At 38.6% G+C, this 461,373-nt stretch carries 456 protein-coding genes, 13 pseudogenes, 1 riboswitch and 2 other annotated features (1 of these 472 cut by a window edge); of the genes and pseudogenes, 371 read left to right on the top strand and 98 right to left on the bottom strand.

Annotated elements, in window-relative coordinates:
• Positions 1-493: the 5' portion of a YhcN/YlaJ family sporulation lipoprotein gene (locus QLQ22_RS10245; RefSeq protein WP_284016575.1), read on the bottom strand. The gene continues 128 nt to the left of window position 1, outside the view; only the first 493 of its 621 coding nucleotides appear in the window; its start codon is at positions 491-493; the stop codon falls past the left edge of the window.
• A gap of 171 nt (positions 494-664) precedes the next feature.
• Here QLQ22_RS10245 and QLQ22_RS10250 point away from each other — a divergent pair, with 171 nt between their 5' ends.
• On the top strand, positions 665-1,993 hold the full coding sequence (locus QLQ22_RS10250) for a PhoH family protein (protein WP_223441982.1): 1,329 nt from the start codon (positions 665-667) through the stop codon (positions 1,991-1,993).
• 35 nt (positions 1,994-2,028) lie between these two features.
• Here QLQ22_RS10250 and QLQ22_RS10255 read toward each other — a convergent pair whose 3' ends face one another.
• Positions 2,029-2,523, bottom strand: coding sequence for a molybdopterin-binding protein (locus QLQ22_RS10255; RefSeq protein WP_284016576.1), 495 nt, complete (start codon positions 2,521-2,523; stop codon positions 2,029-2,031).
• 120 nt (positions 2,524-2,643) lie between these two features.
• On the opposite strand from QLQ22_RS10255, the gene glsA reads away from it, so the two are divergent.
• The 4 genes from glsA (at position 2,644) to pyc (ending at position 9,093) form a co-directional block, all read left to right on the top strand.
• The gene (gene glsA / locus QLQ22_RS10260) at positions 2,644-3,573 is read left to right on the top strand and encodes a glutaminase A (RefSeq protein ID WP_223441987.1); all 930 of its coding nucleotides are present in this window, start codon (positions 2,644-2,646) and stop codon (positions 3,571-3,573) included.
• Positions 3,574-3,697: 124 nt separating this feature from the next.
• On the top strand, positions 3,698-3,979 hold the full coding sequence (locus QLQ22_RS10265) for an Fpa/YlaN family protein (RefSeq protein ID WP_223441989.1): 282 nt from the start codon (positions 3,698-3,700) through the stop codon (positions 3,977-3,979).
• Positions 3,980-4,371: 392 nt separating this feature from the next.
• Positions 4,372-5,574 (top strand): FtsW/RodA/SpoVE family cell cycle protein, encoded by a 1,203-nt coding sequence (locus tag QLQ22_RS10270; protein WP_223441991.1) that lies wholly within the window; start codon positions 4,372-4,374, stop codon positions 5,572-5,574.
• 75 nt (positions 5,575-5,649) lie between these two features.
• Positions 5,650-9,093 carry a pyruvate carboxylase gene (gene pyc / locus QLQ22_RS10275; RefSeq protein ID WP_284016577.1) on the top strand — a complete coding sequence of 1,148 codons (3,444 nt, stop codon included), beginning with the start codon at positions 5,650-5,652 and terminating at the stop codon, positions 9,091-9,093.
• A 203-nt stretch (positions 9,094-9,296) separates the two neighbouring features.
• Here the strand turns inward: pyc and QLQ22_RS10280 are convergent, their stop codons facing one another.
• Positions 9,297-10,211, bottom strand: a complete 915-nt coding sequence (locus QLQ22_RS10280) for a COX15/CtaA family protein (RefSeq protein ID WP_284016578.1) — start codon at positions 10,209-10,211, stop codon at positions 9,297-9,299.
• Between the two features lie 515 nt (positions 10,212-10,726).
• Between QLQ22_RS10280 and cyoE the strand changes: the two genes are divergently transcribed.
• The 9 genes from cyoE to QLQ22_RS10325 all read left to right on the top strand — a co-directional run bounded on the left by cyoE (position 10,727) and on the right by QLQ22_RS10325 (position 19,180).
• On the top strand, positions 10,727-11,656 hold the full coding sequence (cyoE, locus tag QLQ22_RS10285; protein WP_223441995.1) for a heme o synthase: 930 nt from the start codon (positions 10,727-10,729) through the stop codon (positions 11,654-11,656).
• 98 nt (positions 11,657-11,754) lie between these two features.
• Positions 11,755-12,834, top strand: coding sequence for a cytochrome c oxidase subunit II (gene coxB, locus QLQ22_RS10290; RefSeq protein ID WP_223441997.1), 1,080 nt, complete (start codon positions 11,755-11,757; stop codon positions 12,832-12,834).
• 33 nt (positions 12,835-12,867) lie between these two features.
• Entirely contained in the window at positions 12,868-14,739 is a 1,872-nt protein-coding gene (gene ctaD, locus QLQ22_RS10295; RefSeq protein WP_223441999.1) for a cytochrome c oxidase subunit I, read from the top strand.
• Positions 14,739-15,362 (top strand): cytochrome c oxidase subunit III, encoded by a 624-nt coding sequence (gene ctaE / locus QLQ22_RS10300; RefSeq protein ID WP_223442001.1) that lies wholly within the window; start codon positions 14,739-14,741, stop codon positions 15,360-15,362. Before ctaD ends, ctaE begins: the two co-directional genes overlap by 1 nt.
• Before the next feature lie 4 nt (positions 15,363-15,366).
• Positions 15,367-15,699, top strand: a complete 333-nt coding sequence (gene ctaF, locus QLQ22_RS10305) for a cytochrome c oxidase subunit IVB (protein ID WP_223442002.1) — start codon at positions 15,367-15,369, stop codon at positions 15,697-15,699.
• 234 nt (positions 15,700-15,933) lie between these two features.
• The gene (ctaG, locus tag QLQ22_RS10310; RefSeq protein WP_423246238.1) at positions 15,934-16,839 is read left to right on the top strand and encodes a cytochrome c oxidase assembly factor CtaG; all 906 of its coding nucleotides are present in this window, start codon (positions 15,934-15,936) and stop codon (positions 16,837-16,839) included.
• 59 nt (positions 16,840-16,898) lie between these two features.
• Entirely contained in the window at positions 16,899-17,360 is a 462-nt protein-coding gene (locus tag QLQ22_RS10315) for a DUF420 domain-containing protein (protein ID WP_223442007.1), read from the top strand.
• Positions 17,361-17,493: 133 nt separating this feature from the next.
• Complete coding sequence (locus tag QLQ22_RS10320) at positions 17,494-18,003, top strand: GNAT family N-acetyltransferase (RefSeq protein ID WP_223442008.1); 510 nt, start codon at positions 17,494-17,496, stop codon at positions 18,001-18,003.
• Positions 18,004-18,019: 16 nt separating this feature from the next.
• A complete protein-coding gene (locus QLQ22_RS10325) occupies positions 18,020-19,180 on the top strand; it encodes a GNAT family N-acetyltransferase (protein ID WP_223442012.1) in 1,161 nt (386 codons plus the stop codon).
• 39 nt (positions 19,181-19,219) lie between these two features.
• On the opposite strand, the gene ytvI is transcribed toward QLQ22_RS10325, so the two are convergent.
• Both ytvI and QLQ22_RS10335 read right to left on the bottom strand, forming a co-directional pair.
• Positions 19,220-20,278 carry a sporulation integral membrane protein YtvI gene (gene ytvI, locus QLQ22_RS10330; protein WP_223442015.1) on the bottom strand — a complete coding sequence of 353 codons (1,059 nt, stop codon included), beginning with the start codon at positions 20,276-20,278 and terminating at the stop codon, positions 19,220-19,222.
• A gap of 168 nt (positions 20,279-20,446) precedes the next feature.
• Positions 20,447-20,803 carry a YugN family protein gene (locus QLQ22_RS10335; protein ID WP_223442018.1) on the bottom strand — a complete coding sequence of 119 codons (357 nt, stop codon included), beginning with the start codon at positions 20,801-20,803 and terminating at the stop codon, positions 20,447-20,449.
• A gap of 188 nt (positions 20,804-20,991) precedes the next feature.
• On the opposite strand from QLQ22_RS10335, the gene QLQ22_RS10340 reads away from it, so the two are divergent.
• Together QLQ22_RS10340 and QLQ22_RS10345 are read left to right on the top strand one after the other, a co-directional pair.
• A complete protein-coding gene (locus tag QLQ22_RS10340; RefSeq protein WP_223442020.1) occupies positions 20,992-21,423 on the top strand; it encodes a CBS domain-containing protein in 432 nt (143 codons plus the stop codon).
• A gap of 239 nt (positions 21,424-21,662) precedes the next feature.
• Positions 21,663-22,700 (top strand): CAP domain-containing protein, encoded by a 1,038-nt coding sequence (locus QLQ22_RS10345; protein ID WP_284016787.1) that lies wholly within the window; start codon positions 21,663-21,665, stop codon positions 22,698-22,700.
• A 254-nt stretch (positions 22,701-22,954) separates the two neighbouring features.
• Here the strand turns inward: QLQ22_RS10345 and QLQ22_RS10350 are convergent, their stop codons facing one another.
• Positions 22,955-23,437: a PaaI family thioesterase gene (locus QLQ22_RS10350; protein WP_223442023.1), complete on the bottom strand. Its 483-nt coding sequence runs from the start codon at positions 23,435-23,437 to the stop codon at positions 22,955-22,957.
• Positions 23,438-23,612: 175 nt separating this feature from the next.
• Here QLQ22_RS10350 and ylbD point away from each other — a divergent pair, with 175 nt between their 5' ends.
• The 5 genes from ylbD (at position 23,613) to QLQ22_RS10375 (ending at position 26,014) form a co-directional block, all read left to right on the top strand.
• Complete coding sequence (ylbD, locus tag QLQ22_RS10355) at positions 23,613-24,008, top strand: YlbD family protein (RefSeq protein WP_223442025.1); 396 nt, start codon at positions 23,613-23,615, stop codon at positions 24,006-24,008.
• A 14-nt stretch (positions 24,009-24,022) separates the two neighbouring features.
• Positions 24,023-24,262: a YlbE-like family protein gene (locus QLQ22_RS10360; protein ID WP_223442027.1), complete on the top strand. Its 240-nt coding sequence runs from the start codon at positions 24,023-24,025 to the stop codon at positions 24,260-24,262.
• Positions 24,263-24,356: 94 nt separating this feature from the next.
• Positions 24,357-24,779, top strand: a complete 423-nt coding sequence (locus QLQ22_RS10365) for a hypothetical protein (protein ID WP_223442028.1) — start codon at positions 24,357-24,359, stop codon at positions 24,777-24,779.
• 61 nt (positions 24,780-24,840) lie between these two features.
• Positions 24,841-25,290 (top strand): YlbF/YmcA family competence regulator, encoded by a 450-nt coding sequence (locus QLQ22_RS10370; protein ID WP_223442029.1) that lies wholly within the window; start codon positions 24,841-24,843, stop codon positions 25,288-25,290.
• 451 nt (positions 25,291-25,741) lie between these two features.
• On the top strand, positions 25,742-26,014 hold the full coding sequence (locus tag QLQ22_RS10375) for a YlbG family protein (RefSeq protein ID WP_223443315.1): 273 nt from the start codon (positions 25,742-25,744) through the stop codon (positions 26,012-26,014).
• Between the two features lie 330 nt (positions 26,015-26,344).
• Here QLQ22_RS10375 and QLQ22_RS10380 read toward each other — a convergent pair whose 3' ends face one another.
• Positions 26,345-26,725 carry a DUF7147 family protein gene (locus QLQ22_RS10380; RefSeq protein WP_223442030.1) on the bottom strand — a complete coding sequence of 127 codons (381 nt, stop codon included), beginning with the start codon at positions 26,723-26,725 and terminating at the stop codon, positions 26,345-26,347.
• A 654-nt stretch (positions 26,726-27,379) separates the two neighbouring features.
• Between QLQ22_RS10380 and rsmD the strand changes: the two genes are divergently transcribed.
• Together rsmD and coaD are read left to right on the top strand one after the other, a co-directional pair.
• Positions 27,380-27,949, top strand: a complete 570-nt coding sequence (rsmD, locus tag QLQ22_RS10385; protein WP_284016580.1) for a 16S rRNA (guanine(966)-N(2))-methyltransferase RsmD — start codon at positions 27,380-27,382, stop codon at positions 27,947-27,949.
• Between the two features lies 1 nt (position 27,950).
• Positions 27,951-28,433 carry a pantetheine-phosphate adenylyltransferase gene (gene coaD / locus QLQ22_RS10390; protein ID WP_223442033.1) on the top strand — a complete coding sequence of 161 codons (483 nt, stop codon included), beginning with the start codon at positions 27,951-27,953 and terminating at the stop codon, positions 28,431-28,433.
• 114 nt (positions 28,434-28,547) lie between these two features.
• On the opposite strand, the gene ylbJ is transcribed toward coaD, so the two are convergent.
• Positions 28,548-29,759 carry a sporulation integral membrane protein YlbJ gene (gene ylbJ, locus QLQ22_RS10395; protein WP_223442035.1) on the bottom strand — a complete coding sequence of 404 codons (1,212 nt, stop codon included), beginning with the start codon at positions 29,757-29,759 and terminating at the stop codon, positions 28,548-28,550.
• Positions 29,760-29,934: 175 nt separating this feature from the next.
• On the opposite strand from ylbJ, the gene QLQ22_RS10400 reads away from it, so the two are divergent.
• The gene (locus QLQ22_RS10400; RefSeq protein ID WP_373464609.1) at positions 29,935-30,735 is read left to right on the top strand and encodes a patatin-like phospholipase family protein; all 801 of its coding nucleotides are present in this window, start codon (positions 29,935-29,937) and stop codon (positions 30,733-30,735) included.
• Complete coding sequence (locus QLQ22_RS10405; RefSeq protein WP_284016581.1) at positions 30,725-31,744, top strand: SepM family pheromone-processing serine protease; 1,020 nt, start codon at positions 30,725-30,727, stop codon at positions 31,742-31,744. The genes QLQ22_RS10400 and QLQ22_RS10405 overlap by 11 nt, the downstream gene beginning before the upstream one ends.
• A gap of 43 nt (positions 31,745-31,787) precedes the next feature.
• Here the strand turns inward: QLQ22_RS10405 and QLQ22_RS10410 are convergent, their stop codons facing one another.
• Positions 31,788-33,017 (bottom strand): nucleotidyltransferase, encoded by a 1,230-nt coding sequence (locus tag QLQ22_RS10410; RefSeq protein WP_284016582.1) that lies wholly within the window; start codon positions 33,015-33,017, stop codon positions 31,788-31,790.
• Positions 33,018-33,246: 229 nt separating this feature from the next.
• Between QLQ22_RS10410 and QLQ22_RS10415 the strand changes: the two genes are divergently transcribed.
• From QLQ22_RS10415 to QLQ22_RS10430, 4 genes are all read left to right on the top strand, one after another.
• Positions 33,247-33,768: a YceD family protein gene (locus QLQ22_RS10415; protein WP_223442044.1), complete on the top strand. Its 522-nt coding sequence runs from the start codon at positions 33,247-33,249 to the stop codon at positions 33,766-33,768.
• A 76-nt stretch (positions 33,769-33,844) separates the two neighbouring features.
• Positions 33,845-34,018 carry a 50S ribosomal protein L32 gene (gene rpmF, locus QLQ22_RS10420; RefSeq protein ID WP_029285043.1) on the top strand — a complete coding sequence of 58 codons (174 nt, stop codon included), beginning with the start codon at positions 33,845-33,847 and terminating at the stop codon, positions 34,016-34,018.
• A gap of 130 nt (positions 34,019-34,148) precedes the next feature.
• Positions 34,149-34,907, top strand: coding sequence for an enoyl-CoA hydratase/isomerase family protein (locus QLQ22_RS10425; protein WP_252208595.1), 759 nt, complete (start codon positions 34,149-34,151; stop codon positions 34,905-34,907).
• Between the two features lie 107 nt (positions 34,908-35,014).
• Positions 35,015-35,626 (top strand): RsfA family transcriptional regulator, encoded by a 612-nt coding sequence (locus tag QLQ22_RS10430; RefSeq protein WP_223442050.1) that lies wholly within the window; start codon positions 35,015-35,017, stop codon positions 35,624-35,626.
• Between the two features lie 50 nt (positions 35,627-35,676).
• Here the strand turns inward: QLQ22_RS10430 and QLQ22_RS10435 are convergent, their stop codons facing one another.
• A complete protein-coding gene (locus QLQ22_RS10435; RefSeq protein WP_223442052.1) occupies positions 35,677-36,156 on the bottom strand; it encodes an N-acetyltransferase in 480 nt (159 codons plus the stop codon).
• A 219-nt stretch (positions 36,157-36,375) separates the two neighbouring features.
• On the opposite strand from QLQ22_RS10435, the gene QLQ22_RS10440 reads away from it, so the two are divergent.
• From QLQ22_RS10440 to sigG, 27 genes are all read left to right on the top strand, one after another.
• Positions 36,376-37,713, top strand: coding sequence for an acetyl-CoA carboxylase biotin carboxylase subunit (locus tag QLQ22_RS10440; RefSeq protein ID WP_284016583.1), 1,338 nt, complete (start codon positions 36,376-36,378; stop codon positions 37,711-37,713).
• A 59-nt stretch (positions 37,714-37,772) separates the two neighbouring features.
• Positions 37,773-37,988 carry an acetyl-CoA carboxylase biotin carboxyl carrier protein subunit gene (locus tag QLQ22_RS10445; RefSeq protein WP_252208596.1) on the top strand — a complete coding sequence of 72 codons (216 nt, stop codon included), beginning with the start codon at positions 37,773-37,775 and terminating at the stop codon, positions 37,986-37,988.
• Between the two features lie 17 nt (positions 37,989-38,005).
• Positions 38,006-39,547: an acyl-CoA carboxylase subunit beta gene (locus tag QLQ22_RS10450; protein WP_284016584.1), complete on the top strand. Its 1,542-nt coding sequence runs from the start codon at positions 38,006-38,008 to the stop codon at positions 39,545-39,547.
• 380 nt (positions 39,548-39,927) lie between these two features.
• A complete protein-coding gene (locus tag QLQ22_RS10455) occupies positions 39,928-40,806 on the top strand; it encodes a 2-dehydropantoate 2-reductase (RefSeq protein WP_223442064.1) in 879 nt (292 codons plus the stop codon).
• Complete coding sequence (locus QLQ22_RS10460; protein WP_223442067.1) at positions 40,803-41,195, top strand: DUF3397 family protein; 393 nt, start codon at positions 40,803-40,805, stop codon at positions 41,193-41,195. The genes QLQ22_RS10455 and QLQ22_RS10460 overlap by 4 nt, the downstream gene beginning before the upstream one ends.
• Before the next feature lie 87 nt (positions 41,196-41,282).
• A complete protein-coding gene (gene bshC, locus QLQ22_RS10465; RefSeq protein ID WP_252208597.1) occupies positions 41,283-42,911 on the top strand; it encodes a bacillithiol biosynthesis cysteine-adding enzyme BshC in 1,629 nt (542 codons plus the stop codon).
• 123 nt (positions 42,912-43,034) lie between these two features.
• Positions 43,035-43,466 carry a division/cell wall cluster transcriptional repressor MraZ gene (gene mraZ, locus QLQ22_RS10470; protein ID WP_284016585.1) on the top strand — a complete coding sequence of 144 codons (432 nt, stop codon included), beginning with the start codon at positions 43,035-43,037 and terminating at the stop codon, positions 43,464-43,466.
• Positions 43,467-43,557: 91 nt separating this feature from the next.
• Positions 43,558-44,490 (top strand): 16S rRNA (cytosine(1402)-N(4))-methyltransferase RsmH, encoded by a 933-nt coding sequence (gene rsmH / locus QLQ22_RS10475; RefSeq protein ID WP_223442072.1) that lies wholly within the window; start codon positions 43,558-43,560, stop codon positions 44,488-44,490.
• A gap of 34 nt (positions 44,491-44,524) precedes the next feature.
• The gene (ftsL, locus tag QLQ22_RS10480; RefSeq protein ID WP_223442074.1) at positions 44,525-44,890 is read left to right on the top strand and encodes a cell division protein FtsL; all 366 of its coding nucleotides are present in this window, start codon (positions 44,525-44,527) and stop codon (positions 44,888-44,890) included.
• A gap of 2 nt (positions 44,891-44,892) precedes the next feature.
• The gene (locus tag QLQ22_RS10485; protein ID WP_223442076.1) at positions 44,893-47,106 is read left to right on the top strand and encodes a penicillin-binding protein; all 2,214 of its coding nucleotides are present in this window, start codon (positions 44,893-44,895) and stop codon (positions 47,104-47,106) included.
• Between the two features lie 165 nt (positions 47,107-47,271).
• The gene (locus QLQ22_RS10490; protein ID WP_223442078.1) at positions 47,272-49,212 is read left to right on the top strand and encodes a stage V sporulation protein D; all 1,941 of its coding nucleotides are present in this window, start codon (positions 47,272-47,274) and stop codon (positions 49,210-49,212) included.
• Positions 49,213-49,491: 279 nt separating this feature from the next.
• Positions 49,492-50,958, top strand: coding sequence for a UDP-N-acetylmuramoyl-L-alanyl-D-glutamate--2,6-diaminopimelate ligase (locus QLQ22_RS10495; protein ID WP_284016789.1), 1,467 nt, complete (start codon positions 49,492-49,494; stop codon positions 50,956-50,958).
• A 105-nt stretch (positions 50,959-51,063) separates the two neighbouring features.
• Complete coding sequence (mraY, locus tag QLQ22_RS10500) at positions 51,064-52,038, top strand: phospho-N-acetylmuramoyl-pentapeptide-transferase (RefSeq protein WP_252208599.1); 975 nt, start codon at positions 51,064-51,066, stop codon at positions 52,036-52,038.
• A gap of 1 nt (position 52,039) precedes the next feature.
• The gene (gene murD, locus QLQ22_RS10505; protein ID WP_284016586.1) at positions 52,040-53,389 is read left to right on the top strand and encodes a UDP-N-acetylmuramoyl-L-alanine--D-glutamate ligase; all 1,350 of its coding nucleotides are present in this window, start codon (positions 52,040-52,042) and stop codon (positions 53,387-53,389) included.
• Positions 53,390-53,453: 64 nt separating this feature from the next.
• The gene (gene spoVE, locus QLQ22_RS10510; protein ID WP_223442082.1) at positions 53,454-54,554 is read left to right on the top strand and encodes a stage V sporulation protein E; all 1,101 of its coding nucleotides are present in this window, start codon (positions 53,454-53,456) and stop codon (positions 54,552-54,554) included.
• 109 nt (positions 54,555-54,663) lie between these two features.
• Complete coding sequence (murG, locus tag QLQ22_RS10515; protein WP_284016587.1) at positions 54,664-55,749, top strand: undecaprenyldiphospho-muramoylpentapeptide beta-N-acetylglucosaminyltransferase; 1,086 nt, start codon at positions 54,664-54,666, stop codon at positions 55,747-55,749.
• A 170-nt stretch (positions 55,750-55,919) separates the two neighbouring features.
• Entirely contained in the window at positions 55,920-56,831 is a 912-nt protein-coding gene (murB, locus tag QLQ22_RS10520; RefSeq protein WP_284016588.1) for a UDP-N-acetylmuramate dehydrogenase, read from the top strand.
• A 147-nt stretch (positions 56,832-56,978) separates the two neighbouring features.
• Positions 56,979-57,818 (top strand): cell division protein FtsQ/DivIB, encoded by an 840-nt coding sequence (locus QLQ22_RS10525; RefSeq protein ID WP_223442085.1) that lies wholly within the window; start codon positions 56,979-56,981, stop codon positions 57,816-57,818.
• Positions 57,808-58,506 carry a DUF881 domain-containing protein gene (locus QLQ22_RS10530; protein WP_223443325.1) on the top strand — a complete coding sequence of 233 codons (699 nt, stop codon included), beginning with the start codon at positions 57,808-57,810 and terminating at the stop codon, positions 58,504-58,506. Before QLQ22_RS10525 ends, QLQ22_RS10530 begins: the two co-directional genes overlap by 11 nt.
• Positions 58,507-58,518: 12 nt before the next feature.
• Positions 58,519-59,238 (top strand): DUF881 domain-containing protein, encoded by a 720-nt coding sequence (locus QLQ22_RS10535; protein ID WP_420828843.1) that lies wholly within the window; start codon positions 58,519-58,521, stop codon positions 59,236-59,238.
• The gene (locus QLQ22_RS10540) at positions 59,238-59,600 is read left to right on the top strand and encodes a small basic family protein (RefSeq protein ID WP_284016589.1); all 363 of its coding nucleotides are present in this window, start codon (positions 59,238-59,240) and stop codon (positions 59,598-59,600) included. Before QLQ22_RS10535 ends, QLQ22_RS10540 begins: the two co-directional genes overlap by 1 nt.
• Before the next feature lie 219 nt (positions 59,601-59,819).
• Complete coding sequence (gene ftsA, locus QLQ22_RS10545; protein WP_284016590.1) at positions 59,820-61,109, top strand: cell division protein FtsA; 1,290 nt, start codon at positions 59,820-59,822, stop codon at positions 61,107-61,109.
• A gap of 44 nt (positions 61,110-61,153) precedes the next feature.
• Positions 61,154-62,308: a cell division protein FtsZ gene (gene ftsZ / locus QLQ22_RS10550; RefSeq protein ID WP_223442094.1), complete on the top strand. Its 1,155-nt coding sequence runs from the start codon at positions 61,154-61,156 to the stop codon at positions 62,306-62,308.
• Between the two features lie 571 nt (positions 62,309-62,879).
• Positions 62,880-67,208, top strand: a complete 4,329-nt coding sequence (locus tag QLQ22_RS10555; RefSeq protein WP_284016591.1) for a S8 family peptidase — start codon at positions 62,880-62,882, stop codon at positions 67,206-67,208.
• A 262-nt stretch (positions 67,209-67,470) separates the two neighbouring features.
• Positions 67,471-68,400 carry a sigma-E processing peptidase SpoIIGA gene (spoIIGA, locus tag QLQ22_RS10560; RefSeq protein WP_223442101.1) on the top strand — a complete coding sequence of 310 codons (930 nt, stop codon included), beginning with the start codon at positions 67,471-67,473 and terminating at the stop codon, positions 68,398-68,400.
• A gap of 55 nt (positions 68,401-68,455) precedes the next feature.
• Entirely contained in the window at positions 68,456-69,175 is a 720-nt protein-coding gene (gene sigE / locus QLQ22_RS10565; RefSeq protein WP_223442104.1) for an RNA polymerase sporulation sigma factor SigE, read from the top strand.
• Between the two features lie 67 nt (positions 69,176-69,242).
• Positions 69,243-70,097, top strand: coding sequence for an RNA polymerase sporulation sigma factor SigG (gene sigG / locus QLQ22_RS10570; protein ID WP_284016592.1), 855 nt, complete (start codon positions 69,243-69,245; stop codon positions 70,095-70,097).
• Positions 70,098-70,126: 29 nt separating this feature from the next.
• Here sigG and QLQ22_RS10575 read toward each other — a convergent pair whose 3' ends face one another.
• Positions 70,127-70,966, bottom strand: coding sequence for a TIGR03943 family putative permease subunit (locus QLQ22_RS10575; RefSeq protein WP_284016593.1), 840 nt, complete (start codon positions 70,964-70,966; stop codon positions 70,127-70,129).
• 16 nt (positions 70,967-70,982) lie between these two features.
• Positions 70,983-71,843: a permease gene (locus QLQ22_RS10580; protein ID WP_420828863.1), complete on the bottom strand. Its 861-nt coding sequence runs from the start codon at positions 71,841-71,843 to the stop codon at positions 70,983-70,985.
• 184 nt (positions 71,844-72,027) lie between these two features.
• Between QLQ22_RS10580 and QLQ22_RS10585 the strand changes: the two genes are divergently transcribed.
• The 29 genes from QLQ22_RS10585 to QLQ22_RS10725 all read left to right on the top strand — a co-directional run bounded on the left by QLQ22_RS10585 (position 72,028) and on the right by QLQ22_RS10725 (position 100,222).
• Positions 72,028-72,291, top strand: coding sequence for a YlmC/YmxH family sporulation protein (locus QLQ22_RS10585; protein WP_133311249.1), 264 nt, complete (start codon positions 72,028-72,030; stop codon positions 72,289-72,291).
• Between the two features lie 92 nt (positions 72,292-72,383).
• On the top strand, positions 72,384-73,223 hold the full coding sequence (gene pgeF / locus QLQ22_RS10590; RefSeq protein ID WP_223442114.1) for a peptidoglycan editing factor PgeF: 840 nt from the start codon (positions 72,384-72,386) through the stop codon (positions 73,221-73,223).
• Positions 73,220-73,888 carry a YggS family pyridoxal phosphate-dependent enzyme gene (locus QLQ22_RS10595; RefSeq protein ID WP_223442116.1) on the top strand — a complete coding sequence of 223 codons (669 nt, stop codon included), beginning with the start codon at positions 73,220-73,222 and terminating at the stop codon, positions 73,886-73,888. Before pgeF ends, QLQ22_RS10595 begins: the two co-directional genes overlap by 4 nt.
• Before the next feature lie 20 nt (positions 73,889-73,908).
• Entirely contained in the window at positions 73,909-74,346 is a 438-nt protein-coding gene (locus tag QLQ22_RS10600) for a cell division protein SepF (protein ID WP_223442118.1), read from the top strand.
• Between the two features lie 6 nt (positions 74,347-74,352).
• Complete coding sequence (locus tag QLQ22_RS10605; protein WP_223442120.1) at positions 74,353-74,616, top strand: YggT family protein; 264 nt, start codon at positions 74,353-74,355, stop codon at positions 74,614-74,616.
• 65 nt (positions 74,617-74,681) lie between these two features.
• Entirely contained in the window at positions 74,682-75,452 is a 771-nt protein-coding gene (locus QLQ22_RS10610) for a YlmH family RNA-binding protein (protein WP_223442123.1), read from the top strand.
• Positions 75,453-75,553: 101 nt separating this feature from the next.
• Complete coding sequence (locus tag QLQ22_RS10615) at positions 75,554-76,060, top strand: DivIVA domain-containing protein (RefSeq protein ID WP_070879099.1); 507 nt, start codon at positions 75,554-75,556, stop codon at positions 76,058-76,060.
• Positions 76,061-76,125: 65 nt separating this feature from the next.
• Positions 76,126-76,351 (top strand) — a binding site (T-box leader).
• An 81-nt stretch (positions 76,352-76,432) separates the two neighbouring features.
• Positions 76,433-79,204: an isoleucine--tRNA ligase gene (ileS, locus tag QLQ22_RS10620; RefSeq protein ID WP_223442126.1), complete on the top strand. Its 2,772-nt coding sequence runs from the start codon at positions 76,433-76,435 to the stop codon at positions 79,202-79,204.
• A 548-nt stretch (positions 79,205-79,752) separates the two neighbouring features.
• Positions 79,753-80,121: a TraR/DksA family transcriptional regulator gene (locus tag QLQ22_RS10625; RefSeq protein ID WP_223442129.1), complete on the top strand. Its 369-nt coding sequence runs from the start codon at positions 79,753-79,755 to the stop codon at positions 80,119-80,121.
• Positions 80,122-80,211: 90 nt separating this feature from the next.
• Entirely contained in the window at positions 80,212-80,694 is a 483-nt protein-coding gene (gene lspA, locus QLQ22_RS10630) for a signal peptidase II (protein WP_223442132.1), read from the top strand.
• Positions 80,675-81,589, top strand: coding sequence for an RluA family pseudouridine synthase (locus QLQ22_RS10635; protein ID WP_223442135.1), 915 nt, complete (start codon positions 80,675-80,677; stop codon positions 81,587-81,589). Before lspA ends, QLQ22_RS10635 begins: the two co-directional genes overlap by 20 nt.
• Before the next feature lie 189 nt (positions 81,590-81,778).
• Positions 81,779-82,324 carry a bifunctional pyr operon transcriptional regulator/uracil phosphoribosyltransferase PyrR gene (gene pyrR, locus QLQ22_RS10640; RefSeq protein ID WP_223442138.1) on the top strand — a complete coding sequence of 182 codons (546 nt, stop codon included), beginning with the start codon at positions 81,779-81,781 and terminating at the stop codon, positions 82,322-82,324.
• Positions 82,325-82,463: 139 nt separating this feature from the next.
• Positions 82,464-83,774, top strand: a complete 1,311-nt coding sequence (locus tag QLQ22_RS10645) for a solute carrier family 23 protein (RefSeq protein ID WP_423246239.1) — start codon at positions 82,464-82,466, stop codon at positions 83,772-83,774.
• Positions 83,775-83,916: 142 nt separating this feature from the next.
• Positions 83,917-84,837: an aspartate carbamoyltransferase catalytic subunit gene (locus QLQ22_RS10650; protein WP_223442144.1), complete on the top strand. Its 921-nt coding sequence runs from the start codon at positions 83,917-83,919 to the stop codon at positions 84,835-84,837.
• Positions 84,821-86,107: a dihydroorotase gene (locus tag QLQ22_RS10655; RefSeq protein WP_223442147.1), complete on the top strand. Its 1,287-nt coding sequence runs from the start codon at positions 84,821-84,823 to the stop codon at positions 86,105-86,107. Before QLQ22_RS10650 ends, QLQ22_RS10655 begins: the two co-directional genes overlap by 17 nt.
• Positions 86,104-87,204, top strand: coding sequence for a carbamoyl phosphate synthase small subunit (locus tag QLQ22_RS10660; RefSeq protein WP_223442151.1), 1,101 nt, complete (start codon positions 86,104-86,106; stop codon positions 87,202-87,204). Before QLQ22_RS10655 ends, QLQ22_RS10660 begins: the two co-directional genes overlap by 4 nt.
• Complete coding sequence (carB, locus tag QLQ22_RS10665) at positions 87,189-90,401, top strand: carbamoyl-phosphate synthase large subunit (RefSeq protein ID WP_223442155.1); 3,213 nt, start codon at positions 87,189-87,191, stop codon at positions 90,399-90,401. The genes QLQ22_RS10660 and carB overlap by 16 nt, the downstream gene beginning before the upstream one ends.
• Positions 90,398-91,183, top strand: coding sequence for a dihydroorotate dehydrogenase electron transfer subunit (locus QLQ22_RS10670; protein WP_223442159.1), 786 nt, complete (start codon positions 90,398-90,400; stop codon positions 91,181-91,183). The genes carB and QLQ22_RS10670 overlap by 4 nt, the downstream gene beginning before the upstream one ends.
• Positions 91,177-92,112 carry a dihydroorotate dehydrogenase gene (locus tag QLQ22_RS10675; RefSeq protein WP_284016595.1) on the top strand — a complete coding sequence of 312 codons (936 nt, stop codon included), beginning with the start codon at positions 91,177-91,179 and terminating at the stop codon, positions 92,110-92,112. The genes QLQ22_RS10670 and QLQ22_RS10675 overlap by 7 nt, the downstream gene beginning before the upstream one ends.
• A complete protein-coding gene (pyrF, locus tag QLQ22_RS10680) occupies positions 92,081-92,800 on the top strand; it encodes an orotidine-5'-phosphate decarboxylase (protein ID WP_284016596.1) in 720 nt (239 codons plus the stop codon). Before QLQ22_RS10675 ends, pyrF begins: the two co-directional genes overlap by 32 nt.
• A complete protein-coding gene (pyrE, locus tag QLQ22_RS10685) occupies positions 92,797-93,429 on the top strand; it encodes an orotate phosphoribosyltransferase (protein WP_223442168.1) in 633 nt (210 codons plus the stop codon). Before pyrF ends, pyrE begins: the two co-directional genes overlap by 4 nt.
• A gap of 470 nt (positions 93,430-93,899) precedes the next feature.
• Positions 93,900-94,005: riboswitch (SAM riboswitch) on the top strand.
• A gap of 107 nt (positions 94,006-94,112) precedes the next feature.
• A complete protein-coding gene (locus QLQ22_RS10690; RefSeq protein WP_223442170.1) occupies positions 94,113-94,256 on the top strand; it encodes a YezD family protein in 144 nt (47 codons plus the stop codon).
• Positions 94,257-94,364: 108 nt separating this feature from the next.
• Positions 94,365-95,066, top strand: coding sequence for a phosphoadenylyl-sulfate reductase (locus QLQ22_RS10695; protein ID WP_223442172.1), 702 nt, complete (start codon positions 94,365-94,367; stop codon positions 95,064-95,066).
• Between the two features lie 54 nt (positions 95,067-95,120).
• Positions 95,121-96,143 carry a sulfate permease gene (locus tag QLQ22_RS10700; protein WP_223443329.1) on the top strand — a complete coding sequence of 341 codons (1,023 nt, stop codon included), beginning with the start codon at positions 95,121-95,123 and terminating at the stop codon, positions 96,141-96,143.
• A 46-nt stretch (positions 96,144-96,189) separates the two neighbouring features.
• Positions 96,190-97,329, top strand: a complete 1,140-nt coding sequence (gene sat / locus QLQ22_RS10705) for a sulfate adenylyltransferase (protein ID WP_223442174.1) — start codon at positions 96,190-96,192, stop codon at positions 97,327-97,329.
• A 16-nt stretch (positions 97,330-97,345) separates the two neighbouring features.
• Positions 97,346-97,939 carry an adenylyl-sulfate kinase gene (gene cysC, locus QLQ22_RS10710; protein WP_223442177.1) on the top strand — a complete coding sequence of 198 codons (594 nt, stop codon included), beginning with the start codon at positions 97,346-97,348 and terminating at the stop codon, positions 97,937-97,939.
• A 156-nt stretch (positions 97,940-98,095) separates the two neighbouring features.
• Positions 98,096-98,872, top strand: a complete 777-nt coding sequence (gene cobA / locus QLQ22_RS10715) for a uroporphyrinogen-III C-methyltransferase (protein ID WP_223442179.1) — start codon at positions 98,096-98,098, stop codon at positions 98,870-98,872.
• A gap of 2 nt (positions 98,873-98,874) precedes the next feature.
• Positions 98,875-99,660: a sirohydrochlorin chelatase gene (locus QLQ22_RS10720; RefSeq protein WP_223442181.1), complete on the top strand. Its 786-nt coding sequence runs from the start codon at positions 98,875-98,877 to the stop codon at positions 99,658-99,660.
• Positions 99,641-100,222 (top strand): NAD(P)-dependent oxidoreductase, encoded by a 582-nt coding sequence (locus QLQ22_RS10725; RefSeq protein WP_252208607.1) that lies wholly within the window; start codon positions 99,641-99,643, stop codon positions 100,220-100,222. Before QLQ22_RS10720 ends, QLQ22_RS10725 begins: the two co-directional genes overlap by 20 nt.
• A gap of 139 nt (positions 100,223-100,361) precedes the next feature.
• Here QLQ22_RS10725 and QLQ22_RS10730 read toward each other — a convergent pair whose 3' ends face one another.
• Positions 100,362-102,068, bottom strand: coding sequence for an Rqc2 family fibronectin-binding protein (locus tag QLQ22_RS10730; RefSeq protein WP_252208608.1), 1,707 nt, complete (start codon positions 102,066-102,068; stop codon positions 100,362-100,364).
• A gap of 143 nt (positions 102,069-102,211) precedes the next feature.
• Here QLQ22_RS10730 and QLQ22_RS10735 point away from each other — a divergent pair, with 143 nt between their 5' ends.
• The 17 genes from QLQ22_RS10735 (at position 102,212) to spoVM (ending at position 119,980) form a co-directional block, all read left to right on the top strand.
• Positions 102,212-104,887 carry a calcium-translocating P-type ATPase, SERCA-type gene (locus QLQ22_RS10735; protein WP_284016597.1) on the top strand — a complete coding sequence of 892 codons (2,676 nt, stop codon included), beginning with the start codon at positions 102,212-102,214 and terminating at the stop codon, positions 104,885-104,887.
• Positions 104,888-105,010: 123 nt separating this feature from the next.
• A complete protein-coding gene (locus QLQ22_RS10740; RefSeq protein WP_284016598.1) occupies positions 105,011-105,886 on the top strand; it encodes a YicC/YloC family endoribonuclease in 876 nt (291 codons plus the stop codon).
• A gap of 74 nt (positions 105,887-105,960) precedes the next feature.
• The gene (gene remA, locus QLQ22_RS10745; RefSeq protein WP_029281439.1) at positions 105,961-106,224 is read left to right on the top strand and encodes an extracellular matrix/biofilm regulator RemA; all 264 of its coding nucleotides are present in this window, start codon (positions 105,961-105,963) and stop codon (positions 106,222-106,224) included.
• Between the two features lie 14 nt (positions 106,225-106,238).
• Positions 106,239-106,853 (top strand): guanylate kinase, encoded by a 615-nt coding sequence (gene gmk / locus QLQ22_RS10750; protein ID WP_070879123.1) that lies wholly within the window; start codon positions 106,239-106,241, stop codon positions 106,851-106,853.
• Positions 106,854-106,858: 5 nt separating this feature from the next.
• Positions 106,859-107,056, top strand: coding sequence for a DNA-directed RNA polymerase subunit omega (gene rpoZ, locus QLQ22_RS10755; RefSeq protein WP_101565193.1), 198 nt, complete (start codon positions 106,859-106,861; stop codon positions 107,054-107,056).
• Between the two features lie 110 nt (positions 107,057-107,166).
• Positions 107,167-108,369 carry a bifunctional phosphopantothenoylcysteine decarboxylase/phosphopantothenate--cysteine ligase CoaBC gene (gene coaBC, locus QLQ22_RS10760; RefSeq protein WP_284016599.1) on the top strand — a complete coding sequence of 401 codons (1,203 nt, stop codon included), beginning with the start codon at positions 107,167-107,169 and terminating at the stop codon, positions 108,367-108,369.
• Between the two features lie 3 nt (positions 108,370-108,372).
• The gene (gene priA, locus QLQ22_RS10765) at positions 108,373-110,790 is read left to right on the top strand and encodes a primosomal protein N' (protein ID WP_284016600.1); all 2,418 of its coding nucleotides are present in this window, start codon (positions 108,373-108,375) and stop codon (positions 110,788-110,790) included.
• A gap of 63 nt (positions 110,791-110,853) precedes the next feature.
• Positions 110,854-111,336: a peptide deformylase gene (gene def, locus QLQ22_RS10770; RefSeq protein ID WP_223442198.1), complete on the top strand. Its 483-nt coding sequence runs from the start codon at positions 110,854-110,856 to the stop codon at positions 111,334-111,336.
• A 5-nt stretch (positions 111,337-111,341) separates the two neighbouring features.
• Positions 111,342-112,298, top strand: a complete 957-nt coding sequence (fmt, locus tag QLQ22_RS10775) for a methionyl-tRNA formyltransferase (RefSeq protein ID WP_223442200.1) — start codon at positions 111,342-111,344, stop codon at positions 112,296-112,298.
• Positions 112,282-113,628 (top strand): 16S rRNA (cytosine(967)-C(5))-methyltransferase RsmB, encoded by a 1,347-nt coding sequence (gene rsmB / locus QLQ22_RS10780; protein ID WP_223442202.1) that lies wholly within the window; start codon positions 112,282-112,284, stop codon positions 113,626-113,628. Before fmt ends, rsmB begins: the two co-directional genes overlap by 17 nt.
• 2 nt (positions 113,629-113,630) lie before the next feature.
• On the top strand, positions 113,631-114,722 hold the full coding sequence (gene rlmN / locus QLQ22_RS10785) for a dual-specificity RNA methyltransferase RlmN (protein ID WP_223442205.1): 1,092 nt from the start codon (positions 113,631-113,633) through the stop codon (positions 114,720-114,722).
• Positions 114,723-114,726: 4 nt separating this feature from the next.
• Entirely contained in the window at positions 114,727-115,488 is a 762-nt protein-coding gene (locus QLQ22_RS10790) for a Stp1/IreP family PP2C-type Ser/Thr phosphatase (protein WP_223442207.1), read from the top strand.
• The gene (pknB, locus tag QLQ22_RS10795; RefSeq protein ID WP_284016601.1) at positions 115,482-117,458 is read left to right on the top strand and encodes a Stk1 family PASTA domain-containing Ser/Thr kinase; all 1,977 of its coding nucleotides are present in this window, start codon (positions 115,482-115,484) and stop codon (positions 117,456-117,458) included. Before QLQ22_RS10790 ends, pknB begins: the two co-directional genes overlap by 7 nt.
• 28 nt (positions 117,459-117,486) lie before the next feature.
• The gene (gene rsgA / locus QLQ22_RS10800; RefSeq protein ID WP_284016602.1) at positions 117,487-118,371 is read left to right on the top strand and encodes a ribosome small subunit-dependent GTPase A; all 885 of its coding nucleotides are present in this window, start codon (positions 117,487-117,489) and stop codon (positions 118,369-118,371) included.
• A gap of 2 nt (positions 118,372-118,373) precedes the next feature.
• A complete protein-coding gene (gene rpe / locus QLQ22_RS10805; protein ID WP_284016603.1) occupies positions 118,374-119,021 on the top strand; it encodes a ribulose-phosphate 3-epimerase in 648 nt (215 codons plus the stop codon).
• Between the two features lie 97 nt (positions 119,022-119,118).
• Positions 119,119-119,760, top strand: a complete 642-nt coding sequence (locus QLQ22_RS10810) for a thiamine diphosphokinase (protein WP_284016604.1) — start codon at positions 119,119-119,121, stop codon at positions 119,758-119,760.
• A gap of 139 nt (positions 119,761-119,899) precedes the next feature.
• On the top strand, positions 119,900-119,980 hold the full coding sequence (gene spoVM / locus QLQ22_RS10815; RefSeq protein ID WP_003328987.1) for a stage V sporulation protein SpoVM: 81 nt from the start codon (positions 119,900-119,902) through the stop codon (positions 119,978-119,980).
• Between the two features lie 208 nt (positions 119,981-120,188).
• On the opposite strand, the gene rpmB is transcribed toward spoVM, so the two are convergent.
• A complete protein-coding gene (gene rpmB / locus QLQ22_RS10820; protein ID WP_101565215.1) occupies positions 120,189-120,377 on the bottom strand; it encodes a 50S ribosomal protein L28 in 189 nt (62 codons plus the stop codon).
• 277 nt (positions 120,378-120,654) lie between these two features.
• Between rpmB and QLQ22_RS10825 the strand changes: the two genes are divergently transcribed.
• The 125 genes and pseudogenes from QLQ22_RS10825 to QLQ22_RS11445 all read left to right on the top strand — a co-directional run bounded on the left by QLQ22_RS10825 (position 120,655) and on the right by QLQ22_RS11445 (position 247,245).
• A complete protein-coding gene (locus QLQ22_RS10825; RefSeq protein WP_070879137.1) occupies positions 120,655-121,017 on the top strand; it encodes an Asp23/Gls24 family envelope stress response protein in 363 nt (120 codons plus the stop codon).
• 17 nt (positions 121,018-121,034) lie between these two features.
• Positions 121,035-122,711, top strand: a complete 1,677-nt coding sequence (locus QLQ22_RS10830) for a DAK2 domain-containing protein (protein WP_284016605.1) — start codon at positions 121,035-121,037, stop codon at positions 122,709-122,711.
• Between the two features lie 186 nt (positions 122,712-122,897).
• A complete protein-coding gene (gene sdaAB / locus QLQ22_RS10835; protein WP_223442225.1) occupies positions 122,898-123,560 on the top strand; it encodes an L-serine ammonia-lyase, iron-sulfur-dependent subunit beta in 663 nt (220 codons plus the stop codon).
• Between the two features lie 36 nt (positions 123,561-123,596).
• A complete protein-coding gene (gene sdaAA, locus QLQ22_RS10840; RefSeq protein ID WP_223442228.1) occupies positions 123,597-124,487 on the top strand; it encodes an L-serine ammonia-lyase, iron-sulfur-dependent, subunit alpha in 891 nt (296 codons plus the stop codon).
• On the top strand, positions 124,471-126,525 hold the full coding sequence (recG, locus tag QLQ22_RS10845) for an ATP-dependent DNA helicase RecG (protein ID WP_284016606.1): 2,055 nt from the start codon (positions 124,471-124,473) through the stop codon (positions 126,523-126,525). Before sdaAA ends, recG begins: the two co-directional genes overlap by 17 nt.
• 112 nt (positions 126,526-126,637) lie before the next feature.
• Entirely contained in the window at positions 126,638-127,237 is a 600-nt protein-coding gene (gene fapR / locus QLQ22_RS10850) for a transcription factor FapR (RefSeq protein ID WP_223442233.1), read from the top strand.
• Positions 127,221-128,213: a phosphate acyltransferase PlsX gene (gene plsX / locus QLQ22_RS10855; protein WP_223442235.1), complete on the top strand. Its 993-nt coding sequence runs from the start codon at positions 127,221-127,223 to the stop codon at positions 128,211-128,213. The genes fapR and plsX overlap by 17 nt, the downstream gene beginning before the upstream one ends.
• 19 nt (positions 128,214-128,232) lie before the next feature.
• Entirely contained in the window at positions 128,233-129,177 is a 945-nt protein-coding gene (gene fabD, locus QLQ22_RS10860; protein ID WP_223442237.1) for an ACP S-malonyltransferase, read from the top strand.
• Complete coding sequence (gene fabG / locus QLQ22_RS10865) at positions 129,177-129,917, top strand: 3-oxoacyl-[acyl-carrier-protein] reductase (RefSeq protein ID WP_223442239.1); 741 nt, start codon at positions 129,177-129,179, stop codon at positions 129,915-129,917. The genes fabD and fabG overlap by 1 nt, the downstream gene beginning before the upstream one ends.
• Positions 129,918-130,011: 94 nt before the next feature.
• Positions 130,012-130,245: an acyl carrier protein gene (acpP, locus tag QLQ22_RS10870; RefSeq protein ID WP_070879146.1), complete on the top strand. Its 234-nt coding sequence runs from the start codon at positions 130,012-130,014 to the stop codon at positions 130,243-130,245.
• 99 nt (positions 130,246-130,344) lie between these two features.
• On the top strand, positions 130,345-131,076 hold the full coding sequence (gene rnc, locus QLQ22_RS10875) for a ribonuclease III (RefSeq protein WP_223442241.1): 732 nt from the start codon (positions 130,345-130,347) through the stop codon (positions 131,074-131,076).
• Positions 131,077-131,281: 205 nt separating this feature from the next.
• Complete coding sequence (gene smc / locus QLQ22_RS10880) at positions 131,282-134,848, top strand: chromosome segregation protein SMC (protein WP_284016607.1); 3,567 nt, start codon at positions 131,282-131,284, stop codon at positions 134,846-134,848.
• Positions 134,849-134,862: 14 nt separating this feature from the next.
• Positions 134,863-135,849, top strand: coding sequence for a signal recognition particle-docking protein FtsY (ftsY, locus tag QLQ22_RS10885; RefSeq protein WP_252208614.1), 987 nt, complete (start codon positions 134,863-134,865; stop codon positions 135,847-135,849).
• A 180-nt stretch (positions 135,850-136,029) separates the two neighbouring features.
• A complete protein-coding gene (locus QLQ22_RS10890) occupies positions 136,030-136,362 on the top strand; it encodes a putative DNA-binding protein (protein WP_223442250.1) in 333 nt (110 codons plus the stop codon).
• Between the two features lie 12 nt (positions 136,363-136,374).
• A complete protein-coding gene (gene ffh / locus QLQ22_RS10895) occupies positions 136,375-137,718 on the top strand; it encodes a signal recognition particle protein (RefSeq protein WP_284016608.1) in 1,344 nt (447 codons plus the stop codon).
• 94 nt (positions 137,719-137,812) lie between these two features.
• Positions 137,813-138,085 (top strand): 30S ribosomal protein S16, encoded by a 273-nt coding sequence (rpsP, locus tag QLQ22_RS10900; RefSeq protein ID WP_070877225.1) that lies wholly within the window; start codon positions 137,813-137,815, stop codon positions 138,083-138,085.
• 10 nt (positions 138,086-138,095) lie between these two features.
• Entirely contained in the window at positions 138,096-138,326 is a 231-nt protein-coding gene (locus QLQ22_RS10905; protein ID WP_223442256.1) for a KH domain-containing protein, read from the top strand.
• Between the two features lie 93 nt (positions 138,327-138,419).
• Complete coding sequence (locus tag QLQ22_RS10910) at positions 138,420-138,800, top strand: YlqD family protein (protein WP_223442259.1); 381 nt, start codon at positions 138,420-138,422, stop codon at positions 138,798-138,800.
• A 12-nt stretch (positions 138,801-138,812) separates the two neighbouring features.
• Positions 138,813-139,337, top strand: coding sequence for a ribosome maturation factor RimM (rimM, locus tag QLQ22_RS10915; RefSeq protein ID WP_284016609.1), 525 nt, complete (start codon positions 138,813-138,815; stop codon positions 139,335-139,337).
• Positions 139,334-140,065 carry a tRNA (guanosine(37)-N1)-methyltransferase TrmD gene (gene trmD, locus QLQ22_RS10920; RefSeq protein ID WP_223442268.1) on the top strand — a complete coding sequence of 244 codons (732 nt, stop codon included), beginning with the start codon at positions 139,334-139,336 and terminating at the stop codon, positions 140,063-140,065. The genes rimM and trmD overlap by 4 nt, the downstream gene beginning before the upstream one ends.
• A 165-nt stretch (positions 140,066-140,230) precedes the next feature.
• Entirely contained in the window at positions 140,231-140,575 is a 345-nt protein-coding gene (gene rplS, locus QLQ22_RS10925; protein ID WP_223442272.1) for a 50S ribosomal protein L19, read from the top strand.
• 126 nt (positions 140,576-140,701) lie between these two features.
• Positions 140,702-141,235 carry a signal peptidase I gene (gene lepB / locus QLQ22_RS10930; protein WP_223442276.1) on the top strand — a complete coding sequence of 178 codons (534 nt, stop codon included), beginning with the start codon at positions 140,702-140,704 and terminating at the stop codon, positions 141,233-141,235.
• A 21-nt stretch (positions 141,236-141,256) separates the two neighbouring features.
• Positions 141,257-142,114 (top strand): ribosome biogenesis GTPase YlqF, encoded by an 858-nt coding sequence (gene ylqF, locus QLQ22_RS10935; protein ID WP_223442279.1) that lies wholly within the window; start codon positions 141,257-141,259, stop codon positions 142,112-142,114.
• Positions 142,115-142,249: 135 nt separating this feature from the next.
• Positions 142,250-143,026: a ribonuclease HII gene (locus tag QLQ22_RS10940; protein WP_284016610.1), complete on the top strand. Its 777-nt coding sequence runs from the start codon at positions 142,250-142,252 to the stop codon at positions 143,024-143,026.
• Between the two features lie 52 nt (positions 143,027-143,078).
• The gene (locus QLQ22_RS10945; RefSeq protein ID WP_284016611.1) at positions 143,079-143,318 is read left to right on the top strand and encodes a hypothetical protein; all 240 of its coding nucleotides are present in this window, start codon (positions 143,079-143,081) and stop codon (positions 143,316-143,318) included.
• A 455-nt stretch (positions 143,319-143,773) separates the two neighbouring features.
• Entirely contained in the window at positions 143,774-144,934 is a 1,161-nt protein-coding gene (sucC, locus tag QLQ22_RS10950) for an ADP-forming succinate--CoA ligase subunit beta (RefSeq protein WP_223442290.1), read from the top strand.
• A 19-nt stretch (positions 144,935-144,953) separates the two neighbouring features.
• Positions 144,954-145,856 (top strand): succinate--CoA ligase subunit alpha, encoded by a 903-nt coding sequence (gene sucD / locus QLQ22_RS10955; RefSeq protein WP_223442292.1) that lies wholly within the window; start codon positions 144,954-144,956, stop codon positions 145,854-145,856.
• Positions 145,857-145,992: 136 nt separating this feature from the next.
• Positions 145,993-146,874 (top strand): DNA-processing protein DprA, encoded by an 882-nt coding sequence (gene dprA / locus QLQ22_RS10960; RefSeq protein WP_284016612.1) that lies wholly within the window; start codon positions 145,993-145,995, stop codon positions 146,872-146,874.
• 223 nt (positions 146,875-147,097) lie between these two features.
• On the top strand, positions 147,098-149,173 hold the full coding sequence (gene topA / locus QLQ22_RS10965) for a type I DNA topoisomerase (protein WP_284016613.1): 2,076 nt from the start codon (positions 147,098-147,100) through the stop codon (positions 149,171-149,173).
• 53 nt (positions 149,174-149,226) lie between these two features.
• A complete protein-coding gene (trmFO, locus tag QLQ22_RS10970) occupies positions 149,227-150,534 on the top strand; it encodes an FADH(2)-oxidizing methylenetetrahydrofolate--tRNA-(uracil(54)-C(5))-methyltransferase TrmFO (RefSeq protein WP_223442302.1) in 1,308 nt (435 codons plus the stop codon).
• A 62-nt stretch (positions 150,535-150,596) separates the two neighbouring features.
• On the top strand, positions 150,597-151,505 hold the full coding sequence (xerC, locus tag QLQ22_RS10975) for a tyrosine recombinase XerC (protein ID WP_223442305.1): 909 nt from the start codon (positions 150,597-150,599) through the stop codon (positions 151,503-151,505).
• Between the two features lie 25 nt (positions 151,506-151,530).
• Complete coding sequence (gene hslV / locus QLQ22_RS10980) at positions 151,531-152,073, top strand: ATP-dependent protease subunit HslV (RefSeq protein WP_223442308.1); 543 nt, start codon at positions 151,531-151,533, stop codon at positions 152,071-152,073.
• A 19-nt stretch (positions 152,074-152,092) separates the two neighbouring features.
• Positions 152,093-153,493 carry an ATP-dependent protease ATPase subunit HslU gene (hslU, locus tag QLQ22_RS10985; protein ID WP_223442311.1) on the top strand — a complete coding sequence of 467 codons (1,401 nt, stop codon included), beginning with the start codon at positions 152,093-152,095 and terminating at the stop codon, positions 153,491-153,493.
• Positions 153,494-153,520: 27 nt separating this feature from the next.
• Entirely contained in the window at positions 153,521-154,300 is a 780-nt protein-coding gene (gene codY, locus QLQ22_RS10990; protein WP_223442314.1) for a GTP-sensing pleiotropic transcriptional regulator CodY, read from the top strand.
• 284 nt (positions 154,301-154,584) lie between these two features.
• On the top strand, positions 154,585-154,974 hold the full coding sequence (flgB, locus tag QLQ22_RS10995) for a flagellar basal body rod protein FlgB (RefSeq protein WP_284016614.1): 390 nt from the start codon (positions 154,585-154,587) through the stop codon (positions 154,972-154,974).
• A gap of 2 nt (positions 154,975-154,976) precedes the next feature.
• Positions 154,977-155,429: a flagellar basal body rod protein FlgC gene (flgC, locus tag QLQ22_RS11000; protein WP_284016615.1), complete on the top strand. Its 453-nt coding sequence runs from the start codon at positions 154,977-154,979 to the stop codon at positions 155,427-155,429.
• Positions 155,430-155,441: 12 nt separating this feature from the next.
• Positions 155,442-155,747 (top strand): flagellar hook-basal body complex protein FliE, encoded by a 306-nt coding sequence (fliE, locus tag QLQ22_RS11005; protein ID WP_223442321.1) that lies wholly within the window; start codon positions 155,442-155,444, stop codon positions 155,745-155,747.
• An 81-nt stretch (positions 155,748-155,828) separates the two neighbouring features.
• Positions 155,829-157,421 carry a flagellar basal-body MS-ring/collar protein FliF gene (gene fliF / locus QLQ22_RS11010; protein ID WP_284016616.1) on the top strand — a complete coding sequence of 531 codons (1,593 nt, stop codon included), beginning with the start codon at positions 155,829-155,831 and terminating at the stop codon, positions 157,419-157,421.
• Positions 157,422-157,434: 13 nt separating this feature from the next.
• A complete protein-coding gene (fliG, locus tag QLQ22_RS11015; protein ID WP_284016617.1) occupies positions 157,435-158,454 on the top strand; it encodes a flagellar motor switch protein FliG in 1,020 nt (339 codons plus the stop codon).
• Positions 158,447-159,205: a flagellar assembly protein FliH gene (gene fliH, locus QLQ22_RS11020; RefSeq protein WP_284016618.1), complete on the top strand. Its 759-nt coding sequence runs from the start codon at positions 158,447-158,449 to the stop codon at positions 159,203-159,205. Before fliG ends, fliH begins: the two co-directional genes overlap by 8 nt.
• Positions 159,206-159,212: 7 nt before the next feature.
• Complete coding sequence (gene fliI / locus QLQ22_RS11025; RefSeq protein ID WP_284016619.1) at positions 159,213-160,535, top strand: flagellar protein export ATPase FliI; 1,323 nt, start codon at positions 159,213-159,215, stop codon at positions 160,533-160,535.
• A complete protein-coding gene (fliJ, locus tag QLQ22_RS11030; RefSeq protein ID WP_284016620.1) occupies positions 160,532-160,975 on the top strand; it encodes a flagellar export protein FliJ in 444 nt (147 codons plus the stop codon). Before fliI ends, fliJ begins: the two co-directional genes overlap by 4 nt.
• Positions 160,976-160,986: 11 nt before the next feature.
• The gene (locus QLQ22_RS11035) at positions 160,987-161,571 is read left to right on the top strand and encodes a MotE family protein (RefSeq protein ID WP_223442328.1); all 585 of its coding nucleotides are present in this window, start codon (positions 160,987-160,989) and stop codon (positions 161,569-161,571) included.
• Positions 161,572-161,603: 32 nt separating this feature from the next.
• A complete protein-coding gene (locus tag QLQ22_RS11040) occupies positions 161,604-163,634 on the top strand; it encodes a flagellar hook-length control protein FliK (protein WP_284016621.1) in 2,031 nt (676 codons plus the stop codon).
• A gap of 13 nt (positions 163,635-163,647) precedes the next feature.
• On the top strand, positions 163,648-164,085 hold the full coding sequence (gene flgD, locus QLQ22_RS11045; protein ID WP_284016622.1) for a flagellar hook assembly protein FlgD: 438 nt from the start codon (positions 163,648-163,650) through the stop codon (positions 164,083-164,085).
• 8 nt (positions 164,086-164,093) lie between these two features.
• The gene (locus QLQ22_RS11050) at positions 164,094-164,459 is read left to right on the top strand and encodes a TIGR02530 family flagellar biosynthesis protein (RefSeq protein ID WP_252208617.1); all 366 of its coding nucleotides are present in this window, start codon (positions 164,094-164,096) and stop codon (positions 164,457-164,459) included.
• 83 nt (positions 164,460-164,542) lie between these two features.
• Positions 164,543-165,448, top strand: coding sequence for a flagellar basal body rod protein FlgG (gene flgG, locus QLQ22_RS11055; protein ID WP_284016623.1), 906 nt, complete (start codon positions 164,543-164,545; stop codon positions 165,446-165,448).
• A gap of 45 nt (positions 165,449-165,493) precedes the next feature.
• Positions 165,494-165,715 (top strand): flagellar FlbD family protein, encoded by a 222-nt coding sequence (locus tag QLQ22_RS11060; RefSeq protein WP_223442337.1) that lies wholly within the window; start codon positions 165,494-165,496, stop codon positions 165,713-165,715.
• Positions 165,708-166,139, top strand: a complete 432-nt coding sequence (gene fliL, locus QLQ22_RS11065) for a flagellar basal body-associated protein FliL (protein ID WP_223442340.1) — start codon at positions 165,708-165,710, stop codon at positions 166,137-166,139. The genes QLQ22_RS11060 and fliL overlap by 8 nt, the downstream gene beginning before the upstream one ends.
• 34 nt (positions 166,140-166,173) lie before the next feature.
• Positions 166,174-167,172 (top strand): flagellar motor switch protein FliM, encoded by a 999-nt coding sequence (fliM, locus tag QLQ22_RS11070; protein ID WP_223442343.1) that lies wholly within the window; start codon positions 166,174-166,176, stop codon positions 167,170-167,172.
• Positions 167,165-168,286, top strand: coding sequence for a flagellar motor switch phosphatase FliY (gene fliY, locus QLQ22_RS11075; protein WP_284016624.1), 1,122 nt, complete (start codon positions 167,165-167,167; stop codon positions 168,284-168,286). Before fliM ends, fliY begins: the two co-directional genes overlap by 8 nt.
• A 22-nt stretch (positions 168,287-168,308) precedes the next feature.
• Positions 168,309-168,671 (top strand): chemotaxis protein CheY, encoded by a 363-nt coding sequence (locus tag QLQ22_RS11080; RefSeq protein WP_223442346.1) that lies wholly within the window; start codon positions 168,309-168,311, stop codon positions 168,669-168,671.
• Positions 168,672-168,691: 20 nt separating this feature from the next.
• Positions 168,692-169,348, top strand: coding sequence for a flagellar biosynthetic protein FliO (locus QLQ22_RS11085; RefSeq protein WP_284016798.1), 657 nt, complete (start codon positions 168,692-168,694; stop codon positions 169,346-169,348).
• Positions 169,345-170,010, top strand: a complete 666-nt coding sequence (gene fliP, locus QLQ22_RS11090) for a flagellar type III secretion system pore protein FliP (RefSeq protein ID WP_223442349.1) — start codon at positions 169,345-169,347, stop codon at positions 170,008-170,010. The genes QLQ22_RS11085 and fliP overlap by 4 nt, the downstream gene beginning before the upstream one ends.
• A gap of 16 nt (positions 170,011-170,026) precedes the next feature.
• The gene (fliQ, locus tag QLQ22_RS11095; RefSeq protein WP_284016625.1) at positions 170,027-170,296 is read left to right on the top strand and encodes a flagellar biosynthesis protein FliQ; all 270 of its coding nucleotides are present in this window, start codon (positions 170,027-170,029) and stop codon (positions 170,294-170,296) included.
• Positions 170,297-170,299: 3 nt separating this feature from the next.
• Complete coding sequence (gene fliR / locus QLQ22_RS11100) at positions 170,300-171,088, top strand: flagellar biosynthetic protein FliR (protein WP_284016626.1); 789 nt, start codon at positions 170,300-170,302, stop codon at positions 171,086-171,088.
• Positions 171,075-172,157 (top strand): flagellar biosynthesis protein FlhB, encoded by a 1,083-nt coding sequence (gene flhB, locus QLQ22_RS11105; protein WP_223442357.1) that lies wholly within the window; start codon positions 171,075-171,077, stop codon positions 172,155-172,157. Before fliR ends, flhB begins: the two co-directional genes overlap by 14 nt.
• Before the next feature lie 42 nt (positions 172,158-172,199).
• Positions 172,200-174,233 carry a flagellar biosynthesis protein FlhA gene (flhA, locus tag QLQ22_RS11110; protein WP_284016627.1) on the top strand — a complete coding sequence of 678 codons (2,034 nt, stop codon included), beginning with the start codon at positions 172,200-172,202 and terminating at the stop codon, positions 174,231-174,233.
• Entirely contained in the window at positions 174,230-175,324 is a 1,095-nt protein-coding gene (gene flhF, locus QLQ22_RS11115) for a flagellar biosynthesis GTPase FlhF (protein WP_223442362.1), read from the top strand. Before flhA ends, flhF begins: the two co-directional genes overlap by 4 nt.
• Before the next feature lie 5 nt (positions 175,325-175,329).
• Positions 175,330-176,199 carry a MinD/ParA family protein gene (locus tag QLQ22_RS11120; protein WP_284016628.1) on the top strand — a complete coding sequence of 290 codons (870 nt, stop codon included), beginning with the start codon at positions 175,330-175,332 and terminating at the stop codon, positions 176,197-176,199.
• Positions 176,200-177,252 (top strand): protein-glutamate methylesterase/protein-glutamine glutaminase, encoded by a 1,053-nt coding sequence (locus QLQ22_RS11125; RefSeq protein WP_284016629.1) that lies wholly within the window; start codon positions 176,200-176,202, stop codon positions 177,250-177,252.
• A gap of 16 nt (positions 177,253-177,268) precedes the next feature.
• On the top strand, positions 177,269-179,269 hold the full coding sequence (locus tag QLQ22_RS11130; RefSeq protein WP_284016630.1) for a chemotaxis protein CheA: 2,001 nt from the start codon (positions 177,269-177,271) through the stop codon (positions 179,267-179,269).
• A gap of 27 nt (positions 179,270-179,296) precedes the next feature.
• A complete protein-coding gene (locus QLQ22_RS11135) occupies positions 179,297-179,758 on the top strand; it encodes a chemotaxis protein CheW (RefSeq protein ID WP_284016631.1) in 462 nt (153 codons plus the stop codon).
• Positions 179,759-179,769: 11 nt separating this feature from the next.
• On the top strand, positions 179,770-180,399 hold the full coding sequence (locus QLQ22_RS11140; RefSeq protein ID WP_223442375.1) for a chemotaxis protein CheC: 630 nt from the start codon (positions 179,770-179,772) through the stop codon (positions 180,397-180,399).
• Between the two features lie 3 nt (positions 180,400-180,402).
• Positions 180,403-180,900: a chemotaxis protein CheD gene (locus QLQ22_RS11145; protein ID WP_252208622.1), complete on the top strand. Its 498-nt coding sequence runs from the start codon at positions 180,403-180,405 to the stop codon at positions 180,898-180,900.
• Between the two features lie 47 nt (positions 180,901-180,947).
• Positions 180,948-181,715: a FliA/WhiG family RNA polymerase sigma factor gene (locus QLQ22_RS11150; RefSeq protein WP_223443333.1), complete on the top strand. Its 768-nt coding sequence runs from the start codon at positions 180,948-180,950 to the stop codon at positions 181,713-181,715.
• 43 nt (positions 181,716-181,758) lie between these two features.
• A complete protein-coding gene (locus QLQ22_RS11155) occupies positions 181,759-182,232 on the top strand; it encodes a DUF6115 domain-containing protein (RefSeq protein ID WP_284016632.1) in 474 nt (157 codons plus the stop codon).
• A 152-nt stretch (positions 182,233-182,384) separates the two neighbouring features.
• Positions 182,385-183,083: a 30S ribosomal protein S2 gene (gene rpsB, locus QLQ22_RS11160; RefSeq protein ID WP_223442384.1), complete on the top strand. Its 699-nt coding sequence runs from the start codon at positions 182,385-182,387 to the stop codon at positions 183,081-183,083.
• Between the two features lie 173 nt (positions 183,084-183,256).
• The gene (tsf, locus tag QLQ22_RS11165) at positions 183,257-184,138 is read left to right on the top strand and encodes a translation elongation factor Ts (RefSeq protein ID WP_223442389.1); all 882 of its coding nucleotides are present in this window, start codon (positions 183,257-183,259) and stop codon (positions 184,136-184,138) included.
• A 149-nt stretch (positions 184,139-184,287) separates the two neighbouring features.
• Positions 184,288-185,010 carry a UMP kinase gene (gene pyrH / locus QLQ22_RS11170; protein WP_223442392.1) on the top strand — a complete coding sequence of 241 codons (723 nt, stop codon included), beginning with the start codon at positions 184,288-184,290 and terminating at the stop codon, positions 185,008-185,010.
• A gap of 2 nt (positions 185,011-185,012) precedes the next feature.
• Positions 185,013-185,570 (top strand): ribosome recycling factor, encoded by a 558-nt coding sequence (gene frr / locus QLQ22_RS11175; protein WP_223442395.1) that lies wholly within the window; start codon positions 185,013-185,015, stop codon positions 185,568-185,570.
• Between the two features lie 124 nt (positions 185,571-185,694).
• Complete coding sequence (locus QLQ22_RS11180) at positions 185,695-186,468, top strand: undecaprenyl pyrophosphate synthase (RefSeq protein WP_223442398.1); 774 nt, start codon at positions 185,695-185,697, stop codon at positions 186,466-186,468.
• 14 nt (positions 186,469-186,482) lie between these two features.
• On the top strand, positions 186,483-187,277 hold the full coding sequence (locus QLQ22_RS11185; RefSeq protein ID WP_284016633.1) for a phosphatidate cytidylyltransferase: 795 nt from the start codon (positions 186,483-186,485) through the stop codon (positions 187,275-187,277).
• 184 nt (positions 187,278-187,461) lie between these two features.
• Positions 187,462-188,607, top strand: a complete 1,146-nt coding sequence (gene dxr, locus QLQ22_RS11190) for a 1-deoxy-D-xylulose-5-phosphate reductoisomerase (protein WP_252208624.1) — start codon at positions 187,462-187,464, stop codon at positions 188,605-188,607.
• A gap of 15 nt (positions 188,608-188,622) precedes the next feature.
• Positions 188,623-189,885, top strand: a complete 1,263-nt coding sequence (gene rseP, locus QLQ22_RS11195) for an RIP metalloprotease RseP (protein ID WP_223442405.1) — start codon at positions 188,623-188,625, stop codon at positions 189,883-189,885.
• A gap of 103 nt (positions 189,886-189,988) precedes the next feature.
• Positions 189,989-191,692, top strand: a complete 1,704-nt coding sequence (locus tag QLQ22_RS11200; RefSeq protein ID WP_284016634.1) for a proline--tRNA ligase — start codon at positions 189,989-189,991, stop codon at positions 191,690-191,692.
• Positions 191,693-191,819: 127 nt separating this feature from the next.
• Positions 191,820-196,121, top strand: a complete 4,302-nt coding sequence (locus tag QLQ22_RS11205; RefSeq protein ID WP_284016635.1) for a PolC-type DNA polymerase III — start codon at positions 191,820-191,822, stop codon at positions 196,119-196,121.
• Between the two features lie 320 nt (positions 196,122-196,441).
• Positions 196,442-196,915 carry a ribosome maturation factor RimP gene (rimP, locus tag QLQ22_RS11210; protein WP_223442414.1) on the top strand — a complete coding sequence of 158 codons (474 nt, stop codon included), beginning with the start codon at positions 196,442-196,444 and terminating at the stop codon, positions 196,913-196,915.
• A 36-nt stretch (positions 196,916-196,951) separates the two neighbouring features.
• Entirely contained in the window at positions 196,952-198,085 is a 1,134-nt protein-coding gene (nusA, locus tag QLQ22_RS11215) for a transcription termination factor NusA (protein ID WP_223442417.1), read from the top strand.
• A gap of 13 nt (positions 198,086-198,098) precedes the next feature.
• Positions 198,099-198,374, top strand: a complete 276-nt coding sequence (gene rnpM / locus QLQ22_RS11220) for an RNase P modulator RnpM (protein ID WP_133311035.1) — start codon at positions 198,099-198,101, stop codon at positions 198,372-198,374.
• Positions 198,375-198,378: 4 nt separating this feature from the next.
• Positions 198,379-198,681, top strand: a complete 303-nt coding sequence (locus QLQ22_RS11225; protein ID WP_070877287.1) for a YlxQ family RNA-binding protein — start codon at positions 198,379-198,381, stop codon at positions 198,679-198,681.
• 19 nt (positions 198,682-198,700) lie between these two features.
• Positions 198,701-200,881, top strand: coding sequence for a translation initiation factor IF-2 (infB, locus tag QLQ22_RS11230; protein ID WP_284016636.1), 2,181 nt, complete (start codon positions 198,701-198,703; stop codon positions 200,879-200,881).
• Entirely contained in the window at positions 200,878-201,156 is a 279-nt protein-coding gene (locus QLQ22_RS11235; protein ID WP_223442422.1) for a DUF503 domain-containing protein, read from the top strand. The genes infB and QLQ22_RS11235 overlap by 4 nt, the downstream gene beginning before the upstream one ends.
• Positions 201,157-201,171: 15 nt before the next feature.
• Complete coding sequence (gene rbfA, locus QLQ22_RS11240) at positions 201,172-201,528, top strand: 30S ribosome-binding factor RbfA (RefSeq protein ID WP_070877290.1); 357 nt, start codon at positions 201,172-201,174, stop codon at positions 201,526-201,528.
• Positions 201,529-201,602: 74 nt separating this feature from the next.
• On the top strand, positions 201,603-202,517 hold the full coding sequence (truB, locus tag QLQ22_RS11245; protein ID WP_284016637.1) for a tRNA pseudouridine(55) synthase TruB: 915 nt from the start codon (positions 201,603-201,605) through the stop codon (positions 202,515-202,517).
• 41 nt (positions 202,518-202,558) lie between these two features.
• Positions 202,559-203,509, top strand: coding sequence for a bifunctional riboflavin kinase/FAD synthetase (gene ribF, locus QLQ22_RS11250; protein ID WP_223442426.1), 951 nt, complete (start codon positions 202,559-202,561; stop codon positions 203,507-203,509).
• Positions 203,510-203,633: 124 nt separating this feature from the next.
• Positions 203,634-203,903, top strand: a complete 270-nt coding sequence (rpsO, locus tag QLQ22_RS11255; protein WP_223442428.1) for a 30S ribosomal protein S15 — start codon at positions 203,634-203,636, stop codon at positions 203,901-203,903.
• Positions 203,904-204,170: 267 nt separating this feature from the next.
• Positions 204,171-206,288, top strand: a complete 2,118-nt coding sequence (gene pnp, locus QLQ22_RS11260) for a polyribonucleotide nucleotidyltransferase (protein ID WP_223442430.1) — start codon at positions 204,171-204,173, stop codon at positions 206,286-206,288.
• Between the two features lie 125 nt (positions 206,289-206,413).
• A complete protein-coding gene (locus QLQ22_RS11265) occupies positions 206,414-207,373 on the top strand; it encodes a polysaccharide deacetylase family protein (RefSeq protein ID WP_223442432.1) in 960 nt (319 codons plus the stop codon).
• A 53-nt stretch (positions 207,374-207,426) separates the two neighbouring features.
• Positions 207,427-208,668 carry a M16 family metallopeptidase gene (locus tag QLQ22_RS11270; protein WP_252208628.1) on the top strand — a complete coding sequence of 414 codons (1,242 nt, stop codon included), beginning with the start codon at positions 207,427-207,429 and terminating at the stop codon, positions 208,666-208,668.
• An 81-nt stretch (positions 208,669-208,749) separates the two neighbouring features.
• Positions 208,750-209,007, top strand: a complete 258-nt coding sequence (locus QLQ22_RS11275; protein WP_223442438.1) for a YlmC/YmxH family sporulation protein — start codon at positions 208,750-208,752, stop codon at positions 209,005-209,007.
• A gap of 246 nt (positions 209,008-209,253) precedes the next feature.
• Positions 209,254-210,156, top strand: a complete 903-nt coding sequence (gene dpaA, locus QLQ22_RS11280; protein ID WP_223442441.1) for a dipicolinic acid synthetase subunit A — start codon at positions 209,254-209,256, stop codon at positions 210,154-210,156.
• A complete protein-coding gene (dpaB, locus tag QLQ22_RS11285; protein WP_223442444.1) occupies positions 210,153-210,752 on the top strand; it encodes a dipicolinate synthase subunit B in 600 nt (199 codons plus the stop codon). The genes dpaA and dpaB overlap by 4 nt, the downstream gene beginning before the upstream one ends.
• Before the next feature lie 138 nt (positions 210,753-210,890).
• A complete protein-coding gene (gene asd, locus QLQ22_RS11290) occupies positions 210,891-211,934 on the top strand; it encodes an aspartate-semialdehyde dehydrogenase (RefSeq protein ID WP_223442445.1) in 1,044 nt (347 codons plus the stop codon).
• A gap of 70 nt (positions 211,935-212,004) precedes the next feature.
• Positions 212,005-213,219 (top strand): aspartate kinase, encoded by a 1,215-nt coding sequence (gene dapG / locus QLQ22_RS11295; RefSeq protein ID WP_284016638.1) that lies wholly within the window; start codon positions 212,005-212,007, stop codon positions 213,217-213,219.
• 37 nt (positions 213,220-213,256) lie between these two features.
• The gene (gene dapA / locus QLQ22_RS11300; protein ID WP_284016639.1) at positions 213,257-214,129 is read left to right on the top strand and encodes a 4-hydroxy-tetrahydrodipicolinate synthase; all 873 of its coding nucleotides are present in this window, start codon (positions 213,257-213,259) and stop codon (positions 214,127-214,129) included.
• Between the two features lie 178 nt (positions 214,130-214,307).
• Positions 214,308-215,972 (top strand): ribonuclease J, encoded by a 1,665-nt coding sequence (locus tag QLQ22_RS11305; RefSeq protein WP_223442448.1) that lies wholly within the window; start codon positions 214,308-214,310, stop codon positions 215,970-215,972.
• Between the two features lie 140 nt (positions 215,973-216,112).
• Positions 216,113-216,844, top strand: a complete 732-nt coding sequence (locus tag QLQ22_RS11310) for a ClpP family protease (RefSeq protein ID WP_420828864.1) — start codon at positions 216,113-216,115, stop codon at positions 216,842-216,844.
• On the top strand, positions 216,841-217,068 hold the full coding sequence (locus tag QLQ22_RS11315) for a YlzJ-like family protein (RefSeq protein ID WP_284016640.1): 228 nt from the start codon (positions 216,841-216,843) through the stop codon (positions 217,066-217,068). Before QLQ22_RS11310 ends, QLQ22_RS11315 begins: the two co-directional genes overlap by 4 nt.
• Before the next feature lie 254 nt (positions 217,069-217,322).
• Complete coding sequence (locus QLQ22_RS11320; RefSeq protein ID WP_223442455.1) at positions 217,323-219,671, top strand: FtsK/SpoIIIE family DNA translocase; 2,349 nt, start codon at positions 217,323-217,325, stop codon at positions 219,669-219,671.
• 269 nt (positions 219,672-219,940) lie between these two features.
• Positions 219,941-220,666 (top strand): GntR family transcriptional regulator, encoded by a 726-nt coding sequence (locus QLQ22_RS11325; RefSeq protein ID WP_223442458.1) that lies wholly within the window; start codon positions 219,941-219,943, stop codon positions 220,664-220,666.
• 98 nt (positions 220,667-220,764) lie between these two features.
• Positions 220,765-221,817, top strand: coding sequence for a BMP family lipoprotein (locus tag QLQ22_RS11330; protein WP_223442460.1), 1,053 nt, complete (start codon positions 220,765-220,767; stop codon positions 221,815-221,817).
• Positions 221,818-222,069: 252 nt separating this feature from the next.
• Positions 222,070-223,599, top strand: a complete 1,530-nt coding sequence (locus tag QLQ22_RS11335) for an ABC transporter ATP-binding protein (RefSeq protein WP_284016641.1) — start codon at positions 222,070-222,072, stop codon at positions 223,597-223,599.
• The gene (locus tag QLQ22_RS11340) at positions 223,596-224,642 is read left to right on the top strand and encodes an ABC transporter permease (RefSeq protein ID WP_223442465.1); all 1,047 of its coding nucleotides are present in this window, start codon (positions 223,596-223,598) and stop codon (positions 224,640-224,642) included. The genes QLQ22_RS11335 and QLQ22_RS11340 overlap by 4 nt, the downstream gene beginning before the upstream one ends.
• Positions 224,643-224,657: 15 nt before the next feature.
• On the top strand, positions 224,658-225,602 hold the full coding sequence (locus QLQ22_RS11345; RefSeq protein WP_420828865.1) for an ABC transporter permease: 945 nt from the start codon (positions 224,658-224,660) through the stop codon (positions 225,600-225,602).
• A gap of 186 nt (positions 225,603-225,788) precedes the next feature.
• Positions 225,789-225,982 (top strand): annotated as a pseudogene (locus tag QLQ22_RS11350) (MFS transporter); the annotation flags it as partial.
• A 174-nt stretch (positions 225,983-226,156) separates the two neighbouring features.
• Positions 226,157-227,440, top strand: coding sequence for an EF-P 5-aminopentanol modification-associated protein YfmF (gene yfmF / locus QLQ22_RS11355; protein ID WP_223442469.1), 1,284 nt, complete (start codon positions 226,157-226,159; stop codon positions 227,438-227,440).
• Positions 227,437-228,723, top strand: a complete 1,287-nt coding sequence (yfmH, locus tag QLQ22_RS11360) for an EF-P 5-aminopentanol modification-associated protein YfmH (protein ID WP_223442472.1) — start codon at positions 227,437-227,439, stop codon at positions 228,721-228,723. The genes yfmF and yfmH overlap by 4 nt, the downstream gene beginning before the upstream one ends.
• Positions 228,724-228,789: 66 nt before the next feature.
• Positions 228,790-229,506, top strand: a complete 717-nt coding sequence (gene ymfI, locus QLQ22_RS11365) for an elongation factor P 5-aminopentanone reductase (RefSeq protein ID WP_284016642.1) — start codon at positions 228,790-228,792, stop codon at positions 229,504-229,506.
• Positions 229,507-229,586: 80 nt separating this feature from the next.
• Complete coding sequence (locus tag QLQ22_RS11370) at positions 229,587-229,844, top strand: DUF3243 domain-containing protein (RefSeq protein WP_223442477.1); 258 nt, start codon at positions 229,587-229,589, stop codon at positions 229,842-229,844.
• 255 nt (positions 229,845-230,099) lie between these two features.
• Positions 230,100-230,891: a DUF3388 domain-containing protein gene (locus tag QLQ22_RS11375; protein WP_223442480.1), complete on the top strand. Its 792-nt coding sequence runs from the start codon at positions 230,100-230,102 to the stop codon at positions 230,889-230,891.
• An 18-nt stretch (positions 230,892-230,909) separates the two neighbouring features.
• Complete coding sequence (locus QLQ22_RS11380) at positions 230,910-231,803, top strand: helix-turn-helix domain-containing protein (protein ID WP_284016643.1); 894 nt, start codon at positions 230,910-230,912, stop codon at positions 231,801-231,803.
• A 73-nt stretch (positions 231,804-231,876) separates the two neighbouring features.
• Positions 231,877-232,455: a CDP-diacylglycerol--glycerol-3-phosphate 3-phosphatidyltransferase gene (pgsA, locus tag QLQ22_RS11385; RefSeq protein WP_223442486.1), complete on the top strand. Its 579-nt coding sequence runs from the start codon at positions 231,877-231,879 to the stop codon at positions 232,453-232,455.
• Between the two features lie 25 nt (positions 232,456-232,480).
• Complete coding sequence (locus QLQ22_RS11390) at positions 232,481-233,737, top strand: competence/damage-inducible protein A (RefSeq protein WP_252208634.1); 1,257 nt, start codon at positions 232,481-232,483, stop codon at positions 233,735-233,737.
• 226 nt (positions 233,738-233,963) lie between these two features.
• Positions 233,964-235,001, top strand: coding sequence for a recombinase RecA (gene recA, locus QLQ22_RS11395; RefSeq protein ID WP_223442494.1), 1,038 nt, complete (start codon positions 233,964-233,966; stop codon positions 234,999-235,001).
• Positions 235,002-235,371: 370 nt separating this feature from the next.
• A complete protein-coding gene (gene rny / locus QLQ22_RS11400; protein ID WP_223442497.1) occupies positions 235,372-236,934 on the top strand; it encodes a ribonuclease Y in 1,563 nt (520 codons plus the stop codon).
• 92 nt (positions 236,935-237,026) lie between these two features.
• On the top strand, positions 237,027-237,821 hold the full coding sequence (locus QLQ22_RS11405) for a TIGR00282 family metallophosphoesterase (RefSeq protein WP_223442502.1): 795 nt from the start codon (positions 237,027-237,029) through the stop codon (positions 237,819-237,821).
• 199 nt (positions 237,822-238,020) lie between these two features.
• Entirely contained in the window at positions 238,021-238,281 is a 261-nt protein-coding gene (gene spoVS, locus QLQ22_RS11410) for a stage V sporulation protein SpoVS (protein WP_029281188.1), read from the top strand.
• A gap of 256 nt (positions 238,282-238,537) precedes the next feature.
• Positions 238,538-239,455 carry a dipeptidase gene (locus tag QLQ22_RS11415; RefSeq protein WP_284016644.1) on the top strand — a complete coding sequence of 306 codons (918 nt, stop codon included), beginning with the start codon at positions 238,538-238,540 and terminating at the stop codon, positions 239,453-239,455.
• Between the two features lie 236 nt (positions 239,456-239,691).
• Entirely contained in the window at positions 239,692-241,431 is a 1,740-nt protein-coding gene (locus tag QLQ22_RS11420) for a 2-oxoacid:acceptor oxidoreductase subunit alpha (protein WP_349654973.1), read from the top strand.
• The gene (locus QLQ22_RS11425; RefSeq protein WP_223442508.1) at positions 241,432-242,298 is read left to right on the top strand and encodes a 2-oxoacid:ferredoxin oxidoreductase subunit beta; all 867 of its coding nucleotides are present in this window, start codon (positions 241,432-241,434) and stop codon (positions 242,296-242,298) included.
• A gap of 198 nt (positions 242,299-242,496) precedes the next feature.
• A complete protein-coding gene (gene tdh, locus QLQ22_RS11430; protein WP_284016645.1) occupies positions 242,497-243,537 on the top strand; it encodes an L-threonine 3-dehydrogenase in 1,041 nt (346 codons plus the stop codon).
• 236 nt (positions 243,538-243,773) lie between these two features.
• On the top strand, positions 243,774-244,952 hold the full coding sequence (locus QLQ22_RS11435) for a glycine C-acetyltransferase (RefSeq protein ID WP_223442515.1): 1,179 nt from the start codon (positions 243,774-243,776) through the stop codon (positions 244,950-244,952).
• 328 nt (positions 244,953-245,280) lie between these two features.
• On the top strand, positions 245,281-246,810 hold the full coding sequence (miaB, locus tag QLQ22_RS11440) for a tRNA (N6-isopentenyl adenosine(37)-C2)-methylthiotransferase MiaB (protein ID WP_223442519.1): 1,530 nt from the start codon (positions 245,281-245,283) through the stop codon (positions 246,808-246,810).
• A gap of 3 nt (positions 246,811-246,813) precedes the next feature.
• A complete protein-coding gene (locus QLQ22_RS11445; protein WP_223442522.1) occupies positions 246,814-247,245 on the top strand; it encodes a YlbF/YmcA family competence regulator in 432 nt (143 codons plus the stop codon).
• Positions 247,246-247,377: 132 nt separating this feature from the next.
• Here the strand turns inward: QLQ22_RS11445 and QLQ22_RS11450 are convergent, their stop codons facing one another.
• Positions 247,378-247,539 carry a hypothetical protein gene (locus QLQ22_RS11450; RefSeq protein ID WP_223442524.1) on the bottom strand — a complete coding sequence of 54 codons (162 nt, stop codon included), beginning with the start codon at positions 247,537-247,539 and terminating at the stop codon, positions 247,378-247,380.
• Positions 247,540-247,728: 189 nt separating this feature from the next.
• Here QLQ22_RS11450 and cotE point away from each other — a divergent pair, with 189 nt between their 5' ends.
• The 3 genes from cotE to mutL all read left to right on the top strand — a co-directional run bounded on the left by cotE (position 247,729) and on the right by mutL (position 252,909).
• Positions 247,729-248,274 (top strand): outer spore coat protein CotE, encoded by a 546-nt coding sequence (gene cotE / locus QLQ22_RS11455; protein WP_223442525.1) that lies wholly within the window; start codon positions 247,729-247,731, stop codon positions 248,272-248,274.
• A 191-nt stretch (positions 248,275-248,465) separates the two neighbouring features.
• Positions 248,466-251,054 (top strand): DNA mismatch repair protein MutS, encoded by a 2,589-nt coding sequence (gene mutS / locus QLQ22_RS11460; protein WP_252208635.1) that lies wholly within the window; start codon positions 248,466-248,468, stop codon positions 251,052-251,054.
• A 16-nt stretch (positions 251,055-251,070) separates the two neighbouring features.
• Positions 251,071-252,909, top strand: a complete 1,839-nt coding sequence (gene mutL, locus QLQ22_RS11465; RefSeq protein ID WP_284016646.1) for a DNA mismatch repair endonuclease MutL — start codon at positions 251,071-251,073, stop codon at positions 252,907-252,909.
• Here the strand turns inward: mutL and QLQ22_RS11470 are convergent.
• Both QLQ22_RS11470 and QLQ22_RS11475 read right to left on the bottom strand, forming a co-directional pair.
• Positions 252,864-253,103 (bottom strand): hypothetical protein, encoded by a 240-nt coding sequence (locus QLQ22_RS11470; RefSeq protein ID WP_423246245.1) that lies wholly within the window; start codon positions 253,101-253,103, stop codon positions 252,864-252,866. The two genes, mutL and QLQ22_RS11470, sit on opposite strands and share 46 nt — an antisense overlap.
• A 177-nt stretch (positions 253,104-253,280) precedes the next feature.
• Positions 253,281-253,529: a hypothetical protein gene (locus QLQ22_RS11475; protein ID WP_223442528.1), complete on the bottom strand. Its 249-nt coding sequence runs from the start codon at positions 253,527-253,529 to the stop codon at positions 253,281-253,283.
• A gap of 199 nt (positions 253,530-253,728) precedes the next feature.
• On the opposite strand from QLQ22_RS11475, the gene QLQ22_RS11480 reads away from it, so the two are divergent.
• Together QLQ22_RS11480 and hmpA are read left to right on the top strand one after the other, a co-directional pair.
• Positions 253,729-255,201, top strand: coding sequence for a flavin monoamine oxidase family protein (locus QLQ22_RS11480; protein ID WP_284016647.1), 1,473 nt, complete (start codon positions 253,729-253,731; stop codon positions 255,199-255,201).
• Between the two features lie 331 nt (positions 255,202-255,532).
• On the top strand, positions 255,533-256,765 hold the full coding sequence (gene hmpA, locus QLQ22_RS11485; RefSeq protein WP_284016648.1) for an NO-inducible flavohemoprotein: 1,233 nt from the start codon (positions 255,533-255,535) through the stop codon (positions 256,763-256,765).
• Between the two features lie 331 nt (positions 256,766-257,096).
• Here hmpA and QLQ22_RS11490 read toward each other — a convergent pair whose 3' ends face one another.
• On the bottom strand, positions 257,097-257,579 hold the full coding sequence (locus QLQ22_RS11490) for a hypothetical protein (RefSeq protein ID WP_223442533.1): 483 nt from the start codon (positions 257,577-257,579) through the stop codon (positions 257,097-257,099).
• A 487-nt stretch (positions 257,580-258,066) separates the two neighbouring features.
• Positions 258,067-258,441: a YmaF family protein gene (locus QLQ22_RS11495; protein ID WP_223442537.1), complete on the bottom strand. Its 375-nt coding sequence runs from the start codon at positions 258,439-258,441 to the stop codon at positions 258,067-258,069.
• Between the two features lie 357 nt (positions 258,442-258,798).
• Here QLQ22_RS11495 and QLQ22_RS11500 point away from each other — a divergent pair, with 357 nt between their 5' ends.
• Positions 258,799-259,260, top strand: a complete 462-nt coding sequence (locus tag QLQ22_RS11500; protein WP_284016649.1) for a DinB family protein — start codon at positions 258,799-258,801, stop codon at positions 259,258-259,260.
• Positions 259,261-259,747: 487 nt separating this feature from the next.
• Positions 259,748-260,497: an SAM-dependent methyltransferase gene (locus tag QLQ22_RS11505; RefSeq protein ID WP_223442544.1), complete on the top strand. Its 750-nt coding sequence runs from the start codon at positions 259,748-259,750 to the stop codon at positions 260,495-260,497.
• 461 nt (positions 260,498-260,958) lie between these two features.
• Here the strand turns inward: QLQ22_RS11505 and QLQ22_RS11510 are convergent, their stop codons facing one another.
• On the bottom strand, positions 260,959-261,516 hold the full coding sequence (locus QLQ22_RS11510) for a GNAT family N-acetyltransferase (RefSeq protein WP_223442547.1): 558 nt from the start codon (positions 261,514-261,516) through the stop codon (positions 260,959-260,961).
• A gap of 380 nt (positions 261,517-261,896) precedes the next feature.
• Between QLQ22_RS11510 and QLQ22_RS11515 the strand changes: the two genes are divergently transcribed.
• The 5 genes and pseudogenes from QLQ22_RS11515 to QLQ22_RS11535 all read left to right on the top strand — a co-directional run bounded on the left by QLQ22_RS11515 (position 261,897) and on the right by QLQ22_RS11535 (position 265,176).
• Entirely contained in the window at positions 261,897-262,859 is a 963-nt protein-coding gene (locus QLQ22_RS11515; RefSeq protein WP_223442550.1) for a LacI family DNA-binding transcriptional regulator, read from the top strand.
• A 222-nt stretch (positions 262,860-263,081) separates the two neighbouring features.
• Entirely contained in the window at positions 263,082-263,432 is a 351-nt protein-coding gene (locus QLQ22_RS11520; protein WP_223442554.1) for a VOC family protein, read from the top strand.
• A 205-nt stretch (positions 263,433-263,637) separates the two neighbouring features.
• Positions 263,638-263,778: pseudogene (locus tag QLQ22_RS11525) on the top strand (helix-turn-helix domain-containing protein); the annotation flags it as partial.
• An 83-nt stretch (positions 263,779-263,861) separates the two neighbouring features.
• Entirely contained in the window at positions 263,862-264,404 is a 543-nt protein-coding gene (locus QLQ22_RS11530) for a DUF6022 family protein (RefSeq protein ID WP_252208638.1), read from the top strand.
• Between the two features lie 274 nt (positions 264,405-264,678).
• Positions 264,679-265,176, top strand: a complete 498-nt coding sequence (locus tag QLQ22_RS11535; RefSeq protein WP_223442560.1) for a DinB family protein — start codon at positions 264,679-264,681, stop codon at positions 265,174-265,176.
• Positions 265,177-265,271: 95 nt separating this feature from the next.
• Here QLQ22_RS11535 and QLQ22_RS11540 read toward each other — a convergent pair.
• Positions 265,272-265,416 (bottom strand): annotated as a pseudogene (locus QLQ22_RS11540) (transcriptional regulator); the annotation flags it as partial.
• A gap of 623 nt (positions 265,417-266,039) precedes the next feature.
• Here QLQ22_RS11540 and QLQ22_RS11545 point away from each other — a divergent pair.
• From QLQ22_RS11545 to QLQ22_RS11590, 10 genes and pseudogenes are all read left to right on the top strand, one after another.
• Entirely contained in the window at positions 266,040-266,576 is a 537-nt protein-coding gene (locus QLQ22_RS11545) for a DinB family protein (protein ID WP_252208639.1), read from the top strand.
• A gap of 290 nt (positions 266,577-266,866) precedes the next feature.
• The gene (locus QLQ22_RS11550; RefSeq protein ID WP_284016799.1) at positions 266,867-267,298 is read left to right on the top strand and encodes a VOC family protein; all 432 of its coding nucleotides are present in this window, start codon (positions 266,867-266,869) and stop codon (positions 267,296-267,298) included.
• A gap of 280 nt (positions 267,299-267,578) precedes the next feature.
• Complete coding sequence (locus QLQ22_RS11555) at positions 267,579-267,926, top strand: hypothetical protein (RefSeq protein ID WP_223442566.1); 348 nt, start codon at positions 267,579-267,581, stop codon at positions 267,924-267,926.
• Between the two features lie 505 nt (positions 267,927-268,431).
• On the top strand, positions 268,432-269,163 hold the full coding sequence (locus QLQ22_RS11560) for a class I SAM-dependent methyltransferase (protein ID WP_252208640.1): 732 nt from the start codon (positions 268,432-268,434) through the stop codon (positions 269,161-269,163).
• Between the two features lie 600 nt (positions 269,164-269,763).
• Positions 269,764-270,825, top strand: coding sequence for an alkene reductase (locus QLQ22_RS11565; protein WP_423246246.1), 1,062 nt, complete (start codon positions 269,764-269,766; stop codon positions 270,823-270,825).
• A 362-nt stretch (positions 270,826-271,187) separates the two neighbouring features.
• Positions 271,188-271,658: a hypothetical protein gene (locus QLQ22_RS11570; RefSeq protein ID WP_223442570.1), complete on the top strand. Its 471-nt coding sequence runs from the start codon at positions 271,188-271,190 to the stop codon at positions 271,656-271,658.
• Positions 271,659-272,027: 369 nt separating this feature from the next.
• Positions 272,028-273,020, top strand: coding sequence for an aminoglycoside phosphotransferase family protein (locus QLQ22_RS11575; protein ID WP_223442572.1), 993 nt, complete (start codon positions 272,028-272,030; stop codon positions 273,018-273,020).
• Between the two features lie 131 nt (positions 273,021-273,151).
• Positions 273,152-273,514: a YunG family protein gene (locus QLQ22_RS11580; protein ID WP_223442573.1), complete on the top strand. Its 363-nt coding sequence runs from the start codon at positions 273,152-273,154 to the stop codon at positions 273,512-273,514.
• A gap of 161 nt (positions 273,515-273,675) precedes the next feature.
• A complete protein-coding gene (locus QLQ22_RS11585) occupies positions 273,676-274,011 on the top strand; it encodes a hypothetical protein (protein WP_223442574.1) in 336 nt (111 codons plus the stop codon).
• A gap of 128 nt (positions 274,012-274,139) precedes the next feature.
• Positions 274,140-274,583: pseudogene (locus QLQ22_RS11590) on the top strand (ASCH domain-containing protein); the annotation flags it as partial.
• Between the two features lie 494 nt (positions 274,584-275,077).
• On the opposite strand, the gene QLQ22_RS11595 reads toward QLQ22_RS11590, so the two are convergent.
• Positions 275,078-275,500, bottom strand: coding sequence for a hypothetical protein (locus tag QLQ22_RS11595; protein ID WP_223442575.1), 423 nt, complete (start codon positions 275,498-275,500; stop codon positions 275,078-275,080).
• 1,003 nt (positions 275,501-276,503) lie between these two features.
• Here QLQ22_RS11595 and QLQ22_RS11600 point away from each other — a divergent pair.
• From QLQ22_RS11600 to QLQ22_RS11680, 18 genes are all read left to right on the top strand, one after another.
• On the top strand, positions 276,504-277,514 hold the full coding sequence (locus tag QLQ22_RS11600) for a LacI family DNA-binding transcriptional regulator (RefSeq protein ID WP_223442576.1): 1,011 nt from the start codon (positions 276,504-276,506) through the stop codon (positions 277,512-277,514).
• 122 nt (positions 277,515-277,636) lie between these two features.
• The gene (locus tag QLQ22_RS11605) at positions 277,637-278,401 is read left to right on the top strand and encodes a sugar phosphate isomerase/epimerase family protein (protein ID WP_284016650.1); all 765 of its coding nucleotides are present in this window, start codon (positions 277,637-277,639) and stop codon (positions 278,399-278,401) included.
• Between the two features lie 33 nt (positions 278,402-278,434).
• The gene (locus tag QLQ22_RS11610) at positions 278,435-279,730 is read left to right on the top strand and encodes an ABC transporter substrate-binding protein (RefSeq protein ID WP_284016651.1); all 1,296 of its coding nucleotides are present in this window, start codon (positions 278,435-278,437) and stop codon (positions 279,728-279,730) included.
• Positions 279,731-279,799: 69 nt separating this feature from the next.
• Positions 279,800-280,747: a carbohydrate ABC transporter permease gene (locus QLQ22_RS11615; protein WP_284016652.1), complete on the top strand. Its 948-nt coding sequence runs from the start codon at positions 279,800-279,802 to the stop codon at positions 280,745-280,747.
• Positions 280,744-281,565, top strand: a complete 822-nt coding sequence (locus QLQ22_RS11620; RefSeq protein WP_223442582.1) for a carbohydrate ABC transporter permease — start codon at positions 280,744-280,746, stop codon at positions 281,563-281,565. The genes QLQ22_RS11615 and QLQ22_RS11620 overlap by 4 nt, the downstream gene beginning before the upstream one ends.
• 19 nt (positions 281,566-281,584) lie before the next feature.
• Complete coding sequence (locus QLQ22_RS11625) at positions 281,585-282,421, top strand: Gfo/Idh/MocA family protein (protein ID WP_349654974.1); 837 nt, start codon at positions 281,585-281,587, stop codon at positions 282,419-282,421.
• 251 nt (positions 282,422-282,672) lie between these two features.
• Complete coding sequence (locus QLQ22_RS11630; protein ID WP_338037040.1) at positions 282,673-282,954, top strand: Gfo/Idh/MocA family oxidoreductase; 282 nt, start codon at positions 282,673-282,675, stop codon at positions 282,952-282,954.
• Positions 282,955-283,512: 558 nt separating this feature from the next.
• Positions 283,513-284,190: a GNAT family N-acetyltransferase gene (locus QLQ22_RS11635; RefSeq protein WP_284016653.1), complete on the top strand. Its 678-nt coding sequence runs from the start codon at positions 283,513-283,515 to the stop codon at positions 284,188-284,190.
• 390 nt (positions 284,191-284,580) lie between these two features.
• The gene (locus QLQ22_RS11640) at positions 284,581-284,808 is read left to right on the top strand and encodes a hypothetical protein (RefSeq protein WP_223442589.1); all 228 of its coding nucleotides are present in this window, start codon (positions 284,581-284,583) and stop codon (positions 284,806-284,808) included.
• A gap of 151 nt (positions 284,809-284,959) precedes the next feature.
• Positions 284,960-285,715 (top strand): ABC transporter ATP-binding protein, encoded by a 756-nt coding sequence (locus QLQ22_RS11645; protein ID WP_223442592.1) that lies wholly within the window; start codon positions 284,960-284,962, stop codon positions 285,713-285,715.
• Positions 285,690-287,171: a hypothetical protein gene (locus tag QLQ22_RS11650; protein WP_284016654.1), complete on the top strand. Its 1,482-nt coding sequence runs from the start codon at positions 285,690-285,692 to the stop codon at positions 287,169-287,171. Before QLQ22_RS11645 ends, QLQ22_RS11650 begins: the two co-directional genes overlap by 26 nt.
• Entirely contained in the window at positions 287,161-288,063 is a 903-nt protein-coding gene (locus QLQ22_RS11655; protein WP_223442598.1) for a PqqD family peptide modification chaperone, read from the top strand. Before QLQ22_RS11650 ends, QLQ22_RS11655 begins: the two co-directional genes overlap by 11 nt.
• Before the next feature lie 23 nt (positions 288,064-288,086).
• On the top strand, positions 288,087-288,368 hold the full coding sequence (locus QLQ22_RS11660) for a hypothetical protein (RefSeq protein WP_223442601.1): 282 nt from the start codon (positions 288,087-288,089) through the stop codon (positions 288,366-288,368).
• The gene (locus QLQ22_RS11665; RefSeq protein WP_223442605.1) at positions 288,358-288,972 is read left to right on the top strand and encodes a DsbA family protein; all 615 of its coding nucleotides are present in this window, start codon (positions 288,358-288,360) and stop codon (positions 288,970-288,972) included. Before QLQ22_RS11660 ends, QLQ22_RS11665 begins: the two co-directional genes overlap by 11 nt.
• 19 nt (positions 288,973-288,991) lie before the next feature.
• The gene (locus QLQ22_RS25140) at positions 288,992-289,414 is read left to right on the top strand and encodes a vitamin K epoxide reductase family protein (protein ID WP_423246257.1); all 423 of its coding nucleotides are present in this window, start codon (positions 288,992-288,994) and stop codon (positions 289,412-289,414) included.
• Between the two features lie 332 nt (positions 289,415-289,746).
• On the top strand, positions 289,747-291,201 hold the full coding sequence (locus tag QLQ22_RS11670) for a spore germination protein (RefSeq protein WP_223442609.1): 1,455 nt from the start codon (positions 289,747-289,749) through the stop codon (positions 291,199-291,201).
• A 43-nt stretch (positions 291,202-291,244) separates the two neighbouring features.
• Positions 291,245-292,420, top strand: a complete 1,176-nt coding sequence (locus QLQ22_RS11675) for a Ger(x)C family spore germination protein (RefSeq protein ID WP_252208645.1) — start codon at positions 291,245-291,247, stop codon at positions 292,418-292,420.
• A gap of 17 nt (positions 292,421-292,437) precedes the next feature.
• The gene (locus QLQ22_RS11680) at positions 292,438-293,541 is read left to right on the top strand and encodes a GerAB/ArcD/ProY family transporter (RefSeq protein ID WP_252208646.1); all 1,104 of its coding nucleotides are present in this window, start codon (positions 292,438-292,440) and stop codon (positions 293,539-293,541) included.
• Between the two features lie 12 nt (positions 293,542-293,553).
• Here QLQ22_RS11680 and QLQ22_RS25245 read toward each other — a convergent pair whose 3' ends face one another.
• Positions 293,554-293,766: a YczF family membrane protein gene (locus tag QLQ22_RS25245; RefSeq protein ID WP_476703494.1), complete on the bottom strand. Its 213-nt coding sequence runs from the start codon at positions 293,764-293,766 to the stop codon at positions 293,554-293,556.
• 357 nt (positions 293,767-294,123) lie between these two features.
• Between QLQ22_RS25245 and QLQ22_RS11685 the strand changes: the two genes are divergently transcribed.
• Together QLQ22_RS11685 and QLQ22_RS11690 are read left to right on the top strand one after the other, a co-directional pair.
• Positions 294,124-294,444, top strand: a complete 321-nt coding sequence (locus QLQ22_RS11685; protein WP_148359539.1) for an ArsR/SmtB family transcription factor — start codon at positions 294,124-294,126, stop codon at positions 294,442-294,444.
• A 94-nt stretch (positions 294,445-294,538) separates the two neighbouring features.
• Positions 294,539-294,955: an SRPBCC family protein gene (locus QLQ22_RS11690; RefSeq protein ID WP_349654977.1), complete on the top strand. Its 417-nt coding sequence runs from the start codon at positions 294,539-294,541 to the stop codon at positions 294,953-294,955.
• Between the two features lie 1,725 nt (positions 294,956-296,680).
• Here QLQ22_RS11690 and QLQ22_RS11695 read toward each other — a convergent pair.
• Positions 296,681-297,577, bottom strand: a complete 897-nt coding sequence (locus QLQ22_RS11695) for a PhzF family phenazine biosynthesis protein (RefSeq protein WP_284016655.1) — start codon at positions 297,575-297,577, stop codon at positions 296,681-296,683.
• Between the two features lie 43 nt (positions 297,578-297,620).
• Here QLQ22_RS11695 and QLQ22_RS11700 point away from each other — a divergent pair, with 43 nt between their 5' ends.
• The 15 genes and pseudogenes from QLQ22_RS11700 (at position 297,621) to QLQ22_RS11770 (ending at position 315,020) form a co-directional block, all read left to right on the top strand.
• On the top strand, positions 297,621-298,319 hold the full coding sequence (locus QLQ22_RS11700) for a LysR family transcriptional regulator substrate-binding protein (protein ID WP_284016656.1): 699 nt from the start codon (positions 297,621-297,623) through the stop codon (positions 298,317-298,319).
• Positions 298,320-298,570: 251 nt separating this feature from the next.
• Positions 298,571-299,002 (top strand): HIT family protein, encoded by a 432-nt coding sequence (locus QLQ22_RS11705; RefSeq protein ID WP_223442617.1) that lies wholly within the window; start codon positions 298,571-298,573, stop codon positions 299,000-299,002.
• Positions 299,003-299,458: 456 nt separating this feature from the next.
• Positions 299,459-299,681 (top strand) — a binding site (T-box leader).
• Between the two features lie 53 nt (positions 299,682-299,734).
• Positions 299,735-301,435 (top strand): 2-isopropylmalate synthase, encoded by a 1,701-nt coding sequence (locus tag QLQ22_RS11710; protein ID WP_223442618.1) that lies wholly within the window; start codon positions 299,735-299,737, stop codon positions 301,433-301,435.
• A gap of 464 nt (positions 301,436-301,899) precedes the next feature.
• Positions 301,900-302,868 carry an alpha/beta fold hydrolase gene (locus QLQ22_RS11715; RefSeq protein ID WP_284016657.1) on the top strand — a complete coding sequence of 323 codons (969 nt, stop codon included), beginning with the start codon at positions 301,900-301,902 and terminating at the stop codon, positions 302,866-302,868.
• A gap of 380 nt (positions 302,869-303,248) precedes the next feature.
• Positions 303,249-303,873: pseudogene (locus tag QLQ22_RS11720) on the top strand (DUF3885 domain-containing protein).
• A gap of 716 nt (positions 303,874-304,589) precedes the next feature.
• Positions 304,590-304,769, top strand: a complete 180-nt coding sequence (locus QLQ22_RS11725; protein WP_223442621.1) for a hypothetical protein — start codon at positions 304,590-304,592, stop codon at positions 304,767-304,769.
• A gap of 487 nt (positions 304,770-305,256) precedes the next feature.
• Positions 305,257-305,952, top strand: coding sequence for a vancomycin resistance response regulator transcription factor, VanR-F/VanR-M family (gene vanR / locus QLQ22_RS11730; protein WP_223442624.1), 696 nt, complete (start codon positions 305,257-305,259; stop codon positions 305,950-305,952).
• A complete protein-coding gene (locus QLQ22_RS11735) occupies positions 305,945-307,057 on the top strand; it encodes a HAMP domain-containing sensor histidine kinase (RefSeq protein ID WP_284016658.1) in 1,113 nt (370 codons plus the stop codon). The genes vanR and QLQ22_RS11735 overlap by 8 nt, the downstream gene beginning before the upstream one ends.
• Before the next feature lie 102 nt (positions 307,058-307,159).
• Positions 307,160-308,038 (top strand): VanY-A/VanY-F/VanY-M family D-Ala-D-Ala carboxypeptidase, encoded by an 879-nt coding sequence (vanY, locus tag QLQ22_RS11740; RefSeq protein ID WP_223442631.1) that lies wholly within the window; start codon positions 307,160-307,162, stop codon positions 308,036-308,038.
• Between the two features lie 63 nt (positions 308,039-308,101).
• Positions 308,102-308,479, top strand: a complete 378-nt coding sequence (locus tag QLQ22_RS11745; RefSeq protein ID WP_223442634.1) for a VOC family protein — start codon at positions 308,102-308,104, stop codon at positions 308,477-308,479.
• 961 nt (positions 308,480-309,440) lie between these two features.
• The gene (locus QLQ22_RS11750; protein WP_284016659.1) at positions 309,441-310,130 is read left to right on the top strand and encodes a response regulator transcription factor; all 690 of its coding nucleotides are present in this window, start codon (positions 309,441-309,443) and stop codon (positions 310,128-310,130) included.
• 14 nt (positions 310,131-310,144) lie between these two features.
• The gene (locus tag QLQ22_RS11755) at positions 310,145-311,146 is read left to right on the top strand and encodes a sensor histidine kinase (protein WP_284016660.1); all 1,002 of its coding nucleotides are present in this window, start codon (positions 310,145-310,147) and stop codon (positions 311,144-311,146) included.
• A 90-nt stretch (positions 311,147-311,236) separates the two neighbouring features.
• Positions 311,237-312,001, top strand: coding sequence for an ABC transporter ATP-binding protein (locus QLQ22_RS11760; protein WP_252208650.1), 765 nt, complete (start codon positions 311,237-311,239; stop codon positions 311,999-312,001).
• Positions 311,976-313,849, top strand: a pseudogene (locus QLQ22_RS11765) (ABC transporter permease). The gene QLQ22_RS11760 and the pseudogene QLQ22_RS11765 overlap by 26 nt, the downstream one beginning before the upstream one ends.
• A gap of 517 nt (positions 313,850-314,366) precedes the next feature.
• Positions 314,367-315,020, top strand: coding sequence for a serine/threonine protein kinase (locus QLQ22_RS11770; protein ID WP_284016661.1), 654 nt, complete (start codon positions 314,367-314,369; stop codon positions 315,018-315,020).
• A gap of 604 nt (positions 315,021-315,624) precedes the next feature.
• On the opposite strand, the gene QLQ22_RS11775 is transcribed toward QLQ22_RS11770, so the two are convergent.
• Positions 315,625-316,044 (bottom strand): SDR family oxidoreductase, encoded by a 420-nt coding sequence (locus tag QLQ22_RS11775; protein WP_284016662.1) that lies wholly within the window; start codon positions 316,042-316,044, stop codon positions 315,625-315,627.
• Positions 316,045-316,494: 450 nt separating this feature from the next.
• Here QLQ22_RS11775 and QLQ22_RS11780 point away from each other — a divergent pair, with 450 nt between their 5' ends.
• From QLQ22_RS11780 to QLQ22_RS11805, 6 genes and pseudogenes are all read left to right on the top strand, one after another.
• Positions 316,495-317,592: a GerAB/ArcD/ProY family transporter gene (locus QLQ22_RS11780; RefSeq protein WP_223442653.1), complete on the top strand. Its 1,098-nt coding sequence runs from the start codon at positions 316,495-316,497 to the stop codon at positions 317,590-317,592.
• 1,306 nt (positions 317,593-318,898) lie between these two features.
• Complete coding sequence (locus tag QLQ22_RS11785; protein ID WP_284016663.1) at positions 318,899-319,375, top strand: DUF2975 domain-containing protein; 477 nt, start codon at positions 318,899-318,901, stop codon at positions 319,373-319,375.
• 10 nt (positions 319,376-319,385) lie between these two features.
• Positions 319,386-319,607, top strand: a complete 222-nt coding sequence (locus QLQ22_RS11790) for a helix-turn-helix domain-containing protein (protein ID WP_223442659.1) — start codon at positions 319,386-319,388, stop codon at positions 319,605-319,607.
• A gap of 132 nt (positions 319,608-319,739) precedes the next feature.
• A complete protein-coding gene (locus tag QLQ22_RS11795; protein ID WP_223442663.1) occupies positions 319,740-320,504 on the top strand; it encodes a DUF817 domain-containing protein in 765 nt (254 codons plus the stop codon).
• Between the two features lie 631 nt (positions 320,505-321,135).
• A complete protein-coding gene (locus QLQ22_RS11800; RefSeq protein ID WP_223442666.1) occupies positions 321,136-321,627 on the top strand; it encodes a GNAT family N-acetyltransferase in 492 nt (163 codons plus the stop codon).
• A gap of 139 nt (positions 321,628-321,766) precedes the next feature.
• Positions 321,767-321,853: pseudogene (locus QLQ22_RS11805) on the top strand (hypothetical protein); the annotation flags it as partial.
• Positions 321,854-321,941: 88 nt separating this feature from the next.
• Here the strand turns inward: QLQ22_RS11805 and QLQ22_RS11810 are convergent.
• A complete protein-coding gene (locus QLQ22_RS11810) occupies positions 321,942-322,166 on the bottom strand; it encodes a site-specific integrase (RefSeq protein WP_223442668.1) in 225 nt (74 codons plus the stop codon).
• Between the two features lie 290 nt (positions 322,167-322,456).
• Positions 322,457-322,885, bottom strand: a complete 429-nt coding sequence (locus tag QLQ22_RS11815) for a MarR family winged helix-turn-helix transcriptional regulator (protein ID WP_252208654.1) — start codon at positions 322,883-322,885, stop codon at positions 322,457-322,459.
• Positions 322,886-323,028: 143 nt separating this feature from the next.
• Here QLQ22_RS11815 and QLQ22_RS11820 point away from each other — a divergent pair, with 143 nt between their 5' ends.
• Positions 323,029-323,505: a GNAT family N-acetyltransferase gene (locus QLQ22_RS11820; protein ID WP_223442672.1), complete on the top strand. Its 477-nt coding sequence runs from the start codon at positions 323,029-323,031 to the stop codon at positions 323,503-323,505.
• Positions 323,506-324,089: 584 nt separating this feature from the next.
• On the opposite strand, the gene QLQ22_RS11825 is transcribed toward QLQ22_RS11820, so the two are convergent.
• From QLQ22_RS11825 to QLQ22_RS11835, 3 genes are read right to left on the bottom strand one after another with little or no spacing between them, the layout of a single operon-like run.
• Positions 324,090-324,617: a permease gene (locus QLQ22_RS11825; RefSeq protein WP_284016664.1), complete on the bottom strand. Its 528-nt coding sequence runs from the start codon at positions 324,615-324,617 to the stop codon at positions 324,090-324,092.
• A complete protein-coding gene (locus QLQ22_RS11830; RefSeq protein WP_284016665.1) occupies positions 324,614-325,096 on the bottom strand; it encodes a hypothetical protein in 483 nt (160 codons plus the stop codon). Before QLQ22_RS11830 ends, QLQ22_RS11825 begins: the two co-directional genes overlap by 4 nt.
• Complete coding sequence (locus QLQ22_RS11835; protein WP_223442681.1) at positions 325,089-325,430, bottom strand: PadR family transcriptional regulator; 342 nt, start codon at positions 325,428-325,430, stop codon at positions 325,089-325,091. The genes QLQ22_RS11830 and QLQ22_RS11835 overlap by 8 nt, the downstream gene beginning before the upstream one ends.
• Positions 325,431-325,792: 362 nt before the next feature.
• On the opposite strand from QLQ22_RS11835, the gene QLQ22_RS11840 reads away from it, so the two are divergent.
• Positions 325,793-325,972 carry a hypothetical protein gene (locus QLQ22_RS11840; RefSeq protein WP_223442683.1) on the top strand — a complete coding sequence of 60 codons (180 nt, stop codon included), beginning with the start codon at positions 325,793-325,795 and terminating at the stop codon, positions 325,970-325,972.
• Between the two features lie 38 nt (positions 325,973-326,010).
• Here QLQ22_RS11840 and QLQ22_RS11845 read toward each other — a convergent pair whose 3' ends face one another.
• Positions 326,011-326,340, bottom strand: a complete 330-nt coding sequence (locus tag QLQ22_RS11845) for a hypothetical protein (RefSeq protein WP_284016666.1) — start codon at positions 326,338-326,340, stop codon at positions 326,011-326,013.
• Positions 326,285-326,509: a hypothetical protein gene (locus tag QLQ22_RS11850; RefSeq protein ID WP_284016667.1), complete on the bottom strand. Its 225-nt coding sequence runs from the start codon at positions 326,507-326,509 to the stop codon at positions 326,285-326,287. Before QLQ22_RS11850 ends, QLQ22_RS11845 begins: the two co-directional genes overlap by 56 nt.
• A gap of 299 nt (positions 326,510-326,808) precedes the next feature.
• Between QLQ22_RS11850 and QLQ22_RS11855 the strand changes: the two genes are divergently transcribed.
• The 3 genes from QLQ22_RS11855 to QLQ22_RS11865 all read left to right on the top strand — a co-directional run bounded on the left by QLQ22_RS11855 (position 326,809) and on the right by QLQ22_RS11865 (position 329,668).
• Positions 326,809-327,312: a DinB family protein gene (locus tag QLQ22_RS11855; protein ID WP_252208655.1), complete on the top strand. Its 504-nt coding sequence runs from the start codon at positions 326,809-326,811 to the stop codon at positions 327,310-327,312.
• Positions 327,313-327,645: 333 nt separating this feature from the next.
• Complete coding sequence (locus QLQ22_RS11860; protein WP_284016668.1) at positions 327,646-328,182, top strand: RNA polymerase sigma factor; 537 nt, start codon at positions 327,646-327,648, stop codon at positions 328,180-328,182.
• Entirely contained in the window at positions 328,157-329,668 is a 1,512-nt protein-coding gene (locus QLQ22_RS11865; RefSeq protein ID WP_223442692.1) for a DUF4179 domain-containing protein, read from the top strand. The genes QLQ22_RS11860 and QLQ22_RS11865 overlap by 26 nt, the downstream gene beginning before the upstream one ends.
• A gap of 225 nt (positions 329,669-329,893) precedes the next feature.
• On the opposite strand, the gene QLQ22_RS11870 is transcribed toward QLQ22_RS11865, so the two are convergent.
• The 4 genes from QLQ22_RS11870 to QLQ22_RS11885 all read right to left on the bottom strand — a co-directional run bounded on the left by QLQ22_RS11870 (position 329,894) and on the right by QLQ22_RS11885 (position 332,152).
• On the bottom strand, positions 329,894-330,835 hold the full coding sequence (locus QLQ22_RS11870; RefSeq protein ID WP_284016801.1) for an IS3 family transposase: 942 nt from the start codon (positions 330,833-330,835) through the stop codon (positions 329,894-329,896).
• Entirely contained in the window at positions 330,757-331,083 is a 327-nt protein-coding gene (locus QLQ22_RS11875; protein ID WP_223440851.1) for a helix-turn-helix domain-containing protein, read from the bottom strand. The genes QLQ22_RS11870 and QLQ22_RS11875 overlap by 79 nt, the downstream gene beginning before the upstream one ends.
• A gap of 255 nt (positions 331,084-331,338) precedes the next feature.
• Complete coding sequence (locus tag QLQ22_RS11880; protein ID WP_223442694.1) at positions 331,339-331,443, bottom strand: YjcZ family sporulation protein; 105 nt, start codon at positions 331,441-331,443, stop codon at positions 331,339-331,341.
• A gap of 535 nt (positions 331,444-331,978) precedes the next feature.
• Positions 331,979-332,152: a hypothetical protein gene (locus tag QLQ22_RS11885; protein WP_223442696.1), complete on the bottom strand. Its 174-nt coding sequence runs from the start codon at positions 332,150-332,152 to the stop codon at positions 331,979-331,981.
• Between the two features lie 675 nt (positions 332,153-332,827).
• Here QLQ22_RS11885 and QLQ22_RS11890 point away from each other — a divergent pair.
• From QLQ22_RS11890 to QLQ22_RS11900, 3 genes are all read left to right on the top strand, one after another.
• On the top strand, positions 332,828-333,526 hold the full coding sequence (locus tag QLQ22_RS11890) for a response regulator transcription factor (protein WP_223442698.1): 699 nt from the start codon (positions 332,828-332,830) through the stop codon (positions 333,524-333,526).
• A complete protein-coding gene (locus QLQ22_RS11895; protein ID WP_284016669.1) occupies positions 333,523-334,596 on the top strand; it encodes a sensor histidine kinase in 1,074 nt (357 codons plus the stop codon). Before QLQ22_RS11890 ends, QLQ22_RS11895 begins: the two co-directional genes overlap by 4 nt.
• Before the next feature lie 234 nt (positions 334,597-334,830).
• Positions 334,831-335,415, top strand: a complete 585-nt coding sequence (locus tag QLQ22_RS11900) for a YdhK family protein (RefSeq protein WP_223443347.1) — start codon at positions 334,831-334,833, stop codon at positions 335,413-335,415.
• 66 nt (positions 335,416-335,481) lie between these two features.
• On the opposite strand, the gene QLQ22_RS11905 is transcribed toward QLQ22_RS11900, so the two are convergent.
• Positions 335,482-335,700 carry a recombinase family protein gene (locus QLQ22_RS11905; RefSeq protein ID WP_338037041.1) on the bottom strand — a complete coding sequence of 73 codons (219 nt, stop codon included), beginning with the start codon at positions 335,698-335,700 and terminating at the stop codon, positions 335,482-335,484.
• 12 nt (positions 335,701-335,712) lie between these two features.
• A pseudogene (locus tag QLQ22_RS11910) lies at positions 335,713-335,916 on the bottom strand (alpha/beta-type small acid-soluble spore protein).
• Positions 335,917-336,251: 335 nt separating this feature from the next.
• On the opposite strand from QLQ22_RS11910, the gene QLQ22_RS11915 reads away from it, so the two are divergent.
• The 5 genes from QLQ22_RS11915 (at position 336,252) to QLQ22_RS11930 (ending at position 339,245) form a co-directional block, all read left to right on the top strand.
• Positions 336,252-336,803, top strand: coding sequence for a TVP38/TMEM64 family protein (locus QLQ22_RS11915; protein WP_223442702.1), 552 nt, complete (start codon positions 336,252-336,254; stop codon positions 336,801-336,803).
• 58 nt (positions 336,804-336,861) lie between these two features.
• The gene (locus QLQ22_RS25145) at positions 336,862-337,092 is read left to right on the top strand and encodes a GrpB family protein (RefSeq protein ID WP_423246247.1); all 231 of its coding nucleotides are present in this window, start codon (positions 336,862-336,864) and stop codon (positions 337,090-337,092) included.
• A gap of 630 nt (positions 337,093-337,722) precedes the next feature.
• The gene (locus QLQ22_RS11920) at positions 337,723-338,175 is read left to right on the top strand and encodes a helix-turn-helix domain-containing protein (RefSeq protein WP_223442706.1); all 453 of its coding nucleotides are present in this window, start codon (positions 337,723-337,725) and stop codon (positions 338,173-338,175) included.
• 118 nt (positions 338,176-338,293) lie between these two features.
• The gene (locus QLQ22_RS11925; RefSeq protein WP_223442709.1) at positions 338,294-338,608 is read left to right on the top strand and encodes a hypothetical protein; all 315 of its coding nucleotides are present in this window, start codon (positions 338,294-338,296) and stop codon (positions 338,606-338,608) included.
• Positions 338,609-338,846: 238 nt separating this feature from the next.
• Positions 338,847-339,245: a VOC family protein gene (locus QLQ22_RS11930; protein WP_223442712.1), complete on the top strand. Its 399-nt coding sequence runs from the start codon at positions 338,847-338,849 to the stop codon at positions 339,243-339,245.
• A 40-nt stretch (positions 339,246-339,285) separates the two neighbouring features.
• On the opposite strand, the gene QLQ22_RS11935 is transcribed toward QLQ22_RS11930, so the two are convergent.
• A complete protein-coding gene (locus QLQ22_RS11935; protein WP_284016670.1) occupies positions 339,286-339,489 on the bottom strand; it encodes a hypothetical protein in 204 nt (67 codons plus the stop codon).
• Between the two features lie 42 nt (positions 339,490-339,531).
• On the opposite strand from QLQ22_RS11935, the gene QLQ22_RS11940 reads away from it, so the two are divergent.
• The 5 genes from QLQ22_RS11940 to QLQ22_RS11960 all read left to right on the top strand — a co-directional run bounded on the left by QLQ22_RS11940 (position 339,532) and on the right by QLQ22_RS11960 (position 343,620).
• A complete protein-coding gene (locus tag QLQ22_RS11940; protein ID WP_284016671.1) occupies positions 339,532-340,047 on the top strand; it encodes an LURP-one-related family protein in 516 nt (171 codons plus the stop codon).
• Positions 340,048-340,169: 122 nt separating this feature from the next.
• Positions 340,170-340,994, top strand: coding sequence for a CbrC family protein (locus QLQ22_RS11945; protein ID WP_284016672.1), 825 nt, complete (start codon positions 340,170-340,172; stop codon positions 340,992-340,994).
• A gap of 281 nt (positions 340,995-341,275) precedes the next feature.
• Positions 341,276-342,049 (top strand): DeoR/GlpR family DNA-binding transcription regulator, encoded by a 774-nt coding sequence (locus tag QLQ22_RS11950; protein ID WP_284016673.1) that lies wholly within the window; start codon positions 341,276-341,278, stop codon positions 342,047-342,049.
• A 1-nt stretch (position 342,050) separates the two neighbouring features.
• Positions 342,051-343,094, top strand: coding sequence for an oxidoreductase (locus QLQ22_RS11955; protein ID WP_284016674.1), 1,044 nt, complete (start codon positions 342,051-342,053; stop codon positions 343,092-343,094).
• Positions 343,095-343,131: 37 nt separating this feature from the next.
• On the top strand, positions 343,132-343,620 hold the full coding sequence (locus QLQ22_RS11960; protein WP_223442728.1) for a heme-degrading domain-containing protein: 489 nt from the start codon (positions 343,132-343,134) through the stop codon (positions 343,618-343,620).
• A gap of 405 nt (positions 343,621-344,025) precedes the next feature.
• On the opposite strand, the gene QLQ22_RS11965 is transcribed toward QLQ22_RS11960, so the two are convergent.
• Positions 344,026-344,928, bottom strand: a complete 903-nt coding sequence (locus QLQ22_RS11965) for a DMT family transporter (protein WP_284016675.1) — start codon at positions 344,926-344,928, stop codon at positions 344,026-344,028.
• A gap of 160 nt (positions 344,929-345,088) precedes the next feature.
• On the opposite strand from QLQ22_RS11965, the gene QLQ22_RS11970 reads away from it, so the two are divergent.
• A complete protein-coding gene (locus QLQ22_RS11970) occupies positions 345,089-346,465 on the top strand; it encodes an aminotransferase-like domain-containing protein (RefSeq protein WP_284016676.1) in 1,377 nt (458 codons plus the stop codon).
• Between the two features lie 468 nt (positions 346,466-346,933).
• Here QLQ22_RS11970 and QLQ22_RS11975 read toward each other — a convergent pair whose 3' ends face one another.
• Positions 346,934-347,413 (bottom strand): RIP metalloprotease, encoded by a 480-nt coding sequence (locus tag QLQ22_RS11975; RefSeq protein WP_223442754.1) that lies wholly within the window; start codon positions 347,411-347,413, stop codon positions 346,934-346,936.
• A gap of 178 nt (positions 347,414-347,591) precedes the next feature.
• Here QLQ22_RS11975 and QLQ22_RS11980 point away from each other — a divergent pair, with 178 nt between their 5' ends.
• The 4 genes from QLQ22_RS11980 (at position 347,592) to spoVK (ending at position 350,480) form a co-directional block, all read left to right on the top strand.
• Positions 347,592-347,969 (top strand): YmaF family protein, encoded by a 378-nt coding sequence (locus QLQ22_RS11980; RefSeq protein WP_284016677.1) that lies wholly within the window; start codon positions 347,592-347,594, stop codon positions 347,967-347,969.
• 112 nt (positions 347,970-348,081) lie between these two features.
• Positions 348,082-349,032 carry a tRNA (adenosine(37)-N6)-dimethylallyltransferase MiaA gene (miaA, locus tag QLQ22_RS11985; protein WP_223442760.1) on the top strand — a complete coding sequence of 317 codons (951 nt, stop codon included), beginning with the start codon at positions 348,082-348,084 and terminating at the stop codon, positions 349,030-349,032.
• 27 nt (positions 349,033-349,059) lie between these two features.
• Positions 349,060-349,284, top strand: coding sequence for an RNA chaperone Hfq (hfq, locus tag QLQ22_RS11990; protein ID WP_223442761.1), 225 nt, complete (start codon positions 349,060-349,062; stop codon positions 349,282-349,284).
• Between the two features lie 245 nt (positions 349,285-349,529).
• Entirely contained in the window at positions 349,530-350,480 is a 951-nt protein-coding gene (gene spoVK / locus QLQ22_RS11995; RefSeq protein ID WP_223442762.1) for a stage V sporulation protein K, read from the top strand.
• Positions 350,481-350,500: 20 nt separating this feature from the next.
• Here the strand turns inward: spoVK and QLQ22_RS12000 are convergent, their stop codons facing one another.
• Complete coding sequence (locus QLQ22_RS12000) at positions 350,501-351,103, bottom strand: trimeric intracellular cation channel family protein (protein WP_223442763.1); 603 nt, start codon at positions 351,101-351,103, stop codon at positions 350,501-350,503.
• 182 nt (positions 351,104-351,285) lie between these two features.
• Here QLQ22_RS12000 and hflX point away from each other — a divergent pair, with 182 nt between their 5' ends.
• The 5 genes from hflX (at position 351,286) to QLQ22_RS12025 (ending at position 356,290) form a co-directional block, all read left to right on the top strand.
• Positions 351,286-352,569, top strand: coding sequence for a GTPase HflX (hflX, locus tag QLQ22_RS12005; RefSeq protein ID WP_223442764.1), 1,284 nt, complete (start codon positions 351,286-351,288; stop codon positions 352,567-352,569).
• On the top strand, positions 352,562-353,830 hold the full coding sequence (locus tag QLQ22_RS12010) for a methionine gamma-lyase family protein (RefSeq protein WP_284016678.1): 1,269 nt from the start codon (positions 352,562-352,564) through the stop codon (positions 353,828-353,830). Before hflX ends, QLQ22_RS12010 begins: the two co-directional genes overlap by 8 nt.
• An 81-nt stretch (positions 353,831-353,911) precedes the next feature.
• Positions 353,912-354,307 carry a MerR family transcriptional regulator gene (locus QLQ22_RS12015; protein WP_223442766.1) on the top strand — a complete coding sequence of 132 codons (396 nt, stop codon included), beginning with the start codon at positions 353,912-353,914 and terminating at the stop codon, positions 354,305-354,307.
• A gap of 65 nt (positions 354,308-354,372) precedes the next feature.
• Positions 354,373-355,707, top strand: coding sequence for a type I glutamate--ammonia ligase (gene glnA, locus QLQ22_RS12020; RefSeq protein ID WP_223442769.1), 1,335 nt, complete (start codon positions 354,373-354,375; stop codon positions 355,705-355,707).
• Positions 355,708-355,840: 133 nt separating this feature from the next.
• Entirely contained in the window at positions 355,841-356,290 is a 450-nt protein-coding gene (locus QLQ22_RS12025; RefSeq protein WP_284016679.1) for a MarR family winged helix-turn-helix transcriptional regulator, read from the top strand.
• A gap of 399 nt (positions 356,291-356,689) precedes the next feature.
• Here QLQ22_RS12025 and QLQ22_RS12030 read toward each other — a convergent pair whose 3' ends face one another.
• Positions 356,690-357,355: a GntR family transcriptional regulator gene (locus tag QLQ22_RS12030; RefSeq protein WP_223442773.1), complete on the bottom strand. Its 666-nt coding sequence runs from the start codon at positions 357,353-357,355 to the stop codon at positions 356,690-356,692.
• A 412-nt stretch (positions 357,356-357,767) separates the two neighbouring features.
• On the opposite strand from QLQ22_RS12030, the gene brnQ reads away from it, so the two are divergent.
• The 5 genes from brnQ to QLQ22_RS12060 all read left to right on the top strand — a co-directional run bounded on the left by brnQ (position 357,768) and on the right by QLQ22_RS12060 (position 363,563).
• On the top strand, positions 357,768-359,117 hold the full coding sequence (gene brnQ, locus QLQ22_RS12035; RefSeq protein ID WP_284016680.1) for a branched-chain amino acid transport system II carrier protein: 1,350 nt from the start codon (positions 357,768-357,770) through the stop codon (positions 359,115-359,117).
• A 1,295-nt stretch (positions 359,118-360,412) separates the two neighbouring features.
• Positions 360,413-361,207 (top strand): TerC family protein, encoded by a 795-nt coding sequence (locus QLQ22_RS12045; protein WP_223442777.1) that lies wholly within the window; start codon positions 360,413-360,415, stop codon positions 361,205-361,207.
• Positions 361,208-361,317: 110 nt separating this feature from the next.
• The gene (locus QLQ22_RS12050) at positions 361,318-361,584 is read left to right on the top strand and encodes a hypothetical protein (protein WP_223442779.1); all 267 of its coding nucleotides are present in this window, start codon (positions 361,318-361,320) and stop codon (positions 361,582-361,584) included.
• Between the two features lie 781 nt (positions 361,585-362,365).
• The gene (locus QLQ22_RS12055; protein WP_223442781.1) at positions 362,366-362,839 is read left to right on the top strand and encodes a GNAT family N-acetyltransferase; all 474 of its coding nucleotides are present in this window, start codon (positions 362,366-362,368) and stop codon (positions 362,837-362,839) included.
• A gap of 454 nt (positions 362,840-363,293) precedes the next feature.
• Positions 363,294-363,563: a hypothetical protein gene (locus QLQ22_RS12060; RefSeq protein WP_223442784.1), complete on the top strand. Its 270-nt coding sequence runs from the start codon at positions 363,294-363,296 to the stop codon at positions 363,561-363,563.
• Positions 363,564-363,773: 210 nt separating this feature from the next.
• Here the strand turns inward: QLQ22_RS12060 and QLQ22_RS12065 are convergent, their stop codons facing one another.
• A complete protein-coding gene (locus tag QLQ22_RS12065) occupies positions 363,774-364,328 on the bottom strand; it encodes a helix-turn-helix domain-containing protein (protein WP_223442787.1) in 555 nt (184 codons plus the stop codon).
• A 108-nt stretch (positions 364,329-364,436) separates the two neighbouring features.
• On the opposite strand from QLQ22_RS12065, the gene QLQ22_RS12070 reads away from it, so the two are divergent.
• Complete coding sequence (locus tag QLQ22_RS12070; protein ID WP_223442790.1) at positions 364,437-365,021, top strand: LysE family transporter; 585 nt, start codon at positions 364,437-364,439, stop codon at positions 365,019-365,021.
• Between the two features lie 234 nt (positions 365,022-365,255).
• Positions 365,256-365,744, top strand: a complete 489-nt coding sequence (locus QLQ22_RS12075) for a DUF6584 family protein (protein WP_223443363.1) — start codon at positions 365,256-365,258, stop codon at positions 365,742-365,744.
• A gap of 593 nt (positions 365,745-366,337) precedes the next feature.
• On the opposite strand, the gene QLQ22_RS12080 is transcribed toward QLQ22_RS12075, so the two are convergent.
• Positions 366,338-367,795, bottom strand: a complete 1,458-nt coding sequence (locus tag QLQ22_RS12080; protein WP_252208667.1) for a magnesium transporter CorA family protein — start codon at positions 367,793-367,795, stop codon at positions 366,338-366,340.
• A 97-nt stretch (positions 367,796-367,892) separates the two neighbouring features.
• Positions 367,893-368,513, bottom strand: a complete 621-nt coding sequence (lexA, locus tag QLQ22_RS12085) for a transcriptional repressor LexA (protein ID WP_223442797.1) — start codon at positions 368,511-368,513, stop codon at positions 367,893-367,895.
• A 158-nt stretch (positions 368,514-368,671) separates the two neighbouring features.
• Between lexA and yneA the strand changes: the two genes are divergently transcribed.
• The 11 genes from yneA to QLQ22_RS12140 all read left to right on the top strand — a co-directional run bounded on the left by yneA (position 368,672) and on the right by QLQ22_RS12140 (position 378,638).
• Positions 368,672-368,986 (top strand): cell division suppressor protein YneA, encoded by a 315-nt coding sequence (gene yneA, locus QLQ22_RS12090; protein ID WP_223442802.1) that lies wholly within the window; start codon positions 368,672-368,674, stop codon positions 368,984-368,986.
• 13 nt (positions 368,987-368,999) lie between these two features.
• Complete coding sequence (locus tag QLQ22_RS12095) at positions 369,000-369,650, top strand: YneB family resolvase-like protein (protein ID WP_252208772.1); 651 nt, start codon at positions 369,000-369,002, stop codon at positions 369,648-369,650.
• 67 nt (positions 369,651-369,717) lie between these two features.
• Positions 369,718-369,948, top strand: coding sequence for a DUF896 domain-containing protein (locus tag QLQ22_RS12100; RefSeq protein ID WP_223442805.1), 231 nt, complete (start codon positions 369,718-369,720; stop codon positions 369,946-369,948).
• A 175-nt stretch (positions 369,949-370,123) separates the two neighbouring features.
• Positions 370,124-372,130: a transketolase gene (gene tkt / locus QLQ22_RS12105; protein WP_223442809.1), complete on the top strand. Its 2,007-nt coding sequence runs from the start codon at positions 370,124-370,126 to the stop codon at positions 372,128-372,130.
• A gap of 140 nt (positions 372,131-372,270) precedes the next feature.
• Entirely contained in the window at positions 372,271-372,717 is a 447-nt protein-coding gene (sirA, locus tag QLQ22_RS12110) for a sporulation inhibitor of replication protein SirA (RefSeq protein ID WP_223442812.1), read from the top strand.
• Positions 372,718-372,802: 85 nt separating this feature from the next.
• The gene (locus QLQ22_RS12115) at positions 372,803-373,024 is read left to right on the top strand and encodes a YneF family protein (RefSeq protein WP_223442814.1); all 222 of its coding nucleotides are present in this window, start codon (positions 372,803-372,805) and stop codon (positions 373,022-373,024) included.
• A 195-nt stretch (positions 373,025-373,219) separates the two neighbouring features.
• A complete protein-coding gene (locus QLQ22_RS12120) occupies positions 373,220-374,131 on the top strand; it encodes a tyrosine-type recombinase/integrase (RefSeq protein WP_284016681.1) in 912 nt (303 codons plus the stop codon).
• A 296-nt stretch (positions 374,132-374,427) separates the two neighbouring features.
• Positions 374,428-375,414 carry a hypothetical protein gene (locus tag QLQ22_RS12125; RefSeq protein ID WP_284016682.1) on the top strand — a complete coding sequence of 329 codons (987 nt, stop codon included), beginning with the start codon at positions 374,428-374,430 and terminating at the stop codon, positions 375,412-375,414.
• Between the two features lie 226 nt (positions 375,415-375,640).
• Entirely contained in the window at positions 375,641-375,964 is a 324-nt protein-coding gene (locus QLQ22_RS12130; RefSeq protein WP_284016683.1) for a recombinase family protein, read from the top strand.
• An 85-nt stretch (positions 375,965-376,049) separates the two neighbouring features.
• A complete protein-coding gene (locus QLQ22_RS12135; RefSeq protein ID WP_284016684.1) occupies positions 376,050-376,760 on the top strand; it encodes an HNH endonuclease signature motif containing protein in 711 nt (236 codons plus the stop codon).
• A 702-nt stretch (positions 376,761-377,462) separates the two neighbouring features.
• Entirely contained in the window at positions 377,463-378,638 is a 1,176-nt protein-coding gene (locus tag QLQ22_RS12140) for a hypothetical protein (RefSeq protein WP_284016685.1), read from the top strand.
• Positions 378,639-379,127: 489 nt separating this feature from the next.
• On the opposite strand, the gene QLQ22_RS12145 is transcribed toward QLQ22_RS12140, so the two are convergent.
• Positions 379,128-381,008 (bottom strand): SIR2 family protein, encoded by a 1,881-nt coding sequence (locus tag QLQ22_RS12145; protein WP_284016686.1) that lies wholly within the window; start codon positions 381,006-381,008, stop codon positions 379,128-379,130.
• A 275-nt stretch (positions 381,009-381,283) separates the two neighbouring features.
• Between QLQ22_RS12145 and QLQ22_RS12150 the strand changes: the two genes are divergently transcribed.
• From QLQ22_RS12150 to QLQ22_RS12165, 4 genes and pseudogenes are all read left to right on the top strand, one after another.
• The gene (locus QLQ22_RS12150; protein ID WP_284016687.1) at positions 381,284-381,910 is read left to right on the top strand and encodes a recombinase family protein; all 627 of its coding nucleotides are present in this window, start codon (positions 381,284-381,286) and stop codon (positions 381,908-381,910) included.
• Positions 381,911-382,169: 259 nt separating this feature from the next.
• Positions 382,170-384,161: an excinuclease ABC subunit C gene (locus QLQ22_RS12155; protein ID WP_284016688.1), complete on the top strand. Its 1,992-nt coding sequence runs from the start codon at positions 382,170-382,172 to the stop codon at positions 384,159-384,161.
• Positions 384,162-384,499: 338 nt separating this feature from the next.
• The gene (locus QLQ22_RS12160) at positions 384,500-385,084 is read left to right on the top strand and encodes a recombinase family protein (RefSeq protein ID WP_284016689.1); all 585 of its coding nucleotides are present in this window, start codon (positions 384,500-384,502) and stop codon (positions 385,082-385,084) included.
• A 563-nt stretch (positions 385,085-385,647) separates the two neighbouring features.
• Positions 385,648-385,986, top strand: a pseudogene (locus tag QLQ22_RS12165) (HNH endonuclease); the annotation flags it as partial.
• 134 nt (positions 385,987-386,120) lie between these two features.
• Here QLQ22_RS12165 and QLQ22_RS12170 read toward each other — a convergent pair.
• From QLQ22_RS12170 to QLQ22_RS12185, 4 genes are all read right to left on the bottom strand, one after another.
• Positions 386,121-386,564 (bottom strand): GNAT family N-acetyltransferase, encoded by a 444-nt coding sequence (locus QLQ22_RS12170; RefSeq protein WP_284016690.1) that lies wholly within the window; start codon positions 386,562-386,564, stop codon positions 386,121-386,123.
• A gap of 59 nt (positions 386,565-386,623) precedes the next feature.
• On the bottom strand, positions 386,624-387,037 hold the full coding sequence (locus QLQ22_RS12175) for a hypothetical protein (RefSeq protein ID WP_284016691.1): 414 nt from the start codon (positions 387,035-387,037) through the stop codon (positions 386,624-386,626).
• Positions 387,038-387,067: 30 nt separating this feature from the next.
• Positions 387,068-388,537, bottom strand: coding sequence for an LA2681 family HEPN domain-containing protein (locus QLQ22_RS12180; protein ID WP_284016692.1), 1,470 nt, complete (start codon positions 388,535-388,537; stop codon positions 387,068-387,070).
• Between the two features lie 125 nt (positions 388,538-388,662).
• Entirely contained in the window at positions 388,663-389,070 is a 408-nt protein-coding gene (locus QLQ22_RS12185) for a hypothetical protein (protein ID WP_284016693.1), read from the bottom strand.
• Positions 389,071-389,474: 404 nt separating this feature from the next.
• On the opposite strand from QLQ22_RS12185, the pseudogene QLQ22_RS12190 reads away from it, so the two are divergent.
• The 4 genes and pseudogenes from QLQ22_RS12190 to QLQ22_RS12205 all read left to right on the top strand — a co-directional run.
• Positions 389,475-389,590: pseudogene (locus tag QLQ22_RS12190) on the top strand (nucleoside triphosphate pyrophosphohydrolase family protein); the annotation flags it as partial.
• Between the two features lie 277 nt (positions 389,591-389,867).
• Positions 389,868-391,355 carry a GIY-YIG nuclease family protein gene (locus QLQ22_RS12195; protein WP_284016694.1) on the top strand — a complete coding sequence of 496 codons (1,488 nt, stop codon included), beginning with the start codon at positions 389,868-389,870 and terminating at the stop codon, positions 391,353-391,355.
• A gap of 487 nt (positions 391,356-391,842) precedes the next feature.
• The gene (locus tag QLQ22_RS12200) at positions 391,843-392,043 is read left to right on the top strand and encodes a YneF family protein (RefSeq protein ID WP_284016805.1); all 201 of its coding nucleotides are present in this window, start codon (positions 391,843-391,845) and stop codon (positions 392,041-392,043) included.
• Between the two features lie 297 nt (positions 392,044-392,340).
• Complete coding sequence (locus QLQ22_RS12205) at positions 392,341-392,511, top strand: hypothetical protein (protein WP_223442855.1); 171 nt, start codon at positions 392,341-392,343, stop codon at positions 392,509-392,511.
• Positions 392,512-392,789: 278 nt separating this feature from the next.
• On the opposite strand, the gene QLQ22_RS12210 is transcribed toward QLQ22_RS12205, so the two are convergent.
• Positions 392,790-393,212: a spore coat protein gene (locus tag QLQ22_RS12210; RefSeq protein WP_223442858.1), complete on the bottom strand. Its 423-nt coding sequence runs from the start codon at positions 393,210-393,212 to the stop codon at positions 392,790-392,792.
• A gap of 752 nt (positions 393,213-393,964) precedes the next feature.
• The gene (locus QLQ22_RS12215; RefSeq protein WP_223442861.1) at positions 393,965-394,144 is read right to left on the bottom strand and encodes an aspartyl-phosphate phosphatase Spo0E family protein; all 180 of its coding nucleotides are present in this window, start codon (positions 394,142-394,144) and stop codon (positions 393,965-393,967) included.
• A gap of 268 nt (positions 394,145-394,412) precedes the next feature.
• Here QLQ22_RS12215 and QLQ22_RS12220 point away from each other — a divergent pair, with 268 nt between their 5' ends.
• From QLQ22_RS12220 to QLQ22_RS12230, 3 genes are all read left to right on the top strand, one after another.
• Positions 394,413-395,120, top strand: a complete 708-nt coding sequence (locus tag QLQ22_RS12220) for a cytochrome c biogenesis CcdA family protein (protein ID WP_223442864.1) — start codon at positions 394,413-394,415, stop codon at positions 395,118-395,120.
• Between the two features lie 114 nt (positions 395,121-395,234).
• A complete protein-coding gene (locus QLQ22_RS12225) occupies positions 395,235-395,594 on the top strand; it encodes a response regulator (RefSeq protein WP_223442867.1) in 360 nt (119 codons plus the stop codon).
• Positions 395,595-395,703: 109 nt separating this feature from the next.
• Complete coding sequence (locus QLQ22_RS12230; protein WP_223443368.1) at positions 395,704-396,186, top strand: CcdC family protein; 483 nt, start codon at positions 395,704-395,706, stop codon at positions 396,184-396,186.
• Positions 396,187-396,314: 128 nt separating this feature from the next.
• On the opposite strand, the gene QLQ22_RS12235 is transcribed toward QLQ22_RS12230, so the two are convergent.
• The 3 genes from QLQ22_RS12235 to QLQ22_RS12245 form a co-directional block, all read right to left on the bottom strand.
• Positions 396,315-396,740 (bottom strand): DUF2621 domain-containing protein, encoded by a 426-nt coding sequence (locus QLQ22_RS12235; RefSeq protein ID WP_223442870.1) that lies wholly within the window; start codon positions 396,738-396,740, stop codon positions 396,315-396,317.
• Positions 396,741-396,811: 71 nt separating this feature from the next.
• A complete protein-coding gene (locus QLQ22_RS12240) occupies positions 396,812-397,006 on the bottom strand; it encodes a hypothetical protein (RefSeq protein ID WP_223442873.1) in 195 nt (64 codons plus the stop codon).
• Between the two features lie 144 nt (positions 397,007-397,150).
• Positions 397,151-397,309 (bottom strand): YflJ family protein, encoded by a 159-nt coding sequence (locus tag QLQ22_RS12245; protein ID WP_223442876.1) that lies wholly within the window; start codon positions 397,307-397,309, stop codon positions 397,151-397,153.
• A 126-nt stretch (positions 397,310-397,435) separates the two neighbouring features.
• Between QLQ22_RS12245 and QLQ22_RS12250 the strand changes: the two genes are divergently transcribed.
• A complete protein-coding gene (locus QLQ22_RS12250; protein WP_223442879.1) occupies positions 397,436-397,588 on the top strand; it encodes a hypothetical protein in 153 nt (50 codons plus the stop codon).
• On the opposite strand, the gene QLQ22_RS12255 is transcribed toward QLQ22_RS12250, so the two are convergent.
• The 3 genes from QLQ22_RS12255 to QLQ22_RS12265 all read right to left on the bottom strand — a co-directional run bounded on the left by QLQ22_RS12255 (position 397,565) and on the right by QLQ22_RS12265 (position 398,718).
• Positions 397,565-397,744, bottom strand: a complete 180-nt coding sequence (locus tag QLQ22_RS12255) for a hypothetical protein (RefSeq protein WP_223442882.1) — start codon at positions 397,742-397,744, stop codon at positions 397,565-397,567. The two genes, QLQ22_RS12250 and QLQ22_RS12255, sit on opposite strands and share 24 nt — an antisense overlap.
• A gap of 154 nt (positions 397,745-397,898) precedes the next feature.
• Positions 397,899-398,303, bottom strand: a complete 405-nt coding sequence (locus QLQ22_RS12260; RefSeq protein WP_223442885.1) for an Hsp20/alpha crystallin family protein — start codon at positions 398,301-398,303, stop codon at positions 397,899-397,901.
• A 268-nt stretch (positions 398,304-398,571) separates the two neighbouring features.
• Entirely contained in the window at positions 398,572-398,718 is a 147-nt protein-coding gene (locus QLQ22_RS12265; RefSeq protein WP_223442888.1) for a small acid-soluble spore protein P, read from the bottom strand.
• Positions 398,719-398,848: 130 nt separating this feature from the next.
• Between QLQ22_RS12265 and QLQ22_RS12270 the strand changes: the two genes are divergently transcribed.
• Positions 398,849-399,112, top strand: a complete 264-nt coding sequence (locus tag QLQ22_RS12270) for a hypothetical protein (RefSeq protein ID WP_223442892.1) — start codon at positions 398,849-398,851, stop codon at positions 399,110-399,112.
• Between the two features lie 34 nt (positions 399,113-399,146).
• Here QLQ22_RS12270 and sspO read toward each other — a convergent pair whose 3' ends face one another.
• Positions 399,147-399,296 (bottom strand): small acid-soluble spore protein SspO, encoded by a 150-nt coding sequence (gene sspO, locus QLQ22_RS12275; RefSeq protein ID WP_070877357.1) that lies wholly within the window; start codon positions 399,294-399,296, stop codon positions 399,147-399,149.
• A 242-nt stretch (positions 399,297-399,538) separates the two neighbouring features.
• Between sspO and acnA the strand changes: the two genes are divergently transcribed.
• The 7 genes from acnA (at position 399,539) to QLQ22_RS12310 (ending at position 404,573) form a co-directional block, all read left to right on the top strand.
• Positions 399,539-402,265 (top strand): aconitate hydratase AcnA, encoded by a 2,727-nt coding sequence (acnA, locus tag QLQ22_RS12280; protein WP_223442895.1) that lies wholly within the window; start codon positions 399,539-399,541, stop codon positions 402,263-402,265.
• A gap of 158 nt (positions 402,266-402,423) precedes the next feature.
• The gene (locus QLQ22_RS12285; protein ID WP_223442898.1) at positions 402,424-402,936 is read left to right on the top strand and encodes a TlpA family protein disulfide reductase; all 513 of its coding nucleotides are present in this window, start codon (positions 402,424-402,426) and stop codon (positions 402,934-402,936) included.
• A gap of 105 nt (positions 402,937-403,041) precedes the next feature.
• Positions 403,042-403,182, top strand: coding sequence for an FbpB family small basic protein (locus tag QLQ22_RS12290; protein ID WP_375142520.1), 141 nt, complete (start codon positions 403,042-403,044; stop codon positions 403,180-403,182).
• 66 nt (positions 403,183-403,248) lie between these two features.
• A complete protein-coding gene (locus tag QLQ22_RS12295) occupies positions 403,249-403,392 on the top strand; it encodes an acid-soluble spore protein N (protein ID WP_223442901.1) in 144 nt (47 codons plus the stop codon).
• 94 nt (positions 403,393-403,486) lie between these two features.
• Entirely contained in the window at positions 403,487-403,717 is a 231-nt protein-coding gene (gene tlp, locus QLQ22_RS12300) for a small acid-soluble spore protein Tlp (RefSeq protein WP_223442904.1), read from the top strand.
• 128 nt (positions 403,718-403,845) lie between these two features.
• Positions 403,846-404,262: an acyl-CoA thioesterase gene (locus QLQ22_RS12305; RefSeq protein ID WP_252208671.1), complete on the top strand. Its 417-nt coding sequence runs from the start codon at positions 403,846-403,848 to the stop codon at positions 404,260-404,262.
• 8 nt (positions 404,263-404,270) lie between these two features.
• Positions 404,271-404,573 carry a hypothetical protein gene (locus QLQ22_RS12310; protein WP_223442910.1) on the top strand — a complete coding sequence of 101 codons (303 nt, stop codon included), beginning with the start codon at positions 404,271-404,273 and terminating at the stop codon, positions 404,571-404,573.
• A 12-nt stretch (positions 404,574-404,585) separates the two neighbouring features.
• Here QLQ22_RS12310 and QLQ22_RS12315 read toward each other — a convergent pair whose 3' ends face one another.
• The 3 genes from QLQ22_RS12315 to plsY all read right to left on the bottom strand — a co-directional run bounded on the left by QLQ22_RS12315 (position 404,586) and on the right by plsY (position 406,848).
• Positions 404,586-404,888, bottom strand: coding sequence for a HesB/YadR/YfhF family protein (locus QLQ22_RS12315; RefSeq protein WP_223442913.1), 303 nt, complete (start codon positions 404,886-404,888; stop codon positions 404,586-404,588).
• Positions 404,889-404,960: 72 nt separating this feature from the next.
• Positions 404,961-406,085 (bottom strand): CapA family protein, encoded by a 1,125-nt coding sequence (locus QLQ22_RS12320; RefSeq protein ID WP_252208672.1) that lies wholly within the window; start codon positions 406,083-406,085, stop codon positions 404,961-404,963.
• A 178-nt stretch (positions 406,086-406,263) separates the two neighbouring features.
• Positions 406,264-406,848: a glycerol-3-phosphate 1-O-acyltransferase PlsY gene (gene plsY / locus QLQ22_RS12325; protein ID WP_252208673.1), complete on the bottom strand. Its 585-nt coding sequence runs from the start codon at positions 406,846-406,848 to the stop codon at positions 406,264-406,266.
• 115 nt (positions 406,849-406,963) lie between these two features.
• Here plsY and QLQ22_RS12330 point away from each other — a divergent pair, with 115 nt between their 5' ends.
• Positions 406,964-407,377 (top strand): CoA-binding protein, encoded by a 414-nt coding sequence (locus tag QLQ22_RS12330; protein ID WP_240549822.1) that lies wholly within the window; start codon positions 406,964-406,966, stop codon positions 407,375-407,377.
• A gap of 138 nt (positions 407,378-407,515) precedes the next feature.
• Here the strand turns inward: QLQ22_RS12330 and QLQ22_RS12335 are convergent, their stop codons facing one another.
• Together QLQ22_RS12335 and QLQ22_RS12340 are read right to left on the bottom strand one after the other, a co-directional pair.
• Positions 407,516-407,674: a hypothetical protein gene (locus QLQ22_RS12335; RefSeq protein WP_252208674.1), complete on the bottom strand. Its 159-nt coding sequence runs from the start codon at positions 407,672-407,674 to the stop codon at positions 407,516-407,518.
• Positions 407,675-407,972: 298 nt separating this feature from the next.
• On the bottom strand, positions 407,973-408,569 hold the full coding sequence (locus QLQ22_RS12340; RefSeq protein ID WP_284016695.1) for a PadR family transcriptional regulator: 597 nt from the start codon (positions 408,567-408,569) through the stop codon (positions 407,973-407,975).
• Between the two features lie 333 nt (positions 408,570-408,902).
• Here QLQ22_RS12340 and parE point away from each other — a divergent pair, with 333 nt between their 5' ends.
• Both parE and parC read left to right on the top strand, forming a co-directional pair.
• Positions 408,903-410,870 carry a DNA topoisomerase IV subunit B gene (gene parE, locus QLQ22_RS12345; RefSeq protein ID WP_223442925.1) on the top strand — a complete coding sequence of 656 codons (1,968 nt, stop codon included), beginning with the start codon at positions 408,903-408,905 and terminating at the stop codon, positions 410,868-410,870.
• 4 nt (positions 410,871-410,874) lie between these two features.
• Positions 410,875-413,295: a DNA topoisomerase IV subunit A gene (parC, locus tag QLQ22_RS12350; protein WP_284016696.1), complete on the top strand. Its 2,421-nt coding sequence runs from the start codon at positions 410,875-410,877 to the stop codon at positions 413,293-413,295.
• A 195-nt stretch (positions 413,296-413,490) separates the two neighbouring features.
• On the opposite strand, the gene QLQ22_RS12355 is transcribed toward parC, so the two are convergent.
• Positions 413,491-413,799, bottom strand: coding sequence for a hypothetical protein (locus QLQ22_RS12355; protein ID WP_223442929.1), 309 nt, complete (start codon positions 413,797-413,799; stop codon positions 413,491-413,493).
• A 274-nt stretch (positions 413,800-414,073) separates the two neighbouring features.
• Entirely contained in the window at positions 414,074-415,081 is a 1,008-nt protein-coding gene (locus QLQ22_RS12360) for a hypothetical protein (protein WP_284016697.1), read from the bottom strand.
• A gap of 215 nt (positions 415,082-415,296) precedes the next feature.
• Here QLQ22_RS12360 and QLQ22_RS12365 point away from each other — a divergent pair, with 215 nt between their 5' ends.
• The 7 genes and pseudogenes from QLQ22_RS12365 (at position 415,297) to QLQ22_RS25155 (ending at position 420,885) form a co-directional block, all read left to right on the top strand.
• Entirely contained in the window at positions 415,297-416,115 is an 819-nt protein-coding gene (locus QLQ22_RS12365; protein WP_223442936.1) for a glycerophosphodiester phosphodiesterase, read from the top strand.
• Between the two features lie 290 nt (positions 416,116-416,405).
• Positions 416,406-416,591, top strand: a pseudogene (locus QLQ22_RS25150) (helix-turn-helix domain-containing protein); the annotation flags it as partial.
• A 311-nt stretch (positions 416,592-416,902) separates the two neighbouring features.
• Positions 416,903-417,463, top strand: a complete 561-nt coding sequence (locus QLQ22_RS12375; protein WP_252208675.1) for a biotin transporter BioY — start codon at positions 416,903-416,905, stop codon at positions 417,461-417,463.
• Positions 417,464-418,912, top strand: a complete 1,449-nt coding sequence (locus QLQ22_RS12380) for an AMP-binding protein (RefSeq protein ID WP_284016699.1) — start codon at positions 417,464-417,466, stop codon at positions 418,910-418,912.
• Positions 418,909-420,003: an acetyl-CoA C-acyltransferase gene (locus QLQ22_RS12385; protein ID WP_284016700.1), complete on the top strand. Its 1,095-nt coding sequence runs from the start codon at positions 418,909-418,911 to the stop codon at positions 420,001-420,003. The genes QLQ22_RS12380 and QLQ22_RS12385 overlap by 4 nt, the downstream gene beginning before the upstream one ends.
• A 304-nt stretch (positions 420,004-420,307) precedes the next feature.
• On the top strand, positions 420,308-420,685 hold the full coding sequence (locus QLQ22_RS12390) for a MaoC family dehydratase (RefSeq protein ID WP_284016806.1): 378 nt from the start codon (positions 420,308-420,310) through the stop codon (positions 420,683-420,685).
• 92 nt (positions 420,686-420,777) lie between these two features.
• Positions 420,778-420,885: a PepSY domain-containing protein gene (locus QLQ22_RS25155; RefSeq protein WP_423246258.1), complete on the top strand. Its 108-nt coding sequence runs from the start codon at positions 420,778-420,780 to the stop codon at positions 420,883-420,885.
• Between the two features lie 946 nt (positions 420,886-421,831).
• Here QLQ22_RS25155 and QLQ22_RS12395 read toward each other — a convergent pair.
• From QLQ22_RS12395 to QLQ22_RS12500, 22 genes are all read right to left on the bottom strand, one after another.
• Positions 421,832-423,250, bottom strand: a complete 1,419-nt coding sequence (locus QLQ22_RS12395) for a hypothetical protein (RefSeq protein ID WP_284016701.1) — start codon at positions 423,248-423,250, stop codon at positions 421,832-421,834.
• Between the two features lie 15 nt (positions 423,251-423,265).
• Positions 423,266-423,604, bottom strand: coding sequence for a hypothetical protein (locus QLQ22_RS12400; RefSeq protein ID WP_284016702.1), 339 nt, complete (start codon positions 423,602-423,604; stop codon positions 423,266-423,268).
• Positions 423,585-424,262 (bottom strand): ATP-binding protein, encoded by a 678-nt coding sequence (locus QLQ22_RS12405; RefSeq protein WP_284016703.1) that lies wholly within the window; start codon positions 424,260-424,262, stop codon positions 423,585-423,587. Before QLQ22_RS12405 ends, QLQ22_RS12400 begins: the two co-directional genes overlap by 20 nt.
• A 16-nt stretch (positions 424,263-424,278) precedes the next feature.
• The gene (locus tag QLQ22_RS12410) at positions 424,279-426,198 is read right to left on the bottom strand and encodes a hypothetical protein (RefSeq protein ID WP_284016704.1); all 1,920 of its coding nucleotides are present in this window, start codon (positions 426,196-426,198) and stop codon (positions 424,279-424,281) included.
• Positions 426,188-426,856: a TnsA endonuclease N-terminal domain-containing protein gene (locus tag QLQ22_RS12415; RefSeq protein WP_284016705.1), complete on the bottom strand. Its 669-nt coding sequence runs from the start codon at positions 426,854-426,856 to the stop codon at positions 426,188-426,190. Before QLQ22_RS12415 ends, QLQ22_RS12410 begins: the two co-directional genes overlap by 11 nt.
• A 2,904-nt stretch (positions 426,857-429,760) precedes the next feature.
• On the bottom strand, positions 429,761-432,217 hold the full coding sequence (gene cas3 / locus QLQ22_RS12420) for a CRISPR-associated helicase Cas3' (RefSeq protein WP_284016706.1): 2,457 nt from the start codon (positions 432,215-432,217) through the stop codon (positions 429,761-429,763).
• A gap of 11 nt (positions 432,218-432,228) precedes the next feature.
• A complete protein-coding gene (gene cas5, locus QLQ22_RS12425) occupies positions 432,229-432,972 on the bottom strand; it encodes a CRISPR-associated protein Cas5 (protein ID WP_284016707.1) in 744 nt (247 codons plus the stop codon).
• Positions 432,973-432,987: 15 nt separating this feature from the next.
• On the bottom strand, positions 432,988-433,941 hold the full coding sequence (locus QLQ22_RS12430) for a type I CRISPR-associated protein Cas7 (RefSeq protein WP_284016708.1): 954 nt from the start codon (positions 433,939-433,941) through the stop codon (positions 432,988-432,990).
• Positions 433,922-435,730: a hypothetical protein gene (locus QLQ22_RS12435; protein WP_284016709.1), complete on the bottom strand. Its 1,809-nt coding sequence runs from the start codon at positions 435,728-435,730 to the stop codon at positions 433,922-433,924. Before QLQ22_RS12435 ends, QLQ22_RS12430 begins: the two co-directional genes overlap by 20 nt.
• A gap of 14 nt (positions 435,731-435,744) precedes the next feature.
• A complete protein-coding gene (locus QLQ22_RS12440; RefSeq protein ID WP_284016710.1) occupies positions 435,745-436,443 on the bottom strand; it encodes a hypothetical protein in 699 nt (232 codons plus the stop codon).
• 887 nt (positions 436,444-437,330) lie between these two features.
• Positions 437,331-437,498 carry a hypothetical protein gene (locus tag QLQ22_RS12445; RefSeq protein ID WP_284016711.1) on the bottom strand — a complete coding sequence of 56 codons (168 nt, stop codon included), beginning with the start codon at positions 437,496-437,498 and terminating at the stop codon, positions 437,331-437,333.
• Positions 437,488-437,808: a hypothetical protein gene (locus QLQ22_RS12450; protein ID WP_284016712.1), complete on the bottom strand. Its 321-nt coding sequence runs from the start codon at positions 437,806-437,808 to the stop codon at positions 437,488-437,490. The genes QLQ22_RS12445 and QLQ22_RS12450 overlap by 11 nt, the downstream gene beginning before the upstream one ends.
• A 230-nt stretch (positions 437,809-438,038) precedes the next feature.
• Positions 438,039-438,500: a hypothetical protein gene (locus tag QLQ22_RS12455; RefSeq protein ID WP_284016713.1), complete on the bottom strand. Its 462-nt coding sequence runs from the start codon at positions 438,498-438,500 to the stop codon at positions 438,039-438,041.
• 803 nt (positions 438,501-439,303) lie between these two features.
• Positions 439,304-439,954: a hypothetical protein gene (locus QLQ22_RS12460; RefSeq protein ID WP_284016714.1), complete on the bottom strand. Its 651-nt coding sequence runs from the start codon at positions 439,952-439,954 to the stop codon at positions 439,304-439,306.
• A gap of 385 nt (positions 439,955-440,339) precedes the next feature.
• A complete protein-coding gene (locus QLQ22_RS12465) occupies positions 440,340-440,804 on the bottom strand; it encodes a hypothetical protein (RefSeq protein ID WP_284016715.1) in 465 nt (154 codons plus the stop codon).
• 929 nt (positions 440,805-441,733) lie between these two features.
• Entirely contained in the window at positions 441,734-442,153 is a 420-nt protein-coding gene (locus tag QLQ22_RS12470) for a hypothetical protein (protein WP_284016716.1), read from the bottom strand.
• A 96-nt stretch (positions 442,154-442,249) separates the two neighbouring features.
• Complete coding sequence (locus tag QLQ22_RS12475) at positions 442,250-444,814, bottom strand: DEAD/DEAH box helicase (protein ID WP_284016717.1); 2,565 nt, start codon at positions 444,812-444,814, stop codon at positions 442,250-442,252.
• Positions 444,811-445,719, bottom strand: coding sequence for a HamA C-terminal domain-containing protein (locus QLQ22_RS12480; RefSeq protein WP_284016718.1), 909 nt, complete (start codon positions 445,717-445,719; stop codon positions 444,811-444,813). The genes QLQ22_RS12475 and QLQ22_RS12480 overlap by 4 nt, the downstream gene beginning before the upstream one ends.
• A 697-nt stretch (positions 445,720-446,416) precedes the next feature.
• The gene (locus tag QLQ22_RS12485; RefSeq protein WP_284016719.1) at positions 446,417-446,749 is read right to left on the bottom strand and encodes a hypothetical protein; all 333 of its coding nucleotides are present in this window, start codon (positions 446,747-446,749) and stop codon (positions 446,417-446,419) included.
• A 186-nt stretch (positions 446,750-446,935) separates the two neighbouring features.
• Positions 446,936-448,081, bottom strand: a complete 1,146-nt coding sequence (locus QLQ22_RS12490; protein WP_284016720.1) for a DUF2971 domain-containing protein — start codon at positions 448,079-448,081, stop codon at positions 446,936-446,938.
• 822 nt (positions 448,082-448,903) lie between these two features.
• Complete coding sequence (locus QLQ22_RS12495) at positions 448,904-449,659, bottom strand: class I SAM-dependent methyltransferase (RefSeq protein WP_252208708.1); 756 nt, start codon at positions 449,657-449,659, stop codon at positions 448,904-448,906.
• Positions 449,660-449,869: 210 nt separating this feature from the next.
• The gene (locus QLQ22_RS12500; protein WP_284016721.1) at positions 449,870-450,385 is read right to left on the bottom strand and encodes a GNAT family N-acetyltransferase; all 516 of its coding nucleotides are present in this window, start codon (positions 450,383-450,385) and stop codon (positions 449,870-449,872) included.
• A 429-nt stretch (positions 450,386-450,814) separates the two neighbouring features.
• Between QLQ22_RS12500 and QLQ22_RS12505 the strand changes: the two genes are divergently transcribed.
• Together QLQ22_RS12505 and QLQ22_RS12510 are read left to right on the top strand one after the other, a co-directional pair.
• On the top strand, positions 450,815-450,988 hold the full coding sequence (locus tag QLQ22_RS12505) for an alpha/beta hydrolase (protein ID WP_284016808.1): 174 nt from the start codon (positions 450,815-450,817) through the stop codon (positions 450,986-450,988).
• A gap of 72 nt (positions 450,989-451,060) precedes the next feature.
• Positions 451,061-451,315 (top strand): annotated as a pseudogene (locus QLQ22_RS12510) (LysR substrate-binding domain-containing protein); the annotation flags it as partial.
• Between the two features lie 120 nt (positions 451,316-451,435).
• On the opposite strand, the pseudogene QLQ22_RS12515 reads toward QLQ22_RS12510, so the two are convergent.
• From QLQ22_RS12515 to QLQ22_RS12530, 4 genes and pseudogenes are all read right to left on the bottom strand, one after another.
• Positions 451,436-452,077: pseudogene (locus QLQ22_RS12515) on the bottom strand (formylglycine-generating enzyme family protein).
• Between the two features lie 222 nt (positions 452,078-452,299).
• Positions 452,300-453,088 (bottom strand): ABC transporter permease, encoded by a 789-nt coding sequence (locus QLQ22_RS12520; protein WP_223442958.1) that lies wholly within the window; start codon positions 453,086-453,088, stop codon positions 452,300-452,302.
• Entirely contained in the window at positions 453,085-453,990 is a 906-nt protein-coding gene (locus QLQ22_RS12525) for an ABC transporter ATP-binding protein (RefSeq protein WP_284016722.1), read from the bottom strand. The genes QLQ22_RS12520 and QLQ22_RS12525 overlap by 4 nt, the downstream gene beginning before the upstream one ends.
• Entirely contained in the window at positions 453,987-454,226 is a 240-nt protein-coding gene (locus QLQ22_RS12530) for a PLD nuclease N-terminal domain-containing protein (protein WP_223442966.1), read from the bottom strand. Before QLQ22_RS12530 ends, QLQ22_RS12525 begins: the two co-directional genes overlap by 4 nt.
• Positions 454,227-454,376: 150 nt before the next feature.
• Between QLQ22_RS12530 and QLQ22_RS12535 the strand changes: the two genes are divergently transcribed.
• The 3 genes from QLQ22_RS12535 (at position 454,377) to QLQ22_RS12545 (ending at position 456,816) form a co-directional block, all read left to right on the top strand.
• On the top strand, positions 454,377-454,916 hold the full coding sequence (locus QLQ22_RS12535) for a transcriptional regulator (protein WP_284016723.1): 540 nt from the start codon (positions 454,377-454,379) through the stop codon (positions 454,914-454,916).
• A 65-nt stretch (positions 454,917-454,981) separates the two neighbouring features.
• Positions 454,982-455,401 (top strand): ArsR/SmtB family transcription factor, encoded by a 420-nt coding sequence (locus QLQ22_RS12540; RefSeq protein ID WP_284016724.1) that lies wholly within the window; start codon positions 454,982-454,984, stop codon positions 455,399-455,401.
• A gap of 83 nt (positions 455,402-455,484) precedes the next feature.
• Positions 455,485-456,816, top strand: coding sequence for an MFS transporter (locus tag QLQ22_RS12545; protein WP_223442975.1), 1,332 nt, complete (start codon positions 455,485-455,487; stop codon positions 456,814-456,816).
• 263 nt (positions 456,817-457,079) lie between these two features.
• Here the strand turns inward: QLQ22_RS12545 and QLQ22_RS12550 are convergent, their stop codons facing one another.
• The 5 genes from QLQ22_RS12550 to QLQ22_RS12570 form a co-directional block, all read right to left on the bottom strand.
• Complete coding sequence (locus QLQ22_RS12550; RefSeq protein ID WP_223442978.1) at positions 457,080-457,760, bottom strand: GNAT family N-acetyltransferase; 681 nt, start codon at positions 457,758-457,760, stop codon at positions 457,080-457,082.
• A gap of 129 nt (positions 457,761-457,889) precedes the next feature.
• Complete coding sequence (locus QLQ22_RS12555; RefSeq protein ID WP_223442981.1) at positions 457,890-458,672, bottom strand: nucleotidyltransferase domain-containing protein; 783 nt, start codon at positions 458,670-458,672, stop codon at positions 457,890-457,892.
• A gap of 127 nt (positions 458,673-458,799) precedes the next feature.
• Entirely contained in the window at positions 458,800-459,324 is a 525-nt protein-coding gene (locus QLQ22_RS12560; RefSeq protein WP_223442984.1) for an SRPBCC family protein, read from the bottom strand.
• Between the two features lie 24 nt (positions 459,325-459,348).
• On the bottom strand, positions 459,349-459,690 hold the full coding sequence (locus QLQ22_RS12565) for an ArsR/SmtB family transcription factor (protein ID WP_420828846.1): 342 nt from the start codon (positions 459,688-459,690) through the stop codon (positions 459,349-459,351).
• A gap of 133 nt (positions 459,691-459,823) precedes the next feature.
• Positions 459,824-461,104, bottom strand: coding sequence for an MFS transporter (locus QLQ22_RS12570; RefSeq protein WP_223443376.1), 1,281 nt, complete (start codon positions 461,102-461,104; stop codon positions 459,824-459,826).
• Positions 461,105-461,373 lie beyond the last annotated feature (269 nt).

Below are 461,373 nucleotides of genomic sequence, written 5' to 3' on the forward strand. Positions count from 1 at the left end.
TCAGCATATCATTTGGAATTTCAGGCATGACGCGGCCTACTATTGCGGCAAGCTCGTCAAGAATGCCCCCAACTGGCTGTCCTTGCTGAAGATCTTTACCCATTTCCCGCAGACGGACTGTTGTATCCGCATCAGCAATGATCACCGCGTTTGCTCCATATGGATCATGCTGAATGCTTTCAGCAACAGCATATTTAATGGATTCGACTTTATTGCGGTCAAGTTCAGAATTTACATCAATGCCTACTACTGCATATTTGCCAAGAACAACTGCGCTGACGTCATTTACTCCTGGAACACGTCCTGCAAGATTGACCAGGCGCTTAGAAATCTGTTCACCTGATTTTTTTTCCACTTGTTCATCTACTGTGTTTCTGACATTAATGGGCTTTCCGTTGTGATCTTCTGGTGTGTCGCCTTGAGAGCCCTGATTCACTGTGCATGCTGATAAAGCGAGCAGAATAAACAGTGCTGAAAAAACAAAGTTGCGCATGAAATCACTCCTTTTTAGACCATGCTTTTTAATTTTATTGTCTAATAAATCTTCTATCTTTATGCACCATTTCATATATTTTAGCAACGCTTCAATTACAGCTTGATTATCTTAGTCTGACTTTTAAGTGCAGTACACTATAAAAACCTGAACTGGGTAGGAGGCGGAAGGTTGAGTAAAATCTATGTTTTGGATACGAATGTCTTACTGCAAGATCCGAATTCCATTTTTTCTTTTGAAGAAAACGAAGTAGTGATTCCGGCAGTCGTTCTGGAAGAGGTCGATTCAAAAAAGCGGTATATGGATGAAATAGGACGAAATGCAAGACATGTTTCCAAACTGATTGATAGCCTAAGGCTGATTGGAAAGCTTCATGAAAAAATCCCTTTGCCTAGCGGCGGTTTTTTAAGGATTGAGCTGAATCATCGTTCTTTTCATGAACTTCAGGAAATTTTTATAGAAAAAACAAATGATAATCGCATTCTCGCAGTGGCGAAAAATCTTTCCATTGAAGAAGAAACAACTGAAAACGGGAGACCTGTCATTTTAGTGAGCAAAGATACACTGGTCAGGGTAAAAGCTGATGCAATTGGCCTGCTTGCAGAGGATTTTCTTAGTGACAGGGTTGTTGAAATTGACAGAATCTATACGGGCTATCTTGATTTGTATATAAGCGGAGATGATTTGAATCGATTTTATGAGAAAAATGAATTGATTTTGTCTGAGGTGACCAATCATCCATTTTATCCAAATCAATTTGTCATTATGAAAAATGCGCTTGGCGGCTCTGCTTCTGCGATAGGAACCGTGGATAAAACAGGAAAAAAGGTAAAAAGACTCGTTTTTGATCACGATCACATCTGGGGGATTCGGCCAAGAAATGTCCAGCAGACGATGGCAATGGAGATGCTTCTCAGAAATGACATGCCGCTGGTTACATTAATTGGAAAAGCTGGCACCGGGAAAACGCTGCTCGCTTTAGCTGCAGGTCTCATGCAGACAGAAGATTTAGGCACTTATAAAAAACTGCTCGTAGCAAGGCCGATTGTACCCGTTGGGAAGGATATTGGCTATCTGCCTGGTGAAAAACAGGAAAAATTAAGGCCTTGGATGCAGCCGATTTATGATAATCTAGAATACCTTTTCAATGCGAAAAAACCTGGAGAGCTGGATGCCATTCTAGCAGGGATGGGATCAATTGAAGTAGAGGCCCTCACGTATATTCGCGGAAGAAGCATCCCAGAGCAGTTCATTATTATTGACGAAGCCCAGAACTTAACAAAACACGAAGTTAAGACGATTTTGACCAGAGTCGGGGAAAAAAGCAAAATTGTCTTAATGGGGGACCCCGAACAAATTGATCATCCCTACCTTGATGAATACAATAATGGTTTAACCTATGTTGTTGAGAAGTTTAAGGATCAGCAAATAGCGGGTCATGTAAGATTAGTAAAAGGAGAGCGCTCTGGGCTTGCGCAGCTTGCCGCAGATTTATTGTGAAAAATGGGAAAAGCCGCTGATAGTAGCGGCTTTTCTTACTCAATTATTATTTCTCTTGTGTTTGTAATAGGGTTATCCCTGTTGCTGCCATCACCATAATAAAGGGTAACAGGTCCTTCGTCAGTCAGCGGTTTCCCGTTTTTACTGAATCCGAGGATAAGGGCAGATGCTTCCTCCAGTGTCATTCTAACCTCTCCTTGATCGGTTTTAAATACAGCATATTCAGCTGTTGGAGCAGGCTCGGCATTTCTTAGGAAAGGAAGAAGGGGAATTCCGAAAGTGCCATTTAAGATTCTTTCTTTTTCAGTGCGCTTTTCGTTTTTGCTGTCCGGGAGCTTTGCTCCTTCCCGTATTTCACGGTCCCAGTGTTTTGAGACGGACTTCGTATACTCTTCTAGTTCGTTTCGTTCTTTTTTATTTTCATCAAAATAAACAGTCAGATCGACTTTTCTGTCGTCAAATATCCATACACCGGGATCCAGTGTGATTGGAAAGGCGATATTTCCTTTTATCATAATGATTGAGTCCATTGCTACACGTCCTTTCATAAAAATTATAAGCGCTTTCTGTGATTTTGTCATGGGGGTCATTGGCATGAAGTTTATTGGGCAAACTAACACCTCATACAAAAAAGAAGAGGTGAACGGGTCATGCCATGTCAAACTAACGAAGAGCTTGAGGAGCTTGTGAGCATTGCAAGGGAAGTTACGAAGGATGGAAAGACAGCTGACTATATTCCAGCACTTGGCGAAGCAGATCAAAATGATTTGTCTGTTGCGATCTATCATGTTGAAAATACGTGTATGTCAGCAGGAGATATTGAAAAAAGCTTTACCCTGCAAAGTATATCAAAAGTGCTGACGCTTGCTCTTGTGCTAATGGATCATGGTGAATCCTTTGTGTTTGATAGAGTGGGCATGGAGCCTACGGGAGATCCGTTTAATTCAATCGTCAAGCTTGAAACTCATGAAAATCAGCGGCCGCTTAATCCGATGATCAACGCAGGCGCTCTGGCCGTTTCGAATATGATTAAAGGAACTGACAAGGATGAAAAATTATCCCGGTTTTTAGCTTTCACAAAAGAATTAACCTTCAATAAAGATATTAAAGTCTGTCATGAAATAGCTTCTTCGGAATTCGAAAATGCGTGGCTGAACCGGTCACTTTGCTACTTTATGAAAAAAGACGGCATCATTGACGGTGATGTAGAGGACTTGATAGATCTATATTCAAAGCAATGTGCCGTACAAATGCACAGTCTTGATCTTGCAAAAATCGGAGCAGTCTTCGCCCTTGACGGCAAGCATCCACAAACAGAAAAACAAATTATCCCCAAAGATATTGCACGTATTTGCAAAACGTTTATGGTGACATGCGGAATGTACAATGCATCAGGTGAATTTGCAATAAAAGTTGGAATTCCTGCTAAAAGCGGAGTGTCCGGAGGTATTATGGGAATTGTTCCTTATCATTTTGGAATCGGAATTTTTGGTCCGTCTCTTGATCAAAAAGGAAACAGTATTGCAGGCATAAAGCTGCTTCATCTTTTATCTGAAAAGTATGAATTGAGCATTTTTTGATGTATCTATGTCCGGGAACAAGTTCACTTATGAATAACACCTTGTTTTTTCTTGATTTTTTACTGTTTTCACTATAATATTAATAGATAGATTAGGGTAATCGCTCGGGAACGGAGGGGTTCAATTGGCGTCTGAGATTGCGATTGATCATCGAGAAAAAGCACTTGCGCTCTTAAAGGCTGATGCTGACAAAATTACGAAGCTGATTCAAGTCCAAATGGACAATTTGACGATGCCTCAATGTCCTCTTTATGAAGAGGTTTTAGATACACAAATGTTTGGACTATCAAGAGAAATTGATTTTGCCGTCAGGCTTAATCTGATTGATGAACGGGAAGGAAAAGTAATCCTTGACACACTCGAAAGAGAAATGTCAGCTTTGCATGAAGCGTTCACAAAGAAATAACAATTAAACTCAAACTGTTCATTTAGACAGTTTGAGTTTTTTTATAAAGCACTTATCGAACTTTGTTGCTTTCACTAGTCAGCAATAAATCTGCTTTTGGATATTTCACGAATGTATCTAAAGGAATCCCGTATCTTCCGGTTTCGTGAATAGAGCATGAAATGATCTTGTCCGTGAACAACTTCTATGTAAAAAACAATTAAGCGAATGACTATAACAAAAGACCTACATACTTTTATAACTTGTTTGCGCACGTCTGCCGGGTTACCATAAGGCGTGCGTTCGGAAGAAGAAAACATAATGGAAGGAATTTTCGCTTTAATCTCGAATTTCTAACTAGGAAAATAAAATCATCCAGAATGCAGCAACAAGTCATGATAGGAAGCGATAAAATGATAAAAAAAATTTTAAAATCATATGATTATTCACTACTGCTTGCTGTTATCCTCTTATGCGGCTTCGGTCTCGTGATGGTGTACAGTTCAAGTATGATTTCAGCCGTTGCCAGGTGGGGCTATGAAAGTGATCACTTTTTCCAAAGGCAGGCAATTTTTACTGCACTTGGGCTTGTAGTCCTTCTAATTACCATGTTTTTTCCTTACAGAGCCTATTTAAGTCCTTTTTTTATCAGGGGCGTAGTCATGCTTTCCATCCTGATGCTCCTTGCTATTTTTATTTTCGGTTCTGTTGCAGGCGGTGCAAGAAGCTGGTTTTCGCTGTTCGGATTTAAGCTTCAGCCTGCAGAATTTGTAAAGCTCAGCGTCATCCTTTATCTTGCAGCAGTGTACGAAAAAAAACAATCCTACATTGATCATTTTGGCAGAGGTGTGCTGCCCCCGATTATTTTTACAGGGTTTATATGTGTACTGATTATCCTGCAGCCTGACATTGGCTCGGCATCTATCATTGGCATGATTGCTCTTTCAATGGTCGTTTGTTCGGGACTTGGCATGAAGAATATTTTCAAGCTTATTATTTTGGGGCTTGCCGGTGTTGTTGCGATCAGCCCTTTAGTTTTGCTGAAATGGGACAAGATTTTTACAACAGAACGGGTCAGCCGGTTCGTAGGATTTATGGATCCATTCGGTGATGCAGCGGACTCCGGCTTCCACTTGATCAATTCTTATTATGCCATTGGTTCGGGCGGATTGACTGGGCTTGGCCTAGGGGAAAGCGTTCAAAAATACGGTTATTTGCCTGAATCGCACACAGATTTTATACTGGCAATCATCTCTGAAGAGCTGGGGATATTTGGAGTGGCGTTTGTCCTGATCTTGCTTGCTTTTATCGTGCTGAAAGGTTTTCACATTGCCAGAAACTGTGAAGATGCATTTGGAACACTGCTTGCAATTGGCATATCAAGTATGATTGGTATACAGACAGCGATTAACGTTGGCGGATTAACAGGGCTGTTGCCAATTACAGGAGTTACTCTTCCATTTATCAGCTACGGAGGATCTTCTATGATTTTATTAATGCTTTCAATGGGGCTTCTCATTAACATCTCCATGTTTATTAAATACCGGGCTACCTATCAGAAGACTGAACCTAAGCCGGTAAGTGAAACAAACGGAAATACAGTTCCATTTCAATAGAATAAAAGTGTTATACTAATTATAAATGTGTTATACTTTTAGTAATGCAAGTGATGAAGCTTAAGGAGGATTCCTATGTCGCAGAAAAATATTCAGAAAATACTTGTTGCAAACCGCGGTGAAATTGCCATCCGTGTATTCCGTGCGTGCACGGAGCTTAATATCCGGACAGTAGCTATCTATTCTAAAGAAGATTCAGGATCGTTTCACCGTTACAAAGCAGACGAAGCATACATAGTTGGCGAAGGTAAAAAACCGATCGATGCTTATTTGGATATTGACGGCATTATTGAGATTGCCAAAGCCAATCATGTGGATGCCATCCATCCTGGCTATGGATTTTTATCTGAAAATATTCATTTTGCAAGAAGATGCGAGGAAGAGGGAATCATCTTCATTGGCCCAAAATCCAAGCATCTCGATATGTTTGGGGACAAAGTTAAAGCAAGAAAGCAGGCGGAGCTCGCAAATATTCCGGTCATTCCGGGCAGCAGCGGACCTGTTCAAAGCTTAGAGGATGTTGTAGAGTTTGGCCGTGAAAATGGCTATCCTTTCATTATTAAAGCTTCACTGGGCGGCGGCGGACGCGGCATGAGAATTGTGCGCAGCGCAGCAGCTGTTAAAGAATCCTATGAACGTGCAAAATCTGAAGCGAAGGCTGCATTTGGCAACGATGAAGTTTACGTTGAGAAGCTAATTGAAAACCCTAAGCACATTGAAGTGCAAATTATTGGTGATGAACACGGCAATATCATTCATTTGTTTGAACGTGATTGTTCCGTGCAAAGACGTCATCAAAAAGTGGTTGAAGTTGCTCCAAGCGTTTCTGTTGATGAAAAATTAAGACAAGACATTTGTGATGCTGCCGTTAAACTGATGAACAAAGTTAAATATGTTAACGCAGGAACCGTAGAATTTTTAGTTGCAAATGGAGAGTATTACTTCATTGAAGTCAACCCGCGTGTTCAAGTAGAACATACGATTACCGAAATGGTCACAGGAATTGATATTGTACAGACTCAAATTATGGTCGCAGAAGGCTATCCGCTTCACGGAGAAAAAATTGGCATTCCGGCACAAGATCAAATCAGAGTAACTGGCTATGCGATTCAATCAAGGGTTACAACAGAAGATCCGCTGAATAATTTTATGCCGGATACTGGGAAAATCATGGCTTATCGCTCAGGCGGAGGCTTTGGAGTAAGGCTTGATGCAGGGAACGGTTTCCAGGGAGCTGTTATCACTCCGCATTATGATTCATTGCTTGTTAAGCTTTCGACTCAGGCACTGACATTTGAACAAGCTGCTGCAAAAATGATCAGAAACCTAAGGGAATTCAGAATCAGAGGAATTAAAACCAACATTCCATTTTTAGAAAATGTCATCAAACATGAGAAATTCATGTCAGGTGAATACGATACATCTTTTATTGATTCATCTCCAGAGCTATTCGTATTTTCAAAGAAAAAAGACCGCGGAACGAAAATGCTTTCCTACATTGGAAATGTAACAGTTAATGGCTTCCCGGGCATTGAAAAGAAAAAGAAGCCGGTCTTTGATAAACTTTACATTCCTAAAGTAAAGATTACAGAGCCAATACCAAGCGGAACAAAGCAGATTCTTGACGAGCAGGGTCCGGAAGGTCTTGTAAAATGGCTGAAAGAGCAAAATGAAGTGCTATTAACAGATACAACGTTCCGTGACGCGCACCAATCGCTGCTTGCAACACGCTTAAGAACAAATGACATCAAACATATTGCGGAACCTACGGCGAGACTTCTGCCTAATTTATTTTCGCTTGAAATGTGGGGCGGAGCAACATTTGATGTCGCATACCGTTTCTTAAAAGAAGATCCTTGGGACAGGCTTCTCACGGTCAGAAAACAAGTTCCGAATATTCTCCTGCAAATGCTGCTTCGTGCATCTAACGCAGTAGGCTATAAAAATTATCCGGATAATGTCATTGAAGAATTTGTGGAGAAGTCCTCCTATGCAGGAATAGATGTATTCCGTATTTTTGACAGCTTGAATTGGGTTGAAGGAATGCGGCCTGCGATCGAAGCGGTCAGAAAATCAAATAAAATTGCTGAGGCTGCGATCTGCTATACCGGAGATATTTTAGATCCGTCCCGTAGAAAGTATGATCTTGAATACTATAAAAATCTGGCTAAAGAACTCGAAGAATCAGGTTCTCATATATTGGGAATTAAAGATATGGCAGGATTGCTTAAGCCGCAGGCTGCTTATGACTTAATTTCTGCTTTAAAGGAAACCATTTCGATTCCGATTCACCTGCACACACATGATACGAGCGGAAATGGTATTTTCACTTATGCAAAAGCCATTGAAGCCGGAGTAGATGTGGTGGATGTAGCTGTAAGCTCAATGTCAGGTTTAACTTCACAGCCGAGCGCCAATTCTCTCTACCATGCTCTTCAAGGAATGGACCATCGGCCAAAAGCAGATATTGAAGCATTAGAAGAGCTGTCTCAATATTGGGAAGGCGTGCGTCATTACTATCAGGATTTTGAGAGCGGAATGAATTCCCCTCATTCAGAAGTATACATGCATGAAATGCCGGGAGGACAATACAGCAATCTTCAGCAGCAGGCAAAAGCTGTCGGACTTGATGATCGCTGGAACGAAGTCAAAGAAATGTATCGCCGCGTAAACGATATGTTCGGAGATTTAGTCAAAGTAACGCCTTCTTCGAAAGTAGTCGGCGACATGGCCCTCTTTATGGTCCAAAATAATTTGATAGAAGACGATATTTATGAGCGGGGAGAAACGCTTGATTTCCCTGATTCCGTTGTTGAATTATTTGAGGGATACCTCGGACAGCCTCACGGAGGTTTTCCAAAAGAACTTCAGCGCATTATTTTAAAAGGCCGTGAGCCTATTTCGGTCCGACCTGGTGAATTATTGGAGCCAGTCAATTTTAAAGCATTGAAAGAAGAACTTTTCCAAAGTTTAAATAGACAAGTTACAAGTTTTGATGCAATAGCGCATGCTCTTTACCCAAAAGTGTTCATGGACTACGCAAAGACATTTGAACAATTTGGAGATATTTCAGTTCTCGATACGCCGACCTTCTTATATGGAATGAGACTTGGCGAAGAAATTGAAGTTGAAATTGAGCAGGGAAAAACATTAATTGTAAAGCTTGTTTCAATTGGGGAGCCACAGCCTGATGGAACACGTGTTGTCTACTTTGAACTAAACGGTCAGCCTCGCGAGGTCATTATCCGCGATGAAAACATTAAAGCTACGATCACAGCGAAAATGAAAGCTGATAAAGGCAATAAAGAGCATATTGGGGCGACAATGCCTGGAACAGTCATTAAGGTTTTGGCTGAAAAGGGCGAAAAAGTCAATAAGGGCGATCATTTGCTCCTGACTGAAGCGATGAAAATGGAAACGACCGTACAGGCGCCATTCTCAGGAACAATTAAGAATATTCATGTATCGAACGGTGAAGCGATTCAAACTGGAGATTTATTAATTGAATTAACCCATTAAAAAGACAGCCTCCGGGCTGTTTTTTTTTGACTCTGTGGCTAACATCCATGGCCAATCCGTCTGGTGACAGAATTGGAGAGGACTATCCATAGGCTGCAGTCGGACACAGCGAGCAAAGAAAGAAGCCATTGAAATGTTTAAGGATATGTAAAAAGAGGGGCGCACATGGCGTCCCTCTTTTTAGATTACTTTTTTATTCTTATTCAATTGAGCTGACGGTTTATTTTATTTCTGCTTATAAGCAGGATGAAATAGCTGAGAACCCCGAAAAGACAGGAGATTATTAAAGCATGGGCCAGTGCGACAGCCAAATTTAAACCGGTCAGCACTACTAGAGCCCCTGACATTACTTGCATGGTAATTAGGACAAAAGCAATCATCCAGCCATAATAAACGACTTTTTGATGTTTATAGTATTTAAAAGCTTTGTAGGCAGCTATTGCAACCCAGATAAAGATTAATGCGGCAGCAAATCTGTGGCCCATCTGAATCCACTCATGCAGAGTGGCCGGAAGTCCATATGGCCTGTTGCTGCACATTGGCCAATTCGGGCATGCAAGACTTGCTTCTTTATGCCTTACAAATGCGCCGGTATACACAACAATATAGCAGTAGGATATAATGCCGATCATATGAAACTTCATTCTTTTATCAATTATCAGGGATTCCGCATCAAACTTTTTATCTACTTCAAAAATAAGCAATGTAAGAAGCAGCACAGATGCAAATGATATAAGCGATATGCCGAAATGCAGGGCAAGAACGGCATCAGACTGTCCCCACTTAACTGCGGCTGCACCAATTAATGCCTGCAGAATCAGGAAAAAGAATGATAAAGACGAAAGAAATTTTGTCTCGCGTTTATATCCAATCAATATCCATGAAGAAACCGCCAATAGAAGGACAAGAATGCCCGCAAGTCCGCTTACAACCCGGTGACTGAGCTCAATGACAAGCTCAGGGGTAATCTCTGATGGAATCAGTTCGCCATGGCATAACGGCCAGGAATCGCCGCATCCTGCTCCGGATTCTGTTTTTGTAACTAAAGCTCCTCCCAGGAGTACAAGAAGCATAACGATAGATGTGAGCACGCCTAAACCCTTTAATGCTCGCTGCAAGATGTTCACCTTCTTATTCGTAATAATGAGTTTATCTAAATCGACAAAAATCGAGCGTTAGCGCTTGATTTAAAAGCGGCAGCCTCAGCCGATCAGGCAACAAAAAACATGACTGATATCATCTCTGTTTATTATAGTAGGAAAACAGGCACATTAATAAGGAATTATATGGGGGATTCTTTCACCAATGTTTTTTTCGCAAAAGATTCCATAATCTATAAAAAATTCCTAATAGTTATGATAGAATGTTATCGTGGTCAAAAAGTTATGCCATCATTTTTTAGAGTATCAGTGAATGGACTGCTTTTCAATTAATTAACCTGTGCAGCTCATCTGCTTCACAATTTCGACATAACTTCTTCATAATTTGTTCACAAAACATTTGCTGATTATGGTTTAATATCAAGAAGGAAGCATTTTGTAAATATTGTTTTATTTAGTATGATATAGGAAGTTTCCATCATACAGCCGATTCTTTCTATTAGAAACAGAATTGAAAAGGGGGTCTATAACACGTGCCTGATTCAAGGACCTTATCAGAAACACACCTTAGCGGACACCGCCCGGAAGAAATCCATGAAACGACAGCTCTGAATGACTTCTTAAGTCTTATTAAAATGGGAATTGTCAATTCAAATATGATTACTACCTTCACGGGACTGTGGCTTGCCTTGCATTTTACAGGTCAAAGCTTCCTGCAGAATATAGACAGTGTTTTATTTGTTTTACTGGGTTCAGCTTTAATTATTGCTGGTTCATGTGCCATCAATAACTTTTACGACCGTGATATTGATCATATCATGGAAAGAACAAAAATGAGACCGACAGTTACAGGAAAAATGAACCCAATTCAGGCTTTGTGGATTGGTATTTTATTGCTTACGTTCGGCTTTATTCTTTTGCTGATGACAACTGTAACAGCCACGTTAATCGGGTTGATCGGCGTAATTACATACGTCTTTTTATATACAATGTGGACTAAACGCCACTATACACTGAACACTGTTGTAGGCAGTGTATCAGGTGCGGTTCCGCCGCTTATCGGCTGGGCTGCTATCGATGCTGACCTGAGTGTGCTTGCTTGGGTATTGTTTATGATTATGTTCATATGGCAGCCTCCGCATTTTCTTGCACTTGCAATGAAAAGGGTGGAAGAATACCGTGCTGCAGGCATTCCTATGCTGCCGGTCGTTCATGGTTTTGCCATTACAAAAAGGCAAATGATGGTTTGGGTGATCTGTCTCCTGCCTTTGCCGTTTTACTTATTTCAGCTCGGGGTTCCTTTTATTATTCTTGCAACTGCACTGAACATAGGGTGGCTTGTGCTTGCTTTATCAGGCATGAAGATGAAGGATGATCTGAAATGGGCAAAGTGGATGTTTATTTATTCACTGAATTACTTAACGATCCTTTTTGTGGCGATGGTACTTTTCACGATCAACTAGGTTAGAAATTCTTTCTTTTAGGAATTTACATAGAAGGAATTATCGATTCCTGTGAAACTGCGGGAATTAATTTACTGAAAGAGGGGTTTGATTTAGCTATGGAAAAGAGGCTGACAAAATTGCGTCTCGTTGCCATTTTTGCAATGTTGACACTTGTCTTAGCCGGCTGTGGTGAACCATATCTTTCCGCTCTTCAACCAGCTGGTGAAGTTGCGGATATGCAGTACTCATTAATGGTGCTGAGTACACTCATCATGGTCATTGTAATCGCAGTCGTAACTGTGATCTTCATTTATGTAGTTCTGAAATTCAGACAGCGCAAAGGTGAGGAAAATAAAATTCCTGAGCAAGTAGAGGGAAGTCATAAACTTGAAATCATTTGGACTGTTATTCCTATTCTTTTACTACTTGTGTTAGCGGTTCCAGTTGTATCTGCAACATTTGAACTTGCAGATGTGAAACCAATGGAAAAGAAGGACCGCAAACCTGAAGATGCAGTTGTTATTAATGTCAGAGCAAATCTTTACTGGTGGGAATTCGAATATCCTGATGCTGGGGTAATCACAAGCCAGGATTTAGTTGTTCCATCAGATGAAAGGGTTTACTTTAATCTGATTGCTTCTGATGTGAAGCATTCATTCTGGATTCCGTCAGCAGGCGGCAAGATGGATACAAACACTGAAAATATAAATAAGTTCTGGCTTAATTTTGACAGCAAACGTGCAGAAAAAGCCGGAGAATATTTTTACGGGAAATGTGCTGAGCTTTGTGGCCCTTCACATGCTTTAATGGATTTTAAAGTAAAAACAAAATCCCGCGAAGAGTTTGATCAATGGATTGAAGAAATGAAAAACGCTAAAGCGGTAGCAGATTCTGATTTAGCTAAACAGGGTGAGAAATTGTTCCAGGAGAAAAGCTGTATCGGCTGTCATGCTGTGACACCTGCTGATAAGCGTCCAGAAGAAGCAAGAACAGCACCTAACTTGGCTAACTTTGGAGAGCGTACCAGAGTAGCGGGCATTCTGCCTCATAATGAAGAAAATATCAGAAACTGGCTGAAAGATCCTGAACAGTACAAGCCAGGAAACAAGATGACAAAAACGTATCCTGAACTTAACGATGAGGAACTTGATGCACTTACTGAATACTTAAGCGGCTTAAAAGTCGAAACGAAGTAAGATGTCTCAGCAGAATAAAAGGGAGGTAACACTGTGAGTACGTTAACTCAGAAAAAGGGGTTCGGCGCTGTGCTATGGGACTACTTAACAACAGTAGATCATAAAAAAATCGCCATCCTTTACCTGATTTCCGGCGGCTTCTTCTTCCTCGTAGGTGGATTAGAAGCGATGCTTATCAGAATTCAGCTCGCTGTGCCAAATAACGATTTTATCGCAGCAGGCCTTTACAACGAGATCTTAACTATGCATGGCACGACCATGATTTTCCTGGCAGCCATGCCGCTCATATTTGGTTTTATGAATGCCGTCGTACCGATTCAGATCGGAGCGCGTGACGTTGCATTTCCATTTTTGAACTCATTGGGTTTCTGGCTGTTTTTCTTTGGAGGACTATTCCTGAACCTAAGCTGGTTTTTAAATGGAGCGCCTGATGCAGGCTGGACGAATTATGCTTCACTTGCACTGAACTCACCTGGACATGGAGTAGATTTCTATTTGCTGGGACTTCAGATATCAGGATTTGGTACATTGATTGCGGGTATTAACTTCCTCGCAACAATTATTAACATGCGTGCGCCTGGCATGACTTACATGCGTATGCCGTTGTTCACGTGGACTACATTTGTAGCTTCAGCACTTATCCTATTTGCTTTTCCGCCGCTTACAGTTGGTTTAGCAATTATGATGTTTGACCGTATATTCGGCACTGGATTCTTTGATCCGGCGCTTGGAGGAAATTCAATTATCTGGGAGCATTTATTCTGGATTTTCGGACATCCTGAGGTTTACATCTTAATTCTTCCGGCTTTCGGAATTTTCTCGGATGTTCTGCCTCATTTCTCGAAGAAGCGATTATTTGGATATTCATCAATGGTATTTGCTACAGTATTAATCGGTTTCTTAGGGTTCATGGTGTGGGCGCATCACATGTTCACAACTGGTCTTGGACCAATCGCAAATGCTATTTTCGCAGTAGCAACAATGGCCATTGCCGTTCCGACAGGGATTAAAATTTTCAACTGGATGTTTACAATGTGGGGCGGAAGCATTCGCTTTACAGTTCCAATGATCTGGTCTGTTGCCTTCATTCCTACGTTCGTTATGGGCGGAGTGACAGGAATCATGCTTGCAGCTGCACCTACAGATTATCAGTATCATGACACCTATTTCGTAGTTGCACATTTCCACTATGTTATCGTAGGCGGAGTGGTTATGGGATTATTCGCAGGCCTGCACTACTGGTGGCCGAAAATGTTCGGCAGAATGCTTGGTGAAAAACTGGGTGTTGTTACTTTCGTATTATTCTTTACAGGCTTCCATTTAACGTTCTTTATCCAGCATTTCCTTGGATTGATGGGTATGCCGCGACGCATTTTCACATTCCTTCCTGGACAGGGTCTTGAAACGGGGAATCTGATCAGTACGGCTGGGGCATTCTTGATGGCTGCCGGAACAATCGTATTGCTGTACAATATCGTGATTTCTTCTATAAAAGGAGAAAAAGCAGCAGGGGATGCATGGGGAGATGGACGCAACCTGGAATGGGCTGTTTCATCACCTGCACCTGAATATAATTTTAAACAAACACCGCTTGTTCGCGGTCTTGACGCTTTGTGGGTTGAAAGAATGGAAGGAAACAAAGGAATGACTCCTGCCGAACCGCTTGGAGACATTCACATGCCTAACGGTTCCATCCTGCCGCTGATTATGTCATTTGGATTGTTTGTTGCAGCATTTGGATTATTGTATCATTCAGATTATGCATGGGCTGATCCGGTTATTATCATCGGACTCCTAATTACACTTGGATGTATGTTCCTTCGTTCAATCATTGATGATCACGGTTATCATATTCACAAAGAAGATTTAATGAATGATGATAACGATAAGGGGGTTAAGGCATAATGCATGTTGAGGAAAAATTAACAGCTGAAACGTTCCCTGCCTCACCTGAAAAGGCTACCCTTGAAGGCAAAAATAAATTTTTAGGCTTCTGGCTTTTCCTTGGAGGAGAGACCGTCCTGTTCGCTTCTCTTTTTGCAACATTCTTAGCTTTAAGAGATTCAAACAACGGCGGTGCAACGACACAGGAAATGTTTGAACTTCCGCTTGTTTTTGCAGCTACTATGCTTCTTTTGACAAGTTCTCTGACAAGTGTTTACGCCATGTACCACATGAAGAACTTTGATTTCAAAAAAATGCAGCTTTGGATGGGAATTACTGTTCTATTAGGAGCAGGATTCCTGGCTCTTGAGATTTATGAATTCAATCATTATATTCATCATTTTGAATTTACTATTACAAGCAGTGCTCTTGGATCCGCTTTTTACACGCTGGTCGGAACACATGGCGCCCACGTTGCATTTGGTTTACTTTGGATCACTACTTTGATGGTGCGCAATGCAAAAAGAGGATTGAATTTATACAACGCGCCTAAATATTACGTTGCAAGTTTATACTGGCATTTTATCGACGTTGTATGGGTGTTCATCTTTACAGTTGTATACTTAATGGGAATGGTGGGATAAACTGATGGCAGCTAATCAAAATTCAGGTAACCCAAAAGTTGATCTTGCATATCGCCGCAAGAAAAATAAAGAAGATATGAAATATCAAGTTGTTACATTTGCATTAATGATTTTCCTTACAGTCATTGCATTTGTAGCAATTGGCTATGATGGCATTGCAGAATGGTTTAAAATTCCGTTTATTCTTTTGCTTGCTATTATCCAGGTTATTTTCCAGCTTTATTACTTTATGCATATGAGCCATAAAGGCCATGAAGTGCCTGCGCTTTTCCTTTACTCAGGAATCGGTGTAGCATTTCTGACAGTTCTTACATTCGTGACAATTATTTGGTGGTAATATGGAAAAACGGCTGAGTTTATTCTCAGCCGTTTTTTGTATGTTAAAAAGTGAAAATATAAGCGGTGAATAGATTTAAGAACATATATTTTTGGAAGGGGCATGCCTCTTCCGTCCTTGTGCTTCAATCAATGTCTTCACCTCTTCTAATGTCATAGAACGTTCATTGATAGCGCTTCATTGAAGGTGTATAATAGTTTGCAGGAGTTATAGCAGAAATAGGAGATGAACTCATTGTTAAATTTAGAAATCTTTGGTTTTAGAGCAATGTGGAGCCCATATTTTTTCCTGTTTGTTGCGGTCATTCTTGGCGTTTATTTTCTATTAATCGGACCTCTTCGAAATCGATTTCATGATAGCCAGCCTGTCCCGTTCAAACAGAAAGCGCTTTTTGCAGGCAGCATGATCCTTTTATATGCTGTAAAAGGCAGTCCGCTGGATCTTATGGGACATATAATGTTCAGTGCACATATGACACAAATGGCCCTTTTATATTTGCTGATTCCTCCTCTGATGATCTATGGCATTCCTGTCTGGATGTGGAGAGCAATAATTTACAGACGGGGCGTCAAGCAAATCGTTTCATTTCTGTCAAAGCCGCTGATCGCTTTAATTGTTTTTAACGGTGTTTTCTCAATCTATCATATTCCGCTTGTCTTTGATGTTGTGAAGACAGATCATGTCATCCATGCGTCAGTAACGATTTTTATTTTTATTGCTGCGATGCTGATGTGGTGGCCATTGTTAAATGAACTGCCTGAATGGAGAGAACTTGGCGGAATTAAGAAAATCGGATACATATTCGCCAATGGCATGCTGTTGACACCTGCTTGTGCCCTTATCATATTTGCTGATACTTCTCTTTATTCTACGTATTCGGATCCAAGTGCATGGGTCAGCGCCCTTGAACTTTGTGTGCCGGCAAGTATGCTGTCAGGTTTGAATTTAACAGGACCGGAAATGTTCAATACACTGCCACTTGTTGAAGATCAGCAGCTTGGAGGCATCATGATGAAAATTATCCAGGAGTTTGTTTATGGAAGCCTGCTCGGAATTATTTTCTTTAAATGGGCCCGTCAGGAGAGAGAGAGCGATGATCTTGAAGAAAGAAAGAGATTTACTCCGCAGCCGATTAAGTAATTTCCGTTCAAATTTTCTGCTTATCAATCTATAATTTTTTATTTTTAGGAGCTGCAAAAATGAATGTACCTATTTTACCTACTATAAGTACAGCCTTTATTGTTTTAAGTGCTGTTTCTGTTGCTGTTGGCTGGTATTTGATCAAGCAGCGCAAAATAGAGGCACATCAGAAGGCAATGCTTACCGCAGCTGTTTTTGCGGTTATCTTCTTTGTCGTGTATGCCTCAAGAACGGTCTTTGTAGGGAACACAGCGTTTGGCGGACCCGATCATATTAAAATCTATTATACAGTTTTTCTGATTTTTCATATTACTCTTGCTACAGTAGGTGCAGTCCTTGGTATTATCACCTTGATATCAGGTTATAAAAACAAACTTTCTCAGCACAGAAAATCAGGTCCTGTTACGAGCGTGATCTGGTTTTTCACCGCGATTACCGGGGTGGCTGTCTATTATCTGCTTTATATTCAGTATAAAGGCGGAGAGACGACTTCTGTCTTCAAAGCGATTTTAGGTTTTTAAAGATGGCATAAGATGTTATGGAATTTATCATTCTATAACATCTTTTTTGTTTCTTTTTTTCTTTTAGTATAGGACGCACAGAATGGCCATAAAATGAAAGTATCAGACGGTTTATGAAGGGAGTGACTGTAAAATGATTGAGATTGTAACAGATCGGCTGCTCATTATCCCCTGTTCTTTGGATATTGCAAAATCTTTAGTCTTTCACCGAAAAGAACTGGAAAGCCGTTCCCCCATTGGAATACCTGTTACTTGGCCTTCAATTGCGGTCAAAGGAATGCTCCCGCTCTATATTGAAAGACTTGAGAGAAATGAAAAAGAATATGGCTGGGGACTTTGGCTCATTATTTTATATCATGAAAAGAGAATTGTAGGCGACTTATTTATTCAAGGCATGCCGGATGAGCATGGCTGTGTGGAACTATGCTACAACATCCACGAGGTCGATGATGAGGAGAGTTTAACATATGAAGCGATTGATGCAGTTATTGAATGGCTGACAAGTGAAAAATCAGTCAAACAAATCAGCATGGAATGCATCGATCATAATAAAAAATCTATCCGCCTATTTGAGAAGCTTGGCATGATCTGCACCAAAAAAGAGGACGTATTTTTATCTTGGGAACTTAAAAAGAAAGCATAGCTGAGAAGGAGACGTTATGATTCGTAAAGCAGAAGAGACAGATTATGAAGAGGTTGTCCGTTTATCGCAGCACTCATTGATGAGCGATCGGTCAGAAAGAAGCCGCTTCCCGAAGGAAATGATATTGGGTGACTTTGACAGTGAGAGACTTGTTGCTAAAGTACACATTCTGGATTTTGATATTTATTTTTCAGGGAAAAAAGTAAAGATGGGAGGGCTGTCATCCATTTCTTTTTTGCCGGAAGAGCGGCGCAAGCAAAAACTGGACAAGCTTCTATTTGAAGCTTTAGTCAAGATGAAGAATCAAGGCTGTGCCATTTCGTATCTGAATCCATTCTCAATCCCCTTTTACAGAAAATTTGGATGGGAATTAATTTCAAATGAAAAAACATGGACGGTGAACAAGGAAAGTCACCATCTCCGTACATTTGGAGGAAGCAGCAATGTTAAAGAGTTTAGCCGGGATCTCGCTTTGCCGTTCCTTCAAAAGGTTTATGACCGTTTCAGCAAAGAAAATAACGGTTTGATCGTCAGATCGGAAGAATGGTGGAAAAAAGGAATATTAAAAGAAAATCATTGTGTTTACCTTCATTTCCATAAAGATGGCAGCGCTGATGGGTATATGATTTATAGGCTTGAAAATCAGAATCTGTATGTAGATGAGTGCATCGCCCATAACGATGCAGCCAAAAAATCACTTTGGACCTGTATCTGTCAGAAGGATGTAAGATATGAGCAGCTGATTTGGCGAACTTTCGAGAAGGATCACTTTTCTTTTTTTCTGAAAAATCCTTTCATTCTATCAGAGGTTAAGCCCACGATAATGGGGAGAATTGTTGATGTCGAATCTTTTTTAAAGCAATCCCTGTTTGAGCCTCATGAAAAGCCGCTTTTTCTGCACATCCATGATTCCTTTGCAGCCTGGAACAGCGGAACGTATCTCATAAAAAAAGGAGAGATCACTCAATTTCGGAAGTCTGCTGCTGGAAGCGTCTGTATACACCCTCCTAAACGCGGTCTTCAGCTGGATATATCCACATTAACAGCCGTTCTTTTCAGATACATGAAACCTGCCTCTCTCTACGATGCAGGTCTTATTAAAGGACCAAATGAAGATCTGCATTTGCTTGAGCAAATGATTCCATTAAAAAAATCCATGTGCATGGATCGCATTTGAAAAAGGCTGATCGATAAACGTCCAGCCTTTTTATACTGCCTATAATTTAAAATGAAAACGGATAATGCCTGATTCTCTCGCAGAATTATACAAAATCAAAATCATTGGGCCAATGAAAAAACCAAGAACACCAAACAGCTTTAATCCAAGATACATTGAGATAAGAGTCGCAAGAGGGGATAACCCGATATGGCTACCCATCACTTTAGGCTCGATGGTACGTCTAATAATCAAAAGAACAGCTGTCAGAATGCCAAGCTTTGCTGCAAGCACCGGATCGCCTGAAATGAGATGATAAAGAGTCCATGGGCCCATAATAATGATCGATCCAATGATAGGTATGACATCAATAATCCAAATAATAATTGACATAACAAGCGCAATTTCAGGGGCTATCAGGAGAAGTCCAATAAAGGATGCCACAAAGATAATAATGCTTACTAAAAACTGGGCTTTTGCAAAACCAAAAATAACGTAAGACATGCGGGTAACCATAAAATTTACTTTTTGAGCAGTATTTTCCTTCATATGTTCATACATTTTTATTTTAAGGTGCGGGAGCTCAATCATAAACAGGAATAATGCAATCAAGTAAACCAGCATGTTTACCATATAATTAGGAATGTTTGTAAAGATGCTTTTAACATTATCTATATTGACCGAGCTTGCAAGATCGGCTTTTGTTTTTTCAAGAAATTCTTCTATCTGATTGCTGATTTCATTTACAAACTTCGGCGGAAGATCCTTTGCAGAATTCGTAATCCGTTTTTCAAAATTGTTCCACGCCATCGTAATTTCATTTATGTAGCTAGGTGCATTTTCAATTGTCCGAATGGCTTCGCCTACTACTTTAGTTGTAAGAAAGTAACCGCTGATGGAAATGGTAAACAGAAAGATTAAAAATGCTGCCAATACGGCCATTTTCCGTTTGAGCTTAGCGCGGTTTTGGAATTGCCTTACGAGAGGTTCCAATAATAACGCTGTTATAAAAGCCATAATCAAGGGAATCGAAATGGGCAGAAGAAAGTAAACAATCAGCCCTATCACAATAATGGATGTAATGATGAGGAAATTTCGTTTTGAGAGTATTGTAGACAATCCCTTGCTCCTTTCAATGGTTCTCTTTAAATTATAGTACGAAAGGACGGTGTGCAGAAAGGCTTTTATAACAATTATGAAAATATAATTGTCAGTATGAGGAGAATGAATTGTTTTTTATAGGTAAATAAAAAAGCAAAAGCAGTGATTGCTTTTGCGTGTATGACTTTAAACGATTCGTCCAATTTCTTCTTTGAGCTGCTTAAGCAATTTCTGGCTTGTACTTAAAACGGCATTTGGAAAGTTTTCGCCTTCGCCATATTCTACTCCGTGCGGATAATAGTGTTTGCCGAGAAGCGGTGTCATTAATTTTACCACTGCATGCTTTCCGCCAATGTCTCCTTCTACTGCATATCCAGGAATGCGAAGATAAAACGTTTCATCTTTGTTTTCGAATTTACGATCATATGTAACACGCTCATAATCCCACTGACCGGCACGAACAATGCCAAGCTCATCCATAATTTCATCCAGTCTTGCTAATTCAACTGTCAATCCATCCAGTCCTGTGTTTTCCAACTTCATTATGTATACCCTCCTAAACCTTCTTACGGCATTTTCATTAGTAAAGCGCTTTAATGAATTCCTCTTCAATCATAGTACGAATGCGTGGAACTTTCAATCTTTACCTGATAATTTACATCTTTATCTTTTTTTGGGCCAAACTACATTAGCAGAATGATCTTTATTATTACTTTCAGGGAGGATTTTTTATGCAGAAAGTTCGAGATATTATGTCTAATGACATCCAGGCATGCACACCGCTTGATAATGTATTCGAGGTAGCGGTCAAAATGAAAGAATGGAACGTAGGATCCATTCCAATTGTTGAAAACAATCAGTTGCTCGGGATGATTACGGATCGTGATTTAGTTGTAAGAGGAATCGCAGAAAAACATCCTGGATCTTATCAAGTGACGAAGGTGATGAGCGATCATCTTTGCACAATCAGTCCGGATGCATCTGCAGATGAAGCGGCACAGCTTATGGCGGAGCATCAAATCAGAAGGCTTCCAGTTGTAGAAAATGGACATATAGTCGGAATGGTCTCACTTGGAGACTTATCCCTAAATCAGCTGACAGATCAGCAGGCAGGGGCAGCCCTGACGACAATTTCCGAAAAGAATGATCATCATCTACATTAAGCGATGAAAGAACATGCCATTGATTGGGCATGTTCCTTTTTATATGGAAGAAAAAACTTGTGAATCATAAGCTGGAAAAACTATATTTCAGACATCTTAATTGAAAAAAGCTGCCATTTTTGATTAAATGACCTATAAAAGGATATACTATCTGCCAATCTTGTGAAATACTGTTTAGTAGTATAATGAATCTAATGGTTCATATAATGGTAGAAATGAGTGACCTGGAGGGATTTAAGCTGAGCAGTATATTAAAAACCGTTTTTTTATTGCTGGTTATTTTTATTACTTATATTCTTTTTATTCAATATGGAAATAAGGAACCGATTAAACAAATAGATGAAAATGAACAAATTGCAAATGAATCAAATGAAGAATTAAATATGCCGCATTCAGGTGTGCTTTCTTTTGTCGGAAAATCTTCAGGTGAGATCATTGAAACGCTTGGGGAGCCTGCAAGAAAAGATCCTTCAGCCTATGACTACGAATGGTGGATTTATAACCAGAACGAACAGCAGTACCTTCAGGTTGGGGTACTCGATAACAAAGTTGTCACAGTATATGCCATCGGGCAAGAAGTGAATGTAAAGCCGTATAAATTAGGCCAGCCTGTCGGTGAGGTTTTTAAAACAAATTCGATATCTTCAAGTATATCAATAGATTTTGACGGCAATTCTTACCGATTTGAAATGTCTGAAGAAGATATGAATACGAGACCCATCGTTAAAATGGGAGACGTTTATGTTCAGCTTTATTTAGATAAGTTTGATGGCGAACTTTCAAGCATCAGAGCTTTAGATGAAGAAACCTTAGTAAAGCAGCGGCCTTATGAGGTTGTTTACCGGGGTGAACTCATTCAGCCTAAACCGCTTAATGCGGAAGAATGGAAGGCTGTAGAAAAAGGGGCAGAAAATCAAATCCTCGATCTGACGAATATCATTCGAAACCGTCACGATATCCCTCCTGTAGAGTGGGATCAAATGACATCAGACGTAGCTTTTTTGCACAGCAGAGATATGCTTTCAAATGAATACTTTTCACATGAGTCTCCGACTGAAGGGTCGCTTGCAGACCGTTTGAAAGAAGGGGATGTAGTTTATCAGATGGCTGGAGAAAATATTGCAGCCCAATACATTGACGGAATAGCGGCGGTTGAGGGCTGGCTCAACAGCAATGGCCACCGCGACACACTTTTGAACCCTGATTTTACGAGACTTGGTGTCGGAGTGAATGAGCTTTACTACACACAAAATTTTATCAGACCTTTTAATGACTGATATTCACAGCAAAAAGACATCCATTGCGGGTGTCTTTTCTGCTGAGTGAAAAATCGAATTCGTGCGGCAGAAGCTTTAGCCGGAAAAAAGGATCTATGCCTTTTTAAAAGCACGTCTCTCAGCATAGCCTTTACAAAGATGACAAACATGAATTTTTGCCCGTTTATCGCCAAAATAGATTTCTGTGTTTTTAGATTTTTTCTTACAGAAATAACATGTCTTTTTAAAAAAAGGAAACATTTCTTTCTCCTGACTTACCGTTTAGGTCGATCGATAATAAAAAAGCTTGCTGTACAATGAGCCATTAATTTGCCGTCATCACGGAAGACTTTGCCCTCAGTAACAACTGTTTTGCTGCCCTTATGGATTAGAGAGGCTATACATTTTAGTTCTGTGCCGATCCCAGGTGCAACATAATTAATTTTCATTTCAGATGTAACAGCAGCAAGATGGTCAGGCAAAATATGATGTACAAGTGATCCCATTGCAGAGTCAAGCAGTGTAGCAGTAATTCCTCCATGTACAATGTGCAGGGAGTTTTGAATAATTGCCGTATTGGGAATGGTTAATATGAATTGATTTTCGGTATATTCGCCTTGTGCATGTAGCAATGCACCTATGTAAGATCCGTTTTCTTTCTCCGCTTTCTTTTTCAGTCCCTCAAGAAACAGCTTTAAAACTGGAACATCTTCTTCTTTTAATTCAGCCAATAAGCGCGTCAGTTCTTCCTTTTCCATCTCTCACCCAATCCTTTCTATCCTCCACTTCATCTTATCAGTACTCCCAAATATTGTGCAATCAGGATTTTTCTTAAAGCCTGCTCGAAATGGGAAAAAAGCATAAAATGGGCGAACCGTTTTCATTCGGTCAAATAAAATATAGCAGGCGAAGGTAAGCAGAGGTGATCAGATAATGACAGAAAAAAAAGAACATCCTTCTATTGGAGAATTTAAGGAATTTGTAAAAAAACATCCTAAATTGATTACTGAAGTCAGAAAAGGCGAGAAAAAATGGCAGGAACTATTTGAAGATTGGTATTTGCTTGGAGAAAATGATGTCTCATGGAAGAAGTACAGAGAAGAGTCAGATGAGTCTGAAAGTACGGCAGAAAAGAAGTCCGATTTTATGTCCAGGATGATGACAGCTGTTAAAAGCATGGATGCCAATCAAATGAATCAGCATTTGTATAACATGAACAACACCATTTCATCTATTCAAAACTTATTTTCAACCTTCGGGCTTACAAAAGGCTCATCATCTAGTCAGTCGAACACACCAAACCATCCCTTTTCTTTCAGGAAAGATTAAGCAGGAGCGAAATCATGAGAAAAGAAATTCAGGAAATGATTGCAGCAGACAATGAATTTAAAAAATTTCTGAGGGAACAGCCGCATTGGTACAGAAAGCTGGCAAGAAATCCTCAAGATACAGAATCGATGAAACTTGCCATGATGAATTATTATCAAAAAACCATCCCGCACAAAGTAGCTCAGTTTTCAAACTCAGTTCAAATGGCTTCCATGATGCTTGGGATGTTTCAGGCAATGAGGCAGCAGGATTGATGGAAAGAAAGTCTTCACCATGACTTTCTTTTTTTATTTAAAAACATATTTGATATAAATCTGGTGAAACTACCTCCATAAGGAGGCGTTGTTATTGTTGAAACACTTTATGCTGCTGTTTTTATTGCTCGTATCTTTAACAGCCTGCACGAATGAAAAACCCCGTCCAGAAGGAAATGCTGTTCCCATGGAAATCAGCATAACACAGCAGGATGCAGTTGAAGCAGGTGCTCAAACAGGGAGACAGCTTTTTGTCAATCATCATCTAAAAGGGCGCAATGTTTATATAGAGTGCTTTGTTCCCAATTTTACGTTTTCAGATGAGCGCGGGAAAAAAGTAAATGGTGAAGGATACATGAATCTGTATGTTGATGAAAAAAAAACAGATGAAATACATACAGCTGCATTTATCATTAAAGGTTTAGAAAAAGGAACACATACGATTTCCCTTGAACTTTTGCACAATGATTCCTCAAAATATCACTTAAAAAAAACGTGGAACGTCACTGTACAGTGAGACGATGCATTTACCATTCCGGCAGAAACATGTTAAAATATAGCTGGAGGTGATGCCGTCTATGTTTGCTACTATAGAAAGCGTCAATTTAATCGACGAAGCTGAGCTTCTTGGGTCGTTAGTTGTTGAGTCAGAAATTGCGGAAGACTATCGCCGCACTTTAAATACATTGAATAAAGATAAATCTGCACAAAAGGTGATAGCCAAATTTGTTGAAATCAAGGATTTATACGAAGATGTCCAGCGTTTCGGCAAATATCATCCGGACTATAAAGAAATCACAAAGGCCATGAGGGAAGCAAAGCGCGAGCTTGATCTTCATGATGCAGTGATTGCCTTTAAAAAAGCAGAGAAAGAGCTTCAATCGCTGCTTGATGAAATAAGCGCCGAACTCGGCAGAGCCGTTTCACAGCATATCAAAGTGCCCACAGGGAACCCGTTTTTTGATACCGGGTCAAGCTGTGGCGGGGGATGCGGCTCAGGCGGGGGATGCGGCTGCAAAGCATCTTAAAAAACGAGGCCAGTCCTCGTTTTTTAAGTTCCTTTTTTAAGACGGATACAGTCCTCGCACAAATTTCCGCAGCAGAACATTTTTTCCTGAGGCACATAAAAACGATGCCGAAATACATATAAATTCTTGTCTTCTCTGACAAAGATGCAATCAAACGTAAGCCGTTTTCCCTTCATTGCAAAACGGGACTCTTTCTCAATCTTGAGCGTAATATCCGCGAGTGCCCTCCCGGAATTCACCTGGACATACAGAAACGGTATACCTGCAGCTTTTTTTATCCAGCATGAACATGTTTCATCTGCATTCATCCTATCTAAAAATAATTGGACGGTATGGCTCAGAATCAAAACATTCAGCTCCTTTTGCAGAGATGTTTTCAGGTGCTTATTGTAAAAAAATTAGAAAATTGGTACACTTCAAGTGGAGAATATAAAAAGGGAGATTATTTATGATGTTTGAAAAGCGTCAAGGCATTATCATCTGGATGCATTCCTTAAAGCAGATCAAAATGCTCCGTAAATTCGGAAACATCCATTACGTATCCAAGAAATTAAAGTATGTTGTCTTATATTGTGACATGGAACATGTTGAACCTACAATAGAGAAGGTATCATCCTTTTCATTTGTAAAGCACGCTGAGCCGTCATATAAGCCCTTTCTGAAATTGGAATTCGAATCAAAAATTGATAAAGCAAAAGAATATGACTATAAACTTGGTCTATAGAAGAAAAGCGTAATCCTTGGGATTGCGCTTTTTGCATGTATTCAATTGGTTGTTTTGAGTAGTTTAAAAGAGCAGAAGAATAGCTATTAAGGGAGAATTTCGGCAATAAAATAGAAAATCAGTCTAAAAAGAAAGTAAATCAGCTAATTGTTCAAAAGCTGATCTTAAATAATAAATTTATAAAATTGGATAATGAGATTTTGCTTTTCATATTGTCCAGCTGCACTTTCCAGCCACTCGGTCAGAACAGATCTGCCAGTATAGGTAAAAAGCGCCTTTACTGACAGAGTCTTATCAGTCTGCCTGCAAACCGGCCGATTCCGCATTTTGTTATTGCCAAGGCGGCAAATACCGGTTCATTCTGAGAATGCCAGTCAGGTATTGAAAATATAATTCTTTTTCGGCAAATTGACTGGAGGATTTGACATCCAGCTCTATAATCGATTTCTCAAGCTTTTTTGCGAGATCTTCAAATAATTCACGGCGTTTGCTGCTTCCTGAGGAAATGCCTTCAAGGCATAAGTAAATAGCCTGGAATTGTCCAGGGTCTGTAGGATTCATAGTGACTGCAAAAGACGACATTTTTCTTTCATTTATCGTTGTATTCAGTATTAAAAATCTTGAAACACGATGAGCATTCGCCTGTGTGGTTTCAATTAATTCATACAGATCCGAATAGCCGGCTCCAAGCTCAATAAAGCGCTGTATCAAACTGAATTCCTCCTGTTCTTTCTTTCTCATCATAATGTAACATGTTTGATTTCAGTTAGATAGATGATGTCCTAATTTTTATCCGGAAAAAAGTTTATAGAAATGTATAGTGTGAACTCTATTGGTGGATAATGTATAGTAACAACATCGAATCGAAGATGTTGTTGCCAACCGCGGAGAAGACTTACGTTTCCCCATAAGTTCTTCCTCCGGTTTCTCCTCTCCCTTTGCCTTCTGCCAAAAAAAGTCCGCTTTTTTTGGAATAGAAGGACCCTGCAGGTTTCCTGCGGGGTTTTTTTAGTTTGGCTGCCTGTGAATTGGTTTCTTGTTTTCAGTGAGTTAAACTCCAAAACCATTTCATCTAGCAGGACGATTTTCAATGGTATGACAAGACTCTCATTAGCCACCAGCATTTAGGAATCAGGGATTTATCATGCTTTTTCCTGTGAAATCTTAGATGGAGAGTTGGATTCAGATTTCAAGAAGAAAACAAAGTCTCCTTAAAAGGCAGCCTGGCTTTTTTAGTGAATTTTATTTGCCGATTAATCAAGACCAGCGGGCACAGCTTTTCCATATTGTCTCTGCCCACGCACTATGATACGATAAAACAGGCTAAATTCTAGCAGCAAAGACAAAATAACAGTGGTGAGAAAGATGAGAGTAGTATCAGGAAGCTGTAAAGGGCGGCCTTTGAAAGCAGTGCCGGGTATGTCCACACGCCCAACGACAGATAAAGTGAAAGAATCGATCTTTAATATTATAGGCCCCTATTTTAATGGCGGGCTTGCTGTTGATTTGTTTGGCGGAAGCGGCGGCCTTGGGATTGAAGCTTTAAGCAGAGGCATTGATAAATGCATTTTTGTGGACAGGGAAGCCAAAGCAGTTGCAACTATACATAAAAATTTAGAAGCCTGCCAGTTCAAGGATCAGGCAGAGGTTTACCGCAATGATGCGGAGAGAGCGTTAAAAGCCATTGCGAAAAGAGAGCTCTCTTTTAAGCTTATCTTTTTGGATCCTCCGTACAAGCAACAAAAATTGAAAGCGCTTATCGAATTGATTGATTCATTTCGTTTAGTGGAAGACGGCGGCATAATTGTGGCAGAACATGATGCCGGCATAACATTGCCGGATGAGATTGGCGCCTATAAACTCACACGCTATGAATCATACGGCATAAGTGCAGTGTCCATCTATATTTATAATGAACAAGGGACGGGGGAGTAAAATGGCAAGCATTGCTGTTTGTCCGGGAAGTTTTGATCCTGTGACGTACGGACATTTGGATATTATTAAACGCGGAGCAAAAGTATTTGATAAGGTGTATGTTTGTGTGCTGAATAATTCGTCGAAAAACCCATTGTTTAATGTGGATGAACGCTGTGAACTCTTAATGGAAGTGACAAAGGATATGCCGAATGTTGTGGTAGAATCGTTTAAGGGTCTATTGATTGAGTATGCTAACAGCAAGAATGCCAGCACGATTTTGAGAGGTCTGCGGGCAGTATCTGATTTTGAATATGAAATGCAGATCACCTCCATGAACAGGGTGCTCGATGCCAATGTAGAAACGTTATTCATGATGACAAACAACCAATATTCATTTTTAAGCTCAAGTATCGTTAAAGAAGTGGCCAAATACCGCGGCGATATTTCGGAGCTTGTTCCTAAATCAGTTGAAAAAGCGCTGAAGCAGAAATTTAACCGATAAAAAAGAGTGACCCCTTGACTAGATTGCGTCTAATGGGGTCACTTTTTTTGATATGAGGAAAAAAATTACGGTTGATAAACTATTGTGTGCTGCACCCACTCAATTCTCAATATGCTAATTCTTTGAAATAACCCTCCCTGCATATATGAAAACATAAATGAACAACGAGGCAATCGTAATTATCGGTCCAATTTCTGTGAGAAGACTCCAGATAGACGCAAGAAGAACGGGGGTATCCTCTGTGAGAAAAACGGGCAGAACAGAAACGTTTGAGGTTGCCAGTTCCAAATAAACAGGCTTCCAGAAGATCCATGCAAAGCATGCAGCATAGGCCCCCTGCAAAATTCTTGCGATGAAAAACGGCTGAAAGCGGATATCCGTCTCTGCAAGAATACTTGCAACCTGAGCCTGTATGGACAAACCGCTGAAGCCGAGCAAAAAGCTTGTTACGATTGCTTTTTGGAGCAAGTCGACATTAGCCGCACTTGCAAGCTGACTTCCAAGTGTCATCTCAAACATGCCTGATACAAGCGGAATACTGAGTTCAGCAGACAATTGAAAAAACGCGAGCAGCAAGGAGAAGGCTATAGCGATGAAATCTGTTATCGATAATAGGGATAATAGTTTATTTAAAACAGAAAATAAAATAATGAATCCTCCTACCATCAGCAGCGTTTGAATAGAGGAAAGAACAGCATCGCCAAGCATTTTTCCAATTGGCCTTGTGTCTTCCATACGCGTCTGATGCATTTGTCTGAACGCTTCTCTTATGGACGGTCTCTTGTAGCCGGTTTTTGAAGGATCAGCCTGTTCCCTTCCGTGAAATCTCATGGTTAAACCCACAGCCAAGTTGCCGGAATAATGGGCAGCAGCCAGAAGCAGACCAAGAGCCTGATTGTTGAAAAATCCAATTGCAACGGCTCCGAAAATAAATAATGGATTAGAAGAATTCGTAAATGATACAAGTCTTTCAGCTTCAAGCGCAGTGAGCTGATTTTTTTTCCGCATCTCTGCCGTCAGCTTTGCGCCTGCGGGTGAACCTGATGCCCATCCCATTGCCCATACAAAGCCTCCAATTCCAGGAACTTTAAAAAGAGGTCTCATGACCGGCTCTAAAAGCACACCAATGAACCTGACAATTCCAAAACCGATCAGCAGATGGGAAAGAATGAAAAAGGGCAGCAAAGACGGGAAAACGATACCCCACCAAAGCTCAAGCCCTGCTTTAGAAGCAGTAAAAGAAACTTTGGGGCTGATGATCATAGCAAATGCAAGGATGATCATTGATAATCCCAGCATGAGTGTTTTAAGTTTAGCTGCGTTCAAAATACGGCCCCCTCTTGCTTCTTTCTATACTTTTCAAAGCGGATAATGATAAAATATAGTCAATCTTCCCTGTAGGGTTGTACACTCTTTGATAGTTCAATATACGAGAATAGGGGACCATTTTAGACCATAGAATTGACTAACGGATGAATTGACATTAGAGGAGGGTATCTCTTTGAAGAGAGAACCTAAAATTGGTCTTGCCTTAGGATCTGGAGGAGCACGAGGTTTTGCTCATCTGGGAGTATTGAAGGTACTTAGTGAAGAGGGGATACCGATCAGCATGATTGCCGGCAGCAGCATGGGTGCTTTAGTAGGCAGTTTTTATGCAACAGGGCTTGGATTTGATCATTTATATAAACTTGCCACACTATTTAAACGCAAATATTATTTGGATTTTACGGTGCCTAAAATGGGCTTTATTGCAGGAAACCGGGTAAAAGACTTTATTAAAGTGTTTACAAGAGGCAAGCATATTGAAGACTTGGATATACCGCTGTCGATTGTTGCAACAGACTTATACGAAGGGAAAAAAGTGGTTTTTACGAAAGGACCGGTTGCAGATGCCGTACGGGCAAGCATCGCCATTCCAGGTATTTTTGTTCCCGAAAAAATAGATGGAAAGCTCCTTATTGACGGCGGAGTGATCGACAGGATTCCCGTTTCGGTTGTAAAAGAGATGGGTGCAGATCTTGTCATTGCTGTAGATGTTTCGCATGTGAAAAAGACAGAAGAAATCACGTCTATTTTTGATGTGATTCTGCAGAGCCTTGATATTATGCAGGATGAGCTTGTTCATCACCGCAAAATTGCCTCGGATATTATGATACGTCCGCATGTAGAGCAATATAGTTCAAGAGCATTTAAAAACATAAAAGAAATCATTGAAATTGGTGAAAACGAAGCAAGAAAGCATGTAAACGAAATAAAAGAGCTGATAGAGAGTTGGAAGGGGTCACAGCAAGATGAAGAATAACAAAGTAGTCAGGGCCATTTTAATAGGAGTGATCATAGCAGCGGTCCTGAATTTTATTAAACTCCCTTATTACGTAACAAAGCCTGGCATGGCAACAGAGCTCGAGCCGATCATTGAAGTTGATGGCGGCTATGAGGAAGAAGGCAGCTTTTCGCTTACAACCGTTGGATTTGGAAGGGCGAATATTTTCTCCTACACCCTTGCAAATATCCTTCCTTACCATGAGCTTTTGCCGCTTGAAGATGTCGTTCAAGAAGGTGAATCAGATGATGATTATCTAAATAGACAAATGCATATGATGGAATCTTCTCAGGAATCTGCTGTGTCTTTAGCATATGAAAAGGCAGGCAAAAAAGTGGATTACAAGTTTCACGGAATCTACGTTATGCAAGTTGTAGATGGGATGCCATCAGAGGGCAAACTTAAAGCAGGAGACCGTATTTTTAAAGTCGACGGGAAGGAATTTAAAACAGCAGAAGAGTTTATAGCCTACGTCGGCCAAAAGAAAAAAGGCGATAAGATCAATGTTACATATGACCGCAATGGCAAAGAGGGCAAAACCGAAATTACAGCAGCTGAATTTCCGGATAACAAAAAGAAAGTCGGGATCGGTATATCTCTTGTGACAGACAGAGAATTGATTACCGACCCTGAGATTTCGCTTGATACAAACAATATTGGCGGTCCTTCTGCAGGCCTGATGATGACTCTTGAAATTTATAATCAGCTTACGAAAGAAGATTATACAAAAGGCTATAACATTGCAGGCACCGGTACGATTGATGAAAATGGAACTGTCGGGCCAATAGGCGGGATCTCGCAGAAAATTGTTGCTGCCGACAAATCAGGGGCAGAAATCTTCCTCGCCCCGAATCAGAACGGAATTGCTGCATCTAATTATAAAGAAGCAGCCGCAACTGCCAAAGATATCGAAACGGATATGAAAATTGTGCCGATTGATACGTTTGATGACGCAGTAGATTATCTTAAAACATTAGAAGAGAAATAAAAAAAGTGACTTCATCGCGAAGTCACTTTTTTATTGGTACGTCCTATAAAAACAGTTTTTCCTTTTCGTCATATTGAACAGGTCTTGTTGAATATTCGCTGTGCATAAACTGAGACCGAATCGGTTCAGGGAAAATCATGGCGTATACGGAAGCTGCTTTTATGTCCAGATTAAGCAGCGGGTGGCTGAATGCCGACAAAGTTGAAACAATTGGTTTATCAACCGCTTTTTTTATACGGTTTAAATATGTGCGTCCCTGCGAAGACATGCCGAGAAGTCTCAAATAAGGGGCTGCTGCTTCCTCGAGCTTCATTTGCTCCTTGGTTGTTCTGGTTAAAATATGAAGACAAAGACGCTGAAGCCTTGTCCATGTGTACCGTTTTGTTTTCAGCTGCTCCATAAAATCTTTAAATGATGAAGCCTGCTGAATGAGAGATTTAATCCTATTTTCAAGGCCTTCTTCCACTTCATAGATTTGTTTCAGTTCATCGTGCGTCATCGTGCAGATTGTATACTTCAGGAATCCAAAGTAATCCTCCCATTGATGAAAGGTGTCAAAATTATCTTTATACTGCTTGAGATGATACAAGGAGGTTTCAGGTACAAAGGATTGGATATCTTTGTTTTCTTCTGAGAAAATGGCCTTGCGTATGCTTGTTGCACTTGCGATGGGGGTTTCATTAAATTCTTCATCATGATAGCCGGCAGCTGTACGTTTAATCGTAAGGGGGGATATAGCAGCTCCCTGTTTTTGAATGGCCTTTACATATTGATACCCGAGAATATTATTCGGCAAAGATAAATCAAGCGTATGCCCGCCTGTATTCAGTGATTGATAGGCTTTTGTCTGAGCGCTTGGATAACTTATCCCTTGTTTCATATAATACTTAATAGCATCCTGATAGTCTGAATCAAGTTCTTTAAGTGTTTCAGCCGTTTCAAGAAAAGGGGAGATGTCTCCATTCTCACTGCCAAAGCAAACCGAATCGCATTTTAATGCTTCCAATATGGAAATGGCGCCTTCTGCGAAGATTTCTGCTTTTTGGGTCGCAAATGCATATGGAAGTTCAATGACAAGATCAGCTCCCTGCTGCAGGGCCATTTTAGCACGGCTCCATTTTGAGACAAGCGCAGGCTCGCCCCGCTGCAAAAAATGACCGCTCATTACGGCGATGACTGCATCAGCCTCTGCTTTTTCCTTTGAAGCCTGAAGGTGATAGAGATGGCCATTATGGAACGGATTGTATTCAACTACTAACCCAACTGATTTCAAAAACATCCCTCCCTGGTACTTTCTTTTCATTTTTTCTAATTAAATCATGAAACGTGCAGAGCATGAAGTCAAGTTTCTGTAAAAAAATATGGATGAAAGACCTTAAAAAACAGCTTGAACATTTTGCATTAAAACAATATTCATGTATACTAAACACTGTAAAGAAAAAATATTGACAAATATTATTGCGAAAGCTATAATTACCTTTGTTGCCTTGAGGTGATACCATATGAAATGGTCTATTAATCAACTGAACCAACTGCAAAACAAGGGACTGCAAATTGATGAAACCGTCCAATTAACAGATATGAAAGGCGCGCTTTCTGAAATACGTGAAATTTCACCTGTTTCAGTAAAAGGCAGAGCAGATCTGGGCTCTTCTAAAGCAACTTTTCATTTGACGCTGACTGGCACGCTGATTCTCCCTTGTGCAAGAACGCTAGTGGATGTTCCATTCCCGTTCGAAATTCATACAACGGAAACGTTTTTATTAAAACCGAATGCAGACTTCGAGATGGAGGAAGATGTCCATCACGTTCAAGAAGATATCGTTGACTTAATACCTGTTATTAAAGAAAACATACTTTTGGAAGTACCAATGCAGGTTTTTAGCGATTCTGTTGAAGAAAATGATCAGGCTGCCCCGCAAGAGGGAAAAGATTGGAAAGTTATCTCTGAAGAAGATAACAAAAACAAGATTGACCCGAGACTTGCCGGCTTATCGAAATTCTTCGATGATCAAGACAGCTAATGCTATTGTTTAGCACTTATATATAGGCTGTTTTAAACACAAAGTTTTAATGAAACTCTGTAAGGAGGTGGGAATAATGGCTGTACCTTTTAGAAGAACTTCTAAAACAAGAAAAAGACTACGTCGTACACACTTCAAATTGCAAGTGCCTGGTATGGTAGCATGCCCAAACTGTGGTGAAGTTAAATTAGCTCACCGTGTATGTAAAGAATGTGGAACATACAAAGGAAAAGAAGTTGTTAGCAAATAATAACTTCATTAAAAACGCAAGGATCTCTGATCCTTGCGTTTTTTTTATGAAATATAAAGATGTTCTAGTGCTTGGCCGGTCCTTTCTATAAAATAAAAGATATTCATCTTGTTCTATTAGGGGGATAAAAGTGGGGAAAGTATTAGCAAGCGAGAGAAACGGGATATTAGAGATCAAAATTAACCGTCCGGAACGACGAAATGCAATTGATTATGATGTGATGAACGAATTAGAAGCGATTCTTGGAGTGGCAGAAGACAATGAAAGACTGATTGCGGCAACGATAACCGGAAGCGGCAGAAAGGCGTTTTGTTCAGGCGGTGATCTTTCTGTTTTCGGAAATATCACGACTGCTGAAGAAGCGCTGCATATGCTTTCGAAAATGGGGGATCTATTATACAGAATCATGACTCTTCCTGTACCGACATTCGCTTTGATTAATGGTACGGCTGTAGGAGGAGGGATGGAAATAGCAGCTTCTGCTGATTTCAGATTAGTGAATGAAGAGGCTTCGCTTGGGTTTATTCAGGGAAATCAAGCGATTACAACTGGGTGGGGCGGAAGCACAATGCTATTTGAAAAAATGCAGCATGATTCAGCCCTGTACATGCTCACAAGCGGACAAATAATAAATGCAGAAAAGGCAAAAGAACTCGGATTCGCTTCGAACGTTTTTCATTCTGAAACATTTGAAGCAGATGCTTTGGATTTTATAAGAAAGTCTCTTATTCCTTATCCTGATGTGATACGAGGGTATAAAAGAGTTCAGATTAATAAATGGGTCCGTTCCGGCCTGAAAGAACGAATGCAGGAAGAAATTGCAAAGTGTGCAGAGCTATGGGCAGGTGAAGACCATCTTTGTGCTGTAAGGCAATTCTTCCAAAAATAGACAGTAAAAAACAGCTTGTAACCCTGGGATTTCTGTCACGTTCGATAGTCTATCTATTCTAGCAGGCGCATATGTATGTAAAAAATGCGTATTAGGGGGATTAGAAAATGACTACTACACGTCAGGATGCTTGGACTCAGGATGAGGATTTGATGCTCGCTGAAATTGTTCTCAGGCAGATCCGGGAAGGCGGAACACAGCTTGCTGCATTCGAAGAAGTAGGGAAAAAGTTATCAAGAACGGCTGCTGCATGCGGTTTTCGATGGAATTCCTATGTAAGAAAACAATACAAATCAGCGATTGAAATGGCAAAAGCACAGCGAAAAAAAATCCGCAAACAAGAAACTGAAGAATCAGCTGAACCTTCTCAGCCCTCTTTTGAAAACGAATCACAGCCTGAAGCAGGCGTACCGCTGACTTTTCATGAAGTGATTTCATTTTTGAAAAACTATGAAAATTCTGGAAGTGCTGCAGACTTAAAAAGTGAAAATGAAAGCCTCATTAAAAAAATAATTAATCTGGAGCAGCAAATCGAAAAGCTCCAAGCTGAAAAAGAAACCATCCACAGCAATTTGAAGATTGTAGAGGAAGATTATATGATGCTGATTGAAATGATGGAACGCGCAAGAAATATGGCTGTTCTGAGAGACGATGAGCGCAGCCGCAAGGTTAAGTTTCAAGTAGACCGAAATGGGAATCTGGAAAGAGCTGAAAAATAAAAGAATGACCGCAGATGCGGTCATTCTTTTATTTTATTGAAAGGATATTTTTACGCAGATTCGCCTTTTTGTTCGGAAACGCCTTCAGGATACCAGACAAGAGGATTTTCTCCCTTATCCCGCTCCATGTCATAAGTGACGGACTCAAAACCCATTCTCGACCAGAATTCACCTGACTTTATTCTTGGATTGGTTTTGATTGGAACACCGTAAGACTTCGCGTATTCAACAAGTGCCGTACCATAGCCTTTTCGTTTATAATCAGGAAGCACTTCAAGCTTCCATAATTCCAGGTAATCCTGTTTTGGATCAAAATATTCGTCGAACTTTTTATCGACCCGGTACAGACTCATACGGGCAACTAATTTATCGCCGAAGTAAATGCCGTAGAATGGCGAATTACTATCATTTTCTATGATGTTATCCTGAAGATCATCAAGCATGGACAGCTCCTGCAGTCCGTATTCTTTAAATTTTTTGAATTCCTCTAATGTCTTATAATTAATAAGCAATTTTTCTACCTTAAACATTGTTTCTCCCCCTTGCAGCCTCTGATCGTTGTATATCATACAGGTTTAAGATAAGAATACAAAATCTTAATAAAATTTTAAAACTTACAGTTATTATACCACGAAGAAAAGATTAGAAAAGAGTTTAGTGAGCGTTTTCATTTTTAAAGAAGGAAATTTAAAGTTTATGAAGAAATGTACTCTGTGGGGATATTCTTTTACACCTTGGGAGGGAAGAAATTGAAGAAGATTTTAATTGCAAACCGGGGAGAAATTGCGCTTCGGATTATCAAAACATGCAAAAAAATGGGGATTGAAACTGTCGTCATTTTTTCTGATGCTGATGCTGATTTGCCATTTGTTAAAGAAGCAGACTATGCCTTTAGAATAGGTGAAGCTCCTGTCTCGAAATCCTATTTATTAAAGGATGAAATTTTAAATATTGCTGTCCGGGAACAAGTGGATGGCATCCACCCAGGATATGGATTCTTATCTGAAAATACGGAGTTTGCTCAGGCAGCGGAAGAAAAGGGTATCAAGTTTATTGGTCCGAGTTCCGAAACAATGGCTTTAATGGGAGACAAAGTAGCAGCAAGAAAAACGATGAAGGAAGCTTTCGTACCTGTTGTGCCCGGCAGTGTTACGGGCTTATCTACGATCGAAGAAGCCTGTTCGTTTGCAGCAGAAATCGGCTACCCGGTTATGCTTAAAGCAAGCGGAGGCGGAGGCGGGATCGGCATGCAGCGGTGTGACAATGAAGCGGCCCTTATGAAATGTTTTGCCTCTACAAAAACAAGAGCAAAAGCATACTTCGGAAACGATGAAGTTTTTATAGAAAAATTTATTGCAGATGCAAGGCACATTGAAATTCAATTATTTGGAGATCATCATGGAAATGTTGTTCACATGTTCGAGCGTGACTGCTCTGTTCAGCGCAGAAACCAAAAAGTGGTTGAAGAATCTCCTTCTCCGCACTTATCCGGGGAGACAAGGGCTAAGATGTGTGAAGCAGCTGTTGCGGCAGCAAAGCATGTAGGATACATAAACGCAGGAACGATTGAGTTTATTGTTGATGATAAAGAAAACTTTTATTTTCTTGAAATGAATACTAGACTGCAAGTAGAACACAGGGTGACAGAAGGTGTCACAGGGCTTGATCTTGTTGAACTTCAAATTCGGACTGCAGCAGGAGCTGAGCTTCCTTTTTCTCAAGATGAAATTACGAAAAAAGGACATTCTATTCAATTTAGACTATATGCCGAGGATCCTGTGAAGTTCATTCCGTCACCCGGATTAATTAAAGCGTTTACATTCAATGAGACAGATGGGGTTATTATGGATTGTGCCTATGCAGAAGGGAACACGGTTACACCCTATTATGACCCGCTCGTCGCAAAAATCATTGTAAATGGCGAAAGCCGCGAAGAAACCATTGAAAAAGCACGGACCTTTTTAAATGAAATGAAAATCGAAGGAATTAAAACGAACCTTCCATTATTCATCAATATTTTGTCGAATGAACAATTTAATCAGGGAAGATACAGCACATCTTTTCTGCAAACAGCGGTTTTCGCTTAATTTAGAGCCAGTAAAATAATGAGTTTGTTTCACCACACCAAGAATGGAGGATTTATAACATGATCGAAATAAAAGCAAGTATGGCAGGAACAGTATTAAATGTATTAGTGGCAGCAGGGGACGAAGTAACGGCTGGACAAGATGTGATCATGCTCGAATCAATGAAAATGGAAATACCTTTAGACAGCCCTGAGAACGGCGTTGTGGAGGAAGTTAAAGCTGAATCCGGCGATTTCGTTAATGAAGGCGATGTATTAATCATTTTAAAAGCTTAAAAAAGGAGGTATTTCCAATGTTGAAAACGGATGAGCTGGTCAAAATCCTGAAAGAAAAAACAGCAGAAATTGAAGCTGGCGGTCAGCCTAAATATCACGAAAAGCTTCAGCAGCAGGGTAAATTGTTTGTAAGAGAAAGACTTAACCGTCTATTTGATAATGGACAATACACAGAGGATGGGAAGTTCGCCAATAACCAGGCAGGCGATCTTCCATCTGACGGCGTAGTTACTGCAATCGGAAAAATAAATAACCAAACCGTTTGCGTAATGGCAAATGATTCTACAATTAAAGCGGGCTCATGGGGAGCAAGAACGGTTGAAAAAATCATCCGCATCCAAGAGACTGCTGAAAAATTGAAAGTCCCATTGCTTTATCTGGTGGACTCAGCCGGAGCGAGAATAACGGACCAGATTGATATGTTCCCAAATCGCCGCGGCGCAGGGAGAATCTTTTATAACCAGGTTAAATTGTCAGGCATGATTCCGCAAATCTGTCTTCTGTTTGGTCCTTCAGCAGCAGGCGGAGCATATATCCCGGCTTTTTGTGACATTGTTATAATGGTCGAAGGGAACGCCTCCATGTATTTGGGATCACCCCGCATGGCAGAGAAAGTCATTGGCGAAAAAGTTTCGCTTGAAGAAATGGGCGGAGCCAGAATGCACTGCTCTGTAAGCGGCTGCGGCGATATCCTTGTAAAGACAGAAGATGAAGCCATATTAGAGGCGAGACGATACTTAACTTATTTTCCGCAAAATTATCAGCATGCCCCAATGCCTGCAGAACCAGCTGCTCCGAAGCAGGGCAGAAGGCTGTCTGAAATTGTTCCGGAAAATCAGAATGCACCATTTGATATGTATGAGTGCATCGACTCTCTCATAGACGCGGGAAGCTTCTTTGAAATCAAACGCTTATTCGCACCTGAAATTATCACAGGTTTTGCCCGGATGAACGGGAAGGCTGTTGCAGTCATTGCAAATCAGCCGCGAGTGAAAGGCGGCGTTTTATTTGTAGATTCAGCTGACAAAGCAGCGAAGTTTATGCAGCTTGCGGATGCGTTTCATATCCCGTTATTATTCCTTGCGGATGTGCCGGGCTTCATGATTGGCACTAAGGTAGAAAGAGCGGGAATTATCCGTCATGGCGCTAAGATGATCGCTGCCATGAGCTCCGCTACGGTTCCAAAAATCTCCGTTATCGTGAGAAAAGCATATGGTGCAGGACTATATGCCATGGCAGGACCGGCTTTTGAAACGGATTGCGTCATTGCTCTTCCTACAGCTCAAATAGCTGTTATGGGTCCCGAAGCTGCTGTTAATGCGATTTATTCAAATAAAATCAATGAAATCGAAGATCCGAAGGAGAGAATGAAATTCGTCCTTCAAAAACAGCAGGAGTATAAAGAAAACATTGATATTTATAAGCTTGCATCTGAAATGATTGTAGACGACATTGTTTCTGCAGATGAGCTTAGAGAAGAACTAATTTCCCGCTTCTCTTTATATGAAACAAAACAGCTTTCATTCAGCGAACGGAAGCATCCGGTTTATCCGGTATAATTCAGCAGATAAAGCCAGCTTTTAAGGAGCTGGCTTTTCTTATTGAGAAAATGAAAAAACCAGGCTGCTCCTAGAGTTCCCAAAAGCTTTCAGCGAAGTACTAAAACTCTTCAGGTGGGCTAAAACATATTTGGTTCGCCAACCAATATCTCAGCAATCCCAGCCGAAGCGTACCCTTAACCAAGATATGGCAAAATCCACGACCCAATATCGGAAAATGGTGCCTTAAAAATCACAAAAAGTGAAATCCGTGCAGCCATTCAATCAGAATGTAAGCATATATCACGGGCGGCTTTTTTATTCCAGCTTTATTAAATATGGGAAATACTACATATATTTGGTATGATAATAGAATTAAGGGAAAACGGTGGGATTAGCTTATGAAGATTGGAATTATCGGTTCAGGAGCAGTAGGCTTACTAAGTGCCGCATATTTAAGCAAGAACCATGAAGTAACGCTTTATACAAGGCGCAAAGAGCAGGCAGAGCTTATCAATGCTGGAGGAATAAGTTTAGTCAAAGGCAATCAAGAGAGCATATCTTTACATCTTAGAGCTGAAGATAAACCAGCTTATACAGAACCGCTTTTAATTGTAACAGTCAAACAATATCAGCTGGAGGACATTTTGAATGCCTTGAAAAAAAGTCCGCCTAAAACGGTTCTTTTTCTGCAAAATGGCATGTCTCATATCCCTTTGCTTCAAACCCTTTCAGCACATCGGGTATTTGTGGGCATTGTGGAGCATGGTGCATTAAAACTGAGTGACAACACCGTTAAGCATACAGGGTTCGGATGCATTAAGGTCAGCCCGTTGTTTCCGGGTGAAAGATTAAATGAGCTGCCTGTCCTGAAGATGCAAATGGATCATTTTCCATTTGAATATATAGGAGACTGGAAGTATATGATGTCGCAGAAACTGCTTGTGAATGCTTGCATTAATCCCCTGACTGCTTTATTGCGGGTTCCTAATGGCGAGCTTGCCTCAAATCCCATGTTTAACAAAATGGCAGAGAGTGTATTTCATGAGGCAATGAAAGTATTGTCTCTTGAGAAAGGACAAGAAGAATGGGAGCATGTTATGGCCATATGCAGGAACACGGCTCAAAATCGTTCATCTATGCTAAAAGACATAGAAGAAGGCAGAATGACAGAAATTGATGGAATCATTGGCTACTTAATCAATCAGGCAAAAACAGAGAAGCTTGAAGTTCCTGTTCTTCATTTCTTATATCAAGCCATTAGGGGAATGGAAGGATGATTGTGATCGATTTTATTGTCAGCATTTTTGCTTTTGCAGTTTCACTTCCGCTGTTAAGTTTTTTTCTTCTTTTTCTGTTATTGCTTGTAATGACAAACAGCAAAAAAAGAGCCTTGCTGCTTGCAGCAGACATTGCTGTGGTTTTATTAATATTCTCAATTTATTTCAAACTGCTAATATTATCGCAAACTGCTTTTTACAGCGGGTTATTTTTCGTCTGCCTCTTCATCGTGTTTACAGGTCTGCTTATCCTGATCCGATCGCAATCGTCCATTACATTATCAATTGCATTTAAAAAATGCTGGCGGTTCTCTTTTTTGCTTTTGCTGCCGATCTCGACGTTTCTTACTATATATGGAATCATTTCCGGAATCCTTGAATATCTGTAAGATTGCAGGCAAACTTTTTTTATTTTCGTATCAATAAATGCTATACTCTTCTCGGAAGCTTACATAACCCGGAAAGGAAGTACATAAATGGAGATTACTGAACTCTCCCTTCGCCACACGAACCGCCTTGTGGAAGATTTGGTTCATGCAAGGCTAAATACGGTGGACTACTTTGATTATCAGATTACAAATGATGATGTCTATGAAAAGAGAATGAACGATTTAAAAAATAGAACGTTTGCGCGGGAAGAATTATCTGATTATCTTTTATCCTATCATCAGAAACACTTTCCTGAAAATCACACAGTGACCAATAACATTAAACGGCTAAAACAGCCTGACAGCCTTGTTATAGTGGGCGGACAGCAGGCAGGTTTACTGACAGGCCCACTCTATACAATACATAAGATTATTTCCATTCTCGTGCTTTCAAAGCAGCAGGAAGAAAAGCTTTCTGTTCCTGTTATCCCGATTTTCTGGGTTGCAGGCGAGGACCATGATTTTGCTGAAATCAATCATTTGTTAGTATCGCAAAATCAAGTCATAAAAAAGAAAGCGATCAAGCATACGCAATCTGAGAAAGTTCCTGTTTTTTATAAAGAGCTGGATCAGACAGAATGCTGGAATTGGATTTGCTCTATTTTTGAAACGTACGGTGAAACAGATTATACAAACACGCTGATGGAAAGCCTCAAACAAACATTAAGTACATCAAAAACCTATACTCAATTTTTTGAAAAGCTGACATATGAAATGTTTTCTGGGTACGGACTTGTCATCATGAACTCCTCTGACCCTGACTTAAGGAAGATGGAATCTGTATTTTTTCAGCAGTTTATCAGAAAAAATGAAGAAATCTCAGAGGCGCTTCTTGCACAGCAGGAGTTTATGAGATCAGTTGGCTATCAGCCGATCATTGAAACAGAAGTGACAAGTGCAAATCTTTTTTATCATCATGAAAATAATGAACGTTCTTTGCTTCATCGTGCAAAAGATAAAACATATTCAGTAGAAGAAAATTTAACTTTTACTGAAGAGGAGATGAGGCACTTTGCCGAACAAACTCCTGAAAGGCTGAGCAACAATGTTGTAACAAGACCGCTAATGCAGGAGTGTATTCTGCCGACTCTGGCGTTTATTGCCGGTCCTGGGGAGCTTGCTTATTGGGCGGAATTGAAAAGAGTCTTTCAGGTTTTAGATTTTGAAATGCCTCCTGTCGTACCTAGACTGAATATCACATTATTGGAAAGATCCATTGAAACAGATATGCAGGATGTAGAGATCGAGATTGAAGATGTCTTTACAAGAGGTGTGGAACAAGCACGGAAAGAGTGGGTATCAAAAAAAGAACCTTCTCAAATGTCGCCTAAAATTGAGGAGACAAAAAAGCAATTCGAACAGATTCACCGTGAACTGCGGGAGTCAGCTCTCTCAATTGACAAAAGTTTAGAGCCATTTTTAATGAAAAATGCGTATTTTATTCAGGCTCAGCTGGATTTATTGGAATCTCACATCGACAAGAAGATTCAACAAAAACATCGGGTGGAAATGGATAAATTCTCAAGAATCGGGAAATCTCTCAAGCCAAATGACGGTTTTCAGGAGAGAACGTGGAATATTTACTACTATCTGAATAAATATGGTCCAAATTTTTTAGACGAAATCGTGCAGCTTCGCTATTCTTTTAACAATCATCATAAAATTGTCAAAATATAAATAACGATTTTCTGAAATCCTGTGGAATACAGGGTTTTTTTTTATGAAAAGAACGTGTAGAATAGGAGGTGGGGAGAAGTGGGGGGAAGTGGTGACTGAGAGAAAGAAAGTGGGGCGACGGACATGTTCATGGGTGAATATCATCATACGATTGATGCAAAAGGCCGCATGATCGTTCCTGCCAAGTTCCGGGAAGAGCTCGGAGAAACTTTCGTCATCACAAGAGGACTTGATCAATGTTTGTTCGGTTATCCAATGAGCGAGTGGAAATTGATCGAAGATAAGCTTAAAGCTCTCCCGTTAACAAAAAAAGACGCACGTGCATTCAATCGGTTTTTCTTTTCTGGGGCTGTTGAATGCGAGCTCGACAAGCAAGGCCGCATTAATTTAGCTGCACCGCTTTTGCAATATGCAAAGCTTGAAAAAGAATGTGTTGTTATTGGAGTATCAAATCGGATCGAGTTATGGGATAAAGCAATTTGGGATACATATGTGACTGAACAAGAAGATTCATTTGCCGAAATTGCTGAAAATATGATTGGTTTTGATATATAATGGTCTCTTGTGCAAACAATGAGTAATAAGACATTCCAACATCATATTTAAACATCCAAAACAATCGACTCTGATAAAGGTGGTAACAGCAATGTTTCAACATAAAACAGTATTATTGCATGAAACGGTAGACGGATTAAACATTAAAGAAGACGGTGTATATGTAGACTGCACTTTAGGGGGAGCAGGGCACAGCTCTTATCTGCTGTCCAAGCTGTCTAAAGATGGCCACCTCTTCGCTTTTGATCAGGATGATGCAGCCCTCACGCATGCAAAAGAACTGCTTGCAGACTATGCGGGACAGGTTACATTTATAAAAAGCAATTTCAGATATTTGAAAGAAGAACTGGAAGAATTAGGTGTTACTGAGGTTGACGGCATTTTGTTTGACCTTGGCGTATCATCGCCGCAATTAGATACACCTGAGAGAGGCTTCAGCTATCATCACGATGCACCTCTTGATATGAGAATGGATCAGCATGCCAGCATATCCGCTTTTGATGTAGTGAATCACTGGACATATGAAGAACTGGTCAAAATTTTCTTCCGTTACGGAGAAGAAAAATTCTCAAAGCAGGTAGCGAGAAAAATAGAAGCAGCTAGAGAAAAACAGCCGATCCAAACTACAGGAGAGCTCGTGGAATTAATTAAAGATGCGATTCCTGCTCCAGCAAGAAGAAAAGGCGGGCACCCAGCCAAACGGATTTTTCAGGCGATCCGAATTGCGGTCAATGATGAACTGAAAGTATTTGAAGAAGCAATTGGACAAGCTGTCGATCTAATCAAACCCGGCGGAAGAGTCAGCGTCATAACGTTCCATTCATTAGAGGACAGAATCTGCAAGACAGCTTTTAAGCAAGCCGCTGCATTACCTGAACTGCCTCCAAACTTGCCGGTTATACCGGATGAATTTAAACCGAAAGTGAAACTGATCACAAGAAAACCGATCGTGCCATCAGACGAAGAGCTAGAAGAAAACAATCGCGCAAGATCAGCTAAACTTAGAATCCTAGAAAAACTATAAAGAAAGCCCAAAAAAATCAGAGGGGGTTGTGTTCATGAGTAATTTAGCAGTGAAATTACAGCAGCAGAGGCAAGAGCAGCATAAACAAATGCCCGAGCAGCAGCAAACGGTCGTTATTACAAGAAGACCAACCATAACAGTAGGGGAAAAAGTGCTTATCGTCGCTTTTTTATCTGTCCTCTTATTTGCAGCCGTCCAAATCGTATCGAACAGCGTAACCGTTTATCAGTCGAATATTGAGATTCAGAAGATTGAGGCGAAAATACAGGATCAGCAAAGAATTAATTCTGACTTAACTGTTCAAGTAAAAGAATTAAGCACATACGAACGCATCTGGGCAAAAGCTAAAGAGCTTGGATTAACACTTAACCATAATAACGTGAAAGTTGTTAATGAATAAACATGACACAGCCAAAAAATATCAATATGAACAGAGGAGCAGCAATATTAACTTTAATATTTGCATTGCTCTTTTTTGTCTTAATCATCAGATTCCTGTATTTACAGACAACAGGTGAAGTTAACGGGGAAATCCTTGCGGCCCGCGCTCAAGAGCAATATGAACGTAAGCGCGGCATTGAGGCGAATCGAGGCTCTATTTTGGACAGAAGAGGAGAAGTGATTGCCCAAGATACGTCAACGTATACTTTGGTTGCGGTTCTTGATGACAGCATGACGACAAGCCCCAAAAAACCAAAGCATGTAATTGAACCGGAAGAAACAGCTGAAAAACTTGCTCCATTGCTTGATATGGAAGAGAGTGAAGTCAGCGACATATTATCGAAGGATGCTTTTCAGGTGGAATTTGGTTCTGCCGGAAGAAACATTAGCCATTCATTAAAAGTGAAGATTGAGAAAATGAATCTTCCGGGTATCGGATTTATCAGAGACACCCACCGGTATTACCCAAATGGCACATTCGCCTCACATATAATCGGGTATGCCCAAAGAGACGAAGAATCAAATAAAACGGTAGGCATGTTTGGAATTGAGAAAAGTCTTGATAAATATCTTCAAGAAAAAGATGGCTACAAAGTATATGAGGGAGATAAACAAGGGTTTAAGCTCCCGAATGGAGAAGAAAAAATAGTAGCACCTGATAACGGTGATAAAGTATATCTGACGCTTGACCAAAAGGTTCAAACATTCCTTGAAGATGCAATGAATGAAGCGGCAGAAGAATATGAACCTGAGAAGATTATCGGAATTGTGGCAGATCCTAAGACAGGGAAGATTCTTGCAATGGGACAGCGCCCAAGCTTTGATCCGAATGTCCGCGATATCAACAATTATTACAATGATGCCGTTGCCTATCCATTTGAGCCAGGCTCGACGATGAAAATTTTCACGCTTGCAGCTGCCATTGAAGAAGGCGTATTTAACCGCAATGAGTTGTATCAGTCAGGTGCATATAATGTGGAAGGCGGAAGAATTCGCGATCATAATAAAACAGGCTGGGGAACGATTTCCTTCTTAGAAGGTGTGCAGCGTTCATCAAATGTAGCGATGGCCATCCTTGCGAAGGAAAAGCTTGGCCCAGATCGATTCATGCAGTATATGAACAAGTTCGGATTAAATGAAAAGACCGGAATTGATCTGCCAAACGAAGCGAATGGAAAGTTTAATTATAAGTATGATATTGAAAAAGTTACGACTGCATTTGGCCAAGGTTCAACTGTGACGCCGATTCAGCAGGTTCAGGCAGCCACTGCAATCGCAAACGGCGGAAAAATGATGAAGCCTTATATTATCGATAAAATTGTTGATGTTGATCATGACAAAGTGGTGAAACAAAATAAGCCTGAAGTTGCAGGCACACCTATTTCTGAAAAAACGTCAAAAGAAGTGCTGGACATTTTAGAAACAGTTGTCAGTTCGGAAAAAGGCACCGGCAGACCATATCAGATTGAAGGGTATGAAGTTGCCGGAAAGACAGGAACGGCACAAATAGCAGGAAGTGACGGGAAATATTTAACCGGCCGGGATAACTACATTTTTTCATTCTTAGGAATGGCGCCGAAAGAAGATCCAGAACTGCTTGTTTATATAGCTGTCCAGCAGCCTGAGCTGAAAGACACAGAAACAGGCTCCATGCCTGTATCATCCATTTTTAATACCGTAATGAAAAACAGCTTGCAGTATTTGAAAATCCAGCCTTCTGAGGAAGCTCTGGAACAGCCTAAGAAAACAGAAACTGAAATTGGCGCAGAAGTGCCGTCCTTTATCGGTGAAGATTCAGCATCAGCAGAAAAACTGCTGAAATCAAATAATGTTCAGCCGCTTATTCTTGGATCTGGAAATGAAATTGTTGCTCAATATCCAGAAGCAGGCACAAACATGATTGTCAATGAACGTGTGTTTTTGCAGACAGATGGCAAAGTCACGATGCCAGACATTAAAGGCTGGTCATCCCGGGATGTCATGAAGCTCGCTAATTTCCTTGACCTTGACCTTAAGATAAAAGGAAACGGCTATGTTGTTTCTCAAAATTTATCGGAAAATGAGACTGTAAAAGAGAACGATCAATTAATTGTAAAGCTTGAAAGTCCCAAACAGCCAAGCAGCGGAGAAAATGAACAGGCTGAAGATGCAGAAGCAGAAGATGAAACTGAGTAGAATAACAAGCTTGGTCAACATCGTTGATCAAGCTTGTTTTTTTAGTCATTAGCATGTATGCAAAGTTTCACAGTTTTGACCAATATCTCCTTATCCCTAAAAGTTCTAGATGATGCTGTACAAGCATATATTTGAACGAGCCTGGATAAGGAGGGGTATAATTCTATGCGCGTTTCAAATGTGACTGTCAGAAAGCGTCTGACAATGGTGCTGCTGTTTGGATTTTTGATTTTTCTTATTATCGATATCCGTCTTGGATACGTTCAGTTTTTCATAGGGGATAAATTAACTGCTCTTGCTAAGGATTCATGGAGCAGAAACATTCCTTTTGAGCCTGAACGGGGCGAGATTCTTGACCGCAACGGCGTCAAGCTTGCAACGAATATGAGTGCCCCGTCGGTCCTTGTTGTGCCGAGGCAGGTGGAAAACCCGGCAGATACGGCTGAAAAGCTTGCTTCTGTTTTAAATATGTCAAAAGAGCGCGCTTATGAACTTATTACAAAGAAGCAGTCAATTCAGCGCATCAATCCTGAAGGAAGAAAGATTTCTCATGAAAAAGCAAAAGAGCTTCGCGCCCTAGGGCTTAAAGGAGTATACATAGCGGAAGATTCTAAGCGGCATTATCCGTTTGGAAGCTATCTCTCACATGTGCTTGGTTTTGCGGGAATCGATAATCAGGGACTGCTTGGGCTTGAATCCTACTACGATGAACAGCTGAAAGGCACAAAAGGATATGTGAAATTCTACTCCGATGCAAAAGGGAAAAGAATGCCAGAAGAAGCGGATGAATATACAGCTCCAATAGACGGTTTAAATCTTAAATTAACCATTGATTCAAAAGTTCAAACCATTGTAGAACGGGAGCTGGATAACGCTCAGGCAGCCTACAACCCGGACGGAATGATTGCCATTGCCATGAATCCCAAAAACGGAGAAATTCTTGCCATGTCAAGCAGACCTGATTTTGATCCGGCTGATTTCAGAAATGTTGATCCTCTGATCTACAATCGGAATCTTCCTGTATGGAGCTCTTACGAACCAGGATCAACCTTTAAGATTATTACATTGGCTGCCGCCCTTGAAGAGAACAAAGTAAATCTGCAAAAAGAACACTTTCATGACGGCGGATCTGTGGAGGTTGGCGGAGCAAGACTTAAATGCTGGAAAAGAGGCGGCCATGGCAGCCAGACATTTCTTGAAGTTGTTCAAAACTCCTGTAACCCGGGATTTGTAGAATTAGGGCAAAGGCTCGGCACAAATACGCTGTTTAAATATATTCAGAACTTTGGTTTCGGCCAAAAAACAGGGATCGATCTGCAGGGAGAAGGAAGAGGGATTCTCTTCAATGTTAAAAATGTAGGTCCTGTTGAGCAGGCGACAACAGCATTTGGTCAAGGTGTTTCTGTAACACCCATTCAGCAGGTAGCAGCTGTTTCAGCGGCGGTTAACGGCGGAACGCTCTATACTCCTTTTATTGCAAAGGAATGGATTGACCCGATCACTGGTGACGTTGTCAGTCAGACGGCTCCTGAAGCTAAGCGCCGTGTGATTTCAGAAGAAACATCAAAACAGATAAGGTATGCTTTAGAAAGTGTAGTGGCACAAGGAACAGGAAGAAATGCGTTTGTTGACGGCTACCGTGTCGGCGGCAAAACAGGAACTGCCCAAAAAGTAAAAGATGGAGTTTACTTAAAGAATAACTATATTGTGTCGTTTATAGGCTTTGCTCCAGCTGATGATCCTGAAATTGTTGTTTATGTTGCAGTTGATAATCCCAAAGGCACGGTTCAGTTCGGGGGAACGGTAGCTGCGCCAATTGTAGGGAACATCATGGAAGATAGTTTAAGAGAGCTTGGTGTGAAACCGAGAAAAGATCAAATCGAAAAAGAATATACATGGCTAGACACAAAACTTGTAAGTGTCCCGAATGTTGTAGGGCTGACTACAACGGAATTGAGAGAGCAGATGGTAAACCTTAAGCTTGATATTGCCGGTTCCGGCGACACAGTTGTTCAGCAGTCACCAGCAGCCGGAGTGAAACTGAAGGAAGGATCAACCCTCCGACTGTATTTAGGAAAAAGCGACAATAAAACAGAAGACGAGTAACTAACTCTCTTTTATACACAAAAAAGCCGGCAATCACAACACGTGTTTGCCTCGCTTTTATTTTATGGCAGGAAAAAGAGAAGCTTTGTACTTTCGTTATCTTTTAATATGGGAGATGAAGTCACTGCTGCCATTCAATATGATATTTTTAAAAGCTGATATGGCTCTTTTAGCGAAGATGAGATAAAATAAGAACTGTGCGTTTTTTTATAAATGGATGATTTTGTATAAAAAATAAAGAAAGAAACTATTGTTGGTTTTTGAGAGGATTTGGTAATGATGAAATTACAGACACTGCTTTCGCAGCTGCAAAATATGAAAATGAACGTGAATGAAAATCCAGAAATTCTCTCGATTGAAATGGACTCAAGAGAAGTGAAGGAAGGAAGTTTATTTATTTGCATCAGCGGGTACACAGTTGATGGCCACGATTATGCTGAACAGTCTGTCAGCAGAGGGGCTGCTGCTGTATTATCTGAAAAGCCTCTGTCACTTCCAGTACCTGTTATTGTTGTTAATAATACAAAGAGAGCAATGGCGCTTCTCGCAGACACATTTTACGGGCAGCCTACACATAAGCTTCACTTAATAGGCGTTACAGGCACAAACGGCAAAACTTCAACAACGCATTTAATTGAGAAGATCCTTCAGAATTCCAGCCAAACTACTGGGTTAATCGGAACGATGTACATAAAAATCGGAGATGAACAATTAAGCGTTAAAAACACTACACCAGAGAGTCTGACTCTTCAAAAAACCTTTGGAATGATGGTTGATAAAGGAGTCAGTCATGCAATTATGGAAGTTTCCTCCCATGCGTTGCATATGGGGCGAGTTCATGGGTGTGATTATGATGTAGCCGTCTTTACAAATTTGTCACAGGATCATCTGGATTACCACCAGACAATGGATTCATATCGGGCTGCTAAAGGACTTCTATTTTCACAGCTTGGAAATAAATTCGATCAAAACAAGCCAAAAACAGCTGTCTTGAACGGAGATGATCCTGCTTCTGCCGAGTTTATGAATATGACGGCAGCACATATATTGACGTATGGGATTGATACAGAGTGTGATGTGATGGCGAAAAATATTGCGATGTCTCCAAGCGGAACATCTTTTGATCTTGTCACTTCCCATGGGAGTGAGAAGGTGAATATGAAGCTCATCGGCAAATTCAGCATCTACAATGCGCTTGCTGCAGCAGCTGCAAGCCTTGCTTCTAATGTGCCGCTATCAGTAATAGCTTCTACTCTTGGGGACATTGAAGGTGTTCGCGGCCGCTTTGAAGTTGTCGACGGAGGACAGGATTTTTCCGTAATCGTTGATTATGCCCATACTCCGGACAGTCTGGAAAATGTTCTTTCAACGGTCAAGCAATTTGTTCTTGGAAAGACATTTGTCGTTGTCGGCTGCGGCGGGGACCGTGACCGGACAAAACGGAAAATCATGGCGCAGATTGCAGTGAAGTATGCAGATGAACCGATCTTTACATCCGACAATCCGAGAAGTGAAGATCCGATCGCCATATTAAATGAGATGGAAGATGGGGTTAGAGGCGAATATTATCATTCCATTGAAAATAGAGAGAAGGCCATCTATTTTGCCGTTGCTAATGCATCGCCAGGCGACGTCATCTTAATCGCAGGAAAAGGCCATGAAACCTATCAGCAGATCGGAACACAGATTTTCGATTTCGATGATCGTGAGGTAGCATTGAAAGCCATTAAAGAACGGATTAGATAATGATCCGCTTTAAAAGATGTATTTAAGAAATCCACAAGTTTTTATTATATGATGAATCCGTAATCAGAAGCGGTCATCATGCAGCTATTCAGGGAGGATCTAAACATGCTTGAACAAATTATTTTATTTACTATTATTATGGGTTTTTTAATCAGTGTTCTGATATCTCCCATCTTTATTCCATTTTTAAGAAGACTTAAGTTCGGACAAAGCATTCGGGATGAAGGACCGAAATCCCATCAGAAAAAATCAGGCACCCCGACGATGGGCGGAATCATGATTATTTTGGCTGTGATTGTAACAACGCTTGTCATGAGCTATAAATTTGCAGAACCAAGTGTGGAAATGTATTTGCTGCTATTCGTTATGTTCGGTTACGGCCTGCTCGGTTTTCTGGATGATTTCATCAAGGTTGTGATGAAGCGCAACCTCGGCCTTACATCAAAACAAAAATTGATTGGACAGATAATTATTGCGGTCATTTTCTATATCGTTTTTAAACAATATGGGTTTTCTTCAGAAATCCGCATTCCAGGCACTGATTTTTCATTTGATTTAGGATGGGCTTACGTCATTCTGATCATTTTCATGCTTGTCGGCGGATCAAATGCTGTTAACTTAACAGACGGCCTTGACGGCTTGCTCTCAGGTACTGCAGCCGTTGCATTTGGCGCATTTGCTGTTCTTGCCTGGAATCAATCTCAATATGATGTGGCTATTTTTTCAGTGGCAGTTGTAGGAGCGGTTCTTGGGTTTCTTGTCTTCAATGCACATCCCGCGAAAGTATTCATGGGTGACACAGGATCACTGGCACTCGGGGGAGCTATTGTCACAGTTGCTATTTTAACAAAGCTTGAAATTCTTCTTGTTTTAATCGGAGGAGTTTTCGTCATCGAAACCTTATCCGTTATTATTCAGGTCATCTCTTTTAAAACAACCGGAAAACGGGTATTTAAGATGAGCCCTCTTCATCACCACTATGAGTTAACCGGCTGGTCAGAATGGAGAGTTGTCGTGACATTCTGGACAGTGGGTCTTGTTTTCGCCGTTTTGGGAATCTATATTGAGGTGTGGTTATAAGATGAAAAGTATTCAAGATTTTACTCATAAACATGTACTGGTTTTGGGGCTTGCAAAAAGCGGATTAGCTGCTGCAAAGCTCTTACATAAACTCGGAGCCAAAGTTACAGTCAATGATATGAAGCCTTTTGAAGAAAATGAGTCTGCTCAGGAACTTCAGGCTGCAGGTCTTCAGGTTATTTGCGGCAGTCATCCGAAAGAACTCCTAAATCATGCAGAATATATTGTGAAAAACCCTGGTATCCCCTATACAAATCCATTGCTTGCTGAAGCTTTGGAGCGGAATATCCCGATTGTTACAGAAGTGGAACTTGCATATTTAATCTCAGAAGCAGATATGATTGGGATTACGGGATCAAACGGAAAAACAACTACGACTACTCTTATACACGAAATGCTTCTTGCTGATCAGAAGAAGTCTTTGATCGCTGGAAACATTGGCACCGTAGCATGTGAGGTAGCAGAACATGCTTCAAAAGAGAATGTCATTGTGACTGAGCTGTCTTCTTTTCAGCTTATGGGAACAATCAAATTCAGACCTAAAATTGCGCTGCTGCTGAATCTATTTGATGCCCATCTTGATTATCATGGAACTAGAGAAGAATACGCTCTTGCAAAAGCAAAAATCTATGAAAATCAGGAGGCAGATGATTTTTCTGTCGTGAACTATGATGACATGGGTGTGCGCCGGGCAGCAGAAAAATCCAAAGGTCAAATCGTTTATTTTTCAGTTTCAGAGAAGCTTGAAAAAGGCGCATATATAAGTAACGGTTCGCTCTGGTATAACGATGAGCAGATTATTGAAATAAAAGATGTTGTTTTGCCGGGCAAGCATAATCTTGAGAATATTCTTGCTGCGATCTGTGCTGTAAAACTATACGGAGCATCAACAGGCGCCATTCAAAAAGTTCTGACTTCTTTTAAAGGCGTTAAACACCGGCTGCAGTTTATCAGCACGATTGATGGAGTAAAATATTACAACGATTCAAAAGCTACTAATATATTAGCAACATCCAAAGCACTGCAGGCCTTTGATACACCAACAATTTTGCTTGCAGGAGGTTTGGATCGCGGAAACGAATTTGACGAACTGATTCCATTTCTGGGCAATGTGAAGGTGTTCATTACATTTGGACAGACTGCACCAAAGCTTGAGAGAATAGCAGGTGATGCTGGAATAGAAGTGATAAAACGTGTCGATAATGTTGAACAAGCGGCTATTGCGGCGTTTGACTTATCTCAAGATGGTGACATTGTTCTCTTATCCCCTGCGTGTGCTAGCTGGGATCAATATAAAACATTTGAGCAAAGAGGAGACATGTTTGAGAACGCCGTGCATAAGCTAAAGTAAAGGGCTCGTACACGCATTGTCACAAAGCTTGAGCCCTAATTCCATAATATTGGGGTGTTCGGCGTTGACGGCAAAAAGATCTGCACCAGACTTCATTCTAGTCATCATTACCTTGCTGCTGCTGACGATTGGACTGATCATGGTTTACAGTGCAAGCGCAGTTTGGGCAACTTATAAATTTGAAGATTCATTTTTCTTTGCAAAGAGGCAGCTGCTTTTTGCAGGTGTAGGTGTAATCGCCATGTTTTTTTTAATGAACGTTGATTATTGGACATGGAGAACCTGGGCGAAAATGCTGATAATAATTTGCTTTGTTCTTCTTCTGGCCGTTTTAGTTCCCGGGATAGGGATGGAGCGAAATGGTTCCCGCAGCTGGATAGGAGTCGGCGCATTTTCCATTCAGCCCTCCGAATTCATGAAGCTTGCCATGATTGCGTTTTTGGCTAAATTTCTGTCAGAAAATCAAAAGAAAATAACATCATTTAAAAAAGGTCTTTTTCCATCGCTTGGCTTTGTTTTTACTGCGTTTGCATTAATTATGCTTCAGCCTGACCTTGGAACAGGAACCGTTATGGTCGGGACTTGTATTGTGATGATTTTTGTTGCAGGGGCGAGGATCAGCCATTTTGGTTTCCTTGGTCTGCTGGGTGCTGCTGGATTTGTAGGGCTCGTTTTATCAGCACCGTATCGGATTAAGCGAATCACATCGTTTTTAAATCCTTGGGAAGATCCGCTCGGAAGCGGATTTCAGATCATTCAATCTCTCTATGCAATTGGACCTGGTGGCTTATTTGGTCTTGGCCTCGGGCAGAGCAGACAAAAATTCTTTTACTTGCCTGAACCGCAAACAGACTTTATCTTTGCTATCCTGGCAGAAGAGCTTGGCTTCATCGGCGGCTCGCTGATCATTTTGCTGTTTGGTCTGTTATTATGGAGGGGTGTAAGAATAGCCCTCGGTGCCCCGGATTTATACGGTTCATTTCTGGCCATCGGCATTATCACAATGGTTGCGATTCAAGTCATGATCAATATTGGAGTAGTAACTGGGCTAATGCCGGTTACGGGTATTACGCTGCCATTTCTCAGCTACGGCGGATCTTCATTGACGCTGATGCTGATGGCGGTTGGTGTTCTATTGAATATTAGCAGATATGCCAGGTACTGAACCTGCATTCTATAGATGAAATAGACCCTGTTGAAAAACAGGGTTTATCATTTTTTTACCGCTGAATTTGAATATTTTTGAAAATGTTTCTATTAAATGGGGGATACCTTTGAAAATTATGGTAAGCGGCGGAGGGACAGGCGGACACATTTATCCTGCCCTCGCCTTAATAAATGAAATTAAAAAAAATGACCCAAATGCGGAATTTTTGTATGTCGGCACAGATAATGGCCTTGAGTCCAAAATAGTTCCAAAAGCAGGAATTCCATTTCGTTCAATAAAGATTTCCGGCTTTAAAAGGAAGATCTCATTGGACAATGCAAAGACAATCATGCGCTTCTTCAAAGGGGTCAGCGACAGCAGAAAATTCATAAAAGAATTTAAACCGGACGTCGTAATTGGTACTGGCGGCTATGTTTGCGGACCAGTTGTCTATGCAGCTTCTAAGCTGAAGGTGCCGGCGATTATTCATGAACAAAACAGTCTTCCTGGAGTGACCAACAAATTTTTAGCGCGCTATGTAGACAAAGTAGCCATTTGTTTTGAAGAGGCAAGAAGCTATTTCCCTGCTGAAAAAACAGTGCTGACAGGTAACCCTAGAGCGTCTGAAGTGGCAACAGATGACGTCAGTCACTATAAGGACCCTGCACTTATGACTGACAAAAAAACAGTTCTGATTATGGGAGGAAGCAGAGGGGCAAAACCCATCAATGATGCAGTGATCGGTATGCTTGATGATATGAAAAATAAAGATTATCAGGTTATCTATGTAACTGGTGAAATTCATTATGAAAACGTTATGGAGCAAGTTCTGAATCTGCCGAAAAATGTTGTGATCAAACCTTTCATTCATAACATGCCTGAAGTCTTAAAAGGAATTGATTTAATTGTGGCACGATCAGGTGCAACTACTTTGGCGGAAATAACGGCACTTGGGCTTCCAAGTATCCTGATACCAAGTCCATATGTAACAGCGAATCACCAGGAAAAAAATGCAAGAGCCTTAAGTGATCATGATGCAGCGGCATTAATTCTTGAAAAAGACCTCTCCAGTGCTGTATTAGTAAAAGAGATGGATACTATCTTGCTTGATGGGGCGAATCTTCAAAAAATGTCAGCTGCTTCTAAGCAGTTGGGCATTCCTGATGCTGCAATGAAGTTATATAAAGAAATACAGGATTTAGCTGCTCAATAAATTAGCTTGATATCATCATTTCAGACATAGAATTTAAAAAAGACAGAAGTCATAGGGGTTTATATCTTCGAAAAAGAGGGCAACAAGTAATTTGTGCCTGTTGAACTATATTCCTATGAGCCTTCTTCAATGTCATACAGGAAAAGAACAATCTATTTTAGGAGGCTGTCATGGAAAAGATACTTATGAAATTACAAGAAGCAGAAGTTGGGAAAGTTGTTCAAAATGAACCGCTGGCAAAACATACAACCATTAAAATCGGGGGACCTGCGGAAATTTTTGTTGAGCCGAGTTCGATTGAAGATCTGAAAAAAACGATGGATACCGTAACAGAAAGCGGTGTTCCATGGAGAGCGATCGGCAGGGGATCTAATCTGCTTGTCGGGGATTCAGGCATTAAGGGTGTCGTGATTAAACTAGGAAAAGGAATGGATCATCTTGACGTGGATGGAGATACCATTACTGCAGGCGGAGGCTACTCTCTTATTAAATTAACGACAGTCATCAGCAAACAGGGACTCTCCGGCCTTCAGTTCGCAGGGGGCATTCCTGGATCTGTAGGAGGAGCTGTATACATGAACGCGGGTGCTCACGGTTCTGATATGTCCAAAATTCTTGTAAAGGCTCATATACTGTTTGAGGATGGAACGATGGAATGGCTGACAGCAGAAGAATTGGAATTTTCATACCGGACTTCTCTGCTTCAGAAGAAACGCCCGGGCATTTGCCTAGAAGCGGTTTTGAAGCTTGAGAAAGGCAACCGCGAAGAAATTGTGGCAGAACTTCAGAAAAATAAAGATTACCGCAGAGAAACTCAGCCTTGGGATCATCCAAACTGCGGCAGCGTTTTTAGGAATCCCCTTCCGCATTATGCCGGCCAGCTGATCCAGGAGTCAGGCCTGAAGGGCTATCAGATCGGCGGAGCGAAAATTTCCGAACTGCATGGAAATTTCATTGTGAATACAGGGAATGCCACGGCAAAAGATGTCCTTGATTTAATTGATTTTGTTAAAAAAACAATTTATGAAAAACATGGTGTCAAAATGGAAACAGAAGTTGAAATTGTCGGTGTAAATGAGTAGAGAATGCTTATCTCTTTTTCCTTTTATTGTGGTATACTGTCTTTATTAAAGGTACAGTTGCTAAACGGCATACATCATGCCGTTTGTTTCTCTTTATAAGATGATTTTACGCCCCCGAAAGTGTTTCGGGATGAGGGGTGATTACAGTTGGAAAAAGGAAAAGTCGTTTCGCTTGAAGATCGTGTTCCAAAGCTCAAGGAGCATCGGAAACAAAAATCAAACCGCAGGTTAATTTTATTTTTATCCGTCTTTTTCATCCTCATTTTATTGGTGATCTACTTTCAATCTCCGCTTAGCAAAGTATCTTCCATAGATGTTGCCGGAAATAAGACAGTATCTGATGAAGAAATAATAAATATAAGTGGAATTACAGCAAAATCCGGCTTTTGGAGCATTGATGAAAAAGAAGTGAATGATGCCCTGTCAGATTTTGAACAGATTCAGAATGTTAAATTGGACAAGCAATTGCCTAATAAAGTAACGATTGTGGTAGAAGAATATCATAAAGTGGCCTATATCGTAAAAGGAGATCAATACTCCCCCATACTTGAAAACGGCAAAACACTAGATCCTTTGGAAGGGACTTTTCCAGATGATGCGCCGCTTCTGATTAATTGGAGCAAGGCTGAAGAGATTGAAGAAATGGCCATGGAACTCATGAGTCTTCCTGACAGTGTAACGAATGCGATTTCTGAAATCTACCATACACCTGAAAAAACAGACCCATGGCATATTACGCTATACATGAATGACGGATATGAAGTGCAGGCCTCAGTCCGAAGCTTTTCAAAAAAAATGATTGATTATCCGGCCATTGTCAGCCAGCTTGCGCCAAATTCCAAAGGCATTATTCATATGGAAGTCGGAACCTATTTTGAATCATTCGATAAGAAGGATGAAGCTGCCCTAGAAGCAGCGGATGACGGTGCCTCATTAGAAGCAGAGCCGGAGGGGACAGAACAAAATGAAAATGAAGATGAGAGGTAGACTTGTTGTTCTCTCTTTAATCATGCTTGTTCTCGGTTTTTTAGTTTCGTTTTCTTATCAGCTCACAAAAGAACAGCGTCCGAATAATGGAATTTCTTCTGAACAATGGAGCAAAGAGTATGAAACAAGACAGCTGCTGATCAAGCAGGAGGAAAGAAATACAGAGCTTCAAAAGGAACTATTTAAAAGCCAGGAAAAAGTAAGAGAAATTGAAGAAAATCTGAAGAATGAAAAGCAGATTTACTTTAATCTTGTGGAAGATGTAGAAAAGTACAGAATGTATGTAGGCGAACTGGGTGTAGCAGGGGAGGGGATCGAAGTTACTTTAGAGGATTCCTCCTACATTCCAGAAGGGGAAAATGTAAATAATTATATTGTTCATGAAGGCCATATTTTTAAAGTGATCAATGAATTGCTGATTTCGGGCGCAAGTGCCATCGCCATTAATGGACAAAGATTATCACATGATTCGTATATATATTGTAATGGTCCTGTCGTTACTGTGGATGGAAATCAATTTCCAGCTCCCTTTGTCATTTCTGCGATCGGCGAACCTGCTGTTCTGGATCAGGCTTTAAATATCGCCGGCGGTATTGTCGAGCAGATTGCTTACGATAATATCGTGATAACCCTTGAGAAAAAAAGCGAAATAAAGATGAATCCATTATTGCAAGAAAAGAAATCTTGATGGGTGGTTGCCTTGAAGAAAAATCTTAAGGGTGTCAGCTTTTCATTACTGACTATGATATTTGGTTTAATGCTTGCCGTTCAATTTCAGTCGATTCAGGAACCGGCGGTAAGAGACACACGTGACATGTGGCAATTGAGGGAGGCACTCAAGCAGGAACAAGAAACTCAATCAAACCTCCTGCTTGAGATCCGCAAATACGAAGAGCTGATTGATACATACGAAAATGATGAAAATCAAAGTGCAGAAAAAACGCTGAAAGAGACTCTTGAAGAACTTAAAAATGAAGCGGGATTAACGGAAGTAACAGGAGCGGGTGTAGTCATTACAATTGAACCCCTGTTTGATGAAGCAGTTTCTCAGTCAGAGGTTGAAAACATTGCACCTGATTTGCTGAAACGATTGTTGAATGAGCTGAATTCTTATGGTGCTGAGCATGTCGCTATCGCAGACAGAAGAGTTGTGAATACAACCGTCATCCGTGATATTAATGGTCAAACAAAAATGGACGGGTACAGTCTGAATTCATATCCAATTGAAATTAAAGTCATTTCAGAAGACGCTGAAAAGCTCTTCAGCAGACTAAACGGGTCTACGACAATGGACACCTTTGCAATTGACAATTTGCGGCTCAGGATTTCAGAGCCTAAGGATCGGATTGTCATACCCCCATATGATGACGCGATCCGGATAAAAAACATGAAACCGGTTGAGGAAGGAGAGAAATCATAATGTGGCTTCCCATTTTAGGATTAATATTAGGAATAACATTGGGACTGCTCACTGATTTCCGAATTCCCAGTGAATATTCGAATTATCTGTCCATTGCCATACTTGCTGCACTGGATACTCTGCTTGGAGGTATTCGCGCTCATCTGCAAAATTTGTACGATGAAATGGTTTTTGTATCCGGATTTTTCTTTAACATCCTATTGGCTGCAAGTTTAGCTTTTCTAGGTGTTCATCTTGGTGTAGACTTGTATTTGGTAGCAATATTTGCATTTGGAGTCAGACTGTTCCAAAATATTGCTGTAATAAGACGAATTTTAATTTCCAATTGGACTCAATCGCGCCAAAAACTAAAAAAAAGTTGATTTTTTAAGAGGGAAAATCAAGGATTTGACGAATACTCACTTTAGTATGTATTTATTAAGAAGAGTCCTTACTCAAGGACATGGAAAATAAATGTGACAATGATAAGTCAATTATCACAATATTTTTCACCATTGTTACAAATATGTAAAACTAGATTCATTGTATTGTTGTTCCTCTAATAATAGAATGGAAATGATAAGTTAAGGAGGTGCCATAGAATGAACAACAATGAAATCTTTGTAAGTCTAGACATCGGTACATCCAGTGTTAAGGTTATCATCGGTGAAATGGCAGATGATAATTTAAACATTATAGGTGTAGGGAATGTGAAATCTGAAGGATTAAGAAAAGGGTCGATCGTTGATATTGACGAGACCGTTCATTCTATTAAAAAAGCGGTGGAGCAGGCAGAAAGAATGGTTGGCATACCGCTTAAAAGAGTCGTAGTAGGGGTGACTGGCAATCACGTTCAGTTGCAGGATTGTCACGGGGTTGTTGCAGTTTCAAGTGACAATCGTGAAATTGCTAATGAAGACATAAGAAGAGTGATTGAAGCAGCTCAAGTAATGTCTATACCTCCTGAACGAGAAATAATAGATGTTATTCCTCAGCAATTCATAGTCGATGGTCTTGATGAAATCAGCGATCCGCGCGGAATGATTGGTGTCCGTCTTGAGATGGAAGGCACCATTATTACAGGATCTAGAACGATTTTACATAATCTGCTTCGCTGTGTTGAAAAAGCAGGTCTTGAAATAACGGATATTTGCCTGCAGCCGCTTGCATCAGGAGCTGTTGCATTATCAAAAGATGAAAAAAATCTCGGTGTAGCATTGGTTGATATTGGAGGGGGATCGACGACGATTGCTGTCTTTGATCAAGGTCACCTGCAAACGACGAGCGTCCTTCCAATTGGCGGCGAGAACATAACGAAAGATCTTTCAATCGGACTTCGCACAACCACTGACGAGGCTGAGCGCATTAAAGTGAAACATGGACATGCTTTTTATGATTATGCTTCTGAAGAAGAAGTGTTTGAGGCTGCGATTATTGGCACAGACCAAAAACAGCAATTCAATCAGCTTGAAATATCTGATATTATAGAAGCTAGACTAGAAGAAATGTTTGAACTCGTTTTACACGAGATTAAGAGACTGGGTGTAAGAGACTTGCCTGGCGGATTTGTTCTGACTGGTGGAACAGTCAGCATGCCAGGAGTTCTTGAGATTTCCCAGGCTGTTCTGCAAAATAACGTTCGCATTGCAAGCCCAGATTATATTGGTGTAAGAGAACCTCAATATATGACAGGCGTAGGCTTGATCCAATTTGCTTATAAAAATGCGAAGATTCAAGGCAGAAGCATCAGTTCGAATGTTGTTCCTGATAAGCTTGAGAAAACGTCTCAAAGAGAACCTCAGCAGCATCAGCAGCAGCGTTCAAAACCAAAAGAAAAAGAAGAGAAAAAAGAAAGCAAAGTAAAAAAATTCTTTGGTTACTTCTTTGAATAACCTGCATCAAGAGGAAGTCATTCGATGGATTAGGAGGATTTTGTATGTTGGAGTTTGAAAGCAATATTGATGGAATGGCAACAATTAAAGTTATTGGGGTTGGCGGCGGAGGAAACAATGCTGTTAACCGTATGATAGAACACGGTGTTCAAGGAGTAGATTTTATTGCCGTGAACACGGATGCACAAGCACTGAACCTATCTAAAGCAGAAACAAGAATGCAGATTGGTTCTAAGCTGACAAGAGGTCTTGGCGCCGGTGCAAATCCTGAAGTTGGAAAAAAGGCGGCCGAAGAAAGCAAGGAGCAGATTGAAGAAGCTTTAAGAGGCGCAGATATGGTCTTCGTTACAGCTGGAATGGGCGGAGGAACAGGAACTGGAGCAGCTCCAGTTATTGCCCAGATCGCTAAAGACTTAGGCGCTTTAACTGTAGGTGTTGTCACTCGTCCGTTTACGTTTGAAGGACGCAAGCGTGCAATGCAGGCAGCAGGCGGAATTTCTTCTATGAAAGAATCAGTTGACACATTAATCGTGATTCCTAATGACCGTCTACTTGAAATCGTAGATAAAAATACTCCTATGCTTGAAGCTTTCCGTGAAGCGGACAACGTTTTACGCCAGGGTGTACAAGGTATTTCTGACTTGATCGCTGTACCTGGACTTATTAACCTTGACTTTGCGGATGTTAAAACAATCATGTCCAATAAAGGTTCTTCATTAATGGGTATTGGTGTTGCAACTGGAGAAAGCAGAGCTGCAGAAGCTGCTAAGAAAGCAATCTCAAGTCCGCTGCTTGAAACATCAATTGATGGTGCTCAAGGTGTCCTAATGAACATTACAGGCGGATCTAACTTAAGCTTGTACGAAGTTCAGGAAGCTGCTGATATTGTAGCAACTGCATCTGATCAAGATGTTAACATGATTTTCGGATCTGTTATCAATGAAAACTTAAAAGATGAAATTGTCGTGACGGTTATTGCGACTGGTTTCAATGAAGTTGAAATCAACCACAGCAAACCCGCTTCAAGACCTTTTGGGAATAATACATCGCCAAAACCTATGCCAAAGCCTCGCGACGTAAGAGAAATGAAGCGTGAGCGCGAAGAGCCTGCACAAGAAATGACAAACCGTTCAATGCAGCAAGGTGAAGATACACTCGATATTCCAACATTTTTAAGAAATCGTAATAAACGCAGATAAAATATCAGAAGACCTGGTCCACTAGACCAGGTCTTTTTTTGCCTGAAATTCTCTTCCATCAGCTGCCCGCCCTTTCTTGGCCTTCCCTTATAGTCTCAAACACTGGCTGTCTATAGAACTATGCTGTCCGCTTAACGATACTTTAGTATGAAAGACTTCTTCATAATCTCCTCTGATTGTGGTCCTTAAGCCTTCCTCTCTCCCATCTGAATATCTCATTTATGGATAAAAAAGGAAATATTAATCATTTTAATCTCAACTTAAGATCCTCCTTTTCAAATAGAGAAATTTACCCACTTCAAAATTCCATAAATATCCTTATTAAACCTATATAAAACCTCATTTTTGCAAGATCAAAAGTTTTTGGTGGAATATCATTTGGACTACAGAAGAAAAGAAGAAGCTCCTACTTTTTCATCGTTTTTGGAAAATTAAGAAAAATCTTACATAAAATGACAAAATCATCAGAATACTTTCATTAAATTATTGATAACAGCCTAGTCCTGACAAAGAGATCATGGGAAGGGGGATATGTTTCAATCATTTTAAATTTAAAGGGGGAATTTTAGGAATGCGGAAGAAACATGTTAAACTGCTCAGTATTTTGTCAATTTTTATCCTGCTTCTCACAATGCTTGCTCCGGGTGTTTCAACAGCAAGCTCAAAATCTGGAGTCAGCACCTCTGTAAAAGACCAGAAAAACATAGTGGCTGGGAAAGTCTCCAAAAAATTGTCTCAGGCATTCGAAAAAGATGAAAAAGTAACGTTTCTCATAAAGTTAAAAGATCAAGTTGATACGGGTAAAGTGGCTAAAGATGCGATGAAAGAAGCAGCTAAAGATAAAGACTCCAAAGCCCAGGCAAAATATGAAAAACGTTCTGCTGTTGTCTCTTCGCTAAGAGCAAAAGCGATTGAAACACAGCAAAATCTTAAAACATACTTAACTAAAGAAGTGAAAGCTGGCAATGCGAAAGGTATTCAATCGTTTTACATCGTAAATGGACTGGCTGTAACTGCTACGGAGGAAGTGATGGAGCAGGTTGCAGCATTTCCTGAGGTAGAAAAAGTGCTTCCAAATGAAATGCGGCAATTACACACTGAGTCCGCCAAAAAAGAAAAGGCTGTCCAAAAGTCAGTGGAATCTAAAGCGGCGCAAGCAAGCACAGAATGGAATATCGACCAAATTGGCGCACCTGCTGCCTGGGAAATGGGCATCGACGGGAGCGGAACAGTTGTTGCTTCCATTGATACGGGAGTTCAGTGGGATCATCCGGCATTAAAGGATAAATACCGGGGTTATAACCCTGCAGCACCTGAATCACCTGATCATGAATTCAGCTGGTTTGATGCTACTGCTGCCCAATCAGCTCCATATGATGATCAAGGTCACGGAACACATGTTACAGGTACGATGGTAGGGGCTGAACCAAACGGAAGCAATCAAATTGGCGTAGCTCCTGGTGCAAAATGGATAGCTGTTAAAGCATTTACGGCAGATGGCGGATCAGATGCAGATTTATTGGCAGCTGGAGAATGGATTATTGCCCCAAAAGATGCTGATGGCAATCCCCACCCGGAAATGGCGCCTGATGTTGTCAACAATTCATGGGGCGGAGGAGCTGGACTTGATGAATGGTACAGGCCAATGGTCCAAGCCTGGCGTGCAGCTGATATTTTTCCGGAATTTTCAGCTGGAAACACGACTTTATTCAATCCTGGAGGACCTGGTTCAATCGCCAATCCAGCAAACTATCCGGAATCCTTTGCTACAGGAGCGACTGACATAAATAATCAATTGGGTACATTTTCTCTGCAGGGACCATCACCTTATGATGAAACGAAACCAGATATATCCGCTCCTGGCGTAAATATTCGTTCATCGGTCCCAGGAAGTGCTTATGAAGGCGGATGGAATGGCACATCAATGGCAGGCCCGCATGTTGCAGCTGTAGTTGCGCTGCTTAGACAAGTTGACTCCTCTATTACTGTTGACGAAATTGAGGAAGTACTGACCACAACGGCCACTCCGCTTACTGATTCAACGTTTGCAAGCTCCCCAAACAATGGATATGGTCATGGACTAGTCAACGCATATGATGCCGTTTCCTCTCTTATGACAGGGCTTGGCAAAGTAAAAGGTCAAGTAGCAAAAGAGGGAGAAGATACTGAGGCTCCTGTCTTTTTGCACACAGCTCCAGGTGAAACCTTTGCAGGCATGAATCTGCCGCTCACTATTGCTGTTCAGGATAACGTGAGTGTAACGAATGTCTCACTTCATTATCAGGATAACAGTGGAGATTGGCAAATCGCTGAAGCTCAAAGAATTTCAGGAGATTATCTGGACGGAGTATACGAGGCGGTCATACCTGGCAGTGCGATAACGGAAGGCACAATCGTATACAAATGGAAGGCGGTCGACTTTGGTGCAAACGAAGTCGTTTCTGATGAGTATGAAATTGATGTACAGCCAGGGATTTCAACTGGTTATGAACAGGATTTTGAGTCTGGAGCGCTTGGCTTTACATCTTATGGAACAAAAAACAGCTGGGAGCATGGAGTTCCAATAAATGGACCTGGCAATGCAGCTTCAGGTGAAAACGTATTTGCTACAAATTTAGATGGTGATTATGAAAATGGCGCAAATATGAATTTGCTCATGCCTCCAATTGATCTTCCTCAAGAAGGACAGACATTTTTGCAGTTTAAACAATGGCATGAATTAGAAGCCAGATATGATTTCGGACATGTTTTTGTTTCAACAGATCAGGAAAACTGGACACAGGTATTGCGTGTAAATGGCGTTACAACAGGCTGGATAGATGGACAAGTGGATCTCACGCAATATGCCGGTCAAAGAATTTATGTTCAGTTTAATGTAACGACTGACGGAAGTGTAGTCAAAGATGGATGGTATTTAGACGATGTGAAATTAACAAATACTGCTCTTGAAACACCTAGTAAAGCGGGTCTAGGCATAGATAAAAAACCAGTAAGTGATACAAAAGCCGGAAAAGAGAAGAAAGATAAGGTATATCCTGATAAAATTTCTCCGGCACCATATGTGAAAAAGAGCAGCGCAAGTCAAGAAAATGCAGAGCCGGCAGCACTTCCGCTGCGTGCACAGGTAAGTGTTCTTGAAACAGGGCGCTCAACTTATTCCAGTCTTCAGGATGGAAGCTATGAAATCGTGCACGGTGCCGGATCATTCACCCTGCAGGCGGAAGCTTATGGATATGAATCCGAGACTCAGGCTGTTACTATTGAAAATGATGGTGTAACAGAAGCAAACTTCATTCTGGAAGAAAAGCCTCAGGGTACGGTCAGCGGTACAATAACCAATGAAGTGACTGGAGAGCCAGTTCCGAATGCATCTCTCCTTTTAGTAGAGGATGCTGCCATTACTCCTGTTCAAACGAACAGTGAGGGTGAGTATGCCATTGTTGCTTATGAAGGCGATTATACGCTCAAAGCAATGGCTCCGTCCTATTACGGGGAAGACGTTCAAATTGAAATTGAAGCCGATCAGACAATGATTCAAAATGTAACGTTAAAACCATTCATCGGTTATCCTGGTGAAATCGGGTATGATGACGGCTCTGCTGAAAATGCGCGTGCATTTAATGCTGCAGGCAACGGATGGGCAGTAAAAATGTCCCTTGCTGAAGGAAATGAGCGTGCAATGGTGACGGGAGGATTGTTCCGTTTCTGGGATACTGAATGGCCGGTGCCTGGGGGGACTGAATTCCAGGTAGCTATTTATGATGCATCCGGTACAGACGGTGCACCTGGGAAAAAACTTGCTGGACCGATTGACGCAGCTGCTCTGCGCAACGGAGAATGGACAATGGTGAACTTGCTCGATCAGGGAGTCCTTGTAGAAGGAGACTTCTATATGGTTTATATTCAGACAAAAGCTAACCCGAACTCTCCGGGACTCGCCACAGATGAAAATGGAGAAAATGCCGGACGCAGTTATCAGATGGTCGGAGGAGCATGGTCAGCTTCACCAGCTGAAGAAGGAAATTACATGATTCGTGCAATCGTGAATTATGAAGTGACAGCACCTGAGATCACTTCCCCTAAAGACGGAACATATACGAATCAGGAAAAGGCGGTTGTTGAGGGAAAAGCATCTCCAACAACAACTGTGCATGTATATAATGGAAGTTCTGAAGCTGCTGCAGTACAAGCAGCTGAAAATGGCACATTCCGTGCAGAAGTTACACTGCAGGAAGGGGAAAACGTGCTGACTGCAAAATCCAGTACAGAAGCCGGAATGACAGATGCTTCAAATGCAGTGAAGATTACTCTGGATAAAACGAAGCCGCAATTCACCGTTGAAAATCCTAAAAACGGTGAAAAATTCAATACAGAAGCGTTAACTGTCAGCGGAACAGTGACAGATGAAAACCTTGACTGGATTAAGGTAAATGGACAAAAAGCGTCCGTTAAAGATGGAACTTTCTCTAAGCGGATCCTTCTGGAAAATGGAGAAAATATCATTACTGTTCTTGCTTCTGACAAAGCTTCCAATCGTTTAAAGAAAACAGTAAAAGTATATGTAAAGTATGACGCGCCAATCATTGAAAACATCCAGCCGTCTGCAGATAAATATATTAAATCAGGAGAAAGTGTGAAGATAGAGTTTACTAGTGAAGAAGATCTCGATGCGACATTTGTGCTTCATATGCCGCTCACAAATGCAAGCATCCAAAATGCAACAGAGCTGCCGCTGAGAGAAACGTCTCCTGGCCATTACGAAGGATACTATACAGCGACATCGAACATGAAGGCTGACGGGGCACGGATTGAAGTAATCGCAAGAGATGACTTCGGCAATGAAACAAGAAAGATTGCTGAAGGCAAATTATTCATTAATGGAAAGCAACCGGCGAAATAAAAAGTTTCTAAAGGGAAAAAACTCTTTTTTCTGCAGTGCAGAAAAAAGAGTTTTTTCATTTTTGAGAGGACCATAAACACGAAAAAATGCCATCTTTTTTCATCGACAAATAATCGCGATATCTATCAAAAATACACTATTTTATCGGCAGTAACTGACAGACTTCACCTGTGCGTCTCAGCTATACTATTACTATCCAATCGGACAGTGCCCTTATTTTTCAATGGGCAAGTGAAAACACCTTTGGGGAAAGGAGTTTCACGTGTCAATCTATTTAGATGTTATCTGGTTTTTAAATTTTTCCTTTGATTTACTGCTGCTTCTTCTTACCGCTATTTTATTGAAAAGGAAAATTTGGAAGCTGCGGATTGTGATTGGTGCCCTAATTGGATCGAGTATTATTCTATTGATGTTTACTCCATTTGCTTCTTTAGCGGTTCACCCTTTCGGAAAACTCTTGGTCTCGATTATGATGGTGCTGTCAGCCTTTGGTTTTAAACGGTTTAAATATTTTGCCCAGTCACTGTTTACCTTTTATTTTGTCACCTTTATGGTAGGCGGCGGTATGATTGGGGCCCATTACTTTATTCAGACGGAGATTGGCATTTTTGATGGTATTCTGATGACAAACAAAGGAGGCTTTGGTGATCCGATCAGCTGGCTGTTTGTCTTAATCGGTTTTCCTGCAGCTTGGATTTTTTCAAGGAAACGGCTCGATGATTTAGAAATGAAAAAAATTCAGTATGATCAAATCGTTTCAGTATCAATAAAAATCGGTGATATTTCATTCTGTTTAAAAGGGCTGATAGACAGCGGCAATCAGCTTTATGATCCTATATCAAAAAGTCCCGTTATGATTGTAGATGCGCAGAAAGCAGCTGAATATTTGCCTGATCCCCTTATATCTATTGCCTTACAAGAGGATGTCATGGCAGCACTTGCAGCTTCTGAGGAACCACATCCGCTAGAGAACAGGGTGCGGATTATTCCATTTCGGGTAGTAGGAAAGTCCAATCAATTTTTAATCGGTTTAAAACCAGATGAAGTGATCATCACCACTGCGGATGAGACCATCCAGGTACCTAAAGCAATTGTCGGATTAAACCGAACAAGCCTGTCGCCTGAAGAAGAATATGAATGCATCGTTCATCCGAAGATGCTTCAGAGCGGGTCCATACAAGACGTCTCTTGAGGACCACCCTGTAGTATTTTACTCATAGCATCTGAAAAATAGAAGGGGGAGAACTATGAAAAAACTAAAATTGCATGTGACTTATCTATGGTACAAATTATTAATGAAGCTTGGACTTAAAACAGATGAAATTCACTACATAGGCGGAAGTGAAGCCCTGCCGCCTCCGCTTTCAAAGGATGAAGAAGAAGTCCTGCTCAGAAAGCTGCCAGGCGGAGATCAGGCCGCACGCTCCATTTTAATTGAGCGGAACCTTCGATTGGTTGTTTACATCGCCCGCAAATTTGAGAACACGGGCATCAACATTGAAGATTTAATCAGCATTGGAACAATCGGATTAATCAAAGCAGTCAATACCTTTAATCCTGAAAAGAAAATTAAGCTTGCCACATATGCATCACGATGCATCGAAAATGAAATCTTAATGTATTTGCGCCGCAATAATAAAATTCGTTCAGAAGTTTCCTTTGATGAACCTTTAAACATTGACTGGGATGGAAATGAGCTTCTCCTTTCGGATGTGCTTGGAACAGAGGAAGATATTATTACAAAAGATCTGGAAGCAAATGTTGACCGAAAATTGCTTTTGAAGGCCCTTCAGCAGCTGAATGACAGGGAAAAGCAAATTATGGAGCTGCGTTTCGGGCTTCAAGGGGGAGAAGAAAAAACCCAAAAAGATGTCGCAGATATGCTTGGGATATCCCAGTCCTACATTTCAAGGCTTGAAAAAAGAATTATTAAAAGATTGCGTAAAGAATTCAATAAAATGGTCTAAAAAAATTTTTATCCAATAAAATTCCAATCACTGTATGGTTTTATCCGTTTGTGAATGATTTCACCGCATGGACATGTGCATATTTTTCCCACCTAAGGAGATACTTAACTCTGTACAGCAGCTCCTGTTAGGAGGGAAAGATGTGGCAAGAAATAAAGTTGAAATTTGCGGAGTAGATACTTCCAAACTTCCAGTCCTAAAAAATGAGGAAATGAGAATTTTGTTCAGGGAAATGCAAAGCGGTAAACTATCAGCTAGAGAAAAGCTGGTAAACGGCAATTTACGCCTGGTTTTAAGCGTCATTCAGCGTTTTAACAACCGGGGAGAATTTGTTGATGACCTGTTTCAAGTTGGCTGCATTGGACTTATGAAATCGATTGATAATTTCGATCTTGGCCAAAATGTAAAATTTTCAACTTATGCTGTACCCATGATAATTGGGGAAATCAGAAGATATTTGCGGGACAATAATCCAATCCGCGTATCAAGATCTCTTCGTGATATTGCCTATAAAGCTTTGCAGGTCAGAGAACAATTAATGAGCAAGACCTCAAGGGAACCTACCGCTGAAGAGATTTCCCGGGTTCTAGAAGTTCCTCATGAAGAAATTGTTTTTGCTCTAGACGCTATTCAAGATCCTGTTTCTCTGTTTGAACCGATTTACAATGATGGGGGCGACCCGATTTATGTAATGGATCAGCTTAGCGATGAGAAAAACCGAGATTCTCATTGGATAGAAGAAATCGCTTTAAAAGAAGGAATGAGACGGCTGAATGACCGTGAAAAGCTGATTCTCAGAAAGCGATTCTTTCAAGGGAAAACTCAAATGGAAGTAGCAGAAGAAATAGGTATTTCTCAAGCACAGGTTTCAAGACTTGAGAAAGCTGCAATCAAACAAATGAATAAGAACATACAAAATTAGGACTGTTCATCTGAACAGTCCTTTTCATATTAATATCCTCTGTAGACATACGGATCTTTCGGCTCTTTGATTTTTTTCCATGATTCAGCCTTTAAATAAGGGATTTCAGACTTGAAAGGCTGATAATAAATTGAAGATAACGTACCTTTTACTTGAACCCATTCATCATCTTTTAAATTGACTTCTTCAGGAAGTTCTACAAGCAGTCCGTAAACCCCCGAATCTGCGATGCAGTGTATAATACCGAAACGCAAAACAAAAATCTGATTTTTCTTAATGGATTCTCCCTTAAAAGCAAATCCATCAAACTGAATGGTTTTATCTGTAAACTCACCCGGAAACTGATAAATCGTTTCAAGCGCCTTTAAATAATTTACATCATTTAATTGAATGGAAGACTGTTTAGAATATTTTCTCAGTTCCTCATGCATTAAATCATAATGTCCCTCTTTCCCATAATAAACACTTGTATCCGGCATTAAATATTGATTACGTGAAAATTCACCGGAATTTTCGATGTTTTGAAAGGTAAAGCCTTTTGCTTTAACAATAGTAGAATCCAATTTGGCAATCGGAAAAAAGAAACCTGCAATTAACGGGTATATAAAAACGCAGCTGAGTAAAAATCTGCCTATACTGGACGGTTTATCATGATGGTGATCATGATGGCAGCAGTTTGTTTCACATTCCCCTTCTTCAGGTGTTTTAAAATAAGTATAGGCCTGAATGGCAGTGAAGAGGGCAAAAATGAAAATTGCACTATAAGACAAGTATGCATACTTCATATTAATATACTTTGTAATATTTCCAGAAGCATGAAGGTGAAAAAAGAAATAAGTAAATGCCATTAACAGCAAGATTCGGAACAATGTGATAGATCCTCCTTTAGATAAGCAGTGAGCCAATCAGCACTAAAATTGTGATATAGGCTATTAATGTAAAAACAAATTTTTTCTTGAAAGCATCAAGCATCATAAGCATATTTTTTATATCGATCATAGGGCCGTAAACTAAGAAGGCAACAATTGATCCTGTTGAAAAAGTGCTTGTAAATGAAGATGCAATAAAAGCATCCGCTTCTGAACACAGAGATAAGATAAATGCCAGGCCCATCATGACGGCTGACGAAGATACTTCATTTTGTCCTATCGCAAGCAAGGTAGATGTCTTAATAAATGTTTGCATCGCAGCCGCAATGAAAGCTCCAATAATTAAGTATTTTCCCACTGAGAAGAATTCATCGACAGCGTGCTGCAGGGCTCCCAAAAGTTTTTGAAAGAAATGAGGTTCACCTATTAAATCATGATTATGAACATCTAGTGTTTTTTTCTCTAAAAGCTGTTGACTATTATACTGAAATGAGATAATCAGGCCGACTATAATGGAGACAATGATTGCAAGCCCTCCGCGATAAAGCATAATGTCCCAATTATTGCCGAATGCAACATAGGTTGAAAATAAGACAATTGGGTTAATAACTGGCCCAGTCAGCATAAACGCGATTCCCATATGCAAGGGTACTCCTTTTAAAATAAGCCTTCTGACAATTGGGATAATCCCGCATTCACATGCAGGAAATAATGCGCCAATAAACGTACCATAAAGAACAGAAAGAAAACGGTTTTTAGGAATGAATTTAGAAACCATCTGCTCTGTAATGAAAATTTGGATGATGCCGGAAATAAATACTCCCAAAAGTACAAAAGGCATTGCTTCTATTAAAATACTTATAAAAATGGAATTCATTTGAAAAAAAGCTTGTTTTGTCACTTAAAATCCTCCGCTTTGAACGATAATTATCATTTTGATGCACTGAATTATATCATAATATTCTTAATGAAAAGCTTGTATCAAAGGAATAGGATAAAAAGCTTGAATAGATTGATGAAGTAACATCATATAGTTAAAGTAAGAACAGGGGGCGGTTGCGATGATGAATATCTCTGAATTTCAAACGAAAGATGTTGTCAATGTTTCAGATGGCAAGAAGCTTGGGATTGTATCAGATTTCGATATAAATGTAACAACAGGGAAAATTCAGGCAGTGATTATTAGCGGAACTGGCAAAGTGTTAGGTTTTTTTGGGAAAGACGAAGAACTGGTTGTTCCCTGGAGAAATATCGTGAAAATTGGAGAAGATGTTATATTAGTGCGTGTAAATAGGGAGATAGACCAAAATAATGAATTAATTTAACAATCTTTCTGTCGGAATGGGAAAGATGTGGTAAAATATAGTCGTGTATAACGAAACATGCAGCAATCTGTAAAGAAAAGGAATGAACATTTATGACTCAGCAGCCGTTTCAACTGCAGCATGAAACTTATTTGAACAGCCCGATCTGGGAAAAATTAAATGATGAGCTTGTTGTCGGTTTTACAACCAAAAACGGCGGGATAAGCTGCGGAGATTTCCACTCGCTGAATCTTGGCCTGCATGTATTGGACAAACCAGAAAATGTTGTTTTAAATCGAAGACGATTAGCAGATGAGCTGAACTCACCTCTAGAAAACTGGATTTGTGCCGATCAGGTCCATGACAGCAGCATTTATAAAGTAAGTCAATCAGATAGAGGCAAAGGTATACTTGATTATGAATCTGCAATCCGTGCAACGGATGGCCTGTATACACAAGAAGAGAATTTGATGCTTGCTCTTTGCTATGCAGACTGTGTTCCTTTGTATTTTTATGAACATGAAAAAAAGCTGATTGGAACAGCACATGCCGGCTGGAAAGGCACTGTCAAAGACATAGGCGGTAAAATGATCCAAACATGGATAAAGGACGAAGAAGCTGACGCTGCCTCCATCTATGCAATAATTGGTCCCTCAATCGGACCCTGCTGCTATGTGGTTGACGATTACGTTATTGAAAAAGTCAATCAAGTTATACGGACTACTGATGCGCTGCCATATCACGAAGTATCTGCAGGTCAGTATTCTCTAGATCTAAAACAGCTGAACAAACAATTGCTGATTCATGCAGGTGTGAAAGAGGACCGGATTTTGACGAGTTCTTTATGTACAAGCTGTGAATCATCCAAGTTTTTTTCACATCGCAGAGACTCAGGATCGACTGGGAGAATGTTCAGTTTTATCGGTTTAACGAGGAGGCGCAAGCAGCTATGAGTGTAGCAGACAACTTAAATGAAATTAACGCCCGAATTGAAAATACATGTTCTAAAATAGGACGAAATCCTAATGAAATTCAAATCATTGCAGTTACTAAGTATGTAGATATAGATCGTGCAAAAGAAGCGTTAAGTGCTGGCATCAGTCATCTTGGAGAAAACAGGAATGAAGGGCTCAGCGAAAAATATACAGCAATAGGATCAGAGGCTAAATGGCACTTTATCGGAACACTGCAGACTAGAAAAGTGAAGGAGATCATCGGGAAAGCAGATTATATTCATTCCCTTGACAGAATTTCACTGGCAAAAGAAATCAGCAAACGTGCCGATAATAAAATAGACTGCTTTATCCAGGTAAATACATCAGGCGAAGAATCTAAGCACGGTATGGCTCCAAATGAGGTTTTGCCATTTGTTAATGAACTCGGCAGCTTTCCATACATAAACGTAGCAGGATTAATGACAATGGCTCCTAATACAGATGATACAACTGTTTTAAGGCAATCATTCGCCAGATTAAGGGAATTAAGTGAAGAAGTAAGAGCGCTTAACTTGCCTTACGCCCCGTGCAAAGAGCTTTCAATGGGCATGTCGAATGATTTCGAGATTGCGATTGAAGAAGGCGCAACCTTCATACGTATAGGCTCTGCCCTGGTAGGATAAGAAATCGGAGGTGTCAGAAGTTGAGTATTAAAAATAAGTTTAAAAGCTTTTTTGCCTTGGATGATGAAGAGTATGAGTACGTTGAACAGGACCGCTATCAGGAAGATGACTATGAGGATGAGCAGCCGTTTGCCGCAAAACCGCAGACTAAACAGAATGTTGTAAGTTTGCAAAGTGTTCAAAAATCATCTAAAGTGGTTTTATGCGAGCCTCGAGTATATGCTGAAGCTCAGGATGTAGCCGATCAGCTTAAAAACCGGCGCGCGGTTGTAGTGAACCTGCAGCGTATTCAGCATGATCAGGCAAAACGGATTGTAGACTTTTTAAGCGGAACTGTGTACGCTATAGGAGGAGACATTCAAAAGATAGGAGCAAATATTTTTCTTTGCACTCCTGATAATGTGGATGTCGCAGGATCTATATCTGAAATAGTAACTGAAGAAGATCAGAGGTGGTAAATCTAGATGGGCATAGTGGCTGATGTATTATTTACATTATTGCAGATTTATTCGTATGCGATTATTATTTACATTCTGCTTTCATGGTTTCCGAATGCAAGAGAAAGCGGTTTTGGCCAATTTTTAGCTAAGATTGTTGAACCTTACCTGGAGCCATTCCGCAGATTCATTCCGCCGCTTGGAATGATTGATATTTCCCCGATTGTGGCGCTTCTTGCCTTAAGATTTGCGGGATATGGGCTGAATTCCATTTTCAGCATGATTGGATAAGATTGTCTTACAAGTGCCGTTTATCGGCACTGTTTTCATTTTAGAATGGTTTGGAGCTGTATGAAGTGAACCATGTTTATCAGCATTTTAGACAGGAAGAGCGTCATTTCATTGATCAGGTGATGGAGTGGAAAGAAAATGTTCTGAATCATTACAGTCCTAAATTGACTGACTTTCTTGATCCAAGAGAGCAGGAAATGGTTCAGGCTGTTGTCGGTTCAAACGGGGAAGTAAATGTCATATTTTCTGGTGATGGCATGGAGAGGAAGCGTGCTCTTCTTTACCCTGATTACTTTACACCTTCCTTGGATGATTTTCAGTTATCACTGATCGAAATTCAATATCCGGTTAAATTTATCTCTCTTGAACATCGCCATATTTTAGGGTCACTTATGTCTCTGGGATTGAAACGGTCTAAATTTGGAGATCTTTTGTTCTTCGGTGAGCGGATTCAGCTTGTGGCTGCAAAAGAAGTTGAGGATTTTATTTTAATGAATGTGACCGAAATCGGCAGAGCAAAGGTTTCCCTTCGGAAGCTTGACTGGAGTAAGAGAATTCCGAATCATGAAGAAATCCAAGAACAGTCTGCAACTGTCAGCTCATTAAGGGTAGATGCTGTTGCAGCTTCTATTTATAATGTTTCCAGACAAAAAATCGGCTTGCTCATTCAGAATGGGCATGTAAAAGTAAACTGGAAAGTCATTCAGCAGACATCCTTTGAATGCCGCGAGGGTGACACCATTTCTGTCCGAGGTTTTGGGAGATCCAGGATTTTGTCGATTGACGGCAGAACAAAGAAGGATAGATGGAAGCTGACTATTGGAAAACAAAAATAATTTTAGGGAATTAGCAGGAATTTTGACCTTTTTGTCAAATAATGAATTATACTGTTTTAAAAGAAACGTTACATTCAATACTCATAATGGAGGTGGCAGAAGTGCCCTTAACACCGTTAGATATTCATAACAAAGAATTCAACAAAGGCTTCCGCGGCTATGATGAAGATGAAGTGAACGAATTCCTTGATCAAGTGATAAAAGATTATGAAATGGCGATTCGCGAACGCAAAGAACTTGAATCAAAAGTAGGCGAACTGACTGAGAAGCTTGGTCATTTTGCAAACATTGAAGAAACTCTTAACAAATCGATTCTAGTTGCTCAGGAAGCAGCTGAAGAGGTTCGCCGCCACGCTCAAAAAGAAGCGAAATTAATTGTAAAAGAAGCAGAAAAGAACGCAGACCGCATCATTAATGAATCACTGTCTAAATCAAGAAAAATTGCAGTTGAGATTGAAGAACTCAAAAAGCAGTCTAAGGTTTTCCGCACTAGGTTCCAAATGCTGATTGAAGCACAGCTTGATCTTCTTAAAAATGACGACTGGGATCATTTATTAGAGTATGAAGTGGAAGCTCTTTACGAGGAACGCGAAGAATCTAAAGTGTAATCTTGACTTGCGTACATAGTTTCACATATAATACGATCACTACTACAATTATTATCATATAAAAAATTAAAACGATGAGAGGGAGAGTAGCTCATTTTAACCTTTTTAAGCGAGCCGGAACTGGTGGAAGCCCGGCAAAGGAGAATGAGTGAAGATCACCCTTGAGTTTTTTGCTGAAACAAATTGAAAGTAAGCAAAGACGCGTTATTCACGTTACGAATCTTGAGAGGATAATCAGAATGCTGGTTATCTAAAAGGGTGGTACCGCGAGAAAACCTTCTCGTCCCTTATGGGATGAGAAGGTTTTTTGTGTTTTCTTATTTAATGGCTGTTTACTAAAAGCCTACTTAAAAATTGTTTGGAGGAATACCCATGGAGTACAAAGATACACTGCTAATGCCAAAAACTGAATTCCCAATGCGCGGAAACTTGCCGAACCGCGAACCTCAAATGCAGGAGAAATGGGAAGAAATGAATATTTATCAAAAAGTTCAGGAGCGTACGAAAGATCGTCCGATGTTTATTTTGCATGACGGACCTCCATACGCAAACGGCGATATTCATATGGGGCATGCTTTAAACAAAGTGCTGAAAGATTTTATTGTCCGCTATAAATCAATGACAGGCTATAACGCACCATATGTGCCGGGCTGGGATACACACGGCCTGCCGATTGAAACAGCTTTAACTAAAAACAAAAAAGTGAACCGGAAAGAATTAAGTGTTGCAGAATTCCGCAAGCTTTGTGCTGAGTATGCATGGGAGCAAATCAATAACCAGCGTGAACAGTTCAAACGCCTGGGAGTTCGGGGAGACTGGGAAAATCCATACGTGACATTAACCCCTGAATATGAAGCCCAGCAAATCAAAGTTTTTGGTGAAATGGCGAAAAAAGGCTATATCTATAAGGGTCTTAAACCGGTTTATTGGTCTCCTTCAAGTGAATCTGCCTTAGCAGAAGCAGAAATCGAATATTACGATAAGCGATCTGCTTCCATTTATGTTGCATTTACAGTTACTGAAGGAAATGACGTATTAAACGGCGGAGAAAAAATCGTTATTTGGACGACAACTCCTTGGACGATTCCTGCAAACCTTGGAATAGCAGTAAATCCTGAGCTTGAATACAGTGTTGTATCAGTAAAAGACGATTCTTTCATCGTTGCATCTGCTCTTTTGGAGACTGTAGCGAAAGAACTTGAGTGGGAAACCTACACGGTTTCAAAAACATTTAAAGGCGCTCAGCTTGAAAAAGCAGTTGCGAAACATCCGCTTTATGACCGCGAATCGCTTGTTGTTCTTGGCGAGCATGTAACAACAGAGGCTGGTACGGGCTGTGTACACACTGCTCCTGGACATGGGGAAGATGACTTTATTGTCGGTCAAAAATACGGACTTGGCGTTCTTTGCCCGGTTGATGAAAAAGGCCATATGACGAATGAAGCGCCAGGTTTTGAAGGCATGTTTTATGATGCAGCAAATAAACCAATTACAGAACAGCTTGATGAAGCAGGCGCATTACTGAAATTATCGTTTATTACGCATTCTTACCCTCATGACTGGAGAACAAAAAAACCAACAATCTTCAGAGCAACGGCTCAGTGGTTTGCATCTATTAAAGACTTCCGTGAAGAGCTATTAACTGCTGTAAAAGAAACAAAATGGGTTCCAGCATGGGGAGAAACAAGATTATTTAATATGGTCCGGGACCGCGGAGACTGGTGTATTTCCAGACAGCGTGCGTGGGGAGTTCCAATTCCGGTATTCTATGCTGAGAACGGGGAACCAATCATTACAGATGAAACAATCAATCATGTTTCAGACTTGTTCCGCAAACATGGTTCAAATATTTGGTTTGAGCGTGAAACAAAAGATCTGCTTCCTGAAGGGTTTAAACATGAAGGAAGCCCAAATGGATTGTTCACAAAAGAACAGGACATTATGGATGTATGGTTTGATTCGGGTTCATCTCATCAGGCTGTCTTATTAGAAAGAGATGACCTGCAGCGTCCGGCAGATCTTTATTTAGAAGGATCTGATCAATACCGCGGGTGGTTTAACTCTTCCTTATCAACAGCAGTTGCTGTAACTGGTAAAGCTCCATACAAAGGAGTCCTGAGCCATGGATTTGCTCTTGACGGAGAAGGACGCAAAATGAGTAAATCTTTAGGAAACGTCGTACTGCCTTCAAAAGTCATGAACCAGCTTGGAGGAGACATCCTTCGTCTATGGGTAGCATCTGTTGATTACCAGGCAGATGTAAGAGTTTCTGATAATATCTTAAAGCAAGTTGCTGAAGTATACAGAAAAATCCGCAATACATTCCGTTTCCTGCTTGGAAACCTTGCAGATTTTAATCCGGCAAAAGATGCCCTATCTTATGACGAACTGCGTGATGTAGATCGTTATATGCTTGTAAAACTGAATAAATTAACAGATAAAGTGAAAAAATCCTATGAAGAATATGAGTTTGCAGCGATTTTCCATGCGGTTCATAACTTCTGTACGATTGAACTTAGCTCATTTTATCTTGATTTCGCAAAAGATGTCCTGTACATCGAAGCACCAGACAATAAAGAGCGCCGTGCTATTCAAACTGTTTTGCACGAAACGCTTCTTTCTCTAGTGAAGTTAGTAACACCAATTCTTCCTCATACTGCCGACGAAGTTTGGGCACATATTGATTCTGTATCAGAAGAAAGTGTTCAGCTTGTTGATATGCCGGAAGTGAAGACCCTTGAAAATGCGGATCTATTAGAAGAGAAATGGGATGCTTTCATGGAGCTTCGTGATGATGTGCTGAAGGCTCTTGAAGTGGCAAGAAACGAAAAAGTAATCGGCAAGTCATTAACAGCAAGCATTGAACTTTATGTTGATGCTGAAACGAAGCAATTGCTTGATTCAGTCGAAGAAAACCTACAGCAGCTGTTTATCGTATCAGGCTTTAAACTAGCAGGTGACTATGATGCAGCACCTGAAGAGGCTCATGTATTTGATCATGTGAAAATTGCTGTGAAACCTGCTGAAGGCGAAACATGTGAAAGATGCTGGGTAGTTACAACGGATGTTGGCAGCAATGAAAATCATAAAACTCTTTGCGGCCGCTGTGCAGCAATTGTTGATGAAAACTATACAACTGCTTAATTTATTGGAAACCGCTGACTTCATTGATCAGCGGTTTTTTATATTAGCTCGATTTAGAAGGGCTGTTTTAAGTAAAGCACAGGGACTTATTTAATATGGGGACCTAAAGTTGAATGAATATCGGCTAATAAAGCTATTATTTGGATGGAAAATTCTATATCCGGCATTGTATACAGAAAAGCAGCTGCAATGCAGAGACTTTAGGCTAGATAAAAAAATCAGTTGACTAGAAATATTCAATATTCAACAAGATAAATCATGAAAACGAATAGAAAAAATGAAAAAATGGATAATAAAATCCATGTCTTTGCAAATAACAAAACGAGCAATCCGGCTTTTAGTTATGTCAAGGCTACATCGCGCAGACCCTTGGTCAGAACAAATTCCAGTCAAACCCGGATTTTTCGGGTGAATTCTTAACTGTCTGCCTGCGCTAAACAGTCGGTTCCGCATTTCATTGTCATAACAGGAAAATTCTTAAAAGCGTGAGCGGCAGGGAGAACGGATAGACTATGAGTACAAAGCAAGTACACAAGGAGTTGTCCGCTATGAGTTTAGACGCAATTTGGTATGAGCTTCAAATCATGCAGCAGGAATTGAAATCAAGGCTATTTGATCATGGCTTGTTTGAGGTGGTGAATGAACAACATCTATTTTATCCATTAAAAGAAAAAACAATTATGATTCATGTGAAAGAAGAATTAATTGATGTTGAAAGAGCTCTTCAGAAAATTGAAAACGGCACGTTTGGCATTTGTGAAGAGACAGGAACTCCAATTGCACTTGATAAGTTAGCCATTATCCCCACTGCAAGAACCATTCATGATTTTGCTTTTCAGGAACTTTATGAAAGAAAATCTCTGCCTCATCTCTATCTCAATCACCAATCCCACTATGAAGTGGGAGAATATCATTAAAACACTGCTTTCATGAGATACAAGCTTTACTCTTCTTTTTTGCCTGTGATACAATTCAAAGGTACATTATAGGAAAGTTGGGGAAAGCTTGTGCTTTACTATATCATCGCCCTTGTTATTATTGCGCTTGATCAGCTGACAAAATGGCTGATTGTCAATGAATTGGAAATCGGAGAAAGAATACCCGTTATTGAAAACGTACTGTATATTACATCACATCGGAACCAGGGTGCTGCCTGGGGAATTCTGCAGGGTCAGATGTGGTTTTTTTATGTCATTACCGTTATCGTCGTAATTGGACTCGTGATTTATATTCAGAAATATGCAAAAGACCAGCGTTTAATGGGAATAGCGCTTGGACTTATGCTTGGCGGAGCCATTGGCAATTTCATAGATCGTGTTATTCATCAGGAAGTGGTGGATTTTGTACAAACTTACATAGGAACATACCCATTTCCTATCTTTAACATAGCAGATTCAGCTCTTTGTGTAGGAGTTGCTTTGTTATTTATTGTCATGCTTTTTGAAGGGAAACAAGAGAAGGAGAAAGTGAATGAACAGCATAGAAATTAAGATTGATGACAGCAATAAATTTGAACGTTTAGATAAACTGCTTGTGGCAGAGAATTCGGATTGGTCAAGAAGCCAAGTTCAAATATGGATTAAAGAAGGCCATGTAAAAGTAAACGATGCTGAATCTAGAAGCAATTACAAGGTACAGCCCGGCGATACGGTTACACTTCTCATTCCAGATCCTGAACCGCTTGATGTGATGCCAGAGGAGATGAACCTTGATATCTATTATGAGGATGGGGATGTCCTTGTTGTTAACAAGCCAAAAGGAATGGTCGTCCATCCTGCACCTGGCCATTTGTCAGGAACTCTTGTTAATGGTCTGATGGCTCATTGTAAAGACCTGTCAGGTATTAATGGAGTCATGAGACCGGGAATCGTTCATAGAATTGATAAGGATACCTCTGGACTTTTAATGGTTGCAAAGAATGATAAAGCTCATGAGTCATTAGTTAATCAGCTGGTTGAAAAATCAGTTACAAGACGATATCAGGCAATTGTCCACGGTGTCATCCAGCATGACAAAGGAACAATTGATGCACCGATCGGCCGTGACAAACAGGATCGTCAAAGCATGACAGTAACAAATGAGCACAGTAAAGATGCTGTTACTCATTTTCATGTTCTTGACCGCTTTGAAGGATATTCTTTAATTGAATGTCAGCTTGAAACAGGAAGAACGCATCAAATTCGTGTTCACATGAAATATATTGGTTTCCCGATTGTAGGAGATCCAAAGTACGGACCTAAGAAAACAATGAAAATAAACGGTCAGGCGCTTCATGCAGGCGTTCTTGGGTTTAAGCATCCGAGCACAGGAGAATATCTTGAGTTTAAAGCACCTCTGCCTGCAGAATTTGAGGAAGTTATCTCGGAACTTAAAAATAACCGTTGACACATTCAAGTTATTCTGACATAATGACTATAGTTCAAAAATGAACCTTTAATACAGTCCCGTGAGGCTGAGAAGGAAACGGATCTTATACGCTATTACTGCGTATTTTAAGCTATGCATCCAAATCCCTCTTGCCAAATCGGCGAGAGGGATTTTTCTTTTTAAGGTTCTTAAGGAGAGGTGAGAAACATGCCGCAAAAAGCGATCGTTTTAGATCAGCAGTCCATAAGAAGAGCTTTAACTCGAATTGCACATGAAATTATCGAGCGGAATAAAGGAATTGATTCGGTGATTCTTGTCGGCATTAAGACAAGGGGCATTCACCTTGCAAAAAGGCTTGCTGAACGCATCGAACAGATTGAAGGAAAGCCGGTTGAAGTAGGAGAGCTTGATATCACGCTCTACCGTGATGATCTTTCAAAAAAAACGGATGATCAGGAGCCTCTTGTAAAAGGGTCTGACATTCCGGCAGATATTACAAACAAAACCGTCATCCTTGTAGACGACGTTTTATACACGGGAAGAACAGTAAGAGCAGGACTTGATGCTTTAATTGATATTGGCAGACCATCACAAATTCAGCTTGGAGTTCTTGTAGACCGGGGTCACCGTGAACTGCCGATCAGGGCAGATTATGTAGGGAAAAACATTCCGACTTCAAGCTCAGAAAAGATTGTTGTTGAACTGCTTGAAGTGGACGAAACAGATCAAGTAACCATTTACGAAAAAGAATAAACCTTTTAATGAAGTCCAGAGAGGCTGCAAAAGGGAAAGAAAATCACATGCCTGTGTTTGATTCAGGCGGGATTATTCTGCCTCTTTGCTCCTTATGCAAAGAGGTTTTTTATTTCTCAAAACGAAAAGAAGCGGAGGAATGAAAATGAAAAAGATTCAAGAGAATGACATACATCTAGATGTAAATGAGGTTCCAAAGCCGCTTACATGGATTACACTAAGCTTTCAGCATTTGTTCGCAATGTTCGGCGCGACCATCCTGGTGCCTTTCCTAGTAGGTCTTGACCCTGCAGTAGCACTGATTTCAAGCGGACTTGGAACAATTGCCTTCCTCTTGATTACGAAAGGTCAGGTACCCGCTTACCTGGGATCATCCTTCGCGTTTATTGCTCCGATCATCGCAGCAAAGGCTGCAGCAGGTCCAGAAGGAGCAATGGTCGGCAGCTTTCTTGCCGGTGTTGTTTACGGAATTGTAGCTTTATTAATAAAAATGGTCGGCTATAAGTGGATTATGAAGCTCTTGCCGCCGATTGTGGTCGGACCAGTTATCATCGTAATCGGACTGAGCCTTGCAAACGTCGCAGTCGGGATGGCTATGAATAATCCGGATGGAGAATATAATCTGACTTACTTCTCGGTAGCATTAGTAACACTTGCGATAACAATCATCTGCTCGGTCGTCTTTAAAGGATTTATCAGCCTGATCCCAGTACTGATTGGAATCGTTGGAGGTTATGTTTATGCCCTTGCAATCGGACTTGTAGATTTCAGCAAAGTCGCGCAGGCAAGTGTATTTGTAAAACCGGACTTTATCATTCCTTTTATCACCTATACACCTGGTTTCTCATATGAAATCATCCTGCTGATGGTGCCGGTCGCAATCGTCACACTGTCAGAACATATCGGACATCAGCTTGTACTTGGAAAAGTTGTCGGCCGTGACTATATTGAAAAGCCCGGACTTCACCGCTCAATCTTAGGAGATGGAACTGCGACGATGATTGCAGCATTAATAGGCGGTCCTCCAAACACGACATACGGTGAGAATATCGGCGTATTGGCCATAACGAGAGTATACAGCGTATATATCATTGCAGGAGCTGCTGTGATGGCGATCGTGTTCGGATTTATCGGTAAAATTTCGGCTCTGATCAGCTCCATACCGACGCCGGTCATGGGCGGTGTATCCATTCTGCTTTTTGGAATCATCGCTTCATCAGGCCTAAGAATGCTTTCCGACAGCAAAATTGATTTTGGAAATAAGCGAAACCTCGTGATATCATCCGTCATTCTGGTTATCGGCATCGGCGGTGCATTAATAAAAGTAAGTGAACAATTTGAGCTGCATGGCATGGCGCTTTCAGCGATCATCGGAATCCTTTTGAACCTTGTCCTTCCTGGACGAAAAGAGGCAGAAAAGGATCAGAACTTAGAAAACACAGCTGCATAATCACCTTTTAACGAAAGTCCAGAGAGGCTTTTAAGGGTGGATAAGCATTGACAGATCAGCTTGATGATTTGTCATGCTTCCTCACACCCTGAATCTCTGATCAGGGTGTTTTTTTGCAAAAAAAAGATGGGGAGAGATGACTTTGAGGCACTTATTGAGAATGAATGATTTACCTGCAGATGAAATTATGAGGATATTAAAAGATGCAGAACGATTTAAAACAGGAAAGTCCTTGCTGCAGGAGACACCGAAATTTGTTGCTAATCTGTTTTTTGAACCAAGCACACGAACAAGATTCAGTTTTGAAGTAGCGGAAAAAAGACTTGGTCTGAACGTACTCAATTTTGACGCGTCTCTCTCAAGTGTTCAAAAAGGAGAAACGTTGTATGATACTGTCCGGACACTTGAGGCAATTGGTGCGGACGCAGTAGTCATCAGACATCCGGATGATGAGTACTTTACAGAACTGCAAGATAGTATCAGCATTCCGATATTGAATGCCGGAGATGGATGCGGCCATCATCCGACACAATCTCTGCTTGATCTTCTGACCATTCAGCAGGAATTTAAACGATTTGAAGGCTTGACGATCTCCATCCATGGAGATATCAAACATAGCCGTGTAGCACGGTCAAATGCAGAAGTGCTGAAGCGGCTCGGAGCAAACGTTTTACTTTCAGGACCTGAGGAATGGAGAGATCCACTCAATAAATTTGGCCAGTATGTAACGACAGATGAAGCTATTAAGACATCAGACGTAGTAATGCTGCTTAGAATTCAGCATGAGAGGCACCAAGGGGAAAATGAGGGGCTTACTGACTATCATCGCAGGTTTGGTTTAACTTTAGAAAGAGAAAATGCCATGAAGCCGAATGCCATCATCATGCACCCTGCACCGATTAATCGCGGAGTAGAAATTGCAACCGAGCTTGTTGAAAGCAGAAAATCAAGGATCTTTAAGCAAATGGAAAATGGCGTGTTTGTCAGAATGGCCGTTCTGAAACGGGCATTAGAAAGTGCCAAATTAAACGAGGAGGAAAATACTTATGCATTTTATCATTAAAAATGGACGAATTTTAGATAACAGCGGTACTGAAAAAAAAGCCGATATTCTGATTCAGGATGGAATCATTACTAAAATAGAAGAAAATATCAAGCATGAAACAGCACAGATCATTGATGCAAGTGGAAATCTTGTTTCTCCTGGCTTCGTCGATTTACATATTCATCTCAGAGAACCAGGTGGAGAGCATAAGGAAACAATCGAAACAGGCACCAAAGCAGCAGCAGCAGGAGGTTTCACAACTGTAGCTGCAATGCCTAATACAAAACCGGTGCCGGACCAGCCCGAGCAAATGGAATGGCTGCAGAATCGCATTAAAGAAACAGCTTCGGTCCGTGTTTTGCCATATGCCTCTATAACTGCACGACAGGCAGGAAAAGAACTGACAGACTTTGAAGGGTTAAAACAGGCAGGCGCCTTTGCTTTTACAGATGACGGTGTAGGTGTTCAGTCGGCCGGAATGATGTTTGAAGCAATGAAAAAAGCTGCAGCGCTTGGAGCAAGCATTGTTGCACACTGTGAAGATAACACGCTGATTTATAAGGGAGCTTTGCATGACGGAGAATTCGCAAAAAGAAATGGCATTAACGGTATTCCATCCGTGTGCGAAGCCGTACAGATTGCCAGAGATGTTTTGCTTGCAGAAGCAGCAGACTGCCATTACCACGTCTGTCACATCAGCACAAAGGAATCTGTAAGAGTTGTAAGAGATGCAAAGAAGGCTGGCATAAACGTTACAGCTGAAGTAACGCCTCACCACTTGCTTTTAAGCGACAGTGATATCCCTGAACTTGATACGAATTACAAAATGAATCCGCCGCTGCGAGGAAGTGATGACAGGCAGGCTTTAATTGAAGCATTGCTGGACGGAACCATCGATTTTATTGCAACAGACCACGCTCCTCATACAAAAGAGGAAAAAGCAGAAACCATTCAGCTTGCGCCATTTGGGATTGTCGGTCTGGAAACGGCCTTCCCTCTGCTATACACACGCTTTGTAGAGACAAACGATTGGACACTGAAACAGCTTCTCGATTATCTGACGATTAAGCCGTGTGAAGCCTTTAACCTTCCGTATGGAAAATTGGAAGTTGGCAGTCCCGCAGATCTTACAATTATTGATTTGGAAGAAGAGAAGGAAATTGATCCAGAAACATTCCTTTCAAAAGGCAAAAACACTCCGTTTGGAGGATGGAAATGCAAGGGATGGCCAATTGCAACAATTGCACAAGGACAGCTAGTTTGGGAAAGGGAGAGAATAAACGCATGATCAGACATCTAATTCTCGAAGACGGAACGATTTTCACAGGACAAGGATTTGGAAGTGAAGAAGATACGATTGGAGAAATCGTTTTTCACACAGGAATGACAGGCTATCAGGAAATTTTATCTGACCCGTCCTATTGCGGGCAAATTGTCACACTTACGTATCCGCTTATCGGAAACTATGGAATAAATCGCGATGATTTTGAAACCATCTCGCCTTTCATAAATGGGTTTATCGTAAAAGAATTATGTGAAGTGCCATCAAACTTCAGAAGCGAGTATTCGCTTGATGAATTTTTCAAACTCAAAAATATACCTGGATTAGCAGGAATCGATACTAGAAAATTGACAAGGATTATCCGGACATACGGAACATTAAAAGGTGCTTTTTGCTCAGAAAATGCAGATAAGGATGCAGTGCTTGCAAAATTAAAAGCAGCAAACCTTCCAACAAATCAAGTAGAAACCGTTTCAACTAAAACATCTTATCCGAGTCCAGGACGCGGCTGCAGAGTTGCATTAGTGGATTTTGGAATGAAGCATGGCATTTTGCGCGAACTCAACAAGCGTGATTGTGACGTCATCGTTGTTCCTCATACAACTAAAGCAGAAGAAATTCTTCAATTAAATCCTGACGGCATTATGCTTTCAAACGGACCTGGGGATCCAAAAGATGTGCCGCATGCACTTGAAATGATCAACGGAGTGCTCGGAAAAATTCCGCTATTCGGAATTTGCCTTGGCCATCAGCTTTTCGCGCTGGCAGGAGGGGCAAACACAGAAAAAATGAAATTCGGACATCGCGGTTCAAATCATCCTGTCAAAGATTTAGCTACAGGAAAAATTGCGATGACCTCTCAAAACCACGGCTACACCGTCACACTTAATTCGGTTGAATCAACTGATCTTGAAGTAACTCATATTGCGCTTAATGATGGGTCAGTAGAAGGCCTTAAACATAAAGAACTTCCTGCATTTACAGTTCAGTATCACCCGGAAGCATCACCAGGACCGGAAGATGCAAACGGACTTTTTGATCAATTTATCGACATGATTGAAACTCACAAGAAAGAAGGGATCAAAGTATGCCAAAACGCGTAGATATAAAAAAAATCCTAGTAATAGGTTCAGGTCCGATTATTATTGGCCAGGCAGCAGAGTTTGATTATGCCGGAACACAGGCCTGCCTTGCTTTAAAAGAAGAAGGTTATGAGGTCATTCTTGTAAACTCCAATCCGGCAACGATCATGACGGATACGGAGATGGCGGATAAAGTCTACATTGAACCATTAACGGTTGAATTTTTAACAAAGATTATTAGAAAAGAGCGTCCGGATGCCCTTCTCCCGACACTTGGCGGCCAAACAGGATTAAATATGGCAGTGGAGCTTGCAAATGCAGGTGTGCTTGAAGAATGCAATGTTGAAATTTTAGGAACAAAGCTCAGCGCGATTCAAAAAGCGGAAGACCGGGATCTGTTCCGCCAATTAATGAACGAACTTGGCGAACCAGTGCCTGAAAGTGACATTGTTCATAACCTTCAAGAAGCATTCGCTTTTGTAGATAAAGTAGGCTATCCCGTTATCGTGAGGCCTGCATACACGCTTGGCGGTACCGGCGGAGGCATCTGTTCGAACGAAGAAGAGCTGATTGAGATTGTAACGAGCGGATTAAAGTACAGCCCAGTTACTCAATGCCTTCTTGAAAAAAGCATCGCGGGCTTTAAAGAGATTGAATATGAAGTGATGCGTGATAAAAATGACAGTGCGATTGTAGTCTGCAACATGGAAAACATCGACCCTGTTGGCATCCACACAGGTGACTCAATCGTCGTTGCACCAAGTCAGACTTTAAGCGACCGTGAGTACCAAATGCTGCGGAATGTTTCGCTTAAAATCATCCGTGCCCTGCAAATCGAAGGCGGCTGCAACGTTCAGCTTGCGCTTGATCCAAACAGCTTTCAATATTACATCATAGAAGTAAATCCGCGTGTCAGCAGGTCCTCAGCTCTAGCTTCAAAAGCAACTGGCTATCCAATTGCAAAGCTTGCAGCTAAGATAGCTGTTGGACTGACGCTTGATGAAATGATGAACCCTGTTACTGGAAAAACGTATGCTTGCTTTGAGCCTGCACTTGACTACATCGTGACGAAAATTCCAAGATGGCCATTTGACAAGTTTGAATCAGCAAACAGAAGGCTCGGCACTCAAATGAAGGCGACAGGAGAAGTAATGGCGATCGGCAGAACGTTTGAAGAATCATTGCTGAAAGCTGTACGCTCACTTGAATCGGATGAATATCATCTTGATCTGAAAAATGCAGATGAATTCAGCAATGAACTAATTGAAAAGAGAATCAGAAAAGCAGGCGACGAGCGTTTATTCTATCTCTCGGAAGCGATCAGAAGAGGGGTATCCATTGAAACGATTCATGAGTGGAGTGCCATCGATCTTTTCTTCTTAGTGAAAATAGAAAAAATCATAAAGTTTGAAAATGCAGTGAAAGAAGCAAAGCTTGATGCTGATGTCCTTAAACAAGCTAAGAAAATGGGCTTCTCGGATATTGCAATTGCAAGGCTCTGGAACATGACAGAACGTGAAGTCTATGATTACAGAAAACAGCTTAAGCTCTTCCCGGTTTTCAAAACAGTTGATACATGTGCGGCGGAGTTTGAATCAGAAACTCCTTATTTCTACGGCACGTATGAAGATGAAAACGAATCTGCTGTGACAGACAAAGAAAGTGTCATTGTCCTAGGTTCAGGACCGATCCGCATCGGTCAGGGCGTGGAATTTGATTATGCAACGGTGCATTCTGTATGGGCAATCAAAGAGGCCGGGTATGAGGCGATCATAATCAACAATAATCCTGAGACAGTATCTACAGACTTCAGCATCTCAGACAAGCTTTACTTTGAACCGCTTACTGTAGAAGATGTCATGCATATAGTAGAACTTGAAAAACCCCGCGGCGTAGTCGTTCAATTTGGAGGACAGACAGCCATTAATCTTGCAGAAGAGCTTGAAGCAAGAGGCGTGCAGATCCTTGGTACATCACTTGAAGACATGGACCGGGCTGAAAACAGAGATAAGTTTGAGTACACATTAGGCAAGCTTAACATCCCGCAGCCGCTCGGAAAAACAGCCACTTCTGTTGAAGAAGCAGTCAAAATTGCAGATGAGATCCGCTATCCTGTACTAGTAAGACCATCCTATGTTCTAGGCGGCCGGGCAATGGAAATTGTTTATGAAGAAAAGGATCTGCTGCATTATATGAAAAATGCTGTAAAAGTAAATCCGCAGCATCCGGTTCTCATTGACAAATATTTAACAGGAAAAGAAATTGAAGTAGACGCGATTTCTGACGGTGAAACGGTCTTTATTCCAGGAATTATGGAACACATCGAGCGTGCTGGCGTTCACTCAGGCGACTCAATTGCCGTCTATCCGCCTCAAACTCTGTCTGCAGAAATAAAGGAAACGATTATAGAAAGAACAATCGCTCTCGCTAAAGGATTAAATATAAAAGGCTTGCTGAATATCCAGTTTGTTATATACAAAAATGAAGTTTATGTGCTTGAGGTAAACCCAAGGTCAAGCCGGACAGTGCCCTTCTTAAGCAAGATTACGGGTGTTCCAATGGCAAATCTCGCTACAAAGGTGATTTTAGGAAAAACACTCAACGAGCTCGGCTATGAAACAGGCATTCAGCCTGAAAGCGCAGGCGTCTATGTGAAAGTTCCGGTATTCTCCTTTGAAAAGCTGCGCAGAGTGGATATTACACTCGGCCCTGAAATGAAATCTACCGGAGAAGTAATGGGCAAGGATACAACGCTTGAAAAAGCTCTGTATAAAGGAATGATCGCATCTGGAATGAAGGTTCAGAATTACGGACAGGTACTGCTCACGATTGCAGATAAAGATAAAGAAGAAGGCCTGGAAGTTGCAAGACGCTTCAGCGCCATCGGCTATCAGATCATGGCGACAAGCGGAACAGCTGAATACCTTCATGCCAATGGAGTAACTGCAAAGATTGTGAATAAAATCGGCAGCGAGGCGCCAAACATGCTTGATATCATCCGCACGAGCGAAGCACAGTTTGTCATTAATACACTGACAAAAGGAAAACAGCCGCAGCGGGATGGATTCCGCATCCGCCGTGAATCTGTAGAAAATGGTATTCCTTGCTTAACATCACTTGATACGGCAAAAGCGATATTGAGAGTGCTCGAGTCCATGACCTTCTCAACAGACGAAATGCCTAAGCGCCCAAACAGCAAAGAGGTGACATACGCTTGATACAAAAAGAATGGATGACGATTGCAGATCACAAGGAATTGGCAGCAGGCATATACGAAATCACATTAAAAGGCAGTTTAACTGATCACATGAATCAGCCAGGGCAGTTTGTACATGTGAAAGTTTCAGAGTCAGCATCACCGCTATTAAGAAGACCGATCAGCATAGCGAAAATAGATAAAGAGAATCAGGAATTCACCATGATATACAGAGCAGAGGGAGCAGGCACGAAGCTCCTTTCTGCAAGGAAAAAAGGCGAGCTTGTTGATGTGCTCGGACCGCTCGGAAATGGATTTGATCCGGATCAGCTGGATAAAGGCGATACGGCACTTCTTGTCGGCGGCGGGATCGGAGTGCCTCCTTTATATGAACTGTCAAGACGCCTGGTTAATAAAGGGATTACCGTTAAACATGTTCTGGGCTTTCAATCAAAAGAGCATGTTTTCTATGAAAAAGAGTTTCAACAACTTGGAGATACCTATGTCACAACTGTAGACGGGTCTCATGGAAAAAAAGGGTTTGTCACCGATTTGATTAAAGAGAATGAGCTCACCTTTGATGCGCTGTTTTCCTGCGGACCTACTCCTATGCTCGCAAACATTGAAAAACTCTTTCCCGAAAAACCGGTCTTTCTGTCTCTAGAAGAACGGATGGGCTGCGGAATTGGCGCTTGCTTCGCATGTGTTTGTCATACAGCTGATGATCCTGCTGGCACTTCTTATAAAAAAGTGTGCAGCGACGGACCAGTATTTAAAGCCGGGGAGGTACTTTTATCATGCTGAACATCGAATTGCCCGGTTTATCTTTGAAAAATCCGGTTATGCCAGCATCAGGCTGCTTTGGCTTCGGAAAAGAATTTGCAAACCTTTATGATTTAAGCAGTCTTGGTGCGATTATGATTAAAGCTGCTACGGCAGAAGCGCGATTTGGCAACCCGACGCCTAGAGTGGCTGAAACAGAAGCAGGCATGCTGAATGCCATAGGTCTTCAAAATCCAGGATTAAAAGGAGTTCTCGAAAATGAGCTTCCCTGGCTCGAGTCATATGACGTGCCGATCATTGCAAATGTTGCTGGCTCCGCGCAGGAGGATTATGTTGAAGTAGCAAGAGAAATCAGCAGGGCAAAAAATGTCCGCGCAATTGAACTGAATATCTCTTGCCCGAATGTAAAAACAGGTGGGATTGCCTTCGGAACGGACCCTGAAATTGCCGCCTCTTTGACAAGGGCAGTAAAAGAAGTATCAGATGTGCCTGTTTATGTGAAGCTATCGCCAAATGTAAGCAACATTGTGGATATCGCCAAAGCCATTGAAAACGCCGGTGCTGATGGTTTAACCATGATCAATACGCTGCTTGGCATGAGGCTGAACATGAAAACGGCTAAACCAATTCTCGCCAACCGCTCTGGAGGTTTATCAGGTCCTGCAATCAGGCCTGTCGCAATCAGAATGGTGTATGAAGTAAGCCAGGCTGTATCAATTCCGATTATCGGCATGGGAGGCGTGCAGACAGCGGAAGACGTGATTGAGTTTATGTATGCAGGTGCAAGTGCAGTAGCTGTCGGAACGGCAAATTTTGTGAATCCGTTTGTATGTCCGGAGATCATTGCACAATTGCCGCAAAAATTAAAAGAATATGGTTTTGATCATATTTCAGAATGCATCGGAAGGAGCTGGAAGAATGAACGGAAGACCGCTTATCATCGCGCTTGATTTTCCAGATGGAAAAGAAGTGGGCGGATTTTTAAAAAAGCTGCCTGACCAAAAGCTTTATGTGAAAGTGGGAATGGAGCTGTTTTATCAGGAAGGTCCTTCGATTATTGATCAGCTTAAATCAGCGGGACATGACATTTTTCTTGATTTGAAGCTCCATGATATTCCCCAGACAGTCAAGCAGGCCATGAAAGGCCTTGCAAAGCTTGAGGTGAACCTCGTTAATGTTCATGCTGCTGGCGGAAGTGCGATGATGCAGGCTGCAATAGAAGGACTTGAAGCAGGAACGAGGGCAGGGTCAAAAAGGCCCGACTGCATTGCTGTCACTCAATTGACAAGCACATCTGAGGCCATGCTTAATCATGAACTTCTCATCGGAAAAGGACTGAACGAAACAGTCCTTCACTATGCCAAACTGGCATATGAAAGCGGACTGGATGGAATTGTCTGCTCTTCGCTTGAAGTACCTGAAATCTATCAGCATTTGGACCGTTCTTTCCATACCATTACGCCTGGAATCCGACTCGCTGAAGACTCACTGAATGATCAAGTGAGAGTGGCGACGCCTGAAAAGGCAAGAGAACTGGGATCAACAGCCATTGTTGTCGGAAGAAGCATAACTAAAGCAAAGGATCCGCTGACTGCATACTTACAAATGAAAAACGCATGGGAGGGTCTGCCTGTATGAAACATCAAATTGCTGAGCAGCTGCTGAAAATTGAAGCCGTTTTTTTAAGTCCAAATGAGCCATTTACATGGTCAAGCGGCCTAAAGTCGCCAATCTATTGCGACAATCGCCTGACATTATCCTATCCTGAAGTCAGAAAAGACATTGCAAAGGGCTTAACTAAGCTAATCAGGGAAGAGTATCCCCAGGCTGAAATGATTGCAGGAACAGCAACAGCGGGTATCCCGCATGCTGCATGGGTGAGCGATCTGCTTAATTTGCCAATGTGCTACGTCAGAAGCAAGCCGAAAGGCCATGGAAAAGGCAATCAAATAGAAGGTAAAGTGCATGAGGGTCAAAAAGTAGTAGTTGTTGAAGATTTAATCTCAACAGGAGGAAGCGTTATTACGGCTGTTCAGGCGCTTAGAGAGGCAGGCTGTGAAGTGATTGGAGTTGTCTCCATCTTCACATATGAACTGCAAAAAGGCGCAGAGATGCTCGAAGATGCCGGAATACATGCTGTTTCCCTGACCGACTATTCTTCATTGATTGATGTAGCACTGAAAAAGGGAGCAATTGAAAAAAAAGATCTTGAAAAGCTGATAAAATGGCGCGAAAATCCTGCAAATGAAGCATGGTTGACTATATAGAAGGCAAGAAAGCAAAGTCGTTTTTGACTTTGCTTTTTTATTGCCATATCAAAAATGAACTTAGAAAAGAAACAAGGCTTATTAGAAGATAGCCTGTTCGAAACAATTTAATCTGCCATGCTTCTGGAAGGAACCTTTTGCAAATACCAAGGCTTGCATGACCGATCCACCCAAAAGCCCCAAAAAGGCCTGCTTGTTCTTTTTTTATTTTTCGGAAAATATGATGATCATCAAGCGTTACGACGGCATAAGCTAATGAAAATCCGCCTATAAGGAAAGTGAAAATGGTCATTATTGCTGGAATTAGGATAAATTTCACCTCTTGGACAGTAATTTTTTATCCATAAATCCTTATTCCCGGATTAAAAGTTTAGCACTCAATTCAGCCTTTTAACTAATTTTTTAATTCCGATCGAAAAACTAGGGTTGACAGAATGGATAATTGTGATAAAATTTAGAAAAATATAATAAACTTATCCAGAGAGGCGAAGGGATCTGGCCCTGCGAAGCCCGGCAACCTGCATTCTGCAAGGTGCTAAATCCAGCAAAATGTAAACCCATTTTGAAAGATAAGGTACATCTACCTGAACAGTCTTTCAAGTTGGAAGGCTTTTTTTCTTTCTTAAATTGCGGTAAATTTCTCGGAAGGAAAAAGCGGATAAGAAATGAAATGGGGGACTGCAGTGGGAAAGGAAGAACATCTTGAAATCGTCATCGAAAGATTGCGGGAAATGCTGAAAACGATGAATTATGGTTCTGTCACATTGGTTGTTCAGGACGGCAAAGTAATTCAGCTTGAGAAGAACGAAAAAGTAAGAATTAAATAATGTGCTGACTAGAAAAACTAGAGGCATTTTAACAATGAACGGGTTCCGTCATTCTGTTAAAATGTCTTTTTTTTAACGGGACCTGGCTGATAGAGGGGAAGAATATACATGCTAACGTATGAAACTTGGCGGGAGCCAGCCACAGATTTTGAAGTTGATGACACTTATAAAGGCGCATTAAACGTTTTAAAGTGGAGCTATGGTTATTATGGCAAAGAGATTGTTTATGCATGCAGCTTTGGAATAGAAGGCATTGTGCTTGTAGATTTAATTTCAAAAGTAGAGCCGGATGCAACGATTGTTTTTCTTGATACGGACGTACATTTTAAAGAAACCTATGAAACGATTGACCGAGTGCGGGAAAAATATCCGCAGCTGAATATTGTGATGAAGAAACCGGCTCTCACACTTGATGAGCAGGCAGCAGAATACGGCGATAAACTTTGGGAAACAAATCCAAATAAATGCTGCCAAATCAGAAAGCTTCAGCCTCTTGACGAGACGTTATCGGAATCAGAAGCCTGGATCTCAGGGCTGCGCAGAGAGCAGTCAGAAACAAGGAAACATGTTCAATTCATTAACCGCGATGATAAATTTCAGTCGGTAAAAATATGTCCGTTGATTCACTGGACTTGGAAAGATGTGTGGCGGTACGTACACAAAAACGATTTGCCATATAACCCCCTGCATGACAGGGGCTATCCGAGCATCGGCTGTTCTCACTGCACAGCACCTGCATTTAATGCCGATGATTTGCGTTCCGGAAGATGGAGCGGGCAGGGTAAAACAGAATGCGGATTACATGGATAAGGAGCAGGTGCGTTGCTTGAATTAGCGGCTCTCGCCATCAGTTTCTTTTTTGCAATGAATATAGGGGCAAGCGGTGCTGCTGCCTCAATGGGTGTGGCTTATGGGTCAGGTGCAGTCCCAAAGGCGCGGCATGCCCTCTTAATATGTGCCGCAGGGGTGTTTGCAGGAGCGGTGCTCGGAGGCGGAGAAGTTGTAAAGACGATCAGCGGCGGCATTATCCCGCAGGATATTATTAACGTGAAAATTGTCCTGATCATCATTATTTCCGCTACAAGCTCCCTGTTTGTTGCTAACTTGCTTGGCATTCCGCTTTCTACGAGCGAGGTTACAGTTGGTTCTGTAGTTGGAGTAGGTATTGCGTATCAAGTGCTGTTTGTCAATTCATTGCTTGTTATTATGCTGTTTTGGGTAATCGTTCCTGTTGCAGCTTTCGGTTTAGCCTGGATATTCGGCAAAGGTCTGTATAGTCTGCAGAGAAAAGGGATCTTGCAAGATCGTCCCCTGCTTACCGTCATTCTGATTTTTGCAGGATTTATGGAAGCCTTCTCTGCAGGTATGAACAATGTGGCCAATGCAGTCGGACCTCTGGTGGGAGCAGGCTTGATTTCCGTTTCAAAAGGAATATGGATAGGAGGCGCATTTGTAGCGCTCGGAGCCATTTTCCTTGGAAAGAAAGTACTTGAAACAAACGGTAAGAAGATTACCAGCTATTCAAAGCCTGAAGGAATTTTAATCTCAGGGACCGGTGCCGGTCTCGTTATTGTCAGTTCTATTTTCGGATTGCCGGTTCCGCTTACTCAGATTACTTCATCAGCGATTATCGGTCTTGGAATGGCGAAAAACGGAAGTGAAATATTACATAAGCATATCGTGAAGAAGATTATCCGGATATGGATTGTTTCTCCTCTGTTTTCACTGGCCATTTCTTATTTCTTAGTCAAATTATTTTTAGAAAGTGATATTTATTCAATCGTCGTTCTAGTCAGTGTCATGCTTGCAACCTTAGGAGCCCTCAGCTTAATGAAGGCCATAAAAGAGGAAAAGCGTGCAGTGCATGAAGAAGGCGGAGGCATTTAGCATTCAAACCAATTTTAAAGGGTATGTTTAGGAGGAAAATAAAAAAATGAGTTTACAGCCGCACGGAGGATTACTAATTCAATCATATAACCCCGAGGAAAAATATCAGGAAATTTCTGCAGAAATTGAAATCGATGCCATGGCATTAAGTGATTTGGAATTAATCGGAATTGGAGCATATAGCCCGCTCGAAGGATTTCTTTCACAAAAAGATTATGAGCAGGTCGTAAATGATATGAGACTTGCTTCAGGGACTGTCTGGAGTATACCGATTACACTGCCTGTTTCAAAGGGAACGGCTGATAAATTACTAGTCGGCGAAAAAGCGAGACTGATTTACAAAGGCGAGGTATATGGCCTGATACAGGTTGAAGATGTTTATGAGCCTGACAAAGCACATGAAGCCATTAATGTATATGGAACGGCAGACATCGCTCACCCTGGCGTGAAAAAAATGCACGAACGGGAAGACGTCTATGTAGGCGGTAAAATTACTCTTTTAAAGAGACCTGAAAAGCCATTTAAGCAATACACGTTTGATCCAATTGAAACGCGTGAAATTTTCAAAAGCAAAGGCTGGAAAACTGTCGTTGGATTCCAGACAAGAAACCCCGTGCATAGAGCACATGAATATATTCAGAAATCAGCCCTTGAAACAGTGGATGGATTATTCTTAAATCCGCTTGTAGGTGAAACCAAATCTGATGACATTTCAGCATCCATCAGAATGGAGAGCTATGAGGTACTTCTAAGAAACTATTATCCGGAAGAACGGGTTGAGCTCGGCGTCTTTCCTGCAGCAATGAGATATGCAGGCCCAAGAGAAGCGATCTTTCATGCCATTGTCCGGAAGAATTACGGTTGCACCCATTTTATTGTTGGCAGAGATCATGCAGGTGTTGGTGATTACTACGGAACCTATGATGCTCAGAAAATCTTTGATCAATTTGAGGAGCAGGAGCTTGGAATCAAGCCGCTGAAATTCGATCACAGCTTCTACTGCAGCAAATGCGAAGGAATGGCGACAACGAAAACATGTCCTCATGACAGCTCGGCACATGTTATTCTATCAGGAACAAAGGTAAGGCAAATGCTCCGGAACGGCGAGGTTCCTCCTAGCACTTTCAGCCGCCCGGAAGTTATTGAAGTTCTAATAAACGGACTTAAAAAAGAAAACGTATCATAAGAAGGGAGAAACATCTATGAGCAGCAATATTGTATGGCACCAATCCTCTATTTCAAAACAAGAAAGACGAGATAAAAATAAGCACCAGAGCTTTATTCTCTGGTTTACAGGTTTATCAGCATCCGGTAAATCTTCTGTTGCGAACGCTTTTGCTAGGACTTTATTTGACCGCGGCGCTCAGGCGTTTGTCCTGGATGGTGATAATGTGAGGCACGGCCTCAATCAGGATCTTGGCTTTAATGAGACCGACCGCAAGGAAAATATCAGACGAATTGGAGAGGTTTCGAAACTGTTTGTTGAAAGCGGGCAAATCGTCTTAACAGCTTTTATATCCCCTTACCGTGCTGATCGTGACCTTGTCAGAAAATTGGTTGAAAAGGATGAATTCCTCGAAGTCTATATTAAATGTTCGATTGAAGAATGCGAAAAACGCGATCCCAAAGGGCTTTATAAAAAAGCGAGAAACGAAGAAATCAAACATTTTACAGGCATCAGCGCACCATACGAAGAGCCTGCGAATCCGGAAATTGTCCTGGATACAGAAAAATATTCAATAGAAGAATGTGTTAAACAATTGACGAAAACTTTAATAGAAAAGGGTTTAATCTAAAAGCTTACGTTTATGAGCTGCAGATCAAAGAAAAAAATTCTCAAAAAGTTTGAATTTATTGATATATTATTCTATAAGAACAGCAATACATCATTTCAGTTAATTGTCCTCAAATGAACATGCGGTCAATTACAAGTTAGTTAGGAGAGTCAGAACATGGGAAAGGTCTATTTAGTTGGAGCAGGCCCAGGTGATCCTGAACTGATCACGTTAAAAGCCATCAAATGCATCCAGCAGGCAGATGTTATTTTGTATGATCGCCTGGTTAATAAAGAATTGCTTTCCTATGCCAAAAAGGAAGCAGATCTCATATATTGCGGCAAGCTTCCCGACTATCATTTAATGAAGCAGGAAACGATTCATCACTTCTTAATCCGTTATGCGAAAAGCGGCAAGATCGTAACCCGTTTAAAAGGGGGAGACCCGTTTGTATTCGGACGCGGTGCTGAGGAAGCAGAAGCACTTGCAAAGCAGAAGATTCCGTTTGAAATCGTACCTGGCATCACCTCGGGCATAGCAGCTGCCGCATATGCAGGAATTCCTGTCACGCACAGGGATGTAAGTGCAAGCGTTGCTTTTGTCACAGGACATCTCAAAAATGATGCAAAAGAAGACGAGAAGTGGGCAAGCCTCTCAAAAGGCATAGATACATTAGCGATTTATATGGGCGTCAGCAACCTTCCGTATATTCAGGAACAGCTTCTGAAAAATGGGAAAAGCAAAGACACACCCGTTGCTCTGGTCCATTGGGGAACGACTGAAGTTCAAAAAACAGTTACAGGCACACTTGAAGATATCCTTGAAGTTGTCCGTGAACAGAATATAAAAAATCCAAGCATGATCATTATCGGAGAAGTTGTACGCTACCGCGAGAAAATTAAGTGGTTTGAAGAGAACTTACAGACTTCAGCTCCTATCAGCGAGGCGTTATAAAAATGAAACAAGCCGTTTTATATGTGTGCCATGGCAGCCGTGTGAAAGAAGCGTGTGATGAGGCCATTGCTTTTATCGAGAAAACTCAAATGCATATTCATGCCGATATTCAGGAAATCTGCTTTCTTGAGCTGGCGGAACCTTCTATTGAAGAAGGGTTCGCCTCTTGCATCAAGCAAGGCGCCACACACGTTGCTGTTGTTCCTCTGTTATTGCTTACTGCTGTACATGCGAAAGAGGACATTCCTCTGGAAGTGAAAAAGGCTGCAGAAAACTATCCGGAAGCTGCCATTACATATGGTATGCCTATAGGTGTGCACCAAAAGATGGCTAAAAGCATCGTGAACAGAGTGCATGAACAAGGCAGGCCAGATTCTGACTCAATCATTGTCCTGATTGGACGGGGCAGCTCAGACCACGACGTAGTAAGAGATTTGACTGCCATAAGCAGGCTGGTCAAGAGTAAATCCGGTGTCAGCAATGTGGAAATCTGCTTTCTGACTGCTGCTGAACCGAGTCTTGATGAGATGCTTTTAAATCTGTCGCTTCTCAAAGAGAAAACGATTTTTCTAGTGCCCTATTTATTGTTTACAGGGCTGCTTATGAGGGAAATTCAGACTAAAGTAAATAAGCTTGGCCATGAAAAAATCAAGCTTTGCCGGTATTTAGGCTACGACTCTGAAGTTGAAGAAGTTTTTACCGAAAGAGTGCAGTCTGCAATTGATAATCATGATTCTATTTATACTTTTAGATATGGAGACAAATGCGATGCTGCCATTAATGATTGACGTCAAAAATCGGCTGGTCGTCATCATTGGAGGCGGAAAAATCGCTTACAGAAGACTGTCTGTATTTTTAAAGCAGGGTGCAAAAATAAAGGTGATCAGTCCGCATGTGATTGATGAAATCAGCTTTCTCCATGCTCAATCACAACTTGAATGGAAACAAAAAGAAGCAGATAAAGAAGATTTCAAGGATGCGTTTTTAATTGTTGCAGCAACTGACAGCAAGGAAGTAAATGCCTGGGTAGCAAGGGAGGCGGGCGAACATCAGCTTGTCAATCTTGCTGGTGAGTCAGAGCTTGGAAATGTTCAAGTTCCTTCGTTTCATCAGCGTGGAAGATTAACGCTTGCTGTGTCCACGGATGGGGCAAGCCCATCACTTGCAAAAGATCTATCCGAGCAATTATTTAATCAATTTGATGACGTGTTCTTTGACCGCTTGGAAGATCTTTTTAATGAACGGAAAAAAATTAAAGCCTCAGATCTTCATCAGGATGAAAAGCAAAGGCTTCTGAAGCAGCTTGTCAGAAAAGCGCAAGGGCCTTGGTCAGCTCCGACAGACAGATAACAATCCGCTGAAAAAGTCCGGTTCTGACTTTTTTGGCGGATTCGTTCTGGCCGAGGAGTTAGTCTCTTGCGCTGGACATGAATGCGCAAATTTTTATTCTTACTATTAACTTCAAAAAAAGCATGGACTCATAAAGAGTCTATGCTTTTCTTAATTTTATCACCAAATCCGGATCAGGCGTCACATAGACGGTTTGCTGATTGTCATAAATCACAAAACCTGGTTTGGATCCGTTTGGTTTTTTGACATGCCGGATTTTTGTGAAGTCAACCGGGACAGAGCTTGAGCCTTTTGCTTTGCTGAAATAGGCTGCAAGATTGGCCGCCTCTAGTATCGTTTCCTCACTTGGTTCCTGGCTGCGGATGACAACATGAGAGCCAGGTATGTCTTTTGTATGCAGCCAAATATCATCCCGTGCAGCTGTTTTGTTTGTTAAATAATCGTTTTGCTTGTTGTTTTTTCCGACAAGTATATCAGTGCCATCGCTTGCAGTATATTTTTCAAGAACAATTTTTGCAGGTTTGTTCTTTTTATTTCCCTTCACTTGTTTCTTCTTTAAATAGCCGCCTTCCATCAGTTCTTCTCTAATCTCTTCGATGTCCTTTGGAGAAGCGGATTCAATTTGCTGAAACACGTTTTCAAAATAGTGGATTTCATTTTCAGCCAGGCTGATTTGTTCTTCAACAAATGCAACTGATTTTTTCGCCTTGTTGTACTTTTGAAAATAAGCCTGTGCATTTTCAGATGGTGTCTTTTGCGGGTTCAAGGTAATACTGACCATTTCCCCGTTATAATAGTTTATGACCTCTGACATTTTATCCCCGCGTTTTATTGCATACATATTTGCTGTAATCAGCTCGCCGCGCAGCTTGTATTTCTCTGCTTTTTCAGCATCCTTTAACGTGGCTTGCAGTTTCTTTATTTTTGTTTTATTTTTCTTCAGTTCATTTTGAACAAAACGTTCAAGGTCATTTCCCTGCTGCTTTACCCGGTCACGGGCTGCTTTTCCATAATAATAGCGGTCGAGCATCTCTGAAATCGTTGGGAACACCTTGCTGGTCCCATTTAAGTGAGTAAGCGGCAGGATATAAAAGTATTCTTTTTCATCGGTTTCAATCATAGTTGCCGAAATTTCACTATTCTTGATGTCTGAAACGAGATTCAGAAATGATTCAGGCAAGCTGGTCCGGCTGGCAAGTCCTGCTCTAAAGAGAATCTCTTTTGCAAACAGGGGAGATATTCCGGCGAACTGCTGCATAAGCTGCTGATCTATTTTCCCTGAATTAAAATCAACTTTGCGCAGAATGGTTTCTTCTGTTGCTTCAAAAGGGTTCAGCTTATTCTGTTCAGGAGGCAGAACATATTCCTGACCAGGCATAATGGTCCTGTGCCGATTTACAGCAGGTGATATGTGCTTAATGCTGTCGAGGATCATATTGCGGTCACGGTCTATTAGAATAATGTTGCTGTGTCTTCCCATTATTTCAATGATCAGGCGTTTATTAGTGACGTCGCCAATTTCATTTCTGCTCTTTACATCAAAGTAAAGAATCCGTTCTAATTCAATTTGGCCGATTCTTTCAATGACCCCGCCTTCGAGATGCTTTCTAAGCAGCATGCAGAACATTGGAGGTTCACTCGGATTTTCATAGCCTTCAGTTGTTAAATGAATTCTTGCATAGCTTGGATGAGCTGAGAACAGGAGACGGTGATTTCCCCCATTTGCCCGGATGACAAATATCAGTTCATTTTTATATGGCTGATGGATCTTTGAGATTCTTCCATTTGCCAGTTCATTTTTCAATTCTTCAGTTATTGCATATGTAAACATGCCATCAAATGACATCGCAAGCACCCTTTTCTATAGGTAAGTTGGATCAAATCTCCACATTCAAATTATTATAGCATTTTTTTGGACAGGGCTGAATAAATTGACATTATAAGAGATTGTCCTACTATTCCACGTATTGAGAGGTGTAAAAAAAATTCATGAAATGGCATGAAATTGGACCGGAAGAAGTACTTCAGTCAATTAATACAAGCAGAGAAAACGGATTATCTGAAAAAGATGTTCAAAAAAGAGTGAAGCATCACGGTTTCAATGAACTTAAGGAAGCTGAAAAACCTTCAGCATTTTTATTATTTCTGGAGCAGTTTAAAGATTTTATGGTGCTTGTTTTGTTAGCGGCAACACTGATCTCGGGTCTGCTTGGCGAATATATTGATGCCATTGCAATCATTGCCATCGTTTTAATTAATGGAATACTTGGTTTTTTTCAGGAACGGCGTGCAGAAAAATCACTTGAAGCATTAAAAGAGATGTCAGCGCCTCAAGTACAGGCTCTCAGAGAAGGCGAATGGACAAGAATTCAATCGAAGGATCTAGTACCTGGAGATATTGTGAAATTTACGAGCGGGGACAGAATTGGCGCAGATCTTCGCTTAATCGAAGCAAAAAGCCTTGAGATAGAAGAATCGGCTTTAACAGGAGAGTCGCTTCCTGTTTCTAAATTTACGAATGCTTTGTCAGATGGTCATGCGGGTATTGGGGATTTAACCAATATGGCCTTCATGGGAACTTTAGTAACACGCGGCAATGGCGTTGGCGTTGTTGTTGCAACGGGCATGAATACAGCGATGGGTCAGATTGCCGACTTGCTTCAATCTGCTGAGACCTTGGAAACACCGCTTCAGAGAAGACTTGAGCAGCTCGGGAAAATCTTAATTGTTGTGGCCCTAGCGTTAACTTTTTTAGTAGTCGCTGTCGGAGTGATTCAAGGTCATGAGCTATATGATATGTTTCTTGCAGGTGTGTCTCTTGCAGTGGCTGCAATTCCGGAAGGACTTCCTGCCATCGTAACCGTTGCTTTGTCTCTCGGTGTTCAGAGGATGATCAAACAAAGGTCGATTGTCAGAAAGCTGCCCGCTGTTGAAACGCTTGGCTGTGCATCCGTTATATGTTCAGATAAGACCGGGACGATGACACAAAATAAGATGACCGTTACTCATATTTGGTCAGGCGGACGCACCTGGCAGTTGACCGGAACAGGATATCAGCCTAAAGGCGAATTCTTCGTGAATGAACAAAAGGTTTTGGTCAAGGACAATAAATCCCTTCAGCAAATTCTCACATTTGGCATGCTTTGCAATACAGCAAACATTTATGAAAAAGATGATGACTACATTCTGGACGGTGACCCAACAGAAGGAGCACTTGTTGTTGCGGCAATGAAAGCAGGACTCTCTAAAGAAGCGCTGTCAAAGCAATTTAAAATTATAGAAGAATTTCCGTTTGACTCAATCCGGAAGATGATGAGCGTCATTATCGAGGATAAAAACGGAAAGCGCTTTGTTGTCACAAAAGGTGCTCCGGATATTTTGCTTCAGAAATTAGATTATGTGCTGTGGGACGAAAAACAGCACTATATGTCTGCAAAATATGAAACAAAAATAAATGAAGCAATCGACAATCTGGCATCTCAAGCATTAAGGACCATTGCTGTTGCCTTTAAGCCTGTCTCTGCCCAGGCCATTTATCATCAGCATGAAGCTGAAAAGAATCTGGTTTTCTTAGGGCTGCAGGGAATGATCGATCCTCCTCGTCCTGAAGTGAAACAAGCAGTGAAGGAATGCAGACAGGCTGGAATAAAAACGGTGATGATCACTGGTGACCATGTCAATACTGCCAAAGCCATAGCTAAACAGCTGGATCTCTTGCCGGCGAATGGAAAAGTAATAGATGGAGCAGCTCTGTCAGCTATGCCAAATGAAGAGCTTGTGCAGATTGTAGATGATATTTATGTGTTCGCAAGGGTATCGCCGGAACATAAGCTGAAAATAGTAAAAGCGCTTCAAAGCAGAGGGCACATTGTTGCCATGACAGGTGACGGAGTAAACGATGCACCTGCCATAAAAGCTGCTGACATTGGCATTTCAATGGGGATAACAGGAACAGATGTAGCAAAGGAAGCATCTGCACTTATTTTAGTGGATGATAACTTTGCAACGATCAAGCTTGCTATTAAAGAAGGCCGAAATATCTATGAAAACATAAGAAAGTTTATCAGATATCTGCTCGCTTCAAATGTTGGAGAAATTCTGGTTATGCTTTTTGCCATGCTGCTCGCGCTTCCCCTGCCCCTTGTTCCGATCCAGATCCTTTGGGTCAATCTTGTGACAGATGGTCTGCCTGCGATGGCTCTCGGTTTAGATCAGCCAGAAGGAGATTTAATGCAGAGGAAGCCGAGGCATCATAAAGAAGGGGTATTTGCACGGGGCCTTGGATGGAAAGTCATTTCGAGAGGTTTCTTGATCGGAATCGTGACCCTTGCAGCCTTTATGATTGTCTATCACAGAGATCCTGACAATTTAATTTATGCCCAGACGATTGCGTTTGCAACATTGGTCATGGCTCAATTGATTCATGTGTTTGACTGCAGAAGCGAACGTTCAGTATTCTTAAGAAATCCGTTTGAGAACCTCTACCTGGTCGGAGCGGTTATTTCATCCGTGCTGCTGATGCTGGCAGTGATCTACTACGCCCCGATGCAGCCGATATTCCATACAGTGCCAATCATGGCTCGCGACTGGCTCTTGGTGCTTGGATTATCAGCCATACCAACTTTTTTGCTGGCAGGGTCACTTTTAACAAGAAAAAAAAGTTAAAATATGCTATAATTCGAAAGGTAATAGCTGAGTCTATTACCTTTTCTTTTGTTAGAAGCTCTTTTTGGGACAGAAACAAGGAGCATTTCTTATGATATGATCAAAGAATTGGATGTGAAATAAATGGTTTGCAGCATGACAGGATATGGGCGTTCATCAATTGGGAATGATAAACTGACCATTACAGCCGAAATGAAATCGGTTAATCACCGTTTTTTTGAAATTAACGTAAGAATGCCTAGACAATTGATGTCCATTGAGGATAAAATCAAAAAAGTGATCTCTTCTATCATTTATAGAGGACGCGTTGAATTATACATAACAATTGAAGGCGAATCATTGGCAGACCGGTTTATCGAAGTTGATTGGAACCTGCTTGATCAATATGTTCAGGCAGCTGCGGAGATAGGAAACCGGTATGATTTACATAATGGATTGCAGCTGACTGATCTCCTTAAGCTGGAAAATGTTATTACAGTCGGAGAACAGGAAAATAGTAAAGAAGAAATACAATCTATGATCTTTGCGGCTGTGCAGGATGCGGCATTAAAGCTGAAAGAAATGAGAAAGGCAGAAGGTGCACATCTGAAAAGCGATTTGCTGAAGCAGCTGTCGATTTTGGAGTCATATGTTTCTGATATTGAAAAATATGCCCCTCAGGTCGTGATCCGCTACAAACATAGGCTGGAAAAAAAGATGGCTGAACTTTCTGAAGGCACAATGGATGAAAGCAGAATCATAACAGAGGCTGCCCTTTTTGCTGACAGAGCGGACATTGCAGAAGAGATTACGAGAATCAGAAGCCATCTCTCACAATTCCGTGAAACGATGCAAAAAGAAGAATCAATTGGAAGAAAGCTGGATTTCCTTGTTCAGGAGCTGAACAGAGAAGCGAACACGATTGGCTCTAAAGCAAATGACAAGGATATATCCAAATGTTCAGTAGAACTGAAAAGCGTCATAGAAAGATTAAAAGAGCAAGTCCAAAATATTGAATAATTAGCAGTTAAATCGTTTATAATGGGCCATTTAGGGCAAAAATAGTTTTGTCGTTTACTAGGGGGAGCGAATAGATGAGTATTAAGTTAATTAATATCGGCTTTGGCAATATCGTCTCAGCCAATCGCATTATTTCCATTGTAAGTCCTGAATCAGCTCCGATTAAAAGGATCATTCAAGACGCCCGTGACCGCGCCATGCTTATTGATGCAACATACGGGCGCAGAACGAGAGCGGTCGTGATTATGGACAGTGACCATATTATACTATCTGCGGTTCAGCCCGAAACGGTTGCCCACAGGCTTTCAAATAAAGACGAGTTAACAGATGAAGGGTAGGGAAAGTTCTGGATATGAAAGAAAGAGGATTACTCATCGTGCTTTCGGGTCCTTCTGGTGTTGGTAAAGGTACTGTGCGAAAAGCTATCTTTTCACAAAATGATACAGATTTTCAATATTCCATCAGCATGACGACGCGCAAACCGCGCGAAGGCGAAGTTGACGGAGTTGATTATTTCTTTAAATCAAAAGAAGAATTCGAACAATTAATTAAAGAAGACCGTTTACTGGAATGGGCAGAATTCGTGGGCAATTACTATGGTACGCCGATTGACTATGTGGAGAAAACGTTAAGCGAAGGAAGAGATGTTTTCCTTGAAATTGAAGTTCAGGGAGCATTGCAGGTTCGAAAGGCATTTCCGGAAGGGTTATTCATCTTCCTTATGCCGCCAAGCTTAAGCGAGCTAAAAAACCGCATCGTCACCCGCGGAACAGAAACACAGGATATCATCAATAATCGCATGAAAGTTGCCAAAGAAGAAATTGAAATGATGGATGCTTACGATTACGTCGTTGAAAATGATCATGTGGATCTTGCATGCGGACGTATTCGTGCGATTGTCACAGCTGAACATTGCAGACGTGACCGCATTGCACTTCGTTATAAGAAAATGCTGGAGGTTGAATAAATAATATGTTATATCCATCTATTGATAAACTCATGAACAAGCTTGATTCTAAATATACACTCGTAACAGTGGCGGCAAGACGCGCACGTGAAATGCAGGAAAATCACGATCAGCAAATCGTGAAGCCTGTCTCTTATAAATATGTCGGCAAAGCACTTGAAGAAATTAATTCAGGCTTGCTGGATTATGAAAAACAAGACTAATTAAATGGCACTCTAAAATAACAACCTGAAACAACATGGGTTGTTATTTTTTCATTCTTGATAATTCACGGCTATAATAAGTACTATGACTTTGGTGGGGGGAATGTGAAATGAAGGGAAAGAAAATTCTCCTTTGCGTAAGCGGAGGAATTGCCGTATATAAAGCTGCAGCTTTAACAAGCAAAATCATTCAGGCTGGAGCTGAAATCAAAGTGATTATGACACGTTCAGCGCGTGAATTTGTTAACCCGCTGACTTTTCAGGCTCTGTCAAGAAATGACGTTTATTTTGATACATTTGACGAGAAAAATCCTGCCGTTATCTCACACATTGATCTTGCAGATTGGGCAGATTTGGTTATGGTCGCTCCGGCCACTGCAAATACAATCGGTAAATTAGCAAATGGGATAGCAGACGATATGCTGACAACAACATTGCTTGCGACAACTGCACCGGTCTGGATTGCTCCTGCTATGAATGTTCATATGTATGACAACCCGGCCGTTCAGAAAAACATTCTGGCGTTATCCCAATATGGATATCAGTACATTGAGCCTAGCGAAGGCTATTTAGCCTGCGGATATGTCGGAAAAGGAAGACTTGAAGAACCTGAGAAAATTGTCTCTTTAATAGAAGGTTTTTTTTCTGATAAGCAAAATCAGGTTTTAAAAGGCAAGAAAGTTATGATTACTGCGGGTCCAACCCGCGAAAAAGTAGATCCTGTCCGTTATTTTACAAATCATTCTTCAGGGAAAATGGGCTATGCCATTGCAGAGGCGGCAAATCAAATGGGTGCTGAAGTTACTTTGATCTCAGGCCCTGTTGCGATTGCTCCGCCTTCAGGAGTAACGGTCATTCGGGTTGAATCGGCAGATGAAATGCATCAAGAAGTATTGAACCGCTTCAGTGAAATGGATATTGTCATTAAGTCTGCGGCAGTTGCAGATTACCGGCCGCGCGTCGTCTCTGATCAGAAAATGAAAAAACAGGACGGATCTTTAACTATTGAAATGGAACGGACAAAAGATATTTTAAAAGATCTTGGAGAGCGAAAAGAAAACCAGATTTTAGTTGGATTCGCAGCCGAAACCGAAAATGTGGAGGAATATGCCTTAAGAAAACTCCAGAAAAAAAATCTGGATATGATTGTGGCAAACAATGTGACGCTTGCTGGAGCTGGTTTTGGAACGGATACAAACATTGTGACCATGTATAAAAAAAGCGGAGAAAAAAAGGAGCTTCCCGTGCTTTCTAAGCAAGAAGTAGCTAAGCAAATTTTAGAAGAAATCAGCCGTTTTAACAAAGGAGTATAAATCATGAGGTTTGCAAGCGTTATCGTTGATGTGAAAGCGATGCAGACAGACAGAGCATTTGATTATCTGATTCCTGAAAAATGGACAGGTTTTATCAAACCTGGAATGCGTGTGATCGTGCCATTTGGCCCCCGCAAAGTTCAGGGGTTTGTGATTGGCATTAAAAATGAAAGTGAATTTGATCGTGTAAAGCCAATCGCTGAAGTGATGGATATCACGCCTGCACTAACAAAGGAACTGCTTGATATCGGCCATTGGCTTACACAAACAACGTTATGCTTCAAGATTTCTGCCTTCCAGGCAATGCTCCCGGCTGCGATGAAAGCGAGATATGAAAAGGAAATAGTCCTTGTTTCTGATGAATACAGACCGAACCTTCACCCAAAAGTCCTTCCATGGTTTCAAAGCAGAAGAAGCGTTTATTGGAAAGACATTGAAAAAAGCGACTCTGTAAAAGAATTTCAAATGGAAATTGAACGGGGTGTCCTTGAAGTTATTTATCAGGTAAAACAAAAAAATAAAAAAAAGACTCAAAAATATATCACTTCGAATGCAGAAATAGCCGAATTAAAGAAAGAATCAGAGTCTGGTTCTGCGCAAGCAGCAAAACAAAAGCTCATTCTTGATTACTTTATTAATAACAGCGGTATATCTGTGCCGCTGCAAGAGCTCCTTTTGCATTTGAATATTACAGACTCTCCTGTGAAAACGCTCATTAAGAAGAAACTGCTAAGGGAAGAGAATGTGGAAATTTATCGTGATCCTTATGAGGACCGTACTTTCAAAAAGACAGAACCGCTTGCATTGACTGCGGAACAGCAGACTGCCATTTCTCCAATCCTGAACTCGGTTGAACAAAACCGGCATGATGTCTTTTTAATGTATGGTGTAACAGGCAGCGGAAAAACAGAGGTATATCTGCAGTCTATTGAGTCTGTCCTGAACCAGGGCAAAGAAGCAATCGTTCTCGTTCCTGAGATTTCGCTTACCCCGCAAATGGTCAATCGATTTAAAGGAAGATTCGGTTCGCTTGTGGCTGTGCTGCACAGCGGTCTTTCTGTCGGAGAAAAGTACGATGAATGGAGAAAGATTCATCGCGGTGAGGTAAAACTTGTCGTTGGAGCAAGATCTGCGGTGTTCGCTCCATTTACTAATCTTGGAATGATTATTATTGATGAGGAACACGAAGGAAGCTACAAGCAAGAAGAGAATCCCCGCTACCATGCGAGGGATGTCGCCATTTACCGTGCAAAATTTCATCAATGTCCAGTTGTTTTGGGAAGTGCAACTCCTTCATTAGAGTCGTTTGCAAGAGCAGGGAAAGAAGTGTATCAGCTGATTTCCTTAAAAGAACGTGTGAATCAGAGGCCGCTGCCCCAAGTTGAAGTGATTGATATGAGGGATGAATTAAGAAGCGGAAACAGAACCATGTTTTCATCTTCCCTGCTTGAAAAGCTTCAGGACCGAATAGCAAAAAAGGAGCAATCCGTCTTATTTTTAAATAAACGGGGATATTCTTCTTTTGTCATGTGCAGAGACTGCGGCTGTGTGACCGGATGCCCGCATTGTGAGATTTCCTTAACTTATCATAAGCATGGATCTCAATTAAAATGCCATTATTGCGGGCATGAGGAGCCGATGCCAAAGGTTTGTTCTGAATGCAGCAGCGAACATATCCGGTTCTTCGGAACGGGAACTCAGCGGGTAGAAGAAGAACTTGCAAAAGTACTGCCGGAAGCAAGAATCATCCGCATGGATGTGGATACGACGGGACGGAAGGGCTCTCATGAAAAATTACTGACGCAGTTTGGCAATAAAGAGGCAGATATCCTTTTAGGAACGCAGATGATTGCAAAAGGCCTGGATTTTCCTGATGTAACCCTTGTAGGGGTTCTAACAGCGGATACAATGCTGCATTTGCCGGATTTCCGCTCATCTGAAAAGACCTTTCAGCTGCTGACACAGGTAAGCGGCAGAGCAGGCAGACATGAATTGCCAGGCGAAGTTGTCATTCAGTCCTATTCACCTGAGCATTACAGCATTCAGCTTGCAAGCCATCATGATTATGATTCTTTTTATCAGCAGGAAATGCTGACAAGAAAGCAGCATGCTTATCCTCCTTTTTATTATCTTGCTTTAGTAACGGTGTCTCATCCCGATCTCCTTAAGGCTGTTTCAGTCACCGAGAAAATTGCGAAGCACCTGAATCAAAGACTTTCTGATACAGTCAAGATCCTTGGACCCGTAGCTTCGCCTATTCCAAGGATAAACGATAGATATCGCTATCAATGCATGATAAAATACAAGCGGGAAGAAAATCTGCACGCATCACTTAAAATGATTATCGAACGCTATCAGCAGGATATGAATAAAAATCAATTATCCATCAGCATCGATTTAAATCCAAATACCATGATGTAGGGTTTAGATGGAGCGTATGCGTCTAAACTAAATAAAATAAAGACAAATCTGGAGGATGTTTCATTGGCTATAAAACCAATTGTCTTGCACCCGGCAGATGTGCTGGAGCAAGAATGCGAACCTGTCACCAACTTTGACAGAAAGCTGTCAAAGTTGTTAAAAGATATGTATGATACAATGATTGAACTTGACGGAGTGGGTCTTGCAGCTCCTCAAGTTGGTATACCCATTCAAGCAGCTGTTGTTGACATAGATGACCATCATGGAACAATCGAACTGATTAATCCCGTTATTATAGAAAAGCGCGGTTCTCAGTCAGGACCTGAAGGCTGCTTAAGCTTCCCGGGATTATATGGAGAAGTTGAGCGCAGCGATTTTGTTAAAGTCAGAGCTCAAAATCGAAAAGGCAAACCATTTGTCATAGAAGCAAATGGTTTTTTAGCTAGAGCGATCCAGCATGAAATCGATCACCTGCATGGAATCCTGTTTACTGCAAAGGTGAAAAAATACCTAAAAGAAGAAGAGTTAGAAGAATTGGAAGGATGATTGGCATGACAAGAATTGTTTTTATGGGAACGCCGGATTTTTCTGTTCCTGTTTTAAAAAGACTGGTGGCAGAAGGCTATGAAGTTGTTGGGGTTGTAACTCAGCCTGATCGTCCTAAAGGCCGTAAAAAAACGTTAACACCTCCTCCTGTAAAAGTAGAAGCGGAAAAACAAAATATTCCTGTGCTTCAGCCGGAAAAAATCAGAGATAAAAAAGAGCTTGAGCAAGTGCTTGCTCTTAAACCGGACCTGGTCGTAACTGCTGCATTCGGTCAAATTCTGCCGAATGAATTATTAGAAGCGCCGCAGTTCGGCTGCATTAATGTTCATGCATCATTGCTTCCTGAGCTGAGAGGCGGTGCGCCTATTCATTATTCAATCCTTCAGGGCAAAAAGAAAACGGGCATCACAATCATGTACATGGTTGAAAAACTAGATGCCGGTGATATCCTGACTCAGGCAGAGGTGACAATTGAAGAGCGTGATCATGTAGGCACTCTTCATGATAAATTGAGTGCTGCCGGGGCTGATCTTTTGGCAGAAACGCTGCCTGCACTGCTTGAAGGAAAACTGACTCCCCGCAAGCAGGATAATGAAAAAGCAACATTCGCATCAAATATTAAGCGAGAACAAGAGAAAATTGACTGGACAAAAAGCGGTCAGGAAATCTATGACCACATCCGCGGTCTCCATCCATGGCCGGTTGCCTATACCCACTTAAATGGCCAAGCAGTAAAGATCTGGTGGGGTGAAAAAATGCCAAATAAAAATGCAGCAGCACCAGGTACAGTAATTGGAATCGATTCTGATGGCATTGTTGTGGCAACTGGAGACAGCACGGCAATCAAAATTACAGAGCTGCAGCCATCCGGGAAGAAAAAGATGAGCGGAGAAGATTTTTTAAGAGGCACGCAAATGCAAGCAGGAGAAAAGTTGGGAGAACAAAATGAAGAAAACAAATAATGTCCGCGAGGTTGCTTTAGAAACACTGCTGACAATTGAAAAAAATCAGGCGTACAGTCATCTTCTTTTAAATTCCATGATCAAGAAGAACCACGTGAAGGAAATCGACATTCCGCTGCTGACCGAAATGGTTTATGGAACCCTTCAGCGCAAGGATACGATTGATTTTTACCTGGCGCCTTTTCTGAAAAAAGCAAAAAAAATAGAACAGTGGGTCATGAACCTGCTTCGCCTTTCGGTTTATCAAATGGTTTATTTGGATCGTGTGCCGGAGAGAGCCGTATTATTTGAAGCGGTGGAAATTGCCAAGTCACGGGGACATAAAGGAATTGCCTCTTTGGTTAATGGCATTTTAAGGTCGCTTCAGCGTGAAGGTCTTCCTGCCTTTGATTCAATCAAAGGTGAAGCAGAACGGATTGCTGTTGAAACAAGCCATCCTGTCTGGCTTGTTAAGCGCTGGATCGCACAGCTTGGAGCAGATGAGACAAGAAAAATGTGCGTGGCTAACTTAACACCGCCAAGCGTGACCTTGCGGGTGAATCAAATGAAGCAATCACCTGAGGAACTGATGGACGTACTTGCTGAAAAAGGGATTCAAACCGAAAAAGGCGACCTAACAGATGATGCAATTAAAAGTCTGAAGGGAAATCTTGCTCAAACAGAAGAATTTAAAAAGGGCTTCTTTACAATCCAGGATGAAAGCTCAATGCTAGTGGCAAGAACGCTTGGATTGCAAAAGGGCGACAATGTACTGGATGCATGCGCTGCACCTGGCGGGAAATCAACCCATATAGCTGAGATTCTCGAGAATACAGGCTCTGTCTATTCACTTGATCTGCATGAGCATAAGGTAAAGTTAATTAAAGAGCAGGCAGACCGTTTGCAGCTCAGCAATATTAAGACAGAAGCGCTCGACAGCAGAAATGCCGACAGCCGATTTGAAAACGTCCAGTTTGATAAAATTTTAGTGGACGCACCTTGTTCTGGGTTTGGTGTCATCCGGCGAAAACCGGATATTAAATATTCAAAAACGGAAGAAGATGTTAAGCGTCTGTCGGAAATTCAGCTGGCAATTCTTTCTTCAGTCGCGCCTTTATTGAAAAAAGATGGTACACTAATCTATAGCACATGTACAATTGATCATGAAGAAAATGGACAAGTCGTACAAGCATTTTTAGAAAAACACAGGGATTACGAGCTGGATCATTCATTAACAGACCGTTTGCCGGAGCCTGCAAAACCATTTGCAGCTGATGGACAGCTTCAAATATTGCCGCACTATTTCGGCACGGACGGATTTTATATAGCAAGCTTAAGAAAGAAGGTGTAAAAATGGAAGAAGTAAAACGAACTAAAAAAGCAGTCATCAAAGATCAAGTAAAACCTTCCATTTATTCTCTTGAACTCGGAGAATTGCAAGACTGGTTAACAGAAAAAGGCGAAAAGCCGTTCAGGGCTGCACAAATTTTTGACTGGCTTTATATAAAAAGAGCATCCTCTTTTGAGGAAATGTCAAATCTATCCAAAGCGCTGAGAGGCAAGCTTGATGAGCATTTTGTTTTAACAACACTTAAAACAATCATTCAGCAAACTTCAAATGACGGCACAATGAAGTTTTTATTTGAACTTCATGACGGTTATTCAATTGAAACCGTATTGATGCGCCATGAATATGGAAATTCCGTTTGTGTAACTACACAAGTGGGCTGCCGGATTGGCTGTACGTTCTGTGCGTCTACACTCGGCGGATTAAAACGCAACTTAGAAGCAGGAGAAATCGTTGCTCAGGTCGTAAAAGTACAAAAGGCACTTGATGAGCTGGGAGAACGTGTGAGTCATGTGGTTATCATGGGAATTGGCGAACCATTTGATAATTATGATGAAATGATGGGATTTCTTAAAATCATAAATCATGATGATGGATTAAATATTGGAGCCCGCCATATTACTGTTTCAACGAGCGGGATCATTCCAAAAATCTATAAATTTGCAGATGAACACCTGCAAATTAACTTTGCCGTTTCTCTGCATGCACCAAACACGGAGCTGAGAAGCCGTTTAATGCCAATCAACAAGGCGTATAAGCTTCCTGAGCTTATGGAAGCCATTGAGTATTATGTGAATAAAACAGGCCGACGTGTAAGCTTTGAATATGGTTTATTCGGAGGAGTAAATGATCAGGTAGAGCACGCTGAAGAGCTCGCGAAGCTTATTAAGCATCTCAAATGTCATGTGAACTTAATTCCGGTCAACTATGTGCCTGAACGAGACTATGTCAGAACTCCAAGAGAACAGATTGATCTGTTTGAGAAGACATTGAAAAAACGCGGCATAAATGTAACGACCAGACGAGAGCAGGGGCACGACATTGATGCAGCATGCGGTCAGCTTAGAGCGAAGGAGCGCAAAGAAGAGACGAGGTGACTTCATGGAAACCGTTATTGTAACAGACAGGGGAAAAGTAAGGCAGCATAATGAAGACAGTGTTGGCGTCTTTAAAAATGAAGACGGAGATGTGCTGGCAGTTGTTGCAGATGGTATGGGGGGTCACTTAGCAGGGGATGTTGCAAGTCAAATGACGATTGCAACTCTGAAGGAAATGTGGGAATCAGCTTCCCGCATTTCTTCTCCTGACCTTGCTGTAAATTGGCTTAAAGAGCATATCGAAAAAGTTAACTCTATTTTACTTGAACATGCATTGACGCATCCCGATTGCAAAGGCATGGGTACAACGGTTGTTGCAGCTATATGCACCGAAAGCTTTGCTACAATCGGCCATATCGGCGACAGCAGGGGATATTTATGCAATACTGACGGTTTTAAACAAATTACAGAGGATCATTCACTTGTAAATGAACTCGTGCGTTCAGGACAGATTTCAAAGGAAGATGCAGAACATCATCCGAGAAAAAATGTTCTTGTCAGGGCTTTAGGTACTGAAGAACACGTTGAACTGGATCTAACATCCATTTGTCTAGAGGAATCTGATATCCTGCTTTTATGTTCAGATGGACTATCCAACAAAGTTGGCGAGAGTGAAATGAAGCAGACATTAACCTCTCTCGGGTCACTGAACGAGATTGCATTGTCTTTGGTCAATCAGGCAAATGATAATGGGGGAGAGGATAATATTTCACTCGTCATCGTCAAACAGCCGTCTGAAATCAAAGAGGGTGATCAGACGTGTTAATTGGCAAGCGATTAAGCGGCAGGTATAAAATTCTTCGGGTTATTGGCGGCGGAGGAATGGCGAACGTATATTTGGCGCGGGATATGATTTTAGATCGCGATGTTGCAATGAAAGTCCTAAGATTTGATTTTTCAAATGACGATGAGTTTATTAAGCGATTCAGACGTGAGGCACAATCAGCAACAAGTCTTGCACATCCGAATATTGTCAGTATTTTTGATGTTGGGGAAGAAGACGGCATCTACTATATCGTCATGGAATACGTTGAAGGCAATACGTTAAAACAATACATACAGCAATATGCACCGCTGCATCCCAGAGAAGCCTTAAATATAATGGAGCAGATTGTATCAGCAATCGCACACGCCCATGAAAATCATATCGTTCATCGTGATATTAAGCCGCATAACATTTTGATCGATCCGCATGGAAATGTGAAGGTAACTGATTTTGGCATCGCAATGGCATTAAGCTCCACAACGATTACCCAGACAAACTCTGTGCTCGGGTCAGTACATTATTTATCGCCTGAGCAGGCCCGCGGAGGAATGGCGAATAAAAAATCAGATATTTATTCCCTGGGGATTGTTCTTTTTGAGCTGCTGACTGGCAGACTGCCTTTTGACGGAGAATCTGCCATTTCAATTGCGCTGAAACATCTGCAGTCTGAAACACCTTCAGCTAAACGGTGGAATGCTACGATTCCGCAGAGTGTTGAGAATATTATTTTAAAAGCAATGGCAAAGGATACCTTTCACAGATATGAATCCGCTGAAGAAATGGAAGAAGATATTACATCTGCGCTTAAACCAGAGCGTCTAAATGAAGAGAAATTCGTTATTCCTGAAGATAATGAAGCAACAAAAGCGATTCCAATCATCACGGATTCAAATATGTATGAAAAAACCGATGACACCCTTGTGCGCCCGCAAGAGAATATTGGTAAAGAAGCATCAAATAAGCCCATAAAAGAAGCAAATAAAAAAGGCAAAAAAGAGAAAAAGAAAAAAAGCAAAGCCGGCAAGATCATACTGACAATCTTTCTTCTGCTATTGGTCGCAAGTGTGGCCGCGGTAACGATTATCCCTCCGCTGCTTATGCCAAAGGACGTTGAGGTACCTGATTTAACGGGAATAAAATATGAAGAAGCAGTTGAACAGCTGATTGCAGATGGGTTTGTTGTGGATGACCCAATTCATATAGAAGATGAAGAAATTCAGGAAGGCTTTGTTGTTAAAACAAAACCGGAAGCGGGCAAAACGGTAAAAGAAGGAGATACAATCATCATTTATGAAAGCTCAGGCAAAGAGAAGGTGGAGCTGGATGACTATGTTAACCGTGATATTAACCGTGTCCGTGATCTTCTTGTAAGAAAAGGGTTTACAAATATTAAAGTGGAAGAAGAATTTAATGAAGCAGCTGCGGGAACGATTTTAGAACAGGACCCCGTACCTGGAGTGGAGGTTATTCCAGGAGAAGATGAACTGGTCTTAACGGTAAGCAAAGGACCTGAGGAGTTTGAGCTTCAGGATTTAACAGGTTATTCAGAGGAAGCTTTAAATGTTTATATTGAAGAAAACGATCTGGAATTGGTCAGGAAAGATGTTTATTCAGACACAGTCAGCAAAGGAGAAGTCATCTCTCAATCTCCTGGACCATCTGAAAAAGTACTCCCTGGAGATACGCTTGAAGCGACAATATCGCTTGGTCCGGAACCAATGCCAATTCAAAAAGTGAAGAAAACGATTGAAATTCCTTATCCGCCAGAGCTTGCAGGACAGCCAGCCGAGGTTAGTATTAACATAGATGATGCAGAGCATTCTATTTCAGATGTGTATGATAAGTTTACGACCACTGAAACCACTACGCGTGAAATAGAATTTTCAATTGCTCCTGATGAGAAAGCTTTTTATCAGGTAATCATCGACAATAGGGTAGTGAAATCTGAAATTATTCCATACCCTGAGTAATTGTCTGCAGTAATCAAGGAGGAAATGTATGCCTAAAGGCAAAATTATTAAAGCGTTAAGCGGATTCTATTATTGTCTTGACGGAGAGCGGACGATCCAGTGCCGCGGCCGCGGTGTTTTCCGTAAAAACAAAGTAACACCGCTCGTTGGAGACGAAGTCATTTACGATTATGAAAATGAACGTGAAGGCACTATTCAGGAGGTACTGGACCGGAAAAACGAGCTTGTTCGTCCTCCGATTGCAAATGTCGATCAGGCCATCCTTGTTTTTTCTGCTGTTGAGCCTGATTTCAGCACGGTGCTTCTTGACCGCTTTTTAGTCCTTATTGAATCGAATGATATTGAGCCGATTATTTGCATCAGCAAAACGGATCTAATTGAAGACGAAAAACAGAAGAATGAAATTTTAGCCTATGCGGATGATTACCGCAAAATGGGATATGAAGTGAGACTAACTTCTACACTTGAGGCTGATGGCATCGCCGAACTGCTGCCATTGTTAAATAACCGCATCTCTGTATTTGCCGGACAGTCCGGTGTTGGAAAATCATCTCTTTTAAATGTGCTGCGCCCTGAACTTGCCCTTAAAACCAGTGACATCTCCTCTCACTTGGGACGCGGAAAGCATACGACAAGACATGTAGAGCTTATTCCAGTCGGTTCCGGATTAGTGGCAGATACGCCAGGCTTTAGTTCACTGGAATTCATGAATATTGAAGCAGAAGATCTGTCTTATTGTTTTCCGGAAATGAGAGAAAGAAGCGATCAATGCAAATTCAGAGCCTGTACACATGTGTCAGAACCAAAATGCGCGGTTAAGACAGCAGTGGAAAATGGGGAAATCCCGAAATACCGGTATGACCATTATTTGAGCTTTATTGAAGAAATTAAGGATAGAAAGCCGAGGTACTAACCATGATTAAAATTGCACCATCGATTCTTTCAGCTGATTTTTCCCGCCTTGGAGCAGAAATTGAAGATGTTGAAAGAGGGGGAGCGGATTATATTCATGTCGATGTGATGGATGGGCATTTTGTACCTAACATCACAATCGGTCCTCTGATTGTCGACGCAATCAGACCGGTGACAAAGCTCCCTTTAGATGTTCATTTAATGATTGAGAATCCTGACGCTTTCATTGGTACATTTGCTAAAATGGGAGCGGATATCATTTCTGTTCACGCAGAAGCATGTCCTCATTTACACCGGACCATTCAGCTTATTAAGTCTGAAGGTGTAAAAGCAGGGGTTGTACTTAATCCCCATACACCGGCAAATGTCATTAAGCATGTTCTCGATGACCTTGATCTGGTTCTTCTTATGACAGTGAACCCCGGGTTCGGCGGCCAATCTTTTATTCATTCTGTCCTGCCGAAAATTACGGAAGTAGCAAAAATGGTGAAGGAACGCGGGCTGCAGACGGAGATTGAAGTAGATGGCGGAGTAAATGCAGAAACAGCTATGCTTTGTATAGAAGCAGGAGCAAATGTGCTGGTAGCAGGTTCAGCCATATACAATCAGCCTGACCGCATGAAAGCGATACGTGAAATAAGAAACGCTTAAGAACCGCTTTTGCGGTTCTTTTTTTAAGAATTCAATCGATAAAAAAAATAAATCATAATAATATTATGTAAATTAGAAACAAGCAAGGATGAATGAAATGAAATCAATTTACATTGTTGCAGGCGGACCGAAAAAGTATATACCATCCTTAACCAGATATGATGCGGATCCTGTTATCTGGATTGGTGTCGACAGGGGAGTTATCTACCTCCAGGAAGCAGGCATTGCACCTGCCAGAGCATTTGGCGACTTTGATTCTATTACAGATCAAGAACGTGAGAATTTATCAAAATCGTCTCTCCATATAGACTTATTTCCCTCAGAAAAAGATCAAACTGATACGGAGATTGCTTTAGAATGGGCAATTTTACGGGAACCTGATGAAATTCTTCTTTTTGGTTCAACCGGGGGAAGACTCGATCATTTTCTTGCCAATACGCAGCTGCTTGCAAAGTACCCGGATGCACCGATTAAGATCATTGATCATACGAATGAAATTACAGTGCACCTGCCAGGCACTTATAAGGTCGTGAGAGAAAGCAGTCATCCGTATATTTCGTTTCTTCCTGTAAGCGGGGAAGTAAAAGGCATAACCCTTGAGGGCTTCAAATATCCGCTGTCAAATTGTCATATTAAGCTTGGCTCTACATTATGTATTAGTAATGAACTTATTCTTTCGTTCGGTACTTTTTCATTTGAGCAAGGCATATTAATGATGGTAAGAAGTACTGATGAATAACTTCTGGAGCGTTTTTTAAACTATGATGTTTAAAAAAATAATCGGGGCTGCACTGCTTCGCATACGATGAAGAATGGAGAAAATCAGATCCGCTGAATCTTTCATCATCATTTTGAACGAATGGCTGAGGAGGGAAAGTATGAAATTTTATACGATCAAATTACCGAAGTTTTTAGGTGGCATCGTTCGGGCGATGCTGGGCTCGTTTAAAAAAGATTAAGAGCAGAAGCAAAGCGCCCTGGTCATTCAGGTAAAATAGAAAATGGCCTAAGAAGGCGCTTTTTGCCTTTTTAGGTCATTTTGGAATCTTTAAGAATATAAAAAAAGCACCGCCTTTTAGCAGTGCTTTTTTCATATGTTTTAAATCCCGTCCTGAATTCGTTCAAAAATCTATAGAAATGAACGGGTCAAAAGCTTAAAGCTTTTGATTAAACACGCTCAACTTTACCAGATTTTAAAGCTCGAGCAGATACATATACGCGTTTTGGTTTGCCGTCAACTAAGATACGTACTTTTTGAAGGTTAGCACCCCAAGTACGTTTTGAAGCGTTCATTGCGTGAGAACGTGCGTTTCCAGAACGTGTTTTTTTACCAGTGATTACGCATTTACGTGCCATCGTATTCCCTCCTAACTGCAAAAAACCTTTCCAATTCAAACATACTAATCTTGTTTGTCATGAGATACTTTAATAATTTATCACAACTCCTTTCGGAATGCAATAGTTCTTGCTTTTGCTTTCAAGAATTTTTCCTTGACATACATGGATATTTCAGGCTGAATTATACTATAGGGTAAGATTACCCGTGGCAGCGCTTTAGAATCACTTTTAAAAATCTCTTGTATATAGTAAAATAGCTTTAGCCTATGCGAACAATACCAAAGGGGGAACAATCATGTCCATTGAGATGAAAACAAAGTACGGACAAATTGACATATCCAACGAAGTCATTGCAACGGTTGCAGGCGGTGCAGCAATTGACTGTTATGGCATTGTCGGAATGGCATCAAAAAATCAGATCAAAGACGGCATCACTGAGATCTTAAGAAAAGAAAATTTCAGCCGCGGAGTTATTGTCCGTCAGGAAGAAGATCATATCAATATTGATATGTACATTATCGTCAGCTACGGAACTAAAATCTCTGAAGTGGCTCATAATGTTCAAACGAAAGTAAAGTACACACTGGATAAAACAGTTGGACTAGCTGTTGATTCAGTCAATATTTTTGTTCAGAGTGTTCGTGTAACGAACCCGTAGTAAGGAGGAAAAAGTCCGTGTCAATTACAACTTTAGATGGAAAACGTTTTGCGGAAATGATTTTGCAGGGAGCAGGTCACCTGTCAAACAATGCAAAATACGTTGATGCATTAAACGTTTTTCCTGTTCCGGATGGAGATACTGGAACAAATATGAACCTTTCGATGACCTCAGGTGCAAAAGAGGTTAAAAATAATGTTTCTGAACACATTGGAAAGGTCGGTGCAGCACTCTCAAAAGGCCTTTTAATGGGAGCGCGCGGGAATTCGGGTGTTATACTGTCCCAGCTGTTCAGAGGCTTCTCAAAAGCGATCGAATCAAAAAGCGCGATTACAAGCGCTGATTTTGCAAATGCGCTTCAGGCTGGTGTCAACACTGCTTATAAAGCGGTTATGAAACCCGTTGAAGGTACGATTTTAACAGTTGCCAAAGATTCTGCCAAAAAAGCGGTTGATACAATTGAAGCTGATTCATCTATTTCAATTGATCAATTAATGGAAGCGATTTTAACAGAAGCTAAAGCATCTTTAGATAGAACGCCGGATTTATTGCCTGTACTTAAAGAGGTCGGAGTAGTCGACAGCGGCGGACAGGGTCTTGTATTTGTATATGAAGGTTTTCTTGCTGAGCTGAGAGGCGAAAAAGTGTCAAATATTAAGGTTACTGCTTCGATGACTGATCTTGTGAGTGCTGAACATCATAAAAGTGTAGCTTCCCACATCAATACTGAAGACATTGAATTTGGCTACTGTACAGAATTCATGGTGCGGTTTGAAGATGACAAAGACGCTTTTACTGAGGAAACGTTCAGACAGGATTTAAGCGAGCATGGTGATTCTTTATTAGTCATTGCTGATGATGAAATCGTTAAAGTACATATTCACGCAGAATATCCTGGACAGGTTTTAACATATGCCCAGCGTTATGGAAGCCTGATCAACATGAAAATTGAAAACATGCGCCAGCAGCATACAAGCTTGCTTGATAACGTCCCGTCTATGCCTGCGGCTGAACCTGTTTCCAAAAAGAAAGAAAAACAAAAATACGGGATCGTTGCCGTGACAATGGGGAAAGGCATTGCTGATCTTTTCAGAAGCATCGGCTCACATTCTGTCATTGAAGGCGGACAAACGATGAACCCAAGCACAGAGGATATTGTTCAGGCCATTAAAGATGTTCATGCAGAGAATGTCATTATCCTGCCTAACAATTCAAACATTGTCATGGCTGCTCAGCAGGCGGCATCTGTTGTTGATGATCACGTAATCGTTATTCCTTCAAAAACAGTGCCTCAAGGAATGGCAGCAATGCTTGCCTTCAATCCTTCAGCATCTGCTGAAGACAATGAAGAAATCATGAAGGACGCTCTGGGCTCTGTCAAGACAGGTCAAATTACGTACGCTGTCCGCGATACGAATATTGACGGTCTTGATATTGAAAAGGGCGATTTTATGGGAATCGCAAATGGCAAAATTGTATCAAAGGACACAAACCAATTAGCCTCTGCGAAAAAACTTCTTGAAACCATGATGTCTGAAGATGATGAAATTCTAACAATTCTTCAAGGTGAAGATGCTGCTGATGATGAATTGCAGAAATTGGTGCAATTCATCGAAGAAAAATATACAGAAATAGAAGTAGAAGTTCATAAAGGTGAACAGCCTTTATATTCTTACATCTTTTCAATTGAATAGTACAATAAAAGTAGAAGGGGTTCCCCCTTCTATTTCTTATGTAAGCTGAAATTTCATAAGCTTTCCTTATCTTTCTTTTTTCCAGTATAATTACGTTTTCGCAATGGGTCATTTTCTGGTAAACTGAGATTTGCAGGGGAGTTTTAGATTTTGTCAGTAACTTTTTTCAAAGCTTAGGGGGATTTTATGAAATATAGAAGTGTATTTGATATCATTGGACCCATTATGATCGGTCCGTCAAGCTCGCATACAGCGGGGGCTGCAAGAATCGGGAGAGTGGCACGGAGCCTGTTTGGAAGAGAGCCGAAGTGGGCGGCTATTTCGTTTTACGGCTCGTTTGCCAAAACCTTTAAAGGACATGGCACAGATGTAGCCATTATCGGCGGATTGCTTGATTTTGACACATTTGATGAAAGAATAAAAACATCTTTAGAGATTGCAGATCAAAAAGGAATGAAAGTAACCTTCACTGAAGAAGAAGCCATAACCGATCATCCGAATACAGCACGTGTCATCATTGGCGACGATCAAGGCCAGCTGGAGCTTGTGGGTATCTCGATCGGCGGCGGCAAAATTGAAATTACTGAACTGAACGGATTTGAATTAAAATTATCAGGAAATCATCCTGCCATATTAGTTGTACACAATGACCGTTTTGGCGCCATTGCAGCTGTAGCGAATGTTCTGGCGAAATATGCGATTAATATCGGCCATATGAATGTAGCACGCAAGGAAAAAGGCAAGCTTGCTTTAATGACAATTGAAGTAGATCAAAACATTGATACTGCTGTACTGGATGAACTTAAAACACTGCCGAATATTCTTCAAGTAACGAAAATAGCAGATTAAGCTGAAAGAAGCAGTGATGTGACTGGGGGAAAGAATATGTTTCGAAATGTAGCAGAACTAATCGAACTTGCAGAAAGCAAGGGCGTTAAAATAGCAGAAATTATGATTCAGCAGGAAATGGAAATGACCGGAAGAACACGCGAACAAATTTTGTCCATGATGGATCAGAATTTAACGGTGATGGAACAAGCTGTTGAAAAGGGACTTGCCGGGGTGAAATCTCATTCAGGGCTGACTGGCGGGGACGCTGTTCTTATGCAGGCCTATATCCAAAAGGGTAAATTCCTTTCTGGAGAAATTATTTTGGATGCCGTCAGTAAAGCGGTTGCAACCAACGAAGTAAATGCTGCTATGGGAACAATCTGCGCAACTCCTACTGCAGGATCAGCGGGCGTTGTTCCAGGTACTCTTTTTGCTGTAAAAGCTAAGTTAAATCCAAGCAGAGAACAAATGATTGATTTTTTATTTACGTCTGGTGCTTTTGGATTTGTTGTTGCAAATAATGCATCTATTTCTGGAGCTGCCGGGGGCTGTCAGGCTGAAGTCGGATCTGCTTCAGGCATGGCTGCAGCTGCCATAACGGAAATGGCAGGCGGCACACCTAGTCAGGCCGCAGAGGCAATGGCTATTACTCTGAAAAATATGCTCGGACTAGTTTGTGATCCGGTAGCCGGTTTAGTAGAAGTTCCGTGCGTAAAAAGAAATGCTATGGGTGCAGCAAATGCAATGATCGCTGCTGACATGGCTTTAGCAGGCATAACGAGCCGCATACCATGTGATGAAGTAATCGATGCGATGTTCCGCATTGGTCAATCCATGCCGACTGCCCTTAAAGAAACAGCGCAGGGAGGACTCGCGGCAACTCCAACCGGCCGTGAACTCGAGGCGAAAATTTTTGGGATCCCGCTTGATGAACGCGGACAATAATCTCTTGCAGCCTGTCGGTGCCGTAAAGGGGATAGGGGCGGAGTTTGAAGAGATCTTAAATGGAATGGGCATTTATACAGTAAAAGACTTAATTGAATATTTGCCATATCGTTATGAAGATTATCGCCTGAAGGACTTAGCGGAAGTACAGCATGATGAACGAGTGACAGTCGAGGGGAAGGTTCATAGTGAACCTTCTCTTGCCTTTTTCGGCAAAAAGAAATCAAGGCTGACTGTTCGGGTTCTCGTTGGAAGATATTTAATCAGCGCCGTATTTTTTAACCGCCCATATTACAAAAAGAAGCTGGAGCTGCAGTCCACGATTACCATTTCAGGGAAATGGGACAAACACCGGCAGACGATTTCCGTCAGCGAAATTGTATTTGGTCCTCAGGCAAAACAGCATGAAATAGAACCGGTGTACTCTGTTAAAGAAAAGATAACAGTCAAAACGATGAGAAAGTTCATTAATCAGGCATTGAGTCAATACGCTTCTGGCATAACGGATATGATTCCTGAGCAGCTGATGTCTGCCTATCGTCTGCCGCCAAAAAAAGAGGCAATTTTTACGATGCATCATCCACTGAAGCATGAGGATTTAAAGCATGCAAGAAGATATTTTGTCTATGAAGAATTCCTACTATTCCAACTGAAAATGCAGGCTCTGCGAAAATTTCAGCGGGAGCAGTCGCATGGAATTATCCATCAGATCGATCCATTGCAATTAGAAGGATTTACGGAATCACTTCCATTTCCGCTAACAAATGCTCAACAAAGGGTTGTCAGTGAAATTTTAACCGACATGAAGTCAAATTACCGCATGAATCGCCTTCTTCAGGGAGATGTAGGCTCAGGTAAAACAGTAGTTGCGGCCATTGCCATGTATGCCGCTCATTTATCAGGATATCAAGCTGCCCTGATGGTTCCGACGGAAATTTTGGCAGAACAGCATGCAGAATCACTTGCTCAAACCTTCAGCAGCTTCCCTGTCACTGTCGCCTTGCTGACTAGTTCAGTGAAAGGGAAAAAAAGAAGAGAATTGCTGAAGAGAGTTGCAGATGGTGAGATCCAATTTATAGTCGGAACACACGCCCTGATTCAGCAGGATGTCCATTTTGCAAAGCTTGGACTTGTTATTACAGATGAACAGCATCGCTTTGGTGTTGAGCAGAGAAAAGTGCTTCGGGCTAAAGGAGAAAATCCGGATGTCCTGTTTATGACAGCTACTCCAATTCCAAGAACGCTTGCCATCACGGCATTTGGCGAAATGGATGTCTCTGTGATCGACGAACTTCCGGCTGGCCGAAAACAAATTGAAACGTATTGGGTGAAGCACGAAATGCTGGACCGCATTCTTCGTTTTATTCATAAAGAGCTGCAGGCTGGAAGACAGGCTTATGTTATCTGTCCCCTTATCGAAGAGTCGGATAAGCTTGATGTTCAGAATGCAATCGATGTTCACAGCACCCTCGTTCATTTTTACAAAGACAAATGGAATGTAGGACTGATGCATGGCAGACTGACAAGTGCTGAAAAAGATGAAGTGATGAGAGAGTTCAGTGAAAACCGGGTTCAAATTTTGGTTTCGACAACGGTTGTTGAAGTAGGAGTCAATGTACCTAACGCGACTGTTATGATGATTTATGATGCAGAGCGCTTCGGACTTTCACAGCTCCATCAATTAAGAGGACGAGTAGGAAGAGGAAGCTCACAGTCATACTGTATCCTGCTTGCTGATCCGAAATCAGAAACCGGCAAAGAACGCATGCGGGTTATGACAGAAACAGCGGATGGCTTTGAGCTGTCAGAGAAAGATCTTGAACTTAGGGGCCCGGGAGATTTTTTTGGAAGAAAGCAAAGCGGTATGCCTGAGTTTAAAGTGGCTGATATGGTACATGATTACCGTGCGCTTGAAACGGCCCGGAGTGATGCGGCAAAGCTCGTACAATCCGAAGCTTTCTGGCAGTCGAATGATTACAGGGAGCTCAGAGAGTATCTGGAAAAAACGGGTGTTGTTGATGGTGATAAATTAGATTAATAGAATACGAAAACATAGAAAGCAGATTGCATTTGGACCTTGCAATCTGCTTTATTTGATTATATACTACTATTAGTACCTAGTCTTAAGAGCGCGGACGGTGTCAGACTAAATGAGAAAATCAAAAAAAGAGCGGCAGGCGATGCTGCAGCAGACTATAAATAAAACACCCTTTATTACCGATGAAGAGCTTGCGGATAAATTCAGTGTCAGCATCCAGACAATCAGGCTTGACCGGCTTGAGCTTTCTATTCCTGAGCTTCGCGAACGAATTAAGCATGTAGCTGTCAAGCAGCTTGACGATGAAGTGAAATCACTTCCTTTAGAAGAAGTAATCGGCGAAATTATCGACCTTGATCTTGATTCCTCTGCCATTTCTATTTTTGAAGTGAAAAAGGAGCATGTGTTTGTCCGGAATCAAATCGCACGCGGCCATCATTTATTTGCTCAGGCGAATTCACTGGCAGTTGCGGTAATAGATGATGAACTGGCCTTAACGGCTAAGGCGAATATTCGTTTTACAAGACAGGTTAAAGAAAAAGAAAGAGTTATCGCTAAAGCTAAAGTGATAAAAGTAGATGAAGATAAAGGAAGAACGACTGTTGATGTAAACAGTTATGTAGGAACTGAGCTGGTTTTCTCAGGCACATTTGAAATGTATCGATCAAAAACAATGAAAAAGGCAGGTTTCAGCAATGAAGATCGCAATTGATGCAATGGGAGGAGACAATGCTCCTAAAGCAATCGTAGAAGGTGCAATGAAAGCTGTCACTCTATTTAACGATATTGAGATTACCTTATACGGTAAAGAAGCTCTTATTAAAGAACATCTTACAAATCCGGAGAGAATTACAATTGTACATACTGATACCGTGATTGAAGGAACAGATGAACCTGTCAGAGCGGTGAGAAGAAAAAAAGATGCATCAATGGTGCTGATGGCGAACGCTGTAAAAGAAGGACAGGCTGATGCCTGTATATCTGCCGGGAACACGGGTGCATTAATGACAGCTGGTTTATTTATAGTAGGAAGAATTGATGGAATTGAAAGGCCAGCATTGTCGCCGACACTTCCAACCATTGAAGGGCAAGGGTTCTTAATGCTTGATGTTGGGGCAAATGTTGACGCAAAGCCTGAGCATTTGCAGCAATACGCAATCATGGGTTCCGTATATGCCGAAAAGGTCCGCGGCCTTGCAAACCCAAGAATCGGATTGCTGAATGTCGGCACAGAGGACAAAAAAGGAAATGAGCTGACAAAAGCAGCATTTCAATTGTTGAAAGAATCCAATTTAAACTTTATTGGAAACGTTGAAGCAAGAGATCTTCTCGACGGAGTAGCTGATGTCGTTGTTACGGACGGATTTACCGGCAATGTTGCTCTAAAAACAATAGAGGGAACAGCGCTGTCCGTCTTTAATATGCTGAAGTCAGCACTGACAAGCAATATGAAATCAAAACTTGCAGCAGCTGTATTAAAACCGCAATTAAAAGAGATCAAAGTGAAAATGGATTACTCTGAGTACGGGGGCGCCGGATTGTTCGGACTGAAAGCGCCGGTTATTAAAGCACACGGCTCTTCTGATCCTAACGCTGTCTACAATGCAATCCGCCAGGCGCGTGAGATGGTAATCAACGACGTCTGCAAAACGATTCAAAAAACCATTGAAAAAACGAATTCTGTTTAAGCATGAGAGGAGATAGAATATGAGTAAAATAGCCTTTATTTTTCCTGGACAAGGGTCGCAGACCGTCGGCATGGGAAAAGATCTGTATGATGAAGTCGAAGCATCTCGCAGTGTGTTTGCAGCTGCAGATGACAAGCTTGGTTTTCAGCTTTCTGAGTTAATCTTTGAAGGTCCGCAAGAAAAGCTGACATTAACATACAACGCACAGCCGGCTCTGCTGACAGCAAGCATCGCTTTATTGGAAAAATTGAAAGAAAGCGGGATTCAGCCGGATTTTGTTGCTGGACACAGTCTTGGAGAATACACGGCACTAGTTGCAGGTGGAGTCCTTTCCTTTGAAGATGCTGTATATGCTGTCAGAAAACGCGGAGAATATATGAACGAAGCAGTTCCTGCAGGTGTCGGAGCAATGGCAGCCATTCTGGGAATGAATTCAGATGAGCTTCGCGAAGTAACAGAACAAATCACAAGCGATGGCTTTTCTGTACAGCTGGCAAACTTAAATTGTCCTGGTCAGATTGTCATTTCAGGTACAGCTGAAGGTGTGGAAAAGGCATCTGCATTAGCAAAAGAAAAGGGCGCGAAAAGAGCGATCCCGCTTGATGTGAGCGGTCCGTTTCATTCAGAGCTGATGAAACCTGCTGCAGAAAAGTTTAAAAATATACTTGATGAAGTAAGCCTTAGTGATGCTTCTATACCAGTGGTGGCAAATGTAACGGCAGCGCCTGTAACAAGCAGCGCAGAAATAAAAACCCTGCTTGTCGAACAGTTGTTTTCTCCAGTAAGATGGGAGCAATCGATCGGCGAAATGATTGAACAGGGTGTTACGACATTTGTTGAAATCGGACCTGGAAAAGTTCTTTCAGGATTAGTGAAAAAAATCGATCGCAAGGTAAACACGATTGCTGTATCTGACTTAGCATCAATCGAGGCTGCAATCGAAAAGCTCAGGGAGGTCAAATAATGGTTGAAGGTAAAGTGGCATTAGTTACTGGAGCATCAAGAGGAATCGGCCGCGCAATTGCACTTGAACTGGCTCAAAATGGTGCAAATGTAGCTGTAAATTACGCTGGGAGCGAAGCGAAAGCGAATGAAGTTGTTGATGAAATAAAGGCACTTGGCAGAGAAGCATTTGCCGTTCAGGCAGATGTCAGCGACAGTGATGCTGTAGCTGCTATGGTCAAAGCTACAGTGGAGCAATTCGGCAGACTGGACATACTAGTTAACAATGCCGGCATTACAAAGGATAATCTGCTGATGAGAATGAAAGACTCTGAATGGGATGATGTCATTAACATCAATTTAAAAGGTGTTTTTCTAACAACAAAAGCAGTTACCCGCCAAATGATGAAGCAGCGTCAAGGACGAATTATCAATATCGCATCCATTGTAGGAGTTAGCGGAAATCCTGGTCAGGCGAATTATGTAGCGGCAAAAGCTGGTGTTATCGGCTTAACGAAAACAGCAGCTAAAGAGCTTTCATCGAGAAATATTACTGTTAATGCCATCGCACCCGGGTTTATTACAACCGATATGACGGATAAACTGACAGAAGAAGTGAAAAATGAAATGCTGAAGCAAATTCCGCTTGCCCGGTTTGGCGAGCCATCCGACATATCAAATGCGGTAACGTTTTTAGCTTCAGATAAAAGCAGCTATATCACAGGTCAAACGATCCATATTGACGGCGGAATGGTCATGTAAATAAAGATTTAGAGGTCTTCTTTTAGATTCTCTGATTTCGGCTAGTTTTTTAATAGGATATACACTATAATACTTTGAGGGGAGGTGAAATGTTATGGCAGATGTACTAGCTCGCGTAACGAAAATTATCGTTGACCGTCTTGGTGTTGATGAGGCTGAAGTAAAAATGGAAGCTTCTTTTAAAGACGATTTAGGTGCGGATTCCCTTGATGTAGTAGAACTTGTTATGGAACTTGAAGATGAGTTCGACATGGAGATTTCTGATGAAGATGCAGAAACAATTGCAACAGTGGGAGACGCTGTGAACTACATACAAAGTCAACAGTAATGTTGCATTTAAAGTCCCGTTTTAAAGCGGGGCTTTATCCCTTTTAAAACATGGGAACAAAAAAGAAAAGATGCGGTTGTTTAAGTGATGGAGGTACCTATGCCGAAGATGAATTACAGAGAGAGAAGATCGTTTGTCAAAAAAGCAGAATTCAAACAATTTCAAGAACAAATTGGCCATACATTCCAAAATGAAAGACTTTTGTATCAAGCCTTCACACATTCATCCTATGTGAATGAGCATCGCAAAAAGCCTTACGAGGACAATGAACGACTGGAATTTTTAGGAGATGCGGTTTTAGAATTAACGATTTCTCAGTTTTTATTTAAGAAATATCCAACAATGAGCGAAGGTGATTTAACAAAGGTCCGTGCAGCTATTGTATGTGAGCCGTCGCTTGTAGCATTCGCAAATGAATTATCATTTGGAAAGCTTGTACTGCTTGGTAAAGGTGAAGAAATGACTGGCGGAAGAGCTAGACCTGCTCTGCTGGCGGACGTTTTTGAAGCATTTATCGGAGCTTTATATTTGGATTCAGGACTTGATCCTGTCGTTGTCTTTTTAGAAAAATGTGTATTTCCTAAAATTAATGATGGTGCTTTTTCTCATGTGATGGATTTCAAAAGTCAGCTGCAGGAATTTGTTCAAAGAGACAGCAAAGGTTCATTGGAATATAAAATTCTTCAGGAGAAAGGCCCTGCCCACAATCGTGAGTTTGTAGCCACTGTCTCTCTAAATGGAGATATTCTAGGAACCGGAAACGGCAAATCAAAAAAAGCGGCCGAACAGCATGCCGCCCAGGAAGCATTAACAAAATTGAAACCTCATTAAGATGAATTAACCCCCGGAAATCAGGGGGTTCTCTTTATGTTCGGCAGTTTCCGCCAGATAAGATAATAAGGTTTCCTTCAAGATTACTATTGAAATATCCGAGCATCTGAATGACTTGCGGGAAGGGGCTTTATCTTTTCAAACAAACTGGCCTGAATTATGATAGAATATGGTTGATTTTAAAGAATAGTAGGGAGGATCCTAAATGTTCCTCAAACGTTTGGATATAGTAGGATTTAAATCATTCGCAGAGCGTGTGAATGTTGATTTTGTAAAAGGCGTGACCGCAGTAGTCGGACCCAACGGCAGCGGGAAAAGCAATATAACAGACGCCATCAGATGGGTGCTCGGCGAGCAGTCGGCACGATCTCTCCGGGGAACGAAAATGGAGGATATTATCTTTGCCGGCAGTGACTCGAGAAAAGGCGTAAATATGGCGGAGGTTACTCTGACCCTCGATAACGAAGATCAGTTTCTGCCGATTGATTATCATGAAGTATCGGTTACGAGAAGAGTGTACAGATCCGGTGAAAGTGACTTTTATATAAACAATCAGTCCTGCCGGCTGAAAGATATTGTGGATCTTTTTATGGATTCCGGTCTTGGCAAAGAAGCTTTTTCAATCATCAGCCAAGGAAAAGTGGAAGAAATCCTCAGCAGCAAAGCGGAGGAAAGACGCAGCATCTTTGAAGAAGCGGCAGGTGTTTTAAAATATAAAACACGAAAGAAAAAAGCTGAGTTCAAGCTGGCGGAAACGCAGGAAAATCTCAATCGTGTTCAAGATATTCTCCATGAGCTTGAAGGCCAGGTTGAGCCGCTTAAAATTCAGGCATCGATTGCAAAGGATTTTCTTGAGAAAAAAGAAGAGCTGGAGCAATTTGAAGTAGCACTCACTGTTTATGAAATTGAAGAGCTGCATAAAAAATGGGAGTCACTATCAGTGACTGTAGAGAATGGAAGACAGCAAGAAAGCAGTCTGTTCGCTTCTGTTCAAAAGAAAGAGGCTGAAATTGAACAAATCAGAGATCAGTCACAGGCTTTAGACGAATCTATAAACGATCTTCAGCAAGTGCTGCTCCTGGCAAGTGAGGACCTTGAAAAGCTTGAGGGCCGCAAAGAGGTGCTTAAAGAGCGAAAAAAAAATGCCCATCAGAATAAATCACAGCTTCAAAAAATAATCGAAGAAGCATCTGAACGCACGTCAGCTCTTGAAAATGAAAAGAAAACTCAGTCAGCATTATTGGAAAAGCTTCAAAAAGAAGTCAGCGATCTTAAAATGCAGCTGCAGGAAAAACAAACACTGCTGTCAACGTACGATCAAAACATTGAAGAGAAAATCGAATCTCTTAAAAGTGAATATTTTGATTTGCTGAATGCGCAGGCCCAGGCAAGAAATGAAATGACGTACATAGATGATCAAATGGATCAGCAAACAAAGAAAACCGGCCGGTTAAAAGAAGCGAATCAAAAATACATTAACGAGCGGAATGAGATTGAAGAGAAAAAGAGAAGACTTGAGGCAAAGCTCTCTTTACTTGAAGCTCAGCTGGATGAACAAATTAAAACCTTCCGTGCTGCACAGGCAAAATTAGAGAAGGATAAAGCAGCCTATCAAAAAAGAGAAACGTCTCTCTATCAAGCTTATCAATATTTGCAGCAGACGAAGTCGCGCAAAGAAATGCTTGAGGCCATGCAGGAGGATTACGCAGGCTTTTTCCAGGGTGTAAAGGAAGTGCTGAAGCAGCGCAATCAGCTCCAAGGCATTCATGGCGCCATTGCAGAGCTTATAACTACGGACAAGCAATTTGAAACAGCTGTAGAAATTGCCCTTGGAGGTGCTGCGCAGCATGTGGTGGTTGAAAACGAACAAGCTGCAAGAACAGCCATTTCTTATCTGAAGAAAAATGCGTTTGGACGGGCCACTTTTCTGCCATTAACCGTAATGAAGGAACGCACCGTTTCAGCGCATGATCTTCAAATGCTTAGAAGCCACAGTGCATTTAAAGGTATTGCCTCAGAATTGGTTTCTTTTAACCCCCGCTATCAGAGGGCTGTATCTAACTTGCTCGGCACAGTCGTTGTCACAGAAGATTTGAAGGGTGCAAATGAACTTGCTAAACTGCTAAACTACCGTTTTCGCTTTGTAACAGTGGGCGGAGATGTCGTAAATCCTGGAGGATCGATGACAGGCGGAGCAGTCAAGCAAAAAAACAATTCACTCTTAAGCCGCAGCCGAGAATTAGAAACGATTGACAAGCAATGCAGAGAAATGAGCGATAAAACAACTCAGCTGGAAGAAGATGTGAAATCACTGAAGCATTCGATTTCAGCTCAGGATCAGCAATTAGATGTTCAAAGAGAAAAAGGGGAACAGCTGAGGATTGAAACACAGGCAGTGAGGTCCGAACTGAGAGAGATGGAAATGAACGAGAAGAATGTTAACAATCATCTTTCTCTTTATGATGCTGAAAAAGAATCATATGAGGATGAACAGGCCAGAATGATAAAGCGGAAAGAAGAGCTTGCAGTACAGCTGGATGCTTCTATGGAAAAAATGAGGCATCTGGATGAGCTTATTGCCGAATTATCAGCTCAAAAAACTACTCAGCAATCTTCAAAAGAAGAAGTTCAAAACGCAATAACAGATCTAAAAGTTGTTTTAGCAAGCAAAAAGCAATTACTCGAAAACCAGCTTGAAAAAGCAGAGCTGACGAAGCTTGAGCTTGATAATCAGCATAAGAAACTGACTGAAGCACGGGAAGATTTAAATTTCCTGCACGATGAAATGAATTCCAATTTCTCGGGCGAGGAAAAATTGGAGGAAACAGCCCGTCAAAAACGCGAGGACAAAAACAAAACGATTGAACTGATTTCCGTCAGACGGAATCAGCGCCTGAAACTTCAGGATCAGCTTGAAGTTTCTGAACGGGAAGTAAAAGAATTAAATAGGCAGCACAAGCAGCTTTCAGATCTTTTAAAAGATGAAGAGGTCAGATTAAATCGATTTGATGTAGAGCTTGATAATCGATTAAATCATTTGCGCGAGGAATACTTGCTTACATTTGAAGCGGCGAAGGAAAAATATGTTCTGGAGCTTGATGTAGGTGAGGCACGCAAGCGCGTAAAACTTATTAAGCTTGCGATTGAGGAGCTTGGAACTGTCAACCTTGGAGCGATCGATGAATATGAGAGGGTTTCAGAACGGTTCCATTTCCTGACTGATCAGCGCAATGATCTTCAAGAAGCCAAAGACACTCTCTATCAGGTCATAGGTGAAATGGATGAAGAAATGAAAAAGAGATTTCATCATACCTTCACCCAAATCAGATCTCATTTCGAGTCTGTCTTTCAAGCGTTATTTGGCGGCGGCCGTGCAGAGCTCAGACTTACAAACCCGGATGATTTGCTGAACACAGGAGTAGATATTGTCGCTCAGCCTCCAGGCAAAAAACTTCAAAACCTGGGTCTTTTATCTGGCGGAGAGCGTGCATTAACGGCAATCGCATTGCTTTTCTCCATTTTAAAAGTCCGTCCCGTGCCATTTTGCGTACTGGATGAGGTTGAAGCAGCGCTTGATGAGGCGAATGTCCACAGATTTTCTCAATACCTGAAGAAATTCAGCAAAGACACACAATTTATCGTCATTACCCACCGCAAAGGCACGATGGAAGATGCTGATGTTCTATATGGAGTCACCATGCAGGAGTCAGGCGTGTCTAAAATGGTATCGGTCCGCTTGGAAGAAACAAAAGAATTTGTGCAATCAGGATGAAAGGAAGAAGCTGAATGAGTTTTTTTAAAAAATTAAAAGAGAAATTTACACAGCAGCAGCCGGATTCTTCACCAGAAAAATTTAAAGACGGCCTGACAAAAACACGGGTCTCATTTTCAGAACGGGTAAATAACCTTGTAGCCCGCTACCGTAAAGTAGATGAAGAGTTTTTTGAAGAGCTTGAGGAGGTATTGATCGGTGCTGATGTTGGCGTTTCAACGGTGATGGAACTGATTGATGAGCTGAAAACAGAAGTTAAACGCCGCAACATTCAAGATTCAAAAGATGTCCGCTCTGTCATTTCAGAAAAACTTGTTGACATCTATCAAGGAGACGATGCTGAATCTCCAAAACTAGATATTCAAGAAGGCCGATTAAACGTCGTTTTGTTTGTTGGAGTAAACGGTGTCGGAAAAACAACGACGATCGGCAAACTCGCACACAAACTTAAGAGTGAGGGCAAGTCCGTCCTGCTCGCTGCAGGTGACACATTCCGCGCCGGTGCGATTGAACAGCTTGAAGTATGGGGAGAGCGCGTAGGAGTGGATGTGATCAAGCAGTCAGCCGGTTCAGATCCAGCTGCTGTTATGTTCGATGCAGTTCAGGCTGCAAAAGCCAGAAAAGTAGATGTTCTTTTATGCGATACGGCAGGACGCCTGCAAAATAAGGTAAACCTTATGAAAGAACTCGAAAAAGTGAAGCGCGTCATTGAACGTGAAATCCCTGGTGCCCCGCATGAAGTCATGCTCGTCCTTGACGCAACAACAGGTCAAAATGCCATGGTCCAGGCGAAACAATTTTCTCAGGCAACAGATGTATCAGGTATTGTCCTGACAAAACTTGATGGAACAGCAAAAGGCGGAATCGTCCTTGCTATCCGCAATGAACTGAGCATACCGGTGAAATATGTCGGCCTCGGCGAAAAAATGGATGACCTTCAGGAATTTGATGCAGAACAGTATGTATATGGACTATTTGCTGATTTAGTAGAAGAAGCATAAACAGATAAAACTGTCTCATGAAGCCGTGAATACGGCCACTGAGACAGTTTTTTTATTTCAAATCTAAACGGGCGCTTCCGCTTTTCGCTTAGTGTTAAGAAAAAAACTTGACATGGAATTCAATAGCTTGTAAACTAATGACTTGTAAAGGCAATTCCCTTAACAAAGGAGAGACGCTGAGTGATGCTTGAAAAAACAACGAGAGTAAATTATCTCTTTGACTTTTATCAATCGTTGTTAACACCAAAGCAAAAAAGCTATATGTCGCTTTATTATCTTGATGATTACTCCTTGGGAGAAATTGCTGAAGAGTACGACATTAGCCGGCAGGCCGTGTATGATAACATAAAACGAACTGAGGCAATGTTAGAGCAATATGAAACCAAACTATTGCTTTTTCGAAAATTTCAAGAGCGTCAACAATTGATTGAACAATTAAAAGCTGCAGCGTTCAAGGTTGATCATGAACGTTCACTTTTGACGCTGATTGAGGCGCTGGAGAAATTAGATTAGGAGGCGGCATGTATGGCATTTGAAGGATTAGCCGACCGACTGCAGAATACAATCGCAAAAATCCGCGGCAAAGGCAAAGTGTCGGAGTCTGATGTAAAAGAAATGATGCGTGAAGTGCGTTTAGCGCTTCTAGAAGCAGACGTTAACTTTAAAGTCGTAAAAGATTTCGTAAAAAAAGTAAGCGAACGGTCAGTAGGGCAGGAAGTTATGACAAGCTTAACTCCTGGCCAGCAGGTCATTAAAGTGGTTAAAGAAGAGCTGACCGCTTTAATGGGCGGCGAGCAGAGCAAAATTGCCGTCGCCAACAGACCCCCAACCGTTATTATGATGGTTGGACTGCAAGGTGCCGGTAAAACAACGACAACAGGAAAGCTTGCGAACCTGCTTCGAAAGAAACATAACCGCAATCCTCTTCTGGTCGCTGCAGATATTTACCGTCCAGCTGCCATCAAACAGCTTGAAACGCTTGGAAAACAGCTGAATATGCCTGTCTTTTCCCTGGGTGATCAAGTGAGTCCTGTTGAAATTGCCAAGCAGGCGATTGAACATGCAAAAAAAGAGCATCTTGATTACGTTCTGATTGATACAGCAGGCCGTCTTCATATTGATGAAACACTGATGGATGAGCTTTTGCAGGTAAAAGAATTATCAAAACCTGATGAAATCTTCCTCGTTGTTGATGCAATGACCGGACAGGATGCCGTAAATGTAGCGCAAAGCTTCAATGATCAGCTCGGCTTAACAGGCGTTGTCCTCACAAAGCTTGACGGTGACACTCGAGGCGGGGCTGCACTATCCATCAGATCTGTTACCCAAACACCGATTAAATTCGTTGGTCTTGGAGAAAAATTGGATGCGATTGAAGCATTTCATCCAGAACGCATGGCATCCCGTATTTTAGGAATGGGCGATGTTCTCACATTGATTGAGAAGGCACAGGCCAATGTGGATGAAGATAAAGCAAAAGAACTCGAACAAAAAATGAGGACTGCTTCGTTTACATTTGACGACTTCCTCGAACAGCTCGGACAAGTCCGCAGCATGGGGCCGCTTGATGAGCTTCTTGGAATGCTCCCTGGCGCCAACAAAATTAAAGGTTTAAAAAATGCTCAAGTCGATGAGAAACAGATTGGTTCTGTTGAAGCTATCATCCGTTCGATGACAAAGGAAGAAAAACAGCATCCTGAAATCATCAACTCTGGCCGCAGAAAACGAATTGCAAAAGGAAGCGGAACGACCGTACCGGAAGTTAACCGTCTTTTAAAGCAATTTGAGGACATGAAAAAGATGATGAAGCAAATGACGAGCATGTCAAAAGGGAAGAAAAAAGGCGGAATGAAATTTCCGTTTATGTAACAATTTTTAGGTGTTAAGAAAAAACACTTTACAAAGTGCTTTTTCATTGATATCATACTATCTTGTTGAAATATTTTCGGAGGTGCTTTATAAAATGGCAGTAAAAATTCGTTTAAAACGCATGGGAGCTAACAAATCTCCTTTCTATCGTATCGTAGTTGCAGATTCTCGTTCACCACGTGATGGACGTTTCATCGAAACAGTTGGAACTTACAATCCAGTTGCTAACCCGGCAATCGTTGACATCAACGAAGAGCTTGCTCTTAAATGGATGCAAAATGGTGCAAAGCCATCTGACACAGTTCGCAACTTGTTCTCAAACCAAGGCATTATGGAAAAATTCCATAACGCTAAACACAGCAAGTAAGGCTGAAACGATGATAGAGTTAATCGAGTCGATTGTGAAGCCGCTTGTTGACCATCCTGAAGATGTGTCTGTTGTAGAAAATGAACGTGAACATCAAATTGTCTACGAATTAACCTTACATCAAGATGATATCGGCAAGGTGATTGGAAAACACGGCCGGATAGCGAAGGCGATTCGGACTGTTGTATACGCAGCAGGATCTAACTCTAAAAAAAGAGTTCAGCTGGAAATTAATGATTAAGCAAAAAAAAGGGGAGGTATAACCTCCTCTTTTTTTGTACAATGAAAGTGATGAATATCTCTGTTATTAGAATAGCTTACCGGAGGAATGGCGATGGAAATCTTCCAGACAGTTAGTGTCAAACAAATATTGACAGAAACGAGCAGGGAACAGCTTTTAAATCATTTCATGCAAACCAAACAGCAGCTGGAACGGGAAATTGATCAGCTCGCCTTTCAGCTCAAGAAAAAAGAAAAAACGAATCAGACAGAAGAAATGCGCAAACAATATCAGCGGGAAATATCTAAGCGGATGGATAAAATAAAAATAGCCGACTTTCAAATACAGCAAATACATACCCTGCCGCTTGGAAGCGAAATAAAAGAAAAAGAGATGAACGCCATTCTGGAGGTTCATGTCGGGGACCGCTGGGATGATCTTATAAAGGAAAAGACGATTGTAATCAAAGATGGTATTGTAGTCGAAATACGCTAGAGGTGAATGGGAATGACAGAAAAATGGTTTAATGTAGGAAAGATTGTAAATACTCATGGTGTAAAAGGAGAAGTCAGAATTTTATCAACGACCGATTTTCCTGAAGAACGATATCAGAAAGGCAACGTTCTTTATCTCTTTCAATCTGAACAAAAAGAGCCTGTAGAAGTAAAAATAAAGACACATCGTTTTCATAAAACATTTGATCTTCTAACCTTTGAAGGGCATGCTTCTATTAATGATGTCGAGAAATATAAAAATTCTCTTATTAAAGTCCCTGAAAGCCAGTTAACAGATCTTGATGAGGGTGAGTATTATTTTCACGAAATTATAGGATGTACTGTTTTAACTGACGCCGGAGAGGAAATTGGAACGATTAAAGAAATTCTGGAAACAGGGGCCAATGACGTCTGGATTGTCAAAAGAAAAAACAAAAAGGATGCGTTAATTCCTTTCATTGACGACGTTGTTAAGGAAATTGATATTGAAGAAAAGCGCATTGTTATTTCATTAATGGAAGGACTAATTGACGAATGAGAATTGACTTCTTAACTCTCTTTCCGGAAATGTTTCATGGAGTAATCGGCAATTCCATTTTGAAAAAAGCGGAAGAAAAAGGTGCCGTCAGCTTTAAAGTAACTAATTTCAGAGATTACTCTGACCATAAACACTCCATTGTTGACGACTATCCATATGGCGGAGGAGCGGGCATGGTTCTTAAGCCGCAGCCTATATTCGATGCTGTACAAGATATTCAAAAGGAAAGTGCATCTGCCCCTAAAATTATTCTTGTATGCCCACAGGGTGAAACCTACAACCAGAGAAAAGCAGAGGAACTGGCAAAGGAAGAGCATCTTGTTTTTATCTGCGGACATTATGAAGGATATGACGAGAGAATCAGAGAGCATTTAGTAACGGATGAAATTTCGATTGGAGATTTTATTCTTACCGGCGGAGAACTTGCTTCAATGGTTATCGCTGACAGCGTCGTCAGGCTGCTTCCAGACGTTTTGGGCAATGAGGACTCACCTGTGCTCGATTCCTTCAGCACGGGGCTCCTGGAGCATCCTCACTACACTCGTCCATCTGACTTCCGCGGGATGAAGGTTCCGGATGTTTTAATCTCCGGCAATCATGCTAAAATTGATGAATGGCGGGAAAAAGAATCGCTTCGCCGGACTTTTGACAGGAGACCAGATTTGCTTAACTCCTTCGATCTATCAGACAAGCAGAAAAAGTGGATAGAAGAATTTAAAAAAGGCTAAATGCAGTATTGCATGAGAAGATTCGATATGATATGATGTTTCTTGTGATTTGGTTGCCTATAAAGTGTTTTTCCTTGAAAGGCATTTGGCGCTCATCACACTAAAACGGTGTTCCGCTGCATGATTTATTTTGTAATGAGCATCTGTTGGAAGGAGTTGAAAACGATGCAAAAACTAATTGAAGATATCACTAAAGAACAATTAAGATCTGATCTTCCTGCTTTCCGTCCTGGAGACACTGTACGTGTACACGTTAAAGTTGTTGAGGGAACTCGTGAGCGTGTTCAGATTTTTGAAGGTGTTGTCATTAAGCGTCGTGGTGGTGGAATCAGCGAAACTTTCACAGTTCGCAAGATTTCTTATGGGGTAGGCGTAGAACGTACATTCCCAGTTCACACACCTAAAATCGCACAGTTAGAAGTTATCCGTCGCGGTAAAGTACGCCGTGCGAAACTTTACTACTTGCGCGAATTACGCGGTAAAGCGGCTCGTATTAAAGAAATTCGATAATCGTTCGTACCAAAAAGGGCTTGTTTACTTTGAACAAGCCCTTTTTCTTAATGTAAACAATGGCTTAAAAAAGCTGACTATAAAAGATTCATGACAAAAACGTGTATGAGAAGGTGAGCTAAAAAGATGACTCGAAAAAAGAGCGAGTTGTTTGAATGGATCAAAGCACTCGCTATTGCAGTAATACTCGCAGCCGTAATCCGATATTTCTTATTTGCACCAATTGTTGTGGATGGATTGTCCATGATGCCTACCCTGCACGATCAGGACCGCATGATAGTTAATAAGATTGGCTATAAAATAGGTGAACCGGAGCGGTTTGATATTGTCGTTTTTCATGCAACCGAAGAAAAGGACTACATCAAAAGAGTCATTGGACTTCCGGGAGACCGTGTAGAATATCGTGATGATACGCTCTACATTAACGGAAAAGCCTATGAAGAGCCTTATTTAGATGAGTATAAAAACACGTTAATTGACGGACCTTTAACAGAACCGTTTACAGTTGAAGAAGTTCCTGAAGGCCAGTTGTTTGTAATGGGTGATAACCGCAGATACAGCAAAGACAGCCGCCATATCGGACCGGTATCCAAAGATGAGGTTATGGGAAAAACCAGTCTGATCTACTGGCCATTAAATGATATTCGATTTGTTGAGTAAAGAAATAAAGCAGGTGAAAGCATGACTATCCAATGGTTTCCCGGCCACATGGCCAAAGCAAGACGTCAAGTAACCGAAAAATTAAAGTTAATAGATATTGTTTTTGAACTTGTAGATGCGAGAATTCCAGTATCATCAAGAAATCCGATGATTGATGAAATTATATCGAGCAAACCGAGAATTGTGCTGCTGAATAAAGCTGACATGGCTGATCCGAAGGCGACACAGCAATGGCTTGCCTATTTCAAAGAGCAGGGAATTCACGCATTGCCGATAGACGCAAAAACTGGTACCGGCATGAAACAGATTGTTTCGATGTCAAAAGAAGTCCTGAAAGAAAAGTTTGACAGACTGGCTGCAAAAGGGGTTAGACCAAGAGCGATTCGCGCATTGATTATCGGCATTCCAAATGTCGGAAAGTCGACGCTTATCAACCGTCTGGCAAAGAAAAATATGGCGAAAACCGGAGATCGTCCGGGAGTCACTACTGCCCAGCAGTGGGTAAAAGTAGGAAAGGAACTTGAGCTGCTTGATACTCCAGGAATTTTATGGCCTAAATTTGAAGATGAGCTTGTCGGGCTAAAGCTAGCAACTACAGGTGCTATAAAAGATGCTATCTTAAACCTTCAGGAAGTTGCGTTATATGCATTGGAATTTTTAAGCGAGAAGTATCCAAACCGGCTTAAAGAAAGATATGCACTTGAGGAAATCCCTGAAGATCGGGTAGAACTTTTTGATGCTGTAGCGAAAAAAAGAGGATGCATCATGTCTGGCGGCTGGGTGGACTACGATAAAACATCCGAGCTTCTCTTGAGAGAAATCCGCTCTGAAAAACTGGGACGCCTGAGCTTTGAAACGACAGAAAGCATTCAGCAATAAGAAAAGAAGACTCGCTATTTGGCGCGTCTTTATTTTTTTTGTAAATGAAGAATGATGAATTATAGGTCCAGGGTAATGAACTCAACTCTTGAACTATTGTATTGTACATACTGATAAATAAAGGCTGTGATTTCCATGAACAAACAAACAACTGAGCAAATCAGGCAAAAATTGGTTCAAATCGAACATACAGACGACCCTTTTTTACTTGAATGCGGAAAAGATGAACGAAAAAGCGTACAAAAATTGGTCGAAAAATGGATGCGCGAATTTGAACAGAAGAAAAAAGATAAGCAGATGTTTGAAGACATGATGACATTTGAGCGGCAGGCAAGAGACAAGGGCTATAAATATATATGCGGAATTGATGAAGTCGGACGCGGTCCGCTGGCAGGACCTGTTGTGGCTGCGGCTGTTATCCTTCCTGAAGATTTTTTCCTGCCAGGGTTAACTGATTCCAAAAAACTGTCCGCAGAAAAAAGAGAGCTGTTTTTTGAGACAATCGTCAGTGAGTCTGTCGCTTATGGAATCGGGACGATATCACCTGCCCAAATTGATGAGATGAACATCTATCAGGCTACTAAAGCTGCAATGCTGAAGGCTGTAGATGAGCTCGCTGTGCGGCCTGAGTATATGCTCATTGATGCGATGGAGATTGCCCTCCCGATCCCTCAAGAATCATTGATAAAAGGGGATGCAAGAAGCGTGAGCATCGCTGCGGCCTCCGTCGTGGCAAAAGTCACCAGGGATCGAATCATGAAAAAGCTTGCACAGAAATTTCCCCAGTACGGGTTCGATCATAATATGGGATATGGAACAAAGGCGCATCTTGAAGCTTTAAATCAGAATGGTGTAACAGACTATCACCGCAAGAGCTTTTCTCCTGTGAAAGAAATGGCATTTTGTAAATAAGGAGCAAAAAATCATTGCAGGTAAAAGGCAGATACTCCTTCAAAAAGAAGAAATGCCTGCATTCAGGAGGAACAGCATCGTTTATGGAAAGATCCTTGAAAAAAGCGGTGACCTTGCTGTCATACAAATTGGAGATTCTAAACTAAAGGCGATGATAGACAGCAGCCTTCCATCTTCAGGGACTAATTGGTTTGAGGTTAAATCCAGTAAAGAGGGCAATTCTGTTCTTCTGAAAATGCTGTCCAAAGCAGATTACCCGGAAGTGCCTTCAATGCACCGCAATTTATTTTGAAACTCATTACGGAATCAAATGCTGCCACAATAAAAGAGCATGCTGATTTCTTGCAGCTGGTGCTGCGGGAGAACCCTGGGATATCCAGAAAAGACCTTCAGCAATTATTGCAGCATGCAGTGCAAAAATTAATCATGTTCCTGTTCTTGAGGATCCGTCATTAATTGAAATCCTTCATATGATGGAAGTGAATGAACAAATTCCGGAAGAACTTTATCAGAGCTGAAATATTTTCATTTATTTATCATGTTGATAAAGTCGCTGAAACCATGTGAGAGAAAAATTAAGAAATAGATTGGTAATATTTTATATTACTAGAAAAATAATTTTAGTGAAAAAGTTAGAAAAAAATAAAGGATTCGACGAATTTCTGCAGAATAGTAGACAAAGAAACAACTATTTTATAGAATGAAAGCGCAGTCTATTTTTTCGTACATAAGTTAGGAGGATGGGAAATGAATATCCATGAGTATCAAGGAAAAGAAATCCTTAGAAAATATGGAGTAGCAGTACCAAACGGCAAAGTTGCCTTCACAGTTGAAGAAGCTGTGTCAGCAGCAAAAGAATTAGGTACTGAAGTAGTAGTTGTAAAAGCTCAGATCCATGCGGGCGGCCGCGGAAAAGCTGGCGGGGTAAAAGTTGCTAAGAATATTGAAGAAGTAGAAACTTATGCGAATGAAATTTTAGGGAAAACGCTGGTTACCCACCAGACAGGTCCGGAAGGCAAAGAAGTAAAACGCTTACTTATTGAAGAAGGCTGCGATATTAAGAAAGAATACTATATCGGACTTGTACTCGACCGCGCGACTTCACGCGTTGTTTTAATGGCATCTGAAGAAGGCGGAACGGAAATTGAAGAAGTTGCAGAAGCAACTCCTGAAAAGATTTTCAAAGAAGTAATCGATCCTGCTGTAGGTTTACAAGCTTACCAGGCTCGCAGAATTGCTTTTAATATTAATATTCAGAAAGAATTAGTCGGACAGGCTGTTAAATTCATGATGAGCCTCTACAAAGCATTCACTGAAAAAGACTGTTCAATTGCTGAAATCAATCCTCTTGTTGTAACAGGAGACGGAAAAGTGATGGCACTGGATGCAAAATTAAATTTTGATTCAAATGCCCTTTACCGCAGAAAAGATATTCTTGAATACCGTGATCTTGATGAAGAAGATGCTAAAGAGATCGAAGCTTCTAAATATGACTTAAGCTATATTTCGTTAGATGGAAATATCGGCTGTATGGTTAATGGAGCAGGACTAGCAATGGCAACGATGGATATCATCAAGTACTACGGCGGGGACCCGGCAAACTTCCTGGACGTTGGGGGCGGCGCAACAGCTGAGAAGGTAACTGAAGCATTTAAGATTATCCTTTCAGATCAAAACGTAAAAGGGATTTTCGTCAACATTTTCGGCGGAATCATGAAATGTGACATTATCGCTCAGGGTGTTGTTGAGGCAACGAAACAAGTCGGCCTTGAAATTCCGTTAGTTGTCCGTTTAGAAGGTACAAACGTAGAGCTTGGCAAACAAATCTTAAATGAATCCGGTTTAAATATCACATCTGCAGAATCAATGGCTGATGGCGCACAAAAAATCGTATCTTTAGTAGGGTAAGAAAGGCAGGGGACTTAAGATGAGCGTATTTATTAACAAAGATACTAAAGTAATTGTACAGGGGATTACAGGATCTACTGCTCTATTTCATACAAAGCAAATGCTTGAGTATGGCACAAAAATAGTAGGCGGAGTTACACCGGGAAAAGGAAACACGGAAGTAGAAGGAGTTCCTGTCTTTAATACAGTTGAAGATGCTGTTAAAGAAACAGGCGCAAATGCATCAGTCATTTATGTTCCGGCACCATTTGCGGCAGATGCAATCATGGAAGCTGTTGATGCTGAACTTGATCTCGTTATCTGTATCACTGAACATATTCCGGTTCTTGATATGGTTAATGTGAAGCGTTACATGGAAGGCAAGAAAACCCGTCTTGTCGGACCAAACTGCCCGGGTGTCATCACACCTGATGAATGTAAAATCGGCATCATGCCTGGATATATTCATACAAAAGGACATGTTGGCGTTGTATCACGTTCAGGAACATTAACATATGAGGCTGTTCATCAGCTCACTCAGGCAGGCATTGGTCAATCTACAGCTGTAGGTATTGGCGGAGATCCTGTTAACGGCACAAACTTTATCGATGTTCTTAAGGCGTTCAACGAAGATGAGGACACATATGCAGTCATCATGATCGGCGAAATCGGCGGAACTGCTGAAGAAGAAGCCGCATTATGGATTAAAGAAAACATGACAAAGCCAGTTGTTGGCTTTATCGGCGGTCAAACAGCACCTCCTGGAAAGCGCATGGGCCATGCTGGTGCGATTATTTCAGGCGGAAAGGGTACTGCGGCCGAAAAGATCAAAACAATGAATGAGTGCGGCATCAAAGTTGCTGACACTCCATCTGTAATGGGTGATACATTAATTGAAGCTTTAAAAGAAAATAATTTGCTTGAAAAATGTAAAACACATTAAAAAGATTAGGGAATAGCTAAATATGCTATTCCCTTCTTTCTATATGGTTCTTTTCCAATACAAAATGAATACTTCGAAAATCAATCAAGATTTGTCTTCTATAAAAACTATATATAATAGTAGAAAGGGACTTAAAATGCTCGAAATAGAAAAAACGCTTATCCATTTATCCCACTGCAGGGGCTTTCGCCACCTGAATTTTTTCAAACTGCTTAAAGCCGATCCAACTTTAACATCCATATATGGGTTCTCAGATCAAGAGATCCAGCTGCTTTTCAAACTCACAGATCAAACCCTTCCACAATTCCTTCAAGATTTCCACTCTTTTAACCTTCAAGACATAAAGGCTCATTATGAGGAACAAAACTTTCATATGCTCACTCTTTTTAATGACACCTACCCAGAACTGCTGCGTGAGATTCCAGATCCCCCTCCAATTCTATTTTATAAAGGTGACATCTCTCTTCTAAAATCAAAAAAAATGATCAGTATAGTAGGAACACGGAATCCTACAACATACGGCTCAAATGCGCTGAAAAAAATTGTGCCGCCCCTAGTCAGAGATGGATGGACCATTGTAAGCGGGCTGGCTAAAGGTATTGACGCTCTTGCTCATTGTGCCGCCTTAAATGAAAAGGGAGCAACAATCGGAGTTATAGCAGGGGGCTTGCATCACTTTTATCCTAAGGAAAATAAAGCTCTGTTTGAAAAAATGTCCTCTGAACAGCTTGTCCTCTCTGAACATCCTCCAAATGTAAAACCTCAAAAATGGCACTTTCCTCAAAGAAACCGGATTATTAGCGGCTTGAGCCTTGGAACAGTTGTGATGCAGGCTAAAGAGAAAAGCGGATCGCTGATTACGGCTAACACTGCAATAGATCAGGGGAGACAGGTTTTTGCTGTTCCGGGGTCTATATTTGATGATTTCTCTGCTGGAGCGAATCAGCTGATCAAGCAGGGAGCATACCTCGCAGAAGACGGCAGCGATATCATAAATGATCTCTTTTTGCAGGTATAATAAGCGTTATTTTCCTTCTTATGTTCATTTACTGTTTGACAAACTGCATAACTATATTTAATAATAGTGGAGATTTAACCTGTTTAAGCAAATCATGGAAGGTATGCGTTTCTCTTTGTATGCGGGCAGGAATATCATTTCATTTAAAAGATAAACACATAAATTGAAAAAAGTGAAAGTATGAAAATAAAGAGAGAGAACACCTCTTTAAGGAGGATCATGTATGTCGGATTTTTTAGTGATTGTAGAATCGCCGGCAAAAGCGAAAACAATCGAACGATATCTAGGGAAAAAATATAAGGTTAAAGCTTCTATGGGGCATGTCCGCGATCTTCCAAGAAGTCAGATCGGCGTAGACACTGAGGGGAATTACGAACCGAAATATATTACTATTCGGGGAAAAGGGCCGGTCCTTAAAGAATTAAAAACAGCAGCAAAAAAAGCAAAAAAAGTCTATCTCGCAGCTGACCCGGATCGCGAAGGGGAAGCCATTGCCTGGCACCTCGCTCATAGTCTTGACGTTGACGTTCTGTCAGACTGCCGAGTTGTTTTCAATGAGATAACAAAGGATGCCATTAAAGAATCATTTAAACATCCTCGTCCCATCAACATGGATTTAGTTGATGCTCAGCAGGCGAGACGGATTCTGGACAGATTAGTCGGTTACAAAATCAGCCCGATTCTCTGGAAAAAAGTAAAAAAAGGGTTAAGTGCGGGACGCGTTCAGTCTGTTGCTGTCCGTTTAATCATTGACCGCGAAAAAGAAATAAAAGCATTTGTTCCGGAAGAATACTGGACAATAGAAAGTCAATTCTTAAAAGACCAAGATCTTTTCGATGGTGCATTCTTTGGGATCAACGGAAAAAAAGCTGAATTAAAAACCGAAGCTGATGTTAACGACGTGTTAAATAAAATCAAAGGCAACAATTTTACAGTCACAAACGTTTCGAAAAAAGAAAGAAAACGTAATCCTGCAGTACCATTTACAACATCCACACTTCAGCAGGAAGCGGCACGTAAATTAAATTTCAGAGCGAAAAAGACAATGATGATTGCCCAGCAGCTATACGAAGGAATGGACCTTGGAAAAGAGGGAACTGTCGGTCTGATTACGTATATGCGTACAGATTCTACAAGAATTTCCGAAACAGCCCAGCAAGAAGCATTTACTTTCATTGAACAGAAATATGGCAAAGAATTTACGAATACAGCCAAAAAGGCTGCGAAGAAAAATTCAAATACCCAAGATGCCCATGAGGCGATCCGCCCTACTTCAACTCTGAAGGATCCCGCATCTTTAAAAGAATTCTTAAGCCGCGATCAGCTGCGTTTATACAAACTGATCTGGGAACGTTTTGTAGCAAGTCAAATGGCATCGGCCGTACTCGATACAATGAGCGTCGATTTAAACAATAACGATGTGATGTTCAGAGCAAATGGCTCCAAAATTAAATTTCCGGGATTTATGAAAGTGTATGTCGAAGGAAATGATGATGGAGTGGAGGAGAAGGACCGCATGCTTCCTGATTTACAAAATGGAGATGTGGTTTATTCAAAAGATATAGAACCTGCTCAGCATTTCACTCAGCCACCTCCGCGATATACAGAGGCAAGACTTGTGAAAACCCTTGAAGAGCTGGGAATAGGCAGACCGTCCACTTATGCACCTACTCTTGATACGATTCAGAAAAGAGGATATGTTGCCCTTGATAATAAACGTTTTATTCCGACTGAGCTTGGTGAAATCGTTCTTGAATTGATCATGGAATTTTTCCCTGAAATCATAAATGTTGAATTTACGGCTAAAATGGAAAACAGTCTTGATGAAATTGAAGACGGAAATGTACAATGGGTCAATATCATTGACGATTTCTACAAAGATTTTGCAAAGCGCCTGGAAGTCGCTGAAAATGAAATGGAAGAAATCGAAATTAAAGATGAACCGGCAGGTGTTGACTGTGAAGAATGCGGCAACCCAATGGTGTTTAAGATGGGGCGTTACGGAAAATTCATGGCTTGCTCGAATTTCCCTGATTGCCGCAATACAAAACCGATTGTGAAAGAAATCGGGGTTCCATGTCCGAAATGTGAAAAAGGAAATATTGTCGAAAGAAAATCAAAGAAACGCCGCATTTTCTATGGCTGTGATCAGTTTCCAGAATGTGACTTCCTATCATGGGATAAACCGATTGCAAGATCATGTCCGAAATGTGATAATATGCTAGTTGAGAAAAAACTTAAAAAGGGCATGCAGGTACAGTGCGTGAACTGTGATTATAAAGAAGAACAGCAAAAGTAAAGGTGAGCGAAGTCTTGCTCACCTTCTTTATGTGTTTTATGGAGGTTAAACAAATGAACAATAAAACAGTAAATGTAATTGGAGCCGGTCTTGCCGGAAGTGAAGCAGCATGGCAGCTTGCAAATCGCGGAGTCCAGGTAAACTTGTATGAAATGAGACCGGTTAAACAAACACCTGCTCATCATACAGATAAATTTGCAGAGTTGGTGTGCAGTAATTCACTGCGTGCTAATGGTTTAACAAATGCAGTAGGCGTTCTGAAAGAAGAAATGAGAATGTTTGATTCAGTCATTATTAAATCTGCTGACGACTGTGCAGTACCAGCTGGGGGCGCATTGGCAGTTGACCGTCACGAATTTGCAGCCCTTGTTACGGATCGTGTGAAAGGGCATCCGAATGTTAAGGTCATCACTGACGAAGTAACTGAAATCCCCGCTGGTCCTACAATTATTGCAACTGGTCCGCTTACTTCTAAAGCATTATCCGAGCAATTAAAGGCTCTTACGGGAGAAGAATATTTATACTTTTATGATGCAGCTGCACCAATTCTTGAAAAAGACAGCATTGACATGGACAAGGTATACTTGAAATCCCGTTATGATAAAGGCGAAGCAGCATATTTAAACTGCCCGATGACAGAAGAAGAGTTTGATCGTTTCTATGATGCGCTTATTGAAGCAGAAACAGTTCCTCTAAAAGAATTTGAAAAGGAAATTTTCTTTGAAGGCTGCATGCCGATTGAAGTAATGGCAAAACGCGGTAAAAAGACGATGCTTTTTGGACCGCTTAAACCTGTTGGACTTGAAGATCCGAAGACCGGAAAAAGACCTCATGCGGTCGTTCAGCTCAGACAGGATGATGCTGCCGGCACACTTTATAACATTGTCGGTTTTCAGACACATTTAAAATGGGGTCCTCAAAAAGAAGTATTGAAGCTGATTCCAGGATTAGAGAATGCAGAGATTGTCAGATACGGTGTAATGCACCGGAATACATTCATTAATTCTCCTAAAATGCTGAAGCCGACTTATCAGTATAAAGAGAGAGAAGATCTGTTCTTTGCAGGTCAAATGACAGGCGTTGAAGGATATGTGGAATCTGCTGCTTCTGGCTTATTAGCTGGCATCAATGCTGCTAAATATGTTCTCGGAGAAGAAATGCTTGTCCTTCCTCATGAGACAGCTATGGGAAGCATGGCAAGATATATTACAACAGCAAATCCTGACAATTTCCAGCCGATGAATGCGAATTTTGGCATTTTTGCAGAGCTTCCGGAGCGTATTAAAAATAAAAAAGAACGCTATGAAAGATACGCTAACAGAGCGCTGGAAACAATTCAAAAAATTTCGAAAAAATCATAGAAATCATTTGCAAGGGCTGCTGAATGTGTGATAACATTTAGTAGCCCTTGTGAGGTGTTAAGATGGAAAATGTTAAGAATTCTTTAAGTTTGTTCGTAGAATATTTACAAATTGAGAAAAACTATTCACAATATACAATTGTGAATTATGTTGCTGATATAGAAGATTTTTTTATATTTATGAAGGAACAATCTTTGATTGATCTTCAGCTCATTACATATTCTGATACAAGATTATACTTAACTCAGCTGCATCAAAAAAATTTTGCCAGAAAAACGATTTCAAGAAAAATTTCTTCGTTAAGGAGCTTTTACAGATTCCTTAATCGGGAAAGGCTAGCAGCAGAAAATCCATTTGCGAGTGTCTCTCTTCCAAAAAAAGAGCAGAGGCTGCCTCAATACTTATATGAAAAAGAGCTCGAGCAGCTGTTTACTCTATCAGATCCTGCTACTGCAGCCGGCCAGAGAAATCAGGCATTGCTTGAAGTTTTATATGGTACAGGTATAAGGGTAAGCGAATTGTGTCAAATAAGGCTTTCCGATCTTGACTTGCATATTGGCACTGTCCTTGTAAACGGAAAAGGCGGAAAACAGCGCTATGTTCCCTTTGGAAGCTTTGCACAGGACACTTTGGAACTTTATCTATCTTCAGGAAGAAAGCAGCTGCTTCTTAAAGATAAACAAACCGGTGATCATGATCATCTCTTTGTCAATCAGCGGGGCGGACCTTTATCTGTTAGAGGGGTCCGGCACATTTTAAATGAAATGATTAAGAAGACTTCTTCAACCATGAATATCAGCCCGCATATGTTCAGGCATACGTTTGCGACACACCTTTTGAATGAAGGTGCTGATATGAGAAGCGTTCAGGAGCTTTTAGGTCATTCCCATTTATCTTCTACACAAATCTATACTCATGTGACAAAAGATCATTTACGAAACATTTATATGTCTCATCATCCGCGTGCTTAAAGAAAAAGATTATGGAGGTATTTGTATGTCTCAATTTCATGCGACGACCATTTTTGCGATCCAGCACAACGGCAAATGTGCAATGGCAGGCGACGGTCAAGTAACATTCGGCAATGCAGTTGTAATGAAACACACTGCAAAAAAAGTGCGAAAGCTGTTTAACGGCAAGGTCATTGCTGGATTTGCCGGTTCAGTAGCTGATGCGTTCACTTTATTTGAAATGTTTGAAGGAAAGCTTGAAGAATACAATGGGAATCTCCAGCGTGCGGCGGTCGAGCTTGCGAAAGAATGGCGCAGCGATAAAGTGCTGCGAAAGCTTGAGGCTATGCTAATCGTCATGAACGAGGAAGATATCCTCCTCATTTCTGGTACAGGCGAAGTGATCGAACCTGATGACGGGATTTTAGCGATTGGATCTGGCGGAAATTATGCTCTCTCAGCAGGAAGAGCGCTTAAAAGATATTCTGGAGATGCACTCTCAGCAAAAGAAATAGCAGAAGCAGCACTTCAGATGGCCGGAGAAATTTGCGTTTATACAAATCTGAATATAACGGTAGAAGAGTTATAAAGAGAGGAGTTATGATCAAATGAAAGAAATGACGCCGAGACAAATTGTAGAACGATTGGATCAATATATTGTTGGTCAGAAAGACGCAAAAAAAGCGGTTGCTGTTGCTTTAAGAAACCGTTACCGCAGAAGTCTGCTGTCAGAAAATCTTCGCGATGAAGTTGTGCCAAAAAACATTTTAATGATTGGACCTACCGGTGTAGGCAAGACGGAAATTGCAAGAAGAATTGCAAAGCTAGTAGGTGCTCCTTTCATAAAAGTTGAAGCAACCAAATTCACTGAGGTCGGCTACGTTGGACGTGATGTTGAATCAATGGTCCGTGATCTAGTTGAAACATCAGTCCGATTAGTAAAAGAAGAAAAAATGACAGAAGTAAAATCTTCAGCTGAAGAAAATGCCAATAGAAGACTTGTAGAACTATTAGTTCCAGGCAAGAAAAAGCAAACATCTTATAAAAACCCATTAGAAATGCTTTTCGGCGGTGCTCAGGGCACCTCACAAGAACAAGATGATTATTCAGCTGAAGAGCAGTCTACAGAAGAAAAAAGACGCAAAATTGCCCATCAGCTTGCTTTAGGCGAACTAGAAGACCACCATGTCACAGTGGAAGTAGAAGAACAGCATGCTTCAATGTTTGATATGCTTCAAGGATCGGGTATGGAACAAATGGGCATGAACATGCAGGACGCATTAAGCAGCTTTATGCCTAAAAAGAAGAAAAAACGCAAGCTTACGGTACGCGAGGCGCGAAAAGTTCTGACAAGTGAAGAAGCGCAAAAACTGATTGATATGGATGATGTTACTCAAGACGCCGTTTTGCGCGCAGAGCAAATGGGCATCATTTTCATAGATGAAATCGACAAAATCGCCAAGAAGAATCAAGCTGGTTCTTCAGCTGATGTATCCAGAGAAGGAGTTCAGCGCGATATCCTTCCGATCGTTGAAGGATCAACAGTGGTAACAAAATACGGATCTGTCAAAACAGATCATGTGCTGTTCATTGCTGCAGGGGCATTCCATATTGCAAAACCGTCTGATTTAATACCGGAGCTTCAGGGCAGATTCCCAATCCGAGTTGAATTGACTAAATTAAATGTTGAAGATTTTGTTCGGATTTTAACAGAGCCTGATAATGCTCTTCTGAAGCAATATACGGCTTTATTGGAAACAGAAGGTATACAACTTGAATTTTCTGACGATGCTATTCGTAAGATTGCAGAGGTTGCATTCCAGGTCAATCAGGACACGGATAATATCGGGGCAAGAAGACTTCATACGATACTTGAAAGACTTCTCGAAGACCTTTCATTTGAAGCACCCGAGATCACATTAGATAAAATAGCGATCACTCCTCAGTATGTTGAGGATAAATTAAGCAAAATTGCTAAAAACAAAGACTTAAGTCAATTTATTTTATAATTACATATTTCCAGGAGGAACTTACCAATGGCTTTATTGCAAAAAACAAGAAAAATTAATGCTATGCTTCAGAAAGCAGCAGGAAAACCAGTTAATTTCAAAGAAATGTCGGAAACACTAAGTGATGTCATCGAGGCAAATATCTTCGTCGTAAGCCGCCGCGGCAAACTTTTGGGATTTGCCATCAATCAGCAGATCGAGAATGAACGTATGGTACAAATGCTTGAAGATCGTCAATTTCCTGAAGAATACACAAAGAATTTATTTAACGTCAATGAAACATCATCAAACCTTGATGTTTTCAGTGAGTATACAGCTTTCCCTGTTGAAAACCGCGACCTGTTCAAAAGCGGCTTGACTACAATTGTACCTATCATTGGAGGCGGAGAGCGTCTCGGAACACTTATCTTAGCTCGTCTGCAGGCTCAATTCGAGGATGATGATTTAATTCTTGCTGAGTATGGAGCTACAGTTGTCGGAATGGAAATTCTCCGTGAAAAAGCAGAAGAAATTGAAGACGAAGCAAGAAGCAAAGCAGTCGTTCAAATGGCAATCAGCTCTTTATCTTACAGTGAGCTAGAAGCAATTGAGCACATTTTTGAAGAATTAAACGGTAATGAAGGCTTGCTGGTTGCGAGTAAAATTGCTGATCGAGTAGGTATTACCCGTTCGGTTATCGTTAATGCATTACGTAAACTTGAGAGTGCTGGTGTTATTGAATCCCGTTCTCTTGGTATGAAAGGCACGTACATTAAAGTATTAAATGATAAATTCCTGCTTGAACTTGAAAAATTAAAAACAAATTAACAATACCTTTACAAAAAAGCACTTCTTTTGAAGTGCTTTTTTGTTTTGACTAGACAAAATGTTAATTTGAGTGTAAAAATCCCTATGACTATTAAATCACCGTGGAAAATAGTGTAAAAATACTAGGCAAAAAGTACTAAAATAAAAATAGATACAAATTCCGACCTTTTTTTACAAAACCTTCATAGACTTTAAGACTATTATTTCTTACAATTACAGTATAGATTTAACATAATTCGACAATATACCATTCGAAAGGTATAAGGCTTTTGTGAGGGGACTAAATGAAAATTTTTTCTGAAACAATTTATTCGCTTGAAAATGCTGTGAATCGATCTGCAGTTAAGCAAAAAGTAATTAGTCAAAATATTGCCAATGTAGATACTCCTAATTATAAATCGAAAGAAATTGACTTCAAACAGTCCTTAGATTCTGAAGTGAGCAGACTTCTAGCTAAAAAGACTGATCATCGTCATATTTCTTTCGAATCAGGACTAGAAACCTACTCGATTAAATCCAAAGTGAACACATCCTACCAGGCAAACGGCAATAATGTAGACGTAGATCGTGAAATGTCAGACTTGGCTGAAAATCAAATTTATTACAATGCACTTATTGACCGTTTAAGCAGTAAATTTAACTCGCTTAAAACGGTGATTAGAGGAGGAAGCTGATTATGAATATTTTCAGTCAGTTAAATACAACCGCTTCTGCTCTAACAGCACAGAGATTAAGAATGGATGTCATATCATCCAATATGGCAAATGCAGATACAACAAGAGCTGTCTTTGAAAATGGCGAATGGCAGCCCTATCGGCGTAAAACGGTCGTCACTGAGCCAAATGGAAATTCGTTTTTATCTCACTTACATAGAGCACAGGGTAAATCGGCAAGTGACTTGTCTGGTGTAAAGGTCACAGAAATCAAGGAAGATCAAACTCCATTTAAACTCGTATTTGATCCGGAACACCCAGATGCAAATGATCAAGGGTATGTAGAGCTGCCAAACGTTGATCCTTTAAAAGAAATGGTTGATTTAATGAGCAGCACACGGTCTTACGAGGCAAATGTAACAGTTTTTAACTCTTCTAAAGACATGCTGATGAAAACATTAGAATTAGGGAAGTAGGATTGAGAATAAATGATTAATGCCATATCACCCTTTCAGACGCAAAATGTTCAGGAGCGTCAAACTCACGGTGTTCAAACGAATAAACAATTTCATCAGACCGCCTTTTCCGATTTTTTAAAACAATCGATCAACGAAGTGAATTCTATGCAGGTAAAATCAGATCAAATGACCGCTGCATTAGCAGAAGGGAAAAATGTTCAATTGCAGGATGTCATGATAGCCGCTGAAAAGGCGAGTGTAACCATGCTTGCAACAATTGAAATCAGAAATAAAGCAGTAGAAGCATATCAGGAAATGATGAGAATGCAAATGTAATTTTAATATGTATAAAACTAGCGATGGATGCCGACTTCTCTATGCAGCATTCATGCCGTCATTATCGGGGGATTTCCAGGAATGAATCAGAAGTTAAATGAATTTAGAAACAAAATCGTACAGGTATGGTCTGAGCGCACGAAAGCACAAAAGGGTTTTATCATAGGCGGATTCGCTGCTTTGCTTCTTTTTATTGGAATTGGATCTTATATGGCATCAAATCCCAACCTTGTAGCGCTTTATAAAGATCTATCACCCCAAGAGACTGGTCAAATAAAGGAAACCCTGGATGCTCAAGGGGTTCAATCAAAAATCGCAGATAATGGTGCAACAATATTGGTGCCCTCTGATATTGTTGACAATTTAAAAGTTGAGCTTGCAGCTGAAGGAATCCCGAACAGCGGTGTGATCGACTATTCGTTTTTTGGTCAAAATATTGGATTTGGGATGACAGATAACGAATTTGATGTTTTGAAGCTGAAAGCCACACAAACAGAACTTTCAAATTTAATGAAAGGCATTGAGGGAGTACATGACGCTAAGGTCATGATAAATCTTCCGAAAGAATCTGTTTTTGTTAATGAAGACAATGGCTCATCTACCGCCTCTATAGTCTTAAGCATGAAGCCCGGAATACAGCTTGATCAGACTAAGGTAAATGCCCTTTACCATCTCGTTTCAAAAAGTGTTCCTGGTCTATCTACAGATAATATCGTCATTATGGATCAAAATTTTGAGTATTTTGATTTGAAAAGTGATAAAAATATTCCTGTTGTTGAAAATATTTCCACTCAGCATGATCTGAAAACGCAAATTGAACGGGATATTCAGCGTCAAGTTCAAAAAATGCTCGGAACGATGATGGGGCAGGATAAAGTAGTTGTATCTGTAACTGCTGATTTAGACTTTACTCAGGAAAACAGAGAAGAAAACACCGTTGAGCCAGTTGATAAGGAAAATCTGGAAGGTCTTGCGGTAAGTGTAGAAAGAATTACGGAGACATATACAGGCGAAGGCACACCGGAAGGCGGCGTTCCTGGAGCTGGAGAAGATGATGTACCTGGCTATGAAGCTGTCCAGGGTGAAGGTTCAGGGGATTATGAAAAAATAGAAGAAAGAATAAATAATGAAGTCAACCGTGTTAAGAAAGAAATCGTTGAAAGTCCATATAAGGTGCGTGATTTAGGAATTCAAGTCATGGTTGAACCTCCTTCTTCAGATGACCCAAATTCATTATCGGCAGAAAGTGTAAATGACATTGAACAGCTTCTTGGGACGATCATCCGTACTTCGATTAATAAGGATGAAACAGCAGAGCCGCTTACAGATGAACAGATAGAGGAGAAAATATCCGTTTCTGTACAACCGTTTGCAGGGAAAATGGACCAGTTGGATGAGACGAAATCATTTCTTCCGGTCTGGCTTTATGCGGCGGGTGGAATTCTCTTGCTGATCATTATTATCCTTTTGTTTTTATTATTTAGAAAAAAACGCAAAGCAGAAGACGAATATGAAGAAGAAGACATTTTTGTACAAGAGAAATTGATCCTGCCCGATGTAAATGATGAGCATGAAAGTGAGACATCTGTAAGGAGAAAACAATTAGAAAAAATGGCCAGAGAAAAACCGGAAGATTTTGCAAAACTGCTCAGATCCTGGCTTACGGAAGAATAGGAGGTTTTAAGTGATGGTAAGAAGAGCAAACAATGAAACACTTACTGGGAAGCAAAAAGCCGCCATCCTTCTGATTTCCCTTGGTCCGGATGTCGCTGCATCTGTTTATAAGCATCTATCAGAAGAGGAAATTGAAAGACTGACTCTTGAAATTTCAGGTGTCAGAAAAGTAGATTCTCAAAATAAAGAAGAAATCATTGAAGAATTTCATCAAATTGCGATGGCTCAGGAATTTATCTCTCAAGGAGGCATCTCTTACGCGAAACAGATTCTCGAAAAAGCTTTGGGACAAGATCGGGCATCAAACATCATTCACAGGCTGACTTCTTCACTGCAGGTGAAACCTTTTGATTTTGCAAGAAAAGCAGATCCTGCACAGATCTTTAATTTTATACAGGGGGAGCATCCCCAAACAATTGCCCTTATTTTATCTTATTTGGACCCCATACAATCGGGCCAGATCTTATCGGGCTTGCCGCATGAGCAGCAGGCTGATATCGCAAGGCGCATTGCTAAAATGGACCGTACTTCGCCGGAAATTATCAATGAAGTGGAACAGATCCTTGAACGGAAATTATCATCATCTGTCACGCAGGATTATACACAAACAGGCGGCGTTGAAGCTGTAGTTGAAGTTCTTAACGGTGTAGACCGCAGTACAGAAAAGACCATTCTTGATTCTCTCGAAATACAAGATCCGGAACTTGCAGAGGAAATAAAAAAGAGAATGTTTGTATTTGAAGATATTGTGACACTTGACAGCAGAGCGATTCAGCGCGTCATCCGCGACGTGGAGAACGAGGACTTAATGCTTTCTCTGAAAGTTGCAAGCGAGGAAGTAAAAGAAGTTGTCTTTAAAAATATGTCTAAGAGAATGGCTGAAACATTTAAAGAAGAAATGGAGTTTATGGGTCCAGTCAGACTTCGTGATGTTGAAGAAGCTCAGTCGCGCATCGTTGCAGTTATACGCAAACTTGAAGACGCCGGTGAGATCGTAATCGCCCGTGGCGGAGGAGATGATATCATTGTCTAAATTGATTAAATCAGCCCATGCATTCCAGCAGGAAGAAGCAAAAAAATCAATTTTATTACAGACAATCGACTTCAGTCCTTCTTCAAATAAAAGAGAAAATCCAGAACTGTCAATGAAAGCAAAAGCATTTTTGCAGCAGGCAAGCGAGGAAGCTGAAACTCTTATTCAAAAAGCTAAAGCTGAAGCGCAAAACATCCGAATTAATATAGAGGCTGAGCAGCAGCATTGGAAGTCTGAGCGGGAGATGCAAAAAGAAGAAGCGAGACAAGAAGGATATCTTGCCGGTTTGAATGCCGGAAAAGAAGAAGGCTACATGCAATACATCTCCCATCTTGAAGAAGCGCGGGAAATTGTTCAGCAATCAAAGGAAGATTATATCGGCAAAATTGTTTCAGCTGAAGAAACGATCGTCAAGCTTGCTGTTAAATTGGCTGAGAAGCTGATTTTTATTGAAATGGAAGAACATCCGGAGTGGTTTTTGGATCTTGTTAAAAAAGCATTAAATGAAGTTCGCGAGTATCCTGAAATTAAAATTTTTGTTCATCCGATACATTATGGCCTTGTTTTAAAACAAAAAAATGAATTAGAGAATATGCTTATGTCTAAATCAGACTTGTTTATATTTCCTGATGATGCATTGCCAGAAGGAAGCTGTCAAATTGAGTCACCTTTTGGAAAGGTGGATGCAGGAATTGATGCACAGCTTCAGCAGCTGAAGCAGCAAATGCTTGAATTGGTTGGAGAGGAATGAGCACTTTTTGAAAGCAGAGGAGTTAATCTCGAGAATCGATACCCTGGATTCTTATAAAAGATATGGAAAAGTAACCAAAGTGATTGGACTGATGATTGAGTCAAGAGGCCCGGAAAGTTCAATCGGAGATTTATGCTATATCCATACAGGTTCCAATAAGGAATCAGCAATTCCGGCTGAAGTGGTTGGATTTAAAGGGGAAAACATCCTATTGATGCCATTTGAGCATCTTTCACAGATTTCACCAGGCAGTATCGTGGAAGCCACAAAAGACTGTTTGAAAATAAAAGCAGGTTCTGGTTTGATCGGTCAAGTTGTAGATGCGTATGGCCATCCTCTAAATCTATCCCCTTTGCCTAAAGGTTTAACGCCAATATCTGTTGAACAAAGTCCTCCAAACCCTATGAGAAGACCTCCAATAAATGAACCGATGGAAGTAGGCGTTCGCGTAATTGACAGCCTGCTGACTGTGGGAAAAGGTCAGCGTGTAGGGATTTTTGCGGGAAGCGGCGTAGGGAAAAGTACACTCATGGGAATGATTGCAAGAAATACAAAGGCGGATCTGAATGTGATCGCTCTAATAGGAGAGCGCGGGCGCGAAGTCAGGGAATTTATTGAAAAGGATCTGGGAGAAGAAGGACTTAAACGTTCTATTGTAGTAGTGGCAACCTCAGATCAGCCGGCTTTAATGAGAATGAAAGCTTCATATACTGCTACAGCCATCGCTGAATATTTCCGGGATAAAGGCATGAATGTCATGTTCATGATGGATTCTGTTACAAGGGTTGCCATGGCACAAAGAGAGATAGGACTCGCAGTCGGCGAACCTCCAACAACCAAAGGCTATACCCCAAGTGTTTTTGCCGTCCTGCCCAAGCTATTAGAGCGGACTGGCACAAATGAGAAAGGAACCATTACTGCATTTTATACCGTGCTTGTAGATGGTGATGATATGAATGAGCCGATTGCGGATACTGTGCGTGGAATACTCGATGGACACATCGTGCTTGACCGCAGCCTGGCTAACAAAGGCCAGTTTCCGGCAGTCAACATATTGAAAAGCATAAGCAGGGTAATGAATCAAATTGTGTCTGATCAACAGAAAAAGAATGCAGCAAAACTGAGAGAATTACTGGCCACTTATATGAATTCTGAAGACTTGATTAATATTGGAGCTTACAAAAGAGGTTCAAACAGAGAGATAGATGATGCCATCCGATTTTATCCGAAGATTATTTCATTTTTAAAACAGGATGTGCACGATAAAATCACTTTTGCAGAGAGCGCAGCCTCATTAGAACGATTGATTGAAAAAGGTGAGAATGGGTGAAATATACATACCGGTTTCAAAAAGTGCTTGAATTAAAGGAAAATGAAAAAGAAAAGTCTCTTGAAGACTATAACCGTTCTGTTTCCGAGTTTGAAAAAGCCGCAGAAAAGCTGTATGACTGCCTGAGGAAAAAAGAGGTACTCGAAGAGAGAACCGTAAGGCAGCTGAACACAGGCATGCCTGTACAGGAAATCCGTCATTTTCAGCAGTTTGTCACTAATTTAGAAAAAACAATTACCCATTATCAGCGGCTGGTCGTTGTGACAAGAGAAAACATGAATGAAAAACAGCTTGAGCTTACTGAAAAAAACATTGAAGTAAAGAAATATGAAAAAATGAAAGAAAAGCATTATGAAGTACATCTCGAACATGTGAAAACGTCAGAATCAAGGTTCATGGATGATCTCTCGATTCAAGCCTTTGCACTTCGGGGAAATTAGGTGAAAATACTGTGAAAAAAAATGAGAATGATTCAAGCAAGCTTCAATGGACATTTTTCGTAATTGTCATTCCATTCATATTTACTGTCACGTTTATTACGGTCATCTTAACAGTCGCAGGCGTTGATGTGGCAGGGAAAATGAAAGAAGCGATCTCGCATCTGCCGGGAACTGCAGATCAAACGAGCGTTCAAGAGAAAAAAAACAGCAAAAATGCAGATGCCTCCCCTGCAGCAGAGCTTGAGGAAGAAAATAAGCTTCAAAAAACCACCATTGAAAAACAGCAGCAGGAAATATCTGCCCTAGAAAATGACGCTGACCTTAAAGTGAGAGAAATTCAGCAGCTCAGCCAAGAAGTAAAGTCTCTCAAAGAACAGCTGCTTGGATCAGAAAACAAAGAAAAAGAAGGAAAAGATATCGCTAAACTTTATGAAAAAATGTCCAGCAAAAAAGCCGCTGAAATCATTCCGTTTTTATCAGATGAAGAGGCATTATTAATTTTAACTTCCATTAAAGATGATCAGCTTATTGCAGTGATGGAAAAAATGTCAGCTGAGGATGCTGCGAAATATACAAAAATGCTTGCTGAATCATGATCTAGATGAAAACTCTGAGAGGGGGTGAAAAAATGAAAATTCCATCTGCCTCATTTAGAGCTGTGCCACTTATGCAAACCAGCGTTGAAAAGAGCAGAAATTCAGCTTCTTTTCAAAAGTTCTTAGAACAAGAGCCGCTTATCTCCAAAAGTGTAAATTCTTTTTCAACCGATACTGCATTGCCTGATGCTGAAAAAATAGGGCTTGAATTTCAAAATCTAGAAGCCGGAATAATGAATGCCTTACAAGAAATTCCGTTAGATGAAGGTTTTTTTAAAGAACCACCCTTGACCAATGATAAAGTCAATGAATTATTGGAATTAGTAACTTTGGATGAAGCAAAAGCTGTTCAATCAATTCTCAGTGGTGCTGTATCTATGGAGAGTATTTTCACCCAGCTGGACGATAAGCCTGAAACAGTAAAAGTGCTGTCCATAATGGCTGGGGTAATTCAGCTGCCTGATACAAGGGATAAAAAATATATAAAAGATAAAATAAGTGATTATATTTCACAAAAATACCCTGAACCTGCAGGAATCAAACTCTTTGAAAAAGCTTTACAGATTTTTTCGAATCATCAAGCTGGAAGTACTGAAATGAGTCAAGCAGAGCTTAATAGAAAAGTGATTGGGTATGATCTGGATAAAGATAAAGAGACAGACACAATCAAAGATTCTGTTTCTCTAATAGAAAATATTATTACTCACGCTTTATCTCAGAGGGAACATGACATTGAGCACAGCAAAATTTATGAGTCAGATTCCCGCTTGACTTCAGCTGAATTCTTGCATGATGCCAATAAACTGCTGGAGAAATTGAATAGTGAACATGAATATCAAGCTTATAACACATCTATAAGCAAGCCATTATTCAATAATAAGTCGGATTTAGAAGATAGAAACGTTCAAACAGTATTAGCAGCAGTTCAAAATGCCGTGAGTGGCTGGGTGATGGATTCACACTCTAAATCCGGAAATGAATCCAATAAGGGAATTTCAAATGTGAAGATTTCTTTGGAAGCTGAAAAGCTGGTTTCATTAATTAGTGAGAAATTATCTTTGGCTGAACTGTCAGATGAAAGCATGAGATTATATGAAAAGATTTCATCTGCGATTAAGCCGCTTAGGGCATACTTTTCGGAAATGAATTCGAAAGAAGTCTTGCAAACTCCGCAGATGCTCGAATTAATAAAATCTCTAAATAAACAGAATCACATTAAAGGGACGACAGAATTAGGACTGAGCAGTGAATTGTTAGAAAGCAGACCACAGAACGATCAAGTGATTCATAAATTAGTACAATCAGCTGCGTCACTTTCCATTTCATCATTGCAGGATATACAAGCGTCAATCAAAAATGCTGAAAATATTCATCATCTTCAAGTGCAGCTGTCAAAACTTTTATTAAAGATAATGACTGATGGTCAAGACATTGAAAGTGATATGACACCGGAAAGAAATGAAATTAATAGTGCCTCCTCTCATATTGACAGAGAGGTTCCAGAAACTTTAATGAATGAAATAAGACTGAAAACAAAAGTTGGTCAGAAAGCCTTTGGCCATAAAAGCTTGCTTATGGAAAATATTCTTCAATCAGACTTATTAAAAATGAATAATGAAATTTCTTCCTTAAAAGAAAAATCGTTACATTCTAATAATCAGCTGATTTTAAATCAGTTAACAGAGGTCTTTAAAAAGGCGAAAACGAACCTTGCCTCAAGCGGTTTATCTCAAATGACAATAAGACTGTCTCCGGAACATTTAGGAATGCTCACAGTTAAGCTTCAGCAGCAGCATGGTGAAATGATTGCTAAAATTATCACTTCCACAAAGTCTGCGAAAGAACTTGTAGAACAAAGCATTCATCAACTGAAGCAGGCCCTGCCAACATTAAATATACAAGTAGACAAGTTTGAGGTGTACGGAGAACAGATAGAAACATCATTTAACCGCAGGCATGATGAAAATAACCAAAATCATTTTGAAGATGATAGACAAAAAGAAGAACTTGAAGACGAAACTGAAACAGATTCCTTTAAGGCTCACTTAAATATGCTGACGTAAAAGGAGATCTCTTATGACACAAAATACAATAGACACGGGGCTGCTCTTATCATCGACTGCTGCTGAAAGATCTGGCGGAAAATCAAGTCTTGGCAAGGATGATTTCTTGAAGATTCTGATTGCACAGCTGCAAAATCAGGACCCTTTAAATCCGATGGAGGATAAAGAATTTATTTCTCAAATGGCAAGCTTCTCATCCCTTGAGCAAATGACCAATATGAATACACAGCTGAGCAACTTTGTTCAGGTTCAGCTGAATGATGGAATCTTAAAATATTCAGAAATGATCGGCAAACAAGTCGAATGGAGTACAGAAGACGGGGCAGCGGAAACAGGCATAGTTAAATCCATCAAACAATCTGGGGCTGATATTATCCTTGAAATGCAAAACGGTAAAGAGATACCGAGTGCATTAATTACAAAAGTAACAGCTCAGAACGCGGCAAGCTAACCCTTTCAATGAAAATCAGCCATTTAAATCAGCATCCCCTGTCTTTAATACCAAAAACACCAGATGTCAGACCAAGTCAAAAGCCGACGTTTCAGGACCTGCTTAAAGATGAGAATTCTTCTATTAAAATAAGCAAACATGCCAAACAAAGAATGGCAGACCGCGGGATCGTGGTAGAGGAATCTCAATGGAGCAAAATGAAAGAAAAAATGTCTGAAGCAAGATCTAAAGGTGTTAACGATTCACTGGTTTTATTAGATCAGGCGGCATTCATCGTAAACGTTAAAAACAACACCGTCATTACAGCAATGAACCGAAATGAAGCGAAAGATCAAATTTTCACAAATATAAACGGAACCATCATCTTAAATTAAGCTGGCTGGACCTTTAAAGGAGGCCATTGCTGCGGACCGAGCGAAGCAGCAAACAAAATAGATCCAATAGGGAGAGAATCAATATGTTGCGTTCAATGTACTCAGGTGTAAGCGGTATGAAAAATTTCCAGACAAAGCTTGATGTGATCGGTAATAATATCGCAAACGTTAATACATACGGTTTCAAGAAAGGCCGTGTCACATATAAAGATCTAATAAACCAGCAGATTGCAAGTGCAAGTGCAGCGACTGATGCTGCAAGCGGCATGAATGCCAAGCAGGTAGGACTTGGTTCAGCACTAAGTTCGATTGATACGATTCACACAGCCGGTTCAAATCAGTCAACAGGCAGAACACTGGATCTTGCTTTAGCCGGAGATGGATTTTTTGTGGTTGGGACAATTCTAAATCCTGGAAGTGTTAATAATCAACCGAATCAAAATAACACTATTACAGGTTCAATAGATGGTGCAATGGATTTAAGCTATACGCGGTCTGGAAATTTCTATTTGGATGATAAAGGATTTTTAGTTACAGCAGATGGACAGTACCTAATCGGAAGAGCGGGAAATACTGCTTCTGCAGGGCTAATCCAAATTCCTCTTACTGCTAAAAGCTTCAATATAGGACCAGACGGAAGTGTAAGTTATGTTAATGCAAATGGAACTTTAGATGATGCTGGACAAATCATGGTAGCTAATTTTGCAAACGAAGGCGGTCTTGAAAAAGTCGGAGGGAATTTATACAAAGAATCCAGTAATTCAGGAACTATCGATCAAGGAACAGATGGTATTCAGCTAGGAGAACTAAGTGTTCCAGGCGAAGACGGCTCAGCTGCAATCATGGCAGGAATGCTTGAAATGTCAAACGTAGACCTTGCAGATGAATTCACAGAAATGATCGTAGCTCAGCGCGGTTTCCAGTCAAATACAAAAATTATTACGACTTCTGATGAAATTCTTCAGGAATTAATGAATTTAAAACGTTAAGTTAGGGGGCAGGGGGCTCATATCTATATATGACCCCCGCAGCATTTGATTTTATTAACTCGTTTGAATGGAAAGTCATTTACATTAAACGCGATTTACATAGAGCAGGTAGAGTCTTTTCCGGACACAACCATAACACTTACCAACGGGAAAAAATTTGTCGTAAAAGAATCAGAAACAGCGGTTTCATTATTAACCCGCAATTTTTATAGAGAAATTCATCTTTTACATGCATCAGGTTCTGCGGAGGTGAACGGACATGAATAAAAAATTATTAACCATCATGCTTGTCATCATTACATCCATTACGTTAATAGGCGTAATAGCATTAGTCATCGTTACAAATTTTATGGATACGGCAGAAGCAAAAGAAAAAGAGCCGTCCATCGATGAGGTCATCGAGTATTCCTTTGATCTTCCGGAAATTACGACTAATCTGGCAAGTGATAACATTGTCCGTTTGTCTTTTAAACTAGAAACGGACAGCAAGAAAGCGAAAGAAGAGCTTGAAAAAAGAGAATTTCAAGTCAGAGATATTATCATTTCAGAGCTTTCAAATATTCCTGCTGATGAATTAGATGGAAAAGAAGGCATGAACGCTTTTAAAGAGACTGTTAAGAAGCGCGCAAACGAATTGATGCAAAAAGGCAAAATTCAGAAGGTCTACACAACCTCCTATATCATTCAATAGTTTGGCATAAAACCTGCACAGGAGGTGTGAATGAATGCCAAGTGAAATTCTTTCTCAAAACGAAATAGATGCATTGCTTTCAGCTATTTCATCAGGTGAAATGGATGCTGAGGAATTAAAAAAAGAAGAAACAGAGCGCAAAGTGAAAGTTTACGATTTTAAAAGAGCACTCAGGTTTTCAAAAGATCAAATCAGAAGCTTAACGAGAATTCATGAGAACTTTGCTAGGCTGTTGACAACTTATTTTTCAGCTCAGCTTAGAACGTATGTCCAAATCAGCGTCGGATCTGTAGATCAGCTGCCGTATGAAGAGTTTATTCGCTCTATTCCGAAAATGACAGTGCTTAACGTATTTGAAGTGCGGCCATTAAACGGACGGATTTTAATGGAAGTTAATCCAAATATCGCTTATGCCATGATGGACAGGCTGATGGGCGGCCTTGGAACAGGCATAAACAAATCGGATCAATTAACGGAAATTGAAAGCAGAATTATGTCAAACCTGTTTGAAAAATCACTTGATAATTACAAAGAGGCATGGAGTTCCATTTATGATATAGAGCCAGTCATGAATAATCTTGAGGTCAATCCGCAGTTTCTGCAGATGGTTTCACCAAACGAAACGGTTGTGGTGATCTCACTGAATACACAGATTGGCGAAACGAGCGGCATGATTAATCTTTGTATTCCGCATGTCATCTTGGAACCGATTATTCCCCGTTTAAGTGTTCACTTTTGGATGCAGTCTGAGAGAAAGGAACCTAAGAAAAACGAAGTTGAAGCTCTGGAGCGAAAAATCCATTCTGCAGAGCTGCAGATCATTGCAGAACTGGGTATATCAGAGATCACTATTCAAGAATTTTTAGATATACAAGCGGGAGATGTTATTCAGCTTGAAAAAGCCATTGATCAGCCTTTGGTGATCAAAATTGGAGACAAACCTAAATTTTATGGTCAGCCTGGAAAACTAAAAAGAAAAGCAGCAGTGCAAGTAATTGGCCATTATCAGAGGGGGCACGAAGAAGGTGAGTAATGGGATGTTATCTCAGGATGAGATTGATGCTCTTTTAAAGGGCTCAGATTCAAGCGATAGAGAAGATTACACGATAGATACAGAAGATTATTTGGATGTAATGGAAAAAGATGCAATTGGAGAAATCGGCAATATATCATTCGGCAGTTCAGCAACAGCTCTATCAACATTGCTGCATCAAAAAGTGGAAATTACGACTCCAACCGTCTCAGTTGTCCAAAGACAAAGACTATCAGATGAGTTTCCACATCCTTATGTTGCAATTGAGGTGAATTATACCGAAGGGTTTATCGGCAGCAATTTACTTGTGATTAAACAAAGTGATGCGGCGATTATTGCAGACTTGATGATTGGCGGCAACGGAGAGATTACTGATTCATCACTGGATGAAATCATGATAAGCGCCGTTCAGGAAGCCATGAATCAAATGATGGGATCCGCTGCAACCTCAATGTCTACAATTTTTAACAAAAAAGTTGATATCTCTCCTCCTTCTATTGAGCTCCTGGATGTAAAAGAAGGAGAAGGAACAGAAGCTTTTCCAAAAGATGATCTATTCTTAAAAGTAGCATTCAGGCTTAAAATTGGAAGTTTAATAGATTCAGAGATTATGCAGCTGCTGCCTTTGCAATTTGCAAAAGATCTAGTTGACGAACTGATGAACCCTAAGCAGCAAGCAGCAACAATAGAAGCTGTTAAAGAAGAAATCCGAAATGAACCTGCACCTTCTTATTCAGAGACTCAGCACAGTTATGCTTCACAGCCAGTTCAGAAAAGAGCGGAGAGGCCATCCGTTGATGTAAAGCCTGCAGAATTTTCATCTTTCGAACCTGTTCTAACGTATCAAAATGAAATGAAAAACCTTGATATGCTGCTTGATATCCCTCTTCAGGTAACAGTCGAGCTTGGACGCACGAAGCGTTCGGTTAAAGAGATTTTAGAACTATCCTCCGGCTCAATTATTGAATTGGATAAACTTGCAGGCGAACCTGTTGATATACTAATTAACAATAAAATTGTCGCGCAAGGGGAAGTAGTCGTTATCGAAGAAAATTTTGGAGTGCGGGTGACTGATATTTTAAGTCAGTCTGAGCGTTTAAATAAACTAAAGTAAATCAATCATGGGAGTGACTGAAATGGCACATAAAATAATGATCGTGGACGATGCGGCATTTATGAGAATGATGATTAAAGATATCTTAACAAAGAATGGATTTGAAGTCGTAGCTGAAGCTGCTGACGGTGCACAGGCTGTTGAGAAATATAAAGAGCACTTTCCAGACTTAGTAACCATGGATATTACTATGCCTGAGATGGATGGTATAACAGCTCTCAAAGAAATTAAAAAAATGAACGCTCATGCAAAAGTCATCATGTGTTCTGCTATGGGGCAGCAGGCAATGGTAATCGATGCGATTCAAGCCGGCGCAAAAGACTTTATCGTGAAGCCTTTTCAGGCAGACAGAGTGCTTGAAGCCATTAATAAAACATTAAGCTAAAAGGAGTCTTTCCCTTGCAAGTGATAATCAAAATGATCGGAATAGCTATGATCCTTTTCGTCTTCCTTATCCCGCATGGCGAGTCAGTTGTTCATGCGGAGCAGGGGACTGAATCTGTAGCAGATTGGGTAGGATCAGATGAAAAATCGTCTGACAGCAAGAGTGAAAAAACCAGCCTGAAATCAGATGAAATCAATCAAGCTGCTGAAACGTCTGTTACAGCATGGGATTTCATTAAGATGATTCTGGCAACAGCATTTATACTATTTTTAATTTACATATTGATTAAATTAGTTAGTAAAAGGAACAAATTCACTTCTTCATCAAAATACATTGAAAATCTGGGCGGTACAAATGTTGGCCAGAATCGTTCCATCCAGTTAGTAAAAGTAGGAAAAAAAGTCCTTGTAGTAGGTGTTTCAGATTCTGTTCAGCTGTTAAAAGAGATTGAGGATGAAGAAGAATGCAGGGAGATAGTAGAGGAACATCAGCAGCGATTTGCTTCTGCGATTGACCCGAAGGATTGGCTGAAAAATGTATCAGGTCCGTTATCTAACTATATTAGTAACCGGAATGCAAGCGTGCAATCATTCTCCTTTAAAGAACAGCTAGATCAATTAAAAAAGGAAAGACGAAGCAGCTTAGAGGATTTAACTAGAAAGGATCACACAAAATGAATGAATTTGTGGAAATATTCAGCAATAGCGATGCCGAAAATGTAAGCACTTCTGTAAGATTGCTGCTGTTGCTGACAGTCCTTTCTCTCGCACCAAGCATTTTAATATTAATGACATGTTTTACCCGTATCATCATCGTTCTGTCTTTTGTCAGGACTTCGCTCGCAACTCAGCAGATGCCCCCGAATCAGGTGCTGATCGGCATTGCTCTGTTTTTGACATTTTTCATTATGGCCCCGACTTTTTCAGAAATTAATAAGCAGGCATTGACGCCTTTATTTAATGAAGAAATTGGACTTGAAGAGGCTTATGAAAAAGCAGCTCTCCCTTTAAAAGACTTTATGAGCAAGCATACAAGGCAAAAGGATTTAGCTCTGTTTCTTGAATATGCAAAGATGGAAAAACCGGAATCGGTCGAAGATATTCCCCTTACAGCGCTTGTTCCTGCCTTTGCAATCAGTGAAATAAAAACCGCTTTTCAAATTGGATTTATGATCTTCATCCCATTCTTAGTCATCGACATGGTTGTAGCAAGTATTTTGATGTCAATGGGAATGATGATGCTTCCGCCGGTGATGATCTCACTTCCATTTAAAATTTTGCTGTTTGTTCTTGTAGATGGATGGTATTTGGTCGTGAAATCACTTCTTCAAAGTTTTTAAGTAGGAGATTAAACATATGAGTTCAGAATTTGTCATTTCGATTGCTGAAAAAGCCATTTATACTACTTTTATCATCTGCGGTCCTCTTCTCGTGATCGCATTGGTCATTGGATTAGTTGTCAGTGTTTTTCAGGCGACAACTCAAATTCAGGAACAGACGCTTGCTTTCGTTCCTAAAATTGTGGGAGTGCTGATAGGTCTGGTTTTTTTCGGCCCGTGGATGCTGTCAACCATCATATCGTATGCACAGGATATTTTCGGCAATCTTAATAGATTTGTAGGTTAAGACATGAATGTAATTGAAAGTTTTCCGGCTTTTTTGCTTATATTCGCAAGAATGAGTGCATTTTTTGTAACACTTCCGTTATTTTCGTACCGCACGATTCCATCGTCACATAAAATCGGATTTTCTTTTTTTCTTTCTCTCATCGTATTTACTGCAGTAAATCCAGAACCATTGGAACTTGACGGTGCATTCATCCTCCTTGCAGTAAAAGAAGTGATGATCGGTCTTTTCATCGGTTTTTCTGCCTATCTGATGTTGGCTGCTGTGCAAATAGCAGGAAGTTTGATTGATTTTCAAATGGGTTTTGCCATTGCCAATATTATCGATCCGCAAACCGGGTCGCAAAGTCCGCTTATTGGTCAATTCCTGAATATTTTGGCCTTGCTGTTTATGCTGAGTGTAAACGCCCATCATCTCCTTCTTGACGGTGTTTTTTACAGTTTTCAATACATTCCGCTTGAAGGTGCTGTGTTTCCTTTCGGAGATGGAAATATCGCTAATATGATCACAAAATCGTTCAGTGCGATGTTTTTGATTGCCTTTCAAATGTCATTTCCTGTTGTAGCATCGTTGTTCCTGGTTGATCTCGCTCTTGGAATTGTTGCGCGCACTGTGCCTCAGCTGAACATTTTTGTAGTCGGACTTCCGCTGAAAATCGGTGTCAGCTTTATTATGCTCATATTGGTCATGGGAGCGATGTTTATGCTCACCCAGCATGTATTTGAAACAATGCTTTATACGATGAAGGATTTAATGGAAATAATCGGAGGAGCAGGAAATGGAATTTCTTAAACTTGATCTGCAATTCTTTTCAGGTGAAAAAACAGAAAAAGCTACACCGCGCAAGCGTGATGATGTCAGAAAAAAAGGACAAGTTGCAAAAAGTGCGGATGTAAATACGGCAATCAGCCTTCTGGCCATTTTTTTATCTCTTCTGTTTATCGGGCCATTTATGCTGCAGCGGATACTGGTTATGATGAATGCCTCTTTGCAAGAGACGATATTAATGAATTTGACAGAAAAAAATGTCCATGAGCTGATGGTGGAGATGGTGATTGAATCAGCCTATATAAGTGCACCGATTATGGGAGTGGCATTAGTTGCAGGAGTCGCAGGAAACTATATGCAAGTCGGCTTTTTATTCTCAACAGAAGCTATTCAGATGAAGCTTGAGAAAATTAATCCGATTCAAGGGTTCAAGCGCATTTATTCCATGAGAGCGATTGTTGAACTGCTTAAATCGATATTGAAAATATCTTTTGTGGGAGCTGTAACTTTTTCTGTCATCTGGTTTCAGATGGGGGAAATTTTATCCCTTTCAAAATTAACAGTAGAAAAAGCGTTTATATTCATTGCCAAGCTCACTTTTCAAATGGGATTGTTTGCATCTATAGCCTTGTTATTTCTCTCACTGCTTGATTATTTTTATCAAAAATTCGATTTTGAAAAGAACATCCGCATGTCAAAGCAGGATCTAAAAGATGAGTACAAAAAGTCAGAGGGAGATCCGTTAATTAAGTCGCGAATTAAACAAAGACAAAGAGAAATGGCTGCTAGACGCATGATGCAGGATGTCCCTAATGCAGATGTCGTCATTACAAACCCGACCCATTTTGCTATCGCCTTAAAATATGATGAAGATAAAATGGATGCACCGTTCGTTGTCGCTAAAGGAGTCGATTTTGTTGCTCAAAAAATCAAAGAGACGGCAAAAGCAAACGATGTGACAATGGTTGAAAATCGGCCTTTAGCTAGAGCGCTTTACGATCAAGTTGAAATCGGAAAAGCGGTGCCTGAAGAATTTTTTAAAGCTATTGCAGAAATACTGGCTTATGTCTACCAGCTTAAAAATAAGATTTAAAGTTTTATAGGATACAGGTTCTGTTTGAAAGAGAGGTAAACCATGCAAGCTCGAGATTTATCTGTTCTACTAAGTGTTATTTTGATTGTTGCAATGCTGATTATCCCATTTCCAACATGGCTTTTAAGCCTGCTGATTATGATAAATATCACTCTTGCCCTGCTCGTTCTTTTAACTTCAATGAATATGAGGGAGCCGCTTGATTTTGCTATTTTCCCCTCGTTATTGCTGCTCCTGACTCTCTTTCGTTTGGGGTTGAATGTTTCTACTACTCGTGCGATTCTCTCACATGGAGAAGCAGGCGGTGTTGTTGAAACGTTTGGAACGTTTGTAGTAGGCGGAAATGTATTAGTGGGATTTGTTGTCTTCCTTATCCTGATTATCATTCAGTTTGTTGTAATCACGAAGGGATCAGAAAGGGTATCTGAAGTTGCAGCAAGATTTACTCTTGATGCAATGCCGGGAAAACAAATGAGCATTGATGCAGATTTAAATGCAGGTGTCATCTCTGAGCAGCAGGCACGCACCCGCCGTGAGAAAGTATCCAGGGAAGCAGATTTCTACGGAGCCATGGACGGAGCGAGCAAGTTTGTAAAAGGAGATGCGATTGCAGGAATTATCATCGTTATTATAAACATGATTTTTGGCATTATTATTGGAATGATGCAGCTTGGCATGGGCTTTGGGGATGCAGCGGCTCATTTTACGATGCTTACAGTCGGTGACGGTATTGTCAGTCAAATACCTGCCCTGCTTATTTCAACTGCAACCGGCATAGTGGTAACAAGAGCTGCTTCGGACGGCAATTTAGGAACAGACATTTCCAGTCAATTGTTTGCTTATCCGAAAATGATGTATGTCGCAGCAGCAACAATTCTTCTGCTCGGTATTTTTACTCCTATTGGTCTATTTGTTACAGTACCGATTGCTTCAGCATTTGGTTTTGGGGGATATTTCATTTCTAAATCAAAACATGATCAGCTGAAATTAGAAGAAGAAGTTGAAGAGGAAGTTGAGATTGATGAAATGAAAACACCTGAGAGCGTCGTCCAGCTGCTTAATGTGGATCCAATAGAATTTGAATTTGGATACGGCCTGATTCCGCTTGCTGATACGAACCAGGGCGGTGATCTGCTTGATCGGATTGTGATGATCAGGAGACAGCTTGCCATTGAACTCGGACTTGTCATTCCGGTCGTAAGAATACGCGACAACATTCAGCTCAAGCCCAACGAATACAGGCTTAAGCTGAAAGGAAATGAAGTAGCTAAAGGCGAGGTTCTTCTAGATCACTATTTGGCAATGGCCCCTGGAATTGAAGATGATTCCATAGAGGGGATTGATACGATCGAGCCTTCATTTAGGCTTCCTGCAAAATGGATCAATGAAGAAAACAAGGATGCAGCTGAAATGTTCGGCTACACAGTCGTTGATCCTCCGTCAGTTGTTTCTACCCATATTACGGAAACAATCAAACAATATGCTCACGAACTGCTTGGCAGGCAGGAGACAAAACAGCTGATTGACCATTTGAAAGACTCATATCCGATTTTGGCAGAAGAGGTTACGCCATCTCCGCTTTCAATCGGCGATATTCAAAAAGTGCTTGCAAAGCTATTAAAAGAAAAGGTGTCAATCCGAAATTTGCCGGTGATTTTTGAATCTTTAGCGGATTACGGAAAAATGACATCCGATACAGAGTTATTAGGTGAATACGTTAGGCAGGCACTTGCTAAACAAATAACAAGCCAGTATTCATCAGGTGAAACATTAAAAGTAGTGACTCTTTCTGGAAGAGTTGAAAAAGCTGTTGCAGAAGGAGTGCAGCAAACAGAGCATGGAAATTACCTGTCTATAGAACCGGATATCTCTCAAGCTATTATTGAATCAATTGCTAAAGAAATCGAACAATTAGCCCTGCAGGAGCAGTCACCGATTCTTCTTTGCTCGCCCGCAGTAAGAATGTATGTCAGACAGTTAATAGACCGCTATTTCCCGCAGCTGCCGGTGCTCTCCTATAACGAGCTTGAGGCCAATGTGGAAGTTCAAAGTGTCGGGGTGGTGAATATCGCATGAAGGTAAAGAAATATATAGCTCCAAATATGCAGGAAGCAATGAAAAAAATAAAAAACGAGCTCGGTCATGATGCTGTGATATTAAACTCAAAAGTGGTTCATACCGGCGGAGTCTTCGGTCTATTTATGAAAAAAAAGATAGAAGTGATTGCCGGACGAGATCCGGATCCGCTGATCAGAAGAAGTCAGTTGAAACCTGAATTGGTAAAAGCAGGTCCAGAGGCAGCAAATGATATAAATCATGAGCAATCTCTGATATCAGAAGTTCTTGAGCTGAAAAAACTCGTGAAATCTTTAAGCATAAATGAACAGCAAAAGGGACTTCCGCCTCATTTGATAAAGCTGAATCAAATTCTTCAAGATAAAGATATAGGTTTAGCCAGCAGGTCTGTCATACTCTCAGATTTGCCAAATGACGTGTCTGAGCAATCTCCTCCTGAATTCCATTCAGAAGTGGTCAAGGTGATGGAGAAGAAGATGAGGCATTTAGCTTTCGGAGGGATTTCCTACAAAAAGAAATACATTAATGTTGTCGGGCCAACAGGGGTCGGCAAAACAACTACACTTGCCAAGCTTGCAGCGGAAAGCATGCTGAAAAATCATAAAAAAATTGCGTTCATCACAACGGATACATACAGGATTGCTGCAATCGAACAAATTAAAACGTACGCCAAAATATTAAATGCACCGCTTGAAGTCTGTTATTCCATTGAAGATTTTCAGAGAGCAAAAGAAAAATTCGAGGATATTGATATGGTTTTTATTGATACGGCCGGCAGGAATTTCAGGAACAGGCAGCTTGTAAATGATTTAGAAAAACTGATTGATTTCACGGATGAAGTGGAAACATTTTTGGTCCTGTCTGTTACATCCAAACTAAATGACATGCTTGAAATACATGATAATTTCTCATCCATTCATATCGATAAAGTCATTTTTACAAAGCTTGATGAAACAAATACAAGAGGATCCATGTATGATTTTATCCTTTCTGCTGAAAAAGGTGTTGCCTATATGACGAACGGACAGAACGTTCCAGATGATATCCTGATTGCTACCGAAAAACTGACAGTTGAAGAGATTATGAGGTAAGGAAGATGGATCAGGCAGAGCAGTTAAGACTGCACTTACAGAAAATGAATAAACCTTATGCAAAATCCATTGCTGTCATAAGCGGAAAAGGCGGAGTCGGCAAATCGAATTTTTCAGTCAATTTTGCTGTCAGGTTAGTGAAAAATGAAAAACGTGTGCTTGTGCTTGATTTAGATATTGGATATGGAAATATAGACATCCTCATTGGCCAATCAAGCGATGCATCTATCTTAGATTTTTTTAATCAAAAAAAAGAGCTGGATGAAATGATTCATTCAGGCCCTGGCGGATTTGATTTTATTTCTGGGGGTACCGGATTATCATATTTGTTCAAAATGGAGAAACGTCAGTTTGATTTTTTCTTCTCTAAACTCGAAGCTTTGTTTAATAAATATGATTACATCATTTTTGATATGGGGGCGGGTATGACAGCTGAAAGCCTGAGGTTTATTTTATCAGCAGATGAACTGATGGTGGTTACAACACCTGAGCCAACCTCCATAACGGATGCCTATTCCGCTATTAAACAAATAAGTTTGCATGATAAAAGCATCCCCATTTCAATTGTTGTGAACCGTTCTGATCATGCAAAAGCTGCACGTGAGACCTCAGTGAAAATGCAGGCTGCAATTGAAAAGTTTCTTGCTATGAAAGCGTCATATGCAGGATGGATGCCGGATGACCGATTTGTTTCACAAGCTGTAATCAGACAGATGCCATTTACTTTATTATTTCCAAAAAGCGCCGCCAGCAGGGCACTGCATGAGATTGCTGACAATTACCTGGACAAAGGCAATAAGGATTTGAATTTCCATGTAAAAACTGTTTCATTTCTATCTAAAATGTCGCAATTGTTCAAAGGAGGCGGTTGTTGAATGAGCAGGATTACTGTTCTGGTGGTAGACGACTCTGCCTTTATGAGAAAGCTGATCACCGATTTTCTTGAAGAAAGCGGCTTTATAGAAGTAGTGGCCACAGCGCGCAATGGTCATGATGCCCTGTCAAAAATCAGTCAATTGAATCCTGATATCATTACGCTGGATATCGAAATGCCAGGGTTAAATGGTCTACAGACGCTGAGAAGGATTATGGAGGAATTTCCAAGACCTGTGATTATGCTGTCGAGCACTGCCCAAGAAGGGGCAGAACATACCATTCAATCCCTGCAGCTTGGCGCAATTGATTTTATCGCAAAACCTTCGGGAGCCATCTCACTTGATCTCCATAAGGTAAGACAGGAATTACTCCAAAAAGTGCAGATGGCAAGTCATTCGCGTGTTAGAAAAATAAATAAAGCGAATATTGAACCCATTAAACAAGAGAAGAAGTCTATCACGCAATCGAAAAGATACGGGCAGCATATCGTTTGCATTGGAACTTCAACAGGCGGTCCAAGAGCTCTTCAGCAGGTTTTGCCCAGGCTGCCTGAAGATCTGGAAGCTCCGGTCTTTATCGTACAGCATATGCCTGAAGGATTTACAACTTCTTTGGCTGCAAGACTTCATTCTCTTTCAGCCGTCAATGTGAAAGAAGCGGAAGACGGTGAATTGGCTTTAAATGGAACAGCTTATATTGCTCCCGGGGGATTTCATATGAAAATTGAAAAGGCTCAAAACGGGCTGATGATCAAATTGAATAAAGAGTATCCCCGAAACGGCCACAGACCTTCAGTTGACACGATGTTTGAATCAATAAGCAAGCTTGAAAATATTCATAAAGTTGCTGTCATGATGACAGGCATGGGAGCAGATGGAACAGAAGGATTAAAGAAATTAAAGCAGTCAGGAGATCTGCACGCCATCTCAGAATCAGAAAAAACGTCGATCGTTTTTGGAATGCCGAAGACGGCCTATCAGACAAAAGCAATCGATGCAGTTGAAGATGTACAGGATATTGCAGCTTCTATTTTGAAATTTATTCGAGGCTAAGGGGAGTAAAACCTAAATGGATATGAATCAATACTTAGAGGTCTTTATAGAAGAGAGTAAAGAACACTTGCAGTCTTGTAATGAAAAGCTGCTTGAACTGGAGAAAAATCCTGCTGATTTATTCATCGTTAATGAAATTTTCCGTTCAGCTCACACATTAAAAGGGATGAGTGCAACGATGGGCTATGCTGATTTAGCTAATCTGACTCACCAAATGGAAAACGTGCTTGATTCCATCCGTCAAGAAAAACTGAAAGTAACGGATGCCTTGCTTGATGTCGTATTTCAGTCTGTTGACGACCTAGAAGTAATGGTTCTGTCCATTGCTGAAGGAGGAAGCGGGAAAAAAGATGTTGACAATATTATTGAGCAGCTGAAAAAGATTGAAGCGGGAGAACCTTCAGGAATGGAACATAAAAGTGAAGGATCATCCCGCACAGCTATGCATGAATTTGATGATTTTGAACGAACTGTGCTGCAGCAGTCAAGAGAACAGGGTTTTCATACATACGAACTGACGATTCAATTAAGAGAAGATTGTCTCTTGAAGGCAGCGCGTGTTTTTATGGTTTTTGAAATAGCTGAAAAGCTTGGCGAAGTCATAAAATCCGTTCCTTCAGTCGATTTGCTGGAAGAAGAAAAATTTGATCACCAATTTCAGCTCGCTTTTGTAACTAAGGAGTCAGCAAATGAAATAGAAAGACAAATCATGAAGGTTTCTGAAATCCTATCTGTAGATGTTTCGCCTCTTTCAATAGATGAGAGATTGATAGAAAAAGAAACTGTTCAACATAATGAAAGTGCTGCTGATACTGAACTGATTGCTGCAAAAGATGAAGCAGCTGTTTCTAAAGGAGCCGTGCAGGCAAGCTCAAAAACAATCCGCGTTAATATTGACAGACTCGACAGCCTCATGAATCTTTTTGAAGAGCTTGTGATTGACAGAGGGAGACTGGAGCAAATCTCAAAGCAGCTGAAAAATAACGAGCTAAATGAAACAGTTGAACATATGTCACGTATATCAGGCGATCTTCAAACGATTATTCTAAACATGAGAATGGTCCCTGTTGAAACAGTTTTCAACCGGTTCCCCCGCATGATCAGACAGCTCGCCAAAGACTTAAATAAAAGAATCAATCTTGAGATTATTGGAGCTGAAACTGAGCTTGACCGGACAGTTATTGACGAAATCGGAGATCCGCTCGTTCATCTTTTAAGAAATGCCATTGATCATGGGGTTGAATCACCTGAAACACGGCTTAAGCATGGAAAGCGAGAAGAAGGAAATGTTGTCCTTAGAGCATATCACAGCGGGAATTATGTCTTCATTGAGATCGAAGATGACGGAAACGGCATCAGCAGAGAAAGAGTATTAAAAAAAGCAATTGACCGGGGAATTGTATCAGAAAAAATGGCAGGTGCACTTTCTGATAAGCAGGTATATGAATTGATTTTCTCTTCTGGGTTTTCTACGGCTGAAACAATATCAGATATATCCGGGAGAGGTGTAGGACTGGATGTGGTCAAAAATACAATTGAAGCTCTTGGAGGATCGATTTCAATTGAATCAGCTGAAGGAGCAGGTTCGTTATTTTCTATACAGCTTCCGCTTACGCTTTCAATCATATCTGTCATGCTTGTCAAGCTTGCGAATGAAACATTTGCTATTCCGATTTCTTCTATTATTGAAACGGCAGTGATCAGCAAAGATGAAGTCATGAGTGCGCATAATCAGAAAGTCATCGATTTCAGAGGAAGAATTGTTCCGCTGATTTCCCTATCAGAAATTTTTGAAGTGCCAGATGAAAAAGAAGGAGACTCACATCTTGCGATTGTCATTGTAAAAAAAGGGGATAAAACAGCAGCGCTTGTGGTGAACTCATTTATTGGCCAGCAGGAAATTGTTTTAAAGTCACTCGGTCATTATCTGAACTCTGTTTTTGCAGTATCGGGTGCTACGATTCTGGGCGATGGTCAAGTAGCTTTAATCATTGATTGCAATGCTCTTATCAAATAGTTCATACCAGGAATAGGGGATATAGAAATGACGGATACGATCAGAAAACAGATGAAAATGATTGTTTTTCAATTAAATCACGAAGAATACGGAATTTCAGTCGATAAAGTGCGCTCTATTGAAAAAATACAGGTCATTACACGTGTTCCCGGAACAAAGCCTTTTGTTAAAGGTGTTATCAATTTAAGAGGCATTGTCACGCCAGTCATTGATTTGCGCACGAGATTTGACATGCAGCAGAAGCCATTTTCAGATAGTTCGAGGATCATTGTTGCTGCTTTAGATCAATATGAGGTCGGATTGATTGTCGATGCTGCCAATGATGTCATTGATTTGGAAATGGATGAAATTGAACCTGCTCCTGAGGTTGTTGGTGCAGTAGAGGCCGATTATGTAGAGGGTGTTGCTAAAATTGACAGACGGCTGATTATCATTCTTGATTTAAATAAAGTATTGGCAGCAGACAATGCGCTTGCCCTTCAATTATAAGGTTTTTATGTATGAATGATTTCAATCAGCTTACAGCTCTGCATTTAGATATTTTAAAAGAAGCTGGCAATATTGGAGCCGGCCATTCGGCTACAGCCCTTTCCGCTCTTTTAAACAAAAGAATTGAAATGATGATTCCTGATGTCAGCCTGCTGTCATTTAATGAACTTACAGAACGGCTAGGCGGGCCGGAAATGGTTGTGGCAAGTCTTTATTTAAGAATTGAAGGCGATTTGCCAGGTTCCATGTATTTTATTTTATCGGTTGAACAGGCTGAAAGATTTATTCGGAATTTGACGCAGGATCAAGCATTTAAAATAGAAAATATTGAACAGGAAGAAATAGGGACATCTGCACTTAAAGAGCTTGGAAATATAGTGGCAGGATCATATTTGACTGCATTGTCAGACTTTACTGGCCTTAGTCTGTATCCGTCTGTTCCGGGTCTTTCAATTGATATGTTCGCAGCTGTCATTACACATGGGCTGATCGAGCTCTCCCATGTGAGTGATTATGCCATTGTTATTGATACAGCAATCGAAGAAAGCGGCGATGAGAGCAGAGAAGTGATTCAAGGTCATTTTTTTCTTTTGCCTGACCCGGGCTCTTTTGACAAGCTCTTCAGATCTATAGGGGTATAAAGTATGAGTCAAATAGTGGAGATTGTAAAAGTCGGAATAGCAGAAAAAGATGTAGTAGAGCCGCCAAAATGGATTCGAACCTCAGGCCTCGGTTCATGTGTGGGTCTTGTTCTTTATGATGAGTTCAGAAAAATAGCTGGATTGGTGCATGTTATGCTTCCTGATTCTGCCCTCGCCAAGTCAGGTATACAAAATCCTTCTAAGTATGCGGACACCGCCGTCAAAGAACTGATCAGACAAATGATTGCAAGCGGAGGCCGCCGCGGATTTTTAAAAGCAAAGCTTGCAGGAGGCGCGCAGATGTTTCAATTCCAGTCAGCAACCAGCTTGATGCGCATCGGCCCCAGAAATGTAGAAGCTATTCTCGAGCAGCTTCATCAAATGCATATTCCCGTTGTCAGCATGGATGTGGGGGGAAGCAGCGGGAGAACAATTGAATTTGATCCCTTCACCTGCATGATGCATATAAGAACTGTCAATCAAGGATCGAAAACGATTTAAAAAACACACCAGAAGGTAAAATCACAAATCAGAAGGGGAGAAAAATGATACAAGCAGCAAAGATCGAAGAACAAGAGTTTTGGGACAAATGGATTCATTTCCGTGACAATGATGCCTGTGATGCACTTATCAAAAGATACATGCCGCTTGTAAGCTATCATGTACAGCGCATCTCAGTTAGTCTGCCGAAATCAGTGAATAAAGATGATTTAAAAAGCATCGGAATGATAGGGTTATATGACGCTCTTGAAAAATTTGATTACAAAAGGGACTTGAAATTTGAAACATATGCGTCATTTCGGATAAGAGGCGCCATTTTGGACGGCCTCAGAAAAGAGGATTGGCTGCCGCGAAGCTCAAGAGAAAAAGCTAAAAAAGTTGATGCAAGTATAGAGCGTCTTGAACAAAAGTATTTGCGGAACGTACTGCCCGGCGAAGTTGCAAAGGACCTGGAAATGTCTGAGGATGAAGTGACGCACATTATGAACGAAGGATTCTTTGCAAATGTTCTTTCTATAGACGACCAAAATCACGAGCTTGATGAACAGGATCACCATTCGAAAATGGTCCTGAAAGATGAGAAATCTATATCACCCGAGGAAAAAGTGGTAAAAGATGAGCTGATTGAGCAATTGAGTGAAGTAATCGTCGGACTCTCTGAAAAAGAACAGCTTGTGGTCAGTTTATTTTATAAAGAAGAATTGACCCTTACAGAAATCGGACATGTGATGGAGCTTTCTACTTCGCGTATATCTCAAATTCATTCCAAAGCTTTATTTAAATTAAGAAATTTACTCGAAAAAATCATTCATTAATGGTAACACCCTACTTCTTGAAAAAAGTGAGTGGAATAATTTTATGACAGCCGTTCTATTGGTTTTCAGCATGATTCTTCATGCAGCAGGTTTTTATTTAATTGCCCTTTTATATATAAGATATCAATCAGTTAAAAAGTCAGAGGAAAAACAAGCGGCTATGCTTGAAGAAGCAGAGCTGTCGCTTGCAGCTTATTTAATTGACTTAAAAGAAGAGAACGAAAAACTAATAAACGAAATAAAGATGGCCAGACTGAAAGATATTAATATAGGTAGAAACACCTCTCACCTTAAAATAGCAGGGACAGAACCGGGAGATTCCGAATTTCCAGTTCCTGAGATAGATAATGAGGATCACCTGGAGCTTGCTGGCAGCAAGGAAACGGTTCATCCCCAAACTGATGAGGAAAAGGTTATTTCCCTATATCAAGAAGGGTATTCTTCTGAGGAAATAGCGAAAGAATTAAAAAAAGGAAAAACAGAAGTTGAGCTTTTGCTTAAATTCCGTCAAAACTAGTCGATTTTTGCTTGCTTCTGATCAGTCCTTATGATATATTAATTTTTGGTGTTAATACACACGCCATAGATTTGGGCATTGGTGCTGTTTTAAACAGTTTTGCCTAAAGATGATATGTGCGGAGGAGCAAAAACCAATTAGGAGGAAATATCATGTCAGTCATTTCAATGAAGCAATTACTTGAAGCAGGTGTTCACTTCGGTCATCAAACACGCCGCTGGAACCCTAAAATGAAACGTTACATCTTCACAGAGCGTAACGGCATTTACATCATCGACCTTCAAAAAACAGTTAAAAAGGTTGAAGAAGCTTACCAATTCACGAAAGAACTTGCTGCAAACGGCGGTACAATTCTTTTCGTTGGTACGAAAAAACAAGCTCAAGATTCTGTTAAGGAAGAAGCTGAGCGTTCAGGCATGTACTTTGTTAACCAACGCTGGTTAGGCGGAACGTTAACAAACTTTGAAACAATTCAAAAGCGCATCAAACGTCTGAAAGACATTGAAAGAATGCAAGAAGACGGCACTTTCGAAGTACTTCCTAAGAAAGAAGTTGTTCAGCTTAACAAAGAGCTTGAGCGTCTTGAAAAATTCTTAGGCGGAATCAAAGACATGAAAGGTCTTCCTGATGCATTGTTCATCATTGACCCTCGCAAAGAGCGTATTGCAGTTGCTGAAGCTCGTAAATTAAACATCCCGATCGTTGGTATTGTTGATACAAACTGTGATCCTGATGAAATTGATTACGTTATCCCTGCAAATGATGATGCAATCCGTGCAGTTAAGCTTTTAACTTCTAAAATTGCTGATGCAATTCTTGAAACAAAACAAGGTGAAGAAACAACTGCTTAATTAGGTAAAGCAAAGGTGATAAGAGGGGGATGCCTTTTATCACCTTTTTTAAAGAGGCTTTTTCCAAACGGGAAAAGCCGCCCTTTAAACATGCTAAAGTAAACTGCATTCATTCATGAATGAAAACAATACATAACGCCGAAAACGGCCACATAATAAGGAGGAAAACTCTCATGGCAATTACTGCTCAAATGGTAAAAGAACTACGCGAAAAAACTGGTGCAGGCATGATGGACTGCAAAAAAGCATTAACAGAAACAAACGGTGACATGGAAAAAGCAATCGACTTCCTACGTGAAAAAGGAATCGCTTCTGCATCTAAGAAAGCAGACCGCGTTGCTGCAGAAGGCTTAGCTCTTGTTAAGTCTGAAGGCAATGAAGCTGTTATCCTTGAAGTAAACTCAGAAACTGACTTCGTAGCAAAAAACGAAGGCTTCAAAGAACTTCTTGATGCACTTGCTTCTCACTTGCTTGCTAAAAAACCTGCAAACCTTGACGAAGCTATGACTCAAACAATGGACAACGGATCAACAGTAGCTGATTTCATTAATTCTGCAATCGCTAAAATCGGTGAAAAAATCACCCTTCGTCGTTTTGAAATTGTGACAAAAACAGACAGCGACGCATTTGGTGCTTACCTGCACATGGGCGGACGCATTGCTGTATTAACTGTTCTTGAAGGTACAACTGAAGAAGAAACTGCAAAAGATGTTGCTATGCATGTTGCTGCAGTTAACCCTAAATACATCGGACGCGACGCTGTAAGCGAAGAAGAAGTAACTCGCGAGCGCGAAGTATTATCTCAACAAGCTCTTAATGAAGGCAAGCCTGCTAACATCGTAGAGAAAATGGTTGAAGGCCGTCTTGGCAAATTCTTCGAAGATATTTGCCTTCTTGAGCAAAGCTTCGTTAAAAACCCTGATCTAAAAGTAAAACAATTCGTAGAATCTAAAGGCGCTTCAGTGAAGAGCTTTACTCGCTACGAAGTTGGCGAAGGCATTGAAAAACGCCAGGATAATTTCGCTGAAGAAGTTATGAACCAAGTCAAAAAATAATCAAGTCTGTTCCTCCGGCTAAAGCATGGCTTTAACCTGCGGCAGAAAATGAGTAAATGAAAGACAGGGAACACACATCTGTGTTCCCTCTTTTTAAAAAATCATTTACACGGTACTTAGATCTATTGGAAAAGACTTGGAGGTCATTTATGAGCACACCTAAATATAATCGAATTGTACTTAAACTAAGCGGTGAAGCTTTAGCTGGAAATGATAGCTTTGGCATAAAGCCTGCCGTTATTCAATCAATTGCTAAACAAGTAAAGGAAATTGCTGAACTGGATGTTGAAGTAGCTGTTGTTGTCGGCGGAGGAAACATTTGGCGCGGCAAGATCGGCAGTGAAATGGGCATGGACCGTGCAACAGCAGACTATATGGGAATGCTTGCAACTGTCATGAATTCACTTGCGCTGCAGGACAGTCTTGAAACATTCGGCATTCAGACCCGTGTTCAAACTTCAATTGAAATGCGTCAAGTAGCTGAACCCTACATAAGAAGAAAAGCAATCAGACATCTTGAGAAAAAACGGGTTGTCATCTTTGCTGCCGGTACAGGAAATCCGTATTTCTCAACTGACACAACAGCTGCATTGCGTGCTGCGGAAATTGAAGCAGATGTCATTTTAATGGCGAAAAACAACGTAGATGGAGTTTATACGGCTGATCCTAAAAAAGATTCAACGGCTGTTAAATATGAAACACTTTCCTATTTAGATGTTTTAAAAGAAGGTTTGGAAGTAATGGATTCAACTGCATCATCACTTTGTATGGATAATGATATTCCGCTTATTGTCTTCTCAGTTATGGAAGAAGGAAACATTAAACGTGCGGTATTAGGCGAAAATATCGGAACTATTGTAAGGGGGAAATAATAATGGCAAAACAAGTACTATCACAAGCGAAAGACAAAATGGAAAAAGCAGTATCTGCATTTAACAGAGAGCTTTCTACTGTTCGTGCAGGCCGTGCGAATGCATCATTGCTTGATAAAATCGTTGTAGATTATTACGGTGCTCCAACACCTGTAAACCAATTAGCCTCTATTAATATTCCTGAAGCAAGACTGCTTGTTATTCAGCCTTATGACAAAACAGTTCTGGGCGAAATCGAAAAAGCGATTTTAAAATCAGATCTTGGATTAAACCCGACAAATGACGGATCTTTAATTCGCCTTGCTATCCCTGCACTTACTGAGGAACGCCGCAAGGAGCTTGCAAAGCTAGTAAAAAAATATGCTGAAGAAGCTAAAGTAGCTGTCCGCAATGTTCGACGCGATGCAAATGACGACTTGAAAAAGCTTGAAAAAAATGGCGAAATCACGGAAGATGAACTGCGCAGCAACAATGACAATGTTCAAAAAGCAACAGATGATTTCATCAGCAAAATTGATGCAATTGCTAAAGACAAAGAAAAAGAAATCATGGAAGTTTAAGAAAAAACTCTGTACAATGGAATTGTGCTTAAAAGACCCTCTAATGTTTACAGGGGGTTTTTTTGTTAATACTGTTAACATTGTTGCAGTATTTGAGACCGCAGAATGGTGATGGAGGAATCACATGCTCAACATACTGAAAAAATGGAGAAATCCTAACCGCGAGCAAACGGAATTTTCAAAAGAAGAAATTCTGAAAAGGGAAATCCCGGAACATATTGCAATTATTATGGATGGTAATGGACGCTGGGCCAAAAAAAGAGCTCTTCCCAGAATTGCCGGACATCATGAAGGCATGAAGGTTGTAAGAAAAGTAACAAAACTTTCAAATGAACTCGGAGTGAAAGCCTTAACTTTATATGCTTTTTCTACTGAGAACTGGAAAAGGCCAAAAACAGAAGTAGATTATTTGATGAAACTGCCGGAAGAATTTTTGGGCACCTTTCTTCCTGAACTTATAGAAGAAAATGTTCAGGTGAGAATTATAGGAGAAGAGTCAAAAATTCCTGAACATACTCTTCGCGCTGTGCAAAAGGCAAAGGAAGATACTATAAATAATAATGGTCTTATCTTAAATTTCGCCCTGAACTATGGCAGCAGAGCGGAGATGATTCATGCTGTTAAAGGTATTGTGCAAGATGCAAAAAAGGGTGACATCAGCTCTGAAGACATTAATGAGGCATTATTTTCACAATATTTAATGACGAAAGACATGAGAGATCCGGATTTGCTCATTCGAACTAGCGGAGAAATCAGGCTGAGCAATTTCATGCTTTGGCAGCTCGCATATTCCGAATTTGTCTTTACAGACGTGCTTTGGCCAGATTTCAGCGAGGATCATTTACTTGCGGCAATTAAAGAATACCAGCATAGGGGTCGAAGATTTGGCGGCTTATAAATGAAGGTGACAGCGTGAAACAAAGAATTGTAACAGCAATTATTGCTTTGGCCGTTTTTTTGCCGGCCGTTATTTATGGTCGTGCCCCTTTTACTATTTTTATATACTTATTAGCTTCCATCGCCCTTTATGAACTGCTGAAGATGAAGCGGATTTCCATACACAGTATACCGGGGCTGCTCAGTTTATTATTGCTTTGGGTTCTATTAATCCCCAGTAACTACATAAACTTATTAGATGAATACAGTATAACTAAAATTGAGTTTGCGCTGCTTGGCGTTCTGTTTTTTTTATGCTATACCGTTGTGACAAAAAATAGATTTTCCTTCGATGATGTAGGATTCACTATAATAACAACGATGTATATCGGGATCGGATTTTTTTATTTTATTGAAATGAGAAACATCGGCCTTTATCCTATCGTTTATGCTCTATTGATTATATGGGCTACAGATTCGGGAGCTTATTTCATTGGTAAATCAGCAGGAAAAAAGAAGCTGTGGCCTGAAATAAGTCCTAACAAAACGATAGAGGGATCAATTGGAGGAATCTTCTGCGCCGTTATAATCGCGTGGATTTTTCAATATTTTACTGCCTTTGCAGACTCCTATTTAAGCATCACTCTAATCACTGTTTTGCTGTCTATTTTTGGACAAATAGGAGATTTGGCTGAATCAGCGTTAAAGCGCCATTATCAAGTGAAAGATTCAGGCCATATCCTTCCTGGGCACGGCGGAATATTGGATCGCTTTGACAGCATGATTTTTGTATTGCCGATCATGCATTTCTTGTTTTTGTTTTTTAGCTAAAAATTGGCTTTTGGTTTTTTGCAGTTATTCATTGAATCATAATGAACGCCATATTTGCCTGCATCGGGAAAAGAGCAGGATATGGACTTGAATATGTGAACCAATAAGAATACGTAAAACAATCTATTCTAAAACAGCCTTTACCTGAAGATGATGTCTGTGACAAACGAATGGGAGTGAAATGGTGAAGAAGATTAGCTTATTGGGTGCAACAGGCTCAATTGGTCAGCAAACCCTGGATGTAATTAGATCACATCCCGATCAATTTCAGCTTGTTGCCATGTCTTTTGGAAGTAATCTGGAGCTTGGAAGAAAGGCTATTACTGATTTTTCTCCCAGCCTGGTAGCTGTAAATGACATCCGTGCATATTCACAGCTGAAAGAAGAATTTCCTAACATAACATTTACATATGGTGCTGAAGGTCTGATAGAAACAGCTGTTATCTCAGAAGCTGAAATTGTAGTGAATGCAGTTGTCGGAAGCGTTGGTCTTTTGCCGACATTAAAGGCAATTGAAAGCAGGAAGACAATTGCCCTTGCAAATAAAGAGACACTGGTAACTGCAGGTCATCTTGTAACTGAACACGCCAAAAAATATGGTGTAGCTCTTCTGCCTGTTGACAGTGAACATTCTGCTATTTTTCAATGTTTACAGGGAGAAAATCCTAAATCACTGGAAAGACTGATTGTGACAGCCTCCGGCGGAAGCTTCCGCGACAGAAGTCGCGAAGAATTAGCAGATGTTACTATTAACGAGGCACTCAATCATCCGAATTGGTCCATGGGTGCTAAAATTACAATCGATTCTGCTACTATGATGAACAAAGGTCTTGAAGTCATTGAGGCCCACTGGCTCTTTGATCTTCCGTATGAGAAGATCGAGGTACTGCTTCATAAAGAAAGCATTATTCACTCTATGGCAGAGTTTCATGATCGCAGTGTTATTGCACAGCTTGGTTCACCGGATATGAGAGTTCCTATTCAATATGCATTATCCTATCCAGAAAGACTGCCTCTTTCTTCAACCAAGCAATTAAATCTGTGGGAAGTCGGCAAGCTTCATTTTGAAAAAGCGGACTTTGAGAGATACCGCTGCTTACAATTCGCCTACGATTCAGGTAAAATAGGTGGTACAATGCCAACTGTGCTGAATGCCGCAAACGAAGAAGCAGTCGGAGCATTTTTAAAAGGACAAATTGCCTTTCTTCAAATTGAAGATCTTATCGAAAAAGCTTTGGCAAAACATAGTGTGATATCAAACCCGGATTTGCATATCATTCAAGAAGTGGACAAAGAGACCAGACAATTTGTTCAAACATTATATTCATAAAGGTGGTCATGAAACGTGAATACCGTTTTAGCGTTTGTTATTATTTTTGGAGCACTCGTATTCTTTCACGAGCTGGGACATTTAGTTTTAGCAAAACGGGCAGGTATTTTATGCCGAGAATTTGCAATCGGGTTTGGACCGAAAATCTTTTCATTCATGAAAGATGAAACCGTCTATACCATCAGACTTCTTCCCCTTGGCGGATTTGTCCGCATGGCTGGTGAAGATCCAGAAATGATAGAAGTGAAGCCTGGATATAATGTAGGTTTGCTGTTTAATAAAGAAAATAAAGTTGAAAAAATCATCCTTAATAATAAGGAAAAATATCCCCGTGCAAGAGTCGTTGAAGTAGAACAGGCTGACCTTGAACATAAAATGTTCATTTCAGGCTATGAACAGGGAGAAGAGGATGAAATCCTGAAAAACTTTGAAGTTAGTGAAAAGTCTTTCTTCATTGTAGATGGTTCAGAGGTTCAAATTGCCCCTTATAACCGCCAGTTTGGTTCAAAAACGCTCGGACAGCGGACAGCTGCTATTATTGCAGGCCCGCTTATGAATTTTATTTTAGCGTTTGTTTTATTATTCTCTCTTGGGTTTATTCAAGGGGCTCCGATTGATGAACCGATTTTAGGGAAGCTGACGCCGGATGGCTCTGCTGTAGAGTCGGGACTTAAAGAAGGCGATGAAATTACATCCATTGAAGGAAAAGTGATGTCTTCATGGAAACAAGTCGTTTCAGTTATTCAGGCAAATCCTGAGCAAGAACTGACTTTTGCCATTAACCGAGGCGGTCAAAATCTTGAAGTTGAAGTGGTTCCGGAAGCAAGTAAAGTTGGGGAAGAAACAATCGGCAGAATTGGAGCTTACAATCCTGTTGAAAAATCTTTCGTCGGCTCATTGGAATATGGAGTAACGGAAACGTTCAATTGGACAAAGGAAATTGTGCTCGGTCTTGGCAAATTGGTCACTGGTCAGTTTTCAATCGACATGCTTTCGGGTCCGGTAGGAATTTATGACATGACAGATCAAGTAGCAAAAACAGGCTTCATCAACTTAATGAGCTGGGCTGCCATTTTGAGCATCAACTTAGGAATTGTCAATCTGCTTCCGATTCCGGCACTGGACGGGGGAAGGCTATTATTCTTCCTGGTCGAAGCGCTCCGAGGCAAACCGATAGACCGCCAAAAAGAAGGGGTCGTTCATTTTATCGGTTTTGCTTTATTGATGCTGTTAATGCTGGTTGTCACATGGAATGATATTCAAAGATTCTTTTTATAAGACTTTCCTATGAATGAGGCGGCGATGTCATTTTTTTAGAACCGTCGACTCGTTTGGTTAAACAAGACTTTTAGAATGTATAAATAGATAGAGGTGCTTGAAGATGAAACAGAGTATGACATTTATTCCTACTTTAAGAGAAGTGCCTGCAGACGCTGACATTAAAAGCCATCAGCTTTTATTGCGTGCAGGCTATGTGCGGCAAAATGCAAGCGGGATTTACAGTTACTTGCCGCTTGCTACCATTGTGCTAAAAAAAATTGAGCAAATTGTGCGAGAAGAAATGAATCGTGCGGGATCATCCGAGCTGTTAATGCCGGCTCTGCAGCAGGCAGAGCTTTGGCAGGAGTCTGGCAGATGGTATACGTACGGTCCTGAGCTTATGCGAATGAAAGACCGTCACAGCCGTGAATTCGCCCTTGGCGCAACGCATGAAGAAGTCATTACTTCTCTTGTGAGAGACGAAGTAAAATCGTATAAAAGACTTCCTTTGAATCTATTTCAAATTCAGTCTAAATTCAGAGATGAGAAACGTCCGCGTTTTGGTCTGCTTCGCGGCCGTGAATTTATTATGAAAGACGCTTACTCTTTTCACGCTTCTTTTGAAAGTCTTGATGAAGTGTACGAAAAAATGTACCAGGCATACAGCAATATTTTCTCGCGCTGCGGATTAAATTACCGTGCAGTAATTGCAGATTCCGGTGCAATGGGCGGGAAAGATACACATGAATTCATGGTGCTTTCTGAAGTAGGAGAAGATACGATTGCTTACTCAGACACCTCTCAATATGCAGCAAATATTGAAATGGCACCTGTCATTAATCAATATGAAAAAAGCGGCGAAGAAGCTCAAAGTCTAGAAAAGGTAGAAACGCCTGATCAAAAAACGATTGAAGAAGTTGCATCTTTCTTGAATACATCGAAAGAGCAATTAATTAAGTCTCTTCTTTTCAAAGTAGATGAGAAATTCGTATTAGTTTTAGTACGCGGTGATCATGAGGTTAACGACATTAAAATTAAAAACTTATACGGAGCTTCAATTGTAGAGCTTGCCACGGCCGAAGAGACAAAGCAGTCTGTCGGCGTAATGCCGGGCTATGTAGGTCCAGTTGCCGTCAGCTCAGAAGTAGAGATTATTGCAGATATGGCCGTTCAGGCAATTGTCAACGGCGTGTGCGGAGCTAACGAAGAGAACTTTCATTACACAGGCGTGAATATTGAACGTGATGCAAATGTCTCTCAATTTGCGGATTTAAGATTTATTAAAGAAGGAGACTTATCTCCTGATGGACAAGGTTTCATTCAATTTGCAAAAGGTATTGAAGTTGGCCATGTATTTAAACTTGGCACACGCTACAGTGAAGCTATGAATGCTACTTTCCTTGATGAAAACGGAAGAGCTCAGCCGATGATTATGGGCTGCTACGGTATAGGGGTTTCAAGAACACTAGCAGCAATCGTTGAACAATTCAACGATGAAAAAGGTATTGTATGGCCTGCAGCTGTTGCCCCGTTCCAGGTTCACCTAATTAGTGCAAATGCCAAAAATGATGTACAGGCTGAAGTAAGTGATAAATTATATGCAGATCTTAAAGAAGCTGGATTTGAAGTCCTTTATGATGACCGCAATGAACGTGCAGGAGTGAAATTTGCAGATTCAGATCTAATCGGCATTCCAGTAAGAGTCGTTGTCGGGAAACAGGCGGCGGACGGAATAGTTGAGATTAAGGACCGCAAAACAGGTGAAGGAATGGATGTTTCATTGTCTGATTTAACTGGCACCATTTCCAATTTATTATCCAATTAAAAAAGCATGAAGCTCTGTTTTATTCATGTTATGATAGAGTAAGTGAATAAAACATTTAAAGGTACCTCGCAAAGAGCGAGGTACCTTCAATTATGAGGATCGATTATTGTAAGAGGGGACGGTTAGAATGGACGAACTTTCGAAGGCTCAAAAAGAGCGATTTCAGCTTCTGCTTCAGCAAATCGATTTAACAGACGACGCTGTTTTTAATCATTTTAAAAATGGTGCGATCACAAAATTAACGGTCCATAAGCAGTCAAAGAAATGGGAATTTCAATTTTCATTTGACCGGATCCTTCCTTTTGAAGTGTACCGGATTTTTTATGCGAAATTAACAAAAGCATTCTCCCATATAGCTGATGTATCTTTTATAATCGCCGTTAATGATCAAACTTTTGATGAGAAATTAATTGCAGACTATTGGTCGGTTTGTGTGCAGGAAATGCAGGGAATCTCTCCTCCCATGCTCTCATTGCTGAATGAACAAATTCCTGAAGTACAAGGTTTAAAGCTGATTGTAAAAACGAGAAATGAAACCGAAGCGATGGCCATCAAGAAAAAATACACATCGGTTCTTCAGGACAGCTTTGCACAATATGGCTTTCCGCTCATACAGCTCGATACAACCGTGAATATATCAAAAGAAGAAATACAAAAGTTTCAAGAGCAAAAGAAGCTTGAAGATCAAGAGAAAATGATGCTTGCCATTACAGAAATGGATAAGAAAGATCAAGAACAGGAGGCTCCTCAGGGTCCTCTTATGATCGGCTATGCCATTAAGAATGACGAAGAAATCAAACAGATCAATACAATTGAAGATGAGGAACGCCGCATTACGATTCAAGGATATGTATTCGATGCTGAGACAAGAGAGCTTCGAAGCGGAAGAACATTGAGTACTTTTAAAGTAACAGACTATACAAACTCCATTTTAGTGAAAATGTTCGCACGTGATAAAGAAGACGCCGTTCTGCTGCAAACACTGAAAAAAGGAATGTGGGTGAAGGTTCGCGGAAGCATCCAGAATGATACATTTGTAAGAGACTTAGTCATGATTGCAAATGATATTAATGAAATCAAGCCTGAAATTCGTCAGGATACATCTGATGAAAAAAGAATAGAGCTTCATTTGCATACTCCGATGAGCCAAATGGATGCTGTGTCATCTGTCAGTTCTTTAGTCGGCCAAGCAAGCAAATGGGGACATCCTGCTGTAGCGATCACAGATCACGCTGTTGCCCAGTCCTTTCCTGAAGCGTATTCCGCAGGCAAGAAAAACGGCATCAAAGTTTTATACGGTGTTGAAATTAACCTCGTTGATGACGGAGTCCCGATTGCTTATAACGCGCAGGACCGCTTTTTGCCAGAAGCAACATATGTCGTATTTGACGTAGAGACAACCGGCTTATCAGCTGTTTACGATACGATTATTGAACTTGCAGCTGTTAAAATCAGAAATGGCGAAATCATCGACCGGTTTGAATCGTTTGCAAATCCACATCATCGTCTATCAGCGACAACAATAGAACTAACCGGCATAACAGATGATATGGTAGCAACAGCTCCAAACGTAGACGAAGTGCTCCGCAGGTTCAAAGAGTGGGCCGGAGACGACATATTAGTTGCACATAATGCAAGCTTTGATATGGGCTTCTTAAACGTTGGCTATAAACAGCTGCTTGGTGCAGGTAAAGCAGCCAACCCTGTCATCGATACTCTTGAACTTGGAAGATTTTTATATCCTGAGCTGAAAAGCCACAGGTTAAATACACTTGCTAAAAAGTTTGATATTGAACTGACTCAGCATCACCGGGCTATTTTTGACGCAGAAGCAACAGGTTACCTCCTTCTCAGAATGCTGAAGGATGCCGCCCAAAAAGGAATTGAGAATCATAACCAGCTTAATGATAATATGGGACAGGGCAATGCCTATCAGAGGGCGCGTCCTTATCATGCCATCCTGCTTGCCCAAAATGAAATTGGCTTAAAAAACCTATTTAAACTTGTGTCACTTTCTCATATTGACTATTTCTATCGTGTTGCACGCGTCCCAAGGTCTCAGCTTATCAAGCATCGAGAAGGCATTCTCGTGGGGTCAGCATGTGACCGCGGGGAAGTGTTTGAAGGGATGATGCAAAAGTCTCCCGAGGAAGTTGAAGATATTGCAGCTTTTTATGATTACCTTGAGGTGCAGCCTCCTGAAGTATACCGTCATTTAATTCAAATGGAGTATATCAAGGACGAAATGGCACTGAAAGAAATCATCACGAACCTTGTGAATCTAGGAGAAAAGCTTGAAAAACCGGTTGTTGCAACTGGAAATGTACACTATCTTCAGCCTGAGGATAAAATTTACCGCAAGATTCTAGTAAACTCTCAGGGCGGTGCGAATCCGCTGAACCGGCACGAGCTGCCAAACGTTCACTTCAGACCCACGAATGAAATGCTCGATTGCTTTAGTTTCCTCGGGAAAGAGAAAGCCCGTGAAATTGTTATTGACAATACGCATCGCGTAGCAGAATTAATTGATGAAATTAAGCCAATCAAAGACGACCTTTATACACCTAAAATCGATGGGGCAGACGATGAAATCCGTGAAATGAGCTACAGTATGGCGAGAAGCATTTATGGCGATCATCTTCCGGAAATTGTCGAAGCAAGACTTGAAAAGGAATTGAAAAGCATTATCGGCCACGGCTTTGCCGTTATCTATCTGATTTCGCACAAGCTTGTTAAAAAATCTCTGGACGATGGATATCTTGTAGGTTCCAGGGGTTCTGTCGGTTCATCCTTGGTTGCGACGATGACCGAGATAACAGAGGTTAATCCGCTGCCGCCGCATTATGTTTGTCCTGACTGCAAGCATTCTGAATTCTTTAATGATGGATCAGTAGGTTCCGGGTTTGACTTGGCGAACAAAGACTGTCCGGAATGTGGAGCCAAATATCATAAAGATGGACATGATATCCCGTTTGAAACGTTCCTTGGATTTAAAGGAGACAAAGTTCCTGATATCGATTTGAACTTCTCTGGAGAATATCAGCCGAGAGCCCATAATTACACTAAGGACCTTTTTGGTGAAGATAACGTGTTCCGTGCCGGAACAATCGGGACAGTCGCTGAGAAAACAGCTTACGGATATGTGAAAGGCTACGCAGGCGACAATAACTTAATGCTCAGAAATGCAGAAGTTGACCGTCTTGTTCAAGGCTGTACAGGCGTAAAAAGAAATACCGGACAGCATCCGGGCGGAATCATCGTTGTACCCGATTATATGGATATTTATGATTTTTCGCCGATTCAATTTCCAGCCGATGCTACAGGCTCTGAATGGAAAACAACTCACTTTGACTTCCACTCTATTCATGATAATTTGCTGAAGCTTGATATTCTTGGCCACGACGATCCAACCGTAATCAGGATGCTTCAGGATTTAAGCGGAATTGATCCGAAAACGATCCCGACTGATGATAAGGAAGTTATGAAGATATTCAGCGGAACAGAATCACTTGGCGTAACAGAAGAACAGATTATGTGTAAAACCGGAACACTTGGAATTCCCGAGTTCGGTACCCGCTTTGTCCGTCAAATGCTTGAAGACACAAAGCCGACTACTTTCTCTGAGCTTGTGCAAATCTCGGGACTTTCCCACGGTACGGATGTATGGCTTGGGAATGCCCAGGAATTGATTCATGATAATACTTGTACGCTGAGCGAAGTGATCGGCTGCCGTGATGATATTATGGTTTATTTAATTTATCAGGGACTTGAACCTTCATTTGCTTTTAAAATTATGGAGTCTGTTCGTAAGGGTAAGGGGCTTACACCTGAGATGGTGGAAGAAATGAAAAAGAACGAGGTTCCTGACTGGTACATCAGTTCATGCCTTAAGATAAAGTACATGTTCCCGAAAGCACATGCTGCAGCATATGTTTTGATGGCTGTCCGCATTGCCTATTTTAAAGTGCATCATGCCCTGCTTTATTATTCTGCTTACTTTACTGTTCGTGCCGATGATTTTGACATCGAAACAATGGTAAAAGGTTCTGAACCAATCAAAGCAAAGATAGTAGAGATTAATCAAAAAGGACTTGAGGCATCTCCGAAAGAAAAGAGCTTGCTGACAGTGCTTGAACTTGCCCTTGAAATGTGCGAGCGCGGATATTCTTTTCAAAAAGTAGATTTATACAGATCCAGCGCAACAGACTTCCTGATTGACGGGAAATCTTTAATTCCGCCATTCAATTCTATTCCAGGGCTTGGAACAAATGCTGCCATCAATATTGTAAAAGCAAGACAGGACGGAGAATTTCTGTCGAAAGAAGACCTTCAGCAGCGCGGGAAGGTTTCTAAAACAATTATTGAATATCTCGATAAGCAAGGCTGTCTAGAGTCGCTCCCTGATCAAAATCAGCTGTCGCTGTTTTGATTTTTTTGACGGAACTGTGAATTGGGAAATATTCACTGAATTTTTCCCGGAGAAAAATCTTGCATTATCGTCTGAAATACCTTACGCAGTTTGATTTTAATTTGCAAAAAATGGCCGGTTATGTTATATTTTTTATGGAAATGCTAACGATAGTTAGAGGCAGAGAGTGGGGCAACCCACTCTTTCGTATTGAGTAGAGATATTATTGTCTCTTCATTCGGATCGCGTGTTGTGTACATACATTCCCTGCTCAATATGAAGCAGGGTTTTTCAGCAACTAATAGTGTCACATTTGCTTCTATTTCACAAGGAGGAACGGGATGAGCAAAAAAGTTACTGAAATCGTAGCAGAATTAGCTTTGCCGATTTTAGATGAATTAACATTGGAACTAGTGGATATTGAATTCGTAAAAGAAGGAAAAGAATGGTTTTTGCGCGTATTCATAGATTCAAGTGATGGAATCGACATTGAGCATTGCGCGATTGTAAGCGAAAAACTGAGTGAAAAATTAGATGAAACAGATCCAATCGAACAAAATTATTTTCTTGAAGTTTCATCGCCTGGTGCGGAGCGTCCGCTTAAGAAGGATTCTGACTTCACAAAATCAATCGGCAAAAATGTTTATATTAAAACATATGAGCCTTTTGAAGGATCGAAAGTATTTGAAGGAGAGCTTACTGCTTTTGATGGTGAGCATGTAATTGTGACGATTTTAATTAAAACACGCAAAAAACAAATTCAAATACCTTACGAAAAAATCGCCAGTGCCCGGCTCGCTGTCACGTTCAATTAAATAAACCGATAGATGGATAAGGGGGAGACCGTAAAGATGAGTAATGAACTTTTAGATGCCTTAACAATTCTTGAAAAAGAAAAAGGCATCAGTAAAGAAGTGATCATTGAAGCAATTGAAGCTGCATTGATCTCCGCTTATAAGCGTAATTTTAACCAGGCTCAGAATGTGCGCGTTGATTTAAACCGCGAAACAGGAACAATGAGAGTCTTTGCAAGAAAAGATGTTGTTGATGAAGTATATGATCCAAGGCTTGAAGTTTCAGTAACAGAAGCTCAAAGCGTGAATCCAAGCTATCAGGTAAATGATGTTCTTGAGATGGAAGTAACGCCAAAAGACTTCGGCCGAATTGCAGCGCAGACTGCCAAACAAGTCGTAACCCAGCGTGTGCGCGAGGCAGAACGCGGTGTGATTTACTCTGAATTTGTAGATCGCGAAGAAGATATCATGACTGGAATTGTCCAAAGAATTGACTCTAAATTTATTTATGTCAGTCTTGGGAAAATTGAGGCTCTGCTTCCTGTAAGCGAACAAATGCCAAACGAAAAATACAAGCCGCATGACCGCATTAAAGTATTTATTACAAAGGTCGAAAAAACAACAAAAGGACCTCAAATTTTCGTTTCCCGCACTCATCCTGGTTTATTAAAACGATTATTTGAAATTGAGGTTCCTGAGATTTATGACGGCACGGTTGAAATTAAATCGGTTGCGCGCGAAGCTGGCGACCGTTCAAAAATTTCTGTGCACTCGGACAATCCTGAAGTCGATCCTGTGGGTTCATGTGTTGGTCCAAAAGGTCAGCGTGTGCAGGCTATCGTAAATGAGTTAAAAGGCGAAAAGATTGATATCGTAAAATGGTCAAACGATCCTGTTGATTTTGTTGCCAATGCTCTAAGTCCTTCAAAAGTTCTTGATGTGAATGTGAACGAGGATGACAAAGCAACAACAGTGGTTGTGCCTGATTATCAATTATCGCTTGCTATTGGCAAAAGAGGCCAAAATGCAAGGTTAGCGGCAAAATTGACAAACTGGAAGATTGATATTAAAAGTGAGACAGACGCTCTGCAAATGGGCATTTACCCTCGTGCAGGAGCAAATGTCCCGCTTGATGAAAGCGATGACGATGAACCGCTTTTTTCTTTCAATCAAGATGAATTAGACAAGTAAGAGGTGAGGCAATGTGAACAATCAAAGAAAAGTTCCGCTGCGCAAATGTGTTGCGACTGGAGAAATGAAACCGAAAAAAGAACTTGTTCGTATTGTCCGTTCAAAAGAAGGAGAAGTTTCCGTTGATCCAACCGGCAAGAAAAACGGACGCGGAGCTTACCTCTCACTTGATAAAGACTGTATTTTACAAGCTAAGAAGAAGAATGTACTGGCTAATCACCTGCAAGTAAAGATTGAAGATGCCATCTACGAAGAATTGCTTCAGCTAGCTGAGAAGGAGAAACATTAATGGTATGGTAAAACATCAATGGATGTCCTTATTGGGCTTAGCAAATCGGGCAAGAAAGATTGTTTCAGGAGAAGAACTTGTCATCAAAGAAGTTAGACAATCCCGTGCAAAACTTGTTCTGCTCTCAAAAGATGCATCAGAAAATACTGCTAAAAAGGTTCATGATAAATGCAGTTTTTACAACATTCCTGTTGTCTCGGTCCCGGATCGTTACCTGTTAGGTCAGGCGATTGGAAAGGATGCTCGAGTCGTTGTGGCATTAGTTGATGCAGGCTTTGCTGCAAAAATGAAAACCTTGCTCGATTAAATTTCTTGGGGGTGACCATATGACGAAAATGAGAGTTTACGAATATGCAAAAAAACAAAACATATCCAGCAAGGATGTTATAACAGCCTTGCAGAGTATGAATGTTGAAGTCAGCAACCATATGTCAACAATTGATGATCATGTAATCGTCAAACTGGACGGAAAATACAAGGCAGATAAGAATGAAACAACAAAATCCATTTCTGTCAAACAAAGGGAAGATCACAAAACGCCTATGCAAAAACAAGAGAATACTAACAACACAAAACCGGCTAATCCAACTAAACCAGCAGCAAAAAGCGGCAGCAAGCCGTTTAATCAGCAGGGAAAATCAAACAATAACCGCAATAACAATAACAAGAAAAATTTCGGGAATAAGAAAAACAACAGCAGCAGCAATCAGCGCAGACCGCAAGGCGGAGCTCCTGTACAGCCTAAAAAAGAATTGCCAAGCAAAATTACATTTACAGGCAGCCTTACAGTAGGTGAATTAGCAGGCAAGCTTCATAAAGAGCCTTCTGAAATCATTAAAAAGTTATTCATGCTTGGCGTTATGGCAACAATCAATCAGGATCTTGATAAAGATTCAATCGAATTGATTGCCGGCGAGTATGGTGTGGAAGTTGAAGAAGTGATTGTTTTTGATGTAACTGAATTTGAAGGCTATGCAACAGAGGATCAAGAAGATCAGCTTCAAATCCGTCCGCCGGTTGTTACGATTATGGGTCACGTTGACCATGGTAAAACAACTCTGCTCGACTCGATTCGAAATACAAAAGTTACAGCAGGCGAAGCTGGCGGTATCACTCAGCATATCGGCGCGTATCAGGTTGTTGTAAACAACAAAAAAATTACATTCCTTGATACTCCGGGACATGCTGCATTTACAACGATGCGTGCCCGCGGTGCTCAAGTAACAGATATTACAATCCTAGTTGTTGCTGCAGATGATGGCGTTATGCCTCAAACAGTGGAAGCTATCAGCCATGCAAAAGCGGCTGAAGTTCCAATCATTGTCGCTGTAAACAAAATGGATAAAGAATCAGCAAACCCTGACCGCGTGATGCAGGAGCTGACTGAATACGGTTTAGTATCAGAAGCATGGGGCGGGGACACGATTTTTGTTCCGCTTTCAGCCTTATCAGGTGATGGAATTGAAGAATTGCTTGAAATGATCCTGCTTGTAAGTGAAGTAGAAGAATGGAAAGCAAATCCTAATCGGGCAGCGACAGGAACTGTTATTGAAGCACAGCTTGATAAAGGCCGCGGTTCAGTAGCGACACTTCTTGTACAAAATGGAACACTGCGTGTTGGCGACTCAATTGTAGTAGGTAATACATTCGGCCGCGTCCGTGCAATGGTTAATGATCTTGGCCGCCGCGTGAAGGAAGTAGGTCCATCTACCCCTGTAGAAATTACAGGCCTCAGTGATGTGCCGCAGGCAGGCGATCAGTTCATGGTGTTCACTGATGAGAAAAAAGCCCGTCAAGTTGGAGAAGCGCGTGCAAGCAAACAGCTTGATGAACAGCGTAAAGAAGGCGCGAAACTAAGCCTTGATGACCTGTTTGAACAAATTAAACAGGGCGATATCAAAGATATCAACCTTATCGTAAAAGCGGATGTTCAAGGATCTGCTGAAGCTTTAGCTGCATCTCTTCAAAAAATTGATGTAGAAGGCGTTAAAGTAAAAATCATCCTGACAGGCGTTGGAGCAATTACTGAATCTGACATTATTTTAGCATCTGCTTCAAATGCGATTGTTATCGGATTTAACGTTCGCCCTGATGGGAATGCTAAAAGAACGGCTGATGAAGAAAAAGTAGACATTCGTCTGCACCGCATCATCTATAAAGTAATTGAAGAGATTGAGGCAGCGATGAAGGGAATGCTTGACCCTGAATTTGAAGAAAAAGTCATTGGTCAAGTTGAAGTTCGTCAAACAATTAAAGTATCTAAGATCGGTACAATTGCCGGTTCATATGTGACTGACGGCAAAATCACCCGCGACAGCAGCATCCGCGTTATTCGTGACGGAGTAGTCGTATTTGAAGGTGAAGTAGACGTTCTGAAACGATTTAAAGATGATGTAAAAGAAGTTGCGCAAAACTATGAGTGCGGTATTACAATTAAAAACTTCAATGATATTAAAGAAGGAGATATCATCGAAGCATACGTCATGCAGGAAATTGAGCGCAAGTGATTGGATATGCAGAGTGTGAGTGCATCATTTATGATGCACAATCATTGAAGGACAAACGGGCTGTTTTACAGCGCATTTTGATGAGACTGAAGCAGAGGCACAATGTCTCTGTTTCAGAAATTGATTTTCAGGATACCTGGCAGAGAACCAAGATTGGCATCGTCGCCATCACATCAAATAAAGTTCAAACGGAAAAGGAATTGAACAAAGCGCTTGCTATGATTGATTCTTTTCCTGAAATTGAACGCGCTGTAACCTCGTTTGATTGGCTTTAACAGTGAGGTGATAGCATGAGTTTACGAGCGAACAGAGTCGGCGAACAAATGAAAAAGGAATTAGGCGAGATCATCAGCAGGAAAATTAAAGATCCCCGCATCGGATTTGTTACGGTGACAGATGTAAGAGTTTCCGGAGATCTGCAAATTGCAAAAGTCTACATTTCAGTTCTTGGAGATGAAGAAAAGAGAGAAAACACTTTAAAAGGCCTTGCAAAAGCAAAAGGCTTTATCCGTTCTGAAATCGGACAGCGCATAAGGCTGAGAAAAACGCCTGAAATCCTTTTTGAATTTGATGAATCCGTTGATTATGGGAACCGGATCGAAACACTGATCCACGAAATTAATCAAGAAAACAAGCAGGAAGATTAAAAGGAGAGGATAGACATCAGTCTATCCTTTTCGTTTATGTATTCTTAAATGAGCAGAAGGGCGGAAAGTGAGCAATGGAAGGTGTTTTGTTAATAAATAAGCCTGCTGGAATGACCTCTCATGATTGCGTGGCCAAAATGAGAAGGATTGCCAAAACGAAAAAAATCGGACATACAGGGACGCTTGATCCGGATGTTACAGGGGTTCTGCCTGTGTGTATTGGTCGTGCAACAAAGATAGTTGAATACTTAACTGCAGCATCAAAGACATATGAAGCAGAAGTTACTTTAGGCTTCTCAACGACCACAGAGGATGCGTCTGGCGAAGTTGTTGAAAAGAAAATAGTGGACACTGTCATTACTATGAAAGATGCCGAAGAAGCGCTGCACGCTTTGACAGGTGAGATTGATCAGGTTCCTCCGATGTATTCGGCAGTGAAAATAGGCGGAAAAAAATTGTACGAATACGCCAGAGCAGGACAGACGATTGAGAGGCCAAAAAGAAAAATCAGAATTCATGAGATGACAATCTTATCAGACATAGAAGCTAAAGAAGACACGGTTTCTTTTCGTTTTAAAGTTCAATGTTCCAAAGGTACATATGTAAGAACACTTGCTGTGATGATCGGCGAACAATTGGGCTATCCTGCCCATATGTCACATTTGATAAGAACAGCATCAGGTCCGTTTTTAATTGATCAATGCCACACCTTTGAAGAAATTGAAAAAAAGGCAGATGAGAGCAGCCTGCAGGATATTCTTATTCCAATCAGCACAGCATTAAATCATTTGCCCAAAATGTCCATAAATGATACATTAGCAAAGAAAGTGAAAAATGGTGCTGTGCTTGAGGTTCCGGCTGGTTTTGAACATGTTGCGGCTGAAGATTCGATTGCCGTATATGATGAACAGGGAACTTGCCTCGCGATTTATAAGCAGCATCCTGAAAAACCTCACTTCCTTAAACCTTCCAAAGTCCTTGTCATCTGACCTGGCGGGAAGAAAGCTGATACAGAAAAGGTGAAACACGAGTGAAAACGATCAAACTAACGCATCCGCACTCTTTAAATGACATAGAAATGCCCCAGCTGGCAATGGCTCTTGGCTATTTTGACGGCGTTCATCGCGGGCATCAGGAAGTTATCTTGACAGCTAAAAAAACAGCAGAAGAAAAAGGATTAAAAAGTGCAGTTATGACGTTTGATCCTCATCCTTCGGTCGTTTTAAGAAAAAATATTCAGCATGTCGAGGCCATTACAACTCTGCAGGATAAAATTGATTTAATTGAAAAGCTTGAAATTGATTATCTTTTTATCGTGCAATTTTCCGAGGACTTTGCAGCACTGCTGCCCCAGGAATTCGTTGACCAATACATTATCAGGCTGAATGTAAAGCACGTAATAGCAGGCTTTGATTATTCTTATGGAAGGCTTGGCAAAGGAACGATGGAATCCTTGCCGTTTCATTCAAGAAGCGCTTTTGAACAAACGACAATCAGCAAGCAGACAGATCATGACCGCAAAATCAGTTCAACTCTGATCAGAGAGGTGCTGAGAAGCGGGGATGTCGAGTATGCTTCACGCCTTCTAAACAGGCCGCACAGAGTAAACGGCACAGTTATACACGGAGATAAGCGAGGCCGGACGATTGGCTTTCCAACGGCAAATATAGAGCTTGACGGGGCATACATAATCCCTCCGACAGGGGTGTACGCGGTCAGATTTCAAATAGACGATGAGGTTTATAACGGGGTATGCAATATTGGCTACAAACCAACCTTTTATGATGAAAAAAAAGTAAAACCAAGCATTGAAGTCCATATTTTTGAGTTTAATAAATCTATATATGGAAAGAATGTTTCTATATTCTGGTATAAACGGATAAGAAGCGAGCAAAAATTCAGTTCGATCGACGAACTGATCGAGCAAATTGGAAAAGATAAAGCTTCCGCTGAGCAATTTTTTCAAGATCTGCAAGATTAACACTTGCCTTCTGCCCGGAAAAATAGTATTCTAATAAATGTAACTTTTATAACCATTGCTTGGCAGAACGATTCACCAACGTTTGCTCGGTAATTGGGGTTTTTAAATGAAGGAGGTGAATAGGATGGCAATCACTCAAGAACGTAAGAATGAAATTATCACTGAGTACAGAACGCATGATACGGACACTGGTTCTCCAGAAGTTCAAATCGCTATCCTAACTGAGGATATTAACAATCTTAATGGACATTTACGTGTTCATAAGAAAGACCACCATTCACGTCGCGGTCTTTTGAAAATGGTAGGTAAACGCCGTAATCTTTTGACGTACCTGCGCAATAAAGACGTAACTCGTTATCGTGACCTAATCAACAAGCTTGGTTTACGCCGATAATCTTTGAAAAGCGGGAGAATTCCCGCTTTTTTAGTGTATTAAAATAAGAATAGCAAAAATGCCCAGGACAGATCCGTTCTGACTGAGGACCTACGTGCTGCAGCTGAACACGAAAGCGGAAATTTATCTATTCTTATCGATTAATAATAAGATATTCACGCGATCTATTTACATACCGGAATAACATTGATATGTTGAAATTAAATGGTTCATAATAATACATAAATGTATGTTGTGACTTATATGACGAGAGGAGTTCATTCTTATATGGGACAAGAAAAACAAGTGTTCTCCATTGATTGGGCTGGAAGAGAATTGACCGTTGAAGTTGGCCAGCTGGCAAAACAGGCTAACGGCGCGGCACTGATCCGCTATGGAGACACAGCTGTATTAAGTACAGCAACAGCATCAAAAGAACCGAAAACAGTTGATTTTTTCCCGTTAACTGTCAATTATGAAGAGCGCCTTTATGCAGTTGGTAAAATTCCTGGTGGATTTATAAAACGCGAAGGCCGTCCAAGTGAAAAAGCAATCCTTGCAAGCCGTCTGATTGACCGTCCATTGCGACCATTGTTTGCTGACGGTTTCCGAAATGAAGTCCAGGTTGTCAGCATTGTAATGAGTGTCGATCAGGACTGTTCATCTGAAATGGCAGCAATGTTCGGGTCATCCCTTGCTTTAACTGTATCTGACATTCCGTTTGAAGGTCCGATTGCAGGTGTAGTTGTCGGCCGTGCAGATGATCAATTTATCATCAATCCTACAGTTGAACAAATGGATAAAAGTGATATCAATCTAATTGTAGCAGGCACAAAAGATGCTATTAACATGGTAGAAGCAGGAGCTAATGAAGTACCTGAAGAAACAATGCTTGAGGCGATCATGTTCGGTCATAATGAAATCAAACGTCTGATTGCATTCCAAGAAGAGATTGCAGCTCAAGTCGGGAAAGCAAAAACAGAAGTGAAACTATATGTTCTTGATGCGGATCTTGAGACAAGCATTCGTGAAATGGCTGAAAAAGACTTGCTGTCAGCAATTCAAGTGCAGGAAAAACATGCACGCGAAGAAGCAATAAATGAAGTGAAGAAAACAGTAGTAGCCCATTTTGAAGAGCAGGAAGCAGAAGCTGACACTCTTAAACAAGTGAAAGAAATCCTTTCTAAATTAGTCAAACAAGAAGTCCGCCGCCTGATCACTGAAGATAAGGTCCGCCCGGATGGCCGAAAAATTGATGAGATCCGCCCTCTTTCTTCAGAAGTCGGCTTGTTATCCCGCACACATGGTTCAGGTCTGTTCACACGCGGGCAAACTCAGGCTCTCAGCATTTGTACGCTTGGAGCACTTGGAGATGTCCAGATTCTTGATGGTCTTGGCATTGAAGAAACAAAACGCTTTATGCATCATTACAATTTCCCGCTGTTCAGCGTAGGGGAAACTGGATTTATGCGCGGACCTGGACGCCGTGAAATCGGTCATGGAGCGCTCGGCGAAAGAGCTCTTGAGCCTGTTATTCCTTCAGAAAAGGATTTCCCGTACACAGTCCGTCTTGTATCAGAAGTTCTTGAATCAAACGGTTCAACATCACAAGCAAGTATTTGCGCAAGCACACTTGCCATGATGGATGCCGGTGTTCCGCTTAAAGCTCCTGTAGCAGGAATTGCAATGGGCCTTGTGAAGTCAGGAGAACATTACTCTGTGCTGACTGATATTCAGGGAATGGAAGACCACCTTGGAGATATGGACTTTAAAGTTGCAGGTACAGCTAAAGGCGTAACTGCCCTTCAAATGGATATTAAAATTGAGGGATTATCCCGTGAAATTTTAGAAGAAGCTCTTTTGCAGGCAAAAAAAGGACGCATGGAAATCCTTGATTCAATGCTTGCAACAATTAAAGAGCCGCGTACAGAGCTTTCTCAGTATGCTCCTAAAATCTTAATGATGGCGATTAACCCTGATAAAATCCGAGATGTTATTGGGCCAAGCGGTAAACAAATCAATAAAATCATCGAAGAAACTGGCGTTAAAATTGACATTGAACAAGACGGAACGGTCTTTATTTCTTCAACGAATGAGGAAATGAATCAAAAAGCGAAACAAATTATTGAAGACATTGTCCGCGAAGTTGTTGTTGGACAAATGTATTTAGGAAAAGTGAAGCGCGTTGAAAAGTTCGGTGCTTTCGTTGAAATATTCAATGGCAAAGACGGTTTAGTACACATTTCTGAACTCGCAGAAGAGCGCGTTGGAAAAGTTGAGGATGTTGTTAAAATCGGTGATGAGTTGCTTGTGAAGGTAACTGAAATTGATAAACAAGGTCGTGTCAATCTTTCTAGAAAAGCAGTTCTTCGTGACGAGAAAGAAAAAGAAAAGCAAAATTCTTAAAGTGTAGAAGCCAGGGAAGCTAGTCTGGCTTCTTTTTGCTTTTTTCTCCTTTTTTTGCATCTATTGCACATGTTCTACCTTGTCCCCTTCGTACATATTTTCTAGTAAAAAGGGGGAAGACAAACATGAAGAGGTTCCATTATTTAAGCGTCGCGCTCATATTGATCATAACTGCTGCTCTCATTCAGAATCCATATACAACAGCCTATGTGTCTACAATGAAATTTGAAGATGTTTCAGCTGTAAAGCAGCCCGATGAACTCTACCAGACAATCGCTGCAAAGGTGAAGGATTATGAAAAGCCGGCACAGGATGCTCAAATACATACGGTCTGGAAAGCGACTCCTGGCTACAATGGCCTAACCATTGATATTGATGAGTCGTATGAGAAGATGAAGAAAATAGGAAAATTTGATGAAAAGCAGATTGTCTTTAAGCAGGTAAAGCCAAAAGTGCACTTATCTGATCTGCCTCCAGCCCCAATTTACAGAGGGCATCCTGATAAAACGATGGTTTCCTTTCTCATTAATGTTGCCTGGGGCAATGAATATCTTCCATCAATGCTTGAAGTGCTTGATAAGCATGGAGTAAAAGCCACCTTTTTCTTAGAAGGAAGATGGGCAAAAGAAAATCCTGCACTCGTTAAAACAATAAAAGAGGCAGGTCATGAAATTGGGAATCATTCCTATTCCCATCCTGATATGGCAAGGATCACAACAGATCAAATCCGTAAACAGATTGGTTCAACAAATGAGGTCATCAAAGAGATTACAGGTGCCGCTCCAGTGTGGTTCGCACCTCCAAGCGGAAGCTTCAGGCAGGATGTGATTACCGTAGCAGATGAATTTAAGATGGAGACAGTGCTTTGGTCCGTTGATACAATTGACTGGCAAAAGCCTGAGCCCGGCGTTTTAGTTGAACGTGTTCTTAAAAAGGTTCATAATGGTGCTATGATTCTCATGCATCCCACTGATTCCTCGTCGAGAAGTTTAGAAACATTGATTCAGTCAATTAAACAGAAGGGATATTCTTTCGGTTCTGTATCAATGCTCTTGGATGAAGAACGGCTGCCGGCATCAAACTGACAAGTTTCACATATTCATCAGATCCATGGAGCTTACAGATAGGAGGAAAAAGATTGATTAAAAAGTATACATGCCAAAATGGTGTAAGAATAGTGCTCGAAAATATCCCTCATGTTAGATCGGTTGCAATTGGGGTATGGATTGGAACAGGCTCAAGAAATGAAAATGAAAAAAACAATGGGATTTCTCACTTTTTAGAGCATATGTTTTTCAAAGGAACAAAAACAAGATCAGCACGTGAAATAGCTGAATCATTTGACAGCATCGGAGGGCAAGTAAACGCTTTTACTTCCAAAGAATATACATGCTATTATGCGAAGGTGCTTGATGAACATTCAGATTATGCGCTCGAAGTCCTTGCAGATATGTTCTTCAACTCAACGTTTGATGATATTGAACTGAAAAAAGAAAAAAATGTTGTATATGAAGAAATTAAAATGTATGAAGATACTCCTGACGATATCGTACATGATTTGCTCAGCAAAGCTACATACGGTAATCATCCTCTTGGTTATCCGATCTTAGGAACGGAAGAAACGCTTGCCAAATTTGAAAGCGACACATTAAGAGAGTATATGGATCAATATTATACTCCGGAGAATGTTGTGATTTCTGTAGCAGGCAATATTTCTGAGAGCTTTATTTCAGAAGTTGAAAAACAATTCGGTTCGTTTGAAACGTCTCAAAAGGGAACTGAAGTCGGTGCACCGGCATTCATGAATCAGAAGCTTGCGCGCAAAAAGGATACTGAGCAGGCTCACCTTTGCATCGGTTTTGACGGACTTCAAGTCGGACATGAAAAAATCTATGATTTAATCGTATTAAACAACGTTCTTGGCGGCAGCATGAGCTCAAGACTGTTCCAGGATGTCCGTGAGCAAAAAGGACTTGCCTATTCAGTCTTTTCCTATCACTCCTCATATCAGGATAATGGCATGCTGACGATTTACGGAGGCACAGGGCGTGCACAGCTTGATGTTCTGTTTGAAACGATCCAGGAAACGCTTGCTACATTAAAAAAAGAAGGCATAACTGCCAAAGAGCTCACAAACAGCATAGAACAAATGAAAGGCAATTTGATGCTAAGCTTAGAAAGCACAAACAGCCGCATGAGCCGAAACGGTAAGAATGAACTCCTTCTTGGGCGCCATCGCAGCCTGGATGAAATGATCGAAATGATAAATGAAGTAACTGAAGATAATGTCAATGCTCTTGCAAAACAATTATTTACAGATGATTACTCCATTGCTCTGATCAGCCCGGACGGAAAGCTTCCTTCTGCCTTAAAACAATAATCAGTCAAGACCTGCAGGCATCTTCCTGCAGGTCTTTTTTGTGTCCAAATGGATATATATGATAAAAAGGATGGTGATTTCATGAGGCTGAGCGAGCTTAGCGGGAAAGAAATTGTGGATGTGAAAAGAGCAGAGAGATTAGGAATTTTAGGACAGACGGACCTGGAAATTAATGAGCAGACCGGACAAATAACTGCACTTGTCATTCCATCAGTAAAATGGTTCGGATTCAGAAAGCAGGGAAATGAAATCAGAGTACCCTGGCTTCACATAAAAAAGATCGGCACCGATATGATTATTCTAGACATAGAAGATGATCAAATAAAACTTTTAGAGTAAAAGCGATTGGACGCCAATCGCTTTTTTTGATGGGATCAGCTTCAAAGTGCCTGCCTGAAAAATGATTTATTTTTCCTGGGCTTAAGTTATTCGCCGCTGATTTCAATTCAATTTCAGGTCTCACAATAATATGCGTTAAAGTCTATCACCCCGCTTGCTGATTTTACATAAGATGTTTAAGTAAGTTCACTCAGGATTCAATAAATATGAATATATACATCGCGAAAAAGTAGGTGAAAGGGTCGTATGTTAACAGGGCTTAATATAGCAGTCATTGGAGGAGATGCTCGGCAGCTGGAGGTCATCCGGAAATTGACGGAACTAGATGCAAAGCTTTTTTTAGTAGGCTTTGACCAGCTTGATCATGGATTTACCGGAGCCGCGAAATTGAAGCTTGCTGAAGTGCATTTTGAAGAAATAGATGTCATTATTTTGCCTGTTCCCGGAACGAATTTAGAGGGGCACGTCGATACAATTTTCTCCAATGAAGAAGTAGTGTTAACGGAGGAAATCATCAAAAGAACACCTCCTCATTGCATCATTTATTCTGGAATCAGCAATTCATACTTAGACGGAATAATTGATGGATCGAACCGGGAACTTGTTCAGCTTTTTGAAAGAGATGATGTAGCGATCTACAATTCCATTCCGACCGTAGAAGGAACAATTATGATGGCTATTCAGCACACTGATTTTACGATTCACGGTTCTAGAATTGCTGTACTTGGACTTGGACGTGTAGGAATGAGCGTAGCCCGTACATTCTCGGCACTTGGAGCAAAAGTGAAGGTTGGAGCAAGAAAGTCTTCGCATATTGCAAGAATTATTGAAATGGGGCTTGAGTCCTTTCAGCTTGAGGATCTTGAAAATGAAGTTTCTCAAATAGATATCTGCATTAATACGATTCCTTATCACATCGTGACGGCAAAAGTGATTTCTAAAATGCCTGCCCACACACTGATTATTGACCTTGCATCAAAGCCGGGAGGAACGGATTTTAAATATGCTGAAAAAAGGGGCATAAAAGCATTGCTCGCACCGGGTCTTCCGGGAATAGTTGCCCCGAAAACGGCCGGTCAGATTGTGGCGAATGTATTGGCGGCGCTGCTTACAGAGGAATTCTCCAAAAGGAAGGGGTCATCATCATGAAGGTTAATGGCAAAAGAATCGGATTTGGATTGACAGGGTCTCACTGCACATATGATGCAGTTTATCCGCAGATTAAACGATTGATTGACGAAGGAGCAGATGTGATGCCTGTCGTCACAAATACGGTAAAAGTTACAAACACAAGATTTGGCGAAGGGGAAGAGTGGATAAAAAAGATTGAAGAGCTGACAGGTCATAAAGTCATTGATTCAATTGTAGGAGCCGAACCGCTTGGACCGAAAATTCCGCTTGACTGCATGGTTGTTGCTCCGATGACAGGAAATTCAATGAGCAAACTTGCAAATGCCATGACAGAATCACCGGTGCTGATGGCTGCGAAGGCTACTTTAAGAAACCATAAGCCGGTTGTACTTGGCATTTCTACGAATGACGGGCTTGGTTTAAATGGGGCGAATCTAATGAAGCTGATGGCTGCAAAAAATATATATTTTATTCCATTTGGCCAGGATGCTCCATTTAAAAAGCCAAATTCTTTAGTTGCCAAAATGGACTTATTATTGGAAACAGTGGAAGCAGCATTAGAGCATTCGCAGTTTCAGCCGGTAATCATTGAAAAATTTCGTGATGACGAATAGCCTGCTAATTGGTAGAATAGAAGGCAAGAAAAATCATGGTTGAATAATGAATACACCTAGTCTATGATAAACTAATACGCAATATGATATGAAGTTAATCCGATAGTATACGGATAATCGCGGAAGGAGTTTTGATGTATGAATACAAATGGTTATCATGTTGCTGTTCTTGGCGCAACAGGCGCGGTCGGACAGCAAATGCTGCAGACGTTGGAAGAGCGTGACTTTCCTATTTCTAAATTGACTTTATTGTCTTCTGCAAGATCAGCCGGCAAAAAAGTGATGTTTAAAGGAGAGGAATATGAAGTTCAGGCTGCAAGCCCTGACAGCTTTAAAGGCGTACAGATTGCACTTTTCAGCGCAGGCGGCAGTGTTTCTAAAGAATTTGCTCCTGAAGCTGTCAAGCACGGGGCAATTGTTGTTGATAATACTAGTGCCTTCCGCATGGATGAGCATGTTCCGCTTGTTGTTCCGGAGGTAAACGAGAAAGATTTAAACGAACATAACGGCATTATTGCCAATCCAAACTGCTCTACCATACAAATGGTTGTCGCCCTTGAACCTTTGCGTCAGGCTCATGGCTTAAACAAAGTAATCGTATCGACATACCAGGCTGTATCAGGTTCAGGCGCCGCTGCAATTGAAGAACTGAAAACTCAGTCGGAAGCAATCTTGAAAGGCGAAGAGTTTACTCCTGAAATTCTGCCTGTAAAAGGGGACAAAAAGCATTTTCAGATCGCTTTTAATGCGATTCCTCAAATTGACAAGTTTGAAGAAAATGGTTTTACTTTCGAAGAAATGAAAATGATGAATGAAACGAAAAAAATCATGCACATGTCAAATCTTGAAATAGCAGCTACGTGCGTGCGAATTCCGGTAGAGACTGGTCATTCTGAATCTGTTTACATTGAACTTGATTCGGATTCTGTCAGCGTGAAAGATATTCATGAATTATTAAAAGATGCACCAGGAGTTACTCTTCAGGATGATCCGCATACACAAACATATCCAATGCCTGCCGACTGTGTAGGAAAAAATGATGTGTTTGTAGGACGTATCCGCAAAGATCCTGATCGTGCAAACGGCTTCCATTTATGGATCGTGTCTGATAATCTTTTAAAAGGCGCAGCATGGAATTCCGTTCAAATTGCAGAAAGCCTAGTAAAATTGAAATTAGTATAAGCAGGATCGAAGAGAGCGAGGGTACATATTACCTGCTCTCTTCTCTTACGTATAGAGTCGGGGTGTAAGGATGAAAATAATCGTTCAAAAGTTCGGCGGAACATCTGTTAAAGATGATCACGGCCGGAAAATGGCTTTAAAACATATAAGAGATGCATTAAAAGAGCAGTATAAAGTGGTAGTAGTCGTCTCAGCAATGGGCAGAAACGGAGACCCGTACGCGACAGATTCCTTTTTAAATCTTCTATACGGCGGAACAGCTTCGATTTCAAAGCGGGAACAGGATATGCTGTTATCCTGCGGAGAAACCATCTCTTCCGTAGTTTTCACAAGCATGCTGAAGTCAGAAGGAATTTCAGCATCTTCACTGAGCGGAGCGCAGGCAGGATTTTTAACAAATGAAGATTATACAAATGCAAAAATCCTTGATATGAGGTGCGAACGTCTTAGAAGGGAACTTGATCACAATGACGTGGTTGTAGTAGCAGGCTTCCAGGGAGCTACAAAGAGCGGAGATATAACAACCATCGGCAGGGGCGGAAGCGATACCTCCGCAGCAGCGCTGGGAGCGGCACTTGAAGCAGAATTTATTGATATTTTCACAGATGTAGAAGGTGTCATGACCGCAGATCCAAGAATTGTTGAAAATGCAAAGCCTCTTACAACAGTAACGTATACTGAGATTTGCAACTTGGCTTATCAGGGTGCAAAAGTTATTCACCCCAGAGCTGTTGAAATTGCGATGCAGGCAAAAGTTCCAATCAGAATCCGCTCCACCTATTCCGAAGGCCTTGGTACACTTGTTACATCCCATCATTCGGAAAATTTGGGCAGTGATATTAATGACAGACTGATCACCGGAATCGCCAATGTGTCGAATGTCACACAGATCCATGTATCTGCCAAAGAAGGTCAATACGAGGTGCAGACTGAGGTATTTAAATCAATGGCGCGTGCAGGAATCAGCGTGGATTTCTTCAATATTACGCCAAGATCTGTCATTTATACAGTTGCTGAAGAAGTAACGGACGATGCCATAAAAATATTAAGAGGCATGGATTATGAACCATCCGTCAAAAGACATTGTGCAAAAGTTTCTACAGTTGGAGCGGGAATAGCAGGAGTGCCCGGTGTAACTGCAAAAATTGTAACGGCATTGTCTGAACAGGGAATACAAATTCTTCAATCCGCAGATAGTCATACGACAATTTGGGTATTGGTAAAAGAAGAGGATATGATCAATGCAGTAAACGCTCTTCATGAAGCGTTCGATCTCTCGAACTAGCTGAAAGACTTGAAGAGGATAAAAAAGGAGTGTCACAATGATTGACTTTGGTAAGATATCTACAGCTATGGTAACCCCATTTGATAAAAATGGAAACATTGATTTTGCTAAAACTTCACAGCTTGTAAATTTTTTAATTAAGAATGGGTCTGACTCATTAGTTGTGGCAGGAACAACTGGGGAATCTCCTACACTCACATCAGAAGAAAAGATTGCATTATTCAAGCATGTTGTCTCTGAAGTGAACGGCAGAGTGCCTGTTATTGCCGGTACGGGAAGCAACAATACAAAAGCATCAATCAACCTTACAAAAAAGGCAGAAGCTGCAGGAGTTGACGCAGTTATGCTTGTAGCACCTTACTACAATAAGCCGAATCAAGAAGGGCTATACCTGCATTTTAAAACCATTGCAGAGGCAACTGAGCTTCCTGTAATGATTTACAATGTCCCGGGACGCACAGCAGTAAGTATTTCTCCTGATACCATTGTCCGCCTTGCAGAGCTTCCAAATGTGGTCGCTGTGAAAGAAGCGAGCGGTGATTTGGATGCAATGTCTGAAATTATCTCAAAAACTCCAGAGGACTTTGCATTATATTCTGGAGATGACGGCTTAACACTTCCTGTTCTTTCAATCGGGGGTGCGGGGATTGTTTCTGTAGCATCACATGTAATCGGCAATGAAATGCAGGAAATGATCACAGCTTTTAACGCGGGTGAAAATGTAAGAGCAGGCGCCATTCATCGTAAGCTGCTTCCCATTATGAAGCAGCTATTTAAAGCCCCTAATCCGGTACCGGTTAAAACGGCTCTTCAGCTTAAAGGCCTGGACGTCGGACCTGTAAGATTGCCGCTCATCTCATTAACTGAAACGGAAAGAAATGAACTGACGAATGTTATCACTTCCATCTAAAACCAGAGGACCAATCATAGATTGGTCCTTTTTTACATCAATATATGAATATTTCCTCATTTTCTTTTCATTTCCTGCTTAGATTTCAGCCGCAAGAGATTATTTCCTTGTATTCCATTTCTTTCATCAGTTATAATAAGCATTAGTTGTATTGGACGGGTTCAGGGAGGATTACTAATTGAATAAACAGACAGAAAACATCAAGATTATTGCCCTAGGCGGAGTTGGAGAAATTGGCAAGAATTTGTATGTCATTGAAATCGATCATAACATCTTTATCGTTGATGCTGGATTAATGTATCCAGAAGCCGGGATGTTAGGGATTGATATGGTCATTCCTGACATTACATACTTGCGGGAGAATGCAGATCGGGTGAAGGGCATCTTTTTAACACATGGTCACGACGAGAACATTGGCGGCGTTTTCTATGTGCTGAGACATCTGTCCATTCCGGTTTATGGAACAAAACTGACTCTTGCTTTAGTGTCCCAAAAAGTTAAAGAACTAAATCCGAAACAAAAAACAGATTATCAGGAAGTTGATTCCACCACTGTTTTAGATTTTGATGGCGTGAATGTATCTTTCTTCAGAACGATTCACAGCATCCCTGATTCAGTCGGAGTATGCTTCCATACATCACTGGGAGCGATTGTGCACACGGGAGATTTTAAATTTGATACAACTCCTGTGCTTAATACAAGCTCTGATTTAGGCAAAATGGCCTTGATCGGAGAGCGAGGTGTCCTTTGCCTTCTGTCTGACAGTACAAATGCTGAACGGCCAGGCTTTACAGCTTCTGAAACCGTTGTGGGGCATGAGATAACAGATGCTATGTACAATGCAAATGGAAGAACGATTGTAGCGATTTACGCATCAAACATCAACCGCATCGTTCAGGTGATTGAAGCTGCATCTGATAATAAGAGAAAACTAGTCCTGCTTGGAAATTCAATAAAAAATGTTTATGAAATTGCAAAAAATTTAGGATACATCACTGAAAGTGAAAATTTAATCATACCCGTCCAAGATATCGATAAATATCCTAAAAATGAAGTAGCGATTCTGACAACAGGTCATCAGGGAGAACCACTCACTGTATTAACCCGTATGGCAAAAGGCGCGCATAAACAAATCCGAATTGAAAAAGATGATACAGTTATTATCTCTGCGACACCTGTTCCAGGAAATGAGCTTCATTTTTCTAAGACAGTCGATTTACTCTACCGCGCTGGTGCCAATGTCATTTTCGGACAAAAGCAAATCCATGTATCAGGACACGGCAGCCAGGAAGAATTAAAATTGATGCTGAATATGATGAAGCCAAAATACTTTATTCCGATTAACGGCGAGTACAAAATGCAAAAAGCACATGCTAAACTTGCTAAATCTGCCGGAATAGAAAATGAGAATATTTTCGTTGTTGAAAAAGGCGATGTGATTGAGTTCTCACAGCATAAAGTTAAATCTATATCTAAAGTGCCTTCAGGGAATGTTCTGATAGACGGATTGGGCGTTGGCGATATTGGAAACATTGTGCTGAGAGACCGGAGACTTCTTTCTCAAGACGGCATTCTCATTGTTGTAGTTACACTCGATCGCTCTAAAAAAGTAATGATTTCCGGACCTGAGATTATTTCTAGAGGATTTGTCTATGTCAGGGAATCAGAAGAACTTATTTTAAAAGCTTCTGAAATGGTAACTGAAATTGTTGAAAAAAGCATGCAGGGCCATGGAATTGAATGGTCTGCTTTAAAATTAAATATCCGCGAGGCGCTGAATCGTTTCTTATTTGAACAAACAAAGCGCAGACCGATGATTTTACCGATCATCATGGAAATCTAAACAAAAGGAGCCTTTTTAAAGGCTCCTTTTTGTAAAGGACCTAATTTTTACCCCTTTCGAATGTTTTCAGGGACACCTGCGAATAATAAAAACATTGATGAAAGGAAGGGTGAAGCAACATGAGCAAAGATTCCCGCTACATACAGGAAAATTCAGAACAGAATGGGGATAAACAAGAGGGGAAGGAACCTTCTCTAGTTGAAAAAATTCAGCAGCTTGGACAGACAAATGTCCCGCAATTATCCCAGGATGCAAGAATTCATTGCCTGACGATCATCGGGCAGATAGAAGGACATATTCAGCTTCCTCCCCAAAATAAAACGACTAAATATGAGCATGTCATCCCGCAAATCGTTGCCATTGAGCAAAATCCAAAAATAGAAGGCCTCCTTATTGTCCTTAATACTGTTGGCGGAGACGTTGAAGCAGGTCTTGCAATAGCTGAAATGCTTGCATCTTTATCAAAGCCTACTGTTTCAATTGTTTTAGGAGGGGGGCATTCAATTGGCGTGCCAATTGCGGTTTCTTGCGACTATTCTTTTATAGCAGAAACAGCAACTATGACGATACATCCAGTCAGATTAACTGGTTTAGTCATCGGAGTGCCGCAGACGTTTGAGTATTTGGACAAAATGCAGGATCGGGTTGTTAATTTTGTAACAAAACACTCAAATATTACTGAAGAAAAGTTTAAAGAACTCATGTTTTCAAAAGGAAATTTAACTCGGGATATCGGGACAAATGTTGTCGGCAATGACGCAGTAGATTACGGGCTTATAGACGGAGTCGGCGGTGTTGGCCAGGCGATCATGAAGTTAAATGAAATGATTGGAAAGAAAGACGAATCCGGCGAGGAGCAAATGCTGCAATGATTTTATACACATCCATGCCTGAAGAGCTCATATTCCCTGTACAAACTGCTGATTTTGAGAGTGTTTCAACCATCGAAATGAATGGACTGCAAATGGTTGTCAGACAGACCGAACAGAATCAATATGAAATTGTCCGGCTTTTAAGTACGGATCCGCAGGATTTTCTAAACGAGCAGTACTCTCCGGGACAAAAAATTTCTATGACATTCTCGTTTTCCTCATAATATGCTATACTAATTTTACACAAACATGTCCGCAGCCTGCATTTGGCTGCTTTCTTTGTTTATAAAGGCTTTTTTCGTGAAATTTTGCTGTTTCAGTCTATGTTAAAAACCGGCTTCTGGATATTTTAAAGTCAATAATGATATCTCTGCTTTTTATATGCAAAAAGCTCAACATAAACGGAAATGCTGGGACTGATTCACAGCAATTTATGCGAAATCAGCCATTAGCAAATTTAATACATAGGTGATAACTAATGGCAAAACAAAAACGGAGACAAAAGAAAAAAACAGATGATTGGCGGCATACTTTGAAGTTTGAATTAATCGGATTAGTTCTTCTGGCTATTTCCCTGATTGCGATTTCAAATTTAGGCTTTGTCGGAAAAACGTTCGTTTACTTGTTCAGATTTTTTATTGGTGAATGGTATATGGCAGCCTTAATCGGCATGCTTGTTCTTTCCGGTTATGTCATGTGGAACAGAAGATGGCCGTCTTTATTTTCAAGACAGATAGTAGGTTTGTATTGTATCCTTTCTGCTATCTTGCTTCTCAGTCATGTCACGCTGTTTCAGATGCTTACAAAAAAAGGGGCGCTCTCTTCACCGAGCGTCATAACCAACACGTGGGAACTTTTTTTTATGGAGGTTAACGGGCAGATAAGAACCCCTGATCTTGGGGGCGGAATGATTGGAGCCATTCTTTTTGCAGCATCTTATTACTTATTTGCAGCAGCGGGATCACGAATCATTTCATTTATTCTGATCTTAATAGGAATTGTGCTTGTTACTGGGAGATCTCTCGGTTTAACACTCGGCAAAATCATTGCGCCATTTCTGCGTTTTATGAAAACGCAGGCCATTGCCTTTTACGAAGATATGAAAAACCTCCCTCAATCAATAAAAAATGCAAAAAAAGCTGAAACCTCAAAACCTAAAAAAGATAAAAAAGAGCGAAGGCATAAAGAGGAACCTGATGAGGAAGAAGAAGCTGAAATCGTTCATATTGAGCCGATTATTTCAAGTTTTGCAGACCGGGATGACCTTGAAATTAAAGCATTTGATCAGGAACAGGATAAGCCTGAGCCCCCTGTAAGAACTCCTAAAAAGAAGGCTGAAACTGAAACTGCCGATGAGCCGGCAGTACCGCCGATTACTTTCACTGAAGTAGAGAATAAATCGTATCTGCTGCCATCCCTTGATCTTTTATCACAGCCAAAGGTCAACAGTCAGCAAACGGATAAAAAGAACATATATGAAAATGCACGCAAGCTCGAAAAAACATTTCAGAGCTTTGGGGTAAAAGCGAAAGTAACACAAGTTCATCTAGGTCCCGCTGTAACGAAATATGAAGTTTATCCTGATGTGGGCGTAAAGGTAAGTAAAATTGTGAATCTTAGTGATGATTTAGCACTTGCACTTGCTGCCAAAGACATTCGGATAGAAGCGCCTATACCAGGAAAATCAGCAATTGGTATTGAAGTTCCTAATTCAGAGATTGCTATGGTATCTCTGCGTGAAGTGCTTGAATCGAAAGCAAATGACCGTCCGGAGGCTAAGCTTCTTATGGGACTCGGCAGAGATATATCTGGGGATGCAGTTCTTGCCGAAATGAACAAAATGCCTCATCTTCTTGTTGCCGGATCTACAGGCAGCGGTAAAAGTGTCTGCATCAACGGCATCATTACAAGCATCCTGATGAGAGCAAAGCCTCATGAAGTGAAAATGATGATGATTGATCCTAAGATGGTAGAGCTGAATGTGTATAACGGAATCCCGCATTTATTAGCGCCAGTCGTTACAGATCCGAAAAAAGCATCTCAGGCATTAAAAAAGGTAGTAAATGAAATGGAGAGAAGATATGAACTTTTCTCTCATACAGGGACAAGAAATATTGAAGGCTACAATGAGTATATTAGAAGATCAAATTTAGAAGAAGGAACGAAAAATCCGGAGTTTCCTTATATCGTTGTGATTGTGGATGAGCTCGCAGACTTGATGATGGTAGCCTCTTCAGATGTGGAAGATTCCATCACGCGCCTGTCACAAATGGCGCGGGCAGCGGGCATTCATTTAATTATTGCCACCCAGCGTCCTTCTGTCGATGTTATTACGGGTGTTATTAAAGCAAATATACCATCAAGAATTGCCTTCAGCGTTTCGTCCCAGACAGATTCCAGAACGATTCTTGACATGGGCGGGGCAGAGAAGCTGCTTGGACGCGGGGATATGCTGTTTCTTCCGGTAGGGGCATCAAAACCAGTAAGGGTACAGGGAGCATTTTTATCAGATGAAGAAGTCGAGCACGTTGTATCTTATGTGATTTCTCAGCAGAGAGCTCAATATCAGGAGGAAATGATTCCGAGCGAAACAGCAGAAGTAAAGGAAGAGGTCAATGATGATCTTTATGATGATGCTGTTCAGTTAGTTCTGGAAATGCAGACAGCATCTGTATCGATGCTGCAAAGACGCTTCAGAGTAGGGTATACGAGAGCTGCGAGATTGATTGATGCAATGGAAGACCGGGGCGTAGTTGGTCCATACGAAGGAAGCAAGCCTAGAGAAGTTCTGCTTTCTAAAGATCATTATGATGAAGTAAGTTCGTAAAGAAAGGCGCTGCGTGCCTTTCTTTTTTTTGTCCAATGAAGAATAAAAACTGAAAATAGTAAATATTGAATAGAATAAACCAGTCTTTTTTGTGAAGAATTCTCTATAAAAAAATAAGATCTAGTGAGAAAGGGCTATCAATTTTCGACAAATTTAATAATTTACTATTTATTTATTTCAGAATACATGGTATATTATTTTCGATTAGAGAAAGGGTATAACATCAGATGTCTGATCTCTGGATTGAATCGATTAGACGGAGGCATAATATGACTATAAAAACAGATAACCGTCATTTATATTTGCAAGTCATTGATAAAATTAAAGAAGATATTGAAAATGGCACGTATGTTGAAAAAGAAAAACTCCCCTCAGAGTTTGAGCTTTCAAAGAAACTCGGAGTCAGCCGCGCGACGCTGAGAGAAGCACTTCGCATTCTGGAAGAAGAAAACGTTATTATTAGACGCCATGGCGTTGGCACGTTCATAAACTCCAAACCGCTGTTCACCTCTGGTATCGAACAATTAAATAGTGTGACAAAGATGATTGAACAGGCAAACATGGTTCCCGGAACGATCTTCCTGTCTTCTCAAGTAAACAGTCCTACAGAAGAAGATGTTAAGCGCTTTAAATGCCGAACAAGTGAAGATATCTTTCTCCTGGAACGCGTCAGAACGGCAAATGGAAAGCCTGTTGTGTATTGTCTTGACAAAATTCCAAGAAACATCCTGCCCCAGTCGTTCATTCACGAGCAGGAATCACTTTTTGAATTGCTTCATGAAGAGGCTGGGCGCTATATTTCTTATGCTATAACTCACATAGAACCAATTGGATACCACGAAAAGATTTCCCCAATTCTTGAATGTGATCCTGAAACCGCCCTTTTATGTTTAAAACAAATGCATTTTGATGAAAACGATCAACCTGTTTTATTTTCACTGAATTACTTCCGCGCTGATCAATTTAGCTTCCATGTGGTAAGAAAGCGCTTGTAATTATGCTTGCAACTATAAGGAGGTGGTTCCAAGGACGAAGGTGTTTTGGACTTAGGCTCTTATTAAACAATTGTTTCAAACTAATATTTAGGGGGAAAATGAACGTGAAAAAACGATTAGGATTAACATTGTCACTTGTTCTTGCTGCGGGTACTTTGCTTAGCGCATGCGGATCATCTGAAGATAAAGATAAAGCAGGTGGAGACAAAAAAGAAGGCTTCTCTGTTGCAATGGTTACAGATACAGGCGGAGTTGACGACAAATCATTTAACCAATCTGCATGGGAAGGCATTCAGTCTTTCGGTGAGGACAATGGTCTTGAAAAAGGGACAGGCGGATTTGATTACCTTCAATCTCAAAGTGACGCAGATTATGAAACAAACTTAAACAAATTAGTTCGTCAAAAATTCGATTTAGTTTATGGAATCGGCTACTTAATGACAGATGCTGTTACAAAAATCGCTGATCAGCAAAAGGATGCTAAATTTGCAATCGTTGACAGCGTAGTAGACAAGCCTAACGTAGCAAGCATCACTTTTAAAGAGCATGAGGGCTCTTACCTTGTGGGTGTTGCTGCCGGACTTTCAACAAAATCAAACAAAGTAGGATTTGTTGGCGGAATCGAAGGCTCATTAATCAAAAAGTTTGAAGTTGGATTTGTAGAAGGCGTTAAAGCAGCTAATCCTGACGCAGAAGTAATCGTTCAGTATGCTGGTACGTTCAGTGATGCAGCTAAAGGGCAGCAAGTTGCTGAAATCATGTACGGACAAGGCGCAGACGTTATTTATCACGCAGCAGGCGGAGCTGGAAACGGAGTATTCACGGCAGCAGTTGATTTGAAAACGAAAAACCCTGACAAAGATGCTTGGGTTATCGGAGTTGACCGCGATCAGCATGAGCTTGGCGAAGGCGACGGCTTCAACGTAACACTTACTTCTATGGTTAAAGGCGTTGACGTTGCTGTTAAAGACTTAGCTGAAAAATCTAAAAACGGCGACTTCCCTGGTGGAGAGATCATTGAATATGGTCTTAAAGAAAACGGTGTAGGAATTGCTCCGACACAAGATAATCTATCTGAAGAAGTTATTGCTAAAGTTGATGAATACAAGCAAAAAATCATCGACGGTGAAATTAAAGTTCCTTTTGAATAAGCAATAAACAATATTTCTGATAAAAAGGCTAGGAACAAACTAGCCTTTTTATTAGCCTGAAAAGTGGCCTGACTAAAAGTCTATAATAAAAAAACAGTTCAATCTGCCCATCATTAATTGATTGGATTATAGATTTTTAGTTGGTGATTTTTAAAGGGAGTCAATGAAACTATTTATACAAGGGTAAACATAAATTTCCTAACATCTATCATCTTAATCATCAATGAGCTTCAGGAAAAAGGAGTGATCATGTTGGAATATGTAATTGAAATGCTTGGAATTCGCAAAGAATTTCCAGGGATCGTCGCAAACGATAATATCAATTTACAGGTAAAAAAAGGCGAAATTCACGCGCTTTTGGGAGAAAACGGCGCAGGGAAATCGACTTTAATGAACGTTCTATTCGGTCTATATCAGCCTGAAAAAGGCGAGATAAGAGTAAAAGGCAAGACTGTGAATATTACCAACCCTAACATTGCAAATGATCTGGGAATAGGAATGGTACACCAACATTTCATGCTTGTCAATAATTTTTCAGTTACTGAAAATATTATTCTCGGCAATGAGCCTACGAAAACAGGAAAAATCAATTTGAAGGATGCAGAAAAGCAAGTAAAAGAAATCTCAGAGAAATATGGACTTGCTGTAAATCCTGCTGCAAAAATAAGTGATATTTCTGTTGGAATGCAGCAGCGTGTGGAGATTTTAAAAACGCTTTACCGCGGTGCCGAGATTTTAATTTTTGATGAGCCGACAGCAGTGCTTACTCCACAGGAAATCAAAGAATTGATCGGCATCATGAAAACACTCATCAAAGAAGGCAAATCAATCATATTGATTACCCATAAACTGAAAGAAATTATGGAAGTTTGTGACCGTGTAACCGTTATTCGAAAAGGTGAAGGAATCGGCACTGTGAATGTAGCCGAGACAAATCCAAACGAACTCGCAGCTCTGATGGTAGGAAGAGAGGTTCTCTTTACTACGCAAAAAAAAGAAGCTGTTCCAGCGGAAGAAGTGCTGAAAATTGAAGACCTTGTTGTTAAAGACAGCCGGAATGTAACCGTTATTGATTCATTGAATCTATCTGTTAAAGCCGGTGAAATTGTCGGTATCGCTGGAGTGGACGGAAACGGTCAATCAGAATTGATTGAAGCCATTACCGGATTAATGACTTCAGAGTCAGGCACCATTCTTTTAAATGGTAAAGATATCCGAAATCAGCGTCCTCGTCAGATTACTGAAGCTGGTGTAGGACACATCCCTCAGGATCGTCACAAGCATGGATTGGTGCTCGATTTTCCGGTCGGTGAAAATATGGTCCTGCAAACTTATTATCAGAAGCCTTATTCAAAAAAAGGCGTGCTGAATTTTAAAGCGATTTATGACAAAGCTGAAAAGCTGATCAAAGAGTTTGATGTCAGAACTCCAAGCAGTTCAACCCTTGCACGTGCACTTTCAGGAGGAAATCAGCAAAAAGCCATCATTGGCCGTGAAGTGGACAGAGATCCTGATTTGCTGATTGCAGCACAGCCAACAAGGGGACTTGATGTCGGGGCGATTGAATTCATTCATAGACGATTAATTGAGCAGAGAGATAAAGGAAAAGCTGTACTTCTCATCTCCTTTGAACTTGAGGAAATCATGAATGTAAGCGACCGGATCGCTGTTATATATGAAGGGAAAATCGTTGCGATTGTAAATCCAAAAGAGACAACTGAGCAGGAGCTAGGTTTGCTCATGGCAGGAAGCAGCCGCAGGGAAGCAGGTGCATCATCATGAATATAGCACGCTATTTTAATATTATTGTACCCGTAATTGCTGTTTTGCTTGGATTGATCTGCGGAGCGATTATTATGCTCGTAACCGGATATGACCCAGTAGCAGGCTACTCAGCATTATGGAACGGAATCTTCGGAGATACCTACTATATCGGCGAAACCATTCGGCAGTTAACTCCATATATTTTTGCCGGACTTGCTGTAGCTTTTGCATTCCGCACAGGTTTATTCAATATCGGAGTTGAAGGACAGCTGATTGTCGGCTGGTTTGCAGCTGTATGGGTCGGGGTAGCATTTGAACTTCCAAAAATCATTCATTTGCCGCTGGCAATTATCGTTGCTGCCTTAGCTGGTGCGTTATGGGGATTCATACCAGGACTATTGAAAGCGAAATTCAAGGTTCATGAAGTAATCGTGACGATCATGATGAACTATATTGCCTTATATTTAACAAACCATTTAATTCAGTATGTTTTATCTGATAAAGGGGATAAATCTGAAAATATTTTCCCTTCTGCATCATTAAGCTCTGAATTCTTTCAGACAATGACAGACTATTCAAGAATGCACTATGGAATATTCCTTGCGTTAATTGGAGCTCTAGTCATGTGGTTCCTGCTTGAGAAGACAACTAAAGGATATGAACTCAGATCAGTTGGGTTTAATCAGGATGCTGCACAGTATGCAGGTATGAATGTAAGCCGCAACATTATCCTTTCGATGGTCATTTCAGGGGCATTTGCAGGAATTGCCGGTGCAATGGAAGGACTTGGAACATTCCAGTATGTTTCAGTTAAAGGAGGATTTACTGGTGTCGGATTTGATGGAATCGCTGTAGCCCTTTTGGGAGGAAACACAGCCCTCGGCATCATCTTCGCAGCTGCCTTATTTGGCGGTTTAAAAGTTGGGGCACTTAACATGCCGTCTGAAGCCGGAGTGCCTTATGAGCTTGTTGAAATTGTTATTGCCCTAATTATTCTATTCGTTGCTTCAAGCTATTTCATACGTTGGATTTTACTGCGTTTCAAGAAGGAGGGGAAATAAGTGAGCATTCTGCAAATGCTAGAACTCATCATCCCTACAGCGTTATTTGTTGCCGCTCCGCTTATTTTCACTGCACTTGGAGGCATGTTCAGTGAACGGTCCGGAGTAGTTAATATAGGGCTTGAAGGATTAATGGTTATTGGAGCCTTCGTTGCCATCGTTTTTAACCTGACATATGCCGACGCATTAGGAGATGCAACCCCGTGGCTTTCCATTTTAGTTGCGATGGGTGCAGGAGCTCTGCTTTCCATTCTTCATGCCGTAGCATCGATCACATTCCGTGCCGATCAGGTTGTAAGCGGAGTAGCCATTAACTTTCTTGCCATTGGTTTATCGCTTTTCCTCGTAAAATTGTTTTACGGAAAAGGACAAACCGATCGCATTACAGAAAGTTTCAGCAAAATGGATATACCGCTGCTGAGCGATATACCTGTAATCGGACCGCTCTTTTTCTCAAATGGATATATAACAACTTACATTGCGATTATTACAGCGTTTGCCGTTTGGTTTGTCATGTATAAAACACCATTTGGTCTTCGCTTGCGTTCAGTCGGAGAACATCCGATGGCAGCAGATACGATGGGTATTAATGTTGTAAAAATGCGTTATATCGGCGTTATTTTAAGCGGAGCTTTCGCGGGTGTCGGCGGTGCTGTTTATGCGACAATCATTGCTCGTGATTTCAGCCATGCAACAATCAGCGGACAGGGGTTCATGGCTCTTGCTGCTCTTATCTTCGGTAAATGGCATCCTCTTGGTGCTATGGGAGCTGCCATTTTCTTTGGACTGGCTCAGGGTTTGAGCGTAATCGGCGGGCAGCTGCCATTGCTTGAAGGCATACCGACAATGTACTTGTTAATTACTCCTTACGTTTTAACAATCCTGGCTTTAACTGGATTCATTGGTCGTGCAGATGCACCAAAAGCTCTTGGAACTCCTTACGAAAAAGGAAAACGCTAAACAGACTTAAAGCGGCTTGGCCTCATTTATTGAGGTCAGGCCGCTTTTTTATTTTCAGTAATCGCAAAGAGCAGTTATTTCGGTGCCAGAGTATAGTTTTTTCTATTAGAGGCAAAATCTAAACAATGCAATAGACTGCGAAACAAAGGTGAAAAGAATGGGAGCGAAAAAGAAGCTTGATCTTATATTGTTTTGTCATCTGTTCCGGGGTGATGACACTTGGAAATTCAATGTTAATTCCGATTTTTGCCCATAATCGATTAGGCATCTCAGCCCTACAAGTGTCTCACATAATAACGGTTTATTCTGTTGTTGCAATTCTTCTCATACCGGCTGCGGGTTATTTATCTGATTGTTGCGGAAGTAAAATAGTAATGCTTTAAAGCATGCTTAAGACGTAAATTGGCTGCATTGCGTCTTTTCTTTATTTATTGATTCAAGGTTTACATTTCCTTAATTATCCTAAAGTTGATATAATTACTAGAATGAATCCATACGCTAATTTATAAAACAGGAAAAAATAAAATGGAATCTGTCACGCAAGGAGGCTTACAATGGATTTTTTAAAAGAACAAATTGAAACAATTAATGGGTTAACACTGCACACCGTTCAAACGAATAAATTTAAAACAAATTCACTTGTATTTAAAATGCTGGCACCGCTGAACGAAGAGGATGTCACGTTCAGAGCGCTGCTGCCTTACGTGCTGCAGCGGGGCACGAAATCTTTTCCGACCAGCACGGAGCTTAGAAAGCATCTTGATGAGCTTTACGGAGCGACTTTATTTGTGGATTTATCAAAAAAAGGCGATCATCATATCATATCGATCCGGATTGAAGTTGCAAATGAACGTTTTTTATCAGATCAGACACCCCTGCTGGAAAAAGCGCTTCAGCTGCTGTCTGAAATCATCCTGTCTCCAGTTGTAAAGGATGAGTCATTCCCTGATGAAATCATAAATCAGGAAAAACGGACAATGAAACAGCGCATTCAGGCTGTATATGATGACAAAATGAGATATTCCAATTTAAGACTTGTTCAAGAGATGTGCAAGGATGAACCTTATCGCCTTCATGTAAACGGGGAGATAGATCATCTAGAACAAATTACATCTGCAAGTCTGTATGAGTATTATAAAAAAGCTTTAAAAGAAGATAAAATGGATTTGTATGTTGTTGGCGATGTTTCGGCAGAAGAGGTCAGCGAATATACAAAAAGATTCTTTACATTCAGCGAAAATGCTCACCAATCTGTAGAAAAATCCATTACTGAAAAAGAGATTTCAGAGCCAAATGAAGTGATTGAAAATCAGGATGTTAAACAAGGGAAATTGAACATCGGCTATCGCACCAACTGCACATATGGCGACCAATCTTATTATGCTCTGCAAGTGTTCAATGGCATTTTCGGCGGATTTTCGCATTCAAAGCTTTTCATAAATGTCCGTGAAAAAGAAAGCCTTGCTTACTATGCCGCTTCAAGAGTTGAAAGTCACAAAGGACTCTTAATGGTTATGTCAGGAATAGAATTTGCCAATTATGAACGTGCGGTAACGATTATTAAAGAACAGCTCGAAGCAATGAAAACTGGAGATTTTGAAGAAAAAGATATTGAACAGACTAAAGCAGTCATTAAAAATCAGCTCCTTGAAACGATTGATACTTCATACGGATCTGTTGAAGTTCTCTATCATAACGTGATTTCCAATATAAATGAACCTTTTGATAAATATCTGCAGGGCATTGAAAAGGTTACAAAAGAGGAAATCATCGCGGCAGCTGAAAAGATTCAGCTTGATACGATCTATTTCTTAAAAGGAATGGAGGGTGCACAATGACAAAATCCATAAAGTTTGATCAGCTTCAAGAAGAACTCTTTTATGAAAAAATGAAAAATGGACTTGATGTATATGTCCTTCCAAAAAAAGGTTTTAATAAGACCTATGCAACATTTACAACAAAATACGGTTCAATCGATAATCAATTTGTGCCTCTTGACCAAAATGAAATGAAAGTAGTTCCAGATGGGATCGCTCATTTTTTAGAGCATAAGCTGTTTGAAAAAGAAGACGGTGATGTTTTTCAAGATTTCAGCAAACAGGGTGCGTCTTCTAATGCTTTTACATCGTTTACACGAACGGCTTACCTATTTTCAAGCACGTCAAATGTCGAGAAGAATTTAGAAACGCTCATCGATTTCGTTCAGGAGCCTTATTTTAGCGAAAAATCGGTTGAGAAAGAAAAAGGCATCATCGGACAGGAGATTAATATGTACGATGACAACCCTGACTGGAGACTCTATTTTGGATTAATTCAGAATATGTTTCATAAACATCCGGTAGGAATTGATATTGCAGGAACCGTTGAATCAATTTCAAAAATTACGAAAGACCTGCTCTACGAATGCTACAATACGTTTTACCATCCAAGCAATATGCTGCTTTTTGTTGTTGGTCCGATCGATCCAGAGCAAATTCTTTCCCAAATCCGTGAAAATCAGGATAAGAAAGAATTTAAACCTCAATCTGAAATCAAACGTGCTGAAGTGGATGAGCCGGATACTGTTGCAAAACCATTAGAAAAACTAAAAATGAACGTTCAATCTTCTAAGTGTTTAGTTGGATTAAAGGCCAAACAGGCAGATCGGTCCGGTGAGGAGCTTTTAAAACACGAACTGTCAATGAATCTGATTCTTGATATGGTTTTTGGAAAAAGCACTGACACCTATACCCAGCTCTATGAGAATGGTCTTATTGATGACACATTCAGTTTTGATTACACAGAAGAGAACGGTTTTGGCTTTGCAATGATAGGCGGAGATACAGATCAGCCCGATCAGCTGGCTGAGGAAATTAAGAATACGCTGCTTAAGGCAAAACAGGAAGGAATTCCTGCAGAACGTCTTGAGAATGCCAAGAAAAAGAAAATCGGTTCTTTTTTAAGAGCGATTAATTCACCGGAATATATTGCGAACCAATTCACCCGCTATTCCTTTAACGAAATGAATTTGTTTGATGTTGTCCCGACGCTCGAACAATTGACAAATGATGATATTCACCATACGCTGAATGAAGTGATTGATGAAAAATTGTTTTCAGTCTGTCAAGTAGTGCCGAAGTAAAGCATCCTTTCTAAGGATGTTTTTTTATCTTGAACAGATATAGCCTTTATCTATAAGGAGAAAAAAATGAAAAATACAGCTTTAATTACAGGTGCGAGCGGCGGAATCGGAAAAGCCATTGCCAAAAAGCTCGCAGGGGAAGGATATAAATTATATCTACACTACCACCAAAATGAAGAAAGCATACTAACACTTATAAAAGAACTGCAGGCTGACTGTACGATGGTAAAAGCAGATCTTTCAAATGCGGATGGGCCGGGTCAGCTTGTAAAACAGCTTGCAGATCCGATTGATTTACTCGTATTAAATAGCGGCAGAAGTTTCTTTGGATTAATGACAGATATGGAAAATGAAGAAATTCAGCAAATGGTGCAGCTGCAAATAACAAGTCCCTATATGATATCAAAGGAACTGATTCCTTCCATGGTAAGCAGAAAAAGCGGGAACATTGTTGTGATATCCTCTATTTGGGGAGAAATAGGCGCTTCTTGTGAAGTTCTTTACAGCATGGTTAAAGGCGGACAGAATACATTTGTAAAGGCACTGGCAAAAGAATTGGCCCCATCAGGCATCAGAGTTAATGCGATAGCGCCGGGAGCGGTTGCTACTGACATGCTTCAATCTTTTTCTGAGGAGGATCTGGCTGATCTTGAGGAGGAAATTCCATTAGGGCGAATTGGCGAGCCTGAAGAGATTGCGGACGCTGTTTTGTTTTTATCCTCAAATCATGCAAGCTATATAACAGGTCAAGTGCTTTCAGTAAACGGCGGCTGGCATACATAAATTTTTCTGCAGCTATCCGTATAAAACAGGTCATGCAAGACAAACTAACAGTGTATTCCACTTAATTAGGAGGGGTTATAATGTCTGTTTTAGAAAACTGGGATTCATGGAAAAATTTCCTCGGCGACCGTCTGCATCACGCTGAAGGAGATGGAATGAAAACAGAAGCCGTAACTGACTTAGCTTACGAAATCGGCGATTACTTAGCAAAACAGGTTGATCCAAAGAATGATCAGGAAAGAGTATTGGCTGATCTTTGGAGCGTGGCTTCTAAAGAAGAACAGCATGCCATTGCAAACATGATGGTTAAACTAGTGCAAAATAACGGTACAAGATAAAGAGGGGACGCAGGTCCTCTCTTTTTTATGAAAAAAAACGGAAATCAGTGATTAGGATCCCTCTGAAAGTTCCATTTTTCCAATGTCTGTTTTTATCTAATCGATGAGTCTCTCAAAAGAATGAAAAGGAGCCGTGCATTCTAGGTCCACATACCCCCTTTTATATTGTCAAGGAATTATTCTTTCCTCTTTCATCAAAATGCTTTATGATAAGGATATAGGTGTTATAGACCTGGTTTTGAAGGGGGTCCTTTTTTGGAGATGCAGGAATGGTATTTAGAGTATGAAATTCAAAAAAACCGTCCCGGACTGCTTGGCGATATTTCTTCGCTGCTCGGGATGCTTTCTATAAATATTGTCACTATTAACGGTGTGGATGACAGCCGCAGGGGACTGCTGCTTAAATGCTCGAATAATGAGCAAATCCAGCGTCTTGAATCGATTTTAAATACAATGGATCATATAAAAGTAACGAAATTGCGCAAGCCTAAATTAAGAGATACACTTGCTGTCCGGCACGGAAGATACATACAGCGTGATGCAGATGATAAAAAGACATTCCGGTTTGTAAGAGATGAGCTTGGATTGCTTGTGGACTTTTTGGCTGAATTATATAAGCAGGAAGGCCACAAGCTGATCGGCATAAGAGGCATGCCCCGCGTCGGCAAAACAGAATCAATTGTCGCTTCGAGTGTGTGTGCAAACAAAAGATGGCTTTTTGTGTCTTCCACTTTATTAAAACAGACAATCAGAAGCCAGCTTATTGCAGATGAGTACAGTGTTGATAATGTCTTCATTATTGATGGGATTGTTTCCACAAGAAGAGGCTCTGAAAAGCATTTACAGCTTGTGAGAGAAATAATGAGGCTGTCTGCTACAAAAGTTGTCGAGCATCCGGACATGTTTGTGCAAAATACGGAGTATACACTTGATGATTTTGACTATATAATTGAACTTCGAAACGATCCGGATGAAAAGATTACATATGAGGAAGCATCTGGACCTCAAATGTTTGATGAATCGAGTTTTTCCGGGTTTGATTTTTAGATATGGAAGGTGTTACGGTTGAGTGAACTAGGAAATCGACTAAAACAGGCGAGAGAAGAGCGGAAGTTAAGTCTTGACGATCTCCAGGCAATGACGAAAATTCAAAAGCGGTATCTGATCGGAATTGAAGAAGGCAATTACGGCATTATGCCGGGTAATTTTTATGTGCGGGCTTTTATTAAACAGTATGCAGAAACAGTAGGACTGGATCCTGATCGGATTTTCGAGGAGCATAAAAACGAAATACCGGTTGTTTATTCAGAAGAAACTACTGAGCTTTCAAGGGTGAAAACACATAAAGAGCTTCCGAAGTCAGCATCAAAGGCTTTGGAAATATTGCCCAGGATCTTAATAATCGTATTGGTTTTACTAGTAGCGGTCGTAATCTGGATTTTTGTACAGAAGGACAAGCCGGACGGTGCAAAAAACACAGTAGACCAGACTAAGCAAATTTCAAGCGGCGAAAATGAATATGATTCCATTGAAAACGACGAAAATGCATCTGATTCTAAAGAGCAAAAAGAGAAAGATGCAGCTGATGAAAACGTCAAAGAAGAAAAGCAGGAAGCTGAAAAACCTGAAGAACAGGCTTCAGAAATCACATTCAAAGAAAAAACAGCCAGAAAAGCGGTATATGAGCTGAAAAAAGCAAAAGAATTTAAGCTTGAGGTCAGCTCTAAAGGGCAGACTTGGATTGAGATCCGAAATGCATCAGGAAAAAAATTCTTCAGCGGCATGCTGAAGAAGGACCAAACCGAGGTGCATGACTTTACAAATGAAACTGAAGCCTTTATTGTCATTGGAAATGCTTCAGCTGCTGAAGTGAAGGTAAATGGACAGCCTGTAGAATATCAGATTGATCCTAAAAAAACAGTAAGACAAGATATGCAGATTGTATATACTAAGGAGTAAAGTCATCTTCAAGATGGCTTTTCTTTCTTTTATATTTTCTGATACATACTTTTTACACTCTGGAGGAAAAAACATGAATTTACCGAATCGCATTACAATCTCAAGAATTCTATTAATCCCAGTATTCATGGTGATTATGCTTGCTCCTTTTGACTGGGGAACCATGTATATAGGGGACGCTTCTATTCCCGTCACGCATCTCGCCGGGGCAATATTATTCATTATAGCGTCTACTACTGACTGGATTGACGGCTATTATGCGCGAAAGCTGAATATGGTTACGAATTTAGGGAAATTTTTAGATCCGCTTGCAGATAAATTGCTTGTTTCTGCAGCCTTAATTATTTTAGTTGAGCTTGGACTTGCCCCATCCTGGATCGTAATTATCATCATCAGCCGTGAATTCGCTGTAACAGGTTTGCGTCTTGTGCTCGCCGGAGAAGGGGAAGTGGTTGCAGCAAACATGCTTGGAAAAATTAAAACATGGGCACAAATTATCGCCATTTCTGCCTTGCTTTTACACAACATTCCATTTGTTTTCATTTCATTCCCGTTTGCAGATATCGCATTATGGGTAGCATTATTCTTTACGGTTTATTCAGGATGGGACTATTTTGCAAAAAATAAAGCCGCATTACTGAATTCCAAGTAATTCTTCATTCAGAGGGGGAGTTCATATGACGTCAAAAACAGAAATTATTGCAGTAGGTTCTGAATTGCTTCTTGGGCAAATCGTTAACTCTAATGCCCAGTTTTTATCTCAGCAGCTGGCTGAAAATGGTCTTAATGTCTATTATCACACGGTTGTAGGTGATAATCCTTCAAGGCTTGAGCAGGCAGTAAAGATTGCCAAAGAGCGTTCGAACATTATCATTTTCACAGGCGGCCTTGGACCTACTAAAGATGATCTAACTAAAGAAACAATCGCAAATATTCTGGGCAAGAAGCTTGTGACTGATGAAGAAGCCCTTCGCAGCATTGAAGACTATTTTGTCAAAGTAAAAAGAAGCATGTCTGAAAATAATAAAAAACAAGCTCTGGTCATTGAGGATTCTCACGTCTTAAAAAATGAGCAGGGAATGGCGCCTGGAATGGCAATAGATGCGGATGAGCGAATTTATATGCTGCTTCCTGGCCCGCCCAGCGAAATGAAACCTATGTTTATGAAATTCGGGCTCCCATACTTTAGAGAGAAGCTTGGCCAGAATGACAAAATCATTTCGAGGGTTCTTCGATACTTTGGCATAGGCGAATCGCAGCTTGAGACAGATATTCAGGATTTGATCGATGCCCAAACCAATCCAACGATTGCACCTCTTGCGGGTGACGGGGAAGTAACGCTCAGATTGACTGCGCGCCATCAAAATGAATCTGAAGCTGTCCGCCTGATTAATGAAATGGAGAAAACAATAAACAGCAGAGTGGGGACTTTTTTCTACGGTTATGACCAGACAACTCTCGCTGATGAATTACTCAGACATCTCAGACAAAGAGACATGACAATTTCAGCTGCAGAGAGTTTAACCGGAGGCCTTTTTTCAGATCAGCTGACAGCAGTTAAAGGAACATCTGATGTTTTTAAAGGTACAATTGTCTGCTACACTAATGAAGTAAAGCAATCCATACTAAACGTATCTGAAGAAACACTTGATCAGCATGGGGCTGTCAGTGAACAATGTGCCAAAGAAATGGCTGAACAAATCAGGAAGCTTGCAAATAGTGATATCGGAATCAGCTTTACCGGCATCGCAGGGGAAGATCCTGTTGAAGGGAAAAAACCTGGAACCGTCTATATCGGGCTGGCATTTAAAGATCAGCCGGTAAGAACCGTTCTCCTTCATCTTGCAGGCAGCCGCAACGGCATTCGCAGACGTACAGTGAAATACGGCTGTTACTTGATTATTAAAGCATTAATGGAAAATACAGCAGAATAAGCTGTATTTTTCTTTTTTACTAGATCATCCGCGTAATCAGGTAAAAAGGCAATTTAGTATTTTAGCTGATTAAGAGGCATAAATTTCTTATTTTCATAAAGAGAAAAGAGAATTTTCAGTCTGTTATTACGTTTAAAAAAACCGAATAAATGTTCGTTTTTTACTTGTCAAACGTTCGAATAAAAGGTATATTATTAATAGGTTGATAACTAAAGGAGGAAACTCAGTGAGCGATCGTCAAGCTGCCTTAGATATGGCACTGAAACAAATAGAAAAGCAATTTGGTAAAGGTTCAATTATGAAACTCGGTGAACAGACTGACCGGAAGATCTCTACATCTCCAAGCGGTTCACTTGCACTTGATACAGCACTTGGTGTTGGCGGATATCCGCGTGGAAGAATTATAGAAATATATGGACCTGAGAGCTCAGGTAAAACGACAGTTGCCCTTCATGCGATAGCAGAAGTACAGCAAAAGGGAGGACAGGCTGCGTTTATAGATGCAGAACATGCCCTTGACCCTGTATATGCTCAAAAGCTTGGTGTAAATATAGATGAACTTCTTCTCTCACAGCCGGATACAGGAGAGCAGGCGCTTGAAATTGCTGAAGCGCTGGTTCGAAGCGGAGCGGTAGATATTCTAGTCATTGACTCGGTAGCAGCTTTAGTTCCAAAAGCTGAAATTGAAGGTGAAATGGGAGATGCTCACGTAGGCTTGCAGGCTCGTCTTATGTCTCAGGCATTGCGTAAATTATCCGGAGCAATCAGCAAATCAAAAACAATTGCTATTTTCATTAACCAGATCCGTGAAAAAGTAGGAGTTATGTTCGGTAATCCTGAAACAACTCCAGGCGGACGCGCTCTGAAGTTTTATTCTTCGGTGCGTTTAGAGGTTCGCCGTGCTGAAACGCTGAAACAGGGCAATGAGATGGTCGGCAATAAAACCAAAATCAAAGTTGTCAAAAACAAAGTTGCACCTCCTTTCCGTGTTGCAGAAGTTGACATTATGTACGGGGAAGGCATCTCTAAAGAAGGCGAAATCATTGATCTAGGAACAGATATTGATATTGTTCAAAAGAGCGGTTCATGGTATTCGTACAATGAGGAGCGTTTAGGACAGGGAAGAGAAAACGCAAAAATCTTCCTAAAGGAGAATCCTAGCATCCGCTTAGAGATTCAGGGGAAAATCCGCAGCCACTACGGCTTGGATGAAGTTGCAGTTGCTCCAGATGGACAAGAAGAATTAGATTTACTGGAAGATTAAAAAGAGGCGATTATCGCCTCTTTTTTGTATGTGAAAAGTAAAAATACACGATACAATGGAGAGACAATCCTGACTTTTCCTGTTCAAGAAATGTAAGGCAATGCCTGAAAATTCTCAATTGCTTTAGAAACGCCAGAATGACAGGCTTGACAAGAAAATTTCACACATTTACAATTAGGGTGTATTATTATTTTGTTAGAACTTTTAGCGAGGCACTATGAAAGCAAATGTTGATCAGTGCAGCAGGATTGCTGCAAGGTCTCCATGAAACCCTTAAGCTTTGTGCTGTATGTTGAAGAACGTTATGCAATATACATGCCGACACTTAAATCTAGCAAGAACCAAGTTCATAGCAAGAGGAGGTGAAATGATGGATCCCATTACAATGATCATCTCCATTTTGCTTGGCCTAATCGTCGGTGCAGTTGTTGGCTATTTTGTTCGTAAATCCATTGCAGAAGCGAAAATTGCCGGTGCGAAAGGAACTGCTGAGCAAATTCTTGAAGATGCGAAGCGTGATGCTGAAGCGACGAAGAAAGAAGCGTTGCTTGAGGCAAAGGATGACATTCACAAGCTTCGGACAGAAGCAGAGCAAGAAATTCGTGAACGACGAAATGAGCTGCAAAAACAAGAAAATCGCTTATTACAAAAAGAAGAGAATCTTGATCGTAAGGATGAATCTTTAGACAAGCGCGAGAACATGCTTGAGAAAAAAGAAGATTCTCTAAATGAAAGACAACAGCATATTGAAGAGATGGAAAGCAAAGTGGACGAGATGGTGCGTAAACAGCAATCAGAGCTTGAGCGTATTTCCAGCTTGACTCGTGATGAGGCAAAGCAGATCATTCTCGAAAAGGTTGAAAATGAGCTTTCGCATGATATCGCTGTAACTGTTAAAGAAAGCGAAAACCGTGCGAAAGAAGAAGCGGATAAACGAGCGAAAGAAATACTTTCCCTTGCAATCCAGCGTTGTGCAGCAGATCATGTAGCTGAAACAACGGTATCTGTCGTTAACCTTCCAAATGATGAAATGAAAGGCCGCATCATTGGACGTGAAGGGCGCAACATTAGAACGCTTGAAACATTAACTGGTATTGACCTCATTATTGATGATACTCCAGAAGCAGTTATTTTATCTGGATTTGACCCAATTCGCAGGGAAACAGCCAGAATTGCCCTAGACAAGCTTGTTCAAGATGGACGCATCCATCCAGCACGTATTGAAGAAATGGTTGAAAAATCACGCCGTGAAGTTGATGAGTACATCCGCGAGGTTGGTGAGCAAACAACATTTGAAGTTGGTGTTCACGGACTGCATCCAGATTTAATCAAGATTATGGGCCGTTTGAAGTTCAGAACGAGCTATGGTCAAAATGTATTAAAGCATTCCATGGAGGTCGCTTATTTATCAGGACTCATGGCTGCAGAACTGGGTGAAGATGTTACTCTTGCCAAACGCGCAGGATTACTGCACGATATCGGTAAGGCGATTGATCATGAAGTAGAAGGAAGCCATGTTGAAATTGGAGTCGAACTTGCTACGAAGTACAAGGAACACCCGGTTGTTATCAACAGTATTGCTTCGCATCATGGCGATCAGGAGCCGACTTCGGTTATTGCCGTTCTGGTCGCGGCAGCAGATGCTTTATCTGCAGCACGTCCCGGCGCAAGAAGCGAAACGCTTGAAAACTATATTCGCCGCTTAGAAAAGCTTGAAGAGATTTCCGAATCTTACGAAGGAGTTGAAAAATCCTTCGCTATTCAGGCAGGACGTGAAGTGCGTATTATGGTTAAACCTGATACGATCGACGATCTTCAGGCACACCGTTTAGCACGGGATATCCGCAAGCGGATTGAAGAAGAATTAGATTACCCAGGTCATATTAAAGTAACAGTTATCCGTGAAACGAGAGCTGTGGAATATGCGAAATAAAGCGATGCTTTCTGCATCGCTTTATTTTTTTTGCAATCTGTGCAAAACTTAAGGGTAAACACACACCATTTGAGAGAAGGTATAAGCGAAGCATGAAACTATTATTTGTAGGAGATGTAGTAGGATCTCCAGGTAGAGATATGATAAAAGAATATTTGCCAAAGCTAAAACGTAAATACAGACCGTCCCTGACGATTGTAAACGGAGAGAATGCAGCACACGGAAAAGGGATTACTGAAAAGATTTATCACGAGCTGAATCAGGCTGGCGCACAGGTTGTGACAATGGGAAATCATACATGGGATAAGCGGGAAATCTTTGAATTTATTGATAATTATCCAAATCTAATCCGTCCTGCGAATTTTCCTGAAGGCACTCCGGGTAACGGCATTACATATATAACTTGCGACGGCAAAGAAATCGCTGTGATTAACTTACAGGGACGAACGTTCTTGGCGCCTATTGATTGTCCATTTAAAAAAGCGGATGAGCTGATTGAAGAAGCTAAAAAGAGAACGTCCATCATTTTTGTGGATTTTCATGCTGAAGCAACGAGTGAGAAGCAGGCCATGGGCTGGTATTTGGACGGAGAAGTGACGGCCGTTGTTGGAACTCATACTCACGTTCAAACGGCAGATGAGCGAATTCTTGATCAGGGGACTGCTTTTATCACAGATGTGGGCATGACAGGTCCTTATGATGGCATCTTGGGAGTAGAGAGAGAGGCGGTCATAAAACGTTTCCTGACTAGCCTCCCTGTGCGATTTGAGGTAACTGAAGGCAAGGCGCAGCTGAGCGCAGTAGTAATCGATGTTCAAGAAAAAACAGGCAGAGCTTTGAAAATTGACCGCATTTTAATTAATGACGATCATATGTTTTTTGAATAGAATATATATTTAGAAATTTTAGAAAAAATTATGAACCAAGCAGGAATACTAGTTCTCTCTAGTGAATATAGTATCAATGGAATGGCTGTGAAAGAGGTTCAGAAGGCTTCATAAAGGGGATGGGCCCTCCGAACAGATCTAATAAGGCATGATCCAATGTACATTCACGATCTATTGAAAAATAAGGGGGATACTAGAAATGGAAATATTAAAAGTTTCAGCAAAGTCCAATCCTAACTCTGTAGCGGGAGCACTAGCAGGTGTCCTGCGTGAAAGAGGCGCTGCCGAAATCCAGGCAATTGGAGCTGGAGCACTTAACCAGGCTGTAAAAGCAGTAGCTATTGCCAGAGGGTTTGTTGCCCCGAGCGGTGTTGATTTAATCTGTATTCCTGCCTTTACGGATATTCTCATTGATGGAGAAGAGCGTACGGCCATTAAATTAATTATTGAGCCTCGTTAAATAGACAAAATGATCAACCTGTTTGCGGGTCACGCAAACAGGTTTGTTTTTATTTCGCACTTTTCATATCCTTTTCAATCATAGATCACTAAACAAATGACTTTTGGATTTTTTTCATCATAAACGGGAAATAAGTTGATTCCGTAACAGTTTTTACAGGAAAAGAGCACCATATAAAGTTTATTAGGTGAACGATTTTTATACAGAAATTTTTTACGAACACAGTCCTTTATTTATCTTTAGGAGAGATGATGACGTGCGTATTTTTGATGCTCATTGTGATTTGCTCTATCAATTATGGCGCAGGCCTGAAATTAGTGAATGGAATGACATGAATCTGCATGTCACCATTGAAAAGCTATTTCAGTTTGGAGCAAAAGTCCAGTGCTTTGCCATCTTTATACCAGTTGATGTCACGAATAAATTAGAAGCCGCCTTTGCACAGGCTTCCATCTTTTATGATCGGATTATTAATGGGTTTGAAAAGATCATACATATAAGGACAAAACAGGATCTTCTTGCATTAAAGGATGATGAAATTGGAGCCATTTTGACACTTGAAGGCTGCGACCCGATCGGCCATGATTTAAGCCTTCTTTCCATTTTTCATCAGCTAGGTGTTAGATCCGCGGGACTGACTTGGAATTTTGCCAACTTACTAGCTGATGGAGCGCTCGAAACAAGAAATGCAGGTCTATCATTTTATGGGAGACATGTAGTCGGGAAATTAAATCATTATCACATGTGGACTGACGTATCTCACCTTTCCGAACGAAGCTTTTGGGATGTCATTCAGCTTGCAGACCATCCGATTGCCAGTCATTCAAATTCATATGCACTGTGTCCCCATCCAAGAAATTTAAAAGACGATCAAATTAAAGCAATCGTTGCAAAAAATGGTTTGATTGGCATAACGTTCGTGCCGCAATTTACCTCTTCCCGCTCGAGGGCTTCAATGAAGCATCTACTTAATCATTTAGATTACGTGAGTGGTCTTGCAGGAGAAAATGCTGTAGGATTTGGATCTGATTTTGACGGGATAGATGAAACGATTGAAGGACTTGAAGGTTATGAACAGTATCCTTACTTGCTGAATACACTCTCGAAGCATTATTCAGAAAGCCAGGTTGAAAAATTTATGTATAAAAATTTTGCTGATTCCATTCCTTTTTAGACAAAGGTTCTATTGCATATCAAGTTTACGGAATGAATGAATATAAGATTTGCAAAAATCAAAAAAATAAACAGCAAAAGCATGTTTATTTCCCTGAAACGCTTGTTTTTTTCTCATGTTCGTTCTACAATTGTAAACGTTTAGTACATATTCTAACAATATTTAATTCCGTGTGTAAGAGCTCTTAAATAGGGCGAAAAATATATGAGTGTTTCTTAAGAAGGGGTGTAGGGCACATGATCAGTCAACTTTCATGGAAAGTTGGAGGACAGCAAGGTGAAGGTATCGAAAGTACCGGAGAAGTGTTTTCAATCGCATTAAACAGAATGGGCTATTATTTATATGGTTACCGCCATTTTTCATCTCGAATTAAAGGCGGTCATACAAATAATAAAATCCGCGTCAGCACAACTCAAGTTCGTTCTATTTCGGATGATCTTGATATATTAGTAGCTTTTGATCAGGAAACAATCGATGTGAACGTATATGAGCTTCGCAAGGGCGGCCTTGTTCTTGCAGATTCAAAGTTTAATCCAGTGATTCCTGATGACTGCAACGCTGTTTTGTATTCCGTGCCATTTACAGAGATTGCCGCAGAATTAGGCACTTCATTAATGAAAAATATGGTTGCAATTGGTGCAACAAGTGCTGTGCTTGATCTTGGAACATCACAATTCCAAAATGTCGTGCAGGAGATTTACGGAAAAAAAGGGCAGCAGATTGTTGAAAAGAATCTTGAAGCCATTAAAAAAGGCTCAGTTTATATGAAACAAGAACTGAACTTTGACCGTGTAGATATGTATCTAGAAAAAGCGGACGGGCAAAAACGCATGTTCATGATCGGCAACGATGCGATAGCATTAGGCGCAGTTGCCGGCGGAGCACGTTTCATGGCTGCATACCCAATTACACCAGCTTCTGAAATCATGGAATATCTCATTAAGAAGCTGCCTGATTTCGGCGGTACAGTTATTCAAACAGAAGATGAAATTGCCGCTTGTACGATGGCCATTGGTGCAAACTATGCAGGCACCCGCACATTGACGGCTTCTGCAGGACCGGGGTTGTCATTGATGATGGAAGCAATCGGGCTCTCAGGCATTACAGAGCAGCCGCTGGTGATCATTGATACTCAGCGCGGCGGACCAAGTACAGGACTTCCGACGAAACAGGAGCAATCCGATTTAATGGCGATGATTTACGGAACGCATGGAGAAATTCCGAAAATCGTCATGGCGCCAAGCACAGTACAAGAAGCATTTTACGATACAATTGAAGCTTTCAACTTAGCGGAGGAATATCAATGTCCTGTTATTTTGCTGACAGATCTTCAGCTCTCACTTGGTAAACAGTCTGTAGAACCGCTTCAATATGATAAAATCCAAATACGAAGAGGCAAGCTTGCACAGGGCGAGGAGCTGCCTGAGATAGAAAATAAAGGATACTTTAAACGATTTGAAGTAACAGAAGATGGCGTATCGCCGCGTGTAGTGCCGGGAATGAAGAATGGCATTCACCATGTTACAGGTGTTGAACATGATGAGACCGGCAAACCTTCCGAGGTGGCAACAAACCGTAAAGCCCAAATGGACAAACGTCTGCGTAAGCTGTCAGACATCAAGTTTGACACGCCTGTCCATCAAAATCTGACTCATCCTGATCCGGATGTACTATTCGTTGGATTTAACTCTACAAGAGGCACAATTGAAGAAGCGATGATCCGCCTTGAAAATGACGGTGTAAAAGTGAATCATGCACATGTCCGTCTGCTTCATCCATTCCCGGCCGATGAGTTGCTTCCGCTTGTTAAAGCAGCTAAAAAGGTTGTAGTGGTAGAAAATAATGCAACTGGACAGCTTGCTAGTCTTATAAAAATGAATGTGGGTCATGCAGAGAAAATTTCCAGTATTCTTAAATATGATGGAAATCCGCTCTTGCCGCATGAAGTTCATTCAAAATGCAAGGAGTTGTTCTAAATGGCGACGTTTAAAGAATTTAGAAACAATGTAAAGCCTAACTGGTGCCCCGGCTGCGGAGACTTCTCTGTACAAGCCGCCATTCAGCGTGCTGCTGCAAATGCAGGCCTCGAACCTGATCAGCTTGCTGTAGTTTCAGGAATCGGATGTTCAGGCCGTATTTCGGGCTATATCAACGCTTACGGTTTCCATGGCATTCACGGCCGTTCCCTTCCAATTGCGCAAGGTGTAAAAATGGCAAATAAAGATTTAACCGTCATTGCATCAGGCGGCGACGGTGACGGTTTTGCCATCGGAATGGGCCATACGATTCATGCCATCAGAAGAAATATTGATGTCACCTATATCGTAATGGACAATCAAATTTATGGATTGACAAAGGGCCAGACGTCTCCGCGAAGTGATGTTGGCTTCAAAACTAAGAGCACGCCGAAAGGTTCAATTGAATCTTCCTTATCAGTCATGGAAATGGCACTTACGGCAGGAGCAACATTTGTAGCACAGAGCTTCTCAACTGATTTAAAAGATTTGACGTCAATCATTGAAGCAGGGATCAATCATAAAGGATTTTCTTTAATCAACGTCTTCAGTCCATGTGTCACTTACAATAAAATCAACACATATGACTGGTTTAAAGAAAATCTTACAAAACTTAGTGATATTGAAGGATATGACCCATCAAACCGCATGACTGCCATGCAGACTCTGATGGAGAAAAACGGACTTGTAACGGGTTTGATTTATCAAAACAAGAATCAGCCATCCTATCAGGAGCTTGTCTACAACTACAGCGAAACTCCTTTATCACATGCCGATCTGCAAATCAGCGAAGAGAAATTCAACGAATTGCTCTCAGAATTTATGTAATGAGAAAAATGTCTATCCTCAGGATAGGCGTTTTTTTTTATTGATTTTAAGTTTTATAAAAAAATAAGCGAGTTTTTTTCTCATGTGTTCAAACGTCTACACTGGGTGGACAGTCTCCTTTACACCACTATTTAAGGATGATAGAATTTCATATATACTCATTAAAATAGATGTTTTTTGGAGCGAGGAGTGTTCACAGTGAATGGAAAAATGAAAGCAATCGTTAAGCACCGCAAAGGCTTTGGTGCTGAACTGCAGATGGTAGACATCCCTCAGATTAAAGAAAATGAAGTGCTGATCAAAGTAAAGGCTACTTCAATCTGCGGAACAGATGTTCATATATATACATGGGATGCATGGTCGGAAAGCAGAGTGAATCCGCCTTATGTATTTGGCCATGAATTTTCTGGAGAAGTTGTAGAAATAGGAAGTAAAGTAACAAGCGTCGAAATCGGAGATTTTGTTTCCGCTGAAACGCATTTAGTTTGCTATGAATGTCCGCAATGTTTAACAGGACAGTATCATATTTGCAAAAACACAAAAATCATAGGTGTCGATACAGACGGATGCTTTGCAGAGTATGTGGCTTTGCCGGCAGTGAACCTTTGGAAAAATCCAAAAGAAATGCCTTTTGATGTAGCATCTATTCAAGAACCGATGGGAAATGCGGTGCACACAGTTTTAGCAGGAGATGTTGCAGGGAAAAGTGTTGCTGTCATTGGATGCGGCCCTATTGGGATTATGGCTGTAGGAGTTGCAAAAGCAGCAGGAGCATCTCAGGTCATTGCCCTTGATTTGAACGACTACCGTTTAAATTTAGCAAAAGAAATGGGCGCAACAACGGTCGTCAATTCGAAAAATGAAGATCCTTTGGCGAAGATTAATGAATTAACAGACGGCAACGGTGTAGATGTTGTCTGTGAAATGTCAGGGCATCCAATTGCCATGGATCAAGGATTTAAAATGGTAACCAATGGCGGACGTGTTTCGATCCTGAGTCTTCCTGTCCGTCCAGTTGAAATAGATATCACCAATGATGTCGTTTTTAAAGGAATCACGGTACAGGGAATTACAGGGAGAAAAATGTATGAAACGTGGCAGCAGGTTTCAAGACTTCTAAAATCAGGGCAAGTAGATGTAACCCCGCTGATTACGCATCACTTCTCTTTAGAAGAATTTAAAAAAGGCTTCGATTTAATGATCGAAGGTAAATGTGGTAAAGTCGTATTACACCCATAATGTGAAACTTCATTCAGCGGGGGCTTCTCCCCCGTTGTATGTTAGTTAAGGCCCGCAGAATTGCAGGTACACAGACGTTGCCGCAGTGAGTGGAGCCATTAGTATGTGTTCTAAGCTAGTGCTATTACTGGCAGTAAATCCAACCTTAGTTTTCTAGAATCCACCATACATACCATAAGGCGGAGGAATTACTGTCCATTAATGCGTGATAAAAGAATGAAAATGGAGGGGCTATGATGAAAGGTTTTGAATATTTACAGGCAGAACTTGATGAAATGAAACAGCAAGGAACATTCCGGACGCTGATTCCTCTCGAATCAGACCAGGCATCAAAAGTTGTCATCGATGGAAAAGAATTAATTCAATTATCATCTAATAACTATTTAGGATTAACAACTCATCCAAGACTGGTAGAAGCAGCAATCAAGGCTGCAGAGAAATTTGGTGCAGGAACCGGATCTGTCAGAACGATTGCCGGTACTTTTACAATGCATGAAGAACTTGAAACAAAGCTTGCTGAATTTAAGCATACAGAAGCTGCACTAGTGTTTCAGTCAGGTTTTACAACAAACCAGGGCGTTCTTTCTTCTATTCTGACAAAAGAAGACGTTGTGATCTCAGATTCTCTGAATCATGCTTCAATCATCGACGGAATCCGATTAACAAAGGCTGCGCGCAAAGTGTATAACCATGTTGATATGGCAGATTTAGAAAGAGCATTAAAAGAATCAGGAGACTTTAGAGTCCGTCTAATTGTTACTGATGGTGTTTTCTCTATGGATGGAAATATTGCTCCACTTCCGGAAATTGTTGAGCTTGCTGAAAAATACGATGCACTTGTCATGGTGGATGATGCCCACGCTTCTGGTGTTCTTGGACAAAACGGCCGCGGAACAGTTAATCACTTTGGACTTGATGGACGTGTACATATCCAGGTCGGGACATTAAGCAAAGCGGTTGGTGTTTTAGGAGGATATGTAGCAAGCACACGTACTCTAATTGATTACCTTATTCAAAAAGGCCGTCCATTTTTATTCAGTACGTCCCATCCTCCAGCTGTTACAGCCGCCTGTATAGAAGCGATCAACGTACTTATAGAAGAGCCTGAACTGATTGAAAAGCTATGGGATAACGCAAAATTCTTCAAAAAAGGCCTTGAAGATCTAGGTTTTGATACAGGTAAAAGCGAAACACCTGTAACACCGGTTATAGTCGGGGACGAAGCCTTGTCTCATCAGTTCTCAGATAAATTGCGGGAATATGGTGTTTTTGCACAAGGCATAGCATTCCCGACAGTTGCAAAAGGGCAGGCTCGCGTGCGTACAATTGTAACAGCTGAGCATTCTAAAGAAGAATTGCAAACAGCTTTAGATATCTTTGAAAAAGCAGCAAAAGAATTGAATATTTTGTCATAATTTTTTAAAGAGAGGCTAAGTCCTCTCTTTTCCATTAGAAACAAATTTCATTCCATCAAATTCTGATGTCTTGCTGCAGTTCATAGCCCACTTTGAAAACAATTGAAGAAAAAGCACCTTCCTCCCGTCAATTCTTATTTTCTGCGGGTGACTAAAAGACGCTTTCGCGTTTCTTGATTTGTTTATTTAGTAAGATTGTTTTACTATAGATATATGTCCTTTCTTGATTTGTATATTGTTTTGTCATTTAAGAACATATATACTATAAAATTGGTATACTCTCACTCCGAGAGTAAGGTTAGAAGGGTTTGAAAGGAGACTGTTTTACATGAATGAAAAGCAGCGTTTGGAAAATACACAGGTAAATCCTGCGGACAAAAAATCCGAAAAGGATTACAGCAAGTATTTCCAAGCCGTTTATATGCCACCTTCCTTAAAGGATGCAAAAAAGCGCGGCAAAGAGGAAGTGAAATACCAAAATGATTTCAGCATTTCAGAAGAGTTCAGAGGCCTTGGGAATGGAAAGAAATTTCTGATTCGCACATACGGATGCCAAATGAACGAACATGATACTGAAGTCATGGCTGGAATTTTCATGGCACTCGGCTATGAAGCTACGAACACAACAGAAGATGCAGATGTGATTCTCTTGAATACATGTGCCATCCGTGAAAATGCAGAAAATAAAGTATTCGGTGAAATCGGTCACCTGAAGTCCCTTAAAAGAGAAAAACCAGGTTTATTGATCGGTGTCTGCGGATGTATGTCGCAGGAAGAATCTGTTGTCACAAGAATCATGAAGAAACATCAGCATGTTGACATGATCTTTGGAACGCATAACATTCACCGCTTGCCTAATATTCTTAAAGACGCCTACATGTCGAAAGAAATGGTCATCGAAGTTTGGTCTAAAGAAGGCGACGTTATTGAAAACCTTCCAAGAGAGCGCAAAGGAAATGTCAAAGCATGGGTTAATATCATGTTTGGCTGCGATAAATTTTGTACGTACTGCATCGTTCCTTATACTCGCGGAAAAGAAAGAAGCAGACGCCCTGAGGAAATCATTCAGGAAGTGCGTCAGCTTGCTGCAAGCGGATATAAGGAAATTACTTTGCTTGGCCAGAATGTAAATGCATATGGAAAAGATTTTGAAGACATCTCATACGGCCTCGGCGATTTAATGGATGAAATCCGTAAAATTGATGTTGCCCGTGTCCGCTTTACAACAAGTCACCCTCGTGATTTTGATGATCATCTGATTGAGGTGCTTGCTAAAGGCGGTAACCTGCTTGATCATATTCACTTGCCTGTTCAGTCAGGAAGCTCTGAGATCTTAAAGCTGATGGCCCGCAAATACGACCGGGAAAAATATATGACATTAGTGAAAAAAATTAAGGAAGCGATTCCAACGGCTTCTTTGACGACAGATATCATTGTAGGTTTCCCAAATGAAACAAATGAGCAATTTGAAGAAACGCTGTCAATGTACCGTGAAGTTGAATTCGACAGTGCTTATACGTTCATTTACTCTCCTCGTGAAGGGACGCCTGCAGCAAAAATGCAAGATAACGTTCCTATGGAAGTAAAGAAAGCACGTCTGCAAAAACTGAATGATCTTGTTAAAGAAATTTCAGCTAAAAAAATGATGGAATACGAAGGTCAGGTTGTAGAAGTGCTTGTAGAAGGGGAAAGCAAAAATAACCCTGAAGTACTTGCAGGCTATACAACTAAAAGCAAACTTGTAAACTTTAAAGGTCCAAAGTCTGCTGTCGGCCAAATTGTTAAAGTGAAAATAAACAAAGCAAAAACGTGGTCTTTAGATGGGGAAATGGTAGAAGAAGCGATAGAGGTGAAATAGGGGATGTCATTATATACTAAAGAAGAAATCGTAGCAAAAGCCCGTGAATTAGCACAAATGGTTGCTGATACCAAAGAAGTTGAGTTTTTCAAAAAAGCGGAAGCGCAAATCAATGAGAATCAAAAAATCCGTGAAAAAGTAGCAAGTATTAAAAGTCTTCAAAAACAGGCTGTTAACTTCCAGCATTACAGCAAGCAGGAAGCATTAAAGCAGGTAGAAGATAAAATTGATAAAATTCAGGAAGAATTGGATGAACTTCCAATCATTCAGGAATTTAAAGAATCTCAAGTTGAAGTGAACGATTTGCTTCAATTGATTGCAGTCACGATCTCAAACCATGTGACAGACGAAATTATCCGCACAACCGGCGGAGATCTGTTAAGCGGTGAAACGGGTTCAAAACTAAATAATTCACCAGGCTCAGCCTGTCACTAAAAGAGGAGCACACTGTTCAGAGCAGTGTGCTTTTTTATTTTCTTTATATTGCAAAGCTTCAATAGAGGATGTTTCTGATAAATTTCGAAAAGAGCCTGATAAAAATTATATAGAGACCGATAAAATTTATTGCTAATCCGCCCTAGCTCCAACAGCGTTAAAAATTCCTGCAGAAAACCACGCCACTTCACTAAATAAATATCTAATTAAACTATGTTCTAAATAATCATAGTTTTTTATACTGCCGGCAGCAAAGGCAAAAAGCGCCTTTCCTGCCAAAACCTTTGTGATCAACTGACCCCCTTGGCAATTCAGCTTTTCTTTTCAAAATTTTAGGCACATATCTGGGCGTACACGCATACAATGAACTATACCGATTCATGTATTGGTGGAACATATTATTTATTCCTTTATATTAGTAGCACAAACCCTACTAGCCCAGCATAGGATTAAATGAAGATTGATTGAGGAGGGTATGTACGAATGGCTGAATACAGAGAAATAATCACCAAAGCGGTAGTTGCGAAAGGCAAGAAGTTTACTCAATCCACGCACAGCATTGCTCCTTCGCAAAAACCAACAAGCATTCTAGGCGGCTGGTTGATCAACCATAAATATGATGCCAAAAAGGTTGGGAAAACAGTCGAGGTTGAAGGTACTTACGACATTAACGTATGGTATTCGTATGCTGATAATACGAAAACAGAAGTTGTCACTGAAAAAGTTTCATATGTGGACGTCATTAAGTTGAAATATAAAGATAACAACTTTTTGGACGATGAGCATGAAGTCATTGCAAAGGTTATGCAGCAGCCAAACTGCATGGAGGTCAATATTTCTCCAAATGGAAGCAAGGTTGTTGTTTCAGCTGAGCGTGAGTTTTTGGCGGAAGTTGTCGGGGAAACAAAGGTGGTTGTCGCAATTAATACAGAATCATTTGCTGAAGCGGATGAAGACTGGGAAGAAGATCTTGATGAGGAGTTTGAAGATCTGAATCCGGAATTTTTAGTCGGCGGAGATGAAGAATAAGAGGAAACTAGGGAGAATCTATCTTCCTGGTTTTTCTTTTTTTATGGAATTCTAATAATTTTGCACCTTTCGTATTTTTAATATACTATTCCTGGGACAACCTTCCGGGATTCGGGCGAAGCAAAAAATCCTCCATGTATGTTATAATAAAGTTTGTTTTGAAACGTACGCAAATGCAATGGGGGATTACTATGGCTACATATACGCCAATGATACAGCAATATTTAAAAATAAAGGCAGAGTATCAGGATGCCTTTTTATTTTTTCGTTTAGGCGACTTTTATGAAATGTTTTTTGAAGATGCAAAAAGAGCATCTGCTGAACTTGAAATTACATTAACGAGCAGAGATGGTGGAGGCGCCGAACGAATTCCAATGTGCGGTGTACCGTATCATTCTGCTCCTGGATATATAGAATCTTTAATTGAAAAAGGCTACAAGGTAGCCATATGTGAACAAACTGAAGATCCAAAACAGGCAAAGGGTGTTGTACGCCGCGAAGTTGTGCAACTGATCACACCAGGAACGGTTATGAATGGAAAAGGTCTGCAGGAGCGGGAAAATAACTATTTAGCGTCTGTAACTGCCTTTCCTTCTAAGTTTGGTTTTGCCGTTACAGATCTATCGACTGGTGAAAATCAAGTGACCTTATTAAATCATATTGATGAAATTATAAATGAAGTGTATTCACTTGGTGCAAAGGAATTAGTTGTACATCCTGACTTTCCTGAATCATATATTAAAAAAATTGCTGAAAAATCAAGAGTGACCGTTTCGTTTGAAATAGATGCGGGCACAGAGAAATTTGAAGCGATTATCGATCATCTTGAAGATGTGAGATTAAAAGAAACATTTGGGAGACTGCATAACTATTTGCAGAAAACGCAAAAGAGAAGCCTTGATCATCTGCAAAAAGTAAAAGTCTATCAGCTGCAGGATTTTATGAAAATCGATTTATACTCAAAGCGGAATTTGGAGCTGACGGAAACGATCCGTTCTAAAGGCAAAAAAGGCTCGCTGCTCTGGCTTCTTGACGAGACTAAAACAGCAATGGGCGCGAGAATGCTCAAGCAGTGGATCGATCGGCCATTGCTTTCCAAAAATGAAATCAAAAGCCGTCTTCAAATGGTCCAATCCTTGCTTGATCACTATTTTGAACGCGAAGACCTCAGAGAACGGCTAAAGGAAGTCTATGATCTTGAAAGACTTGCGGGGAGAGTGGCATTCGGAAATGTCAATGCAAGAGACTTAATCCAGCTCAAGAAATCATTGCAGCAGGTGCCTGCGATCAAAGAAGTGATAACATCTGTAAAGGATAACCAAATAAATGAAAAGGCAGAACAAATTGACACTTGTACAGAACTGACAGACTTACTTGATTCTGCTTTAGTAGAGAATCCGCCCCTGTCTATTAAAGACGGCAATATCATGAAAGACGGCTTTCATGAACAGCTCGATCAATTCAGAGATGCAAGCAGAAACGGCAAATCATGGATAGCAGAGCTTGAACAGCAAGAGCGGGTGCGTACAGGCATCAAATCACTTAAAATAGGGTTTAACAGGGTATTCGGCTACTATATTGAAGTGACAAGAGCAAATGTACACTTGCTTGAAGAAGGCAGGTACACACGGAAGCAAACATTGACAAACGCTGAAAGATTTATAACACCGGAGCTTAAAGAGAAAGAAACGCTCATTCTAGAAGCAGAAGAAAAAATGGTAGACATTGAATATGAATTGTTTGTCGAGCTTCGTGAACAGGTGAAGAAGTTTATTCCAAGACTTCAATCCTTATCTAAGTGCATAAGTGAATTGGATGTGCTTCAGTGCTTTGCTGTCATCAGTGAAAAAAGACATTATTCTAAACCCTCTTTTTCAGATCAGGAGCTGTTCATTAAGGACGGCAGACATCCAGTTGTTGAAAAAGTAATGAATTCTCAAGAATATGTTCCAAACGATTGTTATTTCTCAAATGACCGCGGAATGCTGCTGATTACAGGACCTAACATGTCCGGAAAAAGCACGTATATGAGACAGGTTGCATTAACAGCCATCCTCGCTCAGATCGGGTGTTTTGTTCCTGCTTCAGAAGCTGTTCTTCCGATCTTTGATCAAATTTTTACCCGAATAGGAGCAGCGGATGACCTAATATCAGGGCAAAGTACCTTTATGGTTGAAATGCTTGAAGCGAAGAATGCGATTGTCAATGCTACGGAAAGAAGTTTAATATTATTTGATGAAATCGGGCGGGGAACTTCAACGTATGATGGAATGGCACTCGCGCAGGCCATTATTGAACATATTCACCATCATATCGGAGCTAAAACTTTGTTCTCCACGCATTATCATGAACTGACTAGTCTTGCTGACGGTTTGCCGCAGCTTCAGAATGTCCATGTATCAGCCGTAGAAGAAAACGGCAAGGTAGTGTTCCTTCACAAAATCGAGGAAGGTCCGGCAGATAAAAGTTATGGAATTCATGTCGCCGAGCTTGCCGAGCTGCCAAATGAGCTGATCATCAGAGCAAAAGCAATTTTAGAAAGCCTTGAAGCCGAACAGACAGTAAAAGTCCCAGCATCTATCATGGAAAAGTCGGAAACATTTAAAAGCGATGAAGCTCAGCTCTCCTTTTTTAATGAACAGCCTGCTAAGAAGGAAAGCAGACCGGTTCCGAAAAAAGATATACTGGTACTAGAACAGATACGGGCGATCAATCTGCTTGAAATGACGCCGCTTGATGCAATGAATGAACTCTATCAAATTCAAAAAAAATTAAAATAATGAAGAGGTGAACAGCATGGGGAAAATTATTCGCCTTGACGATTCACTATCAAATAAGATAGCTGCAGGAGAAGTTGTCGAACGTCCGGCTTCTGTTGTAAAAGAGTTAACGGAAAATAGTATAGACGCCGGCAGCACTGTCATTGAAATTCATATAGAAGAAGCGGGTTTAAGCAAAATCCGCATCATAGACAATGGAGACGGCATTCTGCCTGAAGATTGTCTGAACGCTTTTCACAGGCATGCTACAAGCAAAATCAAAGATGAAAACGACCTTTTCCGGATCCGGACTCTTGGTTTCCGGGGAGAGGCCCTGCCGAGTATCGCGTCTGTTTCCCATGTTGAATTAAAAACAAGCACAGGGTCTGGTGCAGGCACGAGAATGGTGCTTTCAGGAGGAAAGGTAGACATCCATGAAGCTGCTTCAAGCAGAAAAGGAAGCGACCTTACTGTTACGAATTTATTTTTCAACACACCAGCCCGTTTAAAATATGTCAAAACAGTTCATACCGAGCTTGGCAACATTACAGATGTTGTCAATCGCCTGGCATTGTCCAATCCAACTATTTCTTTCAAGCTGACTCATAACGGAAAGCCAATGCTGCATACGAGCGGGAACGGTGATGTGCGCCAAGTCATAGCGGGCATTTATGGACTGGGCATTGCAAAAAAAATGATTCCTATTAACTTACAGTCTCTTGATTTTGAAGTGAAAGGCTATATATCTCTTCCTGAAATCACCAGAGCATCAAGAAACTATATATCAACGATCGTAAATGGCAGATTTATTAAAAACTATCCGCTTGTAAAAGCCATTCAGCAAGGCTATCATACCCTGCTTCCAATCGGCCGGTTTCCAATTGTCTTTCTGGAAATTAATATGGATCCTATTTTAGTCGACGTAAACGTTCACCCTGCCAAAATGGAAGTCCGGCTAAGCAAAGAGGCTGAATTAAATGATCTGATTACTGCAGGAATTAAAGACGCATTTTCGCAGCAAAAGCTGATTCCTGAAGCCGTCTTGCCAAAGCGGAAAGAAAAAAGCTTTGATGAACAGCAAACATTTTCGTTCAGTCATGCTGAGAAAAAACCACTATCAGCAGCATCTCTTCCGCAAGTAATGGAAAAGCCAGTGATTGAAGCAGCAGAAGCTCAAGAACCAGAAGAAAAGATCATCGAACAAAGTTCTCCAGTTATTGAGGAGGGATTTGAAGTTTATGATGAACAGCCAGCTGATTATCATGAAGAACTGTTAACGACAGAATCTGAACCGAGAGTGCCTGTACTTTATCCAATAGGCCAAATGCATGGAACATATATCCTCGCTCAAAATGAGACTGGATTATACATTATCGATCAGCACGCGGCTCAGGAGAGAATCAATTATGAATACTTTAAAGAAAAAGTAGGACAAGTTGCTACGGAAGTTCAAGAGCTCCTAGTCCCGATTACCATGCACTATTCTGCAGATGAAGCCCTGATCATCAATGAGAAAATGCAGGCATTGGGTGAAGTCGGAATCTTCCTTGAGCCCTTTGGGGGAAATAGTTTTATCGTGCGTTCTCACCCTCAATGGTTTCCACGCGGAGAAGAACGGGAATTAATTGAAGAAATTATTCAGGAAGTGCTCGACCATAAACAGGCGGATATTAAAAAGCTTCGTGAAGAAGCAGCGATTATGATGAGCTGCAAGGCAGCTATAAAAGCAAATCATCATCTTCGCAATGATGAAATGTTTGCTTTGCTTGAAACGCTGAGGAAATCAACAGATCCTTTTACTTGTCCGCACGGAAGACCAATTATTATTCATTATTCGACGTATGAGATGGAAAAGATGTTTAAGCGCATTATGTAGAGGGTTTTAACGAAGGAAATAAGACTTTGCCCACTTTTTGCCCACCTAGTGTTTAAATACTTTTCAAACTTACTGACGTTTTCTTCCTCGTATTTCTTTGTAATGTGGAGATAAACGTCTGCAGTCATAGTTACAGTACTATGACCTAGTCTATCACTAACAAATTTAATATCTGCACCGCTTTCCAAAAGCATTATGGCATGTGTATGTCTTAATCCCTGATGGCATTATGAAATAATCTAGAAGTAACCAAAAGCCCTTCTCTTAACCTGAGAGGGGTATTATTTTATTTACAGCTCAAAATTTTTTCACTTTGATACCAAATATCCCTGCTCTTCAATGTCTTTCTTATTCAGCGTCTAAAAAAGGTTCTATATTTCCAAGTTAGGAATATCGCACGTATTGTGAATATCTAATGCAATGGCGATCCATATTTCTGCAATCCCCATATGAGAATAGATTCCTAAAATATAGATTCCTACAACCCTATAACCACATCCCAACAGCCGTCTATACATCGTGCCCTTAGTATCACCAGCCGCCTGCAGGGCGCCTGCTAAAACGAGTCCAATCGCCAAGGCAAGTTGGGATAAAAGCATCGATTCGCAAAGTAATGGCAACCACTCGAATCGCTTCTGCATCAGTCGTAAACCAGGTTGCCATCCAAGGAGCTTTGAATACCATGATTAGCCCAATTATACTCATGAGTAATTCGAAGAAGCTGTTCCTTGTTAGGGTTTATACATAAATAGTAAGAATTCATAGGCATCTATTCCGGTGAATACAATGGAATAAATCTATTTCACTGGGGATGAAGAGATGCCTAAAAACATAAATTATCAATTATCGACGCAACAAATGATTAACATTATTAGAAATGGTCTTAAAAAGTCGCAAGTTCCCAAACAAATTACTATTGTCGGCGCAGGACTAGCAGGACTGGTTGCGGCATCTCTATTGAAGGAGGCAGGGCACAACGTTGCAATTCTTGAAGCCAGCAATAGGGTTGGCGGACGTGTCTTTACCATACGATCCCCCTTTAGCGATGGGCTTTATTTTAACGCAGGCGCAATGCGTATTCCTCATAGTCATTTTTTGACATTAGAGTATATTAATAAATTCGGGCTAACCGTAAACCCTTTTATTAACCGAACTCCATTGGATATTCTTTATGTAAATGGAATCAAAACACGTCTTACTATATTTGAACGTAATCCAAGTATTTTAAACTTTCCCATTGCTCCGAATGAACGTGGTAAAAGTGCAGAGGATCTGTGGAAATTAGCTATACAGCCAATTATCGATTTCATTAACCAAAACCCAACTAGAAATTGGCAACTCGTAGAAAAAGAATTTGAAGACTATTCGCTGGGTTCTTTCTTAAAATCTTACCATTATCAATATGGAACGACTTTTTCAGCTGGAGCAATTGATATGATCGGTGTACTTCTTGACTTAGAAGCATTTATGGGAATGTCATTTGTTGAAGCTTTGCGAGAAGAAATGTCCTTTAGCGCAAATCGTTTCTATGAGATAACCGGCGGCATGGATCTGCTGCCAAGGGCATTTCTTCCGCAATTAAAAGAAGACATTGCATTCTCTCAAAGGATGACGAAAATTGTCCAACATAACAACAGAGTAACTATCCATTCCACCCATCAGGACACCTTAGAGCACTCCACCATAACGGGTGATCTTGCCATCATAACCATTCCCTTTTCAGTGTTGCGATTTGTGGAAATTGAACCATACCATTCTTTTTCCTATTACAAACGGAGAGCGATTCGGGAACTGAACTATATTGGCGCAATAAAAATCGGTATCGAGTTTAAAAGCAGGTTTTGGGAAAGGCATGATCAATATGGCGGTAAATCCATAACAGACCTGCCGATTCGATTCACTTATTACCCAAGTCAAGGGATTGGTACAAAAGGACCTGCTGTGGTTTTGGCAAGCTATACATGGGCGGACGAGGCTTTAACTTGGAACGGGCTATCAAACGAAGATCGCATTCGCTATGCTTTAAAGAACTTAGCTGAAATATACGGAGACCAAGTCTATTCTGAGTTTGTATCAGGAACTTCCTTTAGCTGGATAGATAATCCATATTCTTCTGGTGCTTTCACGGCTTTTGAAACGGGTCAGGAAACCGATCTATATCCTTATATTGCTATACCTGAAGGAAGAGTGCACTTTGCCGGTGAACATACTACTCTTATCCACGGTTGGATGCAAGGCGCAATTGAATCCGGAATACGGGTTGCTTATGAAGTGAATGACATGCCAAAGTAAAACAAAATAGATAGATCAGGACTGTATAAATAGGAACTGGCTTAAAGTCATTGACTATCAGTATAAAAATATCTTAATCTACGGATTAAGAAAGAAGCAATTTGGAATTTTACTCTCTTTTGAAGAAGGTTCACCAGCTGGTAATATTAAAAGTGCGTTTTTAACGAAAATAATGATTTTATATACCTTTAGCCGAAGTTAAAAGGCAGTGAAGGCAAGCTTTAACTTGTTCTGTTGTGAGGTAAAATCGGCAGAATTGTTGTTTATTGGTAAAATCGTTTGGGCATGTTAGTAAAATCCGAGAAAATTAAACATAGAAGGGTGCATTAATATGCTTGATGATAAAACCATTAATATTGTACAATCAACCGCCCCTGTTTTAAAAGAGCATAGTAAAGAAATAGGAAAAAGATTTTACAAGCTATTATTTGAAAAAGCTCCAGACCTACTTAACATCTTCAACCAAACGAATCAAAAAAGAGGTCTTCAGCAGGAAGCATTAGGATATGCCGTTTATGCAGCTGGAGAATACATTACAAATCTGGATGCTATTAAACCAGTAATTGAAAGGATTTCTCAAAAACACCGTGCCATTGGAATAAAACCTGAACAATATCCAGTTGTAGGTGAAACGTTACTTCAAGCAGTAAAAGATGTTCTTGGTGATAATGCAACAGATGAAATTATTGAAGCGTGGGGTAAAGCATATGGATATATATCAGACGCTTTTATTAGTCTGGAGAAAAAATTTTATGAAGAATCAGAACAACAACCAGGAGGTTGGGAAGGATATCGGACTTTTTATGTAGATAAAAAAGTAAAGGAAAGTGATGAGGTCACATCATTTTATTTAAAGTCCAAAGATGGAGAAGCAATATCTTCGTATAAAGCTGGTCAATATCTTACGATCAGGGCAGAAATCCCTGGAGAGCAATACACGCATATTCGTCATTACAGCCTATCTGAGGCACCTGGTAAAGATTACTATCGCATCAGCGTTAAGCGTGAAGATGAGCATGGAAATTCTCCAGATGGAATTGTTTCAAACTATCTGCATGATCAGATTCAATCTGGTGATACACTGCAATTTTCCGCACCTGCTGGTGATTTTGTTATCCGCAAAGATAATGTACCAATTGTGCTGATTAGTGGAGGAATTGGAATTACTCCTTTATTAAGCATGTTAAATACAATCGCAGAAGAAAAACTATCACGTCAAGTTACGTTCATTCATGCTACAAGTAACAGCAAAACACATGCATTTAGAGAACATGTGAAGGAATTAGAAAACAACTTTGATTACTTAAAGTCATATGTTTGTTATAATTCACCAACTGTAGAGGATAAAAAAGCAAAAAATTATGATAAAGAAGGTCATATTGACTTGAACTTCCTGCAATCCTTACTTCCTACAAAAGAAGCTGATTTTTATTTCTGCGGTTCAATTCCGTTTATGGAAGCGATAATTAAAGCCTTAAATGAATGGGAAGTTCCGAAAGAACATATACACTACGAGGTTTTTCGTCCAGTGGCAATGTTGGGGGAAGAAGACATGAACCTGTGAATGAAAGTGAAAACGAGTCAACAAATGATGTTGGCTTTTTTTGTCCTTCATTCTCACCTCATATTTTTTAGTGACATTTATTGAAGAATTACTCCTTCAAATCATCTGTATCGACATCAAATAATTTACAAACTCTTACAATTTGATCGTCCGTCACATGCTTTTTATTTCTCACAATGCTCGAAAGTGCTCTGACCGAAATTTTAAGGTAATCCCTTGTTTTTCTCTGACAGAAATTTTTTATTAAACTAACCTGCAGCGTAAGCTCAATAAAAAAAGCGATTCTTCCATACAAAAAGAGGTTGGTTGCTAGAACCAACCTGATAATATTTTAATAAAAATTGTCATCTCCATTCTGCTGATCACTTTCAGCAGGAACCGAAACTCCCATAGTTCGCAAAGATTCTTTTGCTTGTTTTAAATAGGATTCTGCTTGTTCTTGCCACTTGATAATCACTTTAATAAACGTTTTGAACTCAGGACTTGCATTTTCCTCCATAGTTATTAATCCTTCACTTACCTTTTTATCCTGGTTTTCTGCATTTTTTATACAAGCCACCAGTGTTTCTACAATGGATTGCTGTTGCTCACCATTTACTAGTCTCTGAGATGAACCTACTGCTGTAACGCGATGATAGGAAGCAGGCACTAGATGATTATGCATCTCGCGATTCCCTTTTAAATTTTTGGTTTTTGGTATATGGAAAAGTTCAGAGCTCATAGCACATACCATTTCTTCAGCATATAAACTTTTGTGTAACAAATTTAAAATATGTCCCCAGTTGTTAACCCGATAAAAATAGTAAGGCTGCAAAAAAACATCTCCTTTTTATAGAAAATTGGATCCCCCATTTCCATACTATGATTTAGTATCAAAATTAATGTAAGACCTTCTTCTTAAGCTAAAGCGTGCTTTACTTTAATAAGGAATAAAGTTATTACTTATTAAAGTAAAGGTGCGGATTAGTTGAAAATGAAACATATAAATCGAAAATAATAAAGGAGTGCGAGAGATAATCTTCAACTCCTTTAATTGCCTATAACACTTTTAAGTTAACTCTTCTCAAAGTGCAGCAAGAGGAGTTTTATCCATCTTCTATAAAGAGGGGCATTCTTCAATTTTGGAGGCTCGCTTTTTTACTGAATAGCGATGAAATTTAGTTTTTTAAGAATGTCCTATTTGTAAGGAAAATGATTAATATATTTCGATGTTTAATAGCTCAGCTTTTTTAGTGTGCAGAAGAGTAATTGATTCCCTGAATAATAAAAACTCACCTTATCGGTGAGTTAAGAAATTTATGTTATAGACTTGTTCTTCCGCTATATCTGTGTCTATGTGGTGTAATTCCATCGACAGTGGTTACCCCACTAAATTCATGATAATGACCACCATTCTGAACAGGAATTGCTGGTCCAGTTATACCGCGTATTTGATGTCTATGTCTGTTATCAATAGATGTAAAAGTAAAATATCTGTGTGTATGTTGGATTCCACTTGGTGCAGGTTCAGTAGTTCCAGCATATTGATGACTGTGTCCGTCATCAAAAGATGTAATGCCTTTAAATTCGTGGGTATGAACTGGCATTCCATCCCATGATGTTATAAAGAGTTTATGGGAATGCATTGGGTCTGAATCATCTGAATGATACAAGAAACCATTAACAGGGATATCCATTAATAACCGCCCCTTAAATCCTTTTTAACACATTATTCAAGGACAAAACAAAAGATGTAAGATTGGGAAAAGTTATTAAAGGAAATTAACACAATTGACACTTTAAAGAATTAATAAATAAAATACCTCTCCAAAAAGGGAGGAGTTATCGATTAAATTAAAATAAGCTTGCTTCTTTAGCTGCTTCTAAGTTTATTTAAAATGGAGAGAAGGTGCGGGTGCAAGAGTGGTAGATCACTGAATGAATCCGCAGCTCTTTTTTCTTATTATGCTAACGTCGCAGGATTGTTTAAAAAAGGGATTTTAAGGGAGGAAGCCGAATAGTGGATTTATAAGAAATTTAGGAGGAGTAGAAAAATGCAAAAGGTAGCTGAGGGAATAAGTCATTGGATAAAAACATTACCAGAAGAGTACAACTCTATGTCTGAAGAAGAAATTTCAAATCGGCCATTACCAAATAATTGGTCAAAAAAAGAAATTTTAGGACATCTATGTGACTCTGCGATAAATAATATTGAGAGGTTTATAAAAATTCAATATGAAGAACAAGTTTATGTTATTCAATCGTATAATCAAGACCAATGGGTAACGGTTCAGAATTATCAAGATAGAACACTTGATGAAATAGTAAACCTTTTTCAGACGTTAAATAAGCAAATTGTTAATATTGTTAAGAATGTTCCTAACGAAAAGCTATCCAACCTTTGTGACATAGGAAATAATCAACATAAAACACTGGAGTGGCTTATACAAGATTATCTTGGGCATATGGAACACCATATTCACAATCAAATCTTGATTGAAAATAGCGACTTTTAAATTTAATTCTTATTCAGCTACCATGAAAATAAACTTCTATAATTCCGCCGCAAAATCATTAAACTATGGATTGGGTTGACTGGATTAAAAACCAGTATGGACAAGTTCAACATATTTTCATTCTCTCTGGTGCAGCGACAATATTTCTGCTGCATGGATGGCTACGGGTGTTTTTCTTCAATAAGACAACTTAAATGATATTTCACAATCGAGGGTTTTTCTTGAATATCTGTTTAGCATGGAATATTCATGATTAATCTTCCATGAAATGGCGCTTATCTGTAAAGGTAAGCGTCCTGTTTAATGGAAAAAAGATTGAGTTAATCATCTGATTTTTAAATAATTGGTATTAAGCAATCGGGGAGTTTAATTGAAGAGTGGATTCAACTTTTTGTTCAACAATCGGGCCAGATAATCGAATAAGCTTCCCCTTTCCCTTACTTTTACAATATGATAGAGGGAAATAAAATAAGTCTCTGGAGGTATTATGGATAGAAACAGATATTCAGCAATAGCCCATCAAAGCCATACTTTTTATAATCCGATTAATCCATCAAAAATAGACAAAGTTATTGAGTTACTTGCTTTAAAAGATAATGACAAAGTAATTGATATAGGTGCTGGGAAAGGTGAAATTCTTCTTCGGATTATTGAAAGGTACAAATCTAAATGTATTGCTATCGAGAAATATGGTGATTTCACAGAACAACTTCAAATAAATGCTAAAAATAGAGGGGTTTTAAATAATATTGAAATCATTACAGAAGATGCTAAAGTAGCAATTAACACAATAAATGAGCAGTTTGATGTAGCGATTTGTATTGGTTCAACTCACGCATTAGGCGGATTACATGAAACGTTGGATACGCTGAGGAAGTGTGTAAAAAAGGGTGGATATGTGCTCATCGGTGAAGGCTACTGGAAGCAGCAGCCAAGTAACGAATATTTGGAGGCGCTCGGAGGAGCGGAAGAATCCGAATTACTAAGCCACTTCGAGAATGTGAAGGTTGGCGAAAAACTAGGCCTAATTCCACTCTGGTCTTACACTACTAACGACGATGAATGGGATGAATACGAGTGGCTTTATGCTATGTCCATTGAGAATTATTGCTACGAACATCCTGATGATCCAGATTGCGATGCAATGTTACAAAAGATCCGGACTTGGAGAAGTACATATCTGAAATGGGGCAGAGATACCCTTGGATTTGGGATATATCTTTTTAGGAATATGTAAAATTCAATTAAAGGGCGCTATTCTTCGATAAGACAAAATAAATGATCTTCAACAATCGGGGGCGATTGCAGCAAAACGTGATTGCCTATAAATGATAGGGTGTTAGATGGCGACTTATCACCAATAATAGACCATCCAACGAAATGTAGGATTTCTGAATAAAAGCCCATTACAACATCATCTGTGAAGAAATAAGCTCTGTCCTAAGTGATAAAAATGGTGGAGAGGAATATATGACTGAAATTAAATATGGAGAATATGAGACTCACCGATATATTTATTAGCTTACTTGACGACCATTATTTAATAATCGGGGGCTTTAACGGAAGTCTTTTTACTATATTCTGAGTAAAATCGATATTCAGCAATCGGGCGCGTTTGTAGAGTATTGAAAAAAAACCAATTTCTCAATTTTAATGCTGAGAAATTGAGAAATTGGGCTTTTTAATATGGGAATTTCCTTAATGTTGTAAATCCGCATTTTCCTGACGATACCCCTCTTGATTAATTTTGCCACCCCATTCTGAAGCTAATACTCCCATAAAATACGTATCATAGAAGTTTCCCTCAAAAAAAGCATGCTTCCTTAACTGTCCTTCTACAATAAATCCAATCTTTTTATACAAACTAATTGCTTGTTCGTTAACTCCCCTTGTTGTTAAATAAATTTTATTTAGACGCAGTTGCTTGAAACCAATGTCAATCATTTGCTCCATAGCAGGTTTTCCATAACCTTGGCCACGAGCTTCAGGGGCTAACAAGATACCGATACTTGCTCTACCATGTTCAAGTTCTATATTTCGAAGAAAAATCCATCCGATGAGCCGTTTTTCTTCATTTTTAATAGCTAACAAAAGGTCTCCGTTTTGTCGTTTTTTCTCCACATGATTTACAGTTTGTTCAAAAGTCAATGGTGTTCTTCCTACCATTGAAATGGAAACAGAGTCGTTCAACCAGCGATGTAATTCCTTTATATTTTCTGTTTCAAATGCATGAAGAGTTACTTGTTTATTGCTCATTTTTATTCCTCTTTCCCCTATTTAGTTTTTTTGTGAATGCAAATTTGGTTATTAACTTCAAATTTATTTGGCTACATGCTTTTTGGTAAATACTCCATTAATAGTTGTGATATACACTAACACCTTTAGGCATTTATTACTCATAAATATCGAATAAATAGCCAAAAGGATCATTTTTCTTTTCTTCAAATGTCTTTTTTTCACATAGTGAAATAGGAAAAGATGCTAATATTATAATAGAAGTACACAAGAAAATTAAGCACAGTATGCCTAACAAAAAGACCATACAAGTTTCCTCCTCATTTTTCTTTTTAACAACAGCTTAAATTATGGAAACCGTTTCAGAGCAAGGCATAAATTTTGAGAGGAGAAAGTAAAATATGGCAAACATTAAGGATATAGCAAAGATGGCCGGAGTCTCAGTTACAACCGTATCCCGTGTGATAAATAATCATCCATATGTAAGCTTTGAAAAAAGGGAAGCCGTTTTGCGTGCCATTGAGGTAAGCAAATATGAAAAAAATATAAATGCTGTCCATTTGAGTAAAGGGAAAACCTTCCTTATAGGTATTGCTATTCCATTTTCAAATCATCCATTTTTTGCTTTGATAGTCGAGGGAATAGCGAATGAAGCATTGAATAATAACTATAAGCTTGTTCTTTTCCAAACTAATTATGAGGAATTTAGGGAAATTGAAGCGTTAGATATGTTAAAACAAAAGCAAATAGATGCTTTAATCATTTGTTCTAGAATTTGTCAATGGGACACTATAGATGCTTATTTAGACTATGGTCCGATAATCTTTTGTGAAGATACAAGAGATAAAAAAGTATCTTCAATCTTTATGGATCATTATAAAAGTTTCTCCAAAGCGTTAGAGTATTTGCATTTTAAAGGTCATAGAAAGGTTGGCATATGTGTAGGGAGAAGAACGGGATTCAACGGTGAACAAAGAATATTAGCCTACAGGGATTTTCTGAATAAAATCAACGAACCTTTTGAATCAGAATATATTTTCTCTGATTGTTATGATTTCGAAAACGGGGAGGAGATTGTTCAAAGATTAATAAATATGAATAATCCTCCCTCTGCTTTATTGGTTTCTAATGACCAAGTAGCTGCAGGAATTGTTACATGCAGTAAGGAAAAACGAATTTCAATACCGCATGAACTGGCAATTATAGGATTTGATAATCAGCCTATAGCTAAAATAATGAATATCACTACAATTGAAATACCTTTAGTGGAGATGGGAAGAAAATTATTTCTTCGGGCAATCAATAATAAAAATATTTCTCAGGAAGAAATATCAGTGAAATTAGTCGAACGACTAACGGTATAGTAAAAATAGAAATTTGCTTTTCTTGTTCAGCAATCGGACCAGTTTGTTGAAGAAGGATATTTTCTGTTTTTAGCAAATTAGAAATACAAACAAACTTATCAGGAATACAGGATATTGCAAAATAACAGGAACATAGGGGATATGAGATTTGAAGATCCATAGAATAGATCAGTAAATGATCTCTCTGCCGCTAAAGAGTTTTTTCTCGGTTTTGGCCTTGAGGTGCAAGGGGAATGGGAAATGGAAGGAGAGTTGATGGATCAGGTAGTTGGGCTTAATGACGTTAAAGTAGCATGTGTAGGATTGGGGACGCCAGACGGTCAGGCATGGATAGAGCTAATCAATTTTTATACGCCGTCAGATGAAAAAGATATTCAGCAACCTTTTGCAAATACCCTGGGTATCCGGCATATTGCATTTGCTGTTGAAGATATTGAAGCCGTTGTTGCCAAATTGAAAAAGAAAGGTATGGAAATCTTTAGTGAGATACAAAACTATGAAGAAAGATATAAGTTATGCTACTGTCGTGGGCCAGAGGAAATTATTTTAGAGTTGGCGCAGCAAATCAAATAAATTAAGGGTAATTAATAGTTATCGGGCCAATAATTGATGGATTTTGACATACCGCCAGTGAAATATGTAATCACGTAGATAAAGTTGTTCCGCAAACGGGCTCTTTAATGAAGTAAATTTCTCCTATTAATTTACGGAGAAGCTGAGTTTTTTAGTATTGGAATTTCCTTATCGTTGTATATCCGCATTTTCCTGACGGTATCCCTATAAAGAAGGAAATATGACGGTTAATCAAATTTGTGAAATTACAAATGTGTCTAGAGCTTCATTATATAGAAAGCTATCAGAAGGAACAAATAGTCTTTCTTTATTCCATTTAAACCAATTGTACATTCATAAAAAATAATTACAAAGTTGGTATTATTTGTTAAAATGGATTCGAAAGATGCTGTTGTCACTGAATGAAGAACATTTGGGAGGGGATTAACAATGAATGAGACCAAACCGTTAAAAGAGTTTCTTCAGGAAAGGAAAGAAAGTAGCATTGCCACGATCGCTCAGTACATTGAGGACCATATCGCGGAAAACTGGCAAAGCCTCTTCGAGAATAACCGGGATAAGTTGATGCAAGCATATAATGAGGCAGGCGATAGGGCGTACGGGACGTATTTGCATCTGCTGTTTTTATCTGTTCATAAAGAGCTTAATAAGGCAGGATTGCGTGCGGAACCTAGATTGCCAGGCGATTTCGGCATTTCAAGAGAGTGGGGCAACATGGAAGACAGACAACGTTGGATGTGGAGCACCATTTTTTCTATGAATGAAGAGCCTTTAGGTACCTTAGTCACTATTGTGTTTCATGATCACACGCAGTTTCGGGTTCCCCGTCAGCCTGAAATCATCGCTTTACTCGAAACGCACAAGGAGGATGTCGTTGAGGCCCTCTCTTTCCGTTCCGTTGACTTCAAGCAGGCGCGTGAATTCAAGATTGAATACGAAGAATACGTGCAGAATCAGCATAACAAAGGCTGAAGAACCAAAGGGTTACGGCTTATAGAGTCCTCAGTCTATAAAAATAGAAGCATCAAGGTTAACCCTATGAGCCTTCTATTGTATGAAATTAAAATACGAACGAAAAAAGCAGCCGGCAGCTGTCGATCGGACTTCAAAACAGAACAATAAGGGTGATTTCCTCTGCCTTTTCGGATTTTCGGGCGGACTACCTATCTGCTTTTGTTACGACTATAAATAAATTCGACAATACCGAGAAATGTTATGAGATGAAAAAATGGAAGGAGAGTAATTTATGGTCAAACAACTGATCGTCGGCGATGCAACGCATGAACTGGCCACTACGCGCCGCATTCTGGAACGCTTGCCCGAGGAGCATATGTTGTGGAAGCCGCACGAGAAATCGATGACGCTCGGCGGGCTGGCCACGCACCTGATCAACCTGCTGAACTGGCAAATCGCGATTTTTCAGTACCCTGAGTTCGATCTTTCGACCGTGCCGTTGCGGCGGGAGCCTTTGGAAAAACGCGCTGACGTTCTGGAGGAGTTCGACGCGAACGTCGGCAAGTTTGAAAAGCTGCTCGCCGAATGCGACGAGAAAACGCTCGGCGAGGAATGGACGCTGCGCCACGGCAACCATATCATCCTCAGCGAGCCGCGGGCGATCGCGCTCCGCACCTTCGGATTAAGCCACATGGTCCACCACCGGGCGCAGCTGGGAGTATATTTGCGGCTTCTCGATATTCCGGTGCCGGGCATCTACGGTCCCTCGGCCGACGAGGAAGCCCAATGAACTAAGTTTCTCGACCCGATACGCGCCAAAAAGGTCGTAGGGCACGGCATGAACGCCGGTACTCTGCGACTGTTTTTATTGTCGTCGAATACTGCTTTTGTAATCCATCCTTTGTCAAAATAACAAGTAGCTATCGCAGATCCTAACCAACCGGAAATATAATAGTACCTCAGTAACCTTCACACCAAGTTCACCGGCTAGATGATCGTAACAGGTTCGAGCATGGCGAACTTGTTTTAGTCCTTAGCGTAGGGAAAATCGGCTTTTTCTAAGTCGAAATTTGCTTAGCGTATGTTTTCCGCGTTTTGTTGGTAGGACCCCCAATACAAAAAAATCTTCTACTATTTAATAAACAATTTAAAATTCACAATAAAAACTGCATAACAAAGGGATTTGTTTTTGTACATTTTAAGTGTATTCATAATAGACATTTTATCAAAATTCTAAATGTGGATTTTGAATAAAGTCTGATACTTTATAAAGAAGATTGATCGCTTGGAATAAAGTTTGAGTAAACTCCTGTATTAATTTACCCGGTTTTTCTTTTTGTTCATACTCCACAAAAGAATGGCCAGCTTCTAGCGTAAGAAAGGAAATTAGATAGTTCATCTTGAATTTGTAAGGTATCCATTAAAGGGCAGGATTCTTTAATCCACAAAAAGGCCAGATTGTAGAATAACATCTTCACTGACTGGGTTTGTCAGGGGAGTTGTTTTATTATTAAACCAATCAAAAAAAATAAAAATAAAGGAGTGAAGGAAGTGTGTTATCTTGTTTTGAGAAACCGACCGGCCCCTGTGATAATGTTTTAGCTATTCCTTATATCTAAATTTTAATAATTTAAGGTGAGGGGAGAAAATCAAATGAACCTAGAACTAATGGATATTTTTCGCATGGAATTTGACTTTAGTTGGGATACTGAGACCTGGTTTTTACCTTTAGAATCTGCTCTTGAGGGTTTAAATTCCACAGATGCAAGCTGGCAACCCCCTGGAGGAGGGAATACAATTTTGCAAACTATGAACCATCTAAATTATTACAACGCCCTACTTGTTAGACAAATCAATGACACAACGCCTAGAAAAAAGGCATCTAATAACGAGGCTACATTTGGAGATATCGGGGACCCAGCAGATTCTAAATGGAAGGCAATCTTGGCAGAGAATACATTTGGAGATATCGGGGACCCAGCAGATTCTGAAAAATGGGAGGCAGTCTTGGCAGAAACACGCCAAATTTGTGAAAATTTGCGTAAATCACTAGCACAAATTAATGACAGTCAGCTGGAAGAGGAACATGTTGGGGGGCTGGCTCGTCAAATTTTGCACAACGTATACCATATAGGGCAAATTGTATTAATTCGTAAACAACAAGGCTCTTGGCCAAAGGAGCGAGAATAATTTGTATATTCCGCTATAGGGCGCAATTCTAAAGTATTGGATTGCGCTCGTTATTCCATTATAGGGGGCGATTGCTTAACCAAGTGTCGCCTCTTCTTATTAAGGTAAAGGGCAGTTTAACGGAGTAATCGAATTTGATCGTTATTCCACAATCGGGCCATTTAATCGAATAAGGATTATTTAGAATTGGAACAGTTATCCATCAAGTGGGTTAGTCCAGTTTGCGCAAGCTCAATTTTGATGTATCATGTATGAGGTTGTCCACATTATTCCAAAGGAGTTGTTGAATGATGTCAATTAGTTTGAACCCGTATTTGTTTTTTGACGGTAACACGAGAGAAGCGGTCCATTTTTACGAGAAAGCGCTTGGCGGGAAAGTGATGGGTATCATGACTTACGGAGATATGCCGGCTGACCCGAATCATCCGTTGATGGATGACATGAAGGATCGCGTTATGCATGCACACTTGAAAGTCGGCGACGCGGATCTCATGTTCTCCGATACGTTTGCAGGCATGCCTTATCAGCCAGGGAATACGATTCAGATTGCAATCCATCCCAAAGAAGAGGCAATAGCGAGGGAAATCTTCGCCGCTTTGGAAGATGGCGGACAAGTCGTTATACCCCTTCATAAGACGGATTTTAGCCCCTTGTACGGGATGGTAAAGGACAAGTTTGGGGTTAATTTCAATGTGAATGTCCCAGGGGAGCAGCCGCAGTAATAACAAACAGACTTCCGCTTCACCAACAAACAAAGCCTCCTGTTCGCGAATGGACAGGAGGCTTCCTCAGTTGCAATACAATGGTTGTGTGTCTAATGAGTAAATCATACGAGACCAAGTTTCCTCAATAATTGGGCGCTTTTCTTCGATAAGACAACAAAAAGTGATATTCCGCAATCGGGGGCGATTGCAGCATATTGTGATCGTCTCCTTTATCAAAGAATATGACAGGATGTAAAATAAACTTATAGTCAATATATATAAATGAAGGGATTCTTAAATGGATTGGAATTGTAATGAGACGAGCATAAATATTCCATATACAGTTGGAAACTTAAAGACATTATTAGAAACCCTGTGTAGTAAAGAAAACAGTTTTTCACAATATGATTTTGTTAATTGGTGCGATAACTTAACAATGGTATTCGATAATGATGAAGGTACCGAATTAGATGAGAATGATTCAATGGCTTTCAACATAGCAAGAGATATTGAATGTCAATGGGATTTGTTTTTAGTAAATACATACTCATTAGAAGAATTGCAGAAATTAGATCTTTCAAAAGTAAAGTTACCTCACGTGTGGTTTATTGATTGGTTGAAGCAGTTAAATGAGAAGCAAAAGTGAAATCCTTATTAAGCTAAAGAGGGCGATTGCTTAAAAAAAGTGTCGCCTCTTCTTATTGAAGTAAAGGGCAGTTTAATTGAAGAGTGGATTCAACTTTTTATTCAGCAATCGGGCCAGATTATTGAGTAACTCACTTTTATAATAAATGGATATTTATTTTGGAATTTAGACGAGATTGTGAAAAATTGTATTTAAACTAAGATGTAGGTCATTTAAAGGGATTTATTTAGGAAATATAGAATATTTTTATTTATGTGATAAAAAGGAGTCGGTGTCAATGAAAAATAGCAAGAATTTATATGGGCACAAATATGAGGGGATAGCATTATTTTCCCAATAAACACGCAATGCCCCTATAAACCGAAAGGGGTACTTAAATTAAATAGAAATTTAAATGAAAATCCTTTTTTAGAAATTGAAAACCCAAAAGCATGGGGATCAGTTCATTTGAGATGGCTTTACCATGGCAGAAGAGATAAAAAGGTATCAAGGAGGAAACATAGACATGGCTGACAGGATATTTGAAGAGCCAAGGCTTGCAGATATTTACGATTTGTTTGATTCGTCAGAACGTCTAGATCTTGACCCGTATGTTGCAATGACAGACGAATTCGGTGCTCAATCCGTAATTGACATTGGTTGTGGAACCGGCATCCTTGCCTGCCGACTTGCTGCACTTGGTAAGGAAGTCATTGGGGTCGATCCAGCCGCAGCCTCGCTCAAAGTCGCAAGCCGTAAGTCGTATGCAGATCGGGTCAGATGGCTTCATGGAACAGCTGCGATGCTCGCTGGAGTGCAAGTGGATCTAATCATGATGACTGGAAACGTCGCCCAAGTCTTTGTAACTGACGAAGAGTGGATGTCAACACTTCGTGAATGTCGTAGTGTTATTCGACCGGGTGGACGGCTAGTATTCGAGGTTCGTGACCCTTCAAAGGAAGCGTGGAAGGACTGGAATCGTGAGCAGTCCTATCAGGTGATTGAAGCACCTAAAATCGGAAAGGTAGAGAAGTGGGTGGATCTTCTCGATGTGCAACTGCCGCTAGTTTCGTTCCGTCAAACATTCGTTTTTCAGAGGGCAGGGACGGTACTGACCTCAGATTCGACATTGAGGTTCCGGAGTAAGTCCGAGATTATTGACACTTTATTGACCGCAAACTTACCTGTCGAGGATATTCGAGATGCACCAGATCGCCCTGGACTAGAATTCGTCTTCATCGCTCGCAGCCCAGACTAAAGATACATCCATACTTGTTAAACATAAGGGACTGGTATTCTTGAAGACGTAAGGGCATCGCAATTATTTTGTTAAACGAAAACGATAGTTGAACTACCGGGTGGCGTTAGTTGCACAACTACTATCTTGTTACTCATCCCAAGAGATGAACCTCTGGCAGGTAAAGGAATTTCGCTATATGTTTATAAAAGTAAAGAAAATCAAAGAGATCGTTATTAAGCAAACGGGCGCTATTCTGGAGCAAGAATTGTGCTCTTTCTTAATGTTAAGGTCAAGATAATGGAATAGCGCTTATGACTAAACAATGATTATACGGTAGGTATATAAATAAATATGATCATAAGTTAGATAAGAGAATCTGGCGTTATATAAGTAAACAAATGACTCCTAAAGATCGGATGAAACATACACAAAAGCAAATGTAAAAATCTTACAACATCAGTTTCTTTCTTTCTAAAACATTTTTTAAACTGAGTACTAGCTTTTTTGAGTGAGTATATAATTTGTAATATTTGCTAAATATCTTTATCCTAGATAACATAGCTATTACTTAAAGTTAGCTGTTGAAAATAAATAAGAAATAATCAGGAGGAAAGCATAATGGAACATACGATGATCAGTAAGCTTTTTGAACCTGTAACCATAGGTGCGTGGAAGTTGCGTACAAGAACAGCCATGGCACCAATGACACGCTGTTTTGCTGATGTTCAAACAGGAGTAGTTGGTGAAGATGTCGTGGAATATTACCGTCGACGTGCAGCGGATGGAATTGGTCTGATTATTACTGAAGGCATTGTCATTAGTCCTCGCGCAAAAGGTAATCCAGGCGTTCCGGGGCTGTATACTCAAGAACAAATTAATGCGTGGAAAAAGGTAACAGAAGCTGTGCATCGAGAAGGTGGAACGATCATCGCACAAATTTGGCATGTTGGAAGAGCGAGTCATCATGAGATTGCTGGCAATCTACCACCACAGGCACCATCAGCTATACGAGCAGAAGGAAAAGTATCACGATTTGGAAAACCTTTTGATATACCTGAAGAAATGAGTATCGACGATATTAAAGAAGTCATTGGCCAATATGCACAAGCTGCAATAAATGCGATTGAAGCAGGTTTTGACGGAGTTGAAGTGCACGGTGCCCACGGCTATTTAATTGATCAATTTAATTCAGATGTTTCAAATCACCGGAAAGATAGATACGGAGGAGATCTTGCAGGCAGACTAACATTTATGAAAGAAGTCTTAAAGGAAGTTATTAATGCAGTGGGAGCTAATCGTACACTTATTCGATTTTCAGCGTTAAAAATTGACCAGCCGGATTACATGTGGGAAGATCCGGAAGAAGCTATTCAAACTTTTATTGAAGCTTATAAAGAGGTTGGTATGACAATGATTCATCCGTCAACCATGGAATTTACCAAAACAATTGCCGATGGAAAAACAATGCATCAGCTCGTCCGTAAATATTGGGATGGAATTATTGTCGGAGTCGGAGATTTAAATGCTGAAACAGCTGAACAAGCAATAGCAGAAGGAACGGTTGATATCGCTGCTTTTGGACGTCCGTTACTTGCCAATCCAAATTTTCTTCATAGAGTGGAAAAAGGAGAAGAAATTATTCCCTATGATGCAAAAATTCATCTGAAAGAATTAATTTAGTCCTTTATTCAAGAATCGGGCGCTTATCTGTAATAAGGTAAGTGTCTTTTTTAATGGAATAAAAGATTGAGTTAATCACCCGATTTTGAAATAATTGGTATTAAGCATTCGGGCAGGATAGTTGAAGAGTGATTTCAAGAATTCTGTTCAAATTAAGTGGTTTTATTAAAGAGAACTTTATATTTAATGCTCACTAATATCAATATTAGACCCAAAACTGTAGTCAAGAAAGGATAAATAAAAGGGATTCAGGGGAAACAGAGGAAAGAGGAAATGGATTATGGTGGCCTCTTCTTATTGATGTAAAGGGCAGTTTTCTTGAATAAGCAGCGAATGATTATTGTAGGTTGGAGGTGTGGTATTTGAAAAGCGACTATCTTTATACAGAATTCTTAAATGTCTCCAGGAAATTGAACCAGAAATTAAAGATAGCTCCCGTTTTATATGGTTCTTTAGGGCTTGAGAAAGTAATTGAAGTAGAATTTTCCCCACAGGACATAGATATACTAGTTCCTTTGAGATTTATAAAAAATGAGTGGCAGACATTAAAGGAGACAATGGAAGAGCTAGGCTACACATTGGTAGATTTACACGAACATAAATTTGTAAACGGGAAGGTTGAAATTGGATATTCATTTGAAGAAGACTTAAAGCCCTTTGCTGGTGTGAACTATGAAGATTTAAAAGAAATGTATGATGATGGGGTATCATATCGTTTACTATCAGTTGAAGATTACCTTAATGTTTATAAAAGAGCATTAAAAGACGGTTATAGAAGAACAAAGAATAATAATAAAGACCTTAAGAAAATTGAAGTTTTAGAAAACCTATGATTATTTTACATTAGACCTGTGTATCGGATGATTAATAAAAGCGAGATTATAGAAGCAATTCGAATGTATTGAAAAATTGGAAAAAGAGTTGAGTGGCGAATATCAAGTATAGTAATGGATGCCATTGAAGATACATTGAACAGATATACATATGATTTAGGTTATTTAGAACGGAGACTAACTCGATTGCAAAAAAATAATAATCCATTTAATAACTAAGTTTTTCAACAATCGGGGGCGATTGCTTAACAAAGTGTCGCCTCTTCTTATTGAAGCAAAGGGCAGGATTGTGGAAGAAGGAAATGTCATTAAATGAAATGAATATAATCCCCGATAGAAATAAAAACCTTTTAAAGAAGAGGTGTACAAATGGAAATTAATAATCGGATAGTAGCTATATTAAAAGATAACTATGGAATTAAAGTAACTTTAATTGAACAAAAGCCAGGCGGATGGTCTGCTTTAGCTTTCTTAATCGAGGATGAAAGTAAAAAGTATTTTTTAAAAGTTTATAACAAAAAAAAGCCTTCTGTTAAACCGTGGATTAAAGCAATTGACAGGTATACTCCCTTAGTAAAGTGGTTGAATGAACAAACAGTTTTAAAAAATAATATTGTAAATCCAATCCTTACGAAAGCAGAGAGTAATAAATGTGAAGACGAAGAGTACGTTTACTTGCTATCAGAGTATATAGAGGGCACTACAATTGGTGAAAAGAAACTTAATTCAGAACAGATTAATGAACTGGCAAAGATTATTGGAATACTTCACAAGAATACTCCCAATATCCCATATGAATTGAAAGAGCAACAAACAAAAGAAAGTTTTAACATAGACTTTTGCGATCTATTGAGTTCTTTTATTTATAATGATCTGGATAAAAAATTTGATGCGGTATATGAGGTCGTAAAGCCTTATGCTGGTTGTTTGTTCGATAATATTCACAGGATGGAGTATTTATCAAAAACTTTGAAATGCAAACCTCACAAGTTTGTTTTGTCCCATGCAGATGCCCATAATTGGAATGTAATGCAAGGTAGTAATTTGATGCTTATTGATTGGGAGTGCTTAAAACTTGCTCCACAAGAACAAGATTTAATTTTAATTGTAACGGAGTCTTATGCTCAGCAGTTTTTAAGAGAATATAAAAAATATATAGAATATGAAAATCCCGATTTAGATGCATTGGAGTTTTACTCTCTAAAGCGAAAACTCGAAGATATCTGGGAATGGATTAAGGATTTACGTTTTGAAGGATTAGTAAAATCAAAAGAAGTTACAGTTGAACTCTTAAAACTAAATCTGGATGCGAGTAAAAATACTGATAGTTTTCAATCGGAAATGAAAAAGGTCTTTAAATAATAATATATTCCCTCCCCAAACGGGGGCGATTGCTTAACAGAGTGTCGCCTCTTCTTTTTAAAGTAAAGGACAGTTTAATGGAATAAGGTACTAGAAAATATAGTAATACTGCTTTAATAGGGGGACCATTAATGAGTACACTTGATAAAGTTACAATAGCACAGTTATTACACGCTTTAAAACAAACGTGGTCATTTAAATCAAGTTCCAAATGGAGTATGGATAATCCTTCGAAAGGACAATGTGGTGTAACATCATTAGTAGTCAACGACATTTTAGGTGGGGAAATACGAAAAACCCCCTTATTTGAAGGTTGGCACTTTTACAATATGATTCACAATACACGGTATGATTTTACAGAGTCTCAATTCAATGAAAGTATAAGTTATGAAGATTTGCCTTCAAATAGAGAAGAGGCTTTTATGGATACAAACTTTAATCAATACAACTATCTAAAAAGTAGTGTTTTAAAAGAACTAAGTAAAACTGAATAATAAGTTTTCTTAATATAAAACTTACTTATTCAATAATCGGGGGCGATTGTGTCGCCACTTCTTATTGAAGTAAAGGGCAGGATTGTTGAATAAGAAATATTTGTATTTTTGTGGTATTATTTACAATATAATGCAATGCAAATCTAAAAGGGGGCTTTTTTATGATAAGAAAATCGGTATTAGTTATTGGTGCTGTAGCAGTTCTTACACTATCAATTGGAATAAAGAAAGATTTGGAAAACCCAAAGGCTTTAGCTAATGTTTACCCATTTTCAGAAAATGATTACAAAGGTCAAGTATACGTGGAAGATGAGGATAAAATCAGAGTTGTATCAGTAGAAGAACAAGAAATGAGAGAGAAAGACTCATATAAAGTAAAAGATATTACTACTGTAATCACAGCAGATGAACAAACTATGGTAGAAAATACATCAATTTCAGCGGGATTTGTTTCACAAAAAGAAGGGACAGGCTTCAATTTCAAAAAGGAGAATTAATTCTCAACTAGCTCAACAAACGGGGGCGGCTGCAGCACACTGCAATCGCTCTTTCTAATTAATAAACATCCAAGTTGATAAAATTATCTCTAAGCAAATTTACGTTTGGGGTTACGGAGGGCTACATAATGAATAAGGCAGCTCAGGCTTACTGGAATGAACATTGGAAAGGTCAAGAAAAACCTCAGTCAGTTAGTGCATGGCAATTTGGAGCTAATCCAGATCATCTAGCTCAATTAGTGATAGATGGTATAAAAACAGCAACATGTTCTGGTTATATTTTTTATGAGTTGGAAAATGAACCGGTTCCAACAATAGAGGATTATAGCATTATTTTAAACAGTGAAGACAAGCCTTTAGCAATCATTAAAACGGTGGAAGTCACATTAACGCCGATGAACGAAGTGTCTGAAGAGTTTGCTATTGCAGAAGGAGAAGGGGATAGAACATACCAATATTGGAGAGAAGCTCATGAAAAATTCTTTAGAAATGAACTAAGTGCAATAGGACGTGAATTTTCAGAAGATATGCTGCTTATTTGTGAACGTTTTATAGTAGTTGATGTGAAAAAAGTTAAAACTTGGGCGCTTATCTGTAATAAGGTTAGTGTCCTTTTTAATGGAATAGAAGATAGTGTTAATCAACTAATTTTGAAATAATTGGTCTTAAGCACACCGGAAGCAACACTATCGATTGCATTTCCTGGTTTAATTAGAGGTCCAATAAATATTAGGCAGACTAGCACGATGTTCCTAATAATAACCACTTCCTTTACTATTCTTAGTTGAAGTATTCAGGTTATTATCTGCTTATATCGAATATGTATGCTGAATTGCGTTATTCAACAATCGGGGGCGATTGCTTAATAAAGTGTCGTCTCTTCTTATTGAAGTAAAGAAGCAAGTTAGTTAGTTCAAGAAGAAAATCAAACTAACAATACTTACAATTACTAGAATATAAAAATGGCGAATCGGGTTCGTTTACGAGAAAATTAAAACAACCTTAGTCATGTGTTGGCTATATCTGACTAAGGTTATAATCTCTTTGATAATGGTAAGGCGGTATGTTACTTATCGTCAGCCTTGACAAAGTCTTCATGACGGAAAAACATGGTAGGTTCATGGAATTGTAAATTTATATCTGAACCTACTACACTAACTTCAACATCTTTTTCGTTCTCTTTTATTTTGCCGATAACAGTAACTCTGTAAATATTTCTTATTGCAACATCAACAAATACTTGACGACATGATTGACTGCCCAAAACGATATCTTCATCACAGATTACTATTTCAGGAGTTTCATTTGACACTACGCATCTTGCACCTGACGGAAATAGTGGTTGAGTAGGTGCAGGACATTCCTGAACTACTACTCTAACATCTTTAACCTTATCTGTATGGTTCTTTAAAGTGATAATTAGACGCGAAGGACTGCCACCGGGAAAAGATACTGGAACACGAAATGGACCGGTTGTTATACTAGACATGAGATTGCCTCCTTTCTTTGAATATATAATAAGATATGTATTCTTCATTTGAATTGAAATGGACAAAGGCTTATTTCGTGAAACCTAGGCGGTATAAGAAAATGCAGATTTAATAGCTTCGGGTGCTTATCTTCTATAAGAAAAGATAATAATCTTCCATAATCGGAGGCGATTGCTTAACAAAGTGTCGCCTCTTCTTTTTAAGGTAAAGGGCTTGATTGTTGAATAAGAATAGACCTAATTTGATATAAGTAGTAATTGGAGATGACAACTAAGTATCTCTCAAGATCGAGTTGAAAATTATGATATAGAATTTGAAACTAAGATAATAGAACTTGGAAGGAAGTTAATGAGTTCAATAATATGGGTAGAAAATAACTCATAGAGTTAAGGATCTTCAACAAACGGGCGCGTTTACAAAATTAATAAAGTATTTATAATCAATAAACATTAGCTAAATATAATTATGTTAACTTTAAATTGTAACGATGAAGACAACAATATTCTATTGAAGATAGGGTGTGTTAGATAAAATGGTTACTAAAGTGGGCATAAGTTTTTTACTTTTAATGGTGCATTTCTACTTGCTATGAGTAGCATCTGAAAATTTTTTCTTTTTATATTGTATTACAATTAAACATAGAATCAGATGTCAGCAAAAATAATGCTGGCTTTTTTATTGTGCAGAACTAGATGGAACTACTCAATAACGTAACGAGAACGTTCTCTCTTCTTTTTAAGTAAAGGGCAGATTAGATGTGCGAAATGTTTCTAGCTTAAACAGAGGATGGCCACATTCCTCTGGTAAAGGGTAGATAGTTCCTATGGAACTAAAGGATTATATAGAAGAAAAAAATGAGGGGGTAACCCCCCTGAAGAGGAAATACGGACTATATTAATAGTTTTTTAATGAATTATCTTTAAATTCTGACAGTTTATGTTATACTCTATGTAACCGGTTACATTTTATAGATTCAATTTCAGTAGTATAGGGGATGCACCAATGGTAAAGATGAACGATGTTGCAGAGAGAGCAAATGTTTCAAAAGCTACGGTTTCGAGGGTGCTGAGGAACCCAGAAACGGTGAAGAAGGCTACGCGGGATAAGGTGTTGGCGATCATTGAGCAGCTGAATTATCAACCGAATATTTTGGCACGGCATTTCAGAAGAAGTGAGACCAATACGATCCTGGTCGTTGTTCCGAACATCATGAATACGGTGTTTTCTCATATTCTTGGCGGGATTGAGCATGCCGCAGGAGAGAATGGTTACCGTGTGTTGCTCGCAAACACAAATCAACAGGTGGAAAAGGAATATGAATACCTTGATCACCTAAAACAGCGCCAGGTGGACGGAATGATTTTGCTGTCTGCCCGAATGGATAAAGGAATCATAGCTGAAGTGATGAAACAGTATCCGGTCGTTCTTACGGCGGACTATCTCGAAGGCATCGCCATTCCAACTGTCAGCATTGATAATGTGAGCAGCGCTCGAACGGCAACTGAGCATCTCATCAAACTAGGTCACTCCCGAGTCGCTCATATCACAGGCCCACTTCATCTTCAGGTGAGCCAGGACCGTCTGAAAGGGTATCGTCAGGCACTTTTGCAAAATAACCTGGATGTGGATAATATCTTAATACAGGAGGGAGATTTCTCCCATGAATCCGGCTACAACCAGATGACCAAGATGTTGGCGCTGGAACATCCGCCGACTGCTGTATTTTCTGCGAATGATGAAATGGCAACAGGCGTGATCAAGGCGGCGAAAGATTACGGTCTTTCGGCTCCTGAGGATCTTGCAGTTGTGGGATTTGATAATATTAAGCTTTCAGCTATTTATGATCCAGGAATAACCACAATAGCTCAGCCGATGTTTGAGATGGGCAAAAAAGCAGCTGAACTGTTGCTTCATCAGATTACTGGAGTTGAGATGACAAAAAGGCAATATGTACTAGAGAGCGAATTGATTATTCGTGATTCATGCGGTGCAAAACTTCTAAATGATGATTAATATTGTAATCGGTTTCATTTTTCGAAAACTGAATAACTTTTGAAATAGAGGGTTTGAGGTTAATTGAAAATGTAACTGATTACATTTAATAAAATAATAGTTTTAGAAGAGGAGAGGTTGAAATGTCAAAACGCATACCTGTGGCACTGCAAATGTACACGCTGCGAAATGAAACAGAAAAAGATTTTATTGGGACGCTGAAAAAGGTTGCTAATATCGGATACGATGGCGTTGAGTTCGCCGGATATGGCGGACTGGAAGCATCAGAGCTGAAAAAGGCGCTGGATGATTTCGGACTTAAGCCAGCATCAAGCCATATTCCCTTAGAGACATTGGAGTTGGATTTGAATTCTGTCATAGAATATCAGCACGTCATTGGAAACAAATACATTGTCTGTCCGTTCCTCCCGCCAGAGCGGCGAAGTGAGCAGGATTACCGTGAACTTGTATCCATCCTGAATTCCATTGGTGAAACATGTCATAAAGAAGGATTATCGTTCGCCTATCATAACCATGATTTTGAACTTCAGCCTTTGTCTGATGGCAGAAAGCCACTTGAACTGCTGCTTGAAGAAACAAATCATGATTGGGTGAAAGCGGAGTTTGATGTGTACTGGCTGACCAAATCAGGAGAAGACCCAGTGAAGTGGCTGGAAAAATATCAGGGAAGAACACCACTTGTTCATTTGAAAGATATGACCACCGAAGGCGAACAGTTCTTTGCGGAGCTTGGTACAGGCGGCGTGAATCTGGAAGCAATTTTAAACAAAGGAGAATCATCCAAAGTGAATTGGTGGATTGTAGAGCAAGATCAGAGCCGACGCTCACCGCTTGATAGCATCGAAATAAGTTTTCAATACCTCACAAAGAACTACATAAAGGTGTAACCGCTATTTTAAATGAGAAAAGAGGGGATAGCTGTGAAAAGAGTAGTGTTGACGTTAAGTATTGTTGCGGTTATGTTGTTATCCGCATGCGGTTTAAACGGCAGGGGTGCGAAGGAATCGTCAGTAAATGAATCAGGTTCCAAAGGGAAACAGACGCTAGAGTTCTGGCAGATTGATCCGGGAGAGAAAGAAAAAGTGTACAAGGAAGCCGTGGAGCGTTTTGAAAAAGAGCATCCGGACGTTAAAGTGAAAATGCTGCAGATTCCAAACGATGCCTACAAACAGAAGCTCTCCGTTGCCATGTCTGGCGACCGTGCTCCAGACGTATTTGTAAGCTGGGGCGGAGGCTGGCTGAAGAATTTTGTAGATCAAGATAAGGTGCTTGACATTACTGCCGATACTGACAAAGATCATTTCAACAAACTGGCTCTGGACAATTCAACGTATGATAACAAAGTGTTCGGATTGCCGCTCGGCTTATCCATTGATGTTGTATTCTTCAACAAAGACATTTTCAAGAAATACGGGTTAACCCCTCCAGAGACATACGATGAGTGGCTTAAGATTGTTGATACCCTCAACAAAAATGACATCATTCCAATTGCGTTGGCGAATAAAACTAAGTGGCCAGGTGCGTACTATTTGATGAACTTTGCGAGCCGTATAGGCGGCCCTGAGCTATTTGACAGTGCGTTCCACCGGACTGGAAAAGGCTTTGATGATCCGGCTTATTTGAAAGCGGGAGAACTTATTCAGGAAATGGTAAAAATGAAAGCGTTTAACTCAGGCTTTAATGGTCTTCCTTACGATGAAGGACAAGGGCGCCAGCTCATGTATTCCGGCAAGGCTGCGATGACCGATATGACCATTTCGTTTGTGAACAACATGAAAGAAGAAGCTCCTGATTTTGAAAGTAAGCTGGATTTCTTTGTATTCCCGACAGTGGATGGCGGCAAAGGCGATCAAACCCATCTTGGCGCATCAGCGAGTCCGGTATGGTCTGTTGCAAAAAACAGCAAAAACCAGAAGCTGGCAATTGAACTTGCCAAGGAGCTGAGCAGCACGGAAACCGCCCAGCAGTATGTTGACCGCACTGGTTCATTAACAGCGGTGGACAATGTCGTTCCAACAGATCCATTCACTAAACGTTTTTACGATGTGGTAAAAAATGCTACCCACCTTCAGATGCCATATGACCAGACACTTCCACCAGAGCTTGCAGAGCTCCACAAAGATACAACGCAAGCAGTGTTCGGTCTTGATATGACCCCGGAAGAAGCAGCGGAAAAAATGGAGCAAAAAGCCAAGGAAGATCTGAAGAAGGAGTAATTGCTGAGGTGCCAAAGGGGCTATGACCCCTTTGATCCTTTCATTTGTTAAACGTTGAGGAGGGATGACGTGGAAACGCAATTAAAAGGAATACCAACGGCGAAGAAGGTTGTGCAGCCGGCTGTGAGACCAAAGAGTAAATCATTGAACAAGTTTGTAACCATCAGTCTGTTTCTAGCTCCGGCAATTATCATTTATGTCATTTATGTTCTGTACCCGATTTTCTCGACCTTGCTCTACAGTTTTTACGAGTGGGACGGTGTGGGTGCGGGCACATATGTTGGACTGCAGAACTATGTCAATTTATTGAGTGACAGCATTTTTTGGACGTCATTGACGAATAACACTTGGGTCGTGCTGACCTCAGTTTTTGTACAGATTCCTCTTGGACTGATTATGGCGCTTATGCTGCTTGCACCAATCCGAGGCATCCGGCTGTTCAGCAGTGTTTACTTTTTTCCATTCTTAATCTCCACTGTGGCAGTTGGACTCCTATGGGTGCTCATGCTTGATCCGTTGAATGGAATCATTAACCAGCTCGTGAGTTTTTTAGGTTTTGAAAACGTTGAATGGCTGAGCAAATCCCGTACGGCCATGTTTGCGGTTTTACTTGTTATCGTATGGCAGTTTTCTCCGTTTTATATGATTCTGTTTAAAGCAGCAATCGTTGGTATTCCGGAAGAGCTTTATGAAGCAGCAGAGATCGATGGTGCGAATGCGTTCACGAAGTTTTTCCGTATCACCTTTCCGCTGTTAATGCCTACGATTATCAGTTCTTCCATCTTGGCGATTGTCGGATCGCTCAAGGCGTTTGATATTTTCTATGTTATGACGGGTGGCGGACCAAACCACGGAACTGAGCTGCTTGGAACATACATGTTCAAGCAGGCATTTGTGAACTTTAACATGGGATATGCCAGTGCAATAGGGTTTGTCATGTTTTTCCTTGCGATGATAGTGACCATCATCATTCAGGCACTTGATTTTTACCGGAAGAAGAAAGGAGCCTATGCATGAATTTAGCGATAAAAAAAATCCCTCTGTACGTGATTGCCATTATTCTTCTTGTGTTTACAGGCTTTCCTTTTCTTTATATGATTTCGACCAGTTTAAAAAGCCGAACAGAGTTCTTCGAAAAACCGTATTCTCTTTTTTCTTCCTTTACCCTTGAAAACTATAAGAGTGTATTTGAAATGGGACTGTCCCGTTATTTTCTAAACAGCATCCTCGTGTCAGTAGTAGCTGTATTTGCAGTAATGCTGATCGCTGCATTGGCGAGTTATCCTTTAAGCAGGATGAAATTCAAGTTGAATCGCGTCGTGTTCCTGCTTTTTATTGCCGGCATGATGCTTCCAATCCATGCGACCTTAATTCCTATCTTTAAGCTTTCAGAAAGCATGGGGATGTACGACACAATCTGGGCGCTGCTTGGTCCATATATTGCATTCAGTCTTCCAATTTCCATCTTTATTCTGACGCAATTCATGCAAGAGATTCCGGTGTCCCTAGAGGAAGCTGCAAAAATTGACGGCTGCAATCACTTCGGCATTTTCTGGCGTGTGATTTTGCCGATGCTTACACCGGCGTTAATGACCGTTTTAATCTATAACTTTATTCATTTATGGAATGAATTTATATTTGCGCTTGTGCTGATCTCAAGTCCGGAAAACATGACCTTGCCACTCGGTTTACAGGATTTTAAAGGAGAATTTTCCGTTAATATTCCGGGCTTAATGGCCGCACTTACACTGGCAAGTCTGCCTATCCTTGTCGTCTATCTTTTTTCGCAGGAAAAAGTGGTGAAAGGCTTGGCTGGAGGAGCAGTAAAAGAGTAATAGGCAGGAGAGTGACACCTTGAAAAAAATAAACATTGGATTGATTGGCTGTGGTGTAATCAGTGATATTTATTTAACAAACTGCAGTCGTTTCGAGCATTTAGATGTCATTGCTGTTGCCGATTTGGAACGCGGGCGGGCGGAACAGAAGGCGGAGGAACATGGCATTCCTTATGTACTCTCGGTTGATGAATTAATCTGTCATGAGGAAATTGATATTGTACTGAACTTAACACCACCTGGCGGACATTATACATTGTGTCTACAGGCCTTGAAAGCTGGGAGGCATGTCTATGTGGAAAAACCGCTCAGCGCTTCTATTCAAGAAGGTAAAGAATTGTTGGCTACAGCCAAAAAGAATGGCTTATTGATAGGTGCAGCGCCTGACACGTTTCTAGGAGCAGGACTTCAGACGTGCCGGACGCTCATTGAGAAAGGTGCAATCGGCCAGCCAGTTGCAGCTACCGCTTTTATGCTTAAGAGAGGACCGGAGAACTGGCATCCGAATCCTGCGTTCTTTTATCAATTTGGCGGAGGTCCGATGTATGACATGGGTCCTTACTACTTAACGGCATTTATTTCTCTTATGGGCCCGGTTAAGCGGGTTACCGCTTCTGCCGGCATTCCCTTTTTAGAACGAACGATTATGACGGGAGAGGATGCAGGAAAGAAAATACCAGTTCAGACACCGACCCATATTTCTGGGAATGTGGAGTTCAAAAGCGGAGCGATCGGCACCATCATCACAAGCTTTAATGTGCTGGCCACACAAACGCCGTTTATTGAAATCTACGGAACGGAAGGGATCGATTTCTGTTCCGGATCCGAACACGTTTGCTGGGCCGGTAAAGCTTAACCGTAAAGGAACGGATCAGTGGGTAGAGCAAGAGCTGGTTTCCAAAGCAGTTGAGAACCTGCGTGGCCTAGGGATTGAAGACATGGCAGATGCTATATTGAATAGACGGCACCACCGTGCGTCGGGAGATCTAGCTTTTCATGTACTTGAAATCATGCATGGTTTTCAAAGTCGGCTTCTCTTGGCAGGCATTATGAAATGCAAAATTCATACATCTGTCCTGAATTGCAGGAGGAGACAACTCCACCTTAATTTATGGTGAGAAAGGAATGCTTCGTTTAGAGGATGATCCTGCCTATTCGCTCGTCGCTCAATACAAAACTGGTGAAGTTGTCAACTGCGCACTAGAATGGATAGAGTCCAACAGAAAAGGCGGCCAGACAAAGTCACATGTCATCGATCACTTTGTGGACTGTATTCTGAATGGAGAGACGCCAATAATTACGAGTGAAGAAGGAATGAGGTCGCAGGATGTCATCTTGGCTGCGGTCGAGTCGAATACGACAAAGCTAATTGTGAAGGTGGGAGTCTAGCAAAAGGAAGGCTATGATATTTTAAATAGGGAAAAGCGGCCTGCATGAGAATATGCGGGCCTTATCTTTCGTTTTTAATGATATCAATAAACTCTGCTAATTCTTTCTGTGTCATTCCTTTATCTTTTTTATCAGGCGCAGAAATAACAGTCCATTGACCTTATAATACGAAAGGGCAGGATTGTTGAAGAAGCTCATTGGTACAGGCGGTTTTATTTTTGAAAGATTTACCTATCTTTAGTGTTCTATCATTAACCTTAGACATATTCATATGGTATTTAATTTTCGTTATGATCAAAATGGAAATCATATTAGCAATTATATTAATTCAACTCATTGTTTCTGTGATTGGACTTTTTAGAAGAGGTGAGAATAAAATTCTTATTTCGTTAGGCATTTTGTTAAGCGTCTTGCCTGTTGTAACTTACGTTTATTTCAATGTTAATCAGCAGCAATGAGAGGATCAAAATTAGCTCGACAAATGGTGTCGATTACAGCACAAGGTAATAGTCCTTTTGGATAGACTTGAGCAACATTTTGAAAATAGGGGGACAAAGATTGTATAAAGACTATGAACTTATGGAAATACAGACAGAAGTCTTATTTAAAATTGATCATTTAAAGAGAATAACAGAAATAAATGAGTCAACCGATTTAATAGCACCTTTCCTCTTTTTGGGTCGTACAAAAGAAGGCAACGTCATTCGGTTCAACAAAACTTTTCCGGAACATCATAAAATAAAGATATTTGAAGTAGTAAATAACAATCAAAATAACATAGAGCTTGGGAACTTAATTATGAATGTAAGTAAGTTAAAACAGATAAATAAGATATGGATGGGTCCTGCCTATGTTTTCCCTGAAAATTTTAATATGACTTCAAATGCAATTAAAATAACGAACGATAATAAAGAGTTATTGCGAATGGGATTCCCAAATCTTATTCAGCATTTTGAAAAGAGACAGCCCGTTTATGCCATTATTCAGAACGGAATAGCAGTTTCTGTCTGCTGCAGTGCAAGAAAGAGTTCAAGAGGTGCTGAGGCAAGCGTAGAAACTTTGGATTCTTATGAAGGTTGTGGATATGGGACAAGTAGTGTAATTGCCTGGGCAAACGAAATTAGAAAAGCAGCTTTATATCCACTTTATAGTACAGCTTGGGATAACTTCTCTTCGCAAACTATTGCGAAGAAATTAAACCTATACAAGTATGGGGTAGATCTGCACATAAGTTAGTTTCCTTGTTCAATATTAGGGGCTTATGCTTCAAAAGGGAAACCAAAGATAAAAGAAATTAGTAGAACTCATCAAAAAAGAAGACCTTGCTCATATGAGTTAAGGCTGAGAAGAGCAGCTGTTTCACTCAACTAAATCATAAGGTTTGGTAAAGCTGAAGCGGATTTATACATCAAAAAGAAATAATTATTTATCATTTAAGAGTAAATAATACCCAATAATGAAAAGATTCAAAATTATTATCTGGTTAAATGGAATAGTTTTCCGTAGGTAATTATCCTTAAAATGGTAATAATGGATAGATAAATATTTCCAATTTTAGTAGAGTGTAGAAGTACCCTCTTGCAAATAAAGGTACATATATTTTATGAAGAGAAGGGAGGTAATCTTTTGGAACTTACAAGCTATGCATCTCCTAAAATGGAGATGGACAATACGCAAACGGTTGAAGATCTAGTAGCATTCTTTATTGTAGCTGGTTATGTATTATTAGCGCTTGGAGCCACACTGATTCTAGGTGCAATTGCATGGTGCTTTATGTACGCGCGCAGCAGCTTCGAAGGAACGCTTGAGCAAGTAGAAGGCGGAGGCTGGAAATTCAGAATAGGATGTAAATAGTTGCAAAAAGGGGGGAGACAAATCAACAATTCGACCTGGTGTTTTGTCACCCTCTCTTTACACCTTTATCAATTACTAACATCTTATTTACAATTTAGAGTTATATTATAACAATTTTATTAAATAAAATCCAGTAAAGAGGTTGAAAAGAGTGATAGACATCTTAAAGGTAGACAATATTTCCAAAGTTTACAATAAAAAGGTTATAGCTGTTGATCAGGTATCTTTTCAGGTGAAAACTGGTGAAATTTATGGATTAATTGGTCCAAATGGTTCAGGAAAAACGACTACAATAAATATGATAACCAATTTTTCTAAGGCGGATACCGGTGAAATAACAATAAATGGATTAAAAGGTTCTTCTTTAGCCGCAAGAAGCCAATTTGGTTATGTTCCAGACGAATTATTAATTCCAGAAACATTAACAGGATTTGAATACTTGTCCTTTATGATGAAGATGTATGAAGTTGATGATGATTATGCAATGAAAGAATTGGTGAAGATATTCAGAATTGAAGATGCAATGCACTCATTGATAGGGGGATATTCTCATGGAATGAAGAAAAAACTGCAATTTATAGCAGCTATTCTTCATCAGCCTAAGCTGCTGATTCTAGATGAACCTTTTAGGGGATTAGATCCTGAGGCAGTGATTATCTTTAAAAAGCTTTTGGGGCATTACAGGGCGAAGAATACAGCTATTCTTATTGCCACACATGATCTGCTTTCTGCTCAATCTCTGTGTGATAAGGTTGGAATTATCTCAAAAGCCGAACTGGTGGAAGATGGGAAAATTAAGGATTTATTACGCAAGTATTCAATGAATCAACTTGAAGATGTATTCATGGCAGCTTCAGGTTTATCAGAAAGAGGAATCGAAATTGATAAAGTCATTGGAAATCTCTAAGATTATCTACCTAACTTGGAAAAATCATTATAAACAGCTGATCGTTCAAAATCCTTTCTTGAAGATTATTATTCCAATGACAGCCATTCTATTATTTGCACTTTTACTTTTATTAACAAAACAGGCTTTATATCCATTTATAGAATCATTTGGATTAACGGATCCAAGGATGATTCCCGTTATTTTTGTTGCCTTATTCATTAATCTATCTTTGCTAACAAGCATTTCCCTTAATATGCTGCTGCTTATTTCTCCTGAACGTAATAATATTGAACTCAGTATGCTATGGCTGCCTTTAACTGCTTTTCAAAGAAAAGCGGGATACTACCTTCCGTTGCTTATCATAGTAACCTTTCTTTTATCCGTTTTTTATGTGCCAATTCTTTTAACTATGACTTTAGCGCTGAAATTTACATTTTTGCAAACAATTGTGTTATTTGGCAGCATGTTTTTGCAGATTACCATGATTCTCTTTACAACATTAATTGTTTTTGAAGGTGTGAATTATCTGACAGGCCACTTGCTGAATCTTCCATTTAACAGGGCGCTTAGTGTGTCATCAGCAGGGTTTGCCATTTTAGGAATCTTATTTTTGACTCTTGATTTGAATATGTTCCAAAGTTTATACGTAAACATGGAGTACAACTTTTTATATCTAATGCTTATAAATCTGACTATTGTTTCAAATCTTTTCGGTGATTTTCAAGCAGGTTATGTGGTCATGGTCCATTTATTGGCCCTATTTATCTTTCTAGTGTTTCTCTGCTGTGTACTGTTGCCTTCTTCCTTAAAAGATTCATCTGGGATTGCATTTCTTAAACGTCTTCCTTTCTCAAAAAACAAGTTTCTCTCATTTGTTGTGAAAGAATTCAAGGAAACCATCAGAAACTCTGAAAATATCTTATATGTTATCGTTTTGTCAACAATTAGTCTGTTTCTCGCATTCGTCCTGGATCTCAGCAGCTACTATGTTCTTTTGCCCATTCCAATTTGGATCATGAGCAGCTTCTTGAGCTACAGCTCTTATGGAAGAGAACAAAAGACATTTTTAATGTGGAACGCAATTCCTTATTCTTCGAAAAAATGGATATATGCAAAGCTGATTGCTAATATGTTTCTTTCTATCGGGCTAGCAACGATCCTGTTTATTGTTTTTAAAATGTCATATCCTTTACCTATACTTGAGTTTTATAAATATTTGCCGATCGGCATATTGGTTACGACTGCGGCTTATATGATTGGTGTCATTTTTCCCTACTCACCAAAACATCCTTATTCTACAGCATTTACCGCAGTAGGTGGAAGTCTGATTGCATTGCCTGCATTCCTGCTTATTTATAAGGGACTCGAATACGTCCCCCAATCAATTTATCAATATATCATTCTTTTTCTAATTGCAGTCTTTAGTTTATCTTTATATGTTATTGATGGGTGGAAGAGAAAATATGCTGACTAATAAAAGCATTCCAGCGTTTCCTGTTGATGTCGTGCTAAAGGAGAATTGTATTGAAGATTTAGGTTTGGAGAAACAGCATAAAATTGACCGTATGGCTTTTTATATGCTCTCCAAGATAGATGGCAAGAAGACAATTGAGGATCTGATTGAGGAAATTCATGATCATTTTTCTGATGTAAAGAAAAAACAAATTGAAAAAGACTTGATGAATGTGTTCAGCCTGCTCGAACAGCATCATCTTATAAATTTTTCCAATAAACTGCAAGATACACTTTTGTCTTACTTTGTGACATTAACAAATCGAAAATATATTCCATCTGCTAAACGATATAACATCCAAACCCTTTCATTTCCTGCAATGGTTTTGTTTGTTTTAGTAAGGTGTGCAGCTCAGCTCCTCCCTCTTATGGTAATAGTTACGCTGTTAAGCTCCATTCCATTTATAGTAAGCAAAGAAGCTGAAGCGATGACTGTGATTTTTTATAGCCTTTGCATATTTTTTGCTATCGCGGTAAGCATCAGTATCCATGAAACCTCACATCTTTACTTTTTGAGGCGCAGCCTGCAAAAAAATTCAATTGGCTTTTTAAAGATTGGATTTATGAGTTTTAAGATCATTCGTCCTGCGGTAAATGAACAGCTTATTGTGGCCGTCAGCGGACCAATGATAACCGGAGGTTTCGGAATAGCTGGGGCCTGGGCATGTTTGATGATTTCTGATCCGTTTTTCCATTTAGTGGGTTTGGTTTGTTCTGGCATTTTTTTGCTTCATTTGTTAAATTTGCTGCCTTTCTTTAATGACGGAAGTAAATTGTATAATGAAATTTTTGATCAGCATAACAAAAGTACATCGCCTCCTTCTAAACTCAGAAAAAAACGCTACTCATTTTAGTTATACGAAACGGGGAAATAGATATGAAGATGTATACGAAAGTTTTATTTTCAGCTGTAATAGTTTCACTCATACTAATGGCTATTTTCTTTACAGTTATTACGCTATATTCTCTTTTTACATTTCAATCATTCAGTCTAGGTGATTTCTATAAATTAGAAATTACTAAAGAGCCTGCAAGCTTTAATTTGGAAGCCTCAGAGGGAATGATATACCTGTTTGGAATCACAACCTTGTTTTTCATCATCCTGTTTTCTATCTCCCAAATGATTAAATCGAGAATGGCTAATGCAAATGAAAAATAGAAAGATAATAGCATGTCTGGTAATCATTACAATTCTCTTGTTTATAGCAGGAGTTGGCAACCTATTAATGTCTTCAAATTCTTCGGTAGCTTCAACTAAAATAAGTAGTGAAGAATTAATTGAAAATGGGTATGCTTTCGGTGACTCGGATGCCCCAATAACATTGATAGAATATACAAATTTTCAATGTACATACTGCAAAGAGCAGCATTCAGAACTTAATGAGGAAGTGGAAAGACTAATTAACGATGGAAAGCTTTACTATCTGATGAAGCATGTATCTATTGAAGCTTATAAAAATGCTGAAATTGTAAATGAAAGAGTCAATGCTATTTCAGATAAGGACAGCCAGCTCAGTGTAATAAATAGGGTGTTTAAAGAACAGGAACAATGGAGTGAAAAAAATGCAGGTGAACTTGAAAGGTATTTTGAGAACGCAAATCTCCAAGAAAAGAATCCTGTCAAGATTAAAGGGAAATTGGAATCTGAAGTGAAAAAACTCGGAATTACATCAACTCCGACAACTATTATTAATGGACAAAAGTTTCAAGGGACATTAAAAAAAGAGGAGTTTCTCAAGTACATTGAAACAGAATTGGAATAATCTTAAAGGTTTGTTTCTCTTGTTTCTAGTTATCGGGTTTTGTGTTAGTACATATCTTTATCTTAGCAGTTTACTGAATGTCCCAATTGCCTGTCCTATAATTGATAGCACCAGCTGCATGAAAGTGAATGAAAGTCCTTATAGCAGGTTTCATGGAATGCCTGTATCGCTTCTGGGGATAATTGGCTATTCCATGCTATTAATAAATTTACCTTTGATTGATAAACGATGGGGGTTTTTATCCTTCTGCCTAATGATAATGAGTGCATTAGCATTTAGCGTGTACCTTATGACTGTCAGTATTTTTGTAATCAAAGCGCTCTGTATATGGTGTGCTGTTTCTGCTGGGATCATTTGTATAATTGCTGGATTATGCATATGGAATATCTTGAGCTGTTGGGCTGACTATTTTCCATTACTCAAACATACGGATGATGCATAAAACGTTCATGTAACCACAGTCCATGTCACTGTGGTTTTTATTATTTTACAGCTTGCTATCATTGCCCAGTAAGGCTTTAAAAAGTGCTCATCTTCAACAATCGGGCATTTAATGGAATAAGATGTTGCTTAGAACCCCATTTTTATACAGCTCTCAGGCACATATGGAGTACCCTCAAGTGTGAAAATCAGGTGGAAATTTAAATTTCTATGACTTATCTCAAAAATATTCGTAATCCCTCTCCTCTTAAAATCTAAATCATAATTAAGATTATTCCGGGAAACATAATAATGTTCTAACATGTATGGCATTTCATCTAAAGGGGATTTATCGTGTTCCGAAAAAATAATAATATTATTCCAATAAGCGAGAATGTAGATGAAAACATCAAAACCCTAGAAAATGAATTCGGAAACAGTGCCGATTTATCTATTAGAAAACTCAATTTTTCCACTAATATAAATGTATCCATCATACATATTGAAGGTATCGTAGACGAACAAAGCATGAATGAAAATGTGATTAAGCCAATTATACAACTTCTTAAAGAAATCGAGTCTGCCAATACTACAAAAGACTTGGCAGATCATATCATTCAAATTATATCTGCAGCCTCCATCACTATTATTTTAGACTGGTCTGAACTCTTAGATCGTATTTTGGCCGGATGTACAGTGATTTTGATAAATGGCTGCTCAAAGGCAATAGCTGTTGGTACACAAAAAATTCAATCTCGTTCTATTACTGAACCAACTACCCAAACAGTAATTAAAGGACCGAAGGATAGCTTTACAGAGAATATAAGTACAAACATTTCATTAGTTCGTGCTCGAATTCAAAATTCTAAATTAAGGCTTGAACGTACAAAAGTAGGAAGTGTGACAAAAACGGATATTGGCATTATGTATATTGAGGGAATTGCGGATAAGAACATGGTTATAGAAGCTGTGTCTAGGATAAAGAAGATTGAGATAGACGGCATACTTGATTCCAATTATATAGAAGAGGTAGTCCGAGACAACAGAAAAACAATTTTTCCTCTTCTGCAAAATTCTGAGAGGCCGGATACTGTTGTTGCGAATTTATTAGAAGGCAGAATTGTTATTCTCATACAAGGAACACCATTTGTCTTAATTTTACCGGTCTATTTCATCCAGTTTTTTCAATCACCAGAAGATTATTATGAAAACAATATTTTTAGTTCTTTTTTACGATTAATTCGAATTGGCTCATTTTTTGTGAATATGTACGCGTCTGCTATCTATTTAGCTTTAATTACACACCATCATGGATTAATCCCCACTACATTAATGGTTTCGTTAATGGCCCAAAGAGAAAGGGTTCCTTTTCCGGCAATCGTTGAATTAATAATAATGGAACTTGCATTTGAAGTGCTAAGAGAGGCTGGAGTACGTATGCCTAGAGCAATTGGTCCTGCTGTTTCCATTGTAGGAGCACTCATTTTAGGTCAAGCAGCGGTTGAGGCTGGATTTGTTTCTGCTGCAATTGTTATCATTGTAGCCACTTCTGCCATTAGTAGCTTTACGATTCCGAATACAAGTATTGTAAATGTTGCGAGAGGGCTGCGTTTTATAATTATTTTCAGCTCTGCTTTTATTGGTTTTTATGGAATTTTACTAATTTCATTATGTATTTTACTGCATATATGTAGTTTACGATCGTTAGGTGTACCTTATTTCGCTCCTTTTGCACCTTTAAGAATAGGTGGACAAAGAGATGGTTTAATTCGTTTTCCAATCTTTTCGCGCTTAAGAAATCACCGGTAAATAAATCAAATGAAACTCGAGTGAATATAAGAAGGGATCAAAAATGAAGAAAATCTACACAATGCTTTTATGTATGATGTTGCTTACTGGATGTTCCAACTATAGAGAATTAAATGAATTAGGTCTGATTATTGCTATGGGAATCGATCATTCTCAGGAAAATAATAATGGTTACAGGGTTACCTATCAAGTGGTAAACCCCAGTCAATTCTCTTCAACAGGTGCTGCAAATGGAATACCGGTTATTAATTATTCGGTAGAAGCTAAATCTATATATGAAGCATATCGTTTGGCAACTACGATCATACCGAGAGAAAATAACATCTCACATCTATCTCTAATAGTTATTGGTGAAGAGGTGGCGAGAGACGGACTGAATTTATTATTTGATGCGTTTGAAAGAGGGGAAAATGCAAGAACGTATATGCCGGTTTTTATTGCAAGAGGTTCGTCTGCTGAAGACATTTTAGGGGTAATTGAACCTATTGAGTCAAATCCAACAAAAAGCATCATTAGTACAAGTGAAAACAATCAAAAAATGTATGGGGTTGCAAAGGTCATGCCTGTATATGAAGTCATTTCTGCTTTATCCAGTGAAGGAACAAACCTTCTATTAACTGGGATTAAATTAAATAAGGAACTAAAATCGAGAAACCAAACTGAAAATTTACAAGATATAGAACCATCTATTATAGAAATTAATGGTTTAGCGATTTTTAATAAAGATAAATTAATGAATTGGTACGATAGAGAAATGGCTCGTACTGCTCATTTAATTCTATCAGAAGTAGACAGTACGTCGTTTCCCATATCCTGTGATGGAAATAAGCACATTACATTTACAGCCAAAGGAATTAAGAGTACGATTAAAACTGTTATAAAACCTAGTCCAGCTTTACAAGTTAACGTAACAATAAACGGTGAAATCGGTGAAACAAATTGCAATATTGATATTAGTAAAACAAAAGTGCTGAAAAAATTGGAAAGTGATTTGGAAAAAGAAGTTATAAACCAAATAAAACAAACCATTCAATTCGCACAAGAGGCTGAATCAGATGTTTTTGGGTTTGGAAATAAACTATCAAAGGAAAATCCTGAATATTGGAAAAAACATAAAAAAGAGTGGGACAAAATATTCGCTAATGCAGGTGTCGATGTTCATGTGAATACTTCTATATATAATTCAGGAATGTTAACGGATCCCTATGAAACAAAATAACAAAGAGGTGATTTGTTTTGTCCAAAATAAAAATTGATGGCATTCAATTATTCTGTATTATGGTTCTTTTCATGTTTGGGACAGCGGTTTTTTTAGATTTAGGCAGTGGAGCAAAACAAGATGCGTGGATCGTAACTCTAATCTCACCTTTTGCAGGGTTGATCTTGTTTACAGTTTATGTACAACTCCACAAGCGTTTTCCAGATTTACCCTTAACGGAATATGTTAGGAAGATATGGGGGAAATATATTGGAGGCATAATAGGTTACTTTTATATCATTTATTTTATTTATATCGCATCAAGAGTTTTACGAGACTTTGAGGAATTATTAATTAGTGCGCCATACAATAATACTTCGATTATTACAATTGGTATTTGTATGACGTTTGTCTTAATCTACTCAGTGAATTTAGGTATAGAAGTATTCACAAGGGCAGCTTGTATATGTTTTATTATGGTTGCTTTCACTTTATTTATATTAAATATCTTTTATGTAATAGGTGATTTAATCCATTTTGAAAATGTAAAACCCATTCTTGCAGACGGATGGAAACCGATACTAAAGGAATTAATACCGTTAAATATAACGGTTCCTTATGGGGAATTAATTATTCTCTCTATGATATTTCCTTATATAAATAAACAAACGAAATTAATAAAGGTTGGAAGTATGGCGGTTGTATTCGTGGGTTTGTATTTAACATTAAACACACTTTTATTAATTTGCATACTGGGTACTGACGTCCAATCAAGATCTGCATTTCCTGCCCTTACAGCAGTTAGCTATATAAATATTGCGGGATTTATCCAGCGATTAGATACTTTTGTCATTCTATTAGTTGTGATCTTAGCATTTATAAAAGTATCAATATTTTTCTTTTGTGCAGTCATTGGAATGAACAACTTGTTCAAATTAAAACCCAGTTTGTTTTCTACTTATTTTGTAGGAGCAATCATTTATATATCGTCAATTATCATTGCACCTAGTTACCAAAACCATTTAGATGAAGGGCTAAAAAAAGTTCCTTATCTTCTTCATATACCTTTTCAAATAGTTATCCCGGCACTATTATTAATTACAGTTTTTATAAAAGGAAAAATAAAACAAGTTCCTTCATAAAATCAATGGAGGTTATTTCTTACCGCGTACATGGTACCAAAATAATCGCAGAAATATAGCAATAAAAATCGAGATAAGAAAATAATCTTCACCTCTTGCTACTTTCAAAATTTTTTTAAGACTAAACCAAGATACATATATATCATTACCTTGTACTATGTCCAGAAAGACAATAAGAACGAAAGTACTAATCAATATGGAGATAAGAATGCCTAACGCAAGCATATGAATCACCCTCAAGCTTTTATGTATTTGTAAATAGGAAATCTAAAAGAATTTATGATCACATGTTTACTTGAATATGTTTAACATGTTTTATCATTCATAACCAATATCTAAGTCGTTTTATCCATTATGAAAATAAACTTCTATAACTCCGAAAAACGACAATACAAAAGAAGACACATCTCATTCGTTTTAAAATAATGAAGAGAGCCGCAAAATATAGAAAAGACCGATTCACCTCCCCTTGCTATACTAAGTTAGAGATAAATATTTTCTTCAATATTACTTGACGGGAATATTCCTGTTCGTTTATATTTTAATCAAAGGAATATAATTCTAATATATCGTGGTGTAAAGATGAATACTACATTATTAAGTGCTCTTGCCGAGCCAAATCGATTAAGGATTGTTGAACTCCTTAGAGACGGACCTCTCACCGTGGGAGAAATTGCAGACCGACTTCAGATTCGCCAGCCATTGGCATCTAAACATCTAAGTGTGCTTTATAAATCAGGGGTGGTGGAATTTTATGCGGAAGCAAATCGTCGAATTTATAAGCTTCGTTCAGAACCCTTTAAGGCATTAAACATTTGGTTGGAGCAGTATCGTGAAATATGGGAAGAAAAACTCGACAGCTTGGAACTTTATCTGAAGGAGTTACAAAATAAAAAACAATAATTGGAGGAATAAAATGTTTACAAAAACCGAAATCACCCGTAGTTTCAACGCTCCTCGTGAGCTTGTATTTAAGGCATTTACCGAATAAGAACATCTGCAGAACTGGTGGTGCCCAAAAGGATGGGCTTTTAATATTTCTAAGTTTGAACTTCGCCAGGATGGTGTCTTCCATTACAGTCAGATATCTCCTGACGGTAATGGAATGTGGGTCAAATTTGTATATCATGAAGTAAATGCTCCAGAGAAACTCGTTTACACCTCTTTCTTTTCTGATGAAAATGGTAACATCGTACGTGCTCCTTTTAATGACAACTGGCCATTGGAAATTCTCAATACTTTTACATTCACCGAGCATGAAGGTAAAACAATTCTTACGATGATTGGGGCACCTGTATCCCCAACTGAGGAGGAAATGAAAACTTACGAGGAGTTGCAAGAAATGGTTCAGGAGGGCTTTTCAGGAACCTTCGTTCAACTGGCTGTTTACCTCTCAAATATTTCAGAAAACTGATATAGGTCGACGACGAACAAAAGAACAATGACACTGTTAATAGCAGTGTTCTCATTGTTCTTGGTAATTATTTATTTTTACTGAATTTTAAACGAACGAGTGCTTTAGTTGAACATAAAAAAGTGATTATTTAAGAATGAGGATAATTTTATGTTATTCCATTAAAAGTCGCAATTCACAAATAGTGGATCGTGTCCTTTATTCTACAATCGGGGGCGATTGCTACATAATGCGATCACTCTTTATAGTTGAAAAAGGTACAAAGTCTTTTTCGATTTTAATTTAGATATAGAGGTTGATTATTATGGCTTTGCGAATGATTTTAAATTCAATTGCAGTGGGTTTGTTGCTTTTTTTAACAGCCGTCATCTTACCTGAAAAAATGAACATAAACGCTTCAAAAATATTATTTGTAACAATAACATTAGTTTTATTTACTATTTCAAAAGATAAATGGTGGAAAAAGATATTTTCTTTAATCTTAAGTATAGTTTTCTGTATGATATTAATCGTATTACTAATACGATAAGCAAGGTATTCGAATTCAATTTCTTATTCAACATTCGAAGGCGTTTGCAGCACAAGGGGCATCGACTCTGTGAGGCAGGGGAGGGTTGACCTTCATGAGACATGTGAACTTCCAAAAGTGCAATCATAACAATACTTAATCAATTACTTCCTGTAATTGGCTAGCTAAGTATTCACTTTTTGGGGGTAAATCCCTATCCATTAGGAGTAATGCTGATCTTACTTAGAAACTGGTTAATGATATGGCTATGAAATCCTAAGAATTCTAGAGCATTCGTGAGATTGAAATTAGTTTATCGAGGGAGTTTAGTTTAACAGGAATAAGAAGGCGATTGAAAAATTAATCATAATAAAGGAATTCTAGATTAGTTCAATGAACCCGTTTATTTGTTGAGGCCATAAATGTAAAAAAGCCTTGTGGTACTTAATTTCCACAAAGGGCTTTTGCATTTAGTAAAGAGTAGGGGTTGGAGGACAGGCAACAGCATCAATAAATCTTGGATCAATACCATAAAACATCCAGAAGACACCGTTCCATCTATATCCAGAAACTTCACCATACTCGACGCGAGTTGGGTAAAACCAAAAGCGTTCTCCATTTATTAGCCAAACATATGTGTTTTGGTATAAACAGTCAATTACATAGGATACAGAAGGCTTGGGTGGAATGAATGTCGGGGGAGGCGATTGTGGTTGTTGTCTCATTGGACGTTGTGGTAGAAAAAATACCATATGATTTCACTCCTTTTCAGATTGGTCTTCAACATTATATGAATAAACAACCAGAAGGTTAAAAAAGGACAAATAACTTTGAACTAACGGGTGCTTAGTTCAACAAGAAAGAGTAGTTAAGATCTTCAACAATCGGGGGCGTTAATCCAAGAAGGGTTAACGCCATTTTTGTTAAACTAATTTACCGTAGAAACAAAATGAATTGTCCTTAATGGAATGGAATAAACAATAATTTATAAGCAAATGAAAATAAAGCTTATTAAGCAATCGGGGGCGATTGCTTAACAAAGTCTTATTGAAGTAAAGGGCGGTTTCAATGGTTCTGATCAACAATCGGGCCAAATTGTTGAATAACAAATAAAAATTTCAGGTATAGTAATTAAAGAAAAAAGAGAGAATTTTCGGTCTTTTTTTGTATGTCTTCTGCGTCACTTTCATGTAATTGCTTTGCATCCATTAACACAATTATATATAAATTTTTCCTTCCCCTACTTTCACACAAGCTCCTCCGATTTTGACTTGTTTATAATCATTTCCTTCTTTACTGATAGAAATATCAACAAAACTAGGACGCCCCATTTCTAAACCTTGTTCGCTGCGGATGGTATATGTTCCATTTTCATTGAATGGAATGAGTGCATGTTCGATGAGATAAGCCCCTAAAGGTCCACTGGCGTTACCAGTAGCGGGATCCTCAGTAATTCCCATGGCAGGGGCAAACATGCGGCCATGTACCGTTGAACTAGGATTTACAGTTTCTAGCGTGAATACGAAAATATGCTGCGTATCCTTATTAGCTGAAAAAGATTGCTGCCACAAATCATTTCGGAAGTTGATACGTTTCATGGCATCTAGTGAACGTACAGGAATATATAAGAAAGGAACACCGGATGAAATCGTTTGGATAGGCAAGTTAGTATCAATTTCGTCAACAGACAATGACAAAAGATCAGCAATGACTTTGGTATCATGATACACTTCTCCAAATTTCGGGATTGGCTGACTCATTTCGGCCTTTGTGATTTTATCATGCTCTTTATAAACAGTTACGCGAATATCTCCTACCCCTTCTTCTAAAATCCACTCATTAACACCTTGTACGGTCTCTACCCAATTTTCAAGTCCTAAGAGAAATGCGGTTCCTACTGTTGGGTGACCTGCTACTGGCAACTCAATTTGCGGGGTGAAGATCCGTACTTTTTTAGTTTTGGTCTGATCGCTAGGCGGGAAAATAAACACTGTTTCAGATAGGTTTAATTCCCGGGCTATTTTTTGCATTACATTTGTAGCAAGTGGTATTGAGGATTGAAATACAGCCAGTTGATTACCTCCAAACCTTTGATCAGGTTTTATGTTAATCAAACGAAACCGATCAGGGGTAAGCATTACTGCAAATGGAGAACGGATGTTAGGTTATATAAGTAAAATCATGCACATAAAGGAACAAATGGAACAAGATGCAGCGAGTATCACAGGGGGACACACAGGTACGATCAGAGTAGGTACTTTTTCTAGTGTCTCCATTAAATGGCTGCCTCAAATCTTGAAACAATTTCAACAGAACTACCCTTCTATCCAAGTAGAATTATTAGAAGGGGGTTATGAGGAAGTGGAACACTGGATCAATGTGGGTTTAGTCGATTTGGGTTTTATATCAGTTACACCAAAAAATGTTCATGAGGTATTAATACTAAAAAAAGACCGATTCGTTCTACTTCTCCCTCAAGGACATGCGCTTTGTCGAGATGGCTCTATTACGATGGAGAAGATAGCAGCAGAACCTTTTATCATGCCCAAAAAAGGGTGCGATGCCTATATAAGAAAGCTTTTTAAAGAGAGAAAATTAAAACCTAGTATCCGTTTTGAAATAGGTGATGACCATGCAATAGTCGCATTAGTTCAAGCTGGGTTAGGAGTTAGTGTTTTACCGGAGATGACACTGCCAAATTCAATGGATAAAGTATTGTCAGTCTACATTGGTGATGAAATATACCGAACGATTGGTATTGCTGCTACTTCGTTTACCACTCTTTCTCCAGCAGCTAAGAAGTTTTTAGAGGTAACAGAAGCTTGGATAATAGAAGAACGATCATTTATTCGTTAATTACAAGGATTACTCTCTAGCGTATAGGTAGTTGTAAGATATTGTGGAATCGGGCCAGATAATTGAATAACACTCGGAAGTTAATTTGATATTTATGTTACAAAATAGAGATTGTGAAGTAATGTACTTAAAGTAATAGGCAGTTTAAATAAGGAATTCATAATTTTAAAGAAGGAATATTCGACATATCCAGAGAAATTAATGTTTTTAAAACTTAATTTAGATGTAGCTTTATTAAGGAGAGAAAAAACATGACTTCAAACTTCCATAATGATTGTATTTTTTGTTCAATAGTTTCAGGCGATATATCCTCCAGTATTGTTTATAAGGACGATTATGTAATTGCCTTTATGGACATCTCACCTATTAATCAAGGGCACTTGCTGGTCATTCCTAAAAATCACTATGTGTATTTGTCAGATGTACCAGAAAAGATAGCTGCCAGAATGTTTACTGTTGGTCAAAAGTTAGCAAATGCAATTCGTAAGTCCGATGTAAAATGTGAGGGCATTAACTTTTTTCTTGCAGATGGTGAAGCAGCTTTTCAAGAAGTCTTCCATTCGCATTTGCACGTATTCCCACGATTTAAGGGAGATTCGTTTAAAATTGATGCAGATTGGTCGGTAAATCCATCACGGACAGAGTTAGACGAAATAGCAAAAAGAATATGTTCATCAATGTAGGCACTTAAATAACTAACAGCGGGCAGTTTAATGGAATAACACTTCCAAACAAAACAGGATATTTATATTAAAATCGGTGTGACATTGTGAAGAAATGTACTTATACGCATTCCTTGTGACTGTAGGAATTATGTATTCAGCACAAGCGAAAGTTTTGGGGATATTATTGGGGATAATATTAAAACGGAAATTGCAGAATAGCTAATGAGCCCTGCACTTTCCTCAACAATTTTGTAATCGTTTCCAAAAAAGAAAACACCATCGGTGACAGCACTGTTCGTAGACACATAACTGAAATTATCTGTGTGAGATGGAAAGTGTAGTTGTAACATAACCTGGCTTTGTTATTTGCGAAGCTGGTTTTTTAATTGAGCAAAATTAAAAATTATGGCTTGATTATTATTAAAATTCATTATAAGATTAGAAAAATCAGATAAATCAAATAAATTAATTAACTGAAACACTATGAACGGGAGTATTAAGGAATATTTATTGTTAAGAGAACTGTCGGCTGGTGAAAGACAGTCAATAAATCCCCCAACTCGCCCAGGAGTGGTAAGGCCGATATGTAGGTCTTAACGGTTGACCGCCGTAATAAAGTCCTTAAGCGGGTTCGTTTAGTTTTTTTAAATGAATCAATTAGAGTGGTACCACGTAGGCAAAGCCTGTCGTCTCTTATGAGATGATAGGCTTTTTTATTTTCAAATAAATTAACAAAAAGGTGGAGTCTGAATGAATATCGAAAAATATTCTAGAGGTTACTTTATGCCCCCAGTGAAAAGCTTGAAATGGACAGAGAGGGAGTATATTACGGAATCTCCTACGTGGTGTAGTGTAGATCTTCGAGATGGAAATCAGGCTTTGGTCGTCCCTATGAGTCTGGAGGAGAAGTTAGAATATTTTCAATTGCTTTTGCAAGTAGGTTTCAAGGAAATAGAAGTGGGCTTTCCCGCTGCATCGGAAACAGAATTCGCTTTTTTACGCAGATTGATTGAACAAGATTTAATTCCGGATGATGTGACTATTCAAGTGCTAACACAGTCAAGAGAACACATTATAAGAAAAACATTTGAAGCGCTAAAAGGTGTGAATAAAGCAGTGGTGCACCTGTACAATTCCACATCAGTGGCACAGCGTGAGCAAGTATTCAAAAAATCTGAAGAAGAAATTATTGACATAGCTGTAACCGGAGCAAAGATGCTTAAGAAATATGCTGATGAAACCGAGGGAGATTTCCAGTTTCAGTATTCCCCGGAAAGTTTCACGGGTACAGAAGTGGAGTTCGCACTTGATATCTGCAACCGGGTACTTGATATATGGAAACCGACAGTCAAAAACAAGGTGATTATCAACCTCCCAGCTACGGTATCAATCTCCATGCCTCACGTTTATGCAAGTCAAATTGAGTATATGAGTGATCATCTGAACTACCGGGACAATGTGATCCTGTCACTTCACCCACACAATGACAGAGGAACCGGGGTTGCAGATGCAGAGCTTGGAATGCTTGCCGGAGCGGAGAGAGTTGAAGGAACATTGTTTGGAAATGGAGAAAGAACAGGCAACGTAGACATTGTAACGCTAGCATTAAATATGTTTTCACACGGAGTGGATCCTAAGCTGAATTTTGAAAATATCCCTAAAATTATTTCCATGTATGAAGAATTGACAAAAATGAAGGTTCACGAAAGACACCCATATGGCGGTGAACTCGTCTTTACTGCATTTTCAGGCTCCCATCAAGATGCCATTGCCAAAGGGATGAAATGGCGTGAAGAAAAAGAATGTCAGTATTGGACCGTCCCGTATCTATTGATTGATCCGATGGATATTGGCAGAAAATATGAAGGAGATATCATCCGTATTAACAGCCAATCCGGTAAGGGTGGAATCGGCTATGTGCTTCAGCAAAAGTATGGACTTGATCTGCCTGCCGAAATGCGTGAGAGCTTCGGATATAGTGTTAAAAATGTTTCGGATCGAAAGCACAAGGAGCTTATGCCGAATGAAATCTATGACATTTTTATCAACGAATATGTGAATATTAATACCCCTGTCGAGTTTATCAATTACAAATTTACTCAAAATGATCATTACGAAACAATTGTATCGATCCGGATGAAGAATGAAGTACATGAATTTAACGGTGTGGGGAATGGAAGACTAGACGCTATCAGCAACGTTCTTCAAACCCAATTGGGTATCTATTATAAAGATTTAGTTTATAAAGAGCATGCGCAAGAAATAGGCTCAGGATCAAACGCTGTATCTTATGTAGGGATTACCGATATGGATGGTGTTGTATATTGGGGCTGCGGGATTGACGCTGATATTATGACCTCTTCTGTAAAAGCTCTGTTTAGTGCCGTTAACAAAATGGTATCCAGCTTACAACTTCCTGTTGATAAAGAATTTATCCTTCTAAAAAAATAAGCGGGAAAGGCTTCTGAAGAAAGCCAAAAACGTTGATAAATCAACGATGTAAAAAAAACTTGCATAATCGATAAAAAACGTAAATAGGCCAAACCCTCCAGTACAGTTATTACATTACAGTGCCACATCGTGCAAGTTCACTTTGTGTTTAAACATTCTTTTCCTCCACACAATATGTAGGGGATGAATCTGGACGGTATGAGGACAAATTGAGCACTACCAATGATTAAAAATAAAGAAAGACTAGTAAGGTGTATGTGAAAGGACTTATATAATGTCCTTTCACCATACACCTTTTTTAAATGAAATTTAAACTTTCCTCTTACCTGACTTTAACCTTTATTGCCTAAGATAGACATGAAAAGGTAAAAGGAGGATTGGTCATACCTAAAGAAGAAAATCCGTCATTTAGAATCGAATATAGCGTTTATATCCATAGAGTTTATATAGGAAGTGGTGAATATATGAAAACAAAAATAAAGAGTATTACGAGAAATATTTTATTAATTATAGTAGCAGTCCTTCTTATTTGGATCATTTTTCATAATGTTATGACTATATATGAACAAAAAAAATACCAAGCATTAGGAAAATTAGTTGAAGTGGATGGAAACAACATGCATGTCTATACAAAGGGTGATGGTCGAAATACAATTCTCTTATTAAACGGTTTGGGCACGGCTGCACCAGTGATGGATTTTGAACCTTTGATTAATGAGATGGCTAAGTACAATAAAATTGTAGTCGTAGAACCTTTTGGATATGGCTGGAGTGATTTAACAAATAAGGAACGAACAGTGGAAAACATAGTTGAAGAAGTAAGAACAGCTCTAAAAAAGTCAAACATAGAAGGGCCATACATATTAATGCCTCACTCTGTTTCCGGAATCTATAGCATGTATTATGCTAATAAATATCCAGATGAAATTAAAGCTATTATAGGGATTGATTTTACATTGCCGAAGGCTTTAGAATATTTTGCAGAGTCTGCACCAACATTGCCAAAGTATATGAGCTTTGCTGCCCCGACTGGAATTGTAAGATTTGCATTAACTATCACCTCTGATGAATTCCTTCCAATAGCAAATGAAGGAAGTTATTCTAATGAGAATCTAAAGATGACCAAAATCATTTCTGCTTGGAAAGGCTATAATCGAAATGTAGTGGATGAGGGAAATGAAATAAATAATAATATAGAAAAAACGAAAGATATGTCATTTCCTGCGCATTTGCCTGTCATGATCTTTACTGCGGATAAAAATGAAGGAAATAAAGAAGGCCGATCAAATAAAACTTTTTATCAATCGCAATTAAGAAATGTAGCTATAAATAAACTCGTTATTTTAGAAGGACACCATTATCTCCATTGGACGCGGTATAAGAAAATATCCGATTACGTAAATGAATTCACGGATACTTTTGTAAAGGATTAATAGAATGTATTCATCTAAAAAGAAGCTTGTTGTTTATGCAATATCTATACAGCAAGTTTATTTTAATATATTTAACAATCAAGGCGCTTATCTGATTTAAAGATAAGTGTCTTTTTAATGAAAAACGATTGTGTTAGTCATATCGATTTGAAATAATTGGTACTAACAAATGGGCAGGAGTGTGAAGGATTCGACTTTTTATCTTCTTTATTTAAGGCTGTTTTCTAAAAGATTGTTCTAACTGGATAAAAAAACTAACTACTTGTATTTTATGGTGAAATATATAATTGGTTCTTATTCAACAAACGGGCAGGATCGTGGAATAAGAATGGTAAAATGAAAGAAACAAACGAGGTGCGGATGTGTTTTTAAATAACTATTTGAATGATAATTTTCCTAACCTAAATCTTCGACCACCTTTATTTTATAACTGGGAAATAGGTATACGGTTCGGATTAGGGGTGGAGAGGAATAGAGAATATGATTGCGAAAACTTTCCTTATTTAAAAGGGGTTTATAAAAAGGGCTATAACTTTATTTAATTCATTACATTCACCAGACGAAGAAATTTTGGTTGTTATGGATGTGAATGATTTTGGAGTTGGAATAACCTATAAGCACAAAGGTAGGCTTTTTTCTCCATATGTATTTGAAAAATCAGTCCTATATAAATTAAAGCATATAGAGATACCTTTTATATCTCCAGAAGACAATGAAGATGGAAAGTATAAAACACATAGATTTACTCTTAAATGTAAAGCATCTGATATTAAATACATTCCATTGTTAAAAGCAATATGCAATCAAGATTTAGGTATTCAACCAAGTATTTTTCATATGATATATTTTTTAAATATCAAAAGAAAAACCATTTTTTATGTTTATGATGACAGGGGTTGTGATTTGCTTGCTGCATTTCCTGAGCCCATACGGGATATTTATAACAAATTCAATCACTGGATATTAAATTACGACAGGGATGAAATAGACAAGGTATTTAAATAAGGATTCATCCTTCTTCAAAAAACGGTGGTCATTGCATCAAACTGCGGTTGCACTATGGGCATCTAAGGGATGAGTTACTAGGAGATAGAAGATGAAAAAAGAACAAAAGAAGCGTCAGGACGGATTTTTTAAAGACATTATAATTGAGATTCGAGATTCAATATTATTTGAATTGATATGGAATATCATAATTTTTATTCCAAGAATGATGTTTCGCATAATAAAGAATATATTCTAACACTGTGAATTAGTTAGTTCAACACGAACTTATCCAGCTATAGAAACTACAAGTGTTATTCCGCTAAAGAGGGCTATAAATGAGAAAAATGCATTACTTAAGGAAATGATAAGTGGAATTAGAAAAATGATGATTTATGAATCATCCGAAGGCTCCTGCGTTTTCTCTAGGACACAATTAAAAATGAACTTTGCATTGCAGATCATCACTGTGAAGAATTAGCAGCTGATGAAGAATACTGTGAGGAGATGGGGATTACAGAACAGGACTGGATATTCATAAGCGATCCAAGTGATGAGTGCCAGGAATTCCAAATTAATTAAAAAATAGGACTGTTCATCATTCGGGGGCGATTGCAGCACCGCGTGATCGCCATTTCATATTGAAAAATCGCGCATAAATTGTTCAATATGACGATTGTTTAAAGTGGGTGATTATGAGATATAAAATTGTATTTAACTCAATAGGAGAGATAATGATGGTGATTCCAGAAGAATTAGACCTAATTTCTGTATTTGGGGCAATTCCACAGAGGAAAGATGAAACAGATCCTTTTTATTATGATAATTTAACTTTTGTTTTTGAAAATCAATATGAATTATATGAAATAAGCATTTCTCCTTTTTATCACGAATTTTCTTTAAGTGTTAAGGAATAGAAAACAAATAAAGTAATGTCATATCTTGAATTACTATCTGTTAGTAAAATTGAGATTTGTGAAAATAAAAAGGAAAAATTCAAAAATTCGTTTGTTTCACGGCAAGTCTGACAGATATATAAGTATAATCGAGATAACTTTAAAACCTAAATATCATTTGATTTTCTGAGAACAATACCGTTATTCTTTTGTCTAAAACATTGGATTTCAACTGTTGTCCTTTTTCCTTATTAAGCTAAAGGGCAGTTTAATTGAAGATGGTTCCCCTTTTTGTTCAAAAATCGGGCCATATTCTTGAATAAGTAAAGGGAATAATAGAAAATAAAAAGAAGCTCTAAATTATTCAATTAACTGCCATGCTAATTAAGATCATGCTGATAAGGCATCCCGCCAAAAACAGCGAGGTTTTTTGAAGCGTTCAGCTGCGTATAGTTTAATCATTAGATTATAAATTAACTTAATGCAACTTTATATAGGAGTGGAGTAGATGAAACGTATTTCGATTTTAATAGCTGATGATGAGGAGGAGATTGCTGATTTGATTGCCATCCATTTAGAAAAAGAAGGATACCATGTCATTAAAGTATCTGATGGGCAAGAAGCCATTCATGCTATCCAGACTCAGTCGATTGATTTGCTAATTCTAGATATTATGATGCCGAAAATCGATGGATATGAAGTAACGCGCCTAATTCGCGAACAATATAATTTGCCTATCATTTTTTTAAGTGCTAAAACATCTGACTTCGATAAAGTCCACGGACTGGTGATTGGAGCCGATGATTATATGACAAAACCATTTACCCCGATTGAATTGGTGGCCCGTGTAAATGCGCAGCTTCGGCGCTTTATGAAGTTAAATCAACCCAAGATAGATATTAAATCGAGTTTGGAGTTTGGCGGATTTGTGATATCCCCTGAGGAGCGGACCGTTGTTTTATACGGTAAAACCATCGAGCTTACTCCGAAAGAGTTTGCCATTTTGTATTTACTTGCGAGTCATCCAAAGAAGGTTTATAGTGTTGAAAATATTTTTCAACATGTGTGGGGAGAAGCATACTTTGAAAGTGGCAATACTGTCATGGTACATATTCGTACGTTGCGGAAAAAACTTGAAGACGGCAAACAGAACCACAAATGGATTAAAACCGTGTGGGGAGTTGGGTATTCCTTCAATGGTTAAAATGGTACACAGCTTTCGTTCAAAGATGGTGCTATTATTTGGTTTAAGTATGATTTTTTCTGGAATTATAACGTTTATAGTCTTTAAATCACTCCAATTCTATTATCAATCGAATGCCCAGTATGGTGACCGACTGGAATATTATCGGAAAATTATGAAACAATTTGGCGACATTAACGTCTTTTTACTACTATTTATCCCGCTTTCGTTTATGTTCTTTTACTTACTCACGAAGCGATATTCTAGCTATTTTAACGAGATTTCAATCGGAATCCATTATCTCTCTCGGGGAGACTTTTCACATCAAATTCAAATCAAGTCAAATGATGAATTTCGAGATATTGCCCATGATATTAATTTGGCAAGTAAAAAATTGAAACAAGCTGTAGAAAGAGGAGATTTTTCGGAAAGCAGCAAGGATCAGTTGGTCGTCAATTTGGCACATGATTTACGGACACCGCTTACCTCTGTTTTAGGCTATTTGGATTTGGTACTAAAAGAAGAGAATTTGAAGAAAGTACAGGTTAAACATTTTTTAACGATTGCTTTTACCAAATCTCAGCGTTTAGAACGACTTATAGATGAATTATTCGAAATAACGAGAATGAACTATGGCAAGCTGCCCGTGAATAAAAAGCGAATTAATTTATCTGACCTGCTCCATCAATTAACGGAAGAGTTGTACCCGCTTTTCGAGAAAAACCATTTGATGGCCCGAATGGACATTCCTCCTCATTTACCTTTTGTTGGTGACGGAGAATTGTTAGCACGAGTGTTTGAAAATCTTCTGACCAATGCCAATCGTTATGGATACGATGGCCAGTTTGTAGATATTAACGGCTTTATTGATTCAGGAGAAGTGGTTGTTCAGATTGTGAATTATGGAGATAGTATTCCACCGAATGAACTGCCGCATGTTTTTGATATGTTTTATACCGGTGACAAAGCACGAACTCAACAAGAAGACAGCACAGGTCTTGGCTTGTTCATTGCGAAGAATATTGTGGAGCAACATAATGGAACGATTACTGCAGAAAGTAGTTTAATACGTACGATATTTGAGGTTCGTTTACCGCAGGACAGTGTACCAAATAATCAAACTTAATATCCAAGTAAATGATTTAAGAAAAATTTAATATTTACCCTACTCTTTTTTTAAATAGTTTCTCCTATTCTAAAGCAAGTAAGATCAAGGGGGAAATTGAAAATGAAGACGTGGGGATTTTTATTTTTTTTAATATTGTGTTTGGGATTTGCTATCGGAAATATAACACCGTTGTTTCAAGATAAAGTAGAGTTTCAAAAAAATGCTCAAAATCATCAAGATAATATAAATTATTTAGGAACTTCTGAACGTATCCAAAACAATGAGATTGCAGAAGATCAGATCTATCAAGGAAATCTACTCTTGGTCAACAAGGAATATCCTGTTCACCAAGAGAGTATAAAATCAGATGTCGTAAATTTATTTAAGCATAAAGAATTGATAAAGGGATACGAGTTACTGAATAGTGATATTAAATTGTCAGAGGATGTCGCACGTAATTTTTCAGAGATGACAACTGCTGCTGAAAAAGAAGGAGTTCGTCATTTTTTAATTAATAGTGGCTTTCGAGAATTTGAAGAGCAAAGTGTACTTTACCAAGAAATGGGCTCTGACTATGCCTTGCCAGCAGGTTTTAGCGAACACAATTTGGGTTTATCACTTGATGTAGGATCTACTCAAATGAAGATGAGTGAAGCACCAGAAGGAAAGTGGATAGAAGAAAATGCTTGGAAATACGGCTTTATTTTACGCTATCCAAAGGATAAAACAGATGTCACAGGAATTCAATATGAACCGTGGCATATCCGCTATGTTGGCTTGCCTCACAGCGCGATTATGAAGGATAAGAATTTAGCTTTGGAAGAATATTTGGATTATCTAAAAGAAGAAAAGAACATTTCTGCTAGTGTTAACGAGAAAAAATATACTGTTACCTATTACTCCATTTCTCATAGCAGTCCAATTAAAGTACCAGAGGATCTCTATTATGAGATTTCAGGCAACAATATGGATGGAGTAATTGTGACCGTGCACGAATAATAAATAGATAAAAAAGGAACTAAATCGTATTATTTGCTTTAAAGAATAAAATGGGATGATTCAATGAAAATTTCTAAATTAGATCATTTGGTTTTGACTGTAAAGAATATTGATAAAACATGTGAATTTTATAGCCAAGTTTTAGGAATGGAAGTAATCACATTTGGAGCGGGAAGAAAGGCACTACACTTTGGAGAGCAGAAAATAAACCTACATGAAGCAGGCAAAGAATTCGAACCAAAAGCAAAAACACCGATGTCTGGTACGGCTGATTTATGTTTTATCACAGATGTTTCTATGTTAGATGTAATAGACCATTTAGATAGTTACGGAGCACTTATTGAAGAAGGTCCAGTAAAAAGAACGGGAGCATTAGGATCGATAACATCTATTTATACTAGGGATCCAGATGGTAATCTAGTCGAAATTTCTAATTATTAAAATTACATTTGCTTTTTAATTAATTTAAGGAGGCCATGCTTGAATAACAAGAGTATCGCTTTCCTTGTTCAATAATCGGCCGCTATTCTTCGATAAGACAACATAAATGATCTTCAACAATCGGGGGCGATTGCTTAACAAAGTGTCGCCTCTTCTTATTGAAGTAAAGGGCAGGATAGTTGAAGAGTGGTTTCAAGAATTCTGTTCAAATTAAGTGGTTTTATTAAAGAGAACTTTATATTTAATGCTCACTAATATCAATATTAGACCCAAAATTGTAGTCAAGAAAGGATAACTAAAAGGAAAAAAGAAAATAGGATAGCTGAACCAAGCATCCGTATAATATGCTGATCCACCAAAATATAAATACTTAAGTTTTTCTTGTGGAACAAAACCTTCACCATTAGGGAGTTCCTTCTGTCTAGCTCCATTCTTTTGTAGAACAATTAAGAAAGATTGCTTATTCGTTTTCTTATTTTCTACAATCCAATAAGAAACGTAATGAGTATCTTGATTTAATCCTTCTTGTCCTACTTTAACAGGATAGTTTTTCAGAACCTCTTTAGTTTACATTGATGGAAATATAAACATCTTCAAAGTTTATAACATAGTCCCAAGGGTCTTTGTATGTTTCTACATAACGGAATTGAAAATATAAATAGTATGATACCTAAAAATAATCTAATTTTTATTGAAATTTCCATCTATGCCTTCCTTTCTTAAAGTCTCCATATCTCATCAAACCTCCAAAATTTTCTATCTAATTTATCATAATTACGACCATTTGTTGCAATCTTTTCTTAAATCAAGGTTCCATAATTGTAATAGCAGCAGTGTTATTCTTTGCAAATTGTTAGACTAATGCAGATAAGTGTGCCTTACATTCTTGTAAGGTTGGATATGTGTTTTGAATTCACATTTTTTGTATGGCATAATTTTCTAGAGACAAAGGAGTGAGAGGATGCAAAAAGTATTAATTATTGAGGATGATCCAAAAATTGCGGAGCACCTAAAATCAAATTTGGTGAAATATGGCTACAGTGCCATCTTTACGGAAAATTTCGATGATGTTATGGACGAGTTTCATAAGCAGAAACCAGACCTTGTCCTATTAGATATAAATCTTCCTAGCTTTGATGGCTATTACTGGTGCAGGCAAATACGGAAGGAGTCGATCTGTCCAGTTATATTTATTTCCGCACGAGTAGGGGAGATGGACCAGGTGATGGCGCTCGAAAATGGCGGCGATGATTTTATCACAAAGCCGTTTCATCCTGAAATTGTGATGGCAAAAATTCGCAGTCAGCTTCGTCGTGCTTACGGGGAATATGCATCACAGGCCCAAGAACGAATTTTAGAGACAGAGGGATTAAAGCTATTCCCGGAAAGACTGGAATTGTCATTTCGTGATAAAACCGTCCCACTATCAAAAAAAGAAGCAGACATAATCGAAAGTTTACTCGAACGATATCCTCGTGTTGCCGGTCGTGAAGACTTGCTGGAAAAACTATGGGATGAACAAGTATATGTGGATGAAAATACGTTAAATGTGAATATTACGAGAGTTCGAAAAAAATTTGAAGCAGTCGGGATTCCTGGAGCGGTCGAAACAGTGAGGGGTGCAGGCTATCGTTTGAATGTGACATGGTGAAAGGTTGAAGAAAAATGAAATTATTCTTTAAAGAGCATGCATTATTAATTGCCGTACAAATGATCCAATTTTTTCTTATTCTCGGCATCTATTGGCTTGATGGCTATCGTAATCTGTTACCAGCCCTTTATGCGATCTTTCTCGGTCTTTTCTTTCTCACGGGTTATCTTGCTTACCACTATTTTAGTCGTCGCAGGTATTATTTAAGGCTTACTAACTCACTTGAATCCCTTGACGATTCCTTCCAAACAACTGAACATTCCCCCATATCAGAGGCGCTTGATCATCTCTTAAAGGATCAATACAAGCTTTATCAAACAAAAATAAAAGCATTGGAATCTAAGCAGGATGAACACTTAACGTTTATGGATCAATGGGTCCATCAGATGAAAACACCGCTTTCTGTCATTGAGCTTATCGCGCAAAATTTGGATGAACCTGACTCATCCAGTATCCGAGAAGAGACAGACCGGATGAAAACAGGCTTAAACACTATTCTCTATATGGCTCGACTTCGGACAATCGAACAGGATTTTCATATCAAGCCTGTAAATTTGACTAAAATGGTGAATGAAGTAAATAGTGAAAATAAACGATTCTATATTCGGAACAAGGTGTATCCGAATTTGCTGCAGCAAAAACAGGATATGATCGTTGAGACGGATGAAAAATGGCTGTTCTTTATCCTTTCACAGCTTATCAATAACGCAGTTAAGTATTCAAAAGGCAAGAGTCATAAAATTGATCTTGCCATTTATGAAAATGAGGGAGAGGCTGTTTTAGAGGTGAAGGACTATGGCGTAGGGATTCCAGAATCGGACAAGCGGCGTGTATTTGACCCTTTTTATACAGGTGAAAATGGACGGAAATTTAGAGAATCAACCGGTATGGGGCTGTATTTAACGAAGGAGGCAGCCGAGCATCTTGAACATCGTCTCGAGCTTGAATCAAAGGCTGGAGAGGGTGCAACCTTTCGAATCATTTTTGGAACAACACAAAACCTTACAACGATGTAAGGAAAGTGAAAGTGAAATCGATTTTTTGAAGAATGAATAGGAGCTATACTGGTCACAAGTCAAAGGAATTGAATGAAAGGAGAACTTGTGATGCTAAACGTGAAACAAGTGAGCAAGATTTATGAAGGAAAGATCGCCTACCGGGCGTTAACTGATATCGATTTAACGATTGAAGCAGGGGAATTTGTTGGAGTCATGGGTCCATCAGGAAGCGGGAAAACAACCTTGCTAAACATGATTGCCACTATTGATGAACCGACAACAGGAGAGATCCTGATCAATGGAAGTAATCCACACAAATTAAAAAAAGAAGAGCTAGCCAAATTTCGTCGCCGTGAATTAGGCTTTGTCTTCCAGGACTTTAATCTGCTTCATACTTTAACGGTTGAAGAAAATATTGTTCTGCCGTTAACATTAGACGGAAAAAAAGTGAAGGAAATGAAGGAAAAGGCATATGAAATCGCCGAAAAATTAGGGATTACAGGCATTATGAAAAAACGGACGTATGAAATATCCGGCGGGCAAGCGCAAAGAGCAGCTGTTGCAAGAGCGATGATTCATACACCTAAGCTGCTATTAGCGGATGAACCAACAGGAAATCTTGATTCCAAGTCTTCAAAGGATGTTATGGAAATGCTTGAATCCATTAATAAAAATGAGAAGACAACCATGATGCTCGTAACACATGATGCGCAAGCAGCGAGCTATTGTAATCGGGTCGTCTTTATTCGTGACGGAAAGTTCTATTCGGAGATTCACCGTGGTGAAAATCGCCAAGCCTTTTTCCAAAAGATCATTGATACACTTTCTTTATTGGGAGGGGATGCGCATGACCTTTCGACAGTTCGCGTTTAATAACGTCATACGTAATAAACGGTTATATGCAGCCTACTTTCTTAGTAGCTTATTTACGGTCATGGTCTTTTTTACCTTCTCCATTTTTGCGAATCATCCTGTATTGAGCGGGGATGATATGAGCTCAAGTGTAACGAAAGGAATGAATGCAGCAGCAGGGATTATTTATGTGTTTTCCTTCTTTTTTGTCTTATATTCGATGAGCTCGTTTTTACAATCTCGGAAAAAAGAGTTTGGTTTATTAGTGATGCAAGGCATGTCAATGAAACAAATCCGTTTAATGGTGTTTTTAGAAAATATGTTCATTGGATTTTTAGCAACACTAGGCGGTATACTCCTTGGCGTTGTTTTTGCTAAGGCTATTTTACTATTAGCTGAAAATGTATTGATTATTGAACGTGCGCTGTCTTTTTATTTTCCAACGAAAGCAATCATGATCACCTTTGTTTCCTTTATTATTTTATTTTTCTTTATTTCATTATTTGTTACGTATGTTCTGCGTAGTAAAAAGCTGATTGAATTAATTAAAGGGAATAAAATATCAAAGGGTGAGCCAAGAGCGAACCTTTTTTTAACGTTGTTAGCTGTACTTTTATTAGCGGCAGGGTATGCTGTTGCCTTACTAGTAGAAGGAACGATGGTTGTAGCCGCAATGGTGCCAGTTATTATCGTTGTTTGTATTGGTACCTACTTGTTATTTACGCAATTAAGTGTTTTTATTATTAGAAGGTTAAAGAAGAATGAACGTGTTTTGTTTTTTGGTTTAAAACCAATATGCTGCTGTTTTCGGATTTAGCCTTTCGCATGAAGGATAATGCGCGCACTTTTTTCATGGTCGCGATGGTTTCAACGGTTGCGTTTTGTGCCATTGGTTCATTATTCGGCTTTCAAACTTTCTTAACATCAAGCATAAAAGCGACGAATTCAACCACGTTTTCCTATAAAACAAGTGAAGAAAATGAAGAACAGAATGTAGCGTTTATCAATCAAACATTAAAAGAAGAGAAAATTGAAACAAAGTCAGAGCACACGGACTTACGCTATTATCCAATTGGACAGGATACCTTTCTGATCACAAGCGAATCCGATTTTAACCGCTTTGCCGCTCTAATTGGTGAAGAAACAGAAACCACTGACATAATAGAAGGGCAAGTCATGGTTGTGGAATTTGAAGGAACAAATTTTGGACAAACAACGGAACTACTAAATGAAACGATTACACTAACTTCAGGTGCAACGTTGAAACCAAAGGAAGTCCTACATTCAAAAGCATTGCCTGCAACAGATTCCTATTATATAGTTTCAGATCAGGATTATCAAAAGCTTCCTGAACCAGAGGATGAACAAAGCTATTATGCGTGGCAAGCAACAGATGGAGAAAAAGGAGTAATGGCCGCCTCTGAAAAGCTGTACGAAAAATTACCAAGATATGAAATTATGTCGGTAGAATATGAAATATATGAAATTATGAAAGGATACGGACCAATATTATTTGTCGGGTTATTTATCGGGATTGTCTTTTTCGTATCAGCCGGCAGCTTCCTTTACTTCCGACTTTACATGGATTTGGATGAGGATAAACAAAAATTCAAGTCAATTTCAAAAATGGGGCTTACCGATAAAGAGCTGAAAAAAGTAGTAAACAGACAAACGATGATTCTGTTTTTCGCCCCAATACTCGTCGCTCTCATCCACGGAGCTGTAGCCCTTACAGCGTTATCAAACCTGTTCTATTTTAACCTATTTAAGGAATCAGTTATTGTTCTAAGTGTTTTCTTAGCCATCCAGGTTGTTTATTTCTTCATTGTACGCTTTTTCTATACAAAGCAGATTAAGGCGTCGAATTAAATGAATAAGAATACAAGAAGAAAGGGTCAGACAAAATCTGACCCTTTTAAAACATCAATTGACACTATAAAAACCACTTTAATTATAAAGCGGTTTTTTAATATGAGGTTAACGAATATTTAAGTTTTTCCAAATCTGATATAGGAGGAGAGTATATATACTAATTTATCAATTCACTTAAATGTCAGTTTATAATCTTTGCAATAAACAACAAAGGAGCCATATAAATGACTCAAAGAATTTAAAGAGATTATTGCTGATAAAGACGAAAATTTAACAATCAGGAGTGCCAACCGTACTGAAACAGGTTTTATTACAGGCCGTCTCCGTCCAGTAAAGAATATTACGTGGCAGCAAGGGATAGATGAAGATAAAGAAGAAGTTGATGAATTTTATATAATCATTTAGAGTTAATTCTATGTTATAAATTAAGGTGCTAGCTATGAGCCATGTTTAAACAAAGCTAAATTCTCAATAAATTAGTATATAAAATCCAACTCGAATTTGAGGAAGTCTAATGATCAATAACACATTTTTAAATATGATAGAAAAAGAACTTATTCATAAAGTTATTCTAATAAGCAAAAGCCCATATGATCCAATTGTTGCTAAAAATATCCCTAAGGATTGGAAATGCTTAGGGACAGGGAATTATGCTGCTGTATTTTCGCATAAATCTAATCCTAATGCAGTTGTCAAAGTATATGGGAGAAGTTTTGAAGCTTTAGAAAAAGAAGCGAATGTATATACCCAATTAGGCATACATCCAGCGTTTTCAAACTTACTATATAAGGGACAAAATTATCTGGTATTAAAAAGATTAGACGGAATTACTCTTTATGATGCAATCGCAAAAGGAATTAAAATACCAGAGAGTGTCATTGTAGATATCGATCAAGCTCTTACTTTTGCTCGAAGCCAAGGTTTAAATCCATATGATGTTCACGGTAAAAACGTAATGATGAAGGATGGCAGGGGGTATGTTGTGGATATATCTGACTTCTATAAAGAGGGTCAAGATGAAAAATGGGATGATTTAGTAAAGGCGTACTATAAAATCTATAAAAAAACGTTGTATAAGATTCCGGTGAAAATACCTTATAAATTTTTAGACTTCGTTAGATATTCATATAGAAAGTTTAAAAAAATCAAATGGAAAGTAGAATTATAAAAAATAATGATGAATATTTGGGAGTTTAAAAGTATTACACTTTCAAATTAAAATCATCTATCGTTAAATGATAGAAAGAACCTGGGATTTTTCCTAGGTTCTTTTTGTAGCTAGGTAGTTAAATGCATTTAAAAAACGCTGTTTTCTCAAAGATTGTTGCTGACTAAGGTTTAAAATAAAACCAGAGTTTGATCTACATATCGTGTAGAATCAAACCCTGTTTTTATTTTAGTAATTCATAATCGTTTGTTAATTAAAACCTTCGTTAGTAGATAATTTTATGGGATTATTTTAATACGGATTCTTTTGTCTGCCTATTTCATCTGTTAGACCTAATTTAAGCATTTCATCGATTACTAATTCCTTTAAAGGTTTCCCTGATGGAGTTTATGCAATTCCTTCAGGTCCAAATGAACCAAGGATCAAAGTTAGAGCGTTATTTGAATATTGTAAGAAAAAAGGAGAAGACCCTGAAGAATTAACAGATGATGAGAGAGAGCAGTTTTTGGTTTTTCCTGATAAGGAAAATTAATAGAAATATGCCACCTATGCTAAATGAGAGGGTGTTTTTTAATTTATATAAGCAGCACAATTGGTGGTTATATTATTGTCGGGGTACCCACACAAGTGCATTGGACATAAACTCAGAGGGTGGCTGGAGATAGGTCCACTCAAGGCTGCTGGCTTCTACGGCCTGCTCCACAGGTCCCTTCTCGCCGCTCCACAAAACCGTGACTCGTCGTACCCCGGCCTTCAAGGCCATTTCAACAATCTCGGGTCCTGTTTGCAGGGGGCCGAAACCTTCACTACTAAAAGTGATTAAGTGAATGCCAGTAACGCCGTGTAGCGCAGGCGCAAGGGACTCCGGTGCAGAAAGGTCACCATACACGACCTCCACCCCTTCTGGCAGATTAGCATTAGCTGGGTTGCGCGTCAGCGCGCGAACACGCTGGCCGGCCTGGACAAGCTGAGCGACTACATGGCGACCAACGTTTCCGGTCGCTCCTGTTACTAAAATTGTCATCATTCTTCCTCCTTTGATTAAGTGTTACATTTATTATCTTATTATTTAATAACGCTTAATACTTCGGCTAAATTGTTGGACTTTACCTACAACTTTAGAATGAGTCATATATGCTGAAGTTGACTGCTGCTCTTTCCCACGGTCAATTACTATTTGGAATTGAATATTAACCTTCAATAAAGGGGTGCTTTAGTACAATACGTATATGATCTTCAACAATACCAGCTAATAAAAGCTCAGGAGTTCTTCCATTAAAGGGCGCTTTAATGGAAGAAGGATCATAGAATCGATCAATCTTTTTACTTCTTTGTAGGAGATCAGGGAAAGAAATATTTAGCCTTCCAAACACGTTTTCTTATTGAAGAGTACTTTGATTGATCTTTGACAATAATGTATTAAATGGATAAGTAAATGAGTAATTAACATAAAATTGTAATGAGGAGAAAGAAGATGCTTGAGAACGGAAAAATCGGAAGTCGTCAACTATTGATTCTCGTTGTCATGTTAACAATCGGGGATGCTATCTTAGTGTTGCCATCTATTCCTGCCATGGAAGCGAAACAAGATGCATGGATTGTTGCTATTGTTAGTGTGATTTTAGGATCATTAATTGTATTTTTATATCATTCTACAAGTATCCTCTTTCCTAATTTAACATTGGTTGAATATAGCGAAAAAATATTGGGGAAGTGGCTAGGAATCACGGTTTCTTTCCTATTCTTGAGCTATTGGTTCATTTCCGCAGCAGCTCACTTAGGGCAAATTGGGAGTTTCCTGTCCACTCATATCATGCCTGATACTCCAGTCCAATGGATTAATGGCCTTTTTCTATGCACCATTATCATGGCGGCTCGCCTTGGACTAGAGCCAGTGGCTAGAAGCGCCGAAATTTTCTCTCCCTTTTTATTATTGCTTTTATTGATTTTAACTATTTTTCTTTTGCCAGAAATAAAGACTCAAAATATGAAACCAATTCTAGAGGAAGGTTTTAAACCGATCATACGTGGCTCTTTTGCCTTTATTACCTTCCCCTTTATGGAACTAGTTGTGATCCTTATGATTCTTCCTTATGTTAGTGAGAAACAAAAGATTAGAAAGAGTCTTTTTCTTGGAGCATTGATAGGAGGTCTCGTTTTAATAGTCATTACTACATTAACAATCCTTGTTTTAGGTGCTGATCAAACAGCCAGACATATTTATCCAAGCTATGAATTGGCTCGTAAGATCAATATTGGTAATTTTTTTCAGAGAGTAGAGGCGATAATGGCCATTCTTTGGTTTATTACCATATATTTCAAAATAGGTCTTTATTTTTATGCAACTTCATTAGGTCTAGCACAAACATTAAGATTAAAAGAATATCGGCCTTTTACTATTCCGCTCGGGATGATAATGATTGTGTTGTCATTAGTCGTTTCTCCAAACATCGTCTATTACAATAATGCCATTATAAAATACTGGCCTCTCTATGACATGACAATGGGGTTCATTCTTCCCTTGTTATTGTTAACAGTAGCTAGATTTCGACATAACAAAGAAAAGGGATAATACTAAGCCACGGAAACAATCGTAAAAGGGAGTGACTAACTCTTTACTTAAACTATGCTTACAAAAAGTTAACCAAGAATCGGCCAAAATATTAGTTAACAGTAACAGCCTTTAGGGCTGTTTTATAGTCTTTTTTCCACAATCGGTGGCTTAAATGGGGTAACCGAATCACTTGTATTATAACGTTTAGAGTAAAAATGCTCTGAGCGTTTTTTCGTACAACAAATCACCAAAACCTGTTAACTTCTGATCATTCAACAGTATGATAATTGGATCTTTGGCAAGCTGAAATAATCATTATATCGTGGAATTTGTGAAGGTTTTACTTAACCTAACTCAGCGTGTTAGTTAAGTAGGATTGGTGAATCTAGTTGCCGAATTGTTAATTTACAGGATCTTGCTGTTCGAGTTGCTTCAGCTGCGTTGCGGTGGTGTCCATCTTAGACGTAAATCGACTGAGGAAAAAATAAATGAAAGAATTGATTGAACGTTCGACCATAACCGTTTAGTCAATGAATTTAAGGAGTTTGAGCTTATGAAAAATCCAGTATTATTTTCTATGAAAAAAAATTTCCAAGTGCAAACATGATCCTTATTAAGGATCAGCTACCGATCCTTTTCGATACTGGTTTTGGGAGTGATGCGAAAGATACAGAGCAATTAATTAAAGAAGCAGGCGTTTCACCAGAAGTATTACACCTGTGCTTTTGCTTCTGCATGGCAGGTTGTGACAGGGACATTCTTAGCTCAGTTCTGGAGAACCCGTGCACCATATGATGAAGAAGTGGCAAGTGATGAAAAAACTAAAAAAATGTCTTAGGATATAAAATAAAAATTGATGCGTATCCAAAAGAACTGCACTCCTATTGTTTAAACGAAATTCTTACAATTGGGTGCCTTTTTTAATATTTGATACTTAAATAGAAACCGTCTAAAAAACGATTGTTTTCGATAGCTAGTTTAAGAAGAATTATGAGTTGAGCAATTTTAGGCACTCACTTGATTATTAATAGCAGCGATATTTAACGTATTCGGCTATAAGCTATGTACCCGTTATTCAACAATTGGGGGTGATTGCTAAAGATCCAGCCGGTTGAGCTCCAGCTTTTTCTCATTCATCAACGGGCAAGTTAATAAAGAAAGTTATATATCGAATTGTTTGAAGTATTTCTTGATAATAAAGAATGCTTTTTTTTGGGTTTTCATTTATAGCAATAAAAATATCGCAATAATAGATAAAAATTTATTGTAAATCAATAAATATCGTGTTAAATTCAAATAATAATAAATAAGTGAGGTGCTTTTTATGAAACATGGTTCAACCCTCTTTTTGAAGATAGCTGTTTTTCTAATTGGAACTCCAGTTCTTGCTTTGTGTATTTTTGGGTTGCCTTGGTTAGCAAATAATCCAGCAAATCCAGATTATGCCCACATACTATATCCCATTTTAATAGGTATGTATGTATCAGCGATACCGTTTTACATTGCATTGTATAAGGCTTTTAAACTTTTAAGCTATATTGACAAGAACCAAGCTTTCTCTGAATTGTCTGTTAAAGCTCTAAAGAAAATCAAATTCTGTGCAATGACAATCAGTGGTTTGTATGTGGTCATTATGCCATTTGTTTTTCTAGTAGCAGATCTAGATGATGCCCCAGGTCTCATAATAATCGGAATGGTCTCTATCTTTGCTTCAATGGTAATCGCAGTATTCGCTGCTGTTCTTCAAAGACTTTTAAAAGAAGCGATTGATATAAAATCGGAAAATGACTTAATAGTCTGAGGTGAAAATAATGGCAATTATAATCAATATTGATGTGATGCTGGCTAAAAGGAAAATGAGCGTAACAGAACTCTCGGAGAAGGTTGGAATAACAATGGCAAACCTTTCTATATTAAAAAATGGAAAGGCAAAAGCGATTCGATTATCAACTTTAGAGGCGATTTGTAAGGCTTTAGAATGTCAACCCGGAGATATTTTGGAATACCGAAGTGATGAAGACACCAAGGATTAATATAGCAGGAATATTTAAAAGGAAAAGAAAGTTATTCGGCGGTGAACCTATGCACATAACCCTAAGCCTATTTAGCTATTATACTAAGCAGGACTTGCATATTTTTAGAAAAAACCATTGGAGGCACAAATCATGAGAGCACTAAACCAGCTCGTTCGTTTTGGTTGGGAGCAGGCACTGTCATGTTTGTTTCCTGTCGTTATTTTCGCCTCTTTGGCATTTACAAAAATCATACCGCTTCCCTTCCTGCCACGGTATGACTGGCTGCTCATCATCTGCCTTCTCATGCAGTGGTGGATGGTGCATTCTGGGCTTGAAACACGGGATGAACTAAAGGTTATCACCTTGTTCCACCTTATTGGACTCGCTCTGGAACTTTTCAAGGTACATATGGGCTCCTGGTCATATCCAGAGGAAGGATATTTCAAAGTTTTTGAAGTGCCTTTGTATAGCGGATTTATGTACGCAAGTGTAGCGAGTTATCTCTGTCAGGCGTGGAGGAGGTTGAGGGTTGAACTAGTTAAGTGGCCGCCGTTTTTGGTCGTAGTACCACTTGCATCCGCAATCTATTTGAATTTTTTCACCCACCATTATTGGATTGACATTCGTTGGTGGTTATCTGGACTTGTCATGATCGTCTTTTGGCAATCATGGGTCAAATACGAGATTAATGGAACTCGTTACCGTATGCCACTCGCACTTTCTTTTGTGCTTATCGGATTTTTTATATGGATAGCGGAAAATATCGCAACGTTCTTTGGAGCTTGGGAATATCCAAACCAAACCAACGCATGGAGTCTCGTTCATCTAGGAAAGGTGAGTTCATGGCTCTTATTAGTGATTGTCAGCTTTCTTATAGTAGCGACGTTAAAGCAGGTTAAGTTCAAAATATCATAGTTCAAAATGGGAGGCTTTGTAATTAAATGAATATCCTGAAATAGATGATCTGATTTATGACGAAGATGTTTATTTAATATGTTTATTTGCCAGATGTAATAGATGAGAAGTATAAAAATCATTTCCGCAGCTGATTTTTAGGAGATGGCATTCTTATGTCTTATATATATTTTATGAAAACATACCAAAGTTTTTGGCAATCTTGAAAGTATTAGATTATTACGGCTAATTTATTAAGATGAAGAAAGATGGATTACTGTCCAGCGGTGATTCTGCTCAAATAACTGTTGATTTGATATATTAATCGGTAAAAAACAATTTAGAAAAATTGATGAAACTTTAAGGTAGTCCCATCATGAGACTACCTTAAAGTATTTTATTCAACAAAAGGGGACGATTAAAGTGCAGGATTGTGGAGGATTCGATTTTTCTTTTTTCTTTAGTTAAAGGACCAGAATGATGAGACACGTTTTCAACGAAATTGGATTTTTATGAAAAAATACATCGGGGAATTGTGAAGCCTTTCACTTAAATTAACTAACGAGGCAGTTTAGTTCGTGAAGGACAAATGAAAGTTTAGGTCGAAATTAATTAAATAAGAGATTTAATTAATTGTAAAAGAGGTATAACAATGACTGTTTCATTGAACCCCATTTCCAAAGATGAAAAGCATATTCTTAAGAATTTATATTCCCTTTATTTACATGACCTTTCAGAGTATACCGAGGGTTTAGACATCTCAACAGATGGTTTATTTGAATTTGATTCATTTGAATTAATTTGGAAGACGGAAGGGTTAACACCATATTTTTTGAAAAAAAATAAAACAATTGTAGGGTTTTTATTACTTTTGGAAAGTCCGTTTTTAAAAAAGGACTATGATTACAGTATTAATGATATTTTTATTTTGAAAAAATATAGAAGAAAAGGTATTGCAATTTCATTATTAAAGGTATTGTTTAAACAAAAAAAGGGTAGTTACTTTGTTGTGGAATTAGCTAAGAATATTCCTGCTGTTATATTTTGGAGAAAGATTTTTAGTGAGCTAAATATAGATTTTGAAGAAAAAAAGAAAATTGTCGATGATGAAGAATGTTTGGTTCAGTCTTTTCAAATTACATAGAAAAAATTAAATCTGATGCAGAAGATTTTATTAGAAATGAAGGAGATAACCCCAAAAAAGATTGAGATAAACTTTATTAATCCTTCTTAATTAATCGGGGGCGTTTGCTGCAAAGTGAAATTGCCCTTATATTTTGTAAGCCTATAAAATAGACATGTTTGCTTTACTTGGGAAACCAGGTTTAGAAGAAGTTAAAGCGAATCTTGAAAAACACTTAGAGGAATAAGGTTTAACGCCACTTTCCTTATTAAGGGAATTGCTTTGTTCACGGGGTATAAAAAGGGTGACTGACCACATTTTGACCACATTCCTTGCTAAAATGTGATTGAGTCTCCCATATACTCTGAGAATTTATTTATTGATTTGGTTTCCATTGATTTTGTAACATGGGAATAAATGTTTCCGGTAGTCATAATATCCTTAAGTCCTAATCTTTCTTGAATCTCTTTTAAAGATACTTCTGCTTCCAGCAGCATTACAGCGCTAGTTTTCTTTAGTCTTTCAAATGCAGTTTGAATTGTTCTTTCTCTTAAACGCATGCCATCTTCTTTGCAAAATACAAAAAGCTTGAATCATCCAAGGAAAAAGAAAAGATTCTTAAGGAAGAAATTGAAGAGTTGAAGAAACAACATAGATCTGGATCAGAAGCCTAAAGGCTTTTTTTGTTTGGCTTAATCTCCAAGGGATTTTTCATCTAAATAAGGAGGTGATCTATGCTGTGAAAAAAATAAGTGAATTAATTCACACATTAGCGTGGTGCGACAAGAGACAGTTGGTTTGTTTAGTTTGCACTTACACCAGGGCAAACTGATTGAAAAAACTTTCAAAATTAATTTTTATCTAATTTTTCTTTTATTTTCATCATCGAAATACGAATTTCATTAATCTCACTTTCAGTTAGTCCATTCAATAAATGATTTATTTGTTCATCTGACTGAATATTAATTTTATCTAGCAATTTCTCTCCTTTTTTTGTTAAAAAGAGAAGATTTTTTCTACTGTCTAATATTGAGCTTTTTTTCTTTATTAATGCTTCCCTCTCTAATTTACGTAAAATTCTGCTCATATAGCTTCTATCAATATTAAGTTCTTGAACGAGATTATTCGCAATACACTCAGTTCTCTCGCTTATTTCAAATAGTATTCGTGCCTCGGTTAATGAATAATCTGAATCTAGAATTTGGTTATTAAATAAACCAAGTACCTTTGTATAAAATCGATTGAATTGTCTGATATCATAAATGATTTCTTTATCCATACATTCTCCTTTAGTTGACTATGTCCACATTTGATATTAACATAACTGTATCTCTAAAATGTGGACTAAGTCAACATTTTAGAGATGCCATTTTCAAAAATGTGTCGCAATCTTTATTAAGATCTAATTGAAGGAGATAGTATATGATTATTCGAGAAATTAAAAAAGAAGACAATGCAAAAGTAAAAGAAATAATACAAGATTCACTAATATCACTTGGCTTGGCGATTCCAGGAACAGCTTATTTTGACCCTCAACTTAACGACCTTCACCAATATTATACTAATTTAAAATATGCTAACTATTGGGTAGTAGAATTGGAAGGAGAAGTTGTTGGTGGAATTGGTATAGCGTCGTTTAACGAACAAGACAAAGTTTGCGAATTGCAAAAGCTATACTTAAGTCCAAAAGCAAAAGGTTTAGGGTTTGCAAAGAAACTAATGGAAACAGCTTTGTCATTTGCCTCTAAACATTATGCAAAGTGCTACTTAGAAACACAGCACGAATTAAAAACTGCGTGTATATTATATGAAAAATTTGGATTTACACTTTTACATCAACCATTATCAGGTTCTGCCCATTCTGCTATGAATGCGTGGTATTTAAAAGATTTGAATTAGAGCCGTAAGAACTCCATTAAATCAATTATAATTAGAAATTAATATATAGAATAAAAAGCCGATTTCCAAAAGTGGAGTTCGGCTTTTTTTCTAACTTTGTGAAGGATTGTACTTAAACTACCCGTTAGTTAAACAAGCATCAAATAATAAAAGCACCTTTTAAGCCTTTCCTCTTTTTCCATGAACCCAAGAACCTACTAGTTACTAACTTAACAGTAAAGATTAGAATTAAAATTAGGTGATTCTATGTACATTTCTCCAATGCTTCTTCATAAATCAGAAGAAGCTTTATTTAATAAGGTAATTAAAAAGAGGATATAGTACATACCGTATCCTCTAATCTTTTGCTGCATACAGTAGTCCGTTGTAGGTGCAGGATTAACAGAAAATGATGGTATTCATGAGCAATTCTGGAGCCAAGTACAGCAGCGACAAGTGAATACTCTCAAGGTTTTTTCAACTGATTTCCCTAGTTATTTCCCAAGTATTTTTCCGTAAAAAGTCCGGCTCCTAATGGTAAATTAAAAAGCTACAGCTACAAAATAATCTGGGATTGAGGGGCTTAAAGACTTATTGATCTAAATCTATACTTCCTTAGTTATATCATACTTTAACAACTTTTGTTGGCCATAAATTTTTTCAAAAAGAATTCCTGTTAAATAGTAAAACACGAGGCCAAAACAAATGTGAATAAGTGTAAATTTAGAACCAAACGAAGTGAATTCATATACTAGAACTGGCAATTTCACTGTTGACCAAGCGCCTAAGAAAAACACTATATAGCGGACACTGGCTCCTTTTTTCAATAAAAGTACTGCAATTGGAAAGGCTATATAAAGAGGGCCTGCAGCTACTGTTGCTAATAATAAGGTGAAGAAGACACCATATATACCTGATTTTTCACCCATATATCGAATGAGTGATTCTTTCTTTACCCATTGATCCAATAATCCCACTAATATGAATATAGGAGGAAGTAGGAATAACATATCCAAAATACTTTTGCCAGTTAACTGAACTATTTTCATAGCAATAGCTTGATTCATAAATGCAATAAGAAGAAGCCCTAATAATAAAATGAGAAAGAACCGATATCTTTTTATTTTTGTCATGTCATCACCACCCAAATAATCAATGCAAATAGAAGAGACATTATTATGGCAGAAATATTTCGTGCATAAGCAAAACTTCGTCCAAAAGTTTTTTGTTCCATAGATATAGTTGCAAGTCCTACAGACATTAATGTCGACATTAATACCGCTACTTGTGGAAGAGCAGCACCATTTTGAACTAATGTATGTCCGAGAGGAAAGACGATAAAGCTTGGAACTAAAGCAATTGAGCCAATGATTGTTGAATAAATAATGCCTAGTAAGCCAGAATTTTCGCCAATAATTGAAGAAATAAGGGACGGTGTCAATAAAGACAATGCTAGCCCAACAAAAAGCATAATAGCTAATAAATCCGGTAAAACATTGCGAAACATTTTCCATGAACTTAATAAGGCTACCTTTGTTTTATGTTTGTCTTTTGTGAAGGAAATACCCAAATAAATAGTGGCTATAGTATAGAGAATAATTCCATTAATCATTATTTTGAGCATTCCATTCTTTATATTTTTCTAGGAAAAACGATAAATTTTTAATTTTTTCTTCAATATCTATTTGAAAATCTTCTAATTTTCTTTTTCCAACTGTAGTGATTCTGTACATCCTTATCGGTTTATCTCGATCAGATGTATCCAGATAAGACTCAACAGCACCTTCTTCCTCTAATTTTTTTAGTGTGCGATATAATATGGAACTATCAATTGGATTGATGGGAAGCTCTTCCTCACATTTTTGCAGAAGTTTCCCTCCATAGTTATCTCCCTCTGTTAAAAACAGCAAAAGAAATGCACCTGTATGTCTCCCTGTATGTTTCATGAAATATATAACCTCCTAATTTTAATGTAAAAATTTTTTTCGATAACACAATACTGTTAATAACAGTATGCTGTCATAAACAGTATTGTGTCAATTTTTTTCTCTGTGATAACAAAAAAATTAGAATGTGAAGAATTGTACTTATACTAAAGGGGGCTAGAGTTAAATAAGTGCGAGCCAGCTACAACAGCCTTTGATATTCAATAATCGGGTGCTTTAATTGAATATAAAGAAGAGCACATTTTATACATGACTAATATATGTGCTCCTCTTTATTTTTAAGAATTTATATAATTTAGGTCTTGATAAATAATGACGTAACTTCTAAATTCAAAGAACTTCATAATATAGCAGCAGGCATAATGGAATTTATGAAACCGGCTGACCGAAAGAAACTATATGCTGAATACCAAAAGTACGTTGTTAACGAAAACAATGATTTTATCTATCTTGAGCCGAAGTTAAAAGGCGTTGTAAAATACCGCAATTTGACCCAAAAAGGATATTTAAGAATTCCTTCTTTTGAACATTGGATAGCATAATAAAAAAGCTGAAGAAACTCTTCAGCTTTTTATATTTATTATTCAAATGTATACTCAACTGTTTGCTGTCCAGTAATGTCTTCGTAGGTATCACCATTCATTGAACTTCCAAATATCAACTTCACTTTATTGATTTCCGCATCCTTGATAATAAAGCCATCTTGATAATCTTTCTTCACTTTACCAATGAATACTGAATCAGTTTTTGAATCATCAAAGAAGAAATCTTTTATCTGTCCGTCAATCTGTTCACCTTTATCTGTAACAACGTTCATAAGATCATACCATTCAACGTTACCTTCTGTTGTATTTTCAGCATTGAATGTATGAGAATCCGTCTTTAATCTCTTCTGAAGTAGTATCAGCATTTAAAGCAATATCTTCCGCAAATGTTGGATCTATGTCTGTAAGTTTAATGACTTTAACGTCTTTCACTATAATCTTTAAAGGGGCAATATCAACCGTTTCATTAACTTGCTTAATCTTGAACAGTTCTGCCGTTGCTGTATCATTCTTAGCTTTTTGACCAACTTCCAATAATTCTGTAGAACCATTCTCATTTTTTTTAAGTTCTGCCGGCTAACGATATTCTTTTTCTTTAATATACTTAAGGAAGGATTTTGGACAATTATGTAGAAATGGAAATATTAGTTACTCTATTAAAGGGCAGACATAGTTGAAGAGTGGTTTCAAGAGTTTGATCAGCAATCGGGCCATATTCTTGAGTAAGTCTTTTTAAGTTAAACTAATATGACCATATAGACACTTTAATAAATTGGAAGGGAATATACAAGATTTGGCGAAACTATTATTTATAACAAAATTGGAGGATTTTTATGTTCCAAGACCTAAACCATTTTTTAAAATCCTGGGAGTACGAATCTGGAGCCACACAGAACCTACTGAATAATCTAACTGATGAGTCACTAAAGCAGGAAATTACTTCACAGAACTGGAATTTAGGACGTATTGCTTGGCATACAGTTGCGTCCATTCATATCATTACTTCAAACACAAAATTAAGATTTGAAGCCCAAGCAGAAGATTGGCCAGTCCCTGATTCAGCTAAGTTTATAGCATGTAGTTATAGGAAAGCCAGTGAAGCATTTGTACAAGCTTTAGAAACTCAATGGAGGGACCAAACTTTAGGAGAACATATCAACTTTTTGGGTAGACAAATGCCAAATGGTTCTCTTTTGATGTTCTTACTTCAGCATCAAAGTCACCATCGAGGACAAATGACTGTTCTTATGCGTCAAGCAGGATTAAATGTTCCAGGTATATATGGCCCTTCAAAAGAAGAATGGGCTAAATTTGGTATGGAACCCCCAAAAATGTAATCAAATCCATACTTCCGTTAAAGGGCGCTATTCTTCGATAAGACAACATAAACGATATTCCACAATCGGGGGCGATTACTTAATAAGTGTCGCCTCAAAACGTGAAAAAATGATAAATCCGGACAGTGAAAAACCCCTTATAAATCAAGGGGTTTTCTTTTTTCCAACTTCCTCTAGGAACGATTATGTTAACTAGATTTGTATAGAGTATACATTTGAAACTTGGGGCCTTGTTAAACTAAGATAATTTTTTTTAAAAAAATTCAAAAACACAACTTTTGATTTGTTATTACGTCTAAGTATTGAACATTAAGAAAAGGAGGGGGGATTTTATTGTCAGAGTACAGAAAAGAAGAAATTGCAGATTGGTATGATCAACATAGTAAATCGATTTTAACCTTTATTTTATTGATGGTTAAGGACTATCAACAAGCAGAAGATTTAACCCACGATACGTTTGTTAAAGCATATTTATATTATGATTCATTTAAAAATCACTCAAGTGAAAAAACATGGTTATTTAGTATTGCTCACAATCTAACGGTGGATTTTTTAAGAAAGCGCAAGCCAAGCATATTCTTTAAAGAATTTTTTCTTTCACAAAAAGACAATAATCTATTGCCTGAAGAGATTATTAAAATTAAAGAGAACTCATTTGAATTTTATAAAGCGTTAGGTAAAATCAAAGATACATATAGAAAAGTGATAGTTTTAAGAAAGATCAAGGGTTTTTCTATAGAGGATACCGCAAAGATTTTAAGTTGGTCTGAAAGTAAGGTTAAATCAACGCTTTTTAGGGCGATACCAGTTCTAAAAAAACAATTAATAAAGGAGGGATTTTTAAATGAAGAAGCAATACGAAGATACTGAGTTTGATAATCCCTTAAAAAAGCTAAATTCCGATTTAATGTGGAATAAAACAAAAAAACAAGAACTAAAAAACCGAATTTTAGTTGATATTGAAAATTTGGAATCTAATGAGAGAAATAAGTACTCTAGTATATCAACACATAGCAAAAAGGTAAATGTCAGCACCTTTAACAAAAGAAGTACTCTTTACAAAAGATTTTCATTAGCTATAGTAGTGTGTTTGATTATTGTTTCGACATTTATTTTCACACCCGCATTAGCAGTTATTCAAGAGGTTTATGATAAAATATTTTCGAGTAAACATATTGATGATACAGGTGTTAGGACTGCAATTACCCAGGGGTATGGTCAAGCTGTTGATCAAACATTTTATGATGAAAAACATGATATAACAGTGCATTTTGAGAGTGTGATGACGGATGATAAAGAGACAAAGCTGTTACTGACTTTTCAAAGTAAAAAGACAAATTTAAAGAACTATTATCTCGATATTTTTGAAGGTGTAACTTCGATTAACCTGATTGTTGGAAATGAACAAAAAAAATTAGACAATGTGGGTTGGGGAAGCAGGTATTACGATAGTAAAGAAAACAAAGTGGCTGAAGCATTATCTTTTAAATCAATAAAAGAATATGAAGATCAAGACATTCGTTTAGAAATTCAAAATTTGACAATATATGATGCCAACGGTACTAGTAAAGTTCAAACGATTTGGCCACTCGATATTAAGCTCGATAAATCTGCCATCTCAGAAAGAGAAACCGTAGAAATAAATAAAGAATTCACTTTTGAAAAAGAAACATACAAGATTAAACAGGTAGAGTTTTCACAGCTAGAAACAAGAGTTGTCGTTTCTACACCTACACCTGACAGGGACCCCATACCGGATAAGGATGGAGGTCAAGGTAGAGTAATGAGCAAATTGGAACATAAATTCCTTAATGCAAGGAAAATAGATAAAAAATACGGTTATATCGTTGACGATAAAAAATCTGGTATATTTTTGAAATCAGCAGCCGAAAAAGTGGAGCCAATTTTTAGTAAGGGTGAAGTAGAGGGAGCAAAGGACGAATATATAATGATTTTTGCTCCGGTTAAGGATCGCCAAGACTGCATTCTTGAAGTTGGTGATGATATTAAAATACCATTAAATAAGAGTGGAACTATAGAAAAACAAGCGGAAGGTAATGAAAAACCAAATATAGACGCATTGTTAGCTGAAAATGGATTTACAGCAGAACAACTGTCGAATGATGAAATGAAAGAAATGGATTTATATCTTGAAAAATTTCCAAAAGAATTTTCAATTGATAGAACTGTAATAGGAAAAGTGAAAAATCATGAAAATTCAAAGGTTTTAGAAGTTTCCATATCACAAACATCTGGTATGCTTAGTGAAGTTCAGGCTTTAAATGCAGAAGATGCTAAAATAGCAAGAAAAGAAGATGGTTTGTCTTTCATTCCTATTTATTTAACTCATGATTAAGATAGATAAAATAAATCCCCTTTATTAATTTAAAGGGGATTTGTATTTAAATATGGCTTAACTTTTTTTCATAAGGTACCGGAAGATTGGTTTTTTTGATTTATATGTGATCATTTACAGATACTGATCTTCCTCAATCGGGCGCTTTAATTAAACAAGCAGCAAAAAGGATCTTCGTTTGGTCTTACCCCCGTCAAGTAGACAATGAAAAAAAGGGTACACTAATTAAGCAGCCGTAGCCCTAAATTCAGTAGGGCTGAGGTTGTTTAATTTCTTTTGAAAACGTTTATTATTATAAAACTTGATATATTTTCTTACTGCTGTTGTTACTTCTTTTGAAGTCTTGAATCGAGAACGGTAAAAACATTCTGTTTTAAAGTGGCTAAAAAAACTCTCTATACAAGCATTATCAAAACAATTTCCCTTTTGGGACATACTTACGTTTATATTGCTTCTTTTTAATAGTTGGTTATATCTTATTGAGGTGTACTGAAATCCTTGATCGCTATGCAATAGGAGTCCTTTGACATCTCTTTTTTTTATGGCTGATTTTAAAGTGTCAGTTACTAGTTTAAGATCATTTCTTTCACTTATCTTATACGAAACAACCTCATTATTGTAAAGGTCCAATATTGTAGATAAATAGATTTTCTTTCCATTAAATTTGAGACAGGTTATATCTGTCACCCATTTTTCATTTGGGCGTGTAGCTGAAAATTCTCTGTTTAAATAGTTATCAGAGACGACACATTTTTCTTTACGTCCAAAGTGCCTCCACTTCTTTTTTCGTATCTTTGCTTGAATTCCATATCTCTTCATTAAACGATAAATTCTTTTATGATTAACTCTTAGACCGTAGGTCTTTTTTAACCAAGTTTTGATTCTTGGATAACCATAACTCCAATTAATATCAGGATCTTGTTGGCATTTAATAATTTTTGTTACAATTGATTGATCTTCCAGCTCTTTTTTTGAAGGGTTATTTTGGCGTTTAAACCATTTATAATAACCACTCTTTGAAACACCTGCTATTTTACATAAGGTGATGATACTAAATTGTTTTTTAAGTTCATGGATTATTTTATATACTAACGATTTTTCTTTTCTTTTAACATCCCCCTTTTCGCAGCTAAGAGCTTTTTTAGAAAGGCATTTTCTGCTTCTAATCGATTTATTTTTTCTGCCTCACTTTCATAATCTTTATTAGGTCTACCTTTAAACTGGCTACGTGATGTTCCTCTTTTTTCCTCTAAGCCTTGGACTCCTTCACTTTTATAATGAGATATCCATCTTTGGATAGTTGTATATCCTATACCCAACTCTTTAGAAATTGATCTAATCCCCATATCATTTATGTACAAATTAATTGCTTTTAATTTAATCTCTTTTGTATAAGTCTTTCTAATTTTCCCCATGATAAAATCCCCTCCAAAATAAACAGTACAAACCTTTCTTTTTACTGTCTACTATAAGGGGATAATATCATTTGAAGATCCTTTTTTAATGCCGATAATTATGTTTATGTAAATTAATTTTTGTATGGAGTATTCATGTAAGACGAGTCGTTTTAATTAAAACCTATATAAGCAAAAATTCCTCTTCCCCACATTAAATCAAAAAACACCTAGCTTAACTGAAAGCCAGGTGTTTTTTGTAAATCTAAACGGTTTTTAGTAGAAGTCCTTCATGAAAGAAGCACCTACAATAATTAACAATACAAATAGTACGACAATTAACGCGAAATTGTTGTCTTTTCTGCCACCATAATCACTCATTTAAGATTCCTCCCCCCCAATATAAGCTAATACCAAATTATGTGGAAAAATTGAGAATGATTGGACAGACACTCTGGGTATTTTATGATTTTCACAAAAAAGTAACAGCATATGTCCAGCTATATAAAGTATTTGGGGTTTGAAATTAGGAATTAGTGATTAACTTTCCCTATCTTTTCTAATATCCACTCTTTCCTCAACAGTTGTCCAAACCTTTTTGGTTTTAAGTCATATTTTATAGTAAGAGAACGCAAGTATCTCTGGTGCCTCCAGCCCATATTGACTTCCTTATCACTTTCAAAGGTAAAAGCGTATGTTTGATACATACGCTTTTACCTATTTCGATCGTTTTGTTGGGAGATAATCTTATGAATAAAGCATGAGCTATTCCGCAATCGGGGTCTTTAATGGAGTAACACTTGAATTATAAAGAGAACACAAAAAAAGCAACCGATATACGGTTGTTTTTTTACTAAAAAGTAGACTTGTAGGATCTCATGGTTAAATATAAAGAACTCAACTTGAGCTCTCCGTGTTACCATTCTGGTTCTTCTTTTATATCAATTTTAAAAACTTTAATGTCATTTTCTTTAAGAGCCTTTTTAATAGCATTAGTTACAGTTTGTTTAACATTCTCAAAACTTTCTCCTGATGCTGTTCTTATCATTAAATCGATTTCCATTTCCTCTTCGGTAATCCCTTCAGCCACAACATTAATATCATGTTTCTACCTGAGCTTTTAGTTAACGGAAAAATTGAAGTTGTAGAAATTATTGATGATTTTAAAAAGCAGACTAGGTGATATCTTGAAATCTTTTATTCAACAATCGGGGGCTTTAATGGAATAAGGACGGGAACGTCCAAATCGGACGTTCCCAAATTTTATACCTGAAAAACAACAATACTACTTAACAAAGCCTTTTATTAAAAGACGCTGTCTTCTAGTTTGTTGTTACTCTAAGTAAAAAACTGAAAAATTGAATTTTATGGTAATTAGTTATCCTAATGAAAGAGCACTGTCACTCCTCTAACATGAAAATAAACTAATAGTAATTACAATAAAGGAGTTATTGGAGTGACAATAGAAAATCGTATAATAAATGGAAGTTTTGAAACAGGTTCCCTTTCACCGTAGGGTGGTTCTAACGCAACTATCACTAATCAATATTCTCATACCGGATCTTTTGCTGCTCGATTGTTAGCCGGAGCTGTGACTAACTGCGAATGTACACATGACATTCCTCTTACCTTTAATGTTGTTTTTTCTATTTTCTTCATTAATTTTTCTTTGGGAATGAGAACTTCATCTAAAACATTTCGTAATAAATTTAATAATGATATCATTCTTTATCATGAAGACAGTGAATTTTCGGAGGTGTAGTAATTGAAAAAGACTAAAATTTTAGTTGTGGATGATGAACAAAAAATTAGAGAGGTCATATCTTCTTACCTGCAAAATCAAGGATACTGTGCCTTGGAGGCACGTAATGGAACTGAGGCAATTGAAATCGTAAATAACGAACTGCCTGATTTTATGATTCTTGATTTAATGCTGCCTGATATGTCGGGAGAAGAAGTCTGCGAGATTATAAGAAGAAAATTTTCAATACCTATTTTAATGCTTACGGCAAAGGTTATGGAAAATGATAAAATACATGGGCTCTCAATAGGAGCAGACGATTATATGGTGAAGCCTTTTAGCCCAAGAGAACTGATTATGCGAGTTAAGACCATATTAAGACGCACAAATGAGGATTTACTTTTAGCGGAGAGAATCGCATTTAATAATGAAGAATTAGTCATCGATACAGCTAATCAGGAAGCTTCATTTCACGGCGAAACCATTAATCTCACACCTAGTGAGTATAAGCTGCTGCTTGTGTTAGCCAGATATCCTAGGAGAACATATACCAGAGAAGATTTAGTAGAAAAAGTCCTTGGTTATGATTATGAAGGCGAAGCTCGAATCATTGACCAACATATAAAGAATTTACGCCATAAAATTGAGCCAAACCCAAAAGAACCTATTTACTTGATTACTGTTTATGGCATAGGCTACAAATTCATGGGAGAAAAATCATGATGAAAGGACTACATGCTCGCCTGGCTATTAGTTTCACTATAACCACCACGTCTGTCTTAATTCTTGCCAGCATAGTTTATGCTTTGGAAATTCACTATCACTTTAAGATGTTTCAACACGAATCCTCCATGAATCAAAATATGGATCCTTTAAGCAGCCATTTGGAAAGAGCAATGCTGGAATCCATCTTTTTTACAGCTGCCGGAGCTATCATCTTAGTGATTATCATTAGTTACTTTGTAGCCAAAAAACTGTCCGACCCTCTACTTCAGATGCGAAGGGCGGCAGAAAAAATGACTAAAGGCGATTGGGCAACCCGAATACATATACCTGGTAATGATGAAGTGAGTGAGTTAGGTTCATCACTGAACCTATTAGCATTTGAACTAGAAAGACAAGAAAAAATACGAAAAAGCATGACAGCCGATATTGCACATGAGCTTCGAACGCCTTTAGCTACCTTAAAGAGCCATATGGAGGCTTTTGAAGATAGAATTTGGGAACCAACGCCTGAGCGAATTAGGAGTTGTACAGAGGAAATTAATCGTCTCATCCACCTGATTCACGACTTCGAGCAGTTAAATACCATTGAGTCACCTGATTTTCGCATGAATTTCCGACAGCATGATTTGAAACAAACAATTGAACACTGTATCGAAACTGTGAGCGGGGCATTCCTTCAAAAGAATATTAAGTTAGAAACAAAGCTTTCAGGAGGGGTAGATTTCCCCTTCGATGAAGAGAGAATGAAACAAGTATTTTTCAATCTTTTATCCAATTCCTTAAAATATACTGCATCTGATGGACAAGTCAGTGTTTCGGCTATAGAGGAAAAGAAATCTGTACTTATTGTAGTAGAAGATAACGGCTCCGGAATAAAAACAGATTCACAAAGCAAAGTATTTAACCGTTTTTACAGAGAAGATAGTTCGCGGAGCCGTAACACGGGCGGAAGCGGTATCGGGTTAGCAATTGTAAAACGTTTAGTCGAAGCTCATCATGGTGAAGTATGGATAGAGAGTCAATTAGGAAAAGGAACGTCTGTTTTTGTTCGACTTCCCAAACGCTAGAGGATAAAAGGCAGGTTAACCTGCCTTTTTCTTATTGGAAGATGAATTCTCTATAACTCGTAATATTCCAAAATGCTTTCCAGAAAATCAAGGTTGTCAGCCTGCCATCTTCATAAGTTCTACATAATTGTTGTGTAAACTTGATGTATCGAGAGTTAGTCTGCGAAACCATTACATGCTAATCTCTCCTCATCTGGAAGGAGCTAATACTAATAAGGAGAAGTGAAAAAAACAATGAAAAAACAACTATTATTTCTTGGTGTGGCTACTATTATTGGTTTAAGTGGATGCGGTAACATTGCAGACCGTGAAAACAATGAAAGCAAAAATAAGGAGCCAAAAGAAGAAGAAACAAACCATTCAGAGATGAACCACTCTAGTACAGGTGAAATCCCCGAAGGGTTAAAAGAAGCAGCAAATCCTAAATATGAAGTTGGTAGCACTGCAACCATTCAATCGGACCATATGGGTGGCATGAAAGGGGCTGAAGCAACCATTTCCGGTGCTTTTGATACAACTGTCTACGCTGTTTCCTACACCCCTATAACAGGTGGCGATCCTGTAAAAAATCATAAATGGGTCATACACGAGGAGATAAAAGATGCCGGTGATACCCTTCTAAAACCTGGGGATGAAGCCGATTTAAATGCCGACCATATGAAAGGGATGAAAGGGGCCAAAGCAACCATTGATACTGCTGAACAGACTACCGTTTACATGGTCGATTTCACCCCAACTACTGGTGGAGAGCCAGTGAAAAATCACAAATGGGTAACAGAAAGTGAACTTTCGAGTGCAGGAAATCACAGTGGTCACTGACCAATTGCGTTACTCAAAACCAAAACAAAAAAGGAGTAAGAAAGATCTCTTACTCCTTTTCCCACTTCATCCAGCTACTAAATTTCTGCAATCTTCCGCACATCTTTTTCTACCTTCAGATGTTCGTTCAACTATTATCTCTCTTTCAAACTGCGCAAAAGAACCTACAACATTTAATAATAAAGATTGTAGGGGGTTTGCTGTTTCATTGACCTTAAAAGATAAATTATCTTTAAAAGAGCACTGATCATATTGTGATCTCGCTCTTTTTTGTTGTATCAGCAGCTAAACTTTGTTTTAGAATCTTCCGCCCATACCTTTTTGAGAGAATTGTACTAATCTCTTCGTAATTTCTCCGCCAACTGAACCATTAGCGCGTGACGTTGTCTCTGCACCTAGGTTAACACCAAACTCCTGAGCAATTTCATACTTCATTTGATCAATAGCCTGCTGCGCTCCAGGTACTTATAAGTCATTACGATTGCTGTTTCTTCCAGCCATCTGATCCAACTCCTTAAAGTTATATTCACTTTCCTGACTACAATGATTAGTGTAGCAAGTATAGGAGTTTCTGCAATAACCTTTTCATTTTTCATTACTGGACTATTTTTTTCAGTAGCTTATTTATACAAAGAAGAGTTATCTAGAAAAATATAATGAGGCTATCAAAACGAAACAAACTAGAAAAGGCCAATTCAGGTCTTTTTTATTTGTAATTAATCCGTAGTGCACGTATTCACAAAACATACTAAAAAAAATGAAATTGCGAGAAAAATAACTGATAGAATAACAAATACAACATAACTAATAGTTCAATACATTGAGGTGACGTCACAGTGCAAGAAGAATTGGTTCAGATTTTAGAAAACTACTCTTCTATGGCAATTACTATAAGTATCCTTATAAACATTATTGTTTCTATTGCAGGTGTAGTGCCAAGTGTGTTTGTCACTGCTGCTAACCTTACTTTTTTTGGATTTTGGCAAGGAACATTACTATCTTTTATTGGTGAAACATTAGGTGCTTTAATTGCTTTTTATTTATACCGCAAAGGATTTAAAAGGTTATCCCATGAAAAGTTAAAAGAGTATCCACGTGTAAACTCTCTTATGCATATTGAAGGCTTTGATGCATTTTTACTGATTTTATCATTACGAATTATGCCTTTTATTCCATCTGGAATTGTTACCTTTTTCTCAGCAATTGGAAGTGTTTCTGTCATAGTTTTTTTCCTTGGGAGCACAATAGGTAAATTACCGGCATTGCTTATGGAGTCATATGCTGTTTATCAAGTCACAACAGTAAGTGTTCAAGGGAAAATAATCATGAGTTTAGCTGCCTGTTATGGGGTTTTTATTTGCTATAAAAACATAAAGAAAAAGAAGTGAGGACCTATAAAAAGAAGAGAACCCACTAAAGCATTTAGAATACGAATATGTTTTTCATATGGGATTTCCTGGAAGATGTTTTTTTAGAAAAGGCCAGGGGAGAACTGGTACTCATCATTTACATATTTATGAATATAAGAGTGAGTTCTGGATTAATAATATTTTTTTTCGAAATTACTTAATAGACAATTCAGATATAAAGCTTCAATATAATGAATTAAAAAGGATTTATCTGTGCGTTATAAATGCGATCGAGTTGGATATACAAATGCAAAAGCTCCATTTATAACTAATGTAATTTCACTTGCCAAAGAAACTTACAATAATGGATGAGCTTGTTGAATTTAACTTATTCCACAATCGGGGGCAATTGTTGAAAATCCAATTGCCCTCATTCGTTTTAAAGGAAATTCTTTTATAATACTTACGCCTAGGTGAAAATATTCTCATGAAAAAATTTTGATAATGCTGCTGTTTGTCGGATTATTCTCTTCTTATTCAAATGTATAGGCTAATATAAAATTACAAAAGTGTTGGATCAGCCAAAAAAGAACTGAAGGTGAGTCGAATTGGATGTGGGGTTTTATAAAAGATTGAAACCAAAGATTATGTTATTCCGTTAAAGGTGGCGTTTGTGGAAAAAGACGTAAGAGGGTGATAGATATTAGACATGTCTAATATTTATCACCCTTTATTTTTAATGAATTTTTACAAATTATGTCTTGATATTGAAACCTTGCAACAGCTTTCTTTTTAGTCAGCTCTGTTGATAATCGGGCAGTAATCAGATGAAGAAACCTTGATAAATCAAGATTTTTTGAAGTGCACGCATAAGTTGCGCGTGATGCGCTTATTACTATCTTTACTTTGCATAATTTATCTTATAATACTAGTAGTAAGAAAGGGCGATGAAAAGATTATGATTTTTAGCGAACGATTAAAACAAGAACGAGAAAAAAGAAATTGGTCTCAAAATGATCTTGCAGAGAAAATTCATGTGAGCCGCCAATCAGTGTCCAAGTGGGAAACAGGAAAAAATTATCCAAGCATTGAGGTAATCATTCAATTGAGTGATTTATTTGGTATTTCAATCGATGAATTATTAAGGAGTGACGATGAATTGAAAGAAAAAATAATTCGAGATAGTAAGCAGTTAGAGTATCCAAAGTGGAAAGTGTTTTTTGATTGTATGTTCGTGCTAGGGGCATTTTTGTTAGTGTCTAAATTCATTATATTTGCTCTAAATAAATTTGTTGGAACTGAAATTACAATTTTGAAAGATATCGGAATTGCAGCGAGTTTTTTACCATTTTCATTGATGGTTATTGGTGGTATTGGATCTGATTCTTTGAAGAAGAAATATGTAGATTAAAGCTGGAAAGTCGGGTGAAGGGAAATCTTGCCTCGCCTTTCTTTTTGTGTTAGAAAAATGAACCTTTTTATAATTGAATTACGTATTATAAATAATTCAATTATAACGGGGGGGTAAAATGAAGAAGTACATTTTTTTTGTCTTAGTAACATTGGTAATTGAGTCTTTATTAATTACTGGGACAATAGTTATATGGGATACTCGTTTTCCAGAAACAATGTTCTTCGGTTCCTGTTTATTCATTTTTATTGCTTTTCTAATAAGTTCTTCAGGGGATTTCTTATCTAACTACTCTGAATACTCCGTTTTCGGGGCGATGGCAGGAAGTTATCAACTCAAGCGTGAAGAACCTTATTTGATTATAAGTCCATTTTTAGTTGGTTCTATTTTGTTTTTCATCAGCTATTTTATAATATATTATTTTATTTATTGAATGTTTTCCATCAAATCGATGCACTTGAATTCGTAGTGTGTTACTCCATTAATAGGGGCGACTGCTTAAAGTGTCGCCTCTTCTTCTTGAAGTGAAGGGCAAGTTAATTGAAGAAGAAGTATGACTCGGATTGAATTATATTTTATGTAATGTCATTATTAAATTAAAGTCACCTAACGTATATTCATATATTAATTAATGAAGGCTTTAATTAAGTAACTAAAGGAGATGATTTTTAATGGGAAAAGTTACACCATTTTTAATGTTTCAAGATGGTAAAGCAGAAGAAGCGATGAATTATTACATATCAATCATTGATGATTCAGAAATTACGAGTATTGTTCGCTATGGAGCGAATGAAGCTGGAGACGAAGGAACTGTAAAGCAGGGTGCTTTTTCCTTAAAAGGGCAAGAATTTATGTGCATTGACAGTAATCTGAAGCATCAGTTTTCCTTTACTCCTTCATTCTCAATTTTTATTACTTGTGATACTGAAGAAGAAATAAACAACCTTTATCAGAAACTTATCGAAGGTGGACAGGCACTTATGCCAATTGGTGATTATGGTTTTAGTCAAAGGTTTGGTTGGCTAAATGATCGGTTTGGAGTATCGTGGCAACTAAATCTTCCTTCGTGAAAGTCTTACCTGTAATCATTAAATAAATACTGCATTAAAATCAACGAGGTATTACTTCATCAGGGGTAATACCTTCTTTTATATTAAAGAGCTTAATTAGTTTTGATTTTGTAAGTAATGTACTTAAACTAATAGGTGGGTTAGTTAAAGAAGAATTGTGAGTTGAGTGAAACAATTTTAAGGGTGGTGCTCCAGGAGGATCTTGAACAATGTGGCGCTCTTTTACAAAAAAAGTCTGAAACATGTGCAATGCTCCGTTCGTATATATAATAAAGGGGTGTTAGACATGGATAAATGCGTATACTTCACTGATCAATTTTTTTCTTCCGGCAGAACTGATATTTATAATGAATCACAAGAAAAGCTTGGAAAACGTGATTTGAAAAGTGCATTCACTTCAAGTGTGAGTGTGGAGAATGAAAAAGGCGAAGTCATTGTTGAAGGCAGCTTTCCGTTTTTATCTGGCAAATGGACAATTAAACAGCCGAATGGGAAGGAATTGGGCGAGGTAAAAGCTTCATTTTCATTCTTCGCTAAGCGTTATAATTATACAACAAATTGCGGCAGATTTGAGATTGAGTCACCAGCTTTCTCAAAAGAATACACTATACTCGATGGGAATAAAGCAACAGTGGCGACATTCAAAAAAGTAAGTGGAATTTTTCAAGCAGCTGCGTACGAACTGAGGAATTATTCGGATTTTTTTCTTACTGAAGAATTGATAGCTGTTGTCATGGGCGTCAATGCAATTGAAAAACGCAGAAGTTCAAGTGACGGCGGAGGAGCAGGAGCATCTACATAATTTAAATAGATAAACTTATCCTTTTTCTGGGTACCTATTTACAGTTAAGCTCTTGATTTTAAGCAGCAAAAAGAATTTAATGCTAAAGAACAGTGGATTTCGGTGCAGAAAGGAAACCTTAAATGTCCTATAGCTTAATTTTAGAAGTTGACTTAGCAGAATTGAATAATAATCAGAAGGGGACATTCTTTTCTAAGGTAAGTAAATTCATATCTACCGAAGATTTCGAATTATTTAGGAGAGCTGTTAGTAACAAAACTAAAGTTTATAAAGTATTTGATACTGAATATAACAAGATTATCCACATAAAGAAAATAATTAAACTACTGAATGAAGATACAACAAAATTTACTATCTATCAGAAAACTGAGGATAAAAAGAATATAATTAGTCTCCTTGACCTTGAAAATATAATAGATGAGTTTAAGGTTATCCATCAGCTCCCTTATTTTAAATATCATCCTCACGTATATGAAAGTGGATGTATATCTTTCTATAAAGATATATGCGAGGTATGTAACCAGGAAAGTTCTTTCTTTAATGAGGGCTGTTATGGAGAAAGTGACTTAGAAGTCATATGTGTTCAATGCATTGCATCTGGGAAAGCAGGGGAGGAATATGATGTATCTTTCAATTATCAATATCCAATCTCTTTTAAAGATGATAATAAAGTTGAGGAACTTCATTTAAGAACTCCTTCAATTCTATCGTGGCAAGAAATACCCTGGTTAGAACACTGTAATGACTTTTGTGCCTATATAGGAATAGTAGATTGGGAAAGAGTTAGTCACCTCCAGCCAGAGATCCACAATGATTTAACAATAGAAGCAACAAAGTATAATCTGGAGCAGGGTGACCTTAAAAATGCCTTGAATTCTTATATTGTTGGACATTTATTTAAATGTCTTCATTGTGGTAAGCACAGATTAACATCAGATTTATCTTAATATTGAAGTTTGCGAAGAAATGTACTTAAATTATCGCTGGCGATTGCGGCGCATAGTGCTTTTGTTAATTAATCTTTAATAAAGGGAAACACACTTTGGACATGTCTAATTTGTGTTTCCCTTTTTTTATACTTGCACAAATTCCTCAAATATTAATTTTCTGTTTGTTGCTGAAATACCTTAAAATAATTATTTTAATTAAGTTTTTTAAGTTTTTTCTGGCTTTTTGGATATCGATCTATATATAATAGATTTAGAAGATTTTAAAGGAGCTCTAGACTATGTATCAAGAACAAAGGCTGACAGCGATAAAAACGTATTTGTCTTCTCATAAAAGCATTACAATCGAAGAAATATGTGAAAAATTAAGTGTTTCAAAAGATACAGCCAGAAGAGATCTTGTCAAACTTGAAGAACGAGGGGATATTATAAGGATTAAAGGAGGAGCAACACTTCCATCTGCCAACCGGCATTTAATTGATTACAAAGAACGAATAGCAACCGCAGGAAAAGAACGAATTGCAAAGAGTGCGTCATTGTTGATACACGAAAATCATGATTTGTTGATGGATACATCTTCAACTGTTGCTTTAATAGCGAAGTGCATTGGAAACAAACATGTGAATGTGATTACAAACTCCATCGATATAGTTGATGTATTAGGAGAGTATTCAAATATTCAAAGCTTTTTGCTTCCTGGAAGATTCAATTCGAAAAACAGAAATGTAACAGGACCCAGAACAATCAAAACACTGGATGATTTTAAAGTAGATCAATTATTTCTGGGAGCATGCGGAATCAGCGTTGAGGGAGTTACCTCTCCAGATGAAAATGAAGCTTTTTTGAAGAAAAAAATGATGAGTTGTGCAAGACAAGTGATAATGCTTGCGGATCATTCGAAGTTCGAAAAGGAATTTTTACATAAGGTTTGTGATATGACGGATATTGATGTGATTATTACAGATAAATATCCCGATGAAGAAGTGAAAGACAAAATTACAGAGAACAATATTCTTTTAGTTGTTGCTGAAGATGAAAAAAGTGAGGGTTTATAGGATGAGAAAAATTAAAGTTGGTTTAATAGGATATGGACTATCAGGGGCTACATTTCATGCACCATTATTAAGTGTTTTAGAACAATTTGAAATTACAAAAGTAGTCAGCTCCAATTTGGAAAAAGTTCATCAGGATTTGAAAGATGTGGTGGTAGTAAGCAGCATAGAAGAGGTTCTAGAAGATGCATCCATTGATTTAGCGGTAATTACAACACCGAGCGGTTTGCATTACGAAATGGCTAAACAAAGTTTAATGGCTGGAAAACATGTTATTTTGGAAAAGCCCATGGTGGTGGAAACATGGGAAGCAGAAGATCTTATTAGGATTGCCGATGAAAAGAAGCTGTTACTAAGTGTTTATCATAACAGAAGATGGGATAATGATTATTTGACTGTCAAGAAGCTTGTAAATGATGGGGTGCTTGGAGAAATCAATACCTATCAGGTTCATTTTGATCGCTTCAGACCAGCTGTACGAGAGAGATGGAGAGAAAAACAAGGTCCTGGAGCTGGCATGCTTTATGATTTAGGTTCACATCTAATTGACCAAGCCCTGCATTTATTTGGATGGCCGCAATTTGTAATAGCAGATGTTTTCGCTCAAAGAGAGAATGCAGAAACGGATGATTATTTCCATGTTATTTTAGGATATGAAAAGCTGCGAGTCATTTTGCATTCCGGTTCAATCGTCCCGACTAACGGACCGCGTTTTCAGGTGCACGGAAGTAAAGGCAGCTTTATAAAATACGGGCTTGATGGTCAGGAAGCTGCACTCAAGGAGGGCAAAAAGCCTCTAGATAACTCTTGGGGAGCAGATCAGCCGCAATTTTACGGTCAGCTTGTCAGGTTTGATGGAGATAAAGAGGAGCATAAAACAATTCAAACCCTGCATGGATCTTATGTTTCCTACTATAAAGAAATTGCCAAAAGTATACTTGAGGGAAAAACTGCTCCTGTCACTGCAAATGAGGGGCTATCCGTCATTAAAATCATTGATGCTGCCTTTAAAAGCAGTAAAGAAAAGAAAGCTGTATATATCGATTAAAGCTTATTTTTAAAAATAATCTTAAAGAGGGATCAATATGGAATATGGTACTTTGCAAGCTAAGTTAGAGGAAGTTAAAAAGCAGGAAGAAGAACTTATTTTTAAAAGCTTTTCTAATGAAGATGCATGGCACATAGGATTGTTTATCATTGAATCTGCCAAAAAAATAAATAAATCTGTTGCAGTAAATATCATTAAAAATCGACAAACAGTATTTCATTATGGGATGGATGGTACATCACCTGATCAAGATGAATGGATTAAGAAAAAATCAAATGTTGTCTTACGTCATCATCATAGTTCTTATTATATGATGCTTTACAATCAGTTGAAAGACAGATCCTATTTTGATTTTTATTCAGCCAGTCCGTTTGAGTATGCAGTTCATGGAGGAGCGTTTCCTATTATAACGGAAGGATCAGGAGTAATTGGAGTCATCACTGTCTCCGGCTTAACCCAGGAAGAAGATCATGACCTTGTTGTAAAGGCAATTACAGGATTTCTTAATAAGACTTCCAGACAATAATTTAATTGGAATTGAACTTTTAAGGAAAACAATGGTCTTATCATTTTGCTGGAAGATTATCTTAATAATAAGTGTGTTTTTTAAAATTTACCAACAGATAACTTCGTCCATATTGAAGAGAAAAGGAAAAAATTTCAATTTGGCAGCGTGCCTTAATAATATAACCTCTAAGTTCAAAGAGTTTCTTAGTATAGATCTGAGTGATGGAACCATTTTATCAAGACTAAAAATATTAAAATATCAAAAAAAGGAATCTCCTCTAATGTCCTAGTGCCACATGATGGTGAATCATATTCTTTTTAAGTTGAAAAATGGACTTTCAAAAGAGAGCACATATTAACTATGTATAATATGTGCTCTCTTTTATCATTAACCATTATATAGCTATCACAATTGAACAGGCAGTTAGTTTTTCTCTGATACAGCTTCTTTTTTTGATACGTGAGCATTTTTGCCTAATATAACAGAAAAGACTACTATCAATGCTATTACAACAGTGAAAAATGTGATGGATTCATCTAGAAATATGGTTGCAAATAGAATCATTAAAAATGGTTGCAGGTATTGAAGCTGACTAACTCTTGCTATTCCGCCCATAGCCATTCCGCTATACCAGGCAACATATGCTAAAAATTGACTGATCACTGCGAGATAAATAAAACTGACCCAAGCATGTATTGGGGCATGGAGCATTTCGGTTGTAAGGTTTAATCCAACTGGAAAAATGAAAAATGGAGCACCGATCATAATCGCCCAAGCAATTACTTGCCAGCTACCTAAATCTTTCGCTAATTTCCCGCCTTCTGCGTAACTAAGTCCAAGTATTAACACTGCAGCTAGTATTGCTAAATCGGCAAATTGTAATTGACCGAATCCGAGATGAAAAGCATACATAATAACAGATAAAGAGCCAATTATACTTGAAATCCAGAATTTGAGAGAAGGGATTTCACCTGCTCTAAACATAGCAAATCCGGCTGTTGCTAATGGTAACAGGGCTACTTCCACAGCTCCATGAGAAACAGGCAAGGATTCCATTGCCCAAGAAGTAAGGAGAGGAAATCCTAAAACTGCACCTGCAGCAACAATAAGCAGACTTTTGAATTGGCGGGGATTAGGCAGTTTTTCTTTTCGAACAATCAATACCACGCCTACTAAAATAGCTGCTACAACTGTTCTTCCTAAACCGACGACCGTAGTCCCAAAATACTCTACTGCAATACTTGTAGACGGGAGCGTTAAGCTAAAACAAATGACGCCTGCTAATCCCAAAATTAATCCTAATTTCTCTCTGATTTCTCCCTGCATCTTATCTAACCCCAGTCTTTATATTTTGTATCACATCTGTACCATTTTTTACTTATCTAAAAAACAGTTCTGATATAATTAACATACTATGAGTACATACAATAAAAATAAACCATTTTTTTACTCATCTGTCCTGGTACAGTTAAAGGAGGATCAATACATGAACTCAAAATATATTAAGATAATGCAAGAAATTAAGATTCAGGTAGCAGATGGTTCGCTGATTGCAGGCAGTAAACTCCCTTCTGTTCGTCAGTTATCTGAGTATTTTTCATGCAGCAAAAATACGGTCATTAAAGCATACGCCGAACTTGAAAAAGAGCATTTAATTTATTCAGTTCCTAAAAGCGGCTACTATGTTGTGAATGAATTTCAAAAAGCGGCGGAAGAAAATGAGGTGATTGATTTCTTGTCTGCCGGTCCAGATAAAAAGGTTATGCCTTATGTGGAATTTCAACATTGTATGAATCAAGCAATTGAACAATATAAAGAAGAGCTTTTTACATACTCTGATCAACAAGGGCTTTACTCACTGCGGGTACAGTTAGTGAAATATTTGCAAAGTCTGCAGGTGTTTACTCAACCTGAAAGAGTAGTCGTTGTATCTGGCTCGCAGCAAGCCCTTAATTTATTAGTTTCTATGCCATTTCCAAATGGAAAAAACAATATTCTAATTGAACAGCCTACTTATTTCGGATTCATAGAGTCCATCAAACTGCACCAAGCTACTGCTTTTGGAATTGAGTTATCGATGGAAGGAATTGATCTTGAACGTCTGGAATACATTTTTCGAAATAATGATATCAAGTTCTTCTATATTATCCCTAGATTTAACAATCCGCTTGGACATTGTTACCCGAATAGCGATAAGAAAAAAATCGTTGAGTTAGCTGAAAAATACGATGTATATATAGTGGAGGATGATTTTTTAGGAGACCTTGATCCAAATGCAAAATCAGATCCTTTATTTTCTTTTGATCCTTCTGGGAGAGTGATTTATATTAAAAGCTTTTCGAAAATTTTTCTCCCGGGGTTAAGGATTGGTACTGTCGTTCTTCCTTCATTAATGATTAACAATTTTTTACGATATAAATTCAGTTCGGATTTTAATAGTTCAGCACTTTCTCAAGGTGCGCTAGAAATCTATTTAAAAAGTGGTATGTTTAATAGCCATCTCAAAAAAATAAAAGAGGTATACCGTACTAAAATGCAAATCCTTCAAGAAGCATGTGAATCATTGCTGCCGGCTAATACTCATTTTTCAAAACCGCCTTCAGGATTCTATCTATCCATCAGTTTGCCCGAGAATGTGACAGCAAAGCAGGTAGTTCATATGCTGAACGAGCAGCATATATATGTTGATGATGCCTCCAGAATGTTTTTACCAGAATATAAAAAGGAAAATCTCCTTCGATTATGCATTTCTCAAGTGAACGAGAGTCAAATTAAACTAGGGGTAGAGCGATTGGCTCACTGTATTGATTTAATTAATAGTAGAAAAAATGATATTAGTCCAAATAACTTTTTACTCATTTAGTATGGGTAAGTTTATATAGAGGGCACATCACAGGTTTATGCGGATTTTCAACCCTAAGAAAATAAGGTCAAAACGGTTGTTTATGTGATTTAGTATTTGAGCAATCATTTGAGACATATTTCCTCGCTAAATATACAAACTTTTAAATGAAATAAAACCCTCTCAAAATGATGATTTTTGGAGGGTTCTTTCATTAAGTTGCCTCCGAAGTATTGAAAACTGCTGTGTTAGTACCTTCTTGTACTAACCTGCTCAGATAGTTGTATAAGAAAGAAGATTCACTGAATGTAGTATTGCACCAGTTGCTTTAAGAACTATTTTTTTTATTCGTTTATATTCACTTTCACTTTTAATTTCCTCAGGTCTTGGAGCGCCCTCGCATTTTAAAAGCAGCATCTGTCCATCTAAGTTTTTATTTCCCGCCGATTCGTATAGGATGTGAAATGTTAATTTTCTTTTAATCTATTTCTAATCAAGCTGACTGCAGCTTTTGCCATACTTAATCACGTCATATATAGATCGCCCATCAGATGAGTGAGTTTCTGAGTATTTAAAAGGAAGCAAAGAAAAGAAAACAAAGTAAACAGAAAAATAAACAAACTGATAATAAAAAATATGAGGTTCAAGAAAACCGGTGTGGATCATTGTATTAACAATCAAAATGGCTGTAAGGTTAAACAGAGATCCGCCTGCATATACAAATGCGTGTGTGTACCGATTATCCCACTTCAAATTTTCATATTGGCAAAATGAATCTAAAAAGTAGTATTGCTTTACTTCAAGTTTTCCTATTCTGAACATCAGTTTCCCTCTGCCCAAAATAAATACAGCTTTGCCTCCAAACATCCACACGAAAACAAAGTGCCCCAGCTGATGAATAAATGCTACGATTGGCAGCACGAAAAAGAAAGCCCAAAAAAATGTAATCATATCTTCTAACTGAAACATGTAAATGGCCCTCCTAAAAATCATTTACTACTTGAATTCCCCCAACCAGCAGAATAAAACTGAAAAAGAAGAATTGACCATTCTGCACTAGACAGAAACAATTATTTTCCTGATTCATGCGCCTAATTCCTTACCTTTTCATAATCTGAAGGATAAAGAGAAAAAGGAGTGTTTTCTAATGGACTGTTACAGGGAGCAGCTTCCAGTTCCGCATGCTCATTTTTTTCAGGGAGTCACTGAAAAGAAGGAAAATCACCATCATTATTTACTCGGGTTTTCTAAACCGCTGAACGGAAATTCATATGATGGTCATTTTCATTATGTTGAAGGGTTAACTACGTTTGAAAATCAGCATTATCACCGTTTTTATGTTCAAACAGGCCCTGCTATACCAATGCTTGATGGGTCTCATTATCACTTATTCTTCGGGAAATCTTACAGGAACTATACAGAAGCAGAACCTCCGGAGTATGGAGGGGTGGTTTATTCTGTACAGCAAAAGCAAGTTCATCACCATTTATTTAGCGGCCGAACAAGCGGACCTATTGGTTATTGATATTCTGTCGTTTGGCTGCACAGAAAACTGGAAATAATAAACTGGTATTCACTGATTTAAAGTGATAAGATGTTGAATAGCGGACTATTAGGAATGAAAGAGTGGTTGCAAGTTGAAGAAAGAGAAGCTGGTCGTAATAATAGGACCGACAGCTGTTGGCAAAACAAATTTGAGCATTGAGCTCGCAAAGAAGCTAAATGGAGAAATTATCAGCGGAGACAGTATGCAGGTCTACCGCGGGATGGATATAGGGACTGCAAAAGTAAAGCCTGATGAAATGGATGGAATTGTCCACCATCTCATTGATATAAAAAATCCTGAAGAAGATTTTTCTTCAGCTGAATTTCAGGAGATTGCACGTCCATTAATTACGGAAATTCATGAAAAGAAAAAACTGCCTATCATCGTCGGCGGCACGGGATTATATATACAATCTGTCATTTATGATTATCAATTCACCGAGGCTGCTTCTGACCCGGATTTTAGGAAACAGCTTGAAGCTGAGGCCTGTTCAGCGGGAAATGAAACGATTCATAGTAAGCTTGCTTTGATCGATCCTGTTTCTGCTGAGAGAATTCACCCTAATAATGTCAGGCGAGTGATCAGAGCACTTGAAATTTTTCATTGTACAGGAAAAACAATGACCGATTTTCTTGCAGAACAAGATAAGGTGCTGCTGTATGATGTTGTCATTATAGGACTTGCAATGGAGAGAGAACAGCTCTATGAGAGAATTAATTTAAGGGTAGACCTGATGATGGATCAGGGCCTCATTCAAGAAGTAAAAGGGCTTTATGACAAGGGACTGAAAGAGTGTCAATCCATACAGGCAATAGGCTATAAAGAATTATACGCCTATTTTGACGGCGCTGTTTCCCTTGAAGACGCAAAAGAGCAGCTTAAACAAAATTCCCGAAGATATGCTAAGCGCCAGCTTACCTGGTTCCGCAACAAAATGGATGTGGAATGGTTTGATATGAGCAAGCCGTTGGATATGGATTTGAGATTCAATGAAATTTTTACATATATAGCAGGAAAGCTTAATTTAAGCGCGAATACATAACACATAGAGAAAAGAGGAGGACGAAACATGAGAACAACAGTAAATATTCAAGACCAGGTTTTAAATTCCATCCGTAGAGACGGTACCTTTGTAACAGTATTCTTACTAAATGGTTTTCAATTAAGAGGGCTTGTCAAGGGGTTTGATAACTTTACGGTTCTTTTAGAAACAGAAGGAAAGCAGCAGCTTATCTATAAGCATGCGATTTCAACTTTTGCACCGCAGAAAAATGTAACACTTGAATTGGAATAGAAATATGAAAGCAGTCTTCAGCACAATGGAGGCTGCTTTTATTTTGTTTTTTAAAGGATATTCACCCGCATTGCAAAAGGAAATATGAGAAAATATTTCTCGGGAAAGCGCATAATACTACAAAACATCGCATTTATCAACAATTTTTTTAACGGTTAAAATAATTTTCATATTTTTATATAGGCATTTGTCACGATTTTGACCGCTGCAACGTATAGTAGTAAAAGAATGTGAGGTGAACATCTTTGGATCAAGCAGTCACATTTAAAAATAATGGTCAAATTAATGTGATTTTGAATGGGCAAAAAAAGACGTATCATGAGAAAATCAGCGAATCAGCATCCTATGAAATAAAAATTCCAAAAACACAGCCTCAGCATGTCATTCTTAATGAAATGGAAGCTGAATTAAACACTCTTGTAGGAATGGAAGAAATGAAACGGATGTTAAAAGAAATTTATGCATGGATTTATATCAATAAAAAGCGTGAGGAACAAGGACTTAAAGCTGGAAAGCAATCTCTTCATATGATGTTCAAAGGAAATCCGGGAACAGGAAAAACGACAGTTGCCAGGCTGATCGGCAAATTATTTTTTCAAATGAATGTGCTATCAAAAGGACACTTGATTGAAGCTGAAAGAGCAGATTTAGTCGGAGAATACATTGGACATACAGCACAAAAAACAAGAGACCTGATAAAAAAATCACTTGGCGGGATTCTTTTTATAGATGAAGCATATTCACTTGCACGCGGTGGAGAAAAGGATTTCGGCAAAGAAGCGATCGATACGCTTGTTAAGCATATGGAGGATAAGCAGCATGAATTTGTTTTAATCTTAGCGGGCTATTCAAAAGAAATGGATCATTTCCTGACTCTTAACCCTGGTCTTCATTCGAGATTTCCGCTAGTTGTGGATTTTCCTGACTATTCTGTAGAACAGCTGATGGAGATATCGAAAAGAATGATGATTGAACGGGAATACACATTCAGCAAAGAAGCGGAGTGGAAGCTTCGTGATCATTTAAATATGATTAAAACAAATATGGCTCCTGCAAAATTTTCAAATGGAAGATATGTTCGAAATGTCATTGAAAAATCGATCAGATCTCAAGCTATGAGACTTCTAACATCAGATCAATATCAGCGTGATGACCTGATGACAATAAAAAGCCAGGATCTCATCATAAAAGAATAAAGCCGCTGTGTGCGGCTTTATTAATGATGAATAGATTTGTTGGGCAGTCGCCATTTTTTTGTATAAGAGAGTACCCTGCATACTACCAGCAGTACAAAGAGTGTATAAAGGTGAATGGCAGACTCGGCAAGGTCAAAACCAATGACGATACCAGCAAGGACGGCCCATACTGCATAGATTTCAGATTTTAAGACAAGCGGTTTGCGTCCTGCTAAAAGATCACGGATGATTCCGCCGCCGCTTCCTGTTAAGACGGCTGCTACGACAACAGCACTTATAGGGTGATTCATTTCTGTAGCATATAAAGCCCCTTGTATGGCAAATGCGGATAACCCGATTGCATCCGTCAGGTTTCCCCATCTTTGCCAGTGTTTAAGTAAGTTATTCGGAAATAAGAAAACAGTCGTCATTGCAATCAATGCTATTTGAAAGAGCATACCCTGCTCCCAAAGTGCGGAAACTGGCACGCCGATCAGCAGATTTCTGATCGCACCGCCCCCGAAAGCGGTAACGATCCCTAATATATATACGCCTAAAATATCATATTCTTCTTCCATCGCAACAATTGCTCCGCTGACAGCAAACGCAATTGTTCCAATGATGCTTAATACTTCCCAAGTCATAACCTGTATCCCCTTTGCTAATACGCTCACTAGTTGTAATCGTTTTTGATTTTATATGGCGTCATGGAGAAATGCAACCATTTTCTTTCATATACTGCTTTATATAGGAAACAATTAGTGAATTCCTGGTTTTTTTGTTATGATGATAATGCAAAATTATTGCTGAAAAGGATGATACACGTTTGAAAGAGAACATATATTCTGTAATCGAAAAAGTCATTCTGGTTGGCTGTCAGCTGCCTAAATTAGATGACGAGGCCTTTCAATATACAATGAGTGAGCTCGCTTCATTAACGAAAACGGCAAACGGTGAAGTTCTGATGCAGCTGTCTCAAAAAAGAGAAAGAATACATCCGGCTACATACATAGGAAAAGGCAAAGTGGAGGAGCTGATTGCTCTTTCAGAAGAACTTGAACCGGACTTAATTATATTTAACGATGAGCTTTCCCCAAGCCAGCAGCGTAATTTGACGGCTGCACTTGATATAAAGATAATAGACCGGACGCAATTAATTCTCGATATTTTTGCGACTCGTGCTAAGTCGAGAGAAGGCAAACTTCAAGTTGAGCTTGCGCAGCTTCAATACTTATTGCCGAGACTTAGCGGACAAGGCATAAATCTTTCCCGTCAAGGCGGCGGAATCGGAACAAGAGGACCGGGTGAAACTCAGCTAGAAACCGACAGAAGGCACATTCGAAGCAGAATTCACGAAATTAAACTTCAGCTTTCTGCCATTGTCAGCCACCGTAATCGCTACCGCGAGAGAAGGAAGAAAAATCAGGCATTCCAAATTGCTCTCGTTGGCTATACCAACGCAGGCAAATCCACACTATTTAACAGAATTACAGATGCAGGCACATTTGAAGAGGATTTGCTGTTTGCTACATTAGATCCTATGACCAGAAAGATGACCCTGCCTTCCGGGTATCAAGCCCTGCTTACAGATACGGTTGGATTTATTCAGGATTTGCCGACTACATTAGTTGCAGCATTCCGTTCTACATTAGAAGAAGTAAAAGAAGCAGACCTCATTCTTCATGTTGTTGACAGTTCAAATGATGACTTTCAAAATCATGAAAAAACAGTATACAAACTTCTTGATGAATTGAAGGTTACAGCCATCCCCGTCCTGACTGTGTACAACAAAAAAGATAAGCAGTCAATTGAGTTCGTTCCATCGCCAAAAGCTGAACATGTTTTGATCAGTGCATTCAGCGAGAGTGACATCGGTCATCTTAAACAGAAGATCCAAACTGTTTCAGTCGAGCAAATGGAGACTTACAGCATTGAAGTCCCTTCGAGTGAAGGCAGGCTCCTATCCATTATTAAGACTGAAACGATGGTCGGACATTTTGCATTTAATGAAGAAACAAATCAATACGAAATACAAGGACACTATTTGCCCGCACACTCAGTTGCGGGGCATATACAGATGTACAATAGAAAGGGCAGCAGTAATGTTTAAACAATTAAAATTTGGTGAGAAAATATCACAGCTATCTAATCAGGTAGAAGAAAAAATAGAACAGATTCATAAAAAGATCGACGAAAGAATGGAACTAAATCAATACCGTGTGCTGAAAAGCTACAGAGAACACAAAGTAAGTGATTCACATTTTATTCCTTCAACAGGTTACGGGTATGATGACCATGGGCGGGATACGCTGGAGAAAATATACGCAGATGTCTTTGGAGGCGAGGCAGGGCTGGTGCGTCCCCAGATCATTTCAGGCACGCATGCAATCTCGATAGCTTTGTTTGGAGTCCTTCGTCCTTTTGACGAGCTCCTGTACATAACCGGAAAGCCATATGATACGCTTGAAGAGATTGTTGGAATTCGGGGGAGCGGAATCGGTTCGCTCAGTGAATTTAAAATCGGTTATAATGCAGTGGATTTAAAAGAAGACGGAAGCGTTGATTTTGAAGCTGTTAGAGCTCAAATCACGGATAAGACAAAAATGATCGGCATTCAGCGTTCTAAAGGTTATGCATCAAGGCCATCCTACACAATTGCTGAAATAAAAGAAATGATCGATTTTGTAAAAGCAATTAAGAACGATGTGATCGTTTTTGTTGATAATTGCTACGGGGAATTTGTGGAGGAGCTGGAACCCTGCCATGCAGGTGCGGACTTAATGGCGGGTTCTCTCATTAAAAATCCAGGAGGAGGACTTGCCAAGACAGGCGGATATTTAGTGGGTAGAACGGAATTAATAGAGGCCTGCTCATACAGAATGACATCACCGGGCATTGGAGCAGAAGCAGGAGCTTCATTATATAGTCTTCAGGAGATGTACCAGGGTTTTTTCCTTGCTCCTCATGTAGTCGCACAAGCTCTTAAAGGAGCAGTATTTACTGCGGCGATACTTGAAATGGCAGGACTCAATACAAATCCTTCGTGGGATGCTGTCCGGACTGATCTTATACAATCAGTTCAGTTTAATCAGGCGGATTTAATGGTTGCTTTTTGTCAGGCTATTCAATACGCATCACCTATTAACTCTCATGTTACGCCGTATCCAAGTTATATGCCGGGGTATGAAAATGATGTCATAATGGCTGCAGGTACATTTATACAAGGTGCAAGTATTGAACTGTCAGCTGACGGACCGCTGCGTGCGCCATTTACGGCTTATGTGCAAGGGGGATTAACCTATTCTCACGTAAAAATTGCCATATGCTCAGCTATAGATTATCTGCTTCAAAAAGAACTCATTCATTTATAATGTTATTTTTCCTAACATGGTATTGACACATTATATGACATTGAATATAATAAGAATAAGTTAAGAAAAGGAGGGAATACAATGGGTGATACAATTCGACGCACGATGCCCTTATTCCCGATCGGAATTGTCATGCAGCTGACTGAACTCTCTGCCAGACAAATTCGATATTATGAAGAAAATGGCCTGATTTTCCCTGCTAGAACTGAAGGAAACAGACGATTATTTTCATTTAATGATGTAGACACACTGCTTGAAATCAGAAGCCTTATTGAACAAGGCGTCAATATGGCAGGCATAAAGCAAATCTTTTCTAAGAAAGAAGAATTGCCGAATGATGAACAGCCTAAAAAAGTGGAAAAGCCTGATCTATCTGATGCTGAATTGCGAAAATTGCTGAAAGCTGAACTTATGCAGGCGGGGCGTTTTCAAAGATCATCACTCAGACAGGGTGATATGTCGAGATTTTTTCACTAATGAATTTAGCTTCACTTAAATTAAAATAAATATATCTTTGTATTGTTAGGAGAGGATTTTTCAAAATGGCTAAGTATACGAAAGAAGATATTGTACGATTGGTGCAAGAAGAAAACGTAAAATATATCCGTTTGCAGTTTACGGACATCCTGGGAACAATTAAAAACGTTGAGATTCCAGTAAGTCAGCTTGAAAAAGCATTAGACAACAAATGTATGTTTGATGGATCTTCAATTGAAGGCTTTGTCCGCATTGAGGAGTCTGATATGTATCTTTTCCCTGATATCGATACATTCGTTATCTTCCCATGGACTTCTGAAAAAGGAAAAGTAGCACGTTTTATCTGTGATATTTACAGCCCGGATGGAACTCCATTTGACGGGGACCCTCGTAACAATTTAAGACGTATGCTGAAAGAAATGGAAGACTTAGGATTCACAGATTTCAATCTTGGACCTGAGCCGGAATTTTTCTTATTCAAACTTGATGAAAAAGGCCAACCTACTCTTGAATTAAACGACCATGGCGGCTACTTTGATTTAGCTCCAACGGATCTTGGCGAAAACTGCCGCCGCGATATCGTGCTTGAGCTTGAGGAAATGGGCTTTGAAATTGAAGCTTCCCACCATGAGGTAGCACCAGGACAGCATGAAATTGACTTCAAATATGCTGGTGCAGTTAAAGCTTGTGACGATATCCAAACGTTTAAACTTGTTGTTAAAACAATTGCACGCAAACATGGTCTGCATGCTACATTCATGCCAAAACCATTATTTGGTGTTAACGGATCTGGAATGCACATGAACTTATCACTATTCACAGACGGCGTAAATGCTTTTTATGACAAAAACAGCGACCTTGAATTAAGCGACACAGCTAAACATTTCATCGCTGGAATCATTAAGCATGCACCAAACTTTACAGCTGTTACGAACCCGACAGTTAACTCTTACAAACGTTTAGTTCCGGGCTACGAGGCACCTTGCTATGTTGCTTGGTCAGCACAAAACAGAAGTCCGTTAATTCGTATTCCAGCTTCACGCGGTCTAAGCACTCGTGTAGAAGTACGCAGCGTGGACCCTTCTGCTAATCCATACTTAGCAATGTCTGTATTGCTTGCAGCAGGCCTTGACGGAATCAAAAACAAACTTGCAGCTCCAAAACCGATTGACCGCAACATCTATGTGATGACAAAAGAAGAACGTGTAGAGAACGGCATCGTTGATCTTCCTGCTACACTTGCTCAAGCACTAGATCTATTAAAAACGGATGAAGTTATCATCAATGCCCTTGGCGAGCATTTGTTCGAGCACTTCATGGAAGCGAAAGAAATTGAATGGGATATGTTCCGTACTCAAGTTCACCCTTGGGAAAGAGAACAGTATATGTCTCAATATTAATACCTGCAAATCCCTGATGCCATTGGTGTCAGGGGTTTTTTATAATTCTTAAAATTTTATTAAAAAATAGCATTGACCACAAATCTGACCACTATTTGACTACCAAATTTTTATGAATGAAAGTAGGGAGGAGATGGGGTCGTTAATCTGGTTACGTTTAATACGTTTTACGAGCCACAGTAACCAGCTGTCGAATAATTTTTTAAAGCGCTTTGATTTAACAACCGCACAATTTGATGTGCTCATGCAAATTCATGTCTATCAACCACTCACTCAAATTGAGTTAGCTGAAAAAGTAACGGTCACGCAAGGTGGTATTTCCCGTATGCTTGCACGACTTGAAAAAGAAGGCTATATTGTGCGTAAGCAAGATTGGAAAACGAAAACGATAAGCCTGACTGAGAAGGTTGGAGCGATTTTAGAAGAGTCCATGCCAGCTCAACTTGCGTTTCAATCGTCATTTTTTGACGATGTATTAAACGAGGAAGAAACGAAAACATTGTACACACTGATGACACGTGTACATAAACATAGCCAAAAAAAGACTTACCACCTGAGTAATTTTTTTTACACTATAACTTGATTAATCAAGTTATAGAATAAGGAGGACCCAGAATGACTCTTAGAGCTTTCCCCTTCCGAGTTATTGTACCCCTTTCTTTACATGAAAAAGCCACACAATTGTCAGTTGACAGTTATGTGGCGAAAATAGAGCTAACTCTAGAAAAGTGCCTAAAAAGGTTTTATTATTCAAATTATATAAAAAGTATAAGATCAAATACAACTAATTGTCAACGGACCTTTTTTAGTGCCACTCTCTATGGTAAGCTGCCACGAGTAAAGATGACAGACCTACTTTTAGAGGTGACAAGTTGGACAGGGTTTGATAAGCAATTTTTCTATTTATGCGGAAATTACCGATACTGATCTTTCTTTTGTCTATTATGATTTATGCCTTATTAATGGTTATAGGAGCAGATATTTATTTTTCTTTTTGTTCAGCATAAAACTCATCAATAGCACGAATCCAATTCTTTCGGGCAAGACTTGCTGCTTTCTCTTTATTTTTATTTTCAAAGGCCTGTAATATAGCTTCATGTTCCTGTATTGAATCATTTGTAAGAATGATTGATTGATGAAAATACAGGCGAAGAACATGAGCCTGGAGATTTGAAATTGAATTCGTGATATATTGATTCTGTGCATTCTCCACAATGATATTATGAAAGTGTTCATCTTGCTTTAATGCTGAATAAAAATCGCCTTTTTTAATGGCCTCAGCAAATTTAGTATTAATTTCACGCAATGAATCAATCGATTCCTGACTTATAACCGGTGTTGCCAATTCGGCAGCTAAGGCTTGCAAGACACCTAAAGGAGGCAAAATTTTGTTAATATCCTCTTTATTAACAGATGTGACTTGAGTTCCAACCCCTGGAAACATTTCAACAAATCCTTGAACATTCAGTAATTGCAGTGCTTCCCGAATAGGAGTCCTGCTTACTCCTAACGCTTGCGCAAGATCAGCATCATTAAGCTTTTCTTTAGGCTGAAGAGTGCCATCAATGATCCATTCTTGAATTTGAGCAAATGCACGATTTTTTGCAGTAACACGAGTAGGGGATGAAAAATTGGTAGGTATGGGCATGATAAAACCACCTTTTGATTTTTCATAAGGTAAATTGAAGTACTTAAAACTCTGTCTTCATTTAATAGTAGAATATTCTAGATAGGTATATTGAAAGTGTATATGATTCTACTTTAAAATGCAATATATTACATAAAAGAACAAAAAACGCGTAATATATTGCATAAATATCTTGTATATGATATCTTTTGGTAAGCGATATATTACATACGTATAATAGAAGGAGGAATATAGCAAAATAAATTAGTACAAGCTAAATAATCTGAAAATTTTAATTAAAATGAGAATTGCGATAACATCAAATGAAATTTTTAGTATTTTTTTTGATTATAAAGATTATTTCAAATATAATTAATGCTTTTTTTTAGAAACTTAATCACCCCAGATCAATAGACTTCTAGGAGGAAATCATATGACTAATAAAATATCATTTTCATTTATAGTTGCAGTTGGTTTTATGCTATTCGCTTTATTCTTTGGCGCAGGAAATTTAATTTTCCCTGCAATGCTTGGTCAATCAGCGGGAACGAATGTGTGGTCGGCTAATGCCGGGTTTGTCGTTACTGGCGTTGGCTTACCTTTACTTGGTGTAATTGCATTAGGAATATCAGGAAAAAGTGATTTACAATCATTAGCAAGCCGGGTACATCCTATTTTCGGTATCATCTTTACTGTTGCTCTTTATTTATCAATAGGACCTTTGTTTGCAATCCCAAGAACAGGTACTGTTTCATTTGAGATCGGGGTTAAGCCTTTTATTTCTGAAGAATACAGTGTTATTGGTTTAATAATCTTTACTATTATCTTTTTTGGAATTACAGCCTATTTTTCATTAAAGTCATCTAAGATTGTTGATATTGTTGGAAAATTCTTAACTCCATTTTTATTACTTTTTATTGCGATTCTTATCATCGCAGCATTTTTTAATCCTATCGGGCAATTTCAAGCGCCTGCTGAAAACTATATGAATAATGCCTTCTTTAAAGGATTCCAAGAGGGATATCTTACAATGGATGCCCTTGCAGCTTTTGTTTTTGGAATTATTGTTATCAATGCGGTAAAAGAAAAGGGTGCCTCTACTAAGAAGGAAATTATGATAGCTGTTACCAAAGCAGGAGTAATTGCAGCGGCACTTCTTGGAATCATTTACACATCTCTTTCCTTTATTGGGGCTTCAAGTGTAGAAGGTCTTGGACTTTTAGATAATGGGGGAGCCGTTCTTTCAGGTGCATCAAATCATTACTTCGGTTCATTTGGCGGGATTCTGCTTAGCTTAATTGTTTTTGGAGCTTGTTTAACAACTAGTATTGGACTTATCACTTCTTGTTCTTCATATTTCTCTAAAGTGATGCCAAGTATTTCTTACAATAAATTCGTGATTATTTTCTCTGTTTTTAGTTCTGGTTTAGCCAACTTCGGCTTAAATGAATTAATTGCTGTCTCTGTTCCAGTTTTAGTAGCCATTTATCCATTAGCTATCTGTTTAATGGCTTTAACTTTTTTACATCCATTATTTAAGGGTAAAAAAGAGGTTTATCAAGGAAGTATGTTATTAACTCTAATTGTAGCTTTATTTGACGGATTAAACGCAGCGGGAATTACCATTGCTCCAATCAATGACCTATTAGCCACTGTCCTTCCATTGTATGAAGTAGGTTTAGGTTGGATCGTACCAGCTATTATCGGCGGGGTTTTAGGATATGTATTCGGGATGGTGATGAAAAGCAAATCCCCTTCTGCTCAAGTTGAGAAATATATCTAAATTGTAATAAAAAGGTCAGCCAGTTATATGAAACTGGCTGACCTTTTTTCGGTTTAGCTTTTGTTAAAAGGTATTCTTGTTTTGTGTTTTTACAGTAAAAGAGCGTTGTTTAATGGCATAAATTTAGTAATGATTGAACCAGTTAATGAATAGAAAATGTTGTGTTATATGCAGGAATTATGGTCGATATTATTGTGCCTGTTTTCGGATGAAAGAATTTAGTTAAAGCCCCGATCAATATAGCTCATTTATTAGAACGTTTTGCATTATTTACATTTATCCTTTTTAGAGTATCGGTCGTCAGCACCCTTTCTGTACAGGTGTGCCTAATAATAAAGTGTCTAACTTTTTGGGTTCACTTCAATTGGTGGCAGGGTTTTTTATAATTCTTAAAATTTTATTAAAAATAGCATTGACCACAAATCTGACCACTTTTTGACCACCAAATTTTTATGAATGAAAAATTTACTATATGGTAGTAAATATTGTGAGGTGATTTTATGAATCTTAAGGTCTTGAAAGAAAATGAAGATTTTATTCAGAGCGAAGTTAAAAAAAGAGATATAAAAATCACTTTTTACTATTTAAAATCACTTTGTGATGAAATGAATTAATGATTTTGCAGAATATATAAAGTCGTTTGAAGAGTGGCCATTGATTAAAGAAGAAATGAATACCAGCTTCAGGTAAAAGATAAACAAAAACGAAAAAGAAACATATTAATAGACCGAAAATAATAATGAATAAAGAAAGGAATGGCTTAATTTTACTAATAATCCCATATATACCACATAGGATACTTGTAACACCTGTGAACACTTCAAATGGTGCTGCTGGATACACAGAATAATGTTCCGTTATAATTACTCTAACGGAGTTAAAGATTGTTTATTTATCTTCAATAATAGGGCGCCTTTCATTAATAAGAAGGCGTCTTAATGTATTCGGCCATCACGTGGAAAAAAATAGGGAATTTATCTTAAATTTAGAGAGTATTGTGAACTAATGTACTTAAGCTAACGTAAGCAGGTTTAAATGAAGAAGGTATCAAAAGGTGACTGCATTTTAAAAAAATAATCAGCAATTTGAAAATGGTATTTATAAAAGCATATTTTTTTCTCTGAGCATTTATTTTGTTAATACCTACATGAAAAGGTCCAATACCGAATAAAGGAAGAGAAAAAGCTACCAAAATTATTAATAGATATTTTATAGGATTACCTATGGCTTAATTGGAAATTCTAATGTTAGCGGAACATTAAATTACATTTTAATTTTAGAAAGGGGAGAAATTGATGGATTCTCTATGGCTAGAGTATGCTTGGACATTGTTAATTCTAATCGGATTAGAAGGATTGTTATCGGCTGACAATGCTCTTGTTCTAGCAGTTATAGCCAAGCATTTACCCGAAAATGAGAAAAGAAAAGCTATAAATTATGGTATCATTATGGCCTTCGTTTTTCGATTTATTGCTCTTTTTGCCATTTCTTTTATCGCAAACGTCTGGCAGATACAGGCGATAGGAGCAGCTTATCTTCTTTACTTAGGCTTAAAGCATGTTATTCAGGCGCGTTTTGGGAAAAAGAATGAGGATGTTCATAAGGACGATGAAAAGGAAGCCGCCGGAAAAGGTTTCTGGCCGACAGTAGGGAAGATTGCGCTGGCTGACCTTGCTTTTGCAGTTGATTCGATATTAGCTGCGGTTGCTCTTGCCCTTGGTCTTCCAGATTCACCGCTCGGCGATTTCGGCGGTATGGATGGAGGGCAGTTTATTGTTGTTGTTCTCGGCGGTATCGCTGGCCTTATCTTGATTAAGTTTGCAGCAACCTGGTTTGTTCAACTTCTTGCAAAACGTCCAGCATTGGAAACAACAGCATATGCCATTGTTGCATGGGTAGGTGTCAAACTTGCTGTCATTACCCTTGCCCATGAGGATATTGGGGTCTTAGATCATGATTTTCCCCACAGTCCAGCTTGGACTCTGATTTTCTATGGAGTATTAGTCGGTATTGCCCTAATTGGTTGGTTTGCACCGGAAAAAAAGTCATTTCAGATAAATCCTAAAGGCAATAAAAAAAGAGGACAGTGAGTCACTGAATTTCTATTACACCGTATGATCTTTATAGCCATGGACATACTTATTGATGTTAGTTTTTAAGGCATTATCTTAACTTTTTAAAAAACGGAGGAATCAAAAATATGCCTACTGAAATTGATCTTATAATGAAAAATGTTTGGCAAAATACTTGTGGATCATGGCAAAACTGTACGGAAACTACAATTAAGTCATTCTTAGCACAATGCCAAGAAAATAATATAGACCCGCAATATTGTATGAGTTGGATTGAAGGACATAGATCACAAATTCCTGACTGGACTGTCGTTTCAAAAGTTTCGCTTGACTGGGTTAATCAGCATACTTCAACTGGTTCACCCATTTCATTTAATGAAAAGGATCTTCATTAAAGAAAGGTCCTTTTTTAACTAACCAAATGATCTATTCTCTTTTTAAGTTTCTTTTGATCACTATGGTTCTGCGATTTGTATGCCTGATACTATAGAACAGTTGTGGATTTAAAAAAAGTTTGATAATTTATAAAAAACTCTGCTCGTTTATAAAAATGATTGATAATTTGTAATAAAGTTTGATCAAAATCCTGTATTGATTTAAACAGGGTTTTTCTTTTTTGCTTTTATTAATTTTGTAAAACTACATTCGTGTTACTCCACTAAAGGGCCAGATTGTGGAATAAGGAATAAGGGAGGGATTATATGATTTACGAAATGACTTTAAAGATAATTGTCGCATCCGGATAAATTTGCTATAATATTAATAGAATAAATTTTACTTTCTCTTTTTTAGAAGAGATGCAAATGGCATCTCGTTATCAAGCTATCAGATCAAAGGTCTTTGAACCATTTGAAGAACATTCTTCTTCAAGTGTGTCTAAGACCTTTTTGTGTTGGTCTGAAACAATAAGAAAGGAGGTTTCGAGCAAGAATAATAAGAATAATATCGCTGGAATCAGCAACAAACATAGGAGAAGATTAAATTAAATGGAAAGTTTACCTTGTAAAGGTTGCAAAGGAATGTGTTGCGGTTGCGGTCCCGTTCCAATTACAGAAGACGAGTTGAAGAAAATGATTATCAAGCCATACCTAGATGTGAGCAAAAACCATAAATACTGCAAGCACGTGCCAATTACTCCTATAACGGAGCAAAATAATCTAGCAGGGGGAGAATCTCATGACAGGTTTCAAGAACATAACCATAATAAAAGCAGGCTTAAATGAATTAGATCTAGTGGCCGGACTTTTTGACCAACACCGTGTTTTTTGCAAGCAAGCATCGGCTTTTCTAGAAGGGCGAGCCTACCTTAAAGAAAGAATAGAGCGAAAGGAATCCGTTATCTTCTTAGCGGTTGATCAAAAAAGTTGTGGTGATGTCAAACCTCTTGGATTTGTTCAGCTCTACCCAACCTTTTCAACACTTTCCATGAAGAGGGTTTGGATATTAAATGACTTATTTGTTGATCCAACTGCAAGAAGAAATGGCATAGCTAAACAATTAATGTTGAAGGCGAAAGCATTCGTGATAGACACTGGTGCAAAAGGACTAAGAGTTGAAACAGCTACTGATAACAAAAAAGCCCAACACTTATATGAATCGTTAGGTTACCAAAAAGATGTTCGTGGCTTTCATTACCATTATTATTTTTAGACTAAAATCCAACTCTTTTGTAAAAGCATTGAGAAAGTGAGCGGGCTTTACGTTTGCAACCATCCAATAGAATACAACTTTATTTTCAAACCACAGAATATCATTATTATATTCTCGATTTTGAAAGAATATTGATGTTAACCGACCCGGCTTCAAGCCAGCTATTTGTGTTTCATAATGCCATTTAATTTGAATGAATAAGTGTCAATTAAAAATGAAAGTCATAATAATGGGTAACTGGTTTTCCATAAAAGGGCGCTTATCTGGAATAAGGTAAGTGTCCTTTTTAATGGAATAAAAGATTGAGTTAATCACCTAATTTTTAAATAATGTATTTAGCTATCGGGGGCGATTGCTGAATATAGTGACCATCCCTTTAGTTAAGAATTGGGCAGGATTTCTTGAATAGGATAAGGAGCAAAAACCATTTGAAAATTAAAAAGGAGAAAACAAAATGAGAAAGTTGGCAGTCTTCGTATTAAGTGGTTTATTGTTAGCAGGTTGCGGGAGTTCAAGCATAAGCGGAAATGATTATGAATCAAGGATTACCGAATTAGAAGAAATGAATGCTGAACTGATAACACAGATTGAAGAATTACAATCAGAATTAGAGAGTACAACAACTAGAGTTGATGATGTAGAATATGAATTGAGTGACATTGATTCAAGTATTACCGATTTAGATTCACGGCTAAGTGATTTAGAATTTGAGATGTCATATTAAAGACAACAATTCATAGATCTTCAATTAAAGGGGGCTTTAATGGAAGTCTTCTTACTATATTCTGAATAAAATTGATATTCAGCAATCGGGCGGGATTCTTTAATAGGGATCGTCTTTTTTATTGAACAAACGGGGGAGTTTAATAACTGCATTGTTACAAAGGTACAAATAAAAACATAAGAAAAACCCGGTTCTTGTGGAACGGGTTTTTTAAGTTGGATAATATAAGATCATACTTAATCGAGTTAATGTTTCCCCTGAATTATGATAGGCATGAGGTCTGTCAGCCTTGAATCTGATAAAATCACCATTTCTTACGGTGTATTCATTGTTATTTACACGTACAGTTAGTTCCCCTTCAAAAACAGTTATGAACTCTTCAGTTCCTTCTCTGTGCGAATCAGCAATTAGGAAACCACCTCTTTCTATCTCGACTGAATAAACTTCAAAGCGTTTATCATCTTCAAAGGGAAAGTAGGGATAGACTCGATATTTTCCGTTGTCTTCAGATAATGTTTGAATTTCACTTCTTAAAACAACTTTTGTATCTGGCTGCGGACTATTTATTAGTGAAGTAAAAGAAACTTTTAATCCATTGGCTATTTTCCAAATAGTTGTAATAGTAGGGCTCGATTCCCCCCTTTCAATTTGACCTATCATCGTTTTACTTACTCCAGTTAATTCTGCAACCTTTTCAAGACTTAATTTCTTACTTTCTCTAAAGGCTTTTAAATTTTTTGCAATGATAAGATTTATTTCCTCCATAAATACACTCCTCGTTTACAATATAACGTCCGTATTGTACAATAAAAAGTAAATCGTTATAATGTCCATTTTAGTCATTATAACATACATCACAGAGGGGGAGCCAATATGCCTTTATTATCGTTTTTGCTATATGTTTTTGTTACAAGTTTTACACCAGGTCCCAATAATATTATGGCAATGTTATTTGCTAACAAATACGGGTTAAAAAAGACAATCAGATTTTGTTTAGGAGTTGGTGCAGGATTCTTTGTAATAATGTTATTGTGTAGCTATTTTAATCTTTTGCTTGAAAATTTCATTCCACAAATTGAATTTATAATGACTACCCTAGGTGCAATCTATATGTTGTATCTGGCCATGAAAATTATTACCGGTAAAAATAATGCTAAAGACAATGATGGGGACAAGAATAACAGTTTTTTAACAGGTATGCTTTTACAATTCATAAATCCGAAAGGTATTTTATATGGCATAACTGCAATTTCAACCTTCATCCTTCCATATCACAGTTCAAATTTCAGCTTACTATTTTATTCATTATTTCTAGCTTTTGTTGGTTTTATGAGTACTTTCTGTTGGAGTGTGTTTGGTTCAATTTTTCAAACGTTTTTATCAAAGTATAGAAGTCAGTTTAATGTAATTATGGCTTTGTTATTAGTGTATAGTGCAATTTCGATTCTTGTAGAATAAAACAGGTTTCTTGTTAACGGAGGCTATAGTTTAATAAGCACAAGCCGGCTTCAACAGCCTTAAATAGTATTATTTATCTCAACAATCGAGCGCAATTCACAAATAGTGGATCGTGTCCTTTATTCCACAATCGGGGGCGATTGCAGCATAGAGTGTTTGCCCTTTGACTATTAGCTAATAGGATAGTTTAGTTTAGGAAGCAACTATCCTAAGAAGATAAATGAGGTGTTTTACATAGAAAAATTACCAGTTAAGACTATTAAGAAGATTGAAGAGGACATTAAGAAAAATGATTTAGGCAAAGCAAGGGATAGACTACACGGGTTAATTTCAACTTACCCAAATGAGTTAGAGCTCCGCAGAAAGTTGGGGGACATCTATTTCACATTAAAATATCCATCAATGGCAGGTCGCTACTGGTATTTAGAAAAGAATAAAACACCGGAAATGATCCAAGCTTGTATTCAATTTGAAAAAACTATGGGAAATGATCCTTTCCTTATAGCAAGAGCTTTAAAATTTAAAGGTGACAATGAAATTTTAAAAAACCTGGAATTAGATCAGGTAATTTCACCTGTACAAGATAAAGTGAAAGAAAAACTGCAGGAAGAACCTGACGATTCATTGTATGATAAATTATTTGTTATTGGTTGCTTTTCGATAATAATATTAACAATTCTCTTTGCAATAATAGGAGTATACTCACTCTTTAATTGGCTTTGATCCAGCAAAAATGGAAAGCTAATCAAAAACTACTAATGTTTTAATGTAAATCAAATGTTATTCAACAATCGGGGGCGATTGCAGCAAAGTGTAATCGCCATTTGGTAACTTTTAAAATGTTTTTTATGTTTGATGGTATAATCTATTTTAAATAAGATCTGCTTTTAATCGGAGGTATATATTGTTTTAAACGAAGATTTGGAATTCATATTGAGTAAATTTGAGGAACTTGAAAGTAACGATGTGGAAATAGATGATATTGAAGGCGAGACCATATCAATTCAATAAAGTATAAAAGATATATAATGTTTAAATACAATATCAATAATTTTTTGACCCCAAAATTGACCACTTTTTGACCACCAAAGTATCAACTTTAATATAATTAATAACTCACTAATTTTTCAAAAGTATTGATATAATAAGGTTTTATTACCTAATTAAACTTAAAAAACACAAAGTATATGTTCAGAACTCAAGTTCACCCTTGGGAAAGAGAACAGTATATGTATCAATATTAATTACACAAAAACCCTTCAGCAGATGTTGAGGGGTTTTTGTGTAATTAATATAGAAAAAAGCATCGGCATTACTCAGTCAAGGTTTTCAGATTTTCCCTTATCAAAATAGTCTTTAAGCAGTCTTATGATTGCAATCCCGGCAAGTACACTCCCTACAGCAATACCTGATAAAGCTACAACGAGCGAAATATATTCAAAAACAGAATAACCGGCAAGCTTGCTCCACTCAATTTTCCCCCGCCAGTCTTCAATCACCAGATTCATTCCGTAAATCCCGGAAATAACAGTATAAGTCGTTAAGATCAGCAATAGAGAATTATGACGTTTACTTGCAAATTTTTCCTGATTTTGATAAAGACTGTCCATCGTGTTTATTACCTCTTTGTAAAGAGTTTCAATTTTAAAGCGATCTTTCATCAAAACAGAAAGCTCTTGTCCCTCAGTCCGGCTGCTGATTTCAGAAAAAATATATTTGGCGGTAAAATTGGCAATCGATCTGATCAGTTTGTCCATTTTATCTTGTTTTTGGTCAATATAGAGCTGTGAATAACTGTATGAAAGCTTTAAAAGGACAATTTTATAAAATAAGTGCAGAATCATATTGTAATATAGCTGGCCATACATTTCTTCAGCAATGAGTTTTTCATTTTTGCTGTCTCTGCTGATGCATGTAAATGTATGGTCGCTGATAATATGAAAACTATCCGGGGACCACCTGTCATAAACATGATCATTTACGTATTTTTCGATGTACTTTTGATTGGTTGCAGAGATGTATGGCTGTTTTTTTTCTTTATATCCATTCATATGTCCGATTCTGAATAAATCGTTATTTGTTATTTGATCATCAGGAGCAGCCATTAAAAAACTGGATACGAACATTCTTTCATCAATAAAATAAGGAAGGCTGCCCAGATAAGTTGATTGATCATTCTCGCTTTTTTCTATGAAGGGGACGATGAATGGACAAAGGTCCTGGAAGATAAAATCCTGAGTCTTGTCAAAACGTTTTTCACCACAATAGAGAACAGTACCTTTTTCTTCTGTAATTGAGGGCTCGAGAACGCGAAAATGATCCATAAAATCCAGTGCATCACTTAAAGAGAAATCTTCATTGTTATTGTAAGGGTCTGTTCGAATCGTTACCATTCCGATAGAGAAAGGACAAAGGTAGATATCAATTGAATGAACCTTCAAAGAAAATGAATTGTGTGCAGTATCAAGTCTGCATTTCAAATTTAAAGGCTTTGAGTAACGGTTTATCGCTTTTTCTTTATATTTGTCAGGGAATAAGATTTGTTCTATGTACGGCATAAAATAATGATTCAAACGTTTATGCGGGATATCAATGCTCTCCCCGTAATATTTATTTTGCTGTTTAACATTCTCAATTGAAAAAAATTCAAACCCGTTGGCTAACAGCTCCTCAATTAACTCCTTAGTGCAGTCCTGAGCCCATGAAAAGGGAAAAATGAATTGGCAATTCGTTCGCAGTATGGTTATTTCATCATGAATAATATTGGAATTCATAGGTTACCTCTTCTAAATTTTATCAATTATTATATATTCCCCTTGTTAAAGAGCATAAAACGCCAAAATAAAAATCTTTGCTGAGCAGCAAAGATTTTTAATGAATATTCCGGTAAACCCCAATGACTTTCCCTAAAATTGAAACATTTCGCAGAATAATAGGATCCATGGTTGAATTTTCAGGCTGAAGGCGAATGAAGTCTTTTTCTTTAAAGAAACGTTTTACTGTTGCTTCATCATCTTCTGTCATGGCAACTACGATATCTCCGTTATTTGCTGTTTTTTGCTGTTTAACAATTACCATATCCCCGTCCAGAATTCCAGCTTCTATCATACTGTCTCCCATAATCTCGAGCATGAATACTTGATCATCTGCTGCTGCAAACGTATCAGGAAGCGGAAAATATTCCTCAACATTTTCGATGGCTGTTATAGGGGAACCCGCTGTAACCTTACCGATAATCGGAACATTTATAACATTTGATCTTGGAATATGTGAAGTCTCTTCTTCTAAAATTTCAATGGCTCTGGGCTTAGTTGGATCGCGTCTGATTAGTCCCTTGCTCTCTAGCCTGGCCAGGTGGCCGTGGACAGTTGAACTAGAAGCAAGGCCGACAGCTTCGCCAATTTCGCGAACAGAAGGCGGATAACCTTTTTTCTGAACTTCTAATTTGATGAAGTTTAAGATATCCTGCTGTCTTTTTGATAATTTTGTCATCTTATGCACCTCGCGTCCTGTAATTTATGTTGATTATAGCATGTTTTTCCTGTGCATACAAACATAAGTTCGAAAAAATCCGTTGACAGAAACGTTTGTTCGCATTATACTAAAAATATCAAAAGTGCGAACAAACATTCTATTTCGAGGTGGGGATTATGTTGAAAGAATCTTTTTCTTATTTACTCTCATTTTTTATCGTCGTTATTGTTGCTGTCTTTGCTTTATCTTATACTGGTGAAAAAGACAGAATGGATCACTACGTAAATATAGAAGTTACTGAAGGGGACAGCATCTGGAGTATTGCTGACAAATTTAAAGAACATCATAATCTTTCTAAGTCAGATTTTGTCGAGTGGGTACAGGAAAAAAACGGTATGGAGACTGCAGTAATTAAACCTGGTGAACAAGTCTTTATACCCATTGAGAAGACAGCCTTTTATGAGGTCAATCAAATAGCAAGCAAGAAATAGGGAAGTGAGAACACTGAACGCCATCATCTATTGCAGAGTCAGCACAGTGAAAGAAGAACAGGAAACATCTCTTTTAAGACAGAAGGAAGAGCTCATAAATCTTTCTGAGCAGCACAGCATGAATATTGTAAAAGTGATTGAAGAGCAGGCCAGCGGCTATGATATAGAGAGGGACGGGATATTTGAACTGTTTGACTGCATCAAAAATCAGCAGGTGGATGCAATCCTGATCCAGGATGAAACAAGGCTTGGGAGGGGAAACGCCAGAATTGCACTCATTCATTTTCTTCTAAAAGAGGGAATAACACTTTATTCCGTTACACATAACGGCAGGCTTCTGCTCTCAGAAGCTGATTCTATGGTGCTTGAAATCGTCAGCATTGTTGAAGAATATCAGAGAAAGATTCATAATCTGAAAATCAAAAGAGGCATGCAGCGTGCGGTCCAAAACGGGTTTAAACCTCAAAATAACCTGTCTAATATTCATGGGAGCCCCGGGAAGGAAAAAAAAGAGCTTCCTGTTTCAGAAATTGTCCGCTTAAAACAAAACAAACTGACATTTGCAGAAATTGCTGCTACTTTGAGAGGCTTTGGCCATGATGTTTCAAAGGCAACAGTACATAGAAGATATCAGGAATATATGAAACAATCAGGAGACCAATAAGTTGTCTTTTACAGTCATTTTTAGTACGATAGCATAGTGAATCTATCTACAAAAAGGAGTTACCATTATGCTTTCAAAAGAAAAAATGGCTAGAATCAATGAACTTTCAAAAAAGGCTAAATCAAGCGCTTTGTCACCTGAAGAACTAAAAGAACAGCAAAGCCTGAGACAGGAATACCTGCAGGTGTTTCGCGGTTCCATGAAAAATACATTAAAAGGCGTTACGATCCTCGACCCAAACGGTACGGATGTAACACCTCAAAAACTAAAAGATGAGAAGAAGCGAAACCTTCATTAATAAAAGGAATACGTCAATTTGTGATGTATTCCTTTTCAATTTGCACATAATACATTAGAATAGTTTCTTACACATCTTAATGCACTATTACATTTCATTATTAATGGTTGTATCCTAAAGTGTGTACCGCTATGATAAGAAAGTAGAATGTTATTTATGAAAGGATGATCAAATTATGTCACATTCAATTCAAGACTTATCTATTGCTACGATTCGAACATTATCGATCGATGCAATCGAGAAAGCAAATTCAGGACATCCTGGAATGCCTATGGGGGCAGCTCCAATGGCTTACTCGCTTTGGACACAATTTATGAATCATAATCCTAAAAACCCTGAATGGTTTAACCGTGATCGTTTTGTATTATCAGCTGGCCATGGATCTATGCTGCTGTATAGTCTGCTTCATTTGTCAGGCTATGATCTATCTATGGAAGATCTTAAATCTTTCAGACAGTGGGGAAGCAAAACTCCAGGTCACCCTGAATTCCATCACACAGCTGGTGTAGATGCAACTACAGGTCCATTAGGCCAGGGAATCGGCATGGCTGTTGGAATGGCCATGGCAGAGCGCCATCTTGCACATACATACAATAAAGAATCATATCCTGTAGTAGATCATTACACATACGCTATTTGCGGAGATGGCGACTTAATGGAGGGTATCTCTTCTGAAGCAGCTTCTCTTGCAGGTCACCTGAAGCTTGGCAAATTAGTCGTTTTATATGATTCAAATGATATTTCTCTTGATGGCGACTTAGATCGATCATTCTCTGAAAATGTTGAAGATCGATTCAAATCTATCGGATGGCAGGTCATCCGTGTTGAAGACGGCAATAATATAGAAGAGATTTCTAAAGCAATCGAAGCCGCTAAAAAAGATGAAACTCGTCCAACGTTAATTGAAGTGAAAACAACAATCGGCTATGGCTCTCCAAATATGTCCGGAAAGTCTGACGTACATGGCAAGCCGCTTGGGATTGACGAAATTAAATTAACAAAAGAAGCTTATGCTTGGACATTTGAAGAAGACTTTTATGTTCCAGAAGAAGTTTATGCTCATTTCAAGGAATCTGCTGAACAATTCGGAAATAAGAAAGAGCAGGCATGGAATGATCTTTTCGAAAGTTATAAAAAAGAATACCCAGAGCTTGCAAAACAGCTGAACGCAGGAATCAGTGGCGAATTGCTTGAAAACTGGGACGAGGCAGTGCCTGTGTATGAAGAGGGAAAAGCACTTGCATCACGTGCATCCTCAGGTGAGGTATTAAATGCACTGGCAAAAAATATTCCTTATATCTTTGGAGGATCAGCTGATTTAGCGGGTTCTAACAATACATCCATTAAAGGAGCTGCTGATTTCACAGCAGAGGATTACAGCGGCCGCAATATTTGGTTTGGGGTACGTGAATTCGCAATGGGTGCTGCATTAAATGGTATGGCTTTGCATGGCGGCTTGAGAGTATATGGAGGAACATTCTTTGTATTCTCTGATTACCTTCGTCCGGCAATCCGTTTAGCTGCACTTATGGGACTTCCTGTAACGTATGTATTTACACATGACAGCATTGCTGTTGGGGAAGATGGACCAACCCATGAGCCGATTGAACAGCTTCCATCGCTTCGTGCAATGCCTAATTTATCCGTAATCCGCCCGGCAGATGGCAATGAGACTGCTGCAGCATGGCGCATTGCCATAGAGTCAGAAACGTCACCAACTGCACTTGTCCTGACTAGACAAAACTTAAAAACAATTAAAGGTACTTCTGAAACAGCTTATGAGGGCGTTTCTAAGGGAGCTTACACGATCTCAGCAAGCAAAAAAGAAACAGCAGATGCTTTGTTATTAGCTACAGGATCTGAAGTTGGCCTTGCGGTTGAAGCTCAGGATGCCCTGCTTAAAGAAGGTATAGATGTTGCTGTTGTCAGCATGCCATCATGGAACCGATTTGAAAGTCAATCAAAAGAGTACCGTGAATCCGTTCTTCCTAAGACTGTTAAAAAACGTCTTGCGATTGAAATGGCAGCTCCTCTGGGCTGGGAACGCTATACTGGGGATGAGGGCGATGTTCTTGCGATTAATCAGTTTGGCGCATCTGCACCTGGAGATAAAATTATGAAAGAGTATGGCTTTACTGTTGAAAACGTAATGGCGAGAGTAAAAGCGCTGCTTGAACAATAATCACCTCTGAGAGAGAACGATTTTGATCGTTCTCTCTTTTTCGACAAAAAAAGTGAAGCATTTCTCTGTTGTTTAGACAAATTTCTAATACCCTATTCCATTATAATTGACGATAACAGTTATTTCGGAGGGGTGGAAGAATGAGGCACTATTATGTCTATTTAATAGAAGAGGAATTTGCGAACCACTTTTTTGGCCGAGAAGCGAAACTGTTCCATCTTTTTCAGGAATATCTTCGGACGAGCCCTGAGCAGCTGGAATTTTATCACTTATACAAACAAATCAGATATGTAACTAAATCAATTTCAGCTGATTCAATTGATAATATGATTGAATCCAGTTTAATGAACCAATACAATTATGCTCATACTGAAGGTTATCATCGAATCGTCAGCGAATCAAAGCAGGGGAATGCTATGCTGCAAGTAAGGGATCAATATATAGAAGTCACATCTATTGGAAGTTTTGATATGGAAGCGATCTTTTTTGAAATACTGAGAAAATTTGACTCCTGTTTTTTAGCTATGGATTTTGAAGCAAAACGATATGGCTGGCTAAAACCGATAAAAGAAAGAAAATTTGTCTAAAAAGGCAGAAATTATGGAGTATTTGTTGTATAATATCCTATGGTTTAGTACACTGTAAAATAGACAACATGAAGGAGGAAATACGATGGATCTGTGGGTAGTCATTCTAGTAGGCGTTCTGGCATTACTTGCTGGAGTAGCACTAGGATTTTTCATTGCTCGCCAGTATATGATGAGTTACTTAAAGAAAAATCCGCCAATTAACGAGCAAATGTTAAAAATGATGATGATGCAAATGGGAATGAAACCATCCCAAAAGAAAATCAATCAAATGATGAAAATGATGAACAATCAAGGTGCGAAGTAAAACACTCTTCAACCCTTGGTACATAAGGATTTACCATTTGGTTAAACGTGATGAAAAGATTAAATCTGCTTTAACTTTTGTTGTAGAGTGAATCTTTCATCAGATATTTTCTTTATTTTTGCTTTATCTTTCATAAAACTAATCTGAAACCACTTTTTCTGATGGAAACTAAACCAGAGGAAGGTGGTTTTTTGTATGTTGTTAGAAGATATTCTTGAGGAATACATGTACCATTGCCAGGCAAAAGGATTTACAACTAAGACATTAATAAACAAAAGACAAGAATATAAGCAATTGAAGAATTTCTTAAAAGAAAAGAGGGCTATTACAGAACTTGAAAGTATCACCACCTATGATTTGAGAGCGTATATAAGGGTGAAACAAAAAGATGGGTTGCAACCTCAAAGTATTGTTTCCATGTTTAAAATGATAAAAGCATTTTTCTCTTGGTGTGAGAGAGAAGAATATTTAAAGGGGAATATAACAAAAAAGGTAGAAGTACCAAAAGTACCTAAAAAGGTATTAAATGGCTTTACAGCATCTGAAGTAGAAAAAATGATTGAAGTTTTCACATATACAAACTATCTTGAGACAAGAAATAAAGCCATTATTGCAATGTTGGCTGATTGTGGATTAAGAGCAATGGAAATAAGAGGTTTGCTATCTGTGAACGTTAAAGAAACATCTATCCTGGTAAACGGTAAAGGTAACAAAGAACGTATCGTTTTCATCAGTCCTGCTTTGAAAAGAATTTTAATCAAATATGAGCGGATTAAAAAACAGTATTTCTTAGAAAAAGATTTATCTAACAACTATTTCCTTTCCTATATAGGCACAGGGATTTCTCATGTAGCTCTAGACAACATTATCAAAGAAGCGGGAAGAAGGGCAGGGATAGAAGGGAAAAGAGTATCTCCACATACATTTAGACACTTCTACGCTGTCCAATGTTTGACACAAGGTAATATAGATGTTTACTCATTGTCACGCCTACTAGGGCATTCTGACATAACTGTAACTCAACGGTATTTGCATACCATGAATGATGAGCAATTACTAACCAAGGCGGTTTCATCAAGTCCTTTAATGAATTTAAAGAAGTCGTAGCAAAAAAGGACTTGATCTTAACTATGGAATATTTATGGGGTGTCTTTTTTAATTAATTTGTTAAGCATATAAAATAATTAACTAAAAACTTCCAATGTGAGTTAATATATGTATTAAAATAAGAGATACATTGATAATACATTAAATAAGATTTTATTTTACATTGAAACCTATATTCGTAACTACTCAATCTTAGATGTCTGTTGGAAATTTTTATGTATGTTGATCTAGTTGGATGGAAATTTTTAAGATATGATATTTTATAAGACTACAAAAGAAAGGGAGTAGTAGTATATATGGGGGTAAAAATAGATAAGGCGGTTTATACTAAAACAAAAGAAACGATGACCAATATCGAAGCAGATAAACAGGAATTGAATGGGGAAAAGTTTACTTGTCCTTATTGTAAGAAAGAATTATCATTCAGAAGATCAGGAAAGAGACAATTAGAAAATAGAGTGATTGACATATCTCCTTATTTCCGGTTGGAAAAAGGAATTGAACATGGGGAAAATTGTGAATATAATACATTTGGACAGATTGAAATTGTAGCCCGTAGCCCAATGGCATTGAAAGATTTCATGGTAAAGAAGAAAAAAGATCAATATGCTATAAGGCTGCAAGTCGTTAAGAAAGCAATGAAGGAAAAGCCAGAAGAAGAGGAAGAAGGAACAACTGCAAGTCCAAAAGGAAAAGGAGATGCCGCTGACAAGAATTATAAAAATAGTGGATCAATGGCACCTTATCTTAGCAGGATGAAAGATATCATGATCCTGCGTTCTAAAATGGAAGAGAATAAGGATGTTATGAAACATATAAAGTTAGAATATAAGAGCAAGTCTATTAGTTGGGATAAATTTTATTTTGGTCCTGAATATAAAGATTTCCTAGTATTATCGAAATATTTTAGAAAAAAATCGAAACCGAATCACCCTATCTGTATAGAGGGGATCGTAAAGGAATATGAAAAAAGAAGGGACAAAAAGAATAAATATTATTATTCTTTTATGTTAGAAAAACCTTATGTAAAGGAAACGGATACAGAAGGATTTAGGCATGTTCCAAGTGTTAGTTTGAATATCTATGAGGAACATGAAAAGTTAATCAATTATATGAAAGATAATTATAAAAAACATAATAATCAAATAATCGCTTATGGAGATCCTTATGTAAGGGTCAATACTTTATCCAATGTGAAATATCATAATATTTCGATTTGGATAAATCGTACAGCCCAAGTTCATTTATTTAATGATGTTTATGTAAAATTATTTGGAGTGTAATAAAAGCCATCCTTATGGGTGGCTTTTATTATACTCTTAATATAACTACTTTATATCTAGCTCCCCAATACCCAGAATCCATTTTGGCATAAGCAACACCAGTATAGGATTGGGAACCAACAAATTATGCTCGATTATATACGTGAAGGGGATACCGCAATCATTAACGACTTTTCACGACTTGCTAGGAGTACAAAGGATTTACTTGAATGAATTGGTGGAGTTAATGGAGAAAAAGCACGTCACATTAATATCTCTAAAAGAGAACATTGATACTTCAACTGCTCAAGGGAAGTTGATGCTAACAATGTTAGGGGCAATTAACGAATTTGAAAGAATGAATATGCTGGAACGGCAACGTGAAGGAATCGCAATTGCTAAGGCAAATGGCAAGTACAAAGGAAGAAAGGCAATTGAAATAGACCAGAAATTCAAAGAACTATATGAGCAATACATGGCTCGAAAAATCAATAAAACACAGTTTGCCAATGAATTAGATGTTAGCAGAACGACTTTGTACAAGTTGATTGAGGAATATGAAGCTAGTTAAATGTTTAATAAAATTGTGTTTTTATCAAAACACCTAAAGAAACTACTCTAAGAACAGAATTTCTAAATAAGGGGCGTTGTAAAAATTGAAACAGATTAATTGTAGTACAGGAGAAAAAGTTGATAATTATGAAGATTATCTAGAGACAAGACACTGGAAACAATTTAAAGAAAGATATGCTAAATCACATAAAAAACAATGTACTATGTGTGATGAAAAAGAGAATATACATCTTCATCACATTACATATAATCGTGTTGGAAATGAAAAGTTTGAGGATGTAGTATACCTTTGTAGGACGTGTCATCTCAAGGTGCATGAGACAGATATAAAGGATTCTGAAATTCTAGGAAGATTTGTTGCCAAGTTTAGTAAGCTAAAAACTGTTAATGCTGATTGCAAGAATTGTTTCCATAATAAACGTAACAATTTTTGTTCTTATTATAAAATCAAAAATCCAAATAAAAGTAAATGTAGATTTTTTTATTACATTGATAGAACTGTACCACAAGACATCCAAAGAAAATGGGATAGAAGAGCAGTTGAGAAAAAGGAATTGACAATTTATAATAGATTAGGTGTTCTAAGAAAAATGACTTTAAGTGAATTAAATAAGAGGCTAAAAGAGAAGTTTTCATTGGAACAACTAATTCAGACTTATGAGGAAATTCCTTCTAAAACCTTGAGTTATACACAAAAGGGTTTTAGTTTAGAAATTTTGACAGCTTACCTAGCTTTAAGTGTTAGAATCAGGTGGGAGAATGGATCAGTAGAACAGTTTGAAATAAAAAACTAACTTAGTCTTGTATATTTATTGATATAAATTACCAATACTATTTTGTTAACGTGAATAGAAACTCTTCCACATATTTGGCGATTCAGCGATTGAGTAGTTATTCACTTTTTTAGTCTGCCATCACGATAAGGTTTAAGAGTCGTCAGAAAAAACCCAAATTCTATCTTAAGTTCATTAATATCAAAACTTAGTATTCGCTTTATTACGTTAATGTACTAATTAAGAGGTTTTTAGACTTTTTACATTATTTGTGGTATAATATTAGTATAGTCAGCTAACTGACTAGATTACATAACATTTAAAAACTTAATAAACACTAATAAATTAGAATCAAATCAAACACAAATTTTACTCTTTAACAGAGGTAATTTGTGTTTTTTTGTTTTCCAGAAATGTACAGAGGATTGTGTGAAAGGAGTAAAAAAAGAGTATAGATTTAATCGAGCCTTTGTGCTACTTGTGGCTAGGCTTTAAATGTAGAGCATAGCGGAACATTTAAAGGATGGTGGACAAGTAGCGAGTGAAGGTTATATAACAAAGTTTTAGTAGAGTAACATATAGCAATAGTTAATTCCCTGATTTAGAGGGATAAAATGGGACGTAAAAGTCACCTATAATAATTATTTTTAATTTATTCTTAGTGAGTTTTACGTCCTTTTTCAAGAAAATCGTATGTAATGTATAAAGGAGCAAGTTGTAAAAGTGAAAAAGATTACCCTGTTAGAAGCAGTAGAGATGTATGGAACTGATGCACAAAAGAAATGTATTGCAGAAGGAAAGAAATGGAGAAAGGAAAGTGATGATGCCTTAATGAAAGAAATAAATCGCTACTATTATTCAGTTAAAGTTGATGAGGGATATGGCAAAAAGAAGGGGAAAAAGAAAGAATTGATTCTTGGTGAAAAGAGGGAGGTACCATTGGAAAAAGAACGCAATTTAGGTGGCAATATAAGTAATGGTAAATGGACTACACCTTACCTAAGGAACATGGACATTATGGTCGTTTCAGTGTTAGAGCAAGGTTTAATTACTGAGGTAGCTCAAACATTAAACCAGTGGTGTTTAGACTTTGAATTAATCACCCCATCAATGAATGAGTTAGTCAAAGCTAGATATAATACAGAGTTAAAAGAAAAGCATGTAAAAGACCTAATTAGTAACAACGTTATTCGTACAGGTGAAGAAAGAGTTATTAACGATTTTATTTTAGGATTAAAGACTTTGCAAGAACAATTAGCAGGGACTTTGAACAGAATGGCAAAGTTAAAAATCATTGAATACTATCCTGTATACAAAGGGGTAGTGGAAGGTGAATTTGAGCCAATCAATTTACATGAAAGTACAGTAAAGAAAATAGTTAATCTTAAAAGAGAAATAATGGAGAAGTATGATGTAAATGAATGGTATTTAGAAAAATACAACAATGCAAAGAAATCTAAGAAATATCAAACAGAATGGAAAAAAAGATTAGGTGAAATTTCCGATGAAAATGGAAAGGTGCTTAGCTTGAGATTTTACTATGTGGCGTATGCAATCATATTGAAGGCTAGAAAGAAAAAAATCATAAGTTATTTGGAACAATTCAACAAAGATGCTATTGAGCAGTTTCAAAATAACCAATCACTTTTTTTAAATCAAAATAGGGTCAATTATCACAGTGAAAGAAATAATCATGTTGTGGATGAAGCGTCTAAAGAACAAGAGAAATTTCTTGAAATGAAAGTGAAGAAACACCTTGAGGAACTAGGTGGAAAATCTAAAAGACCAGTTAAAGAAGATTACACATATGATTCAGATTATTATTCTTTATACTTTGACAAATTGTATGCACAGCGAATTAAAGAATTGCAAGAATACTATGGATATACTTTCAAATAAAACGGTCAATCAAATATCATTAATCATCAAATAAATTAACGTACAAAGCATAGGTTACAACTTTCAAGTGGATAGGTCTTTGAATTTTGGATTAACCTTAAGCTAAAACTTAAAAAACACAAACCCCATATTAGGGAAGCTTAACGCTAATCGAGACTTCAACGCAATATATAAATGTAGATGAGAAACCCCATGACGAATGGGGTTTTATCTGTATAAAATTCGATACTTATCAAAAGGTAAATAGAATTGCATGAAGTATACTTCTGGGTGACCCTAATGGAAAAGATGTCAATTGCAGGTGTTTTTACTTACAGTTGACATCAGAATCAGAAATTAGAGGGAATAACCATTGTTTAAAGTATTGAAATGGGTGAAAAGTATTCAATGATCATGAAATACTTTTCGATACAGAATCTTGAATCTCTTTCATGAAGCTAACTCGTTTTTTCCTCAAATCTTTATTTTGTTAAACACCATATTTATGCGTCAATTCGCATTTTCCATTTTACCAATTGCAACAGCAACTTGCTCATGTCTGTTGATTCCTAATTCCTCCATTAAAATTAAAATATCTTTAAAATGGTCTTCGTAACTTTGTAATTCACCTATTTCAAATGCTATAAAACAATTTTCAATGCTTTCCTTCTCTTTCCCACAATTATAATAGAAGAAAGAAATTTCATAGTGGAATTTTTGAATTAAAGCTTTATGAATTTTTTCACCTTCTAACTTTGCTGTTTCTATCGCTAATTTATAGAAAATTTTACCGTTTTCTTCCCTGTTTTTTAATGTTAATGTTTCATTGGAAAGGTACCATAAACCTAAATTACCTTGTGGTAAAAGTTTAGAAAACTGTTTACATTTTATATTATTATCAATAAGCTTTTTTGAGATATTATACTCACCATTTTTTATCAGATAATAAGGTATATTAGATAATACATTATAAATTATAGGAGTAGAATCTTTCCTCCCACTTGGTTCACCTTGTAACTTATCGAAGTAAATGAATACATTATCTAAAAGAATTTCTAAATGTAAGCACGCTTTTTTGTTAAAGAGGTACGCATTCCTTAGCACAATAGAATATAATTGGGTAACTAACAAAAAAATAGAATCATAATTATCCTCTGTGTCATACTCAAATGCCCTCAAATGAACATTAATTAAGTTTAAAAAGTTGTCCGAACTCTCTTGCTCCTTCAAACAAAGAAGATAAAAAATTTCCATATATAGGAATGTGGATAGCAAGTCTTCACCATTTATTAAAATATGCTTCTTTAAATAATCATGAGCTTGATAAGTACCCTCTAAACTTTTTAGTTCAAGATATGATTTTGTTTTTATAAGAAATAATTCTGAGTCATCCATATCGAGTTCGAAAACTTTATCATAGAGTCCTGCCATATAGTAATTTTCCGCCATTAATAAATTGTTTGTCTCAATTGTATTAATAGCTTCTTCAATTATTTTAAAAGTGGAAATTTTCAAATCGTTTTTTCTCCTAGAAGCAGGCATTTTATATTCTGTTATGTCACCAAGAGATTCTGCTAAATATGAAAAAGGTTTATGAACAAACTTAGGTGGAAAGCAACTTAAGTTTTGGGCAAGAGTAACAAAAAAATCATCTGCATCAAAATCCTTTACAAAAAAAGCAAATTTTTCTTCACTCAAAAGTTCTTTGTATTTATCAGATGGTTCATTATCCTTGTAACCTACCAAAAAAAGTCTGTGTTCGAACATAGCTTCTTTGCAAAGTAAATCAAAAATGGGGTCATTTTCTCCACTATATCCTACTATTATCCACATGCTTTGTTGTTTTAAATCACTAAACACTGATGTTAATGATTCAGCTTGTTTTTTCACCTCTGATTCTGTGTTACATAAAATAAAGCCTGTATGTTGTCCATGAAGATGAAGAATAGACTTATCAAATAATAAATCTGGTCTAAATCCTGTTGAAGTCGCAAGGTCATAAATGGCAGGGGTTTCATTTACAAGAGAACAAGCTCTTTGGAGCAAATTATCAAAATTGGTCGTAAGAACTCTATTAATAAAACCATCTTTAAATAACTGTGCAATTGATAAGTGTGCCCAATTAATTTTCGACCGGTTTACATGGTCTGTAATTAAATTTCTTCTTTCTGTAGGAGTAAGTTTTGACATGCAATTTGCATAATTCTTATTTATAGTTCGCTCGTATTCACGAGGGTAACTTTCTTTAATATTTTCTATAATACCGTTCGCACTAGGAATACCTGCTGTTACTGAGCATCCTGCACCAATTAATAGATTAACATTAACTTTTTTTTCTTTCGCAAGCTTAATCGCATGTACCACGTCTTCTATTTCTCTATAAAAACTCATATGAATTAACCTCCATTCTTTGAATATTTTACCACATATTCCCTTGATTCACACTAATGAAAAATCTACATAATTTACCAATTACCTAGCTAGTAAGTAATTTGCATTCCTAGTATCTCTAAAGGTATACCTTTAAGGAAACTTAAAACATGGTGTCTTAAAAGTTTGTAAACGTTATTTTAATTATTTACAAACGTTTATAAAATATCATTTACCTTTATAAACATCTAGGTTATTATTAAATTAATAAATGACCTAAGGAAACGGTGAAGAATATGAGTAAAAAGACTTTTGCTTACATAAGGGTATCAAGCAAAGAACAGAATGAAGCAAGGCAACTAAAGGACATCTTTGATTTAGGTATAAATGAACGTGACGTATTCATTGATAAGGAGAGCGGAAAGGATTTTAATAGACCGCAATATCAAGCGTTAAAACAATGTTTACGTGAAGGGGATTTAGTTTATATTAAATCAATTGATCGGTTCGGCAGGAACTCTAAAGAAATAAGGAAAGAATGGGAAGATATTACTCAAAACATTAAAGCTGATATAAAAGTAATGGATATGCCATTACTTGATACAACTCAATATAAAGATACTTTAGGAACGTTTGTAAGTGATTTGGTTCTTCAAGTGTTAGCATTTGTTAGTGAGCGGGAACGTGATAACATTCTACAACGCCAAGCGGAAGGTATTTCATTAGCGAAGGCACAAGGCAAGCATCTTGGTAGACCACAATTAAATCTAAGCACTATATCAAAGCACCAATTTCAAACACTTGAACAAAACTATTCAAAATGGAAAGGGAAGGATATAACTGGGGTAGAATTTATGGTCTTGTTGGAGCTAAAAAAAAACTCCTTTTACAAAATAGTAGCAGAATACGAAAAGACATTATAGACACTCTTATGGGGTGTCTTTTTCTTGGGGTACATATCACTTAGATCAGAAGATTATAATCGAAAATATGTTTTAAGGTCTTCCGCTCCTAAAATCTGAAATAAAAAACCATTATGTAATGCAAAAAAATTGCTCTTAATAAGGAAGTATTTTTAATGTGTGATTGTTTAACTATGAGTAGTTTAGATTAAGAAGGACATCTACAGATAATTGTGGGAAAATGGAAAAGTAGGGAAGTCTTTATTATTGGAGGAATTGTATGGACAATAATGTGAAAAACTTTGATTATATTAAAAACCAAGTAAAACAATTGATAAAAGACAATTTACATAGGGAAGTTACATCAGAAACAAAACATAATATCTCAGGTATATATATGATTTATATAGATAATTTCACTCCTGAAAAAATTCTTCCCATATATATAGGAAAGTCCAATAATATACAAAGAAGATATAAAAAACATTTCGAAGAAATTCTTGCTTTAAATAGACTATCTTATGATGAGTATCATAAATATTTCTTTTTCGAATCTCAATCCTTTTATGAGGGGAATTTTAAATCCTGTAAAATTTTCAAATACATGATTGAAAATAAATGTACTTTACAAGACTTTCATATGATTGTTTTAGAAGAGGTAGAAGAAGAATACTTAGATGAAAAAGAACAGGAGTATTTTCAAAGATTGTTGCCTTCATTTTTTGGCTTTAATCAATTAAATTCTTTACTTAAACAGATTAAGTTTCGTTTTTCTAATTTAGAAATGAGTAACTCAGAAATAGAGGTTTATTTAAGAATATTACTGGAAGATATTAAAGGAATTAATTCTTATTACGAATATGGGTTTACAAGATTTAATTTTGAACATTCGATACCTAAAGATATTTCCTATCTATTGGAAGAGAAAGGACAACTAGACGGTGATATGCTTTTAAAGTTTGATGAAGTAAAATTAAGTCTTTATGAAATGTGTAAACGATACATATCTGATTTTGAAGAAATGAAAAGATTATTTGAACAGAAAAACAGATTATATGAAGTATATAAAATCGCTAGAGATGAGTGTTATGAAGCGTTAGATTTACTGAAAAGGGTTATTAGTGAGAAATTTGAAGAACTGAAAATCTACAGTGAGGAAGCAATTAAAAATTTTATCTATAGTATTGAGTATAAAAATAATCCTAAGTATAAAGAACTCTTTAATAAATATCTAAAATCCCAAAAGTGTAAAATGAATTTTTATGAGATATTTGATGAGCAGATTAAAGATTTTAACAAAAAATCAGAAGAAAAAAATGCTAAAAATATTCCTTATTCAGAAGCTTTGGATTTAAACCTAAAAAGAGAGGATGAAATAAGACCTGAAAGATATAAAATGATATTTCCTTCTAGTCAATTTGAATCTTTTTCTTTAGGGGATAGGTCTAATTTTCTTTCTATAAAATTAAATGAAGATAGTGATTTATTAAATACGTGTCATATCCAAATGTATATTTCAAACAATGGAGTTAACAGAAGTATTGAGGTCTATAAAGAACCGTTCATTATTAGGTTTGATTATTGTTTCATTGATAATCAAGGAAATAAAACAGAAAATGAGTATTACATTGATAATGAAACAACAAGAAATTGTCAGTCTGGAATACAGTATTTCGAGAAAGACTTTTATAATATGTTTGCTTTTCAGAAAGAGAAGTTTAAAATTTCTAGTCTAATAAATAATGAAATAGATAACTCTTTTATATCGGTTTTAGCTGAATATAAGCATGGGATAAATGATTATACAATAAAAGACAAAAAATTGATTAAATTAACGGCTGTCTTGGATGAAATTCAGCAATTAACTGATGAAGAGACTAGATTTAATATTGATGTTTCAGAATCGGCTAATTGCTTAAAAAAATGTATTATGAATGAAAGACTACAAAATAATGAATTTGTAGAACAGATACTACTTACAAAGAAATTACTTAAACTTAAGAAACGTAAAAAATCTCCAATCAAGAAAGCTAAGGAAGTAGTAAATAAAACTGATTTGACCGAAAATAACAAGGTTAAAAGGGCTGTAGCTTTTAAACAGAATGTTTTAATAAAGTCTAATAATAATGTTGATGTATTAAATTACGTTTCAAGTAGGGAAAAAGCAATTGCACATTGTAAGAGTTGTGGGCATAAGTGGGAAATACGAAGTGATCATTTATTAGCAAGACCTTATTGCCCTTTATGTAGAAAAATGACTAATAATATATAAAAAATACTATTTAAACAAGAACAAGTGCAAATTATGAAGAACGTCTATCTGCATACATCATAAGACTACTCTTACTGGAGTAGTCTTTGTTTGAGTTTTCTTTGTTGAACACACTAGTATGTTAGTAAAAGAAGTATCATATAAAGATCATGTCTTTTTTTGGATTAAAGGATGAAAACTAACAAATTAAAGAAAATTTCTGTCTAAAAGTTTCAACTTCTGAACAATGTATTAAAGGTGTCTAAAAGATAGTCTGAAAATAACTTGTGGTTGTCTGGAAGTTAGTCTAAAATATAAGTACAGAAGACAATAAACTTTTAGACAAAGAGGCGGATGAAATGGCACTAATTGGCTATGCCAGAGTTTCAACAGTAGGACAAGAGAACGGATTAGAAACACAAAAACATTTTTTGGAAGAAGCGGGTTGTAAACGAATCTTTTTTGAAAAGGTTACAGGAACAAGTACTATTAAAAGGAATGAATTAAAAGAAGCTATTCAGTTCTTAGATAAAGGTGATACCCTTATCGTTACAAAGATAGACCGCTTAGCACGTTCAATAATTGACTTACATAACATCGTTAAGGAATTAAATGAAAAAGAGATAAATGTTAGATTCTTAAAAGAAAATATTGAGTTTCAAGCGGGAGAAAATAATAGTTCTCTTCAAACATTACTTTTTAATATTTTAGGTTCATTTGCACAATTTGAGCGTGACATCATTGTAGAACGTACTGGCGAGGGTAGAGAGAGGGCTAAGAAACAAGGAAAGCATATGGGAAGACCTTCGAAGAATAAAAAAGCAATAGAGAAATCATTGAAATTATATAATGAAAGAGAATCAAATGGAATGAGTGTAAATGATATTTCAAAAATAACAGGTGTTCCAAGAAGTACAATATATGCAGAATTAAAGAAAAGATAAAAGGAGAGGATGACATGGAGTTTTCTATCGAAACTTTAGAATATTTTCGAAAGGGATTTGGTACTGACTACAAATATTTTAAAAATCAGATGTATAGACTACAGGTTATAATTGATTCAGAAGAGGAACTTAAACATTTTAAAGTTAATTACTGGTTAAAGGCTCAACAGAAGTCAGCTAAAGTCACTTTCTATTCAATAATGGCAATTCGTTATTATCGGATTCATAAAGTAAAACAACTAAATATGTCATATGAAGAATTTCTTCTATTTTATAATGAAGACCCACTAAATGCACTAACTAAGTTATTTCTTGAGCCTATCCACAAGTCATATTTAAAGTTGCTTAATGAAGTGCTAGGGTCCGATTCAATAGAAATTCTGTTTAAACTTCATAAGTTACAGCCTTCCCAATCACTATTCAAGTTAATAAACCAAAAAGGTACATTAAAAGAACGGTATGAGAGGGATTTGGAATGGTACATGAAACGAGGAAGTTTGGATTTACTGGAAGAAACACCTCTTTTTGAATCGAATGTATTTCATCCCACAAATGATAATATTGAAGAAGATATAGGATTTGAAGAAGGGGAGAAAAAACTGAAACAGCATTTTGTTAGAGAGCGAAATCCTCAAGTAATTAAACTTGCAAAGGAAGGCTTCAAAGCGAAAAATGGTAGGCTCTTTTGTGAGGTGTGTGGTTTTGACTTTTATAGAAAGTATGGAGAAATTGGACAGGACTTTATTGAGGGACATCATACGATTCCTGTATCAGAACTTAAAGAAAGTCAAAAGACTAGAGTTGAAGATATTGCGTTAGTTTGTTCTAATTGCCACAAAATGCTTCACAGGAGAAGACCGTGGCTAAGCAAAGAGGAACTCAAAGAAATTATTAATAGATAAATAATAAGTACGGTCTCTTAGGTTGGAGTTTTGGTTTCCATATTAACTTTACTAAACTATTAGAAAAAGACTAATTTTATAAAATCATTAGAGAGAATATGGGCAAACATTGTAAGCATAGTGGGGCGTGCTTATCACCATAACAAGGGTTTCGCCTTCAGATTAAATGAGTAGCACTTCCACTCCCACACTCGAGGATCTAGTCTATCACCATGATCATGATAATCATGACCAGATATTTTCCCAGTCATCTGAACTATTCCTTTTGCTTTGCATATCTCTTTTAGTTTAGACATCAATAAACTACCTAAACCGTTATTAGTATGAGTCCATCCCTTTATGTCTTGAATATAAAGGGAATTATCTTCATAATAATCAGTCCATTCTCTTCTCGAAAATAAGCCAAAATCATAGTTGTCTAGAGAATACCTCCCATTTGGATAACTTGCAAATATGTCAAAGTTTTCTTCATTCTCATTATCATAGGTATAAATAACAACAGTGTTGTTAAACTTATCTGTTTCCAAAGACAATAACTTCATTCCTTGACTGTTCAATACCTTTACAAGTTCATCCATAAATATCACCTCAATGATATTTATGACCTTCTATCAGTAAACAGTATTAAAATTAAAACTTATTGAAAAAACTCTTCCAATGAAAATAAAGAATTGTAATATTGATGTCTATTTCCTTCTTTCTCATGAACAACTGTACTGCGTTTATCTTTAAATTCCTCTATTGGAACACAAGCAAAACTATTTTCCATAAAGTTATAACCAATTACAAAATCTAGTTGTTTTACTGACTCGTCTCTTTCCTCATTATCATCAAATGCTTCTACTTTAAACACTTGGTAAGGGAGAGGCGAATTTTTATAGGCATGGTCTTTCTCAAGATGTCTAACCAATAAGTTTGCTGTTTTCCCATTTTTAAATGATTTGATATTAATATTATCTCCAACTTTAAGATGTCTCGTTGATTCAATCCCATGAGATGATAACAATTCTAAAACCATTTTTACTGCTTCGTGTTGATCATAACGTCTCATAATTACATCTCCTTAAGGTTAGACTTTTAATCAGTTCTTCCACTCATCCTCAAATAATGGAATGTTTATAGGTAAAGCAAACTTGTCTCTACTATTGGTTTTAATTTGTTCTTCTTTATGAACGCTTAAAGAAAGATAGATTAAAGCAGCTCTTGAAAGTTTCATCAGTTTTAGTGTTTTGTTAAATAATTCTCCGTCAGTTATACCATCATCTACTGAGTTTCCTACAAATGCACTATCATAAACAGAAATAAATTTGTGTTCAAGTTTATTTCTTATTATATCGAGATCTTTAGCATCAGGTTCTATTACTGCTCTGTACTCCAAATCTCCTTTGTAGAACAAATCTTTTGATAACCAATACAACCCTTTCAACGGTGAATTATTCTCAATATTAATTCCATCTCTAATCTGTAATCTGCTTGCTCTTATATTTTTATACCAAATTGATTTGAATGATATTGCTCTATCATCTAACCCAATATTGAAATATTCATTTAAAAAGTAAGAAATCTTATCAAAGATAGAATAAATTGATTTAAAAGCTAATCTAACCTTTTGAGTTGAAAGTCCGAATGCCTGATAGTCCAATGTATTATACATTAAAACTTCTTTATCAGAAAAATGACTTCTTTCAAGTGTACTCTCAAACAATAACCATCTAGCACTAACATACTCTTGTTTAAGCTGATTAAAATATGAATGATACACTGGGTATGTTTCATCAATAGGAACAGTAATACTTGGTAAACCGAAAACATCTGTGTCGCATATCCAATTTTCAGTAGCATCATTCAAAGGATTAATAAATAAAATATTATCTAAGCACCATTTTCTATAAGATTTTTCATCTTCACCATAATCTGGGGCAGGATGTTCGTGAAAATGATTTAAAAATTCTTCTGAATAAAAACTTTCCAATGTTTCTATATTATTTTCGAATATTCTTTTTGCTTCTGGATGTACCCCACCTTGAATACTAGAAGAATATTTTAAATTCTTATGTGCTACTCTTCTTAAAAAGTGGGCATGACCTTCATCATATAGGAATCCAGCATAAAAAATCAGACCTAACCCTTTGTTACCTTTAGCCATAGGAAACAATATTCCAAGATCTTTTTCAACTTTATTCCATGTTTCAATTGCCTCAACAAATCTCCCATTATTGTCAAGTTCATTAGCTAAGTTGGTTAAAATCATTGCCATAAAGCGTTTATCTAATTTGCTCCTTGATCCATATTCAATAGCAAGTCGTAAACTGTAAATAGTTTGCTCTGAAATTTCTTCTTTGTTAGAAAATTCCTTGTCAGAATATTGTAGTCTTAACAATTCACTTAGATGGTTTGCTTTTGTGTAATAGATATATGCTAAAACTTCTTCATTGTCTATAAACTTTTCAATATATTCTACTTCTAAACTTTCAAGAAACTCTTGTATCTCTTCAATACTTTTACGATCCAATCTTTCGTCAGCTTCTTGCAAAAATTCCTCTAATACCAAGCTACTCACTCCCCTTAAAACTAATACTTTATTAACTCTTCTATTCTTTGTTTGCTAAATTTCCAATTAGAAGGAATCTTATCGGTTGTTCCTTTAGCTACTCCACTTTTCCATTCGTATTATTCTTAGCTTGTATTACCGTATCCATTACGCATTTGCTTCATTTGAACTGCTATTTCATATGGTGATGCTAAATACACTCTGGGCATTATACCTTTATCAAAGTCACAATCTAAAAATTGCACTAGGCTAAAGATTGTTCTTTTAGAATGTTTTAAATACCATTCATCTATTGCACCATGATAGTCTCCATTGCTTAGAAAACTTTGTGTCAATCCCCATCCACCATCTTGACTCCCTTTGACAGATATTTTAACCATCTTTTCTCCCTGTGCAACTATTAAATCATACTCAGGTTGGTTTGCTCCATACTGAGCAGATACATCATATCCTGCCCACGCAAACAAAGTCGCTGTAAAAGATTCAGCTGAAACACTCACTTGATGAGGTGTGATATTCTTTATAACTTTCATTTTCAACCTCCCTCTCTTTAAAGCTTTCTTTTATTAAATAATTGTTAACTTATTAATTAGAATATCATCTGATTCACATTCCAAGAGACTTTCAACTCTTATTAAAGGTATGTTATCTAAATATTGTTATTGTTAATATTATACAATATATTATTTTAATTGGGTAAATTGACCCTCGTATAAGAAAGAATAGACCACATAACAGTGTGTATTGTGGTCAATTTATTATGGTGGGGTGGCATATAACCATACAGGCAAAGCAATCTTTCATAATAGTAAGTGGCACTTCCATTCCTCCGCTCTCTATACTATTCTTATTATAGAAAATGCTTTAGGACTAATTAGTTAGACCTATTAGTTGATCTATATTCGATAATAAAAGTTTATAAATAAGGAATGATTTGATGGATGAATTAATTGAACAGATAATTAGGTTTAGGAATGAAAGAGATTGGGGAAATTTCACAACCCAAAAGACTTAGCAGTTTCTATTACAATTGAAGCAGCAGAACTTCTAGAAAGTTAGTAAATGAACTAGGAGCTATATTTGATTAAGTCAATTTTACCTGTCTTTAATCAATAGTTTCTAGTTCTTTGCTTAGCTAATGTGTAAGTTCAGATGGGATGCTTTAGCTTGGGAAGTCATTGATCATACTTATACTCTAAAAGTTATGTGAGAGAAAAAAATTGGGTTCAAAGGCAAAAAAACTGCCATAACCAATTCTAACGACAAATTCCAGTCTAATGGATAGCTTAAAGTTAAATGATATTATTATTAAATTTAAGTAGGTGATAAGTTGGAAAGTTACTATGGTATTATTTATAAAGCTACCAACAAGGATACCGTAAAAATCTATATCGGAATGACTACTAGAACTTTAGATGAGAGAAGAATAGAACACCACTCAAAGGCAAAAAAAGAATCTAACAATATTTTTCATAAAATAATAAGAAAAAACTTATTAGATTTTGAAGAAGACAATTTCTATTGGGAAGTAATAGATGGGGCGAAAAATAAAGAAGAACTTTTAGAAAAGGAAACTTATTGGATTACATACTATAACACATTCATAGGTTTTGAGAATTGTAAAGGATACAATATGACCATAGGTGGAGAAGGTTATTGTATAGGGGAAGATAATCCTCAATCACAATTAAATGAAAAGCAAGTGTTAGAGATATTGAATGATATTATGTCTGGAAGTACGCATAAAGAAATTTCTAAATTACATAATGTTGCTCACCATCTTATTGAAACGTTAAGCCAAGGAAAAACATATAGATGTTATTATACAGCTGATTACAAAACTTGGTTAAAGGAAAAAAGGGAGAAAGAACTACTTTTTATTCGAGATACTTTACCAAAAATATTTAAAGAACTTATGGATGGGAAATCGCATAAAAGCATCGCTAGAAAGTTTAATACTCATAAAAGTAATATCACCAATATAAGTCGTGGAGTTAATTTTAAGCAACACTTTTGCCCAGAATATATTGCTTGGTTAAGAGAAAAAGAAAAGGAGAGAGGATTTTTTATCCATGACATACTCCCTAAAATTATTGATGATATTATGTTAGAACAATATCAACACAAAGAACTGGCTAAAAAATATAAGGTAAGTGTCAAAACAATACAAGGTATATTATATGAAGGTTTTCATAAGGAGCATTGGCCTGTCAAATATATATCATGGTTAGAAAATAAGCAAAAGAGTGAGAGAATATTTATTCAAGATACTCTACCTAAAATCATTAATGAAATTATGAACGGAAGTAAACAAACCCAAATAGCACGAAAATATGGAATTGGCTATTCGACAGTTAAAAATGTTAGTCAAGGAGTGGCTTACAAAAATCATTATCCAAATAAATATAGGCTTTGGTTAAGTAAAAGAAGAGATGAAAGGGAAACATTTATTGAAAAAATAGTTCCATCTGTTATCAAGGATATTATGAATAATGAAGCAACAGAAATAATTTCAATAAATTATAACCTTGAAATTGGAATAATACAGCGTATTGCACGAGGTCAAGTTTTTAGGAAATATTACACTCCAGATTATATTAACTGGTTGGAAGAAACGAAAAAAAATAAATGTAAGGGTATTAGTTATAAGAAGAATAAAGGTAAATGGGAAGCGTATGCAAGGGTTGATAGTAAAATGAAGTATTTAGGAATGTTTTATTCTAAGGAGCATGCTATTATAGCAAGGCTTAAATTTGAAAAAGAATACTTTGGTGAAAATGCACCACAAAAGCACTTATTTGAACGATATGAAATTTAATTATTTCTTTTTTTAGTTACTTCTAATACTTTAAGAGTAACGTAAAATTGAACCAGTTCTTAGAAGGTCTGAATTATTAATAAATGCTCTTCACGAACTAAGTAATATAATTGCATATAAATAGGAAGAAATAAGTTAAATAATGTCTTTTTGTTTATAGTGGGGAAGTAAATCACCATTTACAAAAGTTTATTATATGACTTATATAGTAGCTGTACCACTTCAGCAATCAGAGAAAAAAATACTACCGTGTAAAGCATTGTAAAATACTCTTATTTAACAGTATTTTTACGTGTGAATATCTTGTAAAAATAGCCTGGAAATTTTCCGCGAAGGATAAACCAAAATTTCATCCAAAATCCTATTTCTTATGGACAATTGTGTTAGAATAAGGTATATTTTTCATAATAGAATAAGTGGTTCGGATTAGTTTTTAAAATGTGGATATACCAACAATTGATAATGTTAATGTTGGAAATGGGTAGTCATTCTAGTAGGCGTTCTGGCATTACTTGCTGGAGTAGCACTAGGATTTTTCATTGCTCGCCAGTATATGATGAGTTACTTAAAGAAAAATCCGCCAATTAACGAGCAAATGTTAAAAATGATGATGATGCAAATGGGAATGAAACCATCCCAAAAGAAAATCAATCAAATGATGAAAATGATGAACAATCAAGCAAAATAAAAAAAGCTTATACATCAAGGGTTCCAACGGGTTTTAGGCAAGTTTTCCACGGAAATCACTTCATACATAAACCCTTTGAGTTAATCCTTCATCATAATTTCTTCAAAAAATGCTTAATCTTTCTTTTTACCAATTCAAAACCGCTTTTACTGTTGAGAAATTAACAGGAAGGCGGTTTTTTTAGTGGAAATTGAAGAGCTAGGAAATGAATATTTGTACCATTGTTTGTTAAGTGATCTTTATAAAAAAATTACAAGTTATTACATAAAACTGTTTTGTAAAGAGTTCTGATGTCTCGTGTTTATGATTATTGGACCAGCTCGTAAATTGGAGGAAAAGTTAATATTAAGTCAGTCGGTTGACAATGGAAAAGTACTTGATGAAGAATGGATTGAACTCATTCAAAATGCTATTTATATGGAAATGCAAATTTATGGAATCGGAAATTTTTTTAGCAATAAGCAGTAGTTAAGTTTGATTAAGAATATGTACTGTGCAGCAGATATGGGAGCTTTTATTATTTCTTTCTTATTTTCTGTATTTAAAAATCAATACAAGTTTTTAAATAAGACCTCCTTTAACTAAGAGGACTCAAGATTGACTATTATAACGTTAAAAGCCCTTCTCTTAATAGAGAGGGGCTTTTTTGCTGCTCTTTTACTTTTATTATTTCTCGATTGGACGTCAAAAGATGAAATATACAATTAAAAGCTGCTCAGAATTTATATCTGGCCAGTTAACACGATTCAACGCCAAGGTCTCTTCATATTACCTGGATTATATGCTCCACCAACACCTGGTGCTGGCATATTCGACATGGCGCCAGCCACCTGTCCTGGCTGCCCGTATCCTGGCATATATGCACCAGCCACCTGTCCTGGTCCTGGCATATACGCACCAGCCACCTGACCTGGTCCTGGCATATATGCACCTGCCACCTGTCCCGGCCCTGGTCCCATATTAAAATTTTGATTTGTTACTTGATTTGCAACTGATTGAGTTTGTGGAAAATAGTGTTGATTTTGAACATTCGTATGATTCACAATTGTTGTGTGAGATGGATGGATGTGAGGTTGAACAACGTTACTGAAAGTGTGTTTGGTACAGCATTTAGTAGGATGAACAATTGCAGGTAATACTTGAGATGGTTGATTACAATTCCAATTCATTTTATTTCCCCTTCCTGTTTTTTAGCTACACAATACAGTATGAGAATTGATATATGTTTGTACTAATATAAAAACCTATTTTTGTTTAAATAATAAAATGAATTTGGAGTATTGCTCTCTTTTGAGGATGGTTCTCCAGCCGGCAAAATGGAATTTATGAAACCGGAACACCGAAGGAAATTATATGGGGGAAACAGTAAGTACATTGTTAAGGAAAACTCTGACTTTATCTGCCTTGGGCCGCCTAAGTTAAAAGGCATTGTAACATACCGTAATTTGACGAAAAAAGGATATTTAAGAATTCCTTCATTTGAATATTGAACAGCAAAAACGACCTTCTCTAAATTGAGCAAGCTTGAGGGCTGCTTTTAAGTGTCTGAATCTGAAGAAGTACTCCTCTATACCCTAACTTCACACAATGTATTACAAATATTTGTAATGGTGTTTGATAAGTTATAGCACAGGATGTATACCTGAGTGGCCATTCGGAAGTGTTGCATCCTTGAAAGTACATAATAGGGAATTGATGAATGGGGTAGAGGCAGTTTACGAAAAATATGAAAGATTATGCGAGAATATACCTTATTTCACTTAAAATGCAGATTTTTCTAAACAGAATAAGCGGTCGGTAAAGAGGGGGAAATCTCTTATATATCAAGGGTTTGATGCAAATGGGAATGAAACCCTCCCTAAAAGAAAATCAATCAGGCAAAATAAAAAGCACGTTCAGAAGCGTGCTTTTTTTATAGTTTTTAAGAATAAGTCATTCGTTTCATTGAACTGTAGCTATAACGATTGTATTCATTCAGCAAGTGATCGAGTTCCTGACTGTATTGAATGGACACGTTTGAGTTAATTCCATTTTTCGTTGCGATTTCAATCATTTCCGCTCGTTTTTTTTCAATAAGTTTCAATAATTCTTGTTTAGACACGAAAACTTGTCCTTTCTGTATGTAAGTTCTATCCGATCCTTTTGCTAATATTTTCTATTATATCCTAATTTGGAAAATAATTCGAAGGGAAAATAAGGATTTTTTCAACTAATATATGACTATTATAATGGTAACGGCTCTATGAAGAAATCCATTTGCATAGTTGTTAAGTAATTGACATAAAAATGTCACATAGTGAAACATATAATTCTCTGGATGTATTTGCTAGAATGTAATGTGACTCAACTAAGGGAGGAGGATAACACAAATGACAGATTTGAATCTATTTTTAGCCTTTGGAGCTGGTTTTTTATCTTTTGTCTCACCATGCTGCCTGCCTTTATATCCAGCCTTTTTATCATACATAACTGGTGTTTCGGTCGGAGAGATTAAAACGGAAAATGCTATGCTGCAAAAAAGGAGTCTTCTTCATACACTGTTCTTTTTACTTGGATTCTCGATTATTTTTATCGCGCTCGGTTTTGGAAGTTCTTTTATTGGGGAGTTCTTTTTTGGATATTCTGAATTGATCAGGCAAGTGGGAGCTATTCTTATAATCTTCTTTGGGCTTGTGATCGTTGGTGTTTTCCAGCCGAAGTTCTTAATGAAGGAACACCGCTTTGAATTAAAAAACAGACCGTCTGGATATCTAGGTTCTGTTTTAATAGGTCTTGCATTTGCCGCCGGCTGGACACCATGTACAGGACCAATTTTAACAGCTGTTTTCGCTTTAACGCTCAGCAATCCTGGTTCTGCAATGATCTATATGATAGCCTACATACTTGGTTTTGCTATTCCGTTTCTTGTAATGGCTTTCTTTATTGGCAGGCTGGGATGGATCCGAAAACATAATTTGAAAATCATGAAGATTGGCGGATGGCTGATGATTCTAATTGGAATCATGCTCTTTTTCGACTGGATGACTCAGATTATTATCTTATTCAGCAGACTGTTTGGAGGGTTTACAGGATTTTAGACCTAATAAATATTATTTTTAGGTCGATTTTACTACCTTCTGCTCCTTTTTTTGTTATAATAACTCATAGAATAGTAGAATTTGCTTTCGGTAAGACTGTGAGGAGGAGCTTGCATGGCTAATGTACTGATTGTGGATGATGCCAAGTTTATGAGGGTAACATTATCTAAAATACTTACAAGCAATGGACATGAAATTGCAGGAGAAGCTGAAAATGGAGCAGAAGCCGTTCGCCTTTATCAAACATTGCAGCCAGACCTGGTTACAATGGATATCACAATGCCTGTGATGAACGGCATCGAAGCATTAAAAGAAATTAAAAAAGAATTTCCTCAATCAAAGATTATAATGTGTTCAGCGATGGGGCAGCAGAAAATGGTCGTTGAAGCAATTGAAGCCGGAGCAAAGGACTTTATCATTAAGCCTTTTGATGAAACGAGAGTGTACGATGCTATAAATCGTGTATTGGGATAAACTCTCCATCTCCATTAAATCAAAGAACCATCGGATATTAGACAAGATGGTTTTTTATTTATGACTAAAGTATATTATAATATAAGTAACTCCGTGAAAAGGATTGATCATATTGGTCATTTTCTCAACAATTATTGCAGTCGTGATGGCATTAGGTGTCATGATGATACGCATGAGAGCTTCTAAAAAGCCTGCTAGTGCCAAAAAGATTATCTTACCGCCAATCTTTATGAGCACTGGTGCATTGATGTTTTTGCATCCTATGTTCCGTGTGACTCCGTTTGAATTTTTGGAAGCGATCACGCTCGGATGTATTTTCTCTATCTTTTTAATTAAAACTTCAACATTTGAAGTGAAAGAAGACAAGATATACTTGAAAAGGTCAAAAGCTTTTGCATTTATATTAATCGGACTGCTGATTATTCGAATCGCTTTAAAATTTTACTTGAGCAATACGATAGACGTAGGGGAACTAAGCGGGATGTTCTGGATCCTTGCGTTTGGAATGATTGTCCCTTGGCGAATTGCCATGTATCTTTCCTATCGGAAGCTCGAAAATCAGCTCAATCCGCCAAATATTCAGGCTACATGAAAAACCCACCAGGAGATCCGGTGGGTTTTTTAAATGATAGAGATTTATTTAATGCCTGTTCAAGCGCATAACTCATTGCTCAGAACTGCACTGTCATGCCTGAACTTAACAAGGCGTTTACGCTTTTCTTAAAATAAAGCTCTGTATGGTGTATGATCGATTTCTTTTTCCTTAAGTCTTTTTAACAGGAATTTATGATCTCGTTTAGGAGTTGCTGTAATATAACCGCGAATCACCAAGTCCTGAGTGATTCGTTCTGCGTTTTCCTTTAATGCCATTTCCCCGATTTTGCCTGCAATTTTAGCTCTTGCAACATCTCTGAATAATTCAGGCACAGGTTCTACAAGGTCTTCTAAAAGCTCTTTCTGCCTTGAATCCCATAGGTGCCTTGTTTGCTGTATGTAATAATCTTCCCAATCCAGGTCCGATTTTCCATCCTCTTTTGGTAAACGCTTTAAAAATTTGCGGAACATAAAAAATCCGCCTATTCCAAGCATTCCTGCCAAAAAAACGACCCAGAAAAGAATAAACCATAGGAACCAGCCGTCTAACATCTTTCAAACCCCCGATCCAGCCTGCAATCTGCCTCTATTATACACCACGAAAAAGGGGTTGAAAAGTTGTCTTATCCGGACTGGACCTGTTTTGAGAGCTCCAGCAAGGATTTTTTTATCGCATTGCGCTTATTTCGGTCTTTGCCTGATGAGAGGTGTCCCAGCAGCTCTGCATGTGCAATATAAAAAGAGCGTTTATAAGAGAGGTCAATACGGATTGTCCCGGAATTTGTGGGAAGATACAGAATTTCATACAGTAACGTCATAAACGCTCCTCCTTATTCAGCAGTTTCTTATTCATTATATGATTAAAAACGACTATAAAAAAGAATTATTTTCCTTATTAATGTAAATTTTTTTTGAAGTCATTCGATTTTATAGTTCCATATACCTATAAAAAACTTCCTGTGTCAGGAAGTTTCATCCATTTCTTGAGTGAATCGGAAATACAGGTTCCGCAGAACGTAGGTTTTGTATAATTTCAATTTCCGTCTTTCAATTGGGTGTTTCGTGATCCCCATTTCTCTCAGTTTTTTAACATACCATCCTTTTGAACCATAATAAGCCATATGAAAACCCCTTTTTATATAGTTAGGAGAAAATATGATAAAAAGAGGTTTTTCAGAACAAGTACAGTCTTTATTAAGAAACTTTCATGTCTTCCCATCATATATTGATCTATAGGAGGCTTAGACATGGAGAAGTATTATTGTACAAATTGTATGCAGCTTTTAAATCAAAACCAATTATGCAAACGCTGCGGCAACAAGGTAATTAATAAAATTGAAATAAATGTTCAAACCCACCATCCGAAAACAACTGGCTTAAAAAAAGAATCGGACTCCTAGCTGCGGCATCTTTTCAGGTGCCGTTTCGCTCGTTTCCTGCTCTGAATCCTGAACAGTCTTACTTGTTTCATTTGCTCCTGTTTGAATGGAATTCCCAAAATTCACTACTCCGCCTGTAATTTCATGTATGACAAGATTTTTAATAAATACACCCAATCCTTCCACGCTCCTTCTCAATACTAATATGCCAATTGAAAAGGACTTGTCTAAACCTTTACCTAAAGAGACATAAAAAGGCTTGCTCTTGATTTTGCTCAGGCATGGCTATTAAGAAATTTAGCCAAAACAAAAAGCAAGATAAAATCTTGCTTTAATTTGTAAATTGGACAGGGATGTGACACCCGTTGCGTGCACAGCTGCCTTCTTTGCATATTTTCACTTCCAGAATATCATTTGAAAAAAAGGCTTCTATCATTTTTTTCTCAAGCGAAAAAGGAAGAAGAATGGATCTTTCCAGCTGATCTTTATCTTCATTTGCAGATAGAGAAGGATGGGCCGAGATGATTAACGTTTCTTGATTGGTTACTATTTTTATATCTTCTGGATTTATATTTGTGAATTCTGCTTCTACAATATATTCATCACTTGTTTCAAATAAATCCACACGGAAAGAATGGTAATCAAGCAGAGCTGAGAATGGATCTGTGAAAAATTGATTCATCCAGTCTTCAATACAGCTTAGATCAGATGGCTTTGAACGTTTTTTTTTGTCCATCTAAAATTGACCTCCAAAAACCATACTACTTAAATCATATTCAGTTCATAGACATTGCGTGAATGAAAGTAAAAGAAATATAGAAGAGTAATAATAATGAAAGGGTCAAAACTTTTTTCTGCGGAAGATTGTTCACAAGATCACCTGAGCTCTAAGGGGATGTAATCTGTATAAAATATTTTATTAACAGACAGGGATGTTAATGCTTAGCCAAAAAAAATAAAAATAGTTGAACGGATGCCTGAAGCAGAGCCGTTCATATTGATGATTACATGTCGTGGTGTGAGTTATGTTTTTGGCGTGTATGATTCCGGTTCTTCACTTTTTTAGACCCGCTTAATGGTTCAGGCTGACCCGGATTATTGCCTTTTGGTGCATTCTTGTGCATATCTTTACTGTCATTTTTATTGGTCATGTTTTTTCACCATCCTTTCTAATTAGGATGAAACTTTTAAGATGCAATCATACAAATTAAAGCCTGTATAATATGACCATTTATATCCCACAATAAGCTACATATCAGCATTATTACAGGAGGGAATTAAATGCCATACCATAAGGATAAACAGCAGGCTTTTCAGGCTGCCCAGCAAGGAACCGCACAGGCGGAAAATATGTATCAGCAGCTTTCCGCTGACAGCTCAGAATACGGCATTCAGCTTAGCCACTTAAAAGAAGAAGTGAATGAGGCATATGAACAAATTAACAATGCATTAGAAGTAGCCTCAGAAACTCAGCGTGCAACATTAGAGCAATACAGAAAAGATCTCTCAAGAATTGTTGCAGAAGTGAATATTGAGAATCAATAAGTTGAAAAACGACGGGAATGCCGTCGTTTTTTGATTACTGATTTTTTTTGCGTTTTTTATTATTCTGCTTCTGGGCAGCGGTCAGAGGCTCATTCGAAAATTCCTCATTATATCCTGTCCCTTTTCCTTGTGCTGAAGCAGCGTTCATGCCTTCTATGACATGGTTTGCTTTACGTTTTGCCATTCTCTTTCACCCCCATGGATATAGTGTATGTTTCTTAAGGAAAATGATGTGCGCGTTTACAATTCAATATATTAAAAAAGTACTGAAGTTTTAAACGATAAGAACTACTTATGTAGTTTGATAACAGCATTGTTATTTACTTATGTTTAAACATGTATTAAGATGAAATTGTGCGAATAATTTGGTGGGAGAGACCGAGGTTTCGACACACGTCGATTTTGATTTAAAAGGGGAGAAAACATATGACGAAACAACAGCAATTATCACATCACGATGTTTTCCAAGCGCGTAAAAGTTTTACAGTAGGCGGAAAAACATACAACTATTATTCATTAAAAGCATTAGAAGATGCAGGGGTCGGCAATGTTTCAAAATTGCCATACTCAATCAAAGTTCTGCTTGAATCAGTTCTAAGACAAGTAGATGGAAGAGTCATCACAAAAGAGCATGTTGAAAATTTAGCAAAATGGGGAACGGCAGAGCAAAAAGAGCTTGATGTGCCATTTAAGCCATCACGTGTTATTCTGCAGGATTTCACAGGCGTTCCGGCTGTAGTGGACCTTGCTTCGCTCCGTAAAGCAATGGCAGACATCGGCGGAAATCCTGATGTCATTAATCCTGAAATTACAGTGGACTTGGTAATCGATCACTCTGTTCAGGTTGATAAAGCAGGAACAATGGATTCCCTTCAATTCAATATGGAACTTGAGTTCGAACGCAACGCTGAACGCTATAAATTTTTGAGCTGGGCAAAGAAAGCGTTTAATAATTATCGCGCAGTACCTCCTGCAACTGGAATCGTTCACCAGGTAAACCTAGAGTACCTGGCAAACGTTGTTCATGCAGTTGAAGGCGCAGACGGCACATTTGAAACATACCCAGATTCACTTGTAGGAACGGATTCACATACAACGATGATCAACGGCATCGGCGTATTAGGATGGGGTGTCGGCGGCATTGAGGCTGAAGCTGGAATGCTTGGACAGCCATCATATTTCCCTGTTCCAGAAGTAATCGGAGTAAAATTGACAGGCCAAATGCCAAACGGCACAACGGCAACAGACCTTGCCCTTAAAGTAACACAAGTTCTTCGTCAAAAAGGCGTTGTAGGCAAGTTTGTTGAATTCTTCGGACCTGGTGTACCGCAGCTTCCGCTTGCAGACCGTGCAACAATTGCCAACATGGCACCTGAATACGGCGCAACTTGCGGATTCTTCCCAGTAGACGATGAATCATTAGAATACATGAAGTTAACTGGCCGTGACCAGGAGCTTGTAGATGTTGTTGAAGCATACTGCAAAGCAAACGAACTATTCTTCTCACCTGATGTAGAGCCAGTCTACACATCTGTTGTAGAAATTGATCTTGGTGAGATTGAAGCAAATCTTTCAGGTCCTAAGCGTCCTCAGGATTTAATTCCACTGTCAGCTATGCAGAAATCTTTCCAAACAGCTCTTGCTGCTCCAGCCGGCAACCAGGGCTTTGGTTTAGAAGCAGCAGAAGCTGATAAAGAAATTAGCGTAACGCTTGCTAACGGTGAAAAAACAAAAATGAAAACAGGTGCAATTGCCATTGCCGCGATTACAAGCTGCACAAACACTTCTAATCCATATGTATTGGTTGGAGCTGGTTTAGTAGCTAAAAAAGCAATCGAAAAAGGCATGAAGGTTCCTGCTTATGTTAAAACTTCTTTAGCACCAGGTTCAAAAGTTGTTACAGGCTACCTTGAGAACTCCGGATTACTTCCTTATATGAACCAATTAGGCTTCAATGTTGTCGGTTATGGATGCACAACATGCATCGGGAACTCCGGTCCTCTTGCAGAAGAGATCGAAAAGGCAGTTGCTGAAAACGACTTGCTTGTTACATCTGTTCTTTCAGGCAACCGAAACTTTGAAGGAAGAATTCATCCGCTTGTAAAAGGAAACTATCTGGCTTCACCGCCGCTGGTTGTAGCCTACGCTTTAGCTGGTACAGTGAATATCGACCTTAAAAATGATTCATTAGGTAAAGACAAGGATGGCAACGATGTATTCTTTAACGATATCTGGCCATCAATGGACGAAATCAATGAGATCGTAAAACAAACGGTAACACCTGAGCTCTTCCGCCAGGAATATGGCAGAGTATTTGATGATAACGAGCGCTGGAATGCGATTCAGACAACAGATGAGGCATTGTATCAGTGGGATCAGGATTCCACTTATATTCAAAACCCTCCATTCTTTGAAAACCTGAATCCAGAGCCAGGTCTTGTTGAGCCGCTAACGAATTTGCGTGTTGTTGCAAAATTCGGCGATTCTGTTACAACAGACCATATCTCTCCAGCCGGTTCAATCGGAAAAGATACTCCTGCAGGACGTTACCTTCAGGAAAAAGGCGTCAGCCCGAGAGAATTTAACTCATATGGTTCACGCCGCGGAAATCATGAAGTTATGATGCGCGGAACATTTGCAAATATCCGTATTAAAAACCAAGTAGCACCAGGAACAGAAGGCGGCTATACAACATATTGGCCAACTGGTGAAGTGACTTCCATCTATGACGCTTGCATGAAGTATAAACAAGACGGAACTGGTCTTGCCGTTCTTGCTGGTAAAGACTATGGAATGGGAAGCTCACGTGACTGGGCAGCAAAAGGCACAAACTTACTGGGCATCAAAACAGTTATTGCTGAGAGCTTTGAGCGTATTCACAGAAGCAACCTTGTATTCATGGGCGTTCTTCCTCTGCAGTTCAAGCAAGGTGAAAGTGCTGAGGTTCTTGGCTTAACAGGTAAAGAAACTATCGAGGTTCTGATAAATGAAGCAGTTAAACCTCGCGACCATGTGAAAGTAAGAGCAACTGATGAAGAAGGCAATGTAAAAGAATTTGAAGTGCTTGTACGCTTTGACAGTGATGTTGAAGTTGACTACTACCGCCATGGCGGCATCCTTCAAATGGTCTTACGCGAAAAAATAAAAGGCTAAATTGTGAAAAGGACGGAGTTTCCGTCCTTTTTTTGCGTGGTTTTATTGTCCTTTTTAATAAGAGATGATTTAATAAAATAGAACGCAAATAGGTGGTTGTCCTATTACCATCTTCCTTACATATAAATGAGATATAAGGGATATGCAGCAAGGGGGAAATGAAATTGAAACGAATACTTGCCATTGGTCTGCTTGTGTTTTTAGCGGGCTATGCAGTCTGGTTTGCGATCCTGCCTAAAGAACCAAAAGAAGGGCTTGAGATAGGAAATAAGCCGCCAGAATTTGAACTTGAGATGCTAAACGGAGAAAAAGTTCATTTAGATGACGTAAAAGGCAAAAAAGTGATGGTCAATTTCTGGGCTACATGGTGTCCGCCGTGCGAAGCGGAAATGCCGGAAATGCAGAAGCTGCAAAATGAACACCCTGATGAATTGGTTGTTCTTGCTGTTAACATGACAAATGCTGAAAAAAGCAGGGAAGATGTTGAAACATTTATTTCAAAACGGAAACTAACCTTTCCTGTAGCTTTGGATAAGGATGGAAGAGTAAGTGTTCAATACGAAGTATATTCGTATCCCACAACATATTTTCTTGATGAAGAAGGAAAAATCCTTAATATTTCCCGCGGTGCGATGACAAAGGAAACGATGGAGAAACTGCTTGAAATCTAAGTTTTAAAGACTGTTTAGGTAAACTAAGCAGTCTTTTTTTGTTTTTTCTAAAAACTTGTACTATTTTTCTTTTTTATGGCAAAACTGAATGTATTATGTATGGAGGTGTCTCGCTTGAGAAAAATAAAAAAAATGACGTTTGAAGAGTTAGTTCTTGAAAATAAGAAGGAACTGTTGAAGGACCAGGAAGCTTTAAATCGGCTCGAAGAGAGAGTAGAGCAGAGGCTGCTGGATAAGCTCAGTTAAATCCAACACTTGGTTGTCATGTTTGCCGCTCAAATGGTGAAGATAATAGTGAGGAGGCGAAAGATCATGACAAACTCAAATGATAAACAAAGCCATTTCACTCCAAACCACATTGGAACAAAATCCAGAGGTTTTGGCGGAAATAAAGGAAAAAAAATGCAAAATAAATCGAATGAACATCCACAGGTAATGCAAACAAAAGGTGAGTAGTTCAAAATAAGTTTTCATAATATTATTATGTAAACTTATTGTTTGTTTGCATTTCATTCTTATTTTAATCAAACTTAACAAAGGATGTGTTCACATGGGTTATAAATCAAATCCAGATGATCGTTCAGATAATGTTGAAAAGCTGCAGGATATGGTTCAAAACACGATTGAAAATATAGAAAAGGCACAGGAAACGGCAGAGTTCTCAAGTGGCGAAGAAAGAGCCCGCATCGAAGCTAAAAACCACCGCCGTGAAGAAAGTCTTGAAGCCTTCCGTTCTGAAATCAGCGATGAAGCATCTGCACGCGAGAATGGCTATAAATAACTAAAAAAATTATAAAGGATGACCCTCAAGGGTTATCCTTTATTTTTTGTTGCCAATGACAGCATATGGTATGATAATATTTATTCGTTGTCCTAAATTTGGATGCTTCATAAGGAGAGGGAACAAATATGCATGTTTCAAAAAAAGAGATAGAAGTAAGGTACGCAGAAACGGATCAAATGGGTGTCGTGTATCATGCCAATTATTTAGTATGGATGGAAGTGGGCAGAACACAGCTGATTCAGGATCTGGGCTTTTCTTATGCAGATATGGAGAAAGAAGGAATTATATCTCCAGTCATTGATCTCCAGGTTCAGTACAAAAAACCGATGAAATACGGTGAAACCGTCAAAGTACATACTTGGATAGAAGAATATAACGGCTTTAAAGTGGCATACGGCTACGAAATGTATACGCCTGAGGGAGAGCTTGCACTTCAGGCAGTTTCAAACCATGTGTGTGTCAAAAAGGAAAATTTCAAACCAATTCAAATCCGCAAAAAATATCCGGAATGGCATGCAGCATATGAAAAAGCGAAAAAGTAGGGATTTCTGTGGCATTTGGAATTAAGCGCAAGGAAATGTCGGATTGGAAAGCCAAAGTAGCAAAAGGAGAGGTTGCATTTCTGACCCATTTTTGGACAGACCCAAGATTTCCTGCTTCGCATGCTGTTACAAAAGCAGGCTGCGCTGATTTGTCCAAGCTCATCGAGTGGGGAGAAACGTTTGGATTAAAGAAAGAGTGGATTCATCATAACAAGGATTATCCGCATTTTGACTTGATGGGAGCGGTACAGCTAAAAGTCTTAGAGGCACATAACTTAATTGAACACATCGAACGTTTCCGTTTACGTTAAAAAAACCGCAGATTATTTACCTGCGGTTTTTTTATAATCAAATACGGGTTCCCTTTTTTCTTCGTCAAAGTCAATCACTAAGTCGTTTTGATCAAAATACCAAATGTCACTTTCTTCAATAAAAAAGGTAATGCCGTTTTTTTCTGTTTTTGCACCAGCTTGCTTTGGCTGATCTTTTACTACACCTAATGAAAAACCCTTTTGTATGGTGCTGGTGCCTCCGTATCGGACAAAAAATCGAAACGAATCTCCGCTTGCAACATTCATTTCATTCTGATACCACTCTGCCGCTTTGCCACTAATATGTATGTTCATCCTGAGTATCACTCCTTCTTTCATACGATACCACGAAAAGGCAAATCAAAAACAAAACTCGGCAAAATTCTTTTAATTTTCTTCATTTAAATTTTGAAACATATGCTCTTGTATCGCATTATTTTGAGCCTGATCAACATTCTTCAGTTCTTTTACGCGGTATGCACGGTTGTTTTGATTGACGACAATTGTCGGAACAAAGCCCGGCTCAGTCACCTCTATTTTTTTTGTTCCTTTTGAAAGTTCTTTCGTTATTTTTACGGAGAAAATTCCGCCAATTTCTTTATATTCACCAACTTGACCTGATAAGAAGTTTCCTAAAGAGTAGACGACAAAGGTTTTTTTGCCATTTTGACCTTCTACCCATTCCATTGGCTGAAGGACGTGGGGATGATGTCCAATCACTAAATCAACACCCTGATCAGCCAAAAACTTCGCTAACTCCTGCTGTTCCTCATTTGGAAGACGGATATATTCTACCCCCCAGTGCATGCTTACTATGACAGCATCTGAAAGCTTCTTCATTTCTTCAATATCTTTTATCATTTTGGGTTTATCAATTAAATTAACGAGATGAGGTTTTCCCTCTGGAACGGGAATACCGTTTGTTCCGTATGTATAAGCCAGAAAACCTAATTTCACGCCATTTTTATTGATTACCCGAGGTTCATCAGCATCTTGACTGTTTCGGTAGCCTCCAACATAAGGCATCCCGATTTCATCATAGCGGTCAGTCGCGTTCAATATGGCTTTCTCGCCGCGGTCAAGCGTGTGATTGTTGGCAATTCCCGCAATGTCCACACCAGCATCCTGAAATGCATCCACAACCTCGAATGGGCTGTTAAAAGAAGGATAGGTGGACAAACCTATTTCAGTGCCGCCAATCATTGTTTCCTGATTGGCGAATGTGATGTCGCTCTTGCCAATCAAAGGTTTTACATCTTTAATCATTGGTTTGAAATCATACGTGCTGCTGCCTGTTTTTGCATCGTTATAAACACGCCCGTGGATCAATATATCTCCAATTGCTGAAAGTGTAACAGCGGATTTGAATGATTTGGGCTGCTGAGACATATTCATTCCGGAATGCGCTTTCACAGGGTATTCTGTATTTTCCTGCGGCTCTGCCAAAAGAAAGAATGCTGCTCCGATTGCGGCAAGCAGAACGGCAGCTGAGAGGATCCATTTCTTCATCATGTAGTTTTCTCCTATTAATGATCTTTTTTATTATCATAAACGATAGAATAAAAAAAGGAAATCTTATTTAGGCTCATTCAGCCTGATAGGTTAGGGGAATACTATGTGTCCGCTGTGTTGATTGAGATAAAGGTCTTCTGCTTTCTATGTACATGAAAAAAGCTGCCCTCGGGCAGCTTTAAATCCATTTTACTTTAGGTTCTGTTTTATCCCTTATACGTTTAATATTTGCGCGATGACGGTATATAACAAACAGGGACAAAATGCTGACGACTGCAATTAAAACCGGGTCACCGATGAAAATGCTGAAAATGATTGCATAGATGCCTGTGAGCATGGATGACAGTGATACATACTTTGTTAAGTATAAGAACAGAAAGAAAACAGCAAGCATCGTAATGAACATCAGCGGTGCAGAGAACAAGAGAATGCCACCTGAGGTAGCAACTGCCTTTCCGCCTTTGAAATTGGCAAACAGCGGGTACGTATGGCCAATGACAGCGAAGATTCCGATCAGCAGCGGATGCACGTTCTCTAAACCAAAAAAGAATGGGAGGGATGCTGCAAGCGTTCCTTTTAGTATATCCGCACTGGTTACAAGCAGTCCTGCTTTTACACCAAGAGTGCGGAATGTATTCGTACCTCCCAGATTCCCGCTCCCATGCTCACGGATGTCAATCCCGTAACCGACTTTCCCGACGATAAGGCCAGAAGGAATGGAACCGAGTAAATAAGCTAAAATAATAATGGCTGCAATAATCAATGAATCCGCTCTCCTTAGTTTATAATTGAATAAAACTATTTTATCATGTAACTAGCACCTAAGACTACGTCATAAAAAAGAAACGAAAAAAAATCATACAAAAGGAGTTTTTACAATGAGTATATCCATCCCATCGAGAGAAGAAATTGGAAAAATATTAAAAAAGAGCAAACGAATCGCTGTAGTGGGCCTGTCGGATCAGCCTGAGCGCACTTCTTACATGGTCAGTAAAGCGATGCAGGATGCAGGATATGAAATTATTCCGGTGAATCCGACAATCAAAGAAGCGCTTGGTGTGAAAGCAGTTGGCTCTTTAAAAGATATAGACGGTCATATTGACATTGTGAATGTTTTTCGCAGGTCAGAGCATTTGCTCCCTGTTGCAGAGGAATTTTTAGAGATTGATGCAGACGTATTCTGGGCTCAATTAGGTCTCGTAAATGAGGATGCCTATCATTTATTGAAGGATAAAGGCTGCACGGTTATCATGGACCGCTGCATTAAAGTAGAACACGCTTTAACAAAATGAAATCACAGGGGGTGACCCTGTGATTTTCTTATGCCGGAATTCTATGAAGAAAGTGATGGTTTGTAAAATGCAGCAATTGCCCCTAAAACAATCGTTGCGGCACCTGCATACATTAGCACGCTTGCAGAGCCTATCCAATTAGAAATTATGGTTCCCGCAAGCTGGTGATGACAGCATAGAGAGTGTATGCAGAGCCATGGCTGCAGCGGATACGCTGCCCATGAATTCTTTAGGGGTTTCATCCTGCAGCAAGTAACCAAAAGGAATGGCAAAAACAGAACCCAACAGCTCTAGCATGAACGCACTTGTATACCATATCCACTAATCCAGAACAAATATTTTTAATCCCCCGAGCCCTGCATGCACAATAATGACTTCGCTCAAGAAAGCCGATAACGCTCCCATACCTCCTGCACACCGCAGCTGCCATCATCCAAATAAGGGGCATCTCACACCGTACAAAGCAATTAGTAAACCACCTAAAGATAGCCCGATTAGTTTCATTGAATTACACGCTGAAGAACCTGTGACCAAATAATAAAAGCCGGGACTTTTAAAGATTTAAATTGACCTCACAGCATAACCTCCTGTAAGTTCAAGAATTTAACTTGCTATTGCGCCGTTTAAGAAGCTCATGCTCCATGCTGAGAGGATCTTGTGAGGGCGGCAGGGCCCCATTTTTTAATTTTTCAACAGATTCATCTATCCAGCGAATTTCAGTTTCCAATTTCATTTCTGCATAGCGGATGCCGATCATTCCGATACTTGAAATAAATGAAGTGCCGTTTTGCTGCCAATGGCGGACGTATTGAAGCAGCTCCGTACTCTCTTCTTTTCTTTTCTCTAGATGGGATACTAGAAGATCTTCGTCCATTTCTGAATGCCATGCTGCCAATTTCATAAATAATTCATCTTTCACAGATGGATAGGACGGGGCTTCAGACAGCCAGTTTTCAAGTTCAATCCAGCCCTTTTTCGTCAGTTCATAGTGCTTTTTCTGCCGGCCGCCATGTTCTTTTGAAACAGAGTAAATGTAGCCGTTCTCCTCCAGGTTTTTAAGCTTGGGATAGATGCTCCCATAGCTCATTCCCCAAAAAAGGCTTGAAGCTTTGGTCTCAAATTCACTTTTTATATCGTATCCTGTAGCGGGAGTAAAACTGATGACGGCTAAAATAGAGTGTTCAATCGACAATGTGAGGCCTCCTTATGGATTGATGTATCAATCTGATATATCATTATGTTATGTCTAAAAAGGGAGCAAATTCAACATTTTTCCAAAATATTTTCAATTTCAGCGTGCATCTGCTAAGATTTAGTTTGCGAAATTTTTAGCAACAGATAAAATATAGCTTGGGTAATTATTTTTATACGCTACTTTTTCTAAACAATGGTAAACTTGAAAGAGAGTAAAGGTGCAGGGCTTGTCACGTTGCCTGATGGTAAGATATGATAAAGAAACATACGTTCTTAATGTACAGCAATGTCTGACGTGACATTTGTTTTTTTTGAAAGGAGCTTAAATCGTTTGGGTAAGCAGCAGCAGTTTGATTACAATGATGATGCGATTCAAGTATTAGAAGGATTAGAAGCAGTGCGGAAAAGACCGGGTATGTATATCGGCAGCACTGATGCGAGAGGCTTGCATCACCTCGTCTATGAAATCGTTGATAATTCCGTTGATGAAGCATTAGGCGGATTTGGTGATCACATAATCGTGAAAATACATAAAGATAATAGTGTGTCTGTCCAGGACAAAGGGCGCGGAATGCCTACTGGAATGCACAAGCTCGGAAAACCGACAGCAGAAGTCATTATGACAGTCCTGCATGCCGGAGGGAAATTCGGACAAGGCGGATATAAAACGAGCGGCGGGCTGCATGGTGTTGGCGCCTCTGTAGTTAACGCACTGTCTGAATGGGTAGTCGTCACCATCCATCGCGATGGATTTGTCTATGAACAGCGATTTGAAAATGGCGGTAAACCTGCAACAACTCTAGAGAAAATCGGAAAATCGGGTAAAACAGGCACTATCATTCATTTTAAGCCTGATCCAGTTATATTCAGCACAACAACATATAACGCTGAAACATTAAGCGAGCGCTTACGGGAATCCGCTTTTCTTTTAAAAGGCCTGAAAATTGAACTGATTGATGAACGGAATCAAACAAAAGACGTTTATCACTACGAAACAGGAATCGAAGCATTTGTCGCCTACTTGAATGAAGAAAAGGATTCCCTTCACAATGTTGTCTCCTTTGAGGGTATTCAAAACAGCATTGAAGTTGAATTTGCTTTTCAATTTAACGACGGATACTCAGAGAATATTCTCTCATTTGTTAATAATGTGCGGACAAAAGACGGCGGAACACATGAATCTGGTTCCAAAACGGCCATGACCCGTGCATTTAATGAATACGCAAGAAAAGTCGGCATTTTAAAAGAAAAAGATAAAAATCTGGATGGATCAGATATACGGGAAGGACTTTCAGCCATCATTTCTGTAAGAATTCCGGAAGAACTGCTGCAATTTGAAGGGCAGACGAAAGGAAAGCTCGGCACAAGTGAGGCAAGATCTGCAGTTGATTCTGTCGTATCGGAAAACCTTGCTTACTTTCTTGAGGAAAATCCGGAGACAAGCACGCTGCTTGTCAGAAAAGCGATTAAAGCTTTTCAAGCACGGGAAGCAGCACGAAAAGCCCGCGAGGAAGCAAGAAGCGGAAAGAAAAGAAAACGTTCTGAGGCCACGCTTAGCGGAAAACTCACCCCTGCACAATCCAGAAATCCTCAAAGAAATGAAATTTATCTGGTTGAGGGTGATTCTGCCGGCGGTTCAGCGAAACAGGGACGGGACAGACGCTTTCAGGCCGTTCTTCCATTGCGCGGAAAAGTCATTAACACAGAAAAGGCAAAGCTTGCAGACATTTTCAAAAATGAAGAGATTAATACAATTATTCATGCCATCGGAGCAGGTGTCGGAGCCGATTTTAATGTGGAAGACTGCAATTATGATAAAGTCATTATCATGACAGATGCCGATACAGATGGAGCGCATATTCAAGTACTGATTTTGACCTTCTTTTACCGCTATATGAAGCCGCTCATTGAAGCAGGCAAAGTTTTTATCGCTCTGCCGCCTTTATACAAAGTCAGCAAAGGGACAGGAAAAAAAGCGGTTGTGGAATATGCCTGGTCTGATGAAGAACTTCAGGTTGTTCTAAAAAAAGTAGGAAAAGGCTATATGATACAGCGCTACAAGGGTCTTGGAGAAATGAACGCAGATCAGCTGTGGGAAACGACAATGGATCCGGAGACAAGAACATTAATCCGCGTTCGCATTGATGATGCCGCACGTGCTGAGAGACGTGTCACGACATTGATGGGTGACAAGGTTGAGCCTAGACGGAAATGGATAGAAAGCAATGTTGCATTTGGCTTAGATGAAGAAACCAACATTTTAGAAAACGAGAACCTATCCGTCGCAGAGGAGGAATAACTATATGACACAGCCAGAAAAATTTCGCGATCTCCCTCTTGAAGATGTGATAGGTGACCGTTTTGGGCGTTACAGTAAATACATCATTCAAGACAGGGCATTGCCTGATGCACGCGACGGGCTTAAGCCAGTTCAGCGCAGAATCCTATATGCTATGCATGTGGATGGAAATACAAATGACAAAAACTTCCGCAAATCCGCAAAAACAGTCGGTAACGTAATCGGCAACTACCATCCTCATGGCGATACATCAGTATATGACGCCATGGTGAGGATGAGCCAGGATTGGAAGGTCCGCAATTTGCTGATTGAAATGCATGGAAACAACGGCAGCAACGACGGAGATCCTCCAGCTGCGATGCGTTATACAGAAGCAAGGCTTTCTCCGATTGCATCGGAACTTCTCCGTGATATTGATAAACGTACTGTTGAATTTGTGCCAAACTTTGATGATACCAGCCAGGAACCTCTCGTACTGCCTGCCATGTACCCGAATTTGCTCGTTAACGGCTCAACGGGGATTTCAGCAGGCTATGCGACGGATATTCCTCCTCATCACCTGGGTGAAGTGATCGACGCTGTCATGAAAAGGATTGATCAGCCGAACTGTTCGGTTGACGAGCTGATGACGGTGATTAATGGTCCTGATTTTCCGACTGGAGGAATCATCCAGGGAATCGAAGGCATTAAGAAAGCCTATGAAACAGGAAAAGGCAAGATCATCATTAGAGGAAAAGCAGAAATTGAAAGCATCAGAGGCGGAAAACAGCAAATCGTCATTACAGAAATCCCTTTTGAAGTGAATAAAGCCAATCTTGTCAAAAGGATGGATGAGTTCAGAATTGAACGGAAGCTGGATGGCATTGCAGAAGTCCGTGATGAAACAGACCGCACAGGCATGCGAATCGTTGTTGAGCTGAAGAAAGAAGCAGATGCACAGGGCATCCTGAACTATCTTTATAAAAACAGTGATTTGCAGGTGCCTTACAATTTCAATATGATTGCCATTCATAACAGAAGGCCGACGTTAATGACGCTTCCGACAATCTTAGATGCGTATATTGCACACCAGAAAGAAGTCATTACTAACCGTTCCAACTATGACTTGCAAAAAGCACGCGAAAGACAGCATATTGTTGAAGGTTTAATCAAGGCACTTTCGATTCTTGATGAAGTCATTGCGACAATTCGTGCTTCAAAAGATAAGCGGGATGCTAAAGATAACTTAATTTCTAAATTTCAGTTTACAGAGCTTCAGGCAGAAGCCATTGTCTCCTTGCAGCTATACCGATTAACCAATACGGATATAACGGCGCTTCAAAATGAAGCAAAAGAGCTTGATGAAAAAATCACAGCCCTTCTTGAAATCCTGAACAACGAAAAAAGATTATACCAAGTCATCAAAGCAGATTTGAAAAAAATCAAAAAGACGTATGCCGATGAAAGAAGATCTGTCATTGAAAATGAAATTCAGGAGATTAAAATCAATCTTGAAGTCATGATTGCTTCAGAAGATGTAATCGTCACGGTGACGAAAGATGGCTACATTAAACGCACAAGCGGACGGTCATATGCAGCATCAAATGGCCAGGACTTTGGAATGAAGGAAACAGACCGTTTGCTCGCTAAATATGACATAAATACAACTGATGTCGTTCTTCTCTTTACGAATAAAGGAAATTACATCTATTGTCCTGTGCATGAATTGCCTGATATCCGCTGGAAGGACCTTGGGCAGCATATCGCCAATATCGTAAATCTAGAGCGGGATGAACAGCTGATAAAAGCGATTCCGGTCAAAGACTTTACAACTGAACAATACTTGCTGTTTGTCACTAAAAACGGCATGGTCAAAAAAACGGAGTTAAAGCTGTATAAAGCACAGCGATATTCTAAGGCATTGATGGCAGTAAACTTGAAAAATGATGATATCCTGATAGATGTACATGTTACATCTGGAAGAGATGATCTCTTTATTGCAACACAATTCGGGTACGGCTTATGGTTCTCAGAGGAAGAAGTGAACATCGTAGGAGCAAGAGCAGCGGGTGTGAAAGGCATTAACTTAAAAGAGGGAGATTCCGTAGTCGGAGGCTCAGCCTTTACAGCCGGAGAAATTCCTCAAGTTGTTATTGTTACTCAAAGGGGAGCCGCTAAAAAAATGTCACTCAAGGAATTTGAAAAAACCTCACGTGCTAAACGCGGATTGATCATGCTGCGCGAGCTTAAAAATAACCCTCACCGGTTAGTCGGCATGCAGATCATTCGTACCGAGGATACGATTATGATCAAAACGGAAAAAGGACAGATTGAAGAAATTGCACCTCAAACCTTAAGAGCAAATGATCGTTACAGCAACGGTTCATTTTTCATAGATGAAGGAGATTCAGGATCTGTAAAAGAAGTTTGGCGCATAACGAAATAATTAATGATAAAAAAGACATCCTCAGAAAATAGAGGATGTCTTTTCTTTTTATTTGCTTTTAGAAAAGTAATCAGTGAATGCATGCATAATCTCAATTCCCTGATACAGGAATAGACTGACAGCTGTTAATGAAAAACCTGTCACCATAATAAATCTCAGCCAAAACATCGAGTCGCCCTCCTTTACATATAGTCTCTAGGATGGAAGCGATGCTTTATCGAAATAAGATGATTGGTAAAAAACAGCCAGTAAAAATTTCTTTCTGAAATTCCATCCTGTAAGCATGGCAATGAAATAGACTGCAGCTAAAAGAAAAGATTCAGTTTCTGCCAGACTGTGTTCAATGAAGAAAGGGAACTTCAGATCGTCTTTGTCATCAGCAGAGGATGGCTGCACATGCTCTTCAAGATCAAAAGCAGGTGCGGTAAATGAATGCTGGTGGATTTGCGGAACGGTTCCTGCAAGGAGTAGGGCAATGAGAATAAGTAAGATAGGCTGTCTCATAACTTTCCTCCTTTTTTTATAATAGAACTATCATAACGCACAATTTCAAATTAGAATAGAGGAAATTTTTTTGTTTTTTCTAGCCAAATAGACAAAAAGTGATATAGACTTGCTTTGTCATGATACTGTGGCGAGATCAATAATGAATGTTTGAACGTGAACAAATCAGCGCACTTCATTTGCCGAATGGCTGTCATATGCATGTTGCTCTATAAATAAATGGTTTAATGTTTGTTCCAGGTATATCAGCTACATAGATTGACTTTTGATTAGCCTATTTTTTAGATAGCATGGAATTGCGATCAATCTTAAGGTGATATTTTTCAGTTTCAAAGCCTCTGGAAGTATTTAAATCCAGGACATCAATTGAAAGAGAAACATCTGAATAAGCTGTCCCTCTTAAATAATCCTCTAAAGGTACTTTTAAATCGCCAGTCTCATCAGAAGAAATTTTCAAAAGCTCTTTTGATTCCTTTTTGACACCTTCTTCATAAAAAGTAAAATTGAATTTATAAGCTATTTGATCTCTGTTTGCTATTCCAAACCGCAGCTCCTGATCATCGATGCCAAGGAGTTCAGGAGTTTTTATATAGCGTGAATCATCGATCTTCAAACCGCCTGCTTCTTCCAGGTAGCGAAACATTTTTTTATTATCCAGCACATTTGGAATTCGTTCATTTTCATGCTGCGTTCTTAAATAAAAAGGTTCATTGCTGCTCTTGACCTCTTGTATGTCAGTTTCTTCAGCAGCTCCATATAAGAGGACATAATCCTCGGCAATTATCTCCTGCGGGTACCATTGGTGAGCGTCATCTGAGTAATTCCAAAACGCATCCCAACGAATAGGTGAATCATCAATTTTTCTGATTTTACTCCACTCAGAAAAAGGCAAATGATGAGATAACACGTAATGATAAGCAAAATGATGGCCATATTCATGGGAAAGGGTGTCCCTGTACGAAGATACTTCAGTATATTTATCCCCTTGATATAATGTAATGCAGTCTGTCAAGGCATGAAAGCTTCCTTTAGTTGAAGATTCTCCTAAAGAACCGCCTCTGATCCGCACTTCCTGAAGCAGGGAAAGCTCATCTCCATGCTTATTTTGAATCAGCTCTTTGTATAACTGCTGAAGCTTCGTTTCATCCCAGGCATCTGTATAGCTTAAAAATATGATTCCTTCAGGAGATTGATAGCTTGCATGATAGTCTGAATCATAGACCAAAGGATCCAGACTGAGCAAAAACGGGAAAGACAGGAGAAGAATTAGCACTATTTTCATCTAACAATCACTTCCTCAAATGTCATTCTATCACGCATTCCAGCACAAATAGGCTGCATGATTTTTCCAATAAATGTTTGTAAAGGAAACCAGGCTAAATCTCCTAAACTTATTCACAGGAAAAATAATATTCTGATATATCCTCTTCACATTACATAAACAATGATCTATTAAACTAAAGCTGTTGGATAAAATTGAGAATGGGAGACGATGAAATGAATAAAAAGTGGGCAGCGGGAGCGGGTATTGCACTCGCATTGTTAGTTGGTCCAATCACACAGCCATCTTCAGCAGAAGCAGCGGGGACCAAGATTGATAATGTAGCACATCGGGGTGCTTCAGGATATGCACCTGAGAACACGATTGCAGCGTTTGACAAAGCTGTCGAAATGAAAGCTGATTACATTGAAATTGACGTTCAAAGAAGTAAGGACGGGGAATTAGTCGTCATTCATGATACTACAGTAGACCGTACCACAGATGGCAGCGGACCCGTTCAAAGTTTAACGTACGAAGAAATAAGAAATCTTGATGCAGGCAGCTGGAAAGGCACAGAATTTGCTGGTGAAAAAATTCCGTCATTTGATGAAATCCTTGATCGCTATCACGGGAAAGTAGGAATACTGATTGAACTTAAAGCACCAGAGCTATATCCAGGAATTGAAGAGAGCGTTGCTCTTGAGCTAAAAGAGAGAAACTTAGATAAACCTCAAAATGAAAAAACAATTATCCAATCATTTAATTTTGAATCAATGAAGAAGATAAACGATCTACTTCCAAAAGTACCGATTGGAGTCCTGACATCATCTCGATTACATACAACACAGCAAGCATTAAAAGAATTCAGTGCATACGCTGACTATTTCAACCCAAGCTATACAATCGTCACAAAAGACCTTGTTAATCAAGTACATGAAGAAGGAATGAAAATTCAATCATGGACGGTACGCAGTCAAGAAACGGCTGATTTTCTTTTAGAGATGCAAGTGGATGGAATTATAACGGATTATCCGGATTATGTGGATCCGAGATAAGGAAAAAAAGATTGACCCTTAATGAGGGGTCAATCTTTTTTTTGAAATAGAAAAATCCATATTATTTTAATTAAACTATGTTCTAAATAATCATTAATAAAATCGCCGCTCAGACACCATAAGCTAGATAACCATGTTCGGAAATACTTCATTGTCTCCAGCTGAACTAGAATGAAATCTCTTTTTATTTCTTATTTTGCAAGAATAAATACAGGGATTTACTTGATATATAGAATCTTAAAGTAAATATTCTTAATATTGTCAATAATTTTGAACTGAAGTTTTACATAGTGAAACTAGTTCTAGAAAAGGGAGGTTTTTATCTTCAGCGAGGTTATAAAACAGTAGAAAAATCCATCGGAATTTTAGAAGTGATCGCACAAAAGCCAATGACATTTATTGAATTGGTCGAAAAGCTGGACAGCAATAAAGCAACTGTACATCGATTTTTATCTTCTCTTGAGCAGCTTGGATATATCACAAAAAATAGACAAGAAAAATTCATCTTATCACAAAAATGGTTTCAACTGGCATTTCAGGCACAAGATCAGCTTGATATTGTGAAAACAGCAAGGCCCTTCTTAGAAAGCATTAGCCAACAAGGTGCAGGAAAGACGCTTTTAGCGCTTGGAAAAATTCTTCTTTGTGTTCTTCGAAATCTTGAGGTAAATCTTCATCAGGGTTTCTGTATCTAAGGCTTTTTTGAATATGAAAATAATTAATCTTTACAAATAAATAGGATGGGTTTTATAATTATGTTAACTTCAAAGTAAGGCAGGTTAACATAATGGAATTAAAAAAAATAGTCTATGTTTCTATGTTTGCGGCAATTATGGGAGCACTAGGGATTGTTCCGCCAATCTTTTTAGGATTTTCTCCCGTTCCGATTACCTTACAAACGTTAGGTGTCATGTTATCAGGAAGTGTGTTGGGAGCGCGTTTAGGTCCCAAATATGCGGCCCTTAGTCAAATCTTATTTTTATTCTTGGTAATGACCGGTTTACCTTTATTATCTGGCGGCCGGGGTGGAATTGGTGTTTTTTTCAGTCCATCAGGAGGATATCTCATTGGGTGGATCGTAGGTGCTTATGTGATAGGATTTTTAACTTATCGTATGAAAAACATATCATTTGTTAAGATTTTGCTTGTTAATATTCTTGGTGGTATTTTTATTGTTTATTTATTCGGCATTCCGATTCAGGCCTTCATGATGAATATTCCTCTTGCAAAAACGGTTATCCTTAGCATGGTGTATCTTCCAGGTGATTTTATAAAGGTAATTGTTGCTTCCTTGCTTGCTATTAAGTTGCAAAAATCTATCCCACTTTCAAAAAAACTGGTGGCCTAAATGAGAATTACCAGCACTTATAGAACGTATGCTCAAATAAATAACAATCGGCCTGCCATCGTAACAGATAAAGAAATAGTTCCATATAGTGAATGGTATGATTTAGTGCAGCGAACAGCTGCCTCTTTTTATAAAGTAACTGGAATTTATAAAAGAGTTGCCTTATTCTTGCCAAATGGACGCTTATTTTTACAGCTGTTCGCTGGAGCGAGCGAAGCAGGCTGGGCTAGTATGGTCGGAGATATGAGGTGGAAAGAGCAGGAAATAGAAGAACGGCTTCAACAAATAACTCCTGATCTTATCATTGCTGATGAAAAGATGAAGGGATATTTTCATCAGTCTTCAACAAAAACTATTTTTTCAGATGAGATCGAGGAATGGCTATGTTCCAGCAGTGATTTTCAAAAAAATGACGGTAATGCCCCTTTTTACATTGGTTTTACCTCTGGTTCAACAGGGAAACCAAAAGCATTCATACGTTCCCATTCTTCATGGATAGAAAGTTTTCGGTGTAATCAAATAGATCTTGAGATGACGGAGAAAGAACATGTGTTAATCCCCGGTTCATTTATAAATTCTACCTTCTTATATGGAGCTTTAAGTACCTTATTTTTAGGGGGCACGATTTATGTGCTGACAAAGTTTTCACCAGCGCGTTTGATGGATTTCTTACATAACTATCCGATTTCTAAAGTATATGTAGTCCCTACAATGATTCAGGGGCTATTAAATGAAGGATATTATAATGAACAATCAGTTTCCTTTATATCTACAGGGGCAAAGTGGCTGCCAAGCGTAAAGGCCAAAATGCGCCTTCAATTTCCAACCGCTAATTTTTATGAGTTTTACGGATCGTCCGAGCTTAGTTTTGTTACGGTTTTAAAAAATAACGAGCAGATCCAACATGCGGCTTCAGTTGGAAGAGTATTTCAGAATGTTGAAATTAGTATTCGCAATGATAAGGGAGAAGAAGTAGGGGTTGGAGAAGAAGGAGTTTTATATGTAAAAAGCAAAATGCTTTTTGATGGATATTTAAATAATGAGGAAGAAACAAAAAAAATATTACAGGGAGATTGGGCAACAGTTTATGATATTGCCAAAATAGATGAAGAAGGTTATGTATACATCCTTGGCAGGCAAAATGATATGATTATTTATGGCGGAATGAACATTTATCCCCAAGAAATAGAACAGATATTAATGAAATACGATGGGGTCGAAGAAGCGATTGTTTTGGGAATTAAAGATGAGTATTGGGGGGAGAAAGTGGCTGCTTTCATTAAAGGAAATGTGTCCTTGCCCTCTTTAAAAAATTATTGCCTTCGGAATCTATCTTCTTATAAAATTCCACGTGTTTGGAGAAAAGTAGCAAATTTTCCTCACACAACGGGAGGGAAGATTTCACGTCAAGAAGTAAGAAAATGGTTTGAGAAGGGGAAGTTAGAATGACGAGAGCGGTGATCGTCAAAGCAAAGAGAACCATAATAGGAAAAAAAGGCGGTATCTTAAGCAAGTATCCCCCCGAACAATTAGCAGCTTTTATTATTAGAGACATCGTTCAAGATCTGCCTGAACAGGTTGATGAAGTTATTTTCGGAAATGCGGTGGGGCCTGGAGGTAATATTGCGAGATTGTCAGGATTGGAGAGCGGTCTGTCTCATACTGTACCCGGTATGACAATCGACAGGCAATGCGGCTCTGGATTAGAAGCAATTCGCCTTGCTTGTTATCTGATCCAAGGCGGAGCGGGGCAAATATATATTGCGGGTGGTGTCGAAAGTACCAGTCAATCTCCGTACGATAAAAGGGCGCGTTTTTCACCGGAACAGATCGGAGACCCTGATATGGGCGTTGCTGCGGAACATGTAGCTGAAAAATACGGGATTACACGGCAGATGCAGGATGATTATGCTCTGCTTAGTTATCAACGGGCCATTCATTCATTAAAAAAAGACTACTATTCTGATGAACTCGTTAAAATTACCGATATTCCCTTGCAAGATGAAAGTTTAAATCCAAAGCTTAATTATGAGAGAATGTTGCGTCGATTGTCTCCTTGTTTTAAGGAAAATGGAACGGTAACGTTGGGAAACTGTTGCGGAATCAATGATGGGGCATCGGCGGTCCTTGTCGTGTCTGAGGAAAAAGCCAAGGAGCTAGGATACCAACCAATCATGCGTTTTGTCGATAGTGTGGTATCAGGAGTGAACCCAAACTATCCATCCATTGGTCCAATTCCTGCCGTTTCCCAATTATTATCTAGGCATTCTTTATCGATTCGGGATATCGATCTGTTTGAATTAAATGAGGCCTTTTCTTCAAAAGTAGTAGCATGTGCAAGTGAGCTTTCGATTCCTTATGAAAAATTAAACGTAGAAGGCGGCGCCATTGCCTTAGGCCATCCTTATGGTGCATCGGGAGCTATTTTGGTGACAAGATTATTTTATGAAGTCCAGCGTTACCAAGCGAACTATACTATTTCTGCTATAGGAATTGGCGGGGGAATTGGAATCGCTGTTTTATGGGAGAGTATGATATGAAAACAGATGTGACTTTAGTTCCGATAACAGAAGAAATGGTCCAAAACTATGAAACTATCTTTGGGAAACAAAACAGATTACCGCCAACCTTTCCAATGATCTTTTATCGTTATATCAAGGTTCCATGGGACTACAAGAGCGCACCAATTCATCGGAAACAGACCTGTGTTTGTATCAAGGAACTTTCCATTGGGGAAAGCTATCGCTGTGTAGTCACACTTGATCAAGAAACGCAAAAAGGAAAGTATACGTTTTACACCCAATCTCTCGTAGGGTACAACTTGGAAGGAAGCGAGTGTTTTCGATGTGTGTCCGAAATAGTAGTACGTTTACCATAACTGAAGAAAAAATTAAGCAGTATGCGTTTCTATCAGGGGACTTCAATCGGATTCATCTGGATCAAGAGGAAGCAGAACGTTTCGGATATAAAGCACCAATTGCCCATGGAATGTTGACAATGGGTCTTACATTGGATATCGCTTCTTTTATTACCGAAAAAGGGAGGAAGATTTCCACGTATGAGATGCAATTTCTAAAACCAATATTTAAGAATGATACGATTCATATATTTGCGGAAATGAAGCTGGAAAATGATTCTACCTATTTTGTCATAATAGGCAGGAATGGAAAAGAAGTGGTAGTTAGGGGGCAATTAAAGATGGAGGAAGCAGCATCGTTATAAAACCATGAAAGAAACTAAATAGCAAATTTTTTGTTATTAGTAATTTCCAATGCGACTTCTCAGGAAATTCAAGGTATAAAACGGTCGAAGATATCAGAATAGAATTAAGCCCTGGTTCAAATGTTTACCGGGTTCGCTTAGAAAACAATCAAGAAGTTCAAATTGATGCGAGCACTGGGAAAGTTTTATCAACTAAGTAAGATTACTCAGGCTTTCTCATATCTTTATATGATCGATCTACTTTTGGCACTCTGTATAGATATAGTGCTCTAACTATGGCAGGTTTGGCCCTAATATCTGCGGCTGCTCTGAGTGTGATGAAATTTGGGGCTCAGTGCGGAATGCCAGTTAAGAAGAAGTAGAAAAATTTTTACAAATAAATATTCCTGATTAAAGAGCATTACTGGATGGCAGTGTTTTTTTTTTGCACATAAAAGGAAATCAAATAACAATTCTTTAGTTAAGATATGTTCTAAATAATCAATAATAGGCTAAAAAAACTGTACTCAAAATGAAAAAAGTACTTGGTGTTATGTAAACTAGAAAGAGAGGGTAATGTAGGAATAAAATGAAGGGCAAACTTAAAAACAACGAGATTTTAGGTAACTGAGCAATCATAAGATCAAACCCACCAGAAGTGAACTAGATAAAACAATAATTTAAATAATAAATAATCAAATATAAGGTGAATGATTTTTTATACATGAATTATTAAAAAGTAATTAAATTTACTGATTAAAAGCAACTAACATCAAAATACGGTTTTTTTAACTTTTGTCTCACTATCTTAAGTTTACTTAGATTATGAGACGATTTAAATACGTCATTATATAACTGCCTATAATATATATTATGTAAACAAAGAAAAAGTTTATTTAAAAGAGGTATTAAATACCCCTCTTTTTCATTCTTTATCCAAACATGATGTATAACGACACAAACATGTATCCTTCCGCGACACAAACATGTATACTTACCCTTTTTCGACCTAAAACTAGTATTTTTCATGACAGAAACTTGGATAATCTTTGTGCAACTGCGACACAAACAGATATACTTCTTGGATATTCACGACACAAATATGTTTACTTTGTGTGCTAGGAGACAAACATGTATACTTTATTAATAATATTTGTGCGGTCCATATTATTGGACTTTATTTTTGGTGTTGTAATAACAATAATGTGTAGTTGTTTCATCGGTAATTTTACATTTATTTGGATATTGCCAAGAGCTAAAGATGTTAGATTCCCTATCAAATGAAAATGAAAAGTATGGAATCTGGTTGTATTTTTCATGGATTAAGTTGCTCGGTACTTTAAATTGGTCTTTTTCAACAAGTGTTGCAGCTACTTCTAACCAGTTCAGAAAATGATTCCATAATAAATGAGGGTAAACACGGTCCAATAACCATAATTGAATGGTACATGATTGCTGGAGGTTCTCTTTTTGCTCTTCACCTACCGCTCCTTTGATTTGTGCATGTTGTACCCAGCGAGATAATGTTTTTAACGAGCTTTTATCATGAAGCGAGTAATACTGACTGGGGTGATGTGTTTTCCCGAATTTAAGTTTTCCGTTATCCACCTGGTGAAAATTAATATGACCTTCAATGCCCTTTCTCCACAATAAATAGGCATAAGTAATGGAACAGACCCCTTCTCTCTTAATACCGTGTTTCATATTGTGGATGCATCTCTTGTGTCTGCAAAGATACCTCTTTCTGATATATCTTGCAATCGATTTAAACACTGCCTTTTGATGAAGAAATATCTTTGGATTAAATGATATCCTTCCACCCGAATCTGGCTGTATAATGGCAGTTGTTGAAGAATGAACAACTGTTGCTTGTTCATAAGGAATCAGAAGCGGGTTTTTGAACCAAGAATACTCGACGTCAGGCATAATAAACAACATTTGATTTTCTGGTTTGCTGGAAAGGATGTGTTCCATTGACTGATCCTTCATGTTCACAATGTTTCTGAAAAAAAGATTGCGGATGTCTGAGTATGTCTGTGTTTCTTCAAGATACTCCCATCCACATTTGCAGACAAAAGGTCCTTTGAAATTCTCAACATAAACGTGAAAGTGATACTTCGCTCCGCAATGCATACAACGGCTCTGAAGCGGCAGATCATGAAAAGGACAATGGGTTATAAGCTTTAATTGATGCAGGATACTATGGTACCCCTGTGATAAACAAGTAAGACAAAATTTCAATTTATCCTTTTCCCATAAAAGTTCTTTAGGAAAGGGCAAAACATTCTCTATAGCCTCAATTTGAACAAGATAATCAATTTTGTGATGGAGTAAGTGGTATTTCTCCATTAATTTCTGATCCCAATCACTCAGTGTCCAAAGATCCCCCCATTTTCGCGAATCATAGCGGAGGGGCTGATTTTGTACTTCATCCGTTCCCATAGCCCGTAAAAGTTCTTTTGGAGTGGAAACATTTACGATGTTTAGTTTTTGGAAGAGTGACCAGGATGATTCCCAGGGGTGGATCCAGAGACTGTTCCACGTAAGAGTTGTTTCCGGAACTACTTCTATTAATAATGTTTTCATATGTCCCTCTATTCGTTACGTGAATTTATGGGTAGCTTGTTCAGCTTGAACAAAGTTCGTGAATTGAATTGCTTCTTTCATGTGAGCCAGCGTGATCTTTTTAACGTTTTCACTGTCAACGCCATACATCATAAGAATGTATTCAATAACCCTTGTAAAGTACTGCATGGATAGATTCAGCGGGGTATGAATGCTGCGTTCTCTCCTAAGGTTAATGAATAATTCATAAAGTTCCTCTGCTACTTGCTCCAATCTGAACCCTTCGTCAAAAAGGTCAGGGAAAAAATATCGTGTAAACGAATAGTCTGAATCGACTGGGTATCGTGAATCTTCATCATAGCCTCTTAAACTCACCGCCTCTTAAACTCACCTTAAAATCCTCAACTGTTCTTAAACCCGAAACTTTATGTTCGTGTGCCATAAAACGTCCGACAATCTGACTTTTACCATCACGAATGAAGGTGTTTTTCTGATTCAATAGTTCCGTCTGCCCTATTAATATAACGCTAAGGACCACATTGTTGGCATCAAGAACATTATACATATCCATCAGCCACTCATAGTGTTCATGTTCTAGGCGTTGGGCGTCATCGATAAGCATGATTACTCTTCTTTGTTTGCATGCTTTGCCTTTCTCGATCAAATGAGCCATGAGCCTTTCCCTTTTTCTTGAAGGTTTAACATCAGACGTATCCAATGTATGAAGAACATTTCTCAGCATATCATCATAGAAAACATGATCATGCGGTCTTGAATAATAATGGCTCATGAAAAAAAATATTTCTAAATCGGATCCGAACTGCTCGGGTAATACTTGCTGCAGATAACGAATGGCTCGTGTCTTCCCAATTCGCTGGGTTCCATAAATGATTCCTCCAGGAGACCTACAGAAAATCCACTTGTATACTTGCTGGTGCATCTTATAAATTTCGTTGGTTCCGAGCAGGTATTGTCCTGTATAAATCGGATGAGTAAGTGGTGGGAGATTCGGTCTCTCACTTGAAGGCTGCATTTTTGCACACCCCTTTCTACAAGATAAAGGTTTTCTTAATCATTGGTTTTATTGGTTCTGCCTGTATTTCTGGTTCTACCCTTGTTTTATCTTCTACCTCGGTGACTGGAGGGGGGAATTCTGGCTCTATTTCCTGATTTCGCTTAAGGTTCGCAAGTTCGGTTCGAGTACTTTTGCTGTCCATTGCTTTATTAATCAAATGCTTTTCGTAGGCGGCAAGAACATCATCAGAATCGCTGCACTGAATAAGTTTGCTTTTTATCATTCCCATAATTTTCTTTCGCAGGACTAGTGAATGCTTTTGATATCTCCAGTGACCTGTCACTTCTAGAATACCTAGCTCAGCTCCATTAGGTAAAAAGGCTCTAAGCGTTCGGATATCTTCTGTATTAACGTGCAGAGTGAGTGTTTTCCCGATGAATGCTCCGGAGCTGCCTAATTTGTCACTCCGGTAATAGGCTCCCTGAAAAAATATATGTGGTCTTCTGCCCTTTTTGATATCGCCTCTAACTCGTCTTTCAGTGATTATGACAAAAAATGCTGTATCATTTCGTTTTTCGTAAGGGAGTTTCCGTAAAATGACACCCTGTTCCACACGTTGCTGCAAGGCTTCCAGAGGAGTTAATCCATATAAGGCACTCTTTGGTGTGCCATTGTAATTAGCCAGCCACACTTCTACCAGTTCAGTGAGTTCTTTTTCGTTTATTTCATATTTCATTGCAAACTTTTCAGGGTTCTTTCGCTTGGGATCCTTTGGGTTGCTTCCTGTCGTGTTGGGGAGACGATGAAATCCATTCTCTTCTAGGATACGGAAAAATTGTTCGATATGAGGTCTTCTTTGTGGCTGGCTAACGGGTCCTAAATTGATCGAACAGCGAATGTTGTCATGTAAACAATCCGTCACTTTTTGCGACAGGTGGGATTTGGCATTATCTAATAGAATTTCTTCCCACAATACCCATTCACATCCATGACTTTTCCATGTAGGAAATCCTGCTGTCTCATTATACGTTAATCCAGAAATGGAGAATGTCACTGGTTCTTTTGGTTTCACAGCGTTTTGCAGACAGTAAATGACGTCGTCAGCGTTGTATTCTTTTTTGATGCAGACATGATACCCAAGTATCACCCGTGTGTCTTCATCAATGATAGCAAGTACCCAGAGACGATCGATCTTATCCACGACCTCCCTGCCATCGGGCGTGAGGTATTTCAAGGTCATTAATACATCGATGCGATGTCCATCTAACTGTACCCTTTGAAAAGGACGAAGGCTGTGGTTGTTTTTATGGTTCATCCCAGTGTTAACAGCAGCTGTTCGGGCTTCTTCGCCATACCGGGAGGCTCCTGAAGAGAAATGAAAATCAGCGAGTTTTTTCAGGTATCTTTCTAAAGAGCGTTTGGCTGAATCTTTTGATGTAAATGGGTATTCATTCCCTTTTATTCCAGCTTTTTTACACGCTTGGACCATTTGGTTGTGTAGGTTCTTAATAGCGATGTGACGATCCATTAAGACATTTTTTGTCTTTCCGAAGAATTTGTCATCAATCATCTTTTTTATTTCAGGATATCTGTCCAAGAATAACGTGAATGCACCGGTCGCATTAGCATGTAATCCAACCGGGAGGTCCTTTCTTTCGTATTCCTTGATTTTTAAATGAGGAATAAGCCCCCGATATCCAAAGTTCTCGTTGTACATATCCTTATACAAACATCTTTTTAATAATCGGTAGAGGGCGGCTTTCTCTATCCCTGTTTCATTCTGGATTTCTGATAATGTTCTCTCGCTATTGATATAATAATCAATCGCCTTTTTTCTGTTGAGGAAAATCTCTTTATCTTCGGGTTTTAAGGAAGGAACATTGACCTGATGCCAATTCTCAACGTTCCAGTCATCCCTGTCTCCAAGCCACTCTTTTAAACGTTTATGACCCACTCGGTGACACCACCGTTGATTTTAAAATAGGGGACTGTTCAATTGAAATGGAAAAATCACCTTGGTAAACCCCGGCAAAAATGGCTGTGCACACATCCCCTTCACTGTACCTGTTCATTCTGAGTAGAAGGTGTTCAATGCTTTCACTTTTGATCTGCTTTAAATGAGCGGTAATAAGCGAGGTAATGTCTGCATGATGCTTTTCATAGAATCTCATAAAAGAGACAAGTATTTTACAATTATCTAAGTGAATAAGATTTTTTCTAATCTGGTTATCTGTTTGAATGGAATGCATAAACTTATTTGCATGACACCAATTTTTCTGAATGTTGAGTTGCTTTTGTGTTTGGTGATAGTGAGGATGTTCCTCCTCTAAATGGGAGGTGTATTTAATCTCCCTAAACTCTTCTTCCCCGCCTTTATAAAGGACCCACATATCAAAAACAGAATGTCTCAATTGACCCTCCCATTCATATTCCGCTTTTAACGAAGGCTGTTCGCAAAAGGCAATAATCTTTGGGTCACATTCAACGAGCAGCCAGTGTTCGTACTCAAGATCACTAAAAAAGCGGGTGGTTCTTTTTACCTTGGGACTGTAACCTGTCCAATAATTGTTGCCAAATTTTGTACTCCGTTTCATTTCAATAGGTGTATACAATAGCCTCACTCCTCTAAATCATGAAGTTATTTCCATTTGTTACACAGTATAAATAGAGTTTCTCAATCTTTCACTAGCAAAATACGCCATCTTAGCATATGAATCTCAGCAAGTTTCCTCTATTTTTTTCGTTATTATGTATTTTTTTAACACTTTTATAGATTGCTGAAAGTAAGAAAAAAATAATAGTTTGCTAAAAATATACATGAAATAGGTGATTTAGAAACAACTATTTTCTTAATTATTGACAAATAATGTTGTGTCTAAACGCCATAATTTGTGTTTTTTATTCTTCCATGGTAACTAAATTAAAAATAACGCTCAGATTAAAAGCTCTAAGCGTTCCAATTTATATCAATACCTTATTACATTAAAGTCCTTCCCATAGGTGTTTTTTTATGTTTGACTGACTTTTTATTTGGAACAGCATACACATATAAACCGGTCATTGAATGATCTACTTTCATTTCATACTGGCAGTAGGATGCACGAGTGTATTCCTTTGTGTAATCCTGATACCATTTAAGAAATTACGGAGATACAATAATTTCTTTTGAACCACAGTAGTTTTCACCCGTAGCTTTCCCGATTAACGTAATAGGTGACAGTGATTCAAATTCTGCCTTTTTGCGTGTTGCCATCCCATTCGACAACTTTCACAATATCACCCACAGATACATCATATTGTCGATCTCTTTTCTCCTCTGCATTTTCTAACGATACTTTCATATGAACTCCTCCTTGGCATTGGTTTTAAACAAAGTTATTTTACACCTAAACCAGAAGCTTGTTGAAAAATTGGGAAATGTATTGTCAATAAAAAGGACCCCTCTAAAAGAGAAGCCCTTTTTCAAAACTAATAGTTTGACCAAAACGTTGATTGTGCCTTTTGTAAGCTTTACCTTCCAATAAAATGGCTACGTACTCAAGTTACGTGGACCTGTCAGGAATCCCCAAAGGGAATTGATTCATATGCTGGTTCTTGCTGGAGCTTTATCTCTCCTATGAGATATATTTAAAAGTTGAACTGTTTTTGTCTATCAATTCAATTTGGTGATTGTTATCTCTCCTATGAGATATATTTAAAAGCCCTCGTTAATACTGGCTTTTTCCTACTATCTCCTTTGTATGTCAGGACTCCCCCTATATATAGGGAAATTCAGTTGGAACCAATCAAAGTGCTATTTAAATCATTATTCTTCACGTCTAAACCCAGCTGTATCTCATTACTTCACTTTTATACTTAAATGTCCGTTTCTATTCGATTATACAACAATGTATTCAAAAACGATATCAAGCTATTTTCAAGAATGAAACTACTATATGCTCATGTAACCACTGATTCAACCGTGGTTTGTTATCTCTTCTATGAGATATGTAAAACACATGCCTTCACTCCCTGCTGCGGATGAAGTATTCCAATTGTTATCGCTCCTATGGATATATTAGTAAGGTCACATGAAATGCGAAAGGCACCATTTTAGACGCATTATTATCTTTGGACAACGATGGCACGAAACCATTATTCAAATTGTTATCTCTGCTATGAGTTAGATTAAAATCTTGCGGAGTGCTTTCTTAGTACCCATTACGACTTTTTTATCTCTCCTATGAGATATGTGAATAGTATTGAACATGAATGGTTCGAGGACGATATGTTATTATTATCTCTTCTATGAGATAGATTAACCAGATGATAAAGACCTCCGAGATGTCGGTCAAGGATTGGTATCTTTCCCCCAAGATAGATTTATTCAAGGCACAACTTTCATATTTCTCGTCAGCTTATTTTCCCCTTCACACGTTCATTCTACTCCTATTGAATATTTGTTCCTTCCCCACCATATTATAGATTTCTATCTCTTCTATGAGATATGTTGAAAACCATAAGCGAATTCTCCGATAGGAAACATCATATTGTTATCTCTACTTTGAGATATGTTGAGTACTGCATCGGAAAGCATGGAAATATTCTTCCCTCGACGATTGTTATTTCTACTATGAGATATATTTAAGAGAAACATAACTGGTTTGCCATTATAAACGTCTAGATTTTTATCTCTCCTATGAGATATGTTAAATATTGATGGTAATGAATAACCATGCGTCCGACAGTAAGATTGTTATCTCTACTTTGAGATATGTTGATTACAAACTACACGGTTACCAAGGCACAACTTCAAACATTACTTTACTATCTCTACTATGAGATAGATTAAAACCTTGCGGAGTGCCTTCTTAGTACCTATTACAACTTTGTTATCTCTCCTATGAGATATGGAATACTTAGGGAAGATTCCTTCTCTGTGAGTAAAGGTGATATTGTTATCTCTCCTATGAGATATGTTGATTACCGGGGGAAAATAAGAGAGAGCGGAGTGAAACGGATTGTTATCTCTCCTATGAGATATGTTGATTACTTTTTTCTCTTTGGTCGCTTTTGTGATGAGTTTGGAATTGTTATCTCTCCTATGAGATATGTTGATTACCTGTTGAGGAAGATAACGGTCAGAAAGGCTTTGACTAATTGTTATCTCTACTTTGAGATATATTGAATAAGTGACTATGCGGCTTTTATCCGACCTGACACATTTTTATCTCTTCTATGAGAAGTGTTTACAACTTCCAACCGTAGCTTTCCGTGCGGTAAACGAATTGTTATCTCTCCTATGAGATATGTTGAATACGCTGATATTGACACTCAAACGATCCGTGTATGGGAATTGTTATCTCTCCTATGAGATATATTAAATACACACTGAAATAGAAGCGTTCAGAATGGCATACCTATTGTTATCTCATCTATGAGATATGTTAAAAACAACAAAGATTTCTTCAATCGTGCGTCCTTGTGGCATATTGTTATCTCTCCTATGAGATATGGTAAATACCCCTCGTCAAAGCTCAATAAAATTCATAAGATTCCTCATCTTCTATTTCTTTTTCTAAATAAGAACTCACGTCTCCCACTTTAAAACGATCAAGAATCGATAAAGGGTCCGATTGATCACCTATTAGGTAAAAAGGGATTCCGTCAAGTTCATTTGCAACAAGCCGGTAACGTAAGTGGTGCATCAGCCATTTAAGCGAAACCGTCATTTGAAAACATTCAAGCTCTTTCCTCAATTTCATCGACTGAATGATTTGTTCTGCATACGAATTTCCAAATGAAAAAGAGTTCACGATTGAACGGAATGTTTCCGCTTCTTCATCTGATTTCACTAAATAGATATCCATTGTATAATGATTCGACTGAATGATTCTCAAAAATTTCTCGTGTTCATCATAGTCAAGCTGATGATGAAACCGGTCAACGATTTTCTGTTTGGTCTTCACATTCATCTTGTTGTAGGCATAAAGGTGATGAAAAAGCGTTAAAAATGCTTTATTGTTCATCAAATCGATTGCCTGGCTATTTCGGAAAGAGGAAAAATATTTTTCAATATCCATTTCTCTTCGCTTAATAGAAAAAAGTTCAAGCCCCCCATTTTTACGCAGAGAGTGTCGATTGATACGCCCAGACAGCTGTTCAACACTTGGAAACATATCATGCTCTTTAAAGCCATAATCAAAATCAAAGTCCATTCCGCATTCGACGGTTTTTGTGGTCACAAGGATCATCCGTTCTTGCCGATGTTTGGGTTGATTGTGTTCATGGATCTTTCGAATAAGCTCCTTTTTATAAGCAGAAGAATGCCGTCCACACAAAAAATACACGTGATACTCCGGCAAATAGTGAGATAGATGTTCAAATACTTCTTTTGCATGTTTCACAAAACTAAGACAAATCAGAAACTGATTGAACTCTTTTTTCTCTTTTATCCGTTCCATTATATCCAGACTTAATTCCTTCATGGTGTGGTAAGGTTCATCTGATAAGGTAATAATATCACAACGCCCTTTTATTTTTGCATGTGAAAATAACTGATTGTTTTCTTCATCTGTCAACACATAGGAAATACGGTTTCCATATGCATTCAGGAGCTGTTTTTTTGAGACAGGGAAGGTCCCCGTCGTAAAAATCCAGGTAATGCCTAAAAAATCACTAAGACGTAATAGTTCATTCCATATCCCTTCCCAATAATGAGGAGGGTATGTTTGAAATTCATCAATGATCACCACACTGTCAATCAAACTTAGAAATCCTAAACTTGATTGCCTGGTTATGCACGCAAGGGTATCAAAAAACCGCACATGGCTGGTGATGACCCATTCGCTTGAGAAGCAGCTCCTCTCAAATAACCACATGTTGCTTTTATTCACGTTTTCTAGCTCTTCCAGATCGTATTGTAAATCCGGAGCCCGAAATAAGGATTCAGAATTAATCACATTGATCCATTGTTCATCCGCTTTCATCTCATTCAATACGGTTTCCTGATACTGAGCTTGCACGCTGTTCAAAGGAAACACAGAAACAATCTTTCGTTTGTTTTTTTCTTTGATGATTTCCTTGGCTAGCGATAGAGATGAATGGGTCTTCCCTGCACCCACCGGGGCTTCAAGCACATAGATATCTGCAGAAGAATTATAGGCATGGCTTGATTTCTTATTTAACAGCGTCCGAATATCGTTTAATTCGATCTGATCTTCAAAGGTTTCATCTACTGAAATGGAAGAGGATTGAACGGCTTTTGCTGTTTGAGAGTCGTTGATTCGAGTTAGCAGATCTGTTTGGCTAATTGTTTTCCCGATAAGACGATTTACTGCCAATTCATAATCTGAAGGCGGGATTTCGCTAGATGCAATACTGTCACTTAATGTTAAAACAGAGTACGATAATTTAGCGATGGTCAACGCAATGTCTGCATATTCACTGGATTTGGTTTTATTTAACCGGGCAATCCCCTTACGAATGCTTTTTTTGTCTTGTTCATCGATGACACCCCAGGCAAACAAGTCTCCAATCAGATCATTCAGATCCTTAACGGACGCTTTTGTCATGTCAGGCAGCCTTAACCGATTATGATGACCTTTAATGGTGCCGTAAGCGATCAGGTACCACAATTCGTGAGTAGGTTGTAACCCTTGTTCCCCTTCCTTTTTGCACAGCCACAACAAATACGAATAAATTGCGTGCTGCCGTTTTTCCTTTGAATGATGGTTGGTGGATTTGATTTGTTCTTGCAAGTAGGGATTCACTTTGCCATAATCATGAAATTGAACGTTTTCGGTTATAAATGTTTTAACCTGCTCGACAGAACTCGTATGTTTGTTGAAGCAATCAAGGGGCAATGCTTCTGCCATTCGCTGCACGACGGAGCCCAAACGGTTCAAAATAATGGTCGCACAATCCATCGCTTCCCTTGTATGCTGCTCGATGGTTTGATTTTTTTTGGCTAATAACGTGAGGTCAAGATTCATGCCGGTCTCCTTTACAAAAAGACAATGTGCTGGTTCTCCTCTGTCACATACACAGGTGTGAGAGGCTTCATTTCAAAAGAAGACCAAAGGGTCGTTTCTTGCGTAAAAAGCGTTTGTTCAGACAGCGAAAAATTTCTCAATGAATCGACATAGTGATAAGCTCCGTCCGTCAAGTCAATGTCATCAATTTGACAGTCTTCCACGTCATGTTCTTTAAACAGGGAATGAATCACTAAATCATTGGACGCGGCTTCTCTCAAATGCACTTCTTTGACAAAATCGAACGATAACGGAAACTGATTTCGCCCAAAATACGGAATGTATTCTGCCCATCCCTTTTTCAAGTAATCACAGAGTGTAGCAAAAATCTGGTCATCCACTTGCCCCTTTGAGATGAACAGCGTGTAATGCAGAGAAACCAATCCCTTCATCTTCACCATAAGGGCACCTTTTTTATTGATGTGCTCCATCGAGCGATGGATCAACTGGTCATCAAAAAACTGCGGTTTATTTTCTTCTCTTGGCACAATGGATACATGTAACCCCTGCAGTTGATGCGAAAACAGAACACTATCTTTGCCATGCTTCTGTTTAAATCGTTCCTGAGCGTATCCATCCAAACCAAGAACGGCTCCCAAGATTCCAAGAACCTCTGTCCGTGAAATAAACAGATTCGTGACCCGGAGATCTCCCTTTGTTTTATTCCAGTGGAAGAAGCCGAATTGTCCAGAGATATCCATTTGAATTGCGTTCAATCTGCCCACTCCCTTTTACAGCTTTTTGATTTTGACCTCTTCCATCGATTGATGAATCCCTTTTATCACGATTTCGCTTGCTTCATAGGATACGACAATGTCTTGATAAATCGGATGCCCAGCTGCCTCTTCTTTTCTTTTTAAGTAGTCAAATAATGGCTGAAGATTGTAAACCGTCATTCTGTTTTCTTTTCCATCCTCAATCGTAAGCTTGCCCTGGAGATTTCCAAGATGGGTCTTTTCTCCGTCTATTAAATCAATCTGAACCATGAAACCCGTGTAGCAATTGAGTTTTTGAGTGGATTTGATGTTGCTTGGACCATAGTGTAAACATTCGAGCAATAACGCGAAATCTTCTTCTGTATACACACAATGCTCGAACCCTTCAATATCCTCCAAAAACTTTACGTTGGCAGGGTTGATGCTTGTTTCATAACAATAATGAGCTTCAGATAAAAAGGTTCTTGAAGCCATCCCTCTTGTTTCTTTGTCACTTTTGTCTTTTGATCCGAACACCATTCTCCCGGTCAAATCATCTTCATACAACGTTCCCTTCCGGTAAAGATCAAGACCTTGCGAAATTTGAGCGACACCATGAAGACTCAGGTTGTCATACAGAAAACCAAATTGACGGATATCGGCGAATGTCCAAAAAGTTTCCGAAAACTCTTTCCCTGTTTTTTCTTTGATGTACGCTTTTAGTTCTGTATTGGGCATCGTATAGAAGGTTGTTTGATTTTTTGACTCTTTTTTCTTTCCCTTATCTTTGTTCGCCACAATCCAGTCTTTAATGAAAACGTCTAGTCCCATTTGTTCCATGAGGTGACGAACAGCGTATTTCAACGCACGGTCACTCGCAAAGAACTGATTGTTGTATTGCTTCGGCATACCGTCGAAGTCATTGTTCCAGCTTCCGTTTTTTGAAATCACTGTCTGCAGCACATAACTTCTATTCGTTTTCGCTGTCATTGCTTTCGTCCCCTTTGGTGGTTTTCTTTGGCATATCACCTGAAATCAATCCTGCCACATATGAAAATTTCTGTTTTGCCGTTAGCAAAGCTGACTCTTCAATCGAATCCATATGTTCAACGATAACCTGAAATTGTCGTTTCATGTCAGTTGGGTTGCTTATTTCACCCATACCCGTTTCCATTCTTTTGCTTATCTGATCCAAAATCTCAACGGTTCGATTTTTCTTTAGAAAAGATTTCTGCAACGAGCTTTTGTTTCTTGAATCCTTAATGGTTCTCGCCGCAAGATGCCCCATCACAAAATGCAATTCTTCACTGGTCAGTACTTCCTGCTGCAATAAGCTGTATACGTTTATGTGCTGCTTCATAAAACCCATCCCTTCTTCCTCTGAAACCAATCGACCATTTGATAACACGCTTAGTACAAACACGAAATCCACAAACGTATAATACGTGTACGAATCTGAATTCCGCACTTTGTTCTCAATCCGCCTAAAGCATAAATCATAAATGGTCCGAGCTAGTGTCATGTGCTTTTTTTCACCTTTTAATTGAAAGATCCGTTCTTTTAATTTCGGGTCTTCTTTCATCACAGGTTCCATGCTGCTGAAAAACTTTGCCCAGAATCTTTCCAAAGCCTGTTCTTCTGGAATGCGTTCATCGAAATAATGCAAACCAAACCGTTTAATGTTCGATATGAACTCTGCATCACGTTCAAGATCAATGAGCTCGAGTTTGTGTATGCCGACATTCCCGTAGGGGTCAGCCACCACTTGGATTACCCGTTTTACACTTGAACTCTGATCCTTTATCTCATTTAAAGGGAATAGAAAACCACTGTCCTCCATTTTCCCTTGTTTATTAATCGAAACGACCAAATAACGTAACAGTACCAGCTCCAGGAAGCTGACTTTTGGCAACCCATGGTTTTCTTCAACAAATGAGGTATACCGTTTCCCTAATATCTTTTTTTCGTTCGTTGGCATTTCAAAGTTTAAAAGAACTGTCTTAGACAACAAATCCTCCAAGGAATGATGTGGCTCATTTATTTCAAATATTTCTTGCGATTGAAAACGAATGGAGTCAATGACATAGACAAATGCATTTAACCACCTTTCCTCTTCTAAGAGGCTGTAGTCAAGGGGAATGGTTAATCCGGTTTCTTCTATTAGAGCGTGAATGAACCTGATTTTTTCTGATTCCGATACATCAAGATCAAGGACAGTATTAAAATCTATAAAAAAAACGAGCCCCTGCGTTTTTGCCCCAGATTCGGAAAGCCTGCCAGCATAATCATTAAATATCTGATACATGTGATGTAAAATTTGCCGCTTCACCGTTTCTTCTTCAGGTATGTGCTCATTGGAAAGAGTGATTAGGTTAGGCAGGGTTTTGTCGAGTGCTTTATGGGAGATAACATAATCTGAAAAAGCATTCATATTGTTTTGTGTCTTTTTCTTCTGCTGTATATACAATTTGCGATATTGATTGTTCGTAATGCTTGAACCGTGAAACAGAGGATCAAACAAATCATGGCTCTTCATTTGCGATTCACTCATTTTTTCTTTTTCATATGTACCGTGAACACTTAATGACACCGGTTCCAGGCTGTCAAACCCTATAACAACGAATTGGTTGACTTCTTTGAATTTCCGGGATACGAAATCTTCGTGTTTGCCCGGCTCTTTGTTTAAGTGAAATTCCAAAAAACGCAGTATGCTATCGATGGTTGGCTCAATAGACTCAGAGCGATAATACCCTTCGTGAAGACCTTCTAAAATGAACATACTCCCGCTCCTTTCTACCGAATAAAGCCAAAACCGTTACTCGTATTTTTCCCAATCCCCCCAGCATAGAGAACTTTCTCCACTTCCTTCGCCACATCGTTATCATGAAAAAACACTTTCGCATGGTAACAGTGATACCGATACGCTGAGCCGTCTTTTAACTTTTTCCTTGAAAATGGGACGGTGATCAGCCGGTCTGTCACTTCTATCTTCTCTACGACCTGCGAACGGACAAATGCAATGTCATCATTTTGATTCATCCCGCTTTTCAGATAGCGAAATACAATGTTCTCCCGCAACAAATCGATAAGCTTGTCCCGTTCATCCTTAGATGAGAGCGGCTTATTATTCATAAACAACGGGGTCTCTGTTTGAATTTCACCAGACCCGTGGTAAAAAAGTTTGGTCGAAGAGACATCTGCTATTGATACAGCTTCCGTTTCTAACCCCTGGTACATCTTCATATCAAGAAACTCTTTGTGGAGACTTCTGAGCTCAACAACATAATACTTTCCCGCTTTATAAATCAGATCTTTTTCAAAAGGATGCATATTGCTGAAACTGTAATAGGAAAAGACAGAGTGATAGTGCTTTTCTTTCAACTCTTTATCATTTTGATCAATGAAGAGGCGAATGAGCCGGGACAGCTCTTCATACGCATCCCTCGCATGAGTATCCTTCTTTACTTCGATTTCCATCGTGACCTTGTACATGTACAGCCTCCTCGTTTAGAGTTATTCCATTTACCCGTTTATAAAAAAAGATATATTTCATTATTTATATAAAAAAGGAACTTTTTCATTGCATTTATGGAAAAAGTCTTTTCTCTAAAACCTATCTCTTTTGTGAGATATTTTAAACCGTCACACCGTTAAGGGAAGCGGCAACACAGCATTTTCTAGCCATGGTTTTTTATCTCTACTTTGAGATATAATCTTCACTTACAATTATAACGCAGAAAAAGCCCTGCCCACCGTTTTATTATCTCTTCTTTGAGATACATTAATATACGCCTCTTATGCGATATGATAGGATCTTGTTTTTGTTATCTCTGCTGTAAGATACATTAATATACGCCTCTTATGTGATATGATAGGATCTTGTTTTTGTTATCTCTGCTGTAATATAGTTTACTTGGTTAGCACGAATTACCTTAATTATAGGAGCAACGCCGTTTTGAGCAGCGAAATCAATTTTCTCAATATAAAACCCCATTATTCCGTTATATCTAATTACGAAATTCAGGTGAAATGAGTTTCACTTTTCCTGAAAATAGAAACAATATTTTTTTACCAATGCTGCCTCATTACTTAGTAACATTTATTCAAAATTGGGATAACCTTAAAACAACTTGTTAAGTCACCGTTTTCTTTCAAAAAGTCTAAGAGATCGAAAGCTTCATCAATTTGCTCTTTCATATTAATTTTTTTGTTTTGATTTCATATACTTTGTTCTCATTTTCATCTACATCACTCTCCGTCGTTGTTTGTTTGGTAAAGACATTATATAGTATAGATTTCATTTCAGAGTGTAAACCAAACTGTAAAAATAGTTATAAATATAAAAGACCCACCAATTAATGGTGAGTCATAATAAATATTCAACCTTTATTATCAGTATTTCTTTTGAGACCTTCACTTTTTTTGTCATGATTCTTTGTGAAATTTTCACGTCTATAATGCGGGTTAGGTTTTACTGGTATCGTTGCTGGAGTGGTAGCAGGTGTAATAGGTTGTTGCGTTTGACTTGAATCTTGGCTATTCGACATTTTCTTCCTCCTGTACTTTCGCTTTAGATTTTTCTTCTATCTTTATATTATTAGTATCAGTATCACCTATTAATTTTACTTCTTGGATGCCTGCATCTTTTTTAAACATACTAGGTACATAACAACCAAGAGTAAGGAGAGTGGTGATAACCGACATTATTATAAATAAGTTTGCGTTGCCTATGGTTTTATATCTCTTATCATTAACCTCAAAGTTATAGTTAGCTAATTTCTCATAAGTTTCTATTAAGTATTCTTCAAAATGCCCTTCAGCTTCTTCAGAAGGATAATAAAAAGAAGCTGCACACAATACCAGAATTTTTTTACGCTTGGTTGGTAAAATCGTATTAATTGGTTTCAGCTTCCTAGATGTTCAATTAAAGACCCCGTTAATTGAATAGTCATTTTATACAATACAAACGGCTTGAGGTTGAGAGCGTTAAATATAATATCCATAACAAAAACACCTACCAACTTAAGTAGTAGGTGTGCTAAAATCGATTTTAACCACAAATTGAAATTGGTCTGCTGAACTAATCATTAATTGAAAAATCTAGAAATAAAGGGTTTGTAATTTTTGCAGAATACGATTTCGATTGTCCCCTCTTCTGTTCTTCCCTCTACATTAAATTGGAAATCTGAGCCTAAGCGTTTTCTGATTTTTTTATACTGAGTAAAGTTCTCTACTAAATCTGAACTACTGAGTTCCCTCTTTATATTATGAAAATCAAAATCAACCGACAAATAAACTCCTTCATTGTCAGTGACTACTTTGATATATTCTTCAGGAGCTAAATTGTCTGAGGATGAGCTTAATTTGTAATTGCATATAAAAGTCGGTAAAGAACTTTCATTTAAGGATGCCTTAATTTTGCTCTTAATCGAATCAGGTGGATAAATGTTAAAGAAACATTCAATGAGTTGATTTCTTAAATGCTCCATCTTTACTTCTTTTTTTCTTCTTTTTTCCGCATGAAATCTTTCAATATCTTTATAAACCATTGTATTCTCCTCCTTCATAATTAATTATGCCTAATTACTAAATGGTATTCATATTATGAATAAAAATTAATACCCAAAAGGGATCAAACTCGGTAAAAATCCTGGAATTTGAGAGGTTTTTAAAACAAAAAAGCGATCACCTTTTACGGCAATCGCACCCTTTTATGAATAAGATTTCATAACGAAGTTCATTTTATTACTTTAATTTGCTTTAATAATTCAAATTTGCCAATGGTTTAATATTGTTCATTAATAAAGTAATTACATTTATTATGTATGGAGACATTTTATGAATGTATTTCTTAAATACACTAAAATCAGTATCAGGAACATATTTTTCGTCATAAATTTGCATATAAATGCCACCTATCAAAATGGATTGGTATTGGAAAACTATGTTTGCCTAAATCTTTCTCTATTTCATCTAAGTTCCATTGTTGTTTTTTGAACAAAATATAAGCCGCCTATGTCAGTTATTGGCGGCTTTATTTAATCATCACACGCTAACCTATCTCCGTCTCGGTCAAAGCGATGATCGCCGTAACCAGCTGCTATTTATTGATGCTTTCATAAAACCAGTTGCTAATCCAATCAAACTAAAAAAGGTATATGAAATGAATATCAAGGGTTTTTATTATATTAAATAATAATTATCTTTTCGAATTAAGGCGTTGTTGACGAAATTTATAATTAGTCTTGCCAAAATATTTAACAAACCACACAGCACCAGAATAATAGATGCTACATAAAAGGCGTTCATCCTTTCTGGATCAACTCACCAAATTGTTGAGCAAAGGAAAATCTTAATGTTCGTTGTTCTCTAATTCCCACTCAGTTAATTCTAAATAATGCTCTGCAAAATTATCTAAATTTTGATGTATTTTTTGAAATACTACAATAAAGTTCTCCAAATCTACCACAACATTATTTAATTCAGTAATGTAAAATTGTGGTTCATTTTTTATATCAAGCGTATAACGTGAAAAATCAATATTATAGACTCTCTTTCCCTGATCAGAAACTTTTTCGATTTTAGAATATAGCTCTTTTAGATATTCTTCTAAAGGCTCTATCCAACTATTAAATGTTTTTAGTTTTTCTGTATTATTTTCATATTGATTAACAAGAGATTTTACATTAGCAAACAAATCCATCAAATTATGATGTGTTGAAAATGGTTTACCTTTGTTATGTAGAAGATTATTTAATGACCAAGAAATCGCTTTTAAATAAACTTCAATTCCATGATTAGCATTAAAAAGGATGGGATAAATCACCACATCAGCTGTTTTATCACGATTATCTTGTAATACTAGCTTTGTTAATAAAATAGCTGATGACATAAATCCATCTGCTAAAACAATCATGTTACGAATATGATCATGTCCTTTGGTTCTCCAGTTTAAATAAGCAGTTTTATTTATATCAGCATTATAAGAAAATATATCCTTCATAAAATTCCCTCTCAATAAATTAAAAATTAAATTTCTTCTCTAACTTATTATTATACATGAATTACCAATAGTCCTTCTTAAATTATCCTGCCCCATTAGTTCAAAGAGAGAAAGCCGTCTAAGCTTGGTCAGCTAGACCTTCAAGTCAGGCACTCCAAGCAACTACTCGTCTTTGGGAACATGGTTTATTAATATTTAAAACAGTTCTATTACTGAAAGTGGAGATAAATCCACATTTTTGATGTGTAAATTAATGATATTATGTATCTATTTTCGTTTTCGTTGCTCATGTTTTTTCACCTCTTGTATGAATTCCACTTTCGTCACATCTGTATCCTTCTTCTTCCCGAGGGTGAAAAGAATAAGGATATGAATGATGATGGAACTACTTAGGCTTGAATAATCGTTTTAACACTTGCAATGTTTGCATTGTTTCATCTCTGTTTGGGGTAATGAATGTTTCTACTAATGTTATAAAGACATCTTTGAATTCTTTAATCATCAACTCATCTTCCGCATATGGTTCTAGTTCAGGACACACCCTATCGTTGGTAATCTTTATAAGCAGGTTTCTCCAGGTATTGTTTTTTCTTATTTTCTGTCCAAGCAGTGCATTTTTACCTCCCTCTGTGTACAGCCGGTCTAATGCACTTAAATATCCTTCTAAATAAACGAGTTTGGTATCTTTATGATTTATGAAATTATCGAGATATTTCATAATCTCACTTGGTTTTACTTTAGAGGAAATCATGTTCCGTTCTTGCAGAATGGTTCGAGCGGTTTCTGCAAGCTGCATTTTTTCAGATTCTGTGAAGTAGCTAATGCGGGCTCTTACATTCTCAATATACATGGTTGAACTCCTTTTAAAATCGTGGTTCCAACTATATTCAACAGAAGAGATGGTGTTTCCTGTTTGAAATGCTGTAATCAATATGATCTTGTGGTAGTGTTATTGGATAAATCAAAAGAAGAGAGTGGAATAATTCCCTAGAGGTTATAAGAAGAAACAAGTGAAAAACACAATAGAAAAGAAAACTGCTATGTTCATACAAAAAGGCATCACCTCTTATGGAGGAAACGCCCGCTTTTTGGGGTTTTATTGATGATTGTCCCAATTTAAAACTTCTTCCTTAAGCAGAAAACAGTGTAAACATTTCCATAGATATGTTCGGATGCATTCCATATATAATATCTAAACTATTCAATATCGTCATCCTTTAATCTGTAAATCGTTGCAGTAGCTCTATTTATTGGAACCTGTTTGTTTAACAAGGCGTGGATAGTGTTTAGTCAGCTCTTTTGTACATAATCCGTATTATAGATGGAAACACTATTAATTAATAACTGCAGACCTTAAAGAGCTTAAAGGAAAGAAGGAGTATCATATGTTAATTATTCCACCAACCTTGAAAAGGTTAAAAGAGATTGACCATAGTATCAAAGTTATCAATCGAAGAGAAATACAGCTAGGTAATGGAAAGAAGCTATACATATCTACGATTAAGAGGAGTTTTCACTAATATCGCTATTAAATGGAGGGGATTGATCCTCCATTTAATAAAACGGTACGTGATTCATCCTGCAAACAGCAAAGTAACCTCTCAGCTTTTGTCATGTCATTGAATGTCCCTAGCTGCTCATTTATGCTTTATTCTGTCGTACCAGAACTGAACAGCAGAGTTGTGATAATTGACTCGCTATTTATAACTCCATTTTAAGCGGTGTTACAGCCGGGTATTAAAAAAAGGGAACTCCTTAAGCACCCTTGAGGGTGTTTTTTCACACATCACGGAGTGATATCGGGCACTCGTGTTGAACCCAGCGAACCATTTCCGAATGCTCCCCAAAGTCCTCTTTCATTTGATCGAGCACGGGTTCCTGATTCAGGCAATAGCAAAGGAAGCGGGACCGCTCAGAAGGCTTGCTGCTCGAGCTTAGCCTGAAAAAGTTGTAGGTATCCTCTTCTGAGGAGTGCACTGACCATTCGCCAGTGCCATCTTCGAGAAACAGGGTCACCGTAAATGCTCCTTTTGAAAACCCTCTATCCTTTTTTTCCTTGAACAATCCTTCTACATAAATCAGGTACGGTTTGTGCATATCAGACAGATAATCGACATCTTTCCTCACTTTAGTACCGGTCACTATAATTTGAGTTTTGTTTTCAAACTCTACCATTTCTACCAGGTTCACAATCTTCACACTATCACCCCTCGTTGGATTTTTTTTCTGAAGTCCTAAACATATGCCTCCCGATACAATCTACCATGCTAGAGATGTCCAAAACAAAAGCCATATTTATAAAAACATTAATACCTCTTGCATTTCAATACTGCCTTCTTCGAGTTCCTGTATCAGTTCATTTTTAAATATTTTTATTAAATCTCCATCTTGAATTTTAAAGTGCGAAGAAAAGTCCGTTAACAAAAGATTTGCAACATACCTAGATAGACCCATGTTTTGTAGAGTAATAACAACACTATTGCGAGTTCCATATTCTAAATAATTTGTCCAATTGGTTCCTGCTTTTTCTTTTCCGTACACTTCCTGTAAGATTAAATAATAATGGTTTACATATTTCTGAATCGTAAACCGAAGAATTCCTTCGATTTCTTTTATTAAATCATTAATAAGAGTATTAACCTGTAATCGACTTTTACGATTAAATACCTCCAATTGCTTCTTGTTATTCTCATCATAATAATTGATGTTTCTTCTATTTTTTGCATAGTAATCTATACTTTGGTTTATTAATTCATTTAAACTTCTGCCATTAATCCAATTATTCATTAAAAGAGCAAAATACAATAAACTTCTTTTATTCTTTAGCCTACTTTCGTATTTGTCCCATTGATAAATATCATAAAACAAATTTAATGTAGCTAAACAACTCTCATAATTTATCTGTTTTGGATAAAGCGTTTTATGTATATAATCCTTGTTCTTTACTACATATTGATAGGCAGTTTCTTGCTGTTCAACAGCCATAAATTGATTCGTCTTTAGAATATGATGGGGAATTTCTATGTTCCGTACTTTTTTTTGAGCGAGCTCAATAAGATCGCCTTGATTGCTTGAATATAACTTCTCAATTATCGGACTTTGATAGCCAGAATTGAGATCTATGGTATCTATGCTGATTATGTTTGCTAAATAGCGAAGAATGTCTTTTTCAGTTTCGTTTCCTTTATAAATCTCCTGATTTAAAATGGCTAATTCAATTTGCTTTATATTCTTTTCCAAATTATTTGCTACAGTAGGATTTAGATGGATTTTTTCTTTATTTGTTACTAAGTCATCAATTTTCTTCCAGTCTTTTTCTTCTTCTCGAATACAATAAATGTTACCAGATAACTCATATTTCAATCTGCCTGCTCTACCTGCTAAATTCCAAAAATCTACTTTTCTAAATTTACGGATTCCATTTTTATTATTTAATATAAATACATTCTTAGCAGGCAGATTCACTCCTTCAAGCAACGTAGAAGTGCAGAATAAATGCTTGATAACCCCATCTTTAAACAACTGCTCTACATTATATCTAACTACCTGAGGTAAATTTCCGAAATGATAGGCAACGCCTTTTTGTAGACAATCAATTAAATAATAATCTGGATGAACAATTTTTTTTATGACCTTGGTGGCTTCTTGTATTCTTTTTTTATTCTGAGCTGATATCTCCTTTTCTCCAAAATTCTTACTGAATTCTCTTGCTTTAGATACAGTTTGTCTTGGAGAATTACAATAAATTAAATTTGATTGGTCCTGAGACAAGAAATCAATTATTTTTAAACTGTTTTGATGTTTATTTACGACACTTGGCTTATATTCTTTTGTTCCGTTATCTGTATAGTGCGTAACCCTCTTATTTATTAAATCTACAAAAAAAAGTTGTTGAGAAACTGGTGATTCATTTGAATAATAAACGTTTTCAATTCCTTTGTTGAACAATTGCAAGAATACTTCTGGATTGGATACATTTGGAGATGCGAAAAATAATTGAATGTTTCTATTCGAGAAGATAGCTCTTTCTACTGCTGTATAAAGTGTGACACTTCTTTTATCTGTTTCACTTGCTAGTTTATGAGCTTCGTCAACAAATAGAGAATGAATCATTGGATAATTTTCTTCTGACAAATATGATAATAATCTTTCTGGAGTAAGTACCATTATCAAATGAGTACCCTCTATATTAATTCCTTCCAAATTCCCATTGGTAATGACCGTGTAGTTATTTTCTTCGAGCTGCTTATGTAGATCTCTTTTGATTTCTGATGCAAATTGATGGATTAATGCCCTGGTTGGAACAATGACCGTTATATTAGGTTTAATGTTTTTCTTCATCTGTTCGGAAATAACAATTTTCATCATAAATGATTTCCCCATTGATGTAGGTCCTGAAAAACTGAATACATGAGAAGCTTTCATTTTTTGATAAAGTGAAAATTGTGAATCAGTGAGAAAAATGTTGTCAAATTCACTAATATGCTGGATAGATTTCTTTACATCCTTTTCAATCTCCCGATCGATAGGAAGCTTCACATCGTAATCCATTAATTGAAGAGCTGGAAAATTTCCCATTTTCGATAAAACTGCAGTAGAAACTGATTTAAAATATGCATCCTCAGGATAAAACGGGTAAAGCAACGTAATAATTTTATATGACAAACTCCTATATTTAACATCAGAAGAGTTTGATAGAATATCGCTAAATCTTAAAAGATCAATTGATTCCTTTTTATCTAAAGAAAAGTGAGATTTATTAAATAAATTCTGAAAATAAAGTTCATTTATCTTATCAAGTAGCTTTTGAAAATATTTATCATCAAAAGCATCCGCAGCTAGTCGATCAAATAGTTTCATGACACTTCACCTTTTAAAGTTTTAATAGCATCTTTTCTCACTTTGTCAATTTCAATAAATGGAATACAGTATATATAAAAGGAATACCCATATAGATCATACTTCTCAATTAACTTGGTAATGGATCCCAATTCTTTCTGCACTAGTGAGTTTACTTGCTGTCTCACTTGTTTTTGAAAATCAGCATTAGGCAACTTTTTCATTTCAGCAGAAACCTCCATATTGAACCCGACAAAGATTCCGAACGCACGATTTGTTTGTATTTCATCTTCATTAGCACTGGGAAATATAATTTTCCTTAGTTGTTCATATGTTTGATCGTCTATGATTTCCTGTTCAAGATGCGAATTAATAAGCTGCATCTCATAATGTACATTATTTTTTGTGTGATTTAAGAAACTGTCAATCGATTTAAAGGCTTTCGATAAACCAACCTTTAGAGTTTTATACATTTTTGACTCTCCAAAGATAACTTGATATTCATTTTCACTCACTTTTAATAGATGCACCCCATCTGCACCTTTTACATAATCGTTATGTGATGTCTTTAAATTCATTTTTGTTAGTAATTTAGGGGCTTCAAGATGCGATTCTAAAAAGCAATAGAGTAAAAGTTCCCCAAATTCTCCCTCATTCGATTGGTAATCTCGAAATTTTTCCTGTGCCGCTTTGTTTAATTCTCCAAATCGGAGCTGGTCAACATAGAGCTGATACTCTTTTTTTGATAAGCAAAACGTAATTATTGAATTAGACAATTCGGATAGCAATGGATGTATGTCGAATCTATTATTAGCAATTTTTAATATATGTAAATTCACTTTCGTTTGTGTCTCTTCAAGAATGTGATCTTTTATATCATGATAAAAATTATCAAGAAAGCTTTTTCTTACAATTGGACGAAGCAAAATAATCCCCCTAATTTGCATTTTAGGATAATTATACCATTCATTTACTGTCTAATTGTTAATACTTAGGTAATGAATAAAAAATAAATTTGTATTTAAGAAGTGAACAGTCATGCCATATGGTTGTAAATAAAGACCTTAATATTATATTTGGAAGAAAAAATAGTTCGTGCACCATTTGGTATACGCACTAAAGCTATGATTTCCCCCCCTTCCCTCCCCTTCCATTGCAATTTCTGTATCGTAATATGAAAGACCCTGCAATTCCCTTCCCAAGAAAGTTCTAGCAACCTTGGGATTGATATTGTACTCAGATCCAAAGATAATCTTGTGATATTCCCAAATGAAAACAAGTAACTAGGAGTATACTGCAAATTTCAGGAGATTAATAACGAATAAAAATAGATGGTATTTTTCTATGTGGTTTATTGAAAGCATGTTTGCTCTTTTGTTTTTATTATCCCACTACGGATTATTTTAATGATTAAATTTAATAAAGAACAAATTGAAAATCTAAAAAAGGTGAAAGACATAGAGGCAACGTTGCTTCTTCGGGCAAACGAACTATTGAGTAAAGAACAAGTAAACCTGTTTTAAGAAGCTGTGAAACAATCAAGCCGATAGCCGAGATTTAGATATGATACCAAAAACCATTAAAATGATAAAACCACCTTAAAACTTTAAGGTGGTTTCTTTTTTAATTTTGTATCGTTACCAATATTCCATCTTCAAAATACAGATAGTGAAAGTTTGGATAGACCCGTTGCTCTTCAGTTCCATTTATTGTCGTGGTGCTGTTGATTTCCTGAGGTCTTCCCCATCCTTTTGTCAATACTTCCTCAGACGTCATGCCAATTGAAACATTTTCTGGGTTTTCCGTTCGCTCGTTAGTAAGTTCAATTGTCTTCTCTTGCCTATCCGAAGCGGAATAATACTTCATTTTGGCTTCTGCTACAGTTCGCAGCTCTGCTACTTTACCTTCTAACGATTCCGGGACATTCTTTACAGCATCTAAATTGCTTAAAACCATACTGTAAGCACTTTCTGCTATGCCGTAGATGATCTCATCTGTAGACGAATTCTTAAACTAATTCACGCTATCCTCTTTTTCTTTTTGAAAGGCAGCGGCAAGGAAAAAATAATCTTTTAGAGGGTAACAAAACCTATAAATAAAAGACTTTTAAGAAGCCTTTTTGATTATTTTATGTTTTAAATATTATGCCATTTTTATATTTGATTCTATTATTACTAGGTCTTTGTATTTAGGATTGACTATACTGTAATAATCCAAAGCCAAATGACTTATAACCTTGTTTGTCTTAGGTCCCAAACAAATTTCTTTAATATCCCCCGGTTGAATAAAATATTTGATAAAGGGCACCAAGGCACCAGGTTTATTTAAGAAATGAATATTGTAATTATTAACTAACGGGCTATGCATCAACAATATTAATCTCCATTCCTTCTCATCTTTCCAGTGATGATGTTTTACTGACAACGCCAACAGAGCCATTTTTATAAAGAAGCTAGTGGCAGCACGACTGACGGCTCCCTTACAAACAAAATCAACAAATTCGGTTGGACTTTTCGTATCCAAGTCATCATTGTTTTTTTGGTCTCTAAATAACTCTTGCAAGTCTCGATCCAAACTACTCACTAAATTTATATAAAAGTTTGAACTTTTTGCATTTTTTTCCTCAACATATTCGACTTGCTTAAAACCATAATAATTTTCTTCATACAATTTAATGGTTTCCTTTACTTCCTCTGGTAAACTATTTACATCAAACACATCTCTTTTTAAATTATTACTTAGATCATCTTCATCCGTATTGTTAACTCTAGCGGTTAATAACTTGCTTATTGTATTTTGGCTTTTCTTTAATTTGTTTGCGAATTTAATGCTTACACCTGCAGCTGTATCCCCGTATGTAACCCACTGACGAATCGTATTTTCTGCAGCGGAAAAACATGTTAAATAAATTTCTGCATTTCCTATTATCACTTTTTGCTCTGCTAGATGTTTCATTACTTCAATTAGATTTTTCAACTTCGCTTGATGACTACCGAAAATGGATGCATAACCTACCAATTCCTCCATTGCTAACGCTATGAGGCGGTATCCATAACTGAGCTCATCAGGGTCATTCATTGTTTTTACGTTAGATAACCATAATTCCCTGTTGTCTAAAATCCCTTTTGCTGCACTTAAAGAAGTGTAATGGTGTAAACTGTCGGGGATATGATTCGAAACATTAAAGTAAATCTTGGTCCAGTGTTTGAGTAGTTGTTCATCAATCGTTTCCTTGTTCCTTTCTAACTTTTCCTTCTTAGAATAATTTTTTTGGTATATTTTCTCCATATTCCCACTCCTTGTTGTCAACTCAATCCATTATTGACCGAAATAGGAAGTTTTTTCAATACATTTTTCAGTCTTTCAAATAGCCTTTGTTAACTTTTAATGGGGATATTTCATCAAAAAGACCCAAAACGGTCCTTCATAATGAATTCTTATTTTTTATCATATGTGAGAATCCGTGCACTACTTTTTGTCGGTGTTCCCAAAACTTTCCTACTTCTTCTTATATCAGTTCAGTTGGTTTATTGCCTATGCTTTGCAGTCTTTGTCCATGTCTCTAAAACGGATATTAAGCATCTCATCTTTAGAATTAGGTAAATATACGCCATTCAGGTAAGCCGGATTAATGTCATCAACATTATGGTCAATTCATCTAATACCTTTGCTAATAACTTTAAAATGAAGAAACTCCTTCGCTAACTTTTTCATTTTTTAATGTAAGGAAGAGAAATTTCATAATTCTAAGCAGGCAGCATAAATTAATGAAATACAGAGAAAAGTAAACATTCATACAATGTTTTTGTCCCACATAGTATACAAGTTTGTGTCGCCTGCACAGGAAGTACCCATGTTTGTATCGCATTTTTACGACACAAACATGGGTACTTCTTTTTGAAAACCTCGTAATATCAACGTTTGGATAGTATACAAGTTTGTGTCGTTATACACATGAACAACTAAGTGATAATCACCATCAGATTTTGGGCATTCTGTAAAGTGCTTAGGCTTCCTCCTGATAATGGCCCGATTGTGGAAGATCAATATTAATAAATGTAATCTAAAATTCAAAGGGAATTTCAATTAAAGCCCCCTTTGTTCGGTTGTTTAGACATTGCCTAGATAGCTTCGCGTTATGTTTTGGAGAACAATTTTTCCATTCTTACTGTATTTTTCGAATAACTCTGACATGAGAAAAACAAAACGTTCATACTCTTCGTAATTTTTTTTCGGAGCATAGGACGCTGATAAATTCCTTCCTAAAAATCCTTCATAATCAAATAGCAAATCATTTTGATACTTTTTAAACTCATACTTTCCATCTTTAAAAAAGCTGTTAAATACTTCTGGAGTTTCCTCCATCCCACCGCTAAATCCTTTGAAATTTGGACAGGTCTTTTGGCAAATTTCTGCATTCTCTTTATTAATCGGGCTAGTTAAATCTCTGCTATTCCAAACAAGAACGACATTTGCCTTTTGTTTCAAAATCCGTTGACATTCGATTTTGAATGCTTCTTTATTAAACCAATGAAATGCCTGGGCAACAGTTACTAAATCCACACTTTTCCCTTTTAAAGTGGTATTTTCAGCAGTTGCCTTTATTGATTTAAAACGATAATATATTTTTAACGATTGCTCAGCCTCCTTTCTCATGTCATCATTTGGCTCTACTCCAATAACATTTAGACCTCTTTCAAGCAGATGGCGGCTAAATATCCCCGTACCTGAACCAATATCGGCCACAATCCGATCCTCTTTCAGTTGGTTAGCTGAAAACAAATAATCAATATATTCATTAGGGTAACTGGGGCGATATTTCGCATATATATCGGCCTTGTCGGTAAAATTTCCTGTTGTTTTCACAATACTACCTTCTTCCCCACGATATAAAGTGCAGAAATAGGAACCAAATAATTAAATTTTTTGCTGTAACCTCTAAGTCTACAACTTTAGAGTTCAGCCAAACTAACCAATTATCTGGCCTTTATGTAAAAGAACTTCAGAATCACTTATCCAGTTAATATACACTATTTGTTAATCATTTCCCCGATTGTTAAAGATCATCGAAGTTGATTATTGATTATTATTTACTGGTAGTGCTGATAAAGGTGAAAAATTTCTAACTACCTTTTTATAAAAAATAAGAGTTGCATTTTCATTTAATTTCTTTTTAACACCTGTTTTTTTGTATCCCATTTTTTCGTATAAATAGCAATTACGTTTTTCCTCTAAAATTGTAGCTAATTCCCAACTTATTGCTTTTGGAAACATTTCTTCAACTAAAGTTATAGCTTTTTGGGCAATCCCTTTCCCTTGATATTCAGAAAGAATAAACATTGGACTTATCCAAAATTGCACTTCTTCTTTCCAAAATATACAGATCGCACCTACATTACTGTTATCGACAATAATTTTATAGAACCCACCGTTAGTGTTATTTATTCTCTTTATTACTCCTTCTATAGTTTCGTTTGCTGGGTTTGTTTTGTAATCTTTATATTTATCCAACAGTGGCAAAAATGCATTTACCTGAATATCAAAAATAATTTGAGAATCAGCATTTGTTGCTTTTTCTAACCTAATGTCCATTAAAATCAACCACCAATCTATTTAATCAAGGTAATAACATTCTACAAATTCACGAAATAATCTTCTTCCAATAATTAATGCCACTGTTTGTTGAAATAGAAATACAATTAAATTACGTACACTCGGAAATATAATAAATAAAAAGCAAAGACACGAGTTGTCTTAGCTTCCATCACCATTCATATATCTATTGTCTCCCATAGTATGATTGCTGTTTCCACCAGTTTTAACATTAGGATTATGACCTTTATTGTTATTATTTTTCTTTCGTCTAAAATCTATTGCCCAGGATAAAGAAATGATACCAGCGATTAGTCCAAATAACCAGAAAATTTAGATCACCTCCAAAAGAGCGTTTTGGATTAATGCTCCCTTTAATGGAATAACTACAATAAGAAAATAATTTCTGCAACTAATTCACGTGCTGTTATTGCTGCAAAAGATGACTATATTGTACCTTTTCAAGTAAGTCAATATTTATCAGAACAATTGAATACATCATTTTATCCTGTTGAAAAAGGTGGTCATTTTCTAGAAGATGATGGATTCATTTCTTTCCCATTGGTTTATGATATTTTAAATAATATGATGAAAACTGTATAAATAATGAGGGATGTCAACTTTTCGTGACACCTTAAAATTTTAAAATGTTCCTAAACAATCTGGCACGACGCATCCAATAAGTTCGAATTTGTAAGTGTAGAAGCAATTAAGCAATGTGTCATTTTAGACCTAGGTATTGCAATATTACCGGAAATGGTAGTAAAAACAGAGATTGAGAGAGGTATACTAAAAGAATTAGTTTGTAAAAGTGTTGTCACACCTATTAGTACACAAATTGTTTGGCATAAAGATAAATTTATGACACTTCCTTTGCAATCTTTTATACAATTAACTTATAACAGTTTTGGTGTAAGTAAAGCTTTCTAAAACTTCAAAAAAACTATAGATACATATCTATAGTTTTTTTGTTCCTTAATGGCGGTTATTTGAACTATCGTTCCCATTAGTTGTCTGTAAAACCTCGAAAGTCGGGCTTGTGTGTAGAAGTTAAATAGACTGGGCAAGACGGAATCCAAGGTCCTCTATTGTAAATGACGGATGGCTGCGACGACGACACGAAGCCCCACAACCCCTGGCCTCTTCAGCCCAGCTACCTCCTCGGAAAATTCGGTAGGAGCCGTATACTTGTTCATCATATATATCCCAACACCACTCCCAAACATTCCCTAACATATCATAAAGACCCCATGCATTCGGTTCCTTTCTTCCTACTTCATGGATTTTGCCTCCTGAATTTTCATTAAACCAGGCTATCTTATCAAGCTCTCCGTATCTATAACCAGCAGTCCCTGCTTTACATGCATATTGCCACTGCTTCTGAAGGAAGTCGATAGCCGTCTGATTCCCAATCACAAATAATGTTTTCACCATCATTACTTATAGAATAACACTCTTTCAGACAAGCTTTTTGTGAAAGCAGATTACAAAAAGAAATTGTATCATTCCAAGATATATTTACAACCGGTTTTAGATCAACGTCAAAAGGATTAAGTGTTTTATTAACAGCATTGTATAGACCCATAGTTACAGGATGCCGTGCGAGAAGAAACGGTCTTATTTCAGCTTTCCATTTGCTTTTTATTCTATCGTCACTTAATTCTATTTCTCCCCCTGGAATTTCAAAACCATTAGATGGTCAATGTAACTCTTTATTTCATTTGACACTCTACCATCCTCCTAATGATCTCGTTTTTACAAATTTTACCGTATTTAGAAGCGTTATATCAATTTGTTTTTTTGCAGATAACTGTCCGTTAATTTAACAAGAAAACGCTGAACACCTTAGTTTGGTGTTGGTCTCGTAAACACAGAGCAAAAATCCTCATCTTCCCCATTAAAGTTATTCTTTGTTTATTCGTGATTAAATTTTTTATTGGCAATCCAATAATTCGTTACAAAGAGTATCAGTACAATCCAAACAATCGCTACTAGTGCGTTCTCTATTGCTTTTGTATCTGCTGATCCTGTGACCAGCACTGCCATTGCATGTTTGCTCATACTTGCCGGATTTATAAAATCAATAATTGGAATTAAACCAACAATAATTCTGCAACCTAAAAGGAAAACAATTGAAATTAATGCGATAATACCCTGACTGTTAAAAATCGTACTAATCATCGTTGTAAAAGATACGATAAAAAGAACCCATACAAGATAAAATAATAGTGCAAGAATCATGTGTGAAAATGGAACATCTGTAAAAAGATAATTTACATATAAATAAGAAGCAAAGTATCCAATTGCTGCACTAAAGGCTGCTATCAAATAATTTGATGCAATTTTTCCAGCTATATATGAAAGAACAGTAACAGGTCGTGTTAAAATAAAGGCCAGCATGCCATTTGCTTTATCTGTTTGAATAATACCCATCATTGAGATTGCCAGAATCATAAGCCCGAGCTGATCAAATTGAGATCCTAATGTGCTTGCCAGTACTTCACCGCCTTTTTGAGCTGTCATGCTCGGATCAATTGTAATTCCCTGACCACCGCCTGCCGCTCCCAATATTGCTGGCAAGAAATGAGTTACTATAGGCTGGGTTATCCCTAAAAAGATAAAAACGATCGGCAGCCAAATAACTTTAAACTCACGTATCATTTGAACAAATTCTTTTTTTATCAGGACATTAAAATTATTCATTTCCTCACCACCAGTTTTAAGAAGATTTCTTCTAAAGTATCGTTATTAATTTCGAATTTTACGATGTCCACTTCATGCTCAAGTGCATTTACAAGTAACATATTTTTGTTTTTTTCGATGTTTTCAACTTTTATTTTGACTTTATGCCCAATGACCTCTATTTCCTCCACATAAGGTAATTTTTTTACAACGTCAATCCATTTATGATCTTTCGCTGTGATTTCTACGTTTAGACTATTTTTGCTATTGCGTTTTAACAGTTCGTTGATGGTGGTATCTTCTATTTTTATTCCATTTTTTATAATGACAAATCGTTCGCATATTTCTTCCGCATCGCCTAATATATGGGTTGATAATAAAATCGTGGTATCTTTTTTTATTTCTTCGATCAGGTTTAACACTTCTCTTCGCCCGATTGGATCTAGTGCGGATACCGGTTCATCCATGACAATAAGCGAAGGCTTATGCAGCAGTGCTTGTGCAATGCCGAGTCGCTGTTTCATTCCACCTGAAAATGTGCCAACTTTTGAATTTTCTTCACCTATTAGTCCGACTTTGGTCAAAATTTCAGGTATTGAGTTAGTTAATTCTTCTTTTTGCAATCCAGAAAGCTGCCCCATAAACGTAAGAGTTTCTTTCGCTGTCATCCAATGAAAAAAGTTAGGGTACTGTGGCAGGTAGCCAATCTCCCTTTTCATTTTCGATATTTTTTTCCCATTCAGTAAAACTTCGCCTGCGTTTGGGTCGATAATATCTGAAATCACTTTTATTAAAGTCGATTTCCCAGCTCCATTCGGCCCGATCAAACCGACACATTCTCCCGATTGCAGTTCCATTGAGAAATTATTGACAGCGACTTTTTCTTTAAATGTTTTCGTCACATTTTTGATTTCCAATTTCATAATCTCTCACTCTCCTCTCGCCCTATAACAAAGTACAGAATTGGACCAATTGTATTAACTAAAAGGATAATTAATGTCCACACTAGAACATTTTTTCTCGTTTTTCTATGTCTGTATAAATCTATTAAAGCAATTAGAACCAATAGGAAACCTACTGCAATAAACGGCAATATTATGGGGATAAAAGCCATAAAGTCAATATCCTTTAATTCATCAAACCCATAGTGAATTTGCATATTAAACACTTCCTTTTCATTATCGTTATTGATAATGATAATAATAACTTCAAAGGAAGTACATTGCAATACCTATTCTCATTATTTATAATAAGAATTAATTTAAAGTAAATAAACACACAATTAATAAACACAAATAAGGAGAACATTATGGTTAATAAAGTTGAAGTTTTAATGCATCCAGTAAGAATGAAAATTTCTCAGGTGCTAATGAGGAATAAAAACAATGGATTAACACCCTTAGAAATGGTGAAAATTATTAAAGGCGTACCTCAGGCAACTCTATATAGGCATTTACAAGTTATGTTGGATTCTGGTATTATTCGCGTTATTAAGGAAAAAAAAGTCAAATCTGTTTCCGAAAAATATTACGCTTTAAATGAAAGTGAGGCTAGACTTAATATAGAAGATTGGAAAAAAGCTTCTAGTGAGAAGAAGCTTAATTATGTTTCATATTATCAATTATCACTGATGACTCAATATCAAAGTTATCTTAAGAAATTAGAAGAACAAAACTTCCGGGAAGATGGTGCTACTTTCTCTTTAGTAGAATTAAAGATAGATGAGGATCACTTTATACAATTTCAAAATGAATTAAACGAATTAATGACTAAATACTACCATACCCCGAGCAATGAAATAGATGCTCCAGTTCGAACAATCGCTGTTACAATTATTCCAGAAACTTAAACGAATTAAATCATAGTAAGCTTTGCAGCGACCGGTGATTGGAATGTTGACAAGATCCGGGACCAATGGCAAAACCTAGAGAAATTGAAGCTGCCATGAGATTAAACCCTTTCCCTCTTTTCTCATTTCCTTTTTGGATATTTTACAACTTCCTTGACAAAATTAATATCAAACAATATGATAGTTTCATGACATTCAAACAAGTTAACCTAGATGAAAAACGTGTAAAGATATTTAAAGCTTTATCAGAGGTCAAGCGCATTGAAATCATCCGCTATCTTTATCATGATAAAAATAAAAATAATAATTCATGTGGAGAAATTGGAGAATCAATTGGAATGAACAAGTCAAATGTTTCATACCATCTAAAAATTATGGTAGAGGCTGACTTAGTTGATGTTGGACGTGATGGTCAATATAAATTTATTAAATTAAAGGAGGATACATTTCAAGCATTTTTACCAGGTTTTTTGGCAACTTTATAGAAGCCGAAAAACCTTAATTTTTAATCATTAGTTCTAAAGTTTTAAAACTATCTAATCAATTAATAAATATTGAGGTGTTTCATTTGAAGGAAAAAGTAATCAATTCAAAATGGCTGCTCTTTACATTGTGTTTTATCGTATTGTTAGGACCTGTGAATGCTGTCCTGTTTAATGTAGCATTAGCCGATATTTCCAATGATTTATCAATTAGTCCTTCAAAAGCAAGTTGGATTGTAGTAGGTTATTCCCTGGTTGTTGGAATTGGCTCAATGGTCTATGGAAAATTAGCTGATCGATTTAGTGTGAAAAAACTTTTAATTATAGCCATTATTTTATTTATATTAGGTTCAGTCATTGGTTTTATAAATCAATCATATGAATTTGTCATTTTTGCTCGACTTCTGCAAGCAAGTGGCGGAGCTGCCTTTATTGCACTTGGCATGGTATCAGTGGCAAAAATGTTTGAGCCAGATAAACGGCCTGGAGCATTAGCCATGATTAGTTCTTCAATCGCTTTAGCTGTTGGTATTGGACCATTAATTGGAGGTGCGATAACAAATACGCTTGGTTGGCCGTATCTGTTTCTGGTTATGGTGATTTCTGTTATCGGTATAGGATTATTAATGAAATTTATGCCTAATGACGACGCAAATCATTCGTCTGAACCCTTTCATTTTGACTTCATTGGCTCTATTTTATTATTTGCGTTAATTGCAACTGTTTTATTAGGAGTAAATATTAACGGTATAATGTTTGTTCTTTCTTTGGTCCTGTTATTTTTATTTAAAGTTAGGATGACAAAAGCTAAACATCCTTTCATTGACTTTGAATTATTTAAAAATAAACCTTTTCTGCGATTAATAACGATTGGTTTCATCATAAACGTTGCTCTATGTGCAAATCTGTTGCTTCTCCCATTGCTGTTAGTTGAAAAAAATGGACTTACACCATTTTTAATAGGTATTGCTTTGTTTATTGCCTCATTATTTGGTATAGTGTCTAGTATTTTAACAGGAAGAGCTATAAAAACCGTAGGGAATATAAAAATGATTTATGTAGCCTCTGCCATAATGATTTTTGGTTTCCTGGCTTTAGGTTTAATTCCAAATGCGAACCTCTTTGTTATTCTGATTGCAGTAATTTTAACGTTTATGAGCTATTCTGCTATTCAAGTATCCTTGAACACTCTTATACCCAAAACTTTAAATGCATCTAAAATTGGAGTGGGTCTTGGTTTATATAACTTGTTAAATTTTGTAGGTATGGCATTTGGTCCAGCAGCAGCAAGTAAAATAATGGAATCGACAAACAGCTACAGTTTGAATTTTATATTAATCTCACTTTTGCTGGGGGTACATTTCCTGCTATTGTTTAAGCTATCTGCCGCTCATTCAAAAGTAGTACATGCAAAATAAGACAGATTGACGTTGACTTAATTAGAGTCAAATTCATGATTATTTTGCATTATAATAGTTCAAGGGCCCTCGAGTTCGAGATTTAATGGAATTATATTTTTTTTGCAGGTCATTTTACGACGAAGGAAAGAAACAGCCAATTTTGGCTGTTTCTTTATTCATTTTTGTTTTTCTGGATCGCTTTTAAACGAATTTTTTATAGAAGTAGGGTTTATTTGAAGTCTCATTGTTTTTTTTCTTTTTCTGGATTTCATATAAATGAATTAATGGATCAATCCCATTTTTTCCAAACAACCGCTAAGCATACTTTTATCAATCTCATTTACTTTTTCATATTTCTCTTTATACATAGCTCTAATAATTTCTTTAACCTCTTTAAGAGTTATTTCGGTTTCTTGCAAGGTTTTTAAATAAAGATTCAAAAGGATGCTGTTGTCACCAGAATGCAGCGGAGGCTGCAGATAATGAACCTCTTCTAACAGTTTGTAGTCATTTCTTTCAAAAAATGTCTTTCTCTTTACACAGTCTTCTTTTTCTTCCGCCGTATGGGCCATTTCCTCTGTTTCTGTTTCCAGGATTAATGATTCAAGTGATAAATTTCCCGCTCGTATGGCATCTTCTTTTAATAATTGTTCCATTTTAAATAGTGTTTTGGCACCTAATCCTTTGCTTCTAACAGCAGGATTAGTGACTATATAAACGATAAAACCTGAGTTAACATCAGCCAAATAGTGTCCAGTAGCAAAGGAAACAAGCTCCTCTCCTTCAAACCCCGCTATGAAACGAAAATTATTATGCTTTTCTTTTTCTGCATAGGCTAAGCTCTTTAAAAAAATGGTGTCTGGTTCTCTTACTTCAAACGGAAATGTAGTGTTGTAAAGTTTGAAAACCTCATCTAAATGATCTAAATGATTACCTGTGATTTCTTCCCATCTAATTTCCATACTTACCTGCCTTCTTTCAAAAAAATTACACTGATTTAACTATGTATTGTTTTATTTTATTATATGAATGCTCTAATTTCTTCCCTGTTTCATTCTTCATCTGTCATAGAATTAACATGGAATTTAACTTCACCAAACCTCTTTAAGCGTTTCCCTGAAAATACCGTTTAATTTAGAAGTAGGATCTTCCTTCTTTAAGTTCAACTGTTTCGCGTACTCTTTAAGTCTAATGATTTCAGAATCTGTAAACTCGTTTATAACTTCAGCTTTAGGTTCTCTAGCTAATTCATCTCCAATCATCTTCCGTTCAAGCAAAGTTAATACTTCTTTCTTCAGCACTCCATCAGGCAGCATATCTTCTATGAGGACATGAAATTCCACTGGGGGAAACTCGCCTTTTACTTCAATCCATCTCGCTGCAAGTAAAGGCCGGAGTACATAGAAGTATTTTTTAATTTTAACGGTATCCCCTTGCAGGTACTTCCGGCTGTTATTGCTCGCCATGTTCAAATAGTGATAAATAGCTGAATGGGGGGTGAATACCTCTGATTGCATATCAGTGATTTTATCCATTGCTGAATAAGCTTGATAATAAACAATTGGTGAGTTCATCCACTCCATTAAAGGCGGATTTGATTTTCGGAAAAGCTTTAATGCCTTAGTCAGGTCCCAGCCTGAAACATCCAGGAGGTCATTTATCGGACGTTCTATGACATCACGATTGGAGCCGACTCCAATTGGATCAATGCTCAGATAGTGCTCTGCTTTATGTACATAGATAAACCTTACGTCATAGTCGCTGTCTTTTGAAGGAAACCCCCAGGCTCTGCTGCCGGATTCACATGCATAAAGAATTTTCACTTGATGTGTCTCTTCAATTTCTTTAAGGACTTCCAGAATTTGTTCCCTCATTGATGAATTCACCCTAATGTTTTTTTCTTTTAAGTATACATGAGCTTTTTTCATAGTCTAAATGGTATTTAATTTTATTTCCATAAAACGAAAAGGAAGCTGCCGCTACAGCTTCCCCTTAACCTTCTTATTTCAATTCCTCAAGAACTTCATCCAAACAGTCAAACTGAGAAGACATACCCTGTACAGCTCCCATTTCAACGATCTTCTTTAATTCTTCTTCTGAAGAGAATTGGGAGCGGATCGTGAGGTTTGTTTTTTCGCCCTGATCGTCAAACACCATGGTAATAATCATTTCAGGCATTTGATCTGATGTGCTGCCTTCTTTGTCTGAGAAAGCATCGACATAAACAATTTTTTCAGGGACAACAATTTCTTTGTAGGTAGCTTTGCCCCATGATTCCATACCATAAAAGTCTCCCTGGTTTTTATCCTCGCAGCGCATGCAATAGTGCCAAACACCCTCTGGTTTAAATTCAAACGTTTTGTTTTCTGTTTTCCATCCCTGCGGTCCCCACCAGCTGGCCAGATGTTCAGAATCCGAGAATGCTTTAAAAACAAGCTCTCTTGGTGCATTAAACGTTCTTTCCATTATTAGTTCTTTGCCCTCAACACGTGAAGTCATATTTACAATCCCTTTGTTTGCTGACATCCTAATTCCTCCCAAATTTTAATCTTACCCTTTGTCATTCTTCTCGCTATCCTTTAATTCCTGCAAATAGTCATCAAGACGGTCAAATCTGTCATGCCAGAGTCGCTGAAATGAATTTAGCCATCCTTCGAGATCCTGAAATGGCTGCGGCCGCAGCTTATAAATTCGCCTGTTGGCAGCCGCCTCTGCCTCTACAAGACCTGACTGACTGAGAATACGGAGATGTTTGGACGTCTGCGGCTGAAGAAGCTGAAGCCGTTCAGCAATTTCACCCACCGTAAGCGGACCATCACGCAATAATTCTACAATTCGCTGTCGATTGGGCTCTGCAAGTGCTTGCAAAGTTGCTGTAATGTTGATGCCCATCATTCATTCTCCTTTCTGTTTTTAATATACCCTAAAAGGAATATTCTTGTAAAGGAATATTTAAATGAAATTGAGTTTTTTTAGCTCATAAAAAATGCCCCCGAATTTTCGGGAGCACTTTCTCTTTAAAACGTTAACTTTCTTCTCCAACTTTCACAACTTGCTGAGAAACCATTGTATTTTCTTTTAATTTAAATAGCGGGAGTATCAGCAGAGTTCCCATTAAGAACAACAACCCTGAAACCGTGAAAACGCCTGATAAAGTCAGAGGATTCTTGAGAAGGCCTGAGAGTGACATACCGGCAACCATCATTCCCATAAACAATGGATTAAGAACACCATTCACTCGGCCGACAAAGGATTCATCTGTATTTTTAAGAATCAGAGTATTGATTCCGATGTGGATGCACGGGAAAAAGAATCCGTTCAGCAGCTCAAGGGCAATCGTCAGCGGGAAGCTTGTTGACCAGCCGATGCTGATGGTAAAGATCATGCTGGCAAAAATACCAATTGCGAGCAGCTTTTGAGGCGAGATCTTTTTAGAAAAGGCAATGACAATCCCGCCGCCGGCAAGCATTCCAATTCCGTTCGCCATGATCAGCCACTGTAGATAATCCTTGGACAATCCAAGATTCTCGATTGTAATAAAAATCATCAGCGGAGAAATTAACCCGACTGCCAGACCGCAGGCAGCAAAAACGCCGCCCATTGTAGTCAAAACTTTTTTCCCGATAACATAACGGAAGCCGTCTGCCAGTTCTTTCTTGAAGCTTGTTTCTTCTTCTGTTTTGGCTTTTTCAAGATCACGCGGAAGGAACGTCAAAACGGCAGCTGATAGAAGGAACATAACGCCCATTACAATGATTGAGGTGTAGATGCCATATGATTGGTATACAAGTGTCCCGATGACTGGACCGATGACCATAAAAACAGCCATCAGGGATTGGAAAATAGCCATTGCAGATTGTAATTGATCTTCTGGTACGTGCTGCTTTAATAGTCTCATAGCAGAAGGCATCGAGAATTGCGACAAGATCGCAGAAACCAAAGTGGCAAAGAAGATAGCATGCCAGGAACCGTATATCAAAGTTAAAAGAACGACAAAGATGGATACCGCCGAAAGGACGTCACACCATACCATAGTGAGTTTGGGCTTCCACCTGTCGGCAAATGTTCCTCCGATAATAGAAAAAATAAAAATCGGTGCGAACTCTGCAATTGATATAAGGGATACATACACTGGATCATTGTTGGTAAGATCAGTTACGTATAATAAGATGGCAAAGTTTCTGATCCAGATGCCGAGCTGCAGTAAAAAGTTAGAGCCCATGATCGCAAGCACGATCCTGTTTTTAAATAAGTTTCCTGAAGACTTACTCTGCGCGGGCAAAGCTTCAGATATGTTTTTTTCCATTTTTATCATGCCTTTCCAGCTATTAAAATTAGTACTTAAGTGATGCGATAAATTTAAAATTCGTTATCTTACATGTTCCCCTTTCATATATCATTTCAGACCTAGAAAAAAACAGACACTTTTTAATTATAATGTCATTTCCCAGAATCATTCGTCATTTATATTCTGTTCCTTTCCCTAAAACCCCTCTTTCTTTTTTCTTAAAAAAGAGAACCTGAGAAGATTCAGAGTAAATTATATACGATTCTATAAACAAATAGATATTCATT

It is taken from the genome of Metabacillus hrfriensis (assembly GCF_030127205.1).
Classification (GTDB): domain Bacteria; phylum Bacillota; class Bacilli; order Bacillales; family Bacillaceae; genus Bacillus_P; species Bacillus_P dongyingensis.

Coding starts and splice junctions, on each gene's coding strand:
- QLQ22_RS10255 (WP_284016576.1), bottom strand. CDS start 2,523: ATGGACTCAATCATTATGATAAAAGGAAATATCGCCTTTCCAATCACA.
- glsA (WP_223441987.1), top strand. CDS start 2,644: ATGCCATGTCAAACTAACGAAGAGCTTGAGGAGCTTGTGAGCATTGCA.
- QLQ22_RS10270 (WP_223441991.1), top strand. CDS start 4,372: ATGATAAAAAAAATTTTAAAATCATATGATTATTCACTACTGCTTGCT.
- pyc (WP_284016577.1), top strand. CDS start 5,650: ATGTCGCAGAAAAATATTCAGAAAATACTTGTTGCAAACCGCGGTGAA.
- coxB (WP_223441997.1), top strand. CDS start 11,755: ATGGAAAAGAGGCTGACAAAATTGCGTCTCGTTGCCATTTTTGCAATG.
- ctaE (WP_223442001.1), top strand. CDS start 14,739: ATGCATGTTGAGGAAAAATTAACAGCTGAAACGTTCCCTGCCTCACCT.
- ctaF (WP_223442002.1), top strand. CDS start 15,367: ATGGCAGCTAATCAAAATTCAGGTAACCCAAAAGTTGATCTTGCATAT.
- QLQ22_RS10315 (WP_223442007.1), top strand. CDS start 16,899: ATGAATGTACCTATTTTACCTACTATAAGTACAGCCTTTATTGTTTTA.
- QLQ22_RS10320 (WP_223442008.1), top strand. CDS start 17,494: ATGATTGAGATTGTAACAGATCGGCTGCTCATTATCCCCTGTTCTTTG.
- QLQ22_RS10325 (WP_223442012.1), top strand. CDS start 18,020: ATGATTCGTAAAGCAGAAGAGACAGATTATGAAGAGGTTGTCCGTTTA.
- QLQ22_RS10335 (WP_223442018.1), bottom strand. CDS start 20,803: ATGAAGTTGGAAAACACAGGACTGGATGGATTGACAGTTGAATTAGCA.
- QLQ22_RS10340 (WP_223442020.1), top strand. CDS start 20,992: ATGCAGAAAGTTCGAGATATTATGTCTAATGACATCCAGGCATGCACA.
- QLQ22_RS10350 (WP_223442023.1), bottom strand. CDS start 23,437: ATGGAAAAGGAAGAACTGACGCGCTTATTGGCTGAATTAAAAGAAGAA.
- ylbD (WP_223442025.1), top strand. CDS start 23,613: ATGACAGAAAAAAAAGAACATCCTTCTATTGGAGAATTTAAGGAATTT.
- QLQ22_RS10360 (WP_223442027.1), top strand. CDS start 24,023: ATGAGAAAAGAAATTCAGGAAATGATTGCAGCAGACAATGAATTTAAA.
- QLQ22_RS10370 (WP_223442029.1), top strand. CDS start 24,841: ATGTTTGCTACTATAGAAAGCGTCAATTTAATCGACGAAGCTGAGCTT.
- QLQ22_RS10375 (WP_223443315.1), top strand. CDS start 25,742: ATGTTTGAAAAGCGTCAAGGCATTATCATCTGGATGCATTCCTTAAAG.
- rsmD (WP_284016580.1), top strand. CDS start 27,380: ATGAGAGTAGTATCAGGAAGCTGTAAAGGGCGGCCTTTGAAAGCAGTG.
- coaD (WP_223442033.1), top strand. CDS start 27,951: ATGGCAAGCATTGCTGTTTGTCCGGGAAGTTTTGATCCTGTGACGTAC.
- QLQ22_RS10405 (WP_284016581.1), top strand. CDS start 30,725: ATGAAGAATAACAAAGTAGTCAGGGCCATTTTAATAGGAGTGATCATA.
- QLQ22_RS10415 (WP_223442044.1), top strand. CDS start 33,247: ATGAAATGGTCTATTAATCAACTGAACCAACTGCAAAACAAGGGACTG.
- rpmF (WP_029285043.1), top strand. CDS start 33,845: ATGGCTGTACCTTTTAGAAGAACTTCTAAAACAAGAAAAAGACTACGT.
- QLQ22_RS10430 (WP_223442050.1), top strand. CDS start 35,015: ATGACTACTACACGTCAGGATGCTTGGACTCAGGATGAGGATTTGATG.
- QLQ22_RS10435 (WP_223442052.1), bottom strand. CDS start 36,156: ATGTTTAAGGTAGAAAAATTGCTTATTAATTATAAGACATTAGAGGAA.
- QLQ22_RS10445 (WP_252208596.1), top strand. CDS start 37,773: ATGATCGAAATAAAAGCAAGTATGGCAGGAACAGTATTAAATGTATTA.
- QLQ22_RS10450 (WP_284016584.1), top strand. CDS start 38,006: ATGTTGAAAACGGATGAGCTGGTCAAAATCCTGAAAGAAAAAACAGCA.
- QLQ22_RS10455 (WP_223442064.1), top strand. CDS start 39,928: ATGAAGATTGGAATTATCGGTTCAGGAGCAGTAGGCTTACTAAGTGCC.
- QLQ22_RS10460 (WP_223442067.1), top strand. CDS start 40,803: ATGATTGTGATCGATTTTATTGTCAGCATTTTTGCTTTTGCAGTTTCA.
- bshC (WP_252208597.1), top strand. CDS start 41,283: ATGGAGATTACTGAACTCTCCCTTCGCCACACGAACCGCCTTGTGGAA.
- mraZ (WP_284016585.1), top strand. CDS start 43,035: ATGTTCATGGGTGAATATCATCATACGATTGATGCAAAAGGCCGCATG.
- rsmH (WP_223442072.1), top strand. CDS start 43,558: ATGTTTCAACATAAAACAGTATTATTGCATGAAACGGTAGACGGATTA.
- ftsL (WP_223442074.1), top strand. CDS start 44,525: ATGAGTAATTTAGCAGTGAAATTACAGCAGCAGAGGCAAGAGCAGCAT.
- QLQ22_RS10485 (WP_223442076.1), top strand. CDS start 44,893: ATGACACAGCCAAAAAATATCAATATGAACAGAGGAGCAGCAATATTA.
- QLQ22_RS10490 (WP_223442078.1), top strand. CDS start 47,272: ATGCGCGTTTCAAATGTGACTGTCAGAAAGCGTCTGACAATGGTGCTG.
- QLQ22_RS10495 (WP_284016789.1), top strand. CDS start 49,492: ATGAAATTACAGACACTGCTTTCGCAGCTGCAAAATATGAAAATGAAC.
- mraY (WP_252208599.1), top strand. CDS start 51,064: ATGCTTGAACAAATTATTTTATTTACTATTATTATGGGTTTTTTAATC.
- murD (WP_284016586.1), top strand. CDS start 52,040: ATGAAAAGTATTCAAGATTTTACTCATAAACATGTACTGGTTTTGGGG.
- murB (WP_284016588.1), top strand. CDS start 55,920: ATGGAAAAGATACTTATGAAATTACAAGAAGCAGAAGTTGGGAAAGTT.
- QLQ22_RS10530 (WP_223443325.1), top strand. CDS start 57,808: ATGAGAGGTAGACTTGTTGTTCTCTCTTTAATCATGCTTGTTCTCGGT.
- QLQ22_RS10540 (WP_284016589.1), top strand. CDS start 59,238: ATGTGGCTTCCCATTTTAGGATTAATATTAGGAATAACATTGGGACTG.
- ftsA (WP_284016590.1), top strand. CDS start 59,820: ATGAACAACAATGAAATCTTTGTAAGTCTAGACATCGGTACATCCAGT.
- ftsZ (WP_223442094.1), top strand. CDS start 61,154: ATGTTGGAGTTTGAAAGCAATATTGATGGAATGGCAACAATTAAAGTT.
- QLQ22_RS10555 (WP_284016591.1), top strand. CDS start 62,880: ATGCGGAAGAAACATGTTAAACTGCTCAGTATTTTGTCAATTTTTATC.
- sigE (WP_223442104.1), top strand. CDS start 68,456: ATGAAAAAACTAAAATTGCATGTGACTTATCTATGGTACAAATTATTA.
- sigG (WP_284016592.1), top strand. CDS start 69,243: ATGGACATGTGCATATTTTTCCCACCTAAGGAGATACTTAACTCTGTA.
- QLQ22_RS10580 (WP_420828863.1), bottom strand. CDS start 71,843: ATGAATTCCATTTTTATAAGTATTTTAATAGAAGCAATGCCTTTTGTA.
- QLQ22_RS10585 (WP_133311249.1), top strand. CDS start 72,028: ATGATGAATATCTCTGAATTTCAAACGAAAGATGTTGTCAATGTTTCA.
- pgeF (WP_223442114.1), top strand. CDS start 72,384: ATGACTCAGCAGCCGTTTCAACTGCAGCATGAAACTTATTTGAACAGC.
- QLQ22_RS10595 (WP_223442116.1), top strand. CDS start 73,220: ATGAGTGTAGCAGACAACTTAAATGAAATTAACGCCCGAATTGAAAAT.
- QLQ22_RS10605 (WP_223442120.1), top strand. CDS start 74,353: ATGGGCATAGTGGCTGATGTATTATTTACATTATTGCAGATTTATTCG.
- ileS (WP_223442126.1), top strand. CDS start 76,433: ATGGAGTACAAAGATACACTGCTAATGCCAAAAACTGAATTCCCAATG.
- QLQ22_RS10625 (WP_223442129.1), top strand. CDS start 79,753: ATGAGTTTAGACGCAATTTGGTATGAGCTTCAAATCATGCAGCAGGAA.
- QLQ22_RS10635 (WP_223442135.1), top strand. CDS start 80,675: ATGAACAGCATAGAAATTAAGATTGATGACAGCAATAAATTTGAACGT.
- pyrR (WP_223442138.1), top strand. CDS start 81,779: ATGCCGCAAAAAGCGATCGTTTTAGATCAGCAGTCCATAAGAAGAGCT.
- QLQ22_RS10645 (WP_423246239.1), top strand. CDS start 82,464: ATGAAAATGAAAAAGATTCAAGAGAATGACATACATCTAGATGTAAAT.
- QLQ22_RS10655 (WP_223442147.1), top strand. CDS start 84,821: ATGCATTTTATCATTAAAAATGGACGAATTTTAGATAACAGCGGTACT.
- QLQ22_RS10660 (WP_223442151.1), top strand. CDS start 86,104: ATGATCAGACATCTAATTCTCGAAGACGGAACGATTTTCACAGGACAA.
- carB (WP_223442155.1), top strand. CDS start 87,189: ATGCCAAAACGCGTAGATATAAAAAAAATCCTAGTAATAGGTTCAGGT.
- QLQ22_RS10675 (WP_284016595.1), top strand. CDS start 91,177: ATGCTGAACATCGAATTGCCCGGTTTATCTTTGAAAAATCCGGTTATG.
- pyrF (WP_284016596.1), top strand. CDS start 92,081: ATGAACGGAAGACCGCTTATCATCGCGCTTGATTTTCCAGATGGAAAA.
- pyrE (WP_223442168.1), top strand. CDS start 92,797: ATGAAACATCAAATTGCTGAGCAGCTGCTGAAAATTGAAGCCGTTTTT.
- QLQ22_RS10695 (WP_223442172.1), top strand. CDS start 94,365: ATGCTAACGTATGAAACTTGGCGGGAGCCAGCCACAGATTTTGAAGTT.
- QLQ22_RS10700 (WP_223443329.1), top strand. CDS start 95,121: ATGAATATAGGGGCAAGCGGTGCTGCTGCCTCAATGGGTGTGGCTTAT.
- sat (WP_223442174.1), top strand. CDS start 96,190: ATGAGTTTACAGCCGCACGGAGGATTACTAATTCAATCATATAACCCC.
- cysC (WP_223442177.1), top strand. CDS start 97,346: ATGAGCAGCAATATTGTATGGCACCAATCCTCTATTTCAAAACAAGAA.
- cobA (WP_223442179.1), top strand. CDS start 98,096: ATGGGAAAGGTCTATTTAGTTGGAGCAGGCCCAGGTGATCCTGAACTG.
- QLQ22_RS10720 (WP_223442181.1), top strand. CDS start 98,875: ATGAAACAAGCCGTTTTATATGTGTGCCATGGCAGCCGTGTGAAAGAA.
- QLQ22_RS10725 (WP_252208607.1), top strand. CDS start 99,641: ATGCTGCCATTAATGATTGACGTCAAAAATCGGCTGGTCGTCATCATT.
- QLQ22_RS10730 (WP_252208608.1), bottom strand. CDS start 102,068: ATGTCATTTGATGGCATGTTTACATATGCAATAACTGAAGAATTGAAA.
- QLQ22_RS10735 (WP_284016597.1), top strand. CDS start 102,212: ATGAAATGGCATGAAATTGGACCGGAAGAAGTACTTCAGTCAATTAAT.
- QLQ22_RS10740 (WP_284016598.1), top strand. CDS start 105,011: ATGGTTTGCAGCATGACAGGATATGGGCGTTCATCAATTGGGAATGAT.
- remA (WP_029281439.1), top strand. CDS start 105,961: ATGAGTATTAAGTTAATTAATATCGGCTTTGGCAATATCGTCTCAGCC.
- gmk (WP_070879123.1), top strand. CDS start 106,239: ATGAAAGAAAGAGGATTACTCATCGTGCTTTCGGGTCCTTCTGGTGTT.
- rpoZ (WP_101565193.1), top strand. CDS start 106,859: ATGTTATATCCATCTATTGATAAACTCATGAACAAGCTTGATTCTAAA.
- coaBC (WP_284016599.1), top strand. CDS start 107,167: ATGAAGGGAAAGAAAATTCTCCTTTGCGTAAGCGGAGGAATTGCCGTA.
- priA (WP_284016600.1), top strand. CDS start 108,373: ATGAGGTTTGCAAGCGTTATCGTTGATGTGAAAGCGATGCAGACAGAC.
- fmt (WP_223442200.1), top strand. CDS start 111,342: ATGACAAGAATTGTTTTTATGGGAACGCCGGATTTTTCTGTTCCTGTT.
- rsmB (WP_223442202.1), top strand. CDS start 112,282: ATGAAGAAAACAAATAATGTCCGCGAGGTTGCTTTAGAAACACTGCTG.
- rlmN (WP_223442205.1), top strand. CDS start 113,631: ATGGAAGAAGTAAAACGAACTAAAAAAGCAGTCATCAAAGATCAAGTA.
- QLQ22_RS10790 (WP_223442207.1), top strand. CDS start 114,727: ATGGAAACCGTTATTGTAACAGACAGGGGAAAAGTAAGGCAGCATAAT.
- rsgA (WP_284016602.1), top strand. CDS start 117,487: ATGCCTAAAGGCAAAATTATTAAAGCGTTAAGCGGATTCTATTATTGT.
- rpe (WP_284016603.1), top strand. CDS start 118,374: ATGATTAAAATTGCACCATCGATTCTTTCAGCTGATTTTTCCCGCCTT.
- QLQ22_RS10810 (WP_284016604.1), top strand. CDS start 119,119: ATGAAATCAATTTACATTGTTGCAGGCGGACCGAAAAAGTATATACCA.
- spoVM (WP_003328987.1), top strand. CDS start 119,900: ATGAAATTTTATACGATCAAATTACCGAAGTTTTTAGGTGGCATCGTT.
- rpmB (WP_101565215.1), bottom strand. CDS start 120,377: ATGGCACGTAAATGCGTAATCACTGGTAAAAAAACACGTTCTGGAAAC.
- QLQ22_RS10825 (WP_070879137.1), top strand. CDS start 120,655: ATGTCCATTGAGATGAAAACAAAGTACGGACAAATTGACATATCCAAC.
- sdaAB (WP_223442225.1), top strand. CDS start 122,898: ATGAAATATAGAAGTGTATTTGATATCATTGGACCCATTATGATCGGT.
- sdaAA (WP_223442228.1), top strand. CDS start 123,597: ATGTTTCGAAATGTAGCAGAACTAATCGAACTTGCAGAAAGCAAGGGC.
- recG (WP_284016606.1), top strand. CDS start 124,471: ATGAACGCGGACAATAATCTCTTGCAGCCTGTCGGTGCCGTAAAGGGG.
- fapR (WP_223442233.1), top strand. CDS start 126,638: ATGAGAAAATCAAAAAAAGAGCGGCAGGCGATGCTGCAGCAGACTATA.
- plsX (WP_223442235.1), top strand. CDS start 127,221: ATGAAGATCGCAATTGATGCAATGGGAGGAGACAATGCTCCTAAAGCA.
- fabD (WP_223442237.1), top strand. CDS start 128,233: ATGAGTAAAATAGCCTTTATTTTTCCTGGACAAGGGTCGCAGACCGTC.
- fabG (WP_223442239.1), top strand. CDS start 129,177: ATGGTTGAAGGTAAAGTGGCATTAGTTACTGGAGCATCAAGAGGAATC.
- acpP (WP_070879146.1), top strand. CDS start 130,012: ATGGCAGATGTACTAGCTCGCGTAACGAAAATTATCGTTGACCGTCTT.
- rnc (WP_223442241.1), top strand. CDS start 130,345: ATGCCGAAGATGAATTACAGAGAGAGAAGATCGTTTGTCAAAAAAGCA.
- smc (WP_284016607.1), top strand. CDS start 131,282: ATGTTCCTCAAACGTTTGGATATAGTAGGATTTAAATCATTCGCAGAG.
- ftsY (WP_252208614.1), top strand. CDS start 134,863: ATGAGTTTTTTTAAAAAATTAAAAGAGAAATTTACACAGCAGCAGCCG.
- ffh (WP_284016608.1), top strand. CDS start 136,375: ATGGCATTTGAAGGATTAGCCGACCGACTGCAGAATACAATCGCAAAA.
- rpsP (WP_070877225.1), top strand. CDS start 137,813: ATGGCAGTAAAAATTCGTTTAAAACGCATGGGAGCTAACAAATCTCCT.
- QLQ22_RS10905 (WP_223442256.1), top strand. CDS start 138,096: ATGATAGAGTTAATCGAGTCGATTGTGAAGCCGCTTGTTGACCATCCT.
- QLQ22_RS10910 (WP_223442259.1), top strand. CDS start 138,420: ATGGAAATCTTCCAGACAGTTAGTGTCAAACAAATATTGACAGAAACG.
- rimM (WP_284016609.1), top strand. CDS start 138,813: ATGACAGAAAAATGGTTTAATGTAGGAAAGATTGTAAATACTCATGGT.
- trmD (WP_223442268.1), top strand. CDS start 139,334: ATGAGAATTGACTTCTTAACTCTCTTTCCGGAAATGTTTCATGGAGTA.
- rplS (WP_223442272.1), top strand. CDS start 140,231: ATGCAAAAACTAATTGAAGATATCACTAAAGAACAATTAAGATCTGAT.
- lepB (WP_223442276.1), top strand. CDS start 140,702: ATGACTCGAAAAAAGAGCGAGTTGTTTGAATGGATCAAAGCACTCGCT.
- ylqF (WP_223442279.1), top strand. CDS start 141,257: ATGACTATCCAATGGTTTCCCGGCCACATGGCCAAAGCAAGACGTCAA.
- QLQ22_RS10940 (WP_284016610.1), top strand. CDS start 142,250: ATGAACAAACAAACAACTGAGCAAATCAGGCAAAAATTGGTTCAAATC.
- QLQ22_RS10945 (WP_284016611.1), top strand. CDS start 143,079: ATGCCTGCATTCAGGAGGAACAGCATCGTTTATGGAAAGATCCTTGAA.
- sucC (WP_223442290.1), top strand. CDS start 143,774: ATGAATATCCATGAGTATCAAGGAAAAGAAATCCTTAGAAAATATGGA.
- sucD (WP_223442292.1), top strand. CDS start 144,954: ATGAGCGTATTTATTAACAAAGATACTAAAGTAATTGTACAGGGGATT.
- dprA (WP_284016612.1), top strand. CDS start 145,993: ATGCTCGAAATAGAAAAAACGCTTATCCATTTATCCCACTGCAGGGGC.
- topA (WP_284016613.1), top strand. CDS start 147,098: ATGTCGGATTTTTTAGTGATTGTAGAATCGCCGGCAAAAGCGAAAACA.
- trmFO (WP_223442302.1), top strand. CDS start 149,227: ATGAACAATAAAACAGTAAATGTAATTGGAGCCGGTCTTGCCGGAAGT.
- xerC (WP_223442305.1), top strand. CDS start 150,597: ATGGAAAATGTTAAGAATTCTTTAAGTTTGTTCGTAGAATATTTACAA.
- hslV (WP_223442308.1), top strand. CDS start 151,531: ATGTCTCAATTTCATGCGACGACCATTTTTGCGATCCAGCACAACGGC.
- hslU (WP_223442311.1), top strand. CDS start 152,093: ATGAAAGAAATGACGCCGAGACAAATTGTAGAACGATTGGATCAATAT.
- codY (WP_223442314.1), top strand. CDS start 153,521: ATGGCTTTATTGCAAAAAACAAGAAAAATTAATGCTATGCTTCAGAAA.
- flgB (WP_284016614.1), top strand. CDS start 154,585: ATGAAAATTTTTTCTGAAACAATTTATTCGCTTGAAAATGCTGTGAAT.
- flgC (WP_284016615.1), top strand. CDS start 154,977: ATGAATATTTTCAGTCAGTTAAATACAACCGCTTCTGCTCTAACAGCA.
- fliE (WP_223442321.1), top strand. CDS start 155,442: ATGATTAATGCCATATCACCCTTTCAGACGCAAAATGTTCAGGAGCGT.
- fliF (WP_284016616.1), top strand. CDS start 155,829: ATGAATCAGAAGTTAAATGAATTTAGAAACAAAATCGTACAGGTATGG.
- fliG (WP_284016617.1), top strand. CDS start 157,435: ATGGTAAGAAGAGCAAACAATGAAACACTTACTGGGAAGCAAAAAGCC.
- QLQ22_RS11040 (WP_284016621.1), top strand. CDS start 161,604: ATGAAAATTCCATCTGCCTCATTTAGAGCTGTGCCACTTATGCAAACC.
- flgD (WP_284016622.1), top strand. CDS start 163,648: ATGACACAAAATACAATAGACACGGGGCTGCTCTTATCATCGACTGCT.
- QLQ22_RS11050 (WP_252208617.1), top strand. CDS start 164,094: ATGAAAATCAGCCATTTAAATCAGCATCCCCTGTCTTTAATACCAAAA.
- flgG (WP_284016623.1), top strand. CDS start 164,543: ATGTTGCGTTCAATGTACTCAGGTGTAAGCGGTATGAAAAATTTCCAG.
- fliL (WP_223442340.1), top strand. CDS start 165,708: ATGAATAAAAAATTATTAACCATCATGCTTGTCATCATTACATCCATT.
- fliM (WP_223442343.1), top strand. CDS start 166,174: ATGCCAAGTGAAATTCTTTCTCAAAACGAAATAGATGCATTGCTTTCA.
- QLQ22_RS11080 (WP_223442346.1), top strand. CDS start 168,309: ATGGCACATAAAATAATGATCGTGGACGATGCGGCATTTATGAGAATG.
- fliP (WP_223442349.1), top strand. CDS start 169,345: ATGAATGAATTTGTGGAAATATTCAGCAATAGCGATGCCGAAAATGTA.
- fliQ (WP_284016625.1), top strand. CDS start 170,027: ATGAGTTCAGAATTTGTCATTTCGATTGCTGAAAAAGCCATTTATACT.
- fliR (WP_284016626.1), top strand. CDS start 170,300: ATGAATGTAATTGAAAGTTTTCCGGCTTTTTTGCTTATATTCGCAAGA.
- flhB (WP_223442357.1), top strand. CDS start 171,075: ATGGAATTTCTTAAACTTGATCTGCAATTCTTTTCAGGTGAAAAAACA.
- flhA (WP_284016627.1), top strand. CDS start 172,200: ATGCAAGCTCGAGATTTATCTGTTCTACTAAGTGTTATTTTGATTGTT.
- flhF (WP_223442362.1), top strand. CDS start 174,230: ATGAAGGTAAAGAAATATATAGCTCCAAATATGCAGGAAGCAATGAAA.
- QLQ22_RS11120 (WP_284016628.1), top strand. CDS start 175,330: ATGGATCAGGCAGAGCAGTTAAGACTGCACTTACAGAAAATGAATAAA.
- QLQ22_RS11125 (WP_284016629.1), top strand. CDS start 176,200: ATGAGCAGGATTACTGTTCTGGTGGTAGACGACTCTGCCTTTATGAGA.
- QLQ22_RS11130 (WP_284016630.1), top strand. CDS start 177,269: ATGGATATGAATCAATACTTAGAGGTCTTTATAGAAGAGAGTAAAGAA.
- QLQ22_RS11135 (WP_284016631.1), top strand. CDS start 179,297: ATGACGGATACGATCAGAAAACAGATGAAAATGATTGTTTTTCAATTA.
- QLQ22_RS11140 (WP_223442375.1), top strand. CDS start 179,770: ATGAATGATTTCAATCAGCTTACAGCTCTGCATTTAGATATTTTAAAA.
- QLQ22_RS11145 (WP_252208622.1), top strand. CDS start 180,403: ATGAGTCAAATAGTGGAGATTGTAAAAGTCGGAATAGCAGAAAAAGAT.
- QLQ22_RS11155 (WP_284016632.1), top strand. CDS start 181,759: ATGACAGCCGTTCTATTGGTTTTCAGCATGATTCTTCATGCAGCAGGT.
- rpsB (WP_223442384.1), top strand. CDS start 182,385: ATGTCAGTCATTTCAATGAAGCAATTACTTGAAGCAGGTGTTCACTTC.
- tsf (WP_223442389.1), top strand. CDS start 183,257: ATGGCAATTACTGCTCAAATGGTAAAAGAACTACGCGAAAAAACTGGT.
- pyrH (WP_223442392.1), top strand. CDS start 184,288: ATGAGCACACCTAAATATAATCGAATTGTACTTAAACTAAGCGGTGAA.
- frr (WP_223442395.1), top strand. CDS start 185,013: ATGGCAAAACAAGTACTATCACAAGCGAAAGACAAAATGGAAAAAGCA.
- QLQ22_RS11180 (WP_223442398.1), top strand. CDS start 185,695: ATGCTCAACATACTGAAAAAATGGAGAAATCCTAACCGCGAGCAAACG.
- QLQ22_RS11200 (WP_284016634.1), top strand. CDS start 189,989: ATGAAACAGAGTATGACATTTATTCCTACTTTAAGAGAAGTGCCTGCA.
- QLQ22_RS11205 (WP_284016635.1), top strand. CDS start 191,820: ATGGACGAACTTTCGAAGGCTCAAAAAGAGCGATTTCAGCTTCTGCTT.
- rimP (WP_223442414.1), top strand. CDS start 196,442: ATGAGCAAAAAAGTTACTGAAATCGTAGCAGAATTAGCTTTGCCGATT.
- nusA (WP_223442417.1), top strand. CDS start 196,952: ATGAGTAATGAACTTTTAGATGCCTTAACAATTCTTGAAAAAGAAAAA.
- QLQ22_RS11225 (WP_070877287.1), top strand. CDS start 198,379: ATGGTAAAACATCAATGGATGTCCTTATTGGGCTTAGCAAATCGGGCA.
- infB (WP_284016636.1), top strand. CDS start 198,701: ATGACGAAAATGAGAGTTTACGAATATGCAAAAAAACAAAACATATCC.
- rbfA (WP_070877290.1), top strand. CDS start 201,172: ATGAGTTTACGAGCGAACAGAGTCGGCGAACAAATGAAAAAGGAATTA.
- truB (WP_284016637.1), top strand. CDS start 201,603: ATGGAAGGTGTTTTGTTAATAAATAAGCCTGCTGGAATGACCTCTCAT.
- rpsO (WP_223442428.1), top strand. CDS start 203,634: ATGGCAATCACTCAAGAACGTAAGAATGAAATTATCACTGAGTACAGA.
- pnp (WP_223442430.1), top strand. CDS start 204,171: ATGGGACAAGAAAAACAAGTGTTCTCCATTGATTGGGCTGGAAGAGAA.
- QLQ22_RS11265 (WP_223442432.1), top strand. CDS start 206,414: ATGAAGAGGTTCCATTATTTAAGCGTCGCGCTCATATTGATCATAACT.
- QLQ22_RS11275 (WP_223442438.1), top strand. CDS start 208,750: ATGAGGCTGAGCGAGCTTAGCGGGAAAGAAATTGTGGATGTGAAAAGA.
- dpaA (WP_223442441.1), top strand. CDS start 209,254: ATGTTAACAGGGCTTAATATAGCAGTCATTGGAGGAGATGCTCGGCAG.
- dpaB (WP_223442444.1), top strand. CDS start 210,153: ATGAAGGTTAATGGCAAAAGAATCGGATTTGGATTGACAGGGTCTCAC.
- asd (WP_223442445.1), top strand. CDS start 210,891: ATGAATACAAATGGTTATCATGTTGCTGTTCTTGGCGCAACAGGCGCG.
- dapG (WP_284016638.1), top strand. CDS start 212,005: ATGAAAATAATCGTTCAAAAGTTCGGCGGAACATCTGTTAAAGATGAT.
- dapA (WP_284016639.1), top strand. CDS start 213,257: ATGATTGACTTTGGTAAGATATCTACAGCTATGGTAACCCCATTTGAT.
- QLQ22_RS11315 (WP_284016640.1), top strand. CDS start 216,841: ATGATTTTATACACATCCATGCCTGAAGAGCTCATATTCCCTGTACAA.
- QLQ22_RS11320 (WP_223442455.1), top strand. CDS start 217,323: ATGGCAAAACAAAAACGGAGACAAAAGAAAAAAACAGATGATTGGCGG.
- QLQ22_RS11325 (WP_223442458.1), top strand. CDS start 219,941: ATGACTATAAAAACAGATAACCGTCATTTATATTTGCAAGTCATTGAT.
- QLQ22_RS11330 (WP_223442460.1), top strand. CDS start 220,765: ATGAACGTGAAAAAACGATTAGGATTAACATTGTCACTTGTTCTTGCT.
- QLQ22_RS11340 (WP_223442465.1), top strand. CDS start 223,596: ATGAATATAGCACGCTATTTTAATATTATTGTACCCGTAATTGCTGTT.
- QLQ22_RS11345 (WP_420828865.1), top strand. CDS start 224,658: ATGCTAGAACTCATCATCCCTACAGCGTTATTTGTTGCCGCTCCGCTT.
- yfmF (WP_223442469.1), top strand. CDS start 226,157: ATGGATTTTTTAAAAGAACAAATTGAAACAATTAATGGGTTAACACTG.
- yfmH (WP_223442472.1), top strand. CDS start 227,437: ATGACAAAATCCATAAAGTTTGATCAGCTTCAAGAAGAACTCTTTTAT.
- ymfI (WP_284016642.1), top strand. CDS start 228,790: ATGAAAAATACAGCTTTAATTACAGGTGCGAGCGGCGGAATCGGAAAA.
- QLQ22_RS11370 (WP_223442477.1), top strand. CDS start 229,587: ATGTCTGTTTTAGAAAACTGGGATTCATGGAAAAATTTCCTCGGCGAC.
- pgsA (WP_223442486.1), top strand. CDS start 231,877: ATGAATTTACCGAATCGCATTACAATCTCAAGAATTCTATTAATCCCA.
- QLQ22_RS11390 (WP_252208634.1), top strand. CDS start 232,481: ATGACGTCAAAAACAGAAATTATTGCAGTAGGTTCTGAATTGCTTCTT.
- rny (WP_223442497.1), top strand. CDS start 235,372: ATGGATCCCATTACAATGATCATCTCCATTTTGCTTGGCCTAATCGTC.
- QLQ22_RS11405 (WP_223442502.1), top strand. CDS start 237,027: ATGAAACTATTATTTGTAGGAGATGTAGTAGGATCTCCAGGTAGAGAT.
- spoVS (WP_029281188.1), top strand. CDS start 238,021: ATGGAAATATTAAAAGTTTCAGCAAAGTCCAATCCTAACTCTGTAGCG.
- QLQ22_RS11420 (WP_349654973.1), top strand. CDS start 239,692: ATGATCAGTCAACTTTCATGGAAAGTTGGAGGACAGCAAGGTGAAGGT.
- QLQ22_RS11425 (WP_223442508.1), top strand. CDS start 241,432: ATGGCGACGTTTAAAGAATTTAGAAACAATGTAAAGCCTAACTGGTGC.
- QLQ22_RS11435 (WP_223442515.1), top strand. CDS start 243,774: ATGAAAGGTTTTGAATATTTACAGGCAGAACTTGATGAAATGAAACAG.
- miaB (WP_223442519.1), top strand. CDS start 245,281: ATGAATGAAAAGCAGCGTTTGGAAAATACACAGGTAAATCCTGCGGAC.
- QLQ22_RS11445 (WP_223442522.1), top strand. CDS start 246,814: ATGTCATTATATACTAAAGAAGAAATCGTAGCAAAAGCCCGTGAATTA.
- cotE (WP_223442525.1), top strand. CDS start 247,729: ATGGCTGAATACAGAGAAATAATCACCAAAGCGGTAGTTGCGAAAGGC.
- mutS (WP_252208635.1), top strand. CDS start 248,466: ATGGCTACATATACGCCAATGATACAGCAATATTTAAAAATAAAGGCA.
- mutL (WP_284016646.1), top strand. CDS start 251,071: ATGGGGAAAATTATTCGCCTTGACGATTCACTATCAAATAAGATAGCT.
- QLQ22_RS11470 (WP_423246245.1), bottom strand. CDS start 253,103: ATGCTTTTGGAAAGCGGTGCAGATATTAAATTTGTTAGTGATAGACTA.
- QLQ22_RS11480 (WP_284016647.1), top strand. CDS start 253,729: ATGCCTAAAAACATAAATTATCAATTATCGACGCAACAAATGATTAAC.
- hmpA (WP_284016648.1), top strand. CDS start 255,533: ATGCTTGATGATAAAACCATTAATATTGTACAATCAACCGCCCCTGTT.
- QLQ22_RS11495 (WP_223442537.1), bottom strand. CDS start 258,441: ATGGATATCCCTGTTAATGGTTTCTTGTATCATTCAGATGATTCAGAC.
- QLQ22_RS11500 (WP_284016649.1), top strand. CDS start 258,799: ATGCAAAAGGTAGCTGAGGGAATAAGTCATTGGATAAAAACATTACCA.
- QLQ22_RS11505 (WP_223442544.1), top strand. CDS start 259,748: ATGGATAGAAACAGATATTCAGCAATAGCCCATCAAAGCCATACTTTT.
- QLQ22_RS11510 (WP_223442547.1), bottom strand. CDS start 261,516: ATGAGCAATAAACAAGTAACTCTTCATGCATTTGAAACAGAAAATATA.
- QLQ22_RS11515 (WP_223442550.1), top strand. CDS start 261,897: ATGGCAAACATTAAGGATATAGCAAAGATGGCCGGAGTCTCAGTTACA.
- QLQ22_RS11530 (WP_252208638.1), top strand. CDS start 263,862: ATGAATGAGACCAAACCGTTAAAAGAGTTTCTTCAGGAAAGGAAAGAA.
- QLQ22_RS11535 (WP_223442560.1), top strand. CDS start 264,679: ATGGTCAAACAACTGATCGTCGGCGATGCAACGCATGAACTGGCCACT.
- QLQ22_RS11545 (WP_252208639.1), top strand. CDS start 266,040: ATGAACCTAGAACTAATGGATATTTTTCGCATGGAATTTGACTTTAGT.
- QLQ22_RS11550 (WP_284016799.1), top strand. CDS start 266,867: ATGTCAATTAGTTTGAACCCGTATTTGTTTTTTGACGGTAACACGAGA.
- QLQ22_RS11555 (WP_223442566.1), top strand. CDS start 267,579: ATGGATTGGAATTGTAATGAGACGAGCATAAATATTCCATATACAGTT.
- QLQ22_RS11560 (WP_252208640.1), top strand. CDS start 268,432: ATGGCTGACAGGATATTTGAAGAGCCAAGGCTTGCAGATATTTACGAT.
- QLQ22_RS11565 (WP_423246246.1), top strand. CDS start 269,764: ATGGAACATACGATGATCAGTAAGCTTTTTGAACCTGTAACCATAGGT.
- QLQ22_RS11575 (WP_223442572.1), top strand. CDS start 272,028: ATGGAAATTAATAATCGGATAGTAGCTATATTAAAAGATAACTATGGA.
- QLQ22_RS11580 (WP_223442573.1), top strand. CDS start 273,152: ATGAGTACACTTGATAAAGTTACAATAGCACAGTTATTACACGCTTTA.
- QLQ22_RS11585 (WP_223442574.1), top strand. CDS start 273,676: ATGATAAGAAAATCGGTATTAGTTATTGGTGCTGTAGCAGTTCTTACA.
- QLQ22_RS11595 (WP_223442575.1), bottom strand. CDS start 275,500: ATGTCTAGTATAACAACCGGTCCATTTCGTGTTCCAGTATCTTTTCCC.
- QLQ22_RS11600 (WP_223442576.1), top strand. CDS start 276,504: ATGGTAAAGATGAACGATGTTGCAGAGAGAGCAAATGTTTCAAAAGCT.
- QLQ22_RS11605 (WP_284016650.1), top strand. CDS start 277,637: ATGTCAAAACGCATACCTGTGGCACTGCAAATGTACACGCTGCGAAAT.
- QLQ22_RS11620 (WP_223442582.1), top strand. CDS start 280,744: ATGAATTTAGCGATAAAAAAAATCCCTCTGTACGTGATTGCCATTATT.
- QLQ22_RS11655 (WP_223442598.1), top strand. CDS start 287,161: ATGCTGACTAATAAAAGCATTCCAGCGTTTCCTGTTGATGTCGTGCTA.
- QLQ22_RS11660 (WP_223442601.1), top strand. CDS start 288,087: ATGAAGATGTATACGAAAGTTTTATTTTCAGCTGTAATAGTTTCACTC.
- QLQ22_RS11665 (WP_223442605.1), top strand. CDS start 288,358: ATGAAAAATAGAAAGATAATAGCATGTCTGGTAATCATTACAATTCTC.
- QLQ22_RS11675 (WP_252208645.1), top strand. CDS start 291,245: ATGAAGAAAATCTACACAATGCTTTTATGTATGATGTTGCTTACTGGA.
- QLQ22_RS25245 (WP_476703494.1), bottom strand. CDS start 293,766: ATGCTTGCGTTAGGCATTCTTATCTCCATATTGATTAGTACTTTCGTT.
- QLQ22_RS11685 (WP_148359539.1), top strand. CDS start 294,124: ATGAATACTACATTATTAAGTGCTCTTGCCGAGCCAAATCGATTAAGG.
- QLQ22_RS11700 (WP_284016656.1), top strand. CDS start 297,621: ATGTTAGGTTATATAAGTAAAATCATGCACATAAAGGAACAAATGGAA.
- QLQ22_RS11705 (WP_223442617.1), top strand. CDS start 298,571: ATGACTTCAAACTTCCATAATGATTGTATTTTTTGTTCAATAGTTTCA.
- QLQ22_RS11710 (WP_223442618.1), top strand. CDS start 299,735: ATGAATATCGAAAAATATTCTAGAGGTTACTTTATGCCCCCAGTGAAA.
- QLQ22_RS11715 (WP_284016657.1), top strand. CDS start 301,900: ATGAAAACAAAAATAAAGAGTATTACGAGAAATATTTTATTAATTATA.
- QLQ22_RS11725 (WP_223442621.1), top strand. CDS start 304,590: ATGGTGATTCCAGAAGAATTAGACCTAATTTCTGTATTTGGGGCAATT.
- vanR (WP_223442624.1), top strand. CDS start 305,257: ATGAAACGTATTTCGATTTTAATAGCTGATGATGAGGAGGAGATTGCT.
- QLQ22_RS11735 (WP_284016658.1), top strand. CDS start 305,945: ATGGTTAAAATGGTACACAGCTTTCGTTCAAAGATGGTGCTATTATTT.
- vanY (WP_223442631.1), top strand. CDS start 307,160: ATGAAGACGTGGGGATTTTTATTTTTTTTAATATTGTGTTTGGGATTT.
- QLQ22_RS11745 (WP_223442634.1), top strand. CDS start 308,102: ATGAAAATTTCTAAATTAGATCATTTGGTTTTGACTGTAAAGAATATT.
- QLQ22_RS11750 (WP_284016659.1), top strand. CDS start 309,441: ATGCAAAAAGTATTAATTATTGAGGATGATCCAAAAATTGCGGAGCAC.
- QLQ22_RS11755 (WP_284016660.1), top strand. CDS start 310,145: ATGAAATTATTCTTTAAAGAGCATGCATTATTAATTGCCGTACAAATG.
- QLQ22_RS11760 (WP_252208650.1), top strand. CDS start 311,237: ATGCTAAACGTGAAACAAGTGAGCAAGATTTATGAAGGAAAGATCGCC.
- QLQ22_RS11770 (WP_284016661.1), top strand. CDS start 314,367: ATGATCAATAACACATTTTTAAATATGATAGAAAAAGAACTTATTCAT.
- QLQ22_RS11775 (WP_284016662.1), bottom strand. CDS start 316,044: ATGACAATTTTAGTAACAGGAGCGACCGGAAACGTTGGTCGCCATGTA.
- QLQ22_RS11780 (WP_223442653.1), top strand. CDS start 316,495: ATGCTTGAGAACGGAAAAATCGGAAGTCGTCAACTATTGATTCTCGTT.
- QLQ22_RS11785 (WP_284016663.1), top strand. CDS start 318,899: ATGAAACATGGTTCAACCCTCTTTTTGAAGATAGCTGTTTTTCTAATT.
- QLQ22_RS11790 (WP_223442659.1), top strand. CDS start 319,386: ATGGCAATTATAATCAATATTGATGTGATGCTGGCTAAAAGGAAAATG.
- QLQ22_RS11795 (WP_223442663.1), top strand. CDS start 319,740: ATGAGAGCACTAAACCAGCTCGTTCGTTTTGGTTGGGAGCAGGCACTG.
- QLQ22_RS11800 (WP_223442666.1), top strand. CDS start 321,136: ATGACTGTTTCATTGAACCCCATTTCCAAAGATGAAAAGCATATTCTT.
- QLQ22_RS11810 (WP_223442668.1), bottom strand. CDS start 322,166: ATGCGTTTAAGAGAAAGAACAATTCAAACTGCATTTGAAAGACTAAAG.
- QLQ22_RS11815 (WP_252208654.1), bottom strand. CDS start 322,885: ATGGATAAAGAAATCATTTATGATATCAGACAATTCAATCGATTTTAT.
- QLQ22_RS11820 (WP_223442672.1), top strand. CDS start 323,029: ATGATTATTCGAGAAATTAAAAAAGAAGACAATGCAAAAGTAAAAGAA.
- QLQ22_RS11825 (WP_284016664.1), bottom strand. CDS start 324,617: ATGACAAAAATAAAAAGATATCGGTTCTTTCTCATTTTATTATTAGGG.
- QLQ22_RS11830 (WP_284016665.1), bottom strand. CDS start 325,096: ATGATTAATGGAATTATTCTCTATACTATAGCCACTATTTATTTGGGT.
- QLQ22_RS11835 (WP_223442681.1), bottom strand. CDS start 325,430: ATGAAACATACAGGGAGACATACAGGTGCATTTCTTTTGCTGTTTTTA.
- QLQ22_RS11840 (WP_223442683.1), top strand. CDS start 325,793: ATGGAATTTATGAAACCGGCTGACCGAAAGAAACTATATGCTGAATAC.
- QLQ22_RS11845 (WP_284016666.1), bottom strand. CDS start 326,340: ATGCTGATACTACTTCAGAAGAGATTAAAGACGGATTCTCATACATTC.
- QLQ22_RS11855 (WP_252208655.1), top strand. CDS start 326,809: ATGTTCCAAGACCTAAACCATTTTTTAAAATCCTGGGAGTACGAATCT.
- QLQ22_RS11865 (WP_223442692.1), top strand. CDS start 328,157: ATGAAGAAGCAATACGAAGATACTGAGTTTGATAATCCCTTAAAAAAG.
- QLQ22_RS11875 (WP_223440851.1), bottom strand. CDS start 331,083: ATGGGGAAAATTAGAAAGACTTATACAAAAGAGATTAAATTAAAAGCA.
- QLQ22_RS11880 (WP_223442694.1), bottom strand. CDS start 331,443: ATGAGTGATTATGGTGGCAGAAAAGACAACAATTTCGCGTTAATTGTC.
- QLQ22_RS11895 (WP_284016669.1), top strand. CDS start 333,523: ATGATGAAAGGACTACATGCTCGCCTGGCTATTAGTTTCACTATAACC.
- QLQ22_RS11900 (WP_223443347.1), top strand. CDS start 334,831: ATGAAAAAACAACTATTATTTCTTGGTGTGGCTACTATTATTGGTTTA.
- QLQ22_RS25145 (WP_423246247.1), top strand. CDS start 336,862: ATGGGATTTCCTGGAAGATGTTTTTTTAGAAAAGGCCAGGGGAGAACT.
- QLQ22_RS11920 (WP_223442706.1), top strand. CDS start 337,723: ATGATTTTTAGCGAACGATTAAAACAAGAACGAGAAAAAAGAAATTGG.
- QLQ22_RS11925 (WP_223442709.1), top strand. CDS start 338,294: ATGAAGAAGTACATTTTTTTTGTCTTAGTAACATTGGTAATTGAGTCT.
- QLQ22_RS11930 (WP_223442712.1), top strand. CDS start 338,847: ATGGGAAAAGTTACACCATTTTTAATGTTTCAAGATGGTAAAGCAGAA.
- QLQ22_RS11935 (WP_284016670.1), bottom strand. CDS start 339,489: ATGTTTCAGACTTTTTTTGTAAAAGAGCGCCACATTGTTCAAGATCCT.
- QLQ22_RS11940 (WP_284016671.1), top strand. CDS start 339,532: ATGGATAAATGCGTATACTTCACTGATCAATTTTTTTCTTCCGGCAGA.
- QLQ22_RS11945 (WP_284016672.1), top strand. CDS start 340,170: ATGTCCTATAGCTTAATTTTAGAAGTTGACTTAGCAGAATTGAATAAT.
- QLQ22_RS11950 (WP_284016673.1), top strand. CDS start 341,276: ATGTATCAAGAACAAAGGCTGACAGCGATAAAAACGTATTTGTCTTCT.
- QLQ22_RS11955 (WP_284016674.1), top strand. CDS start 342,051: ATGAGAAAAATTAAAGTTGGTTTAATAGGATATGGACTATCAGGGGCT.
- QLQ22_RS11960 (WP_223442728.1), top strand. CDS start 343,132: ATGGAATATGGTACTTTGCAAGCTAAGTTAGAGGAAGTTAAAAAGCAG.
- QLQ22_RS11965 (WP_284016675.1), bottom strand. CDS start 344,928: ATGCAGGGAGAAATCAGAGAGAAATTAGGATTAATTTTGGGATTAGCA.
- QLQ22_RS11970 (WP_284016676.1), top strand. CDS start 345,089: ATGAACTCAAAATATATTAAGATAATGCAAGAAATTAAGATTCAGGTA.
- QLQ22_RS11975 (WP_223442754.1), bottom strand. CDS start 347,413: ATGTTTCAGTTAGAAGATATGATTACATTTTTTTGGGCTTTCTTTTTC.
- QLQ22_RS11980 (WP_284016677.1), top strand. CDS start 347,592: ATGGACTGTTACAGGGAGCAGCTTCCAGTTCCGCATGCTCATTTTTTT.
- hfq (WP_223442761.1), top strand. CDS start 349,060: ATGAGAACAACAGTAAATATTCAAGACCAGGTTTTAAATTCCATCCGT.
- QLQ22_RS12000 (WP_223442763.1), bottom strand. CDS start 351,103: ATGACTTGGGAAGTATTAAGCATCATTGGAACAATTGCGTTTGCTGTC.
- QLQ22_RS12010 (WP_284016678.1), top strand. CDS start 352,562: ATGTTTAAACAATTAAAATTTGGTGAGAAAATATCACAGCTATCTAAT.
- QLQ22_RS12015 (WP_223442766.1), top strand. CDS start 353,912: ATGGGTGATACAATTCGACGCACGATGCCCTTATTCCCGATCGGAATT.
- glnA (WP_223442769.1), top strand. CDS start 354,373: ATGGCTAAGTATACGAAAGAAGATATTGTACGATTGGTGCAAGAAGAA.
- QLQ22_RS12025 (WP_284016679.1), top strand. CDS start 355,841: ATGGGGTCGTTAATCTGGTTACGTTTAATACGTTTTACGAGCCACAGT.
- QLQ22_RS12030 (WP_223442773.1), bottom strand. CDS start 357,355: ATGCCCATACCTACCAATTTTTCATCCCCTACTCGTGTTACTGCAAAA.
- brnQ (WP_284016680.1), top strand. CDS start 357,768: ATGACTAATAAAATATCATTTTCATTTATAGTTGCAGTTGGTTTTATG.
- QLQ22_RS12045 (WP_223442777.1), top strand. CDS start 360,413: ATGGATTCTCTATGGCTAGAGTATGCTTGGACATTGTTAATTCTAATC.
- QLQ22_RS12050 (WP_223442779.1), top strand. CDS start 361,318: ATGCCTACTGAAATTGATCTTATAATGAAAAATGTTTGGCAAAATACT.
- QLQ22_RS12055 (WP_223442781.1), top strand. CDS start 362,366: ATGACAGGTTTCAAGAACATAACCATAATAAAAGCAGGCTTAAATGAA.
- QLQ22_RS12060 (WP_223442784.1), top strand. CDS start 363,294: ATGAGAAAGTTGGCAGTCTTCGTATTAAGTGGTTTATTGTTAGCAGGT.
- QLQ22_RS12065 (WP_223442787.1), bottom strand. CDS start 364,328: ATGGAGGAAATAAATCTTATCATTGCAAAAAATTTAAAAGCCTTTAGA.
- QLQ22_RS12070 (WP_223442790.1), top strand. CDS start 364,437: ATGCCTTTATTATCGTTTTTGCTATATGTTTTTGTTACAAGTTTTACA.
- QLQ22_RS12080 (WP_252208667.1), bottom strand. CDS start 367,795: ATGAATTCCAATATTATTCATGATGAAATAACCATACTGCGAACGAAT.
- lexA (WP_223442797.1), bottom strand. CDS start 368,513: ATGACAAAATTATCAAAAAGACAGCAGGATATCTTAAACTTCATCAAA.
- yneA (WP_223442802.1), top strand. CDS start 368,672: ATGTTGAAAGAATCTTTTTCTTATTTACTCTCATTTTTTATCGTCGTT.
- QLQ22_RS12100 (WP_223442805.1), top strand. CDS start 369,718: ATGCTTTCAAAAGAAAAAATGGCTAGAATCAATGAACTTTCAAAAAAG.
- tkt (WP_223442809.1), top strand. CDS start 370,124: ATGTCACATTCAATTCAAGACTTATCTATTGCTACGATTCGAACATTA.
- sirA (WP_223442812.1), top strand. CDS start 372,271: ATGAGGCACTATTATGTCTATTTAATAGAAGAGGAATTTGCGAACCAC.
- QLQ22_RS12115 (WP_223442814.1), top strand. CDS start 372,803: ATGGATCTGTGGGTAGTCATTCTAGTAGGCGTTCTGGCATTACTTGCT.
- QLQ22_RS12120 (WP_284016681.1), top strand. CDS start 373,220: ATGTTGTTAGAAGATATTCTTGAGGAATACATGTACCATTGCCAGGCA.
- QLQ22_RS12125 (WP_284016682.1), top strand. CDS start 374,428: ATGGGGGTAAAAATAGATAAGGCGGTTTATACTAAAACAAAAGAAACG.
- QLQ22_RS12130 (WP_284016683.1), top strand. CDS start 375,641: ATGGAGAAAAAGCACGTCACATTAATATCTCTAAAAGAGAACATTGAT.
- QLQ22_RS12145 (WP_284016686.1), bottom strand. CDS start 381,008: ATGAGTTTTTATAGAGAAATAGAAGACGTGGTACATGCGATTAAGCTT.
- QLQ22_RS12150 (WP_284016687.1), top strand. CDS start 381,284: ATGAGTAAAAAGACTTTTGCTTACATAAGGGTATCAAGCAAAGAACAG.
- QLQ22_RS12155 (WP_284016688.1), top strand. CDS start 382,170: ATGGACAATAATGTGAAAAACTTTGATTATATTAAAAACCAAGTAAAA.
- QLQ22_RS12160 (WP_284016689.1), top strand. CDS start 384,500: ATGGCACTAATTGGCTATGCCAGAGTTTCAACAGTAGGACAAGAGAAC.
- QLQ22_RS12170 (WP_284016690.1), bottom strand. CDS start 386,564: ATGGATGAACTTGTAAAGGTATTGAACAGTCAAGGAATGAAGTTATTG.
- QLQ22_RS12175 (WP_284016691.1), bottom strand. CDS start 387,037: ATGAGACGTTATGATCAACACGAAGCAGTAAAAATGGTTTTAGAATTG.
- QLQ22_RS12185 (WP_284016693.1), bottom strand. CDS start 389,070: ATGAAAGTTATAAAGAATATCACACCTCATCAAGTGAGTGTTTCAGCT.
- QLQ22_RS12210 (WP_223442858.1), bottom strand. CDS start 393,212: ATGAATTGGAATTGTAATCAACCATCTCAAGTATTACCTGCAATTGTT.
- QLQ22_RS12220 (WP_223442864.1), top strand. CDS start 394,413: ATGACAGATTTGAATCTATTTTTAGCCTTTGGAGCTGGTTTTTTATCT.
- QLQ22_RS12225 (WP_223442867.1), top strand. CDS start 395,235: ATGGCTAATGTACTGATTGTGGATGATGCCAAGTTTATGAGGGTAACA.
- QLQ22_RS12235 (WP_223442870.1), bottom strand. CDS start 396,740: ATGTTAGACGGCTGGTTCCTATGGTTTATTCTTTTCTGGGTCGTTTTT.
- QLQ22_RS12240 (WP_223442873.1), bottom strand. CDS start 397,006: ATGACGTTACTGTATGAAATTCTGTATCTTCCCACAAATTCCGGGACA.
- QLQ22_RS12245 (WP_223442876.1), bottom strand. CDS start 397,309: ATGGCTTATTATGGTTCAAAAGGATGGTATGTTAAAAAACTGAGAGAA.
- QLQ22_RS12250 (WP_223442879.1), top strand. CDS start 397,436: ATGGAGAAGTATTATTGTACAAATTGTATGCAGCTTTTAAATCAAAAC.
- QLQ22_RS12260 (WP_223442885.1), bottom strand. CDS start 398,303: ATGGACAAAAAAAAACGTTCAAAGCCATCTGATCTAAGCTGTATTGAA.
- QLQ22_RS12265 (WP_223442888.1), bottom strand. CDS start 398,718: ATGACCAATAAAAATGACAGTAAAGATATGCACAAGAATGCACCAAAA.
- QLQ22_RS12270 (WP_223442892.1), top strand. CDS start 398,849: ATGCCATACCATAAGGATAAACAGCAGGCTTTTCAGGCTGCCCAGCAA.
- sspO (WP_070877357.1), bottom strand. CDS start 399,296: ATGGCAAAACGTAAAGCAAACCATGTCATAGAAGGCATGAACGCTGCT.
- acnA (WP_223442895.1), top strand. CDS start 399,539: ATGACGAAACAACAGCAATTATCACATCACGATGTTTTCCAAGCGCGT.
- QLQ22_RS12285 (WP_223442898.1), top strand. CDS start 402,424: ATGAAATTGAAACGAATACTTGCCATTGGTCTGCTTGTGTTTTTAGCG.
- QLQ22_RS12295 (WP_223442901.1), top strand. CDS start 403,249: ATGACAAACTCAAATGATAAACAAAGCCATTTCACTCCAAACCACATT.
- tlp (WP_223442904.1), top strand. CDS start 403,487: ATGGGTTATAAATCAAATCCAGATGATCGTTCAGATAATGTTGAAAAG.
- QLQ22_RS12305 (WP_252208671.1), top strand. CDS start 403,846: ATGCATGTTTCAAAAAAAGAGATAGAAGTAAGGTACGCAGAAACGGAT.
- QLQ22_RS12315 (WP_223442913.1), bottom strand. CDS start 404,888: ATGAACATACATATTAGTGGCAAAGCGGCAGAGTGGTATCAGAATGAA.
- QLQ22_RS12320 (WP_252208672.1), bottom strand. CDS start 406,085: ATGATGAAGAAATGGATCCTCTCAGCTGCCGTTCTGCTTGCCGCAATC.
- QLQ22_RS12330 (WP_240549822.1), top strand. CDS start 406,964: ATGAGTATATCCATCCCATCGAGAGAAGAAATTGGAAAAATATTAAAA.
- QLQ22_RS12335 (WP_252208674.1), bottom strand. CDS start 407,674: ATGCTAGAGCTGTTGGGTTCTGTTTTTGCCATTCCTTTTGGTTACTTG.
- parC (WP_284016696.1), top strand. CDS start 410,875: ATGACACAGCCAGAAAAATTTCGCGATCTCCCTCTTGAAGATGTGATA.
- QLQ22_RS12355 (WP_223442929.1), bottom strand. CDS start 413,799: ATGAGACAGCCTATCTTACTTATTCTCATTGCCCTACTCCTTGCAGGA.
- QLQ22_RS12360 (WP_284016697.1), bottom strand. CDS start 415,081: ATGAAAATAGTGCTAATTCTTCTCCTGTCTTTCCCGTTTTTGCTCAGT.
- QLQ22_RS12365 (WP_223442936.1), top strand. CDS start 415,297: ATGAATAAAAAGTGGGCAGCGGGAGCGGGTATTGCACTCGCATTGTTA.
- QLQ22_RS12375 (WP_252208675.1), top strand. CDS start 416,903: ATGGAATTAAAAAAAATAGTCTATGTTTCTATGTTTGCGGCAATTATG.
- QLQ22_RS12380 (WP_284016699.1), top strand. CDS start 417,464: ATGAGAATTACCAGCACTTATAGAACGTATGCTCAAATAAATAACAAT.
- QLQ22_RS12385 (WP_284016700.1), top strand. CDS start 418,909: ATGACGAGAGCGGTGATCGTCAAAGCAAAGAGAACCATAATAGGAAAA.
- QLQ22_RS12390 (WP_284016806.1), top strand. CDS start 420,308: ATGTGTGTCCGAAATAGTAGTACGTTTACCATAACTGAAGAAAAAATT.
- QLQ22_RS12395 (WP_284016701.1), bottom strand. CDS start 423,250: ATGAAAACATTATTAATAGAAGTAGTTCCGGAAACAACTCTTACGTGG.
- QLQ22_RS12405 (WP_284016703.1), bottom strand. CDS start 424,262: ATGCAGCCTTCAAGTGAGAGACCGAATCTCCCACCACTTACTCATCCG.
- cas3 (WP_284016706.1), bottom strand. CDS start 432,217: ATGAATCTTGACCTCACGTTATTAGCCAAAAAAAATCAAACCATCGAG.
- QLQ22_RS12430 (WP_284016708.1), bottom strand. CDS start 433,941: ATGACAGCGAAAACGAATAGAAGTTATGTGCTGCAGACAGTGATTTCA.
- QLQ22_RS12435 (WP_284016709.1), bottom strand. CDS start 435,730: ATGTTCATTTTAGAAGGTCTTCACGAAGGGTATTATCGCTCTGAGTCT.
- QLQ22_RS12440 (WP_284016710.1), bottom strand. CDS start 436,443: ATGTACAAGGTCACGATGGAAATCGAAGTAAAGAAGGATACTCATGCG.
- QLQ22_RS12445 (WP_284016711.1), bottom strand. CDS start 437,498: ATGTCGAATAGCCAAGATTCAAGTCAAACGCAACAACCTATTACACCT.
- QLQ22_RS12455 (WP_284016713.1), bottom strand. CDS start 438,500: ATGGTTTATAAAGATATTGAAAGATTTCATGCGGAAAAAAGAAGAAAA.
- QLQ22_RS12460 (WP_284016714.1), bottom strand. CDS start 439,954: ATGAAGGATATATTTTCTTATAATGCTGATATAAATAAAACTGCTTAT.
- QLQ22_RS12465 (WP_284016715.1), bottom strand. CDS start 440,804: ATGTATATTGAGAATGTAAGAGCCCGCATTAGCTACTTCACAGAATCT.
- QLQ22_RS12475 (WP_284016717.1), bottom strand. CDS start 444,814: ATGAAACTATTTGATCGACTAGCTGCGGATGCTTTTGATGATAAATAT.
- QLQ22_RS12485 (WP_284016719.1), bottom strand. CDS start 446,749: ATGGTTTTAAGCAATTTAGATGCTGTAAAGAATGTCCCGGAATCGTTA.
- QLQ22_RS12490 (WP_284016720.1), bottom strand. CDS start 448,081: ATGGAGAAAATATACCAAAAAAATTATTCTAAGAAGGAAAAGTTAGAA.
- QLQ22_RS12500 (WP_284016721.1), bottom strand. CDS start 450,385: ATGGACATTAGGTTAGAAAAAGCAACAAATGCTGATTCTCAAATTATT.
- QLQ22_RS12520 (WP_223442958.1), bottom strand. CDS start 453,088: ATGAATAATTTTAATGTCCTGATAAAAAAAGAATTTGTTCAAATGATA.
- QLQ22_RS12525 (WP_284016722.1), bottom strand. CDS start 453,990: ATGAAATTGGAAATCAAAAATGTGACGAAAACATTTAAAGAAAAAGTC.
- QLQ22_RS12530 (WP_223442966.1), bottom strand. CDS start 454,226: ATGCAAATTCACTATGGGTTTGATGAATTAAAGGATATTGACTTTATG.
- QLQ22_RS12535 (WP_284016723.1), top strand. CDS start 454,377: ATGGTTAATAAAGTTGAAGTTTTAATGCATCCAGTAAGAATGAAAATT.
- QLQ22_RS12540 (WP_284016724.1), top strand. CDS start 454,982: ATGGCAAAACCTAGAGAAATTGAAGCTGCCATGAGATTAAACCCTTTC.
- QLQ22_RS12550 (WP_223442978.1), bottom strand. CDS start 457,760: ATGGAAATTAGATGGGAAGAAATCACAGGTAATCATTTAGATCATTTA.
- QLQ22_RS12555 (WP_223442981.1), bottom strand. CDS start 458,672: ATGAGGGAACAAATTCTGGAAGTCCTTAAAGAAATTGAAGAGACACAT.
- QLQ22_RS12560 (WP_223442984.1), bottom strand. CDS start 459,324: ATGTCAGCAAACAAAGGGATTGTAAATATGACTTCACGTGTTGAGGGC.
- QLQ22_RS12565 (WP_420828846.1), bottom strand. CDS start 459,690: ATGGGCATCAACATTACAGCAACTTTGCAAGCACTTGCAGAGCCCAAT.
- QLQ22_RS12570 (WP_223443376.1), bottom strand. CDS start 461,104: ATGGAAAAAAACATATCTGAAGCTTTGCCCGCGCAGAGTAAGTCTTCA.